The sequence below is a fragment of the Enterobacter sp. P82 genome (assembly GCF_037053385.1).
GTDB lineage: Bacteria > Pseudomonadota > Gammaproteobacteria > Enterobacterales > Enterobacteriaceae > Enterobacter.
In genome coordinates this window covers 576,713-1,038,085 of sequence record NZ_JBALHX010000001.1, presented here as the reverse complement: position 1 = coordinate 1,038,085, position 461,373 = coordinate 576,713, and the positions used below count along the sequence as shown (strand labels likewise).

The following is a 461,373-nucleotide window of genomic DNA, read 5'->3' as shown; positions in this document are numbered from 1 at the left end:
AATCTCCTGCGCCTGACCGTAGAGTTTAGCGCGCTCAGCCGGGTTGCTGGTTAGCTTCGCTTTTTGCACCAGAGAATCATACCCCTTATCACACCAGCGTGCTGCGTTTGAACCCGTTTTAATGCTGTTGCACCCCAGCAGTACGTCGGCAAAGTTGTCCGGGTCACCGTTATCGGACATCCAGCCGAACAGCGCAGAGTCATGCTCACCTTTACGCATGCCGGAGAGGTATTCGCCCCACTCGTAAGAGACAATTTTGGCCTTCACACCAACTTTCGCCCAGTCGCTCTGGATCATCTCCGCAATACGGCGCGAATTAGGGTTATACGGACGCTGCACCGGCATTGACCACAGCGTCACTTCCGCGCCCTTCTCCAGCCCGGCCTGTTTCAGCAGGGCTTTCGCTTTTTCAGGGTCGTAGCTGTAGTCCTTCAGGTCTTTATTAAAGCCCATCATGTTCGGCGGAATTGGTGATTTTGCCACCGTACCCGAGCCCATAAAGACCGCATTGACGATGGCTTTCTTGTCAGTTGCGTAGTTAAGCGCCTGACGAACCAACACATTATCAAATGGTTTTTTCTCGGTATTAAATGCCAGATAACCGACGTTCAACGCATCAACAGAGTGCAGTGTCAGGTCTTTGTTGTTTTTAATCACATCAAATTGTACCGGGGACGGTGCAGGAATGATCTGGCATTCGTTGGTCTGCAATTTCGCCAGACGCGTTTCCACATTTGGTGTGATGGAGAAGATCAGGTGTTTTGTCGGTACCTCGCCCTCCCAGTAGTTCGGGTTAGCGACATAGCGGATCAGTGAATCCACTTTGTACTGCTGCAGCACATAAGGCCCCGTACCGATCGGCCAGGTATCCACGTTCTCTGGCGTGCCTTTTTTCAGCATCACGTCAGCGTATTCAGCGGAGAGAATGGAGGCAAAATCCATTCCCCAGTCGGCAAGGAATGCAGCGTTGGGTTCACTGAGGGTGAACTGAACATGGTAATCATCGACCTTTTTAACGTCCTGAATCAGTTTATCGAGGCCGACGTCATTAAAGTATTCGTAGTTGCCCTGCGAGACGTTGTGATAAGGATGCTTAGGGTCTTTCTGACGCATGACGGAGAAAATGACGTCATCGGCGTTAAAGTCACGGGTCGGTTTGAAGTATTTATTGCTGTTGAACTTCACCCCTTTACGCAGGGTAAACGTATAGGTCTTACCGTCCGGTGAGATTGTCCAGGACTCCGCCAGCGACGGAACCGGCGTATTTTTCACCGGGTCGAAATTGATCAGGCGGTTATACAACACCTGAGAGCTGGCCACGAAAGACGGGCCGGAGCTGGCGATTTGCGGGTTGAATGACTCGGGTGAGGCTTCAGAGCAGTAAATAATGGTGTCATTATTTGCCGCCAATGCGGCACCGGCCGGTAAAAGCGTGCTCAGCGCAAGGGCGAGCAGTGTTTTCCCTGTAGACATGGTTATAACCCTGGATGTTTTATTATATAGGACAGTAATAACAGCACAGGCTTAATGTCCTGGCAAATAACGAAACACTATCAGGTTATTCTAAAGTCACGTTTTTCGCTGGTTTTGCAGTCAATGCAGAAAAAGATGATTTGCCTTAAGTGCCATTATCCGTCAAGCACAACCGTCACTTTCTATGCCGCAAGAAATCGGCGCTTTTAGCGTCTCTTCCTCCGTTTGTTTGCTTCCTCATTTCGTTAAAGTAACGGTGTGAAGAAGTATATGGGATCAAATCGTGGCAAAAACTCTTTTACGCAGCGGTAATCTGGATGACTTTCAGGCCGTTGGCGGCGGCGGACAAGCCGTTTTTGAATCAGCGTTACAAATCCGGGAAGCGCTCCGGTTGCGCAAACAACAGGCCATTGTCGACTGTCTGGCCATTCCACAGGTCAACGATAACGGCGACCGTGTAGACTGGTATTCCCCGATAGAGGGGAGTGTTACCAGCTGGAAAGCGGCCGACGAAGACGACCGTTTTCGCGCCCTGCGCTATCTGGAAAATACGCTTGCCAGCGTCGAGTCGTTGAGTAAGAAGTGCCTCCAGTCACCGAAAACAGCACAGCAGCTTTTTGGCTCACTGTTGTCAAAAGCGTTCCAGTTTCCAGGGGAAAACTTTCTCTTCTTGGTCGATGGAAAACCGGTCATTAGCTTCTGGGGTTTTGTAAACCTGAACGAAAATGCGCGCGACGATGTCCTCGACTGCCTGCGCGAATCACTGATCCCTGAGCCCGCCCCCGTTGTGATTGAAGATCCAGAACCAGAACCTGAGCCGGAACCGGTCATCACCTTCGAACAAGCAGACGAGCCACTGATTTCACCGTCAACGGTGGTGCGCATTACGCCGGAGGATCTGTATGAGCCAGAACCGGCTCCAGTCGCGACACAACCACAGCCGGCTCAGGAACCCGCCCCGACAATCGTTGTGAAAAAGCGACGTATCCCGATGTGGACGCTGCCCGTTGCCGCCGTGATCGTTGCCGCCATTGCCGCACCGCTGCTGTGGCCAAAACAGGCCCCTTCCGCACAGCCTGCACCTGCACCTATGCCAGCGCCTGTAGAAATTGCGCCGAAACCGATCAAAGTAGTTGAACCACTGGCGATGAAATTACCGTTGCATCAGGCTGAGGTAGTGGCAAGCAAAGAAAAAGAACCTGCTCCTGCACCAGCGCCCGCCCCGGTCGTTATCGTCGCGATCCCGAAAGATGCGATGGTTATGGAAGGTCAGCAAGTAAAAGCGGGATCGACGCGCTTCCTCAACGGGACCTGGCGCGCCATCCTCGATGTGAAAGATCCGGTGACCGGTAAGCCACCGTCACTGCGCTATCAGATCCAGAACAACAAAGGTTTCGCCCGTGTGGTACATGGTGACAACATTGTCTGCCGAGCAGAGATCTTCTCCGGGCTGCACAGCAATGGTGAACTGATGATTAAGAGTCGCGGTAATGCCCGCTGCACCGACGGTTCACGCTACCCGATGCCGGAAGTTTCCTGTAAAGCAGGCACCAGCGATATCGCAGAATGTCGTGCTCGTTATGATGCAAACACCGTCGTCCCACTGACGTTCAAGAAAGCAGGTGCCTGATCCTATGCTGGTAAATCTTTGCGACTATAAACAAAGCGTCACGCTTATCGCTAACAGCGGCGTGCAGTTCCTTGATTTCGGCCTGACGCCGCAGGACACCGCCAGCAACGGGCGCTTCGTACGGAAAACCGCGAACGGCCCCCTTTTGCGACTCGATTTCGACCTGGTGAACGGGCGTTATACTCTGCCCGGGTTGAACGGCGGGCAGCCTGAAGTGGTGAAACCGGAAACCACCATTGCGCTACATCAGTCGCTGGCGGTCCTTGATGGTGTCTGGCTTCCTGTTCCGTTCCTGCGCTTTAACCCACCACGGACCTTTGTTGACGGCCCGGATAACTGGGCTCGCGTTCAGGTGCGTAAGCTTGATAAACCCGACACGGCAGGCAATACGCACCGCGTGACCCTCGCGCTTGACAGTCAGATTGCCGAACATGCCACGTCCGCGCTGTCCCCGGTCGAAAACGACATTCTGAACGGAACCCGCTTCGCTCTGGCCTGGCGGGATAACGAAGTGGAAAGTTTCCTCGACCAGACCTGGATTGACGGCTGGCTGCGTGAGGCATTTACCCAGTATGCCGATGGTGTTGAAAACCGCTCTGAACGTGACCTGCAACAGGCGATGCGTAGTTTTGAATATCAGGCACACTGGCTCAACCTGCTGACCATGCTCGGTGAGCAGCTTACCGTGCCGGAAGTGAAATTTGTCACTCATACGCTCAGTACCCCTGCCATTCCGGTCGATCTGATCCTCGATGTGGGCAATACCCATACCTGCGGCGTGATTATTGAAGACCATGGGGATGCGAACGATGGTCTGCGCCAGACTGCCGAGCTGCAGGTCCGTTCGTTGAGCGAGCCACAATTCCTCAATGAACCCCTGTTCACCAGCCGCCTGGAGTTCTCAGAAGCGCGTTTTGGCAAGCAGCACTTCTCGGTTGAAAGCGGTCGCGAAGATGCCTTTGTCTGGCCGTCGATTGTCCGCGTCGGCGATGAAGCACGGAAACTGGCTACCCAGCGCCTGGGAACCGAAGGTAACAGCGGCATCTCCAGCCCGCGTCGCTACCTCTGGGATGAAACACCGGTGGTACAGGACTGGCGCTTTAGCCAGATGAACAGCAAAACCCAGCGTGAACCTCTGGCGACCGCGTTTCCGCTGATGAACCTGATGAACGATGACGGTGAGCCGCTCTTTACGCTGCCGCAGGACGAGCGACTACCAGTCTTCTCACCGCAGTACAGTCGTAGCACGCTGATGACACACATGTTGTGCGAGCTGCTGGCACAGGCTCTGGGTCAGATCAATAGCGTCGCCACGCGCTTGCGTCTGGGCTTCCCGGCGTCTCCGCGCCAGTTACGAACCCTGATCCTGACCCTGCCGTCGGCCATGCCAAAGCAGGAGCGGGAGATTTTCCGTCGTCGCATGTTCGAAGCGATCGCCATTGTCTGGAAAGCAATGGGATGGCACCCGCAGGATGAAGATTTCGCCACCCGCAAACAGCAGGAAACAAGTGTGGTGCCGGTTCCTGAAATCCAGATGGAGTGGGATGAAGCCAGCTGCGGTCAACTGGTCTGGTTGTATAACGAAGCCATTTCTCGTTTTGGCGGCCAGACTGAGGCGTTCTTTGCCTCCCTCACCCGCCCGGATCGTGAACCTGAGCCTGGCGCTCAGCCGGGGCGTTCACTGCGCGTCGCGTCCATCGACATTGGTGGCGGCACAACAGATATGGCGATCACCCATTATCAGCTTGATGATGGCTCGGGTAACAACGTTAAAATCACGCCGCAGCTGCTGTTCCGTGAAGGGTTTAAAGTCGCGGGTGACGATACCCTGCTTGATGTGATTCAGCGCTATGTACTGCCCGCCCTGCAAACGCAACTGCAGAAATCGGGTATTGCGGATGCCTCGCTGCTGATGGCTTCACTCTTCGGTGACTCCGGCCGAATTGACACCCAGGCAGTATTACGTCAGCAAACGGCGCTTCAGCTCTTTATGCCGATTGGCCATGCCATTCTTGCCGCGTGGGAATCGAGCGATATTGACGATCCGCTGGCTGGCCTGCATGCCACCTTTAGCGATCTCCTGCCGCAAAAACCGACCCGCAACGTGATGAATTATCTGCAACAGGCGATCGATCATGCCCTGCCTGCGGGTTCTGAAACGTTCGATCTGTTCACCGTTCCGCTGCACGTAAATTTCCGTGAGATGCAGGATGCGATGCTGGCTGGTCAGTTTACGCTGGCTTCGCCGCTCCATGCAGTATGTGAGGCGATTTCCCATTACAGCTGCGATATTTTGCTGATCACCGGGCGTCCTGGCTGCCTGCCTGGCGTTCAGGCACTGATTCGTCACCTGCAGCCGGTTCCGGTCAATCGCATCGTCTGGCTGGATAAGTATCAGGTTCATGAGTGGTATCCGTTCAGCCAACAGGGCCGCATTGGAAACCCCAAATCAACAGCCGCCGTGGGTGCGATGCTTTGCAGCCTGGCGCTTGATCTGCGTCTGCCGCGCTTTAACTTTAAGGCAGCAGATATTGGTGCGTATTCAACCGTGCGGTATCTGGGTGTGCTGGATAATACGGTCAACACCCTGCGCGAAGAGAACGTCTGGTATCAGGATATCGATCTCGATAAACCCGGTGCGAAACTCGACGCGCGTCTGCACTTCCCGCTGCGCGGTAACGTCACCCTCGGCTTCCGCCAGCTGGCAAACGCACGCTGGCCGGCCACACCGCTCTATACACTTAGCATCAACTCGGCTGAACTGGCCAAAGCGATTGCGGGTGATGGCGTGCTGAACGTACGGCTTAAACTCTGCGGTGGCAGCAAGCAGGAAGGCCCGGAGTCCTTCGAACTGAGCGATGCCTGGCTCCAGGACGGCACCCCGGTCGCCCCTGACGCGTTAACCTTCAAACTGAATACTCTGGCCGATCGCCGTCATAGCGGTAGCCACTACTGGATCGACAGCGGGAGCGTATACCTGAAATGACAGTGACGACGACCACCAATCAGGCCTTAATCGGGTGGATTAATGAGACGCGCCTGAACGCCCCGGTGCTGGATAACGATGCCGACGCCCTGCTTGCTCGCATCAACGCGGTGCAGGCGCGGGAACAAGCCATTGAACATGCCCTGACTCGCCAGAGCAGCATTGGGCTTTACGGTCATTCTCAGAGTGCAAAAGCACACCTGCTTTCATCTCTGTGCGGTAGCGGCAACGGACGCCTGAATGTGACACCAGGCCAACGCACCTTTGACTATTTTTCCCATATCAATCCGGGACATGCCCTGACAAACATGGCCGTCCGCTTCACCCGGAGACATGCAGACGTCATTGATGAGGCGTTTCCTCTGCGTCTGAGTCTGATCACCGAGGCCGAACTGGTACAGCTGTTTATTGCCCGCACGACGCTGCACCCGCAGATGCGCGCCGTGGATAAAGCCGTCATTGAGACGCGCCTGGAAAAATGGCGCGGTCTGCGTCAGCCGCAGGGCGTGCCTGGCATCACGTCTCAGGAAGTGGGGGCAATTGCCCGCTTCTGGCAGAACACGGTACCCGCCGCAAAACAGCAAATTGATGATGCCCTGTGGCACCAGTTTGCCCAACTGGTCCCCTCCCTTGATCTCAGCACGCGAGCCAGCGTCTGGTCACTGCTGTGGGGTGAGCAACAGGAGTTGACCCAGCAGTGGTTAAAACTCGCCCATGTGCTGCATCAGACCAGCCATGCCAGCGAACTTGCCGCGCCGCTTAGCCTGCTGGTGGATAGCTTTGGCCTGCCCGGTGAAGGGTTTCTGACGCACGACGGCACGTTAACCCTTCAGGAAGCGCAGGAGACGCTGCTTCATCCACTGAATAACGGTGAGATGCTCAATGCCATCAGCATCCCCGTCGATGTGCTTGCCTTCCTGACTCGCGAGCTGGTGCTACCGGTTGAGAACAGCGCCCTGGATAATGTGGATATTATTGATATCCCGGTATTTGAAGAAAATAATGCCGAACCGTTGCACCAGGCTAAATCACAGTGGCTGCTTGAGCACTACCGTCAACAGCTACAGCCAGATGTTCTGGTTATTTGCAATGCGACCGCACAGCACGAGCAGACGGCCAAAAAAGCAAAAGTGTTAATGAACTGGGTCAAAGAGACACAGCCTGCTGAAGAATCTGCCCTGCCGGGTCTGGTGTGGGCAATCACCCCTCATGACGCTCGTTTTACCACCCGGCAGAATCTCGATGAAGCCGTGCAGCATCTGCTCGGTAAACCGGGTTTGCGCTGGGGCACCCTCCAGGCACTGGACAGCCACAGCATGCAGCGCGTGATCGAGTGGTTGTCTCAGGCTACATTACCTGCCCAGCGGCAGAAGCGTCTTAGTACGCTGAAAAACTTGCTGCGGCAGGAGCTTTCGTCTCTGATGCAAAGCTATCTGGCGCCACTGGTTGAGGCCCCCGGAGCCAGACGAACCCGTGCAGAAAGTATGGTGCGAACCCTTCAGGGCTGCGCCGCCCGCCACGGTGAACTGCTGGAGGGCCTTCTGCCGCCGCTTAAAGCCTTTGAAACCCTGCTGGCCGTTCAGCAACCCCGTGAGGAGCAAGTTAACGGGTTGTTTACGGATTCCATTGACCTGTTTGCCGATAACACGCAAGAAAGTGCTGGCATGTTCCCGACAAAAGACAAAGCGCGGCTGGCACACAGAGTGTGGATAAATCATCTGCGTCAATGGAGCCGCAATGAGGCCACGGCTGCCCGTCTTGGACTGAATCCCGGGGTGTTGCAGCAAATCGCAGATGTTCTGGTGGTAACCAGCTACCGGCTTAACCTGCCTCAGCAACTTCAGCGCATTGTTGAAACGGATAAAAGTAGCGCCGCACAACTGCATGCCGTGATGGGTAATTTCGTTGGCTGGTTGGGTTACGACCAGACACCTGTAACAGCACGTCCGGCAAGCCGCATCCGTAAGGGTCATGCCATCTTTGTCACACCAGTGGTGAACAGTGCAGAGCCTCGTCTTACCCGACTGGGGGAACAGCCCGTACATGCGGCTACCGCGTATGTTTACGACTGGCTGGTTGCACTCTATAGCCGGGCGATAGAGAACATTGATTACCAGCATCCGCATGATGTTCAGCCCGCCTCTCGTCAGGCACTGCAGGCATTATTGCGCTGATCTTTTTAGCCCGCAGCAATGCGGGCTATTATCACGCTGCCACGCACTCTGCTAATGCCTGTGCCAGCGCGGACGGGTTTTCCCAGGACATTGAATGCCCGGCAGCAGGGATGATTTTCACTTCAATGCCCTTCTGCTTCAGATTATCCACATCGTTATCTGGCAGCGACAGCTCGCCGAAAATCAACGTCACCGGACACGTCAGAGACAGGAATTGTGCTTCCCATTCGGGTTCAACACCATCCACCAGGCTTGATGCGCCCCGCCACACGGCATAAGGGGCATTACTCTGCAGGCACCCCGCCCACGCCGTCGTTTCTGCGCTGAGCATGGCATTATAACCCCGTTCCAGAAACTGTTGCTCGGTTTGCGCTGCGATAGACCGGCTGAACACTCCGCCACCTGCGTGAAAATTGGGTTCTGACACCATCAACCCTCTGACGCGTGGTGCCAACAGCCCCGCTGTTTCGATAGCAATGCTGCCACCCATGCTGTGACCATAGAGCCAGAAGGTATTCAGTTTAAGATGGTCAATCAGTTCCGCCACAACGTGCGCCTGGTCGGTGGTTTTGTAGCTGTAGTGCTCAGGCTTATCGCTATAACCGCTGCCGGGCAAATCAATAAGAATGGCTCTGCGCGCGCCAAATAATGGATCACGAACGACTCGGGGGTATTCATAGGAAGAGGCGCAACCCAACCCGTGAATGAACACGACGGGATCGTCAGCACCAGGCAAATCATGCCAGCGCACAGTGCAACCAGCCTGTTGCGAGTAAAAACTGTTCATAAGCACTCCTTTTATGACGCACTGTGTATTTATACAGCCATCACATCTGGAATGCTATGTTCATCTTTTAAAATTGGAAGCGTGCTTCAGAAAAGCGAGACCAGCAGCGCAACGGGAAAGCTCATTGGCCAGGTAGACCCCACCAGAAAAGCACTCAGCAGGCGTATACGTTTACGATCTTTAGAGAGGAACCAGGTAATTAATGCACAGATGGAAGCCATGATTGCGTAAAAAACCAACATCTTTTGATACAACGTCATTCTGTATACCAGAGCCGAAAAAATAACCGCACGCAATATGCGTCATATGTTGATACAGATCAAGTTTTTTCGTTACAGAATAACCACTTAAAAATTATGGCTAATAACAATTGGGTATTTTACGCAACATTAATAGCGAAATGAGAGTACACCCGGCCGCGCATGCGACCGGGCATGATAGCTAGTGTTTAATCATGACATGCCGGACAACCGTATAATCCTCAAGCCCGTAAACCGACATATCTTTTCCGTATCCGGACAATTTCATGCCGCCATGTGGCATTTCGCTCACCAGCATAAAGTGGGTATTCACCCAGGTGCATCCGTACTGCAGGCGTGCGCTCAGGCGATGGGCGCGCCCCACATCTTTAGTCCAGACGGATGATGCCAGACCATATTGCGAGTCGTTGGCCCATGCCAGCACCTGCGCTTCATCATCAAACTCGGTCACGCTCACCACCGGACCAAACACCTCGCGCTGGACAATGGCGTCTTCCTGTTTTGCCCCCGCCAGCAGGGTTGGCTGGAAGTAGTAGCCAGTCCCCTCTTTTTTACTGCCTCCCGTGACAACGCGGATATGGCCGAGCGCTTTCGCCTCATCAACAGCTTTACAGACCCGTGAAAGATGGGCTGCCGAACTCAGCGGCCCAAGCTCGGTAGAGGCATCCTCCGGGGAACCCATCTTGAGGCTGGCGACTGCTGCACCCAGTTTTTCAACAAGCCGGGCATAAATCCCCTTCTGGGCATAAATACGACAGGCTGCCGTACAGTCTTGTCCGGCATTGTAAAAACCGAAAGTACGAACACCTTCGACAACGGCATCGAGATCGGCATCATCAAAGACGATAACTGGCGCTTTACCCCCCAACTCCATGTGGGTGCGTTTAATCGAAGACGCGGTATGCCCGATGATATGTTCCCCGGTAGCAATCGAACCGGTCAGTGAGACCATGCGCACTTTTTCATGTCCGGTCAGCGGATCACCTACCGTTTTACCTCGACCAAACAGCACGTTCAGAACGCCTGCCGGGAAGATATCTTTCGCCAGTTCTGCCAGTTTTAAGGCTGTCAGCGGCGTAATTTCAGAGGGTTTGATCACCACACAGTTACCGGCCGCCAGCGCAGGTGCCAGCTTCCATGCAGCCATCATCAGCGGGTAGTTCCACGGTGCGATAGAGGCGACAACACCAATCGGGTCACGACGGATCATCGAGGTGTGGCCATCAAGATATTCTCCGGCGGCCAACCCGTTCAGGCAACGCGCGGCCCCGGCGAAGAAACGAAAAACGTCGACGACGGCCGGAATTTCATCACCCAGAACACAGTGCAGCGGCTTGCCACAGTTAAGAGACTCAAGCCGGGCAAACTCTTCACCATGCGCCTCAATGACATCAGCCAGTTTCAGCAGGCACTCAGCACGCGTTTTAGGCGTGGTTTGCCCCCAATCGCTAAAAGCACGATCCGCAGCCTGAACGGCCGCATCGACCTGAGCAGGCGAGGCTTCCGCAATCTCCAGCAATACCTCTCCGGTGGCAGGGTTATAAACCGGCTGTTTTTCTCCTTCTCCGGCAACCAGTTCACCCTTTATCAGCAGATGTTTTTGCATAGCATTATCCTGTTGAAATTAAAGTTATTTCCCGCTACCGGCAATGTTCTCGCCGTCGCGGGTTAGCCACCAGGCTCCCAGAATGGGGATGGTCGTCACCAGCATCACCAACAGTGCAACGACGTTGGTGACCGGCACGTCACGTGGACGCCCGAGCTGATTGAGTAACCACAGCGGTAACGTACGTTCGTGTCCCGCGGTAAATGTTGTGACGATGATCTCGTCGAACGACAGCGCAAACGCCAGCATGCCCCCGGCCAATAGCGCTGAGCCAAGATTGGGCAGCACGACATACCGGAAGGTTTGCCAGCCATCAGCCCCCAGATCCATCGACGCCTCAACCAGACTCCAGGAGGTGCGTCTGAACCGGGCAATCACGTTGTTAAACACCACCACCACACAGAAGGTGGCGTGTCCGACCACGATGGTGAAAAATCCCGGTTCGAGGTTGATAGCCTTAAATGCTGTCAGTAGCGCCAGACCGGTGATGATCCCCGGTAGCGCAATCGGCAGCAGCAACAGCAATGAAATCGCGTTTTTGCCGAAAAACTCACTGCGCCACAGTGCCGCTGCAGCAAGCGTGCCAAGCACGAGGGCAATTGCGGTGGATAAGGCGGCAATTTGAAGTGACAACGTCACGGACTCAATGATATCGCCGCGCCCTGCCGCCACGCTAAACCACTTCAGCGTCAGCCCTTGTGGCGGGAAACTGAACGCAGCGTCTTCGGTGTTAAAGGCATAGGTCGCGATAATCAACAGCGGGAAGTGCAGGAAGATTACCCCTCCCCACGCTGCCACTTTCAGGAACAGCGGTGCGCGTTCAGAGTGCATCGAATGCTCCCAGACGTTTCACGAACGCCAGATAGAGAGAAATAAGCACGATGGGAACCAGAGTAAACGCCGCGGCCATGGGCATATTGCCGATCGCCCCCTGCTGAGAATAGACCATGTTCCCGATGAAATAGCCCGGCGGCCCCACCAGTTGCGGAACAATGAAATCCCCCAGCGTCAGGGAAAAGGTGAATATTGATCCTGCGGCAATACCCGGGATCGCCAGCGGTAAAACGACATAACGAAAGGTCTGACGGGGACGCGCACCCAGATCGGCCGAGGCCTGCAGTAAAGAAGCGGGCAGCCGTTCCAGCGCCGCCTGTACGGGCAGGATCATAAACGGCAACCAGATGTAGACGAAGACCAGAAACCGCCCCAGCCCTGAGGTGGACAACGTGTTTCCGCCAATCGCCGGTAGCGTCAGCATTGAGGTCAGGATCGGCTCCAGCCCCATATGGCTGAGAAACCACTGCGCCACGCCATCCTTCGCCAGCAGTAAAGTCCAGGCGTACGCCTTAACAATATAGCTCGCCCACATCGGCAGCATCACCGCGATATAGAAGAATGCTTTCCACTTACCGCTGGTATAACGCGCCATATACCAGGCCATCGGGAATGCCAGGATTGCGCTGGCAATGGTGACCGCTATTGCCATCATCAGCGTACGCAGGATGATATCGTAGTTTGCCGGGTTGAAGAGTGCCTGGATATTAGCCAGCGTCAGATCCGGCGTCACCGCCATTGTGAAGTCGTCAAAGGTGTAAAACCCCTGCCACAGCAGTGTCAGGAGCGAACCTAAGTAGACGATGCCAAACCACATCAGCGGAGCAAGCAGGAGCAGGAACAAGCCGAGCGATGGCTTTCGCCAGAACAGAGCCGTTATGCGGCTTAAGCGGCTGCGTGGTGCGGGAGGATGAGCGACACTCATATCCATTTTACCTCTCCTCAGACAGACGGATCATGGCATCCCGTGACCACGACGCCATCACTGCCTGCCCCGGCTCAACTCCACTCAGCATCGTGATATCACTGAGATTGGCCTGGCTCACCAGCAGTTTTGCCCCATCAGCGAGTTTGAGCTCCAGACGTGTTGCCGCCCCCTGATACTGTACCGCCTGCACGACGCCCTGAACCTGAACTTCACCACTCTCATTGAGGCGAATATGCTCAGGACGTAGCGAGTAAGTGCCTTCCAGACCACAGACTTTCTGCGCAAGGCCAGCATCAAAGACATTGGAGGTGCCGACAAAACCGGCCACAAACGGGGTGCGCGGGCGCATGTAGAGATCGCGGGGTGTATCGACCTGCTCAATACGTCCGTTATTGAACACCGCCACCCGGTCTGACATGGAAAGGGCTTCGCCCTGATCGTGGGTGACAAAAATAAAGGTGATACCCAGTTCCTGCTGAAGCTTCTTCAGCTCGAACTGCATCTGCTCGCGCAATTTGAGGTCAAGCGCGCCTAAAGGTTCGTCCAGCAGCAAGACGCGTGGTTCATTGACCAACGCGCGCGCAATCGCAACGCGCTGGCGCTGACCGCCAGAAAGTTGCGAAGGCTTACGGGCTACGGCAAAGCTTAAACCTACTTTTTCCAGTGCATCCCTGGCCTGTGCATGGCGTTTTTTCTTGTCGACGCCTTTGACCATCAACCCGTAGGCGACATTATCGAGGATCGACATATGCGGGAACAGCGCATAGTCCTGGAACACGGTGTTCACATCCCGCTCCCACGGGGGAAGTTCGCTCGCCTCTTTGCCAAAGATAGCGATCGTACCACCCGAAAGCTGTTCAAAACCGGCAATCAGACGCAGGCAGGTGGTTTTGCCGGAGCCCGAAGGCCCCAGCATGGAGAAAAATTCTCCGTCACGAATCGCAATGGTGACCCCATCCACCGCCCGTACCTCGCCGTACAGACGAGAAACGTTATTAAACTCTACGGCATACGTCATGTTCTGCTCCCGGGCGATTAACGGCCGCCCATGATGGCGATATAATCCTGCGTCCAGCGGCTGTATGGCACATATTTGCCGCCTTCAGCGATAGGGGTTTTCCAGAACATGATTTTGTCGAACTCGTTATATCCGTTTGTTTCGCAACCTTTATCACCCAGCAACGTACTGGCTTTACAACCTTCAGGAACCACAGGCAGTGAGCCAAACCATGCCGCCAGATCGCCCTGCACCTTCGGCGTCAGCGACCAGTTCATCCATTTGTAGGCGCACATCGGATGTTTTGCCTGCGCGTGAAGCATGGTGGTATCCGCCCAGCCAGTGACCCCTTCTTTCGGGAAGACGGTGGCAATCGGCTGGTTCTCGGCTTTCAGGGCATTCGCCTGATAAGGCCAGGCGCTGGAGGCGACGACGCCTTCATTTTTGAAGTCACTCATTTGTACGGTCGTGTCATGCCAGTAACGGTGGATCAAGGCGTGCTGATCGCGAAGCACCTTGAGTACGGCGGCATACTGTTTCTCCGTGAGCTGGTACGGGTCGGTAATACCCAGTTGAGGTTGAGTGGCTTTGACAAACAGCGCGGCATCGGCGATGTAAATCGGGCCGTCATACGCCTGCACACGCCCCTGGTTGGTTTTACCGTCCGGGAGATCCTGTTTGGTAAAGACCACGCCCCAGCTGTCCGGCGGTGTCGGGAAGGTTTTGGTGTTGTACATCAGCAGGTTTGGCCCCCACTGATAGGGAGTGCCGTAGACTTTGCCACCTACGTTAAACCATTCTCCTTTCACAATCCGTGAATCGAGGGTTTTCCAGTTGGGGATGAGGTCGGGATTAATGGGCTGCACGCGTTTGCCCATGATCAGGCGCAGGGAAGCATCACCCGACGCGGTAACCAGGTCGTATCCCCCTTTCGCCATCAGGCTCACCATCTCATCCGACGTGGCCGCCGTTTTGACGTTGACCGCGCATCCGGTCTCTTTTTCAAACTGGGTGACCCAGTCATAATTTTTATCCGTTTGTCCTCGTTCGATGTATCCCGGCCAGGCAATAATATCCAGTCGTCCTTCCCCGTCACCGATAGCCTTTGGTGGTTCTGCGGCTTGCGCTGTCATGATAGTCATGCCGAGCGCACACAGGCTGCTGCGGGTAAATTTTTTGCTCATAAGGGTTACTCCAGTGGCAATGGAATTTAGCGGCAGCCGTGCCGTAAAAATATCTCCCTTATTAAACGTAGACCGCGTAAATGCGCCGCACCGTGCGGCTTAAGGAAATTTCATCAAGGTGTGACCGAGGGCGCATTCCCCGTTAACTGGATTATAGACAAGGAGTTAGCGATGCGAGACGGTTTGCTGATTTCCTGGGATATGGCGCCACGAAATATTCGCCGTGCCGCCATACGAATAAGGAATGATTATTTAAATGAAGGTAAGAAAAGTTTATTTCAGCATAGTGCTAATTAATTTCCCCAACTGAATAACCGCCTGTTCTTCACGCTCCCCCCATGCCCAGGATGTATTAAAACGAAAGAATGGCGTCCAGGCGTCAGAGGTGGAAAACATCTTTCCGGGGGCAATACTAATGTGGTGAATTAAGGCCTTTTCGCTAAGCAGCCCTGCATCCAGTTGCGCCGGAAGCTCCAGCCATAAAAAGTAGCCGCTATCATTATGGTGAATTTTGACCCCGGCAGGCATATGCCGCAAAAGGGACTGCCAGGCCTGCTGCTTTCGCTCGGCCAGCGTGCGCCGCAGACGCCGCAGATGCGCGTCGTAACGTTTAGTCGCCAGATAGTCCACCAGCGCCAGTTGCATCGGAGAACTGGTCGATAACGTACTCATCAGCTGTAACTGCTGAATGCGTCGCGCATGTTTTCCCGCCGCCACCCAGCCGATACGAAACCCTGCCACCAGACATTTCGAAAAGGATGAGCAGTGCAGTGTCATGTCCTCCCGGTCCCAGGCCTTCGCCGGAAGCGGTTTTTCCCGGCCGAAGTAAAGCTCGCTATAGACATCATCCTCAATCAGGGTGACGTTATGTTTCGTTAACAGCGCAACCAGATGCGCTTTTTTCTCTGCACTCAGCGTAAAGCCAAGCGGGTTTTGCCCATTGGTCATGAGCCAGCAGGCTTTTACCGGGTATTCATTCAGCGCCTGCTCAAGCGCATTCAGGTCGATCCCCTCGCGGACATCCGTCGCAATCGACAGTGCCTTGAGTTTCAGGCGTTCCAGCGCCTGCAATGCGCCGTAGAAACAGGGATTCTCGACGATCACCCAATCCCCAGGTTCAGTCACTGCCTGCAAACTGAGATTCAGTGCTTCAAGCGCGCCAGCGGTAATGACGATCTCTTCAGGTGAGATATTCATCCCCTGCTGGGCATAGCGCCGGGCAATAGCGTGGCGAAGGTCAACATTACCCGGAGGAAGATTTTCAATGACGCTCATTGCGGTCGCCGTTTTGCTGACATTTGCCAGCGAGCGGTTGAGCTGCTGAAGCGGGAAAAGTCGGGGATCGGGAAATGCGGAAGCAAAAGGAACAACCGATGGATCGCGGCTGGCCTGCGATACGTCGAAGATATAGGTGTTGATGTCGACCACTTCGTCACGCATCACCTGGGCAGGCGGAGCAGGCTGTTGTGCCGTCGGGCGCGAGGCAACGTAATAGCCCGACTGCGGTCTGGCGACGATGCGCCCCTGACTTTCCAGCATCTGGTACGCGTGGCCAACGGTCATAAAACTCATGCCGCTGCTCACCACCTGTTCGCGCAGAGAAGGCAACTTATCGCCCGGCAACCATACGCCAAGCTCAATCTGCGAGATAATTTGTTGCGCCAGACGCTGGTATTTTTTCATCAGATTCTCCTTAATGCCGACAGTGTATATCAGCAGGAGAAAAAGAGAAGTTTTTGCTAACTGTTATGAAAAGCGGTGTTGATTACTTGCGGTACTCGATAACGTGGCTCTGGGCTGAATGTGTAGCGGTCAGGTGATCGAGCGTGATCATCGACGATTTGCAAAAAATGCATTTCGCGCCAAACGGGTTTTTCTCAGACACATCAAAGACTGAGGTACGGTACTGCGAACCATGACAGCATGGGCAGCGGAAATGAATGTAAGAAGTCATAGGATTCTCCTGTGAACGTTAAAACGTATATTGCTAATGGGCCTTTCAGGCGATAGTGGTTTGAAACAAAAACTAATCGGAGTGTAGAAAGAGAACCAGGAGCGGCTGCGGAGAGGCACAACGTGATGAGGACTACTTTATAAAACTACGTCAGATATTTTTTTGGACTCAAAACCAGAGGATCATTAACGCATGGAGTTGAAGACAAAGCAAGCAGTTTAATGCGGAAAATTCATAAAAAAAATTGTTTTTATTCCGTAATGCTCAGCTCAGGTTTAAATATTGATGTACAGAATCCCCACTCACATAACACCATGAAATATAAATATTTTAAATAACACTTTTTGCCTACTGCCCTTACAAAACAGGGAGTATCAACAGAAGCGATTTAACCCCCTGCGGTTTAACACTAATCACGTAAGAATTTCGTTCTTACTTTACTTGAGATAACTAAGAATGAGTTGGAATAAAGACACGGCTATTTCTTATCTCCGTTCGCATGCGTTTGGACACTCTCACAACGAATGCGCAAAGTTTACCCGTCGAGCCATAGTAGCTGGCGGCATTAAGCTTGAGCGTACACATGATGCGAAGGATTACGGACCAATACTTTTGCGTGCTGGTTTTAGAGAGTGAATCCCCTCATGCATTACCAAGTGCCCTAATTCATGCAAGAGGAATGAAAAAACCCGCCAACGCGGGTTGTTTGTCGGTCTCTCGTTCTGAACTGCTATGGCTTCGCCGGTTGGCCTGACGTTGCTTTTGATGTATCCGTACCATTCGCAGCCTCGGCCTCTGGCAGTGGTGACGAATTCACATAGTTCCACATCCGCTGGAACAAGTTCCCCGTAAGGTGATCTCTTTCACTTTTCGGTGCCGCTGCCATACTTATTATCCAGACGGCAACAATGAGAACGATTGTCGCCCACACACCAGAAAAGCCAGATATAGTGAATTCCTTCAACCATTCCCATTTGGTTTGTTTTTCTGCAACGCTTTGTTTTATTTTTTTATGATATTCCTCAACTGCTTTTTTGCCTTCTTTGGCAAGAGCTTTTTTATGTTCAGCATTGATGGCATTGATTTGCTGGGTTGCTTTTTGTTGCGTTTCAGCAGCAATGTCATTAACAAGCGTAAAAATGAGAGCGGATGCCCGCTCATGACAGCTCTGCTGTAGCCGTGGCGTCGTAGCTACAGAATCATGATAATCATCTAGTTTGGCTTGAATCTCTGCCTCACTCTTTCCCTGCGCTCGATAACCAATGGCTACGCCGTCCTTATCAGCTTTATAAATCGCATAGGCGATAAGCTGACTTAGGTCGTTCGAATCCTTAACTAACTCAGAAAACACCCATTTTTTATTGTGTGTCATATTCCACCAAGCATAAAAACGCCCCCTAATAAGGAGGCGCTTTTAATAAATTTATAATTAGGCTCGTGCTTTTTTAAAAGCCTGATTAAACATATATACTGCTTCTTTGGATGAATAACTAGATGACAGCTGAGACCGAACGGATCCAGCAACACCCTTCCCATCAAGGTTGGTTTTGTTTACTGTTTTTCTAACTGTTGCATCTTGAAAGCGCCCAGTCATTACACTTCGGGCTACCATTTTACCAGCTTCGCGTGCTGTCACTAGCTGCTTTGACGCAACTTCAGTTGTGGAATTTTTGGCAATTCTCGCAATGTCAGTGCTTGTGAAGCCAAGGCTATAGTTTTTGTTCTTACTCATCTTTTCGCCCACCTTTTTGATGGCACAAACTTAGCATGAATTTCATACTGCTTGAACAATTTTATTAGCATTGTAGTACTAATCCCAGTTCGGAGCACTTAACCACACGGAGGTACCGCACGTTTTTACGGAAACTCCTCCAATCAAAATTTACCCACATGCCACCGTCCATCGTCAGGCGATCCATGACGCGCGGCCCCCGTTCGAGTTCTCCGCGGTTTAGGATCGTCAGCACGCCGATCGGCTTCATGGAGGCCAGGCGGCGATCCACAATCTGATTCAGCCCCCCCCATTCAGCGCGTGATTCTCGCTGCACGTCCACGTCGTCAAGCACCAACAAATCGACGTTGCACTGGTCGTTATCTGAGGCGTTACATCGTTACGTGACGTTTCAGTAACGTTACTTTGCGTTACGGCCTCACTTGACTGAGCCTCAAGCTTTTTACGCTCATGATATTCCCGACCCCTTTGAGCCCCTGATTTCGCTGGCTTGTCGGGGTTTCTATGATTAACTGATGGCGCTTGTCGCTTACCCAACAGCTGCTGGGTCATAAATCTGTAGTGATGACGGAGATGTACCACGATGAGCGAGAAGATGGATGAACGTTTATTGCTACTTAGTAAGTGAGCGGTTTTGGGTAAGAGGTTTACGTAGGGCAAACTGTTATAGGTAAATAGATCAGGTCTGTCTCTGCAACCCAGAGCCGGCGCGGCTTAGAATGGCATCGACATAATTACATCGCGGAGTTTTGCATGTTTGGTTTGGATGCTTTTCACCTTGCACGGATACAGTTTGCTTTTACCGTATCCTTTCACATAATTTTCCCGGCGATCACCATCGGTCTGGCCAGCTATCTTGCTGTGCTAGAGGGCCTGTGGCTGAAAACCAAAAATCCGGTCTGGCGCTCGCTGTACCATTTCTGGTCGAAGATTTTTGCCGTTAATTTTGGTATGGGCGTTGTCTCCGGGTTGGTGATGGCCTACCAGTTTGGTACCAACTGGAGTGGTTTTTCGCAGTTTGCAGGCAGTATTACCGGCCCGCTACTAACCTATGAAGTGCTGACCGCCTTCTTCCTGGAGGCTGGTTTCCTTGGCGTGATGCTTTTCGGCTGGAACAAAGTCGGGCCTGGTTTGCATTTCTTCTCCACCTGTATGGTGGCACTGGGGACCATTATTTCCACCTTCTGGATCCTCTCATCAAACAGCTGGATGCAGACCCCGCAAGGCTATGAGATCATCAACGGTCAGGTCGTGCCGGTGGATTGGTTCGCCGTGGTGTTTAACCCCTCCTTCCCTTACCGACTGCTGCATATGTCGATAGCCGCGTTTCTCAGCAGCGCGTTGTTTGTCGGCGCTTCCGCGGCATGGCATCTGCTGCGCGGGAATAATACTCCTGCCATCCGGGCTATGTTTTCTATGGCGCTGTGGATGACGCTAATTGTCGCCCCCATCCAGGCCATGGTCGGTGATATGCACGGGTTGAACACGCTAAAGCACCAGCCCGCTAAAATCGCCGCCATTGAAGGTCATTGGGAAAACCCGCCAGGAGAACCCACCCCGCTGCTGCTGTTTGGCTGGCCGGATATGGAACAGGAGCGCACCCGCTTTGGTCTGGAGATCCCTGCGCTGGGGAGTCTTATCCTGACGCACAGCCTGGATAAACAGGTTCCGGCTCTCAAGGAGTTCCCGAAGGAAGACCGCCCGAACTCGACCATCGTCTTCTGGTCATTCCGCATTATGGCCGGCTTAGGCATGCTGATGTTGCTGCTCGGCGTTGTGGCGCTGTGGTTACGCTATAAAAAGCGCGTTTACGCTTCTCGCCCTTTCCTGTGGTTTGCCCTGTTGATGGGGCCATCCGGGCTGATTGCGATTCTGGCCGGATGGATCACCACCGAAGTGGGCCGCCAGCCGTGGGTTGTTTACGGTCTGCAGCGAACGAAAGATGCGGTTTCAGCACATGGTGACCTGCATATGAGCGTGAGTTTGCTGGCCTTTTTCGTCGTTTACACCTCGGTGTTTGGCGTGGGTTACAGCTATATGGTGCGCCTTATAAGGAAAGGTCCGCAGCCTCATGAAACTTATGCCACCGAATCAGACGGACGTCCGGCACGCCCACTCTCTGCCGTCACAACTGAACATAAGGAGCAGCAATAATGGGTATCGATCTTTCCATTATCTGGTTTGTCATCATCGTCTTCGCCACACTGATGTATATCGTGATGGACGGTTTTGATCTCGGGATAGGTATCCTGTTTCCGGCGACACAAAACGCCGACGATCGCGATGTGATGGTCAACAGCGTCGCCCCGGTCTGGGACGGAAATGAAACCTGGCTGGTGCTCGGCGGTGCGGCCCTGTTCGGTGCATTTCCACTGGCCTATGCGGTGATCATTGATGCCCTCACCATCCCGCTGACATTAATGCTGATCGGACTTATTTTCCGTGGCGTAGCATTCGAGTTTCGCTTTAAAGCAACGCCGGCGCACCGTCCCTTCTGGGATAAAGCGTTTATTGGTGGTTCAATTCTGGCTACGTTTACCCAGGGTGTCACGGTAGGCGCAGTGATCAACGGCTTTACCGTGACTGGCCGGGCCTATACTGGCGGGCCCTTTGAATGGTTCACCGCGTTTAACCTGTTCTGCGGTGCCGGTCTGGTGGTGGCTTATGCGCTGTTAGGCTCTACATGGCTGGTGATGAAAAGTGAAAATGCCCTTCAGCAGCGGATGCGTGAAGTATCCAGAACGCTGTTAATCACTCTTCTGGCCTTCATTGCCGCAATCAGTATCTGGACACCGCTGGCCCAGCCAGCCATCGCCGCGCGCTGGTTCACGCTGCCGAATCTGTTTTATCTGTTGCCTGTTCCGGTGCTGGTGGTGCTCCTGAGCCTGTATCAGTGGCGTTGCCTCAATAATCCCGCAAGCCATAATCGCCCATTCATCCTGACGTTAGGATTGATATTCCTCGGCTTTAGCGGTCTTGGGATCAGCATCTGGCCGCATATCATTCCACCGTCAATCACCCTGTGGCAGGCCGCCGCGCCGACGCAAAGCCAGGGCTTTATGCTGGTGGGCGCGTTGTTGATCATTCCCATTATCCTGGTCTACACCTTCTGGAGTTACTACGTGTTTCGCGGAAAAGTTCAGCATGGGGAGGGTTATCACTGATGCAACAACCTGTCTGGAAAAGATTGATGTGGCTGGCCATTATCTGGGGCGGAAGCGTACTGGCGCTGGCTGCGGTCAGTATGTTCTTTCGTATGTTGATGACAGCCGCAGGGTTTAAATCTCACTAATCTTCATGTCGGGCAACGTCTTCGTTGCCCGACACCTGCCCGCACTTTCAGATAAACCCCATTAACGCACGACAGCGTATCGTTACACTGTAAAAAGATTCACGATATTTATAGTTTGAGAAGAAAAATGAAAAAGCTCATTGCGTTAAGTGTTATTAGCCTGGTCCTAACCGGTTGTGTTAATCCGGGGAAAGCTTCCGTTCAGCCGGAGCAACTGAAGAACCATCGTTTTGTTCTGGAAAATGTGGACGGCAAAGCCGTGAAGGCCACAACAACGCAACCTGAGATCAGCTTTAGCGCCCTGCCAGATATTAGCCTGGTGAATAACATTCGTGTTTCAGGCCAGATGTGTAATCGCTTCAACGGGCAAGGGAAATTGTCCGAAGGCGAGCTGAAAGTCAGCGGTCTGGCCATGACGCGTAAACTTTGTACTGAACCGCAGCTTAACGAACTGGATCACGCCATCGGCGACATGCTGCGCAAAGGGGCGCAGGTCGACCTGACAGAAGACCAGTTAACGCTGGCGACAGCCGATAAAACGCTGTTGTTTAAGCGTGCAGAATAATCAGTAGTTACCGCAAGTTCCAACGGCAAGCGACTGTTCGCTGCAGCGTTTGCCGTTTGGCAAGGCGCACATCCCGATAGCAGAACCGTCAAGCTGGCGGGCAACAGACAACGAACCACCAATCATCGCGCAGTTGGCCTGACCGGAGCTGGACATCGCCGCTTTCATTCCGGGCGCTACGTGGGCCGCCGTTGCCTGCTGAACTGGTTCACTGCTACATGCCGACAATAATAACGCGGCACACCCTACCAAAAATGCTGAGCGCATGTTCTCTCCCCCATGAATAATGCGAAACCTATGCATAATAGGCATCACATCCCATGTCGTCGAGAGCGGAAGTGCGTATTTATGCGCCCCGGAAACAATTTCTCGCAATTTTTTTGGCAAAACGTTGATCTACTCATTGATGCCGAGAATACCGAGGACACAAAAGCGAAAATCGTCGAATCCCCTGTTTGCTAGACTAAAGAGATAATATTCAGGGCTCGTCGTCTGATGGCAGCCCCTCTAATTTTGCGCAATGTAAGGGTGTCGTCCTATGCAAACTATTGACGGTAATGGTGCAGTTGCCTCAGTCGCGTTTCGCACCAGTGAGGTTATCGCCATCTATCCAATCACGCCAAGTTCTACCATGGCTGAGCAGGCAGATGCCTGGGCGGGAAATGGCTTAAAAAACGTCTGGGGAGATGTCCCAAGAGTGGTTGAAATGCAGTCTGAAGCCGGTGCGATTGCCACGGTACATGGTGCGCTTCAGACAGGCGCGCTCTCCACGTCGTTTACCTCTTCTCAGGGATTGTTATTAATGATCCCGACGCTGTACAAGCTCGCCGGTCAACTCACCCCCTTCGTTCTGCATGTTGCAGCACGAACCATTGCCACCCACGCCCTTTCCATCTTCGGTGACCACTCCGACGTAATGGCCGTGCGCCAGACGGGCTGTGCGATGCTTTGTGCCAGCAGCGTACAGGAAGCACAAGACTTTGCCTTAATTTCGCATATCGCCACGCTGAAAAGTCGCGTCCCATTTATTCACTTCTTTGATGGTTTCCGCACGTCTCACGAAATCAACAAAATCGTCCCGCTGGCTGACGACACAATTCTGAATCTTCTGCCGCAGGCGGAAATCGATGCCCATCGCGCCCGCGCCCTTAACCCGGAGCATCCGGTAATCCGTGGGACTTCCGCGAATCCAGATACCTATTTCCAGTCCCGTGAAGCCACGAACCCATGGTACAACGCGGTTTACGACCATGTTGAACAGGCGATGACTGATTTTGCCGCCGCAACCGGTCGAGAATACAAACCGTTCGAGTACTACGGCCACCCGCAGGCAGGACGCGTGATTGTGCTGATGGGATCCGCCATTGGAACCTGTGAAGAGGTGGTTGACGAGCTGCTGACGCGCGGCGAAAAAGTTGGCGTGCTTAAGGTGCGTCTCTATCGTCCGTTCTCGGCTAAACATCTGCTTTCCGCTCTACCTGAAAGCGCACGTGCTGTGGCGGTACTTGACCGTACCAAAGAGCCCGGCGCACACGCGGAACCCCTGTATCTGGATGTCATGACCGCGCTGGCTGAAGCATTTAATAACGGCGAACGTGAAACGCTACCGCGCGTGATCGGCGGCAGATATGGTTTGTCCTCCAAAGAGTTTGGACCGGACTGCGTGCTGGCGGTATTTAACGAGTTAAATGAAGCGAAACCGAAGCCTCGTTTTACGGTGGGTATTTATGATGATGTGACTAACCTTTCCCTGGCTTTGCCAGAAAACACGTTACCATCGAATGCCAAACTTGAGGCACTGTTCTATGGTCTGGGCAGCGACGGCAGCGTCTCGGCGACCAAAAACAACATCAAAATCATCGGCAATTCTACCCCGTGGTATGCCCAGGGATACTTCGTCTATGACTCCAAAAAAGCTGGTGGTCTGACCGTTTCCCACCTGCGCGTGAGTGAACACCCCATCCGCTCGGCTTATCTTATTTCGCAGGCTGATTTTGTTGGCTGCCACCAGCTACAGTTTATTGATAAATACCAGATGGCTGAGCGCCTGAAACCCGGCGGTATTTTCCTGCTGAATACGCCATACAGTGCAGACGAAGTCTGGGCGCGTCTGCCGCAGGAAGTACAGGCGGTCCTCAACCAGAAGAAAGCCCGTTTTTATGTGGTTAACGCTGCGAAAATTGCCCGCGAATGTGGTCTGGCCGCGCGTATTAATACCGTTATGCAAATGGCCTTTTTCCATCTGACCAACATCCTGCCTGGCGACAGTGCACTCATGGAACTGCAGGGCGCAATTGCCAAAAGCTACAGCAGCAAGGGGCAGGAACTGGTCGAACGCAACTGGCAGGCGCTGGCACTCGCTCGCGAATCTCTGTTTGAGGTAGCGCTACAACCGGTGAATGCTGCAAGCCCAAATCGTCCTCCGGTGGTCTCTGATGCGGCGCCTGATTTCGTCAAGACCGTGACGGCGGCAATGCTGGCCGGGCTGGGCGATGCCCTTCCCGTCTCTGCCCTGCCGCCAGATGGAACCTGGCCAATGGGGACCACGCGGTGGGAAAAACGCAACATCGCCGAAGAGATACCCATCTGGAAAGAAGATCTGTGTACCCAGTGCAATCACTGTGTAGCGGCATGCCCACATTCGGCCATTCGCGCCAAAGTAGTTTCCCCGGAAGCAATGGTGGATGCTCCGGCCAGCCTGCATTCTCTGGATGTGAAATCGCGTGATATGCGCGGACAGAAATACGTTTTGCAGGTCGCACCGGAAGATTGCACCGGTTGTAATCTGTGCGTCGAGGTGTGCCCGGCGAAAGACAGACAGGACCCGAATATCAAAGCCATCAATATGATGTCGCGTCTGGAGCACGTTGAAGAAGAAAAAGTAAACTATGACTTCTTCCTGAATTTGCCGGAAATCGATCGCAGCAAGCTGGAACGTATTGATATTCGAACGTCGCAACTCATCACGCCGTTATTCGAGTACTCTGGTGCCTGCTCTGGCTGCGGTGAAACGCCTTATATTAAGCTGCTGACTCAGCTCTACGGCGACCGAATGTTGATTGCCAATGCCACCGGCTGTTCATCTATCTACGGCGGTAACCTGCCCTCCACGCCGTACACCACCGACGCGAATGGTCGAGGCCCGGCATGGGCAAACTCATTGTTCGAAGATAATGCCGAATTTGGTCTCGGCTTCCGTCTGACCGTCGACCAGCATCGCGCTCGAGTGATGCGTTTGCTGGAACAGTTTGCCGGGCAGATCCCTGCTGAGCTCAATGAGGCACTACGCGCAGAAGCCACACCAGAAGTTCGTCGCGAGCAAGTTGCTGAGCTGCGTCATGCCCTTCAGGGGGTGGCGGGTGCAGAACAACTTCTGACTGACGCTGACGCCCTGGTTGAAAAATCGATCTGGCTGATTGGCGGTGACGGCTGGGCTTACGATATTGGTTTTGGCGGGCTGGATCACGTGTTGAGCCTGACCGAAAACGTCAACATTCTGGTTCTGGATACACAGTGTTATTCCAATACTGGCGGCCAGGCGTCGAAGGCTACGCCATTGGGCGCCGTTACAAAATTTGGTGAACACGGGAAACGTAAGGCACGCAAAGATCTCGGTGTGAGCATGATGATGTACGGCCACGTTTACGTCGCGCAAATCTCACTGGGTGCGCAACTTAACCAGACGGTGAAAGCCATCCAGGAGGCGGAAGCGTATCCTGGCCCGTCGTTAATCATTGCTTACAGCCCATGCGAAGAGCATGGCTACGACCTGGCTCTCAGCCACGATCAGATGCGTCAGCTGACGGCTACCGGCTTCTGGCCTCTGTACCGGTACGACCCGCGCCGTGCGGACGAGGGCAAGTTACCGCTGGCGCTGGATTCGCGTCCACCGTCAGATGCCCTGGCCGAGACATTAATGCAGGAGCAACGCTTCCGCCGCCTTAATGCGCAACAGCCTGAGGTAGCTGAACAGTTGTGGAAAGATGCCGCCGCAGACCTGCAAAAACGGTATGATTTCCTGGCTCAAATGGCAGGTAAAGCTGAAAAATCAACCAGTGATTAATCCCCCCGCCCGGCTTGTCCGGGCATTTTTTTGCCATAAAAAAAGCCCGATGTAATCACATCGGGCTAATCCAGTTAATTAATAAATATCTATTTAGCAAAGTAAATAGCATTCATGCAAATTATGGATGAATAATCTTAAAGGCATATAACGGCACAGAGACTAGCTTACTTAACTCATTATTAATAATTTTTATTTTATATGATTCACCGCAAATCATTCATACAACTAATGGCTATTTCCGTGGTTTTATTTGGTTTAGATTTTACTTAATTCGTAACAATTATATTTTATTACTCTTACACAGGAGTGATTTAGCATGAGACAACTTTCTCATTCTGAAAGTTCAACAGGTAATTAAATAAAAACAACTGCAAAGGAATATCACAATGCAAAGAAAAGTACTGGCTCTGATGATTCCGGCTCTGTTAATGGCTGGTGCTGCACATGCAGCAGAAATTTATAATAAAGACGGAAACAAATTAGATCTGTACGGAAAAGTAGATGGTCTGCACTACTTCTCCGACGATAAAGGCGCTGATGGCGATCAGACCTACATGCGTCTGGGTTTCAAGGGCGAAACCCAGATCAACAACATGATGACCGGTTACGCACAATGGGAATACAACATTCAGGCGAACAACACTGAAGGCTCAGATAACCAGTCCTGGACACGTCTGGCCTTCGCGGGTGTAAAAGTGGGTGACTACGGTTCCTTCGATTACGGCCGTAATTATGGCGTTCTTTACGACATTGAAGGCTGGACAGATATGCTGCCAGAATTCGGTGGCGACTCCTACACCAAAGCTGACAACTTTATGACCGGCCGTGCGAACGGTGTGGCAACCTACCGTAACACCGACTTCTATGGTCTGGTACCGGGTCTGAACTTTGCTCTGCAGTATCAGGGTAAGAATGAAGACGCCAGCAACAACCAGGAAGGTACCAACAATGGCCGTGACACACGCCATGAAAACGGTGACGGCTTCGGTATCTCTACCACCTATGACTTTGGTATGGGAATCAGCGCAGGTGCGGCCTATACCTCTTCTGACCGTACCAACGAGCAGGTCATGAATACCACGGCTGGTGGTGACAAAGCCGATGCCTGGACAGCTGGTCTGAAATATGACGCCAATAATATCTACCTGGCGGCAATGTATTCTGAAACCCGTAACATGACGCCTTATGGTGATAATACCGACGCCGTGGCGAACAAAACTCAGAACTTCGAAATCACCGCACAATACCAGTTCGACTTCGGTCTGCGTCCAACCCTGTCCTACCTGCAGTCTAAAGGTAAAGACCTGGGCAACGGTCAGGGCGATCAGGATCTGGTTAAATATGCTGACGTAGGCGTTACCTATTATTTCAACAAAAACATGTCCACCTATGTTGATTATAAAATCAACCTGCTGGACGAAGATGACAGTTTCTACAAGAACAACGGCATCGGTACCGATGATGTTGTTGCGTTAGGCCTGGTGTACCAGTTCTAATTGTCCGGGCCCGCAAAATTATGCGGGCCCATTTTTTTTGAACCACGTCACAAAATGGAGAGTTTCTGACGAACTGGTTGAGAGTTAGTTGAAAGAAAGCTGGTTACACTTATGGTTTAGCCCTTTCATCACTAAGGACAACAGTGTTGTTAAGTCGTGTATCCGTTGCAGTACTTACTCTTTTAGCGCTTCTGTGGATGGCGCTAATTTTTGATTTTGGTGATATTGTTGGTCACCTCAGCGCTCTTCTGAACCACCTGGATGCTGGTTAGCCTTAATCCTGAAAACACTCATTTTTTGCGAAAAGAGAGATAGCCAAAAACTCCGCTCCCCCCGTCCATAGGATGGTTAACTCCGTCCATCACCGTAACCTCCGGGAAGTCGAACGGCGATACGTTTTCAAAACAGGCAACATTCACACCGTATTCGTTCGGGTTGGAACGCCGCTGATGGAACGTATAAATCCCGCATATTGAGCAGAAGAAATGCCGGGCCGTACCCGTGTTAAATCGGTACTCCGTGAGCTTATCCTCACCTTTGGTTACGGTAATCCCCGATAACGGCGCGGATACCGCCACAGCCCCCCGCATTCGGCAGAAAGAACAGCTGCAGCGCCGCGCAGTATTAAAGCCATCAGAAAGCTCGACGGTGAATACCACCGCGCCACAATGGCACTGCGCATGACGAATTTCACCCATCGGTTACACCCCTTTCCTCACAAGTGCGGCAGCTTTGACGAAAACTTCATCCTCAACACCATCACCTTTCTGCCTGCCCAGCCTGACCAGTTCATTGACGATGCTATCGCGATCAATCGGTTTCTGCGCTGAAACCAGCCCAATGACGGCGGCACCGATCGCCAGCCCCACTAAACCTGTTTGTTCATCTTTGTTTTGCATATTCGAGCTCCCTTTTACAACAGAAAAGCGTAGCAGGAATATGTTAAAACGGAATGGTGTTCAACTGCTCTGTTAATACCATGAAAGCGGTTCAAACAGGTACGACTTCGAGTATCGACAGGTACGAGCGGGTGTTTATTATTGTATTTAACTTAAGATTCGCCTGTTCAAACAAGTTCTGATATTCAGATTTTGTCCTTGCCCGCCCTCCGTCAAAGCTTGTTAAAAGAAGCAGGTCAATCTCATACCGTCCCTGCTCATTATTTTCGTCTTTGATAAGGGGTTCAAAAACCAATAATCGTGAACGTTCTTTCATTGCCTTTCTGCAGCACTGCAGTATCTGAACGGCTTTCGCGTCTGGCCAATCCATCAAGATGTATTTAAGGAGATAAATATCCGCATCAGGACAGGTCTCAAAAAAGCTACCCTCTACCGTCCTCCACCGGCGATCGTCATTCAGCAAATGCAGTCGGTTCCGCGCAAGCACATCCTTTTGGTCAAAAAGGATCCCGGTTAGGCCAGGATTTCGACGTAAAACAGCCAGTAATAAATTCCCCAGTCCTCCGGCGATATCTGCAACGACGGCGTGATGAGGGAACGCATAGCAATCCACAATGACTTCATTTTCCACGGATGACATAGATGCCATACCGGCATGAAAAATATTGCTGCCCGTAACCGTGTCATCATGCTGCCAGTATTCGTAAAAAGGCTTACCAAACAATTCATTGAAAACAGGTTTGCCTTGTAATATTTCATCCATTCTGGACGCTGGCTGCCAGAAAGTGGGATCGGTCAGCATAAGTACCGCTGCACGCAAGGAAAATTCATACTCAGAACAAAGGAATTTTGCTGAATGGCTAAGACTGTATTCGTCTTCAGTTAATTCGTTGAACACCCCACGGGAGGATAATAATCGCATGATTCTATGCAGATAGTCGCGATCGACATTAAGCTCCAGGGCCAGTTGCTTAATTGATTTTTTTCCTTCGACCAGATGGTCCGCGACGCCTAACACCGCAACTGCCCTAAGTGCTGCCTGCCAGACAAAACCCATACTTTGCTCTAATAAACACATCCCTTCTTTACGGCTGAGTGAATCCAGACTATTAAGCTGTGTCATATTCTGCTCCTTAACCAGTACAGACGTGTTGAACAACTAAAAAGCTGTTAGCAAGCGTAAGACTGGAAGTGAGCTTTATCCATCATAAAAAGAATCTTTAGCAAAGTTAACTCATAGAATTTCGTATCGCTTTAAGTACAGAATTTTCAATACGTAAAAAAACAAGTCCACTTGTCATTTTTTTGGAATAATAAAATAATGAAATTATTATAGAGAAAATAATCATTGATAATTACTAAAACCCCGTGAAAAGACGGGATTTCAGTATTTAGAATCTGGGCGTCAGTCCGTATTTTGGTGTTTTAATATTTGCCGCCCATACCTTTATGTCGTTTTGAAGCAGTATGGTGAAATCAGACTTAAGATGCGTCACCATGCCATTAACACTGTCAGCATCAATCACAGAAAAATGTTCAATTTTGCTCAGGCCCACCTGAACACAGTGATATTGCGCAGGCAGTGCTTTGCCATTGACGTTAAGCTCTTTCCTGCCGCCACCACATTGTCCTTCAGAAATATAAGACACCAGCAAATTGGCAGACCGCCGCTCCGGTTGGGATATACTCACCATGACAGGAAAACCCTCTGAAGTTTGTGTCATGTCATAAAGAACGGCATTTTTTATATACCATGTATTATATTCCCGCTCCTGAAACGCGGACCAGGCAGGTGCAGCAATGAATGCCAGCATCGCCAGTGTAATAGATTGAATTTTCATGGGATGTTGTCTTATGTGTTGTTGCACTTATTATTCAGATTGTGCAAAAAACAGCAAGCCATTGAGAATAAACCTACTACTATTAGCGGTGCCGGTGTCTGTATTAAGAAATTTTTGGCGCTCTGTTAATGCCGAAGGTGTTCCTCTTTCAGCAAGGCATAACAATATTCATCCCCCCATTCTCCCTTAAAAAAGATGTTCTGCCGATAATGGGCCTCCCGACGAAAATGGAGTTTTTGCAAAAGGTTTGCAGCGCGAATATTGCGTGTATCCACAACGGCGATAAGCCGGTGCTTGTTATAGTGCGTAAATAGCAGCGTGATTATGGCATTGATAGCTTCCCGGGCATAACCCTGATTCTGATATTTCACATCAAAGGTCATACCCAGTTCAGCCTGCCTGCCCTCGTCAAAAAAATGAACACCAATATCCCCAATTACAGCCCCGTCCATTTGCCGTTCAACGATAATCTGGTACCACGTGTCATCGCAGTTAAACGCAAGGGTGTTCTGCTGAGCATATAATTTCTCCGCATCCTGCATAGTAAAACGATCCCAGCTCTGAAAACGGGCCACCTCAGGCTGGTTCCGGTAGCACGAAATTTCCGGCAAATCGGCGGATGCCAGTGGACGCAGTAACAAACGCGAGGTTTGTAATGGCAATCTGTATTCCATTATTTCTCTCTTATCTCCCGTTATCTTTGTTTTCTGGATGAGCCGTTCGGATTGCTTCAAGCCCAACGCGCTGACCGTAAGACAGTTCTAACGTGTTACCGTCAGGGTCGGCAAAAAATACATAGTAACCGACGGGATCCCCCAACTCTTCCGGCGCTTTTCTTAACACACCTTCAGCGCTTGCCATCTCCGTTTTCCTGTCGAGTTCTTCACGGGTGGCGCAGGCAATGCCCAGATGCCCAAAATTACCCAGCGGTGTATCGGTTACATTGTCCGCCTGTACCAGCACCAGGACGAAAGGACGGGTATGGTCACTTAGCCACGCCACTTTACGGGCATCAGGAATATCAGGATCACGCGAATGAATAACCTCCATACCCGCGTAACGACGATAGAAAGCAATACTCTTATCCAGATCCCTGACCATGAACGCGACATGTGTAAAACCGACATCAATATCTTTCATTTTAAGATGTTACTCCTTTCTCAACCTGTGGCAGGCATCTTAAAAGCTCAAGTTAACTTGATGTCAACAGGCATTTCGCCAGCCCATGCCGACGCTCATGAAGAGGTAAAAGGAGAGAAATGGTAAGCTGTCGCCATCACGGCGATGCTGACGATAACGCTGATAAAAAAGTACGTTTTGAATGGCTGCTTTTGGGTTTTATGGCGAAAGAGTTGTTGCCCCAAAATGGCCCCAGGCCAGCCCCCTGTCACACCAAATACCAGCAACGTCGCTTCCGGAACCCTGCGCATACCTTTACGCGCCGCCATTTTATCTGCGCCATACATAACCATCGTCAGCACATTGATCTGCAGCAACCACATCACCACTGGATACGAGGTAAGAATGCTGCCGACCGCAGCGAGGATCAGGAGTAAATAACAAAAACGATTGAGAGTCATAGAGCAAGCCAGTGGATGTTAAGCGATTTTGAAGAAACATTATACGCGATATCACGCATGTATCAGGCTCAGGCTATTTATCTTTTGTCATCCGGAGTTGCATTGACCAGCCAATAACTTTGCGCGAGAACAGGTCAACACAACCAGCCTTTGTGGGTTCGGGTGTGAAGTGCAGAATACCATTTAGAACAACGTAAACCATGAGCTAGCTAAACACGTTGCTTATGTGTAAAAAGGGGGATTCATTCAGCAGGTGTTCATCGTGAAATACATTCGGCTAATTTTAAAGCTCATAACAGCATCACTTTATGTGTTCCTGGTTGTTTTTGTCTCTGGATTTGTAGGTTCCAGTACAACCAATGCAATTAACCTTGAAACACTTAACCTAAATTATTCATTAATTGCAAAGGACTCGGCAGTATACGCAATCTGCGCAACTGGTGCGACATTGGTTGTTTCACCTGCCCTATATTTCATCCAGCATTATGTCTGGCCAGTGTTGAAGTTTATCGGCTTGAAGATTCGCTACTTCTTCCATGGATACTAAAAGTCTCGCCACTGGCGAAGCGATCTGCTAGAGCCTGCGATTCGTTTTCATACCCCGGATGCGGAAGGAAGAACAGAAAGCCTACTACTCTTTATCAAGTATCGGCGCCAGATTTAACGCTGCTGTAAAACGTGCTGGCATTCGCCGCCGGAATCCGTACCATACGCGGCATACTTTTGCCTGCTGGCTTTTATCTGTCAGCGCTAACCGTCTTTCATAGCCAGCCAGATGGGGCATGAAAACGCGCAAATGGTTTATGAAGTCTACGGTGCGTGGATTGAAGAAATGAATGGCGAACAGGTGCTGATGCTTAACGATAAGCTCGCACGCTGAAAAATTTTTGCCCCTATTGGCTCCGAAGGTAGTAATACATGCAAGAAAATCAAGCAAATACAAAGAAAGAGCAATACAACCTGAACAAACTGCAAAAGCGACTGCGCCGTAACGTGGGCGAGGCCATTGCAGACTTCAACATGATTGAAGACGGTGACCGTATTATGGTTTGCCTGTCAGGGGGTAAAGACAGCTACACCATGCTGGAGATCCTGCGTAATCTTCAGCAAAGCGCGCCGGTGAAGTTTTCCCTGGTGGCGGTCAACCTTGACCAGAAACAACCGGGCTTCCCGGAGCACATTCTGCCGGAATATCTGGAGAAGCTGGGAGTTGAGTACAAAATCGTTGAAGAAAACACCTACGGTATTGTGAAAGAGAAGATCCCGGAAGGGAAAACCACCTGCTCTCTCTGCTCCCGTCTGCGCCGCGGCATTCTGTATCGCACCGCAACGGAACTGGGCGCAACCAAAATTGCGCTGGGCCATCACCGCGACGATATCCTGCAGACACTGTTCCTGAACATGTTCTACGGCGGCAAGATGAAAGGCATGCCACCAAAACTGATGAGCGATGACGGCAAGCACATTGTCATCCGCCCTCTTGCCTACTGCCGCGAGAAGGATATTGAGCGTTTCTCTCAGGCCAAAGAATTCCCGATCATTCCATGTAACCTCTGTGGCTCTCAGCCAAACCTGCAGCGCCAGGTGATTGGCGACATGCTGCGTGACTGGGACAAACGTTATCCGGGTCGCATCGAAACCATGTTCAGCGCGATGCAGAACGTTGTGCCCTCCCACCTTGCGGATGTTGAGTTGTTCGACTTCAAAGGTATCAACCACGAATCAGAGGTGGTGAATGGCGGCGATCTGGCGTTTGATCGGGAAGAGATCCCTATGCAGCCTGCTGGCTGGCAGCCAGAAGAAGATGACAATCAGTTCGAAGAACTGCGTCTGAACGTACTTGAAGTGAAATAAAATAATAGCGTCTCAGAAAGAGATTCTGAGACGCTATATTCTTTACTTCAGCAGACGAACGCGGCAGGTTTTCCCTTTAATTTTCCCGTTTTGCAGCTGCTTCCAGGCCTTATGAGCAACCGCCTGGCGAACCGCCACATAAACATGTGACGGATGCACCGCAATCTTACCGATATCCACCCCATCCAGACCCACATCTCCCGTCAGCGCACCTAATACATCACCTGGACGCATCTTGGCTTTTTTACCGCCATCAATGCACAGCGTCGCCATTTCAGCCTCCAGCGGCACGAGGCTGACACCAGCTGGTGGGGTTATCCAGTTCAGCTTAATCTGCAGCATTTCTGAGAGAATATTGGCGCGTTGCGCCTCTTCCGGCGCACAGAAGCTGATCGCCAGTCCGCTGTTTCCTGCACGTGCCGTACGGCCGATACGATGGACGTGGACTTCAGGATCCCACGCCAGCTCATAGTTCACCACCAGCTCAAGGGATTTGATATCCAGACCACGCGCCGCCACGTCGGTCGCAACCAGTACACGGGCGCTGCCGTTGGCAAAACGGACCAGCGTCTGATCGCGATCGCGCTGCTCCAGATCGCCATGCAGCGACAATGCACTCTGCCCCGCCGCATTTAGCGCATCGCAGACTGACTGGCAGTCTTTTTTGGTATTACAGAACACCACGCAGGATGCAGGCTGATGCTGGCTAAGCAATTTCTGCAGTAGCGGGATTTTTCCCTGCTGCGAAGTTTCAAAGAACTGCTGTTCAATGGCTGGCAGGGCATCAACACTGTCGATTTCAATGGTAAGCGGGTTTTTCTGCACGCGGCCGCTGATGGCGGCAATGGCTTCCGGCCATGTGGCAGAGAACAACAGCGTCTGGCGATCGGAGGGTGCGAAACGGATCACCTCGTCAATCGCATCGCTGAAGCCCATATCAAGCATCCTGTCGGCCTCATCCATCACCAGCGTTTGTAACGCATCCAGCGAAACAGTGCCTTTTTGCAGGTGATCCAGCAGGCGACCTGGCGTCGCGACAATAATGTGCGGCGCATGCTGGAGCGAATCACGCTGTGCACCGAACGGTTGTCCGCCGCATAGCGTTAAAATCTTAGTATTGGGCAGAAAACGTGCCAGACGACGCAGCTCTCCGGCGACCTGATCTGCCAGCTCGCGCGTCGGACACAGAACCAGTGACTGAGTCTGGAACAGACCAGCATCAATGTGCTGCAACAACCCAAGCCCGAATGCTGCCGTTTTGCCACTGCCCGTTTTTGCCTGCACGCGTACGTCACGGCCTTCAAGGATGGCTGGCAGCGCGGCAGCCTGGACAGGAGTCATAGTGAGATATCCCAACTCGTTAAGATTATCGAGTTGGGCGGCAGGCAGAACATTCAGGGTAGAAAAAGCAGTCACAATAATCTCTCGTGGTCATCTTCGCAGTCAGATGGCGCGTATCCTCGCAGATCTCGGGGTTTGATGCGACATTTTAATCGGTTCTTCATCTGGCGGCGGGTCCGGCATTGGCTGCGGACGCGGGATGGGATCGGGCATCGGTACGGGATCGTTGGGGGTTGGGCCGATCGGGATGGACTGTAACAATGGCATGCTCATAATTCCCTCCAGGTTTAGGCGTACTCTTCTCTTAGGTTAGACGCTGGCAAACAGGAGGCAAAAAAAAGCCGACTATGAAGTCGGCGTCGTACGAATCAATTGTGCTATGCAGTAATTCAAAAAAGGAAGTAAGACAATATGGAGCGCAACGCCCATCGCTTGACGTTGCATTCACCTGCGGGAGTAATATTGCACCTTACGGGGTAGATGTTTATTGACTTCGCTCAATTAAAAGAGCGTTTTGAACCGCGTAAAACGTGAAAAAAACGTAAATTTACAGCCATTTACTGCGATGTAACCACCATGCAACACCACCAATCACAACCACTAACATGACGCAAAACGCGGTAAAGCCGTAGCGATAGGCATTCCCCGGAATTCCCCCCAGGTTCACGCCAAACAAGCCGGTCAGAAACGTGCTGGGTAAAAATACCATCGCCATCAGAGACATCGTATAGGTTCTTCTCGCCAGGGATTCCTGCATCACCTGGGCGATTTCGTCTGCCATCACTGCCGTTCTGGCGATACAGGAATCAATTTCGTCCAGCCCGCGGCCCAGCCGGTCGGCGATATCCTGCATTCTGCGTCGCTGATCGTCATTCATCCAGGTAAGTCTTTCGCTTGCCAGACGGGCATATACGTCACGCTGCGGCGTCATATAGCGACGCATAACGATCAACTGCTTACGCAATAACGCCAGAAATCCACGCGGTGGGATCTGCTGATCGAGCAGGTTATCTTCCAGATCGATGATTTTATCGTGCAGCTCTTCGATAAACTCGCTCGCATGATCGGTAAGGGCGTCGCAGACGTCCACCAGCCAACTACCACAGTCGATCGGCCCGGTACCTTCCTTCAGATCGTTAACAATGTCATCCAGCGCCAGGACTTTACGCTGACGGGTGGAAACAATCAGACCATCATCCATATAGACGCGCATCGCAACCAGCTGATCGGGACGTTCATCCGTACTGCCATTAATGCAGCGCAGGGTAATCAACGTTCCGTCTCCCATTCTGCTCACGCGAGGTCGCAGGCTTTCCCCCGCCAGCGCATCGCGCACATTGTTAGGCAAGAGCGGTGTCGAGGCCAGCCAGTCAGCACTGTCCGGGTGGGTGTAGTTCAGGTGTAGCCAGCAAGGATGTTCGTTATCAATGACATCGCTATCTTCCAGCGGTCGGGCCCCGCCGCGTCCATCCAACACCCACGCAAATACTGCGTCAGGAACGTTAAGTTCAGATCCTTTAATGCTCTCCACAGCGCCTCCGCCTTTTTAGCTCTTTCGATGTCAGTCTAGCTTTCATCAGGGGTTAAGCAACAACTATGTGCCGCATCGCCCTGAAATCGCTCAGGAATTGAACGTATTGCAACAGGTTCCTGTAGACAGACGCAGGCAAATCATTAGAGTTAATGAAATGCTGCTAGATTGATCTAAAAATATGCTGGGGTAAGTGCGTGACCATAAAAAAGAACTGCGTCGCATTCGATTTGCGCCTGGCAGAAATGCGCGCAATAGCGATAAAAACCAGCATGACCTGGTTCCTGTGGGTGAACATATTGTTCTCGCTGTTTATTCTGGGACGACGTTACTTTGCACCGATCGGTGTGTTAACACCTTCCCTTCATCCAGCAGGATTGATGGAAGGCATGATGGTTATCATTCTTACCCTCTCGGCTGGCGTACTTTTTATACTGCGAATGGCACCGCTGCAAAACGCCCCCTGGCTCAGAAGCCTGGCCAGAGGTGTTGTCGTTGGGTTAAGCCTCTGCTGGGCGACGTGCTTTTACGTATTAATCGCCAGTGAAGATATTCGGATCATCTTCCCGTTTGCTGCACTGCTACTGTTTGCTTCACTCATTTCCCTCTACTTTGACCCCAGAGTGCTATTACGGTTTATCGTCCCAGTGTGGGTGACAATTCTGGTTACCACACTCTTTCACCCCACTCAGCTCACCGTCCTTAGCGCCCTGCAATGGGTCTTACTGGCGGGTTTAATTGAATCCGGGAGACGGATCCTTAACCGCTGGTTTATTCTTGCGCTGCAACGTGAACAAGAAAACGCCGACCTTATTCATCAGCTAGGTCTGCTCGCCAACAAAGACCCACTAACCGGGCTAGCCAACCGCCGAAGTTTTGAAGCGCGTATGGACCAGGAAATCGCCAGTCACCAGCAGGATGGGAAAGGATTTGGATTGATTATGCTGGATGTCGATCATTTTAAACTCTACAACGACCATTACGGCCATCAACAAGGGGATCGCTGTCTGATCATGATTGCGGGTGTACTTGAATCTGCGAGCCGGGAAAATGAAGGCATTGTTGGCCGGGTGGGTGGCGAGGAGTTTGTGGTCTTACTCCCCGAGGCTGATGACAGCATGGTGCGGTCGACTGCGAAACGCATTTCCCGCATGCTGGAAAGCCAGGCATTCGCTCACGCCCTTTCCCCAGTCAGTCCTCACGTAACGGTGAGCCAGGGGCTGACGCTCTGGACACAGGGGCAATCGCCTCAATCCGTCATTGGCTGTGCGGACAAAGCACTGTACATGGCGAAACTGCAAGGACGCAATCGCTGGGTCGAAGCATAAAAAAAGCCTGGTACACCAGGCTCTGTTGTTCCGTCACAGGGAGTGACCGGGTCGCGGGTGGAACGACAAATTACCCGCATGTGATGGCAACGTGATGCCTGCCTCGTCACTGTTATTAAGCCGGAAGTTACGTGTCCGGGTCTGAAGTTCAATCACCTGATTACGCAGCACATCAGATGAACCATTGAGTTCCTCAGCCATCGCCACATTGCTTTGCGTGACCCGTTCAAGCTCGGACAACGCCAGGGTGATCTGAGAAATGCCTTTCTCCTGCTCTGATGTGGACGCGGAAATTTCGTCCATCAACCGGCTGACATTACCCGACCCCGCCACGATTTCATGCATATTCTTTTCTGCCTGAGACACAACAGTGGCACCCTGAGTGACGTTACTGCTGGTGACTTCAATCAGCGTTTTGATATTTTTCGCGGCCTCCGCGCTACGGTGTGCCAGGTTTCTGACCTCCTCCGCAACCACCGAGAAGCCTTTTCCATGGTCTCCCGCCCTCGCCGCCTCGACGGCCGCGTTAAGCGCCAGAATGTTCGTCTGGAACGCAATACCATCGATGAGCGAGATAATTTCTGTCATCTGCTGCGCGCATTCGGTAATGGATTGCATATTGGTGGCAACCTGCCCCATCAGCTCTCCTCCCTTGCGAGCCTGTAACGTCGCCACATTCGCCTGTTCGCTCGCCAGCCGGGTGTTATCGGCATTGTTTTTGGTGCTCGCAGCCATCTGTTCCATGCTGGCCGCAGTTTGCACCAGAGATGCAGACTGTTGCTCCGTTTTCACCGAGAGTTGCGCACTTCGGGAGGAAAGTTGATCCGATAACGTCATGGCGGTTAGCGACGATGCCCTGATCTCCCGGACAAGCGTGGCAATGTTGCTGGAGAGGCTATTAATCCCGGGGATTAATCTGCCTGCACAGTTATTACCGAACTCAGGAATAGACACACCAAGATTGCCTGCGGTCACTTCTTCAATACTTTTTTTCACAGTATTGATCGGTGTCACAAGATACTTGGTCATATAGCCCCAAAGTAAAAATAGCGCAACGAAATTTAATAAATTAAGTGAAACGAAAAGAGAGACATTGCTGGAAAATAGAACAACAACACCTGCATTAACCAAAAAAAGACAAAAAAGGAACCAGGTAATGAAGGTTCTGACACTAATATTTCTTAGCATGATTATACCCACGTTTTATATTTTGGTCGGCATTTAGACTTATAGCATCGGCTCTGAAATTTGTCCTCACAAACACCGTCGGTTTTTTGTTTTACCGTTAGCCACCTGAGATTTGGCTTAAGTCAGATAAAAAGATTGTATTAGTGAAAATGTTCTGCGTGGCATGCTGCAATACTGGTCTCCTGCCACGTTAAGCGATACCATCCCCTGCGGTGAGAGGTTCCGTTTGCCCTCATATTTAAGGAGCTTTGCTAGAGTTATTCGCATTTGTTTAGCAATGCTAATTTTGTTAATAAATGGAATATATTTTATATTCTTTACTATTTTTAGAGTTTTAATATGACTGGCCATTTTTCACGATAAATAACTAATATTGTTTAATGCTAATGCGCATGTTCGCTGCCAGATAAAGATGTGTTCGGCAGGCGAAATCGGTAACCCTCTCAGGAGTGGGATTGCATAATGCTCAGTATATCGTGGGACCCTGTACTCATCGCCGTCTCTTATCTGGTGGCTTTTATCGCCTCTTTTATCGCCCTGGACAGCGCCGGGAAAATTCCCCTTTCCAGCCGCAAGGCGGCAATGTTCTGGCGCATTGCCGGAGGCGTCACGCTGGGTATCGGGATTTGGTCAATGCACTTCATCGGCATGCTGTCGATGCAAATGCCAATGATGATGAGCTACGACCTCTGGTTAACACTTGCGTCTCTGGGTGCGGCAGTTGTTGCATCGACCACGGCCATTAATATTGCCGTCACCGGCAAAAAACTTTCTCCCTTTCGACTGTTCTTCGCCACGGTGATCCTGAGTGCGGGCGTGGTGTCTATGCACTATATCGGTATGGCCGCATTGATGCTGGACAGCAGCATCGTCTGGGATCAGCGCATTGTGGGTTTGTCCGTACTGATAGCCGTTGTTGCCTCCGGCGTGGCGTTATGGCTGGCTTTCCGCCTGCGCGATATCCACAAAGGGGTTTTTGTGAGTCGCATTCTTGCCGCTTTTATTATGGGTGCCGCCATCTGTGCAATGCACTATACCGGTATGAGTGCCGCGCATTTTCTTGAAATGTCACATTCCGTCCCCGGCGGGATCAGCGAACTGGGATTATCTATCTGGGTTTCGGTTACTACGCTCACCCTGCTCGGTGTAATGCTGATTATCTCGCTCGTAGATTCTCACTGGCGCACCAATCGTCTGACGGAAAATCTGCGGCAGCTCAACCGCCAGTTAGAGCTACAGGCTCGCTTTGATGCACTCACTGGGCTCGCCAATCGCCACCAGATGGATATCCGCATGCAGGATTGTCTGCGCAGCGCGTTGCTGAGTAAGAAGCAATTTGCCGTGATTTTCCTGAATGTCGATCACTTTAAACGTGTCAACGATACCTGGGGTCACAATGTCGGTGATGAGCTGTTAATCACGCTTGCACAACGCATCACGGCCCGGCTCACGCGTGAGATGACCCTGGCCAGACTGGGAGGGGATGCCTTTATCTTACTGGTTCCTGAATGCGACGACGACAAACTCAATTCGCTGCTCGCTACGTTACTCGGGGATATGCGTCGTCCTCTTTCAATCTGTGGACACACGTTAAGTACAACCGTCAGCGCGGGGGTTAGCCTCTACCCGCAAGATGGAGAAACGTTGCATGAACTTAAACTGAAGGCGGACGCGGCTTTACATCACGTTAAAGAGGATGGCCGTAATGGCTGGGCTATTTACCGGGCTGAAATGTCGACGGCGGTTCCGGCTAAACCTGGCTTTTTGCAGGAACTCACCCAGGCACTTGAACGCGATCAGTTTGAACTTTGGTACCAACCAACCTGGCATGCCGAAGAGAAAACGATTCACGGTTTTGAAGCGCTTCTCCGCTGGCGCCATCCTGAGCAAGGGGTGTTACTGCCTAATCTGTTCTTACCCTCGCTGGAACAAACAGGTTTAATTATTCCGGTTGGCAACTGGGCCATTGAAGCAGCATGCCGACAGCTTCATTTCTGGACTGAACAAGGTTTTAGCCAGTGGACGTTGTCATTCAACTTATCCCCTGTTCAGTTCGAACAGCCGGACATCTTCTATATCGTATCGTCGATGCTGGAAAAATATAACCTGTCTCCTTCCCGGCTGATCCTTGAGGTGACTGAGAGCACCGCGCTTAAAAATCTCGACCGCAGTATCGAGTTACTCAATGCGTTTAATCATGCGGGGATCACCGTCTCTATTGATGATTTCGGGACTGGCTATTCAAACCTGCTGATGCTGAGCGTTCTTCCGGCAAAAGAGCTCAAAATTGATAAAAGTTTTGTGATGTCGATGCTGGAAAATGAAAAAAGCCGCAAGCTGGTTGAAACCATTATCAACATTGCACGGACCATGGAGATGAATGTGGTTGCAGAAGGGATCGAAACAGAAGAGCAGCAAGCGGTACTGACCAGCCTCGGCTGCGATTATCTGCAGGGGTTCCTTTTTTCCCGTCCTTTACCTGCCGAACAAGTTCCGTGGCTGCTGTTGCAGAAGAACTCAGACAAACAAATTATACCAATTGGTAAAATTCATTCAGAACACGTATTTATTTCGCAAAAAAATCATGCCTGACGAGATTAAGTAGAGTATGTTTCAAAAGAGTACGCACGAGTCAATCCGATCATGATTGTCAGGCACAATGTGCCGATGAACAGGAAATGCCTATGTCGCAAAATGGTTTTGATGCGCTGAATGTAATTAAAACACCCGTGTGGCTTATTTCAGCTGTTTCGGAACAGATCATTTTTGCAAATGTGGCCGCAGCTCAGGTAATGGGTGACAAAACACTGAATGATTTGCGCAAAGGAATTTATTCCGCGAGTGCACAAACTGTGCTGTCGATGTACGTTTCTGAACTCAAAACGGAGCAGGAGATCGTCGAAATCTGGACCATAAACCGGGATGGACAAGATGCTCCACTGAGTTGTCGACTCTCGCTGGCCCACTACGCACCCTATGGTGATGTGATTGTTTTCGAAGGGATCTCTTCGCAAATCGTCTCCGGGCTGAAAGCCAGCCGTTCTGCAACCTACCGGCGCAAAAAACAGGGGTTTTACGCGCGCTTTTTCCTGACCAACAGCGCACCGATGCTGTTAATCGATCCTGCTCGGGATGGCCAAATCGTTGATGCAAACCTTGCGGCACTCAATTTTTATGGTTATTCGCATGATGAAATGTGCAGTAAACATACCTGGGAAATAAATACTCTTGGAAGAGATGTTATACCCATTATGACCGAAATTGCCGCACTGCCCGGCGGTCATAAACCTCTCAATTTCGTTCACCGTCTTGCCGATGGCTCCACCCGTCATGTACAGACGTATGCCGGGCCTCTTGAGATTTACGGTGACAAGCTCATGCTGTGCATCATCCATGATATCACCGAGCAAAAAAGGCTGGAGCAAGAGCTGGAACACGCTGCCTCGCGTGACGCCATGACGGGTCTGCTCAATCGTCGGCAGTTTTACACCCTTATCGATCAAACCAGCCAGAATCATCTTCCCGCGCAACAGCAATTTAGTCTGCTGCTGGTGGATACCGATCATTTTAAAAACATTAACGATCTCTTTGGTCATCTGAAAGGTGATGAAGTACTTATCGCCCTCTCCCGAACGCTGGAAGCCTGTGGCCGGAAAGATGATCTGGTGTTCCGCTGGGGTGGTGAAGAGTTCGTCATCCTGCTGCCGCGCACCTCCCTCGAAACCGCCATGCAGATTGCCGAATCAATCCGCTCTGCCGTTTCCCGTATCACTATTCCGGGTTTACCTCGGTTTACCGTCAGCATTGGCGTGGCGCGACATAGCCCGGGCGAGAGTATTGATGACCTGTTTAAGCGTGTAGATGATGCGCTGTATCGCGCGAAAAATGATGGGCGCAACAAGGTCCTTGCCGCATGAAACTGGAGTATCAAGGAAAGCCCCGTTACAATGCCCACCTCGAATAAACCGAATAGTGGTGGGTAACATCTTCAATGAGTAAAACAGAAATAATACTCATCTTAATTATTTTAAGCCTTATTATATTTGGTTTTTGGTTTATTTTTAGTGGTGAAATCTGGTATCTCGTAGAAATTCTGGAAAACAGCCTCTACCCCACCTTCGATGCGTTATAAACCACGTTTAATTTCTTGTTTCACCTACCGAATTTGTCAGCTATCTGAATCCCTGAATGCCACGTAAAATACGCGGCGTTATCATCCAATAACGTTGATAACAAATCACTAAATCATTTGCTTATGTTGCCCGTGCTCTGACGGGCTTTTTTTATTTCCGGCATTCCAGCCATACCAGGCTATATCTTAATCATCTTTATACATAAAGGTGAGGAATGATGAGCAAGAAGATCCTGATGCTGGTTGGCGATTACGCCGAAGATTACGAAACGATGGTACCCTTTCAGGCTTTACAGATGATTGGTCATCAGGTTGATGCTGTCTGCCCCGATAAATCAAAGGGCGACTATGTCATGACGGCAATCCATGATTTTGACGGTGCCCAGACCTATAGCGAGAAACCCGGTCACCGTTTTACGCTCAATGCCGACTTTTCCGCAGTAAAAGAGCAGGACTACGACGCGCTGCTTATTCCTGGAGGAAGAGCCCCCGAATATCTGCGGTTAAATGATGACGTGCTGAAGCTGGTACAGGCATTTGACGCCGCGCGTAAACCGATTGCCGCCGTGTGCCACGGCCCGCAATTGCTCGCTGCCGCTGGCATTCTGAAAGGACGTACCTGTAGCGCCTACCCTGCCTGTGCACCTGAAGTCCGTCTCAGCGGCGGACACTACGCGAATATTGGCATCGATCAGGCACATGTGGACGGCAATCTGGTTACTGCTCCCGCCTGGCCTGCGCATCCCCAGTGGCTGGCGAAATTTAATGCATTGTTAGAATAGTGCGATAAGTAAAAACTGGCGCAGTTTAGCGCCAGTTTCACTTAGGCGATGGTTATACGTCAGTGCTTCTCGATATACATCGTACGGCTATACGCCACGTCTTCCGGGTTATTGATAGGATACCCTTTCACCCAGGGCTTAATCAGGCGACCATTGGTGTACTGGTAAATTGGCGCAATGGGGGCTTTCTCCATGAGGATTTTCTCCGCCATGTTGTAGTCCGCATTACGCGCTTTCGCTGTCGTCTCCAGCGTCGCCTGGTGGACTATCTTATCGTAAGCCGGATCGTTAAAACGCGAAATATTGCCAGTATGAGTTGACGTCAGCAGCGACAGGAACGTCGAGGGTTCGTTGTAATCACCGACCCATGAGGCGCGGATCACGTCAAAATTGCCGGTGTTGCGGCTATCAATGTAGGTTTTCCACTCCTGGTTTTGCAGTTTGACATCCACACCAAGATTTTTCTTCCACATGGACGCCACCGCAATGGCGATTTTCTGGTGGTTTTCGGATGTGTTATACAGCAGGGTCAACTTCAGCGGGCGCTGTGGGCCGTAGCCTGCGGCCTGGAGCAAGGTTTTCGCCTGAGCATTCAACTCCTGCTGTGACATCTGCTCAAACGGTGAAGACTCCGGGGTAAAGCCCGCCGTCACGTCAGGGGTAAAATGCCAGGCTGGCTTCTCACCGGTCCCTAAAACCTTTTCCGCCATAATGCGGCGATCGATGGTCATACTCAGCGCCAGACGAACGCGGGCATCCGCTGTCGGACCTTTTTGCGTGTTAAACGCGTAATAATAGGTACCCAGTTGAGGCGGGGTATAAACTTGCCCCGGTATATCCTTCAGGAGTTTCTGATACATGTTTTTCGGGAACGATTCGGTAATATCAATATCTCCCGCCAGATAGCGTTTGGTGGCAGACGACTCCTGATTGATTGGAATGAAGGTCACTTTTTGCAGGACAGTTTTTGCATTGTCCCAGTAATGCGTATTTGGAACGACAACCAGTTTTTCATTTACCACGCGGTCATTAAGAACGTAGGCGCCATTTCCAACCAGAGCTCCAGGACGCGTCCATTCCTTACCACTTTCAACGTTGGCTTTTTGCACCGGGTAGAACGCAAAGCTAGCTGTCAGGTTGCTAAACCACGGCAGTGGCTTATCCAGTTGAACGCGTAACGTCCTGTCATCGACCGCCGTCACGCCCAGCGTATCCGGTGCCGCTTTACCATCAATAATCGCTTGCGCGTTGTTGATACCTGCCAGCGCCGCGAACCAGGCAAACGGAGACGTGGTTTTCGGGTCAACCAGACGCTGCCAGCTGTAGACAAAATCCTTCGCGGTGACCGGGGAACCGTCAGACCACCTGGCGTTATCACGCAGGGTGAACGTCCAGATACGGTTATCGTTACTCTGCCAGCGCGTCGCCACCCCCGGAGTTAACTCCCCTTTCTCATTCTGATTAACCAGTCCTTCGAAGAGATCGCGAATCACCTGAATCTCTGGCAATCCCACCGCTTTTGCCGGATCGAGCGAGGCAGGCTCATCTTTAATATGTCTGACCAGCTCCTGTTGTTGCGCCAGTACCGTGCCCTGTGGCACATCAGCAGCATACGAGAGTGTTGAGAGTCCGCACAGACACAGTGCAGCACAAAGACGCGAGACAGGATGCTTCATACGATCCCCTTTAATGAATTCAGATAACAAGCAGATGCGTAATTATTTGTTTCGAAAAAGAGAAATGCAAATCCCTTCGTCCGGAAAAGTGATTTGCGACAATTCTCAACCGATAAGGAAACTATTTGATTAACAGCGAATTTTGCACAACACTGCCTGTAGAGACTTCTTTATCAGGATTTCGTATGGCAATCACCCGACCAAGAGCGGAACGAGGCGCCTTTCCGCCGGGCGCAGAGCAATATGGCCGCTCATTTTTAGGCGCATCACTGATCTGCTTCCCGGCACCCGATGCCGATCGCAACAGCGGTTTGATCATTGCCGGTACGCATGGCGATGAGAATTCCTCCATCGTCACGCTCTCATGTGCGCTGCGAACACTGACACCCAAACTACGGCGTCATCACGTCATTCTGGCGGTGAATCCGGATGGCTGTCAGCTTGGATTACGCGCGAATGCGAGAGGAGTCGATTTAAACCGTAATTTCCCGGCAGCAAACTGGCATGCCGGGGAAACGGTGTATCGCTGGAACAGCGCCGCTGAAGAGCGGGATGTGGTCCTGCTAACGGGAGACACCCCAGGTTCGGAGCCGGAAACGCAAGCGTTGTGCCAGCTTATCCATAAGATCCACCCTGCCTGGATTGTCTCCTTCCACGATCCGCTGGCCTGTATTGAAGATCCACGTCACACCGAACTGGGCGCGTGGCTGGCAGAGGCTTTCGCCCTGCCGCTGGTTACCAGCGTTGGCTATGAAACACCCGGCTCATTCGGAAGCTGGTGCGCCGATTTGAGCTTACCGTGTATCACCGCTGAATTCCCGGCAATCTCTTCCGATGAAGCCAGCGAAAAATACTTAAAAGCGATGGTGGAACTTCTGCGCTGGCAGCCTCAAAGATGAAGAACGCCGCTGGTAAAATTGAGCGCGGGTGAAACGTCAACCGCCAGCCATGTCGGGCCATCCAGGTCAGCAAAACTGACCTGATTGACCAGCGGTAATGCCGCGTTGATTGCCCGGGATGTACAAAGCATGCATCCCAGCATCAAGGAAAAACCCTCAGTCCGGGCCTGGTCCGCCAGGGCCAGTGCTTCGGTAAGCCCGCCGGTTTTGTCGAGCTTAATGTTGATCATCTCATAGCTGCCCTGCAGCTCACTCAAATTCTCACGGGTATGGCAGCTTTCATCCGCGCACACAGGCAACGGATGGATAAAATTCTTCAGCGCCGCGTCATTTTTCGCCGGAAGAGGCTGCTCCAGCATCGCCACGCCCAGGTCAGCCAGCAACTGACATCGCGCTGCAAGCCCTTCGGGATGCCATGATTCGTTGGCGTCAACAATCAGTGTGGCCGACGGCACTGCCGCGCGAATGGCAACCATTCGTTCGCTAATCAGATGATCGTCGAGCTTCACCTTTAACAGGGTGGCCCCTGCATCAAAAAGCGCTTTTGCACTGGCTGCCATTTGTTCCGGCTCACCAATGACAACCGTTTGCGCCGTAATGACCGATTGCGGCAAGGTCACGCCCAGCAACGACGTCAGTGATGTTTGCTGTTTAGCGGCTTCAAGCTCCCAGAGCGCGCAATCAATGGCGTTACGTGCCGCCCCGGCGGGTAAACGCTGCTGTAATGCCTCGCGCGAGAGCCCTTTTTGCAGATCAGGTACCAGGGTCATGATAGCCGCCATCACTGATGCAGCACTTTCTCCATAGCGTGGGTATGGCGTGCATTCTCCCGTGCCTTTAAACCCCTCTTCCTCAATTTCAACCACCACCACACCGGCCTCACTTCGGCTGCCGCGAGAGATGACAAAGGGGGAATGCAATGGCCAGGCTTCTTCATAGACTTTAACGCTTCTCATCACTGACTCCTTGCGGCCTGGAAAGGCGAAAAATTTGGTTTGCCGTGTTATCCGCTGATGGCATACACTAGCCCCGACGTTAACTATATGTAAACAGGAAGATATCTATGTCACAACTCGTTCATTTCCAGGGCAACCCGGTTGCTGTTGCAGGTTCCATTCCGCAGGCTGGCAGCAAAGCTCAGGCTTTTACTCTGGTGGCTAAAGATCTGTCTGACGTCACACTGGCTCAGTTTGCGGGTAAACGCAAAGTACTGAACATTTTCCCAAGCATTGATACCGGTGTTTGTGCTGCATCTGTGCGTAAGTTCAACCAGCTGGCGACTGAAATGGACAACACGGTTGTGCTGTGCATTTCTGCTGACCTGCCATTCGCCCAGTCTCGCTTCTGCGGCGCTGAAGGCCTGAGCAACGTTATCACTCTCTCCACCCTGCGCAGCCCGAATTTCCTCAAAAATTACGGCGTCAGCATCTCCGAAGGCCCACTGAAAGGTCTGGCAGCACGCGCTGTACTGGTTATTGATGAAAACGACAATGTCGTATTCAGCGAGCTGGTTAACGAAATCACCACCGAGCCGGATTACACCGCTGCGCTGGACGTGCTGAAAGCATAATAATTGCTTAGCAATCTATACAGTACTTTCTAAACCTCGCTATGGCGGGGTTTTTTATTACTCAATAAGCTGAATCGTTAAAGCTATACTTGTCACAATTCACAATTATTGTGCAACAACCTCCTCTATACTTATCAATAAAGCGATCATAATCCCACAATAATCTTCAAAAATTCATATTTTTGCGCCTGGTGAAGCACATCACATTTCCATTTTTGTTAAGACATTAGATTCCCTTACGAAAACAAATAATCGTTTCAGCAAAAAGGGAAGAATATGAAAATCAAACTGGCGTTTACGATACTCGCAGTACTGTTCTCTGGCCAAGCCGCGGCTAAAACCTGGGTGCTGACAAGCGCTGAAAGCAGCGTGGAGAAAGGAAACTGGAAAATTTCGAGCGATGAGCTGAACGTTAAAGGGCAAACGTTCAGCATTGAGCAAAAAGTCTTACATGGAGGTAAACAGGAAGGCAGTAAAGTCATCATCATTAGCAGCAAAAATGGACTGACAATTGCCTTAAGCCCTACCCGTGGCATGGATCTCCTGCATGTTGAAGGGTTTGGTACCAAACTGGGGTGGAATTCCCCTGTCAAAGAGGTCGTCAACCCGGCCTATATCAATCTGGAAAGTCGAAACGGGCTCGGTTGGCTGGAAGGTTTCAACGAAATGATGGTGCGGTGTGGCTATGAGTGGACAGGCCATCCGGTCACCGCTGATGGACAAATCTATACTCTTCACGGTAAGGCGGGTAATACGCCTGCCTCGCAGGTGGAAGTGGAAGTTGCTGATGCTGCCCCACATGAGATTCGCATTCGCGGTTTAATCAAAGAGAGCACGTTCAAGAAAGCCGATCTGCAAACGATGACCGAACTGCGTTATGTTCCAGGAAGCAACCAATTCAGCCTGCATGACGTTCTGACCAACCATGCTGATTATCCTCATGATTATCAAATCATCTATCACAGTAACTTTGGAACACCGATCCTCGAAGAAGGCGCGCGATTCCTTGCCCCGGCAGTAAGCGTGAGCCCATTCAACGACTACGCCAAAGCGGGCGTTAACGAATGGCAAACCTACGCAGGGCCGACAAAAGACTTTGATGAGATGGTCTTTAATATCAAACCGCTCGCGGATAATAACCACGAAACGCTTGCGGCAGTGATCAATAAAGCCGGTGATAAAGGCGCGTCAATTCAGTTTGATACTCGCCAGTTGCCCGTGCTGACTCTCTGGAAAAACACCGACACGCTGAAACAGGGTTATGTTACAGGCATTGAGCCAGGTACCAGCTACGCGTACCCCGTCACCATCGAACGCGAGCAGAAACGCGTTAAGCAGTTGCAGCCAGGAGCCAGCACGCAGTTTGATTTGACCTATACCCTGCTTCACAACCCACAACAGGTGAAAGATGTGGAAAACAGAATTGCGTCGATTCAGGGAGACACAAAAACGGAAATCGTAACCACGCCTCTTGCGAAGGAATAAGCGAAAAGAAAAAAAGCCTCTTTACAGAGGCTTTTTGTTATTCGTCGCCCTTCTTATGATTCAAACCATACTCGCGCAGCTTATTCGCTATCGCGGTATGCGAGACACCAAGACGTTTTGCCAGTTTGCGGGTACTTGGATAGCTGCGATAAAGCTGTGTCAGCACTGAACGCTCGAAACGGCTGGTGATCTCATCCAGTGAACCTTCCATCGCCTCTTCACCGACAGATACTGACCCGGCGTCGTAATCCGGCAACAGGATATCCTGCGGACGTAATTCATATCCTTCCAGCTGCGTCAGAGCCCGATAAACGGCGTTTTTGAGCTGACGAATGTTACCCGGCCAGCCATAGCGCATTAATACCGTGCCGAGATCGGCTGAGAGCTTCGGACGCGGAACGCCCTGCTCGTCGGCAAAGCGAGCCACAAACAGTTCGGTTAACGGCATGATGTCCTGCGGGCAATCGCGCAACGGTGGAATGTTGAGTGTCAGGACGTTGAGGCGATAATAGAGATCCTCGCGGAAGATCCCCTTTTGCACCAGTTCGACCAGGTTTTTCTGGGTGGCGCAAATGACACGCACGTCCACATGCACTTCATGATCCTCACCCACGCGGCGGAACGTACCATCGTTCAGGAAACGCAGCAGCTTAGCCTGCATGCGAGGAGACATTTCGCCGATCTCGTCCAGTAGCACGGAACCGCCATTGGCCTGCTCGAAGAACCCTTTTTTGCCTTCCGGGGCGTGACCGAATAACTCGCTTTCGACGGCATCTTCAGGAATGGAGGCGCAGTTAAGCGCCAGATACGGTTTTGCAGCACGCGGGCTCGCCAGGTGTACGGCGTGAGCGAGCAGGTCTTTCCCGGTGCCGGTATCGCCGGTAATCAGCAGCGGCGCAGTCAAACTCGCGAGCTTACGGGCCTGGTCAATCACATGACGCATTTTCGGGCTGACGGCAATAATCTGGCTGAATGCCCCTACATCCTGACTGGAGAGGTTTTGCAACTGACGTCCCATACGTAACGTTGATCGCAGCATGATCACCGCGCCAGTCAGCACGCGGGTATTGCTTTCCCCTTTCAGATAGACCGGCGTGATCTCCATCAGGAAATTCTGTCCGTTGATCACCACGTGCTCGCTATGTGTGTTCTGGGGGTTGCTATCCAGCCAGCGCTGGAAGTTAAAACCGGGAATCAGCTGTGCGGCGTTATGGTGGCTGAGCTTGTCCTGGCTCTGTGCAAAAAGCTGACAGCTGGCGTGGTTAACGCGTTCTACTTTGCTTTTCAAATCCAGAGAGAGGAAAGGCTCTGGCATCGCTTCCAGCAGTGCGCTCAGCGCCAGGTGCTCACGCTCAGAGGGCATCCACGGGATAGTACGTACATCCGTAACGCCAGCGATACGGCGGATTTCAGCCATCAGGCTACTGAAGGTATTAAATTCAATTTCGGCAAAATTGAGGTAAATCTTCCCGACAGGGTCGATCTCAATGCCACGTAAATCAATGCTACGTAAAACAAGAAGATCGAGTAATTCGCGGGTCAGACCGAGACGGTCTTCACAGAAGACTTCAAGACGCATGGGAAATTCACCGTTTTAAGCCAATAACAGTAAAATGATATGTCAGAACACGGTGATCCGGAAGCTGGCTGTCAACAAATATTGACAGCCAGCACGATTAGTGAACAAAACCTCACGGGGCAGGTTTTTTATTGAGCGTTTCTTTGAGCTGACCGATCAACTCGCGCCTGAAATCCCCCAGCCGCGGCTTGTCGTCATCAATCCAGGGAAGCGGACGACAGACTTCCATCGCTTTAATACCTAAACGCGCTGTCAATAAACCCGCCCCAATACCCTGAGCGGCACGGGCTGAGAGCCTGGCCGCCAGATCCTGCGACATCCAGTCCATTCCCACTTCGCGCACCAGCTCACTCGCACCGGCAAAGGCGATATTGAGCAAAACCAGTTTAAACAGTCTGAGTCGGCTGTAATAACCCAGCTCGATGCCGTAAAGATTCGCGATACGGTTAATCAGGCGTAAGTTACGCCAGGCGATAAATGCCATATCGACCAGCGCCAGCGGGCTGACGGCAATCATCAACGTGGATTCCGCCGCAGAGCGGCTAATCTCGCGCCGTGCCTGGGCGTCCAGCACCGGCTGGACCATATGAGAATAGAGCGTCACCACTTCGCGGTCATTCTGGGTTTCATGGATGGCGGCATACCAGCGCTGAAGTGCCGGATGCGATTGATCAATACCTGCCTGACTGGCGAGCTTTTCACAAAATGCGCGACCTTTTCCGGTAGCGTGACTGTGGAGCAGGTCCCGAGCTTCATCGCGCTCATGCGCGCGCTGTCTCAGACGCCAGAGGCGACGCCACTCCGTTACAACCGACCCAATACCCGCCCCCACAATCAGGGCACCCGCAGCACACCCGCCGAGCGCGACCCAGTCCTGGGTTTGCCAGGCATTCATCGTCCATTGTACGCCCTGCCCAACCACACTTACGCCAAACAGCGCCAGACCGGCGGTGACCATCTTGCGCCAAAGGCTGCGTTTCGGGCGTAAAGCAGCCTCAACGACAGCTTCCGCCTGGCCTTCCTCTACACCCGGCTCTTCCGTCACTGCCGGGGCAAAGTTCTCAGCCTGCGTACCACTGAACGTTTGCGCGGTTTTAAACGCTTCCTGATTCTCTTGCTCAAGCGTTCCGGTAAAGTCTATGCGTGGTTTTAACGGTTCCGTCATCGCAATTTATCTCCAATCAAAAACTCCAGTGCCGCATCCAGACGAATGTGCGGTAACGGTTGATCGACACTCATGGCCTGGGGGCGAAAAGCTTCAAACTGGAAGCCCTGGCTCTGCCAGAACGCCGGGCCTGGAAGCCGTGCAGGAACTTCGCCCGGATACACGGTAAGTGGCTCGCCGTCGCTAAGACGGTTCCCGCGTAATGCCGGAATTTTTTCGCCGTTAAGGTCAATCAGCCCACTTTGCGTCGCCTGCACGGACGCCAGCCCGAGGCAATCCATGCTGATCCCTTCGAAAGCGGCATTTTGCCAGGCATCCTGGACCAGTTGTTGCAGCAGCGACACCATATTGGCGTGTTGATCGACCGTGACATGATCGGCTTTGGTGGCTGCAAACAGCAACTTGTCGATCACCGGCGAGAACAAGCGGCGAAATAGCGTCCGCTGACCATAATGAAAACTTTGCATCAGCTGTGTCAGCGCGAGGCGCATGTCGTTGAAAGCCTGTGGCCCGCTGTTAAGCGGCTGAAGACAATCCACCAGCACTATCTGACGATCAAAACGTAAAAAGTGGTTTTTGTAGAAACCCTTGACCACCTTTTCACAGTAGTAATTGTAACGCTCGCGCAGCATCCCGGCATTCGTGTGCTTGTCGGCCTGAGCCAGTTTTGACTCTCCGGTGCCATCCACGTCCGGCCACGGGAAGAACTGCAACGCGGGCGCTCCGGCTAAATCACCCGGCAGGACAAAACGCCCCGGCTGGATAAAATGCAGCCCTTCCTGTTTGCACTGATGCAGATACGCCGTCCAGGCTTCCGCGATAGCCGCCAGACGGTTTTCATCAGCAGGCGCGAGCGGATCTAAGCCTTCGCACAATTGCCGCCAATTTGCTGACCACTCCGCGCGGTGACCCTGTAACAAACTCGCCATCTGACGGGACCAGCTAAGATAATCCTGCGCCAGCATGGGTAAATCGAGCAGCCATTCGCCAGGATAATCGACGATTTCAAGATACAGTGTTGAGGTATCTTTGAAGTGGCGCATCAGGGATTCATTGGAACGAAAGCGTAACGCAAGACGAATTTCACTTACCCCTCGCGTTGGCGTCGGCCACGTGGGTGGGTCGCCATAAAGCTGTGCCAGCCCTTCGTCATACGTAAAACGTGGAATGCCAAAATCGCGCTGAGGCACGCGCTTAACGCCCAGCAAACGCTCTTCCCGCACAGCGCTAAGCAAAGGCAAGCGTGCCCCTGCGTGCAGGTTAAGTAGCTGGTTCACCATCGCGGTGATAAATGCCGTCTTACCACTGCGGCTCAAACCTGTCACCGCCAGACGCAGATGACGGTCAACACCGCGGTTCACCAGTGAATTGAATTCGTTTTTAAGTCGCTTCATTGCCGTCCTTTTTGTCCGGAAGACTGGAATTCATGGCTTCAGAATACAATAAATGGGGGCAGATCGTTGATTATCAATTCTTATTTATTGCTATTGCCGTTTTCTCTCCAGTAAGATGAACAGTATTGCTGTCAGTCTGGAGTGAGTAAGGTGTATGTCACCCACCATCTATGATATCGCACGGGTTGCGGGCGTATCGAAATCAACCGTTTCCCGCGTTCTGAATAAACAAACGAATATTTCTCCTGAAGCGCGTGACAAAGTGCTGAAGGCAATAGACGAATTAAATTATCAGCCCAACAAACTGGCCCGCGCCCTGACCTCTTCTGGCTTCGATGCCATTATGGTTATTTCGACCCGCTCGGCCAAAACCACTGCCGGTAACCCTTTTTTCTCCGATGTCCTTCATGCCATTACGGCAAAGGCGGAAGAGGAAGGTTTTGACGTTATTTTGCAAACCTCAAAAAGCAGTGAAGATGATCTGCTGAAATGTGTGAGTAAAATTAAACAGAAGATGATCAAAGGGATTATCATGCTGAGTTCACCGGCAAACGAATCCTTTTTCACCACGCTTGACGAATACGGAGTGCCGGTGGTCGTTATTGGAAAAGTGGAAGGTGAATATCAGAATATTTATTCCGTCGATACGGACAATTTCCACGACAGTGCCATATTGACAGATTCATTTATTAAACATGGACGCACAAAAATTGCCTGTTTGCATGCTCCGCTAGACTATCACGTTTCTATCGATCGTCTTGCCGGATATAAATCCAGCCTTGAGAAACAGGGCATAACTATTAACCCGGATTGGGTCATTGATGGCGGATATACCCATGAAAGTGCGCTAAAGGCGGCCTGCAAACTTCTCTCATCGGACAACCCGCCCGATGCCGTTTTCGCCACTGACAGCATGAAATTGTTAAGCCTTTATCGTGCAGCGGATGAGTTAAATCTGACGATCCCCGAGCAGGTTGCCATGGCGGGATACAGCGACCCAATGCTGTCTCTCGTTTTAAGCCCTGCGCCAGGCGGGTTTGATATTCCAACGAGAAAGCTGGGCGAAGAGAGTTGCAACGTGCTGTTTCAGCGTATTGCGGGTAAACCTGCGCCGCATAAGATATTGGTTGAAACGCATTTTTCGGATGCGGCTTCCTTGCGCTAAAAACCAGGGGCAAACGCCCCTGGTAGATCATTATCAGAACGCGTAATTCACACCGACACCCGCATAGTGGAAGCGATCGCTCTCACCTTCGTCGTGGTTTTCCCATTCATAGGCGTATTCCAGTGTCATGGATAAACCATTATTGAAATCATAGGCATAAAGCATACCCAGTCGGTTGAAATCATGCCCTTCACGATCAGGATCGTCCTGCCAGTCCCAGTTTGACCAGCGATCGAGGCCAAGACGGGTATATGGCGTTAAAGTGGTCTGGCCTAACGAAATGGGCAGATATGCACGAATTTCCTGGGTGGAGAACTCGCCGTTATTACGGGAGCTGTCCATATTGAAACCGCGCTCTAAATAGTAATTCACTTTAGCTGCAAAGGTTTCGTTAATGGTCCACGTAAAGCCCGTTTCGGTTTCAACGCGGCTGTCAGCATAACCGGTTTTTTCGAGATCGTTGGCAAACTGATACATGGCAAACCAACCGCCAAAACGCCAGTCGTCGGTTAACTTAATATCCCAGTCAGGCTGAACTTTGTAGCGCTGCATATTAGCGCTGCCGTCTTTGGCGCCGTGTTCATCTTTAAAGTGATAACCATAATTACGAAAACCACCGGTCAGACCGAAAGTAAAATCATCGGTGCCGATAAATCGGTAGCGTAATTCAAATTCCGGGCGATCAAAATAGGTGCCGCGCGTCATACTGCTGTAATCAACTGGCCCTTCCTGGTACATCGCCAGAGAAATAGTCCACGCATCCCATGTCGCATTAAACCACACGGAAGGTTCATATAATCCATCTTTATCGTCGCCCTGACCTTCGACGTTTTCAATTTCATACATTGCACCGATATTAAATTCCCACTGCTTTGCCGTTTCTGTAGCTTGTGCGTAATTAACCCCTGCGCATAGGATAAGCGCAGCACTTCTTAGTAGAGTACTCATTAAATATTCCCTTTATAATTAACAAACAAAAAACCGGAAATTTGCATTCCCGGCAAACGCTCTTCTTATCTAATAGCCGCTTCGGTATCGGCGTCGAAGAAATGGCACTTATTCATATCGAACTGGATGCCGATATTATCTCCAGCAACGTAGTCATTCGCCGCCCCTGCACGGACAACCAGTTCATGTCCACCCACGGTGGCATAAAGCATAAATTCGGCTCCGGTCAATTCTGCAACACTGACCTTCGCCGTGATGTCATTTCCGCTGCTCTGCAGGGCAAGTATGTCTTCCGGACGGATCCCAAATACCACCGCTTTGCGCTGATATCCTTTCGCATTCAGTATGTCGAGAATGTTCTTTGGGATCTCCAGGCGTAGTGTTTCTGTCACGAAATAGCGATCGTCGATAGCACCACGAATGAAGTTCATCGCCGGTGAACCAATGAACCCTGCGACAAACATATTTGCCGGCTCGTTGTACACCTGCTTCGGAGCCCCCACCTGCTGAATAATGCCGTCTTTTAAGATCACGATGCGGGTCGCCATCGTCATCGCTTCCGTCTGGTCGTGCGTGACATAAATCATGGTGGTATTAAGCTTCTGATGCAGCTTGCTGATTTCAGCGCGCATCTGTACACGAAGCTTGGCATCAAGGTTGGATAACGGCTCATCCATCAGAAAGACGCCCGCTTCGCGCACAATCGCCCTGCCCAGCGCCACACGCTGGCGTTGACCGCCGGACAAAGCGCCTGGCTTACGCTTCAGGTATTCACGTAAGCCTAAAATCTGCGCCGCCCAGTTAACGCGCTCCTCAATCACCGCAGGCGCTATTTTTTGCATTTTCAGGCCAAACGCCATGTTGTCGTAGACCGTCATATGCGGATAAAGCGCATAGTTCTGGAACACCATTGCGATATCGCGTGACTTGGCTGGCACATCATTCATGCAAATGCCGTCGATAATCAGTTCACCTGCACTGATCTCCTCAAGACCGGCAATCATTCGTAGGGTGGTCGATTTACCGCAGCCCGATGGACCGACAAAGACAATGAATTCTTTGTCCTCAATTTCGAGGTTGAAATCCTTAACCACGTGGACCTGGTTATCATAGATTTTCTGAATATGTTTCAGAGACAGTTGAGCCATAATTTATTCCTTTTCAATACGCCCGGGACGCCCAGAATTCTGTCAGGCATTTCCAGGTCAGTTCCCGCGTTGAATGAAGTTGTAATCCCGCATGGTTGAGACCAGGCCCAATACCTACCGACAGCATCCCCGCACTGTTGATTGCTTCAACGCCTGCGGCGGCATCTTCAATACCGATGGCCTCTTCAGGACGCACATTCAGCCCTGTACAGGCGGCCAGGAAGATCTCCGGATCTGGCTTTGAGCGGTGAATGCGGGAAGCATCGGCACAAAAATCGAATGCCTGATGAATACCCAGCGCGTTCAGGATCCCTGGGGCATTGAGCGATACGGATGCCAGCCCAATTTTGACCTTCGCCGCACGGATCTCCGCCAGCACCTCGCGAATACCCGGAAGCAGCGAATCCTGCGTGAGGGATGCCAGCGACTGGACATAAAGCGCATTTTTTTTCGTCGCAAGCGCCAGACACTGCTCATCGCTAAACATCCCCTCTTTCCCGCCATGCTTCAGGATGCGCAGGAGGGAATCCATACGACTTATCCCCTTCAGCTGTTCGTTAAAAATTTCATCGAAGCCGATACCAATTTCCTCCGCCACGGCGCGCCAGGCCAGAAAGTGGAGGTGTGCGGTATCGGTGATCACACCATCCAGATCGAAAACAACAGCCTTAAGCATCATGACTCACCCCTGTGGTAGCGGTCCCATCAACGGGTGCAAGAAAATCCTTATAAGCGCAAACTTTCCGCCCCGATACACGTAGCGTTTTGCCCCACAGCGTCAGCGTGACAGGTTCCGACGTTTCAAGGGTTAACACTGCGTTTTCATACGCGAAGTGCATGGTTGCATTCCGCCACCGCAGCGGGAATGCGAGTTTCTGCCAGTGAGCAGGCAGTTTCGGCGCAAGATGCAATTCCCCTTCAATAATTTGCAGGCCAGCGAATCCCTGAATCGCGCCAGACCAGATCGCACCTGTTGCCGCAGCATGTATACCCTCATCGCTACTGTGCGGATCATCACCCAAATCAATGCTGATGCCGTCACGCCAGAAGATATAGGCTCCTTCAGTGTCACCACAGCGCGCGAGCACAATCCCGTGAATGGCTTTGCTTAGCGACGAATCATGGATGGTACGTGGTTCATAGAACGCCAGATTGGCGGCGCATTGTTGCGGCGTAAACCGTTCCGGCAGCAGATAGTTAAGCATCACAACATCGGCCTGCTTAAGGACCTGCATTTCGTTCACTTCCGCGCGGGAGTAATCGAGAAGAATGGTCTGCTTACCCGCTTTGGCTTTATAGCGGCTCAGATCAATGGCAGGTTTTGCCATGAAGGTATCATCCTGTGGGATCACACCGTCAGCATCGGCTTCTGGCAGCCACAGGCGTGACAGGAACTGCGTGGCATTATCCGTAAAACACGCATCTTCACATCCGAACATCGTCATAAACCGACGCGCGCAGGCAACGTTGTACCAGGCCAGATAGTTGGTGTAGGCATTGTTATTCACATGCTCGGTGTATTCATCCGGTCCGATCACGTCATGGATTTCCAGACGCCCATTAATTTCCGTCGCGCGTCCTATCCAGAACGAGGCGGTTTCCACCAACAACGTCAGGCCTTCATTACGCATAAAAGCATCATCGCCTGTCGCCTGCCAGTAAGCGACCACGGCCCAGGCAATATCTGCCACGATGTGGTGTTCAGCGAGTGCGGAAGCGACCTTCTGGCGAACCCCGGTACGGATGTTGATAGCCGCGAATTCTGGTGTCTCTTCCTCTCCGCTTGCGGCACTTTCCCACGGGAACAACGCGCCTGGCCAGCCGTTACGTCGGGCTTTTTCCCGAGCGCCTGAAAGATTAAGCCAGCGATAGCGCAGCAGGCTGCGGGCAACCTGTGGGCGGGTGAACAGATGGAAAGGCAGCAGGAAAATTTCGGTATCCCAGAAGACGTGTCCTTTATACCCCTCTCCCGTCAGCCCTTTTGCGGCGATACTGCTTCGCTCGTCATGGGCTGGCGTCATCGCGGTCAGATGCCAGACAGCATAATCCAGTGCCACCTGATCCTGATGTTCCGCAGAAATGACTTCAACCCGTGCATCACGCCAGACCGCTTTCCAGGCATACGCTGAACTCTCAAGCAACGCATCGTAGCCCCTTGCCGCACAGACTTTGAGATCGGCCAGCGCGTTGTGCGCGAAAGACGCCTGCGACAGTCCTTTATCGCTGCGATGCGTCACCCAGACAATTTTCTCAAGCGTGACAGTGTCACCCTTAGCAATTTTCAGTGAATGATGAACACTGAGACGACGATTTTTGGCGGTGAAACAGCTGTCGCTCTTTGTTGAAAGCTGACAATATGCCGAAATAACAACCTCAGACGCCCGGTCCTGCGTTTCATACACACCCTGCATGTAATGCTGGTCAAAGACTCTGACCGAGAGTTCATCCAGATGCTGCCTGCCGCTGTTGGTTTGTGTCGCATCTATGCCAGTTTTCAGCACGGTCTGCGCAGCGCCATCAAGCGGTGTGATCGAGAACTGCATTGCCACTAAGGGCAACTGGTCCAGCGACACAAAACGACGACTTTCCAGTCGATAGCGTTTCCCGTCAGGCGAACGCCAGACAACGTTACGATGCAGTTCGCCGTTGGCAAAGGCAAGCTCGCGCTGCCACTCAAGTATTTCTCCTGACAGGAGGGTCAAATTTACACCGTCCAGCTCAACATCAATGCCGGTGATATCAGGTAGATTGATCAGCTCAGTGGTCTCATTGCGCCCGGCACGGTGATACAGACCCGCGAGATACATGCCCCGGGTTTGCTGGGTATAATCTTCTTCATGCGTAGCGCGAATGCCCATATAGCCATTGCCGCAGGCCATGACAGAGGCGTATTTATTCAGACTGTGTGGACAAAAGCCCGGGTCGGTTAATCCAGAGACGTTCAGCATAATGTCACGCTTTCCCCTGTTTCAGCTGATTCATAAAGCGCGGCCACAAGCTGCTGGATAACCAGCCCCTGTTCTGCATCAGCGATCATCACGGGCTCTCCCTGCACATGACGCACGAAGGCCTCCATACTGCGTAAATGGCGCTGGTCATCAGCCTCTTCACGTTGTGTGATGGTGACTAAAGCACCGGCTTCATCGTTGTAGATGTGCGCCGGGAACAGCGTTGCCCCCGCCTTTTCACCGCAGAAAGAGACGTTCATGATGGACTGCTCACGGATGTTAAGCGCAAAAGAGGTGTCCACACGCAGAATGCCGCCGTTACAGAATTCAATCGTGCCAAACAGGGCATCCTCAACGGTAAACAGCGTGGGATCCCACTCGCCAAACTGACCGGTACTTTTACAGTTTCCCAGCTTCTGGAAGCTGTGCGCGGTCACCCGTTTTACAGCAGGGAAACCCAGAACATACATGGCGGCATCAAGCATATGAATGCCGATATCAATCAGCGGTCCACCGCCCTGTAACGATTTGTTGGTAAAAACGCCCCACCCCGGCACACCGCAACGACGCAGCGCCTGCGCCGACGTGAAGTAAACCTCACCGAGTGTTCCGTTCATTACCGCATCACGCAGGAGCTGAGTATCCAGGGCGAAGCGATGGTGAAAATCATAGGCCAGGACTTTTCCTGCCTTGCGCGCCGCAATGCGCATCTCATCAGCCTGCAGCGCTGTCATCGCCGGGGGTTTTTCACACATCACATGGCAACCCGCGTCGAGGGCCGCCATCACATGTTCAAAATGGAACCGGTTAGGCGAACAGACGCTCACCACATCCGGTTTTACTGCCTGCAACATCTCGTGAGCGTCCTGCCATGCCGATGAAATAGCAAAACGTTCCGCTAACGCCTGTGCTTGTTCAAGGCGGCTGTCCATGACAGCCACCATTTGAACATCACTGCGTGTGGCGTAATACGAGGCATGCACTTTGTCCGCGACCTGTCCGGCGCCAATGATGGCGACACGCAGAGGCGACGGTGTAGAAGCACTCATCACGCTCGTCATCCTTAGCATTCACGCAAATAAGTGAGTGAGTCCTGATAGGCCTGAGCCGGATCGTCGGCACGAACGCGGCACTCATACACTACATACCCCTGATAGTTATCGGCACGCAGCTGATCGAACAGGCTGGCAAAATCGAGGCTTCCGCTGCCCGGCTGATAGCGGTGGTTATCAGCAATGTGCACATGCCCCAGCAGATCGCGGTTCTGATGCAGCGCATCCGTCAGTGAGTCCTCTTCGATGTTCATATGATAGAAATCACCGATGATCTGCACGTGCTTCAGACCGTTCTCTTCGATATAACGACGCGCGTCGGCCAGGGTGTTGATCATATGATCCTGGTAGCGGTTCAGCGGCTCCAGGTAGACGGTCGTACCGGTGCGCGCAGCCACCTCATCCAGCCAACGCAGCGAGGCGCTAACCGCTTTGCGGTCGCCGTCCAGGCTACGTGGGGAGGTCATTGGCGGCAGGCGGAAGGTAAACATCCCCCACGCAGCAGGTACAATAATGCCCTTTCCGCCCACGTCTGCCAGTGCTTCCAGAATGCGTTCAATCTGTTGTAAGCCGTTCATACGGCGTTCTTCGATAAAATCACCGATCCAGCCATCATATCCGCCGCATGCAGTTGTTACCGGCAGGCCAGTGGCTTTGATTGCGGCTTTTACTTCGTCGAGATTTTCTACCAGGAGTTTGCCGTCGATTTCATAGCCATCAAAACCCATAGATTTGATGTACTTGAATTTTTCCATAATGTTGGTCGGGAAAAAGGCCTGGTTTTGTGTTGCGATTTTCATGATTTGCTCTCCTTAGCTTAAAAAGTGACGCCCATTTTGATACTGAGTTCCGGGTGCTGATCGACATACGTCATGTAGCTTTCCGGGCTGGTGGTGAAAGTCACGACCGGGTCGATCAGATCTTCACAATTCAGATAACCGTTCATCAGCAGTTCCCAGCAGGTCTCTTCAATACGCTTGCGGCTCCAGCGTGGGTAATCCGGGTTGGGTTCGCTGCATGCGCGTGAGAAGACAATCTTCGCGTTATTGAAATGCGCTTCACGGCCGAGGTTAAAGCCTTCCGCGAACGGTTTTGCGAAGGCAACGTAGGAGATAGTGCCGCCATAGGCGAGTCCACGCAGAGCAGACTGCAACGCATCAGCAAAACCGCTGGTTTCGATGATCACGTCCGCACCCTGTTTGCCGGTCAGGTTTTTAATTTGCAAACCAACGTCGGTACCAATCGGGTTCAGGCAGTGATCCGCACCATGACGGCGCGCGATCTCACAGCGGTGTTCGATAGGATCAACGCCGATAACAACGGATGCGCCGGCTTTTTTCGCCAGCTGGATAGCAATCTGACCAATCGCCCCCAGGCCCACAACCACAACGAAATCCCCCACTCGCACGTTGGCATCACGCACGCCGCTCATGGCGAACTGCGCCGGATCGTAGCAAACGGCATTTTTCCAGGACACGCCCTGCGGCATTTTGCGCAGCTTATAGTTGTTAACCGCGTTAACGATCACTGTCTCCTGCAGTGGACCGTAGCAGCAGACGCTGTCGCCAATCTGGTATTCAGTGACGTCTGCACCACATTCAATAATGTCGCCAACGATCATGTTGCCCAACTGGAACTTACCGAATTCGATACCACGTGCTGAACCCTCTTCACGCGGGGTGAACATCTGCCACTCCGCGTTGAACTCTTCATCAATAAACGGGCTTGCTGCGCGGAAATCCACGACTTCTGTACCGTGCTTGGGTGCGCCAAAGCGGGCGCGAATTTTTACTTCATGTGCTTCAGCAGCACGGTCTTCATATTCCACCAGCGCCGCCACGCGTGGCGCTGTCGCAACTAACTTTTTCATAACTTGCTCCTGGTAAAAAATTGGCCGCCTTAGCCCTTAACGCCACCGGCGGTCAAACCACTTTTAATAAAACGTTCAGAGAGTGCGTACATGATGACCACTGGAAGCGCCGTCACCAGCGATGCCGCCATCATGCGACCCCAGATATAATCTGGCGTGCTAAAGAGCGTGTTCAGCCCAACCGGCAGAGTAAAGTTGCTGGCACTGGACAGGAAAATGGAGGCAAACAGGTAGTCGTTCCACGCCACCATGAAGCAGTAAACAAACACCGACACGAGGCCGGAAATCGCCAGCGGCACGGTAATACGGAAGATGATTTGCAGCCGGTTCAGACCATCCATCATCGCAGCCTCTTCTATTTCGTCCGGAATGGTGTCGAAATAGCTACGCAGCATGAATACCGCTGTCGGCAGCGTCTGGGTCACCATGGTGATAATCAGCGCCATTTCAGTGTCATAAATGCCGAGCGCGGTGATGATTTTGAACAGTGGCACCACCAGCAAAATCCCGGAGAACATATAGACGGTGTAGAAGCTCGCATTGATCGTCGTGCGTCCCTTAAAACGCAGTTTGGACAACGCGTAAGCACCCAGTGTGCCGAGAAACACCGCAATCACCGACGATGTCAGCGACACCACCATGCTGTTGCGGAAGTAGTCCACAAACGGGAAGATCAGCGGGTTAAAGATGTCAACGTAATGCTGAAGCGTCCACGCTTGCGGCAGAATAGTCGGGTTCAGCGATATGGCCTCTTTCGCACTCTTAAATGACGTCATCAGCATCACGAAGAACGGGAACAGCGTGATAATCAGAAATACCGCCAGCCCCAGATAAAAACCAATGCGGCCCAGTAAGCGTTTATTTGTTGCCATTGAGGTTCACCCTTTTTCTGGTCAGCAGGATCACAGCAAAGATGATCACGAACAGCACCACAGAGATTGCCGCCGCTTTGCCCAAATCGTTGAAAGCAAATGCAGTTTTGTAGAGATAGACGCCTAAAATATCGACCTTGGTCGTTAACAGGTAGACATCTGCAAACATGTAGAACATCCAGATGGTTCGTAGCGTCACTACCGTTGCCAGCACAGGCATGATGGCGGGCAACGTGACGATACGAAAACGCTGCCAGGCATTGGCTCCGTCCATCTCTGCCGCTTCGTACAACGATTTATCAATGGTCTGCAAAATCGCCAGGAATGAAATAAAGGCATACGGGAAGTAGCGCCAGATAGCGAACAGCACCACCAGCACAAAGCTACTGCCAGGGTTGTCGAACCACAGTGGTGCCTGGTCATAAAGATGCAGCAGGTCAACGCCCAGATAGTTCACAATCCCGTAGCCGTTGTTGAACATGTATTTCCAGGCAAACACCAGGGAAATAGACGGCGTTACGTAGGATAAAATCACCAGCGAACGTGCCGTTTTCCGCAGGCGAAATTCACGGTTGAAGAAGATGGCGACGGCAAGTCCCAGCCCTGTGCTGCCGAGCACGACCAGCGCCGTATACCAGAATGTCATCCACAGCGAGTGCCAGAATGCTGCATCACTGAGGATGCGAATATAATTGTCCAGCCCGACAAACACCGCACTAATGCGCGGGTTAAGCGGCAGACGTAAGAAACTGATTTCGATATTGGAAATCATTGGCCAGGCCACCAGGCCCCCCAGCAAAATCAGGCTGGGGGCCAACAGCAACATGGCGAAAGGCATATCTGAACGACCAGAAAACAACGTCTTCATAATTTCCTTCCGCAGAGCGCTCCTATCGTTGTGAAATCAGGTCAGTCAGTCGCTTCTGGCTGTTGCTAAGCGTGGCGCTGAGATCTTGTTTACCCACCGTGACGTTATGCACCATGGAACTGATAATCCCCGACCCGGTAACATCGCCCATACGAGTGAAGTTTTTATCCCCTACAGCACCAAAGACCTGAACATTCGGGAACTGAGCGATTAACTCGTAAGGCAGTTGCCCGAACGCTTTAATCACATCGTTGTTTTTCCAGGTATCCGTGCCCACCACCAACTTGTTCACCGGCAGCGCTGCTCCAGGTGACATCATGACCCAGTCGGTTGCGTTCTGAGCCTGCTCCATCCAGGTCACAAACTTTTCAGCCGCTTTGGTTTCATCTTCGGTTTGACCGGTTGTGATTGTCAGGGACGTGACCATGCCGTAAACGGCGGAGGATTTTTCTGTAGGAACGACAAAGCCAAGATTGGCAGGGTTACCATCCTGGAATACCGCCGGCAGGATGTAAGTGGAATAAACGGCCATCGGTGCAGAACCGTTCATGAAGGCATCTTTGATCTCCATGACATCGTTCGAGCCCGGCATGGTAGTCGTCGCCAGCGCTTTATAGAACGCCAGCGCTTTTGCCATTTCAGGGGTATCAATTTCGACGTTCCCGCTGGCGTCAAAAACATTTGCACCGCCGGAAAGCGCAAACTGGGAGAAGGCCTGCTCGGTCATCACGCTTTCCGCCGTAGGCAGCGCAATACCGTAATGTTTATTGGCCGGGTCGCTCAGTTTTTGACTGGCGTTCAGCAGTTGTTCCCAGTTATGCGGCTCCTCAATACCTGCCGCCGCAAGCACATCTTTGTGATACCAGACGCCAGACAACCAGGCACTCATTGGTACCCCCGTCCAGGCGCTGCCGTCTTCCGTTCGCACAACGCGGAGGATCCCGTCATAGAAGGTGTTTTCGCCTACCGCGTTAATGACTTCGCCGATAGCCTTGCGATCCAGCAATTGTTCCTTATCCATGACCTTCGCGTAATCATGGCTGACTTCAATCACCTCAGGCAGCGCCCCCGTTCTGGCGAGCGTAATCACCTTGGTGTTGTAGGCGTCCTCTTCTACCGGAACTTGCTTCACCGTGATGCCAGGGTTCTCTTTCTCGAATTTTTCGATCAGTTTCGTAATGACCGCCTGACGCTCCTGCTCTACGGACGAGTGCATAAACTCGATGGTCACCGCAGACGCTTTATCATCCTTACAACCTGATAACAGGGCGCACGAAACCAGTGCTGATAACAGCACAATTTTGGGCATTTTCATTTTAGGGTCCTTTTTAGTTTTCTTTAATCCACATCACCTGCCATGGATTGAGGGTTAATTCCTTACCGTTAACCACCTGTCCGGAGAGTAATTCCATACCGGAAAGCGTTTCCCCATAAACGGTATGAACGTTATGACTAAAATTAAATAGCGCTGTAATTTTTTCACCTGATTCAGAAACGCGAACAATTTTAAGAACCTGCTCATCCAATGATTCAAAAAATGCCTGCGCATCCGGGTGAAATGCACTCTCCCCACGACGAATTGCAATAAGTTCGCTTAAGCGGGAATAGATTTTATGACGAAGGCTATTTTTATTACTCAGTTCAAGATCAATCTCACCCGGGCCGTATTTCTTTCTGTTGATCGCACGGTTATATCCGAGGTGTTCAACCCCTTCATAATCGTTACGAGAGCCAAGAATACTTTGAATATAAACGGCAGGTACGCCAGGGAAACTTAACAACACCGCATGCGCCAGAATAAAGCGCGCAATGCGTTCATCGTCCGAACTGTTTTGCGAGCTTAACGCGTCAAGATAGGTCACGTTAATTTCGTAAGGGCTGCGCGTTCCGTCCGGATTATTTTTCCAGTTGACCAGCGCCCCTTCCTGCTGAAGTTTTTCAACCAGTGAAAGTATTTCTGATTCCGGAAGAATACCACGTAACGGATTCAGACCGATACCATCGTGAGAGGCCAGGAAGTTGAACCAGGTTGTTTTTGTCGAAGGTAGCGCCAGCGACCCAGCCCACTGACAGAGGGCTTTAACATCCTGGCGATGAACAGCATGCAGCACCAGCGGCGGTAAGGAGAACTGATAGACCATCTGGGCTTCGTTTTCACCGTCACCGAAGTAAGCGATATTGTCTTTGTGTGGGACATTTGTCTCGGTAATGATCACCGTACCCGGCGCCACCGCCTCTGTTATCGCGCGGAAAAGCTGGATAAGGCAATGAGTCTGTTCCAGATGGATGCAGCTTGTTCCCGGGATCTTCCACATAAATCCGACGGCATCCAGGCGAATATAACTCGCCCCTTCAACCAGGTAATGAAGCAGCACGTCAACCATCGCAATCAGCACCTGCGGTGAGGCGAAGTTGAGATCGATCTGGTCATCACTGAAGGTGGTCCACAAATGACGCACACTTCCATCATGCAGCGTAAAAGGCGTCAGCAACGGTAATGCGCGAGGACGAGTCACTGCTGATAAATCGGTTTCAGGATCAACAGAAATAAAGAATTCTTCGTAGCCTGGTTTCTGCGCCAGATAATGAGAAAACCATGCACTTTTCGCTGACATATGGTTGCATACAAAATCAAACATTAAGCTGGCTGACTTTTTTAATTCCGCAACGTCTTGCCAGGTTCCTGTTTCCGGTGCAACGCTGTGGTAATCAATAACGGAAAAACCGTCATCAGAAGACCACGGGTAAAATGGTAAAAGATGGACATGGGAAAACGAACGTGCAAGCCACTCATTATAAAAGCGGGTAAATAGTGGCAGAGCGTCCCTCTCTACTGCAGTGAACTGATCGGCATAAGTAATCAGGACAACATCTTTTTCATCCCATCCTGATTTACGCTTTTCTGTAATAGCAGCAGCAGCTTGCTCAAGCTTTGTTAATAACGCTTTAAAATGTGCCTCAGAAAATGAGGCACCGTAAATATAAGTAATGAGTTTTTTAATTTTTTCGTTCACTTTATTTTTCCATGGTAGCGGTCCCACGAGAGGGAATCTACTCCCATGAAAAATATCTGTCAACGAACCGGGAGGCTGAAAAATGCAATTACAAAGCGGCGATGTTCAGGATTGTGAACTGCCGCAAATAAAGCACAAGAAAATGAGGGAAATGGGTGAAGCGTTTCGAGCCCTCTCTCACGGAGGGAGAGAAAGGGCTAACACGAGCGGTAACTAGGGGGATAAATAACGACGTGACAGCTTTTTAGCCACTTTTTGCAGCAGAGGCTCCAGTGCCACGGCCAGCAAAATTCTGACGGGCTTACGGGCAACAGATTTGATTGCCCACCCCGCCACACCCGCCGGGCCGTAACGTAACGCCGTCAGCAGGACCAGTTTACCTGCGATTTTCAGGCCGGGTTTGACTTTCTGACCGGCCTGTTGCCAGTTTTGCTTCATGTAGGCTCTCTCTTAAAGCTGACGAAAACGACTGCGCAGCGTAAAGGTATCCGAGGTGACATAGCGCTCCATTTCCCGCAACCGCTTTTCACCTGCGGCCAGTTGATCGTCCACTGCATTCAGGAGATCGCTGCTGGTTGGCGCACCTTCCGCAGCCAGTTCACCTTCCGGCATTGGGTCGAGTACAAATGACAAAATGATGTACGCCACCAGGGTGATAAACGCCAGGCCGAAGAAAATAGACAATACCGTGACGACACGGACCAGTTTCACTGGAACATCAAGATAATGGGCCAGCCCGGCGCAGACACCGCGCACCATACCCTGCTGCGGAATTCGCCACAATTTTTTATTCAGATTCAGTCCAGACATTAACGATCCCTCCAGTTTGGATGCTCGGCATCCAGGATATCTTCCAGTGCCTGAATGCGTTCGCGCATTTTATTCGCCTGTTCGGACAGCTGTATCAGACGCTGTTGTTCATTCTGGGAAAGCTCGCCCCGTGAAGAACGGTTGCTATAGTGCAGCCATAACCAAATCGGCAAAACGAACAGCACGAAAATAGTCAGAGGAATGGCCAGAAAAAGCGCGCTCATGTGTACTCCTTGTCTTACGATGCATGGCGGCACGCTCAGGTGCCGCATAAATTATTATTGGTTATCTTGCTTCATTTTGGCTTTCAGTGCCGCCAGCTGCTCGCTGATTTCATCGTCAGCTTTCAGGTCAGCGAACTGTTGATCCAGCGACTTCTGTTTACCGATGCTATGGCTTTCGGCTTCTGCTTCCATCTGATCGATACGACGTTCAAACGATTCAAAACGCGCCATCGCTTCATCAAGCTTGCCACTGTCCAGCTGACGACGCACGTCGCGGGAAGAGCTTGCCGCCTGGTGGCGCAGAGCCAGCGCCTGTTGACGCGCACGGGTTTCGCTCAGTTTGTTTTCAAGCTCACCAATCTCTTTCTTCATGCGGTTGAGGGTGTCATCCACCAGCGTCACTTCATGCTCAAGCGTCGCAATCATCTCTGCCAGCTTCTGTTTTTCAATCAACGCAGCACGGGCCAGATCTTCTTTATCTTTACGCAGCGCAAGCTCGGCTTTTTCCTGCCATTCGTTCAACTGAGCGGTAGCCTGCTCAATACGACGCGTTAACTGTTTTTTCTCCGCCAGCGCACGGGCGGAGGTAGAACGCACTTCAACCAGCGTGTCTTCCATCTCCTGAATCATCAGACGTACCAGCTTCTGCGGATCTTCCGCTTTCTCAAGCAGTGAGTTGATGTTGGCGTTCACGATGTCGGCAAAACGAGAAAAAATACCCATAATCTAATCCTCATAGTTCTGTTATCGGGCAATGCCCTGCTGAACAGATAATACAAATACCATGCCAGTTTTTTATCTTATTGATTTTACTAGATCTGATTGATTTTCATGCAACAGAGAGCTATGCTTACCTGGTGAATATCGCTAAGGAGTGGTTAATTTCATCATGCCTGGATACAAAGACAATCTACTCGGTGAAGCAAACAGTTTCCTTGAGGTGCTGGAACAGGTCTCTCGCCTGGCGCCGCTGAATAAACCGGTGCTGATCATCGGTGAGCGTGGAACAGGTAAGGAACTGATCGCCAACCGTCTGCATTACTTATCCGGGCGCTGGGATGGCCCCTTCATTTCCCTTAACTGTGCGGCGCTGAATGAAAACCTGCTCGACACGGAGCTCTTCGGCCATGAAGCAGGCGCGTTTACCGGGGCCCAAAAACGCCATCCGGGGCGCTTTGAACGTGCCGACGGCGGCACACTCTTTCTTGATGAACTGGCCACCGCCCCCATGCTGGTGCAGGAAAAACTGCTGCGCGTGATTGAATATGGTGAGCTGGAACGCGTCGGCGGCAGCCAGCCGCTGCAGGTTAACGTGCGCCTGGTGTGCGCCACGAACGCCAACCTGCCGGAGATGGTGGCGGCGGAGAAATTCCGTGCCGACCTGCTTGACCGCCTGGCTTTTGACGTCGTTCAGCTTCCTCCGCTGCGCGAGCGCAAAAGCGACATCATGCTGCTGGCGGAGCAGTTTGCGATTCAGATGTGCCGTGAACTCGGGCTGCCGCTGTTCCCCGGCTTCAGTGATTATGCGCAGGAAACACTGCTTGCTTACCACTGGCCGGGAAATATCCGCGAACTGAAAAACGTCGTTGAGCGCTCTGTTTACCGCCACGGCAGCAGTGAGACGGAGCTGGATAACATCATTATCGATCCTTTCCAGCGCAACGTGCAGCCGGTTTCCACACCGTCGTTAACGAGCGAGTCCCCCACTCTTCCCCTTGATTTGCGTGAGTTTCAGCATCATCAGGAAAAGCAGTTGCTTGAGCAAAGTCTGAAGGCAGCGAAATATAACCAGAAACGAGCGGCTGAACTCCTGGGTCTGACCTACCATCAATTAAGGGCATTGCTCAAAAAGCATCAAATGCGCTGACAATATCAGCACTTACCCGCAGACATTTTTACGAAGCAGGCGTAAGTGCGATACACTTTGCAGATCGAACCTAAAAACCTTAAAAATTATGCGTCTGGTTTTATCGTCCTTTTTTGCACTCGGTCTGTTCAGCAGCCTGGCCTTTGCTGCGCCCGAGCTGACTACGCAGCCTGATATTCGTGACAGCGGCTTCGTCTATTGCGTAAGCGGTCAGGTGGATACCTTTAACCCGCAGAAAGCGGGCAGTGGTCTGATTGTGGATACGCTTGCCGCGCAGCTTTATGACCGTCTGCTGGATGTCGATCCTTACACCTACCGTCTGGTGCCTGAGCTTGCGGAAAGCTGGGAAGTGCTTGATAACGGTGCAACCTACCGTTTTCGTCTGCGTGATGATGTCGCGTTTCAAAAAACGCCGTGGTTTACCCCAACACGCAAGCTGAATGCGGATGATGTGGTCTTTACCTTCCAGCGGATCTTTAACCGCAATTATCCGTGGCATAACGTGAATGGGGGGAATTTCCCCTATTTCGACAGCCTGCAGTTTGCCGACACAGTTAAAAGCGTACGCAAGCTGGATAACCGGACCGTTGAATTTACGCTGACGCGCCCGGATGCCTCCTTCCTGTGGCACCTGGCGACTCACTATGCATCAGTCATGTCTGCCGAATATGCCGCGAATCTGACCAAATCGGACCGCCAGGAGATGCTTGATCGTCAACCGGTCGGCACCGGCCCGTTCCAGTTGGCTGAATACCGTGCGGGTCAATATATTCGCCTGCAGCGCCACGAACATTTCTGGCGCGGTGTACCGCTGATGCCGCAGGTGGTGGTCGATCTCGGTTCTGGCGGGACGGGACGTCTGTCAAAACTGCTGACCGGGGAATGCGACGTGCTCGCCTGGCCTGCTGCCAGCCAGCTCACCATTTTGCGCGACGATCCACGCCTGCGTCTGACGTTGCGCCCGGGCATGAACATCGCCTATCTGGCGTTTAACACCGACAAACCGCCGTTGAACAACCCTGCCGTCCGCCATGCCCTTGCGCTGGCGATCAACAATCAGCGACTGATGCAGTCGATCTACTACGGTACGGCGGAAACCGCCGCCTCAATTTTACCGCGCGCCTCGTGGGCCTATGACGGTGAGGCTAAAATTACGGAATACAATCCGGCAAAAGCGCGTGAACAATTGAAGGCGCTGGGGGCGGAAAACCTGACGCTGCAACTTTGGGTACCTACCAGCTCACAGGCATGGAACCCTAGCCCACTGAAAACTGCCGAACTGCTACAGGCGGATATGGCGCAGGTGGGTGTGAAAGTGATCATCGTACCGGTTGAGGGGCGTTTCCAGGAGGCGCGTCTGATGGACATGAACCATGATTTAACCCTCACAGGCTGGGCCACAGACAGTAATGACCCGGACAGTTTCTTCCGCCCGTTACTGAGCTGTGCGGCGATAAACTCGCAAACCAACTACGCCCACTGGTGTAATCGGGAATTTGACGCCGTGCTGCAAAAAGCACTGGCTTCCCAGCAACTGGCCTCACGCATTGACGCCTATGATGAAGCACAGAAGATCCTCGCCCAGGAGTTGCCCGTATTGCCGCTAGCCTCTTCCCTGCGCCTCCAGGCGTATCGTTATGATATTAAAGGTCTGGTGTTGAGTCCGTTTGGCAACGCCTCGTTCGCCGGCGTGACGCGCGAAAAAGAACAAGAGGTGAAAAAACCATGATTATTTTTACCTTACGTCGGCTTCTTCTGTTGCTGGTGACGCTCTTTTTCCTGAATTTTGTTGGCTTCAGCCTGAGCTATTTCACACCGCATGCCCCGCTACAGGGGTCATCACTGTGGGATGCATGGATCTTCTGGTTTAACGGTCTACTGCACTGGGATTTTGGCGTCTCCAGCATTAACGGACAGTTGATCTCCGATCAACTGAAAGAGGTATTTCCGGCTACGATGGAACTGTGCATTCTGGCCTTTGGCTTTGCGTTAATCGTTGGTATTCCCGTGGGCATGCTGGCCGGAATTTACCGCAACAAATGGCAGGACACGTTTATTAGCGCTCTCGCTCTGCTCGGTTTCTCAATTCCAATCTTCTGGCTGGCACTACTGCTGACGCTTTTCTTCTCACTGACCATGGGTTGGCTACCGGTGTCAGGCCGTTTTGACCTGCTTTATACCGTTAAATCGGTGACCGGGTTTGCAATCATAGACGCATGGCTCTCCGATTCAGTATGGCGTCATGAGATGATCGTCAGTGCGTTGCGCCATATGGTATTGCCAGTGTTGACCCTGGCCGTGGCACCGACAACCGAAGTGATCCGACTGATGCGTCTGAGCACCATCGAGGTGTTTGATCAAAACTATGTCAAAGCCGCCGCCACACGTGGATTATCACGACTGACCATTTTGCGCCGTCATGTGCTACACAATGCACTGCCGCCTGTGATCCCACGTCTGGGGCTACAGTTCTCCACCATGTTAACGCTGGCGATGATCACCGAGATGGTCTTTAGCTGGCCTGGGCTCGGACGCTGGCTGATAAATGCCATCCGTCAGCAGGACTATGCGGCTATTTCCGCAGGGGTCATGGTGATTGGCTCGCTGGTGATTATTGTTAACGTGATCTCCGATATTTTGGGTGCGATGGCTAACCCATTGAAGCATAAGGAATGGTATGCCTTACGATAACGTATACAGTGAAAAGCGCACGCCCGGTGTGCTGCGTACCGTGTGGCGTAAATTCTATGGTGACACCACGGCAATGATCGGCCTGTATGGCTGTGCCGGCCTGGTATTGCTTTGCGTCTTTGGCTCTTGGTTTGCGCCGTATGGCATTGACCAGCAGTTCCTTGGCTATCAACTGCTGCCACCTTCATGGTCACGCTACGGTGAGGTCTCTTTCTTCCTGGGCACTGACGACCTTGGGCGTGACGTGTTAAGCCGCCTGTTGAGCGGTGCAGCGCCAACAGTGGGTGGTGCATTTGTGGTGACCCTTGCGGCAACGATCTGTGGTCTGGCGCTCGGCATTTTTGCAGGTTCCACCCATGGCCTGCGTTCGGCGGTGTTGAACCACATTCTGGACACGTTGCTCTCAATTCCGTCTCTGCTGCTGGCAATCATTGTCGTCGCGTTTGCGGGTCCGCATCTGTCGCATGCCATGTTCGCCGTCTGGCTGGCTATTCTGCCCCGCATCGTTCGCTCGGTTTACAGCATGGTGCATGATGAGCTGGAAAAAGAGTATGTCGTCGCTGCCCGTCTGGACGGGGCAACAACCTTCAATATTCTGTGGTTCGCCGTTCTGCCGAACATTGCTTCCGGGCTGGTCACCGAGATCACTCGCGCCCTGTCGATGGCGATTCTGGATATCGCGGCGCTCGGTTTCCTCGACCTCGGCGCACAGCTACCGTCACCTGAATGGGGTGCAATGCTCGGCGATGCTCTGGAGCTCATCTACGTGGCACCGTGGGTGGTCATGCTGCCAGGTGCGGCCATTATGGTGAGTGTGCTGCTTATCAACCTGCTGGGCGACGGTATTCGCCGCGCAATTAACGCGGGGGTGCAATAATGCCGCTTCTTGATATTCGCAACCTCACTATCGAGTTCAAAACCGGTGAAGGCTGGGTTAAAGCCGTCGATCGCATCAGTATCACACTCGCTGAAGGTGAAATTCGCGGGCTGGTGGGAGAATCCGGCTCGGGAAAGAGCCTGATCGCTAAAGCCATCTGCGGTGTGGCAAAAGATAACTGGCGCGTGACCGCTGACCGTATGCGGTTCGATGATATTGACCTGCTGCGCCTCTCCCACCGTGAGCGTCGCAAGCTGGTCGGTCATAACGTCTCGATGATTTTCCAGGAGCCACAATCCTGTCTCGACCCGTCCGAGCGCGTGGGCAAACAGCTGATGCAGAACATTCCCGGCTGGACCTATAAAGGCCGCTGGTGGCAGCGCATTGGCTGGCGGAAACGTCGCGCCATTGAGTTGTTGCACCGCGTCGGGATCAAAGATCATAAAGATGCGATGCGCAGTTTCCCTTATGAACTGACCGACGGCGAATGTCAGAAAGTGATGATTGCCATCGCGCTGGCAAATCAGCCGCGTTTGCTGATTGCCGACGAGCCGACAAACGCGATGGAACCGACAACGCAGGCGCAAATTTTCCGTTTGCTGTCGCGTCTGAACCAGAATAACAACACCACTATTTTGCTGATCAGTCATGACCTGCAGATGCTCAGCAAATGGGCCGACAAAATTGATGTCATGTACTGTGGGCAAACGGTCGAAACGGCACCCAGTGAAGATCTGATCAACGCGCCGCATCATCCATACACGCAGGCACTGATCCGTGCGATTCCTGATTTTGGCAGTGCCATGCCACACAAGAGCCGCCTGAATACCCTGCCAGGGGCGATTCCGCTGTTGGAATCCTTACCGATAGGCTGTCGTCTGGGGCCGCGTTGCCCGTATGCTCAGCGTAAATGTATCGAGACACCACGTCTGAACGGGGCCAAAAATCATCTTTACGCCTGTCATTTCCCACTGAACATGGAGAGAGAGTGAAATGGTCGAAACTTTGCTGGAAGTTCGCAACCTGAGTAAGACCTTTCGCTATCGTACGGGGCTGTTTCATCGTCAGACTGTCGAAGCAGTTAAACCGCTAAGTTTCACACTGCGTGAAAAACAGACTCTGGCGATCATCGGTGAAAACGGCTCCGGAAAGTCCACGCTGGCGAAGATGCTCGCCGGCATGGTTGAACCCACCTCAGGGGAAGTGTTAATTGACGACCATCCCCTGGAATTCGGTGATTACTCTTTCCGTAGCCAGCGCATCCGCATGATTTTCCAGGATCCGTCGACCTCGCTCAATCCACGCCAGCGCATTTCGCAAATTCTGGATTTTCCGCTGCGTCTGAACACCGACCTGGAGCCAGAGGCGCGCCGTAAACGTATCTTTGAAACCCTGCGTATGGTTGGGTTGTTACCCGATCACGAAAGCTATTACCCGCATATGTTAGCCCCGGGTCAGAAACAGCGTCTGGGCCTGGCGCGCGCCTTGATTTTGCGGCCAAAAGTAATCATTGCCGACGAAGCGCTTGCCTCGCTGGATATGTCGATGCGTTCGCAGTTAATTAACCTGATGCTGGAATTACAGGAAAAACAGGGTATCTCTTATATCTACGTCACCCAACATCTGGGGATGATGAAGCACATCAGCGACCAGGTGATGGTCATGCACCAGGGCGAAGTTGTCGAGCGCGGCAGCACGGCGGATGTGATGGCGTCCCCGCTTCATGAACTGACGAAAAGACTGATTGCCGGGCATTTTGGTGAAGCATTAACCGCCGATGCATGGCGAAAAGACCGTTAACCGCGCGTTGAAAGAGTGGTCGGATTAACTAAGCACGCGACACGTGATATTATCGCCGCGTTTTAACGACGATTGTCCCAAGAAGATGACGATCGCCACAACAATGAATATAAGGATTAAAGCTATGGGTTTTCTTTCCGGTAAGCGCATTCTGGTGACTGGCGTTGCCAGCAAACTGTCCATCGCATACGGCATCGCTCAGGCAATGCATCGCGAAGGCGCTGAGCTGGCGTTCACCTACCAGAACGACAAGCTGAAAGGCCGTGTTGAAGAGTTTGCCGCGCAGCTGGGTTCCAGCATTGTTCTGGAATGTGACGTTGCACAAGACGAAAGCATCGATGGCATGTTTGCTGAACTGGCAAAAGCATGGCCGAAATTCGACGGTTTCGTTCACTCCATCGGCTTCGCTCCTGGCGACCAACTGGACGGCGACTACGTGAACGCGGTTACCCGTGATGGCTTCAAAATCGCTCACGACATCAGCTCTTACAGCTTCGTGGCGATGGCTAAATCTTGCCGCGCGATGCTGAACCCGGGCGCAGCGCTGCTGACCCTGTCCTACCTGGGCGCAGAACGTGCCATCCCTAACTACAACGTTATGGGTCTGGCTAAAGCGTCTCTGGAAGCCAACGTACGCTATATGGCGAACGCAATGGGTCCTGAAGGTGTGCGCGTTAACGCCATCTCTGCAGGCCCAATCCGTACCCTGGCGGCTTCCGGTATTAAAGATTTCCGTAAAATGCTGGCACACTGCGAAGCGGTTACCCCGATTCGTCGTACCGTTACCATTGAAGACGTGGGTAACTCTGCTGCATTCCTGTGCTCTGACCTTTCCGCTGGTATCTCCGGTGAAGTGGTTCACGTTGACGGTGGCTTCAACATCGCGGCAATGAACGAGCTGGAAATTAAATAAGTTTTGACTCTCTTCCCCCATGGGAAGAGAGTTTTTCCCTCCGCCCCCCCTTCGTTATTCCGTTCTGCTATTTGTTATCACCTAACAATATTTTTCCCTTTATCAGCCTTACGCCAGGATATTGATCGCCATTTTGAGATCAAGGAACGCACATGGAACAACGCCGTTTTTCCGGCAAAGGCCACTGGTACCACGAAACCCAGTCGAACCACGCGCAGACAGATGTTCTGCCCCTGGTGCCCGAAGCCGCTAACGTCGACGATCGTTTTTTGCTCGATTTAGCCCTGCCTGATGAGATTGTCGCTGCCTGTACTGGCTGGCTTACTCCTGCCAGAACCTTATACCACCTGCTGTTTCCGCTCTCAATACCCGTGAATCGCCTGCAAACGCTCAGCGCTTATGATAGGCTCAGTACCGCGCTAACGGTCGCACAGGCCTGTGGCGTTCAGCGGCTCTGTAACCATTACGCTGCCCTCCTCGCCCCGCTTCCCGGCCCGGACTCCTCGCGTGAAAGCAACCGACGCCTGGCGCAAATCACCCAGTATGCCCGCCAGCTCGCAAGCTCTCCTGATGTCATTGATGATAAAGCCCGGAACCAGCTTGATGAGGTGGGCTTGTCAACGTTTGATATTGTGGTGATTAACCAGATTATCGGCTTTATTGGTTTTCAGGCTCGCGTGGTCGCAGTGTTTCAGGCGCTAATGGGACACCCTGTTCGCTGGTTGCCGGGCCATCATATTCAGCCGCACACCCTGCCCACGAGTCACGATGCGTGGGTACCGCTTTTACCCGTCGTCGAACTGCGCTATGCAAGTGCACATCAGCTTGAGTCTCTCTCCCGCTGGCAGTCGGAACCCGCGCTTGAAGCGCTGACGCCGGTCCTTTGCCATGAACCGACGCTACTCGACCTGACGGGAGAAATCCTGATCAACATTCGCGAAGAGATTTCTCTGATCTCTCCCGCTCTTTCTGCCGCAACAGAACTGCTGACACGCTCTCCTGACCGCTTCAGCGCCGCACAGTTTACCCCGCTCATGGATGCAGGACTCCCTGCCGTACACGCGATCGAACTGCTTGGCCAAAGCGCATTTGATGGCTGGCTCAATCGTCTGAACGTCGCGTTTGGTAAAGAGGAATAACCATACTAATTACCCAAAGAGCGCTTGCTGATACAGTGAGAATCGCGTAAAACTGTCAGCCGCTCAATGGCTACGAAAATAGAACATTATGTTTCAGGACAACCCGCTGCTAGCGCAGCTTAAACAGCAACTGCATTCCCAGACGCCGCGTGCAGAAGGGGTCGTAAAAGCCACAGAAAAGGGTTTTGGCTTCCTTGAAGTTGACGCGCAGAAAAGCTATTTCATTCCGCCACCGCAGATGAAGAAAGTAATGCATGGCGATCGCGTCATGGCCGTCATTCATACCGAGAAGGATCGTGAGTCCGCCGAGCCGGAAGAACTGATCGAACCGTTCCTGGCCCGTTTTGTGGGCAAGGTGCAGAGAAAAGACGATCGTCTTTCTATCGTGCCGGATCATCCCCTGCTGAAAGATGCTATTCCCTGCCGCGCCGCCCGTGGCGTTGAGCATGATTTTAAAGAAGGTGACTGGGCAGTAGCAGAAATGCGCCGTCATCCTCTGAAAGGCGATCGCGGTTTTTATGCAGAATTAACCCAGTTCATCACCTTTGGCGACGACCATTTTGTACCGTGGTGGGTGACGCTTGCACGCCATAATCTTGAAAAAGAAGCGCCTAATGGCGTTGCAACTGAGATGCAGGATGAAGGTCTGGTTCGTCGCGATCTCACTGCCCTGGAATTTGTCACCATTGACAGCGCCAGTACAGAAGATATGGATGATGCCCTCTACGCTGAAGAGAGTGCCGATGGCAAACTGCATTTGACTGTCGCCATTGCGGACCCAACCGCGTGGATTGCTGAAGGCAGCAAGCTGGACGATACGGCGAAAACCCGCGCATTCACCAACTACCTGCCTGGCTTTAACATCCCGATGCTGCCGCGCGAGCTGTCAGACGATCTCTGCTCACTGCGTCCAAATGAAGTACGTCCGGTACTTGCCTGCCGCATGACTATCGCGGCAGATGGCACGATTGAAGATGATATTGAGTTCTTCGCCGCGACCATTGAATCAAAAGCCAAGCTGGCTTATGACAACGTTTCCGACTGGCTGGAGAACACCGGCAGCTGGAAACCGGAATCAGACGCTATTGCCGCCCAGATTCGTCTGCTGCACCGTATCTGTCTTAACCGCGGCGAATGGCGTAAAACCCATGCGCTGGTGTTCAAAGATCGTCCGGATTACCGCTTTGTTCTGGGTGAGAAAGGCGAAGTGCTGGATATCGTGGCCGAGCCACGACGTATTGCCAACCGCATTGTTGAAGAAGCGATGATTTCTGCCAACATTTGCGCCGCTCGCGTGCTGCGTGACAAGCTAGGCTTTGGCATTTACAACGTCCACACTGGATTTGATCCGGCCAATACCGAAGCGCTGGCAGCTCTGCTGAAAAATCACGATGTGCATGTTGATCCAGAAGAAGTACTGACGCTGCCGGGTTTCTGCAAGCTTCGTCGCGAGCTGGACGCACAGCCTTCTGGTTTCCTGGATAGCCGTATTCGTCGCTTCCAGTCCTTTGCGGAAATCAGCACTGAGCCAGGCCCGCACTTTGGTCTGGGCCTGGAAGCCTACGCGACCTGGACTTCTCCAATCCGTAAGTATGGCGATATGGTTAACCACCGCCTGCTGAAAGCGATTATCAAGGGCGAAACGATTGCACGTCCTCAGGACGACACCACCCTGCAAATGGCCGATCGTCGCCGTCTGAACCGGATGGCAGAACGTGACGTTGGGGACTGGCTGTACGCGCGTTTCCTGCAGGACAAAACCGGTACAGATACCCGCTTTGCTGCGGAGATCATTGATATCAGCCGTGGCGGTATGCGCGTCCGTCTGGTGGATAACGGTGCTGTCGCCTTTATTCCTGCCCCATTCCTGCACGCTGTCCGTGACGAAATGGTCTGTAGTCAGGAAAATGGGACTGTGCAAATTAAAGGTGAAACAGTTTACAAAGTCACAGATGTGATTGACGTAAACATCGCTGAAGTTCGCATGGAAACCCGCAGTATTATCGCGCGCCCTGTCGCCTGATAAACTGTTAAAATGTTGGTCCTTTCTTTGCAGGAGAGGCCGACATTTTTACTTTTTATCTTTCACCACAAAATCATCATTTTTTCTTACTATTTTCAGTCTCCCTCCGCCCAAACTCGCCATAATTATCTACAGTAAAAGAGTGTTGTTATATTCGGTTACGTGAATTTTTATACGCTACGTATCCTTTTTAGCGTGACTCGTTTTATTATAAGAATTCAGGGAAAAAACAATAAGTTCACTTCGGTTTTGCCGCTGTTTCACAACGGAAAAGTCGACAGCAAATGAATAATTTGTGCGCTAATGAGCAGCTGCGGGAGAATACATGATGGACGATCTGGAGCAGAATTTGCTGTTTCGTTACATGGGCACTCACAGCCCATGGTGGCGATTATCAGCTGACAGCAATGCTCTGCACCTTGCCGCCAGTGAAAATGCCGATGTGACTCAGGTGGTGTCGCTGGACGATGAACAGGCCGATCTCATCCGTCAGTTAACTGTCATAACCTCCAGCATTTCAATGACGCTCTCTTTGTACGGGGAAAAAGTCCCTGTCCATCTTGTTGGGCGCAAAATAACCCGCAATGAGTGGGCCGGCACCGCCTCCTCCTGGAATGATACGCCCTCCGTAGCCCGCGATCTGGCACAGGGTCTCTCTTTTGCGGAACAGGTGGTCTCAGAAGCCAACTCCGTCATCGTTATTCTCGATCATAACGGTAATATCCAGCGTTTTAACCGATTGAGTGAAGAATACACCGGCCTGAAAGAACAGGAAGTCATTGGCCAGAACGTGTTTAAGCTCTTTATGAGCCGCAGCGAAGCAGCGGCTTCAAAGCGCAACATTACCGGTTTCTTTCGTAACGGCAGTTCGTATGAAGTCGAACGCTGGATTAAAACGCGCAAAGGACAAAGATTGTTTCTGTTCAGAAACAAATTTGTTCACAGCGGCAGCGGTAAAAATGAAATTTTTCTTATCTGTTCCGGTACCGATATTACAGAGGAACGTCGTGCTCAGGAGCGGCTGCGCGTGCTGGCCAATACTGATACCATCACCGGGTTGCCAAACCGCAATGCGATTCACGAACTGATTTCAGACGCCATCGACAATCGCGGTGAAATGCAGGTGGGTGTGGTCTATCTCGATCTCGATAACTTCAAGAAGGTCAACGATGCCTACGGGCATATGTTTGGCGATCAGCTGCTACAGGCTGTCGCACTCGCTATTTTGAGTTGTCTGGATGAAGGCCAGGTTCTGGCGCGGCTCGGCGGTGATGAGTTTATTGTCATGGCCACAAATACCTCGCAGGGTTCTCTGGAAGCGATGGCGTCGCGTATTTTAACCCGTCTGCGTCAGCCGTTCAGAATCGGTCTGATTGAGATTTACACCGGTTGTTCTCTGGGTATCGCGCTCGCGCCACAGCATGGGAATGACCGGGAAAGCGTCATTCGTAATGCCGATACTGCCATGTACACCGCCAAAGAGAACGGTCGTGGTAAGTTTTGTGTCTTCTCACCTGAGATGAACCAGCGCGTATTTGAATATCTCTGGCTGGACACCAACCTGCGTAAAGCACTGGATAACGATCAGTTGCTGATCCACTACCAGCCCAAAATAACCTGGCGTGGGGAAGTCCGTAGTCTTGAAGCGCTGGTCCGCTGGCAGTCACCAGAACGCGGTTTGATCCCTCCTCTGGAATTTATCTCTTATGCCGAAGAGTCGGGTTTGATTGTGCCCCTGGGTCGCTGGGTGATGCTGGATGTGGTTCGCCAGATCGCGAAATGGCGCGACAAGGGGATTAATCTGCGCGTGGCCGTGAACGTCTCTGCGCGCCAGCTGGCCGATCAGACAATTTTCAGTGATTTAAAACAGGCGCTAAAAGATCTGAACTTTGAATACTGCCCTGTGGATGTTGAGTTAACCGAAAGCTGTCTTATCGAGAACGAAGAGCTGGCGCTCTCTGTTATTCAGCAGTTCAGCAAATTAGGAGCGCAAATTCATCTGGATGATTTTGGCACGGGCTACTCTTCGCTCTCGCAACTGGCCCGGTTCCCGATCGATGCCATTAAACTCGATCAATCTTTTGTCAGGGACATTCATAAGCAATCTATCTCCCAGTCCCTGGTACGTGCCATCGTCGCAGTGGCGCAGGCGTTAAACCTGCAGGTGATCGCCGAAGGAGTGGAGAGTGCAAAAGAAGACGCCTTTCTGACTAAGAATGGCGTCAACGAACGGCAGGGTTTTCTTTTTGCTAAGCCGATGCCCGCTGCCGTATTCGAGCGATGGCTAAAACGATATCAATCGCGAAATCAGCGTTAACTGGCTTTGCGTAAACCCGCCGCATGATGGCGGTTTTGCAACATAACCAGACGCTCCATATAGGCGATATCTTTCGGCTCAAGGCAGAACGCGGCATCAACCCAGTCTTCCGTAATGTCCATCAGCTCACTGCGGGGCAACTGCAGAACACGTGTACGTGCGCGCAACATCGCCCTTACACCGTTCAGTTTTGGCCGCAGTGTGTCGATAAATGTCCTGACAGAGACGTAGCTTTGTCCAGGTTCAAACAGCACATCCACCAGCCCGTGCTGTTCGTACCATTCTGCCGTATGCGGCTCCCCTTTGTAGATGAGTTCCTCTGCCAGTTTCATGCCTGAACGCCGGGCGACCAGTGAATATCCCCCCATGCCCGGGAACAGGTTGAAGGCGATCTCAGGGAAACCTAAACGGGCATCGCGCTGAGCCAGCACGAAATGGTGCGCCAGAGCGGCCTCAAACCCACCACCTAACGCACTGCCTTCAACCATTGCCAGAGTGATAGCCCCCGTATCAAACCCTCGTGATGCCGCATGAACGCAGTCAACGCAGGCACGTGCATATGCCCGTAACGCTTCCCGACGACCGTTTTGAATGCATTCGACGAAGAACTGCAAATCACCTCCTGTATTGTACATTTCAGGAACCAGCGATCCGGTTACCCAAAAATCGACCTCAAAACCGGACTGGCGCACCAACCATGAGAGGTTCATGATCTCCTCAATTAACGCATGGTTGAAACAAGGACGTGGCTGAGCCTGCAGCATCATCCAGACTGTACGGCGCTCCGCCTCGTAATACCCTGATAACTGGGTGAAACGTTTAGAATCGGTAAACAGTGTGCATGTAGGCTGATTGATAACTGTCATAGTCTAATTCCTCTTATAAAAAAGCGCCTTGCGCGCAGTTTTAGACTAATCCACTCATTAAGCCCACTGCATGAGAGGGAATAAATTTATCACTGTTGTTTATGTAATTTAGTTATTGCATTTTTTCCCTTCTCTTTTGTTCCTATTTTCTGCATCATTGAAAATATTAACTTTTCACTCCTGGGGTGAGATTATGTCTACTATTGATGCACAAGCTGTAGCACAACGTATTGATACCGTGCTGGATATCCTGGTGGCGGGCGATTATCACTCTGCGATCCGTAATCTTGAGATCCTGAAGTCTGAACTTCTTGCTCAGAATGGCGCCGACAATGCGCCAGAAAACCGACAGCCAAAGGCGCCGTGGGAAGTTTAACCCCAGCGTTCCCGACCTCGTTCCGCTTTATTAAATGGATGCTATGAATTCCCGACAACAAATTATTTTGCAGATGGTCATCGATCAGGGGCGCGTAAGTGTGGTCGATCTCGCTAAAACCACGGGTGTTTCTGAAGTCACAATCCGCCAGGATCTTAATCTGCTGGAAAAACAGAGTTACCTGCGTCGTGCGCATGGATATGCTGTCCCGCTGGATAGCGAAGACGTTGAAACGCGAATGATGAATAACTACGCGCTTAAACGTGAACTGGCGGAATTTGCTGCGTCTTTAGTGAACAATGGTGAAACCGTTTTTATTGAAAACGGCAGCAGCAACGCCCTTCTGGCGCGTACACTTGCCGATCAGAAAGATGTTACCATCATTACTGTCAGTAGCTATATCGCGCATTTACTCAAAGAAACACGTTGTGAAGTGATTCTACTGGGGGGAATTTACCAGAAAAAAAGTGAAAGCATGGTAGGCCCACTGACACGTCAGTATGTCCAGCAGGTCCATTTCAGCAAGGCTTTTATCGGGATCGACGGTTGGCAACCGGAGACAGGCTTCACCGGTCGGGATATGATGCGTTCTGATGTGGTGAATGCGGTACTCGAAAAAGAGTGTGAGGCCATTGTGCTCACTGATAGCTCAAAATTTGGCGCTGTTCACCCTTATACAATGGGGCCAGTCTCCCGCTTTAGCCGGGTCATTACTGATGAACGTTTGAGCGAAACGCACCGTAATAAACTGGAAGATGACGGACTTATCGTCAATATTATTAAAACACCCGCCTGAGCACATTATGCGCCCGACTTTCGGGCGCATACGCAGCCCATTCTCTGAGATGATTCCTAACCTCCCTTTAAGATTTTTTACCTGTTTAAGCTGCCCTAAAGTCGTAAAATTAATGTTAGCGATATAACAGGAAGTGACTATCACCTGCGTGATTACGTAACACCTGCGCGACCAGCTTTCACGGAGAACAGAATTAAGTATGCGATTCGCCTAAACTTAATGTGTACCTATTTCCGTGAATTGATAATTCAGGAGAAAGTATTATGACCTTAACCAGCAAAAAATTAGCCGCCGCTGTTCTGGCAATCACTGTAGCAATGTCCCTGAGCGCTTGCTCTAACTGGTCTAAACGTGACCGCAACACCGCAATCGGTGCCGGTGCTGGTGCTCTCGGTGGTGCAATTTTAACAGATGGTAGTACGCTGGGTACATTAGGTGGTGCTGCTGTCGGCGGTATTATCGGTCATCAGGTTGGCAAATAATCATTCTATAAGCCTCCTGCGTATTGCGATATTTTGAACGCATTTTCAGGTCTGACTTACGCACGTATATAACACGAGCCACGGCAATTGCCGTGGCTCATTTATATTAGCCGCCTGCCAGTTTGACTTTCATGCCTTTGGCTTCGAGCAGAGATTTAATTAAATCGCGCTTATCACCCTGGATTTCGATAATGCCGTCTTTCACGGCACCGCCGCAGCCACATTTCTTTTTCAGCTCAGCCGCCAGCTTTGTCAGCTCCGCATCATCCAGATCAATTCCGGAGATAAGGCAGACCCCCTTTCCTTTTCGTCCACTGGTTTGACGCTGGATCCGAACGATACCGTCCCCCTTCGGACGTTCCACTTTCGTTTTCGGTTCGTCTATACGTCCGCTTTCGGTAGAGTAAACAAGACGGCTGTTGGAATCGGTCATTACGCCCCCTTTTTCAGCGACGCGTTGATAGCCTTAAGGGTCTCTGCCGGGTTCGCTGACTGCGTCACCGGACGTCCGATGACCATGTAATCAACACCTGCAGCCAGTGCCTGTTCAGGCGTCATAATACGGCGCTGATCGCCCACTTCACTGCCTGCGGGACGGATCCCCGGGGTAACAAGTTTAAAATCCTGCCCCAGGACTGATTTGAAACGCACCGCTTCCTGAGCCGAACAGACAACACCATCAAGACCGCAATTTTGTGTCAGACGTGCGAGGCATTCAGCATGTTCCGCAGGTGACAACGTCACACCCAGGTCGCGTAAATCACTTTCGTCCATACTGGTCAGCACGGTGACTGCAATCAGCAGAGGCGCGTCTTTACCGAACGGCAGAAGCGCTTCGCGGGCGGCCGTCATCATTCTTGCCCCACCCGACGCATGAACGTTAACCATCCATACCCCCAGCTCCGCAGCGGCAGCAACAGCGTGTGCCGTGGTATTTGGAATATCATGGAATTTAAGGTCGAGGAAAACGTCAAAGCCGCGCTGTTGCAGATCGCGTACGATTTGCGGCCCAAACAGCGTGAACATCTCTTTGCCAACTTTCAGACGGCAGTCGCGAGGATCGATACCGTCGACAAAGGCCAGTGCAGCGTCGCGCTTATTGTAATCAAGCGCAACGACAACAGGAGAATCCGTAATTACGCGGGAAGTGGAGGAAGTAACAGACGTCATGACCAGCCCTTTTCGTCTATGGGCGCGCAGCGGCGCGGAACAGATAAACGGCGAGCATTCTACCTGCCACTGCCGCAAATTGACAGAATCCATTTACTTTCCTGCCAGGCTAGCAAACCGCACGGAGTTCATGAAGAGGTAAAAACCATCAGTATGTTGTAACTAAAATGCAGTGTTTTAAAAAATTACTGCCCGTCGAGGCCGCGAATTGGCTTGATGGTGGACCATGCACGGCATGAAGGACAGTGCCAGTAGAGCGTATACGCCGTAAACCCGCACTTCTGGCAACGATAGCGCGGCTTGCTGCGCACCTGCTCGCCCACCATATCGCGCAGCACCATCAGGCTCTCTTTAGCACGCCCCTCTTCAGCATCATTCAGGTGGTAATCCATCAGCTTATGGAATACCCGCATGGTTGGATGACGCTGCAGCTGACGCGTAATATAAACCTGCGCGGTGTCGCTCCCCTCATACTGCTCAACCACGTCTGAAAGCATCAGTTCTGCAGTCGCACCGGTATTCTCTTCCACACAACGACGCAGGAATGCCACCCACTCTTCCTGCTTGCCCAATTGTTGATAGCAGGTTTGCAGCATCTCCAGCGTTTCACTGACCAGTTCTTTGTCCTGGTCGATAACACGCAGCAAGCTTTCAACGGCTTTGGCGTAATCGCCATTCGCCATAAAGACGCGGCCCATCATGATCGAAATACGGGCGCTATTACGATCGGCGGCGGCGCCTTTCTTCAACAACGTCATGGCTTTGTCCATGTCGTCGCTGCCCATCTGCTGAAGGGCTAATTCGCAGTAAAAATGAGCTATCTCAACGCGCTGTTTATCTTTACCCAGTTTAACCAGACGTTCCGCGGTATCGATAGCTTTTTGCCAGTCGCTGGTGGCCTGATAAATCTGCAGCAGCTGCTGTAGTGCGCCGATACGGAAATCAGTTTCATCCACCAGCTGCGAGAACATATCTTCAGCACGATCGTACAGCCCTGCGGCCATATAATCCCGCCCCAACTGTTGTACCGCAAGGAGTCGTTGATCGTAGGTCAGGGAGGCGCTTTCCATCAGGGTCTGGTGGATACGAATCGCGCGGTCAACCTCGCCGCGTGAGCGGAACAGGTTCCCCAGGGTGAGATGCGCTTCAACGGTTCCCGTATCCTCTTTCAGCATATCGAGGAACAGGTCTACCGCTTTGTCCTGCTGATTACTCAGCAGGAAGTTAACCCCCGCAACGTAGTCACGGGAGAGTCGGTTGGCCTCATCCTGCTTTGTTTGTTGCGCACTTCTGCGGCCCATATACCAGCCATAGGCTGCGGCTACAGGCAAAAGCAGAAACAACAACTCCAGCATAGTCGATTATTCCTTCACGACCGGCACACCAGAGCTTTCCGGAATGTCGGACGCAGGCGCAATGTTATTTTCGAGGCGTTTAATTTTACGTTCAGCGCGCGCAAGAGAAACACGGACTTTCAACCAGAAAAGACCACAAACCAGCCAGCCGATGGCAAAACCCGCAGCAAACAGGACCGCCAGCAGGCTCGATACCCGATACTCGCCCTGCGCCAGCAGATAGTTAAACGTCACCTGTTGGTCGTTTTGTGCACCCAATGTGACTGAAATGACAAAAATCGCCAATACCAGTAAGAAAATGAGTAAATATTTCACATTACTTCCCGTTATGTGGTTCAAGCGAATAAAGTGTGTTCAATTCACCGCAATCAGTCTTATAAACTACCATTTTAGTGACGAGCGCGAAACGGAAAAAGTAACGCGCCAGCTATGGATTTATGGGCAAAAGACGGATTATCAACCATCAGCCGTCACTTTGTTCCCGTTCGGCAATTTCTTCTTTCTCTTCGAGCGGTGGCGTTAACGGACCGCAGAGTCGTTCGGCAAGCCAGGTCGCCAGCGTGACCAGCAGCCATGAGATCAGCGTAGCGACCACCAGGTCCTGCGGCCAGTGCATCCCCAGCAATAGGCGGCTGCCCATCACTCCTGTCGCCCAGACCAGTAAAATCACGATAGTCACGGTTCGACGTCTCGGCCAGAGTAATCCAACGCCCAGTAACGCCCAACTGGCCGCAAACATGGTGTGGCCAGAAGGAAACGCGAACCCCGTCTCTTTTTGCCAGTGTTTACGCAAAAACTTCGGAATATCCTGCTGTTCAGCAAGCTGTTCTTTCACCAGTGCGCCACGATCTTTACGTTTTAAATTGTAGAATTCATCCACAGGAATATGGTGAGTTTTTTCCAGCCAGACGACAAAAGGCCGTGGCTCCTGAACGCGATCTTTAACCCAGGATTTCACGCCCTGACCAATCAAAATGGCAGCACCGAGGATCGCAAAAAGCATTAGCGCCGCCCGCAGTCGAAAACGCAGACACCACAGAAACCACGCGCAGAGAAGGACATGGGTAATAATTCCCCACGGCTGGGTGACGGTTTCCGTTATCCAATATAACGTTTTCAGCCATGCCGCATTCTGCCCGGGCTGCCACATCCAGCCCGAAACCCATACGGCCAGAGGCATAATCAGTAAAATGGCCGCACCTGCTGCCGTACGTCTGGCGATTGAAAGCATGTCTTCTCCTTTTTTGCTAAGCGTCACAATCATAACTGAAATTTATTCGATACGTGGATATGTCGGATCGTGCGTTTAACGTTCATATAGCATGGTGCCCATTAGGTGAACATGCTGAGCTTGTGGCAAAATGAACTGATACAGAAAGCAAAACAGGCGAAAGGCACGGCACGTGTCAGCCTACTCTGGAGAATCACATGCAGCTTAAACGTGTGGCAGAAGCCAAACTGCCAACCCCATGGGGCGATTTCCTGATGGTGGGATTTGAAGAACTGGCAACCGGACAGGATCATGTCGCGCTGGTGTACGGCGACATTTCAGGGCAGACGCCGGTTCTGTCCCGCGTACATTCGGAGTGTCTGACGGGTGATGCATTGTTCAGCCTGCGCTGTGATTGCGGTTTCCAACTGGAAGCAGCGCTGACTCACATCGCAGAGGAAGGCCGTGGGGTTCTGCTCTATCACCGTCAGGAAGGCCGTAACATTGGTCTGCTGAATAAAATCCGCGCCTACGCGCTGCAGGACCAGGGCTACGATACGGTGGAAGCGAACCATCAGCTCGGCTTTGCCGCCGATGAACGTGACTTCACCCTGTGCGCCGATATGTTCAAGCTTTTGGGTGTAGATGAAGTTCGTCTGTTGACCAATAACCCGAAAAAAGTGGAAATCCTGACCGAGGCGGGGATCAATATTGTTGAGCGTGTACCGCTGATTGTGGGCCGCAATCCCAAAAATGCCCACTATCTTGATACCAAAGCCGCAAAAATGGGCCACCTGCTGAAAGAGTAAGAGCAAAAAGCCCGGCGCACGTGCCGGGCTGGTTTCGTCAATCCAGCATCTTACGAATCACGTAATGTAAAATACCGTCGTTCTGGTAATAGGTCAGCTCTGTTGCCGTATCAATACAACACCGGCACTCCAGTACCTCGGTTTTTCCGTCTGCCCGCGTTAATTTCACTGGCACCGTTTTACCAGGCTGTAAATATTGCAGACCACTAATGTCAATCTGCTCCTCTCCGCTCAGGCCCAGCGTTTTACGCGTGACGCCCTGCGGAAACTCAAGTGGCAGGATCCCCATCCCAATAAGATTCGAGCGGTGAATTCGTTCAAACGATTCGGCAATGACCACACGAACACCAAGCAGGCGCGGGCCTTTCGCTGCCCAGTCACGGCTTGAGCCAGAACCGTACTCTTTCCCGGCGATCACCGCCAGCGGCGTACCTTCCTGTTGATATTTGACAGCCGCATCATAAATCGAAACGACTTCCGTACCTGGCAGATGGCGCGTCATGCCCCCTTCCACGCCCGGAACCATCTCGTTACGAATGCGAATATTGGCAAACGTGCCGCGCATCATGACTTCATGGTTACCGCGACGCGACCCGTAGGAGTTAAAATCACGCCGTTCGACACCCCGGCTTTGCAAATAACGGCCTGCCGGGCTGTCGGCTTTGATGCTCCCTGCCGGAGAGATATGGTCCGTAGTGACAGAATCTCCCAGCATCGCCAGAATGCGCGCACCGTGGATATCTTTAAGCGGCGCAGGTTCAGCCTGCATTTCATCGAAGAACGGCGACAGGCGAATATAGGTCGAATCATCCTGCCAGTCATAGGTATCCGACCCTGCGACGTTGATGGCTTTCCATTCCGGCGTACCTTCAAAGACTTCCGCATACTCTTTGCGGAACATCTCGGTTGACACTTTTTCAACGGCCAGCGCGATCTCACGCGAAGACGGCCAGATATCTTTCAGGTAGACCGGGTCATTCTTGCGATCGTGACCAATAGGGTCGGTCACCAGGTTGATATTCATGTTTCCTGCCAGCGCATATGCCACCACCAGCGGAGGCGAAGCGAGCCAGTTGGTTTTCACTAGCGGATGAATGCGCCCTTCAAAATTTCGGTTGCCGGAAAGGACCGCGCCTACCGTCAGATCTCCCTGTTTGATCGCCGTTTCAATCGGCTCAGGAAGTGGGCCAGAGTTACCGATGCAAGTGGTGCAACCGTAACCCACCAGGTTAAAGCCCAGTTCGTCGAGATACGGTGTCAGTTTGGCCTGAGCCAGGTAATCCGATACGACTTTGGAGCCCGGTGCCAGCGAAGCCTTGACCCACGGCTGAGGTTTTAGCCCAAGCTCAACCGCTTTTTTGGCCAGTAAACCTGCCGCCATCAATACGCTGGGGTTTGAGGTATTGGTACAGGAGGTAATGGCTGCAATAACCACCGCGCCATCCGGGAGCTGATACTGATGCCCGTTCAGGACATAGTCGATCGGGCGATGATCTTTTTGCGCCACATTCACTTCCAGCGCATTGCTGGCGGCAAAGGCCTTCGGCACATCATTCAGCGCAACCCGATCCTGAGGGCGTTTCGGCCCGGCAAGGCTCGCTTCAACGCTGCCCATATCGAGCTCAAGCGTGCTGGTGAAGACCGGTTCATCGCCCGGGTTGCGCCACATGCCCTGCGCTTTGGTATAGGCTTCCACCAGCGCGACCTGCTCTTCGCTGCGACCGCTAAGCCGCATGTATTCCAGCGTCACATCATCTATGGGGAAAAAGCCGCAGGTTGCGCCATATTCCGGTGACATATTGGCAATGGTGGCGCGGTCCGCCAGCGGCAGCGAATCCAGCCCATCACCGTAGAATTCAACAAATTTACCTACCACGCCATGCTTACGCAGCATCTGAGTGACCGTGAGCACCAGATCGGTGGCAGTGATACCTTCTGACAGCTTGCCGGTCAGCTTGAAGCCCACCACATCCGGGATAAGCATGGATACCGGTTGGCCGAGCATCGCGGCTTCGGCTTCAATGCCACCGACACCCCACCCCAGCACGCCGAGGCCGTTGATCATAGTGGTATGTGAATCCGTTCCCACCAGCGTGTCCGGATAAGCCACCCACTCTTTATCCTGCAGTTCACTCCAGACGGCTTTACCCAGGTACTCAAGGTTAACCTGATGGCAAATTCCGGTGCCTGGTGGCACGACGCTAAACCGGCTGAATGCCTGTTGTCCCCACTTCAGGAAGACATAACGCTCGTGGTTGCGCTCCATCTCCAGACGCACGTTCTCGCCAAAGGCGTCATCATCACCAAAGTGGTCGACGGTTACGGAGTGGTCAATGACGAGGTCCACAGGCGAAAGCGGATTCACTTTTGCTGTATCCCCACCCAGGCGTTTTACGGCCTCACGCATAGCGGCTAAATCAACCACAGCGGGGACACCGGTAAAGTCCTGCATCAGGACCCTTGCCGGGCGATAAGCTATTTCTCTGTCGGCGTGGGCTTGCTTCAACCACCCCGCCAGTGCCTGGATATCGTCGAGGGTGACAGAATCACCATCCTGCCAGCGTAAGAGATTTTCCAGCAAAACTTTTAAGGACTTGGGTAAACGCGAAATGTCCCCAAGCGTCCTGGCAGCCAGCGGCAGGCTGTAGTAATGCCAGGTTTTATTTTCTGCCTGTAATGTGTCCTTACTGGCTTCGCGTAGGGTTAACGACATAAGCTCCTCCTTAATTACAGAGATGTCCTGACAATCATCAGGGCTGTAATTAAAGATAACACAAAGATGCCGTAACGTTTTGATAACAACCCGAATTGATAAATTCAGGCGTACTCAGAGGGTGAAAACAAAAAACCCCGCCGTAGCGAGGTTTTACAATTTAGTGGAAGGCCAACCAGATGAGCTGACTCCAAAACAGAATCGACACGGTAAAAACGCCGATCCATGACCAGTATTTATGAGACGTCATGTTATTCATCATAGGGACACCAGGCATTATTTATAAAAGTTTCCGAGGTCGCCCTCGGCTCTATATTGCTGATGTGTATTTATTAAAGAGTACAAAAATGCAGAGTCACTATTCAGACTATTTGCATCATTACGCAATCAACTAAATTATTGTTTTTTGGGTTCGTCTTCCGCGAACACATCAATAAAGGCTTGCTGCTGCGGTGTCAGTTTCCAGGATGCAGGTACAGCATTCACAGGTGTTTTACGCACCTTGTGACCATTGTCACGATGCTGACGCATCTGTTTAACCGTCTCTGTTCGTACCGTCAGTGCCATAGTTAACCCCAATATTTCCAGGCCAGGAAAGCAACCACCGCCCAAAAGGAGGCGGAGACGAGAAAGACCGCCAGCCAGGCTTTACGCTTGAGCGCAGGATCCCTTTGCGGTTCTTCACTTCCAGAAGGCATTGCTAACCTCATACAATCGACATCGCTTATCATTTAGGACCAAACAATTGGTACAATTAATCATCTGTTGAGATAAATCCTAAAGAAACTTTAGCCGAAAAGCCAGTGAATTTATGCATCGGAAGGTATGAAATATTCAATCTTTTGACCAGAAATAAATAACTGAAAAGAAATATTTGCGAAGCGTCAAATTAGTTTCTACTTTTGTCGCCAATTCACGACATTATAACCATGCAGATTAAATGGGTAATGACATTATATGGCAGGGGAAGCGTAGATGATGATAATTCTAATTTAGCTTTGAGCCGATATTTCGGTATCTTTCCCTCAGGGAAAGATACCGGGAGTGATTATTTTGCCGGAAGTTTGATGTCTTTAAACATCTCTTCAATATCTTCATTCGAGCGTAATGCAACGGCGGTATCAACCACGTCACGTGTTAAATGCGGAGCAAAGCGCTGAATAAAATCATACATATAGCTGCGCAGGAAGGTGCTGCGTCGGAACCCAATTTTCGTTGTGCTGTGGCTGAAAATATCGTGCGCATCAAGGCGCACCAGATCGGGGTCTGAAACCGGATCAACCGCCATACTGGCAATAACACCCACCCCAAGGCCAAGCCGCACATAGGTCTTAATAACGTCAGCATCAGTGGCGGTAAAGACAATACGCGGCGTTAATCCTGCCCGATTAAAGGCGGTATCAAGTTCAGACCGCCCGGTAAAACCGAATGTATACGTCACTAAAGGATATTGCGCCAGCTCTTCAATAGTCACTGACCCTTTGCCCGCCAGTGGGTGATCGGGTGTCACCACAATCGAACGGTTCCAGTGGTAACAAGGGAGCATAACCAGATCGTCATACAGGTGAAGTGCTTCCGTTGCGATGGCAAAATCCGCGTTGCCTTTCGACACCGCTTCAGCAATTTGCGTCGGTGAGCCCTGATGCATATGCAAAGAGACACGTGGATAACGCTCAATAAAGCCTTTAATAACACCAGGCAAGGCGTAACGCGCCTGGGTATGCGTCGTAGCAATATACAGCGAGCCTTTATCCGGCCAGGTATGCTCCCCCGCCACAGACTTAATCGCATCGACTTTAGAGAGGACTTCCCGCGCAATGCGGATGATTTCCTGTCCTGCTGGCGTTACCTGCGTGAGATGTTTGCCACTGCGGGCGAAAATCTGGATACCTAATTCGTCCTCCAGCATACGCACTTGTTTGCTGATGCCCGGTTGCGAGGTGTAGAGCCCCTCAGCGGTAGATGAGACGTTAAGGTTGTGATTCACCACCTCAACGATATAACGAAGCTGCTGTAATTTCATGCCAGACCATCCGATTTAGCGCATGCGGTCAATCGCTTAAGACGATTTAATAATAAAAAACAGATTAACTATAACCACTATATCATTTATAGCCTGACTGTATAGTACGGAACAAAAAATAATAACAAGGTAATAAAAAAGGGCCGGATATCCGGCCCTTTTACAAGTAAGTTACGGTAAGGGAAGATTATTTCTTGCCTTCAACCCATTTGCCATCGACAAAGAAGGCTGACCATCCGGTCGCTTTACCCTCTTTCTCTGCCGCAACGTATTGCTGTTTTGTTTTACGGCTAAAACGCACCACAGTCTTGTTACCTTCCGGATCCTGCTGTGGCGCATCAGCCAGATAACGCAGTTTCTCAGGCAGACGATCGCGGAAGCGATGCAGCTCTTCCACCAACGGTGCGCGCGTTTCACGCGATTTCGGGAAGGTGTTGGCGGCAAGGAAGACACCTGCGGCGCCGTCACGCAGCACGAAGTACGCGTCTGATTTCTCACACGGTAACTCTGGCAGCGGAACCGGATCTTCCTTCGGCGGCGCCACCTCACCGTTGCGCAGAATCTTGCGTGTGTTTTTACACTCGTCGTTGGTACACGCCATGTACTTACCGAAACGCCCCATTTTCAGGTGCATTTCAGAACCACACTTCTCGCACTCCACAATCGGACCGTCATAGCCTTTGATGCGGAATTCACCCTCTTCGATCTCATACCCGTCACACGTTGGGTTATTACCGCACACGTGCAGCTTGCGTTTTGGATCGATCAGGTAGCTGTCCATCGCCGTTCCGCATTTTTTACAACGACGTTTGGCGCGCAGGGCATTGGTTTCTGCGTCATCACCTTCCAGCACGTTAAGAACTTCGTTCTCAGGTACCAGGTTAATGGTGGTTTTGCAGCGCTCTTTTGGCGACAGCGCATAACCGGAGCATCCCAGGAATACGCCCGTTGTTGCAGTACGGATCCCCATCTTACGACCACAGGTTGGGCAGTCGATGCTGGTCAGTACCATCTGGTTAGGCAGCATGCCGCCCTCTTCAGGATCTTTCTCCGCTTTTTCAAGCTGACCGGTAAAATCACTGAAGAAACTGTCCAGTACTTTTTTCCACTCTGCCTGATGGCTGGCCACCTGGTCGAGGCTGTCTTCCATTTGCGCGGTGAAATCGTAGTTCATCAACTCGCGGAAGTTGGCTTCCAGACGGTCGGTGACGATCTCACCCATTTTCTCTGCATAGAAACGACGGTTTTCAACGCGTACGTAGCCGCGATCCTGAATGGTCGAGATGATTGACGCGTAAGTCGACGGACGGCCAATACCGCGTTTTTCCAGCTCTTTCACCAGGGAGGCTTCACTGAAGCGCGCAGGCGGCTTGGTGAAGTGCTGAGCCGGGATCAGTTCGACCAGAGACAGCTCGTCACCTTTGTTAACCGCCGGCAGCGTGCGGTCTTCATCACCTTTACGCAACGCTGGCATGACTTTCGTCCAGCCATCGAAGCGCAGGATACGGCCACGCGCCTTCAGTCGGAAATCACCTGCACCGACGGTCAGCGTGGTTGAGTCGTACTGCGCTGGCGTCATCTGACACGCCACGAACTGGCGCCAGATCAGTTGATAAAGCTTCTGCGCATCGGCTTCCATGTCTTTCAGCGACTCGGCTAACACAGAGACGTCTGAAGGACGGATCGCTTCGTGCGCTTCCTGAGAATTCTCTTTGCTGGCGAACTGATTGGCACTTTCCGGCAGATATTTCTTACCGAAATTGTCACTGATATACCCTCGCACCATGTTGACCGCGTCCTGGCTCAGGTTGGTTGAGTCGGTACGCATATAGGTGATGTAACCCGCTTCATACAAACGCTGGGCCATCATCATGGTTTTCTTCACGCCATAGCCCAGACGGGTACTTGCGGCCTGTTGCAGTGTAGAGGTGATAAACGGCGCCCCAGGCTTACTGCTGGTGGGTTTATCTTCACGTTCCAGTACCTGGTAGCGGGCTTTTTCCAGCAGCGCCACGGCGGCCATGGTCTGGTCACGGTTTTCAGGGCGGAACGGTTTGTCGTTCTGATGGCTCACCTGCAGCGGCAGAGCGTCACCGCCCGGCGTGGTCACATTGGCGTCAACTTCCCAGAACTCTTCCGGTACGAAGGCTTTAATTTCGCGTTCACGCTCAACGACCAGACGCACAGCGACAGACTGCACACGACCTGCAGACAGGCCACGGGCAATCTTCTTCCACAGCAGTGGAGAAACCATGTAACCCACAACACGGTCCATAAAACGGCGTGCCTGCTGTGCGTTTACACGGTCGATATTCAGCTCGCCCGGCTTCTCAAACGCCTGACGAATCGCATTCTTCGTAATTTCGTTAAACACTACACGACTGTAGCGTTTGTCATCACCACCGATCACTTCCCGCAGGTGCCATGCAATGGCTTCCCCTTCGCGGTCAAGGTCGGTTGCGAGATAGATGTGGTCTGCTTTTTCAGCAAGCTGCTTCAGCTCGTTAACGACTTTTTCTTTCCCGGGCAACACTTCATATTGTGCATCCCAGTTATGCCATGGGTTAACCCCCATGCGGTTGACAAGCGCGCTACGTTCATCCTTTTTAGGCTTTTTGGCCCCTTTGGTGGAGGTAGAGTCTGCGCTCTTTTTGCTGGCTGAGCCACTGGTCGGCAAATCGCGGATATGACCCACGCTGGACTTAACCACGTAGTCATTACCCAGATACTTATTGATCGTTTTGGCTTTTGCCGGGGACTCAACGATGACGAGAGCTTTACCCATATTCACCTTTACCTAATTTAATTCTTCCAGGAATACGCCGCACGTTGATTTCCCTTCCGCTGACGGCGAGCCAATGATATTGCGGCCGCGTCAGGAGATATCAACCCCTTTGTCTTACCGGACGTCAAAGAAAACACGCCCAGGTGATTGAGTTATCGGGTATTTTTCTCACATTTCGTATAATTCGTGACGAATTCCCGGTCGAATGTCAAGCAATTCTGTTGCCAGAATGACGAAAGCGCACACTCTACCTGATAAAATTCGTTACGCAACTTTATTAGCATGCAAAAGCAAATCCCGCCAGCCAGGCCCCTGCACCTTACCCCCTCACATTACAGGGAAAATTTGCCCCCAAAGCGCCCTCGGCGTAGACTATTGTCACTGTTTAAGGAGTGGATTATGCAGAATACGACCCAACCCATTGACCGAGCCTCTCTGCTTATCGAAGCAAACAAGCTTATCCGTGACCATGAAGATACGCTGGCAGGCATTGAAGCCACTGGCGTAGAGCAGCGCAATGGCGTGCTGATTTTCAGCGGCGAATACTTCCTTGACGAACAGGGGTTACCGACCCCGAAAAGCACCGCCGTGTTTAACATGTTTAAATACCTGGCGCATACGCTTTCAGAGAAATATCACCTGGTCGATTAATGCAAAACGCGAGGCATGAGCCTCGCGTTTTTGTTTACAGCAGCGGTTTTTGTCCGCGTTGTAACCAACGCAACAACAGACGGTCCGCACTTTCTGCCGCACTGTTGGTGAAGCGGTCAAGCAGTCGCTTACGCTGGGTAAAGCGCACGCCAACCAGCTCACGGCCGTCCATCAGATTCAACAACAGGTCGTCACTGGTGCCCACTTCATCCACCAGCCCTTTCTCCTGCGCCTGGATACCGTACCAGTGCTCGCCCGTCGCGACCTGTTCAATATCGAGCGTGGGGCGCATACGGTGCACAAAGTCTTTAAAGAGGTGATGCGTTTCATTGAGATCTTCACGGAATTTCTGTCTCCCTTCTTCCGTGTTTTCACCCAGCAGCGTCAGGGTCCGTTTGTACTGACCCGCCGTGTGAAGTTCGATATCAATCTCTTTATTCTTCAGGAAACGGTTAAAGTTAGGGATCTGCGCAACCACACCGATTGAGCCAATAATGGAGAACGGAGCCGCAACAATTTTGTCCGCTACGCAGGCCATCATATAACCCCCGCTCGCCGCCACTTTGTCCACCGCAATGGTTAATGGGATCTGCTTTTCACGCAGACGCTGCAACTGTGAGGCAGCCAATCCGTAACCGTGAACGACACCGCCAGGGCTTTCAAGGCGCACGACTACCTGATCCTGCGGTGTCGCCACAGCCAGAACGGCAGTCACTTCTTCCCGCAGAGAGGAAACTTCATGCGCATCCATACTACCTTTAAAATCGAGTACATAGACACGTGGCGTGACCTTCTCCTGCGGCGTATTAAGCTTCGCTTTTGCTTTTGCCGCTTTGGCTTCCTGCTTATGCTTTTTCTTCTGCGCTTTGTGCCACAGTTTTTGTTGATGACTATCAAGCAGCGCCAGAGACATATCTTCCTGCATCTCTTTATACTGCTCGCTCAGACGGGTGATGCGTAACTCCCCACGCTGACGCTTGCGCTGCGTCAGGTTGACAATCAGAACGGCAACCACTGCGATGGCAATGACCACCGTCGCGATTTTGGCCAAAAACAACCCATATTGAGAAAGTAATTCCACGCGTTCCACCTTGATTTAACCACGAATCTTTCACGGCAGTGTACAACAGCCCTGCCCATGCGTCTCGCTCGTGACATTACCTCTGCGAGCCGTCTTCAGGAATCCCCGGCTTGTGGTTTAAATATTTGCAAATTGTTAATTTTACAGTAATGCGTCCTGTAGACTGATTGAATTCTCATGCTAATTCGGGCATAAAGCCGAAAAGTCATCATGAAGGCGTCATCGCGTCACTGTACGCCTGAGGAGTCACCGTGCATTATCAACCACAAAAAAACCTGCTACAGAACCGGATCATTCTCGTTACCGGTGCCAGCGATGGAATTGGCCGCGAGGCGGCTCTGACGTATGCTGAATATGGTGCAAGCGTTATTCTGATTGGCCGCAACGAAGAGAAATTGAAAGGTGTCGCGCAGGAAATTGAAGCTGCTGGTGGAACACTGGCGGCGTGGTACACGCTCGATTTACTCACCTGCACACCCGCAGCGTGTCAGGAACTTGCCCAACGCATCAGCACCCGCTACCCAGTCCTGGACGGCGTGCTGCACAACGCTGGTTTGCTTGGGGATGTTTGCCCAATGGATGAACAGGATCCTGATACCTGGCAGCAGGTGATACAGGTCAACGTCAACGGGACATTTTTCCTTACTCAGGCATTGCTTCCTTTATTACTCAAATCCGAGTCAGGCTCGCTGGTCTTCACCTCTTCCAGCGTGGGCCGCGAAGGCCGGGCGAACTGGGGAGCTTATGCCGTATCAAAATTCGCCACCGAAGGTATGATGCAGGTGCTGGCGGAGGAGTATCAGAGCCGCCATCTGCGCGTAAATTGCATTAACCCCGGTGGAACGCGCACCAAAATGCGTGCCAGCGCGTTCCCGACCGAAGATCCACAGAAGCTGAAAACTCCGGCTGATATAATGCCGCTCTATCTCTGGCTAATGGGCGATGACAGTCGCCGCAAGACAGGGATGACCTTTGACGCCCAGCCAGGCCGTAAACCAGGAATTTCCCAATGAGTGAAGAACGCCATCAGCAGCGCCAGCAGCGTCTGAAAGAACAGGTCGATGCTCGCGTCGCGGCAGCCCAGGACGAACGCGGGATCATCATCGTGTTCACCGGCAACGGTAAAGGTAAAACCACTGCCGCATTTGGTACCGCTTCGCGTGCCGTCGGGCACGGGCAGAAAGTCGGTGTCATCCAGTTTATCAAAGGCACATGGCCCAACGGCGAGCGGAATTTGCTTGAGCCTCATGGCGTCGAGTTTCAGGTAATGGCGACCGGGTTTACGTGGAATACCCAGAACCGGGAAACGGACACTGCCGCCTGTCTCGCCGTCTGGGAACATGCCAAAAGAATGCTGGCCGATCCCTCGCTAAACATGGTGTTACTGGATGAGATCACCTATATGGTCGCCTACGACTACCTGCCTCTGGAAGCAGTGCTGGATGCACTGAAGAACCGTCCTGTACATCAGACGGTGATCGTCACCGGGCGTGGGTGTCATCGGGATATTCTGGAGCTGGCAGATACCGTCAGCGAGCTGCGTCCGGTGAAACATGCTTTTGATGCGGGTATCAAAGCGCAAATCGGGATTGATTACTAAAAAAAGCCCGGTCACGCTGACCGGGCCTCTGTTTTAACCGTTGTTGTTACGACTGCCGGAACGGCGGTTGCTGCTCACCTGGCTGTGGCGTTTCACCGCACGACGGATCTGATTCGCCTTCATGCGACGGCGATCTTTCTCTACTGCCACTTTAGAGGTGGTTTCTGGCGTCAGACCAACCAGCTCGCGCAGATAGTTGGTTTGCGTCAGATCCAGTTCGGTATAACCGCCACGCGGCAGACCTTTTGGCAGCAGAATGTCGCCATAACGAACACGTATCAAACGGCTCACCTGAACACCGACGGCTTCCCACAGACGACGTACTTCGCGGTTACGGCCCTCGGTCAGCGTTACGTTGTACCACTGGTTAATACCTTCACCACCGGTAAATTTGATGGTTTTGAACGCTGCAGGGCCGTCTTCCAGCTGAACGCCGCGCGACAGATCGCGCAGTTTATTCTCATCAACCTGACCAAAGACGCGCACGGCGTATTCACGTTCCACTTCACGGCTTGGGTGCATCAGACGGTTTGCCAGTTCACCATCGGTGGTAAACAGCAGCAGACCGCAGGTATTCACGTCCAGACGACCTACTGCAATCCAGCGAGCGCCACGCAGTTTAGGCAGACGGTCAAACACCGTAGGGCGACCTTCCGGGTCGTTGCGGGTACACAGTTCGCCTTCCGGCTTGTAGTAAGCCAGCACGCGGCAAATCTGTTCAGCGGACTCTTTTACGGAGATAAGATGACCGTCAATACGGATCTTCAGCCCCGGTACAATTTCTACGCGGTCGCCCAGCGTGGCGATTTTACCGTCCACACTCACGCGGCCCGCTTCAATAATGGCTTCGATTTCACGGCGTGAGCCGTGGCCGGCGCGCGCCAGCACTTTCTGTAACTTCTCGCTCATTGAGCTTCCTCAGGTGTCGCCTTCACAGGCGTCGAATCAGGTCAAAAGAGGGCTTACCCCTACTTTGATGGCCGCGTAGTATATCTGCTTACACCATTACAAGAAAGGCTTAACATCACCCACGCCTTCACGAATCACTTCCGGCGCATCTTCGGTTAAGTCGACCACGGTGGTCGGCTGCTGACCAAGATAGCCGCCGTGAATAATCAGCTCGACCACCTTCTCCAGACGATCTTTGATCTCTTCCGGATCGGATTCGGTAAATTCACTTCCCGGCAGCATCAGCGAGGTCGAGAGCATAGGTTCGCCGAGGGTTTCCAGCAGCGCCTGTGCAATCGGGTTCGACGGTACACGCATCCCGATAGTTTTGCGTTTTTCCTGCAACAAACGACGCGGCACCTCTTTTGTCCCTTTGAGGATGAAGGTGTAGTTCCCCGGCGTGTTGTTCTTGATCAGGCGAAACGCCACGTTATCAACATACGCATAAGTCGAGAGCTCAGAGAGATCGCGGCACATCAGGGTAAAGTTATGGCCATCTGGCAGTTGGCGAATACGGCAAATGCGTTCCATCGCCCCTTTGTCTTCAATTTTGCAGCCCAGCGCATAGCCAGAGTCTGTCGGATAGACAATGACCCCGCCTTTGCGAACGATCTCCACGGCCTGGTTAATCAGGCGTGCCTGCGGGTTATCCGGATGGATATAAAAAAATTGACTCATACTTCCCTCTCTTCAATTTGCTGCGGCTGTTCCCAGAGCTGCCAGACGGGTTCAACACCTGCGGGTAGCCAGAGCTTGCGCCCCAGTTCGATCCACGCGCAAGGCTGATGGAAATCAGACCCTTGTGACCCAAGCAGGCCGAACTGACGGGCATACGTTGCGAGCTGCGCGCGCTCATTGGGCGCCTGCTGACACTGGGCGACTTCCATCGCCTCGCCACCGCATTCGGCAAAGTGTGCCAGTAGTCTTTTCAGCCACTTAGCAGAAAGATTATATCGCCCCGGATGGGCCAGCACAGCCTTGCCACCAGAATGATGAATCACATCAATAGCTTGTTTTATTGTACACCACTGTGGCGGAACGTATCCGGTTTTCCCGCGAGCAAGATACTTTTTGAAAACATCCGCCATTGTCGTCGCTTTGCCTGCTTCAACCAGAAAGCGGGCAAAATGGCCGCGAGTCACCGCCCCGCCGTTCGCCAGCTTTTGCGCACCTTGCAGTGCCCCGGGGATGTGCGCTTTTTCAAGGCGTTCACCGATCATCTCTGCTCGTTGATTGCGGCGTGATTTTTGTTCTTGCAAAAACGCGCGCATTGCCGGATGTTCGATATTGATATTCAGACCGACAATATGAATTTCGTGGTTTTCCCACACGGTCGATATCTCAACGCCAGGCACCAGATTCAACGCAAGTCCACTGCGGGCAATCTCAGCGCGCGCTGCCTGAATAGCATCCGTTGTATCGTGATCGGTTATCGCCAGCGTGCCGACACGCATTTCAATGGCGCGATGAACCAGTGCTTCGGGTGTCAGCAGGCCATCGGAGGCCTGAGTATGGCTGTGTAAATCGTAAATATTGGCGTAGGTGGTATCGCTCAAAGCACTTCCCATCACAGGTTGGAGACATCCAAAACCCCTATGATACCGACTTACATTGAAATTCTGAAATCAAGGGTTGACAACTCGCCATCGAACTAGTTAACTAGTACGCAAGTTCACACGAGAAAGGTATCTGAAAATGACAGCACATTTCACTCTGCACGGTTGGTGGCGCACTTCCTGATCATCGGGCAGTGTCACGCGTCTGCGAAATGCAAACAGATACCCAGCCCGCTACTAAGCGGGCTTTTTTTTGAACAGAATAAATGAGAACAACATCATGCAAACAGCCAAACCACACCTCGAACTGCTAACCTGCGAGGCGGCCTATCGCCACAACCCCACCGCGCTGTTTCATCAAGTGTGCGGTGCTCGCCCGGCAACGTTGCTGCTGGAATCTGCGGATATCGACAGCAAAGACGATCTCAAGAGCCTGCTGCTGGTTGATAGCGCGTTGCGCATTACCGCTTTAGGTGACACTGTCACCATTAAGGCACTGTCAGAAAATGGCGCGTCGCTGCTGCCGCTGCTGGATGCCGCCCTGCCTGCAGGAATTGAAAATGAACGCCACCCGGAAATGCGGGTTCTGCATTTCCCGCCGGTCAGCCAGTTACTGGATGAAGACGCACGTCTCTGTTCTCTGTCTGTTTTCGATGCTTTCCGCCTGCTGCAAAACCTGGTGTCCGTACCGGAAGATGAGCGTGAGGCAATGTTCTTCGGTGGGCTGTTTGCGTATGACCTGGTCGCGGGTTTTGAAGATTTGCCGGAAACAGAGCAAGGCAACCGCTGCCCTGACTACTGCTTCTACCTGGCGGAAACCTTGCTGGTGATCGACCATCAGAAAAAATATACCCGCATTCAGGCGAGCCTGTTCACGCCGTCTGTGTCTGAAAAACACCGTCTTGAACACCGCATCTCGCAGTTGCAGCAGCAAATGACAGAAGCACCGCCTGCGCTTCCGGTGCAGCGCGTGGAGAAGATGACATGTGACGTCAACCAGACTGACGATCAGTACGGCGCCGTTGTTCGCCAGATGCAAAAAGCGATTCGTGCCGGTGAAATTTTCCAGGTTGTCCCTTCCCGTCGCTTCTCTCTGCCCTGCCCGTCTCCGCTGGCCGCCTACGACGTGCTGAAGAAAAGCAACCCGAGTCCGTACATGTTCTTTATGCAGGACAACGATTTCACCCTGTTTGGCGCGTCACCAGAAAGCTCGCTGAAATACGATGCCACCAGCCGCCAGATTGAGATCTACCCCATTGCCGGGACGCGTCCACGCGGTCGTCGTGCTGATGGTTCACTGGATCGCGATCTCGACAGTCGCATCGAACTCGAAATGCGTACCGACCACAAGGAGCTTTCCGAGCACCTGATGCTGGTCGATCTGGCGCGTAACGACCTGGCGCGCATTTGTACTCCGGGCAGCCGTTACGTCGCTGACCTCACCAAAGTCGACCGTTATTCATTTGTGATGCACCTGGTGTCCCGCGTGGTGGGTGAACTGCGCAGCGACCTCGACGTGCTGCACGCCTATCGCGCCTGCATGAACATGGGGACCCTGAGCGGTGCGCCAAAAGTACGCGCCATGCAGCTGATTGCCGGTGCAGAAGGCCGTCGTCGCGGTAGCTACGGCGGTGCGGTGGGTTACTTTACCGCCCATGGTGATCTCGATACCTGCATCGTAATCCGTTCTGCCTATGTCGAAGACGGTATTGCCACCGTACAGGCAGGCGCAGGCATTGTTCTTGATTCTGTTCCGCAGTCTGAAGCTGACGAAACACGCAGTAAAGCACGTGCGGTACTTCGCGCCATTGCTACCGCACACCATGCACAGGAGATTTTCTGATGGCTGACATTCTGCTGCTCGATAATATCGACTCCTTTACTTATAACCTTGCAGATCAGCTGCGTGCGAATGGTCATAACGTCGTTATCTACCGCAACCACGTGCCAGCACAGACGCTGATTGATCGACTGGCCACCATGCAAAACCCGGTGTTGATGCTCTCTCCAGGACCCGGTGCACCGAGTGAAGCTGGCTGTATGCCAGAACTGCTGACGCGTATGCGCGGAAAGCTGCCGATTATCGGTATCTGTCTCGGCCACCAGGCCATCGTTGAAGCCTATGGCGGCTACGTTGGCCAGGCGGGCGAAATTCTGCACGGCAAAGCGTCCAGCATCGAACATGACGGTCAGGCGATGTTTGCCGGGTTGCCTAACCCACTCCCGGTGGCGCGCTATCACTCCCTGGTGGGGAGCAACATTCCAGCCGGACTGACCATTAACGCCTCGTTTGAAGGGATGGTGATGGCGGTGCGTCATGATGCGGATCGCGTCTGCGGTATGCAGTTCCACCCGGAATCGATTCTGACCTCTAACGGTGCCCGTCTGCTGGAGCAAACTCTCGACTGGGCGTTACAGAAGCTGGAGCAAACCAATACGCTGCAGCCGATTCTGGAAAAACTGTACCAGGCGCAGACCCTGAGCCAGCAGGAAAGCCACCAGCTCTTCTCTGCCGTGGTTCGCGGCGAGCTGAAACCTGAACAGCTTGCTGCTGCACTGGTCAGCATGAAAGTGCGTGGCGAAAGCCCGCAGGAGATTGCCGGTGCGGCCACAGCACTGCTGGAAAATGCCGCCCCGTTCCCGCGCCCGGATTATCAGTTTGCGGATATTGTTGGCACCGGCGGTGACGGCAGCAACAGCATCAACATCTCCACCGCCAGCGCCTTCGTGGCGGCGGCGTGTGGTTTGAAAGTCGCGAAACACGGTAACCGCAGCGTTTCCAGCCGCTCAGGTTCTTCCGATTTGCTCGCCGCATTCGGTATTAATCTCGATATGAACGCCGAGCGTTCACGTGAAGCGCTGGATGACCTGGGTGTCTGTTTCCTATTTGCACCGAAATACCACACCGGTTTCCGCCACGCGATGCCAGTTCGTCAGCAGCTCAAAACCCGTACGCTGTTTAACGTACTGGGGCCACTTATCAACCCGGCTCATCCGCCACTGGCGCTGATTGGTGTCTATAGCCCTGAACTGGTGCTGCCGATTGCTGAGACACTGCGTGTTCTGGGATATCAACGTGCCGCCGTGGTTCACAGTGGAGGAATGGATGAAGTGTCGCTGCATGCGCCAACGCTGGTAGCCGAACTGCGCGACGGTGAGATCCTGAGTTATCAGCTGGAAGCCGCCGACTTCGGTTTAGCGCCGTATCACCAGGAAGCGCTGGCAGGCGGTACGCCGGAAGAAAACCGTGACATTCTGACGCGCTTATTACAAGGTAAAGGAGAGGTCGCTCATGAGGCCGCCGTTGCTGCCAACGTCGCCATGCTGATGCGTTTGCACGGTGAGGAAGACCTGAAGGCCAACGTTCAAAAAGTTCTGGATGTACTGCGCTCTGGTGCAGCTTACGATCGCGTTACCGCACTTGCGGCAAGAGGGTAAAGAATGCAGACCGTTTTAGCGAAAATCGTTGCCGATAAGGCCATCTGGGTGGAAGCCCGCAAGCAACAGCAGCCGCTTGCCAGTTTCCAGAATGACGTCGTCCCAAGCAGCCGTCGTTTCTATGATGCCCTGCAGGGCGCACGCACTGCGTTTATCCTTGAGTGCAAAAAAGCGTCCCCGTCTAAAGGCGTTATCCGTGACGATTTCGATCCAGCGCGTATCGCTGGTATTTACAAGCACCATGCGTCGGCCATTTCTGTGCTGACGGATGAGAAATATTTCCAGGGCAGCTTTGATTTTCTGCCCATCGTCAGCGGCATCGCACCACAGCCGATTCTGTGCAAAGACTTTATTATCGACCCGTATCAAATCTGGCTGGCGCGCTTTTACCAGGCTGACGCCTGCCTGCTAATGCTCTCGGTGCTTGACGATGAACAGTATCGCCAGCTGTCTGCCGTGGCGCACAGCCTGAACATGGGCGTGCTGACAGAAGTCAGTAATGAAGAAGAACTGGAACGCGCGATTGCGCTGAAAGCCAGAGTGGTCGGCATTAATAACCGCGATCTTCGTGACCTGTCGATCGACCTCAACCGCACCCGCCAGCTCGCTCCGCGTCTGGGTTCTGGTGTAACAGTGATCAGCGAGTCCGGCATTAACAGCTACGCTCAGGTTCGTGAATTGAGCCACTTTGCCAACGGTTTCCTGATTGGCTCCGCCATGATGGAGCATGCCGATCTCAATGCGGCGGTGCGCCGGGTGTTGCTGGGTGAAAATAAAGTGTGCGGTTTGACCCGCGAACAGGATGCCCGGGCTGCGTATGACGCGGGGGCGATTTACGGCGGGCTGATTTTTGTCGATTCGTCCCCCCGAGCTGTCAGCGTAGAACAGGCGCGCGAGGTGATAGCGGCGGCACCACTCAGTTATGTCGGCGTTTTCCGCAATGCGGATATCACGGACGTAGCAGCAAAAGCCGACGCGTTATCCCTGAGCGCGGTCCAGCTCCATGGTGATGAAGATCAGACATATATAAACGCTCTGCGAACCGTGCTGGCACCGCAGGTGCAGATCTGGAAAGCCCAGAGCGTAGGCGACACCCTGCCAGCGCGTAATCTTACTCATGTTGATAAATACGTGCTGGATAACGGCCAGGGCGGCACAGGTCAGCGTTTTGACTGGTCGCTGCTGAATGGTGAAAAGCTGGACAACGTCCTGCTGGCGGGCGGATTAAGCCCGGATAACTGCGTTGAAGCCGCCAAAACAGGCTGCGCAGGCCTCGATTTCAATTCAGGCGTAGAGTCGCAACCGGGTATCAAAGATGCCAGCAAGCTGGCCTCGGTATTTAAAACTCTGCGTGCATATTAAGGAAGAGAAGATGACGACATTACTAAACCCTTATTTTGGTGAGTTCGGTGGGATGTACGTCCCGCAAATCCTGATGCCCGCTCTGCGCCAGCTGGAAGAGGCGTTTGTCAGCGCACAGAAGGATCCGGCATTTCAGGCTGAATTTACTGACCTGCTGAAAAACTATGCTGGTCGTCCAACGGCGCTGACTAAGTGTCGTAACCTGACCGAAGGCACCAAAACAACGCTGTACCTTAAGCGTGAAGATTTGCTGCACGGCGGTGCACACAAAACTAACCAGGTGTTGGGTCAGGCGCTGCTCGCCAAACGTATGGGTAAAACCGAAATCATCGCCGAGACCGGCGCGGGTCAACACGGTGTCGCCTCTGCTCTCGCCAGCGCCCTGCTCGGTCTGAAATGCCGCATTTATATGGGCGCAAAAGACGTTGAGCGTCAGTCGCCGAACGTGTTCCGTATGCGTCTGATGGGTGCGGAAGTGATCCCGGTTCACAGTGGTTCAGCCACGCTGAAAGATGCCTGTAACGAAGCGCTGCGCGACTGGTCTGGCAGCTATGAAACGGCGCACTATATGCTGGGTACTGCTGCGGGCCCTCACCCATTCCCGACTATCGTACGTGAATTCCAGCGTATGATTGGTGAAGAGACCAAAGCGCAGATCCTTGAAAAAGAGGGTCGTCTGCCGGATGCGGTGATCGCCTGCGTCGGAGGTGGATCTAACGCTATCGGCATGTTTGCCGATTTCATCGACGACAGCCGCGTTGGCCTGATTGGCGTTGAGCCTGCTGGTCATGGAATTGAAACGGGTGAGCATGGTGCGCCACTGAAGCATGGCCGCGTTGGGATCTACTTCGGTATGAAGTCCCCGATGATGCAGACCGACGAAGGCCAGATTGAAGAATCATACTCTATCTCAGCGGGCCTGGATTTCCCGTCTGTTGGACCACAGCATGCGTACCTGAACAGCATCGGTCGTGCGGATTATGTTTCCATTACCGATGATGAAGCGCTGGAAGCATTTAAAACATTGTGTCGCAGCGAAGGGATTATCCCGGCGCTGGAGTCTTCTCACGCACTGGCACACGCGCTGAAAATGATGAAAGAAAACCCGGAAAAAGAGCAGCTGTTAGTGGTTAACCTTTCCGGTCGCGGTGACAAAGATATCTTCACCGTTCACGATATTCTGAAAGCACGAGGGGAAATCTGATGGAACGCTACGATAACGCATTTGCAGAACTGAAATCCCGCCAGGAAGGCGCGTTCGTTCCCTTCGTTACCCTGGGCGACCCGGGTCCGGAACAGTCCCTGAAGATTATTGACGCCCTGATTGAAGCCGGTGCCGATGCACTCGAGCTGGGTATCCCATTCTCTGACCCGCTGGCGGATGGCCCAACCATCCAGAATGCGACACTGCGCGCCTTTGCGGCGGGTGTAACGCCAACCCAGTGTTTTGAAATGCTGGCTACCATCCGCCAAAAGCATCCAACCATTCCGATTGGCCTGCTGATGTACGCCAACCTGGTGTTTAACCGCGGGATCGATGAGTTCTATGCCGAGTGCGCTCGCGTGGGTGTTGATTCTGTACTGGTGGCGGATGTGCCGGTTGAGGAATCTGCGCCGTTCCGCCAGGCAGCAATGCGCCACAACGTTGCCCCGATTTTCATCTGCCCACCGAATGCTGATGACGAACTGCTGCGCCAGATTGCCTCGTACGGTCGCGGGTATACCTACCTGCTCTCTCGTGCGGGCGTGACTGGTGCGGAAAACAAAGCCGCACTGCCGCTGCATCATCTGGTGGAAAAGCTGGCGGAGTACCATGCTGCACCACCGCTGCAGGGCTTCGGGATCTCATCTCCTGAACAGGTCTCGGCAGCGATTGAAGCAAAAGCGGCAGGTGCGATATCCGGCTCGGCTATTGTCAAAATCATTGAGAAGAACGTGGACAAACCTGAGCAGATGCTGGCTGAGCTCAAAGCATTTGTTACGGCGATGAAAGCCGCGACGCGTAAAGCCTGACCCCTCTACCGTCTGGCGATTCAGCCAGACGGTCTTCTCCCCTACATTCCCGCTATTTCTAAAGGATTATACCAAAATTGATCTCATCGATATTTTCGGTGTGAATGGCTTTTCAATCCTTTTCGTAAGCGTATGATTTGGTCTCTTTTCGGCTTTAAACCTTCTGAGTTCAGAGGCTTACTCATGTCATGGCACTACTTCAAACAGACTTACCTGGTTAAGTTCTGGTCACCTGTACCGGCCGTCATCGCGGCGGGGATCCTTTCTACCTACTATTTCGGCATTACCGGCACCTTCTGGGCCGTCACAGGAGAGTTCACCCGCTGGGGTGGGCAACTGCTGCAACTCGCAGGTGTACATACCGAAGAGTGGGGTTACTTTAAACTCATTCATCTGGACGGCACGCCGCTCACCCGCATTGACGGGATGATGATCATGGGTATGTTCGGCGGATGTTTAGCTGCTGCGTTGTGGGCAAATAACGTCAAGCTGAGGCTGCCCAAAAGCCGAATCCGCATTCTGCAGGCGATTGTCGGCGGCATGATTGCTGGCTTCGGCGCACGCCTGGCGATGGGGTGTAACCTTGCTGCCTTCTTTACTGGCATTCCGCAGTTTTCACTGCATGCCTGGTTCTTTGCCATCGCCACGGCCATCGGCTCTTACTTTGGCGCAAAATTTACCCTTCTCCCGCTGTTCCGTATTCCGGTCAAAATGGTCAAGGTGAGTGCGGCTTCTCCACTGACGCAAAAGCCCTCTCAGGCCCGTCGCCGCTTCCGCCTGGGTATGTTGGTCTTTCTCGCTATGCTGTCGTGGGCGCTGTGTACTGCTCTGAACCAGCCTAAACTCGGTCTGGCGATGCTGTTTGGCGTGGGTTTTGGCCTTCTCATTGAACGCGCGCAGATCTGCTTTACTTCGGCATTTCGCGATATGTGGATCACCGGCCGCACGATGATGGCGAAAGCGATTATCGCCGGGATGGCGGTTAGTGCCATCGGCATCTTCAGCTATGTCCAGTTGGGTGTCGAACCGAAAATCATGTGGGCGGGTCCTAACGCGGTGATTGGCGGTCTGCTATTTGGCTTTGGGATCGTGCTGGCTGGCGGGTGCGAAACCGGCTGGATGTACCGCGCTGTTGAGGGGCAGGTGCATTACTGGTGGGTGGGTCGGGGAAATGTTATCGGCTCGACGATACTGGCCTACTTCTGGGATGACCTGTCGCCTGTGCTTGCCACCAACTGGGACAAGGTGAATCTGCTGAGCACCTTCGGCCCACTCGGCGGTCTGCTGGTCACCTACGGTCTGCTACTGGCGGCCTTTTTACTGGTTGTCGTACAGGAAAAACGTTTCTTTCGCAGAGCCACTGTTAAAACCCAAACGCAGGAGAATGCAGCATGAAAGAGATCGTGCCTGACTATCGCCTGGATATGGTCGGCGAACCCTGCCCTTATCCGGCTGTTGCCACACTTGAAGTGCTACAGCAGCTCAAAAAAGGTGAAATTCTGGAAGTTGTGAGTGACTGTCCGCAGTCCATCAATAATATTCCGCTGGATGCCAAAAACCACGGTTACACGGTGTTGGATATCCAGCAGGACGGGCCAACCATCCGCTATTTGATTCAGAAATAATGCTGCCCCAGACGCCCCTCTCAGGGGTGTCTTTCCCGCCTCAAAATCTGCCTTATATCCCACTTTGATCGCAAATACAGTGAATGTCATTACAACAGCACTACACTTTAAGTGGATAAAAAACAAACAGGAGGTGTGGCATGTTTAATTCGATTCTTGTTCCTGTCGATATCTCTGAGAGTCGCCTGACCGAACAGGTGATTCCTTATGTACAGGCAAACGCAGCAATCAGTAACGGTAAAGTTCATTTTCTGACGGTCGTTCCTTCTTTCCCCTACTACTCTTCTCTTGGGCTGGCCTATTCCGTTGAGATGCCAAAACTGGCGGAAATACAGCAAGAAGCGCTGGAGAAACTCAATGAGATGGTTAAGCAGTTCAAATTGCCACCTGACCGCGTTCAGACACATGCCATTTCTGGCGCACCTAAAGATCAGATCCTGAAACTGGCCGACAGTATCAACGCAGACCTGATCATTATTGCCTCTCATCGGCCTGATATTACGACCTATCTGTTAGGCTCAAATGCGGCAGTCGTTGTGCGCCACGCCAAATGTCCGGTGCTGGTTATACGTTAGAGGAGATACTGCAGAAAGACTGGCCGTTTTCTGGCCAGTCTCAGGAGATGAAATCAGAAACGATAACCTGCAGAGAACATAAATACCCACGGGTCCAGGCGAGTACTGATACTTTGCTGTTGACCGCCTGCTTTGAAGCGTACGTCCGTATCAATATCCATGTACCAGACTGAGGCGTTAATTAACCAGTCACGGTTAATCAGATAATCAAGACCTACCTGCCCGGCCATGCCCCAGGAATCTTTCAGACTGAGGTCTGACAGACCCGCCTCTTTACCGGTATCGTTAAATTTCTCATCAAAGAAGGTTGTGTAGTTCACACCGGCGCCAATATACGGACGCACTTTGCTGCTGGCATCGCCAAAGTACCACTGCGCCATCAGCGTTGGTGGTAGATGGTGAACTGTGGCGATATCTCCGGTTGGCCCCAGGCCAACGCGATGACGGAATGGCGTTGCAGCCAGAAGCTCAACACCGATGTTCTCCGTCGCCATATAAGTAAACGTTAAACCTAACTGGGTATTATTACTGACGTTAAAACCGCCCATCCCCAGCACATTATCCGAACCTTCAGTAGGGCGAACCGTCGCCGAACCGGCACGAATAAAGAATTCGCCTGCTTCATGCGCATACGCGCCGCCAGAGAGACTGCTTAATACAAGGGCTGCCACCGCTAATTTTTTCATATCCGCTCCATCGTTGTGGTTTTAATCGCGGGTGAGAATATACTCACAAATGAGTAATAAGTGATCTGCCACAGATCACATTAAAACCAGTAACTTAACATTCATTGATCTGGGTTAATTTTTAGTGGCACATTGAAAGGCAATAAGTTGTTCCTATGTCAATTTTTGGCATTTCACAGTTACAAAATTTTCCCTTTTCCCCCTCTTGCTCTTCCTCTGGTGGCTGGATAATTTATCGCTCTCACAAGTTGATTTGATGCGTTCTTCTTTTGCAGGTGTGCCATGAGTGATCTTAACCCGTGCATGACGTGCGGAGCCTGTTGTGCGTATTTTCGAGTCTCTTTCTACTGGGCCGAAGCCAGCGATGGTGGCGGTACCGTTCCGGTTCATCTCACAGAGCCGCTAACGCCTTTTCTGCGCTGCATGAGCGGCACCAACCAAAAACAGAGCCGGTGTGCTGCATTACAAGGGGAACCCGGGGTGTCTACTCGCTGTTCTATTTACGAGGATCGCCCCAGCCCATGCCGGGAATTTGCCCTGTCGGGAGAGGATGGGCAGGTCAACGAAGCCTGTAATCGTGCGCGTGCTCGCTATGGATTACCGCCGCTTTACAAAGATATGCTTTTCCATACAAGCCTTGATGCTGCCACAGCAGGTGCATCCGGTGTACAATTGCCGGCTAATTAACACCTGCAATACTCAAGGAGAGTGCATGTCTATCACGGCGAAGTCTGTCTACCGTGACACGGGAAACTTTTTCCGCAATCAGTTCATTACCTTTTTACTGATCGCGTTGCTATGCGCCTTTATCACGGTGGTGCTTGGTCATGCGTTCTCACCAAGTGAAGAACAAATTGCCAGCCTGAGCCAGGGCGACCACCTTGCAGGCAGCGTGGGGTTGTTTGAACTGGTACAAAACATGACGCCTGAGCAACAACAAATTCTGCTGCGGGCTTCCGCTGCATCCACTTTCTCAGGTCTTATTGGTAATGCGGTGCTGGCCGGTGGCGTTCTGCTAATGATTCAACTGGTGTCGGCGGGACATCGGGTCAGCGCTTTACGGGCGATTGGAGCCAGCGCACCGGTCTTACCTAAGCTGTTTATCCTGATCTTCTTAACCACCATGCTGGTACAAATGGGAATTATGCTGGTCGTGGTACCAGGTGTGTTGCTGGCTATCGTGCTCTCTTTTGCCCCCGTGATGGTCGTGCAGGATAAGATGGGTATTTTTACCGCAATGCGCAGCAGCATCAGACTGGCATGGGCTAATATGCGTCTGGTCGCTCCGGCCGTGATCGGCTGGCTTCTTGCTAAAACACTCTTGCTATTATTTGCACCGAATTTTGCGGTATTAACACCAAATGTAGGCGCGGTGGTGGCGAATACGCTGAGCAACCTGATTTCAGCGGTACTGCTGGTCTATCTGTTCCGCCTGTATATGTTAATTCGTCAGTAACCCTGATGTCGGGCGCATTACCGGGCCCGGCTCAACACAGAAGATGGAATCACAGAATGAAGCAGTTTCTTGATTTTTTACCGCTCGTCGTCTTTTTCGCTTTTTATAAGCTGTACGACATCTATGCCGCCACCACGGCGTTGATCATTGCAACCGCTGTTGTGCTGATCTACAGCTGGGTTCGCTATCGCAAAGTGGAAAAGATGGCACTGGTGACGTTTGTCCTGGTAGCCGTATTTGGTGGACTAACCCTCTTCTTCCACAACGATGAATTTATCAAGTGGAAAGTCACTGTGATTTACGCGCTGTTTGCAGGTGCATTACTGATCAGCCAATGGGTAATGAAAAAACCACTGATCCAGCGCATGCTGGGCAAAGAGCTGACACTACCGCAGGAAGTATGGTCTCGCCTGAATATTGCCTGGGCGGTCTTCTTTATTCTCTGCGGCCTCGCCAATATCTATATTGCCTTCTGGCTGCCGCAGAATATCTGGGTCAACTTTAAGGTCTTCGGCCTGACCGCGCTGACGCTTATCTTCACGCTGTTAAGCGGCGTATACATCTATCGCCATATGCCGCAGGACGACAAGCACTGATTAATGACTGACCAGAACGTCTACGACAGGCGTTTTGGTCTATTCTCTCCGCTGTGAAATCATAGTAGCATCCCGCCTGAAGTCTTCCGTTACGAGTTAATACAATGACAACAACTAACGCCCCGCAGGGCGAACTGGTTTTACGCACACTGGCAATGCCCGCTGATACCAATGCCAATGGCGATATTTTTGGCGGCTGGCTGATGTCGCAGATGGATATGGGCGGCGCAATTCTGGCAAAAGAGATTGCCCACGGGCGCGTGGTCACCGTGAGAGTGGACGGCATGACCTTCCTGCGCCCGGTTGCGGTGGGAGATGTGGTTTGCTGCTACGCGCGCTGCGTCAAACGAGGTAACACCTCTATTTCAATCAACATCGAAGTCTGGGTGAAGAAAGTCTCTTCTGAGCCGATTGGGCAACGCTATAAGGCCACTGAAGCGCTGTTTATTTATGTCGCCGTGGACAGCGAGGGTAAACCTCGTCAGCTTCCGCAGGCCTGATCGACAGGCAAAAAAAAGCCTCCTTTCGGAGGCTTTTTTTATTCCATCTGCGCCCCGCCGTTCAGGCGGAAAACAATATTCACTATCAGCCCATTTCCCGGTTTTCCGGCTTCGTATCGCCATCTGCGCATCGCTGATTTCACTTCTCGCTCAAACATATTCGAAGGCTGAGCGGACAAGATTTCCACGTTATCCACGCGGCCATCCGCAGTGACGTCGAATTTTACCTTTACGCGCCCTTCAATACGTAATGCCTGAGCACGTGGGGGATACTGAGGCTGGTTACGGCTCAGTGCTCGTGGGCCCGCGGGTGCCGATATTGTCGGTTTAGCGGTTGTCGCCGTGTTATTCATTGCCGGACGTGAAGATGCCGTATTCTCAACTGTCTGGGTAGCACGCGGTTCAACCGGACGCTCTTCGCGTTTCGGACGTTCCTCAACTTTCTTCACCGGTTTTGGCTTCGGCTTAGGTTTTGGCTCCGGTTTAGGTTTGTGGATCACCACCGGTGCTTCCTTCGGCGGCTCCGGAATCGGTTCGGGCTCCGGCTCAGGTTCAGCAACTGGCTGTGGCGGTGCAGGTGCCGCCTGCGGTGGTTCGAGATCCGCTGGCGATACCATCGTCACAGAAATCGGCTGCGCGGGTGCGGGCATTTCAATGACCTGATGAACCGAGGTATAGAGCAAACCCGCCACGACAGCACCGTGAATAACGACAGAAAGCAGCGTCGGCCAGGGAAAGCGGCGAGGTAAATCAAGGGTCATCGAAGTCATATTCATCAACGTTAAAAAACCGAACCCTGATTTTAAATGCAAATAGCAATCATATTCAATAAGACACTTTGTTATGGCGCAACTTTAGCGCATGAGAGGCCAAAAAAGGCGCATTCAGATCAGGGTTTTAACATTATTTTTATTTTACATTGCAGTCGTTTGCCCTTTCACATAACGTAACTGACACTTTTACCGGTTAAGGAGCTTCGCCGTGTTTTACGTGATTTACTCTGAAGATGTTGCTGATTCGCTCGAAAAACGCCAGGCTGTGCGCCCTGCGCATCTGGCACGCTTACAGTTGCTGCAGGATGAAGGTCGATTACTGACCGCAGGCCCAATGCCAGCAGTAGACAGCAATGACCCGGGTGCCGCTGGTTTTTCTGGCTCCACGGTTATTGCTGAGTTTGAATCTCTGGAAATCGCTCAGGCATGGGCTGATGCGGACCCATACGTTGCGGCCGGTGTGTATGCGAAGGTGACCGTTCGCCCTTATAAGAAAGTGTTCTGATGTAAAAAAGGCTCCACCAGGGAGCTTTTTTTACATCAATGCAGCGATGCTAACCTCGCAGCAAACCCGACAAACAGCAGCCCTATCAGCCCGTTCCCCAGCTTTGCCAGTTTCTTTTTGGTTTTCAGGTAACGCGTAACAAACGCGCCAGAGAAGATCAGGAAGCTCATATACACAAAGCTTATTAGCTCCAGCGTCGTCGCGAGGATCAGGAAAGAAGTGCCGGTGCTCTGGGCATTCACGTCAATAAACTGAACGAAGAACGATACGTAGAACAGAATCGCTTTAGGATTGGTCAGGCTTAACACCAGCGAACGTTTCATGATCATACTGGCAGGTTCAGGCCCGCTCTCATGAGCGTTTTTTTGGCGGTTCACCACCGACCAGAGCATTTTGCCTCCCAGCCAGAGCAGATAAAAAGCCCCGAGATAGCGCACGATGTTAAACAGTACCGGCGTGGTCTGGATTAATGCCGCAACACCCGCCCAGGCCAGAAACATCAGTACCGCATCGCCGATAAATACACCCGTCGCGGCGAGATAACCTTTTTTAACGCCGTGACCAATCCCGGTTTTCAGCACAAACAGAGTATTCGGCCCAGGTACCAGCACGATAAAAAATGCGCCTACAACGTACGTCCAGAAATTCAGTACACCAAACTCCGCAAACACTTCTCCCTCCTTTTGCTAGAAACAACGGGAATATCGCTGCAAAAACGCTATTCCCAAAAATCAGACGCTATAAAATCAGTGGGCACCTTGCGGTGCCCTCATGTTTCTCAGATATCCTGGACTGCGAACAGCAACGCGTTGCGGTGCCGGGTCATTCCACATTTCCTGATGGCGTGTATACGCATATTGCGGCGGGATTGTGCTTCCAGCCAACGTGCCTTGCGACGACTCACCTGTCGCAACATGCGCCAGCGCCCTACTTCAGTTCTACTGCGCTTCATGTCTACAACTCTTTCTCTAACAGAGACGCCATTATAAACCCAACCCTGCAGCAAACCAGCGCTTTTACCTGGCGTTTTTATTTGCCAGATGAATCCTGATGCGTACACTCATAACAATACGCTTTCAAAAGGATTTTTTAACCTATGACAACCTTCTACACCGTGGTGAGTTGGCTGGTCATTCTGGGATACTGGCTGTTAATCGCGGGTGTGACATTACGCATCCTGATGAAGCGCAGAGCCGTACCCTCTGCCATGGCCTGGCTTCTGATAATCTACATCCTCCCGCTGGTAGGAATTATTGCCTATCTCTCTTTCGGTGAGCTTCATCTGGGCAAACGCCGCGCCGAGCGTGCCCGCGCCATGTGGCCCTCGACCGCGAAGTGGCTTAACGATCTTAAAGCCTGCAAACATATTTTTGCCGAGGAGAACAGCAGTGTTGCCGCTTCGCTGTTTAAGCTGTGTGAACGCCGTCAGGGGATTGGCGGTGTCAAAGGCAATCAGCTCCAGTTGCTGACCACTTCTGACGATGTCATGCAGGCGTTGATCCGCGATATTCAACTGGCTCGCCATAACATTGAGATGGTGTTTTACATCTGGCAGCCCGGTGGTATGGCCGACCAGGTTGCTGAATCTCTGATGGCCGCTGCACGTCGGGGCATTCACTGCCGTCTGATGCTGGACTCTGCAGGCAGTGTGGCATTTTTCCGCAGCCCCTGGGCGGGCATGATGCGTAATGCCGGTATCGAGGTGGTTGAGGCGCTGAAGGTTAACCTCCTGCGTGTATTTTTGCGCCGGATGGATCTCCGCCAGCACCGTAAGATGATCATGATCGATAATTATATTGCTTACACCGGCAGTATGAATATGGTTGACCCTCGCTTCTTTAAACAGGATTCAGGGGTCGGGCAATGGGTTGATTTGATGGCGAGAATGGAGGGGCCGATTGCCACCTCTATGGGTATCGTTTACTCATGCGACTGGGAGATTGAAACCGGTAAACGTATTCTGCCACCACCTCCGGACGGCAATATTATGCCGTTTGAAGAGGCCAGCGGTCACACCATTCATACGATTGCATCCGGGCCTGGCTTCCCTGAAGATTTGATTCATCAGGCGCTGCTGACGGCAACCTACTCAGCCCGTGAATACCTGATCATGACCACGCCTTACTTTGTCCCCAGCGATGACCTGCTGCACGCAATCTGTACTGCGGCGCAACGTGGTGTCGACGTGAGTATCATTTTGCCACGCAAAAATGACTCACTGCTGGTAGGCTGGGCCAGCCGGGCATTCTTTAGCGAACTGTTGGCCGCAGGGGTGAAAATTTACCAGTTTGAAGGCGGATTGCTCCACACCAAGAGTGTCCTCGTTGACGGTGAATTAAGCCTGGTGGGCACAGTTAACCTGGATATGCGGAGTCTGTGGCTCAATTTTGAAATCACACTGGTGATTGATGACGCCGGTTTTGGCGGTGATCTGGCAGCGGTACAAGATGATTATATCTCCCGTTCGCGGTTGCTGGATGCCAGACTGTGGGTAAAACGCCCGCTGTGGCAGAGAATTGCCGAACGACTGTTTTACTTCTTTAGTCCGTTGCTGTAAAACGTGCCCAACGATGTTAAACAGGTAGTCATCATGGAAATGGATCTGAACAATCGCCTGACCGAAGACGAAACGCTCGAGCAGGCCTATGACATTTTTCTCGAACTGGCGGTTGATAACCTCGATCCCGCAGACGTGATCCTCTTTAATCTGCAGTTCGAAGAGCGTGGCGGTGCCGAATTGTTCGACCCTTCAGAAGACTGGGCTGAGCATGTGGATTTCGACCTTAATCCTGACTTCTTTGCCGAAGTGGTGATTGGGCTGGCTGATGAAGATGGCGGTGAAATAAACGACATCTTCGCCCGCATCCTGCTGTGCCGCGAGAAAGACCACAAACTGTGCCATATCCTCTGGCGCGAATAGTAAAAAGGCTGCGATTGCAGCCTTTTTTATTTAATCCGGTAATTCACTTCCGCAGCGGCTACAAAACCGTGCGCTGTGTTCATGCTCACCCTGATGACAATTCGGGCATTTGCGTTGCTGTTTGCGATTCTGAAAGGCACTGCTCATATGCGTGGTAATGAGCCCTGTCGGGATGGCAATCACCGAATAGCCAATCAAAATCAGCACTGATGCCACAATACGTCCCAGTGGGGTATGCGGTGTGATATCGCCATACCCCACGGTCGTCACGGTCACGATGGCCCAATAGACCGAGGCATTGAGCGTCGTGAAGCCATATTTTGGCCCTTCTATCAGATACATCAGTGCGCCGAAAACAATCATGACGCTGGCAATAAATGAATAGAACAGAATAAGCTGGTGCCGTGCGCTGACTATCGCGCGCCAGAACACGTGCAATGAGGGCATAAAACGCAGTAATTTAAGGATACGTAATACCCGAATGACGCGCATCGCTCGCCAGGCAAAGACGTAACTCAGGCTAATTTCCGGCCACAGCCACATCACATAGAGCGGCAGGATGGTCGCTAAATCAATAAATCCCCAAAAGCTGAAAACATATCTGGCCGGGTTGGGCCAGCAAATGACTCTCAGGCAATATTCAGCGGTAAAGACCAGGGTAATCGCCAACTCAAGCCAGACAAAAATATGCCATTCGTCAAATGTCAGGTGATATTGCGTCCCGACACCAGACTCAATAAAGATCACAACCACGCTGAGCAGTGCAAATAAACCACAGAGGCCTTCGAAGCGTCTCCCGGAAACTGTTTCAGGGTCGAATAAAAAATGGTAAAGCCGCCGACGGGCAGACGTGAATAAAAGCGACACAGTAACCTCGCAAAAAATAAGGGCTGACATCATGTCAGCCCTTGCGATTATAACGGGTCTACTTTCAGGCAGGAAACCGCATGTCGGAAACTGCCTTCCAGAACCGGCCGCGTTTTCGCGCATTCCGGCCCGGCCATAGGGCATCGCGTACGGAAGACGCAGCCCGACGGCGGGTTAATTGGTGAGGGCAATTCCCCTTCCAGAAGCTGAATCGTTTTATTCTTTTCCAGGTCGGGATCGGGGATCGGCACCGCAGACATCAGCGCTTTGGTATAAGGATGCAGTGGGTTGTGGTACACCTCATCATAGGTGCCCAATTCCACAGCATGGCCTAAATACATCACCAGTACACGGTCAGAAATGTGTTTTACCACGGCCAGATCATGCGCGATGAAAATGAGTGACAGCCCCATTTCACGCTGTAGTTTCTGCAGCAGGTTAACCACCTGTGCCTGAATGGACACGTCCAGCGCAGACACTGGCTCATCACAGATAATCAGCTTCGGTTCGAGGATCAACGCACGTGCAATACCAATACGCTGACACTGGCCGCCTGAGAATTCGTGCGGGTAACGATTGATAAGGTTAGGCAGTAGCCCAACTTTCATCATCATCGCCTTCACGCGATCGCGCACTTCCTGACGAGCCATCTTCGGATGATAAGTACGCAGCGGCTCGGCAATAATCTCACCGATGGTCATACGCGGGTTCAATGATGCCAGTGGATCCTGGAAAATCATCTGGATATCACTACGCACGTCACGCCACTCGTCAGGCTTCATCCCCAACAAGTCTTTACCCAGCCAGGCCACTTTGCCGCCAGTGGCTTTTACCAGACCAATAATGGCGCGCGCGAAGGTAGATTTACCGCAGCCAGACTCCCCTACCACGCCCAGGGTTTCGCCTTCGTACAAACGCAGCGTGACCCCATCAACCGCTTTCAGGGTCTTAGGTGGTTGCCAGAACCACTGCTTACCGTCTTTGATGTCAAAATGCACTTTAAGGTCAGCGATTTCGAGCAGCACATTACGTTTTTCATCTAATGCGTTCATACCAACTCCTCCTGCGGCTTAAAGCAGGCGCGCAGACGGCCTGGTGCAAACGCTTCCAGCGGCGGAGCGCTGTTGCAGATTTCCATCGCGTGCGGGCAACGCGGCTGGAACGGACAACCTTTCGGCAGACGCAGCAGGTTTGGCGGGTTACCCGGAATAGTGAGCAGAGATTCCCCTTCCGCATCGAGACGCGGTACCGCATTCAACAGACCAATTGAGTACGGGTGGGCTGGGTGATAGAACACATCCCGCGCGTTGCCATATTCCATGGTACGGCCGGCATACATCACCAGCACTTTGTCACAGATACCCGCAACCACGCCCAGGTCGTGGGTGATCATAATGATCGCTGTGTTGAACTCGCGCTTAAGCTCGTTTAACAGGGTCATGATTTGTGCCTGAACGGTGACGTCCAGCGCGGTGGTGGGTTCGTCGGCAATCAGCAGTTTTGGCCGGCACAGCAACGCCATCGCAATCATCACACGCTGACGCATGCCGCCTGAAAATTCGTGCGGGAACATGCGCATGCGCTTACGGGCTTCCGGCATTTTCACTGCATCCAGCATTTTGACTGACTCTTCAAACGCTTCCGCTTTGCCCAGACCTTTGTGCAGCATCAGGACTTCCATTAGCTGCTCGCCAACACGCATGTACGGGTTCAGCGAAGTCATCGGATCCTGGAAAATCATCGAGATCTGCTCGGCACGCAGCTTGTTCAGCTCATGTTCCGGCAGGTTGAGGATTTCACGTCCGTTGAATTTCGCGGAACCTCCGATAACACCGTTTGCAGCCAGCAGTCCCATCAACGCAAATGCGGTCTGGGATTTTCCGGATCCAGATTCACCGACAATCCCCAGCGTTTCACCTGCACGCAGGTCGAAGTTGAGATCGTTAACGGCGGTAACGTCTCCGTCCGGGGTTTTAAAGGTTACACGGAGATCTTTCACATCCAGCAGAAGTTTGCTCTGCTGTTGCGCCTGCGGCGCAGTGGCCGTTTCAATAATTGTCATGACGGCGCTCCTTAACGGTCTTTCGGGTCGAGGGCATCACGCAGGCCATCGCCGATAAAGTTGAAACAAAACAGGGTGACAACCAGGAAACCCGCCGGATAAAGCAGTAACCACGGCGATACTTCCATGGAGTTTGCACCATCACTCAGGAGTGCACCCCAGCTGCTCAGAGGCTCTTGCGTACCCAGCCCCAGGAAGCTCAGGAAGGATTCAAACAGGATCATGCTTGGTACCAGCAGTGAAGCATAAACCACTACCACGCCCAGCACGTTAGGAACGATATGGCGAACCACAATATTACCGATTGATACGCCACCTACCTGTGCGGCCTCGATAAACTCTTTGCGTTTGAGGCTCAGTGTCTGTCCGCGCACAATACGCGCCATATCCAGCCAGGAAACCATCCCGATAGCCACGAAAATCAACAGGATGTTCTGGCCGAAGAAGGTCACCAACAGGATAACGAAGAACATGAACGGGAAGGAGTTCAGGATTTCCAACAGACGCATCATCACGGAGTCTACTTTACCGCCAAGGTAACCAGAGAGTGAGCCATAGAGCGTGCCCACAATCACCGCCACCAGCGCAGCAGCGATACCAACCATCAGCGAAATACGGCCTCCGATAGCAACACGCACCAGCAGATCGCGTCCGGAGGAATCCGTACCAAAATAGTGTCCGGACTCCATATCAGGTGCGCTGGACATCATGCCCCAGTCGGTGTCGAAATAGGTAAATTGCGACAGCATCGGCGCCAGAGTCACAAACAGCGCGATGATCACCAGAACAACCAGACTGGCAACCGCGGCACGGTTGTGCATAAAGCGGCGGCGCGCGTCCTGCCAGAGGCTACGACCTTCTACTTCCAGTTTTTCACTGAAGTTTTCCAGCGCCTCGCTGTTTTTCTTACTCAACATCATGGCGTGCTCCAGTTAGTAACGGATTTTCGGGTCGATGACGGCATACAGCACATCGACAATTGCGTTAAAGAGAATGGTCAGCGCACCAACGAGAATGGTCAGGCTCAGTACCAGCGAATAGTCGCGGTTGAGCGCGCCGTTTACGAACAGTTGACCAATACCCGGCAGACCGTAGATCGTTTCGATAACCATTGAGCCAGTGATGATCCCGACGAATGCCGGCCCCATGTAGGAGAGCACAGGTAACAGCGCTGGTTTGAGTGCGTGGCGGAAGATAATCCGACGCATCGGCAACCCTTTTGCGCGCGCGGTGCGAATGAAGTTCGAGTGCAACACTTCGATCATTGAACCACGGGTGATACGCGCAATACTGGCGATGTACGCCAGAGATAATGCCACCATCGGCAAAATCATGAACTTTAACGCCCCGCCATTCCAGCCACCGCCAGGTAGCCATTTCAGCGTGATGGCAAATATCATCACCAGTAACGGCGCGACAACGAAGCTGGGTATGACTACCCCGGTCATCGCCACCCCCATTACGGTATAATCCCATTTAGTATTTTGTTTAAGTGCGGCGATAACGCCTGCAGTCACCCCGAGAACAACAGCCAGCAAGAATGCCGCAGCACCCAGTTTTGCCGATACCGGGAAGCTGGAAGCCACCAGGTCGTTAACGGAATAGTCTTTATATTTGAATGACGGTCCAAAATCACCGTGAGCCAGTTGCTTCAGATAATTGAAGTATTGGGTGGAGATAGGATCGTTCAGGTGATATTTCGCTTCAATATTTGCCATGACTTCTGGCGGCAACGTACGTTCACCGGTAAATGGACTTCCCGGCGCAAGACGCATCATGAAGAAGGAAATTGTAATCAGAATAAACAGCGTTGGAATCGCTTCAAGACAGCGACGTAGGATAAATTTAAACATTGCCCGTACCTTCTGGCGTGTGCCTATATATTGTGACGTCGGTTAGACACCGTGGGGCGAGCGAACTCGCCCCACTCATTGCCATTAATGCTTGATAATATACAAGTTTTTAACGTAGATATTATCCATCGGGTCTTTACCGGTATAGCCACCTACCCACGGTTTCACCAGACGGGCGTTAACGTAGTAGTAAACCGGAACGATCGCGGAGTCTTTATCCAGCTGCTGCTCAGCTTTAGAGTACAGTTCAGTACGCTGTGCTTCGTCAGTGGTTTTCAGCGTATCGCCAATCAGCTTGTCAAACGCCGGGCTCTTATAGTGCGCGGTGTTGTTTGAGCTGTCGCTCAGCATGGTGTTCAGGAAGGAGGTCGGTTCGTTATAGTCCGCACACCAGCCAGCACGCGCCACGTCGAAGGTGCCCTGATGACGGCTATCCAGGAAGGTTTTCCACTCCTGGTTTTCCAGCTTCACGTTTACGCCCAGGTTCTTTTTCCAGATCGAGGCAACGGCGATAGCCAGTTTTTTGTGCAGATCGGAGGTGTTATACAGCAGGCTGAAAGTCAGCGGCTTATCTGCAGTATAGCCCGCTTCAGCAAGCAGTTTCTTCGCTTCTGCATTACGCTGCTCTTGCGTCTGTTTGAACCAGTCTGGCTCAGTCAGTTTTGCGCCATCGGTGTATGGAGGGGTATAGCTGTATGCTGGCAGATCGCCCTGGTTTTTCACTTTGTTCACGATGATATCGCGATCCAGTGCCAGTTTCAGCGCTGTACGGACACGTACATCGGTAAACGGTGCTTTCTGGTTGTTGATTTCGTAGTAATAGGTGCACAGATACGGATCAACATGCACTTCTTTAGGAATTTCTTTTTTCAGCTTCTGGAACAGTTCAATCGGCATGTTGTTATAGGTCATGTCGATTTCACCGCTACGGTAGCGGTTAACGTCAGTCACTTCGGAAGAAATTGGCAGGTAGGTCACCTGATTAATCACGGTTTTCGCGTTGTCCCAATATTGCGGGTTACGCTCCAGAACCATACGTTCGTTAACTACCCAGTCTTTCAGTTTGTAGGCACCGTTGGTCACGATATTGGCAGGCTGAGTCCATTTTTCACCAAATTTTTCCACTGCGGATTTTGGTACTGGAGAAACAGACGGGTGAACCAGCAGCTTATAGAAGTACGGAACAGGTTCGCTCAACGTAACTTCAAAGGTATTCGCATCGATCGCTTTCACGCCCAGGTCGGTGACCGGTTTTTTGCCTGCGATGATGTCATCAATATTGGCAATGTGGCCATATTGCAGGTAGCTCGCATACGGAGAGGCGGTATTTGGATTCGCCAGACGCTGCCAGCTATAAACGAAATCTTCGGCGGTAACCGGCGTGCCGTCAGACCATTTCGCATCTTTACGCAGATGGAAGGTCCAGACTTTGAAATCTTTATTTTCCCATTTTTCTGCCACACCCGGTGCCGGGTGGCCATCTACGTCAGTCACCAGCAGACCTTCGAACAGGTCGCGGTTAACGTTAGACTCAGGAACACCTTCAATTTTATGCGGGTCAAGAGACTGAACTTCCGCACCGTTGTTACGAACCAACGTCTGTTTTTCAGCCAGTTGAACACCTGCAGGTACGTCCGCAGCCATTGCAGCGTTGCCCGCGATTAGCGCAGTTAAAATCCCCGCCGCTACCAGATTTTTTTTTGTGATGATGGACATTGTGTTGGTACTCCACTCATTATAATGACTGGCTTTCGCCAGCTGTGTAATCCCCTGTTGGGGCCTGTACAGCGCAGGAGTTTTTTTTGCTGCTGCCAGGTTCTTCTTTTTACTTCTTGCTATCACCGACTTTTTTATTACTGACCGCTCGTATGGCCGTCTTGCGTCGATTCTTTACAGGCCTCCCCTGTTTGAGACCTGCGTTGGATATCTGAGAAGAGAAGCATATGAAAATAATTCTCATCTACTTGTTTTATGCTGCAAAATAGTAGGCCGGAAAGTATCAAATGGCGTAAACGCACGCCAATACATTTTGCAAATTTGTTAAGCAATTCTCTTTTACGGTGAGAGCCGTATCGTTGAGGGCAGCCCTGCCAGACATCAAACGCCACTAAAAAACATGACATTCAATAAGATAGAGGAAATCTCCTCTACAAGCGCGTCGCTGCGCTATCATCGAGTGTTTTTGTACAATAATTTAACAACTGGTTATTATTTAGCACATTCATCTAGGGGAATGTTGAAATTACTAATATCATTTCGGTTATCTCTCAGCAAGCCCCAGAGTATCATGTGAGTAAAATAACAGAGCGATCGAAGGTTTTCTGCGCAGACGGGTTGGGCGGGAATTAATAACTTATTGAAATACAAGAGATGAACATTATTAGTAGAATTTATTATGATATGTGAGCATTTCAACTTTAGTTATATGATTTGCTGATAATCACGTAAAAAAACGGAGCCATAGCTCCGTTCTTTCATATGAAATATTAGTGTAACAAGCCGGGGAAAATGCTTTTAATACCGGTGACAATAAATTCGATCCCTAACGCCATCAACAGCAGGCCCATGATACGCGTTATGACGTTGATGCCCGTCTGGCCCAACAACCGCACCAACCAGGGTGCCATACGGAATACTCCCCAGCAGCAGAGCGCGAAAATGGCAATGGCCACGGAAAAGCCAATCAAATGCATCAGGCTATGGTAACGCGTGCCCCAGACAATCGTTGAACTGATGGCGCCGGGGCCAGCCATAAGCGGTAACGCCAGCGGTACCACGCCAATGCTTTCACGGATGGCAGTTTCTGACTTCTCCTGTTTGTTCTGTTTATCCTCACCCAGCTTACCGCTGATCATAGACATGGCGATGGTCACAACCAGGATCCCACCCGCAATGCGGAAAGAGTCGATCGAGATCCCGAAGAGCTGAAGAATGGCGTCCCCCAGAAAAAGGGAGGTAAGCAATATGATAGCCACTGACAGGTTAGCGGTGAGGTTGGTCTTGTTCCTGGCCGCCGCCGTCTGGTAACTGGTCATACTAATGAAGACAGGAATGATCCCCACCGGGTTGACCAGGGCAAACAAACCAATAAAAAATTTAAAATACGTTGGAAAATCAAAGAGCGTTTGGATCACGTTTTGCTCCGCTTATGCGCATGCCCGGGACTGACAATTTGTCATGTGAAATCGCGCTGAAGATACCCTTTTTATTAGCATACTTCACTCGAAATCTGTGCCAAAACGTTATCATTTCAGGATGTTAAACATATGTAGAATCAATGATAGCGTCACTTCCAATACTTACGTAATTATTTAACACTGGAAAAATCTCAAAGAAATAACCCTGCTGAAAGGTATCAGCTTGGGGGAAAATTGACGCAGATCATGATTTCCGTACTCAGAAGTGAGTAATCTTGGTTACACCCCAGGGAGGTCACCTGACAAAAAGGGATGATGCTAAGGTAAGGCTCTTTTAGTAAATTAGTGTGCTGGTGTAGAAAGTAACTCTTTGTTTTATTTTGTGTTACGCAAGTCATATCAGCTCTGTCTATACTGTCTGACGTATCGAGCGCTGGTTTACTAAAAGAGTTTAAACATTATCAGGAGAGCATTATGGCTGTTACTAATATCGCTGAACTGAACGCCCTCGTCGAGCGCGTTAAAAAAGCCCAGCGTGAATATGCCAATTTCACCCAAGAACAGGTTGATAAAATCTTCCGCGCGGCCGCTCTGGCTGCTGCAGATGCTCGAATCCCTCTCGCTAAAATGGCCGTTGCCGAATCCGGTATGGGTATCGTTGAAGATAAAGTGATCAAAAACCACTTTGCTTCTGAGTATATCTACAACGCCTATAAAGATGAGAAAACCTGTGGCGTGCTGTCTGAAGACGACACCTTCGGTACTATCACGATTGCAGAACCTATCGGCATCATTTGCGGTATCGTTCCAACCACCAACCCAACGTCTACTGCTATCTTCAAATCACTGATTAGCCTGAAGACTCGTAACGCAATCATCTTCTCCCCGCATCCACGTGCGAAAGATGCAACGAACAAAGCTGCAGATATCGTACTGCAGGCTGCTATTGCTGCTGGCGCACCAAAAGATCTGATCGGCTGGATTGATCAACCTTCTGTTGAACTTTCCAACGCCCTGATGCACCACCCTGACATTAACCTGATCCTGGCGACCGGTGGTCCTGGCATGGTTAAAGCAGCGTACAGCTCCGGTAAACCAGCAATCGGCGTAGGCGCAGGTAACACTCCTGTTGTTATCGACGAAACGGCTGATATCAAACGTGCTGTTGCTTCTGTTCTGATGTCCAAAACCTTCGATAACGGCGTTATCTGTGCATCTGAACAGTCCGTTGTTGTTGTAGATTCTGTGTATGACGCCGTTCGCGAACGTTTCGCCAGCCACGGTGGCTACATGCTGCAAGGTAAAGAGCTGAAAGCCGTTCAGGACATCATCCTGAAAAATGGTGCACTGAACGCCGCTATCGTTGGGCAGCCAGCGTATAAAATTGCTGAACTCGCAGGTTTCACCGTTCCGGCAACCACTAAGATCCTGATCGGTGAAGTGAAAGTTGTTGATGAGAGCGAGCCATTTGCACACGAAAAACTGTCTCCGACTCTGGCAATGTACCGCGCGAAAGATTTCGACGATGCAGTAGAGAAAGCAGAGAAACTGGTTGCCATGGGCGGTATCGGTCACACTTCTTGCCTGTACACCGACCAGGATAACCAGCCAGAGCGTGTTGCTCACTTCGGTCAGAAGATGAAAACTGCACGTATCCTGATTAACACCCCTGCTTCTCAGGGTGGTATCGGTGACCTGTACAACTTCAAACTCGCACCTTCCCTGACTCTGGGTTGTGGTTCCTGGGGTGGTAACTCCATCTCTGAAAACGTTGGTCCAAAACACCTGATCAACAAGAAAACCGTTGCTAAGCGAGCTGAAAACATGTTGTGGCACAAACTTCCGAAATCTATCTACTTCCGCCGTGGCTCTCTGCCAATTGCGCTGGATGAAGTGATTACTGATGGCCACAAACGTGCGCTCATCGTGACTGACCGTTTCCTGTTCAACAACGGCTACGCTGATCAGATCACCTCTGTTCTGAAAGCAGCTGGCGTCGAAACTGAAGTCTTCTTTGAAGTTGAAGCTGACCCAACCCTTAGCGTTGTTCGCAAAGGTGCTGAACTGGCGAACTCCTTCAAACCAGATGTGATTATCGCACTGGGTGGTGGTTCCCCAATGGACGCCGCGAAAATCATGTGGGTAATGTACGAACATCCGGAAACTCACTTTGAAGAACTGGCGCTGCGCTTTATGGATATCCGTAAACGTATCTACAAGTTCCCGAAAATGGGCGTAAAAGCGAAAATGATCGCCGTTACTACCACTTCCGGTACCGGTTCAGAAGTGACTCCGTTTGCGGTTGTTACTGACGATGCAACAGGTCAGAAATACCCACTGGCTGACTATGCACTGACCCCAGACATGGCGATTGTTGACGCCAACCTGGTCATGGAAATGCCGAAATCACTGTGTGCCTTCGGTGGCCTGGATGCGGTAACTCACGCTCTGGAAGCTTACGTTTCCGTACTGGCGTCTGAGTTCTCTGATGGTCAGGCTCTGCAGGCTCTGAAACTGCTGAAAGAAAACCTGCCAGCATCCTACAATGAAGGGTCGAAAAACCCTGTAGCACGTGAGCGTGTACACAGTGCAGCAACCATCGCCGGTATCGCGTTTGCTAACGCCTTCCTGGGTGTTTGCCACTCAATGGCGCACAAACTGGGTTCTCAGTTCCACATTCCTCACGGCCTGGCGAACGCCCTGTTGATCAGCAACGTTATCCGTTATAACGCGAATGACAACCCAACCAAGCAGACTGCATTCAGCCAGTATGACCGTCCGCAAGCACGTCGTCGTTACGCTGAAATCGCTGACCATCTGGGTCTGAGCGCTGCGGGTGACCGTACTGCTGCTAAGATTGAGAAACTGCTGGCATGGCTTGAAAGCCTTAAAGCTGAACTGGGTATTCCTAAATCTATCCGTGAAGCTGGCGTTCAGGAAGCTGACTTCCTCGCCCACGTAGATAAACTGTCTGAAGATGCCTTCGATGACCAGTGTACTGGTGCTAACCCGCGCTACCCACTGATCTCCGAGCTGAAACAGATTCTGCTGGATACCTACTACGGTCGTGAGTTCAAAGAAGGTGACGTTGCGGCTGTGAAAACAGAAGCTCCTGCCATCAAAACTGACAAGAAAGCGAAGAAAAGCGCTTAACTGACAGTCTGATAAAAAACCCGCCAATGGCGGGTTTTTTTATGTCTGAAGAACAAGGTAAAGATTATTTTCTGTTGTCGTGCTGAATCGCCGTCAGTGAGCCTGTCGTTAACGCTTCTTTATAATGCTTACGGCAGACCGAAACATAGCGTTCATTGCCACCTATCACCACCTGTTCACCGTCTGCATAAGGCTTGCCGGCCTGGTCGAGACGAAGCACCATACTGGCTTTCCTGCCGCAAAAGCAGATAGTTTTGAGTTCAACGAGTTTATCTGACCAGGCAAGTAAATACTGACTCCCTGCAAATAGTTCGCCACGGAAGTCTGTACGCAGACCATAGCAAAGAACAGGGATATCGAGCTCGTCTACTACCTCTGAAAGGGCATGAACCTGCTCACGCGTCAGAAACTGACTCTCATCAACCAGAACACAATGAATAGGCTGTGCCGCATGTGCAGTACGAATGTCCTCCAGCAGGTCAGTTTGCGGGTTAAACAGCCGGGCCGGAGACGAAAGGCCTATTCTGGAACTCACCTTCCCTGCACCAAAGCGATCGTCAATTTCGGCCGTATAAACAACAGTACGCATTCCTCGTTCCTGGTAATTGTACGAGGATTGAAGCAGCGCTGTGGATTTGCCGGCATTCATTGCCGAATAGTAGAAATAAAGTTGTGCCATTGGCCGTAAAACCCTAATCAATGTGTAATATTCCCGATGATTGATTGTACCATATTTTGTCTGGTCAACAGCGACACAACGCACAGACGATGCGGTTCAGAGCGGAGTTAAGCGCCCTTCGACTACGAAAATAATCCGTTAAAACAGAGAGTAAACGCAATCAGTCAAGCCTATATGTTATAAGGTCAGTCAAACATAACACTTCTTTTTATAGTGGAATCAATGTTCATTAAAATTCACTATTTATTAACTATTACTGTCTTAACATCACTCAATGGAACTAATACGAAAGGCTGATATTTATCCGCAGCAACTATAATTCCTGCGGTAAATGTCACAAAAAAAAGATGCAATCGAGCAGGTTGCGTAGGCTTGGACTGATAACAAGCAAGATTGTTGGGTGATGGAATTTAAGTTAGCGTAATTAATAATAGCGGCATTATTTAGTATTTTTTGAATTCCTTACATTCCTGGCTATTGCACAACTGAATTTATGGCTCTATTATTAGGTCAACAAACCACCCCCCATTATAAGTTTGAGATTACTACAATGAGCGAAGCACTTAAAATTCTGAACAACATCCGTACTCTTCGTGCGCAGGCAAGAGAATGTACCCTCGAAACGCTTGAAGAAATGCTGGAAAAATTAGAAGTTGTAGTTAATGAACGTCGTGAAGAAGAAAGCGCTGCTGCTGCTGAAATCGAAGAGCGCACTCGTAAACTGCAACAATATCGTGAAATGCTGATTGCTGATGGTATCGATCCGAATGAATTGCTGAACAGCATGGCTGCAGCTAAAACCGGCACCAAAGCAAAACGCGCTGCTCGTCCTGCTAAATATAGCTACGTTGACGAGAATGGCGAAACTAAAACCTGGACTGGCCAGGGTCGTACACCTGCTGTTATCAAGAAAGCTATGGATGAGCAAGGTAAACAGCTGGATGACTTCCTGATCAAGGATTAATCAAGCCACATTCCATAAAATCCCGCTTAATGCGGGATTTTTTTTAACCACAATTTTATCACCAACATCCCCTTACACTCTGTCATAGAATCTTATTCGGCTATTGCCATCGCTTACAAACAAACGGGATACGTGGTTGTTGTGGGCATAAAAAAACCGGTGGGCAGCGCCTCACCGGTCTCAAACATTTGCGGCCTTGGTTATTTCTTAATACCTACGCTCTCTTTGAGCCAGGTTTTAAATTCTTCACCCAGGGTATTGTGACGAATGCCATATTCAACAAACGCCTGCATATAACCGAGCTTATTACCGCAGTCATGGCTCTTACCTTTCATATGGTAAGCCTCAACGGTCTCTTTCTCGATCAACATATCAATGGCGTCGGTCAGTTGGATCTCATCACCCGCTCCTGGAGGCGTTTTAGCAAGCAGAGGCCAGATTTCCGCACTCAGTACATAGCGGCCCACCACTGCCAGATTAGAAGGTGCCACGTCGGCTTTTGGCTTCTCTACAACGCCAACCATTGGCACGCTTTCGCCTGGCTCAAGGTTAACGCCTTTGCAGTCAACCACACCGTAAGCGGTCACATCTTCAACTGGCTCAACCATAATCTGGCTGCTACCTGTTTCATCAAAACGTTTGATCATCTCAGCCAAATTATCCTGAGAAAGATCTGATTCGTATTCATCCAGAATTACGTCTGGCAGTATTACCGCCACTGGCTCATCACCGACAACAGGGTGAGCACACATAACCGCATGACCCAGGCCTTTAGCCAGCCCCTGACGAACCTGCATAATAGTCACGTGCGGAGGGCAAATAGACTGCACTTCCTGTAACAACTGACGCTTAACACGTTTTTCCAGCATGGCTTCAAGTTCAAAACTTGTATCGAAATGGTTTTCGATAGAGTTTTTTGATGAATGCGTAACCAGCACAATTTCAGTGATGCCGGCTGCGATACACTCATTAACGACGTACTGGATTAATGGCTTATCAACCAGAGGCAGCATCTCTTTAGGAATCGCCTTAGTTGCTGGTAACATCCTGGTCCCCAATCCCGCTACCGGGATAACGGCCTTTCTGACTTTCGAATTTAGGGCAGCCATTCAAATTCTCCTGAGCTGTTCAAGTTTTGAACTTTTATGCAATAAATAACGCGTTGAGTATATCAGCCTCGCCCCACAGTTCGGGTCTGAAAAGAACGCGTTGCCGATCAATTAGGATAAATACGCATGAATCTGGGCAGGGATAGTAGCACTCCCCGCAAAACACAGGTAAAGCAATCTTAAAATTACGATCCAATTGCTTATTCCGTGGACAACATTAATCGTAACCGTCCCCCGGCACCCCAAATTTGGCACTGCCAGGAGGAGCAACGATGGCTAATTTGATTAAGATACGCTGTTCCTAGTGTCCCAAGCGGCACACCGTTGCTTACCTGAATATGATGTTCACCGGTATTCAGTGAGGCATTGAGACCCGCTGAAACGAGGATCAGATTCTTTAAACCACTATGGTAATAACCGACCAATAGCGGAAACTGCCCAGGCAAATTGGCCTGACGAAAAAGTTGGTTCACTTGTTTTAGTAAACTGCCCAGTTCCGGAAGCCGTTGTCCCTGATGCGATAGCTGTTCTTGCAACAGACCATTGAATAGCGCACGAAGTAATAACGCCGCTAATACACCATTATCCCCTGCCCGGGTAACATCCAGGGAATAAAAGGCCAGGTCTGAATCAGACAGTGGTGCAATATCCAGCACCAGCCCAGGTTGGTCCGCCGCAACCAGTTGGCGATAGTTTATTCGACAATGTGAAATAGTTTGCTGTACGGGCGGCTGGAGTTCCTGCAACAGTTTAGCCGCGGCAGGTGGATTACTTACCAGGGCATCCCAGTCCTGAAACAGACGTTCCTCTTCCTCTACCCGGGAATTAAACATGTTCGGATAAAGACAAGCTAACACCGTCTCTCGTAACCGGTTCAGATCCTTGACTGGTTTAAGCAGGATATCCTGAACCCCAAGTCGCAGCGCTTTGGCAATATCTGCCATATTCTCTGTGGCAGATATCACCAGAATCGGCGTCTGATTGCCTTCGTTACGCAGATGTTCAACCAGCTTCAGTCCGTTCATACGCGGCATCGCAATGTCACAAATCATCAGGTCGGGGGTGATACTGACCATTTTTTCCAGCGCGTCGATACCATCTTCAGCCAGCGAAGTGATTGCTCCCATTGAGGATAACCACGAATCCAGTAGCGATCGGAAAACGACCTCGTCTTCAACAATCAAAATGTGTTTTCCGGCCAATGGCTGCGTCATGGTTCCTCCCCTGGCTGACAGTAATTAAATAGTGGCATGCTATCAGCACTACCGCCTGTCAGATTTTGCTGAAGTAATCAAAAAAAGGTGCTTAACGTGCTGTTCGCACAAAAGGCAACAGCTCGTCCATTTTCTTTTCGACGGCTATCGAGCCCGCTGCGATGGCGGCCTCAGCTCGATGGAAATCAAGGGTAGATATTTGCGGACAGTACGGTTGAATCAGAATATCTGGAGGGTCGCCAGCCATGCGGTTTCGCTTAAGGCGATTCTCAAGAACCTGGATAGAGGTAGTCATAATTTCAATTGCCGTCGGCGCAGTCACAGAGCGTCGTGCGGCCATACGCCCGATTCTTCCACGCAAACGTTCATGCCAGGCCAGTTTCTCACCTTCGACATCTTCGCTCTGAAGATTCACCGGCATGAGGTCTTGTTGCATCAGGTGGGCGTCATGTTGTAAATCCACGGCAATGACGATGTCGGCACCCATTGCACGCGTCAGGGAGATAGGGACCGGGTTAACAACACCACCATCGACAAGCCAGTAACCGTTATGCGGTACAGGAGCCATTAATCCCGGCATACTGCAGGAGGCACGAACGGCAAGATGAATATCACCCTCAGTAAGCCAAAGCTCGCGACCTGTGCTGAGGTTCGTCGCAACAGCGCCGAAAGGCATCTGACAGTCAGTGAAGTCTTCAAGAGGCATAACCTGGCGGAACTGGTTAAAAACGCGTTCACCGCGCAACAGCCCACCACGCTGCCATGAGAGGTCCATCAGGCGCAGCACATCCCAGTAGCTGAAGGAACGTACCCAGGTTTCAAGTTCCGGAAGCTTTCCGCACGCGTAAGCGGAGCCGACAAGCGATCCTATTGAACACCCTGCAACAATATCAACCTCAACGCCCATCTGGTTTAAGGCATTAATCACGCCGATATGTGACCATCCCCGGGCTGCACCTGAGCCCAGCGCCAGTCCAATTTTAACCTTTCTCATTAGCCCTGTTTTACGTCCCCTGGATTCCTGACATAGCGTCAACGCAACTGCTCAGTTAACATAGTGCTACCCGAAGCGTTTTACGCCCTTATTTTTTGTTCCAGGAAGAGAATCGTGTCTCAACTCTGCCCTTGTGGTAGCGCTCTGGAGTATAGCCTATGTTGCCAGCGATATCTTTCTGGCGATCAGGTTGCACCGGACCCGTCACACCTCATGCGTTCACGGTACACTGCTTTTGTGATCAAAGACGCAGACTATCTGATCAAAACCTGGCACCCGTCATGCCATGCTGCCGATTTTCGCCAGGACATTGAAGCTGGCTTCACCAACACGCAGTGGCTTGGACTGACCGTTTTTGAAGCATCGGCCGGAAACGACGACAACGAAGGCTACGTCAGCTTTGTTGCCCGCTTTGTCGAGCGCGATAAAACGGCGGCCATTATCGAACGTTCCCGGTTCTTAAAGGAAAGCGGGCAATGGTATTATATTGACGGAACGCGCCCACAGTTTGGTCGTAACGATCCCTGCCCATGTGGTTCAGGTAAAAAATTTAAAAAGTGTTGCGGGCAGTAATGCCTGACAACCCAGACTTCGCAAATACACAAACAGGATTTCCCGGCGATGCAATCACTACAACGTAAAGTTCTGCGCACCATCTGTCCCGATCAAAAAGGACTGATCGCACGAATTACCAACATTTGTTACAAACATGAACTGAATATCGTGCAGAACAACGAGTTCGTTGATCACCGTACCGGTCGTTTCTTTATGCGTACCGAACTGGAAGGTATTTTCAACGACACTACCCTGCTTGCCGATCTGGACAGCGCGTTGCCGGAAGGCTCCGTACGTGAACTGACGCCTGCAGGTCGACGCCGTATCGTGATTCTGGTGACCAAAGAAGCACATTGCCTTGGCGATCTGTTGATGAAAGCAAACTACGGTGGCCTGGATGTCGAAATTGCAGCCGTGATCGGCAACCACGAGACGCTGCGCACACTGGTTGAGCGTTTTGACATTCCGTTCGAACTGGTGAGCCACGAAGGTCATACACGTGAAGAGCACGACGACCTGATGGCGCAGGCCATTGAAGCGCATAATCCCGACTACGTCGTGCTGGCGAAATACATGCGCGTGCTGACGCCATCCTTCGTGGCGCGTTTCCCAAACAAGATTATCAACATTCACCACTCGTTCCTGCCAGCCTTTATTGGCGCACGTCCTTATCATCAGGCGTACGAGCGTGGCGTGAAGATTATCGGTGCAACTGCGCACTACGTGAATGACAATCTGGATGAAGGTCCAATTATCATGCAGGACGTGATTCATGTGGATCACACCTATACCGCAGAGGACATGATGCGTGCGGGACGTGACGTCGAGAAGAACGTCTTAAGCCGTGCGTTGTATCAAGTGCTTGCCCAGCGCGTCTTCGTCTACGGTAACAGAACTATCATTCTTTAATCTTTTGGAAAATGAATTGATTAGCTTTGCGCCTTTACGGATAAAAAGCAGCCAAACAACTTCATTTCCCTAAAGGAATGCTTTACAGGGGCGTCTCATTTGATATGATGCGCCCCGCTTCCGACAGGAAGCAGGCCAGTGAAAAGCATTACCCCGTGGTGGGGTTCCCGAGCGGCCAAAGGGAGCAGACTGTAAATCTGCCGTCATCGACTTCGAAGGTTCGAATCCTTCCCCCACCACCATCTCTCAGCAGTACCTCAAAATTTGAATTACCCCTGGTGGGGTTCCCGAGCGGCCAAAGGGAGCAGACTGTAAATCTGCCGTCATCGACTTCGAAGGTTCGAATCCTTCCCCCACCACCATCACTTTCAAATAACTCAAAATCTTCTGTTCGCACCCTGTATCATGTATTTCCGCAACGGGGAAGGATGAGAAGCTTCGACGAAGGTTCGATTCGAGCGTAGCGAGAAAGCGTTGCCGCAGGCAACGACCCGAAGGGCGAGGCGCAACGCGCCGAGTAATCCTTCCCCCACCACCATCATTTCCAAAAATCATAACAAAACCGAATCGACCACCTGGCGACAAACGACTACATCGGCGGCAAGCGTCTCTTCACCGGCGAACTCTTCACGATCGACGTATTACACTGGGCATGCTCCGCCAGACCATCCAGCAACACATCCAGTTGCTCAATTGACCGCACCACCAGCCTGATAACAAAACAGTCTTCGCCAGTCACTTTATCGCTCTCTATGCACTCCGGCATCGCCTGAATGTATTTATCTACCTTATGCAATAACCCAGGCAAAGGTCGCACACGCACCAGCGCCTGCAGCGTATACCCCAGCGCCGCCAGATTCACCCGTGCGCCATACCCCTGAATCACACCACGCTCTTCCAGCCTTTTCAGCCGCTCTGCCGTGCTGGGTGAGGTCAGACCGATGCGTCCGCTAAGCACCTTCAAAGACATACGCGCATCCTCGACCAGACAGGCCAAAATTTGCCGGTCGATATCATCGAGAAGGTATTCCATCATTTTCACCTAATTTTAAAAAGCCATCACTGCATTTCACCTTATCTCATCCCTGTAAAACCCGACAGCAATTCTCGACAATAGCGCCATACAATCAGGAGGTGGATGATGCGTGATTTACATAAAAGCGTCTGGCAAATGAGCCTGGCGATGTTAATTTCCGGCTCGATTGGCGCGTTTGTTTTACTTTCCGGTCTGCCAGTAACGGAAGTCGTGTTCTGGCGCTGCCTTATCGGGGCCATCGCACTGTTTATTTTTATCCAGATGAGTCAAAAACCGTTCAGTCCCCTCACCCGGACAACACTGTTACTGGCCATTCTCGGTGGTGTGGCACTCGTGGTGAACTGGCTCCTGCTCTTCGCTGCCTATGAACGGATCTCTATTGGTCTTTCTACTGTGGTGTATAACACCCAGCCGTTTATGCTGGTTTTGATGGGGATGTTATTAGGTGAACGCGTCAGCCTGGTGAAATGGGGCTGGCTATTCCTCGCCTTTGGCGGTGTGGTGATATTGCTTTCCAGTGAGCTGACCGGAGCGCATAGTGCCAACTGGCTGACGGGTATCGGTCTGGCAATGGCGGCAGCCTTCTTCTACGCAGTGACCGCTATTATCGCCCGCAAGCTGCGATCCATTGCACCGCAGCATATTGCCTTTATTCAGGTGCTGACCGGCGTGGTAATGCTTCTGCCGTTTGCCCACATGCCCTCATTATCAGGGGATTTTCCGTGGCCAATTTTGCTGACGCTGGGCATCGTCCATACCGGTATTATGTATCAGTTGCTGTATAGCGCTATCCAGAAGCTGCCTACGCCCATTACCGGCTCGTTGTCGTTTATCTATCCGTTAGTGGCGATTATTGTCGATAATCTGGTATTCGGACACTCGCTAAACCTGGCGCAGGTGGCGGGCGGAGCACTGATCCTGTTTGCTGCAGCGGGCAACAATCTGGGCTGGGGCGAAAAAAAACCCCGCGAGTGCGGGGTTGGGATCAAAACAGCAAATTAGCGACGGGCACGCACAATCTGGTATTTGCGCGTCAGATACTCTACCGGCGCGCTCCAGATATGTACCAGTCGGGAGAACGGGAACAGCACAAACAGCGTCATCCCCAGCACCAGGTGCAGTCGGAAGATAAACGCCACGCCGTCCAGATGCGCCGACGCACCACCGTGGAAAGTCACCACAGATTGTGCCCAGCCGACCAGTTTCATCATTTCACTGCCGTCCATATGCTGTGCAGAGAACGGAATGGTCAGCAGACCCAGCGCACACTGCACCATCAACAGGGAAAGGATGAGGATGTCAGCTCCGGTGGTCGTTGCACGCACACGCGGGCTGAACAGACGGCGTTTCAACAGCAGTAAACCGCCCACCAGCGTCATCACGCCGCAAGCGCCCCCTGCGATCATCGCCATCTTCTGCTTCACTTCAATGGGCAGCCAGGCTTCATACATCCAGTGCGGCGTCAGCATCCCGAGGAAGTGACCGGCAAAAATCCCCAGAATACCGATGTGGAACAGGTTAGAACCCACATGCATTCCTTTACGATCCAGCATCTGGCTGGAGGCCGCGCGCCAGGTGTACTGACCGTAGTCATAACGCAGCCAGCTTCCCACCAGGAACACGGTGCCCGCGATATACGGGTAAATGTCAAAGAAGAACATATTCAGGAAGTGCATTATTGCCGTCCTCCGTTAGAGATATTCAAATATTGCGGGGCCACAGCGCCAGCAAAACGACGCTGGTGAGCCGAGATTTCAGACTCGCCGCAGCTCTGGTCAGCAAAGAATTTCACCTGTTCTTCTTCCCAGACGGCATCCAGTGCCTGCGGTGTATCATCGCGGGCTTCATCGGCGATTTTCTCCGCCACTTTTTCACTGTCGACAGATGCGTTAGCCAGTTTCACCAGTAGCTCGAACAGTACCGCATAGCGGCTCTCGCGCTGCTGAAGACGCGCGCTGAGCAACGCCAGGATCGGCGCAATGTCCTGGAGACCACCGAGAGCCTCTTCTTTCGGCAACTGCGCCAGATACTCCAGATACAGCGGCAGATGGTCAGGCAGCTCACGGCTGTCGAGTTGCAGGCCATGCTGCTCGTACTGGGCCATCAGGTCCACCATCGCCTGCCCCCGATCGCGGGATTCACCGTGAACATGTTCAAACAGCAGTAACGAGGTTGCGCGTCCCCGGTCAAACAGTTGGCTGTAATCCGCCTGCGCATCCAGAAGATCACGCGATAACAGCTCCCGGAGGAAAATACCCAATGTCTGGGCATCCTCTTTATCCAGGTTTTCAGATGATGCGAGTGCATCGAAAAGTTCCTGTTGATGCTGCACAAGCGCAGCATCCGGGTACTCGAGCAAACGAGAAACGATAACAAGTTCAATCATGGGTGCGGCTCCGTTTTACTGGTCACATCCATGGCGTCGATGCGGCGGCTGTTGAACAGGTTGAATTTGCTGTCTGACCCGTGGCAACCGTCGCCAAAGGTAAAGCCACAGCCGTTTTTCTCCGGGAAGGCTTCGCGAGCCAGTTCACGGTGGCTGCTCGGTACGACGAAACGGTCTTCGTAGTTGGCAATGGCCAGGTAGCGGTACATCTCCTGCGCCTGCGCTTCACTCAGACCGACCTCTTCCAGCGCACGGGTATCAATAACACCGTCTACCGTTTCCGCACGTTTGAAGTGGCGCATTGCCAGCATCCGCTTGAGTGCCAGCAGTACTGGCTGCGTATCACCGGCAGTCAGCAGGTTCGCCAGGTACTGAACCGGAATACGCAAGCTTTCCACGTCCGGCAGAATGCCGTTGCTGCCCAGCTCGCCCGCATCTGCAGCTGACTGAATCGGCGACAGAGGCGGCACGTACCAGACCATCGGCAGCGTGCGGTATTCCGGGTGCAGCGGCAGTGCCAGTTTCCAGTCCATTGCCATTTTGTACACCGGAGACTGCTGTGCGGCGTCAATCACGCTCTGCGGTACGCCATCTTTCAGCGCCTGCTCAATCACCTTCGGATCGTTCGGATCGAGGAATACGTCCAGCTGACGCTGATACAGATCTTTCTCGTGCTCGGTGCTGGCGGCATTTTCAATCGCGTCTGCGTCATACAGCAGCACGCCGAGATAACGAATACGGCCTACACAGCTTTCAGAGCAGACGGTCGGCATCCCCGCTTCAATACGTGGATAACAGAAGATGCACTTCTCGGATTTCCCGCTCTTCCAGTTGAAGTAGATTTTTTTGTACGGGCAGCCGGTAATACACATACGCCAGCCGCGACATTTATCCTGGTCGATCAGCACGATGCCGTCTTCTTCACGCTTGTAGATAGCACCGCTCGGGCACGTCGCCACGCACGCCGGATTGAGGCAGTGCTCGCACAGGCGCGGCAGATACATCATGAAGGTGTTTTCGAACTGGCCGTACATCGCCTTCTGCATGTTCTCGAAGTTTTTGTCTTTCGACAGCTTCTCGAACTCACCACCCAGGTCGTCTTCCCAGTTGGGACCACTGGTAATTTTGTCTAACCGCTTCCCGGTGATCAGCGAGCGTGGACGGGCGATCGGCTGGTGTTTGCTTTCTGGCGCGTTATGCAGGTTCTGGTAGTCGTAATCAAACGGCTCGTAGTAATCGTCAAGGCCCGGCAGATGCGGGTTGGCGAAGATTTTACCCAACAGCATCGCACGGTTACCCATGCGCGGCTGCAGTTTACCGTTGATCTTGCGGATCCAGCCGCCCTTGTATTTTTCCTGATCTTCCCAGTTGGTCGGGAACCCAGTGCCCGGTTTGGTTTCTACGTTGTTGAACCACGCGTATTCCATACCTTCTCGACTGGTCCAGACGTTTTTACAGGTGACTGAGCAGGTATGACAGCCGATGCATTTATCCAGATTCAGCACCATGCCGACTTGTGAACGAATTTTCATTTTACGCTCTCCTGTACCTGGTCATTACCTTCACCGTCTAACCAGTTAATATTCTTCATCTTACGTACCACCACGAACTCGTCGCGGTTAGACCCTACGGTACCGTAGTAGTTAAAGCCGTAGGCCAGCTGCGCGTAGCCACCAATCATGTGGGTCGGTTTTGGCGTAATACGGGTGACCGAGTTATGAATGCCGCCGCGCTGCTCGGTGATTTCAGAACCCGGCAGGTTAACGATACGTTCCTGGGCGTGGTACATCATGGTCATCCCGGCCGGTACACGCTGGCTCACCACCGCACGCGCCGTCAGCGCACCGTTGCTGTTGAACACTTCGATCCAGTCGTTATCTTCAATACCCAGATCTTTGGCATCCGTTTCACTCATCCAGACAATCGGGCCGCCGCGCGATAACGTCAGCATCAGCAGGTTGTCGCTATAGGTAGAGTGGATCCCCCACTTCTGATGCGGTGTGAGGAAGTTCAGCGCCTTTTCAGGGTTACCGTTAGATTTCGCCCCCATTACCGCCTTCACCGAACGCGTGTCGACTGGCGGACGGTAAACCAGCAGACTTTCACCGAAATCACGCATCCACTGATGATCCTGATACAGAGACTGACGACCGGAGAGAGTACGCCATGGGATCAGCTCGTGAACGTTGGTATAACCCGCGTTGTAGGAGACATGCTCATCTTCCAGACCAGACCAGGTCGGGCTGGAGATAATCTTGCGCGGTTGCGCCTGAATATCGCGGAAGCGGATTTTCTCTTCCTCTTTATTCGTCGCCAGATGCGTGTGGTCACGACCGGTAAATTCGCTCAGTGCCGCCCACGCTTTCACGGCGACGTGGCCGTTGGTTTCCGGCGCCAGGGTCAGGATCATCTCTGCTGCATCAATCGCCGTATTCAGCATTGGCTGACCTTTGGCCGGGCCGTCCGCTTTGGTGTAATTGAGCTTGCGCAGCAGATCCATTTCACTCTGGGTATTCCAGGCGATCCCTTTCCCGCCGTTACCGATTTTCTCCATCAGCGGGCCGATAGAGGTAAAGCGCTCCCAGGTTGCCGGGTAGTCGCGTTCAACCGCAATAATGTGCGGTGCGGTTACACCAGGGATCAGGTCACATTCACCTTTTTTCCAGTCCTTCACGTCCAGCGGTTGCGCCAGTTCGGCAGCGGAGTCGTGCTGGATTGGCAGCGTCACCACGTCGGTTTCTTTACCCAGATGCCCGACGCAGACTTCGGAGAATTTTTTCGCGATGTCTTTGTAGATATCCCAGTCGCTTTTCGATTCCCACGCCGGGTCAACGGCCGCAGACAGGGGATGAATAAACGGATGCATATCCGAGGTATTCATGTCGTCTTTTTCGTACCAGGTTGCGGTTGGCAGCACAATGTCGGAGTACAGGCAGGTGCTGGACAGACGAAAGTCCAGAGTCACGACCAGATCCAGCTTGCCGTCCAGGCCGTTATCTTTCCATTCCACTTCTTCTGGCTTCACGCCGCCCTGCTTGCCGAGATCTTTCCCCTGAATACCGTTCTCGGTGCCCAGCAGATATTTCAGCATGTACTCGTGCCCTTTACCGGACGAGCCCAGCAGGTTGGAGCGCCAGATGAACAGGTTGCGCGGATGGTTTTTCCCATTCTCCGGCTGTTCTGCCGCGAAACGAATGGAACCATCTTTGAGAGACTTAACGGTGTAATCCACCGGCGACATGCCCGCTTTCTTCGCCTCTTCTGCAATGCGCAGTGGGTTGGTACCCAGTTGAGGTGCCGATGGCAGCCAGCCCATGCGCTCTGCACGTACGTTGAAATCGATCAGGTGGCCGCTGTAACGGGATTTATCCGCCATTGGCGAGAGCAGTTCTTGCGCGGTTACAGTCTCGTAACGCCACTGGCTGGAGTGGTTATAGAAGTAAGACGTGCTGTTCATGTGACGTGCCGGACGCTGCCAGTCAAGGGCAAACGCCAGCGGCTGCCAGCCGGTCTGTGGACGCAGTTTTTCCTGGCCCACGTAGTGCGCCCAGCCGCCGCCGCTCTGACCGACACAGCCACAGAAGATCAGCATATTGATCAGACCACGATAGTTCATATCGAGGTGATACCAATGGTTCAAACCGGCACCGACGATGATCATTGAACGGCCGTGCGTCTTGTCGGCGTTTTCTGCGAATTCACGTGCGATACGGGTGATTTGTGCCCGAGAAACACCAGTGATCTGCTCCGCCCACGCTGGGGTGTAAGCTTTCACCTCGTCGTAGTGAGTTGCGCAGTTTTCGTCGCCCAGACCACGTTCCAGACCATAGTTCGCCATGGTCAGATCATAAACGGTGGTAACCAGCGCCGTGGAGCCGTCAGCCAGCTGCAGGCGTTTTACCGGCAGCTTATGCATCAGAACGTTCTGCAGTTCGACCTTGTTGAAGTGCTCGGAACCTTCACCACCGAAATACGGGAAGCCCACATCGGCGATCTCGTCCTGACTGCCCAGCATGCTCAGGCGCAGTTCCGTCTCTTCACCGGTCGTGCCGTTGCGTTGCTCAAGATTCCACTTACCCTTCTCGCCCCAGCGGAAACCGATAGAGCCGTTTGGCGCCACCAGCTCGCCGTTGTTATTGTAAGCAACGGTTTTCCACTCAGGGTTATTTTCCTGTCCCAGCGCGTCCACCAGATCGGCAGCACGCAGCGTACGGCCTGCGGCGTAGTAGCCATCACGCTCTTCCAGCATGACCAGCATTGGCATGTCAGTGTAACGACGCACGTAGTCGGTGAAGTACTGGCTAGGCTTATCCAGGTGGAATTCACGCAACATGACGTGGCCCATCGCCATCGCCATCGCGGCATCGGTACCCTGCTTCGGTGCCAGCCACAGATCGCAGAGCTTGGCGATTTCCGCGTAGTCAGGGGTCACCGCTACGGTTTTGGTGCCTTTGTAACGCACTTCGGTAAAGAAGTGCGCATCCGGCGTACGGGTCTGCGGCACGTTAGAGCCCCAGGCGATGATGTAGCTGGAGTTGTACCAGTCCGCGGATTCTGGCACGTCGGTCTGCTCGCCCCAGGTCTGCGGAGACGCCGGCGGCAGGTCGCAGTACCAGTCGTAGAAGCTCAGGCAGGTACCGCCGATAAGTGACAGATAGCGAGCCCCGGAGGCGTAAGAAACCATCGACATCGCCGGGATGGGTGAGAAGCCCGCCACACGATCCGGACCGTAGGTTTTAACGGTATAGACGTTAGAGGCAGCAATCAGCTCGTTCACCTCTTTCCAGGAAGAACGCACAAAGCCACCGCGGCCGCGAGCCTGCTTAAAACTTTTCGCTTTGTCAGCGTCTTCGATAATAGACGCCCAGGCATCAACCGGATCGCTGTGCTGAACTTTCGCTTCACGCCACATTTTCATCAGGCGCTTGCGCATCAGCGGGTATTTCAACCGGTTAGCACTGTAGAGATACCAGGAGTAGCTCGCCCCACGCGGGCAGCCGCGCGGCTCATGGTTGGGCATATCCGGACGAGTGCGCGGATAGTCGGTCTGCTGCATTTCCCATGTCACCAGACCGTTCTTAACGAAAATCTTCCAGCTACATGAGCCAGTGCAGTTCACGCCGTGGGTCGAACGGACGACTTTGTCATGCTGCCAGCGCTGGCGGTAACCGTCTTCCCAGTCCCGGTTAGTCTCCAGAACCTGGCCGTGCCCATCGGCAAAGGTTTCGCCCTTCTGCTTGAAGTAGCGAAACCGGTCCAAAAATTTGCTCATCGGGTATCTCCTGTATGGAGCCTGTGGCTCTCTAAATCGACATTGCTGATTTGCAGCGAAGGTAACGCCCTGAAAGAGGGGGAGAATTGATAACGATCAAGACGACGAGGGACTTTCAGGCGAGGTATTAGAGCGAATACCACCAAAGCGGTAGCTTTTTATTTTTCATATAATGATGATTTATATGAATATTTTTATTTTGCCGTACAAAAAGATGGAGACGATTTAACATCCCAGGTATTAAGGGGTAGAACCCCCTGCAAAGCGATGGCGATCACAGTGTTACCTGCAGATTTCCTCTGCAAACCCATCAGTATGTTGTAACTATTCACGAGCCAAAAAAAACGCGACCCGAAGGCCGCGTAAACGGATAATCAAACTTACTTATTTTTCTTAGTATTACGGCCATATACCAGCCACGTGATCACAACGCAGGCGATATAGAAGACGAGGAAGACTTTCATTGCCCCCGCCGGTGAGCCGGTCAGGTCAAGAGAGATACCGAACGCTTTCGGAATAAAGAAGCCGCCAATTGCGCCGATGGCAGAGATAAAGCCCAGCGCTGCCGCCGTGTCCGTCGCCGCTTCACGCATCGCCTGTTCTTCAGTTCCGCCCTGCGCTTTTACGCGATCCATAGTCAGTTTACGGAAGATCACGGAAATCATCTGGAAAGTAGAAGCGCTGCCCAACCCGGCTGTCAGGAACAGCACCATAAACACACCGAAGAAGGCGGTGAAGTTCCCCCCCTGTCCGTCAGTTGGCAGCGTCAGGAACAGCAGCGCACAGAAGACAGCCATCACCACAAAGTTCACCAGCGTTACGCGTGTCCCGCCCAGACGGTCAGACACCATGCCACCCAGCGATCGCGCCAGGGCACCAATAAATGGCCCAAAGAAGGCAAACTGCAGGATCTGAATTTCCGGGAACTGCGTTTTCGACAGCATGGCGAAGCCCGCAGAGAAGCCGATAAACGAACCAAACGTTGCCAGATACAGCAGCGCCATTACCCACAGATGCCCGCGCTTCAGCACCGGCAACTGCTCGCTCAGTGACGCTTTTGACGCTGACAGATCGTTCATAAAGAACCAGGCCGCCAGGGTGAAGATCACCAGGAACGGAACCCAGATCCAGGAGGCGTTTTGCAGATACAGGGAAGAGCCATCCGCTTGCTCAACGCCACCGCCGCCAAACGCTGCGAAAATGGAGACAGAGATCGCCAGCGGTGCAATCAGCTGCATCACGCTCACGCCCATGTTACCGAGACCGCCATTAATACCCAGCGCGCCGCCCTGTTTCGCTTTCGGGAAGAAGAAGCTGATGTTTGCCATACTGGAGGCGAAGTTCGCACCCGCAAAACCACACAGCAGGGAGATAATCACGAACACGCTAAACGGGGTAGACGTATCCTGCACCGCGAAACCGAGCCAGACACATGGCACGATCATGATACCGGTGCTGAATGCCGTCCAGCGACGACCACCAAACACCGGAACCATAAACGCGTAAGGCACTCGCAGCAATGCGCCGGATAAAGACGGCAGCGCGGTCAACATAAACAGCTGATCGGTTGTAAAGGTAAAACCGACTTTTGGCAGGTTTACCGCCACAGCACTAAACAACATCCAGACGCAAAACGCTAACAACAAACACGGAACGGAAATCCACAGATTCCGGCTTGCTACACGATGGCCGCGCTGTTGCCAGAACGCCGGATCCTCTGGACGCCAGTCTGTAATAACGGCACCATTTTCCCTTTCGGGAGCGGATGAGTGACTCATAGACACCTCTGATTCTCGAATGATGCTGCAAACATTAGGGTTTTAGAGCGGCGGTAAGTTGATATAAATCAAAGGAAAAGTGGGAGGATTTGCGGCGCAAAAAAAGCCCTCATCCTTAATGAGTAGGTTATTACGGTAAAAAAGATGTGGTTTTTCACGGTGCTGACGTTTCCTTGCTACCCCCACCCCCTTCCCGTTACTCCGTTGGCAATTTGGGAGTAATCCTTTATTGGTATGGGTATACTCCAGGGTATGCACCAGAATAGCGCCATTCCTGCAAGCAGGCCACGTCAGGAGCACGGCAACTCTATGTTAAAAAGATGTTTATCTCCGCTGACACTCGTGAATCAGGTCGCGCTGATCGTTTTGCTGTCCACCGCCCTCGGTGTGACGGGCATGGCGATCTCCGGCTGGCTGGTACAGGGAGTACAGGGTAACGCGCATGCCATCAATGAGGCAGGCTCGCTACGTATGCAGAGTTACCGTCTGCTGGCATCGGTTCCTCTGACGCAGGGCGAACAGCCCCTCATCGATGAAATGGAACGCACGGCGTTCAGCCCGGAACTGGAAAACGCCGCCATTCGCGCCGGTCAGCAATCTCAGCTTAAAGCACTCCAGGGCTACTGGCATACCCAACTGCAGCCGGGGCTGAAACAGGCGCGTGGTCCAGAGGCTGTTGCGCAGGACGTTGCGGGTTTCGTATCTCGCATTGATGCCCTGGTCTCCGCGTTTGACCAAACCACCGAATTGCGTATTGACCGGGTAGTGATGATGCACCGTGCAATGGCGCTGTGTATGGGGCTATTACTCATCTTCACGATTGTCTGGCTCCGTGCACGGCTGCTGAATCCCTGGAAACAGTTGCTGGCGATGGCCCGCGCGGTCACCGCAAGAGATTTTACTCAACGTACCCATATCAGCGGTCGCAATGAGATGGCGATGCTCGGCCAGGCCCTGAATACCATGTCAGCAGAACTCTCCGAAAGCTACGCTGTGCTGGAACAGCGTGTTCAGGAAAAAACGGCCGGGCTGGAGCAGAAAAACGAGATGCTCTCCTTCCTGTGGCAAGCCAACCGTCGTCTGCATATGCAGGTACCGCTCTGCGAGCGTCTCTCGCCGGTACTGAATGGCCTGCAAAATCTGACCCTGCTTCACGACCTGGAGCTGCGGGTCTACGATGTGGAAGACGAAGAAAACCATCAGGAGTTTACCTGCCAGTCCGATATGTCCTGTGATGACAAAGGTTGCCATCTTTGTCCTCGCGGCTTGCCGCCGTTGACGTCGAGTGGCACCACGCTGAAGTGGCGGTTGACGGACAACCACACCCAGTACGGTATTCTGCTGGCAACCCTGCCGGCCGGTCGTCACCTCAGCCACGACCAGCAACAGCTGGTTGATACGCTGGTTGAACAGTTGACGGCCACACTGGCACTCGACCGTCATCAGGAAAAACAGCAGCAGTTGATCGTCATGGAAGAGCGCGCAACGATCGCCCGCGAGCTTCACGACTCCATCGCCCAGTCTCTCTCCTGTATGAAAATGCAGGTGAGCTGCCTGCAAATGCAGGATACGGAGATGCCGGAAAGTAATAAACAGCTGCTGAGCCAGATCCGCAACGAGCTGAATACCTCCTGGGTGCAACTTCGTGAACTGCTGACCACTTTCCGTCTGCAGCTCACTGAACCAGGCCTGCGCCCCGCACTGGAATCCAGCTGTCAAGAATTTAGCGCCCGATTGGGGTTCCCGGTGAAACTGGATTACCAGTTACCGCCACGGTTTGTCCCGTCGCATCAGGCCATTCATTTACTGCAGATCGCCCGTGAAGCGTTGAGTAACGTGCTCAAACATTCTGGCGCAACGGCGGTAACCGTCACCGTCAGCCAGCACGCTAATCAGGTCAGGCTCACGGTTCATGATAACGGCCGCGGCGTGCCGGAAAATGCCGAACGAACTAACCACTATGGTTTAATCATCATGCGAGACCGCGCCCAAAGCCTGCGCGGTGATTGCCAGGTTCGCCGGAGAGAGACAGGTGGCACGGAAGTTGTTGTCACCTTTATTCCCGAGAAACCGCTCACAACTGCTCAAGGAGAAACCCATGACTAATCAGGAACCGGCATCAATTCTGTTGATCGACGACCATCCGATGCTGCGTACTGGCGTGAAACAGCTGGTCAGCATGGCACCCGATATCACCGTCGTAGGCGAAGCCAGCAACGGTGAACAAGGCATTGAGCTTGCCGAAGCGCTTGATCCCGATCTGATCCTGCTTGATCTCAATATGCCCGGAATGAACGGTCTGGAAACCCTCGACAAGCTGCGGGAAAAATCCCTTTCCGGTCGCGTGGTGGTTTTTAGCGTGTCGAACCATGAAGAAGATGTGGTCACAGCACTGAAGCGTGGCGCGGATGGCTATCTGCTGAAAGATATGGAGCCGGAAGATCTGCTTAAAGCGCTGCAACAGGCCGCAGCGGGTGAGATGGTGCTGAGCGAAGCATTAACGCCGGTACTGGCCGCCAGCCTGCGCGCCAACCGCGCCACCTCCGATCGCGACGTCAGTCAGTTAACGCCACGCGAGCGCGACATTCTCAAGCTGATTGCTCAGGGTCTGCCAAACAAGATGATTGCCCGCCGCCTGGATATCACCGAAAGCACAGTCAAAGTACATGTGAAGCACATGCTGAAGAAAATGAAGTTAAAATCCCGCGTTGAAGCCGCTGTGTGGGTACATCAGGAACGGATTTTTTAAGCATTACTCATCCGGCAGCAGCCTCCAGCGCGGGTCATCGTTGGGTAATGCGACCAGCGGTTGCACCACGATAAGCGTGATCTCATTGGAAGAGACGCGCTGGCCTTTCTCATCTTCTACCACTGCCGACAAGTGCCAGCGGTTAGTTGCCCCTTCCCGGCTATCCCGGGCAGGCATAATCACACTCCAGCCATCGCCGCTGTTGCTGTTCGCCGGTGATGTCAGGCTCAATGCCTGGGTATCGCCCTGCCAGTGGATCTGACGAATACCATGCGTGCTGCGAATTTGTAGCTTCAGCATCACGGTTTCGCCCCCTTTCAGATCCCACGGTGGCGTCGCCAGATACACTGATAACGTTTTGCGCTGGCGGAACTCCATAACAGGCAGGTTGTCCCGCTCCGGCGAGTCATAGCGGCTCCCGCGCAGGGAGCGCGTGGCGGCGACTTCTCCGGCAGAGATCTGCTTTATAAGCGGTACGCCGAAGCGATAGTTAAGCTTCAGTCCGAGATTATTTTGACTGACGCCACTCTCTCCCTGCTTATGAGCGGCCGTCAACGTGACCAGCGGAACAGGGGTATAGTTGAGCCCCAGATTTACCGCGACAGGGTTGTGATAGCCGGTTCCGGTATTGAACAGGTCGACGTTATCGCCAAAGTATTGCTCGAAGCTAACGCTGGTGTTCAGATGATGGAACCACGGCAACCAGGCTTTGGCGGTGACATCATACCCACGCGCCATGCGCTGCTCCTGAACGTCCGAGCTGTCACGCCAGCTGGCAAACGGCTGATAGTAATTAGCAGACAAACGCAGATTTTCGCCCCACGCTTCCGCGCCCAGCCCGGCACGCTGCAGGTTTTCATCCAGCAGGTTATCGTAAAACGTGTTGTAGCCCAGCAACCACTTGCCGGCGATCCAGCGCTGACCTACCCCGGCGTTACTGACCAGGCCATCCGTCTGCTGCGTCACGCCAAGCTGGCTCCAGCTCAGGTAACGGTTGTTATCATTCCAGGGGATAAACCAGCTCCCGCTGCTGCCGTTAAATTTACCGTCGTCATCCACCAATAAATTGACGCTGGCGTTACCCCACGGGGAGAGCCAGGATTCAATCTGCTGGTTCACTTCCCCACTCACCGCATCACGTACCTGACCAAACGCAAACTGGCGCGCCTGCTCGCCCGTGGTCAGACCGTTATCGGTCATACTGGCTTCACCAAACGCTTTTGCCATTTCGGCCAGGTGTTTTTCTCCCTCGCCAGTTGGGGGTGCCATACCGAGATCGGGCAAACTATCCCCGTTGTTATCAAAGGGATTTTCTGCCTGATGCATAAAGGAATTCGGGGCACCGTGAACGGCTCCCACCGTAAGAAGGGGGAGTAATAACAGAAAGCGAATGCAGGACGATACAGCCATCAACGTCGTAAATAAGAACCTGTGTTTATAAGGCAACGCTTTTAATGTTAACGCGATAAGTTATGAAATGCAGTCTTAGCGCAAATTTCAGGATTATCCTGAACCTGATTGTCGGGTGGCGGTTTCGCCTTACCCGACTTACAAATTCATACCCCTGACATCCCAAACAGCCCTTTCAGCTCCGGCACGCAGGAGCCGCAGTTGGTGCCACACCGTAGTTTCACCCCCAACTCTGCGACAGAGCTACACCCTCCGACAATGGCCTCCCGTATCGCATTTTCCCCGACGCAGAAACAGCTGCAGATAATGCGTCCCGGATCGACAGTCTTCCCCACACCCTCCCCGTTCAGCAATGCATGGCGCGCTGCTGGTTGCTCGGGCGGCGACTGAAAAGCGGCCTCAATCACCGGGTGTGACAGCACCGGCAATGCGGTACCTTCCCAGAACCCAAGCATGAGTTTGCCGTTATGCCAGGCCAGCACGCTGCTGCGCTCACTGGTTTGGGCGACCTGCAGTTGCCATCCTTGCCCGGTGCAGTGTGCCATCACCCATTCCAGCAGAGGGTTATCCCCAGCCACGGTCAACCGTGTGGCTTTACGCCACCAGTAGACGTAAGACGGCAGCACCGGCAGATCACGGGCATAAAGCTCCCCCTGCCACTGTGGTCGCCAGGGCATGATCCTGACAGCGGTTTGTTTACTCTCTGGCTGACCCGAGACCGGATCGCAACGCCCTTCCACCAGCACGTTAACCTTTCCCTGACGGGCAAACTGGTTATTCCAGTGCATCGGTGCAAACACCTCACCTTCCCGAATTCCGTCTTTTATCAGCACCCTGGCAACCATCACCCCACGCGGTGAACTGATTCGTGCCAACTGCCCGTCACACAGTGAAAATCGAATGGCATCTGCGGCGCAAACCTCAACAAAGGGCTCGGCAATATGCTGTATCAGTCTGGGTACATACCCCGTTCTGGTCATGGTGTGCCATTGATCGCGGATACGTCCGGTGTTGAGAATCAACGGGTAAAGAGGGCTTACCGTCGCGCCATGCGACAGGGGATCGACGGGTACAACATTTCGTTGCGAAAACAGCCCCGCAGACCACTGATAAGGCTCCATTCGATCCCACTCGTCTCGGCTTAGCGCCGCAAGTTCGTGCAAATTAAACGCCCGCGCGCCGTTATTCTCAAAGGCAGAGAGCGCAGCATGTTCGCAAAAGATCGCCTGAGGATGTTCCCAGGAAAACGCTGACCCGTAACCTAACCGTTTCGCGACCTGAGAAATTATCCACCAGTCCGGCTTTGCCTCACCCGGCGCAGGAAGAAACGCGCGCTGGCGCGAGATACGACGCTCGGAATTGGTCACCGTACCGTCTTTCTCTCCCCATCCCAGAGCAGGGAAACGAATATGGGCAAACCGACTGGTATCCGTTTCCTGCATCACTTCAGACACCATTACCAGTGGGCAGTTTGCCAGCGCCTGACACACCGCATGGCAGTCCGGCAGAGAGACGGCAGGATTCGTGCCCATGATCCAGACCGCCTTCACCTCTCCCCGGGCGATGGCGTCAAATAACTCTACTGCCATCAGGCCCGGCGTCTGCGCCAGCCTTTCCGTTCCCCAGAAACGCGCCACACGCGAAAGATCGTCCGGCTCGAAATTCATGTGTGCCGCCAGTTGATTTGCCAGCCCACCGACTTCCCGCCCGCCCATCGCATTGGGCTGCCCGGTCAACGAAAACGGACCGCAGCCCGGACGGGCAAACTTCCCGCTGGCGAGATGGACATTAATGATGGCATTGCATTTGTCGCTGCCGCTGGAGGACTGGTTGATCCCCATGGTGTAAAGCGTGATAGCCCGCGGAGCAGTTACAAACCAGTCGTAAAAGCGCCCTGTATCCTCTGTCGAGAGACCGCAGAACTCCGCTACACGGGTAATTGGCCATGCGTCAGTTCCCTGAATAACATTGAGTAAACCGACAAACAACCCGGCATCACTGCCGGGTGCGAGTGCCAGGTGTAAATCCGCAATATCACAGGTGGCTGTTTTGCGCGGATCAATCACCACCACTTTCAACTCAGGATTGTTGCGTCGCGCATGTACTAACCGTTGATACAACACCGGATGCGTCCATGCGGCGTTCGACCCGACCAATACCACCAGATCGCTGTTTTCCACATCCTCGTAGCTGCACGGAACCACATCCTCACCAAACGCGCGTTTGTAGCCCGTCACCGCCGACGACATGCAGAGTCGGGAGTTGGTATCAATATTGGCCGCGCCGATAAACCCTTTCATCAGCTTGTTGGCGACATAATAGTCCTCGGTAAGCAATTGACCCGACGCGTAAAACGCCACCGCCTGTGGCCCCCAGGTGTCGATGATCGCCCGCAACCGCTCGCCTGCCGTGCTTAACGCTTGCGACCAGAGCACCACCTGGCCGTCAACCTCCGGGCGAAGCAGCCGCCCCTGCAGCCCTGTGGTTTCACCTAATGCCGAACCTTTCACGCACAGGCGGCCAAAATTGGCGGGATGGTTGTCATCCCCATGCACGGTGACCTTTTCGCCTTCGACCCTGGCGATTACGCCACAGCCTACCCCGCAGTACGGACACGTTGTTCGGGTTTCATTCATGAGGCCTCCGCACGTAAAAGCAGCGCATCATTCCCGACCCATACCTTGCCGTTTTCAATTTTCACCGGCCAAGCACGAACCGCTGGTTCGCCGTTATCAACCTGGCACCCATCACGCAGACGAATGCGGTGTTTATAGAGTGGAGAGACGACTACAGGCTCACCCGCCGCATCCCCCAGAATGCCGCGTGAAAGCACATTTGCACTGCTGCCTGGCTCCAGATCGTCGAGGGCGTAAACAGACTGACCAAAGCGGAACAGCGCGATCGCTTTGCGTCCCAGACGCGCACCAATACCTGCCTGATCAGGGATATCGTCGATACCACAAATTTCCTGCCAGCGTTTGCTTTGATCCTCTGCGGCGTCGTTCACTGCGGTGCGGAACAGCGCCAGACGGTTTGGATCGTTAAGCGTGGTTTGCCATTCGCACTGGTAGGTCTCCACAACACGGGCCATCTCCTGCTCCAGCTCGTGGGCAATGCCCAGGCTGTCATTGAGGATCACCTCACGCAGATAGTCGAGACCGCCCTCCAGGTTGTCCATCCAGGTGCTGGTACGCTGCAAACGGTCCGCCGTACGGATATAAAACATCAGGAAACGATCAACCGTGCGAATCAGCGTTTCATCGTCCAGATCGCTGGCAAAGAGATCTGCATGGCGCGGTTTCATGCCGCCGTTACCGCACAGATAGAGGTTCCAGCCTTTGTCGGTAGCAATCACCCCAACATCTTTGCTCTGCGCCTCGGCGCACTCACGGGTACAGCCAGACACCGCCATTTTGATTTTGTGCGGCGCGCGCAGGCCTTTGTAACGGTGCTCCAGTTTCACCGCGAGCCTGGTGGAATCCTGCACGCCGTAACGACACCAGGTTGACCCGACGCAGGATTTCACCGTGCGCAGTGATTTGCCGTAGGCATGCCCGGTTTCAAATCCAGCATTCACCAGCGCCTGCCAGATCTCCGGCAACTGCTCGAGCGTAGCGCCAAACAGGTCAATACGTTGCCCGCCAGTAATTTTGCTGTACAACTGATAACGTTTGGCAATCTGGCCGATGGCGATCAGCCCGTCAGCGGTCACTTCTCCTGCCGGCATCCGCGGTACGATGGAGTAAGTTCCATCTTTTTGAATGTTGGCAAAATAACGGTCATTGGTATCCTGCAGTGGCAGATGCGCCGGTTTCAGCAGATATTCGTTCCAGCAGGACGCCAGTACAGAGCCCACCAGCGGCTTACAGATTTCACACCCGTGACCTTGTCCGTAACGGCCAATCAGCTGATCGAACGTGTGAATATGGTTAACACGTACCAGGTGGTAAATCTCCTGGCGCGAGTACGGGAAGTGTTCGCAGATATCCTTTTTCACCTCCACCCCCTGCTCAGCAAGCTGGTACTCCATCACCTGTTTGACCAGCGCACTACAGCCGCCGCAGCCGGTCGCCGCTTTCGTGCACTGCTTGATGGCCCCGATATCCGTCGCACCGGCGTTCACAGCCTGGCAGATATCGCCTTTGCTGACGTTATGACAGGAGCATATCTGCGCACTTTCCGGCAGCGCCGCCACGCCGAGTGCTTTCGGCGCACTGCCCGCCACGGTGGGTAAAATCAACGTCTCTGGCTCTTTCGGCAGGACTATCCCGTTGAGCATCATCTGCACCAGCGTGGAGTATTCGCTGGCATCGCCCACCAGCACGCCACCTAACAGCGTTTTGCTGTCATGGCTGACCACGATTTTTTTGTAGACCTGCTGCGGACCGTGCGTCCACTGATAGCTCAACGCACCCGGCGTCCGGCCATGCGCATCGCCAAACGATGCCACATCCACGCCAAGCAGTTTCAGTTTGGTGCTCATATCAGCCCCGGTAAATGATTTTTCCTCCCCCGCCAGCGTCGCCGCCGCAATGCGCGCCATCTGATATCCAGGAGCCACCAGACCGAAAATTTTCCCTTCCCACAGGGCACATTCCCCAATCGCAAACACGTCTTTGTCGGAGGTCTGACAGTGGGTATCAATGCAAATCCCGCCGCGTTCGCCAATGGTTAGCCCACTGCTGCGAGCCAGTGCATCCTGCGGGCGGATCCCGGCAGAAAAGACCACCATATCGGTTTCCAGCTGTTCACCGTCGGCGAAGCGCAATACCATCCCGGTATCTGTCGGCGCAATTTCGGTGGTTGCTTTACTGGTATGGACACCTACGCCGAGCGCTTCAATTTTTTTACGCAGCATTGCCGCACCGTCGTTGTCGAGCTGTACCGCCATCAGATTCGGCGCAAACTCCACCACGTGGGTTTCCAGCCCGAGCTGTTTAAGGGCATTCGCCGCCTCCAGCCCCAGCAGGCCTCCACCAATCACCACACCGCGGCGCGAACCCGCCGCATGGGCCGCAATGTTGTCCAGATCATCAAGGGTACGGTAAACAAAGCAACCCGGCAGCGTGTTGCCCGGCACCGGCGGGACAAACGGATACGAACCCGTTGCCAGAACCAGTTTGTCCCAGTGGGTTTCGTGTCCGCTGGCGGTACGAACCACATGCGCGTCCCGGTCGATATCGACAATTTGCCGGGACAGACGCAGCTCAATACCGTGTTCAGCAAAAAAATCCCCTGCCACCAGTGAGAGCGACTCTGCGCTACGCCCGCCAAAATACTCGGACAGATGCACCCGGTCGTAGGCGGCATAGCGCTCTTCCCCAAAGACGATAATCTGGTATTGCTGGTGTAAATTGCGGTTAACACATTCTTCGAGAAAATGGTGGCCGACCATACCGTGTCCAACTACTCCCAGAGTAGGTTTTGTCATAACATTCCGTCCTGCAACCTGTGGCTGCGTAGTGAATCGTTCGAACAGCCAGTCCGCGTGAGCAGGAGCCGCCGTTGCCAGTAAATCGGTAAATATTGCCGCGCTGCGGCAGTCGCCCATCAGCAGCACACCAGCCAGCGCCCCCTGATGGATCAGTAAACGTCGATAGTGACGGGACAGCGGATCCCATGCGCTCCAGACGACATCGCCCTCCTGCTCCGCCGCACGACCAAGGCTGAACAGCTCCACGCCGGTCACCTTGAGGCGCATGCCGTTGTCGGTCCGGGCAAATGGCGCGGTGACGTCGCCGGTCAGTCGGGCGGCAAGCATATCCGCCTGCGCCAGACAGGGGGCGACCAGGCCAAACGTCTGACCGTCAATTTCACAACACTCGCCAATGGCGTAGACGTTCAGCTCAGAGGTTTGCATCTGGTGATCCACCACGATGCCGCGCTTGCAGCGAATGCCGCTGGCCTGCGCCAGCGCGATGTTGGGCTGTACGCCGGTTGCCAGTACCACGCGCGTGGCGGCGATGCTGCGCCCGTTGAGCAACGTCACGCTATTTCCGCTTATCGCTGCGATGCCGGAGGTAAGCTCACAACGCACACCCCGCGCCGCCAGCGCCTCTTCCAGCAGCATTCCCGCCTGCCGATCCAACTGCTGCTCCATCAGCCACGGACCGCGATGAACAAGAGTGACGTTGTCACCTTTACGTGCCAGTGCTGCCGCCGTCTCAACCCCGAGTACGCCGCCCCCCAGTACCACCGCCGGGCCAGCGATCGCCTGAATAGCCCGGGTATCTGCCAGGGTACGGAACGTGAACACATACGGTGCATCGCCGCCGGGGATTGGCGGAACAAAGGGCGTTGATCCGGTGGCAAACACCAGCGCATCCCAACCCAGCGTGCGGGCGGCAGTTTGCACTTCCCGCGTGTCGACGTTCACGGCGATCGCCTTTTCGTTCCGCAGCACCGTCACGCCGCGCTGCTGGTACCAGTCGTCATCCTGAAGACAGATACCCGCAGCCGTTTTTTCACCACCCAGCACCGGCGAAAGCTGGATGCGGTTATAGGCATGCTCTGGCTCATCGCCAAATACGGTGATAGCGAAACGACCTGGCGCACGCTCAGTCAGCGAGGCAATCAGCCGCGTTGCTGCCATCCCATTGCCGATAATGATCAGTCGCATCGTCGCCGCTCCTTCACGCCGCTTTGGGCTGCTTTTCATAGAGGAAATGCAGGATCTGCTGACGCATATGGTGATAGCGACTGTCGTCAGCCAGGTGAACCCGATTGCGCGGACGCGGCAGATCAACGTGCAAGATTTCACCGACGGTGGCCGCCGGGCCGTTAGTCATCATCAATACCCGGTCTGAAAGCAGCACGGCTTCGTCCACGTCATGCGTGATGAGCACAATGGTGGTGTTGAGTGCCTGCTGGATCTGCATCACTGAATCCTGCAGATGGGCCCGGGTGAGCGCATCCAGTGCGCCGAACGGTTCATCCATCAGCAAGACTTTGGGTTTCATCGCCAGCGCCCGGGCGATACCCACGCGCTGTTTCATACCGCCGGAAATTTCCCCCGGTCGTTTATGCAGGGCGTGCCCCATCTGCACGCGATCAAGGTTGTGCTCAATCCACTCTTTGCGCTCGGCCTTGCTCATGGTGCGACGAAACATTTGATCCACTGCCAGCGCGACGTTGTCGAAACAGGTCAACCACGGCAGCAGGGAATGGTTCTGGAAGACAACCGCACGCTCCGGCCCTGGCCCGGCAATCTCCCGGTTATCACAGATCAACCCGCCTTCGGTGGGCAACGTGATCCCGGCGATAAGATTCAGCAGCGTCGATTTACCGCAACCGGAGTGACCAATCAGGCTCACGGTTTCGCCTTCGTGAATATCAAAAGAGACGTTTTGCAGCGCCAGAAACTCACCGCTGGCGGTGGAAAAACGCTGACTAACAGCCTGGACCTGAATTAAAGGTTTCATCTTCGCTCCTTATTTTTCCTGCCAGCTAAAGCGACGGGCGATCAGCATCAACCCCTGCTCCAGCAGCAACCCGACCACGCCAATGATGACAATGGCGATGAGAATGTTTTCAACGTTGAGGTTGTTCCACTCGTTCCAGATCCAGAAGCCAATCCCTAAGCCTCCGGTCAGCATCTCGGCGGCGACAATCACCAGCCAGGCAATGCCGATAGAAAGGCGTACCCCGGTCAACACAGCGGGCAGCACGGCCGGGAAGAGAATGCGGCGCATGATGGTCCACTCGGAAAGTTGCAGCACTCGGGCGACGTTGAGGTAGTCCTGGGGAATACGGCGCACGCCTTCGGCAGTGTTAATCACCATCGGCCAGATGGAGCAGATAAAAATGGTCCAGCTCGATGCAGGCTCGGCTTTCTGGAACAACAGCAGACCGATTGGCAGCCACGCCAGCGGGCTGACCGGGCGCAACAGTGCAATCAGCGGCGTAAACATGCGCGAGAAAAAGGTGAAACGACCGATCAGGAAGCCCAGCGGAATACCCGCCAGCGCCGCGAGGCTAAAGCCCACCGCCACGCGCTGCAAAGACGCGAGTACGTTCCAGCCGATGCCCATATCGTTAGGCCCGTCACGGTAAAACGGATCGGCAAACAGCGTGATTGCTGAATCCAGCGTGCTGAGCGGTGTCGGGAACCCCTTACTGTTAATCGCAGCCAGTTGCCAGAGCACCACCAGTAGCCCCAGCCCGAGTAGTGCCGGGATGAGGCGCTGTAAAAGGCCGTTGATCCGCCGGGAAAATGACGGTGGACGGCGGCGAACCTGCACCGGAGGCAGAGTAATCACTTCCCCGCTCTCCGGTATCGCTTGTGATTTCGTCTTTTGCAGATGCTGCATAATCAAGCCCCTTTACGGTGAATAGCGAAGCGGTTGGCGTAACCTTCCGGGTCGGTACCGTTCCAGACGGTGCCGTCCATCAGGGTGCTGCTGCGAACAGGTGATGATGGTGCAGAGATCCCGCCCACGGCCGTGGCGGCGTCCTGCCAGACCGAGGTCTGATTAATGCGTGCGGCAATGGCCGCGTAGTCCGGTGCGGTTTTGAGTAATCCCCAACGGCGGAACTGGGTTAAGAACCACATACCGTCTGACAGATACGGATAGCTGACCGCCCCGTCATTGAAGAAGCGGAGTGGGTTGGCATCCTGCCAACGCTTGCCAATGCCGTTGTCGTATTCGCCGAGCATTCTCCCGGTGAGGTACTGCTCTTTGGTGTTAAGCCAGGCCCGACGCGAGAGGATCTGCGCGGTTTCACGTTTGTTTTCCGGTGAGGCGCCTATCCAGCGAGAAGCCTCCAGTACGGCACTCACCAGCGCACGGGCGGTATTGGGGTTTTTCTCAACCCAGTCCCGGCGCGTGCCGAGGATTTTTTCGGGGTGATCGGCCCAGATCGACTGCGACGTTGCGGCGGTAAAACCGATGCGGTCGTTGATGGCCCGCGCATTCCACGGCTCACCGACGCAAAAGCCGACCATGTTGCCAATGCGCATATTCATCACCATTTGCGGTGGCGGTACGACCACGGTACGGACATCGTCGAACGGATGAATGCCTGCACTGGCCAGCCAATAGTAGAGCCACATGGCGTGGGTCCCGGTCGGGAAAGTGTGCGCGAAGGTGTACGTCCCCGGAGCCTGCTTCCCGATGTGTTTTTTCAATCCGTCAAGATCACGCACGCCCTTGTCGGCCAGATCGCTGGAAAGCGTAATGGCCTGTCCGTTCTGATTAAGCGTCATCAGGTTCGCCATTTGCTGTGGCTTTCCGGCGATCCCCAATTCCAGCCCGTACAGCAGGCCATACAGAATGTGTGCAGCATCCAGTTCTCCCGCGACCAGTTTGTCGCGCACCGCTGCCCAGCTCGCTTCCTTGGTGGGGACAATGGTGATGCCGTATTTTTTATCAAAGCCTTTCAGGGCCGCGATAACCACCGGAGCACAGTCAGTCAGCGGGATAAACCCAATGCGCACTGTTTCCTGCTCCGGTTTATCCGAACCCGCCGCCCATGCACCCTGCATGACACCCGGTAACAGCATCGCCCCACTCGCCAGCATGCTGGCCTGCAAAAACCGCCGTCTCGACAAATCCGCCATGACCACTCCTGAAAAAAAACCAAAAAAAAGCGCCCGACAGTGCCGAAGCACCGTTGGACGCCTTTATCCCGAAGACGGATGCACCGCCGTTGGCGCATCGTCAAAAATGGTTAATCAAGTAATGCAAAGTGAATGCCAGGTTTTAATGCCTGATTTTCGCGGTGATGAGCAGGATCTCCTCATGTTCACGCACCTCAATCAGGCATAAAATGCCCACTGATTGTGCAACTACTCCTTTGGTGTTACCTGCCACAAACTCTTCACCGTGAGCAGCGCGCGGGCGATATCCACCATGCGTTGGTTCTTGTCCATCGCCATTTTGCGCAGCGCCGTCCAGGCCTGCTCTTCACTCATATTCTGGTGGGTCATCAGTACGCTTTTCGCTTTATCAATGGTTTTACGTTCTTCAAGCGTATCGCGCAGCGACGCGAGCTGACGGGAGAGTTGTTCTATCTCGCGAGCCTGCTGGCGAACCAAAGTCAGCAGCGGTTTATCCGGGTAATGCGCCAGCAGATCGTCCTGCTCATCGGCAGGCAATGCATAGTCATCGTCATGATGGATACGTTCGTCCACTGCGACTATCAGGTCAGCGATGATTATCTCCTCCAGCGCGCGAAGATGTTCAAGGCGTGCAGTTTGCAGAGCAAACCAGGTCAGTGCAGTATGACCGTTGTCTGCAGCAGGCTGGCGGGTACAGGCCACGCGCCTCAGTTGCTCTGTTTCGCGATCGGGCTGGCAGTTCAGGGAAAAGGTTGTCTGTACGTCCGCGTGGCTGTGTGAGAGAAAAATGTCAAAACAGGCCTGTTGTCCGTCGATACGGTCAACCAGTCTCTGGCGGGTCACATCATCGAAAAAACCCTGTGTAAAGCCAATAGCCCCCAGGGCCCGCTCTTGTCCCGCCAGCTCTTTGCCCTGCATCAGGCTATAAAGAGCAACAAAACGGCCTGCGATTTGCGGATCGTCAATGCTGTCATTAAGTTGCGGCACGATACAGAGCAGATGGCGAAGCATGCGGCAGTAATGTTCCATCGCCTGCGGCGCCGTAATGGTTTGCTGGACAACAGCATCACGCAGGACGGAAAGCGTATCCAGACTTCGCAGGGCCCCACCGATACGTTCGCAGACGGCACTTCCCGGGATCGGAGATTGTTTTTCAAGAATGCCATAAAGTGCAGCAAGGTATTCATCCACCAGCGCCCGGCTGGCTTTGCATTCTGGCGCGTAGAGCTTACCCTGTGAGCAGAGCCAGACATTGGATGCCCCGCGCTCGCACTGGAGCATGTGCACTAGGTGGCTAATACCATGCACCAGCACCCCCAGCTGTGCCAGCTTGCTGAGCTGCTCCCGGCGCATCGCTCGTGCGCGCTGGAGCCATTCGGTTGCACCTGGCGAACTGCCAGCCATTAATGTCATGCTTACTCTCCCCGGACAACAAACCTCGGGAATCTAAGCAATATTCGTGCCTTTTTATGAACAGGAGTTAACATGCAGAAGATAGTGATCATCGCCAACGGTGCGGCTTACGGCAGCGAATCCCTTTTTAACAGCCTGCGTCTGGCTATCGCACTCCGCGATAAAGAGAGCGAACTGGAGTTACGGCTCTTTTTAATGTCAGACGCGGTCACTGCCGGGCTAAAGGGGCAGAAACCCGCAGAAGGCTACAACATCCAGCAAATGCTGGAGATCCTCACCGCGCAAAATGTGCCGGTAAAACTGTGCAAGACCTGCACCGACGGGCGTGGCATTACCGGGCTGCCGCTAATTGATGGCGTAGAAATTGGTACGCTGGTCGAACTGGCCGAATGGACTCTGCGCGCAGATAAAGTATTAACTTTTTGATAATAAATCCGTAAAAATATTATTTTCTTATGGACGCGGTTTCAGCATCAAGTTTACCTGCGAGATTGCCGATAGGCATGGAAACAACACAGCAGGTATTTCACTTATGTTCAGATCCATTCGTGCACGCATCATCGTCGCGACGGCAGGCTGTCTGGTCGTCGCCCTTCTCCTTAATACCGTTATTAACTTCCAGGTCACACGTCAGGATAACCAGCAGTCACAACGCGATATCCTGACCAGTACCAGCGCCAGCCATAACATGGCGATTGCCGACTGGGTAAAAAGCAAAATGACGGTGATCGCCTCCGCTCAGACCGTGGCGCTGAGTGACGATCCGGTTCCGGTGTTCAAACAGCTTGCGCAGGCGGGGGGATTCACCAACGTCTATGTTGGTTATGCCAGCAAGACAGCCAAATTCTCTGAACCTGCGGGTGTCCCCGCGGATTATGACCCGACCATTCGTCCCTGGTATCAGCAGGTGGTAAGTCAGGATGCCCCGGTCGTCACCGCACCTTACGTTGATGCCGGTACCGGGAAACTGGTGGTGACGTTTGCCGTGCCGGTAAAAGAAAATGGCACCCTGAAAGCCGTCGTGGCAGGCGATGTCGCCATGGATAGCGTGGTCGCTAACGTGCGCGGGATCCATCCAACCCCGGCAAGTAGTGGATTACTCCTGACCAGTGATGGCACCGTGATTGCCGCCAATGATCCGGCTCTGACGCTTAAACCGTTTGCCGAGACGATCAAGGGCATCGACTTTGCGGCGCTGAAAAGCGGTAATCCGGTTGACGGCACGTTCGATGACAAAGAAAAAACCTTTGTTGCGACGGCCGTACCAGGCACTAACTGGATGTTAGTCGTCGCCCTCGACAATGGCGATGCAACATCCGGCATGCGTTCCCTGCTTAAAGCGTCGGCTATCTCGCTGGTGATCCTGGCTCTGCTGAGCGCCGCTATTGTTCACTTCCTGATTGCCCGTCTGCTGAAGCGACTGTCCGACATCCGCGACGCGATGCACAACATTGCCAACGGGACCAACGATCTGTCGCAGCGCCTGCCAGATAATGGTGAAGACGAAGTCGCGCAGATTGCGCAGGCATTTAACGCCTTCAGCGATAAACTCTCCGTCGTCATGGTACAGCTCCGTGATGCCAGCGCATCGGTGAAAAATGCCGCACAGGAAATTGCGGCAGGTAACCAGGATCTTTCCGGACGCACCGAGCAGGCGGCGTCCAGCCTGCGCGAGACCGCCAGTGCCGTGGAGCAGATCACCGCCTCCGTGACCCAATCGAATGAGTCCGCAGCAGAAGCGAACGACCAGGCGAGCAAAGCCTCAGCGGCAGCGGCACGTGGTGGAGAGGTGGTATCTCAGGCAATCAGTACCATGCAGTCCATCGAAGTGGCTTCCGCAAAAATTGGCGATATCACCAGCGTGATTGACGGCATTGCCTTCCAGACCAATATTCTGGCGTTGAACGCCTCGGTGGAAGCAGCACGAGCCGGGGAACAAGGCCGTGGGTTTGCCGTGGTGGCAGGCGAAGTACGTAACCTGGCAAGCCGTAGCGCCCAGGCGGCGAAAGAGATCAAATCGCTTATCGATTCCACCACTGACAGCGTGGCAACGGGCTCCCGTTACGTGCATCTGGCAGGGGAAAGCATGAATGAGATTCGTTCCAGCATCAGCAGCGTTTCGGGCATCATGCGTGAAATCTCCATCGCCACCAGCGAGCAGATGAAAGGTATCCATGAGATCAACCATGCGGTGACCCATCTCGACAGGATGGTACAGCAGAACGCCGAGCTGGTCGTGCAATCCGCCGCCGCCGCGGGTGCCCTGCAGAGCCAGGCGGGTGACCTTGCTGAAACCGCCGGACATTTCCGCATTTAATTTTCTTCCGGCGCGCGTTTAGCGGGTAAAACGCGCGCCAGCTGAAATTTTTAGGGATTTTGTCATTTTTGTTTAATCGTTATGCCATTTTTTGATCAAAATCAGCATCCCGAACCCTCCCCTTTGGTGTTATGCAATGAGTGAATTGTGAACAACATCACGCTCGGATATGGCTGCAGGGAGAGCGTTGTTTAAGACTACGGGGTAAAAAATGGCACTGGTAAAAACAAGTTTGAAACTGTTTGGCGGGGATACGGTAGTGGTTCGTTGCTCAGAGCGTTGCCGTATTCATCTGATGAGTTCGAAAGCACAAAAACAATCGCAGGCAGATATTCTGACCGTGCAGGATGATAAAGCCTGGCTTACGGTACCTTATACCGGCACATGGGATGTTCTGATTGACAGCCACAGTCAGTCACTGGAGCATTCTGTCAGCTACGTAGCAGCATAACATTAAACGCCCGGCAAGCCGGGCGTATTCTCAGGCAAAACCCGGTCGCAGCGAGCTGCTAAGCGGGTTCCCTTCCAGAAGTGCCTTCACCTTCACCACCAGTTCGTTCAGACAGTCGTCCTTCATACCGAGGCGGGTCAGCTCGTCATCGAGAGAGAAGAGATACTGCGCGTTAGTACCCAGCGGGCCACTGGCGGCGGCAATCAGCGGGGCAATAACCTGCGTACGGGTGTCCGCTTCATACAACGGATGGCGAGGATCCATAATAAAGACCAGCGCATTAACGGTGCGTCCGTCATCGAGTTCCAGTTTGCACCAGCTTGGCATATAGCAGCCGGTAATCATCTCGCGCTTCCAGAGCAGCGTGAGCTCCTCTTCCAGCGTGGCGTCCGGGAGACGATATGCCACGCCCGTGGTGCGTCCGCCCTCTTTCAGTGCAAGCATGCGCCCAGGTTGACACGCGCTGCCACGCCCGGCCGTCAGACGCAGGCAAAATGCGCGGTGCCAGCCCGGCAGCGTTCCCGTTGCCGATTCGACAAATTCCAGAGCCGGGTTCCACATCAGAGAGCCGTAGCCAAAAATCCATACCGGGCCATCATCCGGGCGGCAGGCAAGCGTAGCAGCGAGTGATGCCGCACGTTGTTCAGCCGACCAGAGAAGCGATTCCTCAATAGCACCAAATGCCGTCTTACAATCTGCCTTCATTAAGAAATCACGCGTTAACACTTTACACCTCCGCCACTGCATGCTTCCTTGCGACATCTGTAATTCGCCTTCCCGGCATTATGTGCTGGTCATTTTGCCAGCAGTTAAATAACGATAAGCAATTAGCGGACCAGTTGCAATACAACGGAAGTTCAACCGCCTGAAAAGTCAAAATGAAGGCAGCGAATAATTTCACGGCTATTTCTTTTTATGCCATTTATCGTCACCTCCTTTCTCATATTCATGTTTTACTGCGGCCCAGGCGACTTTGTGCGCCGTCTCTTCACGGCTCGCATTATCCCGGCGATCTTCTTTATCTTTGTATTGTTCCCAGGCGCTATTAAACGCTTCTTTGTAGATATCCTGCGCATGTGCGGGCAGCACGTTTTGCACGTTATCAGGTAATTCGCGTTTCGTTTTATAAGGCATCGCTAACCTCTCTTTTGGTTAAAGAGATAAGTGTGGACGACGATATGGCATGGTGCCAGTCTGTAAATATTCCTGAAGGAATTACATTTATAATGCAATGATATTTATAATATATTTAATGAAGACTGCATATTATATGCAGCAAAGAGAAAACTTAGCACAAAGGGTAAAAATAAGTAAAAAATAAAGGGTATTTAACAGATATCTGTTAATTTAATGGCCTCAAAAATCTATCTATAATTACAAGCACCTGCATTGATGGAGAAGCACATGACAGCAACACACGAGGCGGTAAAAACCCGCCACAAGGAGACGTCACTCATTTTCCCGGTTCTGGCACTGGCTGTGCTGCTCTTCTGGGGAAGTAGCCAGTCACTGCCAGTGGTGGTCGGTATCAATATTCTTGCTCTGGTTGGTATTTTAACCAGTGCCTTTAGCGTCGTTCGCCATGCGGACGTATTGGCCCATCGTCTGGGTGAGCCGTACGGATCGTTAATTCTTAGTCTTTCCGTTGTTATTCTCGAAGTTAGCCTGATTTCCGCGCTGATGGCGACCGGTGATGCCGCACCGACGCTGATGCGCGATACGCTCTACTCAATCATTATGATTGTGACGGGCGGTCTGGTGGGCTTCTCGTTGTTACTGGGTGGTCGTAAATTCGCGACCCAGTATATGAACCTGTTCGGCATTAAACAGTACCTGATTGCCCTCTTCCCGCTGGCGATTATCGTGCTGGTGTTCCCGATGGCGCTGCCGGGCGCGAACTTCTCCACCGGCCAGGCATTGTTGGTTGCGCTGATTTCTGCGGCCATGTACGGCGTATTCCTGCTGATTCAGACCAAAACGCACCAGAGTCTGTTTGTGTATGAGCATGAAGACGACAGCGACGATGACGACCCGCATCACGGTAAACCGTCGGCCCACAGCAGCGCGTGGCACACGGTTTGGCTGATCGTGCATCTGATTGCGGTTATCGCGGTCACCAAGATGAACGCCAATCCGCTGGAGACACTGTTAACCGAGTTGAACGCACCAGTGGCATTTACCGGCTTCCTGGTTGCGCTGTTGATTCTGTCCCCTGAGGGGCTGGGCGCGCTGAAAGCGGTACTGAATAATCAAGTGCAGCGTGCGATGAACCTGTTCTTCGGCTCCGTGCTGGCAACGATTTCGCTTACCGTACCGGTGGTGACGTTGATTGCGTTTATGACGGGTAACGAGCTGCAGTTTGCGCTGGGTGCGCCAGAGATGATCGTGATGGTGGCATCACTGTTATTGTGTCAGATTTCGTTCTCGACCGGACGCACCAATGTGTTAAACGGTGCGGCGCATATGGCACTGTTTGTCGCCTATTTGATGACGATTTTTGCGTAGCCTTTTTACCATGCCCCATAAAAAAACCCGCCGAAGCGGGTTTTTTTATTAGTTGCTGGTATCCAGCTCTTCGAAGCTCTTCACCAGATCGTCAATCGCTTTGATCTGTTTCAGGAACGGCTCCAGTTTATCCAGCGGCAGCGCGGATGGACCATCGCATTTTGCGTTAGCCGGATCCGGGTGCGCTTCAATAAACAGACCTGCCAGGCCGGTTGCCATACCGGCGCGCGCCAGCTCGGTAACCTGGGCACGGCGGCCACCAGACGCAGCACCAAACGGATCGCGGCACTGCAGTGCGTGCGTCACGTCGAAGATCACCGGAGACTGATTAGAGACGTTCTTCATCACGCTGAAGCCCAGCATATCCACAACGAGGTTGTCGTAACCGAAGTTTGAACCACGGTCGCACAGAATAACTTTGTCGTTGCCACCTTCAATAAACTTATCGACGATGTTACCCATCTGACCTGGGCTCACGAACTGTGGTTTTTTCACGTTGATAACCGCACCGGTTTTCGCCATCGCGGCAACCAGGTCGGTCTGGCGAGCCAGGAATGCCGGCAACTGGATAACATCTACCACGTCCGCCACAGGCTGCGCCTGAGAGGCTTCATGCACGTCGGTGATCACTTTCACGCCAAAGGTCTGTTTCAGCTCCTGGAAAATTTTCATCCCCTCCTCCAGGCCCGGGCCACGGTAAGAGTTGATAGAGGAGCGGTTGGCTTTATCAAAAGAGGCTTTAAACACGTACGGGATACCCAGTTTCTGGGTCACAGTCACGTAGTGTTCGCAGATACGCATAGCGAGATCGCGGGATTCCAGCACGTTCATACCGCCAAACAGCACGAACGGCAGGTCGTTTGCCACGTTGATATCACCAATGCTAACCACTTTTTGTTTCATAGGATCGCCTTATTCAGGTGTGAATCGGAGTTAAGATTAATGCAGTGTAATTTGTTTGTGCGAGATCGCGTTGATCTGCGCGCGAATCATTTCGCTAATCGGATCTTCCGGACATTGTTCCACGAAATAACTCAAATCATTCAGTGCGACGTGTTCGCAATCGAGCTGAGCATAAATAAGCCCACGGTCGCGAATTTCATACGGATCTTCCGGATTAAACTGCAGCAGCACTTCACTGGCACGCAAAGCCAGTTCCATCTGACGCTCTTCCATCAGTGCTGATTTCAGCGTATCCAGCAGCTTGCGGATCACTTCTGAGTTATCCGCCTCGTCGAGATCTTCGTTAAAGAGCTCGGCTACCGGGCTGATATTGCCTTTCAGCCAGACGTCCAGCGTATGTTCATCCAGCGTGTCGCCATTAAACGGATTAATGAGCCACATCTCACCATCCAGCCACTCGGCACGCAGGATCATCTGCGTCGGGAAAATGACCGGCACCAGTGGAATATCCAGACGGTGTGCGACCCACAGCAAAATAGAGCCCAGCGCAACGGCGCTGCCCTGACGATTCTTTAAGACCTGGTCCAGCCATAATGCGTCAGACAGGCGATACACGCCACGCGTGTCGCAGAAACCCCACTCGCCGTAGAAAAGCTCAATCAACTTTTCTAATTGCCAGTCTTGCGGGCGTGCCTGATTGATCTCTTCACGCGCCAGGCTGACCAGATTCTCCAGCTCATCGTAGACATACTGCGACGTAAAATCGTCACGGATCATCTCCGAAATCAGGATCATGCCATCGCAAAGCGGCACTTTATTAAATTCGAAATCGGCTAAGGACTTCATGACTTACCCCAGTAACGGTATTCTTGTGGTGGCGAGTTTAATGATGATGTACAGCACCACCAGACCCAGCAGAAAGGCAATAAATCCCACCTGCTGGCTGCGCGGACGACGACGCCCAAGCGCGATAAAACCCAAAACGATGTAGATGATAACGCCAAACAGCTTTTCAGTCAGCCATGCGCCTTTATCAGTAAATGGCAGATAGCCGGTCTTCCACATGAGTCCGGCGCCAGTCAGGAACAGTACCGTATCGATACAGTGCGGTGCGACACGCACCCAGCGGGCATCCATCAGCGGATTGTTGCTGTAACGCCACCAATAGCGCACGATGAAAAAACCGATGGTCAGCGCAACGGAAATCAGGTGAGCGGAAATAAGCACAGTAAACAGGCTCATCACCACTGCCCCAGCGTCAGACGTTCGTTGCCGCCGTAGTCGCGGCAGGTTTCCACTGCGGTGTAGCCTGCTTGCGTAAACAGCGCCCGCACGGCTTCTCCCTGCGTCCAGCCGTGCTCCACCAGCAGCCAGCCGCCGCGAACTAAATGTTGCCGTGACGTTGTCACAATGTGTTCAAGATCGGCCAGTCCCTCGTTAGCCGCGACCAGGGCCGTCAGCGGCTCGAAACGGACATCTCCCTGCGCAAGATGCGGATCATGTTCGTCAATGTAAGGAGGGTTGCTGACAATCATCCCAAACGTGTGATTTTCCAGCGCTCTAAACCAGCTGCTGTGCAGTACGGTGACGTTATTCAGGCCGAGCCTGTCCACGTTACGCTGTGCCAGCGCTACCGCGTCCGGCATCACATCCACTGCCGTCACATCACAGTCCGGTCGTTCACTGGCAATCGCCAGTGCAATAGCGCCCGTGCCAGTGCCTAGATCGAGGATTCGACTGGCGCTAGCCGGTAAACGCGCCAGCGCCTGCTCGACCAGACACTCGGTGTCCGGGCGTGGGATCAGGGTCGCAGCCGAGACGTACAAAGGCAACGACCAGAATTCACGCTCTCCAACCAGATGTGCCACCGGCTCACCAGTCTTGCGACGGGCAAGCAGTAAAGAGAGTTGCGCTTCCTGCTCAGAAGCCAGCTGTGTATCCCCGAAAGCCAGCAGATATGTGCGCGGCTTCCCCGTCACATGCTCAAGCAAGATTTCGGCGTCGCGTTTAGGACTCTCACTTTCTGCAAGCTCTCCAATGGCCTGGCGTAACCAGCTCTGGAAATCCATTATTCCTGCTCGGACAGCGCCGCCAGCTGATCGGCCTGGTATTCCTGCACAATAGGCTCAATCAGCATATCCAGTTTACCTTCCATCACTTCGTCCAGACGGTAAAGCGTCACGTTGATGCGGTGGTCGGTCACGCGCCCCTGCGGGAAGTTGTAGGTGCGGTTACGGTCGCTGCGGTCGCCGCTGCCCAGCAGGTTACGGCGGGTAGACGCTTCTGCCTGCTGGCGTTTTGCCATTTCTGCCGCGTGGATACGCGCACCGAGCACGGAAAGCGCTTTGGCTTTGTTTTTATGCTGCGAACGTTCGTCCTGACATTCAACGACAATACCGGTTGGCAGGTGGGTAATACGGATAGCGGAGTCGGTGGTGTTAACGTGCTGACCACCCGCTCCGGAGGAACGGAAGGTGTCGATACGCAGATCGGCCGGGTTGATGTCCGGCAGTTCCGCTTCCGGCAGTTCCGGCATGACCGCAACAGTACAGGCTGACGTATGAATACGCCCCTGCGATTCGGTGGCAGGTACGCGCTGTACACGATGACCGCCAGATTCAAACTTGAGACGGCCATATACACCGTCGCCGCTGATCTTCGCGATCACTTCTTTAAAGCCACCATGCTCACCTTCGTTGGCGCTCATGATCTCCACACGCCAGCGGCGCGATTCGGCGTAGCGGCTGTACATGCGGAACAGATCCCCGGCAAACAGGGCCGCTTCATCACCACCAGTACCGGCGCGGACTTCCACAAACGCGTTACGTTCATCGTCCGGATCTTTCGGCAGCAGCAGCACCTGGAGCTGCTGTTCCATCTCTTCTGAACGCGCTTTTGCATCCTGCAACTCTTCCTGCGCCATTTCGCGCATTTCAGGGTCATCAAGCATCATCTGTGCAGTTTCAATATCTTCCTGAACCTGTCGCCAGTCAGTAAAGCATTTAGAAACATCACTTAACTGCGCGTATTCACGGGAGAGCGCGCGAAAACGTTCCTGGTCCGCAATGGTCCCGGCATCACCGAGCAGCGCCTGTACTTCCTCATGGCGCTCGTGCAGAGCTTCCAGTTTAGCGACGATAGAAGGCTTCATAGGCGTAAGTGCACCTTGTCTTAGAAAATGGGTATAGGGCGCTATTCCAGCCCGAGGCTGTTGCGCAGAATAGTCAGGCGTTCATCATCCCCGTCACGGGCAGCCTGCTGAAGAGATTTGGTTGGGGCATGGATCAAGCGATTGGTCAGTTTCCATGCCAGATCCTGCATAATAGCGTGTGCGTCGCCGCCCTGTTCCAGGGCCGCTAACGCTTTGGCTGTCAGGTCATCACGCACCTGCTCCGCCTGCCCGCGGTACTCGCGGATGGTCTCGCTGACGCTTTGCGCGCGCAGCCAGGCCATAAACTCACTGGTTTCCTGCTCAACAATGGTTTCCGCCTGCACTGCCGCCGCTTTACGTTGGGCAAGGTTGTGCGAAATTATACTTTGCAGGTCATCCACGCTGTAAAGATAGGCGTTAGCCAGTTTACCGACTTCTGGCTCAACATCGCGCGGGACGGCGATATCCACCAGCAGCATCGGCTGATTACGACGGGATTTCAGCGCACGCTCCACCATCCCTTTACCGATGATCGGCAGTGGGCTGGCGGTAGAGCTGATAATAATGTCCGCCTCTTTCAGGCGTTCATCAATGTCGCTTAACGCCACCACCTCTGCGCCCACTTCGTCCGCCAGCACCTGAGCACGTTCGCGGGTACGGTTGGCGATAATCATCTTTTTCACTTTATGTTCGCGCAGATGGCGCGCGACAAGTTCGATGGTTTCGCCCGCACCCACCAGCATCACGGTAACGGTCGACAGGGATTCAAAGATTTGGCGTGCAAGGGTGCAGGCCGCGAAAGCAACAGAAACCGCACTGGCACCAATGTCGGTTTCGGTTCGCACACGCTTAGCCACAGAGAATGACTTCTGGAACATACGTTCCAGTTCACTGGCCTTCAGATGCCCTTTTTGCGAATCCGCAAACGCTTTTTTCACCTGCCCCAGAATTTGCGGCTCGCCGAGAACCAGCGAATCCAGCCCGCTGGCCACGCGCATCAGATGGCTGACGGCATCATTGTCCTGATGCCAGTAAAGGCTATTGCGCAGTTCGTCTTCGTTGAGATTGTGGTAGTCGCATAACCAGCGGATCAGCGCCTCGTGCAGGTTATCCTGCTCTTCCACACTCAAATAAAGCTCGGTACGGTTGCACGTCGAGAGCACCACGCCACCCTGCACCATAGGTTGTGCAAGCAAGCTGTCCAGCGCCAGGTCAAGCGTGTCTGGCGAAAACGTTACGCGTTCTCGCAGCGAAACCGGGGCTGTTTTGTGATTAATGCCGAGTGCTAATAAGGTCATGTTGAGCGGGAGTAGTACCAGCGTTAATAAGGTTAGCAGAACGCATCATACAGGATGCGCGAGATCAATAAAAGAGACTGCACCCTTTCGGAGTAATAGGTTACATCGCGCTTTGAGATAATTTGAACGTAGACGGTGGGGCCCTTCAACGCTAGCATTAACAGTTATAACTGCAACGTATCTCAAGGATTTGTCCTCATTATGACCCGACTGATTCGCCTGCTGCCGCTGGCCGCACTGGTTCTGACCGCCTGTACTGTCACCCAACCAAAAGGCCCGGGCAAAAGCCCTGATTCTCCGCAGTGGCGTCAACACCAGCAGGACGTCCGTAATTTGAGCCAGTACCAGACTCGCGGCGCTTTCGCGTATCTCTCTGACGAACAAAAGGTTTATGCACGTTTCTTCTGGCAGCAAACAGGTCCGGACAACTACCGTCTGCTGCTGCTGAACCCGCTGGGCAGCACCGAACTGGAGCTTATCGCGAAACCAGGTGAAGCCCAGATCACCGATAACAAAGGCCAGCACTACACCGCGACCGATGCCGAAGAGATGATTGGTAAGCTGACGGGGATGCCTATCCCGCTCAATAGCCTGCGCCAGTGGATCCTTGGCCTGCCGGGGGATGCCACCGACTACCAGCTTGACGATCAGTACCGTCTGAGCCAGGTGAACTACGCGCAGAACGGCAAAACCTGGAAAGTGGTGTACAACGCCTATGACAGCAACAGTAAACCTTCGCTGCCATCGAATATGGAACTGACTCAGGGCAGCCAACGTATCAAGCTGAAAATGGACAACTGGATCGTTAAATGATGACCCACTGGCCCTCTCCGGCAAAACTGAACCTGTTTTTATACATTACCGGCCAGCGTGCTGATGGCTATCACACCCTGCAGACGCTATTTCAGTTTGTTGATTATGGTGACACGATCTCGATTGAGCTGCGTCAGGACGGGCAGGTTTGCCTGCTGACGCCTGTCGAAGGTGTGGCGCATGAGGACAACCTGATTGTCCGCGCTGCGCGTTTGCTGATGAAAGCGGCTGCTGATTCCGGACGACTACCGGCAGGAAGCGGCGCAGATATCCGCATTGAGAAACGTCTGCCAATGGGTGGCGGTCTCGGTGGGGGCTCATCCAATGCCGCAACCGTGCTGGTTGCTCTGAACCATCTCTGGGGTTGTGGGCTGTCAACGGACGAACTGGCAGCCTTAGGATTGACCCTGGGCGCGGATGTACCGGTGTTTATTCGTGGTCATGCAGCATTTGCCGAAGGCGTAGGTGAGATCCTCTCTCCGGTCGAGCCGCCAGAAAAATGGTATCTCGTTGCCCACCCCGGCGTGAGCATTCCGACCCCGGTCATCTTTAAAGATCCTGACCTGAAAAGAGATACTCCGGTTCGGTCAATAGAAACGTTATTAAATTGTGAATTCAGCAACGATTGCGAGGATATCGCAAGAAAACGTTTTCGCGAGGTTGATGCGGTGCTTTCCTGGCTGTTAGAATACGCGCCGTCGCGCCTGACTGGTACAGGGGCCTGTGTCTTTGCTGAATTTGACACCGAATCCGCCGCTCGTCAGGTGCTTGAGCAAGCGCCGGTTTGGCTGCATGGTTTTGTAGCGCGTGGGATGAACACGTCTCCCCTACAGCAGGCCATTCTGGCGCAGACTGAGTTTCGGTGACAACGTCACCCTGTTCCAGACGTTGCATCGCGCTCTTTAATACACCGCCTGGGTAGTATTCGCCTGGCCCGCACAGTTTGCGGCGAACGCTATCCACCACTGGACGCATGCCTGAGGTTCTTCTCGTGCCTGATATGAAGCTTTTTGCTGGTAACGCCACCCCGGAACTAGCACAACGTATTGCCAACCGCCTGTACACTTCCCTCGGCGACGCCGCCGTAGGTCGCTTTAGCGACGGCGAAGTCAGCGTACAAATTAACGAAAATGTACGCGGTGGTGATATTTTCATCATCCAGTCCACCTGTGCTCCAACAAATGACAACCTGATGGAACTGGTTGTTATGGTCGACGCGCTGCGTCGTGCTTCAGCAGGCCGTATCACTGCTGTAATCCCTTACTTCGGCTATGCCCGTCAGGACCGTCGTGTTCGTTCTGCACGTGTACCTATCACCGCCAAAGTTGTTGCTGACTTCCTGTCCAGCGTCGGCGTTGACCGCGTACTGACCGTTGACCTGCACGCAGAGCAGATCCAGGGCTTCTTCGACGTCCCGGTTGATAACGTATTCGGTAGCCCAATTCTGCTGGAAGACATGCTGCAGCTGAACCTGGACAACCCAATTGTGGTTTCTCCGGACATCGGCGGCGTGGTACGTGCTCGTGCTATCGCGAAGCTGCTGAACGATACCGATATGGCGATCATCGACAAACGTCGTCCGCGCGCTAACGTTTCTCAGGTGATGCATATCATCGGTGACGTAGCTGGCCGTGACTGCGTGCTGGTTGACGACATGATCGATACCGGCGGTACGCTGTGTAAAGCAGCTGAAGCACTGAAAGAACGTGGTGCCAAGCGCGTATTCGCTTACGCAACTCACCCGATCTTCTCCGGTAACGCGGTAAACAACCTCCGTAACTCTGTCATTGACGAAGTTGTGGTGTGCGATACCATTCCACTGAGTGACGAAATCAAAGCGCTGCCAAACGTGCGTACTTTGACCCTGTCCGGGATGCTGGCCGAAGCGATTCGTCGTATCAGCAACGAAGAATCCATCTCAGCTATGTTCGAACACTAATCGAGCACGGCCAAAAAAACCCGCTGCGGCGGGTTTTTTTGTCTTTAATATTTATTTGTATGATCAATGCCTCCTTCACCTGCCATTCACATGACAGATGATGCGCATCTGGAAGATAGATAATTGTGAAAAACGTAACCTCCTCACATGTTCTGCCCTTTCGCGCCCTCATCGACGCTTGCTGGAAAGAGAAATACACCTCGTCACGCTTTCTACGTGACCTGATAGCCGGGATCACCGTCGGCATTATCGCCATTCCGTTGGCAATGGCGCTGGCGATTGGCAGCGGCGTTGCACCGCAGTATGGCCTTTATACCTCGGCCGTTGCCGGGATCGTCATTGCCCTGACCGGCGGTTCACGCTTTAGCGTCTCTGGCCCGACTGCTGCCTTTGTGGTGATCCTCTACCCGGTTTCCCAGCAGTTTGGCCTGGCAGGCCTGCTGGTTGCCACCCTGATGTCCGGCGTCTTTTTGATTTTGTTTGGTCTGGCCCGTTTTGGCAGGTTGATTGAATACATACCCCTCTCCGTGACGCTGGGGTTCACCTCCGGGATTGGTATCACCATCGGGACCATGCAGATCAAGGACTTCCTGGGTCTGCAGATGCCCCACGTACCGGAGCACTACCTGCAAAAAGTGGGGGCGCTGTTTATGGCGCTGCCGACCGCCAACCTGGGCGACGCCGCCATCGGGATTGTGACGCTGGGGACGCTGATTATCTGGCCTCGTCTGGGCATTCGTCTCCCGGGCCATCTGCCCGCGCTGCTGTTGGGCTGCGCGGTGATGGCTATCGTCAATATGTTCGGTGGCCATGTCGCGACTATCGGCTCGCAGTTCCACTATATTCTGGCTGATGGTTCACAGGGGAGCGGTATTCCGCAGCTGTTACCGCAGCTGGTGTTGCCGTGGGATATGCCCGGTTCCAGCTTCACGCTAAGCTGGGATTCCCTGCGCGCCCTGCTTCCTGCGGCCTTCTCTATGGCAATGCTCGGGGCGATTGAATCTCTGCTCTGTGCTGTGGTACTGGACGGCATGACGGGAACGAAGCATAAAGCTAACAGCGAGCTGGTTGGTCAGGGTCTGGGTAACCTTATCGCACCGTTCTTTGGCGGCATCACTGCAACGGCAGCCATCGCACGCTCTGCGGCAAACGTGCGTGCCGGGGCAACATCCCCTATTTCGGCAGTGATCCACTCCGTGCTGGTGATCCTCGCCCTGCTTATCCTTGCTCCGCTGCTCTCCTGGCTACCGCTTTCAGCCATGGCTGCTCTGCTGCTGATGGTAGCCTGGAACATGAGTGAGGCGCATAAGGTGGTGAACCTGCTCCGTCGCGCGCCGAAAGACGACATTATCGTGATGCTGCTTTGTATGTCGCTGACCGTGCTGTTTGATATGGTCATCGCCATCAGCGTCGGGATTGTGCTGGCTTCCCTGCTGTTTATGCGTCGTATTGCGCAGATGACGCGTCTTTCCCCGGTGAACGTCGAAGTGCCTGACGATGTGCTGGTTTTGCGTGTGATTGGTCCGCTGTTCTTTGCCGCCGCAGAGGGGCTGTTCAGCGATCTCGAGTCCCGCATTGCGGGGAAACGGATTGTGGTGCTGAAATGGGATGCCGTCCCGGTGCTGGATGCCGGTGGCCTGGATGCCTTCCAGCGCTTTGTGAAACGTCTCCCGGAAGGCTGTGAACTGCGCGTGAGTAACCTGGAATTCCAGCCCCTGCGCACTATGGCGCGCGCGGGCGTGCAGCCAATCCCTGGCCGACTCTCCTTCTACCCTAACCGTGAAGCCGCATTAGCGGATCTGTGAGTGGCCTGATGCAGAGTAACGCCTCTGCATCATCACTCCAATCGCCTGCTGGAGCCATTCAAGCACAGCAGGCGTCATCCATGTTCCTTTCATGATATGCGGTTCCTGCTGCATGGCAGTGCGAAACTTTTGCTGGGTCTCCGGGTTGGTGCCCGCGTAAGACTGGAACAATGCCAGCCAGTTTTCAGCCAGCTTTTGCGCTTCCTCCGTGGCAGGATCGATATTTTCCCGCAGCGCCTGATGCAGTTTCGCCACCAGCGGCGGCCACTCCATCATGCGGTCAAAGTAGTGTGCACGGGTAAAGGCCATCTCTTCGGCAGAAAGATACTTCTCCCATATGCTGAGCTTAGATTCAGCAAAAGCAAGCGTGATGTAATCCGTCATTTCCGGCGTGATGCCGGTCTGCGCCTGCATCTGCGGTTCAACGCTGTGCATCTCGTTCAGCCGGGTGAGAAACTCCGGCTTTCCCGCCGTGTCCTGCTCCAGGCGTTCCATCCAGCGCGTCGCCAGATCCATCGCCCGCGCATCCGTAGCGGGTATATGGTGCTCCAGTAGCGTGTTGGCCTCTTTAACCAGCCCTGACCAGATAGCCGCCAGCGCATCCTTCTGCACCGCAAACGGCAGTTGCTGTAACTCTTCTTTGCTAAACCAGCGATCGTACATATTCATTAACTCCAGAGTCTGTAGCCAGGATTCCAGATCCGGTGTCGCATCGTCGAGAAGCCCGGTTCGCAGCTCCACCAGCCGGTCGCGCAGCGTATGTATACTGCGCAGCTGTTTATCCAGCAGCATGATTTGCGCATCGAGTAGCTCGGTTAACGACAGCGACTCCTGTTCCAGGAAATCCCTGATTTCAGCAAGTTCCAGCCCCGCTTTTGCCAGCGCCTGGATCATATGCAGACGCTGGACATCCGCCAGGTTGTAAAGCCGGTAACCTGCCGCGCTTCTGGCAGAAGGTAGCAACAACCCTGTTTGCTCATAGTGGTGCAAAGTCCGCACGGTGATCCCGGCACGTTTCGCCAGCTCACCCACCTGAATCAACATAACTGCTCCTTTTTCTTTGCCAGTAGTGCCACTCTGGAGCCTTACGTTACGTGAGGGTCAACCCTTGATGCAAAAAAAAACGACTCCCCAGGGAGCCGTTTCGGTATTCTTTATCGTCGCACTAACTGTGCTTATGCTGGTCGCGACGACAGCGTTTGTCGTAGTGGCGCACCCACCAGTATTTGTCACACACTTCCTCACGACCGCTCATGCGAGCCCCTGCCAGCCACAATACCGCACCAATGAAGATGCTCAATATAGCGCCATGCGCGAAGTATTGCGGGAGATCAAGCTGCGGCAGTTGGTTTAAAATTGAATAACCCACGCCGGCTACCATCACGAACAGTCCCAACCCCATTAGCACGTTACCGAATAACGAAGCGTTTTTGCGTTTCATGTGTCACCTCCGGAACTTTGGGTTGTCAGGGGAAAAGCCCCTAATCCTTGTGTATAAAGTATAGACAACGCCCCTTTTATGAGTTGCGTGAATGATCACAATTACCGATAACGTCCAAACAAAAGTTTACAAATAAGACTTTGAACAGCTTGAAATTCTAATTGTTCAAATAAGAAATTATTCGTATTTCGCTGTGAAGATCGCAGAATTTTGTCAAGCGGCTCGCCAGACAGTAAACTACGCGCCAGATCTGGAACCCATTAGGAATTGAATCGTGACGATTAAACTGATTGTCGGCCTCGCCAACCCAGGCGCTGAGTATGCGGCAACACGCCATAATGCCGGGGCATGGTACGTCGATCTCCTGGCCGAGCGGTTACGTGCTCCCCTGCGTGAAGAACCTAAATTCTTTGGCTATACCTCACGTATCAACCTTGCTGGCGCTGATGTTCGTCTGCTGGTGCCAACCACCTTTATGAACCTGAGCGGTAAAGCCGTGGCGGCAATGGCAACATTTTATCGTATCAATCCGGATGAAATTCTGGTGGCTCACGATGAGCTGGATCTCCCACCTGGTGTGGCAAAATTCAAACTAGGCGGCGGGCATGGCGGCCACAACGGTCTAAAAGATATCATCAGCAAGCTGGGCAATAACCCGAATTTCCACCGTTTGCGCGTAGGAATCGGCCATCCGGGCGATAAAAACAAAGTTGTCGGTTTCGTACTCGGTAAGCCCCCGGTTTCTGAGCAGAAACTGATTGACGAGGCGGTAGACGAAGCGGCGCGCTGTACTGAAATCTGGCTGAAAGATGGGTTAACCAAAGCGACAAACCGCTTACACGCTTTCAAAGCGCAATAATCCGCCCGATCCGGCTTTTTTACCGCGCGGCATGCGGGTTACGTGTATAATAGGCGTAGTTATTTACTTTTCATCAATCGGTTATCGTTAACGGATTGATTATCAAGATATTAAGGTGATTTAGAAATGGGATTCAAATGCGGTATCGTCGGTCTGCCAAACGTGGGCAAATCCACCCTGTTTAACGCGCTTACCAAAGCGGGTATCGAAGCGGCGAACTTCCCGTTCTGTACCATTGAACCTAACACCGGTGTTGTACCAATGCCGGACCCGCGTCTGGACCAGCTCGCGGAAATCGTGAAGCCGCAGCGCATTCTGCCAACCACCATGGAATTCGTGGATATCGCGGGCCTGGTAAAAGGCGCATCCAAAGGTGAAGGTCTGGGTAACCAGTTCCTGACCAACATTCGTGAAACCGAAGCGATCGGCCACGTTGTGCGCTGCTTCGAGAACGACAACATTATCCACGTAAACAACAAAGTGGATCCGGCTGACGACATCGACGTTATCAACACCGAGCTGGCGCTCTCTGATCTCGACACCTGCGAACGCGCAATCCACCGCGTGCAGAAGAAAGCCAAAGGCGGCGACAAGGATGCGAAAGCGGAACTGGCTGCGCTGGAAAAATGTCTGCCACAGCTGGAGAACGCGGGCATGCTGCGTGCGCTGAAGAATCTGACGGAAGAAGACAAGGCGGCAATCAAATACCTGAGCTTCCTGACCCTGAAGCCAACCATGTACATCGCCAACGTTAACGAAGACGGTTTCGAGAACAACCCGTACCTCGACAAAGTGCGTGAAATCGCAGCGGCTGAAGGTTCTGTGGTTGTGGCGGTTTGCGCTGCGGTTGAATCTGATATCGCCGAGCTGGACGACGCTGACCGTGAAGAGTTTATGGCTGAGCTGGGTCTGGAAGAGCCGGGCCTGAACCGCGTGATCCGCGCAGGCTATGAGCTGCTGAACCTGCAGACCTACTTCACCGCTGGCGTGAAAGAAGTGCGTGCGTGGACGATCCCTGTGGGTGCGACTGCGCCTCAGGCGGCCGGTAAGATCCACACCGACTTCGAGAAAGGCTTTATTCGTGCGCAGACTATCGCGTTTGAAGACTTCATCACCTACAAGGGTGAGCAAGGCGCGAAAGAAGCAGGCAAGATGCGTGCGGAAGGGAAAGATTACATCGTTAAAGATGGCGATGTGATGAACTTCTTGTTTAACGTTTGATTTGTTTTGAATGAAAAAAATCCACGCCATGGCGTGGATTTTTTTATTGCGGGGTCAAAACACACTATCTAAAAGTTCTGTTTTCATGCTGGGTTCAAAAGGAATGATCTCCGAGGTCGCAAGCTTTAAGACCTGAAAAGGATCCTCGCGTAAGCGCTCTTCAAGAGAGGCAAGGCTCTCACATTTCGCGAGAATGACCCCACCGTTTCTTGGGATCCGTCTACCGGACGCCAGGAATATCCCTTCTTCGTACCCCTTTTTAAGCCACTCAACATGAGCAGGTATCGCTGCGTCAACCTCTTCAAGTGGTTTGATATAGGTCAGTATGACAATGTAAACCGTACTCATCCTTTGCCTCTTAGCTCTGCTTTAAACCGCTTGTTGGAACTGCTTATGCAGCTCCTCTTTTGCCACCCGGTATTGGTATAACGTTTATGTGTATTTTAATCTTAATACGCGGGTCCGGATTGGGACAACACGTTAAGAATCATAGGAAAAAACCAATCATGCCAGCCGTTTTTTACCGCACAGTTACTGACAATGACGACTTCCCTTGGGAGAGTGGGTGTTAAGCAATAAAAAAAGTCCCTTGGGGAGGTGCTGAGAAATATATTTTTAACACAGTGCATTGAAGTTTGTCAAAACGGCTGGTAACGGCTTTTGTTCATTTAATATAAAGAATAATTAACGTGTTGAATAGAACATTGCATAGTCTAAAAATGATATGCCGAAAGTATATTTTTACCCTTTAGCGATCACAACGCTTCTATAATCTGTTTCATTTTTTATCCAGAACATTTCATCTTGAGGTAGCGATCCATCACTGCAGAAATCAACAAGTTCACCTAACCACCCATCAGAAACATATTTGTGATAATGCATACTCTCAACATATTCAGAAAATAGTCGCTTACTATCAAAGTCTATAAATAAATCCGGCATTAGATCATATATATCCCACCAGGTTGTTTTTTCTGAAAGTCTATTGTAAAACGCCTCAGCTATATCATCCTTATCGTATAAATAACCATCTTTAATTAAGTTATCAATGAATATCTGTACGTTTTCTTCATTTACTACTGGTATGTCATATCTTTCCTTATGGATATCCTGTAGGTTTATTTCTACCCCGCTTTTCACAAAAGCGTCTACCCATTTAACTCTGTCCAAAACCCACTTTTCTTTAAAGGCAACAAACCAAAAAAATCTTCCTTCGTTCTTTACTATTACAAGGAGTTCATCATCTTTATTAACATTCATATAGCAACCTAATTTACATTCCCCGAGCCTGGAATCGCTACTTCTTCAAGCTCCATAAAGTGAAGGGCTCTGCGCATTGCCGGTAAAGACGCGACGATGCAATCGGCCAAGGCTGTCGTACTCGCTGCGGCTGGTCAGCAGCCCTTGGGGACGGTGGGAAAGATTACATCGTCACAGACAGCGATGTGATTAACTTCTTGTTTTATTTTTGATTTATTTTGAACGAAAACTCCATACAGTGGCGTGACGTAGTTTTTTTATATTCCAATTTTAACTTATTTTATATTAACTTAAAAAAAACCTTCTTTGAGAGGATAATCTTTTATTCCTCCCCAAGGGTCATCTAGCAAAAACTTAGCAGTAATAGCTTCTTTTGTCGGTACAAGAGTGAAATTATAGTAAATTTCATCCCCTTCACAAATCTCATAAAAGAGTGAATAAACCTTATCGTTCACATCTATATTTAAATCGAATTTCTCAGTTACAGAAGCGATTTGCAGCTTATGTTTATCCGTAATGAAAAATGGTACAACAATACAGCGCTGAGCATTTTCATCCAATTTGAAAGCATTCTCTATTTTGATATTGACGTTTGCTCCAAACGCGTCCTCTGGTAATGGATCGAATATAACATAATCCTTGTGTAGAACAGCACCTTGAGAAACATTGCCTTTTCCCCACTGACTCAGTTTTTCGTCATAATCTCGGGAACGTAAAAATATTTGACTATGCGAAATCAGTAGGTCAACTATTTGTATTTTTTTATCATTCATTACATTACCTCTATTTTTATTCTCGCTCTACCTATAATGTGAGGCCAGGCCATCAAAAAATAAAATTCCCGTGATATTTTTCAAGGCGTTAATGAGTTGCTGTAATACGAAAGGTGACAGGGGAAGCACCCTTCCCCTGATACTCAAATATTGGTCAGAATGTTATCGACAAGCTCAAACCCTGATACCCCCATTGTTGTGTAATTAGGGTATTCCGCAACAGATAATCTCCTGATTTCGTCCTCTCCATTATACAAACCACCTGCATAATTAAATATTTTCAGTTGTTTTTTTTCTTCTGTGAGATCAGCGTAACCAATAATTTTCCAAACGCCTTTGCTGATATTTTGGTTGCCAGTAAAGATAACTTTCATCTCCTTACCAAACTTTTCAAAAACTAAAGGCGTTAATGAACCGCTATCCATAAGTTCTTCAGTATGCTGTAATGATAATATGCAGAACCCTATTGCTTGCTTAAATTTTTTGCTTGGAGCAAAAACAATATGACAAATCGCATATTCCCCATTACTCAATGGAATGACAAAAATGTCACCCTCTTTATATTTTACTTTCATAAACCATTACCTTTCAGAATTGATAACGCATCTTTCAATACTTTCCCACCCCAATCACTGCTATGACCCGCAATATCATATGTGCTAGCATTTGGGTTATTAGGACTATATGATCTGATTTTATTGAGGAGATTTGTTAAGGAATTCGTTGACTTAGCTCCACCATTAAGATCCATAATTCTTTGTTCCAAGTATTTAGCTTCAGCCTTGGTCAAATTATTATCAAATATAGTCAGCTGTTCCAAATGAGATTTACCCGGTGTATTTGCATGGCTATTTAAACGCGTTGGTGCATCCCCACGTCCTACATAGATAATATTCTTTCCATCGTGTAGCACATACAACCCTTGTCCATTTACAGGATCATAATGTTTGCCTGTTCCCCCAGCCCTACGTGTAGAAGGTAAACCCTTACAAGGTGTTAGACCTAAAGGATCTGTCCAGATTATAGGATTAGGAGCATAGCTGTAAAGATTTAACCCGCCATTTAACCCTATCGGGTCCTGCTGCGTAAACCTTCCGCAGTCCGGGTCGTAATACCGGAACAGATTGTAGTGCAGCCCTGTCTCACGGTCCAGGTATTGCCCCTGCATCCGCAGGTTCTGGGAATATCCTGATAGCTGCGTCTCGCTTTCCCGCAACAGCTTGCCCCAGGCGCTGTTCACCCCTTCCCAGCGCACCTGCCCTTCGATATCCGTCATCCGCTCCGGCGTGCCGTTGGGCTGGCAGTGGAACCAGAAAATCTCCGGCGCATCAACGCCGTCAATACGTGCCAGCGGGTCGTAGCTGTCCTGGTCGCTGTAGACGTAGGTCAGCGGCACATCCCCGTGCACTTCCTGCAGCAAGCGGAACCCCTCCCAGACAAACCGGGTGGTGACCGGCTTACCGACCGGCTGACCGCCCAGCATCTGGCGGCGCGTTTTGCTGATGCGGCGTCCGAGCGGATCGTAGCGGAAGCTCACCTGCGTCTGCGGTTTGTTGCGATCCCGCGGCTGGCTGATGACCTCCGTCAGGCGATGTTCACCGTCGTAGCGGTAATGCCAGCGAGTCTGGCCGTTATCCTTCTCCACGGTGCGGCCGTGAATGTCATACCGCCAGCGAATGCCGTTCAGCTGCGTCAGGCGGTTGTGCGTGACCTTCTCAGCAGATCCTTCGAGCGGGTTACCGGCAGCATCCCAGCGCCAGTGCTCCTGGCCGGGCAGCGTACCGTCCTGAACGAGCAGCCGTCCGGCGCTGTCGTACTGCCAGCGGTACCAGCTGAACGGATTATCGTCCCGCTCTTCCCGCACCAGGTTGTTGCGATAGTCGTAATCCCAGCGGCGGGACCAGCGACGCGGCGAAGGGCGCTGAGCGTTGCCGGTAAAGACGTCCCGGCGATGCAGGCGGCCGAGGCGGTCGTACTCGCTGCGGGTGGTCAGCAGCCCCTGGGAACGGCTCGTCTCCCGGTGGAGTTCGTCGCGGGTAAAGTCGGAGACCGACAGCTTATCGAGGGCAATGCTGAGCAGATGCCCGCTGCCGTAGTAGAACTGCTTAAGCTCGCGGCCATCGGGCAGCGTGACGGAAGTGCGGTTGCCCAGCGCATCATACTCCCACGCCAGCTCACCGTGCTCACCCGCTTCGCGCGTCACGCGACCGAGCGCGTCATACTTAAAGGCGAGCTCCTGCTCAGCCTCCGTGCTCCACGCGTCGGCCGAAAGCGCAGGGTGCAGTCCAATCCGGCTTAACAGCCCAGACGGGGTGTAATGGTAGCGGGTCTGCCCTTCCGGCGTGGTGCGGGCGACAAGCTGGCCGCCCGCGCTCCAGGCGAAAGCATGAGTGATGGAATCCGGATGACCGGCAGCAAAGGTGCGCGCAATCGTGCGCCCGCAGGCATCATAGCGATACTGCGAGGCCACGCCATCGAGCCCCACCTCTTCCAGCAGCAACGAGTCTGCGCCCCAGCGGAACTGATACGCTTCGCCGTTTTCGTTTTCCAGAGCAATCAGACGCCCGCGGCTGTCCCAGCGGCGGCGAACCTCTTCGCCCCGGGTATTGCGGGTGGCGGTTAAGCGCCCTGCCTCATCGTATCTGAACTCACTTTCTTTCCCGTCTGCGCCAGCATGCTTCACCGGCAGGCCACGTTCGTTCCATTTGAGCGACTCCGTCCAGCCTTCCGGGCGATCGAGCTGCACCGGACGCCCTGCCGCGTCGTAGCGGTAATGGGTCTCTTCACCGTCAGCGCCTATCTCAGCCGTCAGCCAGCCCAGCGGATGATAACGATAGCGGGTCGTGCGGCCAGAGCAGTCCGTCGCACGCACGACTTGTCCGGCCTCGTTGTACTCCTGGTAGCGGCTGTTCCCGGCGGCGTTCACCTCTTCAACCACCTGACCGAACTCATCCCGTCGCAGCTGCGTGGTCTGCCCCATCGGGTCCACCATGCGCTTCAGACCGTGATGTTCGTCGTACCAGAACCGGGTGGCGCTGCCGTCGGCTTCAATGATGGCTGACGGCAGCGCACGGTGCTCCAGCCAGGTCGTGGTACGGGCATTGCCGTCGGCGTCGATCTCCTGCACCCGGTTGCCCATGTCGTCGTAGACGAAGGTGACGACGTTCCCGAGCGGATCGATACGTTGCGTGAGGAGTTCGTTGTCATCCCACGCGTAGCGCCAGTTCTCGCCACGCTCGTCAACGTAGCGGACTATCAGATTTTGCGCGTTCCAGTAGTGCTGACGTTTTTGACCATCGTAGTGTTCAACGGTGGTCAGCCCGGCATCCAGATCGTAGGTAAAGCGGCAGCCATCCCCGGTGCTGGTGCGGTTTTCCACTACGCGCCAGTGGTCAAATTTTTTCCAGCGGTATTCACTTTCCAGACCGCCCGGCAGGCGATGCCAGACCATCAGGCCGTGGTCGTTATAGCGGTATTCACGCGTCACCACGCCGGAGGCATCCGTCGCGCTCGCCAGCTGTGCGCGCGCATCGTAGCGCCACTGCATCAGCGGCCATGTCTGGTTACCGTCAAAATGACTGGCAGCGGTAACACGCTGCGGGAAACGTTCATCTTCATAGCGCAGGGTGACGTCTATCGCCCGCAACTCATCGTGCAGACCGACCAGCCTGCCGTGCTCGTCCCACTCCGTCAGCAGCGCGTTACCGTATTCGTCGCTGAGAGAGGCCAGACGCAGGGTAGATGGCTCCGCCCGGGTTGGTTTATACAGACGCCACACCGCGCCGTCATCGTCGGCAATCGCCACGTCGCCGCTCTCATTACGGCGGATAATGATACCTTCGCTGATGCTGTAAAACGCGTGGTCAACCGGCGGCAGTTCAAAAGTCAGCTCTCGTCCGGTTTCATCGAACCAGGTGGCGTTGTTCTCTTCCAGCTTCAGATAGCTGTCAAAGGTGGTAGCCCAGCCCAGGCCAAACAGCCCTTCGCGGGTAGTCAGGCTGTTATAGCTGCGCTGCCAGCGAAGCGGGAAACGCCCCGGCAGCGAGAAGTCGAGCTCGTCGTCGTCATTCAACACCTTCACGCCGGTGGCGGCGTGAACCGGATGCGAGGAGCCAAACACGGCATTGACGGCCATATCGGCCAGCATCCCGCCGCCGGCTGCCGCCAGCGCACAGGGCATGTTTTTCAGGATCTTGCCCGGACGCCCGCGCAGCAAGGAGAGCGCAATCATCCCCAGCGCCAGCCCAGGCGTTTTGCCGCTTTTGATATCGCGGACCGTCAGCGTATCGCCGCCGATGATCACGTTCGGGGAGACATCGTCGGAAACGGTGCCTTCGCAAGTGGTGCGATCTTTCGCACGCACAGCGGGTTGTCCGTTGATGAAGACGCTCTTGGAACCTTCTGCCAGATACTGCGGCCCGGAGTGTTTTTCGCACGCCACCTTGTCCTCTTCCAGCGGCGAAGTCCCCGCAGCGGCAGATGCCACACTCGGCTGCCACATTTCACTGCCGAATTGTCCGGCAGCGGAAAGCAGCATGCCCGCGTAATCGGCAAAGCTACCCGGGGACTGCGGTTCGGGTGAAGGGGTATCCGCGGGGGTCAGCGTGCCCGCCGCGCGTGCAGCAGGGATCGCATTCGTCAGAACATTATTCGAGCCGGTGGTGATTTTACCCGCAGGTGATGGCGGGAAAAGCGCATTGCCTAATCCCTCCGCTGCGTTGCTGATATCGTCGGTGATGCCCGCCACGTTTGCCAGCACACCGCCAATGATGCCGCTCAGCAAACAGCTGGAACCAATCGCCGCCACACCTGCGGCAGCAGCCCCCGCCCCCAGCAATGGTGCAGCCACGGTGGCTGCCGCGCCCACCGCCGCACCGATCACCGCATAGGCGGCACCTTCCGCCACAATGCTGGTGATGTCAGCAAAAATGCTGGAGTGAATAATCTCGTCGCCCTTACGGGCCGCGTTGTTATCGCTCATGCCTTACACATTCCGGTTGTCGTTTAGCGTCAGACTCTGCTTAAGCGCGCTCCAGCGCACCTCGTCCTCTTCGGTGAAGGCTCTGAGTGCCGAAAGGGTAAAAATCATCAATACCGGTTTGCCCGGTGTCTGAACGGCCAGCTGTTTTTGCCACAGGCGCTGGCCATTACGGTCAAAGGTGGTCTCAACTTCCAGCCCGTTAATTTTTCCATCCGGACCCGCTTTTACGTTGCGGAATTCACTCTGGGCAATCTCACCCATCTGAGGACGCAGCACATCCCACTGGCGGTGGAACTCTTGTTCGTAGTCGCTGCCATCCGGGATAACGCCGCGGCTGACCACCACGGACAACCCGCTTTCGTCATCACGAATAATGTTCATGCTGTTATCCTGCCAGGCAGCAGGGAATAGGGAAAACGAACCTTCCTGAAGGGTGTATTTCATAAGTGAACTCGGGATGATGACTATTGAGAGAGGAATGGCCAATCCACGCTGGCCTGTTGGCTGGCTATTTTATTTTGTAAGCCAATGACCTGACTGGTCGACTAAAATATGGCTGCCTTTGCTGACAATAAATTTTACGGTGCATAATCTTGATTAGTTCATCGTTGCAAAATGCATCGTCTTGAATCTGGCGGCCCATTGCCGAATATCGGCATGAATATCCGGACTATTATCAGATGACCGATATTGTATAACGTCCGACTCCGGAACCACCCAGGCCGCAAAGATTTTGCCGTCAGGATTGATGACCAGAGCTGATGCGTTCTCTTGATAAAGATCTTTTAGCCAGCCTTCAACAAACAAACCGCCACCTGGGGTGGTATGCGGTTCACCAAAGACATCAAAGTTATCAATAAACGTCTCATAATCTCGGCCCAGCGCCTTCCTGAGATTGTCTGTCACTGCACTGTCGTCAACGATGCGACTTACCGTATCGAGGTTATTGTATTGCGATAATTCAAGTGCAAATGACGGTTCAACAGTGCCAGTCAATAAAGCTGCGAGCAAGGCAGCTGCCAAATATTTTCTGGTCATAATCACTCTGAAGTACCATTATCGTAATTCATTGTTATTTTTGCGATCTTGCTGTCTTTAATCTCAAAAGAGAGCAATTTCTTACCCAATTCATAGGAAACCCACCGTTCCCCGGAAGCATTTTCGACCAGACCCTCACCGTATGCTTTATTCAGTTCCGTCGTCGTTGAACCCACATGGATACCACGCGGCGTTTTGATATCCGCTACCGTCAGCGTAATCTGCGACACGATATAATCATCAACGCGTCTTTCCGCTTTATCCCACCAGAGATTGGAACTGAATATTTCTAACCCAGCCCTTTGATGCTGGTAGAATTTATAATTGGTTCCGTCAAAAGGAACCTCACCAACAAAATTCCCTTCAACCGGCACCTCGATTTTACGCGCAACGTAATGAGTCCACCTGTCGCCCAATGCGACAGTATGGTCTTTTACCTGCACAGAAAAATCCTGTTTTACTAAAACTTGTTGAGCCAATACCTCATAACTGCTCAGACAGGTCAACATCAGGGCACAGCAGAGATATGTCGGGATGCACTTTTTCACGTTATTTGTCATTAAGGAATGTGTATTGCGTTTCTCACCACAGGAGAAAAATGAAGACTAAAGCAAGAGAGTCAGGTTTTTTCATGGTGAAACCGAAGCAGTGCAGCACTCAGATTCATAACGGATAACGTTTTAAGTGAGCGGCAAGCACCGCTCCTGCCTTACTCACCTTTGGTCGTAAATTTCTCCTGCACCGCCGCATCAATATCCCCTTTATGTCCCGCCCCCGGTGCCGTGGTACCTGGATTTGTACCAGAGGTATTCAGATGCAGCTTACCGCCAGTGGTGATATAACCATCCCCTTCCACGAAGAAGTTAAACTCTTTCCCGATTAGGTTGATTTTGCCGTTAGCATTCAGCTCAATGGCGCTTTCACCTGAGACCAGCCGCAGCTTCGTTCCGGAAGCAATGACATACTGCTCTACCGCCGCATCCAGCTTGCCTTTACCCGTCAGGATTTCGGTTCCGCCTTTTACGGCCTGGATTTGGTTTGCTTCCACCCGATGCAATTCATTTTTCTTAACATAATGGCTGCGTTCCCCGCCGACGCTGTGCGTTTCATCGTTTTTAACGCTGGTATCCATATTGCGCTCGGCCTGGATCCACACCTGCTCTGCACCTGCTTTGTCCTCAAAACGCAGGGCGTTGGCGTTGTCGACGGAACCGTCTTTCGTGCGGCTCATAAAGCCCATCTGCGTCGCCGCAGCCGGTAGCGCCCACGGCGGCATGCTCGCATCGTTGTACACACGGCCGGTAATAATCGGACGGTCCGGGTCGCCGTTGATAAAGTCCACCACCACCTCATCGCCGACGCGCGGGATCTGCACTCCGCCGTAGCCCTGGCCCGCCCAGGCGCTCGACACGCGTACCCAGCAGGAGCTGGTGTCATCGCCCTTCGCCAGACGGTCCCAGTGGAATTTCACCTTCACGCGGCCATATTTATCCGTCCAGATACTTTCCCCCTGCGGTCCCACCACTTTCGCGGTCTGCGGCCCGTAGGTGCGTGGCCATGCCGTGGACTGCGCCGGACGGTAGACCACCGCCGACGGGATGACCGTGAAATCGGTACGGTGAATGGTTTCCCCCTCGCCGCTGGCGTAGCGGTTCTCTTCGAGGTGGTAACCGGCGGCCGTCACCAGATACTCACCGTTATCGCTGAAGAACGGCGCGTTGGTTAACGTGAAGGTGTGGCCTGGCGCAATTCCTGCCGCCGTCGCGGTGGCCTGAATCTGCTGATGCTCCACCTGCCAGCGCTCCTGGCGTATACGGGCATAGAACTCCGCATGCCCTGTTTCCACAAAGCGACCCGGCCAGTCGTAGACGTCGATGCTGCCCGGTTTCGGTGACGCCGGGTTCTGCTGAGCCTGGAACAACCACGCATTCGGCTTGCGGAAGTCATAATCGTCGAGGCTGTAAATCCCCGGCGTGACGCTGTCTTCCAGCGCCCACTGGCTGATGCCCTCTTCGTCCGTACTGCCGCCGGACGGTGTCTGGTGGTAAGGAATGACCTCATAGCCACTGAACGGCTGATGCTGCGTCGCGGCGTCGGTCAGCACCAGCGTATGTTTGTCCGCTTCGTGATTAAAGTGATACGCAATCCCTTCCAGCTCCATCAGACGGCTGATGAAGTCCAGACTGGACTCCTGATACTGCACGCAGTAATCCCACACCCGGTAGCTGCCGGTGAGTTTATCCTCAACGTTGACCTGATGCTCACCCAGCAGGGTTTTCACAATCTGTGGCACCGTCTGGCCCTGGAAGATACGCAGGTTACGGTCACGTTTCATCGACCACAAATCTGGCTCTACCGTCAACTGATAGACCGCATAGCGGGTGCCCGTCAGTTCAACGGCGCTAACCCCCACACGTGTGACTTTGCCGTTGATGTAGCGGGAAGTGAGCAGATTCTGCGTCGGAATGGTGACCGTGACCGGCTGCCCCAGCAGTTTACTGCGGTCAATGCGCGCATCCTTGCCGAGCAGCGTCAGCGTCAGCGCGAACGATTCGGACATCGCCTCGCGGCCCGTCAGTTTCCAGAAAAGAAGCCCCTCCACCGGGAGCTGAACGGTAATTCGGTTGAGCATAATCTTTATTCCACTATGGACTAATCTCAGTGACAGAAGTTAACTCATCGTCAATACGAAAAGCGAAAACGCTGTTGATGCGATAATGAGTAGTTTTAAGATTTAATTTTCTTTCCACAAAAATAAAACCATATTTCCTTGTGCTTACTTTAACCATAAACCTGAAAACATAAGGACACTCGCCAGGGTAACTACGCATTTAGCAACGATAAGTAAGCCAGGTGCAACAATGCGTGTTACAGACGATATTTTTTCATAATTCTCTGCGTTGTAACTCTTGTGCCCACCCATAATTCTGGAAAAAATCGTACAGAGCAGCACTACGGTAACCTTTAATCCCCATATGCACAGGAAGGACATGGAAAAGATAATCGAATATTGTTTCGCCGTTGCGACAGAAAACAATGACATTGACTGAGCTAGCCATTTCAGGGTAAAGCCAATAACGACCGTACCCACTAACACAAGAACAAACATTCCCCCCGTCAGAAACCACTGTTTCTTGTTAAAATAATCTTTCCCATTCCAGACAAGCACTAACGTCCAGATCATAAAGAGAGTAAAGAAAAACCAATGCATCGTAACGTTCCACACTTATGCGTTTTAATCTTCTGGCAGGGCTGGGAAACACTCTATAATAATTATCCCATCCCCGTTATCAGCGAAGCGTAGGTTGCAATAAACGGTCAAAAATTATTATTACAGGAAAGTATCCTCAGGTGCTCTATCGAATAATTCACCTGCCATTGTGGCAATACGTTCGTGTTGTACGAGTGTGTTTTTCCAGTCCTGCGGAATACCGGAATAACCATATAATGCTCCGGCTATTTGTCCCGCCGTTGCCGCAACGCTGTCAGCATCATCGGCAAGATTGGCGGCCAGTAGAATTGCATCCCGGAAATTATCCGTATTCCATACGGACCACATCGCGGCCTCAAGCGTATCGATAACATAACCACTGGAACGAATCTGATGACGGGCTTTATGCTTATACTCACCAGCGTTGATTATCATGACCCGTGCACACAAAGGAAAAACGTGGGGTGAAAATGCCTCTTCTTTTTGATGACCATTAATCAGATGATGAAGAATCAGCCCCAGAAATTGACATGCATCTATAGACTCTACTGCCCCGTGAGTTGCTCTGCTCTGCGCCTGCGATTCAAAATAAATCGCCCGGAGTGACTTTCGACGAAAAATCGACACAGGTGCCTGGCGAACAATTCCGGCATTCCCCGCGGTATGTTTCTGAGTGTTACCATACCAGGAAGCCCCGACGCGAAGATATTGTTCCAGAGCGAAACGCGTTGTATTGCCAATATCGAAACAACATCCGTTACTGCTGTTCTCTCCAGTTTGATACCACCTCAGAAGAAACTTTCTCAGGCTATCAGTATGCATTCGATTTTCAGCAAGATAAGTTTCCGCCACACACAAAGCCATGGAGGTATCGTCAGTCCATTCACCAGCTCTTAACATGAAGGGTCCACCACCCTGCATATCACTAACGTGTTCGCTGTCCCGTGCTTTAAATTCAAGCGTTGTCCCGACGGCATCGCCAACTGCCAGCCCCACTAACGCACCTAGCGCTTTATCGCGAGAAAAAGCTTCCGTTGTGACGAGCGGCAATGTTTCGTCCCAGACATCATACGGTTGCTCATCAGCGGTACTTTTTTGCTGCACCGACTTCCTGATGTTTAGCGGCATAAGATTGCGGTAACGGTCGGCATAGTGATTAATTACCGCATCTTCGCTGTGAAGATCGACCATTATGGCTCCTTCAAGAGTGAAAGACACGCAGACAAAATGGCATCCATAATTCTCAAAATTCGTCAGGGTATTTTTCCGCCAGAGCGCGTTGTTGCTGAACATAGTCAGGATTAACTTCATGCGGCAAATTCACTTTTACGCCACGGCTAAGCTGATCAACGATATACCATGCATCCGCCAGCCTGTCGAAAAAGAGTTCATCTGAGTTTTCGAATTCTTTAACCGCAAAAATGCCAAAAGTCATATTCTTTAGTACGGACTTGTCAGCATGTTTTTCGACCACAATCGTTTTCAGGGCGAGTAACTGTTGCACAATCGAGTCATACATTTGTAATAGCGGCGTCTTTGGGTGCTTGTCACAGAGTTCTGCATATCTTTTTTGCGCCAGTATGAGTGCCCTTTCGACATAGTCCAGTTCAGTTAAGATAGACATAATTTTTCTCGCCATCATGATCATACTCGTCGGGTTGTGGGATATTATTCTGATGGCAGATCTCGCTGACGACATACTGATCACCAGGCCACGTTACATACTATTTTGTTTCAGCCCCACCACCCGTACTTAATCTTTTCATTACAAATATGAGCGAACCAATTTTCACTATTTCAGAAAAAACAAACAGCGTGATATTGAGAGGAATAACACTCATTCCCAGACCGACTATAATCATTGGGAACAAGGTCACCGAACAACTCATGGTGAGCAGGCGCAGTAGTTCCTGCGCCAGAGCAAACCGGACGGCATATCGGTGCGTTGAGAAAAAAAACCAGGCAGAGAAGCATAATGAAACCGGCCACAGAAGGTAAACGAGGTAAAAAAGCCCCGCCAATATGCCATTTATCCCTCCTGCTATCAGCATAAAGATGATGACACCAAAGTTCCCGCCTGTAGAATCCCACCATGACTGAAGCAAGTGGTATGGGCCAATTGAATAAAACACAATACCAATGACATCCATAATGCCCCAGAAATAGAATATTTTATTTTTCGCGGTTATATTCACTCAAACCCTCTTTTGACCGGCTCTGGTGGCCACTTACCACCATGTCGAATAAGTGATTCTTTAATAGCAATAAGGTCTTTATACTCGTCGCTATCTTTTTTAGCCCTATCCAGATAACGTTGAAGTTGATTACCCACCGTCCAGCCATTCTTGGCTTTGATTTCAGTATCAGCACCACGATTCAATAGTAGCATGACGTGCTCATAAGCATGGTAATTTAAGGCTTCAAACAATAATGAGCTATTAAGTGAGTCGGTGACGTTAATGTCAGCCCCCCGATCTAACATAACAACGAGAGTGTCAGTATTTTGAGCTTTGATGGTTTCAAATATTATGGGTTCGTGAAATGTCTTGTCTTCAGCAACGGGTGATAATCCACCATCCAGCATCGCCTTTATCCAGTCACCACTGTCCGCCATAAGAACAAATTCTGCCGGGCTACTTTTTCCATTAGGCCTTGGTTGAAGCGGGTCGGCTCCAGCCCTTATCAGCTCCGTGACAATCTGTAGGCGCGGTTGCGTTTTCTTATCATAGAGCGTATTCATCAGCGCCCAAAAAAGCAGCGTCATATCACGCTGACCAGGCTTGTTGAGATCGGTTCCCGTTAGACGTTTTTTAACTTCATCTATCTTGCCGCTTTCAATAGCCTGAGCCAGAACAAGTTGCTGGCCGCTGAAGTAGTCTTGTGGGTTTTGATCTGAATTCTGTCTACATCCCTGTAACAGAACGATGAAAATCAGCATCAGGCGAGCAGTGAAATGCATATGCTATCTAACCGGAGCCGGCGGCCATTTCCCGCCATGTTGAATAAGAGCCTCTTTAATTTCGTTAAGTTTTTTATATTCGTCGCTGCCTTCCTTCGCCCTGCTCAGGAAACGCTGCAATTGATTACCCATCGTCCATCCATTATCTGCTTTGATTTCAGGGTCAGCTCCACGTTCAAGTAAAAGAAGAACATGATCATACGAGTGGAAATCCAGGGCATCAATAAGTAACGTATTTCCTAAAGAATCGGTGACATTTATATCGGCACCTTTATCAAGCATAGCCTGCAACGTCTCAGTATTTTTGGCTTCAAGAGTTTGGAAAATTATCGGTTTGTCGAAGGTTTTATCAACAGCATTAGGCGATAACCCTGCATCCAACATCGCCTTGATCCAGTCTGCACTATCTGCCATTAAAACGAACTCAGCTGGACTATTTTTTCCTTGTGGTCTCGGTTGCAGAGGATCTGCACCCGCTTTAATCAGACTGGTGATAATGCTTAACTGCTTCGGTGTTTTTTTATTATTTATCGAATTCATTACAGCCCAAAATAACAATGTCATATCTTCTTTACCGGGCTTATTTAAATCCACCTCTGAAGCTAATTTAATAACCCCATCAACTTCACCATTCTGGATTGCACGAGCTAATGTGAGCTGTTGTCCGCTAAAATAATTATCTGGTTTTAAATCCATATTTTGTTTACACCCCTGAACCATTAAAATCAAACAAAGCATTATCCAGCCTGATAAGAATGATTTCATGCTCGACTCCTGATAATTGAAATGTCTTCATCCTTTTGCTGTTCAATGCAATCTATTGCCTGACCAATCCCATGGCGATCCAACGGACCTCCTGTCCCACCGGGAAGATCGTGTACGACACCGGCAGCATTGGGCATAATGGCAGAGATTTCTTCTTTGGCTATAAGTGTTGGTATGTGACCTTTCAACATTTTATAGTCTTCCGCAAGATTAACTTCCTGTACTTTTGTCAGCAGTTCGCCTTCAACGCGATAAGCCTGAATATTATTCGACTCACCCAGCAAGCTTCCGCCATATTTTTCAACAGTGCTTGAATGCAAACCAGCTGCATTAAATGTCCATCCCGCTTGACCGCTTGCAATAGAGGTAGCAGAAGCCAACCCACCTCCCAGAGAGTGGCCTGCGATATCAATTTTGGATACCGACTTAGCTAGACGTGATCCCAAACGTACTGCCCGCTTATAATAATCCGACTCCATACCTAAACCCTGCGCACCATTGTTTATCCAGTCAGACATGTTCTTCGTGGGAAAAAACTCAGGTTGCCTTGATCCTCTGAACACTAATGTTGGGTTCATGTCACTGCCAAAAACCGCAGAATCAGGTTGATAAACTCGCGCCAGGAAATCAGGCGTATCAGCATGATCAAAAAGAACTTCCTTTTCCAGACCAAATTTCTTCAACGCATTTGCATCATTACTAATATCCTTCCACCCCTCAGGCACCCCAGGCGTGGTTTCCAGCGGGTTCACGGTCTTATACACATTCTCCGCCAGTTTCGCTTTCTCTACCGCGATATTATTCGCCGCCAGGCGTTTAGCCGCAATCTGCGCGTCGGGATACACGCTATTGCTTCCCTTCGCAATCAGATCCTTACGTACCTGCCAGCGCTCTGCCTTGGTCATCTCCTGCAGTTGCGCCGCGTAGGTTTTACCGTCTTTGCCCGGTGTCGGCTTATCCGGCATCTGTGCCGTTTTGGATTTCACAACCTGCTTCGGCAGCACTGTTGGCGCAGGGCGAGAACCATAGGTTCGCACCATCGTTTCGTAACGATCGACAATGGTACTTACCGGGTACCAGCCCAGACCGTTCAACGAGGCGGCCTGCAGACGGCCATCGGCATTGATATAAAACATCTCCGTCACCGACGACCAGTTGCGATAGCTCTCGTCGATAGCAACGACCCTGCCCATATCGAGATCCTGCACAATCAGCTTACGGGTATCACGCCCTGACTGATAAGGATTCGCGCCTGTGATGGCGTGCAGCAAATCGTAGCGCGTGAACAGGGAGCGCAGCGAATTGTCAGGAACCGACATAATCCACTGCCCGGCAACGGACGGGCGGATAATTTTCGCAAAAAGCGCTGGCGAGACATTCTCGTTGAAAAGATAGACAAACTTAATGTTATACATTCGCTCCGTCCTGTTACCTGTCCCTGTCTACCTTACTTATGGATTCACCAGCCAGGTGCCAGGCTTCGCAATATCCAGCGTCTGGGTACGGGTTCTTCCATTCCCTTCCAGTTCAATTCTGATCTCACCCGCCGGCAATTTCAGCGATGCATAGCCGTTGGTCGCCGGACGCAGTGCTTTTGTCTCGCCGTTCACTTTTAACGTCTCGCCATCAAGAATGCGAATGTAAACCAGGGCAATCGGGCTGGCCTCAACTGGTGGCGGGCTCGGTTGCGCGGTCTCAGGCGTTGCCGCTTGCTCGCTCACCTTCTCGGGTTCAGGTTTTACTTCTGGCGTGTTAGATGCGGTTTCCGTCGGGCGAGACGCTTCCGGCGCTTGTGCAGCCTGCTCCGGCGCATCATGACCGCCACTAAACAGCATCCCTCCGGCGACAACACCCACCAGCACACCTGCGGCAACCATCCCAGGGATCTTGTAGCGACGCCAGTCGAGTACAGAAGCCGGTTTTTCCTCTTCCACCGGAACCAGCATCGTGCCAGGTTTTTTCGCCGTCAGCACATCGTTGATACCGGCGACCGGCATCTCAATCAGCGCGGCGAACTCGTCGATTGACTGCGGACGGTCTTCCATGTGCAGCGACAGCGCGCGGTCAATGGCCTGCAGCAGTGGAATGGAATAGCCCTGAGGCATCAACTCGACCAGCGGTTTGCAAGTGTCCTGGATCGAACGCACCACGCTGACTGGCGGCGGTGATCCCACGATTAGCGTACGCAACACCGCGCCGAGGGCATAAATATCTGTCCACGGGCCCTGCTCGCTTTCGTTGTCGTCGGTGTACTGCTCAATCGGCGCAAAGCCAGGGCGCAACATGGTTTCCGTTTCGTCAGACAGGTTACCAATAGTGCGACGTGCGGAGCCGAAATCGAGTAGTACCGGCAGACCGTTCTCCTGAATTTGAATGTTATCCAGGGAGATGTCACGGTGCAGATAACCCTCGTCATGGATGGTCTTAATCGCGCCAAACAGCATCGGCAGCGTACGACGGATCCAGGCCTCGTTAATCAGCTCCGGCTTTTCTTCACGCAGGCGAGAAAGCGTGGTACCGCTGTAAAACAGCGTCCCCATATAGGCCGTGTCGTTTTGTACCCAAAAACGCAGGACGTGCAGCAGGTTCGGGTGGTTAAAACGCGCCAGCAGACGGGCTTCCTGAATAAAGCTGTTCAGGCCTGCGGAAAAGGCTTTGCCAAAGCGCTCACTGCGCAGCACGAGGGTCATGTCATCGCCACGCACGGCGAGCGAAGAAGGCATAAATTCTTTGATAGCGATAGTGCGTTCGAGCTGATGATCCCACGCGCGATAGACGATGCCGAATCCACCGCCGCCGATCACCTCTTTGATTTCAAACTCGTTGAAGCGATACCCGACCGGGAGCGCGTTTGGAACAGTCCGATTGTTATCATTATCCGTCATCTTTTACAGTTCTCTTGATGATTATTACGCGGCAAACTGACAGTGAAACTCGCCCTGCTCGCAGGTGACATGCAGACGTCGGTACTGCTCGTCGCTGCGGCTGGCGGTAAGTAAGATCTGGCTCATCTGAGGCAGCAGGGTGTTGGTCAGGATAGCGTCCACCATGCGACCACCAGACTCCACCTCGGTACAGCGCTGAACAATTTGTTCCACCACGCTGTCGTCAAACTCAGAAATAATGCTGTGATTCTCTTCCAGACGACGCTGAATGCGCTTGAGCTGCAGGCGAACAATCAGCCCCAGCATCTCGTCACTGAGCGGGTAGTACGGCACCACCAGCAGGCGGCCCAGCAGCGCTGGCGGGAATACTTCCAGCAGTGGCTGGCGAAGCGCGCCGCTCAGGGCGTCTGGCTCCGGCATCAGCTCCGGATCGGCACACATGGCGCTGATCAGATCGGTGCCAACGTTAGACGTCAGAATAATTATGGTGTTACGGAAATCAATGTGGCGACCCTCGCCGTCTTCCATCCAGCCTTTGTCGAAGACCTGGAAGAAGATCTCGTGTACGTCCGGGTGCGCTTTTTCAATTTCATCCAGCAACACCACACTGTACGGGCGGCGGCGTACGGCCTCGGTTAACACTCCGCCTTCACCATACCCTACGTATCCCGGAGGCGCACCTTTTAAGGTGGAAACGGTGTGCGCTTCCTGAAACTCACTCATGTTGATGGTAATAACATTCTGCTCGCCGCCATACAGCGATTCCGCAAGCGCCAGTGCGGTTTCGGTTTTACCGACGCCAGACGGGCCACACAGCATAAAGACCCCGACCGGTTTGTTCGGGTCGTCGAGTTTCGCCCGTGAGGTTTTGACGCGGCGGGCAATGAGATCCAGACCATGACGCTGGCCAATAACGCGCTGGTTGAGCGTGTCGGCGAGGTTCAGCACCGCGTCGATCTCGTTTTTCACCATCCGGCCCAGCGGGATGCCGGTCCAGTCGGAGACCACTGCAGCGACCACGTTTTCATCCACCGCCGCGAACAGCAGCGGTTCATCACCCTGCAAGGCATTCAGCGCATTCTGCTGTTCCACCAGTTGGCGGCGAAGCTCAGCGGTATCGTCGTCGCCCGCTGCAAACAGCGCGGCACGCAGGCGGATAATCTCCTGCACCAGGTTGCGTTCCTCTTCCCAACGCTGGGCCAGGGTTTCGCGTTTTGTTTCATACACGTCGCGATCTGCAAGTAATGCCGTGACGCGATCGACGTCACCTGCCCCCACGCGGGCTTCGCGTTCCGCTATCTCAATTTCCACGTCCAGCGCGGCAAGATGGCGCAGGCAGTCTTCCAGCTGCGCAGGTGGCGCGCTCTGGCTGACCGCGACGCGGGCACAGGCGGTATCAAGCAATGCAACAGCTTTGTCCGGTAGCTGACGCGCCGGAATGTAGCGATGCGACAGCTTCACTGCCGCGCTGACCGCTTCGTCCAGCAACAGGACCTGGTGATGGGTCTCCAGCGGCGAGACGGTGCTGCGCAGCATCAGAATGGCTTTGGCTTCATCCGGCTCGTGAACCTGCACTGTCTGGAAACGACGGGTCAGCGCCGGATCTTTCTCAATATATTTTTTGTACTCTGCCCAGGTGGTGGCCCCAATGGTACGCAGTTGCCCGCGAGCGAGGGCAGGCTTGAGCAGGTTCGCCGCATCACCGGTCCCCTGCTGGCCACCTGCGCCAATCAGAGTGTGGATCTCATCAATGAACAGAATGATCGGTGTAGCGCTGGACTGCACTTCATTGATTAATGCCTGCAGACGTGCTTCGAACTCGCCTTTCATGCCTGCACCGGCCTGTAGCATGCCGATATCCAGCAGCCAGAGTTGAATATTTTGCAGCGGTTCCGGCACGTCGCCGTCGGCGATACGCAACGCCAGCCCTTCCACCACCGCCGTTTTCCCGACCCCGGCTTCTCCGGTCAGCAGCGGGTTGTTCTGGCGGCGGCGCATCAGAATGTCGACCATCTGGCGGATCTCTTCATCACGCCCGACCACCGGGTCAATTTTCCCTTCACGGGCACGCGCAGTCAGGTCCTGACCATACTGGGCCAGCGTGCCCTGTGCAGCCGGTACTGCACCGGCTGGCACATCCGCTGCGGCAGCAGCCTGCTGCGTCTCTTTGCTGTTGGCGCAAATAGCGTCGAACTGCTCAATCAGCACCTCGACGTTAAGGCGAGTAAACTGTGCAGAGATGCTTTTCAGCACGTTAGCCAGATTCCAGGTTTTCAGTATGCCGATCAGCAAATGCCCGCCACGAATACGGCTGACACCAAACTTCAGCGAGCCGAATACCCAGGCGCGTTCCACAGCGCTGTCAATATGTTCAGAGAGATCGGAAACGGAACTCGCGCCGCGCGGAAGTGCGTCCAGCGCGGCCACGATATCACGCGTCAGTTGCTGTTCGTCGAGACCAAAGTGGCGGATGACCTGCTGCAGATCGCCGTCCTGCTGCTGCATCAACTGATGCAGCCAGTGCACCAGCTCAACATAGGGGTTGCCGCGCAGCTTGCAGAACGCAGTGGCGCTTTCCAGAGAGGTAAATAACAGCGTATCCAGTTTGCCGAAAAGCACGGCACGGCTAATTTCTGACATGTTAGTTTCCATTAACAATAATTCGGTATACGGAAGGATTACCGCTCTGCGCGATACACCAGGTCGCCACGCGGGACAGGCTGCGGCTGAAGTCCCAGCCAGGTGTTATAGCCTAATCGTCCGGCGCTGCCGAGCGTGGTGCCCTGTACCGCGTCTTCACGCAAGATCACCCGTGTTTCCCATTCAAACTCCACCCCAAGATACTGGCGCACCCAGTCGCGCAGCTCGGTGACCCACGCTTCGCCCGGCAGAAAACGGTTGTACTCCTCCGCGCTCAGCGGGCCAATGTCGATGCGAAACTTGTGCTGCACGTCGCGGACGGCAACGCCGAGAAACGCAGATTCGCCCAGGCGAGGCAAACGACGTCCTTCGCCTAACTGTGCCTGCTCACGCGGTGAAAGCGGCATCCACTGCGGCACGTTGCTTACCAGTTTGACCGGCGCTTTAAAATAGTTGCGCAGGATCTTCTCCAGCCCCTCGGGATCCCGCCCGTGACGGGTCAGGTGCCCGGCGTGGGTAAAGCGGGCATGCGAGCTCAGGCTGCCATTTTCCATCTGGCCCGGCTGCCCCATGCCAATCAGCGACGCCAGATACCCCTCAAAGCGCTTGTTATCGGCACGGTCCAGAGAGACCGCAGGCTGCGCATCCGCCCACGCGCGATAAAACAGCAGCGTCAGACGATGATGGAACAGATCGGCAAACGCACTCAGGCTGGTGTCCTGGTGATGATGAATACGCTCGCGGGCGTACTCGGTCATGTGTACCGGCAGCGGGCCATTAGGGCCAAACAGACCGAAGCTGAGGATAGACACCTCATGCAGCCCGCTTTCCTCCCGCAGGCCGACTTGTGCCACCGTCGACGGCGCAAAACTCATCGACGGCTGCTGACCGATGCGTAACGGCTCAAACTTTGGCAGTGGCGCGCGTCCCAGCGGGTAGCGCTCGCCGCCCTGAGCATCAATACGCCTTAAGAGCTGGAACAGATCGTAGCGCCACGGGGTCTCGCGAACGCCATGCCAGAACGTATCCGGCAACGGTGTCAGGCGCTGGACGCGCAGCGGTGCGACAGCAACGTCACTCATAGCAGCGCCCTTTTACCCATCCGCGGTGCCCAGTAGCCGATCTCGCCGCGCTGCTGACTTTGCAGGGTGAACTCAGTGAAGCTGTTGATCGACACCAGTCGGGCAAACAGGCGCTCCAGCACGCTGCCAAAAAGCCAGGGGCTGGCGCCGGAAAACGCCCGCTCATCCACCGTCAGGGTAATACCGATCCCACGGGCGAAAACGACCGGGCCGGGTTCAGGAACACGACGGTGCACGGGTTCCAGCACGCAGTGACGAACCCCTTCGACCTGACGCGCAACGGGCGTTTCTGCCAGGTTGGCATACAGCCCTAACAGCTGACGCAACGCAGCCGCGCCCTCTTCATTTTCGCTGTCCATCAGGCTGAGGTAGTTCATCTGCAACTGGCTGATAAGCCGCCAGGTACTGAACCCTTCGGCCAGCGCCGGACGCGGTGGCGTTGGGCCTTTACGCAAGGTCAGGGATTTCACCGGCATGGAGTCGGCCATAATGAACTGCCCGAGCTCCTGCTGCAGCATCAGCGGCAGATCACGGCTGGTGCACAACACCTCGGCAGAGATGTAGCGCAGGTTTTCCTGCCAGGGTGCATGCTGTTCATCCACCAGCGAAACAAAGACCTCCGAGCCGATATAACCGGTACGGGTTCCGTAACGCAGAGCATGTTCTGAGAGCACGCGCTGTTCCCGGCGCTGAGAAAAATAGGCACCGTAATTGCCCGCATCGCCGCTCCAGGTACTCCAGAAAGGACGAAACGTCTGGTCGTCACGCTGGCCATCGACACTGCCGAAGATTTTTTTCACCGCGTAAATTTCATAATCCAGCGGACGAATGTTATCCACCACCAGATGGTATTCATGCTGACCGTCGTTGAGCTTTTGTCGCGCCGCCACTTTCGGGAACAGGTTGATCACCGGTGTACAGTGCAGCGCCAGATGACTGGCATCAACGACGCGCTCCAGTTGCTCATCCGACTTATCCAGCAGAATGAAAATATCGAAGGCTTTTTCGTCTTCGCAGCGCTCAATAAGCTTGCTCAGACCGCTCAGGCTGATGAAGCGGAAACGTGCCGGAAAAGCAAAATACTCCTGCAACAGGCGATAACCGTCAAAGTTACGCAGATCGTCCGGGAGCAGCGCCTGATCCGGTTCAAAGCCCTCCTGAAGCAAAGCGTCAGACGCCAGCACTTGTCGCTGCGGCTGCGGGCTGACCGTCTGGCAGACGATCCCGGCATGGTGCTCCATCACCAGCTCCAGCAGCTTCAGCGCTTCAATGTCAGGACCGCCGAGGAAAAATTCCAGACGGTCGAAATCCAGGTGGCCGAGGTTTTGCGGGCCGTCGCAGGCGATGCGGATCCGCAAAGCGCTGTTGATCCCCCGTTGGCTCAGGCCCAGTTGCGCCAGCGGCAGGTCAGCAGGCACCCCGCCCAGTTCGACTTTCTCGATTTTCAGCGGCAGCAGGTTGACCTCGTGCGCAGTGGTATAGCTGCAGGTCACGCCGGTTTTTTTCAGCGCCAGGCTGTCCATCATAGTGCCGCGCGGCACGATAAAGCCTTTGCTCAGATCACCCCGGCTACTGTCTGGCTGGATTTCAGCAATCGCCATTGAGGGGGTCGGGGCGAGGTAGTTCGGCGCAATCATCTCCAGCAGGCGCTGAGAGAAACGCGGAAACTCCGCATCCATTTTCATCTGCACGCGGGACGTCAGGAAGGCAAAGCCCTCCATCAGACGTTCGGTATACGGGTCCGCAACCTCGATGCCACGCATGCCCAGCCGTCCGGCGACTTTAGGGTAGCGTTCTGCAAATTCGGCCCCCATTTCACGCAGATAGGCCAGTTCACGGTTGTAGTATTCGAGCAGTTTACTTTCCATGATTACCCCGCATCTTTCAGTTCAAAATGGCCGTTTTCCAGATCGACATCGGTGCGAAACAGAAACTCCAGCGGGTATGGCACACACCACAAACGCCCTTTAATTTCGATGGACAGCACGTTGTGCAGATCCAGCGAGGAGGTATCCGATACGCAGCGAACCTGCAGCCCTTGCGGCAAAATACGTGGTTCAAAATTGATGATGGCCTCAGTGAGCTTGCGCTGAATGTCGTGCCATTCGATATCCGACATGCGCTTCCCGGCCAGCGGCGCAACACCAAAGTTGATCACCGAGCGGTTGACGTGTGGCAATGCACTCAAATCACCGGACGCATCATGGTTAATGGTGTTAAACAGCCACTGCAGATCCCGCAGGACATTGCGACGCAGCGCAGCGTGGGTGATCAGATTGCTGTTGGCCGACTCGCGTTTTTTTTCCGGGTCGTTATCGGTGAGGCGATCCAGCAGTGAGGGCTGCATTTTGTCGCGCGCCCCCACCTTCTCCTGCTTGCTACGGGCTTGCCAGCCGCTGCGCAGCAGATCGCCCTCACCCGCAGGATTACTCATGGGCTCCGTCCGTTGCAAACGTCACAAGGTTCAGCGACAGCAGCGGGCTTTCGCTTTGTTCACTCAGCCAGGCTTTCTGCCCCATCCCTTCGTAAAGGGTGCCATCCTCGTCGAGCGGACGCCATTCGGTGGTTCGCCCCAGCTTGATGGCATCAGAGGCATCGGCCGTAAAAGGATAGCGCGCCGGGATCTGGCACACCTGTTCCGTACCGTCGGTCAGGCGCACCAGCGCATGACGCCAGACGAGATCGGTGACGCTGGCCGGGGCCTGGAAGCGGATCTCCGCGATGGCGCTAAACGGCAGCCAGAAATAGCGACCGTTCACAATGGTTTCACACACCGGACCGAGACGGGCATCACCATCCATCAGCCAGTCAAATGTCTGTGTTTCCTCGTTTTCGAGGGTGAGGTGTCCCGGGTTTGCCTGCGCCTGTTCAAGGGCGTCCAGACGCAGTACCGCTGCTTGTTCGCCTTCTTCGCTCAGCGCCGCAGCAAGCGTGGTCAGCCACGGCCACTGGGTTTCAGGCATGGCCGGACGCGCTTGTCCCGCCATTACCTGCGCACGTTGCAACTCGCCCTGGATTGACTGCTCCAGCAGCGTAACCGTTGGCTTTGCCTGAGGCTTCAGCGCCAGCCAGCTTTTCAGTTGGGTCAGCGCACGCGTCCAGTTGCCGCTGAGGGTTAAAAACTGCACGAACGCGGCGCGGAGATCGGCATCTGCCGGACGGGCTTTGATCTCTGCTTCAAGACGCGCCAGCGCATCGTTGAGCGACTCACCTGCCAGGTGTTGATAGAGCGTATTCATAGCCATTCCTTAATTCGCCGCGCGCCACGCACCAACTGCCGGGTCGCGCAATTGAGGACGCAGGGTATCAATCAGAACGATATTTACCGGGGTGCCAGGTGCAACCCATGCGCTCCAGGTTTTTTTCACTGCCGCAATACGCGCCTGCAGTTTTGCATCGTCGCTGGCGGTTTCACGGGAAATCTCCACCGCTACGGTGCCGTTACTCTTCCAGCTATTGAGGGTGTTGTCGTAAGGCAGGATCATCCAGCTCTGGTCGCTGTTTGGGGTGCTGAATACCATGCGCTCTTTGTTGACGGAGGTGATCAGCGCGTTTTCAGGATTAGCGCTTTGATTCAGCCCCATTACCGGGAAGCCATGAATGTACGTCACTGCCATCTCTTTCTGTCCACCGTTACGGAACTGTGAGATGACGGCGTGTCCGCTCAGCCAGCTCCCGTTACCGCAGCGGGTGGTGTCAGTATCCGGAATAAACAGCGCCGGTGCTGAGGAGCCCCCTTCCCAGAAGGTGCGCAGGTGACAACCATCCTGAAGGGTAAATTCCTGCCACGGAGTGCGGTCGGCGGCGGTAGTTTGGGCGGCGACATTCTGGTCCGGCGGTACTAACGCACCGCTGGCAGGGGTTGCGGTTACGGTCGCTGCAGGGGCGGACTGCGCCTGTTTCACCACCAGCGCCCAATCCTGTGCTTTACCTGCTGTGCCCTGTGCCAGCGTCGTGCCCGCCGGATCATTAAGCGTCCAGTTGAGCTTATTCACTTTGCTGCACTGGTGTTCCAGCAGAGAACCAAGACGTGGCACAAAGTTCTCCAGAACGGAAACCTCTTTCTTGCCATTCGCCACAATACGCAGGGCGACCTCTGGCTTACACCAGCTCTGCGGCGTGTTGTCTTTGATGTTGTCGATCCAGATATCCAGCTTCTGCGCAGGTGACTGCACAATGCGGAAATTCTCAGCCTGCGCGGTGGAAGCCACCGTCAGAAGTGCCAAACCCGATAGCCAAAGTTTCATATCGTTCCTTGTGTGTCTAATCAGTTCCGCAGGGAAGAAATTGTGCTGCGTCAGAGAGTGTGTGCAGCAATGTGGTGTCCTGAGGGTTGCCCATCCATACCGCCAGGGCGGTATAGTTATCCTGCGCATTCCCCTCCTGCTCGGCATTCTTTTGAATAATTTGGTTCATTAAGGTCAGCCACTCTTGCGGCGTGTTGACCATGTGTAGCGATTGTTTCATCTGCTCTTCGCTGACGCCATGCCAGAAACCGTCTGTGCAGAGTAAAAAGGCATCGCCGTCTTCAACCTGAACCACGTCGCTATAGCTCGCTTCCGGTCCACCGTTTTCAATCCCCAGCGCCAGATACAGCAGATTGCTGTTCAGGTTGTCGGTCTGGTGTCCGGCATCTTTCATCTGTTGCACCAGGCTGTGGTCGGTGGTGACATGCCACAACCATCCACGGCGAAACAGATACAGGCGGCTGTCTCCGGCGTGCGCCCAGTACGCCAGGCCGTAATCCCTGTCAATAAACAGGCTGACCAGCGTCGTGCCCATCCGGCGATAATCCTGTACCGCCTGCTGTTCACTCAGAATGGTGCGGTTCGCCGTTTTCACGTAGTCGCGTATATGCTGCGCGTTGAGGTGCTTGTCGCCATCGAAGCGGGAGATAATGCTATTGCGGGCCAGTTCAGCGGCGACGTCACCACCCGGCAGGCCAGCGATGCCGTCACAGACGACAAAGCAGGCTGAACGTTCCCCAATGGTTTCTCCCGTCTGATCCTGGTTACTGGCGCGCGTCCCCTGGCGGGAGAGAGAAGCCGTTGCGATATTCATTTGTCTTCCGATCCGCTCTGTGAGTCTTTGTACTGATTCACCTCCATGTCATACGCATGAAGGAAGGCTTCGCCGAACAGGGTATGGAAGTCATCCTCAATCTCGCCGGCCGTCTCGCCATAGCTGCGGACAAAATAGTCCCACAGGGCGGCTTTGCGGCTGCCCGGTAGCGCCAGACGGGAGGTCATGCCGTTCTGCTTCGCCTGCTCTTCCAGCTGTTCCGGGTTAAAGGACTGCAGCATCGCGGCAATAATGGCGCGGATACCGGAGATCATACCCAACTGATGCGCCTGCAGATCAATCAGCGCGTCGCGCACGGATTTTGTTGGCGGCATAAAGCCTGGCATCGGGGTGCCGAACATCTGGATCAGGACGGTTTTCCCGGTCGGCAACAGCTTGAACGGGTTGTTGGCATCGTCCAGCACCATGGTCATATCGGCTTTCACGCCGCGCTTGAGGATGGAGCGCGAGGAGAGCAACGCCACGGTTCCCTGAGAGAACATGCCCAGAATCTGCCCCAGCTGACGCATATTTTCACGGTCAAACTGCGGCACCGGCTGCATTTCACTCAGGCCCATGCCTTCCAGCAGCGCCTCCAGCAGCTCGCCCTGCAGCACCTCGCCTTTCTCACCATTGTTTACCGTGGCGGTTGAGGTGGCAGTGTTATTGACCGGATCGATACGCAGACGGCCCTTAGGGGCCTGAGCGCTACTGCGCGTCACAGCCTGCGGCGTAGGCATCGTGAAGCCTGCATAATCTGGTCGCGCGGGCGCTTCTTCTGCACGCGGTGCTTCCTGCGGCTCAGGGGCAAACAGCGGAGAATCAGCCAGCACGTTGTCTTCCTGCTCAGGTTCAGGCACTGGCTTATTGTCGATGATCTCATCCGGATGGGTTAACGGTGTGCCGCCCATCAGCCCGAGTGGGTCATCATTACGCGCGGCTGGCGCACTGGCCTTGCCACCAAACAGGGCCAGCGGATCGAGTTCATCCGTCGCCTCTTCTTCTGGTGCGGGTTTACTCTCTACCGGCGGCACCAGTGTTGACGGGGTGACGTCATCGAAAATGCTCTCTTTTTTGAACAACGCTTCATCGCTGAACAGCGTGTCCGGATCGACATTCTTACGCTCAAGTTTAGGATCGCTGTCGTTGAACATCGCCAGCGGATCTTCAGCGTTACGCTCCGGGGCCGCAGGCTGGGAGAACGGATCGTGCGATGCTGCAGGCTGCGGTTTTGTGCGGTTGCTGGAGATACTGTCGGAGATAGAGAACTCCTGCATCAGGTTATCCCAGATTTCCGTTGGCACGGCTGTCGGCTCAGCTTTCACTCGTGGGGCTGCACTCACAGGCTTCGGTTGCGGAGCGGGTGCAGGGGCGACAGTCGGACGTGCCTGCTGCTGCATGCTGGCCGCCATACGGCTCACGGGCTGCGTGTCGTGGATCAGCTCGGTCACTTCGAGACGGTAGTCATCAATACCGAGAATGTCGCCATCCTGCAGTTCAACCTGACGCCCCCGTTCCAGCGGAATGTCATTTAATACCACGCGGGTGACGCTGCCACGGTTGGTCACGCGGCATTCACCCTGGGCGTCAACGTGAACAATGGCCTGCAGACGAGAGATAGTGCGGTCATTATCCGGCAACACCAGGTTGTTATCCGTACCGCGCCCAATGGTGCCGCCCGGGGCGTAAAAATCACAGCTGCTTTGTGGCGGCTGATGACCAGGTTTTGTAGAAATAATCGTGAATCGCATGGCGTATTCCTGCTGGTATGATTAGCGCTCAAACGCTGCCGCTCTCGAGGGTGAAAACGGCGGCGTTTGGGGGTTAATGCAAAGGTAAGTTTAAATATTGAGCATCATTTGAAACGGTACTTTTATCGCCCAGTAACAACTAACACAATTAACAATAACATTAAAAACACGACAAAAACTGTTAATTTATGAAACGTTGTAATCCACGGTAAACGGTATATTGAAAGTATTAACCTTCCTGCTTCAGGAGAAATTTGCATAGTGCCACCTGATTTTATCGGCTTGCACGCAATTATTTTTCTCATTAAGAATACACGATGAGCAAAGCCAGGTAATCCAAGCTGTTCATAAAAAAGATAATCATTTATATCTAAGTATTGCTTACCACTCAGAAGGTGAAATGCTTTTTTAAGCTCCTGAGAGTGTTTCCGATAAAAGTAAACGTATAAAACTAAAGAAATAAACAAACCTAAAAATACAAAAGAAAGCAGTATCAGGCGCATTTACTCGCCCCAAAAAAAATCAATCACATGGTGTAATTTCGTCGGCATAATTAACACAAAAAAAATTCATATAGGTAATAAGCGCTCATACACCACCAACACTTGCCATGACTAAAAGAAGTATAAAAACAGCCGCCGTGAATTTTATTTTTTTGTCATAAGAGTAGACCCAGGAGAGTTCAGAATCGGACAAAATGTTATGGCACGAATGGGAATGAAGCATTCGAGAATTGGTTAGTTTTATGTCCCTGCCCCGTAACAGTCTGGATAATATTGTGACACGAAAACCAAAACCCCAGAAACCCAAACCTTCCCAAAGTTGATAGTCCTCTTTCCTTAATAACCCATTCTGCGTTAATGAATCATATACTTTCAATACTTCACTTGAGTGCTTTCGATAATCAATATAGAAAGTAACAGGCAGGGTCAAAAAGAGAATAAACAGAAAAATCAAAAAAAATGGAGAAAATATCATTGGTAATCACATCATTCCCCACTGAATAGTTTGAGAAAGAGAATATCAAAAAATTATTTAATAAAGGTTATAAAATATAATCCAACTATGAGCCACAGAGTGAATATTAATGCCTGTAATTTATAACGACGATGTAACTTTAGTATCCAGCCAATTCTTTCATCCGGCAACGACTGCACGTATTTATAAGCTTCTTCCTGCACAAGCCTTTCATGAGTGAACTTCATTCTAACGCCTTTATAAAGACGTACAAACCAGATTATTTTCTGATAATTGGCCAACGAACCAAAAAAAGAAGCGTAGTTTGTTACAAGATCCAGGTCATATCCTTTGCGTCGGTAGTCAGAAAGTAGCAGATTAAAGTCAGCCTCGTGTTTTTTGAAGTAACGAGAACTGAACAGATCCATAACTACAACAATCAAAAACAACACAACAATAAGAAAAAATAGTAAATAGTCCATTTTCGCCATAAATTAATTCCACGGTTGCAGACTCTACATTCGTCCTGAGCATCATCGCGAACAGTGATCTGCAAAGGCAAGATGGTGCGGTCATTGTCCTATAACACCAGATGTGGTGCCCGGGGAATATAATTAACATCTGCTTCGCAGCGACCGATATAATTACACCCAAACGCTGCCGCGCTCAGGGCGAGAACGGCGACGTTTGGGGTTAACCCATCCTATTCAGTCTGCGTAAGCTTAAACTGGCCTGAGGGACCTTCTTGTAAGGAGAAGCGGGCCGCATAGCGAATAGAATCGTTTTTCCCTGACACCTTCAGGGCAACATCATATTCTCCGGCTTGCCACGTAATTCCCTTCCACTGGTGACACTGTTGGTTCGTTAACGTCACCTCAGGACTAAACGTTGACGGCGGCGATATCGCTTTCCATTCATTTCCCACGCGTTTCATTATCGTGGGCGAATGGCTGGTAACAGGCGCGTCTAACCCGGCATTAGCGGGAATAGCAAAGCAAGGTTCATTGTTCTTTAGCGTAACCGAAAGCGACTGATATTGTGCCGGATGAGACACACAGGCACTCACCGTTAATGCGATTGCCACAACGCTGAGTAACTGTTTCATAGCCATACCCGCCGGTCTTTAGGTTTTTGAATAAATAATGATAATACCTGCAGGTATTTATCCTTCAGGTCGGGTCCGATAATCCCCTCAAACCCTGCAATATTTCGGAAATCACCCAGACCGTAATTTATTAGATAATAAAAATCTGAAATGATAGAAGCCTGCTGCTCCATACCAAAGTCCGATAGTTTTTTATCGGGGGGAAGAGAATAATTATAACTTGCTGCCCAACTGAATGCTCCTCGGGTTCGAACATTCATTCCAATCTGATGCTGCAACACATGCACCATCTCATGAATAAACCAGTGTTTATATCGCGGAACCTCTATAGAAAAGTCATCCCGATAATGCGGCTCGCGAAAATAGAGCTCACCATTGGGGGTCATCGCGACATCTGTGGACTGCATATTAAATGGCAAATAGCTTTTATTATGGACTTTAACTTCAGAATACTTTATTGCGTCACCAAAAACCGATCGCGCCAGTGCTATTTCGCCAATGGTGAGAGGACGGGTGCCTCCTTCCTGCAAACTTGCCATGCTATCTTCCTTCCCGATTGATAATGACCGGGGAAAACTCCCCGGCCATATTTGCTATTACGCTTCTTTATTCTCTTTGATGTTCCAGCCAGCGCTGCTTTCAGCACCTTTACCACCGGAAGTGGTCTGCTCCCAGTACTGCTGTTTCACTTTCGCAGCCTGGAATGCATAGGTCACACCAACGGTATCGCCGTTATCTGCACCGGTGTACTGAACAGACGTTACCAGAACGTCTTCCAGTGTGATGCGGGAGTATTCTACCTGCTGGCCACCGGCTTTACAGACGGACAGCTCAACTTTGGTCAGGTGTTTACCGCTGGCGCAGTGTTTCAGGATTGCTGTAGTGGATTTGTCAATCAGAGCGTTAACGTGCAGATCGTTAAAGTTAACTTTACCGGCACCGCCGCCACCGCCGACGCTCATATTACCTGGCTGGGAAGCGCCCCAGGAGAAGGAGGTAATATCAGTCCAGCCGGTGTGGTTAGAATCTTTAGATTCGCCCGTAACACCCTCGACCTTCAGAAACATATCAATAGCCATAATATCTACTCTTCGTGGATGAACAATATTGCTTTCGAAAAAGCACTTATATGGCAAACAGGAAAGCATGGGGCTGAATAAAACCGTCCATATTTTACCTCTGCCTCATATCAAACGACTCATGTCATTTGACAGTCTTACACTCCCCCTGAATGAACGGAAAGAATGTGAAGTCTTTTACTACTCTAGGTTATCCTGAATCCAGGTACGATCAGGATCGCCAATGATAACCTGCGGAACCAGTTTATTCAGTTCGTCGCTATGATAAAGACGTAAACAGTTTAAGGTTACGCCGTTGGCATCGGGTTTTCGCTCTGAATGAAAACCATTAATTTGGTTTTTATATTTCCCAATGAGGGCATCCACTTTATCCGTGCCATTTTCGGCATCAAAAGGTATCCACTCAATAAATGCACTCGCACTTCGGGCCGCATCAGCAGAAAACTGGCTGCCTTTATCTGCGACCTGCGCAAGACAGCGCGCCAGAACTAAATCTTTTAAAACCTGTCGGTATGTTTGCTGCTGATAAAAATCAGGATAGTTATTTCCAGCACACACATAAAAAGTCATAAATGCGAGGAAAAAACAGAAATGTTTCACCTTATATCCTTTGCCATATGCTCAGTAGCGCATCTGCCAGCGTGAGGCACTAACTTCTCTCTTTCCATTTCTCTGCAACAACGTATATCCCTATCGCTAGTGAATTAAGTCCAGCACATAAGAACCCATGCATTGCGATTCGGGGTATATCTTCCGGTCAGTCAAAGATAAACAGATAGTAGCCGGATACCGTCACAAACAGCATGAATGAAATAATTAACAACGCATAAACCATTAAATAGCTGATGAATTTTCGTATTAACGCTTTCACAGTCAAATTCATTAGCTATCTCGTATTAACCGAAAAGTTGCCGGCCCAATGGGCCGGCAATCATCATCACGCGTCTTTCGTCTTCAGCGACGGCAGTTTAGACACCAGACGCAGGGACACAGTCAGACCCTCCAGCTGGTAGTGTGGACGCAGGAAGAACTTCGCGGCGTAGTAGCCCGGGTTGTCTTCGATTTCCTGCACCTGCACTTCCGCAGCCGCCAGCGGTTTGCGGGATTTGGTCTCCTGGGAGGAGTTAGCCGGGTCACCGTCGACGTAGTTCATGACCCAGTCGTTCAGCCAGCGTTCCATCTCCTCGCGCTCGCGGAAGGAGCCGATTTTGTCGCGCACGATGCACTTCAGGTAGTGCGCAAAACGGCAGCAGGCGAACAGGTACGGTAGGCGAGAGGCCAGACGCGCGTTGGCGGTGGCATCCGGGTCATGGTACTCCGCCGGTTTCTGCAGCGACTGCGCGCCAATGAATGCCGCAAAGTCGGAGTTTTTGCGGTGAACCAGCGGCATAAAGCCGTTTTTCGCCAGCTCGGCTTCGCGACGGTCGCTGATAGCGATCTCAGTCGGGCATTTCATATCCACGCCGCCGTCATCGCTCGGGAAGGTGTGGCATGGCAGGTTTTCTACCGCCCCACCAGACTCCACGCCGCGAATCGAGGTGCACCAGCCGTACTCTTTGAAAGAGCGGTTGATGTTGGCAGCCATCGCATACGCCGCGTTCGCCCAGGAGTAGCTGTTGTGGTTCGCGCCGTCGGTCTGCTCTTCAAAGTCAAAGCTGTCGACCGGATTAGTGCGAATGCCGTACGGCAGACGTGACAGGAAGCGTGGCATCACCAGACCCAGATAGCGGGCATCTTCGGATTCACGCAGTGAACGCCAGGCGGCGTATTCGGTGTTCTGGAAGATCTTGGTCAGGTCGCGCGGGTTAGCCAGTTCCTGCCAGGATTCCATCTGCATCACGCCCGGTGCGGTACCGGTGATAAACGGACAGTGTGCCGCAGAGCCGATGCGCGCCATTTCACCCAGCAGCTCAACGTCCTGCGGACTGTGGTCGAAGTAGTAGTCACCGACGATGCAGCCAAACGGCTCACCACCAAACTGGCCGTACTCCTGCTCGTAGATTTTCTTGAAGATCGGGCTCTGGTCCCAGCCCACGCCTTTATAGCGTTTCAGGGTGCGGCCCAGCTCCTGCTTTGAGATGCTCATAAAGCGGATCTTCAGCATCTCGTCGGTTTCAGTGTTGTTCACCAGGTAGCTCAGACCGCGCCAGGCGCTTTCCAGTTTCTGAAACTCGTCGTGGTGAATGATCTGGTTCACCTGCTGCGACAGCTGCTCATCGATACCGGCAATCAGGTTCTGGATGGTGCGATAGGTGTCGTTCGAGAAGGTGACGGTATTTTCCAGCGCCTGCTGCGCCAGGGTTTTGACCGCGCTTTCTACAGCGGAACGCGCCTGATCGGTTTTCGGGCGGAACTCTTTGTTCAGCAGCGCGCTGAATTCATCCTGGCTGAACGCCTGACCCGCCTGCTGCTCATGTTGTTGAGTCTGGTTGCTCATCGATTATTCCTCGCTACCTTTCGCACTTTCGTCATTTTTCGGCAACTGGCTCAGGGATTTGAGCAGCGTCGGATCCTGGAGAATTTTCGCGATCAGCTCTTCTGCACCGTTTTTGCCGTCCATGTAGGTCAGCAGGTTAGAGAGCTGTGTACGGGCTTCCAGCAGCTTGTTCAGCGGTTCAACCTTACGTGCCACTGCATCTGGCAGGAAGTCGTCCATGCTGTCGAAGGTCAGATCGACATTGAGCTTACCTTCGCCGGTCAGGGTGTTATCCACCTGGAACGCCACACGCGGCTTAAGTGCCTTCATGCGTTCGTCAAAGTTGTCGATGTCGATTTCGAGGAATTTACGCTCGTCGACGGCCGGCAGGTTTTCTACCGGTTTGCCGACCAGATCGGCCATGACGCCCATCACAAACGGCAGCTGAATTTTACGTTCTGCACCGTAGATCTCTACGTCGTACTCAATCTGCACGCGGGGGGCACGGTTACGTGCGATGAATTTCTGCCCACTGTTACTCATTGCCATGATGTTCTCCATCAAAGATGCGCGGTGAAGTTGAAACGGCAGGCTCCATGCCTGTCGCCATAATACCTGGACGCGTTATTCTCGGCGTCCAAAGATGTTTTCCAGTTGGTTAACGCCGTCCGGCGCCAGGTCGCGAATAATGTCCATAAAGTTGAGTTCTGACAGCCGCTGTACCCGTTCAATCATCAGCGGTGCCGGGTGGCTCGGTTCGTACTGCGCAAAATACTGCTTCGCTTTTTCCAGCATCAGCTGCGCGTCGGCGCGGCTGGTGACCTGCACACTGCGCCAGTCGGTGACTTGTTGAACAGGCTGCGCTGCCACCTGTTGCTGCTCAGTATGTTGTTCAGCCTGCGCTTCACGGTTTGGCAGCAACTTGCTGATGTCGGTCACCTGACAAGCTCCGGCGACCAGCCCCACGGTTTTCAGCAACTGCTCCATTTCGGGTACGCCGCTTTCACCGAGATGCCCGGTGAGAAGCTCGCGAATCGCCTGCAGTCGTTCGTGAACGACGATAACCGCGGCGGTACCTGGCTGGTCGCCGCGAGCCAGTTCGTCAATCAGTCGTGGACGGCCACCCGGATAATCCGGACATTCGGTCTTGCTGCCATCCAGCAGCGCCTGGGCATCCCGGAGCGAAATTTCATCGCCGTTTGAACGCAGCAGCGAAGCGTTACGCACGGCGACGGTGAGGTCAGATTTATCGCTCAGCGCGGCCAGAGCGTTAATGCGATAGAACGGATCAGTTTCGCCATACTCTTCCAGCAGCGGATAAAGCGGCTCCCAGTAACGACTGATAGCCTCCTGCACCAGTAATAACCCGTCTGCGTAACCTGCCAGACCGCGACGGCGGGTCCAGGCATGCGTGAGTGCCAGCAGTACGCGAAGATCTTTGGTGCGGGTCAGCAGGCTGGTGGCGAACTTTTCCACCGTGTTCCAGTCAGCAGGCTCTGCGGGGATAATGGTGTCGCCAAACTGCTGTTCCGCTTTCCCCTGACTGGCCTGATTCATGATCTGGAAGTCGGCGTCGTACTCCAGGTTTTCGCCGCAGGGCTTGTCGGGGTTTATTGGCGCGAGAAATTCTTCGATATTCATGAGTTCCCTGCTTATTCAAACATGGGCGGATAGAGACCGTGACGGCCCGGGCGGGCGCCCCCTGCAGGGTCGAACAGCAGAGTGAAAAGCTGCCCGGTAAAGTTACCGCTGTGCACATGGGTGTACAGCGGATAACCATCGCAGCGGTTAGTCCACCAGTAGCTGGTCTGGCGCAGCGGATCAAAGCACTCCGCGGCCTGGGGCCAGCCCAGCGTGTTCTGACCGTCCTCGTCATAACCAATCACATCAAGGATGTCAGAACGCTTTTGCGGCTCGACAGGCTGCGGCGCCGGAATGGTCATCAGCATCTCATCCAGCTGCGAGGCGGAAAAACTGTTGCGTACTGCGTGCAAACCCAGGCGCCCAATCTGCTGATACCAGCTTTCAGCCTGGCTGAGCAGGCTCGTCGACCACTCTGTCGGGGCGAAGCTCAGTTGAATACAAACCGGGTATTGTCGACCAACACTGTCACGGCCGGGCAGCAGACAGCCCATCTGGATCATCTGGCTGCCCAGCATCGGGGGGACAACAAAATTCCAGACCGGTGCTTTGTTGAACTGGCGCTCTCCTCTGCGCTGCTCTTCCTGCTGCCAGGCCAGCAGGCCGACCTGAAACCAGTGTGACCACTGGCGCTGTAGGGTGTCAGGAAAGCGACGCTGCAAAAAATCTCCGGCGCTGGGTAACTTGCCATACCAGCTGTAGCGGTTCATCGCAGAGGTATTCGTCATACGGCTGTCCTTGCGGTTATGGGCATGAGAAACGAGGAAGCTGGAACGGGTTGCGAATGCTGTTTGGCGCAAACTCCAGCGTGACCTGATGTCCGTCGACGTTGAACGTGGCCTGACGGCTCAGACTACCTGCTCCCGGGCTGGTGCTCGCTTTATCGAAAAAGCGGTTTAGCGCCCAGGCACCGTTGGTCACCAGCGTCGCCGTACTGCCATTCGCCAGCCCCAGTTGCATACGTACCTGATTGGTACCACCCGGTCCTGGCCAGTTCATAATCTGCACCGCCTGAGGACCATGGCTGTAGCGCAGTTGCTGGCCATCAACGTCCAGCGTCAGGTTAAGAATGGTGTTATCCATTCGGACGGTGCGGACCGTCACTTTGAAAGACGGGGTCGTGGCACCGTTTGCAAAGAAGGCATCACGGATCGACTGGGCCTGCTGGAACGGTCTCAGCAGACCTTCACTTCCTGGCAGCGTTTTACCGTCGATGCCCGGCATAAAGCGCCAGTTTGCCTGGGTGGTATCCACTTTATTGGTCAGGTTGTCGCGGAAGAAGGTATCCATCAGCCCGGTTCCCGGCGCAAACATACGCGCGAGATCGTCAGGAGTGACCTCGGTGCTGGCGCTGCGCACCAGCGGGTAGCGACCGGCAATCGCCTGACGACAGAATCCACCCACTTCGACATTGATCCGCTTACGCACATTGTCCAGATCTCGGCGCTGGGTATCGCTGCTGGCTCCCACCGCCATGTTGCTGAACATGGTTTGCAGCCCACCCGGCAGACGACCGGCGCTGGCCTGCAGACGGCTGATCGCCTCACCACCCGGTGCCGGCATACCGCTGTTGGCGGCGTCCTGGACGGCGGTCAGGTAACGGTAAAGCTCGTCCACCTGCTTAAGAAAGTCATCAAAGACGATAGTCTTACCGCCCTTCTCCAGCGGTTGCGCCAGCTCAATCAGCGGGGCGTAGTGATCGGTAACCAGTTGTTCCGGTGACTGAGCGACAACGGCAGCTTGTGACGGAGCAGAGTTGTTATTGCTGAACAGCGTTTCCAGCGTGCGGGTAGCGCGGTTGCTTTGATCTTGTGCTTTACCGGCATTGTCTACTGCTGGTACATCACGAGACAGCGTCAGTACCTGACTCAGGCTCAGCACCAGACGGCGCAGTGGTGAGTTTGTGCCAGAAAGCAGACGCGCGGTGTTGATGCGCTGAGAAAGGTCGGCACTGTTGTTAAGCTGAATGTCGGCGAGCCAGGGATCCCAGTTCGCGATAAAGTCACGCATGTAGAGCTGGCGCACGTCGTTATCGATCTGCTGTTTATCTTCCGGCGCCATGGCAGCGCCCAGAACCCAGGCGTCGTCCTCATGCAGGGCGGTGGTCACACTGTTAATCTGGCCGTTAAAGCTTTTCCAGTAGCCGTCCGGAGTATAGAGCCCCGGCACACCCTCACTCACTGGTTTGCCACTTTTACGTGAAAATACCAGTTCGCTCTGCGGTCCTCCCAGGTCGGTAAGAGACACCGGCTTCAGATTTTCATCATGCTCCAGCAGACGCTTCAGACGACCATACACGCGGGTGGAGAGCGGCTGCTGGTTGATCAGCGCTCTTTCGCGGGTAACCAGAGATTCGTCCTGGGCGTACGGGGAGGCCTGAATTTTCGGCTCCAGCAACTGGGTCAGATGCCATTCAAGCTGTTGTAGCTGTGCCTTCGTCACGTTTTGCGGCAGGTTGCGCTGCAGATTGAGCATCACCCACGAATGCAGGAATTTACCGTCGTAGTGTTTCGGCTGATACAGCATCTGATAGGCTTTTAACGCTTCATAGCTGTATTCCGTATCGCTACCGTTGTCGTTACGAAGCCAGGTGGTGATGTGCATGGCGACGGCAGGCAGCAGCATTTGATCCAGCGCTTTCTGGTACAGAGACTGCGATGCATCACTGACGTCATCCCCACGATAAAGCCCCATACGGCGGGATACTGGCGGATCGTTTACATCAAACGCGTCACTCTTCGGCAGATCCACCAGACCATTGAGCAGCGGCAGCAGATCAAACAGATCACGCTGAGGCTGATTCTGTAACGCTTTGCTCTGCTGATCCAGCAGCGGCACCTTCGCATCGACCTCTTCCAGATACGCTTTGTTTTTGGCGTAGCTGGTCAGCCACAGCCCACCGAGGATCACCAGCAGAGACAGCAGTGCTGCATAGCCGGACCAGATCACCGCCCGGTTGCGCAGTTCCCACCAGCGGTTTTCTCCGGCAATACCGGCTTCCTGGAAAATGACGTTTTGCAGCAGATTCTTGATGAAGAAGCTCTGGCCTTTCGCACCGGGAATGGGTGCCTCTTTGCTGACTGCATCCCAGCTATCGCCCTCGGCACCTTCAGGTAAAGAGAGCGCGCGGTTCAGTTCGCCCATCACGCGGTCGAACGGCATGCCCTCCTGGGTCCCGCTGGCGAAGTAGATCCCGCGCGGGGAAAACTCAGTTTCGAAATTCGAACGGGCGAAGACCGTGCTCAGGTAGTCCGCCAGCAGCGGACGCAGCGCGGCAAACTCCTGCGGGAAGAGATAGGCTTCGGCGCGGGTTTTCGCATCATGCTCTTTCAGCATGGTTTCCGGCAGCCCGGCATCCAGGCGCTGTTGTAACAGAGAAAACTCCTGCTGGAAGTTGCCCATCAGGTCGTAATCGGCGTGTCTGGTTTGCTCCCACGGCAGCGTAAAGCCCCAGATCTGATCGCGCTGGGCTTTGTCGTAGTCGGCAAACCATGCACGGAAGCCTTTAAGCAGATCAGCCTTGGTTACCATCACGTACACCGGGAAGCGAATGCCCAGTTGTTCATGCAGCTCAGACAGACGCTGACGCAGATTCACCGCCTGCTGGCGGGACGCCTCGGCAGACTGGGTGAGCAGGTCAGAAATGCTGATAGTGATGATGACACCGTTGATCGGCTGGCGGCGGCGATACTTACGCAGTAACCCCATGAATTCCAGCCATTCTCCGGCATCCTGTACCTGCTCGCTCTCCTGGGTGGTATAGCGACCCGCCGTATCCAGCAGCACCGCCTCGTTAGTGAACCACCAGTCGCAGTTACGTGTGCCACCTATACCCCGCAGCGCAGTCTTACCGAAACGATCGGCCAGTGGGAACTGCAGCCCGGAATTGACCAGCGCCGTGGTTTTACCGGAACCCGGTGCACCAATAATGACGTACCACGGCAGTTGATACAGATATTGCGTGCTGAAGCGCTGCGTCCACTGGGCACTCTGCCCCGCTTTGCTGAAGTGCGCTTTTTTCAGCATCTGCGCGGCTTCATCAAAACGGCTGGCGAGGATCTGCTCCTCGCTGTTCAGTCGTTTCTGCGGATCCGCGGCTTCCGCTTTGCTCGTGTTCTCATTGAGCTTGTCCATCAGCTTGCGGTTCAGCCAGGCATTGTACAACCGCGGCAGGATGTGGCCTTGCGCCCAGAGCAGATAGACCACAGCGATGCTGATGATGCGGTTTTGTTCAGACTCGAGCGGTCGGGTGTCCACGATGGACAACAGTGGACCGATCATCCAGATCACCGCCGCAAGCGCCGTTACGCCGAGGAAGCTCCACAGAATGCGGTTGGTCAAAATGGAAAGAAGTGTAGTCAGCATCCTTAGTTTCCTTGCGGCAATCCGTTCAGCTCAGCCTGTGTATTCTCAGGCGACACCAGCAGAGTAATTTCCACACGGCGGTTACGGGCGCGGTTTTCAGGCGTATCGTTTGGCGCTACCGGGTTAATTTCGCCCCGCCCTTCCGCTTTCACACGATCAGGCCGGGAGAGGCTTCCCTGCAGCATGTTCTGTACAGACCGGGCACGTTCCAGAGAAAGTTCATAGTTAGAGGCGAAGCGCGCGCTGCGAATCGGCACGTTGTCGCTGTAGCCCACCACCAGAATTTTGCCGCTGACGTTATTCATTGCCTGCGCTATACGGTTGATCACCGGTTCATAGCGGTCACGCACAACGGTGGAGGCAGAGGCAAACAGTCCGTCACCTTTCAGGATCACGGCGCTGCGGTCCGCTTCGTCTTTCACCGCGACCAGACCCGCCTCGATTTCAGGCTTCAGGAAGCCGCGCAGGTTTAACACCGCAGGTAGCTGACGGGCAGGCTGCTGGATGGTGGTTTCCGGCAGCTGGGACTGGTAAATCTTCGCCAGCACCGGGTTGGTGTTATCGCCAAGACGCCAGTTAAGCACGATATAAAACAGACAGGCGATAAACCCGACCAGGGCTACGCAGGCCCAGAGTGGTACCATCGGGCGCCACAGTTTGCGCAGCACCGGACGATCTTCCGGATGGGGAGAAAGCGGTGGCGGATAGCTGCCACGTACGCCACGGATCATCTGCCAGAGTCGCTGCTTGATCGTCTCGAGCTGGGTGCGGCCATTATCCAGCACCCGATAACGCCCTTCGAAGCCGAGCAGCAGACAGTAGTTGATCATCTCCAGCAGCAGAATATGTTCGCGTGGGTTCTGCGACAGACGCGCCAGCAACTGGAAGAACTTTTCACCGCCCCAGGTTTCGTTATGGAACGTCACCAGCAGGCCGTTGCTTGACCAGACGCCACTACTGCCCCAGGGGGTCAGTGCAGCCGCTTCATCCAGTGCCGTACACAGGCAGTAACGCGCCCCGACGATCACCTCATAGGCGAGGCCAGCCTGCTGACAGCGGACTTCGAAACGGCGAATTTCATCGATCAGACGCTGGCGTAATGCCACCTGATCGTCATGAGACACCGAATGACGGATCTGCGGAATCGCATTGAGCAGCGGATTAGCGGCCGCCACCAGCGGATTGTTACTACTGGCTCCGGTAATCGCGGCATCACTGCCGGTATCCTGTCGTTCCTGCATATTTAGCGCTCGCTATATTATTCTGTCGGGCTACGGATGGCCCAAAACTCCATATCCAGTCCCGGGAATTCCCCTGCAAGATGCAGGGCAAATGCACCGGACTTATCCATCTCGTGCCACAGCTCACTGCCTTTCTCCAGCTCAAAGTAGCTGTAGCCCGCATGCCATGGGATCTGCGGTGGCGCAACCGGCATGGCGCGCAGCATAATGCCAGGCAGTTGCAACTGGACCAGATCGCGGATTTTCGACACCGGCGCGATCTTCATCTGAGCAGGGAAATGAGTTTGCAGGTGTTCGCCCGGCACACTGGCTTTTACCGCCAGTACGAAGCCAAACTCGCGCACCATGCTGGTTTCAGGCACCGTGGCGATGTTCAGACCGTGGGAGCGCTCGTTAAGCGGCAACTGAATCGCGTGATCTTCCATCACCAGCGACAGCCCCTGACGTAACATCAGCATCAACTTGCTGAAGCAGTTCGCGAGATCGTCATGATCGTAAATCGGCAGAATGTTTTCGGCGTGACGTTGCGAGGTCCAGGTGGCAAGTTCGGTCGCAAACGGTAGCCAGCTACGCCAGAGCGTTTCCGGGTGTAGCAACGGCAGCGTTTTTAAGTGAGATACTTCACCCAGATGGCGGTTCACCAGCGACAACAGCGTAAATTCGATCAGTTCAGAGGTGTTAAAGCGGCCAGGCTGACGCAGACGACCGCCAATCTGCTGACTGCGCTGCACCAGTAAGCCGTGAAGATCGTTGATCATGCTGTAGATCTGCGGGCTGTTATTGGCGTTCAGCATCGGCGGAATGTAGCTGTTATCGAGTCGCACGAGGTTATCGTTACGTTTCTCGGTTACCACCGCCACGCCGATGGCAGTCCATTCTGCTGTCAGATCTTTTTCCAGCATCAGGGTCAGACGCAGACGGCCAAACTGGACAGTGGCATCCCCAACCGACATGGCGTTATCGTCTTCTACCTCTTGCTCGAAAGCGATGAAGCGCGCCAGAGAGGCCTGCTCTTCGCTAAAAATCACCTCTTCTCTCTCGCCACGGCGAACCGGCAGTGCAAGCACCACCTTTTCATTGGTGAGGTTGTCCGGGATTTTCAGCGGAGCGGGACCGTTGCGCCCGTTACGCACCTGGAAAAAGGTACCGTCCGGCAGCAATCCACTGCAGTAGCTCAGGGCAATGCAACCCTGACGAAGCATTGCTTCATCGAGTTCAACATCAAGAAAGCCCCAGAGATATGACCGCTGTAGCGCACCCCATTCACGAACATGGTTGAGCAGATAACTTTCAGTCCGCTGAAAATGGTGTGGACGCAGGAACATGCCTTCGGTCCAGACGACCTTTTCTGCTTTCGTCATGATGATGTGTTTCCTGTTTTAAAGCGCGTTACTGACTGATGACACGAATACCATTCACGTCGAGAAAAACGTTGGCCTGGAGTTCATCCGCGGACCATTTCCAGAACTGATAGAGATGATTTTCGCCCGGCACAGGCAGAGGGATTGAAACGCGCCATTTTTTGCCATCCAGCATCTGATATTCCGCCATCACACCGATATAGCGGGCCTCCGGAGAGCTTTGTCCGCTGAGGGTTTTCGACAGCTGCCCTGGCATCAGGAAGAACACATCGCTGTTCAGCAGATTCGCGCCGAGCGTTGCTGACGCGTTGTTCTGCAGGGAATAGAAGTCGCTGGACATGAAATCCGCATCGGATTTCAGCAACAGTACCCGGACTTTAAGCGGCGCAGATTCATTGATTTGTGGATGAGCCTGAAACTGCAGATTGTAGCGGGAAGGGTCGCTGTGTGAAGACGACGTACAACCACTGACAAGGGTGAAAACCACCGCGTAAAAGACCAACCACAGCCGATGAAAATTTTTATTATTCATAAAAACACGCTCATAAAAGCCGTTTAGTTCAGGATCCAGGTACCGTTAGCGCTGTCTTTGCAGGCTTTGCTGTTGCCATCAACATCGACACAGGTTGCTTTTTTACGTGACTTAGGACGAATGGCTTGTTTACGCACGGCCGCGTCGTACTGATCGGCCTTGATAACGGCGCGCATCGGCACGTAACCAATCAGCTGGTCTTGTCCTTCATCGGCAAGCGCCATCCAGTAGTGTTCAACCTGCCCCAGCACCACGTAGGTTTTTCCGGTTTCCAGCGTGCGGATAACCTTTCCGCCAAAGTCAGGACGGCTCATCACGGATGCCGGATACATGGCACGATACGGCTCATTGAGTTGGGTGAATTCAGCAGGCGGCGTAACCGCGTGGCGGTGGGTTAAGGTGACGCCGTTGACCTGGCTGGTCACGATCGTATCGTCGTTGATTACAGGTTTCTGCGGCGCTTTACAGCCCGCCACCGCCATTACAAACAGAAGTGAAAACAGTACGCGCATTTTCATATGCTTTTCCGTAGCGATATTTCGATGATGAAGATGAGGGAATGAAGTTTGTTTAAGTGCTAAGGTTAAAACATGCAGGATAATTTCGGGGGGTGACTATTTTAAGGGCATAGCTACCGCACGAGCCCTTCAGAATAAGGCCCAGTGTCTTCCTGACATATTTTGATAAACAGCGAGCAAGTTTACATGAGCTTCGTATCAATTCAATATTTAACGCCGCGCATGTGATGGTTAATGAAGCACCTGACGCATTATAGGATTAATCTGACAAACAGAGCCGACGCATTCTGAATGAGCTTATTATTAGGGGAGCTACTAACATAACAAACTGTTTAATAACAGAAAAATGCAAAAGAGAACGAATTGCATTAACGCAACAATCCTATTTTCACCACTACCATAATTAGTAGAATTTTGCTTATTTTCGGTTTGCAATGAATATTTCCATTATGAATTATTTGTTGCATCGATAGAGTATGTTTATTTCTGCCTGGCAGGACATCTTAAATCAGATTATTTCAGACAACGGGCAGACGGTTAATTTCACACCTCAAAATAAGTTTGTATTTTTTATCGTGATAACTGTCTATTCAGACATCAATTGAATGAATTAACAATTAAGCATGGGTAAACTTTCCTGCTGCAATGATGTTCAGAATTTTCTTTAGATCAATTTACACTGAGGTTTACCGCTAGCTCACCCTTCCCGACTTTCATATGAAATTTTAACGCTACTACATCATTTTTTCTTCCTGCGTCATCTATCTCACCGAACGTGTGATAGATAAGATTTATTATCAAAATGATAAAATTTCGTTATAATTTCTTTAAATTTTTAGACTGCATCGCTTATAAGCCACTGTAATAAAGATGTATTTAAGATAAAGCGCTTTGCAACACCGTGTGCATTGATACACGTGATGATCATTGCTTTCGCTTATTGCCCTCCATAGTGGTTTTACTGGTCCAGCGGCGTATGAGTTAACGAGTCAGGAGTTGGTATGAATAAGAAAAGACGTTCAGTTCCCGGGATTAGGCACTATGACGGTCCTGCCGGAGGCTGGGGGGCGTTAAAAGCCACCGCCATCGCGGTGCGTACCCAAATGGATACCTTTGATGCTCCCGCGACGCTGCTGCGCACCAACCAGCCTGACGGCTTTGACTGTCCGGGCTGCGCATGGCCTGATAAAGAGCACAAATCGACGTTCCAGTTCTGTGAGAACGGCGCGAAAGCAGTGACCTGGGAAGCGACCAGCAAACGCGTCACCCCGGCTTTTCTGGCGGAAAACACAGTTGCCTCACTGCTGGCTAAATCTGACTTTGAGCTGGAAGGATACGGCCGTCTGACACATCCCCTGCGCTATGACCGGGCAAGCGATACTTTCAAGCCTGTCGAATGGGCCGAGGCGTTTCAACGCATCGGTGAGGTCCTGCGCGGGCTCGATCCGGATCAGGTTGAGTTCTATACCTCCGGGCGCGCCTCCAACGAAGCGGCATACCTGTTCCAGCTCTTTGCACGCGAATACGGTACTAATAACTTCCCCGACTGTTCGAATATGTGTCACGAAGCCACCAGCGTCGGATTGCCACGCTCGATTGGTATCGGGAAAGGTACCGTCTCACTGGATGATTTCGATAAAACAGAGCTGGTGATCTCCATCGGTCACAACCCCGGGACTAACCACCCACGGATGATGGGTACCCTTCATGAGCTTGCGCGCCGCAACGTGCCGATTATCGTCTTTAACCCGCTACGCGAACGCGCTCTGGAACGTTTTGCTGACCCGCAAAGCGTCATTGAAATGGCGACCTACAGCTCGACAGATATCGCTTCGACTTACTTCCAGGTGAAGGCCGGAGGCGATGCCGCCGCGTTAAAAGGTATTGCTAAACACCTTCTGCACATGGAGGCCGAACGCGGTAACGTGCTCGACCACGCGTTTATTGCCGAACATACCCAGGGTTTTGAGGACTTTGCTGCCGATATTGCCCATACGCAGTGGGACGAGATCGAGCGAGAGTCAGGGCTAAGCAAGGCGGCCCTTAAAAGCGTGGCCGACGCCTATGCGAAATCCAGTGCCACTATCATTACCTACGGGATGGGGATTACCCAGCACAATAAAGGCACGGCTAACGTCCGGCTGATTGCTGACCTTCTGCTGATGCGCGGCAATATTGGCAAGCCCGGTGCGGGGATCTGCCCTCTGCGCGGTCATTCAAACGTGCAGGGAAACCGCACCGTCGGGATTAGCGAGAAGCCGACACCGGCATTTCTGCAGCGTCTGAAAGACGTGTTTGGGTTTGAGCCCCCCTCCCACCACGGCCATGATGCGGTGCAGGCAACGCAAGCCATGATCGACGGCCATGCAAAAGCGCTCATCTGCCTCGGCGGTAATTTTGCCGTCGCGATGCCCGATCACGAGCGCGGTTTTCCGGCGATGGGGTCACTTGAACTGAGTGTCCACGTCGGGACCAAGCTCAACCGTACCCATCTGCTGGTCGGTAAAGAGACGATTATTTTACCCTGTCTTGGTCGTACCGAACTGGATGTTCAGGCCACCGGGCGTCAGTCCATAACCGTCGAAGACTCCATGTCGATGGTGCATGCCTCTTCAGGCAAGCTAAAACCTGCTTCTCCACTGTTGCGGGCTGAACCGGCCATTGTCGCCGGCATGGCGAAAGCCACTCTGCAGACAACCCGCGTGGACTGGATGACGTTGATTGAGGATTACGACCGCATCCGCGATCTCATCGAGCAAACCATTCCGGGGTTCGAGAACTACAATGCGCGGATCCGCGTTCCCGGCGGCTTCCGCATGCCGCTACCGCCAACGAAACGTATCTGGCCAACCGCAACGGGCAAAGCGATGTTCTCAATATTCGACGGCGTACATGAAAATGCCAGTGGAGAAGGAGAGCATGTTCTGCGTCTGATCACGTTGCGCAGCCACGACCAGTACAACACCACCATTTACGCCCTGGACGATCGCTACCGTGGCGTTTTTGGTCGCCGGGATGTGCTGTTTATGAATGAAGATGATATGGCACAGTCTGGGCTGGAACACGGTGACCGCGTGGATATTGAAACCGCCCTTCCCGGCAGTGTTCAGCGTCTGGAAGATATTACGGTTGTGGCATACAGCATCGCACCGGGCTCTGTCGGAGCGTACTACCCGGAAGCCAACGTGCTGGTGCCGCTTGATTATCTGGATAAGGACAGCGGCACGCCGTCCTATAAATCAGTTCCGGTTCGCATCACCCTGCGCTCGAAAGAGATCCGCATGCTGTAAGGCTGTTTGCGCAGAGAAAAACGATGGATATAAAACAGCTGAAATATTTGATCGCACTCGACGAGACCCGCCACTTTGGTAAGGCGGCCTCGCAGTGCAACATCACCCAGCCGACTCTCTCCATGCGCATCCGCAACCTGGAAGAGGAGCTTGGGTTGGTGCTGATTGCGCGCGGGCAGCGCTTTGAAGGCTTTACACCGGAAGGTGAACGCATTCTGGCATGGGCGCGTGCCTTGCTTGCTGCCCATGACGGATTAAAGGCCGAAGCCGCGCTGTGCAAAGGCCAGGTGGTGGGTGAGTTACGCCTGGGAATGGTCCCGCTGGCGAGCGTGGACCCGATGATCTTTATCCGCCTGTTGACGCAAAAATACCCGGAGCTGACTTACAGCCTTTATTCCATGTCCTCGGCACAGATTGCCGATGGCGTCAGCCGCAATCAACTTGAGCTGGGTATATGCTACCTCAACAGTATCGACACCAGCCTGTTTGACATTATCCAGCTGCCAAAAACGAAGATGGGTCTGCTGCACGATACGCGTCATTTTCAATTGGATCAGGTCACGCTGACGTGGCGCGACCTGATGGATTTTCCGCTGGGGTTCCTGACCAAAGGGATGCACTACCGGGCGCATATGGAGGCCAGCTTTAACGCCGCAGGGATCGAACCCAGGTCCGTTTTTGAAAGCGACTCCACGTTCCAGATCATTCAGGCGGTGCAGAGCGGCGTATGTTGCGCCGTGATGCCGCTGAACAACGGGCTGGAAGACCTGAACAGCAATTTCAGGATAGTCCCCATCACCGATGCAAACATTGAGGCGCCCGTCGGCCTGATTATGCGCAGTCAGAAGCCCGTCTCCTCGCTGGCGCTGCGCTGTTTTACTGACGCTCAGGAGATTTTTCAGGCAGACAATGAAGCGTAAGCCTGGCGTGTCACCGCGCTAAAACCGCCGATCAACACCGCGTCGCAAACGTCCCGATGTTCTGGTGATTCCACCAGCGCGCGGAGCGCATCGCGAATGGCGTTAAGCGTTTCAGGCGAGGTGTTATGCGAGGTGATCAGCGGCAGCCCCGGCGTCAGAGGGGTACGGTCAATGACTGCGAGCCCCGTAAGCCGTTCCGGCTCGTGACGCTGGAGCAGCGCCCAGGTGACACAGTCGATGGCCGCGATATCACCTTCTCCGCGTTTGACATCAATCAGCGACTGGCGATGGCTGCCGCTGAATGTTGTTTGTGAGAAAAAATTGTCGTCAGCCACTTTTTTTCGCAGCGCACGGTAGCCAGACTGCGAGTCCGCGGAATTACAGACCGCGCGACGACCGCGAAAATCAGCCAGCGCGAGATGCCGATCCTCCGCCCGCACTACCAGAAAACTGCGGTACTGGATCCCCTCGCAGCCCGGAGCGGTGTAGTGAAAACAGCCGACCACCTGCACGTCCGGTAGCAACGTCACCAACGGATAACCACAGGTCTGACTGAGGATAAGCTCAGGCTGTTGCCAGTGGGTCAGCAGATTTGATTCCGGCCAGCCGGGGACACGGTCAACGGACACACCACGTGCGGCCAGCAACCTCTTTACCGTTAGCCAAAGCGCGCGGGTATTGGCTTGATCCACGGCATACATGGGAAATGCCAGCAGGTTACTCATCATTTGTCCTTTGTTGGCTCCCCGGATGAACGGTAACGTTAACGGGTCTGCTCCAGAACTGGCGGAACCATTCGCCATAGCCCATAACGAGAAAACCACGATTTCGCAGCCGATACGCATCCTGGTTTTGCTGGTAGATCGACTTCAGTCCATACCAGGGCACGCCCGGTAAATCATGATGTACTGAATGGTAGTTGAGATTCAAAAACAGTACCCGCCAGAACAGCCCGGCCTCGTTAATGACGGAACGTGCGAGCGGGTCATCCGCCGCGCGATGTTCGAAAAACGATCGAACCTTGGTCAGCGCCAGCGCCGGATAACTGACCGCCAGTACAAACCAGACGGGTGAAAAGCCGGTCTGCGTCATCCAGGCGAAGAGAGCCACCAGCAGCAAACCGTGAACCAGCCACATTGATATTGCCCGCAGTTGAAAATGACGAAATGCCGCCACTGCGCTGCCCAGTGTCTGAACGATATCCAGCAGCGGCGCCAGCAATACCCGCCCGGTAAAGGTATTCCGCGCCTGGATCACGCGCTTCTGCCAGGGGGAAAAGCGAGCCCAGCTTTCCGGCGTAAAATAGTACGACTCCGGGTCATCCACCGGATGGGTCAGGCTATGGTGCCGATGATGGGCAAGATGGGAGTCCCGGTACAGGCCGTACGGATACCAGACCGCCAGCGGGAGCGTGCCAAACAGCTGGTTAAGCCAGGCAAAACGCGTGGGATGTCCGTGGATCAACTCATGTTGCAGGGACATATACCAGGCGGTAAACCCGATGAGCAGCAACGTGGCGGGCAGCAGGCCGAGCGTTTGCCAGAACGTCAGTGTGGCAAACCAGCCTGCATAAATAGTGATGATCAATAGCCACGTGGGCAGTTCGCTTCGCCATATAAAACCCGATGCGAGATGGCGGATTTGTTCGCGTTGTTGCGGATGTAAATAGAGGGAGTTTCGTTTACCCATTCCTTCAGACGCCGTTTCGCCAGAGACAGTGCCCTCACGATCGGGGATAACGTCTGAAATAACAAAGAACTTAAATCGCATTGCTTTGCCAGAAACGTGGGCAGGCTCCGCCACTTGACTTATTCTGCAATGAAGGTACTTTTCAGGACATGAAGAAAATACTGATTATTGTTCCTGACGGCGGCATGCTGTTTGAAGCCGCCGGTATCGCTGACATTCTGATGCAGGCCAATCGACTGCATCCGGAAGGTATTTCGCATCCCCGCTATCGCATTATCATCGCCACCACCCAGCCTCACCAGGTGATCCACGGCCAGTCCGGTCTGAACCTGCTGGCGGACTATCGTCTGCCGGAACTGGATCCGCGCGAACCGCTGGATACCATTATCATTACCGGACGCGGTATGAACGAGCAGGAGAGCACAGCCGTAGTCGACTGGCTGCACCTTGCTGCGCCTCATGCGCGGCGGATAGCGTCAATTTGTGGCGGTGCGATGCTGCTGGCCCAGACGGGATTGCTCGATGGTCGTCGCGCGACCACCCACTGGCGGCTGCTGGAGACAATGCAAGCCCAGTATCCGGCTATCAGGGTCGAAAGTGGTCCCCTGTATGTTCAGGATGGTCCTGTCTGGACCTCTGGTGGCGTAAGTTCCGGGTTCGATCTGACTCTGGCGCTGGTGGAAGATGACTATGGTTTTACCCTCGCCCGCGACGTGGCGCAGGATATGGTGATGTATCTGCGCCGCCCCGGTGGGCAACTGCAGTTCAGCCGTTATAGCCTTCAGCAACCCTGCGATTTTGGCCCGCTCAGTGCGTTGCAAACCTGGATCCTGCAAAACCTCACGGAAGACCTGTGCGTGGAAAATCTGGCCGGGAAAGCGGCGATGAGCCCGCGCAATTTCACCCGTGTGTTTACTCGTGAGACCGGGGTTTCTCCGGCCCGTTACGTCACTGAAGCGCGTCTGGCTGCCGCCCGACAGATGCTGGAGCAGACCCGGGATCCCCTTGAGCTTATTGCTGAGCGAACCGGGTTTGGCAGCAGTATTAATTTGCGACGCGTGTTTGAGAAACAGCTCCACCTCACACCGGGTGAGTACCGCCAGCGCTTTCATTGCCGGAAAATGGCGTAATCTGATCCTTTTTTGTCATTTACGCCATTCGACCTGACGCCTACAGTGACTCCAGACAACACAGATAAGGAGTGCACTATGGTTAAGGTCGGTATTAACGGTTTCGGCCGTATTGGACGTAATTTCCTGCGCGCGGCGCTGGGCAACGCGGATCTGCAGATTGTGGCCATTAACGATCTGACGGACAGCAAAACCCTCGCCCATCTGCTCAAACACGATTCCCTTCTCGGTACCCTGCAGGTTCCCGTTGAAGCGGCTGACGGCGCGTTGCAGGTGGATCGTCAGCGAATTACCGTATACAGCGAACGCGACCCGGCGAATATTCCGTGGCGTGATGCCGGCGTTGACGTGGTAATTGAGGCCACCGGCTTCTTTACTGAACGGGAAAAAGCGGCTGTGCATATCACCCACGGTGGCGCTAAGCGCGTTATCATCTCCGCTCCCGGAAAAAACGATGATCTGACGATAGTGATGGGGGTCAATCACGAGCAGTACGATCCGGCCCGGCATGTTGTCGTAAGCAACGGGAGCTGTACCACTAACGGCCTGGCTCCCGCTGCGCAAGTGCTGCATCAACAGTTCGGGATTGAACATGGTCTGATGAACACGACCCATGCGTATACCAACAGTCAGGCGCTGCACGATCAGCCTGAAAAAGATCTGCGTGGGGCACGTGCTGCAGCACTGTCAATTGTCCCGTACTCCAGCGGTGCGGCAAAAGCGCTGGGGAAAGTTATCCCTTCCCTGGACGGTAAACTGACCGGATACTCCCTGCGCGTGCCGGTTCCGGTGGTGTCGATTGTGGATTTAACGGTAACGCTAAGCCGTAACGTGACTGTCGAAGAAGTGAATGATGCGTTTCGTCACGCTGCCGCCAGCGGGCCACTGAAAGGCATTCTGGGATATAGCGATGAACCGCTGGTCTCCAGCGATTACCAGGGCGACCCACGCTCCTCAATTATCGACGGGCTTTCCACGCTGGTGATTGGCGGGAATATGGTGAAGATCCTGGCGTGGTATGACAACGAGTGGGGATTCTCAAACCGCCTGGTAGATCTGGCTTTGTGGATGGATAAGAAAGGGTTGTAACTCTGAAGCCGGGTAGCGATAACGCTTACCCGGCAAATTTATTACTCCGCCTTCACTCTCACCCCCATAAACACAATCACCATCGCCGTCACCAGCAGGAGACCGCTGCCAACAAATACGCCGTTGGCGCCGTTAAGATCAAATACCGCCCCTCCCCCGGCCGCACCGGCACTGATCGCCAGCTGGATGGACGCTACCAGCAACCCTCCTGCACTTTCGGCTTCATCCGGAACGGTGGTTGCAAGCCAGGTTGACCAGCCCACCGGAACCAGACCAAACGCAAAGCCCCACAACGCAACCAGGAACCCATCCAGCATCGCCAGATGACCAAACGCCACCATCGTGAGGGCGAGTACGCCCATCGCAAACGGTACCAGCGCCAGCGTCAGGCGCAGATTACGTGCCAGCAGATGCCCGGCGACAGAGGTGCCGACAAAATTGGCGAGTCCAAAACCCAGCAGGATCAGTGAAATACTCTCAACGCTTACCTGCCCTACTGTTTCCAGGAACGGACGCAGGTAGGTAAAGAAAGCAAAGTGGCCGCTAAAGATCAGAATGGTCGCCAGCATACCGCCGATCATCCCCGGACGACGCAGCACCCGGAACAGGGTACTCAGGCTACCGCTGCTCTCCGGTTTCATGGAAGGCAGCACCCAAAGCTGCCACAGCAGCGCCAGCATACTTGGCAGAATGCAGAGTACAAAGACGTTACGCCAGCCAATCAGGCTGCCCAGATAGCTCCCCAGTGGGGCAGCAACTACGGTGGCAATGGATACACTGGAGAAGATCACCGCCAGCGCTTTCGGCACTTTATCCGCGGGAACCAGACGCATCGTCGTGGCCGTCGACATCGCCCAGAATCCGCCGATGGCAACCCCCAGCAGCAATCGCCCCATCAGCAGGACGTGCAGGCTGGGCGCAAAGGCCACCAGCAGGCTGGAGATGATTTGCAGCACGGAGAAAAACATCAATACCCAGCGGCGGTCGATGCTTTTGGTGGCCGGCGTGATCAGCAATCCCGTGACCAGCGCCACCAGCGCGGTGGCGGTCACAGCCTGACCGGCCATCCCCTCGCTTACCCCCAGGCTCGCAGCCATTGGCGTCAGCAAACTGGCGGGCAGAAACTCTGCCGTAATCAACCCAAACACTCCCAGCCCCAGTGAATAGACCGCTCGCCAGGCGGGTTTTGCAGGCGCAATGGCCTCTCTCGCCGCGACACATGAATTCATCTGTTGTTCTCCCGTTATGAAAATGTGACATCTGTCGCAAAAGCATAGAAGGTTCACCCTGGACGATCTATGACATATAATCTCCACTTATTGATTATTCGTCCGGAGTTATGCCATGACCGTGCAGTCACCCGATCTGATCAGCGAACTTTTACGCGGCATGCGCCTGTCAGGTGTGAAATACCGACGGATCCAGGCCAGTGCACCGTTTGGCGTCGCGTTCCATCAGGCGCCCGGTAGGGCGCAGTTTCATTTTGTGAGCCACGGTAGCGCCTTGCTGCGAATGGAGAGCGGTGCCACATTCGAACTGAGTAGTGGTGACGCCCTTTTTATTCCTGGCGGTAATTCCCATGCCCTGCTCTCAGACGAGCAGGCAACCATTACGCCCATTAACGCCTTTCCCAGCGAGCCCATCTGCAGCTCGGTGTGCGCCATCACCTGCGAGCCCTGCCCGGAAAGCGAGAACACCATTATCTTTAGCGGGTGCATGGATTTTGAGCTGGGCGGGATGCAGCCGCTGATCAAGGCGATGCCGGAAGTGATGATGGTCAGCCGGTTGATGTCCACCTGGCCGGAGATCCACCCGTTGCTGGCGGCGATGGAGCGAGAATCCGTGGCGCGTCAGGCCGGGTACGCAGGGATCCTTGCGCGGCTGGCCGACGTGGTGGCAGCGTTAATCGTGCGTGGCTGGGTTGAAGGCGGCTGTGGCAAAGCCACCGGCTGGGTGCAGGTACTGCGCGATCCGCGTCTGAGCCGGGCCATTTACGCTATGCACCAGCAGCCTGGCCTGAACTGGAGCGTGGCGGACCTGGCAAAAGAAGCGGGCACGTCCCGTTCCGTGTTCGCCGAACGTTTTCTGGCCGCGACGGGAACCACTCCGGCAAAATATCTCAGCGAGTTGAGGATGAGGCTGGCCATTCAGTACATTCGACACGAAAATCAGCCGATTGAAACCGTCGCGCTGCGGCTGGGATACGGCTCTCTGGCGGCATTTAGCCGGGCATTTAAGCGCATTATTGGACATGCACCGGGCACGCTGCGGGAAGCCAGTCAGACGCCGGAAGAGGCCTGACTGAACAGCAATATTTAACGCGAATCAGGCAATATTCGTCTAAGGTTTTCAGGTGATTGACAACAGCGGTCACGCTGTTTAGTGAAGACAGGAGACGAACTGATGATAAGACCTCATACACTACGCCCCGCGTTCCTGGCCCTTGCGTCAGGAGTCGCGCTGCTCGGCGTAACGACATTGGGTTATGCCGACGATAGCCCCACGACCCAGACAACCTCACCTGATATTTTGCTGGGCCCTCTGTTCAATGATGTGCAAAGTGCCAAACTGTTTCCCGATCAGAAAACCTTCGCTGATGCCGTCCCCAAAAGCGACCCGCTAATGATTCTGGCGGATTATCGGATGCAGCACACGCAGTCCAGCTTTGACTTACGCCACTTTGTCGAGATGAACTTCACGCTCCCTGCGGAAGGGGAAAAATATGTTCCGCCTGCTGGACAAAGTTTACGTGAGCACATTGATGATCTCTGGCCCGTACTGACGCGCACCACGGATAAAGCCAGCAACAAATGGGATTCCCTTCTACCGTTACCCAAACCTTACGTGGTGCCCGGCGGTCGTTTCCGTGAGGTCTACTACTGGGACAGCTATTTCACCATGCTGGGCCTGGCGGAAAGCGATCACTGGGACAAAATCAGCGACATGGTGGATAACTTTGCGTATGAGATTGACACCTTCGGCCACATTCCCAACGGCAACCGTAGCTACTACCTGAGCCGCTCCCAGCCACCGTTTTTCTCAATGATGGTTGAGCTGCTGGCAACCCATGACAGCGATGCGTTGAAGAAATATCGTCCGCAGATGGAGAAAGAGTACGCTTACTGGATGGATGGCGTAGATGCCCTTCAGCCGGGACAAGCCAACAAACGGGTGGTGAAACTGGATGATGGCGCCATTCTCAACCGCTACTGGGATGACCGCGATACCCCGCGCCCGGAGTCCTGGCTTGACGATGTGAATACCGCCAAAAGTAACCCTAACCGTCCCGCGACCGAGATCTACCGTGATTTACGTTCCGCTGCGGCTTCGGGCTGGGATTTTAGCTCCCGCTGGATGGACGATCCGCAAAAGCTCGGCACGATCCGGACCACCAGCATTGTGCCCGTCGATCTGAATGCCCTGATGTTTAAGATGGAAAAACTGCTGGCGCGGGCAAGCCAGGAGAGTGGCGATGCCGCCAGCGCGAGCAAATACGAAACGCTGGCAACCGCGCGTCAGAAAGCCATTGAGAGCCATCTGTGGAATGATAAAGAGGGTTGGTACGCCGATTACGATCTCAAGAGCAAGAAGGTGCGTAATCAACTCACGGCGGCAGCCCTGTTCCCACTTTACGTGAAGGCGGCGGCGCAGGATCGGGCCGACAAAGTGGCAGCGGCAACCTCGTCTCGCTTGTTGAAACCAGGCGGAATTACCACCACCACTATTAGTAGTGGCCAGCAATGGGACGCGCCAAACGGCTGGGCCCCGCTGCAGTGGGTGGCCGCGGAAGGACTGCAGAATTACGGGCAAGAGAAGGTCTCGATGGAGGTAACCTGGCGCTTCCTGAAGAACGTTCAGCATACTTATGACCGGGAAAAGAAACTGGTCGAGAAGTATGACGTGTCGACAACCGGTACTGGTGGCGGCGGCGGTGAGTATCCGTTGCAGGACGGCTTCGGCTGGAGTAACGGTGTGACATTGAAAATGCTGGATCGGGTCTGCCCGAAAGCGAAACCCTGCGACAGCGTGCCGAAAAATCAGCCTGCGGCAAATGATGAAACAGCGCCGGTGAAAGCGACGGCGCAGTAAGTGAGTATTGCCGGGTGGCGGCTACGCCTTACCCGGCTTACATTTTGAACTCACAGGGCTTCGCTTAGAAACTGTAACTCGCCCCTAACTGATACGTCCTGTCACGCCCAATCCAGCAGTTGGTCGCATCGTAGCAGGTCAGTGTCTCTTTATTGGTGATGTTCTGCGCACTGGCTTTAAGCGTTAGCCCTGCCAGCGAGGGCAGAATTTCGCCCATCCGGTACGAGGCCGCCAGATCGTACTGCGTAGTGCCGCCCAGTTTACCCGCATCGTTAGACGGAGAGATTTCCATCGGGCCGGTGTAGCGTGCGCCCGCCCCCAGCATCAGCCCTTTCAACGCCGTGTTCTCAAAGGTGTAATCCCCCCAGAGATTGAAGGCATTCTCCGGAACCTGCGTTGGACGTTTCCCCTGGTATTTATCATCTTCGGTATTGATCGCGTGGGTGTACGCATAGTTGGCAATCAGCGTCAGGTTGTCCATCGGACGGCTGATGGCGGACAACTCTGCCCCTTTAGACTCCACTTCCCCGGTCTGACGATAGTTCAGGAAACCCGGATCGGAAGTGACGACATTTTTCTGACGGATGTTAAACACCGAGGCGGTAAAGGTGGTGGCGTAGTCAGCCAGCAGATATTTTACCCCACCTTCCACCTGCTTGCTGGTGGTCGGTTTGACGTCTTTCGCCACGAGCGTTCCCTTCGGGGAGACCGGCGCAAAACCTTCTGAGTAGCTGATAAATGGCGAAATCCCGTTATCAAAGGCGTAAAGCGCCCCCAGGCGTTTGGTAACGCGATCCTGCGATACCCAGGCTTTATCACCGTTTTGCAGATAATTGGTGGTGACGGAGCGGTAATCGTCGTAGCGCAGGCTACCCAGCAGATTGAGGCCGCCAAATTCCACCTGATCCTGCAGGTAATAACCATTTTGCTGGTAGCTGAGACGGTTTTTCTGGGCGGTGTAGAGCCCCAGCGCGCTTTCCCGGATCTGCGAATAGTCAGGATGACGCATATCCATACCCGGCGTGGCCGACGCGTAGCGATAGTGGAAATGGGAGTTCAGCTTCTGATAGTCAAACCCGGCCAGCAGATTGTGTTTCCAGTCGCCCAGCGCAACGGTTTTGGTCACCTGGTTGTCGATGTTAAAGCTCTTAAGGTCTTCATCGGTGGTGTAGGCAAAGCGGTTGAGCTGGTATACCTCGCTTCCTGTCCCTGTCGCGTAGGCGCTGCGCTGGTGGGTATCGACGTCGAAATAGCGCGCTTTCTGATTAAAGCCCCAGCCGCTGTCAAATTCGTGTTCGAAGCTGTAGCCCAGCATCCACTGACGCTGTTTAAACCCGTTCCACTCATCTCCGGCGTAATCGCGCTTGCCCGCGTATTTCGAACGCAGGTAAGCGATCGGCAGAGGGTTAGACGGGGTCAGACTCGGGGTGTTTTGCGCCAGGGCATCCAGGGTGAGGCGGGTTTTGCTGTCCGGTTGCCAGGTGACAGACGGGGCAATCAGGTAGTTTTCATACCGAGTAGTGTGCGGCTGATCGTCATTTTCCGTCGCTTTACCCAGCAGACGATAATTCCAGTCGCTGTCGGCAATTTGTCCGGTTGAGTCGAGATAGCCCTCTTTCAGATTACGGTTCCCGGTGTTAAAACCGACCTCAGTTCGTGCTTCTCGCTGCGGCTTTTTACTTTGAATATTCACCAGCCCGCCCGGCGAACCGCCGCCATAAAGGACCGATGAAGGGCCTTTCAGGATATCAACACTGTCTATTAACAGCGGATCGATGCGCGCCTTGGTGTTTCCGGTGACGTTATAGGGTAGTTGCAGCCCGTTGTAGAACTCCTGGTCAACGGTAAAGCCACGAATTTTATATTCGCTCATATAGGAGGTATTCCCCCGCACCTCGGTTGAGACGCCCGGGGCATAGCGCAGGATTTCATTCACCGAATTCGCGTTACGCTTTTCTATTTCCGGCGCAGAGAGGGTCGTGATGACCTGAGGTGTTTTACTTTCAGCGACGGCCGATTTCGTGGCGCTGTTCGTCCAGGCCGGCAGTGCGCTGCCCTGCTCTGAGCCCGTAACAACGATGGTGGATTCTTCGGCAAACGCCTGGGCCTGCAATGCCAGCGTGACGGCACCTGCCAGGGCGCACAGCGCAAAACGTGAGGTATTCATAATGTCGTCTTGTCGTTAGATGTAATTAGGAACGACAATTATTATCATTTAGATTAGCAAATCAATACTCCGGCAAAAAAACGGCCCTCCGCAGAGAGCCGTTTATGTCAATTTATGCTCGTCGCAGTAACCTGAATATGCCCAGCACCACAATGGCACCCACGACAGCGACCAGAAAACTGTGCAGGTCGAAACCACTTATGTTGCCTCCAAAGCCAAACATCGTCGCCAGCCAGCCGCCCACAACCGCACCAACGACCCCGAGTACACAGGTCAAAATAAAACCGCCACCATCACGCCCCGGCATGATCAGTTTGGCAATAGCGCCGGCAATAAGACCAAAGATAATCCAGGCGATGATACCCATAGCGATGCCCTCTTGCAGGTTTAACGCGTGCGCAGAAAACCTTCTGCACAGCTAACTTAAGTATAGGTCATCGCCGGAAAACCATTTTCATCTCACCGACTTATCTTTGCTTAAACAGGCAAAAAAAACTCACCGGTTTGTATTAAGTTTCATTGTTGATTGCCGATAACGCTAAGACAGTCTGTCATCTTTCAAGGAGCCATCCGGCGTGAGTCATTACAGTGAGCAGTTCCTCAAGCAAAATCCGCTGGCTGTATTAGGGGTATTACGCGACCTGCAAAAAGGCGAAGTGCCGCTGCGCATCAGTTGGTCGAATAATCAGTTCATCAGCAAGATCCTTGATGCCTCGCAGGAGCGGCTGGTTATCGACCTGGGCAGTCAGGAGTATGAAAACCGTGCCGCACTGAAAGCGGAAAATATCGCGGTGATGGCCGAAACGCAGGGGGCGAAAGTGGAGTTTGTCCTGCCACGACTGGAACTGAGCGAATATCAGGGGCTTCCTGCTTTTGTTACGCCTCTTCCCACTAATCTCTGGTTTGTCCAGCGTCGTGAGTATTTCCGCATCAGCGCTCCGCTTCAGCCAGCCTATTTTTGTAAGGCCAAAATGCCGGACAAAAAAGAGATCCGTTTCCGCCTTTTCGATCTGTCTCTTGGCGGTATGGGCGCGCTGATGGATACCGCGACTCCTGAGGGATTGGTTGAAGGCATGCGTTTTACCCAGATCGAACTGGATATGGGAGGCTGGGGTCGCTTTTATTTTGATGCACAACTGATTGCCATCAGCGATCGCAAAGTCGTAGACAGCAAAAACGAGACTATCACTACGCCACGCCTGAGCTTCCGTTTCCTTAACGTGGGGCCCGGCGCAGAGCGCGAGCTTCAGCGTATTATCTATTCACTGGAGCGGGAAGCGCGCCAACGCGCCAATAAAGTTCTGTGAGAAAAGTCGGGCAGCGTAACCGCCGCCCGTCTAGGGCATTACATAGCATCCATCGCTTTCTGAACTTTCCAGATATAACGAGGTGCCTGTGGTGCCGGGTGATTCTTAGCTACGTGCTCAAAGAACTCATCTTTGTCCATGCCATTAATTTCTGCTATCGCCTCTTTCCGGTCAGAGGAGAAAGTTCTGAGCAACGCGCCGGCACCGTTTACATAAGACACCACCAGCGCATACTGCATCACTTCCGGGTCCTGAATCCCCTTCAGCACCCCATGCTCCATAATGCTCAGGTAGGCGGTCCCCATCGAAATGTTGCGTTCCGGGTTCTTCAGCTCACTGGTCGAAGGCTGCCCGCTCCAGCCCATGTAACGGTAGACCTCTTTTCCCGCCGTTGACGCTTTAAGCTGCATCAGCCCCACCGCGTTGGATTTGCTGACGAGCGTTGGATTACCACCGGACTCCACCGCAATAATCGCCGTGATCAGTCGTGGACTAACGCCCCAGGCCTTTCCGGCTTGTTCACTGATCGGCATCCACTGCATAGCCCGTTTTACAGGCACTTCCGGGTTCCAGGGCGGGTTTTGATAATCATGTTTTGAACTACAGCCAGCAAGCAACACAATCAAAAAAGCAAACCATCTCAATTTCACGTCATCTATCCTTATAGCCGGTCATCGCGGTGCGCCGCCTCTTGAAGCAGGCGGCGTATAAGCGGCATGATATAGACAATTAGTTTCTCATTCAGCAAGGAATTGCCATGTCTCAGTTTCATCTCATCGCGCCGTCGGGCTACTGCATTAACCAGGACGCGGCACAACGGGGCGTTCAGCGCTTGCTGGAATCCGGCCATCAGGTAGAAAATCAGACGATTATCCCCCGCCGTCTTCAGCGTTTTGCCGGAACGGAAGCGCAGAGGCTGAATGATATTAATAGCCTGGTGAACCTGAAGGGCGAAAACCAGATTGTGCTTGCGGTGCGCGGGGGATACGGTGCGAGTCGCTTACTGGAGAGTATCGACTGGCAAGGGCTGGCACAGCGTCAACAGCAGGATCCGCTGCTGATCTGCGGACACAGCGATTTCACGGCGATCCAGCTTGGGCTGCTCGCTTTGCATAACGTTATTACCTTCAGCGGCCCGATGCTGGCCGGTAACTTCGGTGCGCCGGAACTGGATACCTTCACCCAGGAGCATTTCTGGCGCGCGCTGCGTAATCCCACCTATAGCGTGGAATGGCAAGGCCGCGGGCCACACTGGGAGTGTGAGGGCCAGCTCTGGGGCGGTAACCTGGCGATGCTGGTCTCGCTGATTGGTACGCCGTGGCTGCCGCAAATTGAGGGTGGCATTCTGGTGCTGGAAGATATCAACGAACATCCGTTCCGTGTTGAGCGTATGTTATTGCAGCTTTATCACGCCGGGATCCTCGAAAGTCAGTCCGCGATTGTACTGGGCAGTTTTAGCGGCTCGGCACCGAATGATTATGACGCAGGTTACTCTCTTGAGACCATGGTCGACTTCATTCGCTCGCGGCTGGATATTCCGGTTATTACTGGGCTGGATTTTGGCCATGAGCAGCAGACTGTGACCCTGGCGCTGGGGGCACACGCCGCACTGGTTCATGATGATTCAGGCAGTCAACTAACCATCAGCGGCCATCCTGTCATAAAGGCATAAAAAAACCGTTTAACCCCCTTAATAAAACGCTGTTGCCACCGTTAATATGTTAGGGTTTTAGTAACAGCGTTAACATTGAGGTGGGAGAAAGACAACATTGGATGCCGCAGCGATAATCAGCCTTTTCATTCTGGGTTCTGTGCTTGTAACCAGCAGTATTTTATTAAGTTCATTTTCATCGCGTCTCGGCATACCTATTCTTGTTATTTTCCTTGCCATCGGCATGCTGGCTGGCATTGATGGCATCGGCGGTATCCCATTCGATAACTACCCTTTCGCTTACATGGTGAGTAACCTCGCGCTGGCGGTGATCCTGCTGGACGGCGGGATGCGCACCCAGGCGAGTTCATTCCGTGTGGCCTTAGGGCCTGCACTGTCGCTCGCCACGGTCGGTGTGTTGATTACCTCTGGCCTGACCGGGATGATGGCCGCGTGGCTTTTCCATCTCAATATCATGGAAGGTTTGTTGATTGGCGCTATCGTTGGCTCAACCGATGCCGCAGCCGTGTTTTCCCTGCTCGGCGGAAAAGGGCTTAACGAACGTGTCGGTTCCACGCTTGAGATTGAATCCGGCAGTAACGATCCGATGGCGGTGTTTCTCACCATCACGTTAATCGAGATGATTCAGCAGCACGAAAACGGGCTGAGCTGGATGTTTGCCTGGCATATTCTGCAGCAGTTCGGTCTGGGTATTTTTATCGGTCTGGCGGGAGGATATCTGTTACAGCAGATGATCAACCGTATTTCGCTTCCTCTGGGGCTTTACCCTCTGCTGGCGCTGAGCGGCGGCATTCTGATTTTTGCCGTTACCACCGCGCTGGATGGGAGCGGTATTCTGGCGGTTTATCTCTGCGGATTCCTGATGGGCAACCGTCCGATTCGCAATCGTCATGCCATTTTGCAGAATTTCGACGGTCTGGCGTGGCTGGCGCAAATCGGCATGTTCCTGGTGCTGGGCCTGCTGGTCACGCCGTCAGACCTGTTGCCGATTGCCGTTCCGGCTCTGATGCTTTCTGCGTGGATGATCTTCTTCGCCCGTCCGCTATCGGTGTTTGCGGGCCTGCTGCCGTTTCGCGGTTTCAATCTGCGTGAACGGGTTTTTATCAGTTGGGTGGGGCTGCGTGGTGCGGTGCCGATTATTCTTGCCGTCTTCCCGATGATGGCCGGTCTGGATAATGCGCGATTGTTCTTTAACGTGGCGTTCTTCGTGGTTCTGATCTCCCTGCTGTTCCAGGGAACCTCGCTTGGGTGGGCAGCGAAAAAAGCCAAAGTGGTGGTCCCTCCTGTCGGCTGGCCGGTTTCCCGCGTGGGGCTGGACATTCACCCTGAGAACCCATGGGAACAATTCGTCTATCAGCTGAGCGCCGACAAATGGTGTGTGGGAGCATCGCTTCGCGATTTACATATGCCAACCGAAACGCGCATTGCCGCACTGTTCCGTGATAATGCCCTGCTGCATCCTACCGGCAGCACTCGTCTGCGCGAAGGCGATATCCTGTGTGTCATTGGCCGCGAGCGCGATCTGCCTGCGCTAGGCAAACTGTTCAGTCAGTCACCACCAGTGGCACTGGATCAGCGCTTCTTTGGTGATTTTATTCTGGAAGCGAGTGCTAAATTTGCCGATGTGGCGCTGATTTACGGTCTGGATGACGGACTGGAGTACCGCGATAAACAGCAAACGCTGGGTGAAATCATTCAGCAACTGCTGGGTGCAGCCCCTGTCGTTGGTGACCAGGTGGAGTTTGCCGGGATGATCTGGACGGTGGCCGAAAAAGAAGATAACGAGGTCAGGAAAGTTGGTGTGAGGCCAATGGACGAGGAAGCGGAATAACGGTTTTTTTGCCGGGTAAGCGCTCGCGCTACCCGGCGAATATATGTTACACCGTCACAACCGGCACTCTCGGTGCCAGAGCACACATCAATTCGTACCCCACCGTTCCTGCCGCGGCAGCCACATCGTCAATTTTGATTTCATTACCCCACAGCTCAACCGGTGAACCGATCCCCGCCTGCGGGCATGGCGTCAAATCAACGGCCAGCATATCCATAGAGATAGTACCCACCGTACCGGTGCGCACACCATCTACCAGGACTGGCGTGCCGGTCGGGGCGATGCGCGGGTAACCGTCGGCATAGCCGCCCGCCACAATACCAATCCGTTGCTCGCCCTTCGCCCGGTAACGGCTGCCGTAGCCCACCGTGTCACCGGCCTTCAGCGTCTGCACGCCAATAATTTCACTGCGCAGGGTCATGACCGGTTTCAGGCCGCTGTTGGCGATATCCTGCCACTGACCTGACGGAGATGCGCCGTACAAGACAATCCCCGGGCGAACCCAGTTATAGTGGGCTTCAGGATGCCACAGCGTGGCGGCTGAGTTTGACAGCGAGCGCGGACAATCCAGCCCTTCAGCCGCCTGCTCAATACGCACCATGGCATCGGCAATGCCATCAGGTTTTTCCGCATCGGCAAAGTGCGCCATCAACGTCATTTCACCCACATTCTTCAGCGCACGCAGCTGTTGCCAGACGGTGTGCACCCGCTCAGGCTGGAAGCCCAGGCGGTTCATACCGCTGTTGACCTTGAGATAAATATCCAGCGGCGCATGCAGTTTTGCATCCTGCAGGGCTTTAATTTGCCAGTTGCTGTGAACGCTGGTGGTCAGACGGTACTTATCCAGTAACGGCAGGTCGTCGGCGTGGAAGAAACCCTCAAGCAACAGGATAGGCCCTTTCCAGCCGCGTTCACGCAGCAGAATGGCCTCTTCCAGATTCAGTAACGCAAAACCGTCGGTGGCGCTCAGTGCGCTCCAGATACGGTCAATACCGTGGCCGTAGGCATTCGCTTTGACCACCGACCAGACGCGTGAACCAGGTGCTGCCCGGCGAACAATTTGCAGGTTATCCTTCAGGGCCTGCAAATCCAGCTGAGCCAGAACAGGACGGGACATGACAACTCCTTAGTTATGCGCGCCGTGCAGGTGCTGTGGACGCGAAGGGGTAAACCCCGATTGATAGCGTGCGGCGCTTAAATCGTCAAACGGAATGGCCGGCGTGCGCCCGGAAATCAGGTCGCTCAGCAGTTGACCAGACCCGCAGGCCATCGTCCAGCCAAGCGTGCCGTGTCCGGTATTGGTCCACAGATTTTTAAACGGCGTGCGCCCAACTATCGGTGTGCCGTCCGGGGTCATTGGACGTAGACCGGTCCAGAATGTCGCCTGTTCAACAAACCCCCCGCGCGGGAAGAGATCCCCCACCACCATCTCCAGCGTTTCACGACGCGGCTTCAGCAGCTCGGTGTTGAAGCCGACAATCTCCGCCATGCCGCCGACGCGGATGCGGTTATCGAAGCGCGTAATCGCAATCTTGTAGGTTTCATCCAGGATGGTCGACACAGGCGCGCCGCTCTCCTCTTTCACCGGAATGGTCAGCGAGTAGCCCTTGAGCGGATAGACCGGAATATCGAGAATGCCTTTCAGCATGGCAGTGGAGTACGAGCCAAACGCCATGACGTAAGCATCAGCTTTGATCACTTCGTCGCCGCACTTCACACCGTAAATCTTTTCCCCTTCCGACAGCAGCTTATCGACAGAGGTGTTAAAGCGGAATTTCACCCCCGCCTGCTCGCACATTTGCGCCAGACGTTGCGTAAAGAGCTGGCAGTCACCGGTTTCGTCATTAGGCAGACGCAGACCGCCCGTCAGTTTGTGCGCCACTTCCGCCAGGGCCGGTTCAACCTGACCAAGCTGACTGGCTTCCAGCAATTGATACGGTACTCCGGCATCTTCCAGCACGGCGATATCACGGGTCGCATTTTCGTACTGTTGCTCTGTACGGAACAGCTGCAGTGTCCCGCCCTGGCGGCCTTCGTACTCAATACCGGTCGACGCACGCAAGGCTTTCAGACAATCACGGCTGTATTCCGCCAGACGCACCATACGCCCTTTGTTTTCCATGTAGTGCCGGGTGTCGCAGTTGCGCAGCATTTGCCACATCCACTTCAACTGGAACTGGGTGCCGTCGAGGCTGATGGCCAGCGGCGCATGGCGCTGGAACATCCATTTAATCGCTTTCAGCGGAACACCGGGTGCCGCCCACGGCGCCGCATAGCCCGGAGAGATTTGCCCGGCGTTTGCCGCGCTGGTTTCAAGCGCTGGACCGGATTCACGATCGATAACGGTTACGTCATGTCCCGCCTGACTTAAATACCAGGCGCTGGTTACGCCAACGACACCACTTCCCAGTATGACAACACGCATAGCCACTCCATTATGTGCAAAAGAACAATCTTCTAATTACAGATTGATAACCTAGTTGAAAATATTATTCAACATATGACTTTTTTATGGTGACTTACCTCACACATCCCCCAGCATCAGGGGATAGTGCTAATTTGGGATCTCCTGCTACGCGTTATTTTTAACCAGCATAATATGCTGTGAGACACCGTTTATTTGCCGTATCAAAAACGTGAAATCGCAAAGAAAAAATTTCCGCTCCAGCACGCTTTTTAACACGTTGATCTATGCTTGAAAGGAGGCTCTCCAGACAGAGAGAGCACCCACAATGAGGGCGCGCTAATGGCTACTATTGATTCCCTGAACAAGGACAACACACGTCTGAGCGATGGACCCGACTGGACCTTCGAGCTGCTGGATGTCTACCTCGCCGAAATCGACCGGGTGGCAAAACTGTATCGCCTGGATACCTATCCGCATCAGATTGAAGTCATTACGTCCGAACAGATGATGGACGCCTACTCCAGCGTCGGGATGCCGATTAACTATCCGCACTGGTCGTTTGGTAAAAAATTTATTGAAACGGAACGGTTGTATAAGCACGGCCAGCAGGGGCTGGCGTATGAGATTGTCATCAACTCCAACCCGTGTATTGCTTATTTGATGGAAGAGAACACCATTACCATGCAGGCGCTGGTGATGGCGCATGCCTGCTACGGACACAATTCCTTTTTCAAGAACAACTACCTGTTCCGCAGCTGGACGGATGCCAGTTCTATTGTCGATTACCTTATCTTCGCCCGTAAGTACATTACCGACTGCGAAGAGCGTTATGGCGTGGATGAAGTGGAAAAACTGCTCGACTCCTGCCATGCGCTGATGAACTACGGTGTGGATCGCTATAAACGTCCACAGAAAATCTCCCTGCAGGAGGAGAAAGCCCGGCAGAAAAGCCGCGAAGAGTATCTGCAAAGCCAGGTGAATATGTTGTGGCGTACCCTGCCGAAGCGTGAGGAAGAAAAAGCGGTGGCCGAAGCGCGTCGCTATCCGTCTGAGCCGCAAGAAAACCTGCTCTATTTTATGGAGAAGAATGCTCCGCTGCTGGAGCCATGGCAGCGTGAAATACTGCGCATCGTGCGCAAGGTAAGCCAGTATTTCTACCCGCAAAAACAGACCCAGGTGATGAACGAGGGCTGGGCGACATTCTGGCACTACACCATTCTCAACCATCTGTATGACGAAGGAAAAGTCACCGAGCGGTTTATGATGGAATTCCTGCACAGCCATACCAATGTGGTGTTCCAGCCGCCGTACAACAGCCCGTGGTACAGCGGGATTAACCCGTACGCGCTTGGCTTTGCCATGTTCCAGGACATTAAACGTATCTGTCAGTCACCCACAGAAGAAGACAAGTACTGGTTCCCGGATATCGCTGGTTCCGACTGGCTGGAAACGCTGCATTTCGCCATGCGCGACTTTAAGGATGAGAGCTTTATCAGCCAGTTTATGTCGCCAAAGATCATGCGTGATTTCCGCTTCTTTACCGTTCTGGACGATGATCGGAATAATTATCTGGAGATTTCAGCGATCCATAACGAAGAGGGATACCGTGAGATCCGCTCTCGCCTCTCTTCTCAGTACAACCTGAGCAATCTTGAACCCAATATTCAGGTGTGGAACGTTGATTTACGCGGTGACCGCTCTCTGACCTTGCGTTATATCCCGCACAACCGCGCGCCGCTGGATAAAGGGCGTAAAGAAGTGCTGAAGCATGTGCATCGCCTGTGGGGCTTTGACGTGCAACTTGAACAGCAGAATGAAGATGGTAGCGTGGAGTTACTTGAGCGTTGTCCGGCGCGGTTGAATACGCTGTAGCTCTGCCCTGTTTGTCCGCTAAGCGTCGCGCCATCCGACGAAAAAAACCTCTCATATGAGAGGTTTTTTTATTTAACGACTTTGAATCGCTAAATCACCCGGTAGCGTTTTCTGCATACGGTGCCAGATTTCACCGGAGTCGTGGCCGTAGCGACGCACGGTTTCATAGACCTGATCGTGCAGGCCTTCAGAACAGAGCTTGCTCAGTTTATGGTAGAAACCCAGTGCCAGACTGCGGGCTTCCGGATTAGCAAAATAGTGGCGACCAATGCGGGTATACAGCCCTTTCATCCCGTTCAGAATAAGGCCATAAATTGGGTTGCCAGAGGCAAACGCCAGCCCACGGAAGACGTTGTAATCGAGGGTTGCAAACGCATCTGCGTGATCTTCAACTTCGTTCGCACTGGCCAGTACAGCAAGAGCGTCTTCAGGATGCTGACGAAAAGCGGTACGAATAAAGATCGTCGCGATGTTGGTGCGAACAGAAAGCAGATTATCGATCAGCTGCGGCACGCTTTCATGGTCGAGACGCGCCAGCGTTTCAAGAATGTTCAGCCCGGAAGTTTCCCAGAAGTTGTTCACTTTCGTTGGTTTGCCGTGCTGAATCGTCAACCACCCATCACGTGCCAGTCGCTGGAGCACTTCACGCAGCGTGGTGCGAGTGACGCCAATCAGTTCAGAGAGTTCGCGTTCAGCCGGAAGAATGGACCCCGCAGGAAAACGATTATTCCAGATGCTTTCAATGATGTACTCTTCCGCGAAACCCGCCGGGCTCTGCGCCTTAATGACCATAGTGAGATTTCCATTACACAGCTTTAGCAAATTGGACTCATCATACCAGAGGCACGCTGTAGCAGATAGCGCGGCAAAGAGAGAAAAGAGGGATCACGGTTTCATTTTTGTGAAATTTACAATGCTGTCATATCCACCTCCAGGCCGCGATTTTTGCGTATACTCATGTTTTGTCTTAGTTGACGGGGAAGGACGTCTGTCGTGGAAATTTCTTTTGGGCGCGCAGTGTGGCGCAATTTTTTAGGCCAGTCACCCGACTGGTACAAACTGTTATTACTGGTGTTCCTGATCGTTAACCCCATCATTTTTATTGTGAACCCGTTTATTGCCGGGTGGTTGCTGGTCGCGGAATTTATCTTCACTCTGGCTATGGCGCTAAAATGTTATCCCCTGCTGCCTGGCGGCTTGCTGGCTTTTGAAGCGGTCGTTATCGGTATGACCAGCGCAGAGCACGTGAAAGCAGAACTGGCCTCGAATCTTGAAGTACTTCTGCTGCTGATATTTATGGTGGCCGGTATCTACTTTATGAAACAGCTACTGCTGTTTATCTTTACCCGCCTGCTGCTCAGTATTCCGTCGAAAACGCTTCTGTCGCTGGCCTTCTGCATGGCTGCCGCGTTTCTTTCGGCCTTCCTGGATGCACTGACGGTTGTTGCCGTGGTGATAAGCGTTGCCGTTGGATTTTACGGAATTTACCACCGGGCGGCCTCTTCGCGCCCCGGGGACGATCTGCTGGATGACAGCCAGGTTGACACTTACCACCGAGAAGTGCTGGAACAATTCCGCGCCTTCCTGCGAAGCCTGATGATGCATGCCGGTGTCGGCACCGCCCTGGGTGGCGTGATGACAATGGTGGGTGAACCGCAAAACCTGATCATTGCCAAAGCGGCAGGCTGGCACTTTGGTGATTTCTTCCTGCGTATGGCACCGGTGAGTCTACCGGTTCTGCTCTGCGGCCTGGTGACCTGTATGCTGGTGGAGAAGTTTCGTCTCTTTGGCTACGGTGCACAACTCCCGGACCCGGTACGTCAGGAACTGCAAAAATTCGATCTGCAAAGCCGTAGCCAGCGGACACGCCAGGAGACACTGCGTCTTATTGCGCAGGGGATCATCGGTGTCTGGCTTATTGCCGCGCTGGCGTTTCATCTTGCTGAAGTGGGATTAATTGGGCTGTCGGTCATTATCCTCGCCGCCACTTTCACTGGCGTGACGGATGAGCATGCTATCAGCAAAGCGTTTACCGAAGCCCTGCCGTTTACCGCGCTGCTAGCTGTATTTTTTGCCGTTGTGGCGGTAATTATTGACCAACACCTCTTCGCGCCAATTATTGCCTTTGTTTTACAGGCTGCACCGGATGCTCAGCTCTCGCTGTTTTATCTGTTTAACGGCCTGCTCTCGTCGATATCCGATAACGTGTTTGTCGGGACGGTCTACATCAATGAGGCTAAAGCGGCCATGGAGCAAGGCGTCATCAGCACAGGTCAGTTTGAGCTGCTGGCTGTGGCGATCAACACCGGCACTAACCTGCCATCGGTTGCGACCCCTAACGGACAAGCCGCTTTCCTCTTCCTGTTGACCTCTGCACTGGCGCCACTCATACGACTTTCTTATGGCAAGATGGTCTGGATGGCCCTGCCCTATACGCTTGTGCTCACGATCGTGGGATTGCTTTGCGTCAAAATTACCCTCATTCCCTGTACGCAATGGTTGATACAAGCGGGTATACTTGCGGCGCAGTAAAGTATGTATATCGGGCAGTTCGCTGCCCGTTTGCCTTTTCGCACGATAAACATCCAATTACGTTTTATTTCGTCAGGTACATCTGGCGCGAAAGACGAATTCGTTTACACTGCGCTTTCTAAGCATGTTCCAGGGAAATGATTATGTTGAGATTTTTAAACCAGTGCTCCCGCGGTCGCGGAGCGTGGTTGTTAATGGCCCTGACCGCCTTTGCGCTGGAAATGGTCGCGCTGTGGTTCCAGCATGTGATGGGACTTAAACCCTGCGTGCTCTGCATCTACGAGCGCTGCGCACTGTTCGGCATTATGGGCGCTGGTCTGGTGGGTGCGATTGCACCGAAAACGCCGTTGCGCTATGCCGCAATCGCTATCTGGTTGTACAGTGCCTGGAAAGGGATTGAGCTCTCCTGGCAGCACACCATGATGCAGCTGCATCCATCACCGTTTATGACCTGTGATTTCGCCGCCCGCTTCCCGAGCTGGTTGCCGCTGGATAAATGGCTGCCGCAGGTGTTTGTTGCCTCCGGTGACTGCTCCGTTCGTCAGTGGGAATTCCTGACTCTGGAGATGCCACAGTGGCTGGTGGGTATTTTTGTGGCCTACTTCGTCGTGGCACTGCTGGTGCTGATTGCTCAGCCATTCAAACCGAAGAAACGCGATTTGTTTGGAAGGTAAAAGCGAACAGGTTTTGTAGGTCGGGTAAGCGCAGCGCCACCCGACACAGAGCGAACAATAAAAAACCCGCCTCGGCGGGTTTTTTATTTCAACTCAACGGTTGGGATGATTCATGATGTGATCTTCCCAGTCCCGGACCTCAGACTCTTTCACCGCAATGTGGCGCACTGAAATACGCTCACCGTGCATCGCCGCTTTCGACCCCGTCAGCAGCGGGTGCCAGTTCGGTAAATCCTTCCCTTCCGCCAGCAGGCGATACGCGCAGGTATGCGGCAGCCATTCGAAGGTTGGCAGATTATCGCGGGTTAATTTGATGCAGTCCGGCTCAAACTCGAACCGACGCTCATAGTTACGGCACTGGCAGGTTTTGATGTTCAACTGTTTGCAGGCAACGTTGGTGAAGTAGATTTCGTCAGAATCTTCATCCATCAACTTGTGCAGGCAGCACTGCCCGCAGCCGTCGCACAATGATTCCCATTCCGCGTCAGTCATGTCATCAAGAGTTTTGCTTTGCCAGAAAGGGATGTCGTTCATCAGGATGTCCACACGTCAAAAGAAAGCGCACCTTATAACGAGTCTGGCACGTTGTTGCAAGTTTTGCCGCCCTCTTCAGGCGGCAAGATGCGGTTACAGCACGCGGGTTTTCAGCGACAGGCCGTTAAAACCAACCTCAAGCTCATCCCCGCTGAGTAGCGGGCCAACACCTTCGGGTGTACCTGTCAGGATCACATCACCCGGTTTCAGGGTAAAGAAGCGGCTCATATAGGCAATCAGCGGCAGGATCTTGTGGATCATATCGGCGGTGGTTCCCTGCTGGCGGAATTCACCATTAACCTTCAGGGAAAGCGGCGTATCCTGCGGGTCAGCAGTGAACTCGCCCACTGGCACAAAACCGGAGATCGGGCAGGAATTATCAAACCCTTTGGCTTTCTCCCAGGGCTGCCCGGCTTTTTTCATTTTGCCCTGAACATCACGCAACGTGAGGTCCAGCGCAACGCCGTAGCCTGCAATCGCTTTTTGCACGTGCTCTTCAGAGGCCTGACGCAGCGTCGCGCCGATCAGCACGGCGAGTTCAACTTCGTGGTGGACTGAACCTAACCCCTGAGGTAACGCCAGCGGCTGACGGATATCACAAAGCGCCGTTTCTGGCTTAATGAACAGAACCGGTTCTTCTGGCGTCGCGCTACCCATCTCCTGAATATGTTTTGCATAGTTGCTGCCCACGCAGACCACTTTGCTGACGGGATAATCCAGTAATGCACCTTGCCAGTTATGATGTTGATACATGGTCGCCCCCTAAACGATTGATGTGTTGTGTCCAAAAACAGTTGAGACTATTTTTTTCCGTTCGCCTCAAGATGCTGTTTTAATAAATTCTCAGGCGGTGGTGGAAGCTGTAAATAATAGCCCTGCTCGGTTAATGCCGTTTTCACTTTTTCCAGATCGGCATTCACCAACGTCTTACGACCATCCAGCGGCAGCAGCATCGCCAGCTGCGGTCGGCCAAAGCTTTTCATTAATTCTTCAGGCACGCGGGAAAAATCGTCTTTCTTTTCGACATAAAGATAGGTCTGGTCACGACTTGTACTTCTGTAGATCACACAAAACATGTTTTTACTCTGAATTAATGGGTGGTTGCTTGCCTCAATATACTCCTGACTATAACATGCCTGATACTCTTCGGAATATCGCAGCGAGTGGTTGCGGTTAATAGCAAATTGAGTAAGGCCAGGATGTCAAACACGCCCATCGAGCTTAAAGGCAGTAGCTTCACCTTATCAGTGGTACATTTGCATGATGCAAAACCCGAGGTTATTCGTCAGGCGTTAGAAGACAAAATCGCCCAGGCTCCCGCTTTTCTGAAACACGCCCCTGTTGTTATCAATGTCAGCGCGCTTGAAGCGCCGGTTAACTGGAAACTTCTCCAGCAAGCCGTCTCCTCGACCGGGCTGCGTATTGTGGGCATCAGTGGCTGCAAAGATGCTGAGTTGAAAGCGGAAATTGACCGTGCGGGGCTGCCACTTCTGACTGAGGGCAAAGAAAAAGCCTCACGTGCAGCACCTGTTGCCGTCCAGACGCCCCCTCCTGCGGTGCAAAACGTTACCGCCGTCACAAAAACGCGAATGATTGATGTGCCGGTTCGTTCCGGTCAGCGCATTTATGCACCAAACTGTGATCTGATTGTTACAAGCCACGTCAGTGCTGGCGCTGAGCTGATTGCAGATGGCAATATTCACGTATACGGTATGATGCGTGGACGTGCGCTCGCAGGTGCAAGTGGCGATCGGGATGCACAAATATTTTGTACTCACCTGACGGCGGAACTGGTGTCCATCGCAGGTGAATATTGGCTGAGCGACAAGATCCCAGCCGAATTTTATGGCAAAGCGGCTCGTCTGCGCCTGGCAGACGACGCGTTGACCGTTCAACCGTTGAATTGATCCCTTTTTAACAAGGAATTTCTATGGCACGCATTATTGTTGTTACTTCGGGTAAAGGAGGCGTTGGCAAGACCACCTCCAGCGCGGCCATCGCTACTGGTTTGGCCCAGAAGGGAAAGAAAACCGTCGTTATCGACTTCGATATCGGTCTGCGTAACCTCGACCTGATCATGGGATGTGAGCGTCGCGTCGTGTATGACTTTGTGAACGTCATTCAGGGCGATGCTACGCTGAACCAGGCGCTGATTAAAGATAAGCGCACCGAGAACCTCTACATTCTCCCGGCCTCTCAGACGCGTGACAAAGACGCGCTGACCCGTGAAGGGGTAGAAAAGGTGCTCGATGATCTGAAAAAAATGGAGTTCGACTTTGTGGTCTGTGACTCCCCTGCGGGTATCGAAACCGGTGCCCTGATGGCGCTCTACTTCGCTGATGAAGCAATCATCACCACCAACCCTGAAGTGTCATCCGTGCGTGACTCTGACCGCATTCTGGGCATCCTCGCGTCGAAATCCCGTCGTGCGGAAAATGGCGAAGACCCGATTAAAGAACACCTGCTGCTCACCCGCTACAACCCTGGCCGCGTGAACAAAGGTGACATGCTGAGCATGGAAGACGTGCTGGAGATCCTGCGCATCAAACTGGTGGGTGTAATCCCGGAAGATCAGTCCGTGTTACGCGCCTCTAACCAGGGCGAGCCAGTGATCCTTGATACAATGGCAGATGCAGGTAAAGCGTATGCTGATACTGTTGACCGTCTGCTGGGAGAAGAACGTCCTTTCCGCTTCATTGAAGAAGAGAAGAAAGGTTTCCTCAAACGCCTGTTCGGAGGATAAGTTATGGCATTACTGGACTTTTTTCTCTCGCGGAAAAAGAACACCGCCAACATCGCTAAAGAACGTCTGCAAATTATCGTGGCGGAGCGCCGTCGTAGCGACGCCGAGCCTCATTACCTGCCGCAGTTGCGTAAGGACATCCTGGAAGTGATCTGTAAGTATGTGCAGATTGACCCGGAGATGGTCACCGTACAACTGGAGCAGAAAGACGGGGATATTTCGATTCTGGAGCTGAACGTTACGCTCCCGGAAGCGGAAGAGTCACGTCCGTAGGTTTGTGATTTTGTAGCCCCGGTAAGCGCAGCGCCGCCGGGGGAATATGCCGGGTATTTCGCCCGGCATATTTATTAGCGCGGATACCCTTCCAGCAACGTATTCAGGCGATCGGCCATCAATTCCCCGCGCCATCCTGCCACCATTTCCGGCAAACCATTTTGCGGTTTCAGCTTCCAGTGCCAGTTCAGCAGCTGGTTAATCTGTCGGCGTGAGGCGAGCAGTTCCGCACTCAGTTTGCTTTCCGTTGCGACGACTTGCACCAGCGCTTTGATATCCTTAAACGCTTTACGGTAGCCCGGCATATCCATCAGATTCAGCAGCGGTTCCGGCAACGCATCTTCCGGCAGCTCCTGCGCTTTTGCGACCAGCGCCAACAGGGTTTTGCCGTGGAAACGGATTTCACTGCCTGATAGCCCAATGCTGTCCAGCTCGCCCAGGCTACCTGGCATATAGCGTGCAACCGCCCAGAGATGCTCTTCACGGACCACAAAATTAACGGCAAGGTCGCGCTCGCGGGCTTTGCGCAGACGCCAGTCCGCTAACAGTTGCAGGCACGCCAGCTGACGCGTACGTAACTGCCAGGCATTAGTGATATCGCGCCAGGCGTCTTTCGGGTCAACCACTTCCTGGCGACGTTGTTGCGCCATACGACACTCATCCAGGGCCGCAGCCAGCCAACCTGAAGCTTCAGCCTCTTTCATCAGTTGTCCGGCAATCGGCAGCAGATAAAACACGTCTGCCGCCGCGTATTCCAGCTGACGCTCAGTGAGAGGGCGTGCCAGCCAGTCAGTACGGGATTCGCTTTTGTCCAGCGTCAGACCCGTGTACTCCTCCACCATGGCAGCAAAACCCCATGAAAGCGGACGATTGCTGAATGCCGCAAGGATCTGCGTATCAATCAACGGCTGCGGCATGATGCCAAACGTGTTGAGAAACACCTCCAGATCTTCACTACCTGCGTGCAGGTATTTCGTCACGGCAGTATCGAGCAGCAGGTCACGCATTGGTGTCCAGTCGGTAATGCCAAGAGGGTCGATAAGCGACACATGTTTACCGTCGAACATCTGAATTAAACCCAGCTGCGGATAATAAGTCCGGGTACGGACAAATTCGGTATCCAGGGCAATGGCAGGAAAGTCGCGCGTCACTTCGCACAGCGAAGCCAGCTCGTCATTGGTCGTGATCATCTGGTAATTCAAAACGGGTTCTCTTTTGTTTGCGCCCATAAAAAACGCCGGCTTAACCGGCGTCTGGGCGATTAGCGTGAAGCTCAGGCCTTATTGTCTACTTTGCCACGGGCTTCGTCACGTAATTCTCGTCGTAATATCTTTCCAACGTTTGATTTCGGCAGCTCATCGCGGAATTCAACCAGCTTCGGTACCTTGTAGCCCGTCAGTTGACGACGACAGAACGTTACCAGCTCCTCCTCGGTGAGAGAGGGATCCTTCTTGACCACAAAAATTTTGACCGCTTCACCGCTGCTGCCGGAAGGAACCCCTACCGCCGCCACTTCGAGTACGCCGCTGTGCTGCATGACGACATCTTCGATCTCGTTCGGATAGACGTTGAACCCGGACACCAGGATCATATCTTTCTTACGGTCAACGATGCGCAGGAAGCCCTCGTCATCCATCACTGCGATGTCACCCGTGTGCAGCCAGCCGTCTTTGATGATTTCGTCTGTCGCATCAGGACGCTGCCAGTAACCCAGCATCACCTGTGGCCCTTTGACACACAGTTCTCCCGGCTCGCCCGGTGCAACTTCGTTATCGTCATCATCGACCAGTTTAGCTTCTGTCGAAGGCACTGGCAGACCAATGCTACCGCTGTGGTAGTCAATATCATGTGGATTGACGCTAACCAGCGGCGCACACTCCGTCAGGCCATAGCCTTCCAGCAAATACTGACCGGTGAGTTTGACCCAGCGCTCGGCGACTGCCTGTTGCACCGGCATCCCGCCCCCCGCAGAGAGGTGCAGCGTCGAAAAATCAAGCTGCTGGAACTCTTTGTTATTGAGCAACGCGTTAAACAGGGTATTCACACCGGTCATCGCGGTGAACGGATATTTTGCCAGTTCTTTGACCAGCCCAGGAATATCGCGCGGGTTGGTAATCAATACGTTTTGGCCACCCAGTTCAATGAACAGCAGACAGTTCATGGTGAGCGCAAAAATGTGATACAGCGGCAATGCTGTAATGACCAGCTCTTTTCCGGGATGCAGCAGTGGGCCATACGTGGCATTCACCTGCTCAAGGTTTGCCAGCATGTTACGGTGGGTCAGCATCGCGCCTTTCGCCACACCGGTAGTGCCGCCAGTGTATTGCAGGAAGGCAAGGTCTTCTGACACCACCTCCGGCTTGACGTATTGCATACGATAGCCCGCATGGAGCGCACGGCGGAAGGAGATAGCATCCGGCAGATGGTATTTTGGCACCAGGCGTTTGACGTATTTGACAACAAAGTTAACCAGCGTGCCTTTGGCGGTGGAGAGTTGATCCCCCATACGCGTCAGGATGACGTGCTTAACCTGGGTTTTATCGACCACTTTTTCCAGAGTGTGGGCAAAGTTAGAGACAATCACAATCGCCGTCGCGCCGCTGTCGTTCAGCTGGTGTTCCAGTTCACGCGGCGTGTACAACGGGTTAACGTTGACGACAATCATCCCTGCTCGCAGGATACCGAACAATGCTACCGGGTATTGCAGCAGGTTCGGCATCATCAGCGCGACGCGGTCCCCTTTTTGCAGTCCCAGACCTTCCTGCAGATAAGCCGCAAACGCCCGGCTACGCTCCTCAAGTTTACGGAACGTCATCACCTCGCCCATGTTCACGAAAGCGGGTTGATCGGCATAACGCCTTACCGAGTGTTCAAATAATTCAACCAGGGATTGATAACGGTCAGGATTGATCTCGGCAGGAACATCTGCGGGATAACGGTTAAGCCAAACCTTCTTCAATGCATCACCTCTGAAATGAGTGTTCGTCGTCATCACAACCCCGATAATAAACAGTTTGTTAACATTATATTAACTCAGCGTACCAGTTTATTAATTGTTCAGATTTAAGGTTGCGAAGCGCGTCACTCTTTTTTTTCGTCTTGTCCGTAAAAAAACAGAGACAGCGGCTGAGCCGCTGTCTCTTTTCCAACAATAACAGTAAGTTACTCAGTAACGATAGTCTGTACCTGTGCAGGTCCTGGGTTATACCAACCCCAGCCCGGGTAGCCATAACGATAAGGATGCGGCCCCCACATCCACGGGTCGATCGGCTGAGGCGGCATGATCACCTGCTGTGCCAGCCGCCAGCGTTTATACCCGTTAACCTGCATGGTCATGAATTTGTACGGCGTGTTGCCGATTTTGCCCTGCACGGCACCGGTAATTGGCCCGACGACGGTCACCAGCTGTCCGCGAAAATCAACCGGGTCCAGGAACCCACTGACGTCCGCATAGATACGTCCCCGGGAGGCCTCGCCCAGTACAGGACGCGCGCCGCTGTCCAGCGGAACGGTCGCGATCTCCAGACGGGTTTTCCCTTGCTGGTTTTGTACGTCGATCACCTTGCCGCCGAAGCGAGCTTCCTGGCCGACGTAAAGCTCAGGGGCATTCATCACCCGGACCAGATCCTGCTGGGGCGTCGGGCTGCTGCCCTTTATCGCATCAGGAACGGAAACGCATCCGCTCAGTGCTATGGCTACAACGCCTGCCATAATAAGGCGTACTACTTTAGTCTGAACCGCCATGATGCGACTCCTTTTTCTCAGTTCCTGTTACTGAGATTCACTCGCGGCCCGGAAGTTTCTTCCACGCGACGGTGTTTCGCAAATAAACCGGCTCCGCATGTTCCACGGCAACGGTTTTTCCTTCTGCAAGAAGCTGGCAGGCAATCGGAAGCATATCTTCCGCAGCTGGCAGTAACATGTTGCCATCCACCAGCGTCACCCCGGTATCGTTCGCCATCTCGGGCCACGCAGGCCAGCCCGTGCCGACAGTCGCCCACTCACCGGACAGCTGTTGCAGCCGTTCAGTGACCGCTTCCGGCTTAAGCACGGCTTCCGTCTCTTCACCGTGCCACACGCCGTTTTCATCGCGCGTATATTCGGCCCAGTAGACTTCACCCATGCGGGCATCAATCGCGGCCAGCACGCGCGTTGCTCCGGTCATGCGCCATGCGCCCTGCGCCATGGTGGCGAGAGTAGAGACGCCAATCATCGGCAGCTCAGCGCCCAGCGCCAGCCCCTGTGCAATGCCAATCCCGATACGTACGCCCGTAAAGCTGCCAGGCCCCCGGCCAAAGGCCAGCGCATCGAGGTCGGTTAAGGAGGTGTTGCCCTGAGTTAAAATCGCTTTTACCAGGGGCAGAATGCGCTGGGTATGTTCCCGTGGGCACTCTTCGAAATGAGCAGAGATAGTACCGTCGTTCCACAGGGCAACGGAACAAGCCTCTGTAGCGGTATCAATAGCCAGAATTCGCATCAGTTGTCGCGCTCTCGCAAGGGTCAGTCACAAAATGGCGCGCATCTTAGCACACTCCGGGGCAAATTACTCCGCCGTTGGGTTTGCGAGGAAACGCACCGCGCGTTTTATGTCCCGCGTACGTGGCGCGGGCGGCAGGCTTGCAAGGAAAGTGGCACCATACGGGCGCATCACCAGCCGGTTATCGCAAATGACCAGCACACCGCGGTCGGTCACGTCGCGGATCAATCGCCCTACCCCTTGCTTAAGGGTGATTACCGCATCCGGCAGCTGGACTTCATCAAACGGATCGCCTCCGCGCAGGCGGCAATCTTCCATGCGCGCTTTCAGCAGCGGATCGTCCGGAGAGGTAAACGGCAATTTATCAATAATCACCAGCGAGAGCGTATCCCCGCGCACATCTACCCCTTCCCAGAAGCTGCTGGTTGCCACAAGGAGGGCATTACCGGCACTGACAAACTGCTGCAGCAGTTGCCCTTTACTGGTTTCACCCTGCAACAGCACCGGCAGCGTCATGGTGGCACGGAACTGCTCGGCGAGGTCTCTCATCATGGCGTGAGAAGTGCAGAGCATAAAGCAGCGGCCGTTGTTGGCCTCAATCATCGGTTTTAACATCGCCGCCAGGTGGCGTGCGGCACCGGGCTGATTCGGTAGCGGCAAATTGCGCGGCACACAGAGCAGCGCCTGTTTTTCGTAATCGAACGGGCTTGGCAGCAGCAGCGACTCCGCCTGCTCGATACCCAGACGCTCGGTAAAGTGGTGTAGATCGTCATTCACCGAAAGCGTTGCCGAGGTGAAGATCCAGCTTCCCGGTTTTTGCGCCATCACCTCTTTAAATTTATCCGCTACGGTCAGCGGCGTGAGCGCCAGCGTGAAATGCCGCGAGGTGCATTCATACCAGTAGCTGAAACCCGGCTGGTTAATCTCTTTCAGCCGTTTGAGCCGCCCGCGATAGAGCGTGGCGCGCTCGAAGGCGGCATCCAGCAACGCGGAGCGTCCGAGAGACAGTTTCGCCACGTCGTAACAGAGCTCAAGGGCATCATCCAGCAGCAGCAGTGCGCGCTGGATATTTTTGTCGGCCAGCAGTTCACGCAGGTTGCCACGATAGCCCGGCTCGCCAAGCTGTAAGCGAAAATCCTGGGCACTTTGCGCCAGACGGTCGGCACATTTCTGTAGCTGCTGGGTATCTTTTAATTCAGTACGGTAAGCAATAGTGAAATCTTTGGCCAGATCCAGTAGCTGACGGCTGGAGAGCGACTGACCGAAATACTGGCTGGCGATATCCGGTAACTGGTGGGCTTCATCGAAGATCATGACGTCCGCCTCGGGGATCAGCTCGCCGAAACCGCTGTCTTTGACCACCATATCGGCGAGAAACAGATGGTGGTTAACCACCACCACGTCGGCATCCATCGCCGTTTTGCGCGCTTTCACCACAAAGCAGTCTTTATACAGCGGGCAGTCGCTGCCAAGACAGTTATCGTTAGTACTGGTCACCAGCGGCCAGGCTGGAGAGTCTTCCGGCACGCTCGCGCAGGTGCTGATATCCCCTTCTTCGGTCTGGTTCGCCCAGGCGCGAAGAATAATAACGTCACTCAGGGTTTGCACCGGCAGATCACCACCCGCCAGCGCCTGCTGCTCAAGACGTTCCAGACAGAGATAGTTGGAGCGCCCCTTCAGCAAGGCCAGACGACCTTTGTATTTCAACGCCTTTGCCACGGTGGGTAAATCGCGGCTGTAGAGCTGATCCTGTAGTGCTTTCGATCCAGTGGATATGATCACCTTCTTTTTCGCGCGCAGCGCCGGTGCAAGGTAAGCATACGTTTTCCCCGTGCCGGTTCCGGCTTCCACCACCAGCGGTTGCGCCTTGTCGATCGCACGCGCAACGGCATGTGCCATCTGCCGCTGTGGTTCACGCGGTTTGAAACCAGGGATGGCCTGTGCTAATTGACCTTCAGGGGAAAAATCGTCTGCCACGTTGTTCTCTCACTGTATTTTTGCACAGGGATTATGTCAGCCCCTTCTCTCCAGTGCCACCCCAAATAGTGACGACAGCGGAACAATATGGCAGTCTTGCCGCCTGATGACGAAAAATAACGAGGAAACGTTTATGACAATTGTGCGCATTGATGCCGAAGCCCGCTGGTCTGATGTGGTGATCCATAACCAGACGCTCTACTACACCGGCGTACCGGCTAACCTGGACGCAGATGCGTTCGAGCAAACGGCAAACACCCTGGCGCAGATTGACGCGGTGCTGGAAAAACAGGGCAGCGACAAATCCCGCATTCTGGATGCGACGATTTTCCTGGCAAACAAAGACGATTTTGCGGCGATGAACAAAGCCTGGGATGCGTGGGTTGTGGCGGGTCACGCGCCTGTACGCTGCACCGTACAGGCCACGCTGATGAAACCGGAATACAAGGTTGAGATTAAGATTATCGCGGCAGTGTAAGCCGGTTATTCTTCATCTTCATCCTCAAAACGCGCCACGATCCGCTCGCCGGTATGGGTGGCGCGCAGTTCCTCCGCCACCTGGGCAATCGCCTGCCCGCTGCTCATCCCCTGGGACATTAACTCCTGAATTCGCTCAACCGCTTTCTGCTGCTGTTCATGGCTCAGAGAAGGTAAACCTGCAAACATCGTCAACTCCTGCTAAATTATTGGCGCTAATTATTTCACGCTGCCCGGTAGTATGCCACACATGAACATGCGCTTCCCCACTGTTATTACCCTGCCCTGGCGTACGGACGCCGCTGAATTCTGGTTTGCTCGTTTGAGCCATCTTCCGTTTGCGATGCTGCTGCACTCCGGATATGCGGATCACCCGTACAGCCGCTTCGATATTATGGTAGCCGACCCCGTCAAGACGCTGACAACCGATGACATGTCGTTAACCGACGATCCGCTGATGCTGCTTCAGCAAGAAATTGACGCGCTGGGCTTATCTGCCACACCGAACCCGGACCTCCCTTTTCAGGGCGGCGCGCTGGGTCTGTTTGGCTACGATCTGGGTCGTCGGTTCGAAACGCTACCTGAACATGCGCAGGCTGATATTTCCCTGCCAGACATGGCCGTGGGGCTGTATGACTGGGCGTTAATTGTTGATCACCAGAAAAAAACGGTTTCCCTGCTGAGCCATCGTGACGTGCAGGCGCGCCTGGCGTGGCTTGAGGCGCAGCAAGCTGCCCCGGTACAGACGTTCACACTGACCTCCGGGTGGCGCTCAAATATGAGCGCCGCGGAATATGCCGAAAAATTCTCGTGCGTTCAGGCGTATCTGCAAAGCGGTGACTGCTACCAGGTTAACCTTGCCCAGCGTTTCCAGGCGACTTATGAAGGCGATGAGTGGCAGGCATTTACCCGCCTCAATGCCACTAACCGGGCACCGTTCAGCGCGTTTATTCGCCTGAAACAGGGGGCAATACTCAGCTTGTCGCCTGAGCGCTTTATTCATCTGGCAGAAGGGACGATTCAAACCCGTCCGATTAAAGGCACATTGCCGCGTCTTACCGATCCCGACGCCGATCGTCAGCAGGCAGAAAAACTGGCCACCTCACCGAAGGACCGCGCCGAAAACCTGATGATTGTTGATCTCATGCGTAATGATATAGGCCGGGTGGCCGTTCCGGGCAGCGTACGCGTGCCGGAACTGTTTGTCGTCGAACCTTTCCCGGCGGTGCATCATCTGGTCAGTACCATTACCGCGCGTCTGCCCACTTCTCGCACCGCCTGCGATCTGCTCCGCGCCGCGTTTCCTGGCGGATCCATCACCGGCGCGCCAAAAATTCGCGCCATGGAAATCATCGACGAACTGGAACCGCACCGCCGCAACGCCTGGTGCGGTAGCATTGGCTATATCAGCCTCTGTGGCACGCTGGATACCAGCATCACGATCCGCACGCTGACGGCCTGCAACGGAAATCTTTACTGTTCGGCCGGAGGCGGCATTGTTGCCGATAGCCAGGTCGATGCGGAATATCAGGAAACCTTTGATAAAGTTAACCGTATCCTGAAACAACTGGAGTAATCACGGGTGGAAAAAGAGAACCTGACGCTGGATGACTTTTTATCTCGTTTTCAGCTATTACGACCGCAGGTCAACCGCGAAGCGCTTAATCAGCGTCAGGCAGCCGTACTGATCCCGGTCGTGCGTCGCGCGCAGCCTGGCCTGCTGCTCACTCAGCGTTCTCCCCATTTACGTAAGCACGCGGGTCAGGTCGCCTTTCCAGGAGGCGCAGTCGACAGTTCCGACGCCTCGCTGATTGCCGCCGCGCTGCGGGAGGCGCAGGAAGAGGTTGCCATTCCGCCAGAGGCGGTGGAGGTTATCGGCGTGCTGCCGCCCGTCGACAGTGTCACCGGGTTTCAGGTCACGCCAGTGGTTGGCATTATCCCGCCGGGCCTGCAGTATCACGCCAGCGTTGATGAAGTTTCCGCGGTGTTTGAAATGCCGCTGGATGAAGCCCTTCGACTAAGTCGTTATCACCCGCTCGATATTCAGCGTCGCGGGCATGACCATCGGGTCTGGTTGTCCTGGTATCAGCATTATTTTGTCTGGGGCATGACGGCGGGCATTATTCGTGAGCTGGCGTTGCAAATCGGCCTGAAGCCTTGACTATACTTTACATTCCGCCCTCTTCTGCCAGGTTTGCGATCTGCGTCGCGCTATTAGCAAAACCCATCGTTAACCATTAGTTTAATTCATGTGAATAGTTAAGCCGAGGTCGGTGTTCCCTCTTACACTATGCGCAGTTATAACATCGTTACTGGAACCCCGGTAACCCTGTCAGGAGTGTGAAAGTGATTAGTATATTCGACATGTTCAAAGTGGGAATTGGTCCTTCGTCTTCCCATACTGTTGGCCCGATGAAGGCCGGTAAACAGTTCGTCGATGATCTGGTCGAAAAAGGATTACTGGAAAGCGTTACCCGTGTCGCCGTGGATGTTTACGGCTCACTGTCATTAACGGGTAAAGGCCACCACACCGATATCGCCATTATTATGGGTCTGGCTGGCAATATGCCAGATACCGTTGATATTGATGCCATCCCGGCATTCATCCGCGACGTGGAAACACGTGGCCGCCTGCTGCTGGCTAACGGCCAGCATGAAGTCGACTTCCCGCAGGATGACGGCATGCGTTTTCGTAGCGACAACCTGCCGCTGCATGAAAACGGCATGACCATCCACGCCTGGAACGGCGAAAAAGAGATTTACAGCAAAACCTACTACTCCATCGGCGGGGGCTTTATCGTCGATGAAGAGCATTTTGGCAAAGATAGCGTCGGCGATGTCAACGTACCGTACCCGTTCAAATCGGCTACCGAAATGCTGGGTTACTGCAAAGAGACCGGTCTTTCACTGTCCGGTATGGTGATGCAGAACGAACTGGCACTGCACAGCAAAAAAGAGATTGAAGACTATTTTGCGAACGTGTGGCAAACCATGCGCGCCTGTATCGATCGCGGGATGAACACCGAAGGCGTTCTGCCGGGTCCACTCCGTGTACCGCGTCGTGCCTCTGCCCTGCGCCGTATGCTGGTGACCACGGACAAGTTCTCCAACGACCCGATGAACGTGGTCGACTGGGTAAATATGTTTGCCCTGGCGGTTAACGAAGAAAACGCCGCAGGGGGTCGCGTCGTGACCGCGCCTACCAACGGCGCATGCGGCATCGTTCCGGCGGTACTGGCTTACTACGACCACTTTATTGAACCCGTGACCCCGGACATCTACATCCGTTATTTCCTGGCGGCAGGTGCCATCGGTGCGCTGTACAAAATGAACGCCTCCATTTCTGGCGCTGAAGTCGGTTGTCAGGGTGAAGTAGGTGTGGCCTGTTCTATGGCAGCAGCCGGTCTGGCAGAGCTGTTAGGAGCAAGCCCAGAGCAGGTCTGTGTGGCGGCTGAAATCGGTATGGAACATAACCTCGGTCTGACTTGTGACCCGGTTGCAGGTCAGGTGCAGGTGCCGTGTATCGAACGTAATGCAATTGCGTCGGTGAAAGCCATCAACGCCTCGCGCATGGCAATGCGCCGTACCAGTGAACCTCGCGTATCGCTGGATAAGGTGATTGAAACTATGTACGAAACGGGCAAAGACATGAACGCGAAATACCGTGAAACGTCCCGTGGTGGCCTGGCTATTAAGGTGCAGTGCGACTAATACTCTCTTTCGCCCATCTGCAACGGATGGGCGAATTTCCCTCCTGTTTCTCGTCTCCTTCTGCTTTCACCACTACACTTTGTACTGTTGCGTCCGGCTTTTGTGGCTGGTGGCTTATCAGGCGACCGTTCATGCAAACAGCACAAACGATCATTAAAAACTATCGCCGAAAACGCGTTATCGTCTGTGTAACGGTCGCGCTCCTCACGCTCATCCTGACATTAGGTATTCGCTTTATTTCGCAGCGGAACGTCAACCAACAGCGGATCCTCGATTTTACCAGCCATACCGTTCGCTCCCTTGATAACGTTCTGCTTTCTTTAGAAAACCGTCGCAAGGTGCTGCAGCCCCTGGTGGGTCAACCCTGCCCTCAGGTGCACCTTGCTCTGCGAAAGCAGGCAGCCATTTTGCAGACCGTGCGCTCCATTGCCCTGATTAAAGACGGTATTCTCTATTGCTCCAGTATTTTCGGTAGCCGCAATGTGCCGGTTCGTGATTTCCTGAAAGAATTACCCGCCAATACGACGAAGTTGATTTTATCGACCGACCAGTGGCTGCTTAAGGGCAGCCCGATTTTGATCCAGTGGTACCCTGTTTCCGGTGACGGTGAAGATGGCGTTATTGAAATCATCAATATTGATCTGATCACCAAAATGATACTGGAACCCCAGCGCCCGCTGATCGATGACGTGGCGCTGACCGTGGGCGATCGCTTCCTGCGTTATGGTCAACGCGTCACTGATAGCCTGACATTTGATGAAGATGGCGCTATTTTCCAGCAGTCATCAATCCGTAATCCTTTCTCCATTACAGTAAGCGGGCCGGGTCCTGGACAACTCGCCTTAAAGAGCCTGCCAGCCCAGTTGCCGCTGGGGTTAATGCTGAGCCTGTTGCTGGGATATCTCGCCTGGCTCGCTACGGCAAACCGGATGAGCTTCACATGGGAGATTGATATGGGGATTGCGGCGCGGGAATTTGAGCTTTTCTGTCAGCCGCTGGTGAATGCCCGTACTCAGGAGTGCTCTGGCGTTGAGATCCTGCTGCGCTGGAATAACCCCCGTCAGGGATGGATCTCCCCGGAAGTGTTTATTCCTCTGGCAGAAGAACACAACCTGATTGTTCCCCTGACCCGTTACGTCATCGCCGAAACGGTGCGCCAGATAGGTTACTTTCCTTCCAGCGCCGGTTTCCACATTGGGATTAACGTCGCCGCCAGCCATTTCCGTCGCGCTGCGTTGATACAGGATCTGAACCACTTCTGGTTCAGCGCACACCCGCGCCAGCAACTGGTGATTGAATTAACGGAACGAGATGCGTTGCTGGATGCGGATTATCGCACTGTGCGTGAGCTCCATCGTAAGGGGGTGAAACTCGCTATCGACGATTTTGGCACCGGGAACAGTTCCCTCTCCTGGCTTGAAAAACTGCACCCGGACGTTCTGAAGATTGATCAGTCGTTTACCACTGCAATTGGAACTGATGCAGTAAATTCAACGGTGACAGATATCATTATTGCTCTGGGTCAGCGGCTGAATATCGAACTGGTTGCTGAAGGGGTCGAGACAGAGGAACAAGCGCGGTATTTACGCCGTCATGGGGTACCTGTACTGCAAGGATTTTTCTATGCGCGGCCAATGCCACTGCGAGATTTTCCGCAATGGCTGGCGGGAAGCGCCCCCCCGCCAGCACACCATAACGGACACATCGTGCCTTTAATGCCGTTACGTTAAGCAGACTTACTCATCTTCATCGTGGACAGAGTGTTCTTTAACAATACGAACCATATCAACGCGATAGTCGTTAGCTTCAACGATGGAAATGTGCAACGGCGGCAGTTCGATAACATCCCCCACTCGTGGGATTTGCCCGTTAACCGCGATGACCAGCCCCGCCACGGTGGCAATGTCTTCTTCATCGTTGACCACGTTTTCCAGCCCCAGGGTGTGCGAGAGTGCATGCAGGTCAGTTGTACCTTTAACCAGCCAGCCTTCGCCGTCAGCCACGATCTCAGGTGTTTCGTCTGCATCCGGGAATTCACCGGCGATCGCTTCAAGCACGTCCAGCGGCGTCACCAGCCCCTGTACTACGCCAAATTCGTTAGTGACGATCACAAAGCTACCGCGAGCACGGCGTAGCACGCCCAGCAGGTTGATTGGATCTAACGTTTCCGGCACCACAATCGCAGGTGAAGCAGCGGCGATGGCTTCGACGTTGACACCCTCTTCCAGAGCCACCAGCATCTCTTTCGCACGGACGACACCGATGATCTCATCCAGCTCACCACGGCAAACCGGGAACAGGCTGTGTGGTGACGAGAGCAACTGCCGACGAATTTCATCCACGCTCAGGTTAGCATCAACCCAGCTGATTTCGCCGCGCGGGGTCATGATCCCACGCAGTGAACGCGAGGCCAGGGAGAGTACGCCGTTAATCATGTAGCGCTCTTCTTCTACAAACGCCCCTTCAGGGACCGGAACCGGGTGACGGTTTTCGGAGTCAGACTGGACGTTGACCTGTCGACGCCCCCCCATCAGACGCAGAATGGCGTCTGCAGTACGGGCGCGAAGTGGCTGATTCGACTGCTGTTTAATAAAGTTACGGCGTGCAATCTGGTTAAACAGCTCAATCAGAATTGAGAAGCCAATGGCTGCGTACAGGTAGCCTTTCGGAATATGGAAACCGAAGCCTTCCGCCACCAGGCTCAGACCAATCATCAGCAGGAAGCTCAGACACAGTACCACTACCGTCGGATGCTGATTCACGAAACGCGTCAGCGGTTTCGAGGCCAGCAGCATAACCGCCATCGCAATGACAACAGCCGCCATCATCACCGGGAGATGGTTCACCATACCGACGGCAGTGATCACCGCATCCAGCGAGAAGACCGCATCAAGCACCACGATCTGCATCACGACAACCCAGAAGCTGGCATAGCCTTTACCGTGTCCATCATCGTGCTGACGGTTTTCCAGCCGCTCATGCAGCTCTGTCGTCGCTTTAAACAGCAGGAAGATCCCCCCCAATAGCATGATCAAATCACGGCCGGAGAAGGTGAAATCCATGACGGAAAAGAGCGGTTTTGTCAGCGTCACCATCCACGAGATGACGGACAGCAGTGCCAGGCGCATGACCAGCGCCAGCGACAGACCGATCAGACGCGCTTTATCACGCTGTTTTGGCGGCAGTTTGTCCGCAAGGATGGCGATAAACACCAGGTTATCAATGCCGAGAACAATCTCCAGCACCACCAGCGTGAGCAATCCCACCCAGATTGACGGGTCCATTAAGAATTCCATGACAAGCTCCTGCTAAAGGAATGACGAAACGGTGCCCCACTCAATGTGGGCAAAACAGAGGCAGACAGAGTCGATACGTGGCGAGGATCGCCGGTGAAATAGGCGCGAAATGGCCTGGTAGATGACTGACGTCGGTGACGGTCCATATAGTGGGCTGTAGCCCTATACTCCTGAACAATTAAACGGAGGCTAAACATATCAGAGACAATATCTGTTTAGCAAAGATTTACGTTCCTTTGCAAAAATTCGATAAGACTTAATTCTTGACGAGTAATTTCTCGATTGCGAAAGCTAAATTACGGATCTTCATCACATAAATTATTTTTTCACTATCTAAAATAATTCGCGGAAGTCTTAGTTTTTTGAACTCTAACCCTTATCTGAATCGATTCGGTTCGCCAATACGATTCTCAGTACGTCTGCCAGTCAGGCGTATTAATGATAATAAAAGGAGGTAGCAAGTGACCATTGCTATTGTCATAGGCACACATGGTTGGGCTGCTGAGCAGCTACTCAAAACAGCAGAGATGCTGTTGGGCGAGCAGGAAAACGTCGGCTGGATCGATTTCGTTCCCGGTGAAAATGCCGAGACGCTGATTGAGAAGTACAATGCCCAACTCGCGAAGCTGGATACCAGCAAAGGCGTGCTGTTTCTCGTTGATACATGGGGTGGCAGTCCGTTCAATGCTGCCAGCCGCATTGTCGTCGATAAAGAGCACTACGAAGTTGTCGCCGGGGTGAATATCCCGATGCTGGTGGAAACCTTCATGGCGCGCGACGACAATCCCTCTTTCGATGAGTTGGTTGCACTGGCCGTTGAAACTGGCCGCGAAGGCGTGAAAGCGCTGAAAGCACAACCGGTCGAGAAACCCGCACCGGCTGTCGCAGCGCCAAAAGCTGCTGCACCGGCAAAACCGATGGGCCCGAACGATTACATGGTTATTGGCCTTGCACGTATTGATGACCGCTTAATCCACGGTCAGGTCGCTACGCGCTGGACCAAAGAGACCAACGTTCGACGCATTATCGTCGTCAGTGATGAGGTTGCCGCCGATACTGTACGTAAAACCCTTCTGACTCAGGTTGCTCCTCCTGGCGTTACCGCGCACGTGGTGGATGTCGCCAAGATGATCCGCGTTTATAACAACCCGAAATATGCGGGTGAACGCGTGATGCTACTGTTCACTAACCCGACAGACGTTGAGCGCATTGTTGAAGGCGGCGTGAAAATCACCTCCGTGAACATCGGGGGTATGGCATTCCGTCAGGGCAAAACGCAGGTCAACAACGCCATTTCGGTTGATGCGAAAGATATCGAGGCATTTAACAAACTGAATGCCCGCGGTATTGAGCTGGAAGCCCGTAAGGTTTCCACGGATCAGAAACTGAAAATGATGGATTTGATCGGTAAAGTTGGGAAATAAGCCCGCGCCGGTTTTCACATAACGCTTATGTAATAGGAGAAGTGCAATGGAGATTACCACTCTTCAGATTGTGCTGGTGTTCGTCGTCGCATGTATTGCGGGTATGGAATCCGTACTTGATGAATTTCAGTTCCACCGTCCTCTGGTGGCCTGTACGCTGATTGGTGCCGTTCTGGGTGACATGAAAACCGGTATCATCATCGGTGGTACCCTTGAAATGATCGCCCTGGGCTGGATGAACATTGGTGCAGCGGTTGCGCCTGATGCCGCATTGGCCTCAATCATTTCTACCGTTCTGGTTATTGCCGGTCACCAGAGTATTGGTGCAGGTATCGCCCTGGCGATCCCGCTGGCAGCAGCAGGCCAGGTACTGACCATCATCGTTCGTACCATCACGGTTGCTTTCCAGCACGCAGCGGATAAGGCGGCCGAAAATGGCAACCTCACGGCGCTGTCCTGGATCCACGTATCGTCTCTGTTCCTGCAGGCAATGCGTATCGCTATTCCGGCGGTTATCGTCGCGATTTCTGTCGGTACCAGTGAAGTGCAGAGCATGCTGAACGCCATTCCAGAAGTGGTCACCGGCGGTCTGAACATCGCGGGCGGTATGATCGTGGTAGTTGGTTACGCAATGGTCATCAACATGATGCGCGCAGGCTACCTGATGCCGTTCTTCTATCTCGGCTTCGTGACCGCTGCCTTCACCAACTTCAACCTGGTTGCGCTGGGTGTCATTGGTGCAGTGATGGCGATTCTCTACATCCAGCTGAGCCCGAAATACAACCGCGTTGCGGGTGCCCCAGTGCAGGCTGCTGGTAATAACGATCTCGATAACGAACTGGACTAGCAGGTGAGCGAAATGGTTGATATGACAAAAACTACCACCGAGAAAAAACTCACTCCGGGTGATATTCGTGGCGTGTTCATCCGTTCTAACCTGTTTCAGGGTTCATGGAACTTCGAACGTATGCAGGCGCTGGGCTTCTGTTTCTCCATGGTGCCGGCAATCAAACGCCTTTATCCGGAAAACAACGAAGCGCGCCGGCAGGCAATTAAGCGTCACCTGGAATTCTTTAATACCCATCCATATGTGGCGGCTCCCGTTCTGGGCGTAACGCTGGCGATGGAAGAGCAGCGTGCGAACGGCGCAGAGATTGACGATGGTGCCATCAACGGTATCAAAGTCGGTCTGATGGGCCCGCTGGCAGGCGTCGGTGACCCTATTTTCTGGGGTACCGTTCGTCCGGTCTTCGCGGCACTGGGTGCCGGTATCGCGATGAGCGGCAGCCTGCTTGGCCCGCTGCTGTTCTTCATCCTGTTCAACGCCGTGCGTCTGCTGACCCGCTACTACGGGGTGGCATACGGTTACCGTAAAGGGGTGGACATCGTTAAGGACATGGGCGGCGGCTTCCTGCAAAAACTGACTGAGGGGGCGTCTATCCTCGGCCTCTTTGTCATGGGGGCATTGGTTAACAAGTGGACACATGTGAACATTCCGCTGGTGGTCTCCACCATCACCGGGCAGGATGGTCAGACCCGTGTCACCACCGTGCAGACTATCCTGGATCAGCTTATGCCTGGTCTGGTACCGCTGCTGTTAACCTTCGCCTGCATGTGGTTGCTGCGTAAGAAAGTTAACCCACTGTGGATCATCGTTGGCTTCTTTATCATCGGTATCGCGGGTTACGCTGTCGGCCTGCTGGGCCTGTAAGGCAATAACGTTAGACGCCGGGGGCTTGCCCCCGGTTTTTTTATCTGTTCTCCGGAGGATGAATGACTGTCACGGACATCGTATTGGTTTTATTTATTGCTGCCCTTCTGGCTTACGCGATCTATGACGAGTTCATCATGCCTCGCCGCCACGGCGAGACGCTGCTCTCCCTTCCCCTTCTGCGACGCGGACGCGTAGATGCGTTTATCTTCGCGGGTCTCATCGTCATCCTTATTTACAACAACGTCACCAGCCATGGTGCAATATTAACCACATGGTTATTATGTGCGCTGGCATTAATGGCGATTTATCTGTTCTGGATCCGCACGCCAAAAATCATTTTTAAATCCCGCGGATTTTTCTTTGCCAATGTGTGGATAGAATATAACCGTATTAAAGAGATGAATTTATCTGAAGACGGTGTGCTGGTGATGCAATTAGAACAACGTCGCCTGCTTATTCGTGTTAAGAATATTGATGACCTGGAAAAAATATACAAATTACTCGTTAAAACTCAATGAGTTAGATATATAGCATTGGCTATATTTTGTGTGTATTTTACGCAATAAATATAGCCGAAGCTATATTACTTTTTTTCTTTCTCCCTATATTTTTTAACGATACATTCACTCTTAAATAAAAATGAAAATCGTTATCAACAAGCATTTGAAATAATGCCTCTCCATTGTTGTTTTATATTCTCAAAATATGTTAAGGTTGCGCCCGTCGTTGGGGAGTAGCCGATTTCCTGTTCTCAGGAAATGTACGTGTCAACATACTCGTTGAAAAACGTGGCGCGTACGGATCGCTTTCTGCACATCTTTATGTGCGTTGTGATCAGGCGAGACCATAGATACATCAACTGCTGTTTACTGGGGGCAGTGATGTGTCATATGGATATCGCCCGGTCTGGACGCTGTTATGAATATCTCCGCTACCATCCTTCTTGCTTTCGGCATGTCCATGGACGCGTTTGCCGCCTCCATTGGCAAAGGTGCCACGCTCCACAAACCAAAATTCTCTGAAGCATTACGCACCGGTCTTATCTTTGGCACGATTGAAACGCTGACACCGCTTATCGGCTGGGGCCTTGGTATGCTCGCCAGCCAGTTCGTGCTGGAATGGAACCACTGGATAGCGTTCGTGCTGCTGGTGTTCCTCGGTGGCCGAATGGTCATCGAAGGTTTTCGCGGCAGTGACGACGAAGATGAGGAGCCTCAACACCGCCACGGTTTCTGGTTACTGGTTACCACAGCCATTGCTACCAGCCTTGATGCGATGGCAGTCGGGGTCGGGCTGGCATTTTTGCAGGTTAATATAATCGCCACCGCGCTGGCTATTGGTTGTGCAACGCTAATTATGTCCACACTGGGAATGATGGTCGGTCGGTTTATCGGCCCGCTGCTGGGTAAACGCGCCGAGATTCTGGGTGGGATTGTGTTAATTGGCATCGGAGCCCAGATACTCTGGGCACATTTCGCGGGTTAATCTTCGCGCTGCCAGAAGTGGATACTGAAATCCGTCTGGCAGTGAAATGATGATTGTGCAGTTAACGTTTCCCACACTTCCGATTTTGCCCGCCACGCAAACGGCGTCATCTGCAGCAACGCGGTGGCCTCTTCCCCTTTCAGCGTCATTTCATACGCCACGCTTTGCTCCTGCTTCAGGCTAAAACCTGCCAGTTGTTCAGAATGAGGCGCATGCAGACGCACTTCGTCGTAGATCAGCCCTTTCAGCTCCATCAGATGACGCGGGCCCGGCGTCACGGTGACTACCCATCCGCCCGGCTTCACCACGCGAGCCAGCTCTTCCGCCTTGCAGGGCGCGTAAATGCGGATAACAGCGTCCATGCTGGCATCGTCAAACGGCAGACGGTGGCTGGATGCCACGCAGAACGTCACGTCCGCGTAACGTTTTGCCGCTGCGCGGATCGCCACTTTCGACACGTCCAAACCAAATGTCAGAGTGCCTCTCTTACGAGCAACTTCGGCAAATCTCGCAGTGTAGTACCCTTCCCCACAGCCAATATCCAGTATGGCCGATGATGACTCTCCCAGAGAGTCATCCAGCATCTGCGCGACAGTTTCCCGCAAAGGCAGATAGTGCCCGGCATCCAGAAACGCGCGACGCGCCTGCATCATTTCGGCGCTGTCCCCTGGGTCTCGGGAGCGCTTATGTTGCACCGGCAGAAGATTCACGTAGCCTTCTTTCGCCATGTCAAACTGATGTCCCTTCGGGCAGGTGTAACTTATTTCTGAGCGAGTCAGGGGCGCGTGGCAAAGAGGACAACTGAAAGACATAGCTACTCCGGAGCATAAATCAAAGGGCGAAGTGTAACGCTATTCGCCCTGGTTATAAACGCCCGGGTTAACGCATGACGATAAGGTGATCTGAACCCGCCGGTAAACCATCAGGTTTCACATTCTCCAGGCGCAGCACGTTTCCCATGATCTCGCTGAAAACGGGCGCGGAGACAGCACCTCCGTAGTATGCCCCGTTTTGCGGATCGTTAATCACGACTACGAGCGCAAAACGTGGATCGCTGGCGGGTGCAACACCAGCAGTGTAGGCGACGTATTTATCAACATACTTCCCGCTATCATCAATTTTCTTCGCCGTACCGGTTTTCACCGCCACGCGATAGTCACGGACGGCTGCTTTAACGCCTCCCCCACCAGGCAGTGCCACGCTCTCCATCATGTGCTCCACTTCATGAGCAATTTCCTCTGGCATGACACGTTGCCCAATAACGGGGGGATCGATACGTGTGATTGAGAGAGGACGCTCAAGCCCGTAGCCGCCAATGGTGGCGTAAACATGTGCCAGTTGGAGCGGTGTCACCATCAGACCGTAGCCAAAGGCAAAAGTCGCCCTGTCGAGCTGGCTCCAGAATTTACGCTGTGGCAGTAGTCCCGCACTCTCCCCCGTTAAGCCAAGCCCCGTATTCGTACCAAAACCAAAGTTCCGGTAAGTATCAATAAGATGCTGGACCGGCATCGCCAGCGAGAGGCGGGATACACCTGTATCGCTCGATTTTTGCAAGATCCCGGTCATGGTCAGTTCAGGATAGTAACCCACATCACGAATACGATGCCCGTCGAGAGTATATGGATGAGTGTCAATCACACTGTCCGGCTGGACCAGCCCCTGCTGCAATGCAGTCATCAGCACCAGCGGTTTGACGGTAGAACCGGGTTCGAATGTGTCGCTGATCGCACGGTTACGAAAATCGTTTATTGTCGCGCCTTCGCGGTTATTGGGGTTGAAATCCGGATAGCTCGCCATGGCGAGTATTTCCCCGGTTGGGATGTTAATTAACACCGATGCCCCGGATTCGGCCTTATTCCAGGCCACGGCATTATCAAGCGCATCTTCGGTAATGGTTTGCAGCCGCTCGTCGATACTCAACTGGATGTTATGCGCCGGTGCAGGGGCAACTTCTGTCAGGTTTTCTACCACACGCCCGTAGCGATCCTCTCTTACCTGCCGGACCCCGGCCTTGCCCGTTAGCTGAGCGTTGAAGCTTTTTTCCACACCCTCAATACCCTGCCCGTCAATATTGGTGAAACCAATCAGATTCGCTGCCACGTGCCCGGCGGGATAAAAACGACGAGACTCATCACGTAAATTGATGCCCGGCAAATTCAGTTTATCGATCCACTTTGCCTGTGCCGGGTCGACCTGGCGGGCAAGGTAAATGAAACGTCCCTGTGGATTCGCGTTTATGCGTGTCGAGAGCGTAGCCAAAGAGAGATGTAGCGCATTCGCCAGCGCTTGCCAGCGCTGATCAAAGCCGACTCCCCCTTTCGCCAGTACGGTTTTTGGATCGGCCCATACGGCCCTGACGGGCACACTGACTGCCAGTGGTCGACCTTCACGATCCGTGATCATGCCGCGTGGAGCATCAATCGCCAGCTCCCGCAGTGATCGCATATCCTCTTGCTTCACCAGATTGTCAGGCTTGATGATTTGCAGCCACGCAACACGACCCAGTAGAAATGCCAGACTACAAAAAATGGCAAAACAGAGCAGCGCAAAACGCGCCGGCGTGAAATTTCCGGCTGTCGTAAGTATCTTCTTCTTCACCTGAACCCCAGGACAATTTAACAACGCCCTGATTTAACGAGAAAAGCCGAGCAGAAGGAGCCGAAACAGTGCTACTAACCTCGCAGCTTTGCAACAAGTTACTAACAAGTACGGGGATGGTAATATTTTGAAAGATAAAGGACATAAAAAAGCCCCGCGTTGTGCGAGGCTTTATGTCTGAGAGTGAAGTGCTAAGCGCTTCAGTCAGCAGTGGTTCGATCAGATAGCAGTTACGTTAACTGCAGCTGGGCCTTTCTGGCCATCCTGAATTTCGAACTCAACGTTCTGGCCTTCAGCCAGAGTTTTGAAGCCGTTACCCTGGATTGCAGAGAAGTGTACGAACACGTCTTTGCTGCCGTCAGCAGGAGTAATGAAACCAAAACCTTTAGACTCGTTGAACCACTTAACTTGACCTTTAATCTTTGCCATTTGCAAAATTCCTTAGAGTGTTTTCTTAGCCCGCAGGCATTAACTGAGATAAAACTGAGACATTACTGCATGAGGCACTAATATAAGGTTCGGCAGAGAAGCGGTATTCAACGACAACGTGTTTACTCAGGACTTCTTTACTGAAAATGCCACACATAAACAGAACTGTACCTCGTTTGACCCAAAACGTGTTATCACACACAATGTTTAATATGGCAAGCCATTTTTAAACATGTGTCGATCCGCCGCACAAATTCGAACACTGCCTGTCAGGTTTTGCACAATTATGCGCATGACATACAGACAAGTCTACTTCGTTACAGAGACTCAACGTTGCTTTCGCAGTCGCTGTAATCTAAGACTTTTTTAACATAGCTCAATCATTCCAGTGCGTCCAGCAACCGGGAAAAGAAATCTTCAGAACTGATTGAGTTAGAACAATTTGTGAAAACTTATGCTTAAATCATTGTAACGACATGGCATTGTTTCGCAGAAAATACAATGTTAATAACCTGCACCTGACTGTATTAAAATTCATCAGCTAATAAGTGTGTTATGCACCAAAATAATGAAACTTTTATGACTCTGCATCAAAACAAGGCAAGCAAAACGTTTCGATAAAAATAAAACATTCATTATCGCGTTCACATACAGAATATATGCAACAATTTATCGCTTCGTTTATAAGGATAAATATTCACCAATTTTCAGTATCCTTAAAGAACTATCAACTGGTGCTAAATTATCTAGCGCATCCGTTAACTCCCTCACTGGGTCATCCAGCGCATCATCTGCCAGTTCAAACACGCCCCAGTGAATAGGAAACGCCAGAGGGCAACCCAACTGTTGCCATAACGCAACGGCAGATTGAGGGTCCATATGATGTACAGCCATGAACCATCGTGGGGCATAAGCACCTATCGGTAATGCTGCAGCATCAATTCTCCCCAAACGCTCCGGTATCAACAGTAGCTCAGGCGAATAACCTGTATCGCCGCTAAACCAGAAACGGTGATGCCGCCCCTCAAAGACCCAGCCGCACCACAAGGTGCGATTTCGATTCCAGGGTGTTCGCATACTCCAGTGCTGCGCCGGAACGGCGCTCAACGTCATCCCCTGCCAGGTGAAACTCTGCCACCAGTCGAGTTCAACCACGCGTCTTGCTCCCCGGCGGCGAAACCAGTCGGCCAGACCTAAAGGTACAAACAGACTCACGTCAGGGAAGCGTTTAAGGATCCTACGAATAGTTGCGTCATCAAGATGATCGTAATGATTATGTGAGATAACGACAGCATCAAGCTGATGAAGTTGATCAACAGAAAGTACCGGAGGGGTTTTACGTTGTGGTCCCAGAAAAGGGAGCGGAGAGGCACGATGTGAGAAAACCGGGTCAGTGAGGAGAATATTGCCGTCTATCTGCAGCAGCACACTCGCGTGTCCCAGCCACCATACCCCATCCTCATGAGGTTGCATTAGATCAACCGGTTGCCACCACTGACGTATAAAATCCTCATAACCGAGTACAGGTGGTCTGGGCAAGCCGGCCGCTTTACGCGCTTTTCGCCAGCGTTCAAGGTCACCGGGTTGATGGCCGACCGAACTGGTATTACGAAAACCATTCGGCGTGTGATGTTTCAGGGAGGGGTCATACCAGGGATTTTTCCAGACCACAGCCACCTCCCAGGACAGAAAGATTAACGCTCAGCCACCAGGCGGATAAAGTCGTCTTCGTCTTTGTCGTCTTCAGCAACAGCGTCTTTCGGCGCGTCTTTCTCTTCCGGTTCGTTAGCCTCGCACAGACGGCGTAACAACGCGTTTTGACGTTTTTGCTGATCGAGCAGCGCTTCCAGCAGTTCGATCTGCTCGTTAGTACGTGAACTGGCTCGGTTCACAAAAAACCAAATGACCAGTCCCACAAGCAGAACAATCAAAGAAATCATCAGGGATGCCATATTCAGCAGCCCTGAATTCAGTAACTCACCCATTTCACCACCTCAATAAAAACGTCTATTTTACCACTGGCGCGAAGGAAGGAAATCACCTTGATAAAAAATGCGTGTTACCACGGAATAAACTTATTTATTGCGCAAACGCCGCTAAAGAACTGTACATCCTGATCGCACATCACATTGATAGTCTGCGTCCATAACACCACGCACGCTATCAGCACGATTATCAGAATTACCCAGCGTATTTTTTTCACTCCACACTCCGTCTAAAGACCTGATGTAACCAGGTTATCACGGTTATCTTAAACAAGGACTAACTGTACCGCCATCAAACCTTTTTCAGAATCATGCACTTGTTTCATAGCGTAAACCGTTTACGCTTGATTAATGATAACAACGATAAAGAGGCATTGATGCGCTTAATCATTCGAACAATTATTGCACTGGCTATCGTCTGGATTGGCCTTCTGTTAACAGGCTATGGCGTGCTGGTGGGAAGCACTGAAAACGCAGCAGGATTAGGCATTCAGTGTAAATACTTAACCGCACAAGGCGTGAGCACGGCGCAGTATCTACACTCTGATAGCGGGATCATTGGCCTGACTAACTGCCCGGTACTGCGTAAAATGTCTGTCGTGATCGATAATGGCTGATCAGCCCGGCTAACGACAAAAAACGCCGCAAAAATGCGGCGTTTTTTATGCTAACAGGGATTAAAACGGATAGTCGTGATAACCCATCTGCTCAGAAATCTTACGTGCTGCAGTATGCAGAATAGCCACATACTCGTGAAGTCGCTCTTCGGAGAAACGCAACGTTGGGAAAGAAATACTCAGCCCTGCAATCACGACACCAAAGCGGTCAAATACCGGAACGCCAATACAGCGCAGGCCCTCTTCCTGCTCTTCGTTATCTTCGCCATACCCTTGCTCACGCACTTTATCGAGCACGGTTAACAGCTCATCGGTGTTGATAATGGTTCGTGCCGTACTGCGTTTGTATTCCACGCCATTGAGGATCTGTTTTACTTCTTCACGATCGCGCCATGCCAGCAGAACCTTACCAATTGCAGTACTGTAGAGAGGGTTACGACGGCCAATGCGTGAATACATTCGCAGGTTATACATGGAGTCAATTTTATGGATGTAGACAATACTGTCTTCATCCAGTGCTCCCAGGTGGATGGTCTCTTTGGTCAGACGAGAGATTTCACGCATCTGAATATCGGCGCTGCGGATCAGGTCAACATTTTGCAGCGCACGGGCACCCAGTTCGAACAGTTTCAGTGTCAGAGAGTATTTTTCAGACTCGCCTTCCTGCGCAACGTAACCCAGTGACTTCATGGTTTGCAAAAAGCGGTAAACGGTGCTTTTCGACATCATCACACGCTGCGACAACTCTGTAATCCCAATTTCACGCTCTTCCCCGAGCGCCTGTAAGATGCCAAACACCTTCAGCACGGAAGAAACAGAATCTGGCTGTTTATCCATATCGGCAATTGCCATTTACCACCTCATAGCGAGTGTTTTATAAAAATCAGAACTGGTTTTTATTATAAGTTCCCGTCATGTTACCTGCAATCAATCCGCATTTACTTCGTTACAAATCTGCGACATATCACTGCATTAACGATGCTAAAATAGTTACCCTGAGAATAATTTCACGCTGAGCTTTTTACCCCTAATGGAAAAGAACCTTTCCGATGGCCTGCCTTTACCCCAGCGGTATGGCGCTATTGCTACCATTATTATCGGTATTTCAATGGCCGTCCTTGACGGCGCAATTGCGAATGTTGCCCTACCAACCATCGCCAGCGATCTGCATGCCTCCCCCGCCAGTTCAATATGGATAGTTAACGCCTATCAGATTGCAATCGTGATTTCCCTGCTCTCGTTCTCTTTTCTGGGCGATATGTTCGGTTATCGTCGGGTGTATCAGTGCGGCCTGGTGGTTTTCACCTTCACCTCTTTGTTATGTGCCCTTTCTGATTCGCTACATACCCTGACACTTGCACGTATAGCGCAAGGTTTTGGTGGCGCAGCACTCATGAGTGTAAACACGGCGTTGATCCGCTTGATTTATCCTCAGCGCCATCTGGGGCGCGGCATGGGAATAAACTCGTTTATTGTCGCGGTCTCTTCCGCCGCCGGGCCAACCATTGCAGCAGCCATTCTTTCCGTCGCGTCCTGGCAATGGCTGTTCGCCATAAACGTGCCGCTGGGTATCGTGGCTATCTTCTTTGCCCTGCGTTTTCTTCCGGCTAACGGTCCCAAAAGTACAATGCCGCGCTTCGACGTCGTGAGCGCGATAATGAATGCCCTCACCTTTGGTCTGTTGATTACGGCCCTGAGTGGTTTTGCACAGGGACAATCCCTGATGTATACCGGCGCGGAACTCATCGTCTTGCTGGTGACAGGTTTCTTCTTTGTTCGCCGCCAGCTCACACTTCCTGTACCGTTACTGCCGGTTGATCTGCTGCGCATTCCCCTCTTTTCGCTCTCCATTTGCACATCTGTCTGCTCATTCTGCGCCCAGATGCTGGCCCTGGTCTCTCTGCCTTTCTTCCTGCAAAGCGTAGTGGGACGCTCTGAAGTGGAGACCGGGCTGTTGTTAACCCCCTGGCCACTGGCTACGATGGTGATGGCACCGCTGGCGGGTTACTTGATTGAACGCGTCCATGCCGGTTTATTAGGTGCTCTGGGGCTGGCTGTGATGGCAACAGGCCTTTTCGCGCTGGCACTGCTGCCGTCATCGCCTTCCGATCTCGACATCATCTGGCGCATGATCCTGTGCGGAGCCGGGTTTGGCCTGTTCCAGTCGCCTAACAATCATACCATTATTACCTCAGCGCCGCGTCATCGCAGTGGAGGGGCCAGTGGTATGTTGGGTACCGCCCGTTTGCTGGGGCAAAGCACCGGTGCCGCACTGGTCGCCCTGATGTTTAACCTTGCCGGGCAAAACGGTAATCACATTGCACTCCTGAGCGCTGGAGCCCTTGCGACCCTCGCGGCTATCGTCAGCGGTCTACGCATTACCCAGCCCAGAGTCCAGGCATAAAAAAAGCCGGGCGGAGTCTTCTCCTGCCCGGCTTATTGCGGTTCTTCGCGTTACTTCATGTATTCCCCACTACGCAGCGCTTCGATACGTTTATCCAGCGGCGGGTGAGACATAAACATTTCACTCAGTGACTTCGATTTTCCGTTAATGCAGAAAGCCATCATGCTGTTCGCTTCCTGTGGCTCGTAACTGGTTTTCAGACGCTGCAGCGCAGCAATCATTTTCTCACGCCCAACCAGTTTTGCGGAGCCGGCATCCGCGTGGAACTCACGGTGACGGGAGAACCACATGGTGATAATGCTTGCCAGAATACCGAACACCAGCTCCAGTACCATGGAAACTGCGAAGTAGATCAGCGGATTACCGTTGCTCTCTTCACCTTCGTCGCGGTTGCCCCCCATAAAGCCTGCAGCAATCTGCGCCAGAATACGGGAGATAAAGATAACGAAGGTGTTCACCACGCCCTGAATCAGGGTCATGGTCACCATGTCACCATTTGCGATATGGCTGATTTCGTGAGCGATAACCGCTTCGGCTTCATCACGGCTCATGTTCTGTAATAACCCGGTGCTGACGGCAACCAGGGATGCATCACGACGAGCACCCGTAGCAAACGCATTGATATCCGGCGCATGGTAAATAGCAACCTGTGGCATGGCGATCCCAGCCTGACGGGATTGCTGAGCGACCGTATTCATCAGCCACTGTTCCATATCGTTACGCGGTTGTTCAATAACCTCACCACCTACCGATTTCAGTGCCATCCACTTCGACATCAACAGTGAAATGAAAGAGCCACCAAAACCAAACAGCAGCGCCATAATCAACAGACCCTGAACGCTGCTCGACTGAATTCCTGTCAGGCTTAGCACGAGCCCGAAAACCACCATGACCGCAAGGTTGGTGAGCAGGAAGAGCGCGATTCGCATCATAATTTTCTTTTAACCTCAGTTTAACAAAACGCACTATGCGATTACCCACATCGTATGGGTATTGTGGCTATTTTCAAGCATCAGGTAGGCGTAAGTCACCAGAAAGACACAACTTTACACAATTGGAAACCAGCCCGACGGAAGGATGCAGAACAAAAAGAAACAGGCACAATTTCTTGTGCCTGTTGGGAGATTATTTTGCCGGAGCAGGTTGTACGGCAGGTTTCTCTTTTTCAAGATTCGCCAGGTCGAGTGCAATATGCACCGTCTCATCCAGATAGGGATCTGGCTCCTTGTAATCTTTTGGCAGATCGTCAAGTTTCTTGAGCAGAGGTTTGCCTTCACGTTTGAAGCGATCGTTGATACGCGCCAGACGTGTTGCATCGTCTTCGTTGTTCTCTTTTTCACGCTGATCGTAGTTCAGAGAAACAATATTCCGTTTATCTTTCAGAGCATTGAAACGCGCAATGTCCTTCATGATGTACTGGAATTCTGCATCCTTCGCAATGCGGTCATTATGCGCTTTCAGCAGTTCAGGACCAAACTGCGTCATATCACCCGCTTTCACATAGGTCGCAGCGTTGATGCTGTCCCACGGTAACGCGTTATCTTCAAACTTCTCGCCGGTTTCCGTCTCTTCCGTGCCTGTCGGCATCATGATATCCGGTGTCACACCTTTACGCTGCGTACTGCCACCGTTCACGCGGTAGAACTTCTGAATAGTGTACTGAACCGAACCCAGCGCAGGCCATTCAGGGCGCAGCATCTGATCGTAAATACGATTCAGAGAGCGATACTGTTGAACGGTACCTTTACCGAACGTCGGTTCACCAACGATCAACGCACGGCCATAGTCCTGCATCGCAGCGGCAAAGATTTCAGACGCTGAAGCACTGAAGCGGTCAACCAGGACCACCAGCGGGCCTTTGTAGTAGACCACACCGTCGTTGTCGGCATCTTCACGCACTTTACCGTTGTTATCGCGCACCTGAACCACAGGGCCAGATGGAATGAACAGACCAGAGAGTGAAACCGCTTCCGTCAGCGCACCGCCGCCGTTACTGCGCAGGTCGATGATAATGCTGCTAACGTTCTGCTTTTCAAGCTTCTGCAGCTGAACTTTCACATCGTCAGTCAGCCCTACGTAGAAGCCAGGAATATCCAGAACACCCACCTTCTCTTTACCCACGGTTTTCACCGACATTTTCACCGCGCGGTCTTCCAGACGGATACGCTCACGGGTCAGGGTAACAATACGGGTTTTAGTGCCTTTTCCTGCAGGCAGAACTTCCAGACGAACTTTGCTGCCTTTAGGGCCTTTAATCAGCGCCACCACATCATCAAGACGCCAGCCGATCACATCAACCATGTTCTGACCGGTTTGTCCCACACCCACAATGCGATCGCCTACGCTTATCGCTTTGCTTTTGGATGCCGGGCCACCCGCGACCATCGAATTGATCACGGTATAATCATCATCCATCTGCAGCACCGCACCGATACCTTCGAGAGACAGGCTCATTTCAGTATTGAACTGCTCGGTATTACGCGGGGAGAGATAGTTGGTATGCGGATCGATTTCGTGGGCAAAGGCAGTCATTGCCAGTGAGAAGACATCCTCACTGTTGGTCTGCGCCAGACGACGAATAGCAAATTTGTAACGACGCGTCAGCGTGTCACGGATCTCTTTTTCATCTTTGCCGGTGAGCTTAAGGCTCAGTTCGTCATATTTAACTTTTCCGTCCCACAGCGCATTCAACTCAGCTTCATCTTTCGGCCAGGGTGCTTTACTGCGATCCAGATTAAAGGTGTCATTGCCGGTGAAGTCCATCGGACGTTCAAGCACTTTCAGCGCGTACTGATAACGTTCAAAGCGGCGCTTTTGCGACAGGTTGTAGAGATCGTAGAACAGATCCAGTTTGCCTGAACGCAACTCGTCACCCACCTCGGATTTACGCTTAGCGAACTGCTCGACATCGCTGGCGAGCAAAACGTTATGGCTGTAATCCAGCAAGTTCAGATAGCGGTCAAAGATTTTGGCCGAAAAGGCCTGATCGAGATCGAACTGACGATAGTGTGAACGGGTGAAACGTGAGGTCACACGCTCGCTCACCGTTGCGTGCTGCGTCTCTTCCTTAAGAACCGGAATTTGATCAACACGCGTGATATCGTCCACTGCGAAAGCATGACCTGTTATGGCAAACAGGCCCGCCAGCGCGGTGAGCTTAAAAAAAGTGTTCATGCCAGGCTTGGCCTCCGTTTCAGAACAACAAGTGTTCTGCGCGTACAATCATTGACATACCAGAAGTCAGCTGTACACGAACGCCATCTTTGGTGATTTCCAGTACAGTGGCGTCCATAGCATTGTTACCCGCTTTTACTTTCAGTGCCTGACCAACGCTCAGGGCGTTAATGTCTGAAACCGGAGTATGGCGCGGCTCTTCACGAGGAGCGCGCGGGGCTTTCGCTGCAGGTTTGTCAGCACGCGGTTTGCGGTCGTTATTTTCGTGACGACGCGGTGCAGGGCGTGGTTTACGCTCACGACGAGGCGCTTCTTCCTGACCGTTTGCCGCTGCGGCTTCGCGTTTTTTCGCTTGCTGTTCTGCACGTTGTGCCTGAACGCGTGCTTTGGCTTCTTCCAGCTGTTTACGCGCGTGTTCAACGTGCTGCTCATCCAGCTCACCACAAGGGTTGCCATCGAGATCCACGCGAGTCGCGCCCGGTTTGATACCGTACAGGTAACGCCAGCTCGAAGTATAAAGACGTAAGGCGGAACGCAGTTGAGTTTTGCTGAGGTTCATTTCCCCTTCAACACGTGCCACCAGATCCTGAAAAATACCGACTTTCAGGGGACGAGCTTCACCTTCAGCACTGAAGCACTGTGGGAAACGCTCGGCCAGAAATGCGATAACTTCTTTACTGCTATTCAACTTAGGTTGATTTTCCATGAAATTTCCTGATTACAACGGACGTTGCCAACAAGCGCAGGCATGAACAGGCGTCATTATAATGACGCTATCAGTAAATGCTACGTTATCCGTTGATTATCCTGCGACGCTCGCAAAGAATTTTTGATAATCGGTTGCAGCGAGAACGTTTTCCAGGTTTGCTACCAGCTCGCGCAGTCCCTGTTCGTCCTCGGTTGTAAAGCGACTGAAGACCGTACTGTCGATATCCAGAACGCCAATAATCTGATTTTTTACCACCAGTGGCAGAACGATTTCAGAATTACTTGCCGCGTCGCAGGCAATATGTCCGTCAAACGCATGAACGTCTTCCACACGCTGTACCTGATTCTCGGCGACCGCGGTACCACACACACCACGCCCTACCGGGATACGTACGCAAGCCAGCTTGCCCTGGAATGGCCCCAGCACCAGTGTTTCGCCTTCAAGAAGGTAAAAACCGGCCCAGTTCACCTCGGACAGACGTTCAAACAGTAATGCACTTGTATTTGCCAGAGTGGCTAAGAAGCTGGTCTCACCCGCCATCAATGCCTTAAAATCGCGGTTTAGATCCGCGTAGAATTCTGTTTTGTTCATTCTTCAATCACTTAGTTGTCTTACAAAATTACCGCAGAGCCTATTAAAATAAGCATTAAATGCGCTCATGCTCAAGATGAATCCGTTAATGAGTTAATATAACGTTCAACAATACTTATTTGTGCGCAGCCGATGGCCTTAAAAACAACCAAAATCACGCCGACAAAAAAGATAACTGTCCATACGGTAAGCGAAGCTTTGCCTCGTGCACATTATCAGCGTTGCCCCCAGTGCGATACGCTTTTTATGTTGCCGAAGATGAAATCGCATCAAAGTGCCTTTTGTCCCCGCTGTGATGCCAAAATTCGTGACGGGCGGGACTGGTCACTGACCCGCCTCGCCGCCATGGCCGTCACCATGCTGCTCCTGATGCCTTTCGCATGGAGCGAGCCGCTGCTGAAACTCTATCTGCTAGGTGTGCGCATTGACGCCAACGTTCTGCAAGGGATCTGGCAGATGACGCGCCAGGGAGATCCGGTGACTGCAGCCATGGTGCTTTTTTGCACCGTCGGCGCGCCGCTGGTACTGGTCGCGGCGATTGCGTATCTGTGGCTCGGCAATATCCTGGGTATGAACCTGCGCCCGGTGTTGCTGATGCTGGATAAACTCAAAGAGTGGGTCATGCTGGATATCTATCTTGTGGGTGTTGGCGTGGCGTCAATTAAAGTGCAGGACTACGCGTTTCTGCAGCCAGGCGTCGGACTCTTTGCTTTTATCTGTCTGGTATTGCTCAGTATCCTGACGCTCATCCACCTGAACGTCGAACAGCTTTGGGAGCGTTTTTATCCTCAGCGCCCAGCCACACGCCCGGATGAGAACCTCCGTGTCTGTCTGGGTTGCCACTACACCGGGCTGCCCGACGCGCGTGGCCGCTGTCCACGCTGCCATATTCCTTTGAGACTGCGGCGCAACAACAGTCTGCAAAAATGCTGGGCGGCGCTGATTGCCTCCCTGGTGTTTCTGATCCCGGCCAATATGCTGCCGATTTCCATTATTTACGTGAATGGCGCACGCCAGGAAGATACCATCCTCTCCGGCATTATTTCCCTTGCGCACAGCAATGTGGGGGTGGCTGCCATCGTCTTTATTGCCAGTATCCTGGTGCCGTTTACCAAAGTGGTGGTGATGTTTACGTTACTTATCAGCATTCACTTTAAATGTGAGCAGGGGTTACGTACCCGTATCCTGCTTCTGCGGTTCGTCACCTGGATTGGTCGCTGGTCGATGTTGGATCTGTTCGTGATTTCGTTGATGATGTCGCTGATTAATCGTGACCAGTTACTTGCTTTTACAATGGGACCCGCGGCTTTTTATTTCGGCTCAGCGGTGATATTGACTATTCTTGCTGTGGAATGGCTGGATAGCCGCTTACTTTGGGATGCACATGAGTCAGGAAACCCCCGCTTCGCCGACTGAAGCGAGAATTAAAACAAAACGCCGCATTTCGCCATTCTGGTTGCTGCCTGTCATCGCCCTGATGATTGCGGGCTGGCTTATCTGGACGAGCTATCAAGATCGCGGGAGTACTGTCACCATTGATTTCCAGACCGCCGACGGTATCGTCGCCGGGCGAACACCCGTTCGCTTCCAGGGGGTTGAAGTGGGTACGGTTCAGGACATCTCCCTTGGAAAAGGGCTGAACAAGATTCAGGTGCGGGTCAGTATTAAATCAGACATGCAGGATGCCTTGCGCAGCGAAACGCAGTTCTGGCTGGTCACGCCGAAGGCCTCTCTGGCGGGTGTTTCCGGTCTGGATGCGCTGGTGGGCGGTAACTATATCGGTATGATGCCAGGTAAAGGTGAGCCACAGGATCACTTTGTTGCCCTGGATACACAGCCCAAGTACCGCCTTAACAACGGCGATCTGATGATCCATCTGCAGGCGCCGGATCTCGGTTCTCTGAACAGTGGCTCACTGGTTTATTTCCGTAAAATACCGGTGGGTCGCGTTTACGATTACGCCATCAACCCGAATAAACAGGGTGTCACCATTGATGTGCTGATCGAGCGCCGCTTTACCAACCTGGTTAAAAAGGGCAGCCGCTTCTGGAACGTATCCGGCGTGGATGCCGATCTCAGCCTGAGCGGTGCAAAGGTGAAACTGGAGAGTCTGGCTGCGCTGGTGAACGGCGCTATTGCCTTTGATTCCCCTGAAAACTCAAGCCCTGCCACCGCTGATGACTCGTTTGGATTGTACGCTGACCTGGCGCACAGCCAGCGCGGCGTGATTATCAAACTCGTCCTGCCCGATGCGAAGGGGCTTAAAGCCGGTTCAACACCGCTGATGTATCAAGGGTTGCAGATCGGTCAGCTCACCAAAATGACGCTCAACCCGAGCGGTTCAGTTACAGGCGAAATGACTGTTGATCCGAGCGTGGTCGATCTTCTACGCGAAAAAACGCGCATTGAAATGCGCAGTCCGAAACTCTCTCTCAGCGATGCCAGTATCAGTAGCCTACTGACGGGCAATACGTTTGAACTGATCCCCGGTGAAGGTCAGCCCAGCAATAGCTTTGTGATTGCCCCAGCCGATAAAGCCTTGTTGCAAAAGCCGGGTGTCGTGACGGTCACGCTGAATGCGCCAGAAAGCTACGGTATCGAAGCCGGCCAGCCGTTGATTTTACACGGTGTCCAGGTAGGGCAAGTTCTGGAACGTACGCTTAACGAGAACGGCGTGAGCTTCTCGGTCGCCATTGACCCGCAATACAGCAACCTGGTCCATGGCGACAGTAAGTTTGTGGTTAACAGTCGTGTCGACGTGAAAGTGGGTCTGGACGGGGTGGAGTTCCTTGGCGCCAGCGCCAGCGAATGGGTCAACGGCGGGATCCGCATTCTGCCGGGCGATAAAGGCCCTGTGCGTGACAGCTACCCGCTGTATGCCAACCTGGATAAAGCGATTGAAAACAGCCTGAGCGATCTTCCTACCACTACGCTGACATTAAGCGCCGAAACATTGCCGGACGTTCAGGCAGGCTCCGTTGTGCTGTATCGCAAATTTGAGGTCGGGGAAGTGATCACCGTTCGCCCTCGCGCGGACGCATTTGATATCGAGCTGCATATCAAGCCGGAGTATCGCAAGCTGTTGACGCCAAACAGCGTCTTCTGGGCTGAAGGCGGTGCAAAAGTTCAGCTCAACGGTAACGGGCTGACGGTGCAGGCCTCCCCGCTTTCACGCGCGCTGCGTGGGGCAATTAGCTTCGATAACCTCAGCGGTGCCGGTGCGAATCTGCGCAAAGGTGATAAGCGTATTCTCTTCCCGTCCGAAACCGCAGCACGTGCCGTTGGCGGGCAGATTACCCTGCACGCTTTTGATGCGGGGAAACTGTCTGAAGGGATGCCAATCCGTTACCTGGGTATTGATATCGGGCAGATCCAGAAGCTGACGCTGATCACCTCGCGTAACGAGGTGCAGGCCACCGCCGTACTCTATCCGGAATATGTACAGACGTTCGCCCGCACCGGTTCGCGCTTCTCGGTGGTGACGCCGCAGATCTCGGCGGCAGGCGTTGAGCATCTCGACACCATCCTGCAACCGTATATTAATGTCGAGCCTGGTCAGGGCAATGCCCGTCGTGATTTTGAGCTGCAGGAAGCCACAATCACTGATTCGCGCTATCTTGATGGTCTGAGCATTGTGGTGGAGGTACCAGAAGCTGGTTCGCTCAGCATCGGCACGCCAGTACTGTTCCGCGGTATTGAAGTGGGCACAGTGACCGGTCTGACGCTCGGGACGCTCTCCGACCGCGTAATGGTGGCGTTACGGATCAGCGAACGTTACCAGCATCTGGTGCGAAATAACTCGGTATTCTGGCTGGCTTCCGGCTATTCGCTGGACTTTGGCCTGACGGGGGGTGTCGTGAAAACCGGTACCTTCAACCAGTTTATTCGCGGTGGGATTGCGTTTGCCACACCACCGGGCACACCGCTGGCTCCGAAAGCGCAACCGGGTAAACACTTCCTGCTGCTCGAAAGTGAACCGAAAGAGTGGCGTGAATGGGGAACTGCCCTGCCGCGCTAATCTCAGGGCTCCGGTGTCAACGCACCGGAGCCTTTATGCTACACTACGCACCTGAACTTTTCCCTGTGGTGTACCCGTGGCTCAAAACTCCGTATTTCTTCCTGAACAATTCCTGGCGCAGATGCGCGAGGCACTTCCTTCTCACCTGTCGTTAGACGATTTTATCGCCGCCTGTCAGCGTCCGTTGCGCCGAAGTATTCGCGTCAATACGCTGAAAATCAGCGTCGATGATTTTCTCGCGCTGGTCGCCCCGTACAACTGGCAATTGACGCCCGTACCGTGGTGTGCTGAAGGGTTCTGGATCGAGCGCGATGACGAAGATGCCGTGCCGCTGGGAAGTACCGCCGAGCATCTGAGCGGGCTGTTTTATATTCAGGAAGCCAGTTCAATGCTGCCAGTTGCCGCGTTGTTCGCCGATGACAACGCGCCTGAGCGGGTGATGGATGTGGCCGCGGCACCGGGGTCGAAAACCACGCAGATTGCCGCCCGAATGGGTAACCAGGGGGCAATTCTTGCCAATGAGTATTCTGCCAGCCGCGTAAAAGTGTTGCATGCCAACATCAGCCGCTGCGGCATTCATAATGTTGCCCTGACACACTTCGACGGGCGCGTGTTCGGTGCTGCCTTGCCGGAAGCCTTTGATGCTATTCTGCTGGATGCTCCTTGCTCCGGGGAAGGTGTGGTGCGTAAAGATCCTGATGCGTTAAAGAACTGGTCTGTTGAAAGCAACCTTGAGATCGCTGCTACCCAGCGTGAGCTGATCGACAGCGCATTTCATGCACTGCGTCCAGGTGGCACGTTGATTTACTCCACCTGCACACTGAACCGGGATGAAAACGAAGACGTCTGTCTGTGGTTGAAAGCGCAGTATCCCGATGCTGTCGAGTTTCTGCCGCTCAACGATCTGTTCCCCACGGCAAAAGAGGCCATCACGCCTGAAGGCTTCCTGCATGTTTTTCCGCAGATCTATGACTGTGAAGGTTTTTTTGTTGCCCGACTGCGTAAAGCCGTCGCCGTTGATCCCCTGCCCGCTCCAACGTTTAAGGTCGGCAATTTCCCGTTCACACCGCTGAAAGGCCGAGAGGCCGAGCAGGTCACCCTCGCCGCCAGAAAAGCCGGGCTTTCCTGGGATGAAATGCACCATCTCTGGTTACGTGAGAAAGAGATTTGGCTTTTCCCGGCCAGTATTGAACCGCTTATTGGCAAAGTACGTTTTTCCCGTATCGGGATCCGTCTGGCGGAAGTTCATAATAAAGGCTATCGCTGGCAGCATGAGGCTGTTATCGCCCTCGCCGGACACGAGAATACGTTCGCCCTGACACATCAGGAAGCCGAAGAGTGGTACCGTGGTCGCGATGTTTATCCTGCCAGTACGCCATCGAATGATGAAGTTGTGGTTACGTATCAGGGATACCCGTTGGGGTTGGCTAAAAAAGTGGGCTCACGACTGAAGAACAGCTATCCGCGTGAACTGGTGCGAGATGGTCGGCTGTTTACCGGTAACGATCGCACCGCCTGAAAAAAAGCGCATTTTTTTACTGGCGATTTCGCTCTCCTTGTCTACGATCAAAAATGGATGGCCGTACTGGTCATACCAGATTTTGACAATCGACCCGGAGAGCAATATGACGAAAACCAGCGTGCGTATTGGCGCTTTTGAGATCGACGACGCAGAACTGCGCGGCGAAATACAAGGCGATCGAACGTTAAGTATTCCCTGCAAATCCGACCCGGATTTGTGTATGCAACTCGATGCCTGGGATGCGGACATCAGCGTCCCGGCAATTCTTGATGGCGAACACTCTGTCCTTTACCGTGAGCATTACGATAGTAAAACTGATGCCTGGGTCATGCGCCTTGCCTGACCTAAAGAGAACCCGCCCGAAGGCGGGTTATTTATTACTGCAGTTGTGCCAGCGTAAAGTAACCGTCAAAAACAGCCCCCGTGTCGATATAGTGTAAATTATCAAAATCATACCTTCGGTCGACAGGCGTATGTCCGAACCAGAAATGATCCGCTCCGCGAATTCCCTGCCCTTTACCCACCATAAACCCCATCAACCGATCGCGATCCCATAATACGCGCTGGGCACTTACCGGTTTTTGCCAGCGGTATTCCTCCGCAGGATAATCAGCATGGGCGATCACATTCAGACCATTGGCACAGGTGATCTCGATAATATGCGGCAAACTGCGACAGGCATTGAGCAGCGATAGCGCCAGCTGTTGCTGGTCACGTTCAAGGCGTGCAAACCACATTCCGCCATTCATCGTCCAGAGCGCAAAATCATTATTATCCAGGCTGTCGATTGCCATTTGTTCATGGTTGCCGCGCACCGCGCGAAACCATTTTTCATTGATTAGCGCCAGGCATTTAACGCTGTCAGGACCACGATCAATCAAATCCCCGACGGAGATAAGTAAATCCTCATATGGATTAAAATGACGACGTTTCAGTTCATCCATCAGCCACTGGTAACAACCATGAATGTCGCTGACAACCCAGACGTGACGCCATCTCCCACCTTCTAATCGCTGATACATAACACCTCCTGTAGCGAGTATAGTTGCACCAGACTTATCCGGAGAGACGCAATCCAGCAGTGCTTTCCACAAAGCTAAACAAACAGTAAACTAAGGATAAATAAATATTTCACCAGTATTAATCCAGTTTTGCATGCCCCCTAAAATATGCAATGCATAAAATTTGAGGTTTTCCCGTGTCAAATACGCGCCTGCAAGATGATGCAGCACATTCGCATCGTACCCATATCATTTCCGAACTGGTGAAAGGTCAACTCGTCCCAGGCCCTATCTGGCAAAAACGCGAGTATCGACTTAAATTTCTGTTACGTTCGCTGCTTTTCTGGTCTTCAACGCACCGAATGCTCGATGCGCTGGCCCGCCGCGACGATTTTGACCAACTTCTGGCCTCGCAAATCACGCTGCCAAGTAAAACCCATCGTCAGTATCTGATGCGTGGCATGAATGCCAACGCGCGTGCCGACGCTATCGTTAGTCATTATCAGTGGATTGACTCTCTGAAAGATGCCGGGCTGGTCAACGCTTTAACTGGCCCCCAGGAGCAATCTATTGTTGAGTTTCATGCAAAAGATGGCGTGAGCTATAACGTCAATGCCATGAACGCCAGTAAAGCGGAGCGCGAAGGCGAATGTACGCTGTGGCTGCGAGACAATGAAAATACCCTGCTTGCGAGCGTGACCTTTTGCGTCGCCCGGGAAAACGGGGAATATGTGCTGGTGATTGGCGGTCTTCAGGGACCTCGCCGCAGCGTATCCCGTGATGTGATCAAGCAGGCAACACGAGCCTGCCACGGCCTTTTCCCTAAGCGAGTATTAATGGAGGTGCTTTTCCAGCTGGCAACACTCTCCGGTATCAAAGCGATTTATGCCGTCAGCGATGAAGGGCATATCTTCCGTGCTCTGCGTTATCGCCTGAGTAAAGGCCGTCATTTCCACGCCAGTTACGATGAGTTTTGGGCCTCTATCGACGGTCAAAAGCGCTCAACATTCAGCTGGCAACTGCCCTTGCAGATGGAACGCAAATCCCTTGAGGAGATTGCCAGTAAAAAACGTGCCGAATACCGCCGTCGCTTTGAACTCCTTGATGAAATTGAGGCATCTGTTAAATCGCGCTTCTAAGCACTGCATAGGCTTTCGCTGATTGCGCACAAAAATTTAACAAAACAGGCAAAAAGGGCTGGACTTCCGCATGCTGTGTTGTGTTATGTTTTAGCAAGTCACACACAGTGTGAACGCTGTATGAGAAAGAAAGCGCTGAATTACTCGTTTACTTTCATACAGATAAAAAGAGACCGAATACGATTCCTGTATTCGGTCCAGGGAAATGGCTCTTGGGAGAGAGCCGTGCGCTAAAAGTTGGCATTAATGCAGGCTAAGTCGCCTTGCCTTTTAAGAATAGATGACGACGCCAGGTTTTCCAGTCCACAGCTAAAGCGGCCTGAAAAAAAGCGTAAGAGCATCATAAAAAGTAAAAAACCGCAGTGCTTTCGCAAGCATCTGCGGTTTTTTATTGGAAACCTGAGCATTAGCAGAGCTTGTCGGCGCGCTCGATAAACGGTGCCAGACTCATCTTCTCACCCGGATGAGCCGGGTCATCAATCTGAATAACACTAATCGGTTGGCCACTGCTCTTACCGCTAGCCACCTGCTGCTCTGCGGTCTCATTTAAAGGGTATTGCACCAGCGTACTTGGGTTAATCGCATATAATGCATGACCCGGACGGCAAGTCAGCATTACCTCTTCGCGATTGAAAGCCCATTTGTCTTTACCCACTTCAAAACGGCTGACGGTAATCACCTGCGGTGCAGCCAGAGCACTCCCCGTGCAGGCCAGTAATAAGAGAGAAAGTACTGTCTTTTTCATATGATATTTAACCTTATCAGAAGGGTTCCCAGGTAGCGAACAGACTGACCGTTGCCAGCACCAGCGTTCCCAGCACCACCTCTGCCTGTGTCATCCTGATAAAAATCTGTTGCGCTTGTCCGGTCTCCGGACGAAACCGTGGCACCAGAAAATACCGATTTGCCAGCGCAATTGCTACCATCAACGCCACCAGCGCACATTTGAACAACAAAAACCGCACGTAGTCAGTCTGCCATGGGATCTGGATGCCAGCGATAAACAGCGTATTGATAATACCTGTGAACAGCACTCCTGCGACGGCATAATGACCGACTCGCGAGAAACGCATCATGGTGTAGATAGCAGCATTTTGCCAGCGCCCTTTCGCCAGACGCATGCAGAACAGCAGCGGAAGTAATCCGCCAAGCCAGGTTGCGGCACACAGCAGGTGAAAAGCATGATTAAGACGCTGCAAAGCTCCTGTCGGACCGTCGCTCATCGCCGCGTGCCCTACCCCTGCCAGCAGAATAAGCTGCCCCATTGCGAGCAGTAACAGCCGTGAACCTTTCAGGGGAGCGAGCCATGCAGCTCCGACAGTAATGACAGCAAGAATCATTTGCCACAGCCAGACGCTGCCAAACTGCGTCGCCAGCACACTACGCCAGATCTCCGGGGAAAAGACATCTCCCCAGCCACTACCCATCAATCCCCCCTGAAACACAAACATCAGGAGTGCAGCACCCAGGCTGATTAAAGACGCCACTTTCTGCTGTAACTGGAAACGTCTGGACATAAGGCGGTGGAGTGAGGAAGGAGCAAACCAGACGCTGTAAAGCGCATTGCCAAAAATGAGCATCAGCGCCCCGAAATGGATAAATCGCAACCCGACATAACACAGGGCCAGCATGCTATTTCACGCTAAAGTGGTAGCTGCCTTTGGTTTTATGGCCGTCTACGGAGACCACATGCCAGTCGACCTGATAGGTCCCGGGCGTCAGCGGTTGTTCCAGCGGAACCGTCAGCTGAGTGTTGTTCTTTTCGTCTCGTTTAACCGTACCTGTTTTCATAACCTGCTTTTGTGCATCCGTGACCACGACTCCGCTAAAACCAGTCTCGATACCTTCCGAAAAAATCAGCGTAAGGACCTGGGGTGGTGTCACCTGGCTGTCTGCCGCCGGGGTTTGCTGTTTAAGATGAGCATGCGCCAGCACAGAAGGCGTCATGACCAATGATGCCAGAAAAGCAAGCGCGCATACCGCGCGGGAAGTGGTTAATCCCATCGCAATCATTCCTTTTTGTTATGTCTGTATGCTAAAGAATAACGCTGTATAATAAACGAGTCGAGGATCATCCCGCCTCCGCTTGTCATCATCGTGCAATCGCGGTAACGTTGCCGCCGCATAATAAGGAGAAGGAAATGAAGATTAATCTGGCCACCCTTCCTCAGGACGAGATGGATAAAGTGAATGTCGATCTTGCGGCTGCAGGCGTCGCGTTTAAAGAGCGTTACAACATGCCCATCGTGGCTGAGGTTGTTGAACGTGAACAACCGGCTCATCTGCGCGACTGGTTTCGCGAAAGATTAATTGCCCACCGTCTCGCATCGGTCAACCTCTCTCGTTTGCCCTACGAGCCTAAAGTTAAATAAGCTTAATAAGTCGTTACACTTCCTTACGCGGAATATGCCAGGATAAGAAAACCCTGATTAATTTAGGTGTATTCTTAAAATCCCTGCGACTCAGTGTATAAGGAAGTCACGATGTCACAATGGAATATTGCCGCAGCCCAGTATACCGGGCAGCATCACAGTGTAGATGACCATGTTTCACGCCATCTCTGCTTCATCGCCGAAGCAGCACGACAGCAATGCGATTTGCTGGTTTTTCCTGAACTTTCATTGACGGGCTCAGGCACAGCGGTGTTACCTCCTCCCCCCAGTGATGCGCAGCTTGAACCCCTGCTCGACGCCGCACATTTTTACCAAATTACCCTCATTGCCGGGCTCCCTCTTGAACGGAATGGTCAGCGCCAGAAAGGACTCGCGCTGTTTACGCCTTCCAGCCTGGGTATCCTGCGCTACCCGCAGGGGAGCGGTGCAAGTCTGGTTCCAGGGGATAAACAACTTAGCATCATTGATGCACATACCGATTCACCCAATCTCGATTCACAGGCGACGCTGTTTACCAGCTGTCAGTCTGTCGTTGATTATCGCTGGCGGCAGTCCATCAGCACCCTGCAACGCTTCGCACATAAATATGCCATTGCCGTGTTAATGGCTAATGCGTGTGGCGGCAGCGCGTTATGGGATGAAAGAGGCCAGTTGGTTGTCCGCGCGGATAAAGGCGAGCTCTTGCTGACCGGCACGCTCGGTAGACAGGGTTGGCAAGGCGATATCATTCCTTTAGGCTAAGCGTTTTAAGCTCAGGAGTTTTCAATGCTGCGCGTCATCGATACCGAAACTTGCGATCTTCAGGGCGGAATTGTGGAAGTGGCCTCTGTCGATGTGGTAGACGGTAAAATCGTCAACCCAATGAGCCATCTGGTGCGCCCGGATCGCCCTATCAGCCCGCAGGCAATGGCAATCCATCGCATTACCGAATCAATGGTGGCGGATAAGCCGTGGATAGAAGATATTATTCCACACTATTACGGTAGCCCGTGGTACGTCGCGCATAACGCCAGCTTTGACCGCCGGGTGTTGCCCGAAATGCCAGGCGAATGGATTTGTACCATGAAGCTGGCGCGTCGCCTCTGGCCGGGGATCAAATACAGTAATATGGCACTGTATAAGTCCCGTAAGCTTAGCGTCCGTACACCTGAGGGGCTTCACCATCACCGCGCGTTGTACGACTGCTATATTACCGCAGCGTTACTCATTGACATCATGAATATTTCTGGCTGGACGCCGGATGATATGGCAACGATTACTGGCCGTCCTGCGCTTCTCACTACCTTTACCTTTGGCAAATATCGCGGTAGAGCAGTGTCTGATATTGCGGATAAAGATCCGGGCTATCTGCGCTGGCTATACAACAACCTCGACAAAATGAGCCCGGAACTGCGCTTAACGCTGAAACACTATCTGGGCGAAGCCTAAGGCTCTTCACCGCCTGGCAGCGTTCCCTGCGCCAGGCCAATCAGGAAGGCATATTCCAGGGCGACGCCTTCATAGGTTTTGAACCGCCCTGATTTCCCTCCATGCCCGGAATCCATATCGGTACAGAGCAGCAACAGATTATCATCGGTTTTTAGCTCCCGTAGTTTTGCCACCCATTTTGCCGGCTCCCAGTACTGCACCTGCGAATCATGCAATCCGGTGGTGACCAGCATGTGCGGATAGGCTTTTGCCTCCACGTTATCGTACGGGCTGTACTCTTTCATATAGCGATAGTAGATCGCATCCTGAGGATTCCCCCACTCTTCGAATTCCCCCGTCGTCAGGGGAATGGATTCATCAAGCATGGTCGTGACCACATCGACAAACGGAACCTGCGCAACAATCCCTTTAAAGCGATCGGGACGCTGGTTGATCACCGCCCCCATCAACATACCTCCCGCGCTGCCCCCCATCCCAAAGCAGAGATGCGGATCCCCGTAGCCTTGCTCAATCAGCGCATCACAGACATCGAGATAGTCATTGAAGGTGTTTTTCTTTTTCAGGAATTTCCCGTCTTCATACCAGTGCTGCCCCAGCTCACCGCCGCCGCGAACATGGGCGATAGCGAAAACGAAGCCACGATCGAGCAGACTTAACCTACTGCTGCTGAAATCGGCATCCATACTTGAGCCATAGGAGCCGTAGCCGTAAACCAGCAGTGGGTTTTTACCTTTCTGGAAATGCGCCTGGTGGTAAACAAGAGAGACCGGGACCTCAACGCCATCGCGGACAGTGACCCACAGGTGCTCGCTGCGGTAGTTCTCAGACTCAAACCCTTTGACCTCGGTCTGCTTAATCACCTGACGCTGCCCGGTATCCATATCCAGCTCAAACAGCGTGTCTGGTGTGGTCATGGATGAGTAGCCGTAGCGCAAGCGCGACGATTCGGGTTCAGGGTTGAAACCAATCCACGTCACATACGCTGGGTCGTCGAACGCAATACCCACCACTTCCCGTGTTTTACGGTTGATTTGCCGGATACTGGTCAGCCCGCGCTGACGTTCTTCCACCACCAGCCAGTCGGTAAACAGAGTGAAGCCTTCCAGCATCACTTGCTCCCGCGCAGGAATAAGCACCTCCCACTTACGTTCATCGCGCACTTTGGTTTTATAGAGACCAAAGTTTTTGCCCTCGCGATTAGAGCGCAAATAAAAACTGTGCTGGAAGTGATCCAGACTGTACTCATGATCCTTACGACGCGGCAGAAAACAGAGCGGCTGGGCATCAGGTAGTTCGGCGTCCAGCAGCAAAACCTCAGACGTCGTCGCGCTGGCGAGGAAAATAATCACATAGTGGCGTGAGGAGGTTTTATGCAGGCTGACATAAAACGTTTCGTCTTTCTCTTCATAGACCAGTTCGTCATCGGCAGAACCCATCCCTATGGTATGTCGCCACACCTGATAAGGCAGTAGCGTGGACGCATGCTTTTTGACGTAGTAGACGGTCTCGGAGTCATTCGCCCAGACAAAATCCGGGGAGACGTTTTCCAGCATTTCAGGATACCAGTTACCGGTGTCCAGATTGCGAAAACGCAGGCCATACTGACGGCGGGAGAGGTAGTCCTCAGCCAGCGCCATAATCGTGTTGTCAGGTGAAATGGACATGCCGCCCAGCGTATAAAATTCGCTGTGGGCGGCGCGCTGGTTGGCATCCAGTAAAATCTCCCACTCATCCCATTCGGCACTTAACACGGGTTGTCGTTGGTAGATGGGATACTCGTTGCCGGGCTCGTAGATATGACGATAGCGATAGCCATTTTTGGTCCAGGGCGCGGAGATATCATGCTGAGGAATGCGTTGCACCATTTCATTCAGCAGTTGATCCTGAAGTGCCTGCTGGCTGGACATGACCTTGCGGCCATAGTCGTTTTCCTCGTGCAGGTAGTCGAGCACCTCTGGCCGGGAGCGAGAATCGTCCCGTAGCCAGTAATAATTGTCTATACGCGTATCGCCATGCGTGGTTATCGCATAAGGAGTACGTCGGGCTTTCGGTGGCATGTGATCATTCTTGTAAGTTCTACACCCTATAAGGGTGGCAAAACCCACGCATGATGCAAGCGAAACATGACCACAGAAGTGATAGTCAGTCAGTTAACGTCCGCTTTTGTTCCCGGATATCCTGCTCAATGCCCTCCCGGACATCCTGAGGGATCTTCAGCGCATCCCCCAGAGCATTGAGATAGCTCCGCTCCATAAAATGATCGATATCAATGGCGGCACAGCTGAGGAAATAGAGTTCAAGGGCTTCTTCCTCATTTTTCACACTCTGCGCAAGGCGCTGTGGATCGAGTGGTTGATCGATCGCCTGCGCCACCAGGACTCTGCCCTTCTCTTCGACACCGGCTTCACGAAGCTGCTGCTCAATCGCCGCTCGTTCTTTATCGTCAATATGCCCGTCACTCTTCGCGGCAAAGACCAGCGCAAGGATCAATCGTTCGGTACGCAGATCCAGAGGCGAGGTATGTTCACCGTAATGCGGTTCATCGCTGTGGGTAGTTCGTACCCTGTCCTTGTATTTATTCCACAGTACGGTGCCAGCGATGGCCCCGCCACCGGCCAGCAACGCGCCAGTACCATATTTTGCCAGCAACTTACGTGAGGATTTATTCGCGACCAAAAGGCCTGCCAATCCGCCGAGTGCACCGGGAACCAGCAATTTACTGAGCCCCTGCTCACCAGACGACGATGTTTTCTGCCCTAACAACGATTGCAACTGATTTAACCAGCCTGACATGGTTTCCCTCACTTAACGGTGAACATATTTCACAGCGTAAGCGAGCAGGCGTCAGGAAATGTCCAGCCTGGCTAAAGATGCGCAAATTTCTTCCCCCTCCTTTAGCCCTGCACAAGACACACGCAAACGTTTTCGTTTATACTGCGCGCATCTTTTTCAGGGGGAATGTTATGACTCGTTTAGGCACTGCGCTGCGACCTGCAGCGACGCGTGTGATGCTGTTGGGATCGGGTGAACTGGGTAAAGAGGTCGCCATTGAATGTCAGCGTTTAGGTGTGGAAGTGATTGCCGTAGACCGTTACGCCGATGCTCCTGCCATGCACGTCGCCCATCGTTCTTATGTGATTAACATGCTGGATGGCGAAGCACTGCGGGCGCTGATTACGAAGGAGAAACCCGATTTCGTGGTCCCGGAAATTGAAGCCATCGCCACCGATACGCTGATCGCCCTTGAACAGGAAGGCCAGCGCGTGGTGCCCTGTGCCAAAGCGGCAAAACTGACCATGAACCGGGAAGGTATTCGTCGTCTGGCAGCGGAAGAGTTGGGGCTCCCCACGTCGAGCTATCGGTTTGCTGGCGATAAATCCGCATTCCTGCAGGCTGTCGAGGAGATTGGCTACCCGTGCATCATTAAACCCGTGATGAGTTCCTCCGGTAAAGGACAGAGCTTTATTCGCGACAGCAGCACGCTGGATAAGGCATGGGATTATGCCCAGCAAGGTGGTCGTGCCGGAGCGGGTCGCGTGATTGTCGAAGGTGTCGTGAAATTTGATTTCGAGATCACCCTGTTGACCGTCAGCGCCATTGATGGCGTCCATTTCTGTGACCCAATTGGCCACCGCCAGGAAGATGGCGATTACCGTGAATCCTGGCAGCCGCAGCAGATGAGTGCCCTGGCACTGGAACGTGCGCAGGCGATCGCCCGTAAAACCGTACTGGCGCTGGGCGGCTATGGCCTGTTTGGCGTAGAGCTTTTCGTCTGCGGAGATGAGGTTATTTTCAGCGAAGTCTCACCTCGCCCGCATGACACCGGCATGGTCACGCTGATTTCGCAGGATCTCTCTGAGTTCGCCCTGCATGTACGCGCTTTCCTCGGCCTGCCTGTTGGTGGTATCCGTCAGTACGGCCCGGCCGCTTCCGCAGTGATCCTGCCGCAATTAACCAGCCAGAATGTCACGTTTGATAACGTCGACGGAGCAGTAGGTGCCGGGTTACAGGTGCGTTTGTTCGGTAAACCGGAGATCGACGGCACGCGTCGGCTTGGCGTAGCATTAGCTACCGGGGATAACGTTGAAGACGCCGTGGCGAGAGCGAAAACAGCCTCCGCTGCAGTTAGCGTAACAGGATAAAAAAACGGGCCGAAAGGCCCGTTTTCCATGCTGCGAATAACTTACTGCTTCGCACCTTCAACCGCTTCACGAGCCAGTTTAGTAATACGATCCCAGTCGCCCGCTTCCAGCGCATCCGCCGGAACCAGCCATGAACCACCGATGCACAGCACGCTTTTCAGTGCCAGGTAGTCACGGTAGTTAGCAGGAGAGATGCCACCCGTCGGGCAGAAACGAACCTGAGCGAATGGACCCGCAATCGCCTGCAGCGCTTTGGTGCCGCCGTTCGCTTCTGCCGGGAAGAATTTGAACTCTTTCAGACCGTAGTCCATACCCAACATCAGTTCAGATACGGTGCTAATGCCAGGGATCAGCGGAATGGTGCCTTCGGTTGCCGCTTTCAGCAGAGACTCCGTCAGGCCCGGGCTGATAGCAAACTGTGCGCCCGCTTCAGTCACTTCCGCCAGTTGCTGTGCATTCAGAACGGTGCCCGCACCGACGATGGCGTCCGGCACTTCTTTAGCGATTGCGCGAATGGTATCCATCGCGCAGGCGGTGCGCAGGGTGACTTCCAGAACACGAACGCCACCGGCAACCAGCGCTTTCGCCATCGGTACCGCATGCTCCAGTTTATTTACCACGATAACAGGCACGACAGGGCCAGTGGTCATGATTGCTTCTGCACTTGTTTTCCAGTTTTTCATCAGTGTCTTCTCTCGCCAGATCGTTAAAATCAAGTCGTCTTAAAACGTAATACAGGTTGCGCCCTGCTCAGCACCAGAGAGTTTCTCACGCAGCGCACCAAACATTTCGCGCCCTGTCCCCACGCGCGATGCGCTCAGGTCAGGAATATGTGGCTTACGTGCCGCCAGCTCTGCGTCATCCACCAGCAGGGTTAACTCACCTGTCTGACCGTTTACGCGGATCATGTCGCCGTCACGCACTTTCGCCAGCAAACCACCGTCGTAAGCTTCAGGTGTCACGTGGATGGCTGAAGGCACTTTACCGGATGCGCCAGAGAGGCGTCCATCCGTCACCAGAGCAATTTTGAAACGGCGGTCCAATAATACACCAAGTGGTGGCATAAGTTTATGTAATTCTGGCATCCCGTTGGCCTTTGGCCCCTGATGGCGAACGACCACCACGCAGTCTTTATCCAGAAGACCGGCGTCAAAGGCAGGTAATACGTCATGCTGGCTTTCGAACACTACCGCCGGTGCTTCGATAATCTGATTCTCTTCCGGTACGGCAGACGTCTTCATCACCGCGCGTCCGAGGTTGCCGCTCAGCACTTTGGTACCTCCATGAGGAGAGAATGGTTTGTCGATGGTGGCGATAACCTGTGCATCAAGAGAGGCATTCGCCCCTTCGCGCCAGTCCAGCTCGCCGTTATTCAGCCACGGCTCCTGGGTGTAGCGTTGCAGACCAAAGCCCGCCACGGTATTTACATCTTCATGCAGCAGACCGCCTTTCAGCAGCTCGCGCATCAGCAGTGGTACACCACCAGCGGCCTGGAAGTGGTTAATGTCAGCCGGGCCGTTCGGGTACAGACGCGCCATCAGAGGAACAACAGAAGAGATCTCGGAGAAATCATCCCAGTTAATCAGAATGCCCGCTGCACGCGCCATGGCCACCAGGTGCATGGTGTGGTTGGTTGACCCTCCCGTTGCCAGCAACGCGACGATACCGTTAACGATAACTTTCTCGTCAACCATTTTGCCCATCGGCATCCATTCGTTGCCATTACCGGTTAAACGCGTCACCTGGCGGGCAGCAGCTTCGGTCAGCGCCTGGCGCAGTGGTGCATCCGGCTGGATAAAGGACGAGCCCGGAAGCTGCATCCCCATGAACTCTACGACCATCTGGTTAGTGTTAGCCGTACCGTAGAAAGTACAGGTTCCTGGTGCATGGTAGGATGCGGCCTCTGCCTCCAGCAGCGCCTGACGGTCTGCTTTCCCTTCTGCGTACAGCTGACGGATACGTACTTTCTCTTTGTTTGGCAGGCCGCTTGCCATCGGTCCGGATGGCACGAAGATCGCAGGCAGATGACCAAACGACAGCGCAGCCATTACCAGGCCCGGGACAATCTTGTCGCACACGCCGAGATACAACGCGCCATCGAACATGTTGTGTGACAAGCCAACCGCTGCAGACATCGCAATCACTTCGCGGCTCAGCAGGGAAAGCTCCATTCCGTCCTGACCCTGCGTCACGCCGTCGCACATCGCCGGAACACCGCCCGCCACCTGGCCCACGGCATTCACGCTGTGCAGCGCTTTACGGATGACATTGGGATAGACCTCATACGGCTGGTGCGCGGAAAGCATATCGTTGTAGGAGGTAATGATAGCGATGTTGTTACGCAACATGCTTTTCAGCGAGGCTTTATCATCGGGTTGGCAGGCGGCGAAACCGTGTGCCAGGTTACCGCAAGCCAGCTGAGAGCGGTGGACGGTGTTGCTTTTAGCTTGTTCAATCCGGGCGAGGTAGGCAGAACGGGTCTCTTTCGAGCGTTCAATAATGCGCTGTGTTACGCGTAACAATGTCGGATTCATAAATGCTCCTCTAATTTATCTGTCCGTGCTCAGGAGTTTACAAAGTCGCTGGCAGTTGTTAACAACGCTGAAACGCTTGCTGTCCGGAGCTCAGGGGCAAAATCACTTCCGGCAGTGTAATAAAAAAAGCTCCGCGGGTGAATCCACACGGAGCTTAAAAGTTTAAAAATTGTGCCACTAGCTGTGTTAGATCATGTTACCGGTAAAATAACACTTTCGAGCTAGAGGATGATCTTACTCAAACTCGTTCCAGGAGCGGCCATCGCGGGTGATCATCGCCACGGACGCGACTGGCCCCCAGGTGCCTGCCTGATACGGTTTAGGCGCATCCTGATCGGCTGCCCAGGCTTCGGTAATGGAGTCAACCCATTTCCAGGCCTCCTCCACTTCGTCGCGGCGCACAAACAGCGCCTGGATACCGCGCATGGTTTCCAGCAGCAGGCGCTCATACGCGTCTGCAAGATGCGTCTGGTTGAAGGTTTCGGAGTAGCTCAGATCCAGCTTGGTGGTCTGCAGGTTGTGTTTGTGGTCAAGGCCCGGCACTTTGTTCAGGATCTGAATATCAACCCCTTCGTCCGGCTGCAGGCGAATGGTCAGTTTGTTCTGAGGCAGTTCCTGCCAAGACTCTTTGAACAGGTTCAGTTCCGGGTTTTTAAAGTAAACAACCACTTCGGAGCATTTGGCTGGCAGACGTTTGCCGGTACGCAGATAGAACGGAACCCCCGCCCAGCGCCAGTCGTCGATATCCACGCGGATCGCCACAAACGTCTCGGTGTTGCTGGACTTGTTCGCACCCTCTTCTTCCAGATAGCCTGGCACTTTTTTGCCCTGCGCAAACCCGGCGGTGTACTGACCACGAACGGTCTTCTCACGTACGTTAGAGCGGTCGATACGGCGCAGTGACTTCAGTACTTTCACTTTTGCGTCACGGATGCTGTCAGCCGTCAGGTCAGACGGTGGAGACATAGCAATCATGCACAGAATTTGCAGCAGGTGGTTCTGGATCATGTCGCGCATCTGACCGGCCTGGTCAAAGTAACCCCAGCGCCCTTCAATCCCTACCTCTTCCGCCACGGTGATTTCCACGTGGTCGATAGTGCGGTTGTCCCAGTTGTTTACAAACAGGGAGTTAGCAAAACGCAGCGCCAGCAGGTTCAGGACCGTCTCTTTACCAAGATAGTGGTCAATACGGTAAACCTGGCACTCTTCAAAGAACTCGCCTACCTGATCGTTAATTTCGCGGGAGGTTGCCAGCGACGTACCCAGCGGCTTCTCCATCACCACGCGCGCCGGCTTGGCGTTTAGTTTGGCTTCGCCCAGACCTTTGCAGATGGCACCAAAGGTGCTTGGCGGCATGGCGAAATAGTTAATAGTGACACGATTTTTCTGATCCAGCATGTCGCCCAGGCGGGAAAACGCACTGATGTCGTTCACGTCCAGGTTGCAGAAATCAAGGCGTCCGCTCAGCGTATCCCACAAACTTTCATCGATTTTCTCTTTCATGAACGTTTCGAGCGCTTCACGCACGACTTTGGTATAAGCGTCTTTGTCCCATTCGGCACGCCCTACACCCAGGATACGGGTATCTGGATGAAGTTGGCCTGCTTTTTCCAGTTGATACAGGGAAGGCAGCAATTTCCGGCGTGCAAGATCGCCTTTCGCGCCGAAAATGACCAGGTCACATGCCTGGGCTGTTTGCGTTACCGCCATGTCATTCTCCTCAGTTGGATCACCTGGTACTTCTGCCAGGTATCGTTGTAATTTTATTACAATGCACTGTACTGCTTTTACGTCATTCCCGAAACCATTAGCGCTTATCGCCACGTGCTTTACCGCGATTTTTCGCCATTCCGGTGATTTCGGAGGTGCAATGACGCAACAACCGTCGATTCTTTGCGCAACAAGGGCCCGACAAAACCCGACGCCGATCAAGTAATGAAAAAAAACAACAACATTATCTTGTCGACTGTTACCCTTTATGGAAGCCACAGGGGTAATATCGGCTAAATCGAATCACGATTTCACCCATTTATGAAATCGTTTACACCCATGAGCGTCATGTTAACAATGAACATGCTGGAAAAAATCCAGTTTCAACTGGAACACCTTAGCAAATCCGAGCGAAAAGTGGCCGAAGTTATTCTCGCGTCTCCCGCTCAGGCGATTCATTCAAGCATCGCCGCTCTGGCGCAGGAAGCGAGTGTCAGCGAGCCAACGGTAAATCGCTTCTGCCGTAGCCTGGAAACACGCGGCTTTCCTGATTTTAAACTGCATCTGGCACAAAGTCTGGCTAACGGCACTCCTTATGTTAATCGTAATGTGGATGAAGACGACAGCGTTGATGCTTACACAGCGAAAATATTTGAGTCAGCCATGGCCACACTTGACCACGTCCGCCAGAGTCTGGATATGAGTTCGGTGAATCGTGCAGTGGATTTACTCACCCAGGCCAAGCGGATTGCATTCTTTGGTCTTGGGTCGTCGGCAGCTGTGGCGCACGATGCTATGAACAAATTCTTCCGCTTTAACGTGCCGGTTATTTATTCTGATGACATTGTGTTGCAACGCATGAGCTGTATGAATTGCAGTGAAGACGATGTCGTGGTACTGATTTCGCACACCGGACGCACCAAAAGCCAGGTGGAACTGGCCCAGCTGGCGCGTGAAAACGATGCCATGGTGATCGCTCTCACGACGGCGGGTACACCTCTGGCCCGTGAAGCGACGCTGGCTATTACCCTCGACGTACCGGAAGACACCGATATCTATATGCCGATGGTCTCCCGTCTGGCGCAGCTCACGGTGATTGACGTGCTGGCGACCGGTTTTACCTTACGAAGGGGCGCAAAATTCAGAGATAACTTGAAGCGTGTCAAGGAAGCGCTTAAGGAATCGCGTTTTGATAAAGAATTGCTTATCAAGAGCGATGTTCCCTGATAGTTGATAACGAGACGTAACGAATAATTACGATGTAACGATTTACGGCATTCGGTCCACTCTCTGCCGCCTTGCGGCAAATGAAGGCCGATTCAATGTTCACGCAACACCAAAGTTGTTTCAGTCAACGGAGTATTACATGTCCAGAAGGCTTCGCAGAACCAAGATCGTAACCACCTTAGGCCCGGCCACAGATCGCGATAATAATCTCGAGAAAATTATCGCCGCAGGTGCCAACGTGGTGCGTATGAACTTCTCTCACGGTACGCCAGAAGACCATAAATTACGTGCCGATAAAGTGCGTGAAATCGCAGCAAAACTGGGCCGCCATGTTGCCATCCTCGGCGATCTGCAAGGTCCTAAAATTCGTGTATCGACCTTTAAAGAAGGCAAAGTCTTCCTCAATATTGGCGATAAATTCCTGCTTGATGCTAACCTCGGCAAAGGTGAAGGCGATAAAGAGAAAGTCGGGATCGACTATAAAGGCCTGCCAGCTGACGTGGTACCTGGCGATATCCTGCTGCTTGACGACGGTCGCGTACAGCTGAAAGTGCTGGAAGTTCAGGGCATGAAAGTGTTTACCGAAGTCACTGTCGGTGGCCCTCTCTCCAACAACAAAGGCATTAACAAACTGGGCGGCGGCCTCTCTGCAGAAGCGCTTACTGATAAAGACAAAGCGGATATTGTTACTGCTGCGCTGATCGGCGTTGACTACCTGGCCGTCTCCTTCCCACGCTGCGGTGAAGACCTGAATTATGCGCGCCGACTGGCACGTGATGCGGGTTGCGATGCCAAAATCGTCGCTAAAGTTGAACGCGCGGAAGCTGTTTGCGATCAGGACGCCATGGACGACGTGATTCTCGCCTCCGACGTAGTGATGGTTGCCCGTGGCGACCTGGGTGTGGAAATCGGCGACCCCGAGCTGGTGGGTATCCAGAAAGCGCTGATTCGTCGCGCACGTCAGCTGAACCGTGCGGTGATCACCGCCACTCAGATGATGGAATCCATGATCACCAACCCAATGCCAACCCGTGCGGAAGTCATGGACGTGGCCAACGCCGTGCTGGACGGTACTGATGCAGTTATGCTTTCAGCGGAAACCGCGGCAGGCCAGTATCCTGCAGAAACCGTGGCCGCCATGGCGCGCGTTTGCCTGGGTGCTGAGAAGATCCCAAGCATTAACGTCTCTAAACACCGTCTGGACGTTCAGTTCGACAACGTGGAAGAAGCGATTGCGATGTCCGCCATGTACGCTGCCAACCACTTGAAGGGCGTAACCGCGATCATCACCATGACCGAATCTGGCCGTACCGCACTGATGACCTCCCGTATCAGTTCCGGCTTGCCTATCTTCGCCATGTCCCGTCACGAGCGTACGCTGAACCTGACGGCGCTGTATCGCGGTGTTACCCCGGTTCACTTCGATAGCAGCAATGACGGCGTGGCTGCGGCACATGACGCCGTAAACCTGCTGCGCGACAAAGGCTATCTGGTATCCGGTGATATTGTCATCGTGACTCAGGGCGATGTGATGAGCACCATCGGCTCAACCAATACCACTCGCGTCATGACAGTCGAGTAAGTCAGTCTCTGTTAAAAAGCCCTCTCCTTTCAGAGAGGGCTTTTTTTATTTCGTTGGAAAAAGCTCTTTGCGTTTATACGGCTCTTTTTCGCCTGGCTTACGCGTTTTAAGCAGTTTCAGTATCCACGTATACTGCTCCGCATGCGGTCCCACCAGTATTTCCACCTCTTCGTTCATTCGACGCGCAATGGTGTTATCGTCTGCGGTGAGCAGATCATCCATCGGCGGGCGAACTTCAATGCTCAGACGGTGGGTATTACCGTCGTAGACCGGGAAAAGTGGAATAACACGGGCACGGCAAACCTTCATCAGACGGCCAATCGCAGGTAGTGTCGCTTTGTAGGTCGCGAAGAAATCCACAAACTCACTGTGTTCCGGGCCGTGATCCTGATCCGGCAGATAGTAGCCCCAATAGCCCTGGCGTACGGACTGAATAAACGGCTTGATACCATCATTACGCGCATGAAGGCGACCACCAAAACGGCGACGCACCGTATTCCAGACGTAATCAAAGATCTTGTTGCCCTGATTATGGAACATTGCCGCCATTTTTTGTCCCTGCGATGCCATCAGCATAGCTGGAATATCAACGCCCCAGCCGTGTGGAACGAGAAAAATGACCTTCTCGTTGTTGCGACGCATCTCATCGATGATTTCCAGACCTTTCCAGTCAACACGATCCATGACTTTTTCCGGCCCTTTCAGCGCCAGTTCAGCCATCATCGCCATCGCCTGTGGCGCTGTGGTATACATGGCATCAATAATGGCTTCCCGCTCTGCGTCGCTCTTCTCCGGGAAACAGTAGTAAAGATTAATTTGCGCACGGCGACGTGCACTTTTGCCTAAGCGTCCTGCCAGGCGACCTATTTTACCCAACACAGGATCGCGTACAGAGGCCGGTAACATCGCAATACCCGCAAATGCATAAACGCCAAGCCAGGCACCCCAGTTACGCGGGTGACGGAAAGATTTTTCAAACTCAGGAATGTACTCAATATTGTTTTTTTGGGTTTCCATGCTGGATCCAGGGTCTGATGACGCAAAATTTTATTCAGATAGTGTAGCGAGGCAGTCGTCCACGCACAAAAGAAAAAGCCGGCGCACACTGACACCGGCTTTTTTAACAACACAAAGGGCTTAGTTTAAGCTCAACTGCGGTATCACCTCTTTCACCTGCGCCAGGTAATCAGAACGATCTTTACCTGTCAGGCCTTCAGTACGCGGCAGTTTCGCAGTCAGCGGGTTAACAGCTTGTTGGTTGATCCATACTTCATAGTGCAGGTGCGGGCCGGTAGAACGTCCGGTATTGCCTGACAGCGCGATACGGTCACCACGCTTCACTTTCTGACCCGGTTTGACCAACAACTTGCGCAAGTGCATATAGCGAGTCGTGTAAGTACGACCATGGCGCACCGCAACATAGTATCCTGCTGCTCCGCTGCGTTTGGCCATGACCACTTCACCATCACCCACAGCCAGTACCGGTGTACCCTGCGGCATCGCGAAATCAACACCACGATGCGGCGCAACACGCCCGGTGACCGGGTTCAGACGGCGCGGATTGAAGTTAGAGGAAACGCGGAACTGTTTCGCCGTCGGGAAGCGCATGAAGCCTTTCGCAAGACCTGTACCGCTGCGGTCATAGAACTTGCCGTCTTCAGCACGAATCGCGTAATAATCTTTGCCCTCTGAGCGCAAACGTACACCCAGCAGTTGGCTCTGCTCGCGCTTACCCTCCAGCATTTCGCGGGACATCAGAACGGAAAACTCATCACCTTTCTTCAGTTTGCGGAAATCCATCTGCCACTGCATGGCTTTGATAACAGAACTGATTTCAGCACTGGTCAACCCTGCATCCCGGGCACTGGAAACAAAGCTTGCGCCCACCGTCCCTTTCATAACGCTGTTGACCCAGTCGCCCTTCTGCATTTCGCTGGTCATTTTGAAACCGTTTGCAGTGCGTTCGTAGGTGCGGGTTTCGCGGCGAGACATTTCCCAGGTCAGACTCTGTAGATCGCCATCTGCCGTTAATGTCCATGAGAGCTGTTGCCCTATTTTCAAATTACGGAGATCTTTATCTGCAGCCGCCAGCTGGCTGATATTGCCCATGTCGATGCCGTACTGGTTCAGTACGCTACTCAGCGTATCCCCGGTAGAAACAACGTATTCGTGGGTCCCTGCGTCACTCTCGGTTTTATCGTCCAGTTCATCCTGCGGGATAGCTTCATCTTCCTGAGCCGCCTGATCGATAGGCTCACTGGCTTCAGGCAGCAAAGAACGGATTTCGCTCTTTTCAAGCTCGATGGTTTTGATGATAGGGGCAGAACTCGGGTGGTAAACATAGGGCCGCCAGACGGCGACCGCTAAAGTGAGAACTGTAAGCGACCCCAGCATAACGCGATGGGGTCGAGGCAGATTGTTAAATGCCAGGGCGACAGAGCGGGCTATCTGTTGCACGTATTCACTTCCTCGTTAATCTCCTTTCAGGCAGCTCGCATACTGGTTCGCCAGTTGGCTGAGGAACTGCGAATAGCTCGCTTTGCTCAACTGGATATTCGTTCCTAGCGGGTCAAGGGTCCCCATGCGCACGGATGTCCCCCTGGCCACGGCTTCTACGACCGCTGGCCTGAACTGTGGCTCAGCAAAAACGCATGTCGCTTTTTGCTCAACCAACTGTGTTCTGATTTCATGTAAACGCTGCGCACCAGGTTGAATTTCAGGGTTGACGGTAAAATGACCCAGCGGGGTCAGGCCGTAGTGTTTTTCGTAATAGCCATAGGCGTCATGAAAAACGAAATACCCTTTTCCTTTCAACGGTGCGAGCTCAGTACCTACCTGCTTATCGGTTGCAGCTAATTGTGCCTCAAAATCCTTCAGGTTGGCGTCTAGTTTGGCTCGACTTTGCGGCATAAGTTCCACTAATTTGTCATGGATTGCAACCGCTGAAAGCCGCGCTATCTCTGGGGATAACCAAAGATGCATGTTGTACTCGCCGTGATGGTGATCTCCATCACCTTTTTCGCCGTCTGCAGCATGATGGTCATGTTCGTCTCCATCGTCATCCGACCCTTTCATGAGCAACGGTTTCACGCCTGGGAGTTCGGCAATCGCGACCTGTTTTTCGTCAACAATCTGTTTCGCTGACTTCTGCATAAACGCTTCCATTTCCGGACCAATCCAGACGACTAAGTCCGCGTTTTGTAAGCGCTTTACATCTGACGGGCGCAGGGAATAGTCATGCTCTGATGCACCATCAGGGAGCAGAACCTGGGTTTCCGTTACCCCGTCTGCAATGGCAGATGCGATGAATCCAAGCGGTTTAAGCGAAGCGACTACCGCAGCGTTAACATCTTGTGCGGTTGTACCCCAAAGGGCAGCGGATAATGCTGCGAAAAGAAGCGTATTTTTATGTAACATAATGCGACTAATCATCGTAGTGAATGCGTGGAATGTGATATTATAACATTCGTTGACTTCTTCAAGCTTAAATTGACATGACGACATTGGTTTCTCTTGAAAATATTTCGGTCTCATTTGGCCAACGCCGCGTCCTTTCTGACGTGTCGCTGGATCTGAAGCCCGGCAAAATTCTGACGTTGCTCGGCCCCAATGGTGCCGGCAAATCCACCCTGGTGCGCGTGGTGCTGGGTCTGGTCACACCCGATGAAGGCGTGATTAAGCGCGAGGAAAAATTGCGTATTGGCTATGTGCCGCAAAAACTCCACCTCGACGCCACATTACCGCTGACGGTCAGCCGCTTCCTGCGTCTGCGTCCCGGAACACGAAAAACCGATATTCTCCCTGCACTGAAACGCGTGCAGGCGGGCCATCTCATCGACGCGCCGTTGCAAAAACTTTCCGGGGGAGAAACCCAGCGTGTTTTACTTGCCCGTGCGTTGCTGAGCAGTCCCCAGTTACTGGTACTGGATGAACCTACCCAGGGGGTCGACGTTAATGGTCAGGTCGCGCTTTATGATTTAATTGACCAACTGCGTCGGGAACTGAATTGTGCAGTACTGATGGTGTCCCATGACCTGCATCTGGTCATGGCAAAAACTGACGAAGTGCTGTGTCTCAACCACCATATTTGCTGCTCCGGCACGCCTGAAGTGGTGTCAATGCATCCGGAGTTTATCTCCATGTTTGGCCCGCGCGGTGCTGAGCAACTAGGCATTTATCGCCATCATCATAATCATCGCCATGATTTACAGGGACGAATTGTCCTGCGCCGGGGAAACGGACACTCATGATTGAACTGTTACTGCCTGGCTGGTTAGCCGGGATTATGCTTGCCTGTGCGGCGGGTCCGCTGGGCTCGTTTGTCGTATGGCGCAGAATGTCCTATTTCGGTGATACGCTGGCGCATGCCTCTCTACTGGGCGTCGCTTTTGGTCTGTTACTGAACGTTAATCCTTTCTATGCGGTGATTGTGGTCACGCTGCTCCTTGCCGCGGGTCTGGTCTGGCTGGAAAAACGCCCACACCTCGCCATTGATACGCTGCTTGGCATCATGGCGCACAGCGCCCTGTCGCTGGGTCTGGTGGTCGTTAGCCTGATGTCGAACATTCGCGTCGACCTGATGGCCTACCTCTTCGGCGACCTACTGGCCGTGACGCCAGAAGATCTGATCTCTATCGCCATTGGTGTCGTCGTGGTGCTCGGCATTCTGCTCTGGCAGTGGCGTAATTTGCTGGCGATGACCGTCAGTCCGGATCTGGCGTTTGTTGACGGCGTGAAATTGCAGCGCGTGAAGTTGCTGCTAATGCTGGTGACAGCGTTGACCATTGGTGTGGCGATGAAGTTTGTCGGAGCGCTGATTATTACCTCCCTGCTGATCATTCCGGCAGCCACAGCGCGTCGCTTTGCCCGCACACCAGAACAGATGGCCGGCGTGGCCGTTCTCATTGGGATGGTTGCGGTAACGGGTGGGTTAACCTTCTCGGCGTTTTATGACACGCCTGCAGGGCCGTCTGTGGTGCTGTGTGCAGCGGTGCTGTTTATTTTCAGTATGATGAAGAAGACGGCAAGTTGACATCGAGGGCGCTGATGCCCTCACCCTGCCCTCTCCCGGCGGGAGAGGGAATTAAACATTATGGCATTGCCGGTGGGGTAATCCCGAAGTGATTCCATGCCCGCACCGTGGCCATGCGTCCACGCGGGGTACGTTGCAGGAAGCCCTGCTGGATCAAATACGGTTCGAGCACATCTTCAATTGTCTCGCGCTCTTCCCCAATTGCCGCCGCCAGGTTATCCAGCCCCACTGGCCCGCCAAAGAATTTGTCCAGCACAGCCAGTAGCAGCTTGCGGTCCATGTAGTCAAAACCTTCAGCATCGACATTCAGCATATCCAGCGCCTGAGCAGCTATCTCGGCGGAAATGGAACCATCATGCTTCACTTCGGCAAAGTCACGCACGCGGCGCAGCAGGCGGTTAGCGATACGCGGTGTCCCGCGCGAGCGCTTCGCCACTTCAAACGCGCCCTCTTCGCTCATCTCCAGCCCCATATAGCGGGCGCTACGGCCAACGATGTGCTGGAGATCCGCCACCTGGTAAAACTCCAGGCGCTGCACAATCCCGAAACGGTCTCGCAGCGGAGAGGTCAACGATCCGGCGCGGGTTGTTGCGCCAATCAGGGTAAACGGTGGCAGATCGATCTTGATAGAGCGCGCAGCCGGGCCTTCACCGATCATGATATCCAGCTGGTAATCTTCCATCGCCGGATAGAGCACCTCTTCCACCACCGGTGACAGGCGGTGGATTTCATCAATAAACAGCACGTCATGGGGTTCAAGGTTGGTTAGCATCGCTGCCAGATCGCCTGCTTTTTCCAGTACCGGACCGGAAGTAGTACGCAGGTTGACCCCCATTTCATTGGCGACGATATTCGCCAGCGTGGTTTTCCCCAGCCCCGGAGGACCAAAAATCAGCAGGTGATCGAGTGCATCGCCGCGCAGTTTTGCCGCCTGGATGAAAATTTCCATCTGGGAACGTACCTGCGGCTGGCCAATGTACTCATCAAGCAGCTTCGGGCGGATCGCACGATCCACCACGTCTTCTGCCTGAAGGGAGCCTGCCGATACCAGGCGATCTGCTTCAATCATCCTTTACCTCACAATGCAGCGCGCAGCGCTTCACGAATCAGGGTTTCACTGCTGGCATCCGGTTTGGCGATTTTACTCACCATACGGCTGGCCTCCTGAGGTTTATAGCCCAGTGCCACCAGCGCAGCAACCGCTTCCTGCTCGGCGTCATCATCCGTCGCTGGCGCGCCAGGCGAGGTCAGCACCAGATCGGTCGCAGGGGTAAAGAGATCGCCATGCAGCCCTTTGAAGCGATCTTTCATTTCGACAATCAGACGCTCGGCGGTTTTCTTGCCGATACCCGGAAGCTTAATCAGCGCTGCGGGATCTTCGCGCTCAACGGCATTCACAAACTGTGGAGCTGACATACCGGAGAGAATTGCCAGCGCCAGCTTCGGCCCGACACCATTAGTTTTAATCAGCTCGCGGAACAGGGTACGTTCCTGTTTGTTGTTGAAGCCGTACAGCAGTTGAGCATCTTCACGCACCACAAACTGAGTAAAGACAATCGCCTCTTTACCCGCGTCCGGCAGCTCGTAGAAGCAGGTCATCGGCATATGGACTTCATAGCCCACGCCACCCACTTCCAGCAGCACTAACGGGGGTTGTTTTTCAATGATGATGCCTCTGAGTCTGCCTATCACGTGACGCTCCTGCGTTCTGGAAAAATTAACTGCCGACATAATAAAAAAAGGCTGGATAAACATCCAGCCTGATTTTTCATTATCGTAATCTGCCTCGCGCCAGATTGAGCCGCGACTCGCTCATTTGCATCGCGTTCTGGCTGACATGACAGTGGGTAATCGCGATAGCCAGCGCATCGGCGGCGTCAGCCTGCGGGTTCGCGGGGAGCTTCAACAAGGTGCGCACCATATGTTGCACCTGGCTTTTCTCCGCGCTGCCAATCCCCACCACCGTCTGCTTGACCTGCCTTGCCGCATATTCGAACACCGGTAAATCCTGGTTTACGGCTGCAACAATGGCCACACCGCGCGCCTGACCGAGCTTTAATGCCGAATCAGCGTTTTTGGCCATAAAGACCTGTTCGATGGCGAAATAGTCTGGCTGGAACTGGGTGATAATTTCTGTCACACCCGCGTAGATCAGTTTCAGGCGTGACGGCAGATCATCCACTTTAGTGCGAATACACCCGCTGCCGAGGTAGGTTAGCTGGCGTCCCACTTGACGGATAACGCCATAGCCGGTGACGCGTGAGCCGGGGTCAATCCCAAGGATAATCGACATCACGCGTCTCCCGTTAACGGTTTACACGCTCTCATCAGAGAGTCGCTGCAACCTCATCAGAGATTTCACCGTTGTGATACACTTCCTGCACGTCGTCGCAGTCTTCGAGCATATCGATAAGACGCAGCAGTTTCGGTGCAGTTTCTGCATCCATGTCCGCTTTGGTTGACGGGATCATAGACACTTCAGCGTTGTCTGCTTTCAGACCCGCCGCTTCCAGCGCGTCACGTACCGCACCCATCTCTTCCCACGCGGTGTAGACGTCAATTGCGCCATCATCGAAGGTCACAACGTCTTCTGCACCGGCTTCCAGTGCCGCTTCCATGATCACATCTTCGTCGCCTTTCTCGAAGGAGATCACGCCTTTCTTGCTGAACAGATAAGAAACGGAACCGTCAGTACCCAGGTTACCACCGGTTTTGGTGAACGCGTGACGCACTTCGGCTACGGTACGGTTACGGTTGTCGGACAGACACTCAACCATGACCGCAGTACCGCCAGGGCCGTAACCTTCATAAATGATAGTTTCCATGTTCGCGTCTTCATCACCGCCCACGCCACGTGCGATTGCACGGTTCAGGGTGTCACGCGTCATGTTATTAGACAGCGCTTTATCAACCGCCGCGCGCAGACGCGGGTTAGAAGCCGGATCGCCACCGCCCAGACGTGCCGCTGTTACCAGCTCACGAATGATTTTGGTAAAGATTTTACCGCGTTTGGCATCCTGCGCCGCTTTACGGTGTTTGGTGTTGGCCCACTTACTATGACCTGCCATAAAAATATCCTCAAAGAGCGCGCCTTTTCAGGCTGCGTTAATTACAAATTCTTCAATCGCCTGCCGGTTGCTCCACGACTTGGTCAGAGCGGCGGCATCCGCCGCATTCACCCAGCGGTAGGTCAGGTGTTCGGTAAACACAACCTCACGTTCGTGTGGGAGTGCAAGACAGAACCACGATTCCGTATTCCGCTCGGTACCCGGCGCATAGCGATGACGTAAATGGCTAAAAATTTCAAACTCCACCGTGCGCTGACAGTCCTTCAGGGTCAGTTGCTCGCGGGCAACATCAATGGTGACCTCTTCCTTTACTTCACGCGCGGCGGCCTGCAGCGCGGTCTCCCCCTCTTCCAGACTGCCTGTTACCGACTGCCAGAAATCAGGGTCATCGCGCCGCTGCAACATCAGCACCCGCTTCGTGTCTTCTGCATAGATGACCACCAGGACCGAAACGGGCAGCTTATATGTCATATCAGTTTTTCTCTTCCTTCTTCACCACTTCAATGCCCAGCTCGGCCAGAGAGGCCGGGTTAGCAAAACTTGGTGCTTCGGTCATCAGACACGCCGCGGCAGTGGTTTTCGGGAAGGCAATAACATCACGAATGTTATCAGTACCGGTCAGCAGCATGGTCAGACGGTCAAGACCGAAAGCCAGACCCGCGTGCGGAGGTGTACCGTATTTCAGGGCGTCCAGCAGGAAGCCGAATTTCTCGCGCTGCTCCTGCTCATTGATGCCCAGAATGCCGAACACGGTCTGCTGCATGTCACCGCTGTGAATACGCACAGAACCACCGCCCACTTCGTAGCCGTTGATGACCATATCGTAGGCGTTCGCCACCGCGTCTTCCGGTGCAGCTTTCAACTCTGCGGCCGTCATGTCTTTCGGCGAGGTGAACGGGTGGTGCATTGCAGTCAGGCCGCCTTCACCGTCGTCTTCAAACATTGGGAAGTCGATAACCCACAGCGGTGCCCATTTGTTCTCGTCGGTCAGGTTCAGGTCTTTACCGAGTTTCAGACGCAGTGCGCCCATCGCATCGGCAACCACTTTCTTGTTGTCCGCGCCGAAGAAGATCATATCGCCGTCCTGCGCGCCAGTGCGCTCAAGGATCGCTTCCACGATGTCCGCGTTCAGGAATTTCGCGACCGGGCTGGTAATACCTTCCAGACCTTTTGCACGCTCGGTGACTTTAATATAGGCCAGACCTTTCGCACCGTAGATCTTGATGAAGTTACCGTAGTCATCAATCTGCTTACGGCTCAGTGCCGCACCGCCTGGTACACGCAGCGCAGCTACGCGGCCTTTAGCATCGTTAGCCGGGCCAGCAAATACCGCAAACTCAACGGATTTAACCAGATCAGCAACGTCCACCAGCTCCATCGGGTTACGCAGGTCAGGTTTGTCAGAACCGTAGCGACGCTCAGCTTCAGCGAAGGTCATGATTGGGAAATCGCCCAGTTCAACGCCTTTCACGTCGTTCCACAGGCTACGCACCAGAGCTTCCATCACTTCACGCACCTGCTCGGCGGTCATGAAGGAGGTTTCCACATCAATCTGGGTAAATTCTGGCTGGCGATCAGCACGCAAGTCTTCGTCACGGAAGCATTTTACGATCTGATAGTAGCGATCGAAACCAGACATCATCAGCAACTGTTTGAACAGCTGTGGAGACTGTGGCAGCGCGTAGAATTTACCTTTATGCACGCGGGATGGGACCAGGTAATCGCGCGCGCCTTCCGGCGTGGCTTTGGTCAGCATCGGGGTTTCGATATCCAGGAAACCGTGGTCATCCATAAAGCGACGCACCAGACTGGTGATTTTCGCGCGGGTTTTCAGGCGCTGAGCCATTTCCGGGCGACGCAGATCCAGGTAGCGGTACTTCAGACGTGCTTCTTCAGTGTTGACGTGGTTAGAGTCCAGCGGCAGCGCTTCAGCACGGTTGATAATCACCAGATCGGACGCCAGCACTTCAATTGCGCCGGTCGCCATGTCTGCGTTGACGTTTTTCTCGTCACGCGCACGAACGGTGCCGGTGACCTGAATGCAGAACTCATTACGCAGCTCAGAAGCCAGTTTCAACGCATCTGCGCGATCCGGATCGAAGAACACCTGAACGATACCTTCGCGGTCACGCATATCAATGAAGATAAGGCTACCAAGATCACGACGGCGGTTGACCCAACCACACAGGGTTACCTGCTGTCCAACGTGGGACTGACGCAGCTGCCCGCAATATTCTGTACGCATGAGATATCCCTTAATTAGCCGCAGGCTAAATGTCGCCTGGTATGCAGGCTACTATGTCGCAGCTTTCTGTATGTCACAACTGGATGAAAAAAGGCGGCTATTATACTGGAAATTCCGCCGGACGATAAGAGCGAACCACGGCCTGACGGTCGTTTGCTGCACTCTTATTGCGCATTCTCACAAAAATTAACAAAATTATCCGACCGGTAACAGGCCATCACGTCGTATGGTGTAGCGGAAGTGATTAATTTAACTGGAGTGACTATGTTAACACTCGATACCAGCAAAACCGCGCTTGTCGTCATTGATTTACAGGAAGGCATCCTGCCTTTTGCCGGAGGCCCGCACACCGCAAATGATGTGGTCAGCCGCGCCGCTCGCCTGGCGGAAAAATGCCGCACAAGCGGAGCGCCTGTTGTCATGGTGCGCGTCGGCTGGTCCGCCGATTTTGCCGAAGCCTTAAAACAGCCCGTCGATGCGCAGATTGCGGCGCATTCTCTACCGGAAAACTGGTGGACGTATCCGGTCTCACTCGGCAAGCGTGACAGTGATATCGAAGTGACTAAACGCCAGTGGGGTGCATTTTACGGTACCGATCTGGAGCTGCAGCTGCGCCGTCGTGGAATCGACACCATCATTCTTTGTGGCATTTCCACCAACATCGGCGTGGAATCTACCGCCCGCAACGCGTGGGAACTGGGCTTTAACCTTGTGATTGCCGAAGATGCCTGCAGCGCGGCCTCCGCGGAACAGCACCAGGGCAGTATGACTCACATCTTCCCGCGCATCAGTCGTGTGCGCAGCACTGACGAGATTTTAAACGCGTTATGATGTATGTGGGCCTGCCCCAATGGTCGCACCCGAAATGGGTGCGCCTTGGCATCACCAGCCTTGAGGAGTATGCCCGACACTTCAATTGCGTCGAGGGTAACACCACGCTGTATGCACTACCTAAAGCAGAGATTGTTGAACGCTGGCGCGAACAAACAACCGATGACTTCCGCTTCTGCTTTAAGTTTCCGGCAACCATCTCCCATAACGCGGCCCTGCGTCACTGCGATGATTTGACCGCCGAGTTCCTGAACAGAATGTCGCCGCTGGCAAACCGCATAGGTCAGTACTGGCTGCAGCTTCCCGCCGTCTTTGGCCCACGCGATCTGCCCGCGCTCTGGCAGTTTCTGGATACACTTCCCCGGGAATTTACCTATGGCGTAGAAGTCAGGCATCCTGCATTTTTTGCCAAAGGTGAAGAAGAGAAAGCGCTCAATCGCGGTCTGCTTGAGCGCTCAGTCAACCGTGTGATCCTCGACAGCCGTCCGGTACATAGCGCCATTCCACATAGCGAAGCCATCATTGATGCGCAGCGCAAAAAGCCCAAAGTACCTGTTCATGCCATCGTGACGGCTCATCACCCTATGGTCAGGTTTATCGGCAGCGATAACATGCAGCAAAATCAGGAGATGTTCGCCGTCTGGCTGCAAAAATTAGCGACGTGGGAACAGACCACCATGCCATATCTCTTCCTGCACACCCCGGATATCGCGCAGGCACCTGAACTGGTCGATGCTCTCTGGCAGGCCTTGCAGGCTGCGGTACCGTCCGTAGGCAGCGCCCCCGTCATCCCACAACAATCTTCTCTTTTCTGATATCACCCCCTATCATAGTAAAGTGCCATCTGCCAAAAAACAGGGAGTTTGTATGGTCAGCGCGCTGTATGCGGTATTAGGTGCATTGCTACTGATTAAGTTTTCATTTGATGTTGTGCGCCTCAGAATGCAGTACCGCGTCTCTTACGGTGACGGCGGATTTTCCGAGCTACAAAGCGCTATCCGCGTTCACGGCAATGCGGTCGAATACATCCCGGTGGCGTTAATTTTGCTGCTGTTTATGGAGATGAATGGCGCAGAAACCTGGATGGTGCACATCTGTGGCCTGCTTCTGCTTGCCGGCCGACTAATGCATTATTACGGTTTTCACCACCGCCTGTTTCGCTGGCGTCGTTCCGGCATGAGTGCGACGTGGTGTTCACTTTTGCTGATGGTGCTGGCTAACCTTTGGTATATGCCGTGGGAGTTGGTTTTCTCCTTCCATTAGCGCACAATACGCCACTTTATTTTTCCCGGATTTTTTACGTTATGTCAGATCGCGACACGCTTTTTTCCGCGCCTATCGCCAGCCTGGGCGACTGGACCTTTGATGAACGGGTAGCCGAAGTCTTCCCGGATATGATCCAGCGCTCTGTTCCCGGTTATTCCAATATTGTCTCTATGATCGGCATGCTGGCTGAGCGCTTCGTTCAACCCGGCACGAAGGTCTATGACCTGGGCTGTTCGCTTGGCGCGGCAACGCTGTCGGTACGTCGTAACGTTCACCACGAAGGCTGCCGGATCATTGCCGTGGATAATTCCCCGGCCATGGTTGAACGCTGCCGTCGCCATATTGATGCTTACAAAGCCCCTACTCCGGTGGACGTCGTGGAGGGTGATATCCGTGAGATTGAGATCAATAACGCGTCGATGGTGGTACTGAATTTTACCCTGCAGTTCCTGGTGCCTGAAGACCGTCAGCGACTGCTGGACAAAATTTATCAGGGTCTGAACCCTGGCGGCGCGCTGGTCCTTTCTGAAAAATTCAGCTTTGAAGACGCCGAGGTTGGCGAACTGCTGTTCAATATGCACCACGATTTCAAACGTGCGAACGGTTACAGCGAGCTGGAGATCAGTCAGAAGCGTAGCATGCTCGAAAACGTGATGCTCACGGACTCCGTGGAGACCCATAAAGCGCGTCTGCGTCAGGCAGGATTTGAGCATAGCGAACTGTGGTTCCAGTGTTTCAACTTTGGCTCCCTGGTGGCACTGAAAGCGGGGGTTCCGGCATGATCGAGTTCGGCAACTTCTATCAGTTGATTGCGAAAAACCACCTTTCCCACTGGCTGGAAACCCTGCCGGCGCAGATTGCCACCTGGCAGCGCGATCAACAGCACGGCCTGTTAAAGCAGTGGTCAAATGCAGTGGAGTTTCTGCCTGAACTGACACCTCACCGTCTGGATCTGCTGCATAGCGTGACGGCAGAAAGCGAAGAGCCTCTTTCTGCCGGGCAGACTAACCGCATCGAAACGTTGATGCGAAACCTGATGCCATGGCGCAAAGGACCGTTTTCACTTTACGGTGTGAACATCAATACCGAATGGCGCTCAGACTGGAAATGGGATCGCGTTCTGCCGCATCTGTCCGATCTGACCGGACGTACCATTCTGGATGTGGGCTGCGGCAGCGGTTACCACATGTGGCGCATGATTGGCGCAGGGGCACATCTGGCAGTGGGTATTGACCCGATGCAGCTGTTCCTGTGCCAGTTTGAAGCAGTGCGTAAATTGCTGGGTAACGACCAGCGTGCACACCTGCTGCCGTTGGGCATTGAGCAACTGCCAGCCCTGAAAGCCTTTGATACCGTGTTTTCCATGGGCGTGCTGTACCACCGCCGTTCCCCGCTGGAGCATCTATGGCAGCTTAAAGACCAGCTGGTCAGCGGTGGCGAACTGGTGCTGGAAACGCTGGTTATCGAAGGCGATGAGAATGCGGTTCTGGTGCCGGGTGACCGTTACGCGCAAATGCGTAATGTCTACTTCATCCCTTCCGCACTGGCACTGAAAAACTGGCTTGAGAAGTGCGGGTTTGTGGATGTACGCATTGCAGATGTCTGCGTGACGTCTATCGAAGAACAGCGCCGCACCGACTGGATGATTACCGAATCTCTGGAGCAATTCCTCGACCCGGCCGATCACAGCAAAACCGTTGAAGGCTATCCTGCGCCGATGCGTGCAGTGTTGATTGCCACGAAGCCGTAGCCTTTTAGCCGGTGGTGGCCAACGAAGCTGCGGCTTGAAATATGAAGGATAAAAAAAGGCCCCTGTTGAAATTGCAGGGGCCTGGTACAAGCAAGCATCATATTGGGCGACATGATGCGCGGTAAAAATCGGTACGTTGCTACACGTGATGACGCTCAATCAGCGACTTCATTTCCGCAACCGACTCTCCCTCTACACCGTAGCGTGAATACTCATCCGCTTCAGCATCTGTCGACATTGACAACCCTGTATTGCGATAACGCATGGGAGACGGCATCCACTTACCTGCCGAGCTGTGAAGCTCCTCTACCCCGGCGTTTAAAAACCGTTCCAGATTGCTGGCACGGACACCCGCACCCGCCATTATTATTGGAACACCAGAATGGGCTTTTAGTTCCGTAATTAATTGCAGACCTTTTTCCGCAGAGGACTGCTGCCCCGATGTCAGAATACGCGCCACACCCAGTTCTGCAAGCGTATCAAATGCTTGCAGGGGGTCTTTGCACATATCAAATGCACGATGAAAAGTCACTGCCATCCCTTTCGCGGCATCCATGACCTGGCGCATACGTGGCATATCGACCTGACCGTCTTCATCAAGCAACCCGATAACCAGCCCGGGGAATCCCAGTTCGCGAACCAGAGTGATATCTTCAAGCATGGCACTGAACTCGCCCTGCGTGTAACAAAAATCGCCGCCACGAGGACGAATAATCGGGTGAACGGGAATGGTGACGGCCTGACGGGCAGACTTCAACATGCCGTAGGATGGCGTCAACCCGCCCTCTTTGGGTGCCGCACACAGTTCGATGCGGTCAGCACCGTGTTTTTGCGCAGTCACGGCACACTCCACGCTGTAACAACAAATCTCCAGCAGCGCCATTTAATCCTCCTGAAATCCCACTAAACGAATCATCATGACACGCCGCTAATTTTTAGTCCCGGCGTTAACTCACAACTCTCATGCTTCACTGGCAACAATTTGCTCAATGGTCCACGGGTGAAACTTCACGGTGACCTGTCCGTCCGTGACGGCCAGCGTCGGGTTAGGTAAACGCTCGCGTTCGCCTTTGGGTGAACTCGTTTTGACAAAAATCCCCGGCTTGCTTAAGCCTTCATCAGATAACAAGGCCAGTGCGCGCGCGTTCAGTGTTTCTGGCTCACCCGGCAGAACAATTTCGATATGCTCCCAGCCTTCGTGCGGATAACGTTTTTCCCCCGGCCACGGCAGTTCAACCACAGTGAATTGCCAGTGCGCTACCTTCACGGGTTCATACAGTTTAAACAGGCATATTGGGCGACCGTTAATAATGTTCTCAGAAAGCAGCTCACCGCACTGTTCAAAACCTCGACGCCAGCGCTCGGCGGTCGCATTTTGATGACAGCGCAAAGAGATGTGATCCGCTTCAAGCGGTGCAATATCCAGACCAAGGCGGGTGGCAAGTTCTGTGAACGCCTGGGTAAAGCGCGGTAAATCTGCGGAAATATCATGCAGTTCGTCAATGGATTGCCAGTTCGCCATAAGTCAGTCTCTTTTCGTGTCGCAAAGCCGCTAATTTACTCTGTTGCCCTGTTTTGACCAACCGCAGAATCAGGCTTTTTATGACTGCATGATTATGCACGCCTTCTTAGCCTGGATTCTGCACAATCTTCGGCCCGCGCAATGCTGACGCCAGAAGGCATTTGCAGTATACTCCCGCCCTAAATTCTATAACTGGCGCGGGTGGTTGTGAGCCCGCATCAAAAAAGTAAGGTATCCAGGTGAATATTCAGGCTCTTCTCTCCGAAAAAGTCAGTCAGGCACTGATTGCCGCAGGTGCGCCTGCGGATTGCGAACCGCAGGTTCGTCAGTCAGCAAAAGTACAGTTTGGCGACTATCAGGCTAATGGCGTGATGGCAGTGGCTAAAAAACTGGGCATGCCGCCGCGACAACTCGCTGAGCAGGTACTGACACATCTGGATCTCACCGGTATTGCCAGTAAAACCGAAATCGCGGGTCCGGGCTTTATCAATATCTTCCTGGAACCAGCTTTCCTGGCAAGCCATGTTGACGCGGCGCTGAAATCTGACCGTCTGGGTGTCTCCCAGCCGGAAGCGCAGACCGTTGTGATCGACTACTCTGCCCCGAACGTGGCGAAAGAGATGCACGTGGGTCACCTGCGCTCCACCATCATTGGTGATGCTGCCGTGCGTACCCTCGAATTCCTCGGTCACAAGGTGATCCGCGCGAACCACGTGGGCGACTGGGGTACCCAGTTCGGTATGCTGATTGCTTACCTGGAAAAACAGCAGCAGGAAAACGCGGGTGAAATGGCGCTGGCCGATCTCGAAGGGTTCTACCGCGAAGCCAAAAAACACTACGACGAAGACGAAGCTTTTGCCGAGCGCGCACGCAGCTACGTGGTTAAACTGCAGGGCGGCGATCAATACTTCCTTGAGATGTGGCGCAAGCTGGTTGACATTACGATGTCTCAGAACCAACTCACCTATAACCGTCTGAACGTCACCCTCACCCGTGACGATGTGATGGGTGAAAGTCTCTATAACCCAATGCTGCCGGGCATTGTGGCTGACCTGAAGGCCAAAAATCTGGCAGTTGAGAGCGAAGGCGCAACGGTCGTGTTCCTTGATGAGTACAAGAACAAGGAAGGTGAACCGATGGGCGTGATCATCCAGAAAAAGGATGGCGGCTATCTCTACACCACCACTGACATCGCCTGTGCGAAATACCGTTACGAAACACTGCATGCCGACCGCGTGTTGTACTACATCGACTCTCGTCAGCACCAGCACCTGATGCAGGCGTGGACCATCGTGCGTAAAGCCGGTTACGTGCCAGATTGCGTTCCACTGGAACACCATATGTTCGGCATGATGCTCGGTAAAGACGGCAAACCGTTCAAGACCCGTGCGGGCGGTACCGTTAAGCTCTCCGATCTGCTGGACGAAGCGCTGGAACGCGCCCGTCGCCTGGTGGCGGAGAAGAACCCGGATATGCCTGCTGATGAACTGGAAAAACTGGCGAATGCCGTGGGTATCGGTGCGGTTAAATACGCGGATCTCTCCAAAAACCGTACCACCGACTATATCTTCGACTGGGATAACATGCTGGCGTTTGAAGGCAACACGGCGCCGTACATGCAGTATGCCTACACCCGTGTGCTCTCTGTATTCCGTAAAGCCAATATCGACGAAAGCATACTGGCGAATGCTGCCGTGACCATCACTGAAGATCGCGAAGCGCAGCTGGCAGCGCGTCTGCTGCAGTTTGAAGAGACACTGACGGTTGTGGCGCGAGACGGAACACCGCACGTGATGTGTGCTTACCTGTACGATCTGGCAGGCCTGTTCTCCGGCTTCTACGAGCACTGCCCTATCCTGTCTGCGGAAAGCGACGCGGTACGTAACAGCCGCCTGAAGCTGGCGCAGCTCACGGCGAAGACCCTGAAGCTGGGTCTGGATACCCTGGGTATCGAAACCGTAGAACGCATGTAATACAAAAAACCCGGCAAGCGCCGGGTTTCTTTTTTCACACCGTTAACGATAGTTAACGATGACAGCGTTACTCTGAACTTTCAGCGCCGGTATCAAACGCCCTCCACCCGGCACCTCCCAGATAAAACGCAAAGGTTCGATGGCCGACACGCCATTAAATGCCTGTGTGGTGCCGTTCTCTCCGTCAATTTCCGTGCAGCGAGTCTGAGAGCAGAGACGTACCCGCAACCCTGCTGGCGTTGGGCCAATCAGCCTGTAGTTCCACACCACAAGCCCCATCTGGCCGGAAACCGGCTCAGAGGGCGACAACGGGTTTGATGACATGGCAACCCCACGATTGCTGAGGGTCACGCCCATGCTGCTCGCCTGCCAGGTCCCTTCCCCGGCAGCCTGCGCCACCAGCGGGAAGAAGAAGATCCATAACCACTTACGCATTATTTTCCTCCAATCGTCGCGGTCATGCGGATATGACGGTTATCCGACAGCTCCATATTTGACAGCACGACCAGTTGGTTCAGGCTACGACGCAGGAAGCGCGACAGCAGCGGACGCAGCGCATGGTTAACCAGCAGCACCGGCGGTGCCCCCAGCATCTCCTGACGCGCCAGCGCCTCCTGCGTTTGCGCCAGCAGGCGGTCCGCCAGACCCGGTTCCAGCCCGCCACCACCCTGCAAGGCCTGCAGCAACAGACGTTCAAGCGGCGTATCGAGACCAATAACCTGCACTTCTCCGGTTCCAGGGAACCATTGCTGGGTAATCGCACGCCCCAGCGCCACACGCACCACCGCCGTCAGCTCATGCGGATCATTTTGTAACGGCGCATGCTCGGCAAGGGTTTCCAGAATGGTACGCATATCGCGGATCGGTACTTTCTCGTCGAGCAGGTTTTGCAACACTTTGTGCAGGGTAGTTAACGTCAGCACGCCCGGCACCAGATCTTCCGTCAGCTTCGGCATCTCCTGCGTGACGCGATCGAGGAGCTGCTGCGCTTCCTGTCGGCCAAACAGCTCTGCCGAGAATTGGCCAATCAGGTGATTAAGATGGGTTGCCACCACGGTACTGGCTTCGACTACCGTATACCCCTGAATTTGCGCCTGCTCTTTCAGCGCGCTTTCAATCCAGATCGCGGCCAGACCAAAGGCTGGATCGATGGTTTGCTCGCCTGGCAATGTGCCTGCGGCAGTACCTGGGTTAATCGCCAGCCAACGGCCTGGATAGGCATCACCACTGCCAATTTCCACACCTTTCATCAGAATACGATAGCGCGCGGGTGGGAGATCCATGTTATCCCGGATGTGAACAACCGGCGGCAGGAAACCCATATCCTGGGCGAATTTTTTACGGATACTGCGGATGCGGCCAAGCAGTTCGCCATCCTGCTGGAAATCGACCATCGGGATCAGTCGATACCCAACTTCCATACCCAGCGAATCTTCGAGCTGAACGTCGTTCCAGGTCGCTTCGACAGCCTGGGTGTTCTCCGGCATTTTGACCGGAACCGGTTCCGCTGCCGGTTTGGTTTCACGACCACGCATCCACCAGGCAAGGCCCAGCAGTGCCGCAGTGAACAGCAGGAAAACGAGGTTTGGCATACCCGGCACCAGACCGAGCAACCCCAGTACCGCAGCGGCCAACAGCATAACGCGCGGGTTACTGAAGAGCTGGCCAACCATCTGCTCGCCAACGTCCTGATCGGTACTCACGCGGGTCACAATCACGCCCGCCGCTGTGGAGATAACCAGCGCCGGGATCTGTGCGACCAGGCCGTCACCAATGGTCAGCAGTGTATAGCTTTCCGCCGCGTGGCCCATGTCCATACCATGTTGCAGAACACCGACCAGCAGGCCGCCGACCACGTTAATCACCATGATCAGAATGCCCGCGATGGCATCACCGCGCACAAACTTACTCGCACCGTCCATGGAGCCGTAGAAGTCCGCTTCCTGCGTCACTTCCGCACGGCGTTTTTTCGCTTCATCTTCCGCGATAAGACCGGCGTTCAGGTCGGCATCAATCGCCATCTGCTTACCTGGCATCCCGTCCAGCACAAAACGCGCGCCCACTTCGGCGATACGCCCTGCACCCTTGGTGATAACCATAAAGTTGATGATTACGAGGATCACAAACACCACGATACCGATGGCGAAATTACCGCCGACCAGGAAGTGGCCGAAGGCCTCAACGACTTTACCCGCCGCAGCCGCCCCCGTATGACCTTCCATCAGAATGATACGCGTGGAGGCCACGTTCAGCGCCAGTCGCAGCAAGGTGGTAAACAGCAGAATGGTCGGGAACGCCGCGAACTCAAGGGTACGCTGGGTGAACATCGCCACCAGCAGCACCATGATGGACAACGCAATGTTGAATGTGAAAAGCAAATCGAGGATGAATGCCGGGAGCGGCAGTACCATCATCGACAGAATTAGCAGGATGAGAATCGGCCCGGCAAGGATCTGCCATTGGGTCGATTTCAGGTTGCCGGGCAGGCGCAACATTGCCACCAGATTAGCCATCAGTGTCCTTCTCGTTCAAAAAATCCAGCGCTTCAGGCACCGGAAGGTTCTCAGGTTTTGCAGGTCGTTGTCCGCCAGCCAGACGCCAGCGCTTCAACTGCCATACCCAGGCCAACACTTCCGCCACGGCGGCGTAGAGTTGTCCGGGGATCTGTTGTCCAATTTCCGCATGGCGGTATAAGGCACGCGCCAGCGGAGGGGCTTCCAGGATAGGTACGCGGTGTTCAGTACCTACCTCACGGATGCGAAGTGCTATCAGACCCGCCCCTTTCGCCACCACTTTCGGCGCGCTCATTTTGTTTTCGTCATAGCGCAGCGCAACGGAATAGTGTGTCGGGTTGGTGACGATCACATCAGCTTTAGGCACGTCTTCCATCATGCGTCGACGGGCAGCGGCGCGCTGCATCTGGCGGATACGCCCTTTGACGTGCGGGTCACCTTCCATCTGTTTGTATTCGTCACGGATATCCTGGCGTGACATGCGCAGTTTCTTGAAGTGGGTATAAAGCTGGAAAATCACGTCAAAACCCACCATCGGAATAATGCTGAGCACCACCAGCAGCGCGCAAAGCCCGACCAGGTTCAGCGCATTGCTCATTGCGGTGAGGGGGGATTCGCTGATAAGACGCATCATTTCCGGCCAGTGGTACCAGAGGTAAAACCCCGCTGAACTCCCCATCAGTACCGATTTGAGAATGGCTTTGAGCAACTCCGCCCCGGTCTGCGCAGAAAACATTTTCGCAATGCCCGGCAGCGGGTTCAGTTTGGAAAATTTCGGCTGCAGCGATTTGGCACTAAAGACCAGACCACCCAGCATCACGGGAGAAACCAGCGCGACCAGCACAACCCCTGTAATCAGCGGCAGCAGTGCAACCATCGCCCCTTTTATTAGCTGGATAATCTGGCTGAGGATCAGATTCGGGTCATTGACCATGCTGTGGTCAAAACGTAAGCCAGTAGATAGCATTCCCGCCAGCTTACGGGCGAGCGACTCCCCACCCCACCAGATAATGCACACCCCTACGATAAGGATCAGCAGGGAAGTCAGTTCTCGGGATCGGGGGATCTGCCCTTCCTCACGCGCCTTTTCTAGTCGGTGGGGTGTGGGGGCTTCCGTTTTGTCGTCGTTCTCTTCTGCCACAGTGCATGCCCAACCTGTTAAGTCACGGGTATCATGCCAGTGCAGCGAAAATCCAATGGCGGGAAAAGCCCGTTTATTCGGGCTCTTTTCAGTGATTTTGTCGTAAACCGCCTCAGACGGTGTTAACCCTCTGAGGCGGAATGGACAATCAGAAGCCGAGGCTGTCGAGCAGATCGTCCACCTGGTCCTGGCTTGCTACCACGCCCGCTTTGCTGGCGTCGAGCTGTGGACCATTGAGCAGGCTTTCGTTCTCGCGTTTTGGGCGGGCTGCAGGCTCTGGAATGTTCTCCAGCAGCACCATCAGCAACTGACGTTCAATCTCCTGGATAACATCCATCATGCGCTTGATAACCTGACCGGTCAGGTCCTGGAAATCCTGCGCCATCATGATGTCCAGCAGTTGTGCGTTGGTGAAGCTGGTATGGCCGGGAACATCCCCCAGGAACTGACGGGTATCGGTAACCAGCTCACGGGCGTCCGCCAGCTCGATTGGATTCTCAAACCACTCATCCCAGCGTTTTGTCAGCGCTTTCGCGCCCTTTTCCATTGCGTCCTGGTGCGGTTGTGACGCTTCAACGCTGTTCAGCGCACGTTCAGCCGCCTGAGCAGTCATCTGCACGACATAGTCCAGGCGATCGCGCGCATCAGGAATGGCTTCCGCCGCTTCGGCAATCGCCTGATCCAGCCCCAGTTCACGCAGGCTGTCACGCAGCATGCGTGTCAGGCTACCGATGCGAACGATGATATCGCTCGGCGAGTGTTCTTCAACGGGTTTCATAGCAGGTTGCATCATAACCAACACCTCACATGCCGAGTTTCTCGAAGATCTTACCGAGCTTCTCTTCCAGGGTCGCTGCGGTGAATGGTTTCACCACATAGCCGCTTGCGCCCGCCTGTGCAGCGGCAATGATGTTCTCTTTTTTCGCTTCTGCAGTAACCATCAGAACCGGCAGAGACGCCATGCCCGCATCTGCACGAATGGTTTTCAGCAGTTCCAGACCATCCATGTTTGGCATGTTCCAGTCGGAGATAACAAAACCAAACCCACCCGCCTGCAGTTTGTTCAGCGCATCAACACCATCTTCTGCTTCTTCAACGTTGTTGAAGCCCAGCTCCTTCAGCAGGTTGCGTACAATGCGACGCATGGTGGAAAAGTCATCCACAACCAAAAACTTAAGCTCTTTATCCGCCATCTAATTCTACTCCTGAGTCAAATACGTATTGCCTGTCCGGCACTGATTTTCGCCAACATCTGCTGGCTTACCTGGCTAAGATCGACCACTTCGCTCACGCCACCCATATTGATGGCCTCGCGCGGCATGCCGAACACCACACAACTTGCTTCATTCTGCGCAATCGTCCAGGCGCCAGCCTGGTGCATTGCAAGCATTCCGGCGGCACCATCGTTGCCCATCCCCGTCAGGATCACCCCAACGGCGTTGCGCCCCGCATGTTTCGCCACCGAATGAAACAGCACATCCACCGACGGACGGTGCCGGTTGACCGGCGGCCCGTCATGAATTTTGATTTGATAGTTAGCGCCACTGCGCGCCAGCTCCATATGTTTGTCACCCGGCGCAATATACGCATGCCCCGGGAGCACGCGTTCGCCGTCTTCCGCCTCTTTCACGCTGATCTGACACAGCTTGTTCAGACGTTCAGCGAAAGAACGGGTAAAGCCAGGCGGCATATGCTGAGTGATCAGAATACCCGGACTTGAAAGCGGCAATGGCTGGAGTACATGACGAATTGCCTCTGTTCCCCCGGTTGACGCCCCAATCACCAGCAGTTTTTCCGAGCTGAGTAATGGACCCGCCTTCAACGTTGCCGGTGCAGCCATCGGTTTGTGAGCGGCGAGTTTCGCGCGCGACGCCGTACGGATCTTCTCAGCGATCATCTCGCTGTAGGCCAGCATTCCTTCACGAATGCCGAGCTGCGGTTTGGTGACAAAATCCACCGCCCCTAACTCCAGCGCGCGCAGCGTGATTTCCGATCCTTTTCCCGTCAGGGAGGAGACCATCACCACCGGCATCGGGCGCAGTCGCATTAATTTTTCCAGGAAATCTATGCCATCCATGCGCGGCATCTCGACATCCAGCGTTAGCACGTCGGGGTTATATTTTTTAATTAAATCCCGCGCTACCAGCGGATCCGGCGCTGTTGCTACCATCTCCATGTCGCTGTGGCTATTGATGATTTCAGTCATGATCTGGCGCATCAGCGCCGAATCATCGACAGACAATACCCTGATTTTACTCATGCTTTTTCCTTACTCAGCGCATATACCGTTTGCCCACGCAGGCTAAACTCACGCACGAGGTTGCTGAAGTTTTCCGAGTGCCCGGCAAACAGTAAACCGTCAGGCTTGAGCAACGGAACAAACCGACGCAGAATGTCCTGTTGCGTCGTTTTATCAAAATAGATCATGACGTTACGGCAAAAAATGGCGTCGAAAGGCCCCGGCACGTTGTACTGCTTATCCAGCAGGTTTACGGGCGCAAATTCGACGCAGTTCGCCAGCTCCTGGCGTACGCGTACCAGGCCTTCATGTGGACCCGTTCCACGCATGAAATAACGCTGTAGCTGCTGCGGCGACAGCGTTTTCAGTTCATCCTGGCGATAAACACCGTTACGCGCCTTCTCCAGTACCTCGGTGTCGATATCGCTGGCATAGACTTTCCAGCGTCCGGGCGCCATGCCCAGGGTATCGGCAAGGGTGATCGCCAACGAATACGGCTCTTCCCCCGTCGAGGCGGCCGCACTCCAGACGCGATACTCCCCGGTGCGGCGACGCGCGTGCTCTGCCAGGACCGGGAAGTGGTGCGCTTCACGGAAAAACGCCGTCAGGTTCGTGGTTAATGAGTTAATAAAAGCCTGCCACTCGGCGCTGTTCTGGTTCGCTTCGAGCATGCTCAAATAGCGACCAAAGTCATCCAGCCCCAGCGTACGCAAGCGCCGCACCAGACGGTTGTAGACCATGTCTCGCTTATGATCCGCAAGCACGATCCCCGCACGCTGGTAGATTAACTGACATATCCGACGAAAATGCGCGTCGGACAGCGCGAGGCGCTGTGTCATCTGCAACAATAATGACGTTTGCCCGGAGGGCATTGGTGATGTCATAGCGCCTTCTTAATTACATTCAGGATACAACTGGCACGGCCTGCGACCGCCCGACTTCTGTTACTGCTTCAACGTGCTCTTTCACATTAAATACCGCGACCAGTCCGGTGAGATGATCCGCCTGGCTGGCCAGCTGATCGGTTGCCGCTGCCGCTTCCTCAACTAACGAGGCGTTCTGTTGCGTGACCTGATCCATCTGACTGACTGCCTGAGCAACCTGCTCAATCCCGCGACGCTGTTCGTCCGACGCCGAGGCAATTTCGCCCATGATGTCGTTCACCCGCGTGACAGAGGTGACGATCTCGTGCATGGTTTGTGCCGCCGTATCGACCAGCGTCGAGCCCTGCTGGACGCGTGAAACCGACTCTTCAATCAGCACCTTAATCTCTTTCGCCGCGTTGGCACTACGGCTTGCCAGGTTACGCACTTCACCCGCCACTACCGCAAAACCACGACCCTGTTCACCGGCGCGCGCCGCTTCGACAGCGGCATTGAGCGCCAGAATGTTGGTCTGGAACGCGATACCGTCAATCACGCTGATGATGTCACCAATTTTCTGCGAACTGGTGGCAATCTCCTGCATGGTGCTCGCAACATGAGACGCCTGATCCCCACCCTTTTTCGCCGTCATTGCTGCCTGTTTCGACAGGTCAGACGCCTGACGCGCGTTATCGGCGTTCTGACTTACCGTCGCAGTCAGTTGCTCCATACTGGCTGCCGTCTGCGCCAGCGAGGCCGCCTGCTGCTCGGTACGGGACGAGAGATCGTTATTGCCTGCCGCAATCTCTGAAATCCCGGTGTGCATGGCATAACTGCCCTGACGCACATCGGATACCGTTTCCCGCAGCGATCCCTGCATCGCCTTCAGGCTGGCAAAGATCGCCGAAATTTCGTTCTTGCCATAAACCGCCACCGGACGCGCCAGATTACCCTTCGCAATACTGTCAAAGTGGCTGCTGATAATCGCCAGCGGCTGCACAATCATTTTGCGCGACCAGATCAGTGCCCCGCCGGTCAGCAGCGCCGCCAGAATCACCACCACGGCAAAAATCACGCCGGACATGTGGTAGCTCATTCGACTGTCTTCCCCTGCGCGTTTAACAAACTGGTTAATATCCTGCTGCCACGCGTTAAAGCTGCCATCAAACGCCGCCTGAGACGCCTGAACCGGTGCGGTCATAAAATCTGACAGCTGGTTGTTCTCAAGCCAGGTTGCCTGGTGGTCCAGATCGCTGTACCACTGTTCAAAGTTCTTTTTCATGGCAGCCTTTAGCGTTTTCTCTTTCTCGCTAACGGCTTCCTGCGCCGTAAAGGCTTTAAACTGCCCGTCTGCCTGTTTCAGACTGTCACGCGCGGTCGCCATCAACGCTTTGATGTCATCCGGCGGATAACTCAGCGCGGTTAAGGTTCCTGCCTTGTTCAGCGCAGTGCTTGCCTGCAACAGCACGGCACGCGTTTGTGCCAGTGTGGAGCGCTGCTGATTACTCGCCTCAACTTCCTGCAAATTCTGATAGCCATCGCGAAACGCCCAAAAAGACAACCCGTTACTGCCAACCTGCAACACACCGCAAAGGATCAGAATCAAAAACAGTGTGGTCGAGATACGAATACGATTTAACATCCACGCTCCCATCAAGCGGCAAGCAGCCGCGGTTTAATTGTCAGTCAAAATGTTTCCCAGTTTTCATCTTGTCCGGTCGTCGCAGCACGGGTACGGGTTGCCGCTGATTCTGCAGCGGGCACACGATAGGTGGCTTGCGGGGTGACCGTGTTTCCAGCGAGTGAAGCGAGACGAAACGCCGAGACGGCCATCTTCAGACGGCTCGCCTGGTCTTCCAGGGCAGCGGCCGCCGCAGCGGACTCCTGCACCAGCGCGGCGTTTTGTTGTGTCACGCGATCCATTTCCGATACCGCCAGAGCAACCTGGTCGATACCACGACTCTGCTCGTCAGATGCAGAGGCGATTTCACCCATGATGTCCGTTACGCGAGTAACAGCATTCACGATGTCATTCATGGTTTCCCCGGCACTTTCTACCAGCACGGAGCCGGTATCCACGCGGGAAACGGAATCTTCAATCAACGCTTTGATCTCTTTCGCCGCATTGGCACTCCGACTGGCGAGGTTACGCACTTCACCCGCGACCACGGCAAACCCACGCCCCTGCTCGCCCGCACGTGCCGCTTCCACGGCGGCGTTCAGCGCAAGGATGTTAGTCTGGAAAGCAATGCCATCGATGACGCTAATGATGTCGGCGATTTTCTTCGAGCTGTCGGCAATTTCGTGCATGGTTTTCACCACGCCATCCACCACGCGACCACCACGTTGCGCCGTCTCAGAGGCACTTTCAGCCAGTTGAGAGGCCTGACGGGCGTTATCGGCGTTCTGCTTCACGGTCGCAGTAAGTTGTTCCATGCTGGCGGCCGTCTCTTCCAGGGCGGATGCCTGCTCTTCAGTACGGGAAGAGAGATCGTTATTACCCAGCGCAATTTCGCTGGTGCCGGTATAGATAGCCTCTGACCCGTTTCGCACGTTGGCGACGGTTTCAATTAATGAACGCTGCATATGGTCGACGCTGTTGGCCAGTTCGGTGATCTCATTGCGCCCGGTTACGGTCAGCGTTTTGGTCAGGTCACCACCGGCAATTTCACGGATATGACCAATGACGCGACCAAGAGGATTAAGCAGGATATGGCGAATGCCATACCATACCGCGACCAGCACAATAACCAGCGCCAGTGCCATTACGGCCATCTGCCATTTCGCAAAGCGATAGTCATTCTGGCTTTCGGTAAAGGCCGAGTGATACAGATCGCTACTGACCTTTGCATATTCCCCCAGCGCCGCACCGAGTGCGTTTTGCATCCCTTGCGTTGGCTGTGCGAAATAGGCGTCCATGTTGCCGCTCTCCAGGAACTGAATCAGTTCCGTCAGACCGGCATTGTAGGCGTTGTATTTTTCGTCAATGTTCTGGCTCACCTGCTCCATGGCAGGTTGCGGGGTGATCTTTTTGAAGGCGTCGTAATGTTTTGCGGCGTCAGCGAGAGTAGCACGGGCATTTTTTAACAGATCAGTTTTCGCGCTGCTCTGCTGATTATTCGGATCCATCATCATGCGCGCGGACGAGCGGCTCAGGTTGATACGCGTTTGCAGCATCAGATCCCACGTCGACGTGAGTTCACTCTGCTGCAGGCGGAGATCGTTCGAGGCCGCGAAACTGTCCTGGTTCTGTTTTAATGACGAGAAAAAAAGCCCGCCGGAGATGAGCTGAAGAAGTGCGAAAATGACCAGCACCATCATAAGCATTGTGACAACGCGGATACGGTTCAACATACAACACCTTCTCATAGATTTATTAACGGTGTTATCGGCACTGCCCACAGGAACTTTACATTTGAGAAAGGGAAAAGCGTGGGGTTAAAACGCCACGTCGACAATCAGCGTATCGGTGTAGGTTCCGGCGGGGGGCGTGGCCTGATTTGTCAGGACTTTCGCGGTGTAGTTGTAGGTGCGCAGTAAACCATCGGTACTGACCTGGGACGATACCGCGCTGGACCAGCGCTCGCTGCCGCTTCCTCCCCAACGGTTACTGGTGGCTTCTTTATAGATGTCGTAGCTCATAAAGTTGCTGCCATTCGCCATGCGCCGCACATTGTTCAGCGCGTTAGCACCGTTATTGATGCCGATGGTATACGTACTTCCTTTGGTACAGGTGACGGCAATCGCCTGCGATACAGTGGGGAAACTTTGTACCAGCGGCGCGCTGTTAAAGTTCACGTCAGGCGTGGTCATCGCGCTGCAGTCATTAGTGACGGTCATATCCAACGTGATGCTGGTTCCTTTCGTTCCGGTTTGCAGTCCCGATAAACACGCGTTGAGCACGCCCACCGAGCAGACTCTATAGGTGATATCGAAGTTTAGCGTCACCTGATAAGGACCAGCGGTCACATTTTGTCCCGGGACCGTCCGGAAATAGAGAGGGATATTGTATTGTTTGCCGCCGATCAGATTTAACAAGGTACTGCTGTCCCAGGTATAGGTTTTACTGGTTTGCACTTCGCTGTTGTTAGCGCAGCCCGACTGCCCGCACAGGCGCGTCGGGATCACATCCGTAATGGCCGCGTTGTCGGTACGCTTCATGGTCGCACGACCATTTGCCGAAACGGTCGCTGAGACAAAGTTCAGCGTGATGGTGTCCCCGGTCAGCAAGTTCACCAGCGCATCACAGTCTACGACCAGCGTACCGGTGGTTGCCACTTCGCCAGAACCACTCAGCGCGAATGAGGTCACACTCCCAAAAGCGGCGTTGACCGTGCTGACCCGACAGTCAGCCCAAGTACCGCTGGTTGCCAGCAGCAGAAGCAGGAATAGCAGGCGCCTCACCGTCCCTCCCGACAAACCAGAGGACCGTAGGTTTGCAGTTTGTGTTGCGGATTGGCACCCACCGTCAGCGTGACCGAGCAGTGCTTTCCGTCAGGGGTAATAACGTCAAGTGGGTTCACATCACTGAGATTTTCCAGCCAGGCGATCCCGTCATATCCCACTACCGCATTACTACGCGAAGCTCGTCGAACCTGGCTTCCCACCGGAATCGCCTCTCCCTGCGCATCATGCAGAATAACGCTCGCCACCCGCTCCTGTTCCATCGGGAAATCGACCAGGTAGCCGCTATGGCGACGGATCGCAACCCGGCGTTCGGTCTCTTTCAGCCGGGTATCCGCAGGCAAATTCAGCGTATCAATCCGGTAACTAGCCGGGTAATACGCCGACACCCCGCTCACCAGCAGATAGCCGTTGTTATTGGTTTTACCGACGGGCTGGTTCTCGTAGCTGACGGGCACATCCGGATGACCGTCGGTACTGATGACCACAAACGCATCGTTGATTTTGTTGGCCGCAAACAACTCTCCGTCCATCAGAACAATCGCCCCCATCGCCTCACCCCACCATGTCATGGTCTCCTTTTCACCATAACCGCCTCCCTGCAGCTCAATGTTGTTATTGCGCCAGCCCAGCGTTCCTTGCTGATAGTCACTGGCTTTCGACTGGTTAGCCCATGCCATGTTCCAGCTAAACCCACCGTCGGAAGGCATCGAGTGGTTATAGTTGATGCGCTGCGTGCTGCCCGCATCCGGGGTGTTTTCGAAAGTGACGGCGGCACTGTCACGCGCCCCCAGCGGCACCTGCAGCGACAGCGCCACCGTCCAGTCTCCCCTTTGCTGGTCCCGACTTGCTGCCAGATAAATACTGCTCGCGCCCCACAGGTTGCGGCTCCAGGAGAGATTGAGCAGTTCGGTTTTTTGACTGTCGAAACTCTCTACGCCGATCCAGGCTGCGCCAATATTGCCGTACTGCCCCAGATTAAAGGTGAGAGAATACTGATCCGTATTGCGACTAAAACTGGCGATGGGTTTGTCATTTTCGTCATAGACCGTCGGCTGATCATAAAGGGCCAGATTGCCAAAGCCGCGATCGCGCCGCGTGTGCTGGGTTGCCACGCTAAACTCGCTGGTGCTGTACTGGTAACCCCAGTTGATTTGCCCGCCCGTGTCACCGCGCATGCGGCTATGCGAGTAAGAGGTATTCACCACACCAAACTGGCCGAGTTTTATCACCGTCCCTGCCCCGCCCAGAGCCAGCTCTTGCGCCCCTTCTGCATGCCCCTCCAGCGTGAGCCAGTCCGTCAAACCATAGCGATATGAGCCACTGCCTGCGGCAGGACCGTAGTCAAAATTCCTGATGCCATAATTACGCCGCAGGCTGCCCAGCGTCACAGCCCCGTCGCTCAGGCCTTGTTTTAACAAATCACTGGTGACATAAAACGGTAGCGTGGTACTCACCTGACGCCCCAGTGCATCGGTGGTGACCAGCACCGCATCCCCTGCACCGTTGATATAGGGCAGATTAGTCAGCGTAAATGGCCCCGGCTGGAGCTGAGTGGAGCCGGAACGATAGCCATTGATAAAGAGATCAACCGAGGTGGGAACTGCGGCTTCTCCCGAAAATTCTGGCAATGGCCATGTCACCAGATCCGGACGCAAGGAGAAATCCCTTCCGAAACTTATCCCGCCCATGCGCACGCTGGTACTCCAGCTCAGAGCGTCGCTGATCACATCCCCGACACTCCAGGAAATTGCATCATCCTCATTGGTGAACAGCAGCGTGGTGTCATAGCGGACATACCCTTCCTGCTGATCATTATTCCCGGCGAAATTTTCCCGGGCGTAACCGGTAGAAGAAAACGAGCCGTTCTCGTTAAAGTAGCGGAATTCATGCCAGAGCGACGCCTGACCACCGAAGTGTTCCGTGTGGTTGGTGTAGAGATCATAATTAAGCAGTGCCCCGCGCCCGAAGTGCGGTTTGCTCTGCGCCGTTTGTGTACTGAACGGCGTCACACGGGTCGTGACCCAGTCGCGGGGAACGGTCAGCAACAGCCGTTGCGCAGCGCTGTCATACTCCGCCCGAACCTGAGAAAGCGAGGAGAGATTAACCTCTCCGGTTGGCACATGCTCAGGGGGAAGTCCTGCACGTAGCAAATCGGCGCTGGAGATAAAGAAAGCGCCTTTACGTTGCGTTACAGGCACCACCAGACCGGTATCGTAGTGGTTCAACACGAGGTCAAGCTGGAAGACGGCCTCATCATTGATCGCCTGTGCCTGAGGAGGCGGCGGTAAACTGTCGTCGCCGGGTTCAGCCCAGGAAGTGGTGCTGACGCAAAGCAGTATCATCATCGCCGGTTTCAGTTGACGGGCGTCGACTGCCATTGTGCGTCCCTGGCATTAATTTGCGCACTCATCCGGTCTGGCTGGCGAACCCCGGCGGGTATTGGCCAACTGCGGGTGCTGCCGGGGAGAACGTAACCCAGTAATCCATCCACTACCGTGTGTTTCCGACCTCCCTGCTCCAGCACCACCTGGCTCAGCCTGACATGAACATCACCCCGATTTCTGACCTCCAGCGCAGGCTGCCCCTCTGCGCGCGTCACCCGCCAGCTCAGGTTTTGGGTTTCCGCCAGCGCGTGATGCGCGCCTTCTTTGATGGTCGGGATCCCCTGTCCATACACAAACAAAGGGATGGAGTAGCGCATCTGCAATTTGAGGCCGATGGCGGGTTCGGCTTTAGTATCAGGCTGGGGGATTTCATCTACGATAATGCGGTAAGCCTGTTCGACGCCAGCGGGAACAGAAGCCTGTTTGATAAGACGAATAAGCTGCTTGCTACCAGTACCAATCGTGACGATGGGCGGGCTGGCGACCACGTCCTGCTGCGAGGTATAACGCTCGTGTCCGTCCTCCTGCTTCCAGCGCACGATGCGGACCTGCATCGTCGTGGCGCTGTTTCCCTGATTTTGGATCCACAGTTCCGTGGCGTTGGCATCCGCTGAAAGCCATGGATCAATGGGCCATAGCAGAATGGTGGCTGCCGCCTGCGCCTGGCCGGTTACCGCAGCCATACCCAACACGCCAGCCAGACATACCGGTCTGAAAAATGGCTTCATCAACACTCTCCCTTTATTACCATGACAAGGTCACGGTGAGCTGATCGGAATACGTTCCTGCCGGGCTAACCCCGCTCAGTAGCGCCACACCAAATAGCGGCAGCGCGATGTTATTGCTGTTGGTATACGTCACCGGTATGGCCTGGTTGACCCCAATTTCACTGTTTGCTGCCAGTGAACTGCTGCTGTATAGCCGGTATCCCACCATTTCCGTTCCACCTGAGCGTTTCATACGGCGAACAGATGAGTAATTCTGACCACCATTAATGCTCATGCTCAGCGCGACACCCGGTGTGCAGGCAATTGACAAGGCGCCGTTGGGTACAAAACTGGTGCTGACCTGCGCGCTTTCCACTCCAGTATGGGTGCTAAAATCCAGCGTGCCGAGAAGCCCTCCACTCCCCGTGGCCACCGCGCATCCGGGTACAATGGTCGCGCTGACCTTAAATGACTGCGATGTCACCGCACCCGCTATGGGTACCATCAGCAACCCGAAGGTCAGCGCGATAAAAAGTTGCACATATCCCTCTGCGCGTCTGCGCAGACTTATACAGGATGCGTTCATGGCGATGCAGGTACTAATAGGTAACGCTGACGTTTATCGTATCGGTGTAGGTTCCCGGAACGACCGTCACGCTGTTACCGCCGCCGGTAATGCGCCCGTAGAGGGTGTAACTGTCTACCCCTCCTGCTGTGGACGCGATCGGCAACGCGGTGTTATTGGTAATCTCGGTGTTGAATCCGCTGTCAGTGTAGAGGCTGTAAGCAACACCCTGCGCCGCGTTGGAGGTATTAATCAGATAGCGAGCAGGCGTCCCCGGCGTACCTACAACGGTACCCGGTGCAGTGGAGTTAGTATTACCGGTAATCGCCACCGAATAGCTGGCCGTCGTGCATTGAATAGTGAAGGTGTTGCCGCCGCTGGCGCCGGTCAACTGCGTGGTCAGAGTGGAAAATGTGGCGGGATGGGTACCGAAATCCAGTGTCCCGAAATTAATGCCATTTTGCGTGGGTGAGCCATTTATCAGACAACCGTTTGTCAGCGTCAGCGTCGCACCGACAGTACCACTGCTGGTGACGGCCAGTGCCTGATGGGCTGTTGTCGCAACCAGTAAAGTGCCTGTGCAGATCAAAAGGAGTTTTCTGTTCATTTACCACCCTCCAGAAGACGTCTTCGTTCCCTCGCAACATTTTATTTTGTTGTTCAAGATGTTAGCCCCGCTTAGTGTTCCTCTGGGGGGTTACTGAGAATTTAGTTTATGGTTATCGCTTCTACCACCTGCGCCATAACACATAAGCCAGATGTCTTATTGACGAAATTTTTTCCAACATAACAATCAGTTAAATTCAAACCATCAGAGATTTTATTTTTCCCGGAGAGAATATATCCGTCATAATGTGATCTCGATCACGATATATCGTCAGCGAGTTAACAACAAAATTAATAAAACTTAAAAAGGAGTTGTATCCCCCCCCGCTTTGCGTCAATTTATGTGCCGAATAATTTCCGGCGGCGTATTAAAAAATTTATATATATCGACGCGGGCTACATCTAAAGCGCATAGAGGGTCTTTTTTCGTGGCAAGTGCAAACAAACTCACACTCTTCATCGTGATTTTCATGCTGGCGGGTATTCTTTCAGGGGCAGCAATTCATGAGTACGCATCTGCGGATGCTATCAAAGCCTGGTCGGATAACATTACCCTTCTGACCGATATCTTCCTTCGCCTGATCAAAATGGTGATTGCACCTTTGGTCTTCAGCACGTTAACCGTCGGTATCATGAAACTGGGCGAAACCTCCACCATTGGCCGCGTTGGCGGCAAAGCGATGGTGTGGTTTATCAGTTCATCCGTGCTGTCTATTCTGGTGGGGCTGTTTATCGTCACACTTGAACATCCGGGAAGCGGTTTAAACCTGACGATCCCAACCGAGGCGGTCGATACCGGTCTGGCTGTTGGGGGCATGACACTGAAAGCCTTCCTGTCGCACACCATTCCAACCAGTATCGCTGGGGCGATGTCGAACAATGAGATCCTGCAGATTGTGGTGTTCTCAATGTTCTTTGGCATTGGCGGCGCGTCGCTGGGACAGAAATTCAATGCACCTCTGGTAGCTGCGCTGGATGTGGTTTCCCATATCATGTTGAAGGTGACGGGTTACGTGATGTACGTTGCACCACTGGCCATTTTCGCGGCGATTTCATCCGTTATTGCCACTCAGGGTCTGGGTATTCTGCTGAACTATGCGTCCTTTATTGGCGGATACTATGTGGCGATCCTTCTCACCTGTATGGTGCTGCTGGCCGTAGGTTACATGGTGTTGAAAAAAGAGGTGTTTCGCCTGGTCAGTATGCTGAAAGACCCGGTACTGGTGGCGTTTACCACCAGCAGCTCTGAAGCGGCCTATCCAAAAACGCTGGAACAGCTGGAGCGTTTTGGTTGCTCGCGCAACATCGCCTCTTTCGTGCTGCCGATTGGCTACTCCTTCAACCTGGTGGGTTCGATGGTGTACTGCTCTTTCGCCTCGATGTTTATCGCCCAGGCGTACAACATTCACCTGAGCTTCTCTGAAGTGACGGTATTGATGCTGACCCTGATGCTTGCTTCAAAAGGGATTGCGGGCGTACCGCGTTCATCGCTGGTCGTTCTGGCGGCAACCATTCCAAGCTTCAATATTCCGGTGGCCGGTATTCTGCTGCTGATGGGGATTGATCACTTCCTGGATATGGGTCGTTCTGCGATTAACGTTCTGGGGAATGGTATCGCGACCGCGATGCTGTCGCAGAATGAAGGGGCGCGGGAAGCGGAAGCTGAGCTGGTAAAGCAGGAAGCGTAAGGTGAAAAAAAGGGTGAGGCTTGATGCCCTCACCCCAGCCCTCTCCCACAGGGAGAGGGTGCAAACACAAAAAACGGCAACCTGGGTTGCCGTTTTGCATTTACCTACGCTACGTGACTCGCGGCGATATCCAGCAGAGCCATCTCATCGCTGTTCAGCAGCTTCTCAATGTTCACCAGAATCAGCATTCGCTCGCCGAGCGCGCCCAGACCGGTCAGGTATTCCGTAGACAGCGTGACCGCAAACTCCGGAGCAGGACGGATTTGGTCAGAGGTCAGGGAAAGCACATCAGACACACCATCCACCACAATGCCCACAACGCGCTGCCCCAGGTTCAGAACAATCACCACGGTGTTGTCGTTGTAGTCAACGTCGCCCTGGCTGAACTTCACGCGCAGGTCAACGATTGGCACAATCACACCACGCAGGTTGGTGACACCTTTAATAAAAGCAGGCGTGTTAGCGATGCGGGTAACCTGGTCGTAACCACGGATTTCCTGCACTTTCAGAATGTCGATACCGTACTCTTCGTCACCTAAAGTGAAAACCAGGAATTCCTGCCCTGATGGCTCGCCCGCCAGTTTCGTTACATTACTCATACCGGTCATGTTATTACCTTCTACTTAATCAGGCGGCTGTGTACGCCACACGTTGTTCACGATTTAATCCCTGAAGCGCCGATACGTCGACGATCAGCGCCACGCTACCATCACCCAGAATGGTGGCGGCAGAAATACCCGGCACTTTGCGGTAGTTGCTTTCGAGGTTCTTCACAACAACCTGGTGCTGACCAATCAGCTGATCAACCAGCAGCGCGTAGCGACGGCCTGCACTTTGCAGGATCACAACGATACCCTGCGTGGCCTCTGTCTTCGCCCCGTCCACTTCAAACACTTTCCACAGTTCCACCAGCGGCAGATACTCACCGCGCACTTCGAGAACACGCTCGCCACCCGCCAGCGGATGCAGATCTTCCTCACGCGGCTGCAGCGATTCCATCACGGCATTCAGCGGCAGAATAAAGACTTCGTCTGCCACTTTGACTGACATACCGTCCAGAATTGCCAGCGTCAACGGCAGCAGGATGCGAATGGTGGTGCCAGAGCCCTGCTTAGACTGGATCTCAACGTGACCGCCCATCTCCTGGATGTTACGTTTCACCACGTCCATGCCCACACCGCGCCCGGAAACGTCGGTAACTTGTTCCGCTGTCGAGAAGCCTGGCGCAAAGATCAACATGCCCACTTCTTCGTCGGTCATGTTTTCATTGACCGCCATCCCCTGCGAAATCGCTTTTGCCAGGATGCGCTCACGGTTAAGGCCCGCACCGTCATCGGTCACTTCGATGCAGATGTTCCCACCCTGATGCTCTGCAGAGAGAATCAGGTTTCCGACAGGAGATTTCCCGGCGGCAATACGGTTTTCAGGCAACTCAATACCATGGTCGAGACTGTTACGCACCAGGTGCGTTAACGGGTCAATGATGCGCTCGATCAGGCTCTTATCGAGTTCTGTTGAGCTGCCCATCAGGGTCAGTTCAATCTGTTTATTCAGTTTACTGGCAAGGTCGCGAACCAGACGCGGGAAGCGGCTGAAGACGTATTCCATCGGCATCATACGGATGGACATGACCGATTCCTGCAGATCGCGGGCATTACGCTGTAATTGCCCCATGCTGGTGATCAGATCGCCGTGCGTCACCGGGTCCAGTTCGTTTGAACGTTGTGCCAGCATTGACTGAGTGATGACCAGTTCGCCCACCAGGTTAATCAGCTGGTCAACCTTCTCAACGGCAACACGGATGCTGGTGGATTCACTGGAACGCGCAGCCGGTTTTTCACCACGGCCTGGAGCCGCAGCCTCTTTTGGCACGGCTTTCAGCGCCGGAGCCGCAGGCACAACAGCCAGAGCTGCAGCCTGAGCAACAACAGCGACCTCTTCTTCTTCTGCTGGGGTTTCGACAACGGCGGTTTCGGTTTCGAAGGCAATCTGATCGGCTTCAATAACGAAGCACAGCACCGCCACGATATCGTCCTGGCCAATACCGTCATCAAGTGTCGCAGCAAGGCTGTCTTTGCCTTTTACTACGTTGCTTAACTTCGCCAGGTTACCCAGCTCTTCTTCCAGCAGGTTAACTTCATTTTCTTTGAGGCGTGACAGCACAACGCGCAGTTTTCCCGCTTGTGCAACGGCTGGCGTGGCCTCTTCAGCAGCATCGACAACGCTCAGTTTTGCGGCCGGAACAACGGCTGCGGCAACCTCACCTTTTGCTTCCAGCGCGAGCTGGCGCAGCGCATTGCAGATGTATTCAAAGCTGGCGGCATCAGGCTCTGCCGAGCTTTTATAGGCGTCGAGCTGTTCCTGCATAATATCTTTGGTTTCCAAAAACAGGTTGATAATATCGGTATTGAGCTGCATCTCACCGCGTCGTGCTTCATCAAGCAGGTTTTCCATCAAATGGGTCGTTTCCTGCAGGATGGTAAATCCAAACGTTCCGGCTCCGCCTTTAATGGAGTGCGCCGCACGGAAGATGGCATTGAGCTGCTCAGAGTCCGGTGCTTCAGGCACCAAATCGAGCAAATGTTGCTCCATATCGGCCAACAACTCGTCGGCTTCATCAAAGAATGTCTGGTAAAAATCGCTAATATCCATGCTCACGCTATCACCTCGGATTGGCTGGTGGCGATGTTGGAACGGCAGCCGAAGGAACGGCCCCAGGCTGTTTTAAATCGTCCAGTGACTCATTCTGACTTTCGGCGTTTTCATGCAGGATGGCCTGCTCCGCCTGCTGGTTCAGCACTAAAAGACTGATACGACGGTTGATGGCGTCATCCGGCCCGCGGTCAGAGACACGCATGGTTGCTGCCATGCCGACCACGCGCAGTACCTTGCCATCATCAAGCCCACCGGCCACCAGCTCGCGACGCGAGGCGTTGGCACGATCGGCAGAAAGCTCCCAGTTGCTGTATCCCTTCTCTCCACTGGCATACGGGAAATCATCCGTGTGTCCTGACAGGCTGATTCGGTTAGGAATGCCGTTCAGCACCGGCGCAATAGCACGCAAAATATCGCGCATGTACGGCTCAACTTCCGCACTCCCGGTCTTAAACATTGGGCGGTTCTGGCTATCAATAATCTGGATACGTAACCCTTCCTGTACCAGATCGATTTTCAGATGCGGACGCAGCGCGCGCAGTTTTGGATCTGCTTCAATCAGCTGATCGAGATCGCCACGCAGTTTCTTCAGGCGCGCCTGTTCCATCTTTCTCTTCAGCTCGTCGATGTTCGGCTCTTTTTTCACCTCACCCTTCTGCTGGGTGTAATCATCGCCACCGCCCGGGATCGGGCTTTCGCTGTTAGAGATACGCGGTCCGCCAGCCACCGCCGTTGCCAGCGGCGTGCGGAAATATTCAGCAATCTGGATCAGTTCTTTCGGGCTGGAGATGGAGATCAGCCACATCACCAGAAAGAACGCCATCATTGCAGTCATAAAGTCGGCGTACGCAATTTTCCACGAGCCGTGTGCACCATGCCCACCACCCTTATGCTTGCGTTTTTTTACGATGACGATCGGATGGGACTGGTTTTTCATGCGTCCTCAGTTGTCGTCTGTTGGTTTGGGTTTTTCACCGCACGCACGTGTTCTTCAAGCTCGATAAACGACGGACGCTCGCTGGAGTAAAGCGTTTTACGGCCAAATTCAACCGCGATCGGTGGCGCATAACCGTTGAGGTTAGAGAGCAGCGTGATCTTCACGCACTGCATCATTTTAGTGGTTTCCGCGCTCTTCTGGCGCAGGACGCTTGCCAGCGGAGAGATGAAACCATACGCCAGCAAAATACCGAGGAAGGTACCCACCATCGCATGGGCAATCAGTGCGCCCAGCTCAGCGGCAGGACGATCCGCCGAGGCCAGGGCGTGAACAACACCCATTACCGCCGCGACGATACCAAACGCCGGAAGGGAGTCACCCACCAGCGCCAGGCTGTTGGCCGGCACTTCGGATTCACTTTCGTGGGTTTCGATCTCTTCGTCCATCAGCGCTTCAATTTCGAAGGTGTTCATATTGCCGCTGATGATGAGTCGCAGGTAGTCGACGATGAAATCCAGCATCATGGCGTCGGCAAGAATGCGCGGATAGCTGGCAAAAATTTCACTCTCTTTCGGGTTTTCAATATCGCGTTCAAGAGAGAACATCCCCTGTTGACGTGACTTCGCCATCAGGCGATAGAGCAGCGCCAGCAGGTCCATATACATGCTTTTGGTGTATTTCGAGCGACGAAACAGCAATGGAATCGCTTTCAGCGTGCCCTTGATCGATTTACCGTTGTTACCAACGATAAAAGCCCCTACCCCTGCGCCGCCGATGATAATAAGTTCAGCCGGTTGATAGAGTGCTCCAAGGTGCCCGCCGGTCATCATGTAACCGCCGAAAACTGTACCGAGAACTACCAGGTAACCTAATAAGATAAGCACGACATCATCCTTCCGCTAGTGACTATGGCAAGGACGTTCAGTTCGCAGCGTTTACCGTTTGCGGGGTAAAAAAAAGCAGCGGTAATTGCTTACCGCTGCTGGAATCTTGCCCACACGTTCGGGTTAAACAGCTTGTTCGATCTGTTCATCCAGCAGTTGTGGAATAATATCGGCAGCATCCTGGGAAAGTTTACGTCTTTTTACTGCACGGGATGGAGGCTGACATAAACTACAGGCGAAGCTGCCTGCAGGCTGATGAGCATGGGTAATAAAATTGCCATCGCAGCAATTGCAGCGCGACAGTTCAAGCATTCCGCTTTCAACAAAACGCACCAGCGTCCATGCGCGGGTCAGCGCCAGCAGTGGACCATCTTCCTGCTGTGGGCATTGTTCAAGGTAAAGTTTGTATGCTTTGATCACAGCGTCAACGCCGCTACACAAACCGGTTTTGAGAAGATACTGCCAGGCATTACAGAACATGGAAGCGTGAATATTCTGCTCCCACGTCATAAACCAGTCGGTAGAAAACGGCAGCATGCCTTTCGGCGGGGGACTACCACGTAACTCTTTGTACAGTTTGATAAGACGACCACGGCTCAACTGAGTCTCGCTTTCCAGCATTTGTAAACGAGCACCCAGTGTAATCAGCTCCATGGCCAACTGTATGTCACGCGCTTCCTGAACAATGCTTTTTTCGCTCATTGCTAGGCCCTTTTCTTACGGGCTGCGTCATCAGGCTGGCTGATTTCGTTAAGCAAGCGAGTGGAGAGAAGAATACCGGTATGGATCTGTTGAAGATCGTCAACACGGGATTCCTGCGTCAGACGCGTTATTGTCTGCGAATCATCGAAACGGAACTGGCAAACCAGTTGATTCGTTTCAGCCAGTTTAACCATCTGCGGGAGGGTTAAGCCCCCCAGCATGGTTGCCATTTCTTCGTTAATACCCAGACGAAACATCGCGGACGCCTTGTCCTGACTAATCAAACGCTGCGCGAGCAGTAAATACGACAAATTGATGTCATAGATATGTTTTAGCAACTCGGATGTATGCATTGTTCCCATCCCGAATAACCAACTATTATTTTTATGCGGAAAGACCGCACCCCGTGATGTCGCCGGGAAATCACCCGGTATAAAAAGAAAAGGCCAAATGCATAGTTGAATTTAGGTTTGTATTCATTTGATACACGCAAGAGCAGAAACGCCGTTGCGTCTCTTACATGTTTTATCATTTCTTACAAATAACTAAGATTTTTCCTAATTCGACGCAAACTCTACTCGTCAGTTTTGATACATACAATGCAGCCTTCCTCAAATTTAAAAAAAATGTGATCCGCGTCACATAATTTAAGTGAATATCACCCATAAATCCATCAGTATGACTTGTAATTTGCTCAAATATTGAACAATCAGTACTGTTTTGTATTCTTAATTGACGAATACTCATGCAAAAGGGTGATCCATACTGGCATACAACATGCTTTTCGTGCCGTAAGCGGCGCGCGGAAACATTCACATCAATCTCATCTCTGAGAAACATTTTTCTTACCGTGAAAAAACATATAGTTATGCAGGTAGAACAAAAAAACTGTTTCAGCTCGTAATCATTCGAAATGGTTTTGTAACGTGGCAAAATGGTTTAACAACGAAAGCGGCCATTTGTGTGATTTACGTTAAGTTGTTAATTTTTTTCATTTAGACGCATTTTTCAGTTATTCTTCTTATAAGAATAATTAATGAATAATTATGATAAGCTTCACACTAATGTCGTATTCAGCTCTTGCAGAACCCGGCAATTCGCGGTAATGGTGAGTAGACGCAGTCTGTCAGACATCTAAGGAGTGCACCATGAGTTACTCCCATCTTCTTGTTTCTGTTGCAGTTTCACCCGAGAGTCATCAACTTGTCGCCCGGGCAGTTTCCATTGCCAGACCCCATAATGCCCGCATCAGCCTCATCACTCTCGCGGCCGAACCCGAAATGTATAACCAGCTGGCAGCCCCTATGCTTGAAGATATTCGGGAGGTACTTCAGGAAGAAACACAGCAATTTCTGCGGGAGCTGGCTGAAAAGGCACAATATCCTGTTTACGAAACCGTTATTGCAACGGGGGAACTTAATGCACATATTCTCGACATGTGTCGTAAACAGAATATTGATTTAGTGATATGTGGGAACCACAACCATAGCTTTTTATCGCGCGCTGCCTGTGCAGCGAAATCTATTGTCGCGTCAAGCCAGGTCGATGTGCTGTTAGTGCCTCTTGGGGGAGGTTAATCCCCCAGTTGAAAATCAGGCGAGTTTAGGAAATGTCGCGATCTTTTTTTGCAGATCACCTTCCCTGCTGTTCGGGGCAATATCACGTAAATCCCGAATAAATTGAGCTTGCCAGTGATTAATGTCGTTCTTGCTGATTGTCTCCATCATCTCAGCATGCCGGGAAATACGCTCCGTTAGCGGCATAGTCAGGGCGCGGTTCAGTGCATTAGCCACATCATCCCGATCGTAAGGATTCACGATAAGCGCTGAGGTGAGTTCATTTGCCGCCCCGGCAAATTGTGAGAGCACCAGTACACCAGGGTCGGCAGGATCCTGGGCCGCCACATACTCTTTCGCCACCAGGTTCATCCCGTCACGCAGCGGCGTGACCAGGCCAACATCCGCATAGCGGAAGACTTTCATCAGGATTTTACGGTCAAAGTGTTGATTAAGATAAAAGAGCGGTGTCCAGCCCAGTTGGCCGTAGCGGCCATTGATGCGCCCTGCTTCTGTCTCCAGTTGGTGCCGAATATCCTGGTAGGCCTGAACTTCACCGCGTGACGTTGGCGCTATCTGGGTATAACGGATTTTACCGTGGTGTTGAGGGTATTTATCCAGCAGCGTTTCATACGCCAGAAAACGTTCCGGTAACCCTTTGGAATAATCAAGACGCTCTACCGAGAAGATATTTTTAACATGCTTGAGTTCATTCTTAAGCTGGGCCAGCTTGGGTGGCAACGGGCCAGAGGCCTGCTCCGCAATCTCGTCGGGTTCAATCCCTATCGGATACACGTCGGTGTGGAATGTTTTCCCCCAGGCAGTATGCGTTTTCCCACCTTTGGTCACCAGCCGCGTTTTACCTGATACGGAATCCAGAAACGCAAGGCGATCATTTTCAGTCTGGAAGCCCAGTAAGTCGTAATCACATAGCGCCTCCAGCAACGCTTCATGGGGGGGTAACGCGGTAAAAATCTCCGGTGTCGGGAACGGGATATGCAGGAAAAAACCAATCCGGTTATTTACGCCCCTTTCCCGCAACTCTCTGGCGAAGGGGAGCAGATGATAATCGTGGATCCATAAAATATCGTCTTCTTCGATTAAAGGCAGCAGTTTATCCGCCAGCAGCGCGTTGACTCGCGTGTAGCCTTCGAAGGATTCACGCTGGAATTTAACCAGGTCAAGACGGTAGTGAAATGCAGGCCACAGGACGGCATTCGAGAACTGCGAGTAATACTCGTCATAGTCTTTCTCTTTTAACGCGAACGATGCCCACGTAATATTTCCGCGCGTCACTTTTTTGAGCGGTTTTTCGTCTTCACTAATTTCACCACTCCAGCCAAACCACAGCCCGCCAGCAGCTTTTAAGGCACCTAACACCCCTACCGCCAGGCCACCCGCGCTGACTTTTTTATCATCAGGCGGCGCGATTCGGTTAGAGACGACGACTAAGCGACCCATAATGGTTTCCCCCTTGGTTTTGCGCTATTTGTTGTTGTTGCTGGTTAGCGATGTCAGATATCCACTGCCAGACGCTGGCGACATCCGCCAGCCGCCATTGGGCAACAGTCTCGCCGGGTCCAACCTTAACGGAGATCCCTCTGGCCTGATTCACCACGCGGAACCCTGTCTCGTCGGTCAGGTCATCCCCAATGAAAACGGGTGTCCGGCCTTTGAAAGGCGGTGTCGCCATAAACGCGGTGATGGCCGCGCCTTTATTGATCCCTTGCGGTTTTAGCTCCACCACGCATTTACCCGGCTGTAACGCCAGTTGCGGATGCGCGTTCGCAATTTCTCTGGCAAGGGTAAGCACACGCTCTTCATATTGTGGAGCCTGGCGATAATGCAGAGCAAAGGCCATACCTTTGGCTTCCAGTTCTGTGCCCGGCAGTTCTGCCAGTGCAGCAGACAGTTGCTTCTGGAGCCATTGCGTGAGTGCATCGGGGAGTGAAACGATATGCGTTTGATCATGGATGTCGCGGCGCTCCGCTCCGTGTACACCGGCCAACGGAAAGTGGTAAGGACTGGCGAGCATATCCAGCTCGGCCATTGAGCGCCCTGATATCAATGCCAGTGCTCTCTCATTCATAAGCGAGAGCTGATGCAAATCCTGTAATACCGCATCCGGAATAGCCACCTGATCAGGGTGCGGTTTTATCCCGGCGAGCGTGCCGTCGAGATCAAAAAAGAAAGCATAGTGTCCGGACAGTACAGGCGGTGCGGTTAACAAGTCAGCCACCCTTTTCCTCCTTACGGTTTGCGAGAGGTAAACGCCTTTACCTCTTTCATAGCCATGTAAGTATAGACAGTGTGACGTGGCTCGCCATTTGACAACCGCCCCGCCAGTTTTACTGGCGAGGCGGTTAAGGGGTCAACTAAGGTTATAAGTTGAGCAATAAAAGACGGAAAAAAGCGTTATACGGTACGCTTCGCTTTTTGCTTGTAACGGTCGAAAATCACCGCTGCCAGCAGGATTAGACCACGGACCACGTACTGAGAGAACGGAGAAATATTCAGCAGGTTCATGGCGTTCTCTACCGTCCCTAAGATCAAGATACCGGCCACCACATATGAGATTTTTCCGATGCCGCCTTTAAGGGAAACGCCCCCTAAAACGCAGGCCGAAATGACGATCAGCTCATAACCGATAGAGGTCATGGGCTGGCCACTGGTCATGCGTGATGCCAGAATAATCCCCGCGGCAGCAGAAACCAGCCCCGAAAGCACAAAGATAATAATCTTGGTTCGCACGACTGGTACCCCAGCCAGACGCGCCGCTTCTTCATTGCCACCAATCGCCAGTGTATTACGGCCGAAGGTGGTCCGGTTGAGCAGAAAACCGAACAGGATCAGGCAGGCAACGGTCAGCCAGATAGGTGCAGGCAACCCCAACCAGTTGGCATAACCCAGTGTAAAGAAGCGCTCGTCTTCAATCCCCACCGCTTTACCGTCAGAAATAATATAGGCCAGGCCTCGGACAATTTGCATTGTGGCAAGCGTGGTGATCAGGGCGTTTATCTTCAGACGCGCAATGACAAAACCGTTGACCAGACCGCTGATGACGCCCAGTAACAGACCGGCCAGGACGCCGATCCACAGGCTTTCAGTCATGTTGATCACCACTGCGGTAGTCACACCCGCGCAGGCAATAACAGACGCCACCGACAGGTCAAAATCGCCGGAGGCCAGACAGAAGAGCATGCCGCAGGCCACCATCCCTGACATGGAAATGGCCAACCCCAGCCCTTTCATATTAATGAAGGTGGCAAAATTAGGAACAAAGATCGCACAGGCGAGGAACAGCGCGGCAAAGACCACCAGCATGCCGTACTGATCCCAGATGCGTCCAAAACTGAAAGCCGACTTCGGCACTCCGGATGTAGTAACAGAGGACATCATTAACTCCTTACTCAGGCGACAGCCTGGCTGACTTTAGGCATGGCGAGGTTCAACGCCTGTTGTTCATTCGCCTGTTCATGAAGTAATTCACCGGCAATTTCACCTTCACGCATCACGACAATGCGGTCGGCAACGCCAAGCACCTCCGGCAGATCGCTGGAGGCGAAGAGCACCGCCACGCCGCGTTTTGCCAGTTCATAGATCACGTTATAAATTTCGTGTTTTGCCCCCACATCAATACCGCGCGTTGGCTCATCTAATAAAATGACCTTCATGTCTTCCGACAGCCAGCGGCCTAAAATAGCCTTCTGCTGGTTTCCGCCGGAGAGATTCATGATCAGCTGTTCCGGGCCAGGCGTTTTGATATTCAGCGAACGAATATGGTGGTCGGCGTTGCTCGACTCCCAGCTATCGTTAATCAGGCAACCTGCGCGGATAAACTTACGGCGGGCGGAAATATTGATGTTATCGCGCACCGAATGAACAGGAATAATCCCCTCCGCTTTACGGTCTTCCGGGCAGAGCATCATCCCGGCCCTGATCGCGTGGGCCGGTTTCTGGATATCTACCCGCTCGCCATCAATAGAAACCTGACCTTCGGTAATCCGGGTGCCGCCGAATAACCCTTTCATCAACTCGCTGCGCCCTGCCCCCACCAGGCCAAACAGTCCGACGATTTCACCGCTGCGTACTGACAAGGAGATTGGCGAACGCACGCCTGGCGCTTTTACGCTATCCAGACGCAGGCGTTCAGGGCCATACTCGCGCGGCTGCCAGTGATAAATGTCACCCAACTCGCGGCCAACCATCGCCTGAACAAGCTGGTCATGGTTAACCTGTTGCATGTCGGTAAAGGTGCGCACATAGCGTCCGTCTTTAAAGACGGTAATGGCATCACTCAGGGCGAATATCTCTTCCATACGGTGCGAAACGTACAAAATGGTGCGGCCTTCCTGACGCAATTCGCGGATCACACGGAACAAATTTTCGATTTCACGCGCGGAGAGCGAACTGGTGGGTTCATCGAAGGCTATGATTCGGGCGTTACGCGCCAGCGCCTTAGCAATTTCAACCATCTGCCACTGACCAATAGAGAGATATTTCAGTGGCGTCTGAGGATCGACGTCCAGGCCAAGATGTTTAAGCTGCAGCCCCGCTTCATAATTAAGTAGCGAACGATTCACCACGCCGCTTTTATGCGGAAGCTGTCCTAAATAGATGTTTTCTGCCACGGTCATCTCAGGGATGAGGTGCAGTTCCTGATAAATAATGGCTACCCCGGCGTTGAGCGCCGCCGTGGTATCGGCAAACGCCACCTCGTCTCCGCGTATAGCCAGCGTGCCGGTCGTCGGCGTGTAGTTGCCGCTGAGGATTTTCAACAGCGTGGATTTTCCCGCGCCGTTTTCCCCCATCAGGGCATGAACCTGGCCGGCATAGCAGTCGAAACTGATATCGGTCAGCGCATTAACACCGGGGAAAGTTTTACCGATGCCGCGAAAAGAGAGATACGGCTCAGACTGTTGCATAACGTCTCCGTGATTCCAGTAGTGTGTACATCTGGCCCCTCACAGGAATGAGGGGCACAATCACAGCGTATTACTTACCGCCCAGTCCTTTTTTCGCCAGTTCCTCTTTGAAGTTGTCACGGGTGATCAACACCACGTCGGTCACTTCGGTAAATTTCGGCGGTTCAGCCCCTTTGGTTACCCAGTTGTAGAGCATCTCACTGGATTTGTAGCCGTGAACGTCCGGGCTTGGCAGCAGAGAGCCATAGAAGCCAGTGGCCTGCGCTTTGGACAGTTCGCTGACGGCGTCAACGCCGTTGATGCCAATCCCGATCACGTCAGGTGCTTTGAAGCCCTGACCTTCCGTCGCACGTACCCCGCCCAGCACGGTGTTGTCGTTCATCCCAACCACCAGCCAATGTTTCACTTCCGGATGCTGAACCAGCATAGAGTTCGCTGCGTCGAAAGCGCCCGGAATATCGTTGGATTTGGTTGGGACTTTATAGATCTGTTTTTCCGGGAACCCGGCTGCTTTCAGCGCGTCCATGGAACCGGTAGTACGACGACGTGCCGTGTCCAGTTCGTCCGCAGTAATGGCCATCACAGCGGTTTCTTTCACATCCCAGCCACGCTTTTGCATCTCTTTATAGAGTTCCTGGCCCTGACGCTCACCGATTTTGGTCGCCGCCATCATCACCAGAGGGACGCTGTCCATCGGTTTACCTTTGGCGTTAACGAACTGATCGTCTACCGCAATGACTTTCATGTCGTAACCACGCGCTTTCGCCGCAATCGCCGACCCCAGTTTTGGATCGGGTGTGCAGATAACGAAACCTTTCGCACCGCTGGCCGCCAGGCTGTCGATGGCATTCAGGGTTTTTTCACCGTCAGGCACGGCGATTTTAATCACTTCAAAACCTAAATCTTTTCCGGCTTTATCTGCGAATTTCCACTCAGTCTGGAACCAGGGCTCTTCGGGCTGTTTTACCAAAAAACCGAGTTTTAAATTCTCAGCGATAGCGGATTGTGACATAACGGCAGCCAGACCGATGGCCGCCAGCGCTTTAGTAAATTTGTGCATGGTAAACTCCAGCTTTAGCATTCTTTTCTGTAGGGAATATGTGCGCGCTTCTTATTTAATCGGACTTAAAACAAGGCATTAGCGCTTACCTCGTCATAAGCGTTATTGCTGGTGATAGTTTTAGCGGGAAATTAATCATCCATAAGAGAGCCCCATCACACCGCAGAATTACAGTAATTGCGTACATAAATTCAGCGAAAAATGACATAAAAAAGGCATGATTTGTCAGACAAATGAAAGAGGGCTAAGCAGAATTATCCATAAGATTAGCTAAGAAATCCCTGACACCGTCCGCCGGGCAAAATGGCAACCAACGTAAAAAAAGGATCAAACTGCGCTTCATCACAAATGAACAGGAACCACACAGGACGGTTATTCTGCAGAAATTGATTTAGCGCAATTTTTCCAGCGCATCATATATTAGCAATGAATAATCCGTATTTCATTTTTTCTCAGAGCATTATTCCAACTTAATATTTACGGAAGTATATTAGCACGCAAGAATTCGCAACAAACATTATTTATCAATGAGTTATATTATATTTATTTTGTGGCAATCTATTTGCAAATTTGTAGTATTTTAATTTTTGTAATGTATGGTAAACATAAGGTGTTTAGGAGTTTTCTTACCCCGGAGACAAGGGTATGCTTATTTATATCGAACACAGGAAGTGAATTTTCGGTCGATTTTAGTTACTGCGGAAATTGTATTTCTGCGAATTATTCGTCATTGCCCGACGCTCAGGTTAAGCAGTGGACATCACGTCCCACAGTCAATAAGGATATGAGTATGGCTACCCCAACGATGATGCAAAAACTGAATGCGCAGATGAACCTTGAGTTCTATGCGTCCAATCTGCACCTTCACTTAAGTGCGTGGTGTGCTGAGAACAGTCTTACGGGTTCAGCAACATTCTTCCGTACTCAGGCACAAAGTAACGTCACGCACATGATGCGCGTCTTTAACTTCATGAAGGCCGTTGGCGCCAATCCAGTCGTTAAAGCCCTTGATACCATTAACGATGACTACTCTTCCCTGGAAGAACTGTTCCAGAAAACGCTTGAAGAGTATGAACAACGTTGCGCCACACTCAGTAAACTGGCCGATGAAGCCAGAGCGCAGCAAGACACTACCACCCTTAAATTCTTACGCGACATGGACAAAGAACAGCAGCAGGACGGTATGCTACTGAAGATACTGGCGGATGAACTGCGCAATGCGCGACAGGCAGGGTTATGCCCGGAACAAACTGACCGTCACCTGCTCGACATTGTCACGGTGCAACATCACTGATCCCTTTTAACCTGCTCCCGCCCGGGGGCAGGATTTCCTTCTCACCGCCAACCTTCTGCTTTTGCTGAAATTTAACAAATCAGATCTTGCTCCCAATGATTATCCATACAACATGTAATGATTTATTTAATTACATAATCATTGACGAGGGAGCATCATGATCACCATTGAGTTTGTTGTCATTCTCCTCTGCTTGCTGACAGGTACACGTTTCGGCGGCATGGGGCTGGGGTTAATAAGCGGTATTGGTCTTTTTATTTTGTGTTTTGTTTTTGGGTTGCAACCTGGCAAGCCCCCGGTTGACGTCATGTTGACCATCCTCGCGGTGATTGGTTGCGCTGCTACTCTGCAGACCGCAGGCGGTCTCAATGTCATGATGCAATTTGCAGAGCGTCTGCTGCGTAAACACCCACAGCACATCACACTTCTCGCCCCCTTTACCACCTGGATGCTGACTTTTCTGTGTGGCACCGGACATGTGGTCTACACCATGTTCCCGATCATTGCAGATATCGCCCTGAAAAAAGGGATCCGTCCGGAACGTCCAATGGCGGTTGCATCCGTTGCCTCACAGATGGCGATTACGGCATCACCGGTTTCCGTTGCCGTTGTATCGCTGGTGTCCATCCTGGGCGCTCAGCATGGAATTGGCCATGCGTGGGGGATACTTGAAATACTTGCCGTGTCAGTTCCTGCTTCACTTTTCGGTGTTGCCATCGCTGCCCTGTGGAGTTTGCGACGCGGGAAAGATCTGGCCGACGACATGGATTTTCAGGAGAAGCTTAAAGATCCAAAGCAGCGCGAGTTTATCTATGGCGGAACAGAGACGTTAATGAATCAACGTTTTCCAAAACAAGCCTACTGGTCCACGTGGATTTTCTTTGCCGGTATTGCCGTAGTAGTTCTGCTGGGTGCATTCCCGGAATTGCGCCCCGCCTTTGAACTGAAAGGCAAAATGACGGCGCTGTCGATGAACCTTGTCATTCAGATGATGATGTTAATTGCAGGCGCCGTAATGCTGATGGCCTGCAAGGTCAATGCCTCTGCTATTTCTAACGGTGCGGTATTCAAAGCCGGAATGGTGGCGATCTTCTCGGTGTTCGGCGTGGCGTGGATGAGTGATACCTTTTTCCAGGCGCATCTTGACGAGTTAAAACTGGCGCTGGAAGGCGTTGTGAAAAGCCACCCGTGGACGTATGCCATTGTACTGTTTCTGGTGTCGAAGCTGGTGAACAGCCAGGCCGCAGCGCTAACGGCCGTTGCGCCCATGGGCCTGATGTTGGGTATTGAGCCGAAAATGCTGATCGCCTTTTTCCCGGCGTCATATGGGTATTTTGTCCTGCCAACCTACCCAAGTGATTTGGCCTGTATCGGTTTTGACCGTTCAGGAACGACCCGCATCGGCAAATTTATCATCAACCACAGCTTTATTCTGCCAGGGTTGATTGGCGTAAGTTGCGCGTGCGCGGCAAGCTACCTGCTGGTCCAGACGTTCTTCTGATGGCATTGAAGGGCGACAAAAACTGTCGCCCATTTCCACTCTTCAGTGAGACTCACTCTGCGGCGTGAATCGCAGCTCAATCAGCGCAATGGCTTTCTGGATGGCACGAAGCGTAACCGGATCAGCCGCTGCCGGATGACTGGCGAAATCAATGTTTTTCAGCTGAGTTGACATCTTCTCGCGCACTTCAACCGGCGCAATAACGTCCAGGACATCAAGAATTTGTTTGATAACCAGCTGACAGGCGACAACGTCAGAGACCAGTTCCTGATCGGCACTCAGGTTTTGAGACATGGGGGCTTTCTCCTTATTTAAAGGCCGCCATAGTAGCAAAACGCAGGCTCTTTTATCTCCCCTTCGTCACGTTCAGGTACAAAAAAACCGCCAATATAAAATGTACCGGATGCGGATTACATTCAATTCCGTTGCAAAGAGAGAGGGCAGATTGTCCGGCTATTCCAGGCATTGCAGCAGACATCTGCAGGTACGATAACGTATTTCCATCCATTCAGAGCGAACCATGAAAAGAGTCATCGTAGCTGGCACGATCCTGCTGCTCGCGGGGTGTAGCATTAACCGCCAGGCTGAGGTCAGTAGTCTCGACGCGCCCAACGGCATAGTCCGCCTCGACTACGGCCAGGCGGCGCTACAAAATGCGTATTCTGATGAGTATGTGAATAACGGTACGGCGGCAAAAGCGTGTCAGAGCATGGGGTATGCCACCGCCTCTGCCTATGGCCAGCCCATCAAAACCTGCACGCTGATTAGCGGCTCTCTGTGTCTGAACGAGAGCGTGACTATCCAGTATAAATGTATGGGTTTTGCCGTTAACCCTAAGTCAAATAATCCGTGGTATTAATCAGGACTGCCAGTGTTTGCTGGCAGTTTATTTCATTACGAACAAAAATAATCCTCATTGATAAATATAAAAATCGTCAATGCGTTTTATTCCCATTCGTATTTTAAATAAAGAAATAAAAATTTTACGTTTTGCAAATAATTAAATAACAAATTATAGTATCGCTCATTGTGAATCAGAAATAATAACCGGGAGCGCCACTATGCTGAAAACTGAAATGATCGACAAGCTCAATGCACAAATGAACCTTGAGCTTTTTTCGTCCCTGCTCTACCAGCAGATGAGCGCCTGGTGCAGCTACCACAGTTTCGAAGGCGCGGCTGCGTTTCTGCGTCGTCACGCTCAGGAAGAGATGACTCATATGCAACGTCTGTTTGATTATCTGACAGATACCGGCGCCCTGCCGCGCATTGAGAACGTGGCATCACCATTTGCTGAGTACACTTCTCTCGATGAACTGTTCCGCGCGACCTACGAGCACGAACAATTAATCACACAGAAAATTAACGAACTGGTTCATGCGGCGATGACCAGCCAGGATTATCCAACCTTTAACTTCCTGCAATGGTATGTTGCTGAACAGCACGAAGAAGAGAAGCTGTTTAAATCCGTCCTGGATAAATTATCTCTGGTGGGTAAATCTGGCGAAGGTCTTTACTTTATTGATAAAGAACTTTCTACCCTCGATACGCAGAATTAATATTACCGCGGTGCCGGTTTCCGGCACCGCGTTTTTTTACTCACATTCCCTGCATCAAAACCCTCATTGTATTTCCTGTTCCCCTTATTAACGTTACGTCTGGATGACGCCCCATGCATGATCGCAGAGCGCTCAATTTTGTAAACCTTTCATTACACCACTTGTAACGGTGATTTGACGAGTTACCGCTTTTCCCTTACTCTGCGCCGCAGATTTTGTCGCGGTTACGAATCGTTGTAGAGGAAAGCGTGAAAAACAGAACCCTGGGAAGTATTTTTATCGTCGCCGGAACGACGATTGGAGCAGGAATGCTGGCAATGCCCCTGGCAGCCGCAGGCGTGGGGTTTGGGATGACCTTGCTGCTACTTGGCATGCTCTGGGCGTTAATGTGCTACACCGCACTGTTGTTGCTTGAGGTGTATCAGCATGTGCCAGCCGACACCGGTCTGGGTTCTCTTGCAGCACGCTACCTGGGACGCTACGGTCAGTGGATAACCGGCTTTAGCATGATGTTCCTGATGTACGCTCTGACTGCCGCCTATATCAGCGGTGCCGGGGAGCTCATCGCCTCCAGCGTCAATGACTGGTTCGGCTCCGATATTACCCCGGCAACGGGCGCCATTTTCTTTGCGCTCATTGGCGGTGGCGTGGTCTGCGTGGGGACGTCGCTGGTCGATCTGTTTAACCGTTTTCTGTTCAGCGCCAAAATTCTGTTCCTGATTGTGATGCTGGTACTGCTCGCACCACATGTACACAAGGTCAACCTGCTGACGCTGCCGCTGGAAAAAGGGCTGGCGCTTTCCGCAATCCCGGTCATTTTCACTTCGTTTGGTTTCCACGGCAGCGTGCCGAGCATTGTGAGCTATATGAACGGTGATATTCGCAAGCTGCGCCGTGTCTTTGTTATCGGCAGCGCAATCCCCCTGATTGCCTATATTTTCTGGCAACTGGTAACGCTGGGCAGCATTGACTCTTCGACCTTTATTGGACTGATGGCGCAACACGCTGGCCTGAATGGTTTTCTGCTGGCACTGCGCGAGGTTGTGACCTCCCCACATGTGGAACTGGCGGTTCATCTGTTTGCCGACCTGGCACTGGCCACGTCGTTCCTGGGTGTTGCGCTGGGCCTGTTTGATTACCTGGCTGACCTGTTCCAGCGTCGCAATACCGCGGCTGGTCGGTTGCAGACAGGCGCAATCACCTTCCTGCCGCCACTGGCCTTTGCGCTGTTTTACCCACGCGGGTTTGTGATGGCGCTGGGTTACGCGGGGGTGGCACTGTCGATCCTTGCCCTGTTGCTCCCTTCCCTGCTGGCATGGAAGAGCCGTCAGCAACATCCTCAGCAAGGGTATCGCGTGGCGGGGGGAAAACCGCTGCTGTGTATCGTGTTTGGCTGTGGCGTGGTGATTATTCTGGTGCAAGTTTTGATTGCTGCGGGAATGCTGCCGGAAGTGGGTTAACTAAAAAAGGGGCTATCATCAGCCCCTTTTTTATCAGTGCAAACAGCAGCTCTTAAACTTCTTCCCGCTGCCGCAAGGACACGGATCGTTACGCCCGACCTTCGCCCCATTCACAATCGGCTTCTTCGCTTCCGGTTGCTGCGGGTTGTTCACCCAATAATTGTACAAACGCAGTGCCGCAGGCTGGATGCTTTCAATGCTGGCTTTATATTCCTCTTCTGTCAGCGCATCCAGCTTCTCGCTGTTCTCTTCAGTACCGTGCAGCGCAATCACATCCAGATCGGCCTTTAGATCTTCCGGCAAGGCAGACCAGTCCGTCAGTGCCACGCCGCGCATATAGCCGTAGCACCACTCTTCCACAACGGTATAGCTTTCACCGTCCACGTCGTTGTAACCAAACATCGGTTCAAACTGATCCGGGTATTCGCTCAGGCGCTCGGCGATATCGTTCATATGCTTAAAGCAGAGATCGATAAAACGGTTCATCTCACGATCGTTTTTCCAGCGTGGAATGTATTTCTCGCCACCCCACACCGCCACCAGCCAGGTATCGGGCTCGACGACAACGGGGCCAGAAAGCACTGCGGTAAGCATGCCGTCCAGTTCGGAGACGTCAATCACGGACGCATCGTCGTGACCGTAAGACATTAATGTCTCTTCAAGCCACTCCATTTCGCTTTCATTCAATGGGCCTTCAGTCATCGCTGACACTCCTGATAAAAAGGAAAGGATCCTACCACATATCGCACACCTTTCCGGGTTGAAGTTTAGGTCTTTATTGCTGCAAAAACGTGCAAATCGTGACTCCTGCACAACTTATGGGCTTTATTGTTAACGATATGTGATCTCCGCTGTAATTTCTTCTCCTCCCGCAAGGCGACATAACACGGGGCTCTATACTCAAACATGTCGCAAACCCATCAATGGGTTAACCATTCTGGCAACGTTTTTGCTTAATGTTCTTCGCGCGAAGTTGCGCATGGAAACCTCGCCGTATCACGCAGGATGCAGTCTGGATCTTGTTCGTTTAGTGCATTTTGTTCTTGCTCGTGTTTTGGACTGGCTGCGCCGTCGGGCGTTTGGGTATACGCCGTGGTGCAAAAACCTCTTTGCTAAGGAACATAATAATGTCGCTGAAATTTATCAGAACGCCTCTTTCTCTTGTGTTGGCCGGTTGCCTGGTGACCGCATTTTCCGCCCAGGCAGATATTGTGATTGGTGTCGCCGGACCGTTCACAGGCCCCAATGCCACCTATGGCGATCAGTACTGGCACGGCGCAACGCAAGCCGCTGAAGACATTAATGCTGCTGGCGGCATTAACGGGGAGAAGATCAAACTGGTTCAGGGGGATGACGCCTGCGAGCCGAAACAGGCTGTGGCTGTTGCTAACCGTCTGGTGGACCAGGATAAAGTCAACGCCGTGGTCGGCCACTTCTGCTCCTCTTCCACCATGCCCGCCTCCGAGGTTTACAGCGATGCGGGGATTATTGCCATCACTCCCGGCTCGACCAACCCGCTGATTACTGAACGCGGTATGAGCGACATGTTCCGCATGTGCGGACGCGATGACCAGCAGGGCCAGGTCGCCAGCGACTTCATCATCGACAAGCTGAAAGCCAAACGTGTGGTGATCATTCACGATAAAGATACCTACGGTCAGGGTCTGGCTGACGCCACCAAAGCGGCACTGGCGAAACGTGGCGTTCAGGATGTGATGTATGAGGGGCTATCACGTGGTGAAAAAGACTTTAACGCGCTGGTGACGAAGATTGGCGCGCAAAAACCGGACGTGGTGTTCTTTGGGGGCTGCCATCCGGAAGCGGGCCCGCTGGTTCGTCAAATGCGCGAACAGGGTGTACAGGCGAAATTCTTCTCCGGCGACTGTATTGTCAACGAAGAGATGGTAACCGCAGCGGGTGGCCCACAATACACCAACGGCATTTACATGACCTTCGGTAAAGATCCGCGCCTGATCCCGGACGGTAAAGCGGTTATCGAGAAATTCCGTGCCGGTAAATTCGAACCCGAAGGTTACACCCTCTATTCCTATGCCTCTGTACAGGCCATTGCAGCTGCCTTCAAAGCCACCGGTGGCAAGGACTCTGCCAAAGCCAGCGAGTGGCTGAAAGCCAATGCCGTCGATACGGTGATGGGCAAAAAAGCCTGGGACAGCAAAGGCGATCTGAAAGTGTCTGACTACGTGGTTTACCAGTGGGACGACAAAGGAAAATATAAGGAAGTGCAGTAACGGGACGGAATCACGCTCAACGCCGGCAGGCCAGCCTGTCGGCGCGTAATAAACATCAGGCTGCGTAATTCGCGCAGCCTATAAAAACGAGCGCGCTAAGATGAGTACATTCTTCCTGCAACAGTTAATTAATGGCTTAACGCTGGGGTCCGTCTACGGCCTGATCGCCATCGGCTACACCATGGTGTATGGCATCATCGGCATGATCAATTTCGCCCACGGCGAAGTGTATATGATTTCCGCCTATCTCTGCGCTATTGGCCTGGCGCTGCTTTCCTTCTTCGGGCTGCAGTCTTTCCCGCTGCTGATCCTCGGGACGCTGGTTTTCACCATTGTGGTGACCGGGGTTTACGGCTGGACCATCGAACGAATTGCCTATAAACCACTGCGGAACTCCACGCGCCTGGCGCCCCTGATCTCCGCTATCGGTATGTCGCTTATTCTGCAAAACTACGCGCAGTTGAGCCAGGGTCCGCGCCAGCAAGGAGTTCCAACCATGCTGGATGGCGTTATTCGCCTGCATCTGGGGGAAGGGTTCGTTCAGATAACCTATACCAAAGTGTTTATTCTGGTCGCCTCGTTTGCCGGCATGCTGATACTCACCTGGATAATCAACCATACCCGCCTGGGACGGATGTGCCGCGCGGTGCAACAGGACCGCAAAATGGCCTCCATTCTGGGGATAAACACCGACCGGATTATTTCGCTGGTCTTTGTCATCGGCGCGGCAATGGCGGGTCTGGCGGGTGTGCTCATCACCATGAATTACGGCACCTTTGATTTCTACGTCGGATTTGTCATTGGCATCAAAGCCTTTACCGCGGCGGTACTCGGCGGCATCGGTTCCCTGCCCGGGGCAATGCTCGGCGGACTTATTCTCGGCGTGGCGGAAGCTCAGTTCTCGGGCATGGTGAACTCGGACTATAAAGATGTGTTCTCGTTTGGGCTCCTGGTGATGATCCTTATTTTCCGTCCTCAGGGACTGCTTGGTCGCCCGATTGTGGCCAAAGTGTGAGGGAGCAACGATGACAACCCACGATTTTTCTCTCAAGCGCTGCACTCTGGACGCCATTTTTTCCGGGCTGATTGCGCTGATTATCTTCGGCCCAATTGCGGGCGTGGTGCTGGACGGGTACAGCTTTAACTTCGCCGGGCAGCGACTGGCCTGGATGGTTGGCATTGTGATGCTGGGGCGCTTTCTGTTGAGCGCTTTTTTGGGTACTGCCACCGGAGCCCGTTTCCAGTCACGCTTTGAAGCCGATAGCGCGGGCGTGTATGTCCGCCCCCCGGAATACAAAAGCCGCATGCGCTGGATTATTCCTCTGGTGATTACCCTTGCGATTTGCTTCCCGTTTGTCGCCACCAAATATGTGCTGACCGTCGCCATTCTCGGGCTGATCTACGTGCTTCTTGGTTTGGGCCTGAACATCGTCGTGGGTCTGGCCGGTCTGCTGGACCTGGGATATGTCGCGTTCTATGCCATCGGTGCTTATGGCCTGGCACTGGGTTATCAGTATCTTGGGTTAGGCTTCTGGAGCATGCTACCGCTGGCGGCAATCATGGCCGCTGCCGCAGGTGCCCTGCTCGGTTTCCCGGTGCTGCGCATGCATGGTGACTATCTGGCCATCGTGACCCTCGGGTTTGGGGAGATCATTCGTCTGATCCTGAACAACTGGCTGACCTTCACCGGAGGGCCCAATGGCGTTTCAGCCCCTCCCCCCACCTTTTTCGGTCTGGAGTTTGGCCGACGGGCTAAAGAAGGAGGTGTGCCCTTCCATGAATTTTTCCACCTGACCTACAACCCGAACATGAAGTTTATATTCATCTATGCGGTGCTGTTTCTGGTGGTGATGCTGGTGCTCTATATTAAGCACCGCCTGACGCGGATGCCGATTGGCCGGGCGTGGGAAGCATTGCGCGAAGACGAAATCGCCTGTCGCTCAATGGGGTTGAACCATGTTCTGGTCAAGCTTTCGGCCTTTACGCTCGGTGCGTCGACCGCCGGGATTGCCGGGGTGTTCTTTGCAACTTACCAGGGCTTCGTGAATCCGACCTCATTTACGTTTTTTGAATCGGCGTTAATCCTCGCCATCGTGGTGCTGGGCGGCATGGGCTCTACGCTTGGCGTCGTGCTGGCGGCCTTTGTGCTTACCGTCACGCCCGAGTTGCTGCGCAGTTTTGCCGAGTACCGGGTCCTGCTGTTTGGCATGCTGATGGTGGTGATGATGATCTGGCGTCCACGCGGTTTGATCCGCATTAACCGCAGCGGATTTGCCGTGCGTAAGGGCGTTGCGCCATGAACGATATGATATTGCGCGTTGAGCATCTGATGATGCACTTCGGCGGGATTAAGGCGTTAAACGACGTTAACCTCGAGGTCAATCGCGGTTCCATTACCGCTTTGATCGGCCCAAACGGGGCAGGAAAAACGACTGTGTTTAACTGTCTGACGGGCTTCTATAGAGCTTCAGGTGGGACTATTTTATTTAACACCCGCAGTAAAACGACCAACGTCATTCAGGTTCTCGGGCAAAAATTCCAGCCAGGTGACTGGATTAACCCCGCGCAGTTTGGGCAGCGTCTTTTCTACAAAATGTTTGGCGGAACCCACCTGGTCAACCGCGCCGGACTAGCGCGCACGTTTCAAAATATCCGCCTTTTTCGCGAGATGTCGGTCGTGGAAAACCTGCTGGTCGCACAGCATATGCGCGTTAACCGCAATCTTCTTGCCGGGATCTTAAATACGCCGGCATACCGCCGAGCGGAGAGTGACGCCCTGGACAGAGCCTTCTACTGGCTGGAGGTGGTTGATCTGGTGGAGTGCGCCAATCGCCTGGCGGGAGAGATGTCGTACGGGCAACAGCGGCGTCTGGAAATCGCGCGGGCAATGTGTACCGGGCCGGAAATGATCTGCCTGGATGAACCCGCAGCCGGGCTTAACCCGGTAGAAACACATAAGCTGAGCAGCATTATTCGTTTTCTGCGCGATCATCACGACATCACAGTATTGTTGATTGAACATGATATGGGAATGGTGATGGAGATATCGGACGACATTATCGTACTCGACCACGGCGATGTTATTGCGAGAGGAAAACCCGAGCAGATCCAGCATGATGAAAAGGTGATTGCGGCCTATCTGGGAACCGAAGAAAGCGAGGTTAACCTGTGAGCGAAACGATGCTTGAATTTCGGCAGGTGGATGTGTTCTACGGTGTCATCCAGGCGCTGAAACAGGTTTCCCTGGAGGTCAATAAGGGTGAAACCGTGGCGCTGATTGGTGCAAACGGTGCGGGTAAATCGACATTGCTGATGTCCATCTTTGGCCAGCCCCGTATTCGTGACGGACAGATCCTTTTCTGCGGAGAGGACATTAGCCATAAATCGACTCATTACGTTGCATCTGGGGGTATCGCCCAGGCACCAGAAGGACGACGTATCTTCCCTGATATGACGGTTGAAGAAAACCTGCTGATGGGGACTATCCCCATCGGCAATCAATTTGCGACTGAAGATATGCAAACCATGTTTGACCTGTTTCCGCGCCTCAAAGAGCGTCGCAAGCAGCGCGCGATGACCATGTCCGGTGGCGAACAACAGATGCTGGCCATTGCCCGGGCACTGATGAGTCGCCCGAAATTGCTGCTGCTGGATGAACCGAGTCTTGGGCTGGCACCCATTGTGGTAAAACAGATCTTCCAGACGCTGCGCGAGCTGGCCCGCAACGGCATGACGATTTTTCTGGTCGAGCAGAATGCTCACCATGCGCTGAAACTTTCTGACCGGGGATATGTGATGGTTAATGGCCAGATCCGCCTGAGCGGTAGCGGCGAGGAGCTGCTGGGCAATCAGGAGGTGAGGAAGGCGTATTTAGGTGGTGTATGATTCGATACTGGTGTATGCATAAAAATTATTTTCTATAAATAACAATATGTTATTCACGATATGTATAGCACGCAATGCCTTGAGAAGGTCTGGTTATGCTGATTTATTAGTCTCTGACGATCACGTCAAACTAACTGAAAAGGAGCTTTCAGCATGGCTATAACCCCAGCCCCAGCATCAGCATCAGCATCAGCCCCCATACACCAGCGAATAAAACCACCAGCAAACATAAAGGCGAGAATGCGCAGAGCCTCCGGCGGATTGGTAAACAGCATGACCAGTACATTCATCAGATTGTGTTTATAGGGCACTTTGTTTTGTCCATAAAAAAACCGCAATCTGCTGGCATCAGGTTAGGTTATTGTTTGATAGGCTTACATAAATTCTATGGATAGTGGTTAATATCACCTCATTATTCATTACAAAAAAGAGCAACTTATCGGCGTAATGTTTCCCTTGTTATTCATTCAAATTACAGGGATAGAAATTATGTGGAATGCCCATAAAGCTGTAGTTTTTGCTCGCAACCACGCTGGACTGCATAGCCAGAAAAGATGCGCAGAATTCGTATCCAATGCCATTCGTGCTGGTGGCGCAAATCTGCATAACACGCATTACGCGAAAGACATGAAAAGCAATTTAATATTGGCTGGCTTTAGACAAGTTTACGGCGAACCGATCGAGGGGGATGTTGCTGTTATCCAGGCTACTGCGCATCATCAATACGGCCATGCATGCATTTATGACGGAAATGGCGTCTGGTACTCCGATTTTGTGCAGCGGACAATGTATCCAGGCCCGGAGTACAGAGAAGTAAAACCAGCGTACGCAATTTACAGGCATGAATAACATGAAAAAAATAATACTCGCAGCTCTGCTGCTGCCGCCTCTGGCTTATGCTGCTCAAACCTTACCGCCGGAAGCTAAGGCGGCACTGCAGTTTAATAAGTGGTACATCTCTCAGATAATGATCGGGAAAGAGCCACTTACGGATTATGACGCACTCAGTCAGTATGTAAGCCGCGATACCATTAGTAAGCTTAAAGCCATGGACAAGCTTGATCCGAATGAATACGACGTTCCAGACGCCGATATGTTCATAAAGGCCCAGGGCTATGAAGATGACTGGGGAACGGTTATTGCCAGAGCGATTGATTACGATGCCGTGTGCATGCAGGTGTATATATCCTTTGGCAAGAAGCGCGATCATACCGTTATTGACTGCATGATAAAAGAAGACGGGGCCTGGAAAGTCCAGTCTGTAGCCAGCATAGATATTTCTGACAACCTGAATGCAAAATAAATCGACGATCTGACAGGGGTACTAATGCAATGCATCTTTGCGAATACCCCTGCCGGAAAGCGGAAAAACCCAGCAGTCAGTATTTACCCTCCACGCGTTTACCGAGGTAAGTCTAAATGCGAATTCCAACCGGCAACGGGTGGTGCTGTGCAGATCTGTCCTCTGGATTCCCCCGTTCTCTTATCTGGGCTAAATACGAAGCCGCATTAAAAAACATCCAGGAAAAGGCCAATCTCTCCGGTCATATCGACCAGTTTTTTGAGAGCGCTGATTACGGGCACCTAGCCTTTATATAATTCACCAGCAATCAGGATCTCGCTATACGAGTGATGCGTTCAATGCTCAGTGGATGAAAGCAAAAAAGGCTGCTGCGTAAAAATTTCCTGATCTCGAATTCAACTTCACATTCCACGATCTAAAAGCCAAAGGGATATCTGATCTTGAAGGAACGCTTCATGAGAAGCAGGAAATTTCAGGCCATAAAAACGCATCTCAAACGGCGAGATATAACCGAAAAATTTCTGTTGTGCCGGTGGTTGGGAGGCAGTGATGCCCTCTTCTTATGGCGAAGCTGAATGGCGAATGGCGAAAAAGGACAATAAAAAACCACCTTTCGGTGGTTTATACGACACTGCTTATCATTGATTTTATTCTTCTGTTCCCATGGTAGCCGGAGTGGGACTTGAACCCACACAGCGCGAACGCCGAGGGATTTTAAATCCCTTGTGTCTACCGATTCCACCATCCGGCCAGGGAAGAAAGTGGAGGCGCGTTCCGGAGTCGAACCGGACTAGACGGATTTGCAATCCGCTACATAACCGCTTTGCTAACGCGCCGTTAAATCTTTCAAACTGACACCCGCTACTGCGCATGTCTTTAATCTGGAGCGGGAAACGAGACTCGAACTCGCGACCCCGACCTTGGCAAGGTCGTGCTCTACCAACTGAGCTATTCCCGCATGTCATCAAGTTGACTTCTAACCACTTGATTTCATTATCGTCCGGCTTGCTGTGCCGCCGTTCGATGCGTTGCATTCTACTGATATGACGTTATGAGTCAACGTTATTTTTTGCATCCCTGGATCGTTTGCTGAAAATTACGGCGAAACGATCACTGATCAAGCAAATCCCCGCGGGCAGCGTTTAAATATTGCAGCATTGACCACAGCGTCAGCACTGCCGCAACCCACAGCAGGCCAATCCCCGCCCACTCAACCCAGGCGTTCGGACGCCAGAGCATCCAGACCAGTGCCGCCATTTGTGCGGTTGTTTTCACTTTACCAATCCAGGAGACCGCCACGCTGCTGCGTTTCCCCAGTTCCGCCATCCACTCACGCAGTGCAGAGATAATAATTTCACGGCCGATCATCGTCGCCGCAGGCAGTGTTACCCACCAGGTATGATAATGCTCGGCCACCAGCACCATCGCGATAGCGACCATCACTTTATCAGCAACGGGATCGAGAAAGGCACCAAAACGGGTACTTTGATTCCAGCGACGTGCCAGGTAGCCATCAAACCAGTCGGTGACCGCTGCAATCAGGAAGATCAATGCACAGGCGAAAGGTGCCCAGACAACCGGCAGGTAAAACGCCAGTACAAAGAACGGAATAAGCACGACACGAAAGAGAGTGAGCAACGTAGGGATATTAAATTGCATAATGACGGTAACTGTTTGTTGTCAGTAAAATTTAGCTCTATGTTGCTACAGAGCCCTCAATGTTTCAACGAGTAGTAGATCTTTTCTGCCAGCCCTTGCGAAATACCCGGCACTTTTGCAATTTCTTCCATGCTGGCGTTGAGTAATCCTTGCAATCCGCCCATATATTTCAGCAGCATTTGACGACGTTTTGGCCCCACGCCCTCAATCGTTTCCAGGGTACTGGTATTTTTTACCTTTGCCCGTTTTTTGCGATGACCGCTGATAGCATGATCGTGTGATTCATCGCGAATATGCTGAATGACATGCAACGCCGGGGAGTCCGGCGGCAGGCTGAAGCCCTCACCTTCCGGTTCGAAGAAAAGTGTCTCCAGACCAGCCTTGCGATCGGCCCCTTTTGCGACCCCCAGAAGCAGCGGATGGTTTTTATCCCAGCTGACATCAAGCGATTCAAATACCGCTTTCGCCTGGCCGAGCTGCCCTTTCCCACCGTCAATCAGGATCACATCCGGGATTTTGCTCTCTTCAATCGCTTTACCATAGCGACGGCGCAGCACCTGGTTCATGGCCGCATAGTCATCACCCGGCGTGATGCCGGTGATGTTATAGCGGCGATACTCGGCGCGCAGTGGACCATTGACATCAAACACCACGCAGGACGCCACCGTCTGTTCACCCATCGTATGGCTGATGTCGAAACACTCCATACGCTTCACTTCCGGCAGCTTCAGCAGCGTCGCCAGGGCGGTTAAGCGCTGGCTCACCGTAGATTGCTGAGAAAGTTTCGTCGTGAGCGCCGTCGCCGCGTTGGTTCGCGCCAGCTTCAGATAACGCGCGCGATCGCCACGCGGTTTGGTTTGTACATTAACCCGACGGCCAGCGAGTTCAGAAAGTGAATCGGCCAACAGCGTTTTATCACCGAGGTTAAAATCAAGCAGGATCTCAGAAGGCAGCGTGCGCATCTGGCTCCCCTGCAGATAGAACTGGCCGACAAAGGTTTCCACCACTTCACCCAGTTCGGTACCACCAGGTACTTTTGGGAAATAGCTGCGGCTGCCAAGTACTTTGCCCTGGCGAATAAAGAGAACATGCACGCAGGCCATACCGGCGTCAAAGGCCACGCCGATAACGTCAAGATCGTCACCGGTGTTCGACACAAACTGCTTCTCAGTGACTCTGCGCACCGCCTGGATTTGGTCGCGGATCCGCGCAGCCTCTTCAAACTCGAGTGCGGCGCTGGCTTTTTCCATCCGTTCGATCAGCTGCGTTAATACCTGATCGTCCTTTCCAGCTAAAAACAGGCGCACATAATCAACCTGCTGAGCATACTCTTCTTCACTCACCAGCCCGGCAACACAGGGCCCCAGACAACGCCCAATCTGGTACTGCAGGCACGGACGCGATCGGTTACGGTAGACGCTATTTTCACACTGGCGGATCGGGAAAATTTTCTGCAGCAGCGCCAGCGTCTCGCGAACGGCATAGCCGTTAGGAAACGGTCCAAAATATTCACCTTTCGCATGCTTTGCACCACGGTGCATGGCGAGACGCGGATGGGTATCACCACTCAGAAAGATAAATGGATAGGATTTATCATCACGCAACAGGACGTTATAGCGCGGCTGGTAGAGCTTTATATAGTTGTGTTCAAGCAGCAACGCTTCGGTTTCGGTATGCGTGACGGTGACATCAATGTTCTGAATGAGTGAGACCAATGCTTCGGTCTTACGGGAGGCAAGGTTGCTGCGGAAATAGCTGGAGAGACGTTTTTTAAGATCTTTTGCTTTCCCAACATAGATAACCGTACCGCCAGCGTCATACATGCGATAGACGCCAGGCTGGCTGGTTACGGTTTTCAGAAACGCTTTTGAATCGAACACATCACTCACTGACTTAACAACGTCTCCGCATTACACAAACCATGTCGGATGGCCAGATGAGTCAGTTCGACATCACCATGAATGTTCAGTTTACTGAACATCCGATAACGATAGCTGTTCACCGTTTTCGGGCTGAGATTCAATTGCTCCGAGATCTCATTCACCTTCTGACCTTTGGTTATCATCAGCATAATCTGCAATTCACGCTCAGACAAACTGGCGAACGGTGATTCATTTTTCTCAGGTTCGATCTGACTCAACGCCATCTGCTGAGCAATGTCGGAAGCGATGTAACGCTGTCCGGCAAACACAGAGCGGATAGCATTGACAACTTCTTGTGGCGCGGCGCCTTTACTCAGGTAACCCGCAGCACCCGCCTGCATCACTTTCGCGGGCAGAGGATTTTCGGTATGCACGGTCAGCATGATGACTTTCGTATCGACGAAAGTGCGTGCGATTTTGCGTGTTGCTTCAAGCCCACCAATACCGGGCATGTTCATATCCATCAGCACCACATCGGCCGAGTTTGTGCGACACCATTTTACGGCATCTTCCCCACAGCACACCTCGCCAGCAACTTTAATACCTTTAATATCTTCAAGAATGCGTCGTATCCCTGCGCGCACCAGTTCGTGGTCATCAACAAGAAGGACGTTGATCAAAGGAAATGTCTCCAGAATAGGGATAACGCTACTGAGTGATAATTTGGTTTATATTAACGGTTTTCCTCACAAGATTAAAACGTTAAAAAACTGGCTATTCGATTTCGCTCTCGTTTCTGGAAATTAGCCTGTACAGTCCGTGGAAAGCGAGCCCGTGTACTCAGGGCTTTTGCGGCTTTTTTTAAGCATCTGTATTCAAAAAGTTACAAAAAAATTGCAGAGATTCCCCACCAGAAAACAGCACTCAAATTTTTGTAACAATAATTAACGACAAGCGTACCGGACATAAACAATTAATAGCCGTTCGCAGTGGCTCACTTTACCCGCAAGCTCTGTTTACGCAATTAAACATCAACGTAAAAGTACGAAAAACAACCGCTGCATTTTTTGCTTCAGCTTGTGGTATACTCCGCCGCCTTGACTTTCGTCGTCGCGCTTTAGCGCCGTTTAATAATGAGGAAAATAAATGAGCACACCTGAATTTGCCACTGCGGAGAATAACCAGGAACTGGCACAGGAAGTAAACTGTCTGAAAGCACTGTTAACACTGATGCTACAGGCGATGGGCCAGGCTGATGCCGGTCGTGTGATCATTAAAATGGAAAAACAAATCGCGCAGATGGAAGACCAGGCTGAATCAGCGGTATTTGCCAACACCGTTAAGCAAATCAAACAAGCCTACCGCCAGTAAAAAAAACGGCTGGATGCACTGCATTCAGCCGTTAGTTCGTCTGTCACGCAGAACGTAGAGTCTAATCAGATCAGTCCCGTTGCTGCTGCATAGCACGCAATCTGTGTCTTGTTTGGCGCGTTGAATTTCTTCTGCATATTCTTCTGATGGAAGTTAACCGTATTCTCTGAAATTGAGAGAATGATCGCTATTTCCGCTGACGTCTTCCCTTCCGCCGTCCATTTCAGAATTTCACGTTCACGCTTGCTGAATTTCATTTCAGGCGGCATGACCATCTCATCTTCAAAACGGGTCAACGTGGTTAAGGCCATTTGTACCAGCATCTGCAAGCGTAATTCTATTTCTTCGCTGGCTAAGGGTATTTCCAGCATACTAGTACGAGAAACCGAAAGAAAACCAAGTGCGTGATTCGGCAGCATCAGACACTGCGTTATTCCTTTACGTAAACCGTGGTCCTGCGCGCTACTCCATAATTCCTGAGCATCCGCAAATAATTCATCGGTCCAGGGTAAATGACCATGAATGAAATTCTCAGGTTTTAACACTGGATCAACCGTGAAATAGTTCGCAGATTGATATTGCGCCATCCACTGCTTTGGATAAGTGGTATGCACAGCAATCCTCGGACGTGTAAATGGCACGGGATGGCGCACACAGAGTGCGTAATAATCAAATTCCAGCGCCTGTGTTTGTCTCTGTAGTTCCTGATATACCTCGTCGGCACAGGTCAATTCCTGAAACCGGAGGGAGCAATCCCGTCGCCAGGTGAAAAAGTCTGAATCCTTCATACTTACTAAATGAAGCCTCTGAAAAGATAATCATTATTATGGTGAATATAAATTAACACATAAAACTTATTTCTAACTGCAAAATATCGGCAATAGCACAATTAACTTTACTATCGATAAGGTTTATCCGAGCTGGATGGAATAAAAAAACATGGGATAAGGCGACAAAGGAGAATAATTTGCTCCAGGCTAAATTCCTGGAGCAAATTAGTGCAAAAATGCTACTGCATGAGGAATTTTTCCAGGAACTGACGAGTTCGCGGCTGCTGAGGGTTAGCAAACAGGCTTTTCGCCGGTCCCTGCTCCACAATTCGTCCTTGATCCATGAATATGGCTCTGTCAGCAACATCGCGGGCAAAGCTCATTTCATGGGTCACGATTACCATCGTACGTTTTTCCTGAGCCAACTGGCGAATAGTGTTCAACACCTCCCCCACCAGCTCAGGGTCGAGTGCAGAGGTGGGCTCATCAAACAGAATCACGTCAGGACGCATGGCCAGCGCGCGCGCGATTGCCACGCGCTGCTGTTGCCCCCCTGATAAACGGCGCGGGTAGCTGGTCTCTTTACCCGCCAGCCCGACTTTGGCAAGCAGTTCACGCGCTCGAACTGTTGCCTCCTCTTTTGACTCCCCTTTCACAATTACCGGCCCTTCAATAATGTTTTCCAGCACCGTGCGGTGCGGAAAAAGATTGAAGTTCTGGAAAACGAAGCCAACATGCTGGCGCAAACGGCGAATCAACCCTTTCTGCTGACTGATAGATTTGCCAGTATCAATGGTTATCTCACCGACACGGATGGTTCCGCCTTCCGGCTGTTCGAGCAGGTTAATACTGCGCAGCAGCGTGGTCTTTCCCGAACCACTAGGGCCGATAATTGCCACCACTTCCCCTTGCTCAACTTCCAGATCAATCCCGTGGAGCACCGTTTGACCGTGGAATTTTTTTACCAGGTTTTTGACGTCGATAGCACTCATTTTGGATCACGCTCCTGGCGGTTAAGCTGGTTTTCGAAGTAGTTTTGCAGGGCGGACAGCACCGTCGCCATCACCCAGTAAATCAGCGAGGCTGCCAGATACATCGTGAAGACTTCCAGCGTACGCGAGGTAATGAGCTGCGCCTGGCGGAACAGCTCAGGCACCTGAATCGTCGCCGCCAGAGAAGTATCTTTCACCAGACTGATGAAACTATTGCTGAGCGGTGGAAGTGCTACTCTGGCAGCCTGCGGCAGAATGGCCCGGCGAAGTGTCTGCCAGGGTGTCATACCGATACTGGCGGCCGCTTCCCACTGCCCTTTGTCAATGGAGGAGATGGCCGCACGCAGCGTTTCTGAGGTGTATGCCGCAGTATTGAGCGACAGGCCAATCATTGCCGCCGGGATCGGATCCAGTTCAATACCAAACTGCGGTAAACCGTAGTAAATCATAAAGAGTTGAGCGATAAGTGGCGTACCGCGAAACACAGAGATATAAAAACGCGCCAGCCAACGCACCGGTAAAACCGGTGACATGCGCATTAAGGCCAGCACAAAGCCCAGCACCAGCCCAAAGAACATCCCGCCAATACTGAGTTGTAACGTAAATACCGCACCTTTCAGCAGATACGGCAGCGAATCAATAACCAGTTGAATACTTTCTTGCATTATTATTTTTCGACCTGATTTTTAGACATGAGGATGGTAGGCAAACAGCGCAGGTGCCCCACCTGTATGGACAAATAAAATTGGCCCTTCATCCTTAAAGCGTTTCTGTGCAATGCCATCAATAAGCCCGGCCATCGCTTTACCGGTATAGACCGGATCAAGCAAAATGCCCTCAAGGCGAGCCAGCAGCTTAACCGCTTCCATGCCCTCTTCGTTAGGCGTGCCGTAACCCGGTGCAAAGTAGTCATCCCAGAGCACAATATCGGCCTTTGCCTTGAGCTCCAGCTGCTCTGCCACCGCCTGCTGCAAGGTGACTACTTTCGGTTTCTGGTCCGCGACGCTACGAGAGACCGTCACGCCAATCAGTTCAGCATCCGGTAGCAACTGCTCCAGCCCCACCGCCAGCCCGGCATGCGTGCCTGCACTGCCTGAGGCCACCACCACAGATGAGAGGTTAACCGCACCCTCGCACTGCTGAGCAATTTCCAGCGCGCTTTCCACATACCCCAGCGCGCCCAGCGCATTCGAGCCACCGACAGGAATAACGTAAGGACGAAAGCCCTGCGCTTCCAGACGTGTTGCCAGTTCATCAAGCTGTGCGGTCGGGTCGTTCAAGGTATCTACCATCTCAACCTGCACGTTAAAGAGATCTAACAGCAGACGGTTACCGTTGGTCAGATAGTTTTCTGCCTGCGTCCCAATCGGGTTTTCCAGTAAGGCCACGCAATGGAGCCCGAGTTTTGCGGCCACTGCCGCCGTCTGACGAACGTGGTTGGACTGGATAGCCCCGGCAGTAATGAGCGTATCCGCCCCTTCGCGCAGCGCATCAGCCGCCAGAAACTCCAGCTTGCGCAGTTTGTTGCCACCCATTGCCATTGGCGTCACGTCATCACGCTTAATAAAAATATCGCGTCCTAAATAATCAGAAAATCGCGGCAGATACTCCAGCGGAGTCGGTGCGCCGATAAACTCCAGGCGAGGAAAGCGCGTTAAATTCTGTAGTGACATGGGTTCTCCGGTAGCTCAGACAAAATGTGATATTTTTCATTATGCACGCAGACGCGTAAGAAATAAAAAAGGCGCCTTTAAAAGCGCCTTTTTTTAACGTCAGAAACTTATTTCGTGACGTCTGCCCCGAACCACTTCTCGGAGAGTGCTTTCAGACTTCCGTCTTTCTGCATATCAGCAATCGCGGTATCAATGGCTTTTACCAGGTCTTCGTTGCCTTTACGAATGGCCACACCTGACTCCTGGCGAGAGAACGCATCACCCGCTACTGCCAGGGTATTATTGGTTTTCTTCACCAGATCCAGCGCCGCCAGGCGGTCAACCAGAATCGCGTCAGTACGACCCACGCGCAGGTCCTGGTATTTCGTCGGGTCATCATCATAGGTGCGGATATCCACGCCCTGAACGTTCTGGCGCAACCACTCTTCATAGTTGGTTCCCAGACCCACGCCGACTTTCTTACCTTTCAGGTCAGCAGCGGTTTTGATGGTACCTTCGTTACCTTTCTTCACCAGCGCCTGAATACCGGACACGGTGTACGGCGTGGAGAAGTCATACTTCTTCTTACGCTCGTCAGAAATGGTCACCTGGTTAATCACCACATCAATACGTTTAGAATCCAGCGACGCCAGCATACCGTCCCATTTGGTCGGTTTCAGGGACGCTTTAACGCCAAGGTGCTTCGCCAGTTCTTCTGCAAACTCCACTTCAAAACCGGTCAATTTACCGTCACCACCCTGGAAGCTGAACGGAGGATACGTTCCTTCCAGCCCAACCAGCAGCGTGCCGCGCTCTTTCACTTTATTCAGCAGGTTTTCTGCGGCGAACGTTTTTACGCTCATTCCCGCAACCAGCGCGACAGCCATGACTCCCATCAGCGCCTGACGACCCAGAAGTGCAAATTTCATAAATACCCCGATATAGTGGAATTTTTACGTAGTGTAGAGAAATCGCCTGCAACGTCAAAGGCGACTGCGCTACATCTTATTCCTTTTTAATATATATCAGAAGTTGTTCCGGCGAGCGCTTTCTGCTTCATAACACCCGGCATTTGCACCTTGTACTGAGCATACTTGCGTAGCGCAATACGGTAATTGTTGGTGCTGGTTGCAGGCAGCCACGGCTCCAGATTTTCATCCAGATAACCGGTCTTCAGCAGATCGCGGGAAATGTTGTTTACGGTCAGATGTTGCCCAAGGCGACGCAGGCGAACGACATATTCGCGAACGGTCCCGTGGCTCATCTCCGTTTGTTCAAACAGGAATTGTTTGAAGCCGATAATATCGAAGAAGTCGCTTTGCTCTTTGCAGTGGAGATCACCGCAGAAACGGCAAAGCGCCACCCACTCTTTCTGCTCTTCGAGCCATGCTGATTCATCCATCAACGTGTCGAGACGAGAAATCGCGATCTTATTGACGATTTCGCCACGACGAACCAGCGTGATACGATCGAGTAACTTGTTACAGTGGGCGCAATGCGTCTGGCTGTGTTTAAAGTCTTTCAGGTAGCGGCTTAAAGGCCGTCTTTTAGATTGCTGCACCGTCATGATAACTCCTGGTTGTCAATACGTTGTGCGGCATTTCCCAGGTGAATTAATCACCTATAACTTACCCAGCTTTGTTCGTAAGCGTTTAATGGCCTGGCTGTGCAGCTGGCTCACCCGCGATTCTCCCACCTCCAGAACAGCGCCAATCTCTTTGAGGTTTAGCTCTTCCTGGTAATAAAGGGTCAACACCAGCTGTTCACGTTCCGGTAAAGCTTCAATCGCTTCCATTACGCGCTGGCGTAAATTGCCTTCCATTAAATGGTGTAACGGGTTTTCTTGCTGATGCTCATCCGTCACCAGCTCGATGCTATCGCCATGCTCTTCGCGCCACTCGTCATAAGAGAAGAGTTGGCTATTGTTGGTATCGAGCAACATCTGACGATACTCTTCAACAGCAATGCCAAGACGTTCCGCCACTTCAGTTTCCGTTGCGTTACGTCCCAGTTCCTGTTCCAGCTGCCCTATCGCATGCGCCACTTCGCGGGCGTTACGGCGAACACTGCGCGGCACCCAGTCGCGGCTGCGCAGTTCGTCCAGCATCGCACCACGAATACGCTGAACTGCGTAAGTCGTAAATGCCGTTCCTTGCAGAGCGTCGTATCGGTCAACTGCATTCAATAACCCGATACCGCCCGCCTGTAGCAGATCGTCCAGTTCCACGCTCGCCGGCAAGCGCACCTGGAGGCGCAATGCTTCGTGGCGCACCAGCGGGACATAACGCTGCCACAGCGAGTGTTTATCCATTACACCTTCAGCGGTATAGAGTGAATTCACGATAAACAGCCCTGCGTTAGTTGAGTTATCGGCATGATTATCCGATTCTGCAGGGCGTTCAATTGGATGAAAAAGGGGGATAAAGTGAGGTTATTCTGAGGTTGCCCACAGCAGGGGCAACTTTTCTGCCTAAATTAACAGTTGTAACAATGAAAGATCGTCACCCAGTTTGACGCTATCTATATGTTGATGAAAGAGCTTTCCCGCTTCCTGATTATGCTGGCTAAGCGAGTGGAAGCTGTAAATAACATCAATGATATTATCTTGTTCAATTTTCCCCGCCACGATAGCCTGACCTGCAAGCAGCGTTTTAAGAAAATAGAACTCCGCGACAAATAAATAAAGATTATTCAACATGCTGCGGCCATTGTTCTGTGGGAACCCTTGCTCCCAGAGTTTGTATTTAAAAAAGTTCTTAAATAAATGATCATTGGTCGCCAGGTAACTGCCCGCCACATCGCGCCAGACAGACTCGATGTTTTCCATGACCTTTTCTGCCGGAACAGTGTCACCGACAGATTCAAACTGTTGATACAACTGGGTAAAATAACGGTTTAATACCTCACCGCCGCGTGCTGTCGCTTTCTTCGTAAAGTAGCTCTGGATGAGCGAAATTAACGCGAATTTCAGGTTATAGTTCTGATTAAATCCGTCTAATTCTGTCCTGATTTTACCGCTCACCAGTTCGTTAACCAGTGAGAAATAAACTGTTTCGAGGGTGCTGATATTCTCGGATAGATTCTCGAGCTTTTCAGCCACCATCAGGAATTTCACCACGGCGTAGACTTGTTCTTCAACGCTGACACCGTCAACACTGAATAAATTCTGGCAGAAAAGATTGATGACCTTGGCCTTCAAATCCATCATCGGCGCATTATTGGCGTCCTGCTGGACGCTGATAGATTCCATCATCGACATAGACTCCCGGTCGTTCAACAGAAGTCGGGTAACTTCCGGACACGAGAGATTGAGCGATTTTTCGATTTCATTTTTATAGACCCGGCTTGTCCGCGGAAATGACGAACAGGTTGGGCTTAAGGCCTGGGCACCCATGGCACTATGAATAGAGCAGAGTTTTTCCGTATCCATAAACGGGCAGTTTTTACTTTCCGTATGGAAAATCACTTCACCCCAGTTGCCATACTGCTTTTTAGTGACTTTTATCGCCGTTTTCGCCGTCTGGCGAATAGCCGCATTTTTACTGTTCAGATAGCGGTTAACGGAGGATTTATCAAACGCGATGGTCCAGCCCTGACAACAATGTTCACGGCATTCCCCACCGACACAGGAAAAATCTGCGACCAGTTTAGGCTGGGTAATAACGATCTGTTTCACAGGCGGGTCCTCAAAATTCAGAGACAAAAAAACCCCGCCGAAGCGGGGTTTCACGCGTAAAATTAACGCAGCAGAGACAGAACAGTCTGTGGAACCTGGTTTGCCTGAGACAGAACAGAAGTACCAGCCTGCTGCAGGATCTGCGCGCGGGACATGTTGGAAACTTCAGTTGCGTAGTCAGCATCCTGGATACGGGACTGAGCAGCAGACAGGTTGTTAGAGGTGTTGTTCAGGTTGTTGATTGCAGAAGTGAAACGGTTCTGCACAGCACCCAGACCAGAACGTGCTTTATCAACGGTAGCGATAGCTTTGTCGATGGTGTTCAGGTCGGTAGCGGTCATTGCTTTCAGGTCGATAGCGTTCACGCCCAGAGTAGTAGAGTCAGCTTTAGCGCCGCTCAGATCCAGGTTGATGGTGTCGCCGTCGTTAACGCCAACCTGAATTTTAACCACACCAGCAGTACCTGCAGTGCCGTCCAGCAGTTTGATGCCGTTGAAGTCAGTTTTGCCCGCAACGCGGTCGATTTCAGCCAGACGAGCGGTAACTTCATCCTGCAGAGATGCCAGGTCAGAAGCGCTGTTAGTACCGTTGCTTGCCTGAACAGCCAGCTCACGAACACGCTGCAAGTTGTTGTTGATTTCGTTCAGAGAACCTTCAGCAGTCTGCGCCATGGAGATACCGTCGTTGGCGTTACGTGCTGCCTGAGTCATACCTTTGATCTGAGCGGTCATGCGGTTTGCAATCGCCTGGCCAGCGGCATCGTCTTTCGCGCTGTTGATACGCAGACCTGAAGACAGACGCTCAATAGCAGTGCCCAGAGAAGACTGAGATTTGTTCAGGTTGTTCTGAGTGGTCAGGGACAACAGGTTAGTATTGATAACTGCCATAATTTTCTTTCCTTCAAAAATTGGGTTTTAGGTCCGGTGCCTAACACTCACAGCGTCTCTCACCGTCAACAAGGTTATCGACGGGTCCCCAAAAGACTTTAGAATCAATTTTGAAAAAATTATAATTAACTGATTTTTAAGGTATTTATTTTTAAAAAAGCAATTAAGGTTCACTATCGACTTATTATTTACGGCTTTTTAGCGCAAAGAATAGACACACTATTCAATGTGTTTTCAGCGCGCTGAAAATTACCCTAAAGTGCAATCCTTTCATTTACCCCACCGGGACCTGTCTATTCTTTGGATTATTTTTTTCTCACCATCGTAAACTTTTACGTTAAGAGGCCGATAAGAGTCCTGAACTACTTTCGTATTTTAAGGAAAATATGCATGGCTACTATCAGTAACCTCGGGATAGGTTCTGCAGGACTCGGGGATTTATATAATCAGTTGGATGCAGCAGAAAGAACCAAGCTGACGACGATTACTTCCCAGCAATCAACGTATAACGCACAGCTAAGCGCTTACGGCAAACTGCAGAGCGCCATGACATCGCTGCAGACTGCCACCGCTGCGCTGGGTAAAGCAACCACCTGGAACTCCACGTCTGTTAGCAGCACGAACACGGCCTTTACAGCTACAACGACCGCTGACGCATCCGTGGGTTCTTTTGTTGTCAACGTCAACCAGGTCGCGAAGGCACAGGCTCTCACCACAGGCTCCTATACAAACAATACGGACCTGCTGGGCGATACGACAGGTACGACACGTAAAATCACTATCACCCAGCCGGGTACGAAGACACCTTTAGAGGTGAACCTGGCGGATGGCGATACCTCTCTGGCAGGGATCGCGAGCGCCATTAATAAAGCGAACGGCAACGTCACCGCCAGCGTGATCAAAGCGAAAGAAGGTGATTACCGCCTGATGCTGTCATCGAAAACCACCGGTACGGATGGGGCGATGACGATTAGCGTCACCGGCGATGACAAACTGCAAAGTGCAATTGGCTACGATTCGACCACTAAAACGGGCGCACTGACGGTAAACACCGAAGCACAAAATGCCATTGTGGTGGTAAACAACATTTCGATTGAGCGCCAGTCGAATACCATCACCGATGCGCTGCCAGGTGTGACCTTCTCGCTGAAGGCAGAAAGCAAGGCCGACGAGACACTTGAGGTGAGTCGCGCAACAGATGCTAACCAGAAAGCCATCTCTGACTGGGTAACCGCATATAACTCACTGCAGTCCACCATTAACAGCCTGACGAAATATGTTCCTGTTGACGCAGGTTCAGGAAGCCAGTCCACCAGTAACGGTGCGCTCGTTGGCGATGCGAACGTGCGTGGTATTCAGTCTCAGCTGCGCGGTCTGCTGACTGAAGTGCAGAGCGGCTCCGTTCAGATCATGGCTCAACTGGGTATTACCCAGGATCCAGTAAAAGGGTCTGACGGTACGGTCGGTAACCTGAAAATTGATACCGATAAACTGAAAAAAGCACTCACCGACAACCCTACCGCCGTACAGCAGTACTTTGTGGGCGACGGGAAAACAACCGGTATGGCCACCCAGATGAGTAAGACGCTGGATACCATGCTCAGCACCAGCACCGGTAGCGCAGGTGTGATCCAGAATGCAAAAGACGGGATCAATAAAACGCTGAAAACGCTGGGTGAACGCTACGATGCGATGGAAGCCACTATTGATGCCACCATGGCGCGTTATAAAACGCAGTTCACCAGCCTGGACGTATTAGTCACCAAAATGACCAGTACGGCCAACTACCTGACACAACAGTTCTCACAAAAGTAGTCGTAGCCTTCAGGAGTGGATATGTATAAGACCTCTGGTGTTCAATCCTATCAACAGATAGGTGTAGAAAGTGCAGTCATGAATGCCAGTCCACACCAACTGATTGTCATGCTGTTTGACGGGGCGCATAGCGCCCTTGTCCGCGCGCGTTTGTTCATGGAAGCCGGGCAAATTCGTGAAAAAGGTGAGGCTTTATCTAAAGCCATTAACATCATCGACAATGGTTTAAAAGCAGGACTGAACATGGAGGTTGAGAGCGAGTTGTCCGGTAATCTTGCCTCCTTGTACGAATATATGGTTCGACGTTTGTTACTGGCGAATGTCAGTAACGACGTAGACGCAATTGTTGAAGTCGAGGGTTTATTAAACAACATTGCGGATGCGTGGAAGCAAATTGGCCCCAATGCGTCCTCTATTTCAGGATAATTTTAATGAATAATCCCAGCGCAGCGCTTAGCCACTGGCAGGCGTTACATGCTCAGAGCATTGCTATGCTAAATCTCGCACATTCTGGTCAATGGGATGCGCTTATCGAGCAGGAAATGCATTACGTTCAACTGGTGGAAAAGATTTCGCAAACTCCCATCATGTCATGCCCTCCGGCTCAAGTTGAGCAAGCGCGTGCGCTGCTGGAAATGATCCTTGAGAATGAGAATACGCTAAAGGCGCTGCTGAAAGTCCGGATGGACGAACTGCGCAGTCTCATTGATCAAACCGGTAAACAGCAATCCATCACATCTACCTATGGAAAGCTGTCAGGAAATATTCTTTATCCAGAAAGTTTGACCCGCGACACACAATTATGATTTCTTCATCCATACTCCAGAAGTCAGCCAAACGGCTTCTGGAGCACGGACGATGAAAAACCCCACCCTGTTACAATGTTTTCACTGGTACTACCCTGCTGGCGGTGAATTGTGGCGAGAGGTCACGGCATTAGCCCCCAATCTTAACGAAATCGGCATCAATATGATCTGGCTGCCACCCGCTTATAAAGGCGCGTCCGGCGGTTATTCGGTTGGGTATGATTCTTACGACTTGTTCGATCTCGGTGAGTTTGACCAGAAAGGCAGCATCGCTACCAAATACGGCGACAAAGCACAGTTACTGGAAGCCATTGACGCGCTCAAAAACAACGACATTGCCGTGCTGCTGGATGTGGTGGTGAATCACAAAATGGGGGCAGATGAGAAAGAGTCTGTCCGCGTTCAACGTGTGAACGAACAGGACCGTACGCAAATCGACGATGAGATCATCGAGTGCGAAGCCTGGACCCGCTACACCTTCCCTGTCCGCGCCGGGCAATATTCGCAGTTTATCTGGGATTACAAATGTTTCAGCGGTGTCGACCATATTGAAAACCCCGCTGAAGACGGAATCTTTAAAATCGTCAACGACTACACCGGCGAAGGCTGGAACGATCAGGTTGATGATGAAATGGGTAACTTCGATTATCTGATGGGCGAAAATATCGACTTTCGCAATCACGCCGTCACCGAAGAGATCAAATACTGGGCCCGCTGGGTCATGGAGCAGACGCGCTGCGACGGTTTTCGTCTGGACGCCGTTAAACATATTCCCGCCTGGTTTTACAAAGAGTGGATTGAACACGTACAAGAAGTCGCGGAGCAGCCGCTGTTTATTGTGGCGGAATACTGGTCCCACGAAGTGGATAAGCTCCAGGCCTATATTGACCAGGTTGAGGGTAAAACGATGCTGTTTGACGCCCCCCTGCAGATGAAATTCCACGAAGCGTCACGTCAGGGCCGGGATTACGACATGAGCCAAATCTTCACCGGTACGCTGGTGGAAGCCGATCCGTTTCATGCGGTAACCCTTGTGGCTAACCATGACACCCAACCTTTACAGGCCCTGGAAGCTCCGGTCGAACCCTGGTTTAAACCCCTGGCTTATGCGTTGATCCTGCTACGGGAAAATGGTGTGCCGAGTGTCTTTTATCCCGATCTCTTTGGCGCGAGCTACGACGATACGGGAGGAGACGGCGAAACGTACCATATCGACATGCCGGTCATTGAGCAGCTCCACGAATTGATCCTCGCTCGTCAGCGTTTTGCTCACGGCGTGCAGACGCTCTTTTTTGACCATCCTAACTGTATCGCCTTCAGCCGCAGCGGTACCGAGGACGATCCCGGCTGTGTGGTCGTGTTGTCAAATGGTGACGATGGAGAGAAAGTGATTTGTCTTGGAGAAAACTACGGTAATAAAACGTGGCGTGATTTTCTCGGCAATCGTGAAGAAACCATCGCCACCGCGGCAGATGGCGAAGGGACCTTTACCTGTAATGGGGGGAGCGTCAGCATTTGGGTAATAGAGGAGGCGCTGTAGAAACAATGCCGGGTAAGCGTCAGCGCCACCCGGCAAAATTGGTTAAGGCGCCTTACTCTCCAGCGGATTTTTGCTCAGGTAATCAGCACACTCAACCGTAGGGCGGTCGACTTTCTGCAGCTCCATCCCATCGTACTCAAGCGTTAAACCATCGCGATCCAGCGGATAGATATCCAGCTTGCGGGTCACGTTGTAATAACTGTCTGAACGCAGCATGATTTTACCCGGCACGGCAATCACGCGCTGCCATTGACGGCAGTCAAGCGTATCGCCCTCTTCCGTCACCACCAGCGTGGCAATCGCCTCCGGGCTGACCATTTTGCTCTGCGGCCCTTTTGACTGCCAGTATCCCGCCAGTTCCGCCGGAACAGGATGCTTGATCACTTCTTTATAGTTATCGACCTGAACGCACCCGGTCAGTGCCAGCAGCGCACCAGCAATTGCTATTTTTTTCATCACCTTTCCTGCATTCGAAGAAAAAAATATTGTGGCATTAAAGCGCTAAGGCTGCCAGCGAAGATCGACAGGTCTTAAACCTGCATCCCCATCACTTCCTGGTAAGCCGACACCAGTTTGTTACGCACCTGGATCCCCATCTGCAGGGACACCGAAGCTTTTTGCAAATCGGTCATCACATCATTCAGGGCCACACCCGGTTCACCGAGGGTGAACTTCTCTGCCTGGGTCCGTGCGGCGGTCTGGGTATCGCTGATACGGTCAAGAGCGGCATGCAGTTGCCCTGCAAAGCTAATGCTCGGCTGTTGTTCTGCCACATTCTGATTACGGGCCGTCATCGCCGTTGCCTGCAACTGACTGATTACCCCTTCAATACCCTGTATAGCCATGACTCTCCCCTGGATGGTTTTTTACGCGGTCAAGACTAACAGCTTGTCAATAAGATAATGGCGGTAAATAACGTGAAAAAACCAGGTTATTTGACGCATAGAAAATCACGAATCATCAAATAATGGCAGGGCCATCAATATGGAACTTTTGTCGTGTTTGCCGACCCGGGAGTCAGTTTTGTTTCTCTACACGAATAACGTAAACCACCAGGATTTAAGAGGTGCGCAATGAGTGCAACAGCATCGACAGCGCCACAAAATAAATCACTCGAGTGGATGAACCGCCTTCGCGCGAATCCTAAAATCCCGTTGATCGTGGCAGGCGCTGCCGCAATTGCGATCCTTGTAGCGATGGTCCTGTGGGCGAAAAGCCCTGATTACCGGACGCTCTACAGTAACCTTTCCGATCAGGATGGCGGCGCCATCGTCACCCAGCTTACCCAGATGAACATCCCTTATCGCTTTGCCGATAACGGGGGTGCGCTTGAGGTACCGGCAGATAAGGTTCACGAACTGCGTCTGCGTCTGGCGCAGCAGGGGCTGCCGAAAGGTGGCGCGGTCGGTTTTGAACTGCTGGATCAGGAAAAATTCGGTATCAGCCAGTTCAGCGAGCAAGTGAACTACCAGCGTGCGCTGGAAGGCGAACTGGCTCGTACCATTGAAACGTTAGGCCCGGTGAAAAGCGCCCGTGTGCACCTGGCGATGCCTAAACCTTCTTTATTTGTCCGCGAGCAGAAATCACCTTCCGCTTCCGTTACCGTGAATCTCGAACCTGGCCGCGCGCTGGACGAAGGGCAAATTAGCGCGGTGACGCATCTCGTCTCCAGCGCTGTCGCCGGTCTGCCACCGGGTAACGTGACGCTGGTTGACCAGAGTGGTCATCTGCTGACGCAATCCAATACCGCCGGTCGCGATCTGAATGACGCGCAACTGAAATATGCCGCGGATGTTGAAAACCGTCTCCAGCGTCGTATTGAAGCGATCCTCGGTCCGGTTGTGGGCAACAGTAACGTGCACGCGCAGGTGACCGCGCAGATCGACTTCTCTAATAAAGAACAGACCGAAGAACAGTACAGCCCGAACGGTGATGCCGCTCAGGCGGTGATGCGTTCTCGCCAGATCAATTCGAGCGAACAGTCTGGTGGTGCGTACCCTGGCGGTGTTCCGGGTGCGCTGTCTAACCAGCCCGCGCCGGCTAACTCAGCACCGATTTCTACACCGCCGGCTAACCAGCAGAACGGTCAGCAAAATAACCAGCAGACGACATCAACGGCCAATAATGCCGGTCCGCATACCAGCAGTCGTAACGAAACCACGAACTACGAAGTGGATCGGACGATTCGCCACACTAAACTGAACGTGGGCGATATTCAGCGTCTTTCTGTTGCGGTAGTGGTGAACTACAAGACGCTTCCAAATGGCAAACCGCTGGCGCTGACAGCCGAGCAGATGAAGCAGATCGAAGACCTGACCCGTGAAGCAATGGGTTACTCCGAGAAGCGTGGTGATAGCCTCAACGTGGTGAACTCACCGTTCAACGCGGTGGATGAGACCGGCGGTGAACTGCCGTTCTGGCAACAGCAGGCGTTTATCGATCAGCTGATGTCCGCGGGACGCTGGCTGCTGGTGCTGATTGTCGCGTGGCTGCTGTGGCGTAAAGGCGTTCGTCCACAGCTCCAGCGTCGTGCTGAAGCCGAGAAAGCCGCTCGCGAACAGATGAGTGCGCGTCAGGAAGTGGAAGAAGCGGTTGAAGTACGCCTCAGCAAAGATGAACAAATGCAGCAACGCCGTGCTAACCAGCGCATGGGCGCTGAGGTGATGAGCCAGCGCATTCGCGAAATGTCAGATAACGATCCGCGCGTCGTGGCGCTGGTCATCCGCCAGTGGATGGGTAACGAACATGAGTAATACGCTTACAGGCACCGATAAAAGCGTCATCCTGTTGATGACCATTGGCGAAGATCGCGCGGCAGAGGTGTTTAAACACCTCTCCCAGCGAGAAGTGCAAATTCTCAGTGCGGCCATGGCCAACGTGCGTCAAATCTCCAATAAACAGCTGACCGAAGTGCTGTCGGAATTTGAGCAGGAAGCCGAACAGTTTGCCGCGCTCAACGTCAACGCCAACGACTACCTGCGCTCCGTGCTGGTCAAGGCGCTGGGCGAAGAACGTGCTGCCAGCCTGCTGGAAGATATTCTGGAAACGCGCGATACCGCCAGCGGTATCGAAACGCTCAACTTCATGGAACCACAGAGTGCCGCCGACCTTATCCGCGACGAGCACCCGCAGATTATTGCCACCATCCTTGTCCACCTCAAACGTGGTCAGGCGGCCGATATTCTGGCGCTGTTCGAAGAGCGTCTGCGCCACGATGTGATGCTGCGTATCGCGACCTTCGGCGGCGTACAGCCAGCCGCACTGGCGGAGCTGACAGAAGTACTGAACAACCTGCTCGACGGCCAGAACCTCAAGCGCAGCAAAATGGGCGGCGTAAGAACGGCGGCGGAAATCATCAACCTGATGAAAACCCAGCAGGAAGAGGCGGTTATTACCGCTGTACGCGAATTCGACGGCGAGCTGGCACAGAAAATTATCGACGAGATGTTCCTGTTCGAAAACCTGGTCGAAGTGGACGACCGCAGCATCCAGCGCCTGCTCCAGGAAGTGGACTCCGAGTCGCTGCTTATCGCCCTCAAAGGTGCCGAGCAGCCACTGCGCGAGAAGTTCCTGCGCAATATGTCTCAGCGTGCGGCAGATATCCTGCGCGACGACCTAGCCAACCGTGGCCCGGTACGTCTGTCCCAGGTGGAAAACGAACAGAAAGCGATCCTGCTTATTGTTCGTCGTCTGGCGGAAACCGGCGAGATGGTGATTGGCAGCGGAGACGACACCTATGTCTAATGAGATGCCGTGGAAGCGCTGGACACCGGACGATCTGGCTCCTCCCCTCTCTGAATTCACGCCAGCGGTGGTATCGCCCGAGGCACTCGACCCGGATGCTGAGCAGCCTGAACTGAGTGAAGAAGAGCAACAAGCACAGATGCTGGCTCAGCTGCAAATGCAGGCGCACGAGCAGGGTTATAATGCCGGTCTGAACGAAGGCCGGCAGAAGGGCCACGAGCAAGGGTATCAGGAAGGTCTGGCGAAAGGGTTAGAGCACGGTATTGATCAGGCGCGTCAGCAGCAAGCACCGATCCATGCCCGCATGCAACAGCTGGTCAGCGAGTTCCAGCACACGCTGGATGCGCTGGACAGCGTGATTGCCTCACGACTGATGCAGATGGCGCTGGAAGCCGCGCGTCAGGTTATCGGCCAGACGCCAGTGGTGGATAACACTGCGCTGATCAAACAAATTCAGGGGCTACTGCAACAAGAGCCGCTGTTCAGCGGTAAACCTCAGCTGCGCGTTCACCCGGACGACCTGCAGCGCGTGGAAGAGAGCCTGGGGGCGACGCTAAACCTGCACGGCTGGCGTCTGCGCGGCGACCCGTCGTTACATCACGGCGGCTGCAAAGTCTCTGCCGATGAAGGTGACCTGGATGCCAGCGTGGCTACCCGCTGGCAGGAACTGTGTCGCCTTGCGGCACCGGGAGTCGTCTGATGACCGCACGCCTCACCCGCTGGCTCACCACGCTCGACAACTTTGAGACGAAGATGGCGCAACTGCCATCTGTTCGTCGTTATGGGCGACTCACGCGCGCCACCGGGCTGGTACTGGAGGCCACTGGCCTGCAGCTTCCGCTGGGGGCGACCTGCGTCATTGAGCGTCAGGATGGACAGGAAACACGCGAAGTCGAAAGCGAAGTGGTCGGTTTTAACGGCCAGCGTCTGTTTCTGATGCCGCTTGAAGAGGTGGAGGGCATTCTGCCCGGTGCTCGCGTATACGCTAAAAACATTATCGGTGATGGACTGCAAAGCGGGAAACAGTTGCCGCTTGGCCCTGCCCTGCTTGGTCGCGTGCTGGACGGCAGTGGTAAACCGCTTGACGGCCTGCCTTCTCCGGACACCACTGAAACCGGCGCGCTGATCACTCAACCCTTCAACCCCTTGCAGCGTACGCCGATCGAGCATGTGCTCGATACCGGCGTGCGTCCGATCAACGCCCTGCTGACTGTAGGCCGTGGACAACGTATGGGCCTGTTCGCCGGGTCTGGTGTGGGGAAATCCGTCCTGCTCGGTATGATGGCGCGCTACACTCAAGCCGATGTTATCGTCGTGGGTCTGATCGGCGAGCGTGGGCGTGAAGTTAAAGACTTTATCGAAAATATTCTGGGGGCGGAAGGCCGCGCCCGCTCGGTGGTCATCGCCGCACCGGCAGATGTCTCGCCGTTATTGCGTATGCAGGGTGCAGCCTATGCCACCCGTATCGCCGAAGATTTCCGTGACCGTGGCAAGCACGTACTGCTGATCATGGATTCCCTGACCCGTTACGCGATGGCACAGCGTGAAATCGCGCTGGCTATTGGTGAGCCTCCGGCGACTAAAGGCTACCCGCCTTCGGTATTCGCCAAGCTCCCTGCCCTGGTAGAACGTGCCGGGAACGGCATCAGCGGCGGCGGCTCCATTACCGCATTCTATACGGTACTGACCGAAGGCGATGACCAGCAGGATCCGATTGCCGATTCCGCGCGTGCGATCCTTGACGGTCACATTGTGCTGTCGCGTCGTCTCGCCGAAGCCGGGCACTATCCGGCCATTGATATTGAAGCCTCTATCAGCCGCGCAATGACGGCGCTGATAACCGAGAAGCACTACGCCCGCGTGCGTAATTTCAAACAACTCCTCTCCAGCTTCCAGCGTAACCGCGATCTGGTCAGCGTGGGGGCGTATGCCAAAGGCAGCGACCCGATGCTCGACAAAGCGATTAACCTGTGGCCGCAGCTGGAGGCGTTTTTGCAACAAGGCATTTTTGAACGTGCCGACTGGGAAGATTCAATTCAGGCACTGGAGCTGATTTTCCCGCAGGTGTAACACAGGTGGAGGGCGAAGGTTATGGCGCAAAACAGCGCGTTATCAACGCTGAAAGATCTGGCTGAAAAAGAAGTTGATGATGCCGCATTGCAGCTTGGCGCAATGCGACGCGGGTGCCAGCAGGCTGAAGAACAGTTGAAGATGTTAATCGACTATCAGCATGAATATCGCACCAACCTCAATACCGATATGACACAGGGCATTGGAAGCCAGCGCTGGATTAACTATCAGCAGTTTATCCAGACGCTGGAGAAGGCGATAGAGCAGCATCGCCAGCAGCTTAACCAGTGGACCCAGAAAGTCGATACCGCGCTGAATTTCTGGCGCGAGAAAAAACAGCGGCTGCAGGCCTGGCAAACCTTACAGGACCGGCAGATTGCAGCCTCGACCCTGGCGGAAAACCGTCTGGATCAGAAAAAAATGGATGAGTTTGCCCAGCGCGCATCAATGAGGAAACCGGAATGATCACACTGCAACAACTGCTGATGAGCGACAGCGACCTGTCAGGCGGCACGCTGACAGGGAAAGGCACTGACGGTGCGCAAGACTTTCTCTCTCTACTGGCGGGCGCCTTGACGGATGCAACCGGCAAAGGCAAGGATGCGCCACTGACCCTGGCTGACCTGAAAGCCGCTGGCAGTAAGCTGTCAAAAGTCGCTCAGGACGCCAGGGGCGATACCACGCTGCAGGCTAAAATTGCGGACCTGCTCTCGCGTCAGGGTACGCTGAATGGCGATGAAACATCCTCAACCACGCCGCTGGAAACGCTGGTCTCCGGGCTGACGCCGCTGTCAAAGGGAGATGCCCTGAAGACCCTGAATACAGCCAGCAAAGATGACAGCAAAAACGAACTGAGCGAAGAAGAGCTGGCAGGTTTAAGTGCGCTGATGGCGATGCTCCCCCACCAGCAGACCAGCACAGCTCACGCGGCAGGCACTGACGGTATTACCGCGAAGTCTGTTCTGAGTTCAGCGACGCTTGCACAGAATGGCGCGGGACAATCGTCCCAGAACACCCCGCTGGCAGGCCATGATAAAGCACTACTTTCTGCGTCTTATCAGAGTCAGGCGAAACACAGCGACCCTGCTCTGCCTGACAACGCGCCCGCGACACCGGCTGTGACCGTTGCAGCGGAGAAGCACGAACTCGCCAGCGCGTCGTCTTCAACATCGCCGACCGCAACCCTGGCGCCAGTGATGTCCAGCCATGCGACCAGCCAGCCAGCCGCCACCGTTGCCACCGCGCCGGTGTTAAGCCAGCCTCTGGGGACTCACGAATGGCAGCAATCCCTGAGCCAGCACATCACGCTGTTCACTAAACAGGGACAACAGACAGCAGAGCTGCGTCTGCACCCGGAAGATCTGGGTCAGGTGCAAATTTCGCTTAAACTGGATGATAACCAGGCGCAACTGCAGATGGTCTCAGCGCACAGCCACGTGCGTGCAGCACTGGAAGCAGCCCTGCCGGTACTGCGGACATCGCTGGCTGAGAATGGTATTCAGCTTGCGCAGAGCAGTGTCAGCAGTGAGAGCTTTGCCGGGCAGCAGCAGTCCTTCTCCCAGCAGCAACAGCAGGCTTCGCGTTCCGGTAACACCGGCGGTTTTAATGAAGAGAGTGATGAGTTACTGCCTGCCCCTGCCGCCCTGCAATCCGCAGCGCGCGGTAACAGTGCTGTAGACATCTTCGCCTAAACGCCAGAGGTAGCGTGATTATCCCCGTCTTTTCCACGCTTTGACGACAGCAGGACACGGGATAATCACCTTATTAAGCTGTACCGAAACAGGAAGCTCGTATCAGATGACTGACTCCGCTATCACCAAAAAAAGTAAGCGTTCCATCTGGATCCCGCTGCTGGTGTTGATCACGCTCGCCGCCTGCGCTACCGCGGGCTATAGTTACTGGCGTATGCAGCAGGAACCTTCGACCGCTGCGGCCAAAGCCGAACCTGCACCACCGCCGGCACCGGTATTTTTCCCTCTCGATACCTTCACCGTGAATCTCGGTGATGCGGATCGTGTGCTGTATGTCGGTATTACGTTGCGCCTGAAGGATGAGGCCACGCGCGCGCGCCTGAATGATTATCTTCCGGAAGTGCGTAGCCGCCTTCTGCTACTGTTCTCTCGTCAGGATGCTTCGACGCTGGCCACCGATGTCGGCAAGCAAAAGCTGGTCGACGCCATTAAACAAACGCTGGCGACCCCGCTGGTAAACGGCCAACCTAAGCAGGAAGTCACTGACGTTCTGTATACAGCCTTCATTCTGCGGTAACGACATGGGCGACAGTATTCTTTCTCAGGCAGAAATCGATGCGCTGCTTAACGGCGACAGCGATAAGAGTGATGATCCGCAACCGGGTCTTGGCGGCGATAGCGATATTCGCCCCTATGACCCGAATACCCAGCGTCGCGTGGTACGTGAACGTCTGCAGGCGCTGGAGATCATTAACGAACGTTTTGCACGTCAGTTCCGTATGGGGCTGTTTAACCTGCTACGTCGTAGCCCGGACATTACGGTCGGTGCGATCCGTATTCAGCCGTATCATGAGTTTGCCCGCAACCTGCCGGTGCCAACCAACCTTAACCTGATTCATCTGAAGCCGCTGCGCGGCACTGGACTGGTGGTGTTTTCGCCAAGCCTGGTGTTCATTGCGGTGGATAACTTGTTCGGCGGCGACGGGCGTTTCCCGACCAAAGTAGAAGGTCGTGAATTTACCCACACCGAGCAGCGCGTAATTAACCGTATGCTGAAGCTGGCGCTGGAATCTTACAGCGACGCGTGGAAAGCCATTAACCCACTGGACGTGGAGTACGTGCGTTCTGAGATGCAGGTGAAATTTACCAATATCACCACCTCTCCAAACGATATCGTCGTCAACACACCGTTCCATGTGGAAATCGGTAACCTGACCGGGGAATTCAACATTTGCCTGCCGTTTAGCATGATCGAACCGCTGCGCGAACTGCTGGTTAACCCGCCGCTGGAGAACTCACGCAACGAAGACCAGAACTGGCGTGAAAACCTGGTACGTCAGGTTCAGCATTCGCAGCTTGAGCTGATCGCGAGTTTTGCCGATATCCCGCTGCGGTTATCCCAGATTCTGAAATTACAACCCGGCGATGTTCTGCCGATAGAAAAACCCGACCGCATTATTGCCCATGTGGATGGTGTCCCGGTGCTGACAAGCCAGTACGGCACACTTAACGGTCAGTATGCGTTACGCGTTGAGCACTTGATCAACCCGATATTGAATTCGCTGAATGAGGAACAGCCCAAATGAGTGACATGAACAATCCGTCCGATGAAAACAGCGGAGCACTGGACGATCTGTGGGCTGACGCGTTAAACGAGCAACAATCCGCCCCGAGCAAAAGCGCGGCGGATGCGGTATTCCAGCAGCTTGGTGGGGGTGATGTCAGCGGCACACTGCAGGACATCGACCTGATTATGGACATCCCTGTTAAGCTGACCGTGGAACTGGGACGCACCCGTATGACCATTAAAGAACTGCTGCGCCTGACGCAGGGTTCCGTGGTGGCTCTGGACGGCCTGGCCGGTGAGCCACTGGATATTCTGATCAACGGTTATCTGATTGCCCAGGGTGAAGTGGTGGTGGTTGCCGATAAATACGGCGTACGTATCACCGATATCATTACCCCATCAGAACGTATGCGTCGTCTGAGCCGTTAAGCATGAAAACTCAGGCAACAATATCACAACCTTCTGCCGTCCCCGGCTCACCTCTGCTCCAGGTGAGTGGGGCATTGTTCGGTATTATTGCCTTTATTCTTATCGCCGCATGGCTGGCGAAACGCGTTGGCCTGGCGGGTAAAACCGCCGGTGCTCGCGGTCTGAAGGTCAGCGCCAGCACCACACTCGGGCCACGGGAACGCGTGGTCATTGTCGATGTGGAAGATGCGCGTCTGGTTCTAGGCGTCACTGCCTCAAACATCAACGTATTACATAAACTGCCGCCCGCTCCTGTTGTGGTGGACGAGCGCGCAGTCGCCCCTGCGGATTTCCAGTCCGTTATGAAGAGTTTGCTTAAGCGTTCCGGGAGATCCTGATGCGCCGTTTGTTATCCCTTACGCTTGCAGGCGTGGGCCTGTTTGCTCCCGCGGTTTATGCGCAACTGCCTGGTCTGGTCTCAACGCCCCTCGCTGGCGGCGGCCAAAGTTGGTCGCTCCCGGTTCAGACACTGGTTTTCATCACCTCGCTGACGTTTATTCCGGCCATCCTGCTGATGATGACCAGCTTCACCCGCATCATCATCGTCTTTGGTCTGCTGCGAAACGCGCTAGGAACCCCTTCCGCACCGCCAAACCAGGTTCTGCTGGGGCTGGCGCTGTTTTTGACCTTTTTTATTATGTCGCCGGTAATCGATAAGATTTATACCGACGCTTACCAGCCGTTCAGCGAAGACAAAATCTCCATGCAGGAGGCGCTGGATAAAGGCGCGCAACCGCTGCGAGAATTTATGCTGCGCCAGACGCGTGAAGCGGATCTGGCGCTCTTTGCTCGCCTGTCCAACACCGGTGAGCTTCAGGGCCCGGAAGCGGTTCCGATGCGTATTCTGCTGCCCGCCTATGTCACCAGCGAGCTGAAAACCGCGTTTCAGATTGGCTTTACCATTTTTATTCCGTTCCTGATTATCGACCTGGTGATCGCCAGCGTGCTGATGGCGCTGGGTATGATGATGGTTCCTCCCGCCACTATTGCCCTGCCCTTTAAGATCATGCTCTTTGTCCTGGTCGATGGCTGGCAGCTGCTGGTCAGTTCTCTGGCCCAGAGTTTCTACAGTTAAGGAACGGCGATGACACCCGAATCGGTCATGATGATGGGCACGGAAGCGATGAAAATCGCGATAGCCGTTGCCGCGCCTTTGTTGCTTGTCGCGCTGGTAACCGGTCTGATTATCAGTATCCTGCAGGCCGCCACGCAGATTAACGAAATGACGCTGTCATTCATCCCGAAAATTATCGCCGTGTTCGTGGCGATTATCGTTGCCGGGCCGTGGATGCTGAACTTGTTGCTGGACTATATGCGCAACCTGTTTACCAATCTGCCGTACATCATCGGCTGACCTGACGATGCTGCACTTCACCAGCGACCAGTGGGTTCAGTGGCTTGGCGTCTATTTCTGGCCGATGCTGCGCATCATGGCGCTGATCTCAACAGCCCCGATTCTCAGTGAGAAATCGATCCCCAAGCGTGTCAAGGTGGGGCTGGGCATTATCATTTCCATTATCGTCGCGCCCTCTCTCCCCCCTGTGGATATTCCGATTTTCTCGGCCAATGCGGTATGGGTGGCATTGCAGCAGGTGATGATTGGCGTCGCCGTCGGCTTTACCATGCAACTCGCCTTTGCCGCCGTGCGCACCGCAGGGGAACTCATCGGCCTGCAGATGGGATTATCATTCGCCACGTTCGTCGATCCCGGCAGCCATCTCAACATGCCTGTGCTGGCGCGCATTATCGACCTGCTGGCCATGCTGCTGTTCCTGTCGTTCAACGGTCATCTGTGGCTCATCTCCATGCTGGTGGATACGTTCCATACGCTGCCGATTGGTGATAACCCGGTGAACAGCAATGCTTTTCTGGCACTCACCCGCGCCGCAGGGCTGATATTCCTGAACGGGCTGATGCTCGCGCTACCGATTATCACACTGCTGCTGACAGTAAACCTGGCATTAGGTTTACTGAACAGAATGGCGCCACAGTTATCGGTGTTTGTCATTGGTTTTCCGCTGACGTTGACGGTCGGAATTTTATTAATGTCATTACTCATGCCACTTATCGCCCCCTTCTGTGAACATTTATTCGGCGAGATATTCAACCTGTTAGCGGATATTGTCAGCGAACTGCCACGTAAATAATAGCCCTCACTGTTGATATTGTCTTTCTGAGGATATTCCTAAAATAAAACATGAAAAACATCTTCCAGGATATATCTGACGCGGTTTAATTGTTTCTAACCACCTCACAATACTTAATAATTACTTTACTTTAAGAAGATTCCTGGCAAATTATACGTAACTTTACGGGATAGTGAGTCCGCCTGAAAGTCTTTGTCATGCTCACAGGTTTATTATTTTTTTCCATCCCGTATGGCTGTTTTGAGCTCTCAGGCAGATGGTGAATTATCGTTACGCATTGAGTGAGGGTATGCCATGTCAACGATCATTATGGATTTATGCAGCTACACCCGGCTAGGGTTAACCGGGTACCTGGCAAGCAGAGGGGTAAGAAAGAGAGACATCAACGATGCACACACCGTTGACGAACTCGCAGCCGCTTGTGACGAACTAAAACCAGGCGTGGTGTTTATTAATGAGGACTGTTTCATTCACGATCCAGCCAACAGTCAGCACATTAAGCAAATCATTAATCAGCATCCAAAAACCCTGTTTATTGTTTTTATGGCGATCGCGAATATCCATTTCGATGAGTATTTATTGGTCCGTAAAAACTTATTAATCAGTTCTAAGTCGATTAAACCAGAGTCGCTGGATGACATTCTGGGTGATTATTTGAATAAAGAAGTTAAAAATGTAGGAGCGGTTAACTTACCCACCCTATCATTAAGCAGGACTGAATCAAGTATGCTGAGAATGTGGATGGCGGGCCAAGGAACTATTCAGATCTCAGACCAGATGAATATTAAAGCTAAAACCGTTTCGTCACACAAAGGAAATATTAAAAGGAAAATTAAAACGCATAATAAGCAAGTGATCTACCACGTAGTACGCCTGACCGATAATGTGACGAACGGGATTTTCGTCAACATGCGTTAGTCGCTTAAGACCCTGTGCACCCTACCTTTGATCTCTGGCCTGGCCAGAGATTTTTGCTTCTATAGAGGTTGTCGGGCACGCGATGTGCTACCCGACGCCGTGCTACTCTGCTTTCTCAACAAAAATGCCGTCAGGATGCCCCAGTTCGTTAAAAAACCAGATGCCGAGCGGGTAGTCTTCCAGTGATACCAGGTACATTGTGCCTTCACTAAACTCTTCAATTGCCAGTACCACACCCGGGCGGCGCGGCCCACCGTCCGTTTTAACGGTTACCCGATCATTGACCTTCATACATTCCTCCTCTGGTTTTGAGCCAGTGTAGAACAAAACGTAAAAACGCACATCGCCGTCCGGCGCGAATGGCGTTTTTATACACAGGCTATACTTAACCCTGGACACGTTTGTAGGTTGAAAGAGGAGTCCCGTAATGAAGACCGACAAAGCGTACAGCGACACCATCAAACGCGACGTCGAGGTGGATGTCGATGCCCTGCTGGCCGCGATCAATGAGATCAGTGAATCAGAAGTCCGTCGCATGGACGATAATTCTGACCGCGTCATTGTAAACGGAAGGGATTATCACACCTATCGTGAACTGGCTGAGGCTTTCGAGCTTGATATTCATGACTTTAGCGTGTCTGAAGCAAATCGGTAGCACGAAAAAAATCCCGGTCATGGGGATGGCCGGGATCAAAACTTGCTTATGCAAGAAGCACTTGAAATTCGTTACACCAGGAAACCTGATGTACATGCCACACTATCCCCAACAATTTTGCCTGACAAGCATATATTCTCGGAATGAATATAACATTTTTAACATATTGATTTTTGTTATGAGCGACAACATACGCCGAATGCGGGTTTGCCTGGGATAGTTCCCTTCTCCCGGGTTTCCCTCCCTGTTATCTTTTAGGAATATTCTTAGTCGCTGACGCATCCGTTATCTGGAGTCACTATGCCTTCACTGCGGGATACACTGCTGATTTTTTCTGATCTGGATGGCTCGTTGCTGGATATTCATACCTATGACTGGCAACCAGCGATACCCTGGCTCGACAGGCTGCTGGATAACCAGGTACCGGTCATTCTTTGCAGCAGTAAGACGGTGGCAGAGATGCTTGCGATTCAGCAGGAGCTGGGGCTGGAAGGTTTACCTCTTATTGCCGAAAACGGCGCAGTGATTCAGCCCGATGTCCGCTGGGAAATGGGTCAGCGCCACATCAGAGGGATGTCGCACCAGGATATCCACCGGCTGATTGAACAAATCCGCCTGCAGTTGCGCGTTAAATTCACCACCTTTGACGACGTCGATGAACGGGTTATCAGCGAGTGGACCGGGCTGACGCGCTATCGCTCAGCCCTTGCACGTAAGCATGAAGCCTCCGTCACGCTTATCTGGCGCGACACCGATGAGAAAATGGTTGAGTTTGAAGAGGTACTGGCGCGAAATGGTCTGAAATGCCTGCAAGGCGCCCGCTTCTGGCATATTCTGGACGCCCGCTGTGGTAAGGACGTTGCGGTTAACTGGCTTATTGAGCAGTACCGTGAGCAGGAAGATATCACTCCTGTCACCCTGGGACTCGGTGATGGCCCCAATGATGCCCCCCTGTTGGACAGCATGGACTTCGCTGTCGTCATCAAAGGGATAAACCGACAGGGTATCGTGCTGCAAGACACGTCTCCTGCGCGGGTCTATTACACGCAGCAGCCCGGACCAGCGGGCTGGTGTGAGGGGCTGGATCACTTCTTGTCGTCATCGCGCCAGATAACCTGATTACGTCCCCCCTGTTTTGCCAGATACAGCCGGGAATCGGCAATCGACTGCAGCTGTTCAAAGTTGTAGTTCCCTTTTTCATGGGCACAACTCACACCAAATGACGCACTGATATGTACTGTGGTGCTTTTTTTCACCAGAATCTCTTTGCTGTCAATTCTTGCGCGGATGCGCTCTGCTATCATCGAGGCCTCCGGAAGTGCCACCCCAGGTAATACCACGCAAAACTCTTCCCCACCGACGCGTCCGGCAACATCGTTTTCACGTAGCCCGCTGGCAATAATCCCGGCAGCGTGAGACAACACCTTATCACCCGCCTGATGACCAAAGCGGTCATTGATGCTTTTAAAGTGGTCCAGATCTATCTGAATCACGGAAAACGGTAGCGACTGCTGCTGGCATTGTTGCGCCAGTATTCTGGCCCGTTCGAAGAGCGCACCACGGTTATTCAGACGAGTGAGCGGATCATGCCAGGCCTGCCACTGCAGTGAGTTTTGCAGGGTATACATATTGCTCACCATTCGACGGATCACCAGCCAGGAGATAAGCAGCATGGCCGTGAACAGCGCCCACAACAGAGCCAGCACTATGCTGATGCTACCGAAATCGCCCTGAACGCCTTCATGGAGGGTATGCACCCGCAGAACGACACCATCAAAGTGATCGAGCCGTTCCCAACTGATAAAACGGCTACCGAGACGGATACCACCTTCCGTATCACTTTCAATGGCATGCGCAATTTGCGCCATTTCGCGTTCGTCAAAATGGTTCATCAGGCTGGCCGGAGATTCCGAAGAGGCAATCAAGTTGAGGCGCGAATCGTACAGCTGATATTCCCCTTCGGCATGATCGTCCGTTGCATCTGCCAGCAAACGCGTCATGGTGCTAAACGAAAAATCCATCGCCACTACGCCGTACCAGTAATGTTCGAAATAGATGGGTATGCTGGCCGTAATCATGCGTTCATTGCCGGTCCATGAGGAAGCGGTGGAAATAAACCAGCGCACCGCCCGTGCGCGATTGTTGCGTTCCGACTGCTGCGTAAACCAGGGCTGGGTCACCAGGTGGTAATAACGCGTAATGATGTCGTCACTCTGCGCAGGCGTATCCGTGGAAAGATAAAACCCGGCGCGGGAGATATAGATAATCCGCTCTTCATTCTGTACCGTCGATGAGGCCAGACGTAGTAAGTAACCGACTTCAAGTGCAGCAGAAATTTCATTACGGATACGTTCATCGTCACGGTTCAGGAGCGTGGTTTTTTCAACAAAGGCGTCCGATACACCATTGATGGGGAGCGTGCGTTCTTTATCCACCGCCAGCTGCCAGGCAGGCTGCTTTCGAAGGGTGTCAAAACGTACAACCGCATCATGCAAAACATCAAATGCCAGCGGTTTATGCAGTGCGTCCCGCATGCTGTTGCGGAAAAATAGCGCCTTATCAACGCCAAATTGCAGCTGTCTGTCGAGCGAATTGGCAACCGTTTCCAGATGGTTGCGCTGGCTGGAGATATAGGCTTCTTCCAGCACCACCACCTCGCGCCAGGTCAGAAGAGTGGAGAAGATCAGTACGACGAGAAAACAGGAATTAACAATCAGGCCAGGGTTGCTGCGCTTTTGCAGCCATTGAAAAAAAGATCGTCTTACAACAAATGTATCGCGCTGCACACACACTCTCCCTGATGACTGCCTGGACCCGGTACCTGAAATAAAAACGCCCGACAAAGCCGGGCGTTATGTGATTAAGCCTTGTCTCGTTTTTGCTGCCCGTCACCCGGTTGAAGCTCATCTTCACGAAATGCTTCTCGCTTGATGCTGTAGCCATCGTGCCACCGACATTCCACCATTCCACTGGAATACCCGGTGACAATCATACGTGGGCCGCCCTTCTTAGGCTTAACTTCATCACTGACCAAAAAGACCATACCTGCCTCCTGTATCAGGGTGAAACTTTTTCAATTTAGACGAGGAACAGTCTTTTTGCATCTGTAACGAGTAACAATTAGTGCGCCGTGCCACGCATTTTTTCGACCAGCTTCACGACTGCCACCACGATAGCACCAATGATAAAGCCCAGCACAAGGTTAAGCAGTGTAGGCAGGATAGCCGCCACGATGGCACCCTGCGCCGACGAGAAGTGTTCGATGGCATGATGCAATGGCGCAATACCATGAACCACAATACCGCCACCAACGAGGAACATCGCCAGCGTGCCGACCACGGATAAACTCTTCATCAGCCACGGCGCCAGCACCAGTAAGCTTTTGCCGACCCCTTTTGCCACCACGCTCGATTTCTCTTCCAGCCAGAAGCCGATATCATCCAGCTTAACGATCACTCCTACCAGGCCGTACACCCCAACCGTAACCAGAATAGCGATCCCGGAGAGGATCAGAACCTGGTTCATCAGTGATGTTTCAGACACGATCCCCAGCGTAATGGCGACGATCTCTGCAGAGAGAATAAAGTCGGTACGAATAGCCCCTTTCACTTTATCGCGCTCAAAGGTTTTCGGATCCTGCGCGGCCAGTGCTTCAAGACGCTGCTGGCGCATTTCAGGCGTATCGCTCTTATTACGTGCCGCGAACGAATGAAGGACTTTCTCGACACCCTCGAAGCATAAAAATGCCCCACCAATCATCAGTAACGGCGTGATTGCCCAGGGAATAAACGCGCTGATCAGTAGCGCCAGTGGTACCAGAATCACCTTGTTGAGGAATGAGCCTTTCGCTACACCCCACACCACCGGCAGTTCACGGTTAGCCCTTACCCCACTCACCTGCTGGGCGTTAAGCGATAAATCATCTCCCAGAACGCCAGCGGTTTTCTTCGCTGCCAGTTTCCCCATCACTGAAATGTCATCCAGTAAGGTGGCAATATCATCCAGCAATGTTAATAAGCTACTTCCTGCCAAAATCGCAATCCTTCTTTTTTTGGTAATTAAGTGAATAGTATGGAGCAAAAGCGTGAACCCGGAAACAGGCACCTTTCGTCAACAAAAAATTCACATCAACCACACAATTAAAGGACTCGCCAGCACGATAGTTTTCGCGTTTACTATCAGCGACCTTTTTATTTCGTCGTGAGGGATTATGCGCTTCCGGCAATTGCTACCGCTCATTGGGGCACTTTTTTCACTGTATATCATCTGGGGCTCAACCTACTTTGTCATTCGCATCGGGGTAGAAAGCTGGCCGCCGCTGATGATGGCGGGGATTCGCTTCCTCTCGGCTGGGGTGCTTCTGCTGGCATTCCTGCTGCTACGCGGGCATAAACTTCCCCCACTTCGCCCGCTGCTTAATGCTGCATTGATTGGTCTGCTGCTGTTGGCCGTGGGCAATGGTTTTGTGACCATTGCCGAGCACCAGAATGTGCCGTCAGGGATCGCCGCCGTGGTTGTTGCCACCGTCCCACTATTTACCCTCTGTTTTAGCCGTCTTTTCGGCATTCGTACCCGCAAGCTGGAATGGCTGGGGATTGGCATCGGGCTTGCTGGCATTATTCTGCTCAACAGCGGCGGTAACCTGAGCGGGAACCCATGGGGCGCCGTGATTATTCTGATCGGCTCTATGAGCTGGGCGTTCGGTTCCGTATATGGCTCCCGTATTGAGCTGCCCTCCGGCATGATGGCTGGCGCAATAGAGATGCTCGCTGCGGGGATTGTGCTCTTACTCGCCTCAACGCTGACGGGAGAAAAGCTGACGACAATGCCGGGTCTGTCGGGCTTTCTGGCGGTCGGTTATCTGGCACTGTTTGGATCGCTCATCGCCATTAATGCCTACATGTTCCTGATCCGCAATGTTTCTCCGGCCGTCGCCACCAGCTATGCCTATGTCAACCCGGTCGTGGCCGTGCTGCTCGGCACAGGATTGGGCGGTGAAACACTCTCGTCGGTGGAATGGCTGGCACTCGGGGTGATTGTTTTTGCTGTTGTGCTGGTCACGCTGGGCAAATATTTGCTGCCTGCCAAACCGGTTGTCACACCTTGCGAGGTGGAAAAACCGTAAGCGGGTGAATCCCCTGAGTGTCGATCTGCGCGGTCTGACCGCCGCCGCAGATCCACTCTTCCAGCCGTTCCGTGAGATCGGCATCGTTCAGTTTTAATCTGCCTCTCAGGGCACACTCCCAGACGATCAGCACTCGCCAACCCTGAGCAATAAGCGTGATGAGATCCCGGTTGTCACGATCAACGTTCTTACCAATTTTCTCCAGCCAGAAATCGGTGCGTGTCGCCGGGACCTTGAACAAGTAGCAGTCGTGATGATGCCAGAAACAGCCGTGGGTAAAGATAATGCACTGGTACGCGTCGACAACGAAGTCCGGGCGACCCGCAAGCGCGGGATCCTGCACGCGGAAATCAACGCCGGCCTGCGTCAGAAGCGCGGCCAGGCGTTTTTCAATTGCGGTATCACGCGTGCCGATGGCACGCATGTTTTTACTGCGTGTTGCTTTATCGTGAACATCCGTCATTGACGGCCTCACTCTGACGTAGCGCCACAGCCTGTTTGATGCGGGAGGCCAGCAGTTTTGCCACCGCCGCAAACGCGGGAACCACCACAGAATTACCAAACTGGCGGTAAGCCTGCGTGTCCGAAACCGGAATGCGGAAGCTGTAGCCTTGCGGGGTCTCAAACCCCATTAACCGGGCGCACTCCCGAGGCGTTAAGCGCCGTGGACGATGACGCTGGTTGTCCGGGTCGTCGAAATTCTGCTCGCCAAGCGCCTTGTCCCAGCCTCTGTCGATCAGAATTTCTGCACCGTCTTTATAGTAGCGGGCAGACAACGTACGGGTAACGCTGTGCGGATCGTTTGGGTTTACCATCCCGAAACCGAAGCCGTTGCCCTTCGCCTGATGTTTTTTGGCATAGCGGTAGAGGTATTTCCATAGCACCGGGGTGAGGATAAATTTCGCGTCGACGGCAGGCTCAAGCAGATCAGCCACGGTAGGACGGCGCGCCGGATATAAAGAAGGAATATCACGCAGGGTGAAATCCCCTTTCAGATTGAGATCGCGGCGGAAACCTACCAGCACGATTCGTTCGCGATGCTGGGGCAGAAAATGTTTCCCATCAATGATTTTTGGGTCATCCGCGCCCATGTCCTGTGAGTCGGCCACGTCATAGCCCAACTCGTCCAGCGTTTGCATGATGATGCGGAAGGTTTTTCCACCATCATGGCTCTTTAAATTCTTGACGTTTTCCAGCACAAAAATCGCCGGACGTCGGGCGTCAATAATGCGGGCCACATCAAAAAACAGCGTTCCCTGCGTATCACAGGCGAAACCGTGAGCGCGTCCGAGGGCGTTCTTTTTCGAGACGCCCGCCAGTGAGAAAGGCTGGCACGGGAAACCCGCCAGCAGCACATCATGCGCCGGGATCGTCTGGCGAATGTGCTCTGCGGCTTGTGCATCGCTCACGCCACTTTTATGGCTCAGGGTGACATCGCGGATATCCGCGTTGAAATGATGTTCATGCGGATCGCAGTACCAGTTCGCTTTGTAGGTACGCACAGCATGTTTGTTCCACTCGCTGGTAAACACGCACTGGCCGCCGATGGCCTCAAAGCCGTGTCGGATGCCACCGATACCGGCAAAGAGATCGATAAAGCGGAAGGCATAGTTCGGGTGCGCGGCTGAAGGGCGTGGAAGCAGGCTCTGCAGGTAACGAAACTCGCCTTCGCTCAGGCGACGCCCTGCCCGCTCGCTGGTCAGCAGTCTTTTCAGGATTGCCGGGCTCCAGTGGCTCTCACCGTGTGCCACCAGCTGATTTGCCAGGGTTTTAGCATCATAGATATCTAACAACTGGTGCAATAACGCCTGCACCGTTGCCGTTGATTTCTCAGCCTGCTCAGGTGCGGGCTCAGTCACTGATCGATTTTCCTGCATTCTTTTAACCGGACAATAAAGACTGGAAACAGATTACCACAGTTCATTTGCGCAAACTGCGACGGAAGCGGCTCTGAACCTGGCTATCCAGCCCGATGCAGTCGCCGTGTAATTCGGCACTGAGTTTCGCCATAAACTGGATCAGAAAATCGGCGTTGTGATGCGCGAGCTCGCGCCCGACATCCGTTTGCATTGTATCAGGCAAGCGCAACAGCTTGGTCTGAAAATGGTCAAGGGCAAACGCCCGGTCATCAAGCGCTCGTGCATCGGCGAACGGATCGTCAGCATCAAACAGTGCTACCCCCAATGCGCCAGACACGGCAAAAACTCGCGCCAGACCGATGGCACCCAGTGCTTCCAGACGGTCTGCATCCTGGACAATTTTGGCCTCAATACTTTGCGGCGTCAGCCCGGCGCTGAAACTGTGAGCCTCGATGGCATGTTCCACTGCGGCATAGCATTCGGACGGGAAATCAGGGAAATCGCATTGCAGAATACTACGTGTCTTACGCGCCGCCAGATGGGATGACTGACTGCGTTCCGGATGGTTTTTCGGCAGGCTAACGATGTCATGAAAATAACATGCGGTAAGGACAACCAGCGGGTCAACCGTCTGATTGTCCATAATTTTTTGCGCGGTCATCCAGACACGACGAAAGTGTGAAATATCATGAGCGGTGTCGTCGGTAGTGTGGTTTTCGTCGAGCCAGCGTTCAAAGCGGTGCTGCCACTGCGTAAGTTCCATGATCACATCCTGTCGTTGAAACGCTAACAATAGCAACTTTCCCCGCTGCTATCACCGGTTGTCCTGACGGGGACGCGTATACCAGGCAATCGCGCCCAGAATCAGACCGACGGTGCCCAGCACCATAAATCCCAGAATGGCTCCAAGCCACTTCCCGCTGGTCGACCCTAAATCACCGTCAGCCACGGTATCAGGCAGTGATGGAATTTTACTTACCACCCACGCGTAGCGCGCCATAGCCCAGACAAAGTAACCGCAAAATGCGTAGAACACCCATAGAGCCAGTTTGCCTCCCAGGCTGCGTTCAATTTTTCGTTCCATCTTTACCCTTCACTCCACGATAGCTGCGCTATCGTTTTCACCTGCTCACTTAGTTTTGTGACAATCATCACATTTTGTCATTAAACGCGGCAGTGTGGGAAGATTTCTTACGCTCAGTTTGCGTTAAGTTGATCTCAGGCAAGATTAACGGTTGTGTTATTTTTGCTCTGAAATGGCGAGATATATAATTTCAAGCAATTATAAAACTGAAATAATAATAGCGTGAAATACTTAATAATAATTAACCTCTATATATTCAAACGAATAATTCACAAGAAAAATAAAGCGACATTTAGAAATATTTTGCAATATTTACACGACTTTAATTACATTTATTTTTGAACCAAAATAACAAACCATAGAATAGTATCAACCATGTAATTACGGAGTGTGATTACATATATTCATATAAATTATCTTTAAAGGGAATATATAATGAAAAGAAAAGTTCTGGCACTTCTTGTACCCGCTTTATTAATGGCTGGCGCGGCAAATGCGGCGGAGATTTATAATAAAGGCGGCAATAAACTGGATCTTTACGGCAAAGTGGATGGCCGTCATACCTTCTCTGACAATGCCGGCGAAGATGGTGATGACACTATTATTGAACTGGGATTCAAAGGTGAAACCCAGATCAACAACCAATTGACTGGTTATGGTCAGGCACTGTTAAAAAGCCAGGCAAGCGATACTGAAAACGCACAAAACAGTTATGCAAAACTTGCATTTGCTGGCCTGAAATTTGCCGATTATGGTTCATTTGATTATGGTCGTAACTACGGTGTGGTTTACGATGTCGAAGCCTGGACAGATATGCTGCCTGTTTTCGGCGGCGATTCATACACCTGGACTGATAACTTCATGACAGGTCGTGCCAACGGCGTGGCCACTTATCGTAACAGCGACTTCTTTGGTCTGGTAGAGGGTCTGAATTTTGCCCTGCAATACCAGGGAACCAACGAAGGTCAAAATGCCAACGAAGATCAGGAAGGTACCCGTAATGGTCATAAAGACCCGCGCTTCCAGAACGGTGATGGATTTGGCCTTTCCACATCTTATGACTTTTCAGGTGATTTGAGTGGCGTCAGCCTGGCCGCTGCTTATGCCTCCTCCGATCGTACAAATGAGCAGGTAGCCGCTGGCAAGAACAAAGAGGGCGATGGCTGGGCCAACGGTGAGACTGCCGAAGCCTGGACTGTTGGTGCTAAATATGACGCGAATAATGTCTATCTGGCGATGATGTATGCTGAAACCCGTAATATGACACCAATCGGTAATGACGGTATCGCTAATAAGACTCAAAACTTTGAAGCAGTAGCACAATACCAGTTTGACTTCGGTCTGCGTCCTTCACTGGCATGGGTTTATTCAAAAGGGAAAGATCTGGACGGTAAAGGATTTAACCAGGATCTGGTTAATTACATTTCTGTTGCCAGCACTTACTACTTTAATAAAAACTTCTCTACTTATGTAGATTATAAAATCAACATGCTGGATGAAGATGAAGCACTGTATGATACATACGGTATTTCCACCGATGACGTTGTCGGTATTGGTTTAACTTATCAGTTCTAATATACAAAAAGACAAAAGGCCGCAATTGCGGCCTTTTTTTATTACTGCGCTGAATATATTACGGCGCTTCCTGCAACGCCACGCGAATAAATCCGTTATTCTGCGCCAGTAGCTCATGGGCTTTCCAGGCATCCAGCCCTGTCAGCACCATCAACACCGCTGTTTTACAGTTATGGTTACACCCTTCCAGCGCGGCTTTCGCCTCCGCCCGGGTACATCCGCCTGCTTCCATCACTATTGCGATTTGGCGCTCAGCCCATTTGGTATTGCTTGCCTCAAGATCCACACGCAGGTTGCTGTATGCGCGGCCGGTTCGGACGGCCAATCCGGTAGCAATCATCGAGAGGATCATTTTCTGCGCAATCCCCGCTTTGGTATTGATATAGCCTGCAACCACATCAGCACCCAGTTCCGGGGCAATCACCATGCTCGCCAGTTGCGCCGCTTCACTTTGCGCGTCGCCGGTAATGACAGCAACCGAAGAACCCAGCGACCATGCATGCCGCATCGCGCCCCAAACCCACGGTGTTTTTCCGCTTATGGTCACCGCCAGCATCATATCGTGTTCGCCAAAGGTGATGGCCTGCAGGTCGGCAACGCCACGCTCATAGCTTCCTTCTCCCTCGCCTGCTGTAACGGCAATGACAGGAGTTTTACCCGGAGCATATTCATCCGCTACCTGTTGCGCGACACGGCCCGACGGGCCTGCACCAACAATGACTAAACGACCACCGTGGTTGAGGGTCGCGACGGCGTTATCCACCACGCGGGCGATAGTTGTTAAACAGGGGGTAATAGCAGCAGAGATAAGTGCATCATCCTGGTGAATGACTTTCAGCATGTCCAGCGTGGACAATCTATCAATATTCATCGTGCTGGCGTGCCGTCTTTCCTTGACCGAACCGGTAAGCATAATGCTCATAAACAGCCTCCTTATTATGAGTACCCACACACTATAAAGTGTTTTATATGGATGACATGCGAGGAGGGTCACGAAAAGAGGAGCAAATCCACGCCTTTACATGGCTTTAAGAAAAGTGCGTCATCGGCGATAATTACCCCCTTTCTTAATCATCGCGGAGTGTTGATGAGCGATTTGCAGCCTTTCCTTCTGACGCGCAAGCGCCCCATGAAACTGAATACGCTGGTCACGTTGATGGTATGCGCGATTATTGCCTCTGTGCTGCTGGTGGTCTTTGCACTCTATTCAGTACAAATTACCCGGGCGACCCGCGATGATGTTAAAGATACTGCTCTGGGTATCGCCCGCACGCTGGCCGACAGCCCGGAGATCCAGCGAGGCCTGATGCAGCCCCCGCAGGCAGATATCATTCAGCCCATCGCCAAAGCCGTTACCCAACGCAACGATCTGCTGCTCACGGTGGTGACTGACATGCGGGGGATTCGTTACTCGCACCCGAACGAAGCGCTGATCGGCCTGCACTTCATTGGTAACGACCTCGAGCCCGCGCTGGAAGGTAAAGAGAATGTCTCCGTAAACCGTGGTGCGCTCGCCGAAGCGCTCCGTGTTTTCACCCCTGTTTACGACAGCCAGCACGATCAGATCGGTGTGGTGGTGGTCGGTATCTCTCTCAAAAAAGTGGAAGATCAGATCGCCCGCGGACGGATGAACGCCGTCTGGACCATCATATTCAGTATCTTTATGAGTTCCATGGCGATTTGGGGTCTGGTTCGGGTACTGAAACGCATCCTGTTCGGGCTTGAACCCTACGAAATCTCCGCATTGTTCGAACAACGTCAGGCTATGCTGCAGTCGCTCCGTGAAGGGGTACTGGCTGTCGATATTCATGGCCGGGTGACGATGATTAATCAAACTGCCAGAGAGATTTTACTCCTGCCTTCAGGTAAGCAGACTGAAAACGCCAGCGCACCGCTGCTGGCCAGCCTGCGGGAAGTTTCGAAAACGGGAATTGCCCGTCAGGATCAGGAGATCAGCTGTAACGGGCGGCTGTTGCTGTGCAACATGGTGCCAGTCAAAAGCCAGGATCGGGTGATCGGCGCGATCACCACCTTCCGCGATAAAACGGAAATCAGCCAGCTGATGCAGCGGATTGATGGCATGGTCAGTTACGTTGACGCCCTGCGCACCCATACACATGAGTTTATGAACAAACTGCACGTGATCCTTGGCCTGCTGCACATGAAACGCTACGACAAGCTGGAAGAGTACATCATCCAGACGGCGCACAATTACCAGACAGATATCGGCGAGATACAGAGCAAGGTAAAATCTCCGGTAATTGCCGGGTTCCTGCTGGGTAAAATAAATCGGGCGAAAGAAGCGGGCGTCACCCTGACGCTGGCCGATGAGTGCCAGATACCGGATACCGCCAGTGAAGAGCAGGTTGCGGTGCTGATCACCGCGCTGGGTAACCTTATTGAAAACGCACTCGACGCGATGGAAGGACAGCAGGAAGGCGAAATCAGTCTGCTGTTGCATTATCAAAATGGCTGGCTCAGTTGCGAAGTCAGTGATGACGGCCCCGGTATTGATCCCACTCAGCTGGAGGCTATTTTTACAAAGGGATTCTCAACCAAAGGTGAAAACCGCGGTGTTGGGTTGTTCCTTGCTCGCCAGCAAATCCAGAACCTGGGCGGAGAGATCTCCGTCGAGTCTGAGCCTGGTGTATTTACCCAATTTTTTGTTCACATCCCCTGGGATAGCGAGAGGAATATCGCGTGATAAATGTATTAATTGTCGATGATGATGCCATGGTAGCCGACCTCAACCGTCTGTACGTCAATCGTGTTGAAGGCTTTAGCTGCTGCGGTGTCGCCTCTACGCTCAACCAGGCCGAGGCCTTTATCAACAACCCCAACCAGCCTGTCGATCTGGTACTGCTGGACGTTTATATGCAGCAGGATAACGGGCTTGATCTGTTACCTGTTATTCGCGCTTCAGGCCGCCCTATTGATGTCATTATGATCTCCTCCGCTGCTGACGCCGCCACGATCCAGACCTCCATCCATTACGGCGTGATGGATTATCTGATTAAACCCTTCCAGTTTCCACGCTTTGAAGAGGCACTAAACGGCTGGAAGGCGAAGCACAGTCTGATGGGATCGCACCAGTACTACGAGCAGGCCGACGTCGACAGACTGATTCACGGCGGAGCGCCAGAGCTGGCGGACAGCAAAAAGCTGCCGAAAGGGTTAACGCCGCAGACGCTGCGCACGATTTGTCAGTGGATTGATGCCCATCCGGAGACAGAATTCTCCACTGATGACCTGGCAGGCGCGGTCAATATCTCCCGCGTGTCATGCCGCAAGTATCTGATCTGGCTGGCGCAAATCAACATTCTGTTTACCAGCATTCACTACGGTGCCACCGGGCGTCCGGTGTATCGCTACCGCCTCCAGCCGGAGCAAACAGGCCTGCTCAAGCAGTATTGTCAGTAACGCGGTAGCTGTTATCCAGCAACGTAAACCGGAAGTGGTGCGCTGAAGAGAGCACCACTTTTTTTGTTTTGGTCACAAAGATAGCTTCAATATCGGGGCGCGCTCGCAGCGTGGCACATCCTTTCTCTACCCCCATGCCGTACATCAACGTGGTCCAGATATCTCCATCAATGGAGTTTTTAGAAATGATGGTCACGCTATCCAGTTCGTTATCCAGGGGATACCCGGTGCGCGGATCGAGAATGTGGTGGTAGCGTTTGCCGTTTTGTTCAAAGTAGCGTTCGTATGTTCCGGACGTCACGACTGACATGTTCTCGACCGTCATCGTGCCGATCAACGCATCCCCGGCGAACGGTTTTTTGAGCCCCACGCTCCAGCCCCCTTCCGGCGAGCATAATGTCTGGATATTGCCGCCGAGGTTAATCAGCCCCAGATCGGCCCCCTCTTTGTGCAGATAATCCCGTACTCTGTCGGCGATATATCCTTTGGCGATAGCCCCCAGATCGATTTCCATACCCGTGCTGGTCAGAAAAACGCTGCTGCGGGCCTCATCAAGGATGACATCCTCAGGACGGGTAATCGCCAGCAGTGACGCGATTTCATCGGCAGGCGGAACGCTGTCTCCCTGAAAACCAATTTTCCAGCGCTTCACCAGCGGGCCAATGGCCAGGTTAAAGGCGCTGTCCTTGAGGAGGCTTGCCGCTTTTGCACAGCGGATCAGTTCAAATACGGGTCGGCTGACGGTGACCGGATGCTGGCCTGCTGCATGGTTGATATCCATGACCTGCGAGTGCGCGCGGTTGACGGTGAGCAGATCTTCATACTGTTTGATCAGGCGAAACACACGGGATGCGAGGGCTTCGTCATGGGAGAAGAGTTTCAGGAGGATGGGTGAGCCCATCAGGACGGCGGAGTAGCTGTAAACGCGATGGCTATCAGGCATAGCATGAGTCCTCAGATGTAGCCCCGGCAGGCACCGCGCCGCCGGGGAAAATGCCGGATAACGCTGCGCGTATCCGGCCTACAACACAGGGGTCTTACTGCTTTTTCGAACGCATAGCCGCCTGATGTCCTGCAAGCGTACCAAAAATAATGATATCTGCCACTGCGTTACCACCGATACGGTTACCACCGTGGATCCCGCCGACCACTTCACCGGCAGCAAACGCCCCAGGCAGTACGTTGTGGTTGCTGTCTAGTACGCAGGTCTCGGTGTTGATGGTCACCCCGCCCATGGTGTGGTGCACGCCTGGTGCAATCTGAATGGCGTAGAACGGCCCTTCGTTTATTGGCGCACGCAACGCAGTGGTACGGCCGAAATCATCGTCGTGCTGTTTTTCAACAAAGCCGTTGTAGCGCTCAAGGGTTGCCAGGAACTGGTGGTAATCCATCCCCAGGGCCTCAGCCAGTGCTTTTGGTGAGCTGGCGCTGGTCACAAATCCTTTGGCGATATACTCATCTGCGGCTTTGTTTTTGGCACGAACGTGCTCATCAAAGACGATGTAAGCGTATTTCTCCGGCAGCGCGATGATTGACGCCGAGACTTTATCGCGGGTCGACATCTCATTGAAGAAGCGATTCCCCTGCTGGTTCACCAGAATCGCCCCGCCGCCGCGGATAGATTCGGAAATCAGATACGATGTTTTCTGCTCAACGGTTGGGTGGATCTGGATTTCACCCATATCAACGGTGCCTGCACCAATACGTTCCAGCAGCGCGATACCGCCACCGGTCGCCCCTTTGTGGTTGGTGGTAACGAAACCTTCCAGGTCCGGACGGTATTTCACCACCATCTGGCTGTTGGCACTGAAACCACCGGTGGCAACAATGACACTTTTGGTTGCTACGGTAATAGTTTCATTCTCTTCGGTAGTCAGGCACACGCCAGTGACTTCGCCGTTTTCGAAGAGAATGTCGCTGACGGAAGTATCCAGCATCACCTCGATGTTGCGTTTGTTGACGTTACGCACCAGACCGCTAATCAGGTAGCCACCCACCGCAGAGCCGTCTTTTGGACGGTGAGTACGGTCGATACTCATCCCACCGGTGGTGGTGATGTCGTTCAGCATAATGCCGCGTGTTGCCAGCCACTCAATCGCTTGCGGCGCGTTCTCAACAAAGCGACGCAGCAGTTCCGGGTTGTTCTTGTTACCGCCGCCTTTCAGGCTTTCCTGATAGAACAGCTCTTTGCTGTCCTGAATCCCTTTCACCCGCTGGAAGCGCGTCTCTGCGGCGTTCATCCCGGCAGACGCTTTGATAGTATTACCGCCGATGGTTGGCATCTTCTCAACAATCAGCACGCTTGCGCCTTCGTCGTGGGCCTGGATGGCTGCGGCCAGACCGGCACCACCACTACCGACCACCACCACGTCCACGCTGCGGGTTTCATTCGGGTCGGCGCCCTCTTCTGCTGCCAGCGCTTTGCTGGATTTCAGCATTGCTTTCGAGACCGCTTTTTTCACCGCTTCACTCTGGCTGGTTGCGCCAGTGATGGCATCCACGTGCGGGGTGTTGGCATCCAGAATGCGGGTACGGATCTCTTCAAAGCTGGTGACAAACTCAACGTCTTCGCTCGGACCCGATGCGAGTTCGATATCCGCAATGCGGTCGGTCTCCAGGCTGACGTTAATCACCAGCTCGTTAGCATCGTCCTGTACTTTCTCAACAAAGGTGCCCGGTTTGAATTTCGATTCACCCATGCTCATATCGCGGATCATCGCTTCCACCAGCGAGAAGCGCCACAGCGGTTCAGGGATGTTCAGCTCTTCACGTTTGGTGCTGTCCATAAACAGCTCAAGGTTTTCACCGGCCGCGATGCGGTCAGTCCAGTCCGGGTAAGCGATGGTGGCGCGGCCAACGGCAATCAGGTCGTAACCGTGGTCCAGCGCTTCATTGACGTCCGCGGCATTCACCACGCCGCCCACCCCCATGACTGGAATTTGCGCCAGGGTCTCAGAGCGCAGAGTGCAGTATTTTTCGATAAGCGGAGTCGGGTCCTGGGTATCAACAATAGAAGGACGCAGAGTGGCACCCACGGAGAAGTGCAGATAATCCACACCGCGCGCAGCCAGTTTCTCCAGCAGGTACATGGTGTCTTCAAAACGGATGCCCGGTACTTCCAGCTCTTCAGGGGAGAAGCGATAGCCAATAATAAACGCGTCATCCGCGTACTGGCGCACCATTTTGTGAGTAATTTCCAGCACCGCCAGCGGGAATTTCGCGCGGTTATCACGGCTGCCGCCCCATTCGTCCGTGCGCTGGTTTGAGTTCGGGGAGTAGAACTGCTGGATCAGATAGGTATTGGCCCCGTGGATCTCGACACCGTCAAAACCAGCCTGAATCGCGCGGCGCACGGCTTCACCAAACTTACCGATCATGCCTTCGACTTCGGCAGTGGTCAGCGCAACCGGCGTCGCGGCACCGTCACGTGGAGCGGCAACTGCGCTTGGCCCTACCGGCGTACGGCCACCGATCAGTTTCGGGTCAACCATACGGCCGCCGTGGTAAATCTGCAGCAGGGCTTTAGAACCCTTAGATTTAATTGCCTCAGCGATTTTCGCCAGCCCGGCGATTTTCTCGTCATTATCAATACCGATCGCACCCGGGAAGGCAAGACCGAGATCGTCGACAAAGCAACACTCAACAATAATGGTGCCAATGCTGCCGGAACGGGCCCGATAGTACTCCACCAGCTCGCTGGTCACCGTACCGTCATAGTAGCCGGTACAGGTTGTCATTGGGGCCATTAACAAACGGTTTTTCAGTTCGGTACCATTCGGTAATGTGAAGGAACTCAGAATGCGTTCGTTAGTGCTCATAATAGAAAACTCCAAACTTTTAAAAATTAAGAATTCGTTATCGGATTGATTTTTTATTTCGTCGTTCTTTGCCGATGTCATGATATTAATATAATGATTTTTTTAGCTTCTAAAGCTATTACGTTAGTTAAAAAACTATTTAATCCCCTCAATAACACAAATAACACATTGGTGTTAGTGAATGTAATTCAGTCATTCACAATAATTTAAAATTCGTTAAATAAAAATTGGTAAAACCAATTCACATATAACAAATAAATTCATTAAAAACAACAACTTAAAAAACAAAGAAAACATAAATGTTACGGAAATGATAAAACAAACCAATAAAACACGTAATACCCACATACGTCTGAGTGGTTATTAATAAAAGAATAAAAATAACGCTGCCATTCTGTTTTTTTGATCGTGATCAATAGTTATGGCATCCAAAAGCGCAATATAAAAACATCATCATTTTTTAATTTAGCGCAATCAAAAATGCGTTAAATCGCTATTACTGAAAATACAAAAACGCCACTTTAATAACTAAAAAAAGCAAAGAAACTTAAGAAAGCCATTTTGTTTTTCAGTACGACCGAATTTTTGACAACTTAAGACGTGAAACTATGAATACAAAAACTGCTGTAACGCCCCCTGTGGCGAACCAGGCATCCAACGGAAACGCAAAACGTCTGCTGATGATGGCACTGCCCGTCATCGTCGCCGTACTGCTGCTGTTTGTTCCGGTACCAGAAGGGCTGCCGCCTTACGCATGGCACTACTTCGCCATCTTTGTCGGTGTGATTGTTGGTTTGATCTTCGAACCGCTGCCGGGCGCGGTGATTGGCCTGACAGGCGTCGTGGCCATTGCGCTCTGTAGCCAGTGGGTGCTGTTCAGCCCAGAACAGCTGGCTGACCCAAAATTCAAGCTGGCCGGCGCCTCCTTTAAATGGGCCGTGAGCGGTTTTGGTAACTCTACCGTCTGGCTGATTTTTGGTGCCTTTATGTTCGCCGCAGGTTACGACAAAACCCGCTTCGGACGCCGTCTGGCGCTGATTCTGGTGAAGTATCTTGGCCGTCGCAGCCTGACGCTCGGCTACGCCATTACCTTCGCAGACCTGCTGCTGGCACCGTTCACACCGTCCAACACCGCGCGTAGCGGCGGGACCATCTACCCGATTATCGCTAACCTGCCGCCGCTGTATGGTTCAAAACCAAACGACCCAAGCGCGCGTAAAATTGGTTCGTACCTGATGTGGGTGGCGATCACTGCGGCCTGTATCACCAGCTCAATGTTCCTCTCCGCACTTGCGCCGAACCTGCTGGCGCTGGCGCTGGTGAAAAGTACGGTTGGGATTGATATCTCCTGGGGTACCTGGTTCCTCGCCTTCCTACCGCTGGGCATCCTGTTGATCCTGACCATGCCGCTACTGGCCTACTGGTTCTACCCGCCAGAAGTCAAAGTGAATAATGAAGTACCGCTGTGGGCGACCCGTGAGCTGGAAAAACTGGGCAAACTGTCCCGCAACGAAATCCTGCTGCTGGTATTCGTATGCTGTGCGCTGCTGATGTGGATCTTCGCTGCCGCATGGATTGAACCTGCTATGGCTGCCCTTCTGATCGTAGGTCTGATGCTGTGGACAGGCGTGCTGGAGTGGAACGATATCACCGGCAACAAAGCCGCGTGGAACACCTTCGTCTGGTTCGCCACCCTGGTTGCGCTGGCAGATGGCCTCTCCTCTACCGGCTTTATCAGCTGGCTGGGTAAAGAAGGTGGTCTGTTAATGAGCGGTATCTCACCGGGTGTGGCGACCATTGTCCTGCTGCTGGCGTTCTACCTGCTGCACTACCTGTTTGCCAGCACCACCGCGCACACCACCGCGCTGCTGCCAGCGATGCTGACCATCGCCTCCACCATTCCGGGCATGAATATGGAAGTGTTCGTCCTGCTGATGGTGACCTCGCTGGGCGTGATGGGGATCATCACCCCTTACGGTACCGGCCCAAGCCCGATTTACTACGGTAGTGGCTACCTGCCAACCAAAGACTACTGGCGCCTCGGCACCATCTTCGGTGCCATCTTCCTGGCGGCCCTGCTGCTGATTGGTTATCCGTGGATGTCCATGATGTTCTGATTCCTGACCGCCGGGCTCATCCTCCGGCGGTTTTATTTTTGTGGAGCAATACGCTATGTCAAACAAACCGTTTATCTACCAGAACCCCTTCCCTCTCGCGCATGACGACACCGAATACTATCTGCTGACCAAAGAGCACGTCTCCGTTGCCGAGTTCGAGGGTCAAGAGATCCTGAAAGTCGAGCCAGAGGCGCTGACACTGCTGGCACAGCAGGCTTTCCACGATGCTGCGTTTATGCTGCGCCCTTCTCATCAGAAGCAGGTTGCCTCCATTCTTCACGATCCGGAAGCCAGCCAGAACGACAAATACGTTGCCCTGCAGTTCCTGCGCAACTCCGAAATTGCCGCCAAAGGGGTGTTGCCAACCTGTCAGGACACCGGCACGGCGATCATCATGGGTAAAAAAGGCCAGCGCGTCTGGACCGGTGGCGGCGACGAAGCAGCCCTGAGCCAGGGGGTGTATAACACCTACATCGAAGACAACCTGCGCTATTCCCAGAATGCCGCACTGGATATGTATAAAGAGGTGAATACTGGCACCAACCTGCCAGCACAGATTGATCTCTATAGCGTGGACGGGGACGAATACAAATTCCTGTGCATGGCAAAAGGTGGCGGTTCAGCCAACAAAACCTATCTCTACCAGGAAACCAAAGCGCTGATTACTCCGGCGAAACTGAAAAATTATCTGGTTGAGAAGATGCGTACTCTGGGTACTGCAGCCTGCCCGCCTTACCATATCGCATTTGTGATTGGCGGTACCTCTGCGGAAAGCACCCTGAAAACCGTGAAACTGGCGTCCACCCGCTATTACGACGCGCTGCCAACGGAAGGTAACGAACACGGCCAGGCGTTCCGTGATGTTCAGCTCGAACAGGAACTGCTCCAGGAAGCGCAGAACCTGGGGCTCGGCGCACAGTTTGGCGGTAAATACTTCGCCCACGATATCCGCGTGATCCGCCTTCCACGCCACGGCGCGTCCTGCCCAATCGGCATGGGTGTTTCCTGCTCTGCAGACCGTAATATCAAAGCAAAAATCAACCGCGACGGGATCTGGATTGAAAAACTGGAACACAACCCGGGTCAGTATATTCCTGAATCTCTGCGTCAGCAGGGCGAAGGCGACGTGGTCAGCATCAACCTCAACAAGCCGATGAATGAGATCCTGGCGCAGCTCTCCGCGCACCCGGTCTCTACCCGTCTGTCGCTGAACGGTACTATCATCGTCGCGCGCGATATCGCCCACGCGAAGCTGAAAGAGTTGCTCGACAACGGCGAAGAACTGCCGCAGTACGTTAAAGATCATCCGATCTACTATGCGGGCCCTGCAAAAACGCCGGAAGGCTACGCATCGGGCTCACTCGGCCCGACCACCGCGGGACGTATGGACTCATATGTGGACTTACTGCAATCCCACGGTGCAAGCATGATCATGCTGGCAAAAGGCAACCGCAGCCAGCAGGTAACGGATGCCTGCCATAAACACGGCGGCTTCTATCTGGGCAGCATCGGTGGCCCGGCGGCGGTACTGGCACAAAACAGCATCAAGAGCCTGGAGTGCGTGGCGTATCCTGAACTGGGTATGGAAGCCATCTGGAAGATTGAAGTGGAGAACTTCCCGGCGTTTATCCTGGTGGATGACAAAGGCAACGACTTCTTCCAGCAGATCCAGAACAAACAGTGCAAAGGGTGTTCACAGCGCTGAGTATCATCAGCCCGGTAGGCTCCACGCCGCCGGGCTTTTTTTAGGGTTGCGTCTGTTCACAAAACAGAAAACAGACTGCCCTGACACCGCCAGGTGAATAAATCATCAACGCAATGTTAAGTCATTGTTAATTAAATGGCACTCACTGCATCACACCCAATTGATGCGGCAAACGCATCAGATGATGTGTTTATTGCGCTTATAAAATTCCCCTCACTGATCCAGTTTTCAGAAACAGACGGACAACACGTCAATAATAAACTGGAGACGACCATGATTTCCTCACCCCCACCTGCAACCGTTCGTGCAAGAGCGGGCGCGATACTTCGCGTCACCTCGGGCAATTTCCTTGAGCAATTCGACTTCTTCCTGTTCGGGTTCTATGCCACCTACATCGCGCATACTTTCTTCCCGGCGAGCAGTGAATTTGCTTCCCTGATGATGACCTTCGCCGTCTTCGGCGCAGGCTTCTTAATGCGTCCCATCGGTGCGATTGTCCTTGGCGCTTACATCGACAAGGTCGGTCGTCGCAAAGGGTTAATCACTACCCTGTCGATTATGGCAGCCGGAACCTTCCTGATTGTGCTGATCCCCTCTTATGAGAGTATCGGTCTGTGGGCGCCGCTGCTGGTGCTGGCTGGACGTCTGCTGCAGGGCTTCTCCGCCGGGGCGGAGCTTGGCGGGGTGTCGGTCTATCTGGCTGAGATTGCCACGCCAGGCCGCAAGGGTTTCTTTACCAGCTGGCAATCCGGTAGTCAGCAGGTGGCGATTATGGTCGCCGCTGCAATGGGCTTTGCACTGAACGCGATGCTGGAAGAGAGCGCCATTCGTGAATGGGGCTGGCGGATCCCGTTCCTGTTCGGCTGTCTGATTGTGCCGTTTATCTTCTTCCTCCGCCGTAAGCTGGAAGAGACTGAAGAGTTTCGCACGCGCCGTCATACGCTGGCGATGCGTCAGGTCTTTACCACTCTGCTGGCGAACTGGCCGGTTGTGGTCGCGGGCATGCTGATGGTGGCCATGACCACCACCGCGTTCTACCTGATCACCGTCTATGCACCTACCTTCGGTAAAAAAGTGTTAATGCTCAGCGCCTCAGACAGCCTGCTGGTGACGCTGCTGGTGGCGATTTCTAACTTTATCTGGCTACCGGTGGGCGGAGCCCTGTCGGACCGCTTCGGTCGTAAACCGGTGTTGATTGCCATGACGCTGCTGGCGCTGGCGACCAGCTATCCGGCCCTGACGCTGCTGGCTAACGCCCCCAGCTTCTCCATGATGCTGAGCGTACTGCTGTGGCTCTCTTTCCTCTATGGCCTCTATAACGGTGCGATGATCCCGGCCCTGACGGAGATCATGCCGGTTGAAGTGCGTGTTGCCGGTTTCTCGCTGGCGTATAGCCTTGCCACCGCGATTTTCGGCGGGTTTACGCCTGTCATTTCAACGGCCCTGATTGAATACACCGGTGATAAAGCCTCCCCGGGCTACTGGATGAGCTTTGCGGCGGTCTGTGCGTTGCTGGCAACACTTTATCTTTATCGTCGCAGCGCGATGAGCCTGCAAGTTCAGAGAGGATGATATGCACACATTTGTACGTTCAGGACTAACCGGACTGATATTGATAGCGACCAGCGCAGGCGCGCTGGCCCAGGAAGTAACGGTTATGATCTCAGGCGGTTTCAAAGCCGCACTGGAAAAACTTGCCCCCCAATATGAAGCCCGGACGGGTAACCACATTGTGCTGATCCCGGGGCCGTCAATGGGACAGACACCACAGGCGATCCCCAACCGCCTGGCTCGTGGTGAAAAAGCGGACGTGGTGATTATGGTCGGGGATGCGCTGACGCATCTGACGAAGGACCGGATGGTCAAAGAGGATTCGCGCGTTGAGCTGGCGGATTCGCCTATCGGCGTGGTGGTTAAATCCGGCTCACCGGTGCCGGATATCGCTACGGATAGCGCACTAAAACAGACCTTGCTTAAGGCCAGTTCCATCGCCTACTCCGACAGCGCCAGCGGCCGGTATGTGCAAACAGAGTTGTTCAAAAAGCTGGGGATTGAAGCGCAGGTAGAGGGAAAAGCGCACAAGGTGGAGAGGATCCCGGTCGCCTCTGAAGTGGCGAAAGGGAAATACAGCATCGGGTTCCAGCAGGTCAGCGAACTGTTACCTGTGCCCGGCGTGACTTTTGTCGGCAAACTGCCGGATAACATGCAATACATCACCCGTTTTGCCGGGGCCGTCACCGCTCACGCGGAACATCCTTCCGAGGGTAAAGCCCTGCTGGATTACCTCTCTTCTGCAAACGCGCAGGAGACCATCACCGCCACCGGGATGATCCCTGTCACTACGCCGCGCGGTAACGTGCAGTAATGAGCGTTTCGAGCTCTGCGGCAATCCACGACTGAATACGCCCGCTACGGCGGATCAGCCCGACAGTACGTTTGACTTCGGGCTCGATCAGCGGGATATGCGTCAGAAAGGAATGTTCAGAGTGTGGCATCGACATAGCGGGGACGGCAGCAATGCCTATCCCCGCCTCAACCATTCCCAACATCGTGGTGACGTGGCGCGTCTCGCAAATGCCGGGTCGTTCCGGCTTAATATGGCCAAGCATCTGATCGAGCAGATTCCGGTTCCCCGACGTAATATCCAGACTGATGTAATCCTGCTGATAAAACGCCTGCCAGGTCAGACTCTTGCGACCCGCCAGTGGATGATCGCGACGACATGCGGCGACATACACATCCTCCACCAGCGGAATAAAGGTGATATCCGGCTGAAGGCTTCTCGCAAAACAGATGCCAAAATCTGCCTGGCCGCTGGCCACCGCGTCAATGACATTGCCCGCGCTGCTGTCGATGAGTTTAATGCGCACGCGTGGATAGCGACTGTGGAACTGGCGGATCACCTCCGGCATAAAATGGCAGGCCGCCGAAGGCACCGTGGCGACGGTGATAAGCCCGGTGCGCTCCTCGCTCACCTTGTCGATATCCGCCAGCATCGACTCCACGTTTTCCAGAAGCTGTCCACAGCGGTCAGCAAAGGTTTGCCCGAAGAGCGTCAATGTTACGCGCCGGGTAGTTCTGTCGAACAGTTTCGCGCCGACGGCCGTCTCCAGCTTTTCAATGCGGCGGCTTAAGGCGGACTGAGAGATGCAGATAGACTCCGCGGCGATACGGAAATTACCGTACTCAACCAGGGCTCTGAAGGCATAAAGATCGTTGAGGTCGAAATTGACGGGCATATTTTCTGGCAATCCTTAGCGCTTTCTGGAAACTCGAATATTCATAATAGCGACTTATGAATCAGCGGCAACCTCTGCCGCTGATGTGTATCCAGAAAGCGCGATGTGCCTTAGTGGGCGTCGATGTAAGACTCCGTTACCGAATCCACCAGCGCCATCTCTTCGCGGCTCAGCAACATCTCTATATTCACCAGAATAATCATTCGACTGTCGAGCACGCCCAACCCAAGCAGATAACGGCCAGACAGTACCGAGGCCACATCCGGAGTCGGCTTGATGTTATCCACGTCAATCGACAGCACGTCCGCCACGCCGTCAACCACAATACCTACCACGCGATCATTCAGATTGAGCACAATGACTACCGTTTTATCGTCATGCGACGGGTCAGGCAGATCGAAACGCACGCGCAGATCGACAATCGGCACAATCACGCCGCGCAGGTTGGTTACGCCGGTAATAAAGTTCGGCGCGTTCGGAATACGTGTCAGGCGATCGCAGCCGCGGATCTCCTGCACTTTGAGAATATCGATACCGTACTCTTCGTCGCCCAGACGGAATACCAGGTACTCCTGCGCGATGGCGTCGGTTGCGGCGGATTTACTGGCGGTTGCTACAGTCATGCGTTTACCCCCTCCCTATGGGGTTGTGGAGCGTTGAGCGTCGAAAGCTCAACCACATCAAGGATCAGCGCCACGCTGCCATCACCGAGGATGGTCGCTGCGGAGACGCCTGGAACTTTGCGGTAGTTATGTTCAAGGTTTTTGACCACCACCTGCTGCTGGCCGATAAGCTGATCGACCCACAGCGCATAGCGGCAGCCCGCGCTTTGCACAATTACCACGATACCGTCATCGGCAGGGGCTTCACCCGCCACCGAGAGACGCTGACGCAGCAGCACCAGCGGCAGATATTCACCACGCACCTGCAGCAGGCGTTCTTCGCCCACAAAGCGGCACAGCATTTCGTCGGTTGGCCGCAGCGATTCCATCACCGCGCCCAGCGGCAGGACGTAAATCTCGTCCCCTACCTTCACCAGCATGCCGTCGAGGATCGCCAGCGTCAGCGGCAGAATAATACGGATAGTCGTTCCTGCACCCGGCGTCGAGAGCACATCCACGTGGCCCCCCATCGCCAGAATGTTGCGTCGCACCACGTCCATGCCGACACCACGCCCGGAGACGTCCGTCACGCTCTCGGCGGTGGAGAAACCGGCGGCGAAGATCAACATCCATACGTCGTCGTCACTCATGGTGTCGCTGATGGTCATCCCCTGAGAACGGGCTTTGGCGAGGATCTTCTCCCGGTTAAGTCCCGCACCATCGTCGCTGACCTCAATCACAATATTACCGCCGTGGTGTTCGGCCGAGAGCGTCAGGTTCCCGGTCACCGGTTTACCTTTTGCGGTTCGCACCTCTTTCTCCTCAATACCGTGATCAAGGCTGTTACGAACCAGGTGGGTCAGCGGGTCGATAATGCGCTCAATGAGACTCTTATCCAGCTCGGCGGAACCGCCTTTAAGGGTCAGCTCGACCTCTTTATTCAGGCGAGAGCCCAGGTCATGCACCAGTCGCGGGAAGCGACTAAAGACGTAATCCATCGGCATCATACGGATGGACATCACAGACTCCTGCAGCTCGCGGGTGTTGCGCTCCATCTGCGCCACGCAACCGGAAAGCAGATCGTAACTGGCCGGATCAAGGGTGCGCGACAGCTGGGAGAGCATCGCCTGTGTGATGATAAGCTCACCGACCTGGTTGATGATCTGGTCGACTTTACTCACCGCCACGCGAATGCTGCCCGACTCCTGATTTGCCGGACGAGGTGCAGGCGGTGTTTTTTTGACAACGGTTTCAGGCAGCGCAGCAGGCGTTTGTACCGGCGCGGGCAGCGGATCTGATTCGGCGGGCTGGATCTCAATCTGCTTGCTGTCGAGCACAAAGCAAAGCACGGCGGTAATATCGTCCGCCGAGGCCGTAGTCCGTAGCGCGACCGTCATACTGTCTGACGTTGCCTCAACGTCTTTCACCTCACCCATATTGGTCAGTTCGTCGCGCAGTGTCGCCTGCTCGCGCGCCTCAACGTTACGCAGGGTCACCAGCAACGTGGTTTCTGTTTCCTGCGCCGTGCTGGTCGGCTTTGGCGCGGGCTCCGCTGGCGTCGAAGGCTGCTGGCCTTCAAGGGCAATCTCCCTCAGGGCTTCACAGATATAGCGATAACTTGCTTCATCAGGCTCCTGCGAAGACTGATAGGCTTCCAGCTGCGCTTGCATAATGTCCTTACATTCCAGAAAAAGGTTGATGATTGAGCGACTGAGCGTTCTCTCCCCTGCCCGCGCCTGGTCAAGGAGATTTTCCAGCAGGTGGGTCGTCTCCTGTAATGCGGTAAATCCAAAGGTGGCCGCGCCCCCTTTCAGCGAGTGTGCGGCACGAAAGATAGCGTTCAGTTGCTCCTGATCCGGTGCCGACAGGTCTAGCTGCAGCAGATGCTGTTCCATTTCGGCCAGCAATTCTTCCGCTTCGGTGAAGAAAATCTGCGAAAAATCATTCATGTCCATCGGTATAGCCCTGCACGTTTTGCAGATTGATATCACTCAGCACACTATCTGCACGCTGAGCCTGCGTATCTTCCAGACGGATCTCCTGCTCTTTTGAGCGACTGAGAACCAGGATGCTGATACGGCGGTTCACGGCACTTTCCGGCGACGTATTCTCCAAAGGCATCCGGCTGGCTGTACCGATCACGCGTAAGAAGCGCTCATCGTTAAGACCGCTTCGGACCAACACCCGGCGGGCAGCATTCGCGCGTCCGGCAGAGAGTTCCCAGTTGCTGTAACCCCCTTCGCCACCGGCGTACGGCAGCGAGTCGGTGTGCCCGGTCAGGCTCAAGGCGTTCGGTAGCTCCTGCAGCAGTGGCACCAGCGCCTGCAAAATGCCGTTCATGTAGGATTCTGGTAGTTCACTACCCACGCGGAACATCGGACGGTCCTGCGAGTCGGTGATTTGAATCAGCAGACCATCGTTGGTGAGGTTAAGCAGGATGTTGGACTTAAAGTTATTGAGCCGGGGATCCGTCTCAATCATTCGCTGCAGTTTCTCTTTCGCCTGCTTCAGGCTTTCGACGCGCTTGTGCCGATCCAGATTGCCGATTTTTGCCTTAAACACCTCACCATCCTGCTTGATAATGTCATCCCCGCCGCCGGGAATGACGCTGTCGCTCAGGCTGGTTTTATTGCCGTTGGCCATCGAGGGCTTAAGCGGCATGCGGAAATAGTCCGCGATCAGCTCTCTTTCCATCTCCGTGGACTGCGACAGCAGCCACATCACCAGAAAGAACGCCATCATCGCGGTCATAAAATCGGCATAGGCAATCTTCCAGGTACCGCCGTGATGCGCGTGTTTTTTCTTTTTACGCTTACGGGAAATGATGACAGGGGTAGCGTTCTTCATGCGGCGCTGTCCGTGGTTTTGGTTTTCAGCGTGGCGTTGGATTTCACCTCACGAACATGCTCTTCCAGCTCTTCAAACGACGGGCGTTCGCTGGTAAAGATGGTTTTACGCCCGAACTCAACCGCAATCTGCGGCGCATAGCCGTTAAGGCTGGAAAGCAGCGTCACTTTGATGCACTGCAAAATTTTGACCTGATCAGAGCTCTTCTGACGCAGCAGCGTGGCCAGCGGCAGAACAAAGCCGTAGGCAATCAAAATACCGAGGAACGTCCCGACCAGCGCGTGGCCGATAAGCATACCCAGTTCTGCGGCTGGACGGTCTGCGGAACCAAGCGCATTCACAACCCCCATCACCGCCGCCACAATACCGAACGCCGGAAACGCATCGCCCACGGTGTTGAGGCTGTGGGCTGGAACCTCCAGTTCTTCTTCGCAGGTTTCAATCTCCTCATCCATCAGGGCTTCGATCTCATGGGAGTTCATGCTGCCGCCAATCATCAGACGGAAGTAGTCGAGGATAAAGTTGGCGAGCATCGGGTCGCTCATCAGACGGGGATAGGCGCTAAAAATGTCGCTGTTCTGCGGGTCTTCAATGTCTTTTTCCAGCGACATCAGCCCGTGAACGCGGCTCTGCGACAGCAGCAGGAACATCAGCGCCATCAGATCCATATACACCGCTTTGTTGTAGCGCTTGCCAAAAAAGACTTTGACCAGCGCTTTCCCGGTTGCTTTCAGGGATTTTATGTTGTTGCCGACGATAAATGCGCCCACCCCGGCCCCGCCGATAATCAGCAACTCCAGCGGCTGGAACAGCGCCATCAGGTTACCGCCGGAAAGGATAAAGCCGCCAAAAACGGTGAAAATGACAACAAGATAGCCAACAATAACTAACACGATCTCTCCTTCTACTTTTAGACCGATACCGGGAATTCCCGGCATCGGGTAAACGCCATCTTGCGCCTTGCCACCCGGTGTTACGCCGTCATGATCTCTGGTGCGCTAAAATTCCCCAGCAGGCCGGAATTGCTCACCTGGGATTTTTTAAGCGCACGCGACGGTGGGTTGCACAAACTGCAGGTAAATGGGTTTTTAATAAATTCCGTGGTGACGATAAAACCGCCGCCGCAGACATTGCAGGCTTTACGGGAAATAATGCCGCAATCAATAAACCTTAATAATGTCCAGGCACGGGTCAGCCCTAACACCGGCTTCTCATCGGAACAGGTACTGCACTGTTCCAGATACAGGCGATAGGTTTTCATCAGCATTTCAATGGAGCGCCCCTGCTCGGTTTTTTTCAGATACAGGTAAATGTTGTAGAACATGGAAGAGTGAATATTCTGCTCCCATGACATAAACCAGTCTTCTGAAAACGGTAGCATGCCTTTCGGTGGCGGACACCCGCGTAATTCTTTATATAAACGAAGCAGACGGCGACGGCTGAGTGATGTTTCAGATTCGAGAACCTGCATTCTCGCCCCGAGAGAAATTAACCCCATCGCAATGTTCACTTCTTCAATTTCCTGCAGCAGGCTCTTTTCACCACACATATTATGCCTCCTCCACGGTCATGGTTTCTTCTTCGCTTAATGCATTAAGAAGATTGGTCGACAAAATAATACCCGTGTGGATCTGTTGCAGTGCTTCAATACGAGAATCTTTGGTCAGGTTTTCAATAACCACTTCGTCATCCACACGCAAACGGCAAATAAGCTGATTGGTGGTTGCCAGTTTCATCAATTGTGGCAACGAGAGTTCTTTAAGGTTATCAATTGTACCTTCAGATAATCCGAGGCGAAAACCAGCCGCAAATTTGTCCTGGCGGATCAGTTGCTGAGCCAGAAGCAGATAGGACAAATTAATATCATGGATATTTTGCAGATACTCGTCAAAATTAGACACAGGTGAAAACTCCCAATGTTATTCAGCCATTAGCTGGCATGTCAGTTTAGATACATAGCATGATCGAACTGATGCAGAGAGTCTTTTGGTATTGATATTCACCGACGTAATCATTTCATCATCAGTAAATGACATACTGCTCTTCAATGCCAAAGGAGGCTGCATCACAAAACTGGCAAAATCATAAACACTCAGGATTTTCCGAACAAGCGACAGAAATTTCCCTAAATCACCGAATTGCTGTTAATGCATTGATTTTTAAAGTTAAATAATCATTGTTAAATGTTATTAAACCTCTGAGTTAATGATTAAAACAGCTTTATTTCCCGTTAATAATCTTAATGTTAAACAATTGTAAGTATTAATAAGAGGTCTCCATGCGACTTCGTAACCTTTTTAACGCCAGACTGTGTAACTGGCTGACACGCGTCTCGGTGATCCCCAAAATCAATCCGATCTCTTTCATATTCAAATCCTGAAGATAATAGAGCTGGAGTAGTACCTGCTCTCGCTCGGGAATGTATTGAATATGATCGGTGATCTGTTCCATCAGGTTCTGTTTAATGGTGCTGTGCAGGGGATTAAGTTGCTCATTCTCGTCACCATTATTTTCCCAGCTATCGGCGTAATTCTCCTGCAACTCATCCATGGAGTACATCTGGCTACTGTTATTATCCGCCAGCATCTGCTGAAATTCTTTCAGCGACACACCCATGCGTTCTGCAATATCCGTTTCCGTGGCTTCGCCGCCTTTTTCCTGTTCGATTTGCTGAATGAGAGCGACAATTTCCCGTGTATGAGTTCTCACCCGTCTCGGAACCCAGTCACTCTCCCGCAGTTCATCTAATAAGGCCCACTTTACACGCTGAGTGATCCATGCGCTGAGCGTTACCCCTTTTTTCGGGTCAAAGGTTTCCACTGCATTTAAAAAACCAATGGCCCCGGCCTGTATTAAATCATCCAGCTCGACGCTGGCAGGAAGTCGCTTGATTAAACGCAGCGCTTCCTGCCGCACCAGATAGTGATACTTAGACCACACTACCGTTTTATCTTCCAGCCCTTCGGCCGTATAAATACCGTCCACGATCGTATTCCACCTGATATTCTCTTTGAGAATTATCCGGTGAACCATCGTATTCAAATAGTGCAATAAGCCTTTATAATAATGCGCATACTGCTACTTCATTTTATATCACGCGCTATTTAACAAATAACGGTTATCAATGCCGGCATTTATCGGAATTAAAAAGTTTCCCACTGAGCGAGCGTATTCTCCTGCTGGCGCTGGGGCTTCGCTGGCTCTACCGCCGTTATTTCCACGTTGCTCTGCTGGTTCAGCCTGAACTGTGCTACCAGTTTCTCCAGCGCGTCGGACTGCGCTTCCAGCTCCCCGGCAGCCATTGCCGCCTCTTCGACCATGGCCGCATTTTGCTGGGTCACCAGATCCATCTCATTAACCGCCTGCGAAATCTGGTTGATACCCGCACTCTGCTCATCAGACGCCGAGGTGATCTCGCCCATAATCTGCGTGACCTGCGCCACGGAGGTGACAATGTCCTGCATCACGGTGCTAGCCTGCCCGACCTGGCGTGAACCGATATCAATATTGTTAACGCTGGTGTTAATGAGCTGATTAATCTCTTTCGCCGCATCCGCGCTGCGCTTCGCCAGGTTACGCACCTCTTCGGCGACCACGGCGAAGCCGCGTCCCTGCTCACCTGCACGTGCGGCTTCCACCGCGGCATTCAGCGCCAGGATGTTGGTCTGGTTGGCAATGCTGTCGATTACACCGTTAATATCTGCAATCTGACGGGAGCTGGTGGTGATTTCCGCCATGATCTGCTCCAGGCTCTGCATCACCTCGCCGCCGTTATGCGCATTGCTGCTTGCACTCTCGGCCAGTTCGCGCGCCGCATGGGCGTTATCCGCATTCTGACGCACGGTGGTTTTGATCTGCTCCATACTGGCCGCCGTCTCCTGCAGCGCCGCCGCCTGTTCCTCAGTACGGGAAGAGAGATCGTTATTGCCATGGGCAATCTCCTGCGCATTAGTGTGAATGCGCTGGACGCTGTCGCGGATCCCCAGAATGGTGCTGGTCAGGGACGTTCGCATGGTTTCCAGTTCAACGAGCATTTGGCCAATTTCATTCTGGCTGCCGCTGTCAATGGCCTGGCTCAGATCGCCAGCCGCCACGCGGCGCAGCGTCTCAACAGTGGTCTCCATTCGGCGAACGAGGGTATGACGCAGCCAGTAGCGAATGGCAAACAGCAGCGCAATCGACATCAGCACCACAACAAGCCCTACACCCATCATGATCTGATAGCCGCGTTCGGCTTCATAGATATAGGTTTCATTCAGGCGGGCGCTGGCGTCCGTGTACTGCTCAACTTTATTCCGCAGCTGAGTGCGCAGTTCCATATCGTGCTCAAGTGAACCGGTATACCCCGCCGGGTTTTGCAGATAACCGAGCTTCGTTTCAGCGACTTTATAGACGTCATTGAAGGCAGCATTCACTTCGGCAGCGAAACGGCTCTCTTCCTGCGTATTGAAGGGAGAGGCCATAAAGTCGTCCATATTGCGACGCGCTGTCTTCAGCACGTTTTGCGTATGTGTTGCCACGTTTGCCGATATCGGGTTGCCGAGTGCCGCCTGCAGCATCAGGCCGTTGGTGTTCGCCATCACCGCGCTGATGTTATAGGCCGCGTCGCGCATCTGATCGTTATTTTCAGAAGCCACCACAACACGTTTAAAATTGCTGTTGTTGGACACCGCGTTGTACACCGACCAGGCGGTTACGCCGAGCAGCATGACAGCCATCAGGCCAATAAGCAGGCTGATGGCGGTATAAATTTTCAGTTTTGTGAGCATCGTTTTTCACCTGCCCGCACGGTATACGCCATACGCAGCAGGTGCCTGTTAAGTGAGGAAGTTTATTGATTAAACAGACTCATCGCCTGCATTCTTTGGTAGACATACATGGAGGCGTTAAACGCCAGCTCGGACATTTGCGACTCCGAAGCGAGGGTAATCAGCATGCTGGTATCGGCCCCAATGGCGTTCTGCACTTTAACAATGGTGTCGTTGATCAGCACATCCCCGGAGAGATCCAGCGCGTCAAGCTGCTGCATATTGGTGCCGAGTTCAGCCTGCACTTTGCCCAGGCGATCGATGCCCGCATCAAGCTCATTACTGGCAAGGCTGAGCACACGTTCGAGCGCTACTTCATCTATGGGGTCTCGCGTCAACTCGGCAACCGCAGTCGTTAAGATAGGGATAATATTCCCAAAGATTTCATCCCCCAGATGACTGACCTGCATTTCAGTCCCATCTGCCACGGTCTGTCTGCGTGCTTCATTTCCCCCCTGATAATTGCCATTAGCATCAAACGCCGGGGTATCCGTATTAAAGCCGGCGAAAATATAACGCCCGTTGCTGTCGCGCGTATTGCCAATATCCAGCAGGTTGGCGGTAATGCCTCTGATCTCTTCCCCCAGCGCGCGGCGGTCTTCAGGAGAATAGGTGTCGCTTTTCGCCGCAATAATTTTCTCTTTCAGCGAGGTGGTCAGCAGATTACCCACGCCGTTGAGAATATTGTCCTGAAACTCCAGTCCCCCACGCACGCGGGAACGGACGTTGCTGTAAAGCTCGAGCTTCGCCAGCGCATCCTGATGTTTCACCGCGTCCGTCGCAGCAGCCGGGTCGTCCGAAGCCTTTAACAGCGTTTTGCCTGCCGACATGCGTAAATAGACGTCGTTGCTTTGCGCCATGCGTTTCGTCATGCTCTCGGCGCTTTTCTGATACATATAAAGCGTACTTAATCGCATCATCGGTTCCTTATCTGATAGAAAGAAGCGCGTCGAACATATCGGTCGCGGTTTGCAGCAGCTGCGTGTTAGCACGGTAGTAGCTCATGAACATGTCGAGGTTGATTCGCTCGTTATCCATGTTCACGCCCGAAATGCTCTGTTTCGTTTCATATTTGGTGGTGAAGTCGATTTCCGCGCTGGTGGCTTCGGATTTGACGCTGCGCGCCCGGTCACCGATGGTCCCCACCAGGCTGGCATAAGCTTCGCTCAGGGTGTTTTTGCCAATCAGTTTTTCTTCCTGGATTTTCAGCATCTCTTCCAGGTTTTTGTTATTACCTTCCCCGCCAGTACCATCTGCTGCGGCGAATTCCTGCCCGCTGGCGATCTTGCGGCCGATCCCTTCAGCCGCCCCTGTCATTGGGTTAAGGGTGAACGTATCCCCTGCCATGGCAGTGGATGGCGTTGGGAGCTTGATCTCGATTCCATCGAACTTTAGCCTGTCGCGACCACTTGGTTCGAGAGTTACCGCACGACCATCCTCCCCCGTGACAACCCAATCAGTACCGTTGAAGGTGATAGAGTAATTTTCGGATTTCACATTTTTGTAATCGTTGACCCTGACCTGATCGAGCTGATCGCTGCCCTGGTTCTTCGCGTTCGCCTGCGCTTTAATCGCCGGCAGCGAGAAAAGATCGCCCCCCGGATTACCATTCGCGTCGAGTCCCGCCCCGTTCTGCTCGTTCATGCGATGCGCCATCATAAAGGCGATCTGATCCAGCTCCTGGCGGGCAATCGTGAGATCTTCATTGCGGAATTTAAACAATCCGCCGAGACGTCCTTTGGTAATGCTGTCCTCATCCAGCGGCGTGGCTTTGCCGTTCGCGTCCACATACGAGACAATGGTTTTATTCGGATCGCTGTCCGACGGCGACGTTTGCAGCTTGTAGGCCGTGTCGCCGGAGACCAGTGGACGTCCGTCGGAGAGCGTCACGTCAACGCGTCCAGTGGTCTGGTTCTCGGTCACGGTGATGCCAATATGCTCACTCATCTTCTCCAGCAGGGCGTCGCGCTGGTCGAGCAGATCGGCAGGCGGTGTACCACTCCCCTGCGCGCGCTCGAGCTGTTTGTTCAGCTCAGCCAGCTGCTGGGTATAGCTGTTAATGTCTTTAGTACTTTGTTCGATCTGCGTATTGGTGCTTTTTTCCAGCGCGGTAAGACGCTTGGCGCTGGCGTTATAACGGTTGCTGAGCGTGCCAAGTGAGTTGAATACCGCGGCGCGTGCCGGGCCATCTGCCACATCGCCGCTCAGCGTTGCCATGGCCTTAAACATGTCGTTCAGCGCAACGGAGACGTTATCGGACTCGTCCGCCAGCATGTTGTCGATGTCGCTCAGTTGCTCCATACGCCCGCTCAGGGAAGCGTAATGGGAGAGCGATCCACGCAGCTGGTTATTGGCGAAGGCGTCATAGGCGCGTTCGACGCCGCTCACCTGCGCGCCGTAACCGTAAAACCCCTGCGAGGTGGACATACCACCGAGTTCGCCAATAATGATATTGCGTCGGCTGTAGGTGCCGGACATCCCGTTAGTCAGGTTATCCCCTGTCACCCGAAACGCCGCCTGCGCCACGTTGAGGCCGGTTCTTGCGAGGTTAAAAAGATTATTCATTATCTGTGGATATCCTTTATTTGCTGACCCGGGGATAATTTCCAGGCCAGAACGTTCATGGTTCTGCTTAATTCATCGGTGATTACAAAATTCTCTAAAAAATTTTGTCGAGATCGTTTCGGTAAGCATTGACCCCCTGCTGAATATCACCTTTTACCTTCTGAATAATGGTGATCAGTTTTTTGGCGTAGGCAGGGTCAGTCGCATAGCCGCCCGCCTGCAGCGCTTTTGCGCCCTGCTCTGGCGAGTCGGACTGCACCACGCCGCGGTAGCGCGGGTTCCTGGTCAGTAATTTCGCGTAGTCTGACAGGGCATGTTCGTAGGAGTCATAGACGCGGAACGCGGCTTTCACCTTCTGCTTCACGCCGTTGATGTATTCGGTGGTGGTGATTTCGGTGGTTTTTCCGCGCCAGTCGCCGGTCGCTTTAATGCCGAACAGGTTGTGGCTCGGGCTACCGTCGGCCGCAGGAATTTCACGTTTACCCCAGCCGGATTCCAGCGCCGCCTGAGCCAGTATCAGGTGCGGATGCAGCCCGCTCTGCTGTGCGGCCTCCTGCGCCGGACGCAGCAGGCGTGAAATAAACGGATGCGCCCCTTCCGCCGCTCTGGCAAACGACACCGGCGCGGGCAGGCGCAGCGGCCCGGTCGCCGGGGCTGAAGCAAGCCCTGGTCGCAGCAGATCGCGCCCCGGCGTCGATACTACTGGCGCATCGCTCTCGCCACCGAGCTGGCGGACGATAAGATCGGCAAAGCCGAGCTGACCACTCCCGGCAATATCTTGCGCGACCTGCTGATCGTGCATGGCGGTGTACATTTCGGCCGACTGGCTGTGGAGCAGATCGTCCTTGAAGGTGGCATCGCGCATACTTTTCATCATCATCTGTACGAATACCCCCTCCAGTTGCTTCGCCGCCGCCTTCAGCGCGCCGGGCGATTGCCGCCCGGCCTCCCGTTTTAACGTATCCAGTGACCGGACATCAAAGGCGGGTTGATCGAGCTTGTCGAAGGCGTTCATCAGTTCACCTCCAGCTTCGCCCGCAGACAGCCGGCGTTTTTCATCGCCTGCAGGACGGACATCAGCTCGTTCGGTGTCGCACCCAAACTGTTCAGCGCGCGGATGACGGCGTTCAGGTCGGTGCTGCTTCGCACGTGCTGTAGCGAACCGCCACTATCGCGCACCGAAATATCGGTCTGCGGCACCACCACCGTCTCCCCACCGGCAAACGGCGTATCGGGCTGGCTGATGACGTTGTTCTGCATCACCTCCACGGTCAGTGAACCGTGCGCCACCGCGCAGGAATCCAGCGACACGTGGCGGTTCATTACCACCGAGCCGGTGCGGGAGTTGACAATCACCTTCGCGTCCTGGACGTTTACCCGCAGAGGAATGTCCTGGATATTCGCGAGGAAGCGGACGCGAGACGGGCCGTCCGACGGCGCAAAGAGGCGCACGGTACGGGCATCTTCCGGAATGGCCGCGCCGCCGCTGTAGCGCTGGTTAATGGCATCGCTGATCTGCTGCGCCAGGGAGAAATCACTCTCGTTGAGCTGCAGGCGCACTATGTTCTGGGTGGCGAAATCGTTCGGCACTTCGCGCTCGACAGTGGCCCCGCCGCTGATGCGTCCCCCGTTCAGCTGGTTGACCTGCACGCGGCTGCCGCCCGCCTGCGCGCCTGCGCCGGAAATCAAAATGTTGCCCTGAGCGATGGCATAGATCTGGTTATCCGCTCCTTTCAGCGGGGTCATCAGCAGCGTGCCGCCGCGCAGGCTTTTGGCGTTCCCCACCGAGGAGACCACTATGTCCAGCTTGTCGCCGGGACGGGCAAACGGCGGCAGCTCGGCGGTCACCATCACCGCCGCGATATTTTTCAACTGCATATTGGTGCCCGCCGGGACGGTGATCCCCAGCTGCGAGAGCATGTTATTCAGGCTCTGGCCGGTGAACGGCGCCTGCATGGTCTGGTCGCCGGTGCCGTCAAGGCCGACAATCAGGCCGTAGCCCATCAGGGAGTTGGAGCGCACGCCCTGCACCGTCGCCAGATCGCGGATACGTTCCGCGTGTGCCAGTTTTGGCACGCCCAGCGTCATGCCGTAGAGCAGCAGGCTGAGAAACAACAGGATAGATTCTTTTTTCATGGTCATATCAGAAAGGAGAAAGATTCAGGAACAGGCGCTGCAGCCAGCCCATGTTCTGCGCTTCGTTGATGTAGCCGTTGCCGACGTATTCGATGCGGGCATCAGCCACCTGGGTGGACGGCACGGTGTTGCTACCGCTGATAAAGCGTGGATTCACCACACCAGAAAAGCGGATGAACTCCGTCCCCTGGTTGATGGCGATCTGCTTTTCCCCCACCACACGCAGGTTGCCATTTGGCAAAAGCTCATTGACGGTCACGGTGATCGTTCCGGTAAAGGTATTGCGCGCCGCTGCGCCGCCCTTGCCGGAAAAATCATTTTTGCCTTCGGCTTTAAAATCCGCTTTTCCGTCGCCGAGCCAGCTCCCGGCTGCCGTCGGGACGGCCAGCAACTCCATTCCGGCCGATCCATTACGGTTGGCACTGGCGGAGGAACTTTTACTGGCGCTCACGTTCTCCTGCAGCAGGATCGTCAGCGTATCGCCCACGTTACGCGGGCGGCGATCTTCGAACATCGGCTGATAGCCGTAGTTCATTCCCTGCCCTGCCTGAAACAGTGAGCCGCCGGTCGCTGCCGGTGCCATCGGTAATGGTGTTGCCGTCGTAGGCCCCTCGACGAGAGGTTTTTGCAGAATGTGCGCGCAGCCGCTCAGCAGCAGCGTGCCTGCCAGCAGCGCCGCTGCCGGGATGTGCATTGAGAGTTTATTCATTTCAGTGTCGATAAAATGTCTGGCCGCGCGAGCGGCCAGAGAAGGACATTACAGCTGGGAGAGGCGCTGCAGCATCTGATCGGATGCCGAGACCGCCTTACTGTTGATTTCGTAGGCGCGCTGCACCTGAATCATGGTCACCAGCTCTTCCGCCACGTTAACGTTGGAGATCTCCACGTAGCCCTGCTTCAGCGTGCCCGCGCTCTCCATGCCGGGGTTCAGCTCGTTGGGGGCGCCGGAGGATTGCGTCTCCTTGTAGAGGTTGCCGCCGATGCTTTCCAGCCCCGCGTTGTTGACGAAGGTCGTCAACGTCAACTGGCCAATCTGCTGCTCTTCCGCCTGGCCCGGCACCTTCACGCTGACAATGCCGTCGCTGCCGATGGTCAGCTTGGTGGCGTCCTGTGGGATAACGATGCCTGGCTGGATCGGATACCCTTCGGCATTGGTCAGCTGGCCATCCTGGTTTTTCCCGAAGTGACCGTCCCGGGTATAGGCGGTGCTGCCATCCGGCATCTGCACCTGGAAAAAGCCCTCGCCTTCAATGGCAACGTCATACTCATCACCACTGGAGTTCATCCCCCCCTGAGTGTGGATGCGCTGAGTGGAGACAGGACGTACGCCGGTACCGAGCTGCAGACCCGACGGCAGGTTATTCTGCTCCGTGGCCTGCGCGCCAGGCTGGCGCATGTTCTGGTACAGCAGATCCTGAAACACGGCGCGCTGACGCTTAAAGCCGTTGGTATTGACGTTCGCCAGGTTGTTGGAGATAACGTCCATATTGAGCTGCTGTGCTTCCAGCCCGGTTTTTGCGATCCATAAAGAACGAATCATGTTGTAACTCCTTGCGCGCGATTAGCTCACGCTGAGTAGCTGGTTGGCCTTCTGGGCGTTTTCGTCGGCGGTGCGGATCACCTTCATGTTCATGTCGAAGCCGCGAGAGTTGGCGATCATCTGGGTCATCATCTGCACCGGGCTAACGTTGCTGCCCTCGATGGCTTCCGGCGTCAGGCGCAGGGTTTCGTCCTGCTCCAGCGTCTGACCTGCCGCAGTGCGGAACAGCCCGTCGTCGCCGTGTACCATGCTGTTCATCTCTGCGTTAACCAGCTTGATACGCCCGACCGGCACCAGCGCAGTGGGGTCATCGCCCATGCCCAGCGCTGAAACGGTACCGTCGCTGCCAATGGTGATATGAGATTGTGGCGGCACTTCCAGCGGCCCGCCGTCGCCCATCAGCGGACGGCCGTTGACGCTCAGCGCCCCGTCCTGATCGACTTCAATGGCGCCGTTACGGGTGTACCCTTCGCTGCCATCCTCGGTGGCAACAGCCAGCCAGCTGTTCTGCGGCAGCGCCACGTCCAGGCTGCGCCCGGTATGGGTGATCGGCCCCATGGTGGTGTCATGAAACGGGGTAGACTCCGCCACCAGCGCACGGGTGCGCAGACTGTCCCCTTCGATAGGTACCGAACGGAAGGCCGCCAGCTGGGCGCGAAAGCCTGCCGTGGAGCTGTTCGCCAGATTATTAGAGGTGACCGCCTGGCGGTTGAGCGCCGCATTCGCGGCACTCATGGCGGTATAGATAGCGCGATCCATCACTCAGCCTTAACGCAGGTTAACCAGCGTCTGCAGAACTTCAGACTGGGTTTTAATGGTTTGCGAGTTGGACTGATAGTTGCGCTGGTAGACGATCATGTTGACCATCTCGTCGCCCAGGTTAACGTTGGAGGACTCCAGCATGCCGCCCGTCATATTTCCGAAGCTGCCGGTGCCCGAGGTACCAAGGAACGGCTGACCCGACTGCACGGTCTCTGCCCACAGGTTGTTACCCTGCTGCGCCAGTCCGCCCACATTGGCAAAGTCCGCCAGCACGACCTGAGCCACAGTCTGGCGTTTGCCGTTACTGTAGATAGCGATAACCTCACCGGTATCACTCACCTGAAAGTTGTTGAATGTTCCCGGAGCCTGTCCGTCGATCTCCTCAAGCTTGATCTGAGGCTCTTTCGCGACCTGAGTTATTTTTCCCAGGTCTATGTTCAGGTTCAGGGCATTGGCACCATTATATTTTTCACCTTTAATATTCAGAACCGCAGGATCAGTTTTCATATTACCATTTGGGTCAAATTCTATAGCCAATGGCGTAGGTATGCCGACTACGGGTGCGGTAGAATCTATCGCATACGCTTTCCATTCCCCATCCCCTGTACGGGCAAAATAGACCTGGATATCGTGCTTATTCCCCAGACTGTCGGTGGCAGTAAACTGGCTCATGTGGTTATAGGTGTCTTTGTCGTCCGGATCGAACGTTTTTGTTATGAGTTCAGCCCCAGAGTCTAACGTCCCTCCCAACGAGCCCTTCTCTGATGCAGCAGGTGGCATATCATCTTTCGGAATGCGGATCGGCCCAACCTGCGCGCCTGGGTTAATCACCCCGTTAGTGGCCTGGTAGCCAGTTAAAAACGTGTTGTTCGTTTTGTTGATGATAAAGCCGTTCTCATTCTCTATGAACTCGCCGTTACGCCCGTAGAAAACGCTGCCTGCATCATCCACCATGCGGAAAAAACCCCGGCCATTGATCATCATATCCAGGGCAGAACTCCCCATCGCCGGACCACCCTGACCAAAGTTCTGACTCACACCCGCTACCTGTACCCCCATCCCCATTGAACCGGCGAAAATATCGGAGAAGGAGGCTGAGCCCGCTTTAAAACCGATCGTCTGGGAGTTGGCGATGTTGTTACCCACCACATCCAGCGCTTTTGCTGCGGCGCTCAGACCGCTAAGACCTTGTGAAAAACCCATTTTTTAGATTCCAGAAAGTAAGTAATGGTTATTTTTGAATGACATAAACCTGGTTCATGGCAATCGGATCGTGATTAAGCAGATGCAGAATCGGGCCGTCTGAGGTGATGGTGACGCCCTGAACCTGCTCCTGAACCAGGGTAGTGACGTCTGGTTTCTCCCCTTCCGGATTGCTGGCCGTAAGGGAAAGGGTATATTCCCTGTCTCTCGGAGGGCCCGGCTCCGGCTTGAAGTTCTCCAGATCGTCGAGGTTGTAAGTGTTCATGCCTGACTTGACGTTTTTCAGCTCAGCGGTGTAAGCATTGCCTTCACTGTCCTCTAGCGTGACAGTCACCGTCTCGGCATCACCTGCCAGCGCGAACTGGAAATCATCTGAGCCGCCCGGGTTCGCACCAACCTGATGAATACCATTTCCGTCACTCTCACCAAAGGAGACCTTCGGTTCGCCTTCGATCAGCACGCTGCGCCCCACCCAGGCGGAGGCGCTCATACTGCCAAGCTGAACCATCAACGCCTGCACCCCCGCCACGGAGGTGTTAAGCTTCTCCACACCCGCGGCCATATTGAACTGCGCCAGCTGCGAGGTGAGCTGGTTGTTGTCCATCGGGTTGGTGGGGTCCTGGTTTTTCATCTGCGCCACCAGCAGCGTCATAAATTGATTCGACAGATCGGCCGCGCTGTTGCCCGTTCCAGTGCCGCCGTTGCCGCTGTTGTTATTGACTGAAGAAACCGCCATATCGCCTCCTTACTGGCCCAGGGTTAAGGTTTTCAGCATCAGGCTTTTAGCGGAGTTCATCACTTCCACGTTGGCCTGATAGCTGCGGGAGGCAGAGATGGTGTTGACCATCTCGTTCATCACGTTAACGTTGGGCATGCGCACGTAGCCCTGCTCGTCGGCGAGCGGGTTGCCCGGCTCATAGACCAGGCGGTCCGGGGCGCTGCTCTCCACCACCTCGCTGACCTGCACGCCGCCGATATCCTGACCGACCGCGTCGTTCACGCTGAACACCACCTGACGGGCGCGATAGGGCTGACCGTCCGGTCCCGCCACGCTGTCGGCGTTGGCCATATTGCTGGCGCTGACGTTCAGGCGCTGGGACTGGGCCGCCATCGCCGACCCCGAAATATCAAATACGCTGAAAAGCGACATGGTTTATTACCCCTGGCTTAACACTGTCATCATTTTCTTAATATCCGCGCCCAGGAAAGTCAGTCCTGACTGGTATTTCACGGCGTTATCCGCAAAATTGACGCGCTCACGATCCATATCCACGGTATTTCCGTCAGCACTCGGTTGATCCGGAATGCGATAGAGCAACTGACTGTCGTCAAATGGCTTCGCTTTACCTTCGATATGCCGGTTTGACGTTAATGACAGTGATACGGGAGATTTGGCCATGGTGTTATTTTCCATGGCGCTTTTTAACTGTTGCGTAAAATCTATATCTCGCGCCTTGTAGCCTGGCGTATCGGCATTCGCAATATTCGAAGCCAGTATTTCCTGACGGCGTGAAAGCAAACCTAACGCCTGTTGCTGAAAGCGAAAGGCATCATCGAGTTTATTCATGACAATAAGGCTCCGGCCTCGCAAAATGAAAACTGCGATAGTGTAGTCAGCGTGGGGGAAATATCACACCGTGAAGACCCGACACAAATAAGCCTATTTAGGGGAATAAAAATAAACCGCAAAAAATTAAAACATCGATGAATTTAAAAGCCGACAAAAGTGTCATTATTTAAAACAATAAAAGCATCGTCCTCACGTATATAATTTAGCCACATTTATTCGTATTAAGGCACTAAGATGAAGTCCCTACTCGCCGGTGCGGCGCTTGCTGCTCTGCTTTGCACGGCGTCAGCTGCAGCCAGCGTTCCGTCTGAGCAAACGGCAAAGCAGCGCCTGCTGCTGAAGCTGGATGCACTGATCAAACAGCCCGAGAACGGCAAAGATATCGTGCGCACAGCAACGTTGCTCGCCACGCCTGCGCAGCTGTCCGCTGTCTGCGATAACCCGGAACTGAGCCTGGTGGGCCGCGACAGCCGTCTGACGGGCAAACGCACGGTGCTTGCCCAATGCGGTGCCCGGCGGCATTTTCTGCCGGTACGCATCAGCGCCCAAGGCACCTGGTGGGTGGCCAGCCAGAGCCTGCCGGGCGGGGCTATCGTCCAGCGCAGCGATATCGAACCGGTCACCGGCAGCCTCGACGACCAGCCCGGCGGCCTGATCTTTAACGCCGACGAGATTATCGGCCAGCGCCTGACCCGTGCGATCAACGCCGGTAAACCGCTGCTGGAAAATCAGCTGCGCCAGCAGTGGCGGCTGCGTACAGGGCAGACGGTAGACCTGGTCACCACCGGAGAGGGCTTTCGTATTCGCAGCCAGGGCAAGGCGCTGAACAACGCCGCTGTGAATGACACGCTCAACGTCAAAACCTCTGGCGGGCGCACCGTCAGCGGAAAAGTCGGCCCGGACGGCCAGGTGATGATTTTTTCACAACAATAAATTTTAGCTTTTTTGTGAATCTCCGATGAAAGGGGTATAGGTCACACACATTTTATTTCGAGGACAACTTATGAGCATTACCAGCAGCCAGCACGCCGCCCCGATTGCGAAAATCGCGCCGACTCAGGAACTGCGTCACCGCACGCAGGCCCAGGAGCAGGACGTTTCCACCCACGTGGTAAAAAGCGACAAAACCGACGTCACGCTCAGCTCGCTGACGCATAAAATTCAAACCGACGACAGCCGCGATATTGACTACGCACGCGTAGAGGCGATCCGCGCTGAACTGGCGGCAGGTACGCTGCGCATTGATCCTGAGAAGATCGCTCAGGCTCTGGTGCAGGAAATGTTTCCGTTTTAACCGTTAGCAGGACCGTTATGGACAAGCTTTACCCTATTCTCACGCAGATGAAAACGTCTCTGGATGAACTGGAGGCGATCATGATTGAAGAGGTTAATCAGCTCAACCGCGCGCAAATCAACCCGGTTTCGCTGCAGGTGCTGGCCGACAATAAGAGCCAGCTCCTCTCAACCATTCAGTATTACGACGATATGCGTCGCCAGCAGGAGCAGCAGTGCCGGGCGGAAGCCCCCTACCCGGGCCAGGGTAAGCTGTTCGCCAGCTGGCAGCAGGTGACGGAAAAAGTGCGTCACTCTAAGGCGCTGAATCAGCAGGTGGAATCTCTCCTGCAGAGCCATATGAAGAAAAATCAGCATATCCAGAAAGCGATCGAACAGGTGGGCCACGCCGGCTCGCTGTATGGTCCGGCAGGTGAATCCAGCCACGTCCCTTCTGGTCGCAAATACAACATCAGTATCTGACCGAACCTGTCTGCGTTGTCCTCTTTTGCCCGCCTCTGGCGGGCCTTTTTTTGTCTGTTGGAAGATCCCCCTCTCCCCTTTTGGGAGAGGGTTAGAGTGAGGGGAACATACGGCTGCGGTGGTCATTCCGTTCACTTTATGTTTCTTGCTACTCTGTAACGACATGACCCGTGAACGTGCCAGGGTGGCTCAGTCGCCACCACCCTGGCGACCCGGGCTCCCGGCGGTAAATCGCCGCTTCGCGGTGCCTTCAGCTTATTCCTTCCGGCTTATCGGGTACGGGCGGAGGTAACGTCCCTGTAAAGCCCGCCCTCTCGGCGCATCCCTGCGCCTCGCCCCGGCCTGCAGGAAACGCCTCAGCGATTTACAGCCGGACCAGGGCATCGCTGAAAACCTTCAGTCATTCTGAAAGCTACGTTATTGCTTCTGATTAAAATGACTGGAGCCCCTCTCCCTCAAGGGAGAGGGGCCGTACGTGCGCGCATTAAGTGGTGTGGGAGAGAGATTAGACAGCGGTATACGCTTTCGCGGAGGCGTTAGATTTGCGCAGCGTGGAGAGTTCGCTGCTGATGGTAGACAACCGCGCCTGAATCGCCCGCGTCAGTAACGCATCCTGATCCAGCAGTTGGGCGAGCAGCGCGCTCACCTGCGCTTTTGTCTCCTGTCCCAGTTGGGTTAAATCCACTTCACACAGCGTGCGCATCCCCATCGCGTACGCCTCGGATTCATCAATAAACGCCGTCCACTCGCCGTTATCGGCCTGCTGCAGCAGCGTCGCGTTGCTTATCAGCATCTGTTCAAGGAGTTCCATAATGCTGTTATCCATGCTTCACCTGCTTCTGCTGTGGGGCAATGGCCTGCCAGGTTTCGGACATCTCGGTCATCAGCGCGATCAGATGCGGCAGCTTTTCGCCTGATTTGTTCAGGTTCGCCTCCAGCAGCGTGCGGGAAATGTACTCGTAGAGGCTCTCCAGCTCGGTTGCGATCTGTCCGCCTTTTTCGTGGTTAAGCCCGGCGCGCAGGCCGTTGTCTATGATGTTAATCGCTCGCGAGAGCATCTCGCCCCGACGGGCGATATTGCCGGACTGGAAGTAAATCTCTGCGCGCTTCATGGCGTTAATCGCCCCGTCGTAAAGCAGGACGATAAGCTGGTGTGGTGTCGCACCCGTAATCTGGCTCTCCAGCGAGATATCAGAGTAGGCGCTGTTACCTGTTTTGGTGTACATCGTTAAATCCTGCCGGGCGGGGTTGCCACCCGGTCATCTGTAGATTAAAGATAATGCGTTTAAAGGCTTCTGGATAATTCCAGCAGTGACTGCTGTAACCGGTTACTCATGCTCGTCATATCGCTCATGGCTTTATCGAGACGCTGATACTCTTTCTCCCGACGCAGCATGGTCTCTTCGATACGGCGTTCCATGGCGGTGATCTGTTTTCCGACACGTTTCTCCTGCTCCCGCAGTGACTCCAGCGTGGTTTCTATCACACCGTCTTCCTTTTTGATCGCGTCCTTATCACCGAGGTAGGTATCGAAGATCCCCTCCATACGGTCTTTTATGCCCTGTCCCTCTCCTTTGCCGAGGAACAGTGCTTCAACCTCCTTCGGGTTATCCTTCAGCGCGGCATCCAGCTTTTTGGAATCAATGGAGAGTTCGCCCAGAATCCCGCCACGCTCGTCGCCGATTTTGCCGTCAAACTTCACGGTAATACCGATACTGCCCAGCGTCTGGATAACGTCCCCCGCATCGGGATAGGTCCCGCCGACGGCGGCCTTGAGCTGGCTGGTAAGACGACGCAGGGAACCGTCGCTGAACAGCGCACCGTTGCTCGGGTCCGGCTGTGGGAGAGTATCAGAATTGCTGTTGCGGTCCGGCGCGGTGTATTTGGTGAGGCTGGCCGTGGTACTGAGGTAGCTGTTGTAGTTCTTGACGAACTCCTCAATCAGCGTTTTGACCTTTGAGGTATCTTCGGTGATGGTGAGGGATTCTTCTTTAAATATCGGTGGATCGGTCGGATCATCGCCAGGAGTGCTGTCAGATACTTCACGCAATTCAAGCGTGACGCCAGGGATCAGATCGTTGATCGTGTTAGAACTACGGGAGTAAAGAGTACCATTAAGTCGAATTTCCGCATTTTTAGGTTCAGTTTCAGGGTCTGCTGCGGCATCTGTAAACATTTTCTCGAGGTCAGAGTTTCCTGTCACCTTGATATCCATTTTACCGGCTTCACCGGTTTTTTTGGATGTCAGCACCAGCTTGTGCTCACCCTCCTTGATCGTCATCACTTCAGCAACAACATCCCCCTTCTGGGCATTGATTTGTTTGGCTATCTGGTCAAGTGACGTTTGGTCGTCAGCGAGATTCAGGACCATTGGCTTATCTCCCTCATTCAGGGCAATTGTCACCGTCGCCGCGGATTTACCAATAAGTCCTTCGCGAGAGTCATTCTTCACTGCAACCTGATGCGCCTTCGCCAGCTGTGTAACCGCAATGGAATAGCTATTAGGAATAGCCCCACTTCCGGCCGTCGCTTTAAAGGTTTTATTGTCACTGACGCTGACACCGTTAAACCCTTCCTCATCAAGCTTGCCGAGATTATCTTTCAGCGTGCTTAATGCACTGGAAATCGAGCCCCAGCCAGAAATCTGTCCTTTATAGGTGCTCTGTTTTTGCAGATACGGGTTCAACTTTTGGGTAATACCTTTGCGTTCATTTGCCAGCCATTCATCAAACGGCAGCCCGGAACCTATACCTAAAAAATTTGTTGCGCCAACCATAATAATTGTTCCTGTGATAGAGAGATAATACGTCACTCTTTCTATCGGGGATTAAAGCAACAAGTTTAATTTTTCTCTGGCAATAACAACACGGCTAACCGACATGAAATACAGAGTTACGCGTTTATTACGCAATTGAACAAGGCCATTTAATGAATTACCACCAAACCTGACGCCATTTCTTTCCTTAACAAAAAAAACGAAAAAATAATTTATCCCATTTTTTATTCCCCCGATGAATGAAGTATGCGCAGCAACGAACGCATATCTCATACTATCGTTATCACTTAAAAGGATATAAAAATGGCACAGGTCATTAATACCAACGCACTGAGCCTGATGGCTCAGAACAACCTGAACAAATCCCAGGGTCAACTGGGTACTGCAATTCAGCGTCTCTCTTCCGGTATGCGTATCAACAGCGCAAAAGACGATGCAGCAGGTCTGGCCATCTCTAACCGCTTCACCTCTTCCATTCGCGGTATGACCCAGGCAGCGCGTAACGCCAACGACGGTATCTCCCTGGCGCAGACCACCGAAGGCGCGCTGGAAGAAGTGACCGAAAACATGCAGCGTATCCGCGAGCTGACCGTACAGGCGAAAAACGGCACCAACTCACAGAGCGACCTGGACTCCATCAAGAAAGAAATCGGTACTCGTCTGGAAGAAATCGGCCGTGTGGCAGAAGTGACCAACTTCAACGGTGTGAAAGTGTTCGACGGTTCTAAAGACAGCATCACCATCCAGATTGGTGATAAAGACGCCGATACCATCGATATCAAACTGAACAAGCTGGACATGGAAACGCTGGGTCTGGATGAGTTCCTGGATGACTTCGCGGGGATTGGTATTACTGTTAATGGTGCGGGTACGCTGGGCAGCCAGTATGAAGGGAAAGCAGCAAAACTTGCTGTCGGTAATGATACAGGCTTTACTCCACCAGGTGAAGACGAATGGCAGGTACATGCTGACGACATCACTACGCTTAAGACTGCACTGGATACTAAGATCGGTGGCACTGTTGCATCTGCTGAGATCTATACTCTCGAGGATGAAGTATTCGTACGTGATGCTACTTCAGGTAAGATGTTCAAACTCGACCTCGATAACGGGGTAACGTTCCAGACAGGTGCAACAGATAAAACTAAATTAGATACTGTTCCGCAAGATGCTCTGGTTGAACTGAGCGCTGAGGACACCGATATGCTGGTGAATGGCCCGAATACTCTGACCGATACCAAACGCCTTAAAGCGGGAGATATCTTCAAGGTAGGTCCTGATGACGTTGTGCTTGATGCAGCTATGCTGGATGGTATTTCTAACTCTTTATTCGGTGGAGACGTTGCAGATTCTAAAATGCGCATGTTCTCAGTCACAGACAGCGCAACGGGTACTGAAAAATTCTACGCAATTAATAAAGACGGCGATGTTAAGTCATTCACAATGGATAATACAGGTACTGTGCTCACAGATGCAGATGCCCGCCCTGCTGAAGCAGAATTCATCGCCAAAGAATCCAGCCGCCTCGCGTCTGAAGACCTGCTGGACCGTCTTGACGGCGCCCTTACTCAGGTTGCTGATTTCCGTGCTGACCTGGGTGCCGTTCAGAACCGCTTCAGCTCTATCATTGCGAACCTGAACACCAACATCATCAACACCACCGAAGCGCGCTCCCGTATCCAGGACGCTGACTTCTCCGTTGAAGTGTCCGCCATGAGCCGCGCGAACATCCTGCAGCAGGCAGGTGTCTCCGTACTGGCCCAGGCGAACCAGGTTCCGCAGAACGTCCTGTCCCTGCTGCGTTAATCTGTTTTACACCTCAATGTTATTACGCGCGTGTTTCACGCGCGGTTTGCCCTCCTCCCCGGAGGGCTTTTTTATGCCTTGAGCGTACCTTTAGCATTGCCCGGCGTCGCTGCGCTTGCACGGGCCCACAGGTTCCGTAGGCCGGGTCAGGCAAAGCCGCCACCCGGCATGTTTTTTAAGGCTCCAGGTAAGGCTCCTTCACGAAGTCCGCCAGCAGATACACCATATCGTGCAGCAATCCCGTCAACGCATTATTCACACTCTGCGACAGGGTATTCCCCTGTATCGCCTGCGCCAGAGCCTGCGCGTACTTCACCGGCGTCGCCGTGTCCTGCCAGCTATCCGGCATACAGGACGGTTCGGCGTCACCGGCAATGAGCTGTTCAATCAAATGCTGCGGTAAATCGTCATCACAAAGCCGTTCCAACGCAGTCAGGGCATGCAGCAAACGCCCGCATAAGGCATCACGCTCGCTGACGTTATCCGTTTCAACCAGGACGCTGGCGAAGGCGGCACAGAGATCAACCACCTCAAAGAGATCGGCAGTTGTCGGAAGGGGTAACGCGATGAGCTGCTGAATGAAATTAGCGTTGAACGGGGGATTAGAAAGTGTGGAGAGAATAGTCATATGAAAGTTACCTCTGAGATGAGAACCAATAAATAAAGGAGACAACCGGACAGAGGGTTACTCTGTACCCGGTATGGCACAACAATGCATCGCCTTGTATTTTCAGGTTCTCACGCCCGGTTGCGGATGTTGCCGCAACGCAGGCACTTTACGTTCTGATGCAGGCAAAAAACAGCCTAAATCCAGAGTTTCATCAGGTTACTTGCTGGATTGCGAGGCGCCTTCCAGTATTCTGAAGCAATGTTATCGCCAGGGATTAACATCTCTGCTCTCACTAAATGCCTGCTGCCGGGTGTTGATTCGCAGTGACGCCTTATAAAAGCAAAAGCCCTCCACATGGGAGGGCTGAGAGAGTAAATTATGCTGCGTTACGCACAGCGAGCGGTATCAGACCTTAAACCGCTGCACCACGCTGTCCAGCTCGACGGACTGCTCTTCCATCGCCTTCGCCGCCATCGACACCTCCGCCACCAGCGCGGCGTTCTGCTGGGTGGCACCTTCCAGCTGGCAGACGGCCACGTTGACCTGCTCAATACCGACGCTCTGTTCGCGGCTGGCTGTTTTAACCTCTTCCATCAGGGTAGAGACTTCATGCACGGAGGTAACCAACGCGTTCATGGTTTCCCCGGCGTCCTGCACCAGCGTGCTGCCCTCCTGGATGCCCGTCACCGCGTCGTTGATCAGCGTGCGGATCTCTTTCGCCGAGCTTGAGGAGCGCAGCGCCAGGTTACGCACCTCGGTGGCGACCACCGCGAAACCCCGCCCCTGCTCACCCGCGCGGGCGGCTTCCACCGCCGCGTTCAGCGCCAGAATATTGGTCTGGTAGGCAATGCCGTCAATAACGCCCACGATATCCGTCACGCGTCGCGAAGAGGATTCGATATGCCCCATCTTCTCAACCGCCGCACGCATCAGTTCCGCCCCACGCCCTGCCACGGCCGCCGCCTCGGTTGCCAGCCTGTCCGCATGCTCAGCGTTATCCGCGTTGTTCGCCACAATGCCGGCAATCTCTTCCATTGAAGCCGCCGTCTGCGTCAGCGAGGCGGACTGCTCCTCGGTGCGGGACGAGAGCGAGTGGTTACCGTCGGCAATCTGGTGTGAGGCTTCCGCGATGGTGCGTGTGCTGGTGCGCACCTGTTGCAACAACCCCTGCAGATAAGCCATAAACGCATTCACGTTCTGGGCGATGGCGTTCAGCTCCTGGCTGCGGCTCTCCGGCAAGCGCTGCGTCAGATCGGCCCCGCCCGCAGACAAGGTGGCAAGCCGATCGCTGACGATGCGCAGGTTACCCATCACCAGGCGTACCGTCAGGAGCAGCACCGCCGCCAGCAACAGCAGCAGCGGGATCTGTACCGCCCCCAGACGCCACAGGATATTGTCCGTTTGCTTGCTCAGCAGGCTGGTCCGGGTATCCGTTGCCACAAACCACGGACTGCCGGCAATAGGGTAGACAAATATGGTGTGCTCCCCGTCATCGGCGCGGTAGGTCCGCTCCTGCGCGCCGCGGTGCGCCTGGGTTAACATCTCCTGCAGAATGGCGATCTCATGCCCCGGCAGCTCGCTGATGTTTTGCAGCAACGGCGCGTTTTCCGTGGTGCGGCTGTAGCCGATAATGTTGCCGTTGGACTCGACAATCAGCACGCCCCCTTCCAAAGGCTCGGCGATTTTGCGCGCGAGCTGCCCGAAAAAGCCGAGCGTGACGTCCAGCGTTGCCACGCCCCACAATTCCCCGTTACGCCAGATGGGCATCGCGCAGTTGGTTCGGGGTTGCGGACTGGCGGCATCCACATAGGCAGCCGCCCAGGCGCACTGCCCTTTCTCCGTCTTCAGCCCGGCCTTAAACCACGGTTGCTGCCAGTACTCTGGCGCTTCAGGCGTATTCCAGGTCGTGTTCAGGCGCAACTGGTGCTGGTCGTCACGGGCAAAGAAGGTGCTGAATTTCGCGAGCCCAGGTTCACGCTTTCCCGGCAGCGGCCATACGCCCCCACCAAACAGATTAGGGTCCCCGTACTGGTTCACCAGCGCCGGTAACAGACGATCGATATCGACGCTGTCCAGCTGCGCAACGGTTTCGGTTAGCCCGCGCTGCTGGGCCTGCACGCGGGACATCAGCTGTGAGATGGTAGCGGCCTGCTCACCAATCTGCAGGTGTACTCGCCGGTACTCATCTTTCAACAGCGGCGGTGCAACAAAGGACATCACAACCCAGAGGGTAAGAACGATAAGCAATAAAAAGAAAGCAGAGACCAGCAAAAGAGCTCTGCTTTGAAGGGTTTTAAACATAATCATTGGCTCTGAAAGTAAAAAAGTGTGGTTCCCCACCCGAAGGCGGGGAACAAAAACGGCTCAGGTGTTTAACCGCTGCATCAGCGTATTGGCCACGGTGTAGACCTCTTCGATCAGGACGCTGTTATTGTGCGCTACTGACGGGGCACCGCTTTGCGCCTGCATCATCGCGTCCTCAACCAGCGCCCGCAGCTCTTTTGATGAACGCGCGCAGCGGCTGGCGAGGTTGCGCGACTCAACGGCGAACACGCCCTCTTCGTTATGCAGTGAATAGCTGTAAGCCCGGCTGGCAAACTGCACCAGCGCGCCGCTGCTGTCGGCAATATTCAGCGCAGCACCGTGCAGGGTATTCATCGCCAGCACCACATTCGTGGCGCTGTCAGAAAGCGTTGCCAGCTGGTTGGCATTCGCCTCCGGAACGCGCAGCAGGCGTTCATTGGCCTCTGCAATGGCGATGGCCGCGCGAGCAACCGTACCAACCTGTACGCCCAGATCCTGCATCAGCGGCGGCAGATGCGCGCCCTGCTCGGTTTTTAATTGTGACGGCAGCTCTTCATTAAGTCGGGAAAGGTGCAGGTTAAGGCTGCGTAACAGAGTGAGCGTGGAGACCAGCAGTAGCGCCGCCAGTGGCCAGGGCTTATGCAGCAGAATGCCGGGATGTTCCCCCATGCGACGGGTGGGCACATCGAGGGCAATTAGCCACTGTGTTTCCGCCACAGGCTGTACCACCAGCGTATGCTCACCGCTGGCGCTGCGAAAACGGGTGTGGCGCAGTCCCTCACCTGCCTGCGACAGTAACGAACGCAGCGGTACCGCCATCGGCAGGTCAGAATCATTCAGCGACTGCACATTGGGTGCACCGGCGGCATCACCGATGATGCGACCGGTCTCTTCGACAATCCAGACGCGGCCACCGAGGCGTTCCCCCATCTCCTTGACCAGCGCATTAAAGAATTGACGGCTGTTGCCTGTCTCTTCGGTAATATCCGTGTCGCCCGGCGCGCTCTTATCCAGCGCGAAACTTTTCAGGGTCACCACGCTTTCGGTCATTGAGCGCTGCTGTGCTTCAACACGATCCAGTTGTTCGCGTAACTCAGAGGCCAGCGCATCCACCTGCGAGCGCAACCGTTGCCCCTCTGTGCGAATGAACCACGGGATAACCCCGGACTGCACCAGAATCAGTAACGTAATAAATATAACGACCAGTGTAACTGCAAAAATCATGACCTCAGCGCCCGTAACAAAACGACAGCCCAGCGCTGCCTCTTGTGGGTATTTTATTACGTGAAGGGGGTGGAAATATGCTCTTCAAACCGCTGATAACCGCTCATTTCTGTCATCCCTCGACAAAAACTATTTGGCGCATAGTCTGCCAGCGCTTCACCAGCCAGCCATCAAGGCTATAGAGCGTGCCACCCCAGATGATGAACAACAGGCTCAGCACCATGTAGAGCGTCTCCGGCAGATAAAAAAGCCAGCTTAACCACGCTATCAGCGTCAGTCCCTGAGGAATGGTGTAGATACCGATGGTGACCAGCGCCACGCCGCTGATGATAAAAAGCGTCAGGGCACTTAAGCGGCTGAATAGCCCCAGCGCAAGCAGCATTCCCATGCTGCACTCCAGAAACGCCACCACCACAGACATCATGGCCGGGAAAGGGATCCCTGCATCGTGCAGGGTATCCACCATCAGTTGCTGGTTTTCAGGCACAAATAATTTATTGAAGCCCGTTGTAAAGAAAAATATCCCCAGAACCAGTCGGGCAATAAGCGCGGGTAACATTGCCGGGGTATCGGACGTTTGCATAAAACGTTTTAAAGTTAACATCTGCCATCCTTGAAAAAATGTGAATTAATAAATTCAACAACATGCGATAAGTCAGTATAAATTCCATGGCTTCCTGCGCAACCACCCACGCGCTATTTCCCCTACAATTAATAATTGTATCGACATTAAAATTTATTAATTGCAGGGTTATTTTCCTCACAGTAATAACCATACCCATGCTACGGCCTTTGTTATTTAGTGGTTGCAAAAAGGCGAGCTAAGACATAAAAAGCATGTCGCTTTAGCTTACGGGCTAGCAATAAATTGTATTGATTACTATTAATTACATTAAGCAGTCGCCTTACCCATTACACCAGAAGAATCAAATAACTATGTTTAATCATATTGCGATTGGATCGTTAATAACGCTGGATCTCCAGACGCGAATCCTCACCCGCACGGACCGTGGAGAAAGCGTTACCCTGCCGCAAAGCGCCTGTTTGTGCCTTGCCGCACTGGTGGAAGCCAGCGGAGAGGTGCTCTCGCAGGAACAGCTGATGGAGATCGGCTGGCGGAGCGCCGGGGTTGAAGTCACCGACAACAGCGTTCGGGTTATGATCACCAAACTTCGGCGCGCGTTCACGCAGCTGGAGATGCAGGACGTTATCACCCTCATGGCGGTGACGCGCACGGGCTATCGCCTGGTTGTTCGCAGCAATAGCAGCGAACACCAGCTCTTTACCGATGCGGAACCGATAGCAGTATCTGAGGCCACCGAAGCATCCGCCGCCACTGAAGCGGTCATACCCTCTTCTCCCACTCCGCCCCGTAACCTGTTAGTCTCCCGGCTGCTCACCACCCTGAGTGGGCTGGTAGCGGGCATTGCGATAGTCATGATCCTGCGCAGCCTGTTCGATTTTAGCCCGCAGCCCATTCACTTTGTGCGCTGGGACGGGCCGGGTATCCCGCCCGGTACGGTCGTGATGGTCCAACAGGACAAGCAAAATCAACGCGATCTGATTGAATCCACGCTGCAGACCTACACCCGCCACGTGCTGGACAGACGCCCAACTGAAAAGCCCGCTGGCGTGCTGTACGTCACCACCGGCTCAGAAAAAATGAGTAAATTCCAGGGGCTTATTGCCTGCCAACAACCCTTTAAGGATTCCGGGAATGATTGCGAATCGTTCTATTTTCGCCACTATTAAATCGCCACGCGTCCTGCTGTTTCTTGGCGGGCTGGTCGCCGGATTAGGCGGGATGGCGTTCTATGCTTTCTCAACCTCGCCGTACAAGTCAGTTTGCATCGCGCCCATGTCCTATTACACCATTGAGGACGATAACAACGCGACGCTGGCGCGCGGTATTTACCGTTCCTACCGTGATGGTCTGTTTAGCGGGCATACCACCTATATCGGCAGCATCAGCCATTTCAAAGATGGCAAACGCGACGGGTTACCTAAAGCCGTGAACCGTGAAGTTCGCTACGATGTCGGTATGTCAGGCCAACGGGTCCATCTGACCGTCACCAGCCAGCACCGTAAACTCGGCGGTCAGACCACGGATGAAGATGTGGCTGAATATATCTTCCCACAAATCAAGCCGGGTGAAATCGCCACCAGCACCGTCTACCTGCTGGACGACAAAGTACTGGCCTCAGGGTCGGAAACCGTCGCTCGTATTGCCTGTATGAACTGACGGCTACACCAGCGCCTGAAGCAGCCCGGCCAGGTTATCAAACCCAAGGGCCATCAGGCGCTCAAAGAACGGTGCCAGCGTCTGCGCGATCAGGAAGAGCGCCAGCATGCCGAAGGTAAGCGTGAGCGGGAAGCCGATGACAAAGACCGAAAGCTGCGGCGTCAGGCGATTTAACAGCCCGAGAATAAAGTTGATGCACAGCAGCAGCGCAATAATCGGCATCCCGAGCATCAGCCCCTGACTGAAAATTAGCCCCGCGTGAGTCACCAGATACATAAAGCCCCCGGCATGCAGCGGCGTGGCGTTAACCGGCAGGACCTGGAATGATTCCGCCAGCAGCGCCAGCAGCCAGAGATGGCCGTTAAAGACCAAAAACAGCAGCATCACCAGCAGGTTAAGAAAACGGGATATCACCGGGCTGTTGCCGGCACCGGGGTCAAAGAAGGTCGCGAACGACAGCCCCATCTGCATGCCGATGATCTCACCCGCCATCCTCACAGCGGCGAAAAGTAACTGCAGCGTCAGCCCCATCGCGGCACCAATAATGACCTGCTTCGCCATCACCCAGACGCCTTCCCACGAGTAGAGACCCACCTGTGCGTCCGGCAACGTGCCACCGATCAGGATCGCCGTCAACAGCGCAAGACATGCCCGAAGCCGGGGACTGATGCTTTTCTCACCGAAGATCGGGGCGACATGCAGCAGTGCCCCCAGGCGCACCATGATAAAGAAGTAGTGACTGATCAGCGCGTAGAGCTGATCGAGGGGAAGTCCAAAGGCCATTAGCCGATCACATAAGGAATGCTGGCGAACACCGCGCGGGTATACTCAATAAAGATCTTCATCATCCACGGTCCCAGCGCCACCGCGATACCGACAATCATCAGGATTTTTGGGATGAAAGTCATGGTCATTTCGTTAACCTGCGTCGCGGCCTGCAGGATACTGATAATCAGACCGGTGACCAGCGCGGCCAGCAGCAGCGGGGCCGATATCATCAGCCCTACCTTAATGGCCTGCATACCAATGACCATCACGCTTTCTGGTGTCATCAGTCTCTCCTAACTGTAAAAGCTCTGGGCCAGCGACCCGACGAGCAGCTGCCAGCCATCCACCAGCACAAACAGCATCAGCTTAAACGGCAGCGCAATGGTGGTAGGCGGCACCATCATCATCCCCAGCGCCATCAGAATGCTCGCCACCACCAGATCGATGATCAGGAACGGAATAAAGATGGTAAAACCGATCTGGAAAGCCGTTTTCAGCTCGCTGGTGATAAATGCCGGTACCAGAATGCTGAGCGGTATCTCCTCCGGCGAAGCGATATCCGGCGTTTTCGCGATTCGGGCAAACATCGCCAGGTCGCTTTCACGGGTCTGGTCGAGCATAAAGGCACGCAGCGGTTTCACCCCTTCCGTCAGGGCGACTTCCATGGTGATTTTGTTCTCCTGCAGCGGCTGCCAGGCTTTTTCGTAGATTTGACTGAAGACCGGTGACATCACAAAGAAGGTCAAAAATAGCGACAACCCCACCAGCACCTGGTTTGGCGGTGCCGTGGGCGTGCCCAGCGCGTTACGCAGTAAACCCAGCACAATGATGATGCGAGTGAACCCGGTCATCATCAGCAGCACAGCAGGAATAAAGGTAAACCCACTGAGCAGCAGCAGGGTTTGCACCGGCAGCGTCCAGCCCCCGTCCCCCGAGGCCTGTCCGAGCGTGATGTCCGCATTGGCCGCCAGTCCACTGGCGGCAGGCAACATCAGGCTAAGACCGACGATCAGGCGCAGCATCCGGCGGCTCACTGTTCACCTCCCGAACGGTATCTCTGGCGCAGCTTGTCCAGCATCTGCGGGAAAGCCGCCGGCGCGGTGTCCTGGGAGGCGTTCTCCGGACGAACCTGTGTGGCCAGGCAGGTGATCTGCGAAGCCGTGACGCCCAGCACCAGTCGCTGCTCGCCGACGTCAACCAGCACCAGACGCTCGCGCGGCCCCAGCGACTGGGTGGCGACCAGCGTCATACTTCCCTGGGCCCCCTGCAGACGACGGGCCAGACCGCTGCGGCGGGCGGCCCATGCCAGCACCACCAGCAGCAGGACGATCAACGCCAGCGCACCGCTGATGGTCATCAGAACCGACCCCGTAGCCGGGAGTGAATCAGTGGCGTTCATTAGCGGCTCAGACGATGCATACGCTCGGACGGGGTAATAATGTCCGTAATGCGGATGCCAAATTTATCGGAGACCACCACCACTTCTCCCTGGGCGATCAGATAACCGTTGATCAGAATATCCAGCGGTTCCCCCGCTAACCCGTCCAGCGACACCACCGATCCCTGGCTTAAGCGCAGCAGTTCTTTAATGGTCATCTTGGTACGTCCCAGTTCCACGGTCATTTTGACCGGAATATCCAGGATCAGATTCATCTCGTCAGAAAATTGTGGTGCAGCCATTGAGTCGGTAATTCCCGCAGCGTGCTGTTCGGTCATTGCATCACCCCAAAGATTATCAATGGACTGATCGTCAGAACCCGATGAGGTGTTCTTATCGCTCATGGGGAAATTACTCCTTGTTTAATGATAGTAATGAAGGTTGAATCATCTGCTCGACCTTCAGGGCATATTGATTATTGACGGCACCATATCTGGCCGTGAAGACCGGCACGCCGCCCACGCTGGCTTCGATAAACTCCTGCTTATCCAGCGTGATGACGTCACCTTTTTTCATCTGCATTACGTTCGACAGTCGGGTGCCGATATCCGCAAAGCGCGCCGTCAGCTCCAGCTCCGTTTCACGCATCTGGCTGGCAAGCATGCCGCGCCACTGGGAATCCTCCTGCCGGGAGTTGTCCATCGGCGGGTTACTCAGCAGCTCGCGCAGCGGCTCGATGGTGCTGAAAGGAATACAGATATTGAACTCCCCCCGGTGCGATCCGATCTCCACCGAAAACGGTGTGGTTACCACCACATCATTCGGGGATGAGGTGATATTGGTAAATTTCACCTGGATTTCTGAACGGATATATTCCGTTTTGATTTTGTAGATCGAACTCCAGGCAAATTCATACGCTTCGCGGGCCATCGACAGCATGCGGTGGATCACGCGCTGCTCGGTTGGCGTAAATTCGCGGCCATCGGCTTTGGTCGGAAAACGACCGTCACCGCCAAACAGATTATCCACGGCCATAAACACCAACCCCGGCGAAAAGGCCATCAGCGAGGTACCGCGCAGCGGGTTAAGGTGCAGCAGGTTCAGGTTTGTCGGCACCGGCAGGTTACGGGCAAACTCGTGATACGGCTGGATCTTAATATTTCCCGCCGTAATATCCGGGCTACGGCGCAGCAAATTAAAGAGCCCCATACGGAACTGACGGGCAAATCGTTCGTTAATAATTTCCAGCGAATGGAGACGTTCGCGAATAACCCGACGCTGCGTATGCGGATCGTAAGGTTTTATTCCCGCATCGCTGCGGTTGTTCTGGAGATCGCTGCTGCTGTCGGCATCTGCGTTAAGCAGACGGTCGATCTCATCCTGTGATAAGAAGCTGTCAGCCATAATAATTACCGCAGAATAAATTCGTTAATAAGAACATCAGTGACGCTAATAGACTGGTTAAATGCCAGCGGTTTATCCAGCTCACCCTGAATGGCATTAATCAGCCGACGTTTTCCTTCATCCGTTGCTAACTCTTCATACGTCTGGTGGGTCAGCAACATAAATATGCGGCTGCGGTATTCCGGTAAATATTTTTCCAGCACCGTCAGCGACTGTGGCTCAGCGACCCGAATAGATAACCCCAGATATAACACCCGATCGGACTCGTTCTCGGTAGGCTTCAGGCTAACGGTAAAGGTATTCATCGAGGCGTACAGTGGCTCGACCTGCACTGGTGCGGGGGCCGTTTTGTCCTCACCCTCTGCAGCCACCACTTCCGGTTTGGCAAATTTCATTTCCCAGAACAGGTAACCCGAAACTCCGCACGCCGCAACCGCAGTCAAAAACATGAATGCCATCAGAAGCGAACGAGAGCCTCCGCCGCTGGCGACTTTTTTATTTTTATTACTCATTGAACGTACACCTGATAAATAAGTGAGGGCAGCTTGCTACCCTCTTGTCAATATGGCGGACATTGTAGTCCATATAATCATCCTGATAATCAGGCGATAAAATTTCATTCCTGAAGGTAATTCCACGCTTCAGGCAAAGGTATTAATTCCGTATATATTTCCAGGTGTGGTGGTTAATAATGTTGGCACGCTTTCCTCATGCAACGGCTGTTCTTCATCCTCACCGGACGCCTGCTGTTCAGAAGAGGGGTTATCTCCCCGCTCACCTGCTGCCCCGTACTGAGCATCCGCGCTGACGTTGGCCTGACCGAGCTGAATACCCGATTCCGCCATGGCGGCCCGCAGTTGCGGCATGGCCTGCTCCATGGCGTGCCGCACGTGAGCATGTTCGCTGACGATATGGATCTGCGCCTGCTCCTGCTGTACACGCAGGGTGATCTGGAGTGCCCCCAGCTCTTCCGGATGCAGACGGATCTCGGCGCTGTGCAACCCGTTCCGACTAAAAATAGCGATATGCTGGCTCACCGACTGTTTCCACTCCGGCGTCTCCGGCGGGTGGTTCACGGTGACGACCTGCTGCGGTGCGTGGGCCATGCTGGTGCGTACCGCTGCCGGAAGCGCCACCGCGCTCACGGTTGGGGCAGAGATGACCTCCACCGTCGTAACCGCCTCACTGGAGACGGGTGCAGGTGGCGTCGTCAGCACGCCTGGCGCGGCTACCGGCGTTTTATCGGCAGCCGTCAGCGGCGCGGTCAGTTTGCCGGATTGCACACCCGGCTTCTCAGCGGCAATGCCGTCGACCGTTTTGCCTGTATTCGCGCGGATCCCGGGTTCAGCCCCTGCGACATTGCGGGTGACCAGTTGCTGCAACTGCCATTGCGGGCTCTCTTCCCCTTCGCCATCGGTCAGCACGATATCTTTTAGCGTTTCCGCGAGCCCTGACGCTGCCGTAGTCAGTAAGTCCTCGGCTTCAACCTCATAATCAATCGCCTCTGCATCGGACAGGTTCGACGGTAACAAACTCGCCGATAAGCTTGCGCCCGTCAGTGCTGTCTCTGGCAGAGCAGCTAGTGCCTGCAAATCCAGCCCCGGAAAGAGCTCGGCCAGCGAGGCCAGCTTCTCATCCAGCGTCTGGCTGAAACCCTCGTCTGAGAGCAATCCCACTTTCGGTTTGCCCTGCGTTCCACCCAGTAACAGGGTGGCAAGATCAATATTCATAGCCTTTCTCTCTTCTGTCCGGCGCGCTGGGCAAATTCATCCATCAGCTTTTGTTCATGCCTGCTTTGAATCAGCGCCTGCGCCGTCGCGCGGCGCTCGATTAACGTTTCAAACGCGTTCAGGCGCTGCTTTTTTTGCATCCAGTTCTGTTTAACGTCATCTACCGCTTTTTCACAGGCGTTTACATGCCCTTCCTGCTGCTTCACAACCTGCTTGAGCGATAAAATAAATGACTGGTGATTAACCAGATCTGCCACCGACATCCCGCTATCCATCATTCCCTGACGCAGCGACTGCTGGTACTCCTGTTCGTAGTGCTGAAGCTGTTCGTGCTGCACCACCGCCTGCTGGAGTTGTTGCTGTACGCCCCCCAGCGCGCGGGTGGTTTCCGTCAGTTGCTCCTGCGCCATATCACGCAGGAGTGTCATGGGGTTATTGACATTCATTCCGTTACGCCTTTATGTCCGGGAACAGCCCGTCAAGCGCGCGAATGCCTTTGTCATAGCCGCTGCGCTCGTGGATCGCCTGGTGAAGAAACGCCTCCAGCGACGGGTATTTTTCGATGGCCAGGTCCAGCATCGCGTCGCTGCCTTTGACATATGCCCCGACGCTCACCAGATCGCGGTTACGCTGGTAGGCAGCCAGCAGCTGTTTAAACCGCTGAACCTTGCGGTACTGCGCATGCGGAATCAGTTCGGTCATGGCGCGGCTGATGGAGGCTTCAATGTCGATCGCCGGATAATGACCCGCTTCAGCAAGGCGGCGTGACAGAACAATGTGCCCGTCGAGGATCGCGCGCGCTGAATCGGCAATCGGATCCTGCTGATCGTCCCCCTCCGTCAGAACGGTATAAAACGCGGTGATCGAACCACCTCCCTGCACACCGTTACCGGTACGCTCCACGAGCGCCGGCAGGCGGGCGAATACGGAAGGCGGATAACCTTTGGTGGCAGGCGGTTCACCGATCGCCAGCGCCACTTCACGCTGCGCCATCGCGTAACGGGTCAGGGAATCCATAATCAGCAATACGTTCAGGCCACGCTCGCGAAAATCTTCCGCGATGCGGGTGGCATAGACCGCCCCCTGCATACGCAGGATCGGCGAGACGTCAGCAGGGGCCGCCACCACCACCGCCCGGGCCAGCCCCTCTTCGCCGAGGATGTTCTCAATAAAATCTTTAACCTCGCGCCCACGCTCGCCGATTAATCCCACCACGATCACATCCGCCGTGGTGAAGCGTGCCATCATGCCGAGCAGCACGCTTTTGCCAACACCGGATCCGGCGAACAGGCCCATACGTTGCCCGCGCCC

General features: G+C 53.2%; 442 protein-coding genes, 5 tRNA genes, 1 other RNA gene, 7 pseudogenes and 1 other annotated feature (2 of these 456 only partly in view). Of the genes and pseudogenes, 170 read left to right on the top strand and 285 right to left on the bottom strand.

Annotated elements, in window-relative coordinates:
- A protein-coding gene (locus tag WB237_RS04835; protein ID WP_049007332.1) for an ABC transporter substrate-binding protein crosses the window boundary here: on the bottom strand, window positions 1-1,473 show its 5' portion. Its footprint begins 126 nt before the window's first position; 1,473 of the gene's 1,599 nt are visible here — the first part of the coding sequence; it begins with the start codon at window positions 1,471-1,473; the stop codon falls past the left edge of the window.
- Window positions 1,474-1,756: 283 nt separating this feature from the next.
- On the opposite strand from WB237_RS04835, the gene WB237_RS04830 reads away from it, so the two are divergent.
- Genes WB237_RS04830 through WB237_RS04820 form a run of 3 tightly spaced genes read left to right on the top strand, consistent with a single transcriptional unit; the run spans window position 1,757 to window position 8,263 of the window.
- The gene (locus WB237_RS04830; RefSeq protein ID WP_336210857.1) at window positions 1,757-3,103 is read left to right on the top strand and encodes an SrfA family protein; all 1,347 of its coding nucleotides are present in this window, start codon (window positions 1,757-1,759) and stop codon (window positions 3,101-3,103) included.
- Between the two features lie 4 nt (window positions 3,104-3,107).
- Window positions 3,108-6,089 (top strand): virulence factor SrfB, encoded by a 2,982-nt coding sequence (locus WB237_RS04825; RefSeq protein WP_336210854.1) that lies wholly within the window; start codon window positions 3,108-3,110, stop codon window positions 6,087-6,089.
- Entirely contained in the window at window positions 6,086-8,263 is a 2,178-nt protein-coding gene (locus tag WB237_RS04820; RefSeq protein WP_336210852.1) for a virulence factor SrfC family protein, read from the top strand. The genes WB237_RS04825 and WB237_RS04820 overlap by 4 nt, the downstream gene beginning before the upstream one ends.
- 31 nt (window positions 8,264-8,294) lie before the next feature.
- Here the strand turns inward: WB237_RS04820 and WB237_RS04815 are convergent, their stop codons facing one another.
- From WB237_RS04815 to WB237_RS04760, 12 genes and pseudogenes are all read right to left on the bottom strand, one after another.
- The gene (locus tag WB237_RS04815) at window positions 8,295-9,050 is read right to left on the bottom strand and encodes an alpha/beta fold hydrolase (RefSeq protein WP_336210849.1); all 756 of its coding nucleotides are present in this window, start codon (window positions 9,048-9,050) and stop codon (window positions 8,295-8,297) included.
- Between the two features lie 86 nt (window positions 9,051-9,136).
- The gene (locus WB237_RS04810) at window positions 9,137-9,310 is read right to left on the bottom strand and encodes a GhoT/OrtT family toxin (protein WP_013096478.1); all 174 of its coding nucleotides are present in this window, start codon (window positions 9,308-9,310) and stop codon (window positions 9,137-9,139) included.
- Between the two features lie 181 nt (window positions 9,311-9,491).
- Complete coding sequence (patD, locus tag WB237_RS04805; RefSeq protein ID WP_336210837.1) at window positions 9,492-10,916, bottom strand: aminobutyraldehyde dehydrogenase; 1,425 nt, start codon at window positions 10,914-10,916, stop codon at window positions 9,492-9,494.
- A 24-nt stretch (window positions 10,917-10,940) separates the two neighbouring features.
- Entirely contained in the window at window positions 10,941-11,747 is an 807-nt protein-coding gene (locus WB237_RS04800; protein ID WP_108089803.1) for an ABC transporter permease, read from the bottom strand.
- Window positions 11,737-12,681, bottom strand: coding sequence for an ABC transporter permease (locus WB237_RS04795; RefSeq protein WP_332616630.1), 945 nt, complete (start codon window positions 12,679-12,681; stop codon window positions 11,737-11,739). Before WB237_RS04795 ends, WB237_RS04800 begins: the two co-directional genes overlap by 11 nt.
- Window position 12,682: 1 nt before the next feature.
- Window positions 12,683-13,696 carry an ABC transporter ATP-binding protein gene (locus WB237_RS04790; RefSeq protein ID WP_028018857.1) on the bottom strand — a complete coding sequence of 338 codons (1,014 nt, stop codon included), beginning with the start codon at window positions 13,694-13,696 and terminating at the stop codon, window positions 12,683-12,685.
- A 17-nt stretch (window positions 13,697-13,713) separates the two neighbouring features.
- Complete coding sequence (ydcS, locus tag WB237_RS04785; protein ID WP_336210831.1) at window positions 13,714-14,859, bottom strand: putative ABC transporter substrate-binding protein YdcS; 1,146 nt, start codon at window positions 14,857-14,859, stop codon at window positions 13,714-13,716.
- 273 nt (window positions 14,860-15,132) lie between these two features.
- Window positions 15,133-16,542, bottom strand: coding sequence for an aminotransferase-like domain-containing protein (locus WB237_RS04780; RefSeq protein ID WP_336210828.1), 1,410 nt, complete (start codon window positions 16,540-16,542; stop codon window positions 15,133-15,135).
- 82 nt (window positions 16,543-16,624) lie between these two features.
- Window positions 16,625-16,813, bottom strand: coding sequence for a cold shock small protein YmcF (ymcF, locus tag WB237_RS04775; RefSeq protein ID WP_336210825.1), 189 nt, complete (start codon window positions 16,811-16,813; stop codon window positions 16,625-16,627).
- 730 nt (window positions 16,814-17,543) lie between these two features.
- Window positions 17,544-18,185: a hypothetical protein gene (locus WB237_RS04770; RefSeq protein ID WP_336210823.1), complete on the bottom strand. Its 642-nt coding sequence runs from the start codon at window positions 18,183-18,185 to the stop codon at window positions 17,544-17,546.
- A gap of 57 nt (window positions 18,186-18,242) precedes the next feature.
- A complete protein-coding gene (locus WB237_RS04765; protein WP_336210820.1) occupies window positions 18,243-18,545 on the bottom strand; it encodes a hypothetical protein in 303 nt (100 codons plus the stop codon).
- Window positions 18,546-18,609: 64 nt separating this feature from the next.
- Window positions 18,610-18,906 (bottom strand): annotated as a pseudogene (locus tag WB237_RS04760) (hypothetical protein); the annotation flags it as partial.
- 392 nt (window positions 18,907-19,298) lie between these two features.
- Between WB237_RS04760 and WB237_RS04755 the strand changes: the two are divergent.
- The 4 genes from WB237_RS04755 (at window position 19,299) to hslJ (ending at window position 22,402) form a co-directional block, all read left to right on the top strand.
- Window positions 19,299-20,699 (top strand): cytochrome ubiquinol oxidase subunit I, encoded by a 1,401-nt coding sequence (locus tag WB237_RS04755; protein WP_336210817.1) that lies wholly within the window; start codon window positions 19,299-19,301, stop codon window positions 20,697-20,699.
- Window positions 20,699-21,709 carry a cytochrome d ubiquinol oxidase subunit II gene (gene cydB / locus WB237_RS04750; RefSeq protein ID WP_336210814.1) on the top strand — a complete coding sequence of 337 codons (1,011 nt, stop codon included), beginning with the start codon at window positions 20,699-20,701 and terminating at the stop codon, window positions 21,707-21,709. Before WB237_RS04755 ends, cydB begins: the two co-directional genes overlap by 1 nt.
- A complete protein-coding gene (locus tag WB237_RS04745; RefSeq protein ID WP_032666970.1) occupies window positions 21,709-21,837 on the top strand; it encodes a DUF2474 domain-containing protein in 129 nt (42 codons plus the stop codon). The genes cydB and WB237_RS04745 overlap by 1 nt, the downstream gene beginning before the upstream one ends.
- A gap of 127 nt (window positions 21,838-21,964) precedes the next feature.
- Window positions 21,965-22,402, top strand: coding sequence for a heat shock protein HslJ (gene hslJ, locus WB237_RS04740; RefSeq protein ID WP_114977098.1), 438 nt, complete (start codon window positions 21,965-21,967; stop codon window positions 22,400-22,402).
- Here the strand turns inward: hslJ and WB237_RS04735 are convergent, their stop codons facing one another.
- Window positions 22,403-22,669: a putative hemolysin gene (locus WB237_RS04735; RefSeq protein ID WP_025759109.1), complete on the bottom strand. Its 267-nt coding sequence runs from the start codon at window positions 22,667-22,669 to the stop codon at window positions 22,403-22,405. It abuts the gene before it with no gap.
- A gap of 271 nt (window positions 22,670-22,940) precedes the next feature.
- On the opposite strand from WB237_RS04735, the gene nifJ reads away from it, so the two are divergent.
- Both nifJ and ompC (WB237_RS04725) read left to right on the top strand, forming a co-directional pair.
- Window positions 22,941-26,465 carry a pyruvate:ferredoxin (flavodoxin) oxidoreductase gene (nifJ, locus tag WB237_RS04730; protein WP_336210807.1) on the top strand — a complete coding sequence of 1,175 codons (3,525 nt, stop codon included), beginning with the start codon at window positions 22,941-22,943 and terminating at the stop codon, window positions 26,463-26,465.
- A gap of 389 nt (window positions 26,466-26,854) precedes the next feature.
- Window positions 26,855-27,964, top strand: coding sequence for a porin OmpC (ompC, locus tag WB237_RS04725; RefSeq protein ID WP_336210804.1), 1,110 nt, complete (start codon window positions 26,855-26,857; stop codon window positions 27,962-27,964).
- A gap of 290 nt (window positions 27,965-28,254) precedes the next feature.
- Here the strand turns inward: ompC (WB237_RS04725) and WB237_RS04720 are convergent, their stop codons facing one another.
- The 7 genes from WB237_RS04720 to WB237_RS04690 all read right to left on the bottom strand — a co-directional run bounded on the left by WB237_RS04720 (window position 28,255) and on the right by WB237_RS04690 (window position 32,284).
- Window positions 28,255-28,662: a GFA family protein gene (locus WB237_RS04720; RefSeq protein ID WP_129323469.1), complete on the bottom strand. Its 408-nt coding sequence runs from the start codon at window positions 28,660-28,662 to the stop codon at window positions 28,255-28,257.
- A gap of 3 nt (window positions 28,663-28,665) precedes the next feature.
- Complete coding sequence (locus WB237_RS04715; RefSeq protein ID WP_028018848.1) at window positions 28,666-28,863, bottom strand: hypothetical protein; 198 nt, start codon at window positions 28,861-28,863, stop codon at window positions 28,666-28,668.
- 91 nt (window positions 28,864-28,954) lie between these two features.
- Window positions 28,955-29,986 (bottom strand): methyltransferase, encoded by a 1,032-nt coding sequence (locus WB237_RS04710; protein ID WP_336210802.1) that lies wholly within the window; start codon window positions 29,984-29,986, stop codon window positions 28,955-28,957.
- Between the two features lie 268 nt (window positions 29,987-30,254).
- Entirely contained in the window at window positions 30,255-30,704 is a 450-nt protein-coding gene (locus tag WB237_RS04705; RefSeq protein ID WP_336210800.1) for a hypothetical protein, read from the bottom strand.
- Between the two features lie 125 nt (window positions 30,705-30,829).
- The gene (locus WB237_RS04700; protein ID WP_028018846.1) at window positions 30,830-31,378 is read right to left on the bottom strand and encodes a GNAT family N-acetyltransferase; all 549 of its coding nucleotides are present in this window, start codon (window positions 31,376-31,378) and stop codon (window positions 30,830-30,832) included.
- 10 nt (window positions 31,379-31,388) lie between these two features.
- Complete coding sequence (locus WB237_RS04695; protein ID WP_336210797.1) at window positions 31,389-31,844, bottom strand: VOC family protein; 456 nt, start codon at window positions 31,842-31,844, stop codon at window positions 31,389-31,391.
- Between the two features lie 95 nt (window positions 31,845-31,939).
- Complete coding sequence (locus tag WB237_RS04690) at window positions 31,940-32,284, bottom strand: DUF1294 domain-containing protein (protein ID WP_336210795.1); 345 nt, start codon at window positions 32,282-32,284, stop codon at window positions 31,940-31,942.
- 581 nt (window positions 32,285-32,865) lie between these two features.
- On the opposite strand from WB237_RS04690, the pseudogene WB237_RS04685 reads away from it, so the two are divergent.
- Window positions 32,866-33,164: pseudogene (locus WB237_RS04685) on the top strand (tyrosine-type recombinase/integrase); the annotation flags it as partial.
- A gap of 38 nt (window positions 33,165-33,202) precedes the next feature.
- A complete protein-coding gene (ttcA, locus tag WB237_RS04680; RefSeq protein ID WP_336210792.1) occupies window positions 33,203-34,138 on the top strand; it encodes a tRNA 2-thiocytidine(32) synthetase TtcA in 936 nt (311 codons plus the stop codon).
- A 42-nt stretch (window positions 34,139-34,180) separates the two neighbouring features.
- Here ttcA and dbpA read toward each other — a convergent pair whose 3' ends face one another.
- From dbpA to zntB, 3 genes are all read right to left on the bottom strand, one after another.
- Window positions 34,181-35,554: an ATP-dependent RNA helicase DbpA gene (gene dbpA / locus WB237_RS04675; RefSeq protein ID WP_336210790.1), complete on the bottom strand. Its 1,374-nt coding sequence runs from the start codon at window positions 35,552-35,554 to the stop codon at window positions 34,181-34,183.
- Between the two features lie 27 nt (window positions 35,555-35,581).
- Entirely contained in the window at window positions 35,582-35,752 is a 171-nt protein-coding gene (ynaL, locus tag WB237_RS04670) for a proline-rich small protein YnaL (RefSeq protein WP_336210787.1), read from the bottom strand.
- Window positions 35,753-36,026: 274 nt separating this feature from the next.
- Window positions 36,027-37,010 (bottom strand): zinc transporter ZntB, encoded by a 984-nt coding sequence (gene zntB / locus WB237_RS04665; protein ID WP_049006940.1) that lies wholly within the window; start codon window positions 37,008-37,010, stop codon window positions 36,027-36,029.
- Between the two features lie 197 nt (window positions 37,011-37,207).
- Here zntB and WB237_RS04660 point away from each other — a divergent pair, with 197 nt between their 5' ends.
- Window positions 37,208-38,338 carry a GGDEF domain-containing protein gene (locus tag WB237_RS04660; protein WP_336210784.1) on the top strand — a complete coding sequence of 377 codons (1,131 nt, stop codon included), beginning with the start codon at window positions 37,208-37,210 and terminating at the stop codon, window positions 38,336-38,338.
- A gap of 33 nt (window positions 38,339-38,371) precedes the next feature.
- Here WB237_RS04660 and WB237_RS04655 read toward each other — a convergent pair whose 3' ends face one another.
- Window positions 38,372-39,526 carry a methyl-accepting chemotaxis protein gene (locus tag WB237_RS04655; protein ID WP_336210781.1) on the bottom strand — a complete coding sequence of 385 codons (1,155 nt, stop codon included), beginning with the start codon at window positions 39,524-39,526 and terminating at the stop codon, window positions 38,372-38,374.
- 462 nt (window positions 39,527-39,988) lie between these two features.
- Between WB237_RS04655 and WB237_RS04650 the strand changes: the two genes are divergently transcribed.
- The 4 genes from WB237_RS04650 to WB237_RS04635 all read left to right on the top strand — a co-directional run bounded on the left by WB237_RS04650 (window position 39,989) and on the right by WB237_RS04635 (window position 44,440).
- Window positions 39,989-42,118, top strand: a complete 2,130-nt coding sequence (locus WB237_RS04650) for a putative bifunctional diguanylate cyclase/phosphodiesterase (RefSeq protein ID WP_336210778.1) — start codon at window positions 39,989-39,991, stop codon at window positions 42,116-42,118.
- 92 nt (window positions 42,119-42,210) lie between these two features.
- A complete protein-coding gene (locus tag WB237_RS04645) occupies window positions 42,211-43,443 on the top strand; it encodes a sensor domain-containing diguanylate cyclase (RefSeq protein WP_336210774.1) in 1,233 nt (410 codons plus the stop codon).
- Between the two features lie 74 nt (window positions 43,444-43,517).
- Window positions 43,518-43,658, top strand: a complete 141-nt coding sequence (locus tag WB237_RS04640; RefSeq protein ID WP_147279777.1) for an Ecr family regulatory small membrane protein — start codon at window positions 43,518-43,520, stop codon at window positions 43,656-43,658.
- A 218-nt stretch (window positions 43,659-43,876) separates the two neighbouring features.
- Window positions 43,877-44,440, top strand: coding sequence for a DJ-1/PfpI family protein (locus tag WB237_RS04635; RefSeq protein WP_028018835.1), 564 nt, complete (start codon window positions 43,877-43,879; stop codon window positions 44,438-44,440).
- A gap of 59 nt (window positions 44,441-44,499) precedes the next feature.
- Here the strand turns inward: WB237_RS04635 and WB237_RS04630 are convergent, their stop codons facing one another.
- Entirely contained in the window at window positions 44,500-46,116 is a 1,617-nt protein-coding gene (locus tag WB237_RS04630; protein ID WP_336210767.1) for a peptide ABC transporter substrate-binding protein, read from the bottom strand.
- A 185-nt stretch (window positions 46,117-46,301) separates the two neighbouring features.
- Between WB237_RS04630 and mpaA the strand changes: the two genes are divergently transcribed.
- On the top strand, window positions 46,302-47,015 hold the full coding sequence (gene mpaA / locus WB237_RS04625; RefSeq protein ID WP_336210764.1) for a murein tripeptide amidase MpaA: 714 nt from the start codon (window positions 46,302-46,304) through the stop codon (window positions 47,013-47,015).
- Here the strand turns inward: mpaA and ycjG are convergent.
- Entirely contained in the window at window positions 47,006-47,971 is a 966-nt protein-coding gene (gene ycjG, locus WB237_RS04620; protein ID WP_336210762.1) for an L-Ala-D/L-Glu epimerase, read from the bottom strand. The two genes, mpaA and ycjG, sit on opposite strands and share 10 nt — an antisense overlap.
- Window positions 47,972-48,078: 107 nt before the next feature.
- Between ycjG and tpx the strand changes: the two genes are divergently transcribed.
- Entirely contained in the window at window positions 48,079-48,585 is a 507-nt protein-coding gene (tpx, locus tag WB237_RS04615; protein WP_336210758.1) for a thiol peroxidase, read from the top strand.
- 276 nt (window positions 48,586-48,861) lie between these two features.
- Window positions 48,862-50,070, top strand: a complete 1,209-nt coding sequence (locus tag WB237_RS04610; protein ID WP_336210755.1) for an aldose 1-epimerase family protein — start codon at window positions 48,862-48,864, stop codon at window positions 50,068-50,070.
- 37 nt (window positions 50,071-50,107) lie between these two features.
- Here WB237_RS04610 and tyrR read toward each other — a convergent pair whose 3' ends face one another.
- The 3 genes from tyrR to WB237_RS04595 form a co-directional block, all read right to left on the bottom strand.
- Window positions 50,108-51,649 (bottom strand): transcriptional regulator TyrR, encoded by a 1,542-nt coding sequence (tyrR, locus tag WB237_RS04605; RefSeq protein WP_336210752.1) that lies wholly within the window; start codon window positions 51,647-51,649, stop codon window positions 50,108-50,110.
- A 112-nt stretch (window positions 51,650-51,761) separates the two neighbouring features.
- Window positions 51,762-52,814, bottom strand: coding sequence for a YcjF family protein (locus WB237_RS04600; protein ID WP_336210749.1), 1,053 nt, complete (start codon window positions 52,812-52,814; stop codon window positions 51,762-51,764).
- Window positions 52,811-54,208, bottom strand: a complete 1,398-nt coding sequence (locus WB237_RS04595) for a YcjX family protein (RefSeq protein ID WP_336210747.1) — start codon at window positions 54,206-54,208, stop codon at window positions 52,811-52,813. Before WB237_RS04595 ends, WB237_RS04600 begins: the two co-directional genes overlap by 4 nt.
- A 154-nt stretch (window positions 54,209-54,362) precedes the next feature.
- Between WB237_RS04595 and WB237_RS04590 the strand changes: the two genes are divergently transcribed.
- Window positions 54,363-55,373 carry a LacI family DNA-binding transcriptional regulator gene (locus WB237_RS04590; protein WP_336210744.1) on the top strand — a complete coding sequence of 337 codons (1,011 nt, stop codon included), beginning with the start codon at window positions 54,363-54,365 and terminating at the stop codon, window positions 55,371-55,373.
- 33 nt (window positions 55,374-55,406) lie between these two features.
- On the opposite strand, the gene WB237_RS04585 is transcribed toward WB237_RS04590, so the two are convergent.
- The 15 genes from WB237_RS04585 to pspA all read right to left on the bottom strand — a co-directional run bounded on the left by WB237_RS04585 (window position 55,407) and on the right by pspA (window position 69,850).
- Entirely contained in the window at window positions 55,407-56,321 is a 915-nt protein-coding gene (locus WB237_RS04585; protein ID WP_336210741.1) for an OmpG family monomeric porin, read from the bottom strand.
- A gap of 65 nt (window positions 56,322-56,386) precedes the next feature.
- On the bottom strand, window positions 56,387-57,469 hold the full coding sequence (locus WB237_RS04580; RefSeq protein ID WP_336210739.1) for an ABC transporter ATP-binding protein: 1,083 nt from the start codon (window positions 57,467-57,469) through the stop codon (window positions 56,387-56,389).
- 13 nt (window positions 57,470-57,482) lie between these two features.
- The gene (gene pgmB, locus WB237_RS04575; protein ID WP_114977070.1) at window positions 57,483-58,148 is read right to left on the bottom strand and encodes a beta-phosphoglucomutase; all 666 of its coding nucleotides are present in this window, start codon (window positions 58,146-58,148) and stop codon (window positions 57,483-57,485) included.
- Window positions 58,138-60,417, bottom strand: a complete 2,280-nt coding sequence (locus WB237_RS04570) for a glycoside hydrolase family 65 protein (protein ID WP_336210736.1) — start codon at window positions 60,415-60,417, stop codon at window positions 58,138-58,140. The genes pgmB and WB237_RS04570 overlap by 11 nt, the downstream gene beginning before the upstream one ends.
- Window positions 60,411-61,469, bottom strand: a complete 1,059-nt coding sequence (locus WB237_RS04565) for a Gfo/Idh/MocA family protein (protein WP_236920910.1) — start codon at window positions 61,467-61,469, stop codon at window positions 60,411-60,413. Before WB237_RS04565 ends, WB237_RS04570 begins: the two co-directional genes overlap by 7 nt.
- Window positions 61,470-61,480: 11 nt before the next feature.
- A complete protein-coding gene (locus tag WB237_RS04560; protein WP_336210734.1) occupies window positions 61,481-62,269 on the bottom strand; it encodes a sugar phosphate isomerase/epimerase family protein in 789 nt (262 codons plus the stop codon).
- Between the two features lie 17 nt (window positions 62,270-62,286).
- Complete coding sequence (locus tag WB237_RS04555; protein ID WP_336210731.1) at window positions 62,287-63,339, bottom strand: zinc-dependent alcohol dehydrogenase; 1,053 nt, start codon at window positions 63,337-63,339, stop codon at window positions 62,287-62,289.
- A gap of 29 nt (window positions 63,340-63,368) precedes the next feature.
- Window positions 63,369-64,211: a carbohydrate ABC transporter permease gene (locus WB237_RS04550; protein ID WP_114977066.1), complete on the bottom strand. Its 843-nt coding sequence runs from the start codon at window positions 64,209-64,211 to the stop codon at window positions 63,369-63,371.
- Window positions 64,198-65,079, bottom strand: coding sequence for a carbohydrate ABC transporter permease (locus tag WB237_RS04545; RefSeq protein WP_114977065.1), 882 nt, complete (start codon window positions 65,077-65,079; stop codon window positions 64,198-64,200). Before WB237_RS04545 ends, WB237_RS04550 begins: the two co-directional genes overlap by 14 nt.
- 22 nt (window positions 65,080-65,101) lie before the next feature.
- Window positions 65,102-66,394, bottom strand: coding sequence for an ABC transporter substrate-binding protein (locus tag WB237_RS04540; RefSeq protein WP_336210727.1), 1,293 nt, complete (start codon window positions 66,392-66,394; stop codon window positions 65,102-65,104).
- Window positions 66,395-66,407: 13 nt separating this feature from the next.
- Window positions 66,408-68,093 carry a sugar phosphorylase gene (locus WB237_RS04535; protein ID WP_336213475.1) on the bottom strand — a complete coding sequence of 562 codons (1,686 nt, stop codon included), beginning with the start codon at window positions 68,091-68,093 and terminating at the stop codon, window positions 66,408-66,410.
- 213 nt (window positions 68,094-68,306) lie between these two features.
- Complete coding sequence (gene pspD, locus WB237_RS04530) at window positions 68,307-68,531, bottom strand: phage shock protein PspD (RefSeq protein ID WP_336210724.1); 225 nt, start codon at window positions 68,529-68,531, stop codon at window positions 68,307-68,309.
- Between the two features lie 12 nt (window positions 68,532-68,543).
- On the bottom strand, window positions 68,544-68,903 hold the full coding sequence (gene pspC / locus WB237_RS04525) for an envelope stress response membrane protein PspC (RefSeq protein WP_028018825.1): 360 nt from the start codon (window positions 68,901-68,903) through the stop codon (window positions 68,544-68,546).
- Complete coding sequence (gene pspB, locus WB237_RS04520; protein ID WP_336210720.1) at window positions 68,903-69,127, bottom strand: envelope stress response membrane protein PspB; 225 nt, start codon at window positions 69,125-69,127, stop codon at window positions 68,903-68,905. Before pspB ends, pspC begins: the two co-directional genes overlap by 1 nt.
- 54 nt (window positions 69,128-69,181) lie before the next feature.
- The gene (gene pspA, locus WB237_RS04515; protein WP_114977060.1) at window positions 69,182-69,850 is read right to left on the bottom strand and encodes a phage shock protein PspA; all 669 of its coding nucleotides are present in this window, start codon (window positions 69,848-69,850) and stop codon (window positions 69,182-69,184) included.
- Window positions 69,851-70,016: 166 nt separating this feature from the next.
- On the opposite strand from pspA, the gene pspF reads away from it, so the two are divergent.
- From pspF to pdeR, 10 genes are all read left to right on the top strand, one after another.
- The gene (gene pspF / locus WB237_RS04510) at window positions 70,017-70,994 is read left to right on the top strand and encodes a phage shock protein operon transcriptional activator (protein ID WP_336210717.1); all 978 of its coding nucleotides are present in this window, start codon (window positions 70,017-70,019) and stop codon (window positions 70,992-70,994) included.
- A gap of 88 nt (window positions 70,995-71,082) precedes the next feature.
- Complete coding sequence (gene sapA / locus WB237_RS04505; RefSeq protein WP_114977058.1) at window positions 71,083-72,723, top strand: ABC transporter substrate-binding protein SapA; 1,641 nt, start codon at window positions 71,083-71,085, stop codon at window positions 72,721-72,723.
- On the top strand, window positions 72,720-73,685 hold the full coding sequence (gene sapB, locus WB237_RS04500) for a putrescine export ABC transporter permease SapB (protein WP_336210713.1): 966 nt from the start codon (window positions 72,720-72,722) through the stop codon (window positions 73,683-73,685). The genes sapA and sapB overlap by 4 nt, the downstream gene beginning before the upstream one ends.
- On the top strand, window positions 73,672-74,562 hold the full coding sequence (sapC, locus tag WB237_RS04495; RefSeq protein ID WP_114977056.1) for a putrescine export ABC transporter permease SapC: 891 nt from the start codon (window positions 73,672-73,674) through the stop codon (window positions 74,560-74,562). Before sapB ends, sapC begins: the two co-directional genes overlap by 14 nt.
- The gene (sapD, locus tag WB237_RS04490) at window positions 74,562-75,554 is read left to right on the top strand and encodes a putrescine export ABC transporter ATP-binding protein SapD (RefSeq protein ID WP_336210710.1); all 993 of its coding nucleotides are present in this window, start codon (window positions 74,562-74,564) and stop codon (window positions 75,552-75,554) included. Before sapC ends, sapD begins: the two co-directional genes overlap by 1 nt.
- A gap of 1 nt (window position 75,555) precedes the next feature.
- On the top strand, window positions 75,556-76,362 hold the full coding sequence (gene sapF / locus WB237_RS04485) for a putrescine export ABC transporter ATP-binding protein SapF (protein WP_336210708.1): 807 nt from the start codon (window positions 75,556-75,558) through the stop codon (window positions 76,360-76,362).
- Window positions 76,363-76,486: 124 nt separating this feature from the next.
- The gene (gene fabI / locus WB237_RS04480; protein WP_003856831.1) at window positions 76,487-77,275 is read left to right on the top strand and encodes an enoyl-ACP reductase FabI; all 789 of its coding nucleotides are present in this window, start codon (window positions 76,487-76,489) and stop codon (window positions 77,273-77,275) included.
- 152 nt (window positions 77,276-77,427) lie between these two features.
- Entirely contained in the window at window positions 77,428-78,414 is a 987-nt protein-coding gene (locus WB237_RS04475; protein ID WP_336210705.1) for a carboxymuconolactone decarboxylase family protein, read from the top strand.
- An 88-nt stretch (window positions 78,415-78,502) separates the two neighbouring features.
- Window positions 78,503-80,437: an exoribonuclease II gene (locus WB237_RS04470; protein ID WP_336210704.1), complete on the top strand. Its 1,935-nt coding sequence runs from the start codon at window positions 78,503-78,505 to the stop codon at window positions 80,435-80,437.
- Window positions 80,438-80,762: 325 nt separating this feature from the next.
- Window positions 80,763-82,754, top strand: coding sequence for a cyclic di-GMP phosphodiesterase (gene pdeR, locus WB237_RS04465; RefSeq protein ID WP_336210702.1), 1,992 nt, complete (start codon window positions 80,763-80,765; stop codon window positions 82,752-82,754).
- On the opposite strand, the gene WB237_RS04460 is transcribed toward pdeR, so the two are convergent.
- The gene (locus tag WB237_RS04460) at window positions 82,751-83,620 is read right to left on the bottom strand and encodes a crotonase/enoyl-CoA hydratase family protein (RefSeq protein ID WP_336210700.1); all 870 of its coding nucleotides are present in this window, start codon (window positions 83,618-83,620) and stop codon (window positions 82,751-82,753) included. The two genes, pdeR and WB237_RS04460, sit on opposite strands and share 4 nt — an antisense overlap.
- A 193-nt stretch (window positions 83,621-83,813) precedes the next feature.
- Between WB237_RS04460 and WB237_RS04455 the strand changes: the two genes are divergently transcribed.
- From WB237_RS04455 to osmB, 3 genes are all read left to right on the top strand, one after another.
- Complete coding sequence (locus tag WB237_RS04455; protein WP_024907126.1) at window positions 83,814-83,996, top strand: YciZ family protein; 183 nt, start codon at window positions 83,814-83,816, stop codon at window positions 83,994-83,996.
- Window positions 83,997-84,039: 43 nt separating this feature from the next.
- On the top strand, window positions 84,040-84,792 hold the full coding sequence (yciT, locus tag WB237_RS04450; RefSeq protein WP_114977049.1) for a DNA-binding transcriptional regulator YciT: 753 nt from the start codon (window positions 84,040-84,042) through the stop codon (window positions 84,790-84,792).
- 263 nt (window positions 84,793-85,055) lie between these two features.
- Complete coding sequence (osmB, locus tag WB237_RS04445) at window positions 85,056-85,274, top strand: osmotically-inducible lipoprotein OsmB (RefSeq protein ID WP_114977048.1); 219 nt, start codon at window positions 85,056-85,058, stop codon at window positions 85,272-85,274.
- A 106-nt stretch (window positions 85,275-85,380) separates the two neighbouring features.
- Here osmB and yciH read toward each other — a convergent pair whose 3' ends face one another.
- The 5 genes from yciH to pgpB form a co-directional block, all read right to left on the bottom strand.
- The gene (gene yciH, locus WB237_RS04440; protein ID WP_008501215.1) at window positions 85,381-85,707 is read right to left on the bottom strand and encodes a stress response translation initiation inhibitor YciH; all 327 of its coding nucleotides are present in this window, start codon (window positions 85,705-85,707) and stop codon (window positions 85,381-85,383) included.
- Window positions 85,707-86,444, bottom strand: a complete 738-nt coding sequence (gene pyrF / locus WB237_RS04435) for an orotidine-5'-phosphate decarboxylase (RefSeq protein WP_336213473.1) — start codon at window positions 86,442-86,444, stop codon at window positions 85,707-85,709. The genes yciH and pyrF overlap by 1 nt, the downstream gene beginning before the upstream one ends.
- A 185-nt stretch (window positions 86,445-86,629) precedes the next feature.
- Entirely contained in the window at window positions 86,630-87,799 is a 1,170-nt protein-coding gene (lapB, locus tag WB237_RS04430; protein WP_336210691.1) for a lipopolysaccharide assembly protein LapB, read from the bottom strand.
- A 6-nt stretch (window positions 87,800-87,805) separates the two neighbouring features.
- A complete protein-coding gene (locus WB237_RS04425; RefSeq protein ID WP_023312067.1) occupies window positions 87,806-88,114 on the bottom strand; it encodes a LapA family protein in 309 nt (102 codons plus the stop codon).
- A 148-nt stretch (window positions 88,115-88,262) separates the two neighbouring features.
- Window positions 88,263-89,030 carry a phosphatidylglycerophosphatase B gene (gene pgpB / locus WB237_RS04420; protein WP_336210687.1) on the bottom strand — a complete coding sequence of 256 codons (768 nt, stop codon included), beginning with the start codon at window positions 89,028-89,030 and terminating at the stop codon, window positions 88,263-88,265.
- A gap of 197 nt (window positions 89,031-89,227) precedes the next feature.
- Here pgpB and ribA point away from each other — a divergent pair, with 197 nt between their 5' ends.
- Window positions 89,228-89,818, top strand: coding sequence for a GTP cyclohydrolase II (ribA, locus tag WB237_RS04415; RefSeq protein ID WP_028013401.1), 591 nt, complete (start codon window positions 89,228-89,230; stop codon window positions 89,816-89,818).
- Between the two features lie 37 nt (window positions 89,819-89,855).
- Here ribA and acnA read toward each other — a convergent pair whose 3' ends face one another.
- From acnA to topA, 6 genes are all read right to left on the bottom strand, one after another.
- Complete coding sequence (acnA, locus tag WB237_RS04410; RefSeq protein WP_336210682.1) at window positions 89,856-92,531, bottom strand: aconitate hydratase AcnA; 2,676 nt, start codon at window positions 92,529-92,531, stop codon at window positions 89,856-89,858.
- 160 nt (window positions 92,532-92,691) lie between these two features.
- A complete protein-coding gene (ymiC, locus tag WB237_RS04405) occupies window positions 92,692-92,790 on the bottom strand; it encodes a small membrane protein YmiC (RefSeq protein ID WP_223256802.1) in 99 nt (32 codons plus the stop codon).
- A 137-nt stretch (window positions 92,791-92,927) separates the two neighbouring features.
- Window positions 92,928-93,098 (bottom strand): hypothetical protein, encoded by a 171-nt coding sequence (locus tag WB237_RS04400; protein WP_336210679.1) that lies wholly within the window; start codon window positions 93,096-93,098, stop codon window positions 92,928-92,930.
- A gap of 2 nt (window positions 93,099-93,100) precedes the next feature.
- Window positions 93,101-93,241: a YmiA family putative membrane protein gene (locus tag WB237_RS04395; protein ID WP_223256796.1), complete on the bottom strand. Its 141-nt coding sequence runs from the start codon at window positions 93,239-93,241 to the stop codon at window positions 93,101-93,103.
- A gap of 338 nt (window positions 93,242-93,579) precedes the next feature.
- Window positions 93,580-94,554, bottom strand: coding sequence for an HTH-type transcriptional regulator CysB (gene cysB, locus WB237_RS04390; protein WP_006175683.1), 975 nt, complete (start codon window positions 94,552-94,554; stop codon window positions 93,580-93,582).
- Window positions 94,555-94,741: 187 nt separating this feature from the next.
- On the bottom strand, window positions 94,742-97,339 hold the full coding sequence (gene topA, locus WB237_RS04385; protein ID WP_114977042.1) for a type I DNA topoisomerase: 2,598 nt from the start codon (window positions 97,337-97,339) through the stop codon (window positions 94,742-94,744).
- A gap of 399 nt (window positions 97,340-97,738) precedes the next feature.
- Between topA and WB237_RS04380 the strand changes: the two genes are divergently transcribed.
- Window positions 97,739-97,990: a YciN family protein gene (locus tag WB237_RS04380; RefSeq protein WP_023312072.1), complete on the top strand. Its 252-nt coding sequence runs from the start codon at window positions 97,739-97,741 to the stop codon at window positions 97,988-97,990.
- A gap of 34 nt (window positions 97,991-98,024) precedes the next feature.
- On the opposite strand, the gene sohB is transcribed toward WB237_RS04380, so the two are convergent.
- Window positions 98,025-99,071, bottom strand: coding sequence for a protease SohB (gene sohB, locus WB237_RS04375; protein ID WP_336210675.1), 1,047 nt, complete (start codon window positions 99,069-99,071; stop codon window positions 98,025-98,027).
- A 251-nt stretch (window positions 99,072-99,322) separates the two neighbouring features.
- Between sohB and WB237_RS04370 the strand changes: the two genes are divergently transcribed.
- Together WB237_RS04370 and cobO are read left to right on the top strand one after the other, a co-directional pair.
- Complete coding sequence (locus tag WB237_RS04370) at window positions 99,323-100,084, top strand: YciK family oxidoreductase (RefSeq protein WP_336210672.1); 762 nt, start codon at window positions 99,323-99,325, stop codon at window positions 100,082-100,084.
- Window positions 100,081-100,671, top strand: coding sequence for a cob(I)yrinic acid a,c-diamide adenosyltransferase (gene cobO, locus WB237_RS04365; protein ID WP_336210670.1), 591 nt, complete (start codon window positions 100,081-100,083; stop codon window positions 100,669-100,671). The genes WB237_RS04370 and cobO overlap by 4 nt, the downstream gene beginning before the upstream one ends.
- Before the next feature lie 33 nt (window positions 100,672-100,704).
- Here the strand turns inward: cobO and rluB are convergent, their stop codons facing one another.
- The 3 genes from rluB to rnm all read right to left on the bottom strand — a co-directional run bounded on the left by rluB (window position 100,705) and on the right by rnm (window position 103,175).
- On the bottom strand, window positions 100,705-101,580 hold the full coding sequence (rluB, locus tag WB237_RS04360) for a 23S rRNA pseudouridine(2605) synthase RluB (protein WP_008502809.1): 876 nt from the start codon (window positions 101,578-101,580) through the stop codon (window positions 100,705-100,707).
- A 96-nt stretch (window positions 101,581-101,676) separates the two neighbouring features.
- Window positions 101,677-102,297 (bottom strand): L-threonylcarbamoyladenylate synthase, encoded by a 621-nt coding sequence (locus WB237_RS04355; RefSeq protein WP_114977039.1) that lies wholly within the window; start codon window positions 102,295-102,297, stop codon window positions 101,677-101,679.
- On the bottom strand, window positions 102,294-103,175 hold the full coding sequence (gene rnm / locus WB237_RS04350; RefSeq protein WP_336210665.1) for an RNase RNM: 882 nt from the start codon (window positions 103,173-103,175) through the stop codon (window positions 102,294-102,296). Before rnm ends, WB237_RS04355 begins: the two co-directional genes overlap by 4 nt.
- A 139-nt stretch (window positions 103,176-103,314) precedes the next feature.
- On the opposite strand from rnm, the gene trpL reads away from it, so the two are divergent.
- The 9 genes from trpL (at window position 103,315) to uspF (ending at window position 112,188) form a co-directional block, all read left to right on the top strand.
- Window positions 103,315-103,359 (top strand): trp operon leader peptide, encoded by a 45-nt coding sequence (trpL, locus tag WB237_RS23020; protein WP_106993556.1) that lies wholly within the window; start codon window positions 103,315-103,317, stop codon window positions 103,357-103,359.
- Window positions 103,336-103,430 (top strand) — a sequence feature (Trp leader region). Its footprint overlaps the gene before it by 24 nt.
- Before the next feature lie 25 nt (window positions 103,431-103,455).
- Window positions 103,456-105,018: an anthranilate synthase component 1 gene (locus WB237_RS04345; protein WP_336210662.1), complete on the top strand. Its 1,563-nt coding sequence runs from the start codon at window positions 103,456-103,458 to the stop codon at window positions 105,016-105,018.
- Complete coding sequence (gene trpD, locus WB237_RS04340; protein WP_236921192.1) at window positions 105,018-106,613, top strand: bifunctional anthranilate synthase glutamate amidotransferase component TrpG/anthranilate phosphoribosyltransferase TrpD; 1,596 nt, start codon at window positions 105,018-105,020, stop codon at window positions 106,611-106,613. Before WB237_RS04345 ends, trpD begins: the two co-directional genes overlap by 1 nt.
- A 3-nt stretch (window positions 106,614-106,616) precedes the next feature.
- Window positions 106,617-107,975 (top strand): bifunctional indole-3-glycerol-phosphate synthase TrpC/phosphoribosylanthranilate isomerase TrpF, encoded by a 1,359-nt coding sequence (gene trpCF, locus WB237_RS04335; protein ID WP_336210657.1) that lies wholly within the window; start codon window positions 106,617-106,619, stop codon window positions 107,973-107,975.
- 10 nt (window positions 107,976-107,985) lie between these two features.
- The gene (gene trpB, locus WB237_RS04330) at window positions 107,986-109,179 is read left to right on the top strand and encodes a tryptophan synthase subunit beta (protein WP_336210654.1); all 1,194 of its coding nucleotides are present in this window, start codon (window positions 107,986-107,988) and stop codon (window positions 109,177-109,179) included.
- Window positions 109,179-109,988, top strand: a complete 810-nt coding sequence (gene trpA, locus WB237_RS04325; protein WP_114977033.1) for a tryptophan synthase subunit alpha — start codon at window positions 109,179-109,181, stop codon at window positions 109,986-109,988. The genes trpB and trpA overlap by 1 nt, the downstream gene beginning before the upstream one ends.
- A gap of 183 nt (window positions 109,989-110,171) precedes the next feature.
- Window positions 110,172-111,383: a selenium metabolism membrane protein YedE/FdhT gene (gene yedE / locus WB237_RS04320; protein WP_336210651.1), complete on the top strand. Its 1,212-nt coding sequence runs from the start codon at window positions 110,172-110,174 to the stop codon at window positions 111,381-111,383.
- Complete coding sequence (yedF, locus tag WB237_RS04315; protein WP_336210648.1) at window positions 111,380-111,613, top strand: sulfurtransferase-like selenium metabolism protein YedF; 234 nt, start codon at window positions 111,380-111,382, stop codon at window positions 111,611-111,613. Before yedE ends, yedF begins: the two co-directional genes overlap by 4 nt.
- A 140-nt stretch (window positions 111,614-111,753) precedes the next feature.
- A complete protein-coding gene (uspF, locus tag WB237_RS04310; RefSeq protein WP_336210645.1) occupies window positions 111,754-112,188 on the top strand; it encodes a universal stress protein UspF in 435 nt (144 codons plus the stop codon).
- 53 nt (window positions 112,189-112,241) lie between these two features.
- Here uspF and ompW read toward each other — a convergent pair whose 3' ends face one another.
- Window positions 112,242-112,874, bottom strand: a complete 633-nt coding sequence (ompW, locus tag WB237_RS04305; RefSeq protein WP_114977030.1) for an outer membrane protein OmpW — start codon at window positions 112,872-112,874, stop codon at window positions 112,242-112,244.
- A 282-nt stretch (window positions 112,875-113,156) separates the two neighbouring features.
- Between ompW and WB237_RS04300 the strand changes: the two genes are divergently transcribed.
- The 4 genes from WB237_RS04300 to yciA all read left to right on the top strand — a co-directional run bounded on the left by WB237_RS04300 (window position 113,157) and on the right by yciA (window position 115,426).
- Entirely contained in the window at window positions 113,157-113,561 is a 405-nt protein-coding gene (locus WB237_RS04300) for a YkgJ family cysteine cluster protein (protein WP_336210642.1), read from the top strand.
- A gap of 25 nt (window positions 113,562-113,586) precedes the next feature.
- On the top strand, window positions 113,587-114,330 hold the full coding sequence (locus WB237_RS04295; RefSeq protein WP_032656704.1) for a YciC family protein: 744 nt from the start codon (window positions 113,587-113,589) through the stop codon (window positions 114,328-114,330).
- A gap of 56 nt (window positions 114,331-114,386) precedes the next feature.
- Window positions 114,387-114,926 (top strand): septation protein A, encoded by a 540-nt coding sequence (locus WB237_RS04290; RefSeq protein WP_061097985.1) that lies wholly within the window; start codon window positions 114,387-114,389, stop codon window positions 114,924-114,926.
- Between the two features lie 104 nt (window positions 114,927-115,030).
- Entirely contained in the window at window positions 115,031-115,426 is a 396-nt protein-coding gene (gene yciA / locus WB237_RS04285; RefSeq protein ID WP_008502796.1) for an acyl-CoA thioester hydrolase YciA, read from the top strand.
- Between the two features lie 38 nt (window positions 115,427-115,464).
- Here the strand turns inward: yciA and tonB are convergent, their stop codons facing one another.
- The gene (gene tonB / locus WB237_RS04280; protein WP_336213470.1) at window positions 115,465-116,187 is read right to left on the bottom strand and encodes a TonB system transport protein TonB; all 723 of its coding nucleotides are present in this window, start codon (window positions 116,185-116,187) and stop codon (window positions 115,465-115,467) included.
- Between the two features lie 220 nt (window positions 116,188-116,407).
- Here tonB and WB237_RS04275 point away from each other — a divergent pair, with 220 nt between their 5' ends.
- A complete protein-coding gene (locus tag WB237_RS04275) occupies window positions 116,408-116,704 on the top strand; it encodes a YciI family protein (RefSeq protein ID WP_336210633.1) in 297 nt (98 codons plus the stop codon).
- A gap of 35 nt (window positions 116,705-116,739) precedes the next feature.
- On the opposite strand, the gene leuE is transcribed toward WB237_RS04275, so the two are convergent.
- A complete protein-coding gene (gene leuE / locus WB237_RS04270; RefSeq protein WP_336210630.1) occupies window positions 116,740-117,375 on the bottom strand; it encodes a leucine efflux protein LeuE in 636 nt (211 codons plus the stop codon).
- A 107-nt stretch (window positions 117,376-117,482) separates the two neighbouring features.
- Complete coding sequence (locus WB237_RS04265) at window positions 117,483-117,656, bottom strand: YciY family protein (protein ID WP_021240326.1); 174 nt, start codon at window positions 117,654-117,656, stop codon at window positions 117,483-117,485.
- A gap of 144 nt (window positions 117,657-117,800) precedes the next feature.
- On the opposite strand from WB237_RS04265, the gene cls reads away from it, so the two are divergent.
- Together cls and WB237_RS04255 are read left to right on the top strand one after the other, a co-directional pair.
- Window positions 117,801-119,261, top strand: a complete 1,461-nt coding sequence (gene cls, locus WB237_RS04260) for a cardiolipin synthase (RefSeq protein ID WP_049006868.1) — start codon at window positions 117,801-117,803, stop codon at window positions 119,259-119,261.
- A 33-nt stretch (window positions 119,262-119,294) separates the two neighbouring features.
- Window positions 119,295-119,624, top strand: coding sequence for an HI1450 family dsDNA-mimic protein (locus WB237_RS04255; RefSeq protein ID WP_114977024.1), 330 nt, complete (start codon window positions 119,295-119,297; stop codon window positions 119,622-119,624).
- A gap of 30 nt (window positions 119,625-119,654) precedes the next feature.
- Here the strand turns inward: WB237_RS04255 and WB237_RS04250 are convergent, their stop codons facing one another.
- From WB237_RS04250 to WB237_RS04220, 7 genes are all read right to left on the bottom strand, one after another.
- Window positions 119,655-120,524 carry an ion transporter gene (locus WB237_RS04250; protein WP_336210626.1) on the bottom strand — a complete coding sequence of 290 codons (870 nt, stop codon included), beginning with the start codon at window positions 120,522-120,524 and terminating at the stop codon, window positions 119,655-119,657.
- 14 nt (window positions 120,525-120,538) lie between these two features.
- Window positions 120,539-121,543, bottom strand: a complete 1,005-nt coding sequence (gene oppF / locus WB237_RS04245; RefSeq protein WP_114977023.1) for a murein tripeptide/oligopeptide ABC transporter ATP-binding protein OppF — start codon at window positions 121,541-121,543, stop codon at window positions 120,539-120,541.
- Window positions 121,540-122,553: an ABC transporter ATP-binding protein gene (locus WB237_RS04240; protein WP_028018775.1), complete on the bottom strand. Its 1,014-nt coding sequence runs from the start codon at window positions 122,551-122,553 to the stop codon at window positions 121,540-121,542. The genes oppF and WB237_RS04240 overlap by 4 nt, the downstream gene beginning before the upstream one ends.
- A gap of 11 nt (window positions 122,554-122,564) precedes the next feature.
- On the bottom strand, window positions 122,565-123,473 hold the full coding sequence (gene oppC, locus WB237_RS04235; RefSeq protein WP_114977022.1) for an oligopeptide ABC transporter permease OppC: 909 nt from the start codon (window positions 123,471-123,473) through the stop codon (window positions 122,565-122,567).
- A 12-nt stretch (window positions 123,474-123,485) separates the two neighbouring features.
- The gene (oppB, locus tag WB237_RS04230) at window positions 123,486-124,406 is read right to left on the bottom strand and encodes an oligopeptide ABC transporter permease OppB (RefSeq protein ID WP_028018773.1); all 921 of its coding nucleotides are present in this window, start codon (window positions 124,404-124,406) and stop codon (window positions 123,486-123,488) included.
- 84 nt (window positions 124,407-124,490) lie between these two features.
- Window positions 124,491-126,122, bottom strand: a complete 1,632-nt coding sequence (oppA, locus tag WB237_RS04225) for an oligopeptide ABC transporter substrate-binding protein OppA (protein ID WP_114977020.1) — start codon at window positions 126,120-126,122, stop codon at window positions 124,491-124,493.
- Window positions 126,123-126,892: 770 nt separating this feature from the next.
- Entirely contained in the window at window positions 126,893-127,540 is a 648-nt protein-coding gene (locus WB237_RS04220) for a YchE family NAAT transporter (RefSeq protein WP_021240330.1), read from the bottom strand.
- A 477-nt stretch (window positions 127,541-128,017) separates the two neighbouring features.
- Between WB237_RS04220 and adhE the strand changes: the two genes are divergently transcribed.
- Window positions 128,018-130,696, top strand: a complete 2,679-nt coding sequence (gene adhE, locus WB237_RS04215; protein ID WP_129995632.1) for a bifunctional acetaldehyde-CoA/alcohol dehydrogenase — start codon at window positions 128,018-128,020, stop codon at window positions 130,694-130,696.
- A gap of 64 nt (window positions 130,697-130,760) precedes the next feature.
- Here adhE and tdk read toward each other — a convergent pair whose 3' ends face one another.
- A complete protein-coding gene (tdk, locus tag WB237_RS04210; RefSeq protein WP_114977018.1) occupies window positions 130,761-131,375 on the bottom strand; it encodes a thymidine kinase in 615 nt (204 codons plus the stop codon).
- A gap of 550 nt (window positions 131,376-131,925) precedes the next feature.
- Here tdk and hns point away from each other — a divergent pair.
- Complete coding sequence (hns, locus tag WB237_RS04205) at window positions 131,926-132,339, top strand: histone-like nucleoid-structuring protein H-NS (RefSeq protein WP_008502781.1); 414 nt, start codon at window positions 131,926-131,928, stop codon at window positions 132,337-132,339.
- A gap of 200 nt (window positions 132,340-132,539) precedes the next feature.
- Here the strand turns inward: hns and galU are convergent, their stop codons facing one another.
- The 3 genes from galU to rssA form a co-directional block, all read right to left on the bottom strand.
- Complete coding sequence (gene galU / locus WB237_RS04200) at window positions 132,540-133,448, bottom strand: UTP--glucose-1-phosphate uridylyltransferase GalU (protein WP_028018769.1); 909 nt, start codon at window positions 133,446-133,448, stop codon at window positions 132,540-132,542.
- Between the two features lie 200 nt (window positions 133,449-133,648).
- Window positions 133,649-134,662, bottom strand: coding sequence for a two-component system response regulator RssB (rssB, locus tag WB237_RS04195; RefSeq protein WP_114977017.1), 1,014 nt, complete (start codon window positions 134,660-134,662; stop codon window positions 133,649-133,651).
- A 91-nt stretch (window positions 134,663-134,753) separates the two neighbouring features.
- On the bottom strand, window positions 134,754-135,656 hold the full coding sequence (rssA, locus tag WB237_RS04190; protein ID WP_114977016.1) for a patatin-like phospholipase RssA: 903 nt from the start codon (window positions 135,654-135,656) through the stop codon (window positions 134,754-134,756).
- A gap of 114 nt (window positions 135,657-135,770) precedes the next feature.
- Here rssA and WB237_RS04185 point away from each other — a divergent pair, with 114 nt between their 5' ends.
- The 5 genes from WB237_RS04185 to WB237_RS04165 all read left to right on the top strand — a co-directional run bounded on the left by WB237_RS04185 (window position 135,771) and on the right by WB237_RS04165 (window position 137,658).
- Entirely contained in the window at window positions 135,771-136,229 is a 459-nt protein-coding gene (locus WB237_RS04185) for a YchJ family protein (protein ID WP_316941976.1), read from the top strand.
- Between the two features lie 48 nt (window positions 136,230-136,277).
- Entirely contained in the window at window positions 136,278-137,120 is an 843-nt protein-coding gene (purU, locus tag WB237_RS04180; protein WP_023312104.1) for a formyltetrahydrofolate deformylase, read from the top strand.
- Between the two features lie 157 nt (window positions 137,121-137,277).
- A tRNA-Tyr gene (locus WB237_RS04175) sits at window positions 137,278-137,362 on the top strand.
- A gap of 35 nt (window positions 137,363-137,397) precedes the next feature.
- Window positions 137,398-137,482 (top strand) — tRNA-Tyr (locus WB237_RS04170).
- A 45-nt stretch (window positions 137,483-137,527) separates the two neighbouring features.
- Window positions 137,528-137,658, top strand: a non-coding RNA gene (locus tag WB237_RS04165) — RtT sRNA.
- Window positions 137,659-137,709: 51 nt separating this feature from the next.
- On the opposite strand, the gene WB237_RS04160 is transcribed toward WB237_RS04165, so the two are convergent.
- Window positions 137,710-138,153: an Lrp/AsnC family transcriptional regulator gene (locus WB237_RS04160; protein ID WP_029740417.1), complete on the bottom strand. Its 444-nt coding sequence runs from the start codon at window positions 138,151-138,153 to the stop codon at window positions 137,710-137,712.
- 108 nt (window positions 138,154-138,261) lie between these two features.
- On the opposite strand from WB237_RS04160, the gene WB237_RS04155 reads away from it, so the two are divergent.
- Window positions 138,262-139,158: a DMT family transporter gene (locus tag WB237_RS04155; protein WP_336213466.1), complete on the top strand. Its 897-nt coding sequence runs from the start codon at window positions 138,262-138,264 to the stop codon at window positions 139,156-139,158.
- Here the strand turns inward: WB237_RS04155 and narI are convergent.
- From narI to WB237_RS04130, 5 genes are all read right to left on the bottom strand, one after another.
- Window positions 139,155-139,832: a respiratory nitrate reductase subunit gamma gene (gene narI / locus WB237_RS04150; protein WP_129995629.1), complete on the bottom strand. Its 678-nt coding sequence runs from the start codon at window positions 139,830-139,832 to the stop codon at window positions 139,155-139,157. The two genes, WB237_RS04155 and narI, sit on opposite strands and share 4 nt — an antisense overlap.
- Window positions 139,832-140,542: a nitrate reductase molybdenum cofactor assembly chaperone gene (narJ, locus tag WB237_RS04145; RefSeq protein ID WP_336210602.1), complete on the bottom strand. Its 711-nt coding sequence runs from the start codon at window positions 140,540-140,542 to the stop codon at window positions 139,832-139,834. Before narJ ends, narI begins: the two co-directional genes overlap by 1 nt.
- Window positions 140,539-142,074: a nitrate reductase subunit beta gene (gene narH, locus WB237_RS04140; RefSeq protein ID WP_129323431.1), complete on the bottom strand. Its 1,536-nt coding sequence runs from the start codon at window positions 142,072-142,074 to the stop codon at window positions 140,539-140,541. The genes narJ and narH overlap by 4 nt, the downstream gene beginning before the upstream one ends.
- Entirely contained in the window at window positions 142,071-145,814 is a 3,744-nt protein-coding gene (locus tag WB237_RS04135; protein WP_336210597.1) for a nitrate reductase subunit alpha, read from the bottom strand. Before WB237_RS04135 ends, narH begins: the two co-directional genes overlap by 4 nt.
- Window positions 145,815-146,194: 380 nt before the next feature.
- A complete protein-coding gene (locus tag WB237_RS04130; RefSeq protein WP_336210594.1) occupies window positions 146,195-147,592 on the bottom strand; it encodes a NarK family nitrate/nitrite MFS transporter in 1,398 nt (465 codons plus the stop codon).
- Between the two features lie 309 nt (window positions 147,593-147,901).
- Between WB237_RS04130 and narX the strand changes: the two genes are divergently transcribed.
- Both narX and narL read left to right on the top strand, forming a co-directional pair.
- Window positions 147,902-149,698: a nitrate/nitrite two-component system sensor histidine kinase NarX gene (gene narX / locus WB237_RS04125; RefSeq protein WP_336210591.1), complete on the top strand. Its 1,797-nt coding sequence runs from the start codon at window positions 147,902-147,904 to the stop codon at window positions 149,696-149,698.
- Window positions 149,691-150,341: a two-component system response regulator NarL gene (narL, locus tag WB237_RS04120; RefSeq protein ID WP_028018756.1), complete on the top strand. Its 651-nt coding sequence runs from the start codon at window positions 149,691-149,693 to the stop codon at window positions 150,339-150,341. Before narX ends, narL begins: the two co-directional genes overlap by 8 nt.
- 3 nt (window positions 150,342-150,344) lie before the next feature.
- On the opposite strand, the gene WB237_RS04115 is transcribed toward narL, so the two are convergent.
- From WB237_RS04115 to WB237_RS04090, 6 genes are all read right to left on the bottom strand, one after another.
- Window positions 150,345-151,751 carry a YchO/YchP family invasin gene (locus WB237_RS04115; RefSeq protein WP_336210587.1) on the bottom strand — a complete coding sequence of 469 codons (1,407 nt, stop codon included), beginning with the start codon at window positions 151,749-151,751 and terminating at the stop codon, window positions 150,345-150,347.
- Between the two features lie 146 nt (window positions 151,752-151,897).
- Window positions 151,898-154,387 (bottom strand): nitrate reductase, encoded by a 2,490-nt coding sequence (locus WB237_RS04110; protein ID WP_336210583.1) that lies wholly within the window; start codon window positions 154,385-154,387, stop codon window positions 151,898-151,900.
- The gene (gene nirB / locus WB237_RS04105) at window positions 154,384-158,370 is read right to left on the bottom strand and encodes a nitrite reductase large subunit NirB (RefSeq protein ID WP_336210581.1); all 3,987 of its coding nucleotides are present in this window, start codon (window positions 158,368-158,370) and stop codon (window positions 154,384-154,386) included. The genes WB237_RS04110 and nirB overlap by 4 nt, the downstream gene beginning before the upstream one ends.
- 13 nt (window positions 158,371-158,383) lie before the next feature.
- Window positions 158,384-159,172 carry an ABC transporter ATP-binding protein gene (locus WB237_RS04100; protein ID WP_336210577.1) on the bottom strand — a complete coding sequence of 263 codons (789 nt, stop codon included), beginning with the start codon at window positions 159,170-159,172 and terminating at the stop codon, window positions 158,384-158,386.
- 9 nt (window positions 159,173-159,181) lie between these two features.
- Window positions 159,182-160,060, bottom strand: a complete 879-nt coding sequence (gene ntrB / locus WB237_RS04095) for a nitrate ABC transporter permease (RefSeq protein WP_336210574.1) — start codon at window positions 160,058-160,060, stop codon at window positions 159,182-159,184.
- A gap of 2 nt (window positions 160,061-160,062) precedes the next feature.
- Window positions 160,063-161,310, bottom strand: coding sequence for a CmpA/NrtA family ABC transporter substrate-binding protein (locus WB237_RS04090; protein ID WP_336210570.1), 1,248 nt, complete (start codon window positions 161,308-161,310; stop codon window positions 160,063-160,065).
- On the opposite strand from WB237_RS04090, the gene WB237_RS04085 reads away from it, so the two are divergent.
- Window positions 161,309-161,518 carry a ferredoxin gene (locus WB237_RS04085; RefSeq protein WP_336210567.1) on the top strand — a complete coding sequence of 70 codons (210 nt, stop codon included), beginning with the start codon at window positions 161,309-161,311 and terminating at the stop codon, window positions 161,516-161,518. The genes WB237_RS04090 and WB237_RS04085 overlap by 2 nt on opposite strands.
- Before the next feature lie 20 nt (window positions 161,519-161,538).
- Here WB237_RS04085 and nasR read toward each other — a convergent pair whose 3' ends face one another.
- Window positions 161,539-162,723 carry a nitrate regulatory protein NasR gene (gene nasR / locus WB237_RS04080; protein WP_336210565.1) on the bottom strand — a complete coding sequence of 395 codons (1,185 nt, stop codon included), beginning with the start codon at window positions 162,721-162,723 and terminating at the stop codon, window positions 161,539-161,541.
- Window positions 162,724-162,795: 72 nt separating this feature from the next.
- Here nasR and WB237_RS04075 point away from each other — a divergent pair, with 72 nt between their 5' ends.
- The 3 genes from WB237_RS04075 (at window position 162,796) to WB237_RS04065 (ending at window position 165,491) form a co-directional block, all read left to right on the top strand.
- Complete coding sequence (locus tag WB237_RS04075; protein WP_236921438.1) at window positions 162,796-163,149, top strand: DsrE/DsrF/TusD sulfur relay family protein; 354 nt, start codon at window positions 162,796-162,798, stop codon at window positions 163,147-163,149.
- 106 nt (window positions 163,150-163,255) lie between these two features.
- Complete coding sequence (locus WB237_RS04070; RefSeq protein ID WP_336210562.1) at window positions 163,256-165,040, top strand: methyl-accepting chemotaxis protein; 1,785 nt, start codon at window positions 163,256-163,258, stop codon at window positions 165,038-165,040.
- A 211-nt stretch (window positions 165,041-165,251) separates the two neighbouring features.
- Window positions 165,252-165,491: a DUF1883 domain-containing protein gene (locus WB237_RS04065; protein ID WP_010432930.1), complete on the top strand. Its 240-nt coding sequence runs from the start codon at window positions 165,252-165,254 to the stop codon at window positions 165,489-165,491.
- 30 nt (window positions 165,492-165,521) lie between these two features.
- Here WB237_RS04065 and WB237_RS04060 read toward each other — a convergent pair whose 3' ends face one another.
- Window positions 165,522-166,217 (bottom strand): gamma-glutamylcyclotransferase, encoded by a 696-nt coding sequence (locus WB237_RS04060; RefSeq protein WP_336210560.1) that lies wholly within the window; start codon window positions 166,215-166,217, stop codon window positions 165,522-165,524.
- Window positions 166,218-166,394: 177 nt separating this feature from the next.
- Complete coding sequence (gene chaB, locus WB237_RS04055) at window positions 166,395-166,625, bottom strand: putative cation transport regulator ChaB (RefSeq protein WP_336210557.1); 231 nt, start codon at window positions 166,623-166,625, stop codon at window positions 166,395-166,397.
- Window positions 166,626-166,895: 270 nt separating this feature from the next.
- On the opposite strand from chaB, the gene chaA reads away from it, so the two are divergent.
- A complete protein-coding gene (gene chaA, locus WB237_RS04050; RefSeq protein WP_008499517.1) occupies window positions 166,896-167,996 on the top strand; it encodes a sodium-potassium/proton antiporter ChaA in 1,101 nt (366 codons plus the stop codon).
- Window positions 167,997-168,044: 48 nt separating this feature from the next.
- Here the strand turns inward: chaA and kdsA are convergent, their stop codons facing one another.
- The 6 genes from kdsA to hemA are packed head-to-tail and all read right to left on the bottom strand — an operon-like array spanning window position 168,045 to window position 173,348.
- Window positions 168,045-168,899 carry a 3-deoxy-8-phosphooctulonate synthase gene (gene kdsA / locus WB237_RS04045; protein WP_114976997.1) on the bottom strand — a complete coding sequence of 285 codons (855 nt, stop codon included), beginning with the start codon at window positions 168,897-168,899 and terminating at the stop codon, window positions 168,045-168,047.
- Window positions 168,900-168,935: 36 nt separating this feature from the next.
- Window positions 168,936-169,745 (bottom strand): invasion regulator SirB1, encoded by an 810-nt coding sequence (sirB1, locus tag WB237_RS04040; protein ID WP_114976996.1) that lies wholly within the window; start codon window positions 169,743-169,745, stop codon window positions 168,936-168,938.
- A 3-nt stretch (window positions 169,746-169,748) separates the two neighbouring features.
- A complete protein-coding gene (sirB2, locus tag WB237_RS04035) occupies window positions 169,749-170,141 on the bottom strand; it encodes an invasion regulator SirB2 (RefSeq protein ID WP_028018748.1) in 393 nt (130 codons plus the stop codon).
- Entirely contained in the window at window positions 170,141-170,968 is an 828-nt protein-coding gene (gene prmC, locus WB237_RS04030; RefSeq protein WP_336210553.1) for a peptide chain release factor N(5)-glutamine methyltransferase, read from the bottom strand. The genes sirB2 and prmC overlap by 1 nt, the downstream gene beginning before the upstream one ends.
- Entirely contained in the window at window positions 170,968-172,050 is a 1,083-nt protein-coding gene (gene prfA / locus WB237_RS04025) for a peptide chain release factor 1 (protein ID WP_114976993.1), read from the bottom strand. Before prfA ends, prmC begins: the two co-directional genes overlap by 1 nt.
- 41 nt (window positions 172,051-172,091) lie before the next feature.
- Complete coding sequence (hemA, locus tag WB237_RS04020; protein ID WP_028018745.1) at window positions 172,092-173,348, bottom strand: glutamyl-tRNA reductase; 1,257 nt, start codon at window positions 173,346-173,348, stop codon at window positions 172,092-172,094.
- 201 nt (window positions 173,349-173,549) lie between these two features.
- On the opposite strand from hemA, the gene lolB reads away from it, so the two are divergent.
- The 4 genes from lolB (at window position 173,550) to dauA (ending at window position 177,905) form a co-directional block, all read left to right on the top strand.
- The gene (gene lolB / locus WB237_RS04015; RefSeq protein WP_336210549.1) at window positions 173,550-174,161 is read left to right on the top strand and encodes a lipoprotein insertase outer membrane protein LolB; all 612 of its coding nucleotides are present in this window, start codon (window positions 173,550-173,552) and stop codon (window positions 174,159-174,161) included.
- On the top strand, window positions 174,158-175,027 hold the full coding sequence (gene ispE / locus WB237_RS04010) for a 4-(cytidine 5'-diphospho)-2-C-methyl-D-erythritol kinase (RefSeq protein ID WP_336210546.1): 870 nt from the start codon (window positions 174,158-174,160) through the stop codon (window positions 175,025-175,027). Before lolB ends, ispE begins: the two co-directional genes overlap by 4 nt.
- Window positions 175,028-175,152: 125 nt before the next feature.
- A complete protein-coding gene (gene prs, locus WB237_RS04005) occupies window positions 175,153-176,100 on the top strand; it encodes a ribose-phosphate diphosphokinase (protein WP_003856663.1) in 948 nt (315 codons plus the stop codon).
- A gap of 125 nt (window positions 176,101-176,225) precedes the next feature.
- Complete coding sequence (dauA, locus tag WB237_RS04000; protein WP_129995612.1) at window positions 176,226-177,905, top strand: C4-dicarboxylic acid transporter DauA; 1,680 nt, start codon at window positions 176,226-176,228, stop codon at window positions 177,903-177,905.
- On the opposite strand, the gene WB237_RS03995 is transcribed toward dauA, so the two are convergent.
- Window positions 177,891-178,949, bottom strand: coding sequence for a MerR family transcriptional regulator (locus WB237_RS03995; RefSeq protein WP_336210541.1), 1,059 nt, complete (start codon window positions 178,947-178,949; stop codon window positions 177,891-177,893). The genes dauA and WB237_RS03995 overlap by 15 nt on opposite strands.
- Before the next feature lie 121 nt (window positions 178,950-179,070).
- On the bottom strand, window positions 179,071-179,346 hold the full coding sequence (gene ychH, locus WB237_RS03990) for a stress-induced protein YchH (RefSeq protein WP_028018741.1): 276 nt from the start codon (window positions 179,344-179,346) through the stop codon (window positions 179,071-179,073).
- Between the two features lie 274 nt (window positions 179,347-179,620).
- Here ychH and pth point away from each other — a divergent pair, with 274 nt between their 5' ends.
- Both pth and ychF read left to right on the top strand, forming a co-directional pair.
- On the top strand, window positions 179,621-180,205 hold the full coding sequence (gene pth, locus WB237_RS03985; protein WP_023336005.1) for an aminoacyl-tRNA hydrolase: 585 nt from the start codon (window positions 179,621-179,623) through the stop codon (window positions 180,203-180,205).
- A 126-nt stretch (window positions 180,206-180,331) separates the two neighbouring features.
- A complete protein-coding gene (gene ychF / locus WB237_RS03980) occupies window positions 180,332-181,426 on the top strand; it encodes a redox-regulated ATPase YchF (RefSeq protein ID WP_010432886.1) in 1,095 nt (364 codons plus the stop codon).
- Between the two features lie 54 nt (window positions 181,427-181,480).
- Here ychF and WB237_RS03975 read toward each other — a convergent pair whose 3' ends face one another.
- The 41 genes and pseudogenes from WB237_RS03975 to WB237_RS03780 form a co-directional block, all read right to left on the bottom strand.
- Complete coding sequence (locus WB237_RS03975) at window positions 181,481-181,774, bottom strand: YciI family protein (protein WP_336210531.1); 294 nt, start codon at window positions 181,772-181,774, stop codon at window positions 181,481-181,483.
- A gap of 393 nt (window positions 181,775-182,167) precedes the next feature.
- The gene (locus WB237_RS03970; protein ID WP_336210529.1) at window positions 182,168-182,686 is read right to left on the bottom strand and encodes a hypothetical protein; all 519 of its coding nucleotides are present in this window, start codon (window positions 182,684-182,686) and stop codon (window positions 182,168-182,170) included.
- A gap of 60 nt (window positions 182,687-182,746) precedes the next feature.
- Window positions 182,747-182,839 (bottom strand): annotated as a pseudogene (locus WB237_RS23015) (RHS repeat domain-containing protein); the annotation flags it as partial.
- Window positions 182,840-182,976: 137 nt separating this feature from the next.
- Window positions 182,977-183,459: a competence protein ComJ gene (comJ, locus tag WB237_RS03965; protein ID WP_134708090.1), complete on the bottom strand. Its 483-nt coding sequence runs from the start codon at window positions 183,457-183,459 to the stop codon at window positions 182,977-182,979.
- 143 nt (window positions 183,460-183,602) lie between these two features.
- Window positions 183,603-184,034 (bottom strand): immunity 26/phosphotriesterase HocA family protein, encoded by a 432-nt coding sequence (locus WB237_RS03960; RefSeq protein ID WP_134708089.1) that lies wholly within the window; start codon window positions 184,032-184,034, stop codon window positions 183,603-183,605.
- A complete protein-coding gene (locus WB237_RS03955) occupies window positions 184,031-188,440 on the bottom strand; it encodes an RHS repeat-associated core domain-containing protein (protein ID WP_336210523.1) in 4,410 nt (1,469 codons plus the stop codon). Before WB237_RS03955 ends, WB237_RS03960 begins: the two co-directional genes overlap by 4 nt.
- A gap of 3 nt (window positions 188,441-188,443) precedes the next feature.
- Complete coding sequence (locus WB237_RS03950; protein WP_023330599.1) at window positions 188,444-188,884, bottom strand: DcrB-related protein; 441 nt, start codon at window positions 188,882-188,884, stop codon at window positions 188,444-188,446.
- A 153-nt stretch (window positions 188,885-189,037) separates the two neighbouring features.
- Window positions 189,038-189,484: a hypothetical protein gene (locus WB237_RS03945; protein ID WP_336210519.1), complete on the bottom strand. Its 447-nt coding sequence runs from the start codon at window positions 189,482-189,484 to the stop codon at window positions 189,038-189,040.
- Window positions 189,481-189,921: a hypothetical protein gene (locus tag WB237_RS03940; protein ID WP_336210516.1), complete on the bottom strand. Its 441-nt coding sequence runs from the start codon at window positions 189,919-189,921 to the stop codon at window positions 189,481-189,483. The genes WB237_RS03945 and WB237_RS03940 overlap by 4 nt, the downstream gene beginning before the upstream one ends.
- Before the next feature lie 266 nt (window positions 189,922-190,187).
- Entirely contained in the window at window positions 190,188-192,110 is a 1,923-nt protein-coding gene (locus WB237_RS03935) for a type VI secretion system Vgr family protein (protein WP_336210513.1), read from the bottom strand.
- Between the two features lie 144 nt (window positions 192,111-192,254).
- Window positions 192,255-192,689: a hypothetical protein gene (locus WB237_RS03930; protein WP_336210509.1), complete on the bottom strand. Its 435-nt coding sequence runs from the start codon at window positions 192,687-192,689 to the stop codon at window positions 192,255-192,257.
- A gap of 120 nt (window positions 192,690-192,809) precedes the next feature.
- Window positions 192,810-193,880: an ADP-ribosylarginine hydrolase Tri1 gene (tri1, locus tag WB237_RS03925; protein WP_336210507.1), complete on the bottom strand. Its 1,071-nt coding sequence runs from the start codon at window positions 193,878-193,880 to the stop codon at window positions 192,810-192,812.
- A 52-nt stretch (window positions 193,881-193,932) separates the two neighbouring features.
- Window positions 193,933-194,331, bottom strand: a complete 399-nt coding sequence (locus tag WB237_RS03920) for an immunity protein Tsi6 family protein (protein WP_336210504.1) — start codon at window positions 194,329-194,331, stop codon at window positions 193,933-193,935.
- Window positions 194,332-194,413: 82 nt separating this feature from the next.
- Window positions 194,414-194,884, bottom strand: a complete 471-nt coding sequence (locus WB237_RS03915) for a hypothetical protein (RefSeq protein WP_336210501.1) — start codon at window positions 194,882-194,884, stop codon at window positions 194,414-194,416.
- Entirely contained in the window at window positions 194,881-195,648 is a 768-nt protein-coding gene (locus tag WB237_RS03910; protein ID WP_336210500.1) for an ankyrin repeat domain-containing protein, read from the bottom strand. The genes WB237_RS03915 and WB237_RS03910 overlap by 4 nt, the downstream gene beginning before the upstream one ends.
- A 3-nt stretch (window positions 195,649-195,651) precedes the next feature.
- Window positions 195,652-196,413: an ankyrin repeat domain-containing protein gene (locus tag WB237_RS03905; protein ID WP_114976973.1), complete on the bottom strand. Its 762-nt coding sequence runs from the start codon at window positions 196,411-196,413 to the stop codon at window positions 195,652-195,654.
- Window positions 196,410-197,828 carry a phospholipase gene (locus tag WB237_RS03900; RefSeq protein WP_336210498.1) on the bottom strand — a complete coding sequence of 473 codons (1,419 nt, stop codon included), beginning with the start codon at window positions 197,826-197,828 and terminating at the stop codon, window positions 196,410-196,412. The genes WB237_RS03905 and WB237_RS03900 overlap by 4 nt, the downstream gene beginning before the upstream one ends.
- A 36-nt stretch (window positions 197,829-197,864) precedes the next feature.
- Window positions 197,865-199,298, bottom strand: coding sequence for a serine/threonine protein kinase (locus WB237_RS03895; RefSeq protein ID WP_336210496.1), 1,434 nt, complete (start codon window positions 199,296-199,298; stop codon window positions 197,865-197,867).
- A gap of 24 nt (window positions 199,299-199,322) precedes the next feature.
- The gene (gene tssH, locus WB237_RS03890) at window positions 199,323-201,938 is read right to left on the bottom strand and encodes a type VI secretion system ATPase TssH (protein ID WP_336210492.1); all 2,616 of its coding nucleotides are present in this window, start codon (window positions 201,936-201,938) and stop codon (window positions 199,323-199,325) included.
- Window positions 201,939-201,976: 38 nt separating this feature from the next.
- A complete protein-coding gene (tssG, locus tag WB237_RS03885) occupies window positions 201,977-203,020 on the bottom strand; it encodes a type VI secretion system baseplate subunit TssG (RefSeq protein WP_336210489.1) in 1,044 nt (347 codons plus the stop codon).
- Window positions 203,017-204,888 carry a type VI secretion system baseplate subunit TssF gene (gene tssF / locus WB237_RS03880; protein WP_336210486.1) on the bottom strand — a complete coding sequence of 624 codons (1,872 nt, stop codon included), beginning with the start codon at window positions 204,886-204,888 and terminating at the stop codon, window positions 203,017-203,019. The genes tssG and tssF overlap by 4 nt, the downstream gene beginning before the upstream one ends.
- Window positions 204,889-204,890: 2 nt before the next feature.
- Window positions 204,891-205,454 (bottom strand): type VI secretion system baseplate subunit TssE, encoded by a 564-nt coding sequence (gene tssE / locus WB237_RS03875; protein ID WP_028018721.1) that lies wholly within the window; start codon window positions 205,452-205,454, stop codon window positions 204,891-204,893.
- Window positions 205,447-206,259, bottom strand: coding sequence for a type VI secretion system accessory protein TagJ (locus tag WB237_RS03870; RefSeq protein WP_336210481.1), 813 nt, complete (start codon window positions 206,257-206,259; stop codon window positions 205,447-205,449). The genes tssE and WB237_RS03870 overlap by 8 nt, the downstream gene beginning before the upstream one ends.
- Before the next feature lie 9 nt (window positions 206,260-206,268).
- Window positions 206,269-207,267, bottom strand: a complete 999-nt coding sequence (locus WB237_RS03865) for a hypothetical protein (protein WP_336210479.1) — start codon at window positions 207,265-207,267, stop codon at window positions 206,269-206,271.
- A gap of 16 nt (window positions 207,268-207,283) precedes the next feature.
- Window positions 207,284-208,081 carry a PP2C family protein-serine/threonine phosphatase gene (locus WB237_RS03860; RefSeq protein WP_028018718.1) on the bottom strand — a complete coding sequence of 266 codons (798 nt, stop codon included), beginning with the start codon at window positions 208,079-208,081 and terminating at the stop codon, window positions 207,284-207,286.
- Window positions 208,078-209,832, bottom strand: coding sequence for a type VI secretion system-associated FHA domain protein TagH (gene tagH / locus WB237_RS03855; RefSeq protein WP_336210476.1), 1,755 nt, complete (start codon window positions 209,830-209,832; stop codon window positions 208,078-208,080). Before tagH ends, WB237_RS03860 begins: the two co-directional genes overlap by 4 nt.
- Before the next feature lie 122 nt (window positions 209,833-209,954).
- Window positions 209,955-210,335 carry a hypothetical protein gene (locus tag WB237_RS03850; RefSeq protein WP_336210475.1) on the bottom strand — a complete coding sequence of 127 codons (381 nt, stop codon included), beginning with the start codon at window positions 210,333-210,335 and terminating at the stop codon, window positions 209,955-209,957.
- Window positions 210,336-210,863: 528 nt separating this feature from the next.
- Window positions 210,864-211,271: a hypothetical protein gene (locus WB237_RS03845; protein ID WP_442892500.1), complete on the bottom strand. Its 408-nt coding sequence runs from the start codon at window positions 211,269-211,271 to the stop codon at window positions 210,864-210,866.
- Between the two features lie 221 nt (window positions 211,272-211,492).
- The gene (locus tag WB237_RS03840; protein WP_336210470.1) at window positions 211,493-211,900 is read right to left on the bottom strand and encodes a putative T6SS immunity periplasmic lipoprotein; all 408 of its coding nucleotides are present in this window, start codon (window positions 211,898-211,900) and stop codon (window positions 211,493-211,495) included.
- On the bottom strand, window positions 211,891-212,433 hold the full coding sequence (locus WB237_RS03835) for a hypothetical protein (protein ID WP_336210467.1): 543 nt from the start codon (window positions 212,431-212,433) through the stop codon (window positions 211,891-211,893). Before WB237_RS03835 ends, WB237_RS03840 begins: the two co-directional genes overlap by 10 nt.
- 57 nt (window positions 212,434-212,490) lie before the next feature.
- Window positions 212,491-212,973: an Hcp family type VI secretion system effector gene (locus WB237_RS03830; protein ID WP_008502640.1), complete on the bottom strand. Its 483-nt coding sequence runs from the start codon at window positions 212,971-212,973 to the stop codon at window positions 212,491-212,493.
- 180 nt (window positions 212,974-213,153) lie between these two features.
- A complete protein-coding gene (locus tag WB237_RS03825; protein WP_336210462.1) occupies window positions 213,154-213,573 on the bottom strand; it encodes a T6SS amidase immunity protein Tai4 family protein in 420 nt (139 codons plus the stop codon).
- A gap of 337 nt (window positions 213,574-213,910) precedes the next feature.
- Window positions 213,911-215,410 (bottom strand): type VI secretion system contractile sheath large subunit, encoded by a 1,500-nt coding sequence (gene tssC, locus WB237_RS03820; protein ID WP_028018712.1) that lies wholly within the window; start codon window positions 215,408-215,410, stop codon window positions 213,911-213,913.
- Between the two features lie 3 nt (window positions 215,411-215,413).
- Window positions 215,414-215,938 carry a type VI secretion system contractile sheath small subunit gene (gene tssB / locus WB237_RS03815; protein WP_008502644.1) on the bottom strand — a complete coding sequence of 175 codons (525 nt, stop codon included), beginning with the start codon at window positions 215,936-215,938 and terminating at the stop codon, window positions 215,414-215,416.
- 75 nt (window positions 215,939-216,013) lie between these two features.
- Complete coding sequence (gene tssA / locus WB237_RS03810; protein WP_336210455.1) at window positions 216,014-217,030, bottom strand: type VI secretion system protein TssA; 1,017 nt, start codon at window positions 217,028-217,030, stop codon at window positions 216,014-216,016.
- Window positions 217,031-217,041: 11 nt separating this feature from the next.
- Window positions 217,042-217,758 (bottom strand): type VI secretion system-associated protein TagF, encoded by a 717-nt coding sequence (gene tagF / locus WB237_RS03805; RefSeq protein WP_336210451.1) that lies wholly within the window; start codon window positions 217,756-217,758, stop codon window positions 217,042-217,044.
- A gap of 16 nt (window positions 217,759-217,774) precedes the next feature.
- Window positions 217,775-221,395, bottom strand: a complete 3,621-nt coding sequence (gene tssM, locus WB237_RS03800; RefSeq protein ID WP_336210448.1) for a type VI secretion system membrane subunit TssM — start codon at window positions 221,393-221,395, stop codon at window positions 217,775-217,777.
- A 2-nt stretch (window positions 221,396-221,397) separates the two neighbouring features.
- A complete protein-coding gene (locus WB237_RS03795; RefSeq protein WP_336210445.1) occupies window positions 221,398-222,636 on the bottom strand; it encodes a DotU family type VI secretion system protein in 1,239 nt (412 codons plus the stop codon).
- A 17-nt stretch (window positions 222,637-222,653) separates the two neighbouring features.
- Window positions 222,654-223,997: a type VI secretion system baseplate subunit TssK gene (gene tssK, locus WB237_RS03790; RefSeq protein ID WP_114976953.1), complete on the bottom strand. Its 1,344-nt coding sequence runs from the start codon at window positions 223,995-223,997 to the stop codon at window positions 222,654-222,656.
- A gap of 28 nt (window positions 223,998-224,025) precedes the next feature.
- Entirely contained in the window at window positions 224,026-224,529 is a 504-nt protein-coding gene (tssJ, locus tag WB237_RS03785; RefSeq protein WP_049008586.1) for a type VI secretion system lipoprotein TssJ, read from the bottom strand.
- Between the two features lie 23 nt (window positions 224,530-224,552).
- The gene (locus tag WB237_RS03780) at window positions 224,553-225,047 is read right to left on the bottom strand and encodes a hypothetical protein (RefSeq protein ID WP_028018705.1); all 495 of its coding nucleotides are present in this window, start codon (window positions 225,045-225,047) and stop codon (window positions 224,553-224,555) included.
- Between the two features lie 1,001 nt (window positions 225,048-226,048).
- Here WB237_RS03780 and WB237_RS03775 point away from each other — a divergent pair.
- Both WB237_RS03775 and WB237_RS03770 read left to right on the top strand, forming a co-directional pair.
- On the top strand, window positions 226,049-228,337 hold the full coding sequence (locus tag WB237_RS03775) for an FdhF/YdeP family oxidoreductase (RefSeq protein WP_336210441.1): 2,289 nt from the start codon (window positions 226,049-226,051) through the stop codon (window positions 228,335-228,337).
- Window positions 228,338-228,360: 23 nt separating this feature from the next.
- Entirely contained in the window at window positions 228,361-229,257 is an 897-nt protein-coding gene (locus tag WB237_RS03770; RefSeq protein ID WP_336210439.1) for a LysR family transcriptional regulator, read from the top strand.
- Here WB237_RS03770 and WB237_RS03765 read toward each other — a convergent pair.
- Both WB237_RS03765 and WB237_RS03760 read right to left on the bottom strand, forming a co-directional pair.
- On the bottom strand, window positions 229,236-229,982 hold the full coding sequence (locus tag WB237_RS03765) for a phosphate/phosphite/phosphonate ABC transporter substrate-binding protein (protein WP_336213464.1): 747 nt from the start codon (window positions 229,980-229,982) through the stop codon (window positions 229,236-229,238). The two genes, WB237_RS03770 and WB237_RS03765, sit on opposite strands and share 22 nt — an antisense overlap.
- Complete coding sequence (locus WB237_RS03760) at window positions 229,975-230,946, bottom strand: fatty acid desaturase (protein ID WP_336213462.1); 972 nt, start codon at window positions 230,944-230,946, stop codon at window positions 229,975-229,977. Before WB237_RS03760 ends, WB237_RS03765 begins: the two co-directional genes overlap by 8 nt.
- Before the next feature lie 149 nt (window positions 230,947-231,095).
- On the opposite strand from WB237_RS03760, the gene WB237_RS03755 reads away from it, so the two are divergent.
- Together WB237_RS03755 and gap are read left to right on the top strand one after the other, a co-directional pair.
- On the top strand, window positions 231,096-232,076 hold the full coding sequence (locus WB237_RS03755; RefSeq protein WP_336210436.1) for a GlxA family transcriptional regulator: 981 nt from the start codon (window positions 231,096-231,098) through the stop codon (window positions 232,074-232,076).
- Window positions 232,077-232,154: 78 nt separating this feature from the next.
- Window positions 232,155-233,165, top strand: a complete 1,011-nt coding sequence (gap, locus tag WB237_RS03750) for a type I glyceraldehyde-3-phosphate dehydrogenase (RefSeq protein WP_336210432.1) — start codon at window positions 232,155-232,157, stop codon at window positions 233,163-233,165.
- 41 nt (window positions 233,166-233,206) lie between these two features.
- On the opposite strand, the gene WB237_RS03745 is transcribed toward gap, so the two are convergent.
- Window positions 233,207-234,394 (bottom strand): MFS transporter, encoded by a 1,188-nt coding sequence (locus WB237_RS03745; protein ID WP_336210430.1) that lies wholly within the window; start codon window positions 234,392-234,394, stop codon window positions 233,207-233,209.
- A 115-nt stretch (window positions 234,395-234,509) separates the two neighbouring features.
- Here WB237_RS03745 and WB237_RS03740 point away from each other — a divergent pair, with 115 nt between their 5' ends.
- Window positions 234,510-235,466 (top strand): AraC family transcriptional regulator, encoded by a 957-nt coding sequence (locus WB237_RS03740; protein WP_114976942.1) that lies wholly within the window; start codon window positions 234,510-234,512, stop codon window positions 235,464-235,466.
- 102 nt (window positions 235,467-235,568) lie between these two features.
- Window positions 235,569-237,254, top strand: a complete 1,686-nt coding sequence (locus tag WB237_RS03735) for an alpha,alpha-trehalase (protein ID WP_336210426.1) — start codon at window positions 235,569-235,571, stop codon at window positions 237,252-237,254.
- A gap of 64 nt (window positions 237,255-237,318) precedes the next feature.
- On the opposite strand, the gene WB237_RS03730 is transcribed toward WB237_RS03735, so the two are convergent.
- Both WB237_RS03730 and WB237_RS03725 read right to left on the bottom strand, forming a co-directional pair.
- Window positions 237,319-239,421, bottom strand: coding sequence for a TonB-dependent siderophore receptor (locus tag WB237_RS03730; RefSeq protein ID WP_336210422.1), 2,103 nt, complete (start codon window positions 239,419-239,421; stop codon window positions 237,319-237,321).
- 112 nt (window positions 239,422-239,533) lie between these two features.
- The gene (locus tag WB237_RS03725) at window positions 239,534-239,788 is read right to left on the bottom strand and encodes a GlsB/YeaQ/YmgE family stress response membrane protein (RefSeq protein ID WP_028018694.1); all 255 of its coding nucleotides are present in this window, start codon (window positions 239,786-239,788) and stop codon (window positions 239,534-239,536) included.
- Between the two features lie 208 nt (window positions 239,789-239,996).
- Here WB237_RS03725 and ycgR point away from each other — a divergent pair, with 208 nt between their 5' ends.
- Window positions 239,997-240,728 (top strand): flagellar brake protein YcgR, encoded by a 732-nt coding sequence (gene ycgR / locus WB237_RS03720; RefSeq protein ID WP_028018693.1) that lies wholly within the window; start codon window positions 239,997-239,999, stop codon window positions 240,726-240,728.
- A gap of 38 nt (window positions 240,729-240,766) precedes the next feature.
- Here ycgR and emtA read toward each other — a convergent pair whose 3' ends face one another.
- Window positions 240,767-241,378 carry a membrane-bound lytic murein transglycosylase EmtA gene (gene emtA / locus WB237_RS03715; protein ID WP_028018692.1) on the bottom strand — a complete coding sequence of 204 codons (612 nt, stop codon included), beginning with the start codon at window positions 241,376-241,378 and terminating at the stop codon, window positions 240,767-240,769.
- 107 nt (window positions 241,379-241,485) lie between these two features.
- Here emtA and ldcA point away from each other — a divergent pair, with 107 nt between their 5' ends.
- On the top strand, window positions 241,486-242,400 hold the full coding sequence (ldcA, locus tag WB237_RS03710) for a muramoyltetrapeptide carboxypeptidase (protein ID WP_336210417.1): 915 nt from the start codon (window positions 241,486-241,488) through the stop codon (window positions 242,398-242,400).
- Between the two features lie 97 nt (window positions 242,401-242,497).
- A pseudogene (locus WB237_RS03705) lies at window positions 242,498-244,165 on the top strand (potassium/proton antiporter); the annotation flags it as partial.
- Between the two features lie 112 nt (window positions 244,166-244,277).
- Here the strand turns inward: WB237_RS03705 and dadX are convergent.
- Together dadX and WB237_RS03695 are read right to left on the bottom strand one after the other, a co-directional pair.
- Window positions 244,278-245,348 carry a catabolic alanine racemase DadX gene (gene dadX, locus WB237_RS03700; RefSeq protein ID WP_108089702.1) on the bottom strand — a complete coding sequence of 357 codons (1,071 nt, stop codon included), beginning with the start codon at window positions 245,346-245,348 and terminating at the stop codon, window positions 244,278-244,280.
- Between the two features lie 9 nt (window positions 245,349-245,357).
- Window positions 245,358-246,656 (bottom strand): D-amino acid dehydrogenase, encoded by a 1,299-nt coding sequence (locus tag WB237_RS03695; RefSeq protein WP_028018688.1) that lies wholly within the window; start codon window positions 246,654-246,656, stop codon window positions 245,358-245,360.
- 321 nt (window positions 246,657-246,977) lie between these two features.
- On the opposite strand from WB237_RS03695, the gene WB237_RS03690 reads away from it, so the two are divergent.
- On the top strand, window positions 246,978-248,510 hold the full coding sequence (locus WB237_RS03690; protein WP_024909810.1) for a SpoVR family protein: 1,533 nt from the start codon (window positions 246,978-246,980) through the stop codon (window positions 248,508-248,510).
- Window positions 248,511-248,582: 72 nt separating this feature from the next.
- On the opposite strand, the gene fadR is transcribed toward WB237_RS03690, so the two are convergent.
- On the bottom strand, window positions 248,583-249,302 hold the full coding sequence (gene fadR / locus WB237_RS03685) for a fatty acid metabolism transcriptional regulator FadR (RefSeq protein ID WP_028018687.1): 720 nt from the start codon (window positions 249,300-249,302) through the stop codon (window positions 248,583-248,585).
- Between the two features lie 201 nt (window positions 249,303-249,503).
- Between fadR and nhaB the strand changes: the two genes are divergently transcribed.
- Together nhaB and dsbB are read left to right on the top strand one after the other, a co-directional pair.
- The gene (gene nhaB, locus WB237_RS03680; protein WP_336210401.1) at window positions 249,504-251,042 is read left to right on the top strand and encodes a Na(+)/H(+) antiporter NhaB; all 1,539 of its coding nucleotides are present in this window, start codon (window positions 249,504-249,506) and stop codon (window positions 251,040-251,042) included.
- Between the two features lie 143 nt (window positions 251,043-251,185).
- A complete protein-coding gene (gene dsbB / locus WB237_RS03675) occupies window positions 251,186-251,716 on the top strand; it encodes a disulfide bond formation protein DsbB (protein ID WP_114976933.1) in 531 nt (176 codons plus the stop codon).
- A 93-nt stretch (window positions 251,717-251,809) separates the two neighbouring features.
- On the opposite strand, the gene WB237_RS03670 is transcribed toward dsbB, so the two are convergent.
- The 3 genes from WB237_RS03670 to WB237_RS03660 all read right to left on the bottom strand — a co-directional run bounded on the left by WB237_RS03670 (window position 251,810) and on the right by WB237_RS03660 (window position 253,326).
- Window positions 251,810-252,250, bottom strand: a complete 441-nt coding sequence (locus WB237_RS03670; protein ID WP_028018684.1) for a YcgN family cysteine cluster protein — start codon at window positions 252,248-252,250, stop codon at window positions 251,810-251,812.
- A 93-nt stretch (window positions 252,251-252,343) separates the two neighbouring features.
- Window positions 252,344-253,003 (bottom strand): fumarylacetoacetate hydrolase family protein, encoded by a 660-nt coding sequence (locus WB237_RS03665; protein ID WP_028018683.1) that lies wholly within the window; start codon window positions 253,001-253,003, stop codon window positions 252,344-252,346.
- 47 nt (window positions 253,004-253,050) lie between these two features.
- Window positions 253,051-253,326: a YcgL domain-containing protein gene (locus WB237_RS03660; RefSeq protein WP_028018682.1), complete on the bottom strand. Its 276-nt coding sequence runs from the start codon at window positions 253,324-253,326 to the stop codon at window positions 253,051-253,053.
- Between the two features lie 123 nt (window positions 253,327-253,449).
- Between WB237_RS03660 and minC the strand changes: the two genes are divergently transcribed.
- Genes minC through minE form a run of 3 tightly spaced genes read left to right on the top strand, consistent with a single transcriptional unit; the run spans window position 253,450 to window position 255,266 of the window.
- A complete protein-coding gene (gene minC / locus WB237_RS03655; RefSeq protein ID WP_114976931.1) occupies window positions 253,450-254,157 on the top strand; it encodes a septum site-determining protein MinC in 708 nt (235 codons plus the stop codon).
- Between the two features lie 23 nt (window positions 254,158-254,180).
- The gene (gene minD / locus WB237_RS03650) at window positions 254,181-254,993 is read left to right on the top strand and encodes a septum site-determining protein MinD (protein WP_114976930.1); all 813 of its coding nucleotides are present in this window, start codon (window positions 254,181-254,183) and stop codon (window positions 254,991-254,993) included.
- A gap of 3 nt (window positions 254,994-254,996) precedes the next feature.
- Window positions 254,997-255,266: a cell division topological specificity factor MinE gene (minE, locus tag WB237_RS03645; protein WP_008500504.1), complete on the top strand. Its 270-nt coding sequence runs from the start codon at window positions 254,997-254,999 to the stop codon at window positions 255,264-255,266.
- A gap of 74 nt (window positions 255,267-255,340) precedes the next feature.
- Here the strand turns inward: minE and rnd are convergent, their stop codons facing one another.
- The 5 genes from rnd to WB237_RS03620 all read right to left on the bottom strand — a co-directional run bounded on the left by rnd (window position 255,341) and on the right by WB237_RS03620 (window position 261,720).
- A complete protein-coding gene (rnd, locus tag WB237_RS03640; protein ID WP_336213459.1) occupies window positions 255,341-256,456 on the bottom strand; it encodes a ribonuclease D in 1,116 nt (371 codons plus the stop codon).
- An 83-nt stretch (window positions 256,457-256,539) separates the two neighbouring features.
- Window positions 256,540-258,225 carry a long-chain-fatty-acid--CoA ligase FadD gene (gene fadD / locus WB237_RS03635; RefSeq protein WP_336210394.1) on the bottom strand — a complete coding sequence of 562 codons (1,686 nt, stop codon included), beginning with the start codon at window positions 258,223-258,225 and terminating at the stop codon, window positions 256,540-256,542.
- A 203-nt stretch (window positions 258,226-258,428) separates the two neighbouring features.
- Window positions 258,429-259,010, bottom strand: coding sequence for a Slp family lipoprotein (locus WB237_RS03630; protein ID WP_114976929.1), 582 nt, complete (start codon window positions 259,008-259,010; stop codon window positions 258,429-258,431).
- A 37-nt stretch (window positions 259,011-259,047) separates the two neighbouring features.
- Window positions 259,048-259,743: a tRNA (adenosine(37)-N6)-threonylcarbamoyltransferase complex dimerization subunit type 1 TsaB gene (gene tsaB / locus WB237_RS03625; RefSeq protein WP_336210390.1), complete on the bottom strand. Its 696-nt coding sequence runs from the start codon at window positions 259,741-259,743 to the stop codon at window positions 259,048-259,050.
- A 66-nt stretch (window positions 259,744-259,809) separates the two neighbouring features.
- Window positions 259,810-261,720, bottom strand: a complete 1,911-nt coding sequence (locus tag WB237_RS03620) for an ATP-dependent DNA helicase (RefSeq protein WP_028018676.1) — start codon at window positions 261,718-261,720, stop codon at window positions 259,810-259,812.
- Window positions 261,721-261,853: 133 nt separating this feature from the next.
- Here WB237_RS03620 and WB237_RS03615 point away from each other — a divergent pair, with 133 nt between their 5' ends.
- Window positions 261,854-262,198 carry a RidA family protein gene (locus WB237_RS03615; RefSeq protein WP_008500498.1) on the top strand — a complete coding sequence of 115 codons (345 nt, stop codon included), beginning with the start codon at window positions 261,854-261,856 and terminating at the stop codon, window positions 262,196-262,198.
- Window positions 262,199-262,203: 5 nt separating this feature from the next.
- Here WB237_RS03615 and WB237_RS03610 read toward each other — a convergent pair whose 3' ends face one another.
- Complete coding sequence (locus WB237_RS03610; RefSeq protein WP_010432696.1) at window positions 262,204-262,386, bottom strand: YoaH family protein; 183 nt, start codon at window positions 262,384-262,386, stop codon at window positions 262,204-262,206.
- A 61-nt stretch (window positions 262,387-262,447) separates the two neighbouring features.
- Here WB237_RS03610 and pabB point away from each other — a divergent pair, with 61 nt between their 5' ends.
- The 4 genes from pabB to WB237_RS03590 all read left to right on the top strand — a co-directional run bounded on the left by pabB (window position 262,448) and on the right by WB237_RS03590 (window position 267,638).
- The gene (gene pabB, locus WB237_RS03605; protein ID WP_336210385.1) at window positions 262,448-263,773 is read left to right on the top strand and encodes an aminodeoxychorismate synthase component 1; all 1,326 of its coding nucleotides are present in this window, start codon (window positions 262,448-262,450) and stop codon (window positions 263,771-263,773) included.
- Between the two features lie 6 nt (window positions 263,774-263,779).
- Window positions 263,780-264,358 (top strand): CoA pyrophosphatase, encoded by a 579-nt coding sequence (locus tag WB237_RS03600; protein WP_047652298.1) that lies wholly within the window; start codon window positions 263,780-263,782, stop codon window positions 264,356-264,358.
- A gap of 185 nt (window positions 264,359-264,543) precedes the next feature.
- Entirely contained in the window at window positions 264,544-265,908 is a 1,365-nt protein-coding gene (sdaA, locus tag WB237_RS03595; RefSeq protein WP_028018673.1) for an L-serine ammonia-lyase, read from the top strand.
- A gap of 131 nt (window positions 265,909-266,039) precedes the next feature.
- Window positions 266,040-267,638, top strand: a complete 1,599-nt coding sequence (locus tag WB237_RS03590; RefSeq protein ID WP_336210381.1) for a cyclic diguanylate phosphodiesterase — start codon at window positions 266,040-266,042, stop codon at window positions 267,636-267,638.
- A 6-nt stretch (window positions 267,639-267,644) separates the two neighbouring features.
- On the opposite strand, the gene yoaE is transcribed toward WB237_RS03590, so the two are convergent.
- Window positions 267,645-269,204, bottom strand: coding sequence for a CNNM family cation transport protein YoaE (gene yoaE / locus WB237_RS03585; protein WP_028018671.1), 1,560 nt, complete (start codon window positions 269,202-269,204; stop codon window positions 267,645-267,647).
- Complete coding sequence (locus WB237_RS23010; protein ID WP_410493429.1) at window positions 269,192-269,350, bottom strand: protein YoaL; 159 nt, start codon at window positions 269,348-269,350, stop codon at window positions 269,192-269,194. Before WB237_RS23010 ends, yoaE begins: the two co-directional genes overlap by 13 nt.
- A 315-nt stretch (window positions 269,351-269,665) precedes the next feature.
- Between WB237_RS23010 and manX the strand changes: the two genes are divergently transcribed.
- The 5 genes from manX to mntP all read left to right on the top strand — a co-directional run bounded on the left by manX (window position 269,666) and on the right by mntP (window position 273,827).
- Complete coding sequence (gene manX, locus WB237_RS03580; protein WP_028018670.1) at window positions 269,666-270,628, top strand: PTS mannose transporter subunit IIAB; 963 nt, start codon at window positions 269,666-269,668, stop codon at window positions 270,626-270,628.
- A 46-nt stretch (window positions 270,629-270,674) separates the two neighbouring features.
- Entirely contained in the window at window positions 270,675-271,475 is an 801-nt protein-coding gene (locus tag WB237_RS03575) for a PTS mannose/fructose/sorbose transporter subunit IIC (RefSeq protein ID WP_028018669.1), read from the top strand.
- A gap of 12 nt (window positions 271,476-271,487) precedes the next feature.
- Window positions 271,488-272,339 carry a PTS mannose transporter subunit IID gene (locus WB237_RS03570; RefSeq protein WP_028018668.1) on the top strand — a complete coding sequence of 284 codons (852 nt, stop codon included), beginning with the start codon at window positions 271,488-271,490 and terminating at the stop codon, window positions 272,337-272,339.
- A gap of 62 nt (window positions 272,340-272,401) precedes the next feature.
- Window positions 272,402-272,860, top strand: coding sequence for a DUF986 family protein (locus WB237_RS03565; RefSeq protein ID WP_336210374.1), 459 nt, complete (start codon window positions 272,402-272,404; stop codon window positions 272,858-272,860).
- 400 nt (window positions 272,861-273,260) lie between these two features.
- Window positions 273,261-273,827 (top strand): manganese efflux pump MntP, encoded by a 567-nt coding sequence (gene mntP, locus WB237_RS03560; RefSeq protein WP_336210371.1) that lies wholly within the window; start codon window positions 273,261-273,263, stop codon window positions 273,825-273,827.
- Here the strand turns inward: mntP and rlmA are convergent.
- From rlmA to mgrB, 7 genes and pseudogenes are all read right to left on the bottom strand, one after another.
- Entirely contained in the window at window positions 273,824-274,639 is an 816-nt protein-coding gene (gene rlmA / locus WB237_RS03555; RefSeq protein WP_336210369.1) for a 23S rRNA (guanine(745)-N(1))-methyltransferase, read from the bottom strand. The genes mntP and rlmA overlap by 4 nt on opposite strands.
- 67 nt (window positions 274,640-274,706) lie before the next feature.
- A complete protein-coding gene (ftsI, locus tag WB237_RS03550) occupies window positions 274,707-276,425 on the bottom strand; it encodes a peptidoglycan glycosyltransferase FtsI (protein ID WP_336210368.1) in 1,719 nt (572 codons plus the stop codon).
- Between the two features lie 219 nt (window positions 276,426-276,644).
- Window positions 276,645-276,854 (bottom strand): transcription antiterminator/RNA stability regulator CspE, encoded by a 210-nt coding sequence (gene cspE / locus WB237_RS03545; RefSeq protein ID WP_001062678.1) that lies wholly within the window; start codon window positions 276,852-276,854, stop codon window positions 276,645-276,647.
- Window positions 276,855-276,866: 12 nt separating this feature from the next.
- Window positions 276,867-277,011: pseudogene (locus WB237_RS03540) on the bottom strand (DUF2627 domain-containing protein).
- A gap of 524 nt (window positions 277,012-277,535) precedes the next feature.
- Window positions 277,536-278,525: an MBL fold metallo-hydrolase gene (locus tag WB237_RS03535; RefSeq protein ID WP_336210366.1), complete on the bottom strand. Its 990-nt coding sequence runs from the start codon at window positions 278,523-278,525 to the stop codon at window positions 277,536-277,538.
- Between the two features lie 23 nt (window positions 278,526-278,548).
- Window positions 278,549-278,839, bottom strand: coding sequence for a YebO family protein (locus tag WB237_RS03530; RefSeq protein ID WP_336210364.1), 291 nt, complete (start codon window positions 278,837-278,839; stop codon window positions 278,549-278,551).
- Between the two features lie 74 nt (window positions 278,840-278,913).
- On the bottom strand, window positions 278,914-279,057 hold the full coding sequence (gene mgrB, locus WB237_RS03525) for a PhoP/PhoQ regulator MgrB (protein ID WP_006175995.1): 144 nt from the start codon (window positions 279,055-279,057) through the stop codon (window positions 278,914-278,916).
- A gap of 159 nt (window positions 279,058-279,216) precedes the next feature.
- Between mgrB and WB237_RS03520 the strand changes: the two genes are divergently transcribed.
- The gene (locus tag WB237_RS03520; protein WP_336210362.1) at window positions 279,217-279,456 is read left to right on the top strand and encodes a YobH family protein; all 240 of its coding nucleotides are present in this window, start codon (window positions 279,217-279,219) and stop codon (window positions 279,454-279,456) included.
- 60 nt (window positions 279,457-279,516) lie between these two features.
- Here the strand turns inward: WB237_RS03520 and kdgR are convergent, their stop codons facing one another.
- A complete protein-coding gene (kdgR, locus tag WB237_RS03515) occupies window positions 279,517-280,308 on the bottom strand; it encodes a DNA-binding transcriptional regulator KdgR (protein WP_336210360.1) in 792 nt (263 codons plus the stop codon).
- A 178-nt stretch (window positions 280,309-280,486) separates the two neighbouring features.
- On the opposite strand from kdgR, the gene WB237_RS03510 reads away from it, so the two are divergent.
- Window positions 280,487-281,860, top strand: a complete 1,374-nt coding sequence (locus tag WB237_RS03510) for an MFS transporter (protein ID WP_336210358.1) — start codon at window positions 280,487-280,489, stop codon at window positions 281,858-281,860.
- Between the two features lie 50 nt (window positions 281,861-281,910).
- On the opposite strand, the gene htpX is transcribed toward WB237_RS03510, so the two are convergent.
- The 4 genes from htpX to WB237_RS03490 all read right to left on the bottom strand — a co-directional run bounded on the left by htpX (window position 281,911) and on the right by WB237_RS03490 (window position 286,334).
- Window positions 281,911-282,792, bottom strand: a complete 882-nt coding sequence (gene htpX / locus WB237_RS03505) for a protease HtpX (protein ID WP_028018658.1) — start codon at window positions 282,790-282,792, stop codon at window positions 281,911-281,913.
- A 193-nt stretch (window positions 282,793-282,985) separates the two neighbouring features.
- Window positions 282,986-285,034: a carboxy terminal-processing peptidase gene (prc, locus tag WB237_RS03500; RefSeq protein WP_114976913.1), complete on the bottom strand. Its 2,049-nt coding sequence runs from the start codon at window positions 285,032-285,034 to the stop codon at window positions 282,986-282,988.
- A 19-nt stretch (window positions 285,035-285,053) separates the two neighbouring features.
- Window positions 285,054-285,740, bottom strand: a complete 687-nt coding sequence (gene proQ, locus WB237_RS03495; RefSeq protein WP_114976912.1) for an RNA chaperone ProQ — start codon at window positions 285,738-285,740, stop codon at window positions 285,054-285,056.
- A 96-nt stretch (window positions 285,741-285,836) separates the two neighbouring features.
- Entirely contained in the window at window positions 285,837-286,334 is a 498-nt protein-coding gene (locus WB237_RS03490) for a GAF domain-containing protein (RefSeq protein WP_032647756.1), read from the bottom strand.
- A 132-nt stretch (window positions 286,335-286,466) separates the two neighbouring features.
- Here WB237_RS03490 and yebS point away from each other — a divergent pair, with 132 nt between their 5' ends.
- The 4 genes from yebS to WB237_RS03470 all read left to right on the top strand — a co-directional run bounded on the left by yebS (window position 286,467) and on the right by WB237_RS03470 (window position 292,217).
- On the top strand, window positions 286,467-287,750 hold the full coding sequence (yebS, locus tag WB237_RS03485; RefSeq protein WP_014832380.1) for a membrane integrity lipid transport subunit YebS: 1,284 nt from the start codon (window positions 286,467-286,469) through the stop codon (window positions 287,748-287,750).
- Window positions 287,719-290,352, top strand: coding sequence for a PqiB family protein (locus tag WB237_RS03480; protein ID WP_336210345.1), 2,634 nt, complete (start codon window positions 287,719-287,721; stop codon window positions 290,350-290,352). Before yebS ends, WB237_RS03480 begins: the two co-directional genes overlap by 32 nt.
- Before the next feature lie 76 nt (window positions 290,353-290,428).
- Entirely contained in the window at window positions 290,429-291,871 is a 1,443-nt protein-coding gene (gene rsmF / locus WB237_RS03475) for a 16S rRNA (cytosine(1407)-C(5))-methyltransferase RsmF (protein ID WP_336210341.1), read from the top strand.
- Window positions 291,872-291,977: 106 nt separating this feature from the next.
- Entirely contained in the window at window positions 291,978-292,217 is a 240-nt protein-coding gene (locus WB237_RS03470; protein ID WP_028018652.1) for a YebV family protein, read from the top strand.
- 34 nt (window positions 292,218-292,251) lie between these two features.
- Here the strand turns inward: WB237_RS03470 and pphA are convergent, their stop codons facing one another.
- Window positions 292,252-292,896, bottom strand: coding sequence for a protein-serine/threonine phosphatase (gene pphA / locus WB237_RS03465; RefSeq protein WP_336210337.1), 645 nt, complete (start codon window positions 292,894-292,896; stop codon window positions 292,252-292,254).
- A 176-nt stretch (window positions 292,897-293,072) separates the two neighbouring features.
- On the opposite strand from pphA, the gene WB237_RS03460 reads away from it, so the two are divergent.
- Complete coding sequence (locus WB237_RS03460) at window positions 293,073-294,014, top strand: VirK/YbjX family protein (RefSeq protein WP_336210333.1); 942 nt, start codon at window positions 293,073-293,075, stop codon at window positions 294,012-294,014.
- 406 nt (window positions 294,015-294,420) lie between these two features.
- Here the strand turns inward: WB237_RS03460 and WB237_RS03455 are convergent, their stop codons facing one another.
- From WB237_RS03455 to yobA, 3 genes are read right to left on the bottom strand one after another with little or no spacing between them, the layout of a single operon-like run.
- On the bottom strand, window positions 294,421-294,759 hold the full coding sequence (locus tag WB237_RS03455) for a YebY family protein (RefSeq protein ID WP_237993253.1): 339 nt from the start codon (window positions 294,757-294,759) through the stop codon (window positions 294,421-294,423).
- A 16-nt stretch (window positions 294,760-294,775) separates the two neighbouring features.
- A complete protein-coding gene (gene copD, locus WB237_RS03450) occupies window positions 294,776-295,645 on the bottom strand; it encodes a copper homeostasis membrane protein CopD (RefSeq protein WP_336210327.1) in 870 nt (289 codons plus the stop codon).
- Between the two features lies 1 nt (window position 295,646).
- Complete coding sequence (yobA, locus tag WB237_RS03445) at window positions 295,647-296,018, bottom strand: CopC domain-containing protein YobA (protein ID WP_336210324.1); 372 nt, start codon at window positions 296,016-296,018, stop codon at window positions 295,647-295,649.
- A 137-nt stretch (window positions 296,019-296,155) separates the two neighbouring features.
- On the opposite strand from yobA, the gene WB237_RS03440 reads away from it, so the two are divergent.
- The 3 genes from WB237_RS03440 to exoX all read left to right on the top strand — a co-directional run bounded on the left by WB237_RS03440 (window position 296,156) and on the right by exoX (window position 297,835).
- On the top strand, window positions 296,156-296,386 hold the full coding sequence (locus WB237_RS03440) for a DNA polymerase III subunit theta (protein WP_028018646.1): 231 nt from the start codon (window positions 296,156-296,158) through the stop codon (window positions 296,384-296,386).
- 111 nt (window positions 296,387-296,497) lie between these two features.
- Window positions 296,498-297,148: a carbon-nitrogen hydrolase family protein gene (locus WB237_RS03435; protein WP_336210318.1), complete on the top strand. Its 651-nt coding sequence runs from the start codon at window positions 296,498-296,500 to the stop codon at window positions 297,146-297,148.
- A gap of 24 nt (window positions 297,149-297,172) precedes the next feature.
- Entirely contained in the window at window positions 297,173-297,835 is a 663-nt protein-coding gene (exoX, locus tag WB237_RS03430) for an exodeoxyribonuclease X (RefSeq protein ID WP_336210316.1), read from the top strand.
- On the opposite strand, the gene ptrB is transcribed toward exoX, so the two are convergent.
- The gene (ptrB, locus tag WB237_RS03425; RefSeq protein WP_336210314.1) at window positions 297,832-299,892 is read right to left on the bottom strand and encodes an oligopeptidase B; all 2,061 of its coding nucleotides are present in this window, start codon (window positions 299,890-299,892) and stop codon (window positions 297,832-297,834) included. The two genes, exoX and ptrB, sit on opposite strands and share 4 nt — an antisense overlap.
- 85 nt (window positions 299,893-299,977) lie before the next feature.
- Window positions 299,978-300,628, bottom strand: coding sequence for a tellurite resistance TerB family protein (locus WB237_RS03420; RefSeq protein ID WP_336210311.1), 651 nt, complete (start codon window positions 300,626-300,628; stop codon window positions 299,978-299,980).
- Between the two features lie 170 nt (window positions 300,629-300,798).
- Here WB237_RS03420 and purT point away from each other — a divergent pair, with 170 nt between their 5' ends.
- Window positions 300,799-301,977, top strand: coding sequence for a formate-dependent phosphoribosylglycinamide formyltransferase (purT, locus tag WB237_RS03415; RefSeq protein ID WP_336210308.1), 1,179 nt, complete (start codon window positions 300,799-300,801; stop codon window positions 301,975-301,977).
- Window positions 301,978-302,018: 41 nt separating this feature from the next.
- On the opposite strand, the gene kdgA is transcribed toward purT, so the two are convergent.
- From kdgA to zwf, 3 genes are all read right to left on the bottom strand, one after another.
- The gene (kdgA, locus tag WB237_RS03410; protein WP_336210305.1) at window positions 302,019-302,660 is read right to left on the bottom strand and encodes a bifunctional 4-hydroxy-2-oxoglutarate aldolase/2-dehydro-3-deoxy-phosphogluconate aldolase; all 642 of its coding nucleotides are present in this window, start codon (window positions 302,658-302,660) and stop codon (window positions 302,019-302,021) included.
- 39 nt (window positions 302,661-302,699) lie between these two features.
- A complete protein-coding gene (gene edd / locus WB237_RS03405; protein ID WP_336210301.1) occupies window positions 302,700-304,511 on the bottom strand; it encodes a phosphogluconate dehydratase in 1,812 nt (603 codons plus the stop codon).
- 234 nt (window positions 304,512-304,745) lie between these two features.
- Window positions 304,746-306,221: a glucose-6-phosphate dehydrogenase gene (gene zwf / locus WB237_RS03400; protein ID WP_028018638.1), complete on the bottom strand. Its 1,476-nt coding sequence runs from the start codon at window positions 306,219-306,221 to the stop codon at window positions 304,746-304,748.
- Between the two features lie 357 nt (window positions 306,222-306,578).
- Here zwf and WB237_RS03395 point away from each other — a divergent pair, with 357 nt between their 5' ends.
- Both WB237_RS03395 and pyk read left to right on the top strand, forming a co-directional pair.
- A complete protein-coding gene (locus tag WB237_RS03395; RefSeq protein WP_028018637.1) occupies window positions 306,579-307,448 on the top strand; it encodes a MurR/RpiR family transcriptional regulator in 870 nt (289 codons plus the stop codon).
- Between the two features lie 139 nt (window positions 307,449-307,587).
- Window positions 307,588-309,030, top strand: a complete 1,443-nt coding sequence (pyk, locus tag WB237_RS03390) for a pyruvate kinase (protein ID WP_114976895.1) — start codon at window positions 307,588-307,590, stop codon at window positions 309,028-309,030.
- Between the two features lie 45 nt (window positions 309,031-309,075).
- On the opposite strand, the gene lpxM is transcribed toward pyk, so the two are convergent.
- From lpxM to znuA, 3 genes are all read right to left on the bottom strand, one after another.
- Window positions 309,076-310,047: a lauroyl-Kdo(2)-lipid IV(A) myristoyltransferase gene (gene lpxM / locus WB237_RS03385; RefSeq protein WP_028018636.1), complete on the bottom strand. Its 972-nt coding sequence runs from the start codon at window positions 310,045-310,047 to the stop codon at window positions 309,076-309,078.
- 120 nt (window positions 310,048-310,167) lie between these two features.
- A complete protein-coding gene (gene mepM, locus WB237_RS03380) occupies window positions 310,168-311,487 on the bottom strand; it encodes a murein DD-endopeptidase MepM (RefSeq protein ID WP_336210296.1) in 1,320 nt (439 codons plus the stop codon).
- Between the two features lie 15 nt (window positions 311,488-311,502).
- On the bottom strand, window positions 311,503-312,447 hold the full coding sequence (znuA, locus tag WB237_RS03375; protein WP_028018634.1) for a zinc ABC transporter substrate-binding protein ZnuA: 945 nt from the start codon (window positions 312,445-312,447) through the stop codon (window positions 311,503-311,505).
- A 77-nt stretch (window positions 312,448-312,524) separates the two neighbouring features.
- Here znuA and znuC point away from each other — a divergent pair, with 77 nt between their 5' ends.
- Entirely contained in the window at window positions 312,525-313,280 is a 756-nt protein-coding gene (gene znuC, locus WB237_RS03370; protein ID WP_336210293.1) for a zinc ABC transporter ATP-binding protein ZnuC, read from the top strand.
- Entirely contained in the window at window positions 313,277-314,062 is a 786-nt protein-coding gene (gene znuB / locus WB237_RS03365; protein ID WP_114976890.1) for a zinc ABC transporter permease subunit ZnuB, read from the top strand. Before znuC ends, znuB begins: the two co-directional genes overlap by 4 nt.
- Window positions 314,063-314,120: 58 nt before the next feature.
- On the opposite strand, the gene ruvB is transcribed toward znuB, so the two are convergent.
- The 6 genes from ruvB to aspS form a co-directional block, all read right to left on the bottom strand.
- Window positions 314,121-315,131, bottom strand: a complete 1,011-nt coding sequence (gene ruvB / locus WB237_RS03360; protein ID WP_028018631.1) for a Holliday junction branch migration DNA helicase RuvB — start codon at window positions 315,129-315,131, stop codon at window positions 314,121-314,123.
- Window positions 315,132-315,139: 8 nt separating this feature from the next.
- Window positions 315,140-315,754, bottom strand: coding sequence for a Holliday junction branch migration protein RuvA (ruvA, locus tag WB237_RS03355; protein ID WP_048223742.1), 615 nt, complete (start codon window positions 315,752-315,754; stop codon window positions 315,140-315,142).
- A gap of 79 nt (window positions 315,755-315,833) precedes the next feature.
- Window positions 315,834-316,355, bottom strand: coding sequence for a crossover junction endodeoxyribonuclease RuvC (gene ruvC, locus WB237_RS03350; RefSeq protein ID WP_014832404.1), 522 nt, complete (start codon window positions 316,353-316,355; stop codon window positions 315,834-315,836).
- A gap of 34 nt (window positions 316,356-316,389) precedes the next feature.
- On the bottom strand, window positions 316,390-317,130 hold the full coding sequence (locus WB237_RS03345; RefSeq protein ID WP_028018629.1) for a YebC/PmpR family DNA-binding transcriptional regulator: 741 nt from the start codon (window positions 317,128-317,130) through the stop codon (window positions 316,390-316,392).
- A 27-nt stretch (window positions 317,131-317,157) separates the two neighbouring features.
- Window positions 317,158-317,601: a dihydroneopterin triphosphate diphosphatase gene (gene nudB / locus WB237_RS03340; protein ID WP_129995539.1), complete on the bottom strand. Its 444-nt coding sequence runs from the start codon at window positions 317,599-317,601 to the stop codon at window positions 317,158-317,160.
- 1 nt (window position 317,602) lies between these two features.
- On the bottom strand, window positions 317,603-319,375 hold the full coding sequence (gene aspS, locus WB237_RS03335) for an aspartate--tRNA ligase (RefSeq protein ID WP_028018627.1): 1,773 nt from the start codon (window positions 319,373-319,375) through the stop codon (window positions 317,603-317,605).
- A 264-nt stretch (window positions 319,376-319,639) separates the two neighbouring features.
- Between aspS and WB237_RS03330 the strand changes: the two genes are divergently transcribed.
- The 5 genes from WB237_RS03330 to cmoB are packed head-to-tail and all read left to right on the top strand — an operon-like array spanning window position 319,640 to window position 323,222.
- Complete coding sequence (locus WB237_RS03330; protein WP_049008480.1) at window positions 319,640-320,206, top strand: hydrolase; 567 nt, start codon at window positions 319,640-319,642, stop codon at window positions 320,204-320,206.
- Window positions 320,203-321,021 carry a DUF72 domain-containing protein gene (locus WB237_RS03325; RefSeq protein WP_336210281.1) on the top strand — a complete coding sequence of 273 codons (819 nt, stop codon included), beginning with the start codon at window positions 320,203-320,205 and terminating at the stop codon, window positions 321,019-321,021. Before WB237_RS03330 ends, WB237_RS03325 begins: the two co-directional genes overlap by 4 nt.
- 52 nt (window positions 321,022-321,073) lie before the next feature.
- Window positions 321,074-321,469 carry an MAPEG family protein gene (locus WB237_RS03320; RefSeq protein ID WP_028018624.1) on the top strand — a complete coding sequence of 132 codons (396 nt, stop codon included), beginning with the start codon at window positions 321,074-321,076 and terminating at the stop codon, window positions 321,467-321,469.
- 41 nt (window positions 321,470-321,510) lie between these two features.
- Entirely contained in the window at window positions 321,511-322,254 is a 744-nt protein-coding gene (gene cmoA, locus WB237_RS03315) for a carboxy-S-adenosyl-L-methionine synthase CmoA (protein ID WP_049006641.1), read from the top strand.
- Window positions 322,251-323,222, top strand: coding sequence for a tRNA 5-methoxyuridine(34)/uridine 5-oxyacetic acid(34) synthase CmoB (gene cmoB / locus WB237_RS03310; RefSeq protein WP_114980169.1), 972 nt, complete (start codon window positions 322,251-322,253; stop codon window positions 323,220-323,222). Before cmoA ends, cmoB begins: the two co-directional genes overlap by 4 nt.
- 139 nt (window positions 323,223-323,361) lie before the next feature.
- Here cmoB and cutC read toward each other — a convergent pair whose 3' ends face one another.
- Both cutC and WB237_RS03300 read right to left on the bottom strand, forming a co-directional pair.
- Entirely contained in the window at window positions 323,362-324,105 is a 744-nt protein-coding gene (cutC, locus tag WB237_RS03305) for a copper homeostasis protein CutC (RefSeq protein WP_336210273.1), read from the bottom strand.
- A 78-nt stretch (window positions 324,106-324,183) separates the two neighbouring features.
- Complete coding sequence (locus WB237_RS03300) at window positions 324,184-324,744, bottom strand: VOC family protein (RefSeq protein WP_336210270.1); 561 nt, start codon at window positions 324,742-324,744, stop codon at window positions 324,184-324,186.
- 239 nt (window positions 324,745-324,983) lie between these two features.
- Here WB237_RS03300 and argS point away from each other — a divergent pair, with 239 nt between their 5' ends.
- Window positions 324,984-326,717, top strand: coding sequence for an arginine--tRNA ligase (gene argS, locus WB237_RS03295; RefSeq protein WP_336210267.1), 1,734 nt, complete (start codon window positions 324,984-324,986; stop codon window positions 326,715-326,717).
- A 42-nt stretch (window positions 326,718-326,759) separates the two neighbouring features.
- Here argS and flhE read toward each other — a convergent pair whose 3' ends face one another.
- The 14 genes from flhE to WB237_RS03225 form a co-directional block, all read right to left on the bottom strand.
- Window positions 326,760-327,152: a flagellar protein FlhE gene (flhE, locus tag WB237_RS03290; RefSeq protein ID WP_336210263.1), complete on the bottom strand. Its 393-nt coding sequence runs from the start codon at window positions 327,150-327,152 to the stop codon at window positions 326,760-326,762.
- The gene (flhA, locus tag WB237_RS03285) at window positions 327,152-329,230 is read right to left on the bottom strand and encodes a flagellar biosynthesis protein FlhA (RefSeq protein WP_336210260.1); all 2,079 of its coding nucleotides are present in this window, start codon (window positions 329,228-329,230) and stop codon (window positions 327,152-327,154) included. The genes flhE and flhA overlap by 1 nt, the downstream gene beginning before the upstream one ends.
- Entirely contained in the window at window positions 329,223-330,371 is a 1,149-nt protein-coding gene (gene flhB, locus WB237_RS03280) for a flagellar biosynthesis protein FlhB (protein ID WP_336210256.1), read from the bottom strand. The genes flhA and flhB overlap by 8 nt, the downstream gene beginning before the upstream one ends.
- A gap of 148 nt (window positions 330,372-330,519) precedes the next feature.
- Window positions 330,520-331,164: a protein phosphatase CheZ gene (cheZ, locus tag WB237_RS03275; protein WP_008500432.1), complete on the bottom strand. Its 645-nt coding sequence runs from the start codon at window positions 331,162-331,164 to the stop codon at window positions 330,520-330,522.
- A gap of 10 nt (window positions 331,165-331,174) precedes the next feature.
- Window positions 331,175-331,564: a chemotaxis response regulator CheY gene (cheY, locus tag WB237_RS03270; protein WP_000763862.1), complete on the bottom strand. Its 390-nt coding sequence runs from the start codon at window positions 331,562-331,564 to the stop codon at window positions 331,175-331,177.
- A gap of 17 nt (window positions 331,565-331,581) precedes the next feature.
- Window positions 331,582-332,631 carry a protein-glutamate methylesterase/protein-glutamine glutaminase gene (locus WB237_RS03265; protein ID WP_014884341.1) on the bottom strand — a complete coding sequence of 350 codons (1,050 nt, stop codon included), beginning with the start codon at window positions 332,629-332,631 and terminating at the stop codon, window positions 331,582-331,584.
- Window positions 332,628-333,494 (bottom strand): protein-glutamate O-methyltransferase CheR, encoded by an 867-nt coding sequence (gene cheR / locus WB237_RS03260; protein ID WP_028018614.1) that lies wholly within the window; start codon window positions 333,492-333,494, stop codon window positions 332,628-332,630. The genes WB237_RS03265 and cheR overlap by 4 nt, the downstream gene beginning before the upstream one ends.
- A gap of 19 nt (window positions 333,495-333,513) precedes the next feature.
- Window positions 333,514-335,115 carry a methyl-accepting chemotaxis protein IV gene (gene tap, locus WB237_RS03255; RefSeq protein WP_336210250.1) on the bottom strand — a complete coding sequence of 534 codons (1,602 nt, stop codon included), beginning with the start codon at window positions 335,113-335,115 and terminating at the stop codon, window positions 333,514-333,516.
- A gap of 44 nt (window positions 335,116-335,159) precedes the next feature.
- A complete protein-coding gene (gene tar / locus WB237_RS03250) occupies window positions 335,160-336,827 on the bottom strand; it encodes a methyl-accepting chemotaxis protein II (protein WP_129323365.1) in 1,668 nt (555 codons plus the stop codon).
- Between the two features lie 84 nt (window positions 336,828-336,911).
- Entirely contained in the window at window positions 336,912-337,877 is a 966-nt protein-coding gene (locus WB237_RS03245) for a Csu type fimbrial protein (RefSeq protein WP_336210244.1), read from the bottom strand.
- Window positions 337,874-340,258 carry a fimbria/pilus outer membrane usher protein gene (locus tag WB237_RS03240; RefSeq protein WP_336210241.1) on the bottom strand — a complete coding sequence of 795 codons (2,385 nt, stop codon included), beginning with the start codon at window positions 340,256-340,258 and terminating at the stop codon, window positions 337,874-337,876. Before WB237_RS03240 ends, WB237_RS03245 begins: the two co-directional genes overlap by 4 nt.
- On the bottom strand, window positions 340,234-340,992 hold the full coding sequence (locus tag WB237_RS03235) for a fimbrial biogenesis chaperone (RefSeq protein ID WP_336210239.1): 759 nt from the start codon (window positions 340,990-340,992) through the stop codon (window positions 340,234-340,236). Before WB237_RS03235 ends, WB237_RS03240 begins: the two co-directional genes overlap by 25 nt.
- 16 nt (window positions 340,993-341,008) lie before the next feature.
- Complete coding sequence (locus WB237_RS03230) at window positions 341,009-341,557, bottom strand: Csu type fimbrial protein (RefSeq protein WP_336210236.1); 549 nt, start codon at window positions 341,555-341,557, stop codon at window positions 341,009-341,011.
- Window positions 341,558-341,570: 13 nt separating this feature from the next.
- Window positions 341,571-342,143, bottom strand: coding sequence for a Csu type fimbrial protein (locus WB237_RS03225; protein ID WP_336210233.1), 573 nt, complete (start codon window positions 342,141-342,143; stop codon window positions 341,571-341,573).
- Window positions 342,144-342,570: 427 nt separating this feature from the next.
- Between WB237_RS03225 and WB237_RS03220 the strand changes: the two genes are divergently transcribed.
- Window positions 342,571-343,830, top strand: a complete 1,260-nt coding sequence (locus tag WB237_RS03220; protein ID WP_336210230.1) for a dicarboxylate/amino acid:cation symporter — start codon at window positions 342,571-342,573, stop codon at window positions 343,828-343,830.
- 104 nt (window positions 343,831-343,934) lie between these two features.
- Here the strand turns inward: WB237_RS03220 and cheW are convergent, their stop codons facing one another.
- From cheW to flhD (WB237_RS03190), 6 genes are all read right to left on the bottom strand, one after another.
- Window positions 343,935-344,438, bottom strand: a complete 504-nt coding sequence (gene cheW / locus WB237_RS03215) for a chemotaxis protein CheW (protein WP_008500420.1) — start codon at window positions 344,436-344,438, stop codon at window positions 343,935-343,937.
- 19 nt (window positions 344,439-344,457) lie between these two features.
- A complete protein-coding gene (cheA, locus tag WB237_RS03210) occupies window positions 344,458-346,488 on the bottom strand; it encodes a chemotaxis protein CheA (protein WP_336210226.1) in 2,031 nt (676 codons plus the stop codon).
- Between the two features lie 4 nt (window positions 346,489-346,492).
- The gene (gene motB / locus WB237_RS03205) at window positions 346,493-347,422 is read right to left on the bottom strand and encodes a flagellar motor protein MotB (protein WP_008500418.1); all 930 of its coding nucleotides are present in this window, start codon (window positions 347,420-347,422) and stop codon (window positions 346,493-346,495) included.
- Window positions 347,419-348,306, bottom strand: a complete 888-nt coding sequence (motA, locus tag WB237_RS03200; RefSeq protein ID WP_008500417.1) for a flagellar motor stator protein MotA — start codon at window positions 348,304-348,306, stop codon at window positions 347,419-347,421. The genes motB (WB237_RS03205) and motA (WB237_RS03200) overlap by 4 nt, the downstream gene beginning before the upstream one ends.
- Before the next feature lie 123 nt (window positions 348,307-348,429).
- Entirely contained in the window at window positions 348,430-349,008 is a 579-nt protein-coding gene (gene flhC, locus WB237_RS03195; RefSeq protein ID WP_336210216.1) for a flagellar transcriptional regulator FlhC, read from the bottom strand.
- 2 nt (window positions 349,009-349,010) lie between these two features.
- On the bottom strand, window positions 349,011-349,361 hold the full coding sequence (gene flhD, locus WB237_RS03190; protein WP_023312264.1) for a flagellar transcriptional regulator FlhD: 351 nt from the start codon (window positions 349,359-349,361) through the stop codon (window positions 349,011-349,013).
- 795 nt (window positions 349,362-350,156) lie between these two features.
- Between flhD (WB237_RS03190) and uspC the strand changes: the two genes are divergently transcribed.
- Window positions 350,157-350,585, top strand: coding sequence for a universal stress protein UspC (gene uspC / locus WB237_RS03185; RefSeq protein ID WP_336210212.1), 429 nt, complete (start codon window positions 350,157-350,159; stop codon window positions 350,583-350,585).
- Between the two features lie 15 nt (window positions 350,586-350,600).
- Here uspC and otsA read toward each other — a convergent pair whose 3' ends face one another.
- The 5 genes from otsA to araF all read right to left on the bottom strand — a co-directional run bounded on the left by otsA (window position 350,601) and on the right by araF (window position 356,549).
- Window positions 350,601-352,025 (bottom strand): alpha,alpha-trehalose-phosphate synthase, encoded by a 1,425-nt coding sequence (gene otsA / locus WB237_RS03180; protein ID WP_336210209.1) that lies wholly within the window; start codon window positions 352,023-352,025, stop codon window positions 350,601-350,603.
- Window positions 352,000-352,803 carry a trehalose-phosphatase gene (gene otsB / locus WB237_RS03175; RefSeq protein ID WP_336210207.1) on the bottom strand — a complete coding sequence of 268 codons (804 nt, stop codon included), beginning with the start codon at window positions 352,801-352,803 and terminating at the stop codon, window positions 352,000-352,002. Before otsB ends, otsA begins: the two co-directional genes overlap by 26 nt.
- 176 nt (window positions 352,804-352,979) lie before the next feature.
- Window positions 352,980-353,960 (bottom strand): L-arabinose ABC transporter permease AraH, encoded by a 981-nt coding sequence (gene araH, locus WB237_RS03170; RefSeq protein ID WP_032666953.1) that lies wholly within the window; start codon window positions 353,958-353,960, stop codon window positions 352,980-352,982.
- Between the two features lie 14 nt (window positions 353,961-353,974).
- Window positions 353,975-355,489: an L-arabinose ABC transporter ATP-binding protein AraG gene (araG, locus tag WB237_RS03165; protein ID WP_336210204.1), complete on the bottom strand. Its 1,515-nt coding sequence runs from the start codon at window positions 355,487-355,489 to the stop codon at window positions 353,975-353,977.
- A 70-nt stretch (window positions 355,490-355,559) separates the two neighbouring features.
- The gene (gene araF, locus WB237_RS03160; protein ID WP_008500409.1) at window positions 355,560-356,549 is read right to left on the bottom strand and encodes an arabinose ABC transporter substrate-binding protein AraF; all 990 of its coding nucleotides are present in this window, start codon (window positions 356,547-356,549) and stop codon (window positions 355,560-355,562) included.
- Window positions 356,550-357,339: 790 nt separating this feature from the next.
- On the opposite strand from araF, the gene WB237_RS03155 reads away from it, so the two are divergent.
- Both WB237_RS03155 and WB237_RS03150 read left to right on the top strand, forming a co-directional pair.
- A complete protein-coding gene (locus tag WB237_RS03155; RefSeq protein ID WP_336210201.1) occupies window positions 357,340-357,843 on the top strand; it encodes a non-heme ferritin-like protein in 504 nt (167 codons plus the stop codon).
- Window positions 357,844-358,000: 157 nt separating this feature from the next.
- Window positions 358,001-359,344, top strand: a complete 1,344-nt coding sequence (locus tag WB237_RS03150; RefSeq protein WP_028018596.1) for an anaerobic C4-dicarboxylate transporter — start codon at window positions 358,001-358,003, stop codon at window positions 359,342-359,344.
- A 42-nt stretch (window positions 359,345-359,386) separates the two neighbouring features.
- Here the strand turns inward: WB237_RS03150 and WB237_RS03145 are convergent, their stop codons facing one another.
- Window positions 359,387-359,638: a DUF2766 family protein gene (locus WB237_RS03145; RefSeq protein WP_028018595.1), complete on the bottom strand. Its 252-nt coding sequence runs from the start codon at window positions 359,636-359,638 to the stop codon at window positions 359,387-359,389.
- A gap of 226 nt (window positions 359,639-359,864) precedes the next feature.
- Between WB237_RS03145 and yecR the strand changes: the two genes are divergently transcribed.
- The 3 genes from yecR (at window position 359,865) to tyrP (ending at window position 362,363) form a co-directional block, all read left to right on the top strand.
- Window positions 359,865-360,203 (top strand): YecR family lipoprotein, encoded by a 339-nt coding sequence (gene yecR / locus WB237_RS03140; RefSeq protein ID WP_028018594.1) that lies wholly within the window; start codon window positions 359,865-359,867, stop codon window positions 360,201-360,203.
- Between the two features lie 202 nt (window positions 360,204-360,405).
- Window positions 360,406-360,903 carry a non-heme ferritin gene (ftnA, locus tag WB237_RS03135; protein ID WP_336210197.1) on the top strand — a complete coding sequence of 166 codons (498 nt, stop codon included), beginning with the start codon at window positions 360,406-360,408 and terminating at the stop codon, window positions 360,901-360,903.
- Between the two features lie 248 nt (window positions 360,904-361,151).
- Window positions 361,152-362,363, top strand: coding sequence for a tyrosine transporter TyrP (gene tyrP, locus WB237_RS03130; protein WP_114979694.1), 1,212 nt, complete (start codon window positions 361,152-361,154; stop codon window positions 362,361-362,363).
- A gap of 33 nt (window positions 362,364-362,396) precedes the next feature.
- On the opposite strand, the gene WB237_RS03125 is transcribed toward tyrP, so the two are convergent.
- Entirely contained in the window at window positions 362,397-363,065 is a 669-nt protein-coding gene (locus WB237_RS03125) for a YecA/YgfB family protein (protein WP_028018591.1), read from the bottom strand.
- Between the two features lie 425 nt (window positions 363,066-363,490).
- On the opposite strand from WB237_RS03125, the gene WB237_RS03120 reads away from it, so the two are divergent.
- The 5 genes from WB237_RS03120 (at window position 363,491) to WB237_RS03100 (ending at window position 368,497) form a co-directional block, all read left to right on the top strand.
- Window positions 363,491-364,612 carry a branched-chain amino acid ABC transporter substrate-binding protein gene (locus tag WB237_RS03120; RefSeq protein WP_028021355.1) on the top strand — a complete coding sequence of 374 codons (1,122 nt, stop codon included), beginning with the start codon at window positions 363,491-363,493 and terminating at the stop codon, window positions 364,610-364,612.
- Between the two features lie 100 nt (window positions 364,613-364,712).
- Complete coding sequence (locus tag WB237_RS03115; protein WP_129995523.1) at window positions 364,713-365,627, top strand: ABC transporter permease subunit; 915 nt, start codon at window positions 364,713-364,715, stop codon at window positions 365,625-365,627.
- Window positions 365,628-365,637: 10 nt separating this feature from the next.
- A complete protein-coding gene (gene livM, locus WB237_RS03110) occupies window positions 365,638-366,912 on the top strand; it encodes a high-affinity branched-chain amino acid ABC transporter permease LivM (RefSeq protein ID WP_336210192.1) in 1,275 nt (424 codons plus the stop codon).
- Entirely contained in the window at window positions 366,909-367,784 is an 876-nt protein-coding gene (locus WB237_RS03105; protein ID WP_114979698.1) for an ABC transporter ATP-binding protein, read from the top strand. The genes livM and WB237_RS03105 overlap by 4 nt, the downstream gene beginning before the upstream one ends.
- The gene (locus tag WB237_RS03100; RefSeq protein WP_336210187.1) at window positions 367,781-368,497 is read left to right on the top strand and encodes an ABC transporter ATP-binding protein; all 717 of its coding nucleotides are present in this window, start codon (window positions 367,781-367,783) and stop codon (window positions 368,495-368,497) included. Before WB237_RS03105 ends, WB237_RS03100 begins: the two co-directional genes overlap by 4 nt.
- A gap of 125 nt (window positions 368,498-368,622) precedes the next feature.
- Here the strand turns inward: WB237_RS03100 and WB237_RS03095 are convergent, their stop codons facing one another.
- Window positions 368,623-368,808 carry a hypothetical protein gene (locus WB237_RS03095; RefSeq protein WP_336210184.1) on the bottom strand — a complete coding sequence of 62 codons (186 nt, stop codon included), beginning with the start codon at window positions 368,806-368,808 and terminating at the stop codon, window positions 368,623-368,625.
- Between the two features lie 178 nt (window positions 368,809-368,986).
- On the opposite strand from WB237_RS03095, the gene WB237_RS03090 reads away from it, so the two are divergent.
- On the top strand, window positions 368,987-369,346 hold the full coding sequence (locus WB237_RS03090; protein WP_336210181.1) for a CHAP domain-containing protein: 360 nt from the start codon (window positions 368,987-368,989) through the stop codon (window positions 369,344-369,346).
- Between the two features lies 1 nt (window position 369,347).
- Window positions 369,348-369,800, top strand: a complete 453-nt coding sequence (locus tag WB237_RS03085) for a DUF3828 domain-containing protein (protein ID WP_336210178.1) — start codon at window positions 369,348-369,350, stop codon at window positions 369,798-369,800.
- A gap of 664 nt (window positions 369,801-370,464) precedes the next feature.
- Here WB237_RS03085 and WB237_RS03080 read toward each other — a convergent pair.
- From WB237_RS03080 to uvrY, 6 genes are all read right to left on the bottom strand, one after another.
- A tRNA-Leu gene (locus WB237_RS03080) sits at window positions 370,465-370,551 on the bottom strand.
- An 11-nt stretch (window positions 370,552-370,562) separates the two neighbouring features.
- Window positions 370,563-370,636 (bottom strand) — tRNA-Cys (locus WB237_RS03075).
- Window positions 370,637-370,682: 46 nt separating this feature from the next.
- Window positions 370,683-370,758, bottom strand: a tRNA-Gly gene (locus WB237_RS03070).
- Between the two features lie 152 nt (window positions 370,759-370,910).
- Window positions 370,911-371,459, bottom strand: a complete 549-nt coding sequence (gene pgsA / locus WB237_RS03065) for a CDP-diacylglycerol--glycerol-3-phosphate 3-phosphatidyltransferase (protein ID WP_028019572.1) — start codon at window positions 371,457-371,459, stop codon at window positions 370,911-370,913.
- Window positions 371,460-371,515: 56 nt separating this feature from the next.
- Window positions 371,516-373,348 (bottom strand): excinuclease ABC subunit UvrC, encoded by a 1,833-nt coding sequence (gene uvrC / locus WB237_RS03060; RefSeq protein ID WP_336210174.1) that lies wholly within the window; start codon window positions 373,346-373,348, stop codon window positions 371,516-371,518.
- A complete protein-coding gene (gene uvrY, locus WB237_RS03055) occupies window positions 373,345-374,001 on the bottom strand; it encodes a UvrY/SirA/GacA family response regulator transcription factor (protein WP_023330806.1) in 657 nt (218 codons plus the stop codon). Before uvrY ends, uvrC begins: the two co-directional genes overlap by 4 nt.
- Window positions 374,002-374,373: 372 nt before the next feature.
- Between uvrY and WB237_RS23005 the strand changes: the two are divergent.
- Window positions 374,374-374,442, top strand: a pseudogene (locus tag WB237_RS23005) (hypothetical protein); the annotation flags it as partial.
- 25 nt (window positions 374,443-374,467) lie between these two features.
- Entirely contained in the window at window positions 374,468-374,692 is a 225-nt protein-coding gene (locus tag WB237_RS03050; protein ID WP_014832453.1) for a DUF2594 family protein, read from the top strand.
- A gap of 65 nt (window positions 374,693-374,757) precedes the next feature.
- Here the strand turns inward: WB237_RS03050 and sdiA are convergent, their stop codons facing one another.
- The 9 genes from sdiA to WB237_RS03005 all read right to left on the bottom strand — a co-directional run bounded on the left by sdiA (window position 374,758) and on the right by WB237_RS03005 (window position 382,669).
- Window positions 374,758-375,480, bottom strand: coding sequence for a transcriptional regulator SdiA (gene sdiA / locus WB237_RS03045; RefSeq protein WP_236920833.1), 723 nt, complete (start codon window positions 375,478-375,480; stop codon window positions 374,758-374,760).
- Between the two features lie 221 nt (window positions 375,481-375,701).
- Complete coding sequence (gene tcyN / locus WB237_RS03040) at window positions 375,702-376,454, bottom strand: L-cystine ABC transporter ATP-binding protein TcyN (protein WP_063408388.1); 753 nt, start codon at window positions 376,452-376,454, stop codon at window positions 375,702-375,704.
- Window positions 376,451-377,119 (bottom strand): cystine ABC transporter permease, encoded by a 669-nt coding sequence (gene tcyL / locus WB237_RS03035; RefSeq protein ID WP_028019576.1) that lies wholly within the window; start codon window positions 377,117-377,119, stop codon window positions 376,451-376,453. Before tcyL ends, tcyN begins: the two co-directional genes overlap by 4 nt.
- A 21-nt stretch (window positions 377,120-377,140) precedes the next feature.
- Window positions 377,141-378,127, bottom strand: coding sequence for a D-cysteine desulfhydrase (gene dcyD / locus WB237_RS03030; protein ID WP_336210167.1), 987 nt, complete (start codon window positions 378,125-378,127; stop codon window positions 377,141-377,143).
- 107 nt (window positions 378,128-378,234) lie between these two features.
- Entirely contained in the window at window positions 378,235-379,035 is an 801-nt protein-coding gene (gene tcyJ, locus WB237_RS03025) for a cystine ABC transporter substrate-binding protein (RefSeq protein ID WP_336210165.1), read from the bottom strand.
- Between the two features lie 86 nt (window positions 379,036-379,121).
- The gene (gene fliZ / locus WB237_RS03020; RefSeq protein WP_028019579.1) at window positions 379,122-379,673 is read right to left on the bottom strand and encodes a flagella biosynthesis regulatory protein FliZ; all 552 of its coding nucleotides are present in this window, start codon (window positions 379,671-379,673) and stop codon (window positions 379,122-379,124) included.
- A 54-nt stretch (window positions 379,674-379,727) separates the two neighbouring features.
- Window positions 379,728-380,447 (bottom strand): RNA polymerase sigma factor FliA, encoded by a 720-nt coding sequence (locus WB237_RS03015; RefSeq protein WP_028019580.1) that lies wholly within the window; start codon window positions 380,445-380,447, stop codon window positions 379,728-379,730.
- A 129-nt stretch (window positions 380,448-380,576) separates the two neighbouring features.
- Complete coding sequence (fliB, locus tag WB237_RS03010; RefSeq protein WP_336210161.1) at window positions 380,577-381,782, bottom strand: flagellin lysine-N-methylase; 1,206 nt, start codon at window positions 381,780-381,782, stop codon at window positions 380,577-380,579.
- 62 nt (window positions 381,783-381,844) lie between these two features.
- A complete protein-coding gene (locus WB237_RS03005) occupies window positions 381,845-382,669 on the bottom strand; it encodes a flagellin N-terminal helical domain-containing protein (protein ID WP_023312294.1) in 825 nt (274 codons plus the stop codon).
- Window positions 382,670-383,059: 390 nt separating this feature from the next.
- Between WB237_RS03005 and fliD (WB237_RS03000) the strand changes: the two genes are divergently transcribed.
- From fliD (WB237_RS03000) to amyA, 4 genes are read left to right on the top strand one after another with little or no spacing between them, the layout of a single operon-like run.
- A complete protein-coding gene (gene fliD / locus WB237_RS03000; protein ID WP_336210158.1) occupies window positions 383,060-384,484 on the top strand; it encodes a flagellar filament capping protein FliD in 1,425 nt (474 codons plus the stop codon).
- Window positions 384,485-384,505: 21 nt separating this feature from the next.
- Window positions 384,506-384,910: a flagellar export chaperone FliS gene (gene fliS, locus WB237_RS02995; RefSeq protein ID WP_023312296.1), complete on the top strand. Its 405-nt coding sequence runs from the start codon at window positions 384,506-384,508 to the stop codon at window positions 384,908-384,910.
- Window positions 384,911-384,915: 5 nt separating this feature from the next.
- Entirely contained in the window at window positions 384,916-385,290 is a 375-nt protein-coding gene (gene fliT / locus WB237_RS02990) for a flagella biosynthesis regulatory protein FliT (RefSeq protein ID WP_128348961.1), read from the top strand.
- 52 nt (window positions 385,291-385,342) lie between these two features.
- On the top strand, window positions 385,343-386,830 hold the full coding sequence (amyA, locus tag WB237_RS02985; protein ID WP_336210153.1) for an alpha-amylase: 1,488 nt from the start codon (window positions 385,343-385,345) through the stop codon (window positions 386,828-386,830).
- Window positions 386,831-386,872: 42 nt separating this feature from the next.
- Here the strand turns inward: amyA and yedD are convergent, their stop codons facing one another.
- Window positions 386,873-387,286: a lipoprotein YedD gene (gene yedD / locus WB237_RS02980; protein WP_336210151.1), complete on the bottom strand. Its 414-nt coding sequence runs from the start codon at window positions 387,284-387,286 to the stop codon at window positions 386,873-386,875.
- 74 nt (window positions 387,287-387,360) lie between these two features.
- Window positions 387,361-387,675 (bottom strand): flagellar hook-basal body complex protein FliE, encoded by a 315-nt coding sequence (gene fliE, locus WB237_RS02975; protein ID WP_028019587.1) that lies wholly within the window; start codon window positions 387,673-387,675, stop codon window positions 387,361-387,363.
- 228 nt (window positions 387,676-387,903) lie between these two features.
- Here fliE and fliF point away from each other — a divergent pair, with 228 nt between their 5' ends.
- From fliF to rcsA, 14 genes and pseudogenes are all read left to right on the top strand, one after another.
- On the top strand, window positions 387,904-389,583 hold the full coding sequence (fliF, locus tag WB237_RS02970; protein WP_336210146.1) for a flagellar basal-body MS-ring/collar protein FliF: 1,680 nt from the start codon (window positions 387,904-387,906) through the stop codon (window positions 389,581-389,583).
- Window positions 389,576-390,574 (top strand): flagellar motor switch protein FliG, encoded by a 999-nt coding sequence (gene fliG / locus WB237_RS02965; protein WP_008500327.1) that lies wholly within the window; start codon window positions 389,576-389,578, stop codon window positions 390,572-390,574. Before fliF ends, fliG begins: the two co-directional genes overlap by 8 nt.
- Window positions 390,567-391,274, top strand: a complete 708-nt coding sequence (gene fliH / locus WB237_RS02960; RefSeq protein ID WP_114979711.1) for a flagellar assembly protein FliH — start codon at window positions 390,567-390,569, stop codon at window positions 391,272-391,274. The genes fliG and fliH overlap by 8 nt, the downstream gene beginning before the upstream one ends.
- Entirely contained in the window at window positions 391,274-392,644 is a 1,371-nt protein-coding gene (gene fliI / locus WB237_RS02955; RefSeq protein WP_114979712.1) for a flagellar protein export ATPase FliI, read from the top strand. The genes fliH and fliI (WB237_RS02955) overlap by 1 nt, the downstream gene beginning before the upstream one ends.
- A gap of 21 nt (window positions 392,645-392,665) precedes the next feature.
- Window positions 392,666-393,109, top strand: a complete 444-nt coding sequence (gene fliJ / locus WB237_RS02950) for a flagellar export protein FliJ (RefSeq protein ID WP_006811155.1) — start codon at window positions 392,666-392,668, stop codon at window positions 393,107-393,109.
- Window positions 393,106-394,335, top strand: coding sequence for a flagellar hook length control protein FliK (gene fliK / locus WB237_RS02945; RefSeq protein WP_336210140.1), 1,230 nt, complete (start codon window positions 393,106-393,108; stop codon window positions 394,333-394,335). Before fliJ (WB237_RS02950) ends, fliK begins: the two co-directional genes overlap by 4 nt.
- Window positions 394,336-394,441: 106 nt before the next feature.
- Complete coding sequence (fliL, locus tag WB237_RS02940; protein WP_028019592.1) at window positions 394,442-394,912, top strand: flagellar basal body-associated protein FliL; 471 nt, start codon at window positions 394,442-394,444, stop codon at window positions 394,910-394,912.
- 4 nt (window positions 394,913-394,916) lie between these two features.
- Entirely contained in the window at window positions 394,917-395,921 is a 1,005-nt protein-coding gene (gene fliM / locus WB237_RS02935; RefSeq protein ID WP_028019593.1) for a flagellar motor switch protein FliM, read from the top strand.
- A complete protein-coding gene (gene fliN, locus WB237_RS02930) occupies window positions 395,918-396,331 on the top strand; it encodes a flagellar motor switch protein FliN (protein WP_114979714.1) in 414 nt (137 codons plus the stop codon). Before fliM (WB237_RS02935) ends, fliN (WB237_RS02930) begins: the two co-directional genes overlap by 4 nt.
- A 2-nt stretch (window positions 396,332-396,333) precedes the next feature.
- Window positions 396,334-396,708, top strand: coding sequence for a flagellar biosynthetic protein FliO (gene fliO / locus WB237_RS02925; RefSeq protein WP_336210136.1), 375 nt, complete (start codon window positions 396,334-396,336; stop codon window positions 396,706-396,708).
- Entirely contained in the window at window positions 396,708-397,445 is a 738-nt protein-coding gene (gene fliP / locus WB237_RS02920; RefSeq protein ID WP_008500316.1) for a flagellar type III secretion system pore protein FliP, read from the top strand. Before fliO (WB237_RS02925) ends, fliP (WB237_RS02920) begins: the two co-directional genes overlap by 1 nt.
- A gap of 9 nt (window positions 397,446-397,454) precedes the next feature.
- Entirely contained in the window at window positions 397,455-397,724 is a 270-nt protein-coding gene (gene fliQ, locus WB237_RS02915) for a flagellar biosynthesis protein FliQ (protein ID WP_008500315.1), read from the top strand.
- A gap of 7 nt (window positions 397,725-397,731) precedes the next feature.
- A pseudogene (fliR, locus tag WB237_RS02910) lies at window positions 397,732-398,533 on the top strand (flagellar biosynthetic protein FliR).
- 278 nt (window positions 398,534-398,811) lie between these two features.
- A complete protein-coding gene (rcsA, locus tag WB237_RS02905; protein ID WP_008500313.1) occupies window positions 398,812-399,435 on the top strand; it encodes a transcriptional regulator RcsA in 624 nt (207 codons plus the stop codon).
- A 102-nt stretch (window positions 399,436-399,537) separates the two neighbouring features.
- Here the strand turns inward: rcsA and dsrB are convergent, their stop codons facing one another.
- Entirely contained in the window at window positions 399,538-399,726 is a 189-nt protein-coding gene (gene dsrB / locus WB237_RS02900) for a protein DsrB (RefSeq protein ID WP_013097741.1), read from the bottom strand.
- 136 nt (window positions 399,727-399,862) lie between these two features.
- Between dsrB and yodD the strand changes: the two genes are divergently transcribed.
- Window positions 399,863-400,090, top strand: coding sequence for a YodD family peroxide/acid resistance protein (yodD, locus tag WB237_RS02895; RefSeq protein WP_028019596.1), 228 nt, complete (start codon window positions 399,863-399,865; stop codon window positions 400,088-400,090).
- Between the two features lie 300 nt (window positions 400,091-400,390).
- On the top strand, window positions 400,391-401,209 hold the full coding sequence (locus WB237_RS02890) for a mannosyl-3-phosphoglycerate phosphatase-related protein (RefSeq protein ID WP_336210126.1): 819 nt from the start codon (window positions 400,391-400,393) through the stop codon (window positions 401,207-401,209).
- On the opposite strand, the gene dgcQ is transcribed toward WB237_RS02890, so the two are convergent.
- The 3 genes from dgcQ to WB237_RS02875 all read right to left on the bottom strand — a co-directional run bounded on the left by dgcQ (window position 401,176) and on the right by WB237_RS02875 (window position 404,122).
- Window positions 401,176-402,876 carry a cellulose biosynthesis regulator diguanylate cyclase DgcQ gene (gene dgcQ, locus WB237_RS02885; RefSeq protein ID WP_336210123.1) on the bottom strand — a complete coding sequence of 567 codons (1,701 nt, stop codon included), beginning with the start codon at window positions 402,874-402,876 and terminating at the stop codon, window positions 401,176-401,178. The two genes, WB237_RS02890 and dgcQ, sit on opposite strands and share 34 nt — an antisense overlap.
- 74 nt (window positions 402,877-402,950) lie before the next feature.
- A complete protein-coding gene (locus WB237_RS02880) occupies window positions 402,951-403,133 on the bottom strand; it encodes a YodC family protein (RefSeq protein WP_028019599.1) in 183 nt (60 codons plus the stop codon).
- 77 nt (window positions 403,134-403,210) lie between these two features.
- Complete coding sequence (locus WB237_RS02875; protein ID WP_114979719.1) at window positions 403,211-404,122, bottom strand: DUF808 domain-containing protein; 912 nt, start codon at window positions 404,120-404,122, stop codon at window positions 403,211-403,213.
- Window positions 404,123-404,300: 178 nt separating this feature from the next.
- Between WB237_RS02875 and yedA the strand changes: the two genes are divergently transcribed.
- Entirely contained in the window at window positions 404,301-405,215 is a 915-nt protein-coding gene (gene yedA / locus WB237_RS02870; protein WP_028019601.1) for a drug/metabolite exporter YedA, read from the top strand.
- Here the strand turns inward: yedA and WB237_RS02865 are convergent.
- The 4 genes from WB237_RS02865 to drpB form a co-directional block, all read right to left on the bottom strand.
- Window positions 405,187-405,678: a very short patch repair endonuclease gene (locus WB237_RS02865; RefSeq protein ID WP_336210115.1), complete on the bottom strand. Its 492-nt coding sequence runs from the start codon at window positions 405,676-405,678 to the stop codon at window positions 405,187-405,189. The two genes, yedA and WB237_RS02865, sit on opposite strands and share 29 nt — an antisense overlap.
- Window positions 405,659-407,074: a DNA cytosine methyltransferase gene (locus WB237_RS02860; RefSeq protein WP_336210112.1), complete on the bottom strand. Its 1,416-nt coding sequence runs from the start codon at window positions 407,072-407,074 to the stop codon at window positions 405,659-405,661. Before WB237_RS02860 ends, WB237_RS02865 begins: the two co-directional genes overlap by 20 nt.
- 61 nt (window positions 407,075-407,135) lie before the next feature.
- Window positions 407,136-407,837 (bottom strand): phosphohydrolase, encoded by a 702-nt coding sequence (locus WB237_RS02855; protein ID WP_336210111.1) that lies wholly within the window; start codon window positions 407,835-407,837, stop codon window positions 407,136-407,138.
- Between the two features lie 51 nt (window positions 407,838-407,888).
- The gene (gene drpB / locus WB237_RS02850; protein ID WP_028019605.1) at window positions 407,889-408,158 is read right to left on the bottom strand and encodes a cell division protein DrpB; all 270 of its coding nucleotides are present in this window, start codon (window positions 408,156-408,158) and stop codon (window positions 407,889-407,891) included.
- Between the two features lie 435 nt (window positions 408,159-408,593).
- Here drpB and ompC (WB237_RS02845) point away from each other — a divergent pair, with 435 nt between their 5' ends.
- A complete protein-coding gene (ompC, locus tag WB237_RS02845; protein ID WP_336210107.1) occupies window positions 408,594-409,733 on the top strand; it encodes a porin OmpC in 1,140 nt (379 codons plus the stop codon).
- A 58-nt stretch (window positions 409,734-409,791) separates the two neighbouring features.
- Here the strand turns inward: ompC (WB237_RS02845) and WB237_RS02840 are convergent, their stop codons facing one another.
- Complete coding sequence (locus WB237_RS02840; protein ID WP_336210104.1) at window positions 409,792-410,655, bottom strand: N-acetylmuramic acid 6-phosphate etherase; 864 nt, start codon at window positions 410,653-410,655, stop codon at window positions 409,792-409,794.
- Window positions 410,656-410,820: 165 nt separating this feature from the next.
- Between WB237_RS02840 and WB237_RS02835 the strand changes: the two genes are divergently transcribed.
- Window positions 410,821-412,437, top strand: coding sequence for a sensor histidine kinase (locus WB237_RS02835; protein ID WP_336210102.1), 1,617 nt, complete (start codon window positions 410,821-410,823; stop codon window positions 412,435-412,437).
- Window positions 412,434-413,153: a two-component system response regulator DcuR gene (gene dcuR / locus WB237_RS02830; RefSeq protein ID WP_028019609.1), complete on the top strand. Its 720-nt coding sequence runs from the start codon at window positions 412,434-412,436 to the stop codon at window positions 413,151-413,153. The genes WB237_RS02835 and dcuR overlap by 4 nt, the downstream gene beginning before the upstream one ends.
- On the opposite strand, the gene WB237_RS02825 is transcribed toward dcuR, so the two are convergent.
- Window positions 413,134-414,096 carry an FAD:protein FMN transferase gene (locus WB237_RS02825; RefSeq protein ID WP_336210098.1) on the bottom strand — a complete coding sequence of 321 codons (963 nt, stop codon included), beginning with the start codon at window positions 414,094-414,096 and terminating at the stop codon, window positions 413,134-413,136. The two genes, dcuR and WB237_RS02825, sit on opposite strands and share 20 nt — an antisense overlap.
- Before the next feature lie 94 nt (window positions 414,097-414,190).
- Window positions 414,191-416,971: a flavocytochrome c gene (locus tag WB237_RS02820; RefSeq protein WP_336210095.1), complete on the bottom strand. Its 2,781-nt coding sequence runs from the start codon at window positions 416,969-416,971 to the stop codon at window positions 414,191-414,193.
- Between the two features lie 608 nt (window positions 416,972-417,579).
- Between WB237_RS02820 and WB237_RS02815 the strand changes: the two genes are divergently transcribed.
- From WB237_RS02815 to WB237_RS02800, 4 genes are all read left to right on the top strand, one after another.
- Complete coding sequence (locus WB237_RS02815) at window positions 417,580-419,088, top strand: anion permease (protein WP_023325580.1); 1,509 nt, start codon at window positions 417,580-417,582, stop codon at window positions 419,086-419,088.
- Window positions 419,089-419,143: 55 nt separating this feature from the next.
- The gene (gene fumA / locus WB237_RS02810) at window positions 419,144-420,793 is read left to right on the top strand and encodes a class I fumarate hydratase FumA (RefSeq protein WP_336210093.1); all 1,650 of its coding nucleotides are present in this window, start codon (window positions 419,144-419,146) and stop codon (window positions 420,791-420,793) included.
- Between the two features lie 273 nt (window positions 420,794-421,066).
- The gene (locus tag WB237_RS02805) at window positions 421,067-422,365 is read left to right on the top strand and encodes an MFS transporter (protein WP_236921373.1); all 1,299 of its coding nucleotides are present in this window, start codon (window positions 421,067-421,069) and stop codon (window positions 422,363-422,365) included.
- Between the two features lies 1 nt (window position 422,366).
- On the top strand, window positions 422,367-423,158 hold the full coding sequence (locus WB237_RS02800) for a substrate-binding domain-containing protein (RefSeq protein WP_336210089.1): 792 nt from the start codon (window positions 422,367-422,369) through the stop codon (window positions 423,156-423,158).
- Here the strand turns inward: WB237_RS02800 and WB237_RS02795 are convergent.
- The 20 genes from WB237_RS02795 to flgB all read right to left on the bottom strand — a co-directional run bounded on the left by WB237_RS02795 (window position 423,133) and on the right by flgB (window position 442,062).
- A complete protein-coding gene (locus WB237_RS02795; protein ID WP_236921371.1) occupies window positions 423,133-424,032 on the bottom strand; it encodes a LysR family transcriptional regulator in 900 nt (299 codons plus the stop codon). The genes WB237_RS02800 and WB237_RS02795 overlap by 26 nt on opposite strands.
- A gap of 110 nt (window positions 424,033-424,142) precedes the next feature.
- On the bottom strand, window positions 424,143-424,655 hold the full coding sequence (locus tag WB237_RS02790; protein ID WP_248062345.1) for a chemotaxis protein CheW: 513 nt from the start codon (window positions 424,653-424,655) through the stop codon (window positions 424,143-424,145).
- Complete coding sequence (gene cheA, locus WB237_RS02785; protein ID WP_336210085.1) at window positions 424,652-426,589, bottom strand: chemotaxis protein CheA; 1,938 nt, start codon at window positions 426,587-426,589, stop codon at window positions 424,652-424,654. The genes WB237_RS02790 and cheA (WB237_RS02785) overlap by 4 nt, the downstream gene beginning before the upstream one ends.
- Window positions 426,576-427,481 carry a flagellar motor protein MotB gene (gene motB, locus WB237_RS02780; protein ID WP_336210081.1) on the bottom strand — a complete coding sequence of 302 codons (906 nt, stop codon included), beginning with the start codon at window positions 427,479-427,481 and terminating at the stop codon, window positions 426,576-426,578. The genes cheA (WB237_RS02785) and motB (WB237_RS02780) overlap by 14 nt, the downstream gene beginning before the upstream one ends.
- Window positions 427,478-428,374 carry a flagellar motor stator protein MotA gene (motA, locus tag WB237_RS02775; protein ID WP_126800842.1) on the bottom strand — a complete coding sequence of 299 codons (897 nt, stop codon included), beginning with the start codon at window positions 428,372-428,374 and terminating at the stop codon, window positions 427,478-427,480. Before motA (WB237_RS02775) ends, motB (WB237_RS02780) begins: the two co-directional genes overlap by 4 nt.
- An 80-nt stretch (window positions 428,375-428,454) precedes the next feature.
- Complete coding sequence (gene flhC, locus WB237_RS02770; RefSeq protein ID WP_126800841.1) at window positions 428,455-429,030, bottom strand: flagellar transcriptional regulator FlhC; 576 nt, start codon at window positions 429,028-429,030, stop codon at window positions 428,455-428,457.
- 1 nt (window position 429,031) lies between these two features.
- The gene (gene flhD, locus WB237_RS02765; RefSeq protein ID WP_126800840.1) at window positions 429,032-429,382 is read right to left on the bottom strand and encodes a flagellar transcriptional regulator FlhD; all 351 of its coding nucleotides are present in this window, start codon (window positions 429,380-429,382) and stop codon (window positions 429,032-429,034) included.
- Window positions 429,383-429,743: 361 nt separating this feature from the next.
- Window positions 429,744-430,466 carry an RNA polymerase sigma factor FliA gene (fliA, locus tag WB237_RS02760; protein WP_126800839.1) on the bottom strand — a complete coding sequence of 241 codons (723 nt, stop codon included), beginning with the start codon at window positions 430,464-430,466 and terminating at the stop codon, window positions 429,744-429,746.
- A 158-nt stretch (window positions 430,467-430,624) separates the two neighbouring features.
- Window positions 430,625-432,250 carry a methyl-accepting chemotaxis protein gene (locus WB237_RS02755; protein WP_336210075.1) on the bottom strand — a complete coding sequence of 542 codons (1,626 nt, stop codon included), beginning with the start codon at window positions 432,248-432,250 and terminating at the stop codon, window positions 430,625-430,627.
- A gap of 62 nt (window positions 432,251-432,312) precedes the next feature.
- Complete coding sequence (flgL, locus tag WB237_RS02750) at window positions 432,313-433,206, bottom strand: flagellar hook-associated protein FlgL (protein WP_336213456.1); 894 nt, start codon at window positions 433,204-433,206, stop codon at window positions 432,313-432,315.
- 10 nt (window positions 433,207-433,216) lie between these two features.
- Window positions 433,217-434,854: a flagellar hook-associated protein FlgK gene (flgK, locus tag WB237_RS02745; protein WP_336210072.1), complete on the bottom strand. Its 1,638-nt coding sequence runs from the start codon at window positions 434,852-434,854 to the stop codon at window positions 433,217-433,219.
- Window positions 434,855-434,948: 94 nt separating this feature from the next.
- Entirely contained in the window at window positions 434,949-435,869 is a 921-nt protein-coding gene (gene flgJ / locus WB237_RS02740; RefSeq protein ID WP_336210070.1) for a flagellar assembly peptidoglycan hydrolase FlgJ, read from the bottom strand.
- Window positions 435,869-436,996, bottom strand: a complete 1,128-nt coding sequence (locus WB237_RS02735) for a flagellar basal body P-ring protein FlgI (RefSeq protein WP_336210067.1) — start codon at window positions 436,994-436,996, stop codon at window positions 435,869-435,871. The genes flgJ and WB237_RS02735 overlap by 1 nt, the downstream gene beginning before the upstream one ends.
- Window position 436,997: 1 nt before the next feature.
- A complete protein-coding gene (locus WB237_RS02730; RefSeq protein WP_126800875.1) occupies window positions 436,998-437,684 on the bottom strand; it encodes a flagellar basal body L-ring protein FlgH in 687 nt (228 codons plus the stop codon).
- A gap of 63 nt (window positions 437,685-437,747) precedes the next feature.
- Entirely contained in the window at window positions 437,748-438,530 is a 783-nt protein-coding gene (flgG, locus tag WB237_RS02725; protein ID WP_336210065.1) for a flagellar basal-body rod protein FlgG, read from the bottom strand.
- A gap of 21 nt (window positions 438,531-438,551) precedes the next feature.
- Window positions 438,552-439,289, bottom strand: coding sequence for a flagellar basal body rod protein FlgF (locus WB237_RS02720; protein WP_336210062.1), 738 nt, complete (start codon window positions 439,287-439,289; stop codon window positions 438,552-438,554).
- 9 nt (window positions 439,290-439,298) lie between these two features.
- The gene (gene flgE / locus WB237_RS02715) at window positions 439,299-440,495 is read right to left on the bottom strand and encodes a flagellar hook protein FlgE (RefSeq protein WP_336210059.1); all 1,197 of its coding nucleotides are present in this window, start codon (window positions 440,493-440,495) and stop codon (window positions 439,299-439,301) included.
- Between the two features lie 28 nt (window positions 440,496-440,523).
- Complete coding sequence (locus WB237_RS02710; protein ID WP_336210056.1) at window positions 440,524-441,231, bottom strand: flagellar hook assembly protein FlgD; 708 nt, start codon at window positions 441,229-441,231, stop codon at window positions 440,524-440,526.
- A gap of 9 nt (window positions 441,232-441,240) precedes the next feature.
- Window positions 441,241-441,645 carry a flagellar basal body rod protein FlgC gene (flgC, locus tag WB237_RS02705; RefSeq protein ID WP_336210054.1) on the bottom strand — a complete coding sequence of 135 codons (405 nt, stop codon included), beginning with the start codon at window positions 441,643-441,645 and terminating at the stop codon, window positions 441,241-441,243.
- Window positions 441,646-441,651: 6 nt separating this feature from the next.
- Entirely contained in the window at window positions 441,652-442,062 is a 411-nt protein-coding gene (gene flgB, locus WB237_RS02700) for a flagellar basal body rod protein FlgB (protein WP_336210051.1), read from the bottom strand.
- Window positions 442,063-442,299: 237 nt separating this feature from the next.
- Between flgB and flgA the strand changes: the two genes are divergently transcribed.
- The 3 genes from flgA to WB237_RS02685 all read left to right on the top strand — a co-directional run bounded on the left by flgA (window position 442,300) and on the right by WB237_RS02685 (window position 443,820).
- Window positions 442,300-442,998 (top strand): flagellar basal body P-ring formation chaperone FlgA, encoded by a 699-nt coding sequence (flgA, locus tag WB237_RS02695; RefSeq protein WP_336210049.1) that lies wholly within the window; start codon window positions 442,300-442,302, stop codon window positions 442,996-442,998.
- Between the two features lie 70 nt (window positions 442,999-443,068).
- Window positions 443,069-443,359 (top strand): flagellar biosynthesis anti-sigma factor FlgM, encoded by a 291-nt coding sequence (gene flgM / locus WB237_RS02690; protein ID WP_336210047.1) that lies wholly within the window; start codon window positions 443,069-443,071, stop codon window positions 443,357-443,359.
- A 17-nt stretch (window positions 443,360-443,376) separates the two neighbouring features.
- Window positions 443,377-443,820, top strand: coding sequence for a flagella synthesis protein FlgN (locus tag WB237_RS02685; protein WP_248062383.1), 444 nt, complete (start codon window positions 443,377-443,379; stop codon window positions 443,818-443,820).
- 505 nt (window positions 443,821-444,325) lie between these two features.
- Here the strand turns inward: WB237_RS02685 and WB237_RS02680 are convergent.
- Genes WB237_RS02680 through fliD (WB237_RS02670) form a run of 3 tightly spaced genes read right to left on the bottom strand, consistent with a single transcriptional unit; the run spans window position 444,326 to window position 446,596 of the window.
- Window positions 444,326-444,646, bottom strand: a complete 321-nt coding sequence (locus WB237_RS02680) for a flagellar protein FliT (protein ID WP_049022404.1) — start codon at window positions 444,644-444,646, stop codon at window positions 444,326-444,328.
- Complete coding sequence (gene fliS, locus WB237_RS02675; RefSeq protein WP_126800826.1) at window positions 444,639-445,046, bottom strand: flagellar export chaperone FliS; 408 nt, start codon at window positions 445,044-445,046, stop codon at window positions 444,639-444,641. The genes WB237_RS02680 and fliS (WB237_RS02675) overlap by 8 nt, the downstream gene beginning before the upstream one ends.
- Before the next feature lie 59 nt (window positions 445,047-445,105).
- Window positions 445,106-446,596, bottom strand: coding sequence for a flagellar filament capping protein FliD (gene fliD / locus WB237_RS02670; RefSeq protein WP_336210042.1), 1,491 nt, complete (start codon window positions 446,594-446,596; stop codon window positions 445,106-445,108).
- Window positions 446,597-446,899: 303 nt separating this feature from the next.
- Here fliD (WB237_RS02670) and WB237_RS02665 point away from each other — a divergent pair, with 303 nt between their 5' ends.
- A complete protein-coding gene (locus tag WB237_RS02665; protein WP_336210039.1) occupies window positions 446,900-448,402 on the top strand; it encodes a flagellin N-terminal helical domain-containing protein in 1,503 nt (500 codons plus the stop codon).
- 175 nt (window positions 448,403-448,577) lie between these two features.
- Here WB237_RS02665 and WB237_RS02660 read toward each other — a convergent pair whose 3' ends face one another.
- The 4 genes from WB237_RS02660 to WB237_RS02645 all read right to left on the bottom strand — a co-directional run bounded on the left by WB237_RS02660 (window position 448,578) and on the right by WB237_RS02645 (window position 453,144).
- Complete coding sequence (locus WB237_RS02660) at window positions 448,578-449,030, bottom strand: hypothetical protein (protein WP_336210037.1); 453 nt, start codon at window positions 449,028-449,030, stop codon at window positions 448,578-448,580.
- A gap of 387 nt (window positions 449,031-449,417) precedes the next feature.
- Complete coding sequence (locus tag WB237_RS02655) at window positions 449,418-451,313, bottom strand: methyl-accepting chemotaxis protein (RefSeq protein WP_336210035.1); 1,896 nt, start codon at window positions 451,311-451,313, stop codon at window positions 449,418-449,420.
- 63 nt (window positions 451,314-451,376) lie between these two features.
- On the bottom strand, window positions 451,377-452,540 hold the full coding sequence (locus tag WB237_RS02650) for a methyl-accepting chemotaxis protein (RefSeq protein WP_336210033.1): 1,164 nt from the start codon (window positions 452,538-452,540) through the stop codon (window positions 451,377-451,379).
- 112 nt (window positions 452,541-452,652) lie between these two features.
- Window positions 452,653-453,144, bottom strand: a complete 492-nt coding sequence (locus tag WB237_RS02645; protein WP_336210030.1) for a DoxX family protein — start codon at window positions 453,142-453,144, stop codon at window positions 452,653-452,655.
- 332 nt (window positions 453,145-453,476) lie between these two features.
- Between WB237_RS02645 and WB237_RS02640 the strand changes: the two genes are divergently transcribed.
- Together WB237_RS02640 and WB237_RS02635 are read left to right on the top strand one after the other, a co-directional pair.
- Window positions 453,477-454,292, top strand: coding sequence for a winged helix-turn-helix domain-containing protein (locus WB237_RS02640; protein ID WP_336210027.1), 816 nt, complete (start codon window positions 453,477-453,479; stop codon window positions 454,290-454,292).
- Window positions 454,258-454,782, top strand: coding sequence for a hypothetical protein (locus WB237_RS02635; RefSeq protein ID WP_336210024.1), 525 nt, complete (start codon window positions 454,258-454,260; stop codon window positions 454,780-454,782). Before WB237_RS02640 ends, WB237_RS02635 begins: the two co-directional genes overlap by 35 nt.
- Window positions 454,783-454,785: 3 nt before the next feature.
- Here the strand turns inward: WB237_RS02635 and fliR (WB237_RS02630) are convergent, their stop codons facing one another.
- The 10 genes from fliR (WB237_RS02630) to fliI (WB237_RS02585) form a co-directional block, all read right to left on the bottom strand.
- On the bottom strand, window positions 454,786-455,565 hold the full coding sequence (gene fliR / locus WB237_RS02630; protein WP_126800817.1) for a flagellar biosynthetic protein FliR: 780 nt from the start codon (window positions 455,563-455,565) through the stop codon (window positions 454,786-454,788).
- The gene (gene fliQ / locus WB237_RS02625) at window positions 455,565-455,834 is read right to left on the bottom strand and encodes a flagellar biosynthesis protein FliQ (RefSeq protein WP_126800816.1); all 270 of its coding nucleotides are present in this window, start codon (window positions 455,832-455,834) and stop codon (window positions 455,565-455,567) included. The genes fliR (WB237_RS02630) and fliQ (WB237_RS02625) overlap by 1 nt, the downstream gene beginning before the upstream one ends.
- Window positions 455,835-455,843: 9 nt before the next feature.
- Entirely contained in the window at window positions 455,844-456,572 is a 729-nt protein-coding gene (gene fliP / locus WB237_RS02620) for a flagellar type III secretion system pore protein FliP (RefSeq protein WP_336213454.1), read from the bottom strand.
- A gap of 8 nt (window positions 456,573-456,580) precedes the next feature.
- Window positions 456,581-456,949 carry a flagellar biosynthetic protein FliO gene (fliO, locus tag WB237_RS02615; RefSeq protein WP_336210019.1) on the bottom strand — a complete coding sequence of 123 codons (369 nt, stop codon included), beginning with the start codon at window positions 456,947-456,949 and terminating at the stop codon, window positions 456,581-456,583.
- Complete coding sequence (fliN, locus tag WB237_RS02610) at window positions 456,949-457,332, bottom strand: flagellar motor switch protein FliN (RefSeq protein WP_126800814.1); 384 nt, start codon at window positions 457,330-457,332, stop codon at window positions 456,949-456,951. Before fliN (WB237_RS02610) ends, fliO (WB237_RS02615) begins: the two co-directional genes overlap by 1 nt.
- 7 nt (window positions 457,333-457,339) lie before the next feature.
- Complete coding sequence (gene fliM, locus WB237_RS02605) at window positions 457,340-458,332, bottom strand: flagellar motor switch protein FliM (protein ID WP_126800813.1); 993 nt, start codon at window positions 458,330-458,332, stop codon at window positions 457,340-457,342.
- Between the two features lie 5 nt (window positions 458,333-458,337).
- Complete coding sequence (locus WB237_RS02600) at window positions 458,338-458,844, bottom strand: flagellar basal body-associated FliL family protein (protein ID WP_336210014.1); 507 nt, start codon at window positions 458,842-458,844, stop codon at window positions 458,338-458,340.
- 129 nt (window positions 458,845-458,973) lie between these two features.
- Window positions 458,974-460,062, bottom strand: coding sequence for a flagellar hook-length control protein FliK (locus WB237_RS02595; protein ID WP_336210013.1), 1,089 nt, complete (start codon window positions 460,060-460,062; stop codon window positions 458,974-458,976).
- Entirely contained in the window at window positions 460,059-460,508 is a 450-nt protein-coding gene (fliJ, locus tag WB237_RS02590) for a flagellar export protein FliJ (protein ID WP_336210010.1), read from the bottom strand. Before fliJ (WB237_RS02590) ends, WB237_RS02595 begins: the two co-directional genes overlap by 4 nt.
- A gap of 4 nt (window positions 460,509-460,512) precedes the next feature.
- Window positions 460,513-461,373, bottom strand: partial view of a flagellar protein export ATPase FliI gene (fliI, locus tag WB237_RS02585; RefSeq protein WP_336210007.1) — the 3' portion only. 504 nt of this gene lie beyond the right edge of the window; the window shows 861 of its 1,365 coding nt (coding positions 505-1,365); its start codon lies off the right edge, out of view — the gene reads right to left on this strand; it ends in the stop codon at window positions 460,513-460,515.

Coding starts and splice junctions, on each gene's coding strand:
- WB237_RS04825 (WP_336210854.1), top strand. CDS start 3,108: ATGCTGGTAAATCTTTGCGACTATAAACAAAGCGTCACGCTTATCGCT.
- WB237_RS04820 (WP_336210852.1), top strand. CDS start 6,086: ATGACAGTGACGACGACCACCAATCAGGCCTTAATCGGGTGGATTAAT.
- WB237_RS04815 (WP_336210849.1), bottom strand. CDS start 9,050: ATGAACAGTTTTTACTCGCAACAGGCTGGTTGCACTGTGCGCTGGCAT.
- WB237_RS04810 (WP_013096478.1), bottom strand. CDS start 9,310: ATGACGTTGTATCAAAAGATGTTGGTTTTTTACGCAATCATGGCTTCC.
- patD (WP_336210837.1), bottom strand. CDS start 10,916: ATGCAAAAACATCTGCTGATAAAGGGTGAACTGGTTGCCGGAGAAGGA.
- WB237_RS04800 (WP_108089803.1), bottom strand. CDS start 11,747: ATGCACTCTGAACGCGCACCGCTGTTCCTGAAAGTGGCAGCGTGGGGA.
- WB237_RS04795 (WP_332616630.1), bottom strand. CDS start 12,681: ATGGATATGAGTGTCGCTCATCCTCCCGCACCACGCAGCCGCTTAAGC.
- WB237_RS04790 (WP_028018857.1), bottom strand. CDS start 13,696: ATGACGTATGCCGTAGAGTTTAATAACGTTTCTCGTCTGTACGGCGAG.
- ydcS (WP_336210831.1), bottom strand. CDS start 14,859: ATGAGCAAAAAATTTACCCGCAGCAGCCTGTGTGCGCTCGGCATGACT.
- WB237_RS04780 (WP_336210828.1), bottom strand. CDS start 16,542: ATGAAAAAATACCAGCGTCTGGCGCAACAAATTATCTCGCAGATTGAG.
- ymcF (WP_336210825.1), bottom strand. CDS start 16,813: ATGACTTCTTACATTCATTTCCGCTGCCCATGCTGTCATGGTTCGCAG.
- WB237_RS04770 (WP_336210823.1), bottom strand. CDS start 18,185: ATGACACACAATAAAAAATGGGTGTTTTCTGAGTTAGTTAAGGATTCG.
- WB237_RS04765 (WP_336210820.1), bottom strand. CDS start 18,545: ATGAGTAAGAACAAAAACTATAGCCTTGGCTTCACAAGCACTGACATT.
- WB237_RS04755 (WP_336210817.1), top strand. CDS start 19,299: ATGTTTGGTTTGGATGCTTTTCACCTTGCACGGATACAGTTTGCTTTT.
- cydB (WP_336210814.1), top strand. CDS start 20,699: ATGGGTATCGATCTTTCCATTATCTGGTTTGTCATCATCGTCTTCGCC.
- WB237_RS04745 (WP_032666970.1), top strand. CDS start 21,709: ATGCAACAACCTGTCTGGAAAAGATTGATGTGGCTGGCCATTATCTGG.
- hslJ (WP_114977098.1), top strand. CDS start 21,965: ATGAAAAAGCTCATTGCGTTAAGTGTTATTAGCCTGGTCCTAACCGGT.
- WB237_RS04735 (WP_025759109.1), bottom strand. CDS start 22,669: ATGCGCTCAGCATTTTTGGTAGGGTGTGCCGCGTTATTATTGTCGGCA.
- nifJ (WP_336210807.1), top strand. CDS start 22,941: ATGCAAACTATTGACGGTAATGGTGCAGTTGCCTCAGTCGCGTTTCGC.
- ompC (WP_336210804.1), top strand. CDS start 26,855: ATGCAAAGAAAAGTACTGGCTCTGATGATTCCGGCTCTGTTAATGGCT.
- WB237_RS04720 (WP_129323469.1), bottom strand. CDS start 28,662: ATGGGTGAAATTCGTCATGCGCAGTGCCATTGTGGCGCGGTGGTATTC.
- WB237_RS04715 (WP_028018848.1), bottom strand. CDS start 28,863: ATGCAAAACAAAGATGAACAAACAGGTTTAGTGGGGCTGGCGATCGGT.
- WB237_RS04710 (WP_336210802.1), bottom strand. CDS start 29,986: ATGACACAGCTTAATAGTCTGGATTCACTCAGCCGTAAAGAAGGGATG.
- WB237_RS04705 (WP_336210800.1), bottom strand. CDS start 30,704: ATGAAAATTCAATCTATTACACTGGCGATGCTGGCATTCATTGCTGCA.
- WB237_RS04700 (WP_028018846.1), bottom strand. CDS start 31,378: ATGGAATACAGATTGCCATTACAAACCTCGCGTTTGTTACTGCGTCCA.
- WB237_RS04695 (WP_336210797.1), bottom strand. CDS start 31,844: ATGAAAGATATTGATGTCGGTTTTACACATGTCGCGTTCATGGTCAGG.
- WB237_RS04690 (WP_336210795.1), bottom strand. CDS start 32,284: ATGACTCTCAATCGTTTTTGTTATTTACTCCTGATCCTCGCTGCGGTC.
- ttcA (WP_336210792.1), top strand. CDS start 33,203: ATGCAAGAAAATCAAGCAAATACAAAGAAAGAGCAATACAACCTGAAC.
- ynaL (WP_336210787.1), bottom strand. CDS start 35,752: ATGAGCATGCCATTGTTACAGTCCATCCCGATCGGCCCAACCCCCAAC.
- WB237_RS04655 (WP_336210781.1), bottom strand. CDS start 39,526: ATGCTAAGAAATATTAGTGTCAGAACCTTCATTACCTGGTTCCTTTTT.
- WB237_RS04650 (WP_336210778.1), top strand. CDS start 39,989: ATGCTCAGTATATCGTGGGACCCTGTACTCATCGCCGTCTCTTATCTG.
- WB237_RS04645 (WP_336210774.1), top strand. CDS start 42,211: ATGTCGCAAAATGGTTTTGATGCGCTGAATGTAATTAAAACACCCGTG.
- WB237_RS04640 (WP_147279777.1), top strand. CDS start 43,518: ATGAGTAAAACAGAAATAATACTCATCTTAATTATTTTAAGCCTTATT.
- WB237_RS04635 (WP_028018835.1), top strand. CDS start 43,877: ATGAGCAAGAAGATCCTGATGCTGGTTGGCGATTACGCCGAAGATTAC.
- WB237_RS04630 (WP_336210767.1), bottom strand. CDS start 46,116: ATGAAGCATCCTGTCTCGCGTCTTTGTGCTGCACTGTGTCTGTGCGGA.
- mpaA (WP_336210764.1), top strand. CDS start 46,302: ATGGCAATCACCCGACCAAGAGCGGAACGAGGCGCCTTTCCGCCGGGC.
- ycjG (WP_336210762.1), bottom strand. CDS start 47,971: ATGAGAAGCGTTAAAGTCTATGAAGAAGCCTGGCCATTGCATTCCCCC.
- tpx (WP_336210758.1), top strand. CDS start 48,079: ATGTCACAACTCGTTCATTTCCAGGGCAACCCGGTTGCTGTTGCAGGT.
- WB237_RS04610 (WP_336210755.1), top strand. CDS start 48,862: ATGAAAATCAAACTGGCGTTTACGATACTCGCAGTACTGTTCTCTGGC.
- tyrR (WP_336210752.1), bottom strand. CDS start 51,649: ATGCGTCTTGAAGTCTTCTGTGAAGACCGTCTCGGTCTGACCCGCGAA.
- WB237_RS04600 (WP_336210749.1), bottom strand. CDS start 52,814: ATGACGGAACCGTTAAAACCACGCATAGACTTTACCGGAACGCTTGAG.
- WB237_RS04595 (WP_336210747.1), bottom strand. CDS start 54,208: ATGAAGCGACTTAAAAACGAATTCAATTCACTGGTGAACCGCGGTGTT.
- WB237_RS04590 (WP_336210744.1), top strand. CDS start 54,363: ATGTCACCCACCATCTATGATATCGCACGGGTTGCGGGCGTATCGAAA.
- WB237_RS04585 (WP_336210741.1), bottom strand. CDS start 56,321: ATGAGTACTCTACTAAGAAGTGCTGCGCTTATCCTATGCGCAGGGGTT.
- WB237_RS04580 (WP_336210739.1), bottom strand. CDS start 57,469: ATGGCTCAACTGTCTCTGAAACATATTCAGAAAATCTATGATAACCAG.
- pgmB (WP_114977070.1), bottom strand. CDS start 58,148: ATGATGCTTAAGGCTGTTGTTTTCGATCTGGATGGTGTGATCACCGAT.
- WB237_RS04570 (WP_336210736.1), bottom strand. CDS start 60,417: ATGCTGAACGTCTCTGGATTAACCGACCCGGGCTTTTGTCCACACAGT.
- WB237_RS04560 (WP_336210734.1), bottom strand. CDS start 62,269: ATGAAAATCGCAACACAAAACCAGGCCTTTTTCCCGACCAACATTATG.
- WB237_RS04555 (WP_336210731.1), bottom strand. CDS start 63,339: ATGAAAAAGTTAGTTGCGACAGCGCCACGCGTGGCGGCGCTGGTGGAA.
- WB237_RS04550 (WP_114977066.1), bottom strand. CDS start 64,211: ATGGCAACAAATAAACGCTTACTGGGCCGCATTGGTTTTTATCTGGGG.
- WB237_RS04545 (WP_114977065.1), bottom strand. CDS start 65,079: ATGAAGACGTTGTTTTCTGGTCGTTCAGATATGCCTTTCGCCATGTTG.
- WB237_RS04540 (WP_336210727.1), bottom strand. CDS start 66,394: ATGAAAATGCCCAAAATTGTGCTGTTATCAGCACTGGTTTCGTGCGCC.
- pspD (WP_336210724.1), bottom strand. CDS start 68,531: ATGAAGCAAAACTGGCAACAGGCCGGTCAGAAAGTCAAACCCGGCCTG.
- pspC (WP_028018825.1), bottom strand. CDS start 68,903: ATGTCTGGACTGAATCTGAATAAAAAATTGTGGCGAATTCCGCAGCAG.
- pspB (WP_336210720.1), bottom strand. CDS start 69,127: ATGAGCGCGCTTTTTCTGGCCATTCCTCTGACTATTTTCGTGCTGTTC.
- pspA (WP_114977060.1), bottom strand. CDS start 69,850: ATGGGTATTTTTTCTCGTTTTGCCGACATCGTGAACGCCAACATCAAC.
- pspF (WP_336210717.1), top strand. CDS start 70,017: ATGCCTGGATACAAAGACAATCTACTCGGTGAAGCAAACAGTTTCCTT.
- sapA (WP_114977058.1), top strand. CDS start 71,083: ATGCGTCTGGTTTTATCGTCCTTTTTTGCACTCGGTCTGTTCAGCAGC.
- sapB (WP_336210713.1), top strand. CDS start 72,720: ATGATTATTTTTACCTTACGTCGGCTTCTTCTGTTGCTGGTGACGCTC.
- sapC (WP_114977056.1), top strand. CDS start 73,672: ATGCCTTACGATAACGTATACAGTGAAAAGCGCACGCCCGGTGTGCTG.
- sapD (WP_336210710.1), top strand. CDS start 74,562: ATGCCGCTTCTTGATATTCGCAACCTCACTATCGAGTTCAAAACCGGT.
- sapF (WP_336210708.1), top strand. CDS start 75,556: ATGGTCGAAACTTTGCTGGAAGTTCGCAACCTGAGTAAGACCTTTCGC.
- fabI (WP_003856831.1), top strand. CDS start 76,487: ATGGGTTTTCTTTCCGGTAAGCGCATTCTGGTGACTGGCGTTGCCAGC.
- WB237_RS04475 (WP_336210705.1), top strand. CDS start 77,428: ATGGAACAACGCCGTTTTTCCGGCAAAGGCCACTGGTACCACGAAACC.
- WB237_RS04470 (WP_336210704.1), top strand. CDS start 78,503: ATGTTTCAGGACAACCCGCTGCTAGCGCAGCTTAAACAGCAACTGCAT.
- pdeR (WP_336210702.1), top strand. CDS start 80,763: ATGATGGACGATCTGGAGCAGAATTTGCTGTTTCGTTACATGGGCACT.
- WB237_RS04460 (WP_336210700.1), bottom strand. CDS start 83,620: ATGACAGTTATCAATCAGCCTACATGCACACTGTTTACCGATTCTAAA.
- WB237_RS04455 (WP_024907126.1), top strand. CDS start 83,814: ATGTCTACTATTGATGCACAAGCTGTAGCACAACGTATTGATACCGTG.
- yciT (WP_114977049.1), top strand. CDS start 84,040: ATGAATTCCCGACAACAAATTATTTTGCAGATGGTCATCGATCAGGGG.
- osmB (WP_114977048.1), top strand. CDS start 85,056: ATGACCTTAACCAGCAAAAAATTAGCCGCCGCTGTTCTGGCAATCACT.
- yciH (WP_008501215.1), bottom strand. CDS start 85,707: ATGACCGATTCCAACAGCCGTCTTGTTTACTCTACCGAAAGCGGACGT.
- pyrF (WP_336213473.1), bottom strand. CDS start 86,444: ATGACGTCTGTTACTTCCTCCACTTCCCGCGTAATTACGGATTCTCCT.
- lapB (WP_336210691.1), bottom strand. CDS start 87,799: ATGCTGGAGTTGTTGTTTCTGCTTTTGCCTGTAGCCGCAGCCTATGGC.
- pgpB (WP_336210687.1), bottom strand. CDS start 89,030: ATGCTTTCAATCGCCAGACGTACGGCAGCAGGTGCGGCCATTTTACTG.
- ribA (WP_028013401.1), top strand. CDS start 89,228: ATGCAGCTTAAACGTGTGGCAGAAGCCAAACTGCCAACCCCATGGGGC.
- acnA (WP_336210682.1), bottom strand. CDS start 92,531: ATGTCGTTAACCCTACGCGAAGCCAGTAAGGACACATTACAGGCAGAA.
- ymiC (WP_223256802.1), bottom strand. CDS start 92,790: ATGAATAACATGACGTCTCATAAATACTGGTCATGGATCGGCGTTTTT.
- WB237_RS04400 (WP_336210679.1), bottom strand. CDS start 93,098: ATGGCACTGACGGTACGAACAGAGACGGTTAAACAGATGCGTCAGCAT.
- WB237_RS04395 (WP_223256796.1), bottom strand. CDS start 93,241: ATGAGGTTAGCAATGCCTTCTGGAAGTGAAGAACCGCAAAGGGATCCT.
- cysB (WP_006175683.1), bottom strand. CDS start 94,554: ATGAAATTACAGCAGCTTCGTTATATCGTTGAGGTGGTGAATCACAAC.
- topA (WP_114977042.1), bottom strand. CDS start 97,339: ATGGGTAAAGCTCTCGTCATCGTTGAGTCCCCGGCAAAAGCCAAAACG.
- WB237_RS04380 (WP_023312072.1), top strand. CDS start 97,739: ATGCAGAATACGACCCAACCCATTGACCGAGCCTCTCTGCTTATCGAA.
- cobO (WP_336210670.1), top strand. CDS start 100,081: ATGAGTGAAGAACGCCATCAGCAGCGCCAGCAGCGTCTGAAAGAACAG.
- rluB (WP_008502809.1), bottom strand. CDS start 101,580: ATGAGCGAGAAGTTACAGAAAGTGCTGGCGCGCGCCGGCCACGGCTCA.
- WB237_RS04355 (WP_114977039.1), bottom strand. CDS start 102,297: ATGAGTCAATTTTTTTATATCCATCCGGATAACCCGCAGGCACGCCTG.
- WB237_RS04345 (WP_336210662.1), top strand. CDS start 103,456: ATGCAAACAGCCAAACCACACCTCGAACTGCTAACCTGCGAGGCGGCC.
- trpD (WP_236921192.1), top strand. CDS start 105,018: ATGGCTGACATTCTGCTGCTCGATAATATCGACTCCTTTACTTATAAC.
- trpCF (WP_336210657.1), top strand. CDS start 106,617: ATGCAGACCGTTTTAGCGAAAATCGTTGCCGATAAGGCCATCTGGGTG.
- trpB (WP_336210654.1), top strand. CDS start 107,986: ATGACGACATTACTAAACCCTTATTTTGGTGAGTTCGGTGGGATGTAC.
- trpA (WP_114977033.1), top strand. CDS start 109,179: ATGGAACGCTACGATAACGCATTTGCAGAACTGAAATCCCGCCAGGAA.
- yedE (WP_336210651.1), top strand. CDS start 110,172: ATGTCATGGCACTACTTCAAACAGACTTACCTGGTTAAGTTCTGGTCA.
- yedF (WP_336210648.1), top strand. CDS start 111,380: ATGAAAGAGATCGTGCCTGACTATCGCCTGGATATGGTCGGCGAACCC.
- uspF (WP_336210645.1), top strand. CDS start 111,754: ATGTTTAATTCGATTCTTGTTCCTGTCGATATCTCTGAGAGTCGCCTG.
- ompW (WP_114977030.1), bottom strand. CDS start 112,874: ATGAAAAAATTAGCGGTGGCAGCCCTTGTATTAAGCAGTCTCTCTGGC.
- WB237_RS04300 (WP_336210642.1), top strand. CDS start 113,157: ATGAGTGATCTTAACCCGTGCATGACGTGCGGAGCCTGTTGTGCGTAT.
- WB237_RS04295 (WP_032656704.1), top strand. CDS start 113,587: ATGTCTATCACGGCGAAGTCTGTCTACCGTGACACGGGAAACTTTTTC.
- WB237_RS04290 (WP_061097985.1), top strand. CDS start 114,387: ATGAAGCAGTTTCTTGATTTTTTACCGCTCGTCGTCTTTTTCGCTTTT.
- yciA (WP_008502796.1), top strand. CDS start 115,031: ATGACAACAACTAACGCCCCGCAGGGCGAACTGGTTTTACGCACACTG.
- tonB (WP_336213470.1), bottom strand. CDS start 116,187: ATGACCCTTGATTTACCTCGCCGCTTTCCCTGGCCGACGCTGCTTTCT.
- WB237_RS04265 (WP_021240326.1), bottom strand. CDS start 117,656: ATGAAGCGCAGTAGAACTGAAGTAGGGCGCTGGCGCATGTTGCGACAG.
- cls (WP_049006868.1), top strand. CDS start 117,801: ATGACAACCTTCTACACCGTGGTGAGTTGGCTGGTCATTCTGGGATAC.
- WB237_RS04255 (WP_114977024.1), top strand. CDS start 119,295: ATGGAAATGGATCTGAACAATCGCCTGACCGAAGACGAAACGCTCGAG.
- WB237_RS04250 (WP_336210626.1), bottom strand. CDS start 120,524: ATGATGTCAGCCCTTATTTTTTGCGAGGTTACTGTGTCGCTTTTATTC.
- oppF (WP_114977023.1), bottom strand. CDS start 121,543: ATGAACGCATTAGATGAAAAACGTAATGTGCTGCTCGAAATCGCTGAC.
- WB237_RS04240 (WP_028018775.1), bottom strand. CDS start 122,553: ATGACAATTATTGAAACGGCCACTGCGCCGCAGGCGCAACAGCAGAGC.
- oppC (WP_114977022.1), bottom strand. CDS start 123,473: ATGATGTTGAGTAAGAAAAACAGCGAGGCGCTGGAAAACTTCAGTGAA.
- oppB (WP_028018773.1), bottom strand. CDS start 124,406: ATGTTTAAATTTATCCTACGTCGCTGTCTTGAAGCGATTCCAACGCTG.
- oppA (WP_114977020.1), bottom strand. CDS start 126,122: ATGTCCATCATCACAAAAAAAAATCTGGTAGCGGCGGGGATTTTAACT.
- adhE (WP_129995632.1), top strand. CDS start 128,018: ATGGCTGTTACTAATATCGCTGAACTGAACGCCCTCGTCGAGCGCGTT.
- tdk (WP_114977018.1), bottom strand. CDS start 131,375: ATGGCACAACTTTATTTCTACTATTCGGCAATGAATGCCGGCAAATCC.
- hns (WP_008502781.1), top strand. CDS start 131,926: ATGAGCGAAGCACTTAAAATTCTGAACAACATCCGTACTCTTCGTGCG.
- galU (WP_028018769.1), bottom strand. CDS start 133,448: ATGGCTGCCCTAAATTCGAAAGTCAGAAAGGCCGTTATCCCGGTAGCG.
- rssB (WP_114977017.1), bottom strand. CDS start 134,662: ATGACGCAGCCATTGGCCGGAAAACACATTTTGATTGTTGAAGACGAG.
- rssA (WP_114977016.1), bottom strand. CDS start 135,656: ATGAGAAAGGTTAAAATTGGACTGGCGCTGGGCTCAGGTGCAGCCCGG.
- purU (WP_023312104.1), top strand. CDS start 136,278: ATGCAATCACTACAACGTAAAGTTCTGCGCACCATCTGTCCCGATCAA.
- WB237_RS04160 (WP_029740417.1), bottom strand. CDS start 138,153: ATGGAATACCTTCTCGATGATATCGACCGGCAAATTTTGGCCTGTCTG.
- WB237_RS04155 (WP_336213466.1), top strand. CDS start 138,262: ATGCGTGATTTACATAAAAGCGTCTGGCAAATGAGCCTGGCGATGTTA.
- narI (WP_129995629.1), bottom strand. CDS start 139,832: ATGCACTTCCTGAATATGTTCTTCTTTGACATTTACCCGTATATCGCG.
- narJ (WP_336210602.1), bottom strand. CDS start 140,542: ATGATTGAACTTGTTATCGTTTCTCGTTTGCTCGAGTACCCGGATGCT.
- narH (WP_129323431.1), bottom strand. CDS start 142,074: ATGAAAATTCGTTCACAAGTCGGCATGGTGCTGAATCTGGATAAATGC.
- WB237_RS04135 (WP_336210597.1), bottom strand. CDS start 145,814: ATGAGCAAATTTTTGGACCGGTTTCGCTACTTCAAGCAGAAGGGCGAA.
- WB237_RS04130 (WP_336210594.1), bottom strand. CDS start 147,592: ATGAGTCACTCATCCGCTCCCGAAAGGGAAAATGGTGCCGTTATTACA.
- narX (WP_336210591.1), top strand. CDS start 147,902: ATGTTAAAAAGATGTTTATCTCCGCTGACACTCGTGAATCAGGTCGCG.
- narL (WP_028018756.1), top strand. CDS start 149,691: ATGACTAATCAGGAACCGGCATCAATTCTGTTGATCGACGACCATCCG.
- WB237_RS04115 (WP_336210587.1), bottom strand. CDS start 151,751: ATGGCTGTATCGTCCTGCATTCGCTTTCTGTTATTACTCCCCCTTCTT.
- WB237_RS04110 (WP_336210583.1), bottom strand. CDS start 154,387: ATGAATGAAACCCGAACAACGTGTCCGTACTGCGGGGTAGGCTGTGGC.
- nirB (WP_336210581.1), bottom strand. CDS start 158,370: ATGCGACTGATCATTATCGGCAATGGGATGGCAGCAACGCGGCTGATT.
- WB237_RS04100 (WP_336210577.1), bottom strand. CDS start 159,172: ATGAAACCTTTAATTCAGGTCCAGGCTGTTAGTCAGCGTTTTTCCACC.
- ntrB (WP_336210574.1), bottom strand. CDS start 160,060: ATGCAGCATCTGCAAAAGACGAAATCACAAGCGATACCGGAGAGCGGG.
- WB237_RS04085 (WP_336210567.1), top strand. CDS start 161,309: ATGACCACTCCTGAAAAAAAACCAAAAAAAAGCGCCCGACAGTGCCGA.
- WB237_RS04090 (WP_336210570.1), bottom strand. CDS start 161,310: ATGGCGGATTTGTCGAGACGGCGGTTTTTGCAGGCCAGCATGCTGGCG.
- nasR (WP_336210565.1), bottom strand. CDS start 162,723: ATGACATTAATGGCTGGCAGTTCGCCAGGTGCAACCGAATGGCTCCAG.
- WB237_RS04075 (WP_236921438.1), top strand. CDS start 162,796: ATGCAGAAGATAGTGATCATCGCCAACGGTGCGGCTTACGGCAGCGAA.
- WB237_RS04070 (WP_336210562.1), top strand. CDS start 163,256: ATGTTCAGATCCATTCGTGCACGCATCATCGTCGCGACGGCAGGCTGT.
- WB237_RS04065 (WP_010432930.1), top strand. CDS start 165,252: ATGGCACTGGTAAAAACAAGTTTGAAACTGTTTGGCGGGGATACGGTA.
- chaB (WP_336210557.1), bottom strand. CDS start 166,625: ATGCCTTATAAAACGAAACGCGAATTACCTGATAACGTGCAAAACGTG.
- chaA (WP_008499517.1), top strand. CDS start 166,896: ATGACAGCAACACACGAGGCGGTAAAAACCCGCCACAAGGAGACGTCA.
- kdsA (WP_114976997.1), bottom strand. CDS start 168,899: ATGAAACAAAAAGTGGTTAGCATTGGTGATATCAACGTGGCAAACGAC.
- sirB1 (WP_114976996.1), bottom strand. CDS start 169,745: ATGAAGTCCTTAGCCGATTTCGAATTTAATAAAGTGCCGCTTTGCGAT.
- sirB2 (WP_028018748.1), bottom strand. CDS start 170,141: ATGAGCCTGTTTACTGTGCTTATTTCCGCTCACCTGATTTCCGTTGCG.
- prmC (WP_336210553.1), bottom strand. CDS start 170,968: ATGGATTTCCAGAGCTGGTTACGCCAGGCCATTGGAGAGCTTGCAGAA.
- prfA (WP_114976993.1), bottom strand. CDS start 172,050: ATGAAGCCTTCTATCGTCGCTAAACTGGAAGCTCTGCACGAGCGCCAT.
- hemA (WP_028018745.1), bottom strand. CDS start 173,348: ATGACCTTATTAGCACTCGGCATTAATCACAAAACAGCCCCGGTTTCG.
- lolB (WP_336210549.1), top strand. CDS start 173,550: ATGACCCGACTGATTCGCCTGCTGCCGCTGGCCGCACTGGTTCTGACC.
- ispE (WP_336210546.1), top strand. CDS start 174,158: ATGATGACCCACTGGCCCTCTCCGGCAAAACTGAACCTGTTTTTATAC.
- WB237_RS03995 (WP_336210541.1), bottom strand. CDS start 178,949: ATGTTGATTCAGGTGGGTGAGCTGGCGAAACGTGCCGGGATCACCGTG.
- ychH (WP_028018741.1), bottom strand. CDS start 179,346: ATGAAACGCAAAAACGCTTCGTTATTCGGTAACGTGCTAATGGGGTTG.
- ychF (WP_010432886.1), top strand. CDS start 180,332: ATGGGATTCAAATGCGGTATCGTCGGTCTGCCAAACGTGGGCAAATCC.
- WB237_RS03975 (WP_336210531.1), bottom strand. CDS start 181,774: ATGAGTACGGTTTACATTGTCATACTGACCTATATCAAACCACTTGAA.
- WB237_RS03970 (WP_336210529.1), bottom strand. CDS start 182,686: ATGAATGTTAATAAAGATGATGAACTCCTTGTAATAGTAAAGAACGAA.
- comJ (WP_134708090.1), bottom strand. CDS start 183,459: ATGAATGATAAAAAAATACAAATAGTTGACCTACTGATTTCGCATAGT.
- WB237_RS03960 (WP_134708089.1), bottom strand. CDS start 184,034: ATGAAAGTAAAATATAAAGAGGGTGACATTTTTGTCATTCCATTGAGT.
- WB237_RS03955 (WP_336210523.1), bottom strand. CDS start 188,440: ATGAGCGATAACAACGCGGCCCGTAAGGGCGACGAGATTATTCACTCC.
- WB237_RS03950 (WP_023330599.1), bottom strand. CDS start 188,884: ATGAAATACACCCTTCAGGAAGGTTCGTTTTCCCTATTCCCTGCTGCC.
- WB237_RS03935 (WP_336210513.1), bottom strand. CDS start 192,110: ATGCTCAACCGAATTACCGTTCAGCTCCCGGTGGAGGGGCTTCTTTTC.
- WB237_RS03930 (WP_336210509.1), bottom strand. CDS start 192,689: ATGCATTGGTTTTTCTTTACTCTCTTTATGATCTGGACGTTAGTGCTT.
- tri1 (WP_336210507.1), bottom strand. CDS start 193,880: ATGGTCGATCTTCACAGCGAAGATGCGGTAATTAATCACTATGCCGAC.
- WB237_RS03920 (WP_336210504.1), bottom strand. CDS start 194,331: ATGATGGCGAGAAAAATTATGTCTATCTTAACTGAACTGGACTATGTC.
- WB237_RS03910 (WP_336210500.1), bottom strand. CDS start 195,648: ATGCATTTCACTGCTCGCCTGATGCTGATTTTCATCGTTCTGTTACAG.
- WB237_RS03905 (WP_114976973.1), bottom strand. CDS start 196,413: ATGAAATCATTCTTATCAGGCTGGATAATGCTTTGTTTGATTTTAATG.
- WB237_RS03900 (WP_336210498.1), bottom strand. CDS start 197,828: ATGTATAACATTAAGTTTGTCTATCTTTTCAACGAGAATGTCTCGCCA.
- WB237_RS03895 (WP_336210496.1), bottom strand. CDS start 199,298: ATGACGGATAATGATAACAATCGGACTGTTCCAAACGCGCTCCCGGTC.
- tssH (WP_336210492.1), bottom strand. CDS start 201,938: ATGTCAGAAATTAGCCGTGCCGTGCTTTTCGGCAAACTGGATACGCTG.
- tssG (WP_336210489.1), bottom strand. CDS start 203,020: ATGAGTGACGTTGCTGTCGCACCGCTGCGCGTCCAGCGCCTGACACCG.
- tssF (WP_336210486.1), bottom strand. CDS start 204,888: ATGGAAAGTAAACTGCTCGAATACTACAACCGTGAACTGGCCTATCTG.
- tssE (WP_028018721.1), bottom strand. CDS start 205,454: ATGAGTAATCCTGCGGGTGAGGGCGATCTGCTGCGCAGCGGCTGGCAA.
- WB237_RS03870 (WP_336210481.1), bottom strand. CDS start 206,259: ATGAATACGCTCTATCAACACCTGGCAGGTGAGTCGCTCAACGATGCG.
- WB237_RS03865 (WP_336210479.1), bottom strand. CDS start 207,267: ATGAAACTTTGGCTATCGGGTTTGGCACTTCTGACGGTGGCTTCCACC.
- WB237_RS03860 (WP_028018718.1), bottom strand. CDS start 208,081: ATGAATATCGCAACGGCTTCTCTCTCCCGCCAGGGGACGCGCGCCAGT.
- tagH (WP_336210476.1), bottom strand. CDS start 209,832: ATGCGATTCACGATTATTTCTACAAAACCTGGTCATCAGCCGCCACAA.
- WB237_RS03850 (WP_336210475.1), bottom strand. CDS start 210,335: ATGCGCCTGATACTGCTTTCTTTTGTATTTTTAGGTTTGTTTATTTCT.
- WB237_RS03845 (WP_442892500.1), bottom strand. CDS start 211,271: ATGGACTATTTACTATTTTTTCTTATTGTTGTGTTGTTTTTGATTGTT.
- WB237_RS03840 (WP_336210470.1), bottom strand. CDS start 211,900: ATGGCTATGAAACAGTTACTCAGCGTTGTGGCAATCGCATTAACGGTG.
- WB237_RS03835 (WP_336210467.1), bottom strand. CDS start 212,433: ATGGCAAGTTTGCAGGAAGGAGGCACCCGTCCTCTCACCATTGGCGAA.
- WB237_RS03830 (WP_008502640.1), bottom strand. CDS start 212,973: ATGGCTATTGATATGTTTCTGAAGGTCGAGGGTGTTACGGGCGAATCT.
- tssC (WP_028018712.1), bottom strand. CDS start 215,410: ATGAGCAACCAGACTCAACAACATGAGCAGCAGGCGGGTCAGGCGTTC.
- tssB (WP_008502644.1), bottom strand. CDS start 215,938: ATGGCAATGAGTAACAGTGGGCAGAAATTCATCGCACGTAACCGTGCC.
- tssA (WP_336210455.1), bottom strand. CDS start 217,030: ATGAATATCGAAGAATTTCTCGCGCCAATAAACCCCGACAAGCCCTGC.
- tagF (WP_336210451.1), bottom strand. CDS start 217,758: ATGACGAATACCTCTGCGATGAACCGCTACAGCTGGTATGGCAAGTTA.
- tssM (WP_336210448.1), bottom strand. CDS start 221,395: ATGCTGACTACACTTCTTTCCATTTTGACCAACCGCATTCTGTGGAGC.
- WB237_RS03795 (WP_336210445.1), bottom strand. CDS start 222,636: ATGCAGGAACGACAGGATACCGGCAGTGATGCCGCGATTACCGGAGCC.
- tssK (WP_114976953.1), bottom strand. CDS start 223,997: ATGACGAAAGCAGAAAAGGTCGTCTGGACCGAAGGCATGTTCCTGCGT.
- tssJ (WP_049008586.1), bottom strand. CDS start 224,529: ATGAATAATAAAAATTTTCATCGGCTGTGGTTGGTCTTTTACGCGGTG.
- WB237_RS03780 (WP_028018705.1), bottom strand. CDS start 225,047: ATGAAAATGCGCGTACTGTTTTCACTTCTGTTTGTAATGGCGGTGGCG.
- WB237_RS03775 (WP_336210441.1), top strand. CDS start 226,049: ATGAATAAGAAAAGACGTTCAGTTCCCGGGATTAGGCACTATGACGGT.
- WB237_RS03770 (WP_336210439.1), top strand. CDS start 228,361: ATGGATATAAAACAGCTGAAATATTTGATCGCACTCGACGAGACCCGC.
- WB237_RS03765 (WP_336213464.1), bottom strand. CDS start 229,982: ATGAGTAACCTGCTGGCATTTCCCATGTATGCCGTGGATCAAGCCAAT.
- WB237_RS03760 (WP_336213462.1), bottom strand. CDS start 230,946: ATGGGTAAACGAAACTCCCTCTATTTACATCCGCAACAACGCGAACAA.
- WB237_RS03755 (WP_336210436.1), top strand. CDS start 231,096: ATGAAGAAAATACTGATTATTGTTCCTGACGGCGGCATGCTGTTTGAA.
- gap (WP_336210432.1), top strand. CDS start 232,155: ATGGTTAAGGTCGGTATTAACGGTTTCGGCCGTATTGGACGTAATTTC.
- WB237_RS03745 (WP_336210430.1), bottom strand. CDS start 234,394: ATGAATTCATGTGTCGCGGCGAGAGAGGCCATTGCGCCTGCAAAACCC.
- WB237_RS03740 (WP_114976942.1), top strand. CDS start 234,510: ATGACCGTGCAGTCACCCGATCTGATCAGCGAACTTTTACGCGGCATG.
- WB237_RS03735 (WP_336210426.1), top strand. CDS start 235,569: ATGATAAGACCTCATACACTACGCCCCGCGTTCCTGGCCCTTGCGTCA.
- WB237_RS03730 (WP_336210422.1), bottom strand. CDS start 239,421: ATGAATACCTCACGTTTTGCGCTGTGCGCCCTGGCAGGTGCCGTCACG.
- WB237_RS03725 (WP_028018694.1), bottom strand. CDS start 239,788: ATGGGTATCATCGCCTGGATTATCTTTGGTCTTATTGCCGGCGCTATT.
- ldcA (WP_336210417.1), top strand. CDS start 241,486: ATGTCTCAGTTTCATCTCATCGCGCCGTCGGGCTACTGCATTAACCAG.
- dadX (WP_108089702.1), bottom strand. CDS start 245,348: ATGTCCCGTCCTGTTCTGGCTCAGCTGGATTTGCAGGCCCTGAAGGAT.
- WB237_RS03695 (WP_028018688.1), bottom strand. CDS start 246,656: ATGCGTGTTGTCATACTGGGAAGTGGTGTCGTTGGCGTAACCAGCGCC.
- WB237_RS03690 (WP_024909810.1), top strand. CDS start 246,978: ATGGCTACTATTGATTCCCTGAACAAGGACAACACACGTCTGAGCGAT.
- fadR (WP_028018687.1), bottom strand. CDS start 249,302: ATGGTCATTAAGGCGCAGAGCCCGGCGGGTTTCGCGGAAGAGTACATC.
- dsbB (WP_114976933.1), top strand. CDS start 251,186: ATGTTGAGATTTTTAAACCAGTGCTCCCGCGGTCGCGGAGCGTGGTTG.
- WB237_RS03670 (WP_028018684.1), bottom strand. CDS start 252,250: ATGAACGACATCCCTTTCTGGCAAAGCAAAACTCTTGATGACATGACT.
- WB237_RS03665 (WP_028018683.1), bottom strand. CDS start 253,003: ATGTATCAACATCATAACTGGCAAGGTGCATTACTGGATTATCCCGTC.
- WB237_RS03660 (WP_028018682.1), bottom strand. CDS start 253,326: ATGTTTTGTGTGATCTACAGAAGTACAAGTCGTGACCAGACCTATCTT.
- minC (WP_114976931.1), top strand. CDS start 253,450: ATGTCAAACACGCCCATCGAGCTTAAAGGCAGTAGCTTCACCTTATCA.
- minD (WP_114976930.1), top strand. CDS start 254,181: ATGGCACGCATTATTGTTGTTACTTCGGGTAAAGGAGGCGTTGGCAAG.
- minE (WP_008500504.1), top strand. CDS start 254,997: ATGGCATTACTGGACTTTTTTCTCTCGCGGAAAAAGAACACCGCCAAC.
- rnd (WP_336213459.1), bottom strand. CDS start 256,456: ATGATCACGACCAATGACGAGCTGGCTTCGCTGTGCGAAGTGACGCGC.
- WB237_RS03630 (WP_114976929.1), bottom strand. CDS start 259,010: ATGGCGGTTCAGACTAAAGTAGTACGCCTTATTATGGCAGGCGTTGTA.
- tsaB (WP_336210390.1), bottom strand. CDS start 259,743: ATGCGAATTCTGGCTATTGATACCGCTACAGAGGCTTGTTCCGTTGCC.
- WB237_RS03615 (WP_008500498.1), top strand. CDS start 261,854: ATGACAATTGTGCGCATTGATGCCGAAGCCCGCTGGTCTGATGTGGTG.
- WB237_RS03610 (WP_010432696.1), bottom strand. CDS start 262,386: ATGTTTGCAGGTTTACCTTCTCTGAGCCATGAACAGCAGCAGAAAGCG.
- pabB (WP_336210385.1), top strand. CDS start 262,448: ATGAACATGCGCTTCCCCACTGTTATTACCCTGCCCTGGCGTACGGAC.
- WB237_RS03590 (WP_336210381.1), top strand. CDS start 266,040: ATGCAAACAGCACAAACGATCATTAAAAACTATCGCCGAAAACGCGTT.
- yoaE (WP_028018671.1), bottom strand. CDS start 269,204: ATGGAATTCTTAATGGACCCGTCAATCTGGGTGGGATTGCTCACGCTG.
- WB237_RS23010 (WP_410493429.1), bottom strand. CDS start 269,350: ATGGACCGTCACCGACGTCAGTCATCTACCAGGCCATTTCGCGCCTAT.
- WB237_RS03575 (WP_028018669.1), top strand. CDS start 270,675: ATGGAGATTACCACTCTTCAGATTGTGCTGGTGTTCGTCGTCGCATGT.
- WB237_RS03570 (WP_028018668.1), top strand. CDS start 271,488: ATGGTTGATATGACAAAAACTACCACCGAGAAAAAACTCACTCCGGGT.
- WB237_RS03565 (WP_336210374.1), top strand. CDS start 272,402: ATGACTGTCACGGACATCGTATTGGTTTTATTTATTGCTGCCCTTCTG.
- mntP (WP_336210371.1), top strand. CDS start 273,261: ATGAATATCTCCGCTACCATCCTTCTTGCTTTCGGCATGTCCATGGAC.
- rlmA (WP_336210369.1), bottom strand. CDS start 274,639: ATGTCTTTCAGTTGTCCTCTTTGCCACGCGCCCCTGACTCGCTCAGAA.
- cspE (WP_001062678.1), bottom strand. CDS start 276,854: ATGGCAAAGATTAAAGGTCAAGTTAAGTGGTTCAACGAGTCTAAAGGT.
- WB237_RS03530 (WP_336210364.1), bottom strand. CDS start 278,839: ATGGGTGAGTTACTGAATTCAGGGCTGCTGAATATGGCATCCCTGATG.
- WB237_RS03520 (WP_336210362.1), top strand. CDS start 279,217: ATGCGCTTAATCATTCGAACAATTATTGCACTGGCTATCGTCTGGATT.
- kdgR (WP_336210360.1), bottom strand. CDS start 280,308: ATGGCAATTGCCGATATGGATAAACAGCCAGATTCTGTTTCTTCCGTG.
- WB237_RS03510 (WP_336210358.1), top strand. CDS start 280,487: ATGGAAAAGAACCTTTCCGATGGCCTGCCTTTACCCCAGCGGTATGGC.
- htpX (WP_028018658.1), bottom strand. CDS start 282,792: ATGATGCGAATCGCGCTCTTCCTGCTCACCAACCTTGCGGTCATGGTG.
- prc (WP_114976913.1), bottom strand. CDS start 285,034: ATGAACACTTTTTTTAAGCTCACCGCGCTGGCGGGCCTGTTTGCCATA.
- proQ (WP_114976912.1), bottom strand. CDS start 285,740: ATGGAAAATCAACCTAAGTTGAATAGCAGTAAAGAAGTTATCGCATTT.
- WB237_RS03490 (WP_032647756.1), bottom strand. CDS start 286,334: ATGAACAAAACAGAATTCTACGCGGATCTAAACCGCGATTTTAAGGCA.
- yebS (WP_014832380.1), top strand. CDS start 286,467: ATGGCCTTAAAAACAACCAAAATCACGCCGACAAAAAAGATAACTGTC.
- WB237_RS03480 (WP_336210345.1), top strand. CDS start 287,719: ATGAGTCAGGAAACCCCCGCTTCGCCGACTGAAGCGAGAATTAAAACA.
- WB237_RS03470 (WP_028018652.1), top strand. CDS start 291,978: ATGACGAAAACCAGCGTGCGTATTGGCGCTTTTGAGATCGACGACGCA.
- pphA (WP_336210337.1), bottom strand. CDS start 292,896: ATGTATCAGCGATTAGAAGGTGGGAGATGGCGTCACGTCTGGGTTGTC.
- WB237_RS03455 (WP_237993253.1), bottom strand. CDS start 294,759: ATGAAAAAGACAGTACTTTCTCTCTTATTACTGGCCTGCACGGGGAGT.
- copD (WP_336210327.1), bottom strand. CDS start 295,645: ATGCTGGCCCTGTGTTATGTCGGGTTGCGATTTATCCATTTCGGGGCG.
- yobA (WP_336210324.1), bottom strand. CDS start 296,018: ATGGGATTAACCACTTCCCGCGCGGTATGCGCGCTTGCTTTTCTGGCA.
- WB237_RS03440 (WP_028018646.1), top strand. CDS start 296,156: ATGAAGATTAATCTGGCCACCCTTCCTCAGGACGAGATGGATAAAGTG.
- WB237_RS03435 (WP_336210318.1), top strand. CDS start 296,498: ATGTCACAATGGAATATTGCCGCAGCCCAGTATACCGGGCAGCATCAC.
- exoX (WP_336210316.1), top strand. CDS start 297,173: ATGCTGCGCGTCATCGATACCGAAACTTGCGATCTTCAGGGCGGAATT.
- ptrB (WP_336210314.1), bottom strand. CDS start 299,892: ATGCCACCGAAAGCCCGACGTACTCCTTATGCGATAACCACGCATGGC.
- WB237_RS03420 (WP_336210311.1), bottom strand. CDS start 300,628: ATGTCAGGCTGGTTAAATCAGTTGCAATCGTTGTTAGGGCAGAAAACA.
- purT (WP_336210308.1), top strand. CDS start 300,799: ATGACTCGTTTAGGCACTGCGCTGCGACCTGCAGCGACGCGTGTGATG.
- kdgA (WP_336210305.1), bottom strand. CDS start 302,660: ATGAAAAACTGGAAAACAAGTGCAGAAGCAATCATGACCACTGGCCCT.
- edd (WP_336210301.1), bottom strand. CDS start 304,511: ATGAATCCGACATTGTTACGCGTAACACAGCGCATTATTGAACGCTCG.
- zwf (WP_028018638.1), bottom strand. CDS start 306,221: ATGGCGGTAACGCAAACAGCCCAGGCATGTGACCTGGTCATTTTCGGC.
- WB237_RS03395 (WP_028018637.1), top strand. CDS start 306,579: ATGAACATGCTGGAAAAAATCCAGTTTCAACTGGAACACCTTAGCAAA.
- pyk (WP_114976895.1), top strand. CDS start 307,588: ATGTCCAGAAGGCTTCGCAGAACCAAGATCGTAACCACCTTAGGCCCG.
- lpxM (WP_028018636.1), bottom strand. CDS start 310,047: ATGGAAACCCAAAAAAACAATATTGAGTACATTCCTGAGTTTGAAAAA.
- znuA (WP_028018634.1), bottom strand. CDS start 312,447: ATGTTACATAAAAATACGCTTCTTTTCGCAGCATTATCCGCTGCCCTT.
- znuC (WP_336210293.1), top strand. CDS start 312,525: ATGACGACATTGGTTTCTCTTGAAAATATTTCGGTCTCATTTGGCCAA.
- znuB (WP_114976890.1), top strand. CDS start 313,277: ATGATTGAACTGTTACTGCCTGGCTGGTTAGCCGGGATTATGCTTGCC.
- ruvB (WP_028018631.1), bottom strand. CDS start 315,131: ATGATTGAAGCAGATCGCCTGGTATCGGCAGGCTCCCTTCAGGCAGAA.
- ruvC (WP_014832404.1), bottom strand. CDS start 316,355: ATGTCGATTATCCTTGGGATTGACCCCGGCTCACGCGTCACCGGCTAT.
- WB237_RS03345 (WP_028018629.1), bottom strand. CDS start 317,130: ATGGCAGGTCATAGTAAGTGGGCCAACACCAAACACCGTAAAGCGGCG.
- nudB (WP_129995539.1), bottom strand. CDS start 317,601: ATGACATATAAGCTGCCCGTTTCGGTCCTGGTGGTCATCTATGCAGAA.
- aspS (WP_028018627.1), bottom strand. CDS start 319,375: ATGCGTACAGAATATTGCGGGCAGCTGCGTCAGTCCCACGTTGGACAG.
- WB237_RS03330 (WP_049008480.1), top strand. CDS start 319,640: ATGTTAACACTCGATACCAGCAAAACCGCGCTTGTCGTCATTGATTTA.
- WB237_RS03325 (WP_336210281.1), top strand. CDS start 320,203: ATGATGTATGTGGGCCTGCCCCAATGGTCGCACCCGAAATGGGTGCGC.
- WB237_RS03320 (WP_028018624.1), top strand. CDS start 321,074: ATGGTCAGCGCGCTGTATGCGGTATTAGGTGCATTGCTACTGATTAAG.
- cmoA (WP_049006641.1), top strand. CDS start 321,511: ATGTCAGATCGCGACACGCTTTTTTCCGCGCCTATCGCCAGCCTGGGC.
- cmoB (WP_114980169.1), top strand. CDS start 322,251: ATGATCGAGTTCGGCAACTTCTATCAGTTGATTGCGAAAAACCACCTT.
- cutC (WP_336210273.1), bottom strand. CDS start 324,105: ATGGCGCTGCTGGAGATTTGTTGTTACAGCGTGGAGTGTGCCGTGACT.
- WB237_RS03300 (WP_336210270.1), bottom strand. CDS start 324,744: ATGGCGAACTGGCAATCCATTGACGAACTGCATGATATTTCCGCAGAT.
- flhE (WP_336210263.1), bottom strand. CDS start 327,152: ATGCGTAAGTGGTTATGGATCTTCTTCTTCCCGCTGGTGGCGCAGGCT.
- flhA (WP_336210260.1), bottom strand. CDS start 329,230: ATGGCTAATCTGGTGGCAATGTTGCGCCTGCCCGGCAACCTGAAATCG.
- cheZ (WP_008500432.1), bottom strand. CDS start 331,164: ATGATGCAACCTGCTATGAAACCCGTTGAAGAACACTCGCCGAGCGAT.
- cheY (WP_000763862.1), bottom strand. CDS start 331,564: ATGGCGGATAAAGAGCTTAAGTTTTTGGTTGTGGATGACTTTTCCACC.
- WB237_RS03265 (WP_014884341.1), bottom strand. CDS start 332,631: ATGAGTAAAATCAGGGTATTGTCTGTCGATGATTCGGCGCTGATGCGC.
- cheR (WP_028018614.1), bottom strand. CDS start 333,494: ATGACATCACCAATGCCCTCCGGGCAAACGTCATTATTGTTGCAGATG.
- tap (WP_336210250.1), bottom strand. CDS start 335,115: ATGTTAAATCGTATTCGTATCTCGACCACACTGTTTTTGATTCTGATC.
- tar (WP_129323365.1), bottom strand. CDS start 336,827: ATGTTGAACCGTATCCGCGTTGTCACAATGCTTATGATGGTGCTGGTC.
- WB237_RS03240 (WP_336210241.1), bottom strand. CDS start 340,258: ATGGCAGTCGACGCCCGTCAACTGAAACCGGCGATGATGATACTGCTT.
- WB237_RS03235 (WP_336210239.1), bottom strand. CDS start 340,992: ATGAAGCCATTTTTCAGACCGGTATGTCTGGCTGGCGTGTTGGGTATG.
- WB237_RS03230 (WP_336210236.1), bottom strand. CDS start 341,557: ATGAACGCATCCTGTATAAGTCTGCGCAGACGCGCAGAGGGATATGTG.
- WB237_RS03225 (WP_336210233.1), bottom strand. CDS start 342,143: ATGAACAGAAAACTCCTTTTGATCTGCACAGGCACTTTACTGGTTGCG.
- cheW (WP_008500420.1), bottom strand. CDS start 344,438: ATGACCGGTATGAGTAATGTAACGAAACTGGCGGGCGAGCCATCAGGG.
- motB (WP_008500418.1), bottom strand. CDS start 347,422: ATGAAAAACCAGTCCCATCCGATCGTCATCGTAAAAAAACGCAAGCAT.
- flhC (WP_336210216.1), bottom strand. CDS start 349,008: ATGAGCGAAAAAAGCATTGTTCAGGAAGCGCGTGACATACAGTTGGCC.
- flhD (WP_023312264.1), bottom strand. CDS start 349,361: ATGCATACATCCGAGTTGCTAAAACATATCTATGACATCAATTTGTCG.
- uspC (WP_336210212.1), top strand. CDS start 350,157: ATGAGTTACTCCCATCTTCTTGTTTCTGTTGCAGTTTCACCCGAGAGT.
- otsA (WP_336210209.1), bottom strand. CDS start 352,025: ATGGGTCGCTTAGTCGTCGTCTCTAACCGAATCGCGCCGCCTGATGAT.
- araH (WP_032666953.1), bottom strand. CDS start 353,960: ATGTCCTCTGTTACTACATCCGGAGTGCCGAAGTCGGCTTTCAGTTTT.
- araG (WP_336210204.1), bottom strand. CDS start 355,489: ATGCAACAGTCTGAGCCGTATCTCTCTTTTCGCGGCATCGGTAAAACT.
- araF (WP_008500409.1), bottom strand. CDS start 356,549: ATGCACAAATTTACTAAAGCGCTGGCGGCCATCGGTCTGGCTGCCGTT.
- WB237_RS03155 (WP_336210201.1), top strand. CDS start 357,340: ATGGCTACCCCAACGATGATGCAAAAACTGAATGCGCAGATGAACCTT.
- WB237_RS03150 (WP_028018596.1), top strand. CDS start 358,001: ATGATCACCATTGAGTTTGTTGTCATTCTCCTCTGCTTGCTGACAGGT.
- WB237_RS03145 (WP_028018595.1), bottom strand. CDS start 359,638: ATGTCTCAAAACCTGAGTGCCGATCAGGAACTGGTCTCTGACGTTGTC.
- yecR (WP_028018594.1), top strand. CDS start 359,865: ATGAAAAGAGTCATCGTAGCTGGCACGATCCTGCTGCTCGCGGGGTGT.
- ftnA (WP_336210197.1), top strand. CDS start 360,406: ATGCTGAAAACTGAAATGATCGACAAGCTCAATGCACAAATGAACCTT.
- WB237_RS03125 (WP_028018591.1), bottom strand. CDS start 363,065: ATGACTGAAGGCCCATTGAATGAAAGCGAAATGGAGTGGCTTGAAGAG.
- WB237_RS03120 (WP_028021355.1), top strand. CDS start 363,491: ATGTCGCTGAAATTTATCAGAACGCCTCTTTCTCTTGTGTTGGCCGGT.
- WB237_RS03115 (WP_129995523.1), top strand. CDS start 364,713: ATGAGTACATTCTTCCTGCAACAGTTAATTAATGGCTTAACGCTGGGG.
- livM (WP_336210192.1), top strand. CDS start 365,638: ATGACAACCCACGATTTTTCTCTCAAGCGCTGCACTCTGGACGCCATT.
- WB237_RS03105 (WP_114979698.1), top strand. CDS start 366,909: ATGAACGATATGATATTGCGCGTTGAGCATCTGATGATGCACTTCGGC.
- WB237_RS03090 (WP_336210181.1), top strand. CDS start 368,987: ATGTGGAATGCCCATAAAGCTGTAGTTTTTGCTCGCAACCACGCTGGA.
- WB237_RS03085 (WP_336210178.1), top strand. CDS start 369,348: ATGAAAAAAATAATACTCGCAGCTCTGCTGCTGCCGCCTCTGGCTTAT.
- pgsA (WP_028019572.1), bottom strand. CDS start 371,459: ATGCAATTTAATATCCCTACGTTGCTCACTCTCTTTCGTGTCGTGCTT.
- WB237_RS03050 (WP_014832453.1), top strand. CDS start 374,468: ATGAGCACACCTGAATTTGCCACTGCGGAGAATAACCAGGAACTGGCA.
- sdiA (WP_236920833.1), bottom strand. CDS start 375,480: ATGAAGGATTCAGACTTTTTCACCTGGCGACGGGATTGCTCCCTCCGG.
- tcyN (WP_063408388.1), bottom strand. CDS start 376,454: ATGAGTGCTATCGACGTCAAAAACCTGGTAAAAAAATTCCACGGTCAA.
- tcyL (WP_028019576.1), bottom strand. CDS start 377,119: ATGCAAGAAAGTATTCAACTGGTTATTGATTCGCTGCCGTATCTGCTG.
- dcyD (WP_336210167.1), bottom strand. CDS start 378,127: ATGTCACTACAGAATTTAACGCGCTTTCCTCGCCTGGAGTTTATCGGC.
- tcyJ (WP_336210165.1), bottom strand. CDS start 379,035: ATGAAATTTGCACTTCTGGGTCGTCAGGCGCTGATGGGAGTCATGGCT.
- fliZ (WP_028019579.1), bottom strand. CDS start 379,673: ATGACGGTGCAGCAATCTAAAAGACGGCCTTTAAGCCGCTACCTGAAA.
- WB237_RS03005 (WP_023312294.1), bottom strand. CDS start 382,669: ATGGCAGTTATCAATACTAACCTGTTGTCCCTGACCACTCAGAACAAC.
- fliD (WP_336210158.1), top strand. CDS start 383,060: ATGGCTACTATCAGTAACCTCGGGATAGGTTCTGCAGGACTCGGGGAT.
- fliS (WP_023312296.1), top strand. CDS start 384,506: ATGTATAAGACCTCTGGTGTTCAATCCTATCAACAGATAGGTGTAGAA.
- fliT (WP_128348961.1), top strand. CDS start 384,916: ATGAATAATCCCAGCGCAGCGCTTAGCCACTGGCAGGCGTTACATGCT.
- amyA (WP_336210153.1), top strand. CDS start 385,343: ATGAAAAACCCCACCCTGTTACAATGTTTTCACTGGTACTACCCTGCT.
- yedD (WP_336210151.1), bottom strand. CDS start 387,286: ATGAAAAAAATAGCAATTGCTGGTGCGCTGCTGGCACTGACCGGGTGC.
- fliE (WP_028019587.1), bottom strand. CDS start 387,675: ATGGCTATACAGGGTATTGAAGGGGTAATCAGTCAGTTGCAGGCAACG.
- fliF (WP_336210146.1), top strand. CDS start 387,904: ATGAGTGCAACAGCATCGACAGCGCCACAAAATAAATCACTCGAGTGG.
- fliG (WP_008500327.1), top strand. CDS start 389,576: ATGAGTAATACGCTTACAGGCACCGATAAAAGCGTCATCCTGTTGATG.
- fliH (WP_114979711.1), top strand. CDS start 390,567: ATGTCTAATGAGATGCCGTGGAAGCGCTGGACACCGGACGATCTGGCT.
- fliI (WP_114979712.1), top strand. CDS start 391,274: ATGACCGCACGCCTCACCCGCTGGCTCACCACGCTCGACAACTTTGAG.
- fliJ (WP_006811155.1), top strand. CDS start 392,666: ATGGCGCAAAACAGCGCGTTATCAACGCTGAAAGATCTGGCTGAAAAA.
- fliK (WP_336210140.1), top strand. CDS start 393,106: ATGATCACACTGCAACAACTGCTGATGAGCGACAGCGACCTGTCAGGC.
- fliL (WP_028019592.1), top strand. CDS start 394,442: ATGACTGACTCCGCTATCACCAAAAAAAGTAAGCGTTCCATCTGGATC.
- fliM (WP_028019593.1), top strand. CDS start 394,917: ATGGGCGACAGTATTCTTTCTCAGGCAGAAATCGATGCGCTGCTTAAC.
- fliN (WP_114979714.1), top strand. CDS start 395,918: ATGAGTGACATGAACAATCCGTCCGATGAAAACAGCGGAGCACTGGAC.
- fliO (WP_336210136.1), top strand. CDS start 396,334: ATGAAAACTCAGGCAACAATATCACAACCTTCTGCCGTCCCCGGCTCA.
- fliP (WP_008500316.1), top strand. CDS start 396,708: ATGCGCCGTTTGTTATCCCTTACGCTTGCAGGCGTGGGCCTGTTTGCT.
- fliQ (WP_008500315.1), top strand. CDS start 397,455: ATGACACCCGAATCGGTCATGATGATGGGCACGGAAGCGATGAAAATC.
- rcsA (WP_008500313.1), top strand. CDS start 398,812: ATGTCAACGATCATTATGGATTTATGCAGCTACACCCGGCTAGGGTTA.
- dsrB (WP_013097741.1), bottom strand. CDS start 399,726: ATGAAGGTCAATGATCGGGTAACCGTTAAAACGGACGGTGGGCCGCGC.
- yodD (WP_028019596.1), top strand. CDS start 399,863: ATGAAGACCGACAAAGCGTACAGCGACACCATCAAACGCGACGTCGAG.
- WB237_RS02890 (WP_336210126.1), top strand. CDS start 400,391: ATGCCTTCACTGCGGGATACACTGCTGATTTTTTCTGATCTGGATGGC.
- WB237_RS02880 (WP_028019599.1), bottom strand. CDS start 403,133: ATGGTCTTTTTGGTCAGTGATGAAGTTAAGCCTAAGAAGGGCGGCCCA.
- yedA (WP_028019601.1), top strand. CDS start 404,301: ATGCGCTTCCGGCAATTGCTACCGCTCATTGGGGCACTTTTTTCACTG.
- WB237_RS02865 (WP_336210115.1), bottom strand. CDS start 405,678: ATGACGGATGTTCACGATAAAGCAACACGCAGTAAAAACATGCGTGCC.
- WB237_RS02855 (WP_336210111.1), bottom strand. CDS start 407,837: ATGGAACTTACGCAGTGGCAGCACCGCTTTGAACGCTGGCTCGACGAA.
- drpB (WP_028019605.1), bottom strand. CDS start 408,158: ATGGAACGAAAAATTGAACGCAGCCTGGGAGGCAAACTGGCTCTATGG.
- ompC (WP_336210107.1), top strand. CDS start 408,594: ATGAAAAGAAAAGTTCTGGCACTTCTTGTACCCGCTTTATTAATGGCT.
- WB237_RS02840 (WP_336210104.1), bottom strand. CDS start 410,655: ATGAGCATTATGCTTACCGGTTCGGTCAAGGAAAGACGGCACGCCAGC.
- WB237_RS02835 (WP_336210102.1), top strand. CDS start 410,821: ATGAGCGATTTGCAGCCTTTCCTTCTGACGCGCAAGCGCCCCATGAAA.
- WB237_RS02825 (WP_336210098.1), bottom strand. CDS start 414,096: ATGCCTGATAGCCATCGCGTTTACAGCTACTCCGCCGTCCTGATGGGC.
- WB237_RS02820 (WP_336210095.1), bottom strand. CDS start 416,971: ATGAGCACTAACGAACGCATTCTGAGTTCCTTCACATTACCGAATGGT.
- WB237_RS02815 (WP_023325580.1), top strand. CDS start 417,580: ATGAATACAAAAACTGCTGTAACGCCCCCTGTGGCGAACCAGGCATCC.
- fumA (WP_336210093.1), top strand. CDS start 419,144: ATGTCAAACAAACCGTTTATCTACCAGAACCCCTTCCCTCTCGCGCAT.
- WB237_RS02805 (WP_236921373.1), top strand. CDS start 421,067: ATGATTTCCTCACCCCCACCTGCAACCGTTCGTGCAAGAGCGGGCGCG.
- WB237_RS02800 (WP_336210089.1), top strand. CDS start 422,367: ATGCACACATTTGTACGTTCAGGACTAACCGGACTGATATTGATAGCG.
- WB237_RS02795 (WP_236921371.1), bottom strand. CDS start 424,032: ATGCCCGTCAATTTCGACCTCAACGATCTTTATGCCTTCAGAGCCCTG.
- WB237_RS02790 (WP_248062345.1), bottom strand. CDS start 424,655: ATGACTGTAGCAACCGCCAGTAAATCCGCCGCAACCGACGCCATCGCG.
- cheA (WP_336210085.1), bottom strand. CDS start 426,589: ATGGACATGAATGATTTTTCGCAGATTTTCTTCACCGAAGCGGAAGAA.
- motB (WP_336210081.1), bottom strand. CDS start 427,481: ATGAAGAACGCTACCCCTGTCATCATTTCCCGTAAGCGTAAAAAGAAA.
- flhC (WP_126800841.1), bottom strand. CDS start 429,030: ATGTGTGGTGAAAAGAGCCTGCTGCAGGAAATTGAAGAAGTGAACATT.
- WB237_RS02755 (WP_336210075.1), bottom strand. CDS start 432,250: ATGCTCACAAAACTGAAAATTTATACCGCCATCAGCCTGCTTATTGGC.
- flgL (WP_336213456.1), bottom strand. CDS start 433,206: ATGCGATTAAGTACGCTTTATATGTATCAGAAAAGCGCCGAGAGCATG.
- flgK (WP_336210072.1), bottom strand. CDS start 434,854: ATGAATAATCTTTTTAACCTCGCAAGAACCGGCCTCAACGTGGCGCAG.
- flgJ (WP_336210070.1), bottom strand. CDS start 435,869: ATGAACGCCTTCGACAAGCTCGATCAACCCGCCTTTGATGTCCGGTCA.
- WB237_RS02735 (WP_336210067.1), bottom strand. CDS start 436,996: ATGACCATGAAAAAAGAATCTATCCTGTTGTTTCTCAGCCTGCTGCTC.
- WB237_RS02730 (WP_126800875.1), bottom strand. CDS start 437,684: ATGCACATCCCGGCAGCGGCGCTGCTGGCAGGCACGCTGCTGCTGAGC.
- flgG (WP_336210065.1), bottom strand. CDS start 438,530: ATGATTCGTTCTTTATGGATCGCAAAAACCGGGCTGGAAGCACAGCAG.
- WB237_RS02720 (WP_336210062.1), bottom strand. CDS start 439,289: ATGGATCGCGCTATCTATACCGCCATGAGTGCCGCGAATGCGGCGCTC.
- flgE (WP_336210059.1), bottom strand. CDS start 440,495: ATGGGTTTTTCACAAGGTCTTAGCGGTCTGAGCGCCGCAGCAAAAGCG.
- WB237_RS02710 (WP_336210056.1), bottom strand. CDS start 441,231: ATGGCGGTTTCTTCAGTCAATAACAACAGCGGCAACGGCGGCACTGGA.
- flgC (WP_336210054.1), bottom strand. CDS start 441,645: ATGTCGCTTTTCAGCGTATTTGATATTTCGGGGTCGGCGATGGCGGCC.
- flgB (WP_336210051.1), bottom strand. CDS start 442,062: ATGAATAAACTCGATGATGCCTTTCGCTTTCAGCAACAGGCGTTAGGT.
- flgA (WP_336210049.1), top strand. CDS start 442,300: ATGAAGTCCCTACTCGCCGGTGCGGCGCTTGCTGCTCTGCTTTGCACG.
- flgM (WP_336210047.1), top strand. CDS start 443,069: ATGAGCATTACCAGCAGCCAGCACGCCGCCCCGATTGCGAAAATCGCG.
- WB237_RS02685 (WP_248062383.1), top strand. CDS start 443,377: ATGGACAAGCTTTACCCTATTCTCACGCAGATGAAAACGTCTCTGGAT.
- WB237_RS02680 (WP_049022404.1), bottom strand. CDS start 444,646: ATGGATAACAGCATTATGGAACTCCTTGAACAGATGCTGATAAGCAAC.
- fliS (WP_126800826.1), bottom strand. CDS start 445,046: ATGTACACCAAAACAGGTAACAGCGCCTACTCTGATATCTCGCTGGAG.
- fliD (WP_336210042.1), bottom strand. CDS start 446,596: ATGGTTGGCGCAACAAATTTTTTAGGTATAGGTTCCGGGCTGCCGTTT.
- WB237_RS02665 (WP_336210039.1), top strand. CDS start 446,900: ATGGCACAGGTCATTAATACCAACGCACTGAGCCTGATGGCTCAGAAC.
- WB237_RS02660 (WP_336210037.1), bottom strand. CDS start 449,030: ATGACTATTCTCTCCACACTTTCTAATCCCCCGTTCAACGCTAATTTC.
- WB237_RS02655 (WP_336210035.1), bottom strand. CDS start 451,313: ATGTTTAAAACCCTTCAAAGCAGAGCTCTTTTGCTGGTCTCTGCTTTC.
- WB237_RS02650 (WP_336210033.1), bottom strand. CDS start 452,540: ATGATTTTTGCAGTTACACTGGTCGTTATATTTATTACGTTACTGATT.
- WB237_RS02645 (WP_336210030.1), bottom strand. CDS start 453,144: ATGTTAACTTTAAAACGTTTTATGCAAACGTCCGATACCCCGGCAATG.
- WB237_RS02640 (WP_336210027.1), top strand. CDS start 453,477: ATGTTTAATCATATTGCGATTGGATCGTTAATAACGCTGGATCTCCAG.
- WB237_RS02635 (WP_336210024.1), top strand. CDS start 454,258: ATGATTGCGAATCGTTCTATTTTCGCCACTATTAAATCGCCACGCGTC.
- fliR (WP_126800817.1), bottom strand. CDS start 455,565: ATGGCCTTTGGACTTCCCCTCGATCAGCTCTACGCGCTGATCAGTCAC.
- fliQ (WP_126800816.1), bottom strand. CDS start 455,834: ATGACACCAGAAAGCGTGATGGTCATTGGTATGCAGGCCATTAAGGTA.
- fliP (WP_336213454.1), bottom strand. CDS start 456,572: ATGCTGCGCCTGATCGTCGGTCTTAGCCTGATGTTGCCTGCCGCCAGT.
- fliO (WP_336210019.1), bottom strand. CDS start 456,949: ATGAACGCCACTGATTCACTCCCGGCTACGGGGTCGGTTCTGATGACC.
- fliN (WP_126800814.1), bottom strand. CDS start 457,332: ATGAGCGATAAGAACACCTCATCGGGTTCTGACGATCAGTCCATTGAT.
- fliM (WP_126800813.1), bottom strand. CDS start 458,332: ATGGCTGACAGCTTCTTATCACAGGATGAGATCGACCGTCTGCTTAAC.
- WB237_RS02600 (WP_336210014.1), bottom strand. CDS start 458,844: ATGAGTAATAAAAATAAAAAAGTCGCCAGCGGCGGAGGCTCTCGTTCG.
- WB237_RS02595 (WP_336210013.1), bottom strand. CDS start 460,062: ATGAATATTGATCTTGCCACCCTGTTACTGGGTGGAACGCAGGGCAAA.
- fliJ (WP_336210010.1), bottom strand. CDS start 460,508: ATGAATGTCAATAACCCCATGACACTCCTGCGTGATATGGCGCAGGAG.